This window comes from Ignavibacteria bacterium, from assembly GCA_036262055.1.
Lineage (GTDB): Bacteria > Bacteroidota > Ignavibacteria > Tepidaquicellales > Tepidaquicellaceae > DATAJP01.
Map to the genome: position 1 here is coordinate 1 of DATAJP010000001.1, position 385,653 is coordinate 385,653.

Genomic DNA, 385,653 nt, shown 5'->3' on the forward strand with positions numbered 1-385,653 from the left:
TCTTGGCGGTCCCCAGTTTCCTCTTACACTGATTCTTTCCTGCCAGTATTCTCTGAAGAATGCATTTGTCTCATATCTTGATGCACCTGTAGGAGTCTGTAAGAATCCGTTATCATTCGGAGTTCCGGTTGACGGATATACTGCGTTAATAATTTCACTGTTAAGCAAATTAATTACATAAATATTGAAGTTTAAGCTTGTCTTCCAGATATCAACCGTCTTATCTATTCTTAAGTCAACTCTGTATCTCCAGTCTGTATATACTTCATTCTTTGATGAAAGAGGAAGCTCTCCCACACCCGTTCCCGTTGCCGAGGTTGACGGCTGTTTTCTCTGATATGGTCTGCCGCTGTTGAACGTAAATAATAAATTTATGCCAAAATTTTGTAAAACACTTCCTGCCCAGCCGGAGGGTGCATCATCTCCAATAAATCTGTAGTCAAGATTTACACTTCCTGTATGTCTCTGGTCATAGTCAAGAGGATATACAAATCTTGGAAGTGTCTGTCCCGTTGTCGGGTCAAGATTGTTTGCAAGAAGGAACTTTGAGTTAAAGTCCGAACCTGTTCCGCTTGAGAACGCAAGTGTATATGCAAGGTCAACTGCAAGACGGTTATACCTTCTCATTGACAGATAAAAATCCATTCCTCTTGCTATTGCAAAGTCATTATTTAAATATGTAGCAAAACCATTAGGAATCCTGTTTGCAGGTCCTTCAACTCTGCCTGCTCCGATAAGGTCTGTTGATTCCTTATAAAATGCAGTTATTCCCATGTCAATGTAATCACCTGCTAAATGGCGTAAGCCAATTTCATATTGTATAACCTTTGTCGGCTGAAGTGATGAGTTCTCTACAACATCCTGTAATGATGTAGATAGGAATCTTCTTAAAGTCTCTTTTGATACATAAAGAAGATTTAACTGAGGCATCTGAATCATCTTTCCATATTGCGCAATAAATATTGTTTTATCTGTAACAGGAAAAGAAAAGCCGAGACGCGGAGAAACTTCTATTGTAGGTTTTGATTGAACAAAATCATCGTCCGATGCAATTATACCATCGGGTCCTACCACATCATATGAAATATCTCTCAATACTTCATCGTTAACGTCAAGAAAGTCAACTCTGAAACCGCCATTAAAATTAAAATCTGAGAAACTGACTTTATCTCTTATATAAAAACCTCCCGTTAATGGATGTTTCTCCTGCGTGCCGTCTGATTGTGTTCCGGTTGTTATAAGAGTGCCGGATGGTGCATCAACAATTTCATACCCATACGAGCTTAAAGAACCTTGATTGGTTCCGTACCATCTGTCTTTTGCGTCAACGGTCAAATCAGCTAAAGGACTCGGGAAGACAGTCATCTTTCTTAATGTATTGTATTTATATTCCATTCCAAATTTTACTTCATGGTCACCGTAATCTTTTGTTAACTTTGTCCATGTAGCATCAATTTTACCGCCGATATAACTTATGTCAAGTTTTTGATAAAGGTTTCTTACGGTTCCGTATGTTGCAAACAACGATGCAAGATTCGGATCTAATCCACCGAATGAACCCTGAACGGTGGCGGCAGGATTGTAGTTTGTGTCTCCGTATAAATAAACATTGTCACCAAATAACGGGTCATACTCTTCATTATAATATTTAAAATATGATGCCTGAATCTCATAGAAAAAATTTTCTGTTATTTCATGAGACATTCTTCCATAAAATTGATAATCATTATTATCCTGTACACCGTTTCTGTGAGAATTGGTTGTTAATGCTCCTGTTATAGGGTCAAGCGCTATTACATTAGAAGTAGAAAATACACGTTGCGTTGAATTTACAATGGATGCACCGAACCTGAAATTAATCGGAATACCGGAATCTTTTATTTCTTTTAAATTGACATTTAATCTTCCATTGTAAGAATAAGATGAAAATTCATCGTTATGAACCTCTCCACCCGGAAATAATTTTGGTAAATTATTAAATGCCCATGAAGGACCATTAATTCTGTTAAAAGCTCTTTCAAAGCTTCCGTAAAAGTTAAGAACCTTTGACAAGCCTTGTGATGGAATCACCGGACCACCAAAAGTAACATTATATAAATTGTAACCTTGCTTCCGGGTATTGCCGATTTTTGTTATTAATTCATCTGTGATAGCTTCTACCGAACCGGTATAATAATCAGTGCCGGATTTTGTTGTAACATTTACAACAGTGGTGAGATTACCATATTCAGCACTAACGCCGCCTGTAATAACCGCAATTTCATTTATAAGTGAGTTAGGAACACTTGCTCTGGTTGAACCGTCTAACAAATTTGTTGTAGGATTTCCATCAACATAATAAACGGTTTCATTTGTTCTTCCTCCTCTTATATTAACCGCACCTCCGCGCTCGTCCTGAACAGTAGATATAGAATTTGCAATAATATTTTGGAGGCCGTGAACACCTTTGTGTTCAATCTGTTCACTTGAATAGGTTATACCCGTTTGGTTAACGTCGCGGATATCTCTTTCAGCGGTTACATTTATCGGACCAATTTCAATTCCTTCAGGAACCATTACTAATTTTAATTTAGTAATTTGATTTGCAGTTACCCTGACATTTTGAGTTATCAGCGAATCGAAACCAATAAATGTTGTTATTAAATTATATGTACCGGCATCAAGATTCTGAAGAAGAAATTCTCCATTATCATCCGATGCGGTAGCATTCTGAGAACCCTGGATTTTAACTATTGCACCCGTTAAAGGCTCGCCGTTGTCATCCGAAATTGTCCCGCTTATGCTTCCAGTTGCTTGTGCGCGCAAAAGTGAGGGTAGAAGAACAAATAGCAGGAGAAATTGAAACAATATGTATGTTTTGTTTTTCATTTTTTCTCCTTTGTTATTTTTAGTTGGTAGAAAAAAAATAACCCTCATAAAAAACTACATTTTATGAGGGTTACAGTAAGTTTAAAAGAACAAAAATAAAAAAACTATTTTACCAGCATCATCTTTTTAATGTCTTTGAAATCACCTGCAGAGATGGAATAGAAATATAAACCGCTTGCAAGCCGTGATGCGTCAAAAGTTATATTTTGAATGCCGGCATCCTGAGTAGCATTAACTAATGATGCTACTTCTTTTCCTAATACGTTATAAACTTTTAGCGTAACAAATTCTTTACGCGGAAGGTTATACGTTATGGTTGTAGATGGATTAAACGGATTCGGATAATTTTGTAACAACTTATAATCATTCAGGTTTGTAATGCTGTTGGAAATATTAGTTGTTGCCATCGTCATTTTCCTGTATATCAATGTGTTTCTTGTCGGTGGCATCAGCAAACCTGTTCCGTTAAAGGAAGACGGACCATCACCCGGGTCTTTCATATATGACATATTAAGTGTATGAGTCAAAGCAGTTGTTCCCAGGTTCCATTGTGAAATTGACGGGAATCCTTCATCGATTGTCGGAGTATTGGTGATTCTTACCGGCTCAGACCAGTTAGTGCCGTTATTTGTTGAATACATGTAAAATACATCTCTTGTGTTCCATCCGCGTGCTCCTGTATCTGAAGTAACTACATCAAATGAACAGTATAAAGCGCTGCCGTCTTCTGACCATCCGAGTTTTGGGTGGTCAATTGGATATTGGAATGCCCATGTTTGTGTATATGTTCTTGCCATCATCGGAAGATTTACTGTATCTGCAATCACCTGGGTTGAAGTAACTGTATTACCTGTACCTTTTATTAAGAACAATCTTGTCTTTGCAAATAAACCGTCGGCTGTTCCTGAAGCAACCCAGACCCAATCGTTTGTTCCCGGTTTGAAAGTTAAATCATGTCCGCCCGCAATATAAACTGTATCCTGATTTCCGTTTTCAAGGAAAGGAGTAAATATATCGAATGCTTCTCCAAAAGTTGCAGCATTGTCTGTAGAAATTTTCATGTGCACTATCGGACTCTCGAATACATCCATTTCTTGTTCGGGATTTGCAATCATTCCGACTGTCCCGTTATTATTGTCAGCTACATTAAATGCCATGTTACTGAATGCTACACCGCCTGCATAAGGAGGAGTGGCAATCCAGAAAACTTGTTTCGGACCAAGCGACGTTCCATTCCATATGCAGTAATATAAAGTATCATTTTGTGCGCCTGATGTTGACGATTGAGGTCTTGACAGCATTATTACATTGCCGTTACTTAATACGGAAATCTGCGGCCAGATAGCACTCGGTGCCTGCGCAAGATATTCTGTGAAAGAACCTAACCCCGGAAAAGCATCAACATATAAATTCGCATTTAAAATTGCGCCCGGTTGGCTATGATTTGCAATAATTGCTGAACCGTCTGATTTCAGTGCAAGAACTCCATAACCTGCTCTGATTCCCGGAACATTATCGGCAAATGACCATACAACCCCGCCGTCCAGTGAAAATGCATATTTTATTCTTCTGGATGTTACACCTGTAGCATCCACAGAATCTGCCTGCATGTCGATAACGTGAAACGCTAATGGGTTTGCAGGGTCCTGCTGTATATAATGATTTGACTCACCATTTGTTTTGTAATCATAAAATCCGGAAATTGAAGTCGCAATTTCAGGTCCTATTATAACATCGCCTTGAACGAATCCGGCAGCTAATTCCGTAACAAATGGAGGACCTAAAGGGGTTCTGTTGATTGGAATAAGACTGATGCTGCCATTATCATCCTGCATTCTTTGTACCTGGTTTCTTTGAACCCTGTCTATGGATTGTGCATTTACCATATTTGAAAAAATAATTAAAAAACAAATCAGGAAAGTATAAATCCCCTTCATTTTTTTTGCTCCTTTACATTTAATTTTGTTATTGACTTTTAAATAAAATAACCTGAATTTGCTAATACAAAGGGCTCAGGTGTAAAGTAAGAAAAACCATTCTATGGTTTGTTCCTTCCTTAATCTTACCTGGCGGGGTATAATTTAATTAAGCACCTGATGCCCTTCCTTTTTAAACTATCACCCTTAATATTCCAGATAATTAAGAACGAAACTAAATTCTACTTTAGTTTTATTTAATTGTCGTCATTATTTAATTAACGTCATTTTCTTTATATCGTTCAAATAAGCCGAGCTTATTTTATAAAAATAAATTCCGCTTGCAAGATTACTTCCGTCAAACTGGATTTCATTATTACCCGCTGTAAAAAATTGGTTGTCAGCCAAAACCGCAACTTCTTCACCGCTTATGTTGTACACTTTCAATGTAACATTTAGTGAAACTGGTAAATCAAAACTAATTGACGTAACAGGATTAAACGGATTCGGATAATTCTGATTAAGCTTGAAATCTTTATTGGTAAAATCAGACCACGATACATCTATGTCTAAGCTATACTTGTTCCCTTCAACGATTGCATCACTTAGATTGAATGTATAAAGCCAGTTACCGCCATTATTTCCGCCGCCTCCATTATTTCCCGGTCCGGTAGGCGAGTAAGCCAAGCCCCAGCCGCCGTCCCAGACAACATCACTCGGATATGCTAAAATTTTCACACCTTCAATTTTTGTAACTGAAAAGTTTGTAATTTTATAGCGTCCATTGTGTTGTATTGTAACCCGCGCAATTTCTTTTGGAACAACGGTAGAATAGTCGATGACTTTAATGTGACCGTTTGAAACAGGAAGACCGGTAACTGTGTTTTTAACCTTGCCGCTAAGCTCTTGGATATAAACAGGGTCGCTTGGTCCTGAAATTACAACTCCTGATGTTATCAGAACTAATAATATGTATGATATTACAGTTCTCATATTTCCCTCCGATTTTAAAAAGTTGTAAAAATTTGTTTATGCTGTTTTATTTAGTTTATAACTTTTATACTCTTTGATTGTCAATGAGTTCTCCCAGTAATAATGAAAGAGGTCAATCATTCTTCCGGCGAATTCCTCATTCCGGATTATTATATCCGATTTATTATGTCTCGGTATATGCTTGTCTTCTATATTAATAAAAACAATCTCTCTGTCGAATACAGTCATGTTAGGCAGTTTCTTATTTGAAATTTTTAAATTTTCACCGCCCTTTTCATAAAACTCGCAAAGCTTAATCAGGTCGTCTATCGTTGCATTGATGCGGGTTGCATTCTTTATAATTTTAAAATTTAAACTCGCTTCATAAAGGGAATTAATTATACCCCCTTTATTTAGGAACTTCACTGCTGTTTCATCAAGTTCCGGGGTTATCTGTCCCTCAAGGCGAATCATAAAAAATATTTCTTTTTTCGCCTGTTTGAATAAGTCGATGAATTTAATATGCCTGTGCTGGTTAAAACCCCTGATTAGCTCTATATTAATAGCGGCATCTTCTTTGTTCTTTTCTGTCTTATGAAGTGGTTTTAACTCCTCAAACGTAGTTATTAACCGGTTAATCTTATCTTTCGCGGCGTATTCATAGTCTCTTTCTATTTTATCTGAAATTACATCCGGGTCAATTATCTCAAATTTTGAAATTTTATTAGTTTCAATTTCATTGCAATAACCCTTTTCAGCAAATCCTTCAAGTATGTCATAAACTGCCGTTCTTGGTATTTTTGCCTTTTTCGCAATTTCTGTGGCTCCTAAAACTCCGCCTTTTAAAAGAACAAGAAAGACTTTCGATTCATAGTCTTTAAAACCTAATTCCTGAAGCTTTATTAGTATCTGTTTATCCTGCAAATTTGTTGTCTAATCTTTTACTGACAACTTTACTAATTATTTAATAATTGTCAATACCAAAAAAATTTATACATATACAGGGGGTTTGTCATTAGAAAAGAATGACGGGGGCTATTCATGGAAATGTAAAAGAATTGCTATAACTAATAATGGCGGGATTTAAACATCTGCTGGAAAATAAAGAGCTATTAACTATCCTGCACAACTACATTCACCATTTTATTTTTAACGGTGATTATCTTCTTAATGTCTTTTCCTAAAATATGCTTCTTCACGCTTTCGTTATCGAGAGCTGTTTGTTCAAGTGTCTTATCATCTGAATCAAAATCCATCTCTACTTTAGCTCGCACTTTTCCATTAACAGAAAACGCAACCGTTACCGTATCCTGCTTTGCAAGATTTTCATCATATACAGGCCAGCTTTCATAAGCGAGTGAACTTTCTTTGCTCAATCGGTTCCACAATTCTTCCGATATATGCGGTGCAAAAGGTGAAAGTATAAGAACAAATTTTTCAATTATCTTTTTGCTGATTTTATCGAGCTTGTATAAATCATTTATGAAAATCATCAACTGCGCAATAGAAGTATTGAACTTCATGTCACCATCATCTAAATCGTGAGTAATTTTCTTTATGGTTCGGTGCAAAAATTTTAATTCCTTATCTGTCGGGGCTTTATCAGCAATTTTTTCATTTAAGTTTCCGGTGTTCTCATCTACAATCAAACGCCAAACACGATTTAAAAATCTGTTCATTCCTGCAATACCTTCAGTGCTCCACGGTTTTGTCGCTTCTAATGGTCCCATGAACATCTCGAACAAGCGCAGTGAATCAGCGCCGTATTCATTAATCACCTCATCCGGATTTATAACGTTGCCGCGTGACTTGCTCATCTTCACACCGTCTTCACCAAGCACCATTCCCTGATTGAAAAGTTTTTCAAACGGCTCATCGTGAGAAACATATCCCAGGTCATATAAAAACTTCATCCAGAATCTTGAATAAAGCAAATGTCCGACAGCATGCTCTGCCCCTCCGATATATATATCAACAGGCATCCAGAACTTTTCTTTCTCTTTATCGACTAATTCATCTTTATTCTCAGGGTCGAGGTATCGCAAAAAATACCAGCTTGAACCTGCAAGCTGAGGCATCGTGTTCGTCTCACGGCGGTATGTTTCACCTGTTTTCTCATCTTTAACATTTATCCAATCGGTAACCAGCGCAAGAGGTGATTCACCCGTTCCGCTCGGCTTAAATTCTTTTAAGTCAGGAAGCTCAAGAGGCAAATCGTTTTCACCTAATGCAATATGAGTGTCATCTTGTTTATGAAGAATAGGAAACGGCTCTCCCCAATATCTCTGGCGCGAGAAAAGCCAATCGCGCAAGCGATAATTCACTGTTCTCTTTCCGAGATGATGCTCTTCAAGCCAGTCAATCATTTTTTCTTTTGCCTCTGAAGTCGGCAGTCCGTTCAGAAATCCCGAGTTAATCGATATACCTTCTTTAGAAAAGCAAAGCTCACCCGTAGTAACTTTGTTAATGTAATTTATGTATTCAGGTGAATCCTCAAAACCCATTGTCTTCAAACCTCTGCCGGTCAAAATTAATTCACCGGAACCTTCAGTATGAACTTTTCTTATAACCTTATCTCCAAGGTCTTCGGGAATGACTACCGGCTCAATTTCTATATTATATTGCTTGGCAAATTCCATGTCTCGCTCATCATGTCCCGGCACACTCATTATTGAACCCGTTCCATATGACATTAAAACATAATCAGAAATATAAACAGGTATTTCTTTTCCGTTCGCAGGATTGATTGCAAAAGCTCCCGTGAAAACACCTGATTTTATTTTTGAAAGCTCGATTCTTTCAAGCTCTGATTTTTTCAATGTGTTATCGATATATTTATCAATAATATATTTTTGTCCTTCGGTTGTGATTTCTTTCACAAGCGGATGCTCCGGTGCAAGAACTAAAAACGTCGCTCCGAAAATAGTATCAGGTCTTGTTGTATAAACTTCAACAAAAGGTTCGCTGTTAGGAATTTCAACCGCAGAGTTAGACTTTATTTTAAACTTTATCGTTGCACCTTCACTTCTGCCAATCCAGTTACGCTGAATCTGCTTTATGTTCTCAGGCCAATCGATTTTATTCAGTCCTTCAAGCAATCTGTCCGCATAAGCAGTGATGCGAAGCTTCCATTGCTTCATATTTTTACGGATGACGGTAAATCCCTTTTCAATTTGCTCGGCAACTTCTTCATTTGCAAGAACTGTCCCGAGCTCAGGCGACCAGTTAACAGGACCATAATCAAGATATGCCAGTCTCTGACTGTTTATGTAATCATTTTTTACTTTTTCAGTCACACCTTTCGGAATTTTTAATTCCGAAATCGGCTTGGCTTTGTTTTCGGTTTTATCGTAATAAGAATTATACAGCTTCAAAAAAATCCACTGAGTCCATTTAAAAAAATCTTTATCTGAAGTTGAAACTTCTCTGTCCCAATCATATGAAAGACCAATGTCTACTAACTGACCTTTAAATCTTGCGACACATTCTTCTGTTCTTATTTTAGGGTGAACACCTGTCTTCAAAGCAAACTGCTCCGTCGGCAAACCAAACGCATCCCATCCCATCGGGTGCATAACGTTGAACCCGCGCATTCTTTTGAAGCGCGCGATTATGTCCGTTGCAGTATATCCTTCCGGATGACCTACGTGCAAACCGTCTCCGCTCGGATATGGAAACATATCGAGAACATAAAACTTCGGTTTCGTTTTATCCAGTTCTTCAAACGGCGGAGTTCTGAAAGTTTTATTCTTCTTCCAGTAATCCTGCCACTTCTTTTCTATTTCTATGTGATTATATCTCATGTATAATTAGCTGAAGTCATTCCCGCGCAGGCGGGAATCCCATTCTGTATAATAAATTTTTACTCAAACAACTTCTGCACTTCTTTCAAATCTTCATCTTTTGCCTGCGGTCCCATCAGCGTCGAAAGATAACCCTGATACCTGTCAAAAAATTTTCTCTCAGGTGCATCTTTGTTTTCCCATTTTTCACCGAGTCCATGCAGAGGATAAAACTTTAAGTGAGCGTGATTTACTCCCATTCCTTCCATCACCATTGCAGTACGCTGAACTTTCATAACGTCATCTATTTTCTTGCCCAATTTTTTTGCTGTCTGCATGTATTTTACATAAACATCATCAGGCATATCGAAGACATAAGAATCATAATGCTCTTTCGGCATCAAGAGAGCCATTCCTTTTGTGTTCGGGAAAACGTCAAGTATCCCCAAAAAATCATCGTCTTCATAAATCTTATATGACAGGATTTTCCCGTCCACTATTTTACAAAAAATGCAGTCATCTTTTCTCATAAATACCTAAAAATTCAAATAAAATGGAATGCCTAAAATATACCGTTTTTACCTCATTTTTTCAGTGCATTGAGAGATACTGAATAATCTTGACAAATTTGTGAAAAATATGGAAGTTTTAGAAAATCCAACCGCCATGAAAAAGGTAATATTAATTTGCACTTTATTAATCTTTAATTCTTCTTTAGGTTTTACACAAACCGGCTGGCAGGCACAAAATATCTTTTCTGATTCTCCATTTGTTTCTATAGACTTCATAAACAATCAGACAGGTTATACTTATTCCTATGTGGGCAGAGTGTATAAAACCACGAATAGAGGTAGTCAGTGGAGTGACATTGGCTATTGCAATCCTATTTATACACGGGTTTCAACAGGATATGCTAATTCCGACGTATGGTATATTTTATATACCGATCCAGGTTCTAAGTTTCGGAAATCCACCGATTTTTCAAGCTGGCAAACTGTAAGCTTTCCAAACCCGCCAAGTTATCCGCCAACTTATTACATTACATTGAATGATGTGAGAATTATAAATAACAAAGGGTATTGTTTGGCTAATTTAAACGGTTCTGCCGGTTGGGTTGGAGTGTATTCAGGTCTATTATACCATAGTTCAAACAATGGAAATAACTGGAGTTGCATATATCAAAAATTCACGCAAGTTTTTAACGATTTTTATATTAAAAATGAAAACGAAATTGGAATATTAGAAAAAACATCTATTCATCGAACAACTGATGGTGGAATCAATTGGATTACTCAAAGTATTCCGAACATTCCCTCCGCAGCTTCTTCTATTTTATTCTCAAATCCATTTGAAAATATAATTTTAATTGCAAGGAGCAATTCCAGTTCCGGAAAAATTTGGAGATCATCAAACAGCGGTGCAACTTGGGATTCAGTTTATACTTCAAACACGGTTTTAAATAAATTGTATTTCGATAATGTTAACAATACGGTTTTTGTAATTGGGAATAATGGTATTATTTTGAAATCAAGTGATGGAGGTTTATCATGGCAAAACCAAAACAGCAATACAACTGCCAACCTTACAGATATTTATGCATTCAATAAAGATACAATTTTTATTTCAACAAGCACAGGGCAAATCTTAAAAACTGTAAACGGTGGCACTGTGGGAATCCAGCAAATCGGTTCTTCAATTCCTAATAAATTTATCCTTCATCAAAATTACCCCAACCCGTTTAATCCTTCAACTAAAATAAAATTTGAAATTCCTCAAGGTGATTTAAACAATGTTCAATTGACTGTTTATGACGTTTCAGGAAAAGAAATTTTGACATTGGTAAATCAAAGTTTAAGTTCAGGTGTCTATGAAGTTGATTTTAATGCCCAGAATCTGTTTAGTGGTATATACTATTATAAATTAACTTCAAATAGCCTTTCCGAAGTTAAAAAAATGGTGATGATTAAATGATTTTGTGCATAAATTAGTATAATTATTATAATTTAGTCTTTTTGTATTTTTATGAATGCAAAAATTGGATGTTTTATTTTTCGGAACGCACCCGGATGACGTTGAGCTGACCTGCGGCGGAACGGTCTATAAGCTTGTAAAATACGGCAAGCAAGTTGGCATTATTGACCTTACCCAAGGGGAATTAAGTACGCGCGGAAATCTAACAACACGCAAAAAAGAAACCGATGCTGCTTCAAAAGTCCTGGGTATTTCCGTTCGCGAAAACCTTAAGCTTAGAGATGGAAATATTACGAACAACGAAGCTTCGCGAAAAAAAATCATAAATGTTTTAAGAAAGTATCAACCGAAAATAATTTTTGCTCCTTATCCGTTTGAGCGCCATCCCGACCATATAAACGCAGGAAACATAATCCGTGATTCAATTTTTTATTCCGGTCTTGAAAAAATAAAAACAGGAAATCAAAATCCATTCCGTCCATCGAAGGTTTATTATTATCCGCATCATTATGATATTCCTGTTAGTTTTATAATCGATATATCACAGGAGTTTAAACGAAAGCTTGATTCAATAATTTGCTACCAGACACAATTTTTTTCCGGAAAAGAAAAAGGCGGGCCGCAAACTTATATCAGTTCTGAAATGTTTTATAAAAACATTGAAGCAAAAGCGAGATTTTACGGATTTAAAATCGGAGTTGAATACGGTGAACCGTATTTTACTTATGATGCAATAAAATTTGACATCGAACAATTGTTTTAAAAAGCGACAGACAAGAATGTCTGTCGTACCCAAAAAATTATTTAATGAGCAATAACAATAATAAAGACAGAGAGCGAAGAGTTGAAATGGCGCTTAATCCTTATGATAGAAGAATACTCGTATTCGACATCGAGGTTGCGCCGTATGATTTTGAAACAACTTACAGCGATGATGAAAAAAAATATCTGACAAAATATGCAAAAGGCGATGAAGAAATAAAACTCGCAATAGATAATCTTGTTTTCACACCATTTACTTCCGAAATCGTTGCAATCGGAATGCTCGATGCAAGATTTGAACTCAAAGAAGTTGAAAAAGAAATTACCGCAAAAAGCTTTGCAGATTTGAAAACTGAATTATCGGAACAGCCAAGAGAATGGGAACTAAAAGAAATAATGGGATGCGTGCTTATAAATTCAGAGGATGCAACTTTAACCGCAATGCGTGAAAATGTTAAATTTGTCGCTTCCGACGAAAAGGGAATTGTCGAAAACTTCTGGAATTACATAAAGAAAAATCAATATAATCTTTTTGTTACTTTCAACGGTCGTGAGTTTGATTGTCCTTACATAATGCTAAAATCTCTTGTGCACGGAATTAAGCCGTCATATAACCTAATGAAAGGGAATGATTTTAACATTCGTGATTACCACGTTGATTTGATGAAGGAGTTTATTTTCAACAAGCATTCCCCCACAGGTGCGCGCAGAAAGTTCAGTCTGGATTGGTATTGTAAAAAACTCGGGATTACAAGCCCGAAAACGCACGGCGTTACAGGTGATATGGTCGGAGAACTATATAGGCAGGGCAGAGTTAAAGAAATAGCAGATTACTGCTATGAAGACGTTTTTGCAACGATGAAACTCTTTGAAAGGTGGAATAATACATTAAACATAAGATAATTTTTACGTATAATTAATTAAAAGAACTAAAATACTTAAAGGAGATAACAAAAATGAACATGGGCAAAATGCAGGATATGCTAAAACAGGTAAAACAAATGCAGGATAAGATGGATAAAATTCAGGCGGAGCTTGAAAATAAAATCGTAACGGAAGAATCAGGCGGTGGCATGGTGAAAGCAACTGTGAACGGTAAAAATCAGTTATTAAAAATCGAAATTGAAAAAGAAATTATAAATCCTGAAGACCCTGACATGCTTGAAGATTTAATAATTGCTGCTGTAAACAAAGCGCTCGAAAGCTCTCAGAAGATGGCTTCCGAAGAAATGCAGAAAGCAACATCAGGAATGCTTCCTAATATTCCCGGCTTGAACATTCCGGGACTGGGATAAATAATCTTGTCATTCTGAGCGAAGCGAAGAATCCCCTTATAAGAAAAGAATGGGATTCTTCGTCGCAAGCTCCTCAGAATGACACATAAATTCAAAATTTTCTTCTCTTTAACGACATCAATGCTTAACATTTCCGAATCTCTCGAAAATTTAATACAGGAATTTTCAAAGCTTCCTTCAATTGGCAGAAAAACTGCTTTAAGGATTTCCATGTATTTATTGAAACAGCCGCGAGAAGAAGTAGAAAAATTTTCGGCTTCACTTATCGAAGCAAAAGACAGAATTAAATTTTGTTCGGTATGCTGCAACATAACTGAAGATGAAGTTTGCAGGATTTGCTCTTCATCAAAACGTGCCAGAAATATTATCTGCGTTGTTGAGGAACCGCAGGATGTAATTGCCATCGAGAAAACAAATGAGTACCGCGGACTTTACCACGTGCTTCATGGAAGGATTTCACCGCTCGATGGCATCGGACCAAACGACATAAAAATAAAAGAGCTTCTGCAAAGATTAGGAGAAATTGAAATTCCCGTTGATGAAATAATTCTGGCATTAAATCCTGATGTCGAAGGTGAAACAACAATTTTATATCTCAATAAAATTATCAGACCGCTCGATATTAAAACCACACGCATTGCACGCGGAATACCAATCGGCTCCGAGCTTGAATTTGCAGATGAAGTAACTCTCGCCAAAGCCCTCGAAGGGAGAGTCGTAGTTTAAATGGCTAAGGGTGAATGGTTCGAAGATTGGTTTTCAAGCAAGTTCTATCTCGAGATTTATCGCCACCGCAACGACGAAGATGCCCGCAATCTTATAAACTTAATTCAACGTTACGTTCATTTAAACACTGATGACAAAGCCCTCGATATCTGCTGCGGAGCAGGTCGTCATTCTCTTGAACTTGCACGCCGCGGATTTCATGTCACAGGCTTTGACCTCTCAAAATTTTTAATTTCCGAAGCAAAAAAATCATATAAGAACAGTCCTGAGCAAAACTTGAAAGTAAAATTTCTCATTAAGGATATGAGATATTTTAATTTTAAAAACAGTTTTGAATTAGCCGTAAATGTTTTCACAAGTTTTGGATATTTCGATGACGATAAGGAGAATTTCAGAGTCATAAAAAATGCTTCCGACTCAATCAGGAAAAAAGGATATTTCGTTTTTGACTATGTAAACGGCGATAATTTAAGAAAAAACATTGTTCCGCTTTCACGGAACAAATATGGCAATTTATATATTACACAGAGAAGAAAAATTGACGGTGATTTTGTTATAAAAAACATCAAAATTTCATCAGGCAAGAAAAATTTTGTATACCGGGAAAAGCTTAAATTATATGGGTTTAATACGATGGAAAAAGTTTTTGGAAAATACGGATTAAAAGTTTATAAATCATTCGGTGATTATTTTGGAAACAAATATTCAAAGCATAACTCACAGCGAATGATTTTATTTGCACAAAAAAAATAATACACGAAGTTTAAATTGAGAATCAGATTTTCATATATTGCGGTTTTAATTATTTTTGTCTCGTTTCTGAGCAGCTGCGGTTTGTTTGATACGCGCGATGTTGAACCGCCAATCGATCCCCGTTCTAACTTCATTCCCCCGACTTCACCTGAGCTGGTTTTGGTAAATCTGCAATTTGCAATAGCAGAAAAAAATATTGATAATTATATGAAGTGTTTTGTAGATTCAACGTTTGCGGGAGTTTCATACAGATTTTTTGCCGATGCGCCTACGCAAATTCAATTTCCCATTCTTACCGGGTGGAATATTAACAATGAAAGAATTTATTATACTAACCTTGTCTCGGCAACAAGCATTGAGTCTTCTTCAAATTTATTTCTTTCCAATTTTACTATGACGCAGGGGATTGACAGCGCGATTTATGATGCTGAGTATCTGCTTGCATTTAATCACAACAGAAACGTAATCCCGAAAACTTCCAAAGGTAAATTGCGTTTTGTGCTCGTTCCCGATTCAAGAAGCTTATGGGGAATAAAAACCTGGAGCGATTTCAAAATTGAAGAAAGCGATACAACCTGGAGTTATCTAAAGGCAAGTTTTGTAAATTGAAACATTCATCAAAAAATATTGCATTATCTTTTTTTGTTTTATTCAGCATAATTTTGTTTGCAAGTTGTGATAATTTATTCTCGCCGAAGCTTGATACAAGAACTCCGACTAATATTATCACTGACCAAAAAACAATCGAAGGCTTGTTCCAAAATTTTAAATACGCATATACATTTAAAGATACTACTGTATATGGTCAGTTATTAAATGAGGATTTTGTTTTTATTTATCGTGACTATGAGCAGGGCTTTGATGTTTCGTGGGACAGGGCAACCGAAATGAGAACAACAAACGGTTTATTTAACTCCGCTCAGAAGCTTGACTTAATCTGGAACAATATTATTTTTCAGGCGGGGGATTCGCTCAACACTTCTTTAAAGCGAAGCTTTAATCTTACCATTACTTTTAACCCTAACGAAATAATAAATCTGAACGGGTTTGCCGATATGACAATAACCCGTCCGACTTCAGATTCAAAATGGAAAATAAAACGCTGGCGTGATGAAAGCTTTTAATTTTATTTTATCAGCATCATTCGTTTTGTATCTTTGAATCCTCCCGCAATAATGTGACAGAAATAAACTCCTGATGCAAGATTTACTCCGCTGAATTCTTCGGTATATAAACCTGCAAGACGTGTTTCATTTACAAGAGTGGCAACCAATCTTCCTGTAACGTCATAAACACGCATTGTAACGTGCAATTCATCGGGAATGGTGAAAGTAATTTGTGTTAAAGGATTGAACGGATTCGGATAATTCTGCAATAACTCAAATTGAATGTCAGTTGGTATGCTTTGCGGAGGTTCCTCTTTTCTGAAAATGCTTCTTCCGTATGTTGCTGCAACGACAAAAAATTCGTTCATTTGAGTTGTATAACTTCTCATCTCCGTTACTATAGCAGCTTCGGGCATTCCATCATTCCACCTGAACCAGCTAACGCCGCGGTTTGTGGTTTTATAACAGCCCATCTCAGTACCTAAGTATAAAACATTTATTTTTTTAGGATTAGTTACAATTGCAGACACCGGAACATTCGGAATATTTCCTGAAATGTTTGTCCATGTTGAACCTGAGTTTGTTGTCTTATAAACTTTCTTTCCATCCGTTAGTCCCGTCATTAATGCATAAACAATATTTGAATTTTCCGGATGGGGCGTAACTGCTCTAACGCGCAAACCAGCCGGAAGTCCTCCTGAAATTTCTGTAAAGCTTCCTGTATTTGACTTTAAAAAAAGCCGCTTACCCGCATCAGCTGTTGCCAAAATAACAAAAATATTTGTCGTATGTCCTTGCAAATAGTATATTGGAAAGAAATCATAAATTTGAGCCGGGAATGCGGCATCTTGTAATGACCAGGTTGTTCCGTAGTTAGTTGAGTAATATAAACCTGCCTGAGAATTTGTGTAAATTGTTGTTGGCGTTGTTCCAATTGCCCTAATCTTCGGGTAACCCTGCTGTGATGCGCCAATTCCTGTGCTTATGTCTGTCCATGAATTTCCATTATTGAGCGACATCAAGCGATGAAATGAAAGATTGTCGCCATAAACTCCTATTGTTCCATATACAAGTGCGCTGTTTGAAGGATCAACTGCGACTCCTCCTCCGTCTCCGCCCCAGTTCACGCCGTATTTCCAGAATAAACCTCCGTTTGTTGTTCCCGTAAATCCATTATCACGCGAGCCGCCCCAGATTACATCGGGATTGCTCGGACCGACATCAAAATTTACATATTGCGTTATCGGATAATAATTTTCTTCGGTTGTATATGATTGTCCTCTGTCATCCGAAAACGAAACTCCTCCGTCATTGGCAACCCACATATTCTGTCCGGTCGAATCCCATATTATTTCATGCAAGTCACAGTGCAGATTGTAGCTTGATGTAATGTCAGTTTCTTTCACCCAGTTGTTGCCGTTGTTAGAAGTTCTGTAAAGCCATACTCTCCCTGCAAATGCCAGCGCAGGATTTGTGGGACAAACACTTACTGTGTTAACATACCAGGCAATTCCGTCAAATACATCTTCATTCAAAGAAGTTCTTGTCCATGAAGATTCATCGGCATTGGTTGTATAAACGCCAAGTAATTCATTATTATCGTCTCTTCCCATCAAAGCCCAGATAACGTTTGGAAAGTTTTTGCAAATTGAAATTGAAGTTCTGCCGACATTTGAAGTTGGAAGCCCGGGGGTTGTAAGTCTGTGCCAGTTCGTTCCGCCGTTTGTTGATTTATAGATGCCTCCCAAACCGCTGTCATTATCCCATAAGGCGCAATAAACAATATCAGGTGACTGAGAGTGTATATCAACATCCGATATTTGCCCATCCAGGTACTTTGTCCAGGTGAGACCATTGTCATCAGACCTGAAATATCCGCTTACAGTTACAGCATGAATTACATTCGGTCTGCCGGGTGCATAACGTATTTTAAAAAATTGATTTGAGAATGCAGATATTTTTATCCAGTTAAGTCCTCTGTTTGTCGTTCTGTATAAGCCGGTTCCGTTGGAAACATACGGCTCGCCTGTCCCGACAATAATGATGTTGCTGTCAACGGGGCTAATATCGAAACTTCCTATAGCTAAGCTTGGAAGATTATCTGTTAAACATATAGGTTCGCTGCCGTTTGCAACCCATAACCCTCCCGATGCCGCTGCGATTTTTAAATTATTATTTGAAAGCCTCATGTCTAGAACTCTGCCGCTGAATTTGCGTACACCGGTTGAATCCATTGCGCTTCCATATGGACCAAGCACTTTCCACGGAACAACATTAGAGTTATCAAAATCTTTTTCATCCGGAACCATACGGGTTTCATCCCACATTTTAGTTAGCTGTTCCTGAGAAAGAATTGCATCTTCGGGATAGTGCGTTATACCGAAATATTCTTTTTGAAAGCCCGGCTCACCGCGCTGGTCAGAAGGTTTTTTGATTTTTACGGTATTTCTTAAATCGAAAGGTTTATTCTCGAAAGGAGAAAAATAAAATAAACAAAACGCAACAAATAAAACAATCAAAGAAGAAAATAATAAAAGAATTTTTTTAAACTTTTTCATTAATAAGATAAAATGAATTTTTAAAAAATTACTTCAGCAGCACCATCCGTTTTGTATCCCTAAATCCTCCTGCATGGATTGTAAGGAAATAAACACCTGACGACAGATGTGTTCCGTCAAAATCTTCCGTATATAGTCCCGAAAGCCGGGTTTCATTTACAAGCGTGCTGATTAATCTTCCCGTTATGTCATATACCCGCAGTGTTACTTTGCTTTCTTCAGGAAGCGTGAACGTAATTTGTGTTATAGGATTGAATGGGTTCGGGTAATTCTGGAATAACTGAAACATTGTTTCTTCACCGGGAATATTTTGAGGAGGTTCTTCTCTTCTGAAAATTCCTCTGCCATAAGTTGAAGTATAAATGAAAAATTCATTCATAGAAGTCAGAACAGGTTTCATCTCGGTAACGATTGCTGCTTCGGGCATTCCTTCATTCCATCTGAACCAGCTAAATCCTTTATTGGTTGATTTATAGCAGCCCATTTCCGTTCCAAGATATAATACAGCGGAATTTTTCGGATGAACAACAAGATGAGACATTACAACGTTCGGAAGATTTCCCGAAATGTTTGTCCATGTTAAGCCCAGATTTTTAGTCCTGTACACTTTTTTTCCTGATTCTGTTCCTGTCATAAGCGCATATGCAACATTATTATTTGCCGGGTCAGGTACTACAGATTTAATCCATAATCCTTGCTCAAGTCCTGTTGATCGCTCAACATAAGAAGCGCCATTTGAACTGATATAAAGACGCTTTCCGGTCTCAGCGGATTCAAGCCAGACATAAACATTTGTTCTGCTGTTTGCAGGATAATACCCGATAGAAAAGTCATAGATTTTTGCCGGCAGAGCTGCGTCATACAAAGTCCAGTTCATACCGAAATTTTCTGTTTTATATAAACCTGTCCACGAGTTTGTAAAAAGAGTTGTCGGAGATGTTGGTATTGCGCGGATTTTAGGATACTCTTCCCTCGATGCGCCTATACCGTTGCTTACATCAAACCAGCTTTTACCAAAATCCATCGTTCTTATTCTGTGGAAAGCTAAAGCTCCGCCATAATTACCAAGTGTGGCATATAGAATAATGTGATTAAACGGGTCAAATGCAATACCTCCTCCGTCAGCAGCAGAGGGATACGCATAAATCCATGAATTACCTCCGTTGGTCGTTCCGGTAACGGCATTATCGCGTGAGCCTCCAAAAATATAGTCTCTGTTGCTTGGTGCAACATCGAAATTAGCATACTGCGTGATGGGATAAAAATTATCCGCTGTTGAAAATGATTCACCGCCGTCATTTGAGTATGATACACCCCCATCATTCGCAACCCAAACGTCTTGACCGTTAGCTCCCCACAATACTTCATGCTGGTCTGCATGAAGATTTTTACCTGCCGTTATGTCGGTATTCTGAAACCAGTTAAGTCCTCCGTTAGTAGTATGATAGAGCCATATCCCGCCGACTAAAGCAACCTGGGGATTGGTTGAAGAGACACCTATTGCATGCACATACCACCCGAATCCGCCACCTAAAATATCACCCCATTGGGTAGGTGAAACACTTGTCCATAGAACTCCGTCGGAAGCAGTTTTGTAAACACCAAGAAGAAAATTATTATCATTTCTTCCTATCAGTGCCCATATATTATTTGGTACATTTTTACAAAGCGCTAAAGAAACTCTCCCGACGTTTGAAGTTGGCAGTCCTTGCGTTGTAAGCTTTGTCCAGTTAGTGCCTCCGTTTGTTGATTTATAAATTCCTCCTAAATTTGTTCCCCTATCCCATACACCAATGTGAGCAATATTCGGATCTAAAGGATTGACTATAACATCAGAAACTTCACCTTCAAAATACCTTGTCCAGTTTAAACCGTTATTATCAGACCTGTAATATCCGTTTTTTGTCGCAGCGTGAATCACACTCTGGCTGTTTGGAGCATATATTAGTCTATAAAATCCTCTTGGTGTATTTCCCATGCTGATACGCGTCCAGTTTAATCCTCCATTTGTTGTCCTATGCAATCCTGTACCGTCTAATACGTTTGGTTCGCCTGTTCCCACTATGATAATGTTGCTGTCACCGGGATTAATTGCGAAGCTTCCGATAGCAAGACTTGACAGATTATCAGTCATTGGAATCGGGTCTGCTCCGTTTGATGCCCATAAACCTCCTGATGCAGAAGCAATCTTCAGATTGCCGTTTGTAATTTTTAAATCTAAAACTCTTCCTGTGTACTTGCGTACTCCGGTTGAATCAATCGCTGAACCGTACGGACCTAATTGCCTCCACGGAACAATGTTTGAACTGAAATCTTTTTCATCAGGCATGTTTTCAATTTCATCCCACATTTTTAAAAGCTGTTCTTGTTCTAAATCGGCAGATTCAGGGTAATGTGTCTTACTAAAATATTCTTGTTGAAATCCCGGTGAGCCGCGAAGCTCCTGTGATTTTTTAACTTTGGTTGTTTTTAATACATCGAAAGAATTGTCGTCATTTGATGAGTCAGCAGAGAAGTAAAAAACAAAAACTAAAATGGTTAATACAGGAAATAGTATCAATAATGAATTTTTGAGCTTATTCATTTGTCAGGTTTAGGTTTTATGAGGATATCCGTTAGGTAATAGTTAATACGGATAATAAAAAAAGAACTGGTAAAAATTACATTTTTTGTAAAAAGAAAAAAATGTAATTCTTACTTATGTAAGGGGGTGGGTAAAAAGTGTTAATTTCTTAATATTTGAATTATTTCATCAAAAACTTCTGCTGAAGTTCGCTGAAATAATATTTTTGATATTGCTCGCCGTTAGCAAGAAGCCAGTCAATTACAAAATCAAGCTCCTGTTCGGTCAAACCTTTATTAAATTCTCTTACGAATTCTGCTTTTATGTTTTCTTTGGTAGAGAGAGTTATCAGCGACGGATCATTTTCTCTTATGTTTATGTTTCTTTGATTTTCATATTTATAAACATCCTTAAACAGTTCAATGTAATGTCCGTTCGCATCTTTATTAATATCAAATGTTTTATAAATTATCTGCACCGGAAATTTATCCACTTCTTCAAAATCATATTGCATTGTTCTTTTACTTCCAATCCAGCCGTTTAAATCTTTTGATTTTATAACTCGCCTTATCAAAAATCTTTTCATCTTATCTATGTTGTCATTATCGGTTCTTACGCAACCATGCGACAAGCTTCTGATTTCATCATCAAGTAAATAAGGTTTATTTGTCCCGTGAAAATATCTTAAGGAATTTTCATCGTACCATACGGTAAATAATCCAAGTGGATTTTTTGGACCCGGCGGAGTTGCTTCAAGATGCGCAAGCTTCGGGTCAGGGTCTTTCCATGTTGGCCAGTTTCTTATTCTGAACGCAGTGAAGTTTCCGGTTAGCGTTTTTGTGCTTGGCGCACCCACAACATGATTCCAGGTGTCCAAATAAATTGTATCATTTTGATAAAGCTGATAAATATTTGACTGAAACTGTGGTATGTTCAACTGCCAGAAAATTTTTGTTGTGTCAGCATTGAAATTCGGTTTAACATAATAACTCCATTCAAAGGTAAGAGATGTATCACCTTTTACTTCATCAATTTTTACTACAGGTTTTGATTGTCGTGTGCTTAAAATTTCTTCTATTGCACTTTCGGGAATAATCGGGAAAAATTCGGTGATATGCTCCCGCATGCTGAGGTCTGCTTGTTCCTGGCTGGACGTTTCTACATAGAATCTTTCGGAATCGTTTCTCGGACTTTCTTGAGAAGCTTCTTTTATGGAATTTGCTTCCTGAGCAGAAAGCTTTGAGCAAATAATAAAAACAAATACTAAAAGGGTAATAAAATTTTTCATGAGTTAATTTAAAACTTAAATATTTATAAAAATTAATAAGCCATTGTATGCCAGACGGTTTTTATTTCCGTGAATTTAATAATCTGTTCGAGATTATTATTTTCGTTTTTACTGAACCAATCATGCTTATCGGAAAAATAATATAAGCGCTTTACGTTGAGCGCGCAAAGCTCCTGAACATTTTTTATTAGTTCTTTATCCGACGTGCACAAATCAACAGCTCTGACATCAAAATGTCCGCACAAATGAGAAATAAGCTCGCTTTTTTTACCTGTAAGAATGTTAATTGTTCCTGAAGGTACATCACTTGTAGCAATTACCTCCGAAAAGCTTAACGCAGGAAGCGGATATTTTTCATTTGCAAGAATAACGCATGAGCTTCCGCTTGCAATCACTGAGCAAATTCTTGAAACAAGCGGTATGAATGATAAAGTATCCGGTAAAACTATTGCAACAATCCCGACAGGCTCAGGAATCGAAAAATTAAAATAATTATTCTGCACAGGATTCACTGTTCCGTATAATTGCATCCATTTATCGCTGAAACCTGCATAATAAATTACTCTGTCTATTGCAGCTTCAACTTCTTTCTTAGCATTTGATTTCGAAGCACCTGTCGATAAAATTATTTCTTCGATGAATTGTTCTTTTCTTCCTTCAAGCATTTCTGCCAGACGGTATAAAATCTGTCCGCGTTCATATCCCGTTTTTGATGACCAGCTTATAAGCCCCGGCGCAGCAGCCTGAACTGCATTGCGCACATCTTTTTTCGATGCTCGTGATATGTTGCAGATTTTTTCGTTGTTTTTTGGATTTAAAACTTCAAGATAACGCTCCGATTCCGTGCGCGCAAACTTGCCGCCGATGAACAACTTATACATTTTTGGAACGCTTAACCTTGTTGAAGTTTTTGCCATACCTTTTATAACTTATTGATTATCTCTTCAAGAACATCATTTAAAAACTCGTTCGATTTTTTTAAAGCTTTCTTTCTGTCCTTTTCCATCTCATCATCGTTTCTTTTATCTTCCATCATAACATCAGCAACAAGATTTCTTGTAATCAGTCCAATGCCTGCAAATCTCATTCCGCTGTGAACAGCCGCAATGTTTTCAGGAACAAGAGAATATCCGACAACATCTGCTCCAATCTCACGATAAAATCTTGCTTCAGCATCGGTTTCGCTCGCAGGACCAATCAATCCTATATAAACACTCTCGTTAACTTTTATTTTATTATCAATCAAAACTTTTGAGGAACGGTTCAATAATTTTGAGCTGTAAGCATCGCTCATATCAGGAAAACGCACACCGATGTCGCCGTCATTTGGACCAATCAATGGGTTATCTCCCATTAAGTTAATATGGTCATATACCAAAGTAAAATCTCCTGTTTCAAACCGCGGATTTAAATGCCCAACTTCATCCAATGAAAGAATTTTTTTGACACCGCAAAACTTTAACGCATAAATTATGTGTCCGATATCCTGCATCGAAAACCCGTCATAATAATGCAGACGGTTTTTATAGATGAGCAAATCCTGCTTTCCACACTTCGCAGTCATTATAAAATAATTTCCTGCTTCAACCGGCTTGCTGAAATTATAGGAAAGCTCAGCTAAGTCGATAACGTTATTATATTTAATCTTTGACGGCAGGTTAATATCCCCATCAAGTATCAAAGCAGTTTCCGGTTTAAAATTTTTCGGGAAAAATGATTTTATGTAATCTGCGCTCTCGAGTATTTTATCTTTTTGTTCACCCATGTTAAAATTTTTCGACTAATTTTTCTGTTAATAACATTAATTTTTTTTCTGCAATCTCTGCAGACTCGATTATATGTTCAAGCAAAGCAACTTTTAAAGTATCCGGAAAACCTTCATCCGTAATAATAGAAATCCCAAGTGTTTCAATTCCGATGTTTGATGCTGTGATAATCTCAGGAATTGTTGACATCCCGACAACGTCAGCACCGATTTTTCTAAGCATTCTGTACTCCGCTCTCGTCTCAAGATTCGGACCCTGAACAGATGCATAAACACCTTTATGAATTTCGATTCCATTTTCCAGAGCAGTTTCCTCCGCAAGATTCAGTAATCTTTCAGAAAACTGCTTAATAGGTTTGTCATCATAAAAAAACTTTGCGCCTCTCAGCGGATTTGCAAAATGAAAATTCATATATGAAGATAAAAGCATTAGTTCGGTTTTTTTGTAAGTCGGATTCAATGCACCGCAGGCATTCGAGATTATAAGATTCTTTACTCCGAATGATTTTAAAACATGAAGCGGAAACGTAACATTGTAATGTGAGTATCCTTCATAATAATGAAACCGTCCCTGCATCGCAATTATTTTTTTGCCGGCAAGCTTGCCAAAAAATAATTTTCCGTGATGAAATTCTACTGTCGATACAGGAAAATTCGGAATCGTATCATAATCAAAAACACAGTCGGGTTCGATTTTATTTACAAGTCCGCCCAGCCCGGTTCCTAAAATTATTCCTGTTTCGTATGTATCTTTTACGGTTTGTTCTAAAAATTTACAAGCTTCGGCGTGAATTGTGTGCATTACCTCGTTTCAAAATTTTCATCAAAGGAAGTTGATGGAAAAGTTATGTCGTTGATATTTTCGTTATCATTGGAAGCTTTTCGGACAGGCTCTTCAGGAAGAATCGAGAGCGAATCTAAATGTTCATTATGCTCATCATGTTCTTGCGAAGATTTCATTTTCGCAAGCTCCATTTTGAATATTTTCTTATTCTTCATAAAATCTTCAAACTCGTTCAGCTTGTCGGTAAGAAAACTCTTCGTTTCTTCAAGCAGTCTTTCATTTTTATTCTTAATCTCTTCAAGCTCATGTCTTTTGTTAATTATGTCCTCGTTAACATCCTGTCCGATTTTTTTGCTGTTCAATTCAGCTTCACGGACAATCAAATCTGCTTTGCGTTTTGCGTTGTTAACAATTTCTTCTGCTAAATCCTGTGACTTAACAATTGCTTTCTGAAGTGTAAGCTCATTCTCTTTATAGATGTTTATGTCATTCGTTAAGCTTTTCACTTTTTCCATCAGGTTCTTATTCTCGACAAGAAGCTTTTCGTAATGATTGCTTACGGTTTCAAGAAACGCCTCGACTTCATTAACGTCAAATCCCCTTAAAGATTTTCTGAAATCGTTTTTCTTAATGTCCCGTGATGTTAAGTTCATAGTATTTGTTTTTAATTATTATAATTTCTATTTCCGAAAAGATAGCTTCCGACTCTTATCATGTTCGATCCTTCTTCTATTGCTATGTCATAATCCGACGTCATTCCCATTGATAAATATTCAAACTCAGGGTTTGACTGTTTCAAATCATCGAACAAAATCATCATGTCGCGGAAATTTTGTCTGATAATTTCTTTGTCTTCGGTTAGTGTTCCGATTGTCATCAAACCCTTTATTCGTATATTTGCAAGCTGATTAATTTCTTCAACCAGCTTTTTTGTTTCATCTGCATCGACACCCGATTTTGTTGCCTCTTCGCTGATATTAACCTGAACAAGAATATCAATCACTCGGTTAATTTTTTCGGCATGTTTCTGAATTTCACTTGCAAGTTTAACGCTGTCAACAGAATGAATCAGATAAACAAAATCAATTATATACTTTACCTTGTTCGTCTGCAGATGCCCGATTAAATGCCAATTGACATCAAGACCTGAAAGTTCCTCTTTCTTCTTAACCAGCTCCTGAACTTTATTTTCGCCAATGTCTTTCAAGCCGCATTTATAAATCTCCGAAACATATTCCGCAGGAAACGTTTTGGTAACTGCTACGATTGTAATTTCATCAGGATTTCTGCCTGCTTTCAAGCATAAATCGGAAACATTTTTTTTCAAAGAACGATAATTTTCGGCAATAAAAGATAAATCCATTTTATTAAAATTAACCGTATTTTAAGCAACATTCAATTTCAAAAAATAATGTTTTTCAGCTAATTTAATATAAAAAATTGTGTTTTCTATATGCTATATAATCGTTAAATTCTGTAAAATTAGTGTTTAATTGCTTTTGCTGAAATTTGTATGGGGGATACTTACGTATTTCAGGAAAAGCTGACAAGGTAAGATTAATGAAAGAAAAATTATCTCTTGATGAGATAAGGCGCCGCTTTGAAAAAGTTAAGCTTATAGTTTCCGATATTGACGGCACACTCATAAATAACGAGGGTGTAATCGGCGAGGAAACTATTAAGATTATTAAAAAAATCGGCGACAAGGGTGTGAAATTTACGCTTGCAACCCAGAGGGTTCATTCGTCTGTTGTTCCTTTGGCTCAAACACTTAACATTGAAACTGCCCTTATAACTCTTAACGGCTCATATATTGCCGATTTAAAAGGCAGCAATCCTGACAAGACTGTTATTAGCCGTAAAAAAGTTGAAAAGGCATTGAAGCTTGCAGATAAACATTTCTGCAAAATTGCTTTATGTTATAACGACATGATTGTTTACACGGATGAAAATTCAGTCTTAAAAGATTTTATGGCAAGAATCGGCACGAATTACGAATTGATAAGTTCTTATGATAACTATCTCGATAGCGTAATTGAGATTATCATAATGGGAAACGATAAAAGTGTCATAAAAAAAATTCAGTCGAAGATGAATTTCCCATTTAAGATGCATTGCAATGCAAAATATTACAGGTCTCAGTCTCATAGTAAAGTTTATAATCTTGAAATAAGACGTTCAAAAATTTCGAAGAGAACAGGTCTGGAAACAATTGCTAAAAACTTAAAAATAAAGCGTGATGAAGTGGCAGTCTTTGGCGACTGGTACAATGACCGTGAGCTTTTTGATTTCGGCGGCATAAACATTGCTCTGCAAAATGCAGTTGCCGAGTTAAAGGCAAAGGCAGATTACATAACCGAGTTTTCTAATGAAGATGAAGGACTCGCAAAGTTCCTGAATCTTGTCTATAATAAATAAAAATAATTTTAATTTTTATCTCTGTGCCCTCTGTGGCAAATCAAATTTCATTCTATGAGAAAAATTGTCGAGTGCGTTCCTAACATTTCAGAAGGTCGCGACGAATCTATCATAAACGCTTGCGCAGAAGCGGTCAAAAAAGTCCCCGGAGTTACATTGCTTGATGTTGACCCGGGCAAATCAACTAACAGAACTGTATTTACATTCGTCGGAGACCCCGATGCAGTTGTCGAAGGCGCCTTCCAGTTTGCTAAGACTGCTTATGAGTTAATCGACATGTCAAAGCATAGCGGTGAGCATCCACGCATGGGTGCAGTCGATGTTGTGCCGTTTGTTCCCGTTGCAAATGTAACGATGGAAGACTGTGTTGAGTGCGCAAAGAAATTTGCAAAACGTGCAGGCGAAGAGCTTGGCGTTCCGATTTATTTATATGAAGAAGCATCAAACAATCCCGATAGAAAATCACTTCGTCAAATCAGAGCAGGCGAGTATGAAGGCATAAAAGATAAAATCGGTAAAAAAGAATGGAAGCCGGATTTTGGTCCGCAAAAATTTGTCCCGCAGTCAGGAGCAACCGCCGCAGGCGCAAGATTCTTCCTCATTGCATACAACGTTAACATCCTCGGCACAAAAGAACAGGCGCATAAAATTGCGCTCAACATCCGTGAGCAGGGAAGAGGTGAAAAAGAACCGGGAAGACTCAAAGCAGTTAAAGGAATCGGCTGGTATGTCGAAGAATACGGCATGGCACAGGTCTCGATTAATCTCGATAACTACAAAATTACACCGCCGCATATTGCTTATGAAGAATGCGCAGCTGATGCAAAGAAAATGAATCTTGCTGTTTGTGGTAGCGAGCTTGTCGGGCTTATCCCGCTCGAAGCAATGCTCATGGCAGCGGATTATTATATTCAAAAAGAAAATTTATTCATACTCGATGAGAAGCAAAAAATCCGTCTTGTCATCGAGCGTCTCGGTTTATCTTCCATTTCACAGTTCATCCCTGAGAAGCGTATCATCGAATACATGATTCAGGAAGAAGGAACCGAACCTCTTGCATCTATGAGCGTTCGTGATTTCGTTGAGCTTGTCGGCGCAAGAACTTCCGCTCCCGGCGGGGGAAGCGTGTCCGCGCTCATTGCCTCGCTCGGCGCAGGACTCGGCGCAATGGTCGGTTGGATGAGCTATGGAAACAAAAAATTCGAGCATCTCGATGCAACAATGCGAAAGTTAATTCCGCCGCTTCATCAAAAAATGAAGGAGCTTATTTCGATGATTGATGCTGATACAAATGCATTCAATGATTACATGCTCGCAATGAAAATGCCTAAGACAAACGATGCCGAAATAAAACTCCGAGATGAAAAAATGCAGGCAGGTCTGAAAAAAGCTGTTGATGTTCCGCTTAGTGTTATGAAAATTGCAGACTCCTGCTGGGACTCGATGATTGAAATGGCAGCGCACGGAAACATTGCCTCGAAAAGCGACCTCGAAGTCGGCGCTAAATCTCTCGAGACAGGCATCTGGGGAGCGTTTAAAAACGTTCAGATAAATCTCCCGCAAATCAAAGACGAAAAATACAAAAAAGAAATTTTATCACAAGGCGAAGCCATTCTCAAAAACGCAGAACAATCTCTGAAAAAAGTCTGCGAAGTTTTGGATAAGAGGTAAGTTAAATTGATGCTGAATATGGAAGTGACTTCATATAATTTTCCATAAATATCCAATCAGGATTTCCATTTTTATCTACAGGCAATTTAATCATTTCATCTTTAAATCTTTTCAATCTTACTTGTCTTCCAAAACTATACTTAGAGGATAATTGTCTTAAAATTGTTAATAAAAATAAATTTATATATTTATTTTCATAATATTTTGAATAATCTGAATTCTTAAATAATAAAGTATGGACATTATCATCGCTAAAATATTTATAATCATGATAAAAGACATTGCAAAACATATCTATTGTTATTTTATATTCAAATATCCTTTTTGAATCTTTAAATGCATTGTAATCAATGAAATTAGTTATTCCATTATTATAAGCAGATGCTGTTATTAAAGGGGTATTGCCATCTAGCCTTTCTATTTCAACAAGACGTTCACCTTTTTCCATTATAAACAATCCGCTTAATTCATCTTGGATTTTAAAATCAGACCATTTTTTAGTATTAATTCCTAAATTAACTTTGTTTTTATTAGAGCTTTTCTCACTTATATTACTATCTTTTAATATTTCCCATAAAGTAATTTCATCAATATCTTTTTCTAACAGATTAAGCTTAAATTTAGTTGTAAAAATAATATTTTCTTTAATCGTTTTTATAAATGATTTATCAGACAAATTACTGTAATCAGCTTTTGAATGTGCTTGAATTATCCATTCATCATTTACAGTAATTTTAGTTTTTACTAAATCGATGTTATTTTGATATTTTTTTGGATTTATTAATTTTTCAAGAAGGTCTTTTTTAATAGTAATCCATTTTTTTAAAACATCGGTTCTACCCCTATTTTTTGATAATACTAAACCATCATCTATTAGATTATAAAAAATTACTTCTTTGTTGTTGTGAGGCGTGTTTGTCTCAAATACCGCAATTGCCGTATGAGTAGAAGCATTTGGTTGAAAAAGTTCACTAGGCATATTAATAACATATTTCAAAGTGTGTTTTGATAAAATTCTATTTCTATCAATTTCATCTTTTAGATAAGTAGAAAGTGGAGCAATAATTATTCCATATCTACTAACTGTATCTAATAATTTTTCTAAAAACTGGATTTCTTTTTTAGTTGGATTAACTTTATTATCCCTTCCGCCATAAGGGGGATTAATAAATCCAACGCTTGGCTTCATCTTTAATTTTGATAGAATTTGTTTAGCTTTATCTGAAAAAGCATCTATATTAAATATCCTTGATTTACCATCACCTCTAAACAACATATTAGAAATAGCTAAAGAATACATAGTGCCACTTTTCTCAAATCCTATTAATTGATTTTGTTTTAAAGTTTTTATTCGTCTTTTCTTATCAGCCAAATCTGAGTTTTCAATTTCATCAATTAATTTGTTCATACCCGCTATTAAAAAAGCACCTGTTCCGCAACATATATCAATTATAACATCATTAGTTTTTATATCAATTAAATCTGTAAATAATCTTGTGATATGGTTAGGAGTTAAAACAATACCTTTTTTTACATTAGTTACACCAGCATATCTTAAAAATTCTTCATAAAACTTTCCAATTATATCATAATTTGTTTTTTTATTGAAAAGAGGGATAACATTATCTTCTAATTCTTTTAATATTTCATTTAATATTTCCGATGAAATTAAATCATTATCCGTTTTAATAAATGACAATTCATTTATAAGAACTTCAATTTTTTCATTATCAATACCTTCATTTTGTAAAATTTCTTTAATGGTTGTTGGAATATTTGTAATAATTGTTTTTGGATTCCATCCTCCATAACTTTTTTTAAAATCATTTGGGAAATCATCCTTTTCATAAAGACAAATCATTAAAGCACTTAATAAAATTGGTCTTTTTTGCGAATCAAGTGTTCGCAACATTCTATTAATTTCGCTTGAAGATTTAGTAATATTCTTAGATATTTTTTCTAAATCTATATTCTCAAAATATGCAATATAGTCTTCTTCATCTAAAATTTCTTTAACATCTATATCTTTTATTTCATTATCTGCAATAATAAAAGTTGATATTAAATGATTATACTCATCATTGATTCTACCGGAAAAAGCAATTCCAACAATTCGCCAATCTTTAAAATATTTTTTTGTGGTTTCTTTTTTTATATTACTAGCAAGCAAAAATGACAAATAATGTTTTATGCCATCAATAGCATATAATTGTGGATCGGTATTGCCTTTTTTGGAAAAATGATATTTTGTGCTATCTTTATTCTCTATTAAAATTAATAATCTTTTATCTTCATTTATATAAATTAAATCAGGCTCCCCTCGCTTTTCGCTTATTTTTTTACTTGCTATATCTAAACACTCTTGTAGATATTTGTTGTCGGTTTTTCGAAGAATCCATTTCTTCTTATATTTTTTATTGTCTCTTATGTAATTATAAAGATCAATATCTACCTGTGCTTCATTTTTTCTTTCAGCCATTTTAAATAGATTTTTTAGTTATAAGCATAACTAAATTTACGATTTATCGAAGTAATAGTGTCATCCTGTATAAAATATTCTACCAGATTAAGAAATATATCTAAAGATATTAGAATTTTTTAATAAAATTTATATAGTAAGAAATGCATACATATAGCATTTTAGGGGTTGTTAAAAACTCACAACGTAAAATACTCTTCCTTGCCTGTATAGTGATGCCGTATTGTTCCGGCGCGAACGAGATTGACAAGCGTTCTGCTTGCGCGGCGTTCTGAAATATTCACAAGCTTCTTAAATCCTTTCACGGTAATCTTCTCGTTCTCATTTAAAAACTTGAACAACGCTTTTTCGTTTTCACCTATGTTTATCGACAAAGGATTCGTGCTGTTCTGACCTTTGAGAATCCTCAAAGTTTCTTTTGAAGCAAGAATTGATTTATCATTCAGACGGACGTAACTCTTCATGTTGTCTTCGTCATCTGTGATTAAGTAGTGAGGTTTGTTTTGGCTTTCGGGAATGTGAACTACAACAACATCAACGCCTTTTATGAGGACTACTTCGATGTCGTGAAGAACTTCCGGCTCGCAGTAAAACGTTGCGGCGGTTTTTATAAGCTCCATCTGTTCTTTCTCGCTTTCGACACCGACAAGCGCTTTATTATCATCAACTCCGAAAAGCATATAACCGCCTTTCGTGTTTGCAAATGCAATCATTTCCTTTGCAATCTTCTCGGGCGTGGAAAACTTTCGCTTAAACTCGGTCGTGGAATTTTCACCTTCTTCTATTAAATTGTATAACTCGACTAAATACATTTTAAACTCCTTATTTCAGTTCAAAGAACAATACGTAGCAATATCGGGTAAAACTGATTTCTTTTTAATTAATTTTTTTCTCTTTATCCAGATAACCCTGAAGCAAAACCTGTGCGGCTATTGAGTCTACCAAGCCCTTTTCCTGACGCTTGGATTTTTTTAAGCCCATTTCTGTGATATACGACTCAGCCATTGAGCTTGTCAGTCTTTCATCGAACAAAACCACTTCGGTTTTTATTTTGTTCTTTGAAAGAAATTCTTCCAGTTCTTTTTTGAAGCTTTCGACTTTTAGCGTCTGCGGTGTTTTTTCAGAATTTAAGTTTATCGGATAACCCAGTATAATTTTTTCTATACTCTCTTCTTTTATTAATACTAAGATTTTTTGGAAAAGTTTAATGTCATTTAAAACGTGGTCTCTTGGAAATGCTATGTTCTTGTCATAGTCGGAAATTGCAATCCCGATTCGTTTCTCTCCATAGTCAATTGCTAAGTACTTAGAAAAGTTCAACTTAATTAAGTATTTGAAGATTCGGAATCTTGACTTTTTTCGTAGTCTTCTCTGTCTTTTACTGCATCGATGTCTGAACTTTCTTTTAAATAGTTCTTCAGAATCTTACCCGGCTTGAAATGCATTTTTCTTCTGCCCGGAACGTAAACAAATTCTCCTGTTTTGAGATTGCGTGCTTTTGGTTTTGGTTTTGTTTTCTTCACCTCAAATACACCAAAATCACGTATTTCAATACGGATGACCGGGTCAGCAGTCATAATCAGTTCACGTAAAGACTCAAACAGGGAATCAACTATCAGCTTCTTTGTAATTTTTCTGCCGACAAGTTTCTCCTCCATTTTGGTCTCAACATCTTTCCGTGTGAGAGTCCTCACTCTATCCGCCTTTTTCCTGCGTCTTTCGGACGACTCGTTAAAAGGGTTTTCAGTGATTTCCATTTTTTTCTCCTATGGCTTGTTTAAACCTGATAAAATAAAGTATTGAAGAATATATAATTAGTAATAATATAATATAATAAAAATAAGAGATAAATTCATTAATAATAGGAACTTGCAGAAGAGCAAACAAAAGCACCAATCCAATGCCAAAAACAGCGATTTTGCCCGGGATATTGGACATTAATACAATATTATATTTCTCTTTTAAATACAAGCCAAACAGCAAGATAAACAAATCTCTTGTAATAACAGCAATTAAGAACCAAAGCGGAATAAATCCTTTTGCAAAGATTAAAAGAGCAATGACCGTCACGGAAATTTTATCTGCAAGCGGGTCGATGATTTTACCTGTTTCACTGACTTGGTTGAGGTGCCGCGCAATATAACCATCGAGTAAATCAGTGACATACATTAAAACCATCAGAGCTATTATTACATTTTTTTTCGTTTCAAATTCAAATAATATTAAGTATCCCGTCGGGATAAGTAAAATCAATCTGAAGATTGAAAGAAGATTCGGAATGTAAAGAAGCTCTTTTTTATTTATTGCCATCTTTTACTTAATGAATAAATTAATTATTGTAAAAACAAAATTAACCTTAAAAATTTGAGACGTATATATTTAGATAACGCAGCGACCACACCCATTGCACCAGAAGTTCTCGATGCAATGCTTCCGTATATGAGAGAAAATTTTGGAAATGCCTCTTCGATTCATTCATTCGGCAAGCCCGCAAAAGTGCTTGTCGAAGATACGCGTGACCTGATTGCGGATTTTATTGGTTCGAAACCCAAAGAAATCGTTTTCACAAGCGGCGGAACCGAAGCAAACAATTTTGCCATAAAAGGACTTGCGATGAACTTTTTAAACTCGGATAAAAAAAATATTATAACTACAAAAATTGAGCATCTCGCAGTTCTTGATACGGTTAATTATCTAAAAGATAAATTCGGATTTAAGATTTCTTATCTCGATAATGACGAATACGGAAAGATAAATTTAAGTCAGCTTGAAGAGCTAATCAAGGACGATACGTTCTTAGTTTCGGTGATGCACTCGAATAACGAAACAGGTGTGATAAATGATTTAAAAGCGATTTCAAAAATTGCGAAGGCAAAAGATGTTTTTGTTCATTCAGACACAGTGCAGAGTTTTGGAAAAGTAAGGTTTAAAGTAAATGAATTGGGTTTAGATACCGCAACGATTTCATCTCATAAGATTTACGGACCGAAAGGAATCGGGGCTTTATATATGCGGGACAAAATTCCCGTCGAGAAATACCAGCACGGCGGAAGCCAGGAAAGAAACTTGCGCGGCGGAACGGAAAACATTCCTGCAATTGCCGGCTTCAAAAAAGCCGTCGAGCTTGTGATAAAAAACTTTGATGAAGATGCAGAAAAGATGAAAGAGCTGAATGAATATTTAAGAAAAAAATTAACTCAGGAGTTCGGTGATAAAATAATTTTTAATACTCCTGAGCAACATTCATTGCCAAATATTTTAAATATTTCAATCAATCTCAAAAAATCCAAAGTAGACCCTGAGATGCTGTTGATATTGCTTGATTTGGAGGGTATTGCAGTAAGCGGCGGTTCTGCCTGTACGTCTGGAAGTCATAAGCCGTCACATGTTTTGCTAAATCTCGGTCGTGATGAAAAAACCGCATTAGCTTCAATCAGAATTTCATTGGGAAGATATAATACGAAGGGAGATTTGGATTATTTTATACTGGCTTTGAAGGAAGTGATTTAATTAGGTTGAAGTCATTCCCGCGCAGGCGGGAATCCCATTCTTAATGCGCGATTTTCTCTACCGCTTCTTTTTCTCCCTGCGGTTTTTTCTTTTTGGGTTTCAGAAGCATATAAATTCCTCTTATAATCCCGCTGCTTAGGTAAAACAAACAGAAAGCAAACAGACCTTCACCTCTTGTAATTATAATCAGAATAATTGCAATAAAAAGAATTACAAACTTCGCAGGATGTTTTTTGAGGTTTGCTTTATTAATTTTCGGTAGAGTGTCGTATTTAATCCTGCTTATCATTAATATTGGAAGCAGGATGGCAATAATCCATAAAGCGTAACTACTTGTCTGCGCAGTGAATATTTTATTGTGATAAAATAAAATGTATGAGCAAATTGTTACTGCCGCAATGGGAGCCGGCAGTCCCTTGAAATAATCCTTATCAAATCCGACAAGCTGAACGTTAAATCTTGCAAGACGTAAAGAAGAAAAAACCATGAACAAAGACGCTACTATGATGCCGATTGTTTCAAAGTTTTTTAATTGAATTGTATATAATAAAAACGAAGGGGCAACACCGAAAGAAATGACATCACAAAGTGAATCAAGCTCAACACCGAACTTGCTTGATGAGTGCAAAAGGCGTGCAACAATTCCGTCAAATCCGTCAAACAACATTGCATAAATAATGAATAAGCATGCCTGCTCAAATTCGCCGTTCATTGAGTTTATGAGAGACATAAACCCGCAGAAGCCGTTAAGAACGGTAAACAGGGAAGGAACAAAATTTCTTGAAATTAACACTTATTTATAATAATTATTATAATTGTATTATAACTCTGCAATAATTGTTTCACCGGCTACGACTTTATCGCCGACTTTTACATTGATTGAAACCGCATTTTTGAAAATAATATCCGTTCTCGAGCCGAACTTTATCATCCCGAATTTTTCGCCTGCAAAAACTTCATCCCCCTCTTTAATAGTGTATACAATTCTTCGTGCAACAAATCCCGCGATTTGCTTGAATAATACTCTCTTTCCTGATTTTGAAGTTATGCCGATTTCTGTTCTTTCATTCCGCTCGGATGATTTATGGTCGAATGCAACAAGATAATCACCGGGAATATATTTCAGATAATCCACCATTCCGGTTAGCGGAATATAATTTACGTGAACATTAAGAGGTGAAAGGAAGATGCTGATTTGCGTAAGCTTCTCACCGGGAGTAAAATAATCACCTTTGTATTCGACTTCTTCGATTAAAACGACTTTGCCGTCGGCAGGGGAGATAAGGTCTTCTTCTTTTTCATTTCCTGTGAGTTTCCTCAACGGGTCACGGAAAAAATAAAGCGTAAATCCGAAAAGAATAATAGAAAGAACAACTAAAATTATTTTGGCAATAAGGTTAGGAATAAAAAATGCTACCGCATCTAACAAAATTGTGATAACAAACATTCTAAGAACTACATCTTTTCCGTATGGTGTGATTTTCAAATAGTTTCTTTTAATTATTCAAATTATTTCATAACTCTTTCAAGAACTTCCTGATATGTTTCTTTAACATCTCCAAGGTCAAACCTGAACCGGTCCTTGTCCATTTTTTTATTTGTCTCGGCATCCCATAAACGACAAGTATCGGGAGAAATCTCATCCGCAAGAATGATATTGCCGTTTTTTTGTTTTCCGAACTCAAGCTTGAAATCCACAAGCTTCAATCCGCGCTCAATAAAATATTTTTTTAACAATGTATTTATCTTCAAAGTCATCTCGCGGATTTTTTTTATGTTATCGGCTGTTGCAAGCCGCATTTCATAAATATGGTCTTCTGAAAACAACGGGTCACCCAGCTCATCTGACTTATAGTAAAACTCAATAAGAGGTCTTGAAAGTTCTTCTCCCTCGGTTAAGCCGAATTTTTTTACCAAACTGCCTGCAGCAATGTTTCTGCATACAACTTCAACAGGAACAATTTCAACGCTTTTTACAAGCATTGAATTATCCGATACCTTTTCAACAAAATGCGTCTCAATCCCGTTCTGCGCGAGGTAATCAAAAATTTTACAAGTGATGTTATTATTCACCACACCTTTGTTCTCAATTTGGTCTTTTTTGACACCGTTGAAAGCAGTTGCATCATCTTTAAATTCCTGCAAATAAATATCGGGTTTATCCGCAAGCTTATAAATTTTCTTTGCTTTGCCTTCGTATATTAATGTTTTTTCCATATTAATATTAAAGTGTAATATACTTTCATTGTTCTTAAAAATATAGGAAGATTGATATATGATTTTATAGAAATTTATACTTAATAGCTTTAAAAAACTAAAAATATTACTTTGATTAGTTGAAAGTTAATTCTGGAAATAGATCCGAACTGCTCCGGGTTCTTACATTAAAAGATGCTGTCGGCATCGGGCTTGGCGCAATAATTGGTGCGGGAATTTTTGTCGTTACAGGTGTTGCTGCCGGTGTTGCAGGACCTGCGTTTATAATTGGACTTATCATCGCGGGTATAGTTGCGGGATTCAACGGTTTAAGCTCGGCACAGCTTGCAGCCGTTTATCCGCAGTCGGGTGGAACATATGAATATGGGTACCGCATTTTAAATCCTGCTTTTGGTTTTTCTGCAGGGTGGATGTTTTTAATCAGCAAGCTCTCGGCAGCGGGTGTAGTTGCAATCGGCTTCGGAAGTTATTTTTATCAGATCGTTCCGGTTGCTTCTCCATTAACATTATCTGTAATTGCTGTCATTTTTCTTACATTTGCAAATTATTTCGGAATAAAAAAAGCAGGCGCATTAAATCTATTCATAATAAGCATAACTTTGCTTTCTCTTTTATATTTTGTTTTCAGTGGGATACCGCAAATTGATGCAGATAATTTTCAGCCATTCAATCCATTTGGAATTTCCGGAATTGCCGAAGCATCTGCATTATTGTTTTTTGCTTTCACGGGCTATGCGAGGATTGCAACTCTGGCAGAAGAAGTGAAAGAACCGGAAAAAACAATTCCAAGAGCAGTGATAATAACAATTATATCTGCAATTATTTTATATGCGGCTGTTTCTTATGTCGCTATTGGAGTAATTGGAACTGAACAAATGTCAGGAAGCAAATCTCCGTTGCAGGTTGCTGTGAATGTTTTGAACACTCCGGGAATAAAAATAATTATAACGCTTGGAGCATCTACTGCAATGCTTGGAGTATTGCTCAGCCAGATTCTCGGCATCAGCAGAATGATGCTTGCTATGGGAAGACGAAAAGACCTGCCAAAAATATTTGCAAAAGTTCATAATGAATTTAAGGTTCCTCATATTGGAATTATAATTACAGGATTAATTATATTATTCATCACAATTGCTGGTTCATTTGAATTCATTGTTCGCGCAGCTTCATTTTCAATTTTAATTTATTACAGTATCACGAACATTGCAGCATTGAAACAGCCCAAAGCTGAACAAAGATTCGGAAAAATCATTTCTATATTAGGATTGATAGGGTGTTTAGTGATGTCGGTTTCGTTACCTGTGGAAGTTATATTAATTGGTGTGGGCTTATTGCTTGCAGGTTTTATTGTAAGATGGATTTTTCACAAAATTTAGACAAACAAAAAAGGGCTGTTGCCAGCCCTTTTAATTTATTAATCAATTAATTCAGTTTATTGTTTCGGTTCTTCAGGTTTTGTTTCAGATTTGGTTTCAGGAGCAGGTACTGCCGCTGAATTTTCTGCGGTTAAATCAGTTGAAATGTTCGGCTGTGAAAGCTCAGGCATTTCTTCCCCGATTAAGTCTTCAATTCTGAAATCAAGCTGTTCTTCTTTATAGTTTTTTGTCTTTTCAAGTATATCCTGAATTGTAAATTTCTTCTGGATTTTGAATCTGTTTAGATAGCTATCAACTTCTTCCTGGTCTTTGTCTTTTAAGTACTCAAGAACGGATAAAACAACTTTCTTATTGTTTTTATCGAACTCAATGACTTCAGCTTTCAATGCCTGACCCGGTTTGTAAGTATCAGCAAGACTCTTTATAGGTGTTACCGATAATTGAGAAGCAGGAATAAACGCATCAACACCATCAGGAAGCTCAACGATTAAACCTTTTTCAATCGGTTTAATTATTTTGCATTCGGTTTCTGTTCCCATTTTATAATTCGTCTCGAGGTTATCCCATGGATTATCAAGAAGCTGTTTTCTACCAAGTGAAATTCTTTGGTTAGCAACATCAACACCAAGAATTACAACTTCGAGCTCTTCACCCATTTTCACAAATTCTTTTACGTCGAAGATTTTCTTTGTCCATGACATATCGGAAATGTGGATAAGACCATCAACACCCTGCTCAAGCTCAACGAACACGCCGAAGTTTGTTATGTTGCAGACTTTTCCTTTTTGTTTTGTTCCGACAGGATATTTTTCAAGTAAGCTCTGCCATGGATTAGGAGTTAACTGCTTCATGCCGAGAGAAAGCTTTCTGTTCTCGGTGTCAATGTTCAATACCTGAGCATCAACAAGCTGTCCCATTGTAACCATCTGGCTCGGGTTAGTTACGTGTTGTGTCCATGACATTTCACTTACGTGAATAAGTCCTTCGATACCTTTTTCGATTTCGATAAAAGCACCGTAGTCGGTTAATGACACAACTTTGCCTGATACTTTATCACCAACTTTAACTTTTTCGTTGATGTTATCCCATGGATGCGGCTGTAATTGTTTTAAGCCGAGATATACTCTTTGTTTTTCTTTATCAAACTCAAGAACGTGAACTTCAATTTCCTGGTCAAGCTTAACGACATCGCTCGGATGATTGATCCTTCCCCATGAAAGGTCAGTGATATGAATCAATCCGTCAAGACCGCCAAGGTCAACGAACACACCGAAGTCTGTGATTGCTTTAACAACCGCTTTAAGTGTCTGACCCTTTTGAATCGATTTAAGAAGTTCTTCACGCTGTCCCTGCATTGATTCTTCGATGAGGACTTTGTGTGATACGATAATGTTTTCAATTGCGTTATTAATTTTAATAACTTTAAACGGCATTACTCTGCCGACATATTCATCATAATCTCTGACCGGCTTGGTATCAATTTGAGAACCCGGTAAGAATGCAGTAAGACCTGTTATGTCAACAACAAATCCTCCTTTTATTCTTCTTAAGATTTTTCCTTTTACTGTAGCACCGGTCTTATTAGCATCAACAATGGTATCCCACATTTTGATGGACTCGGCTTTCTTTCTTGAAAGAACAAGCTGTCCTTCTTTGTCTTCAATTTTTTCTAAGAAAACTTCTATTTCATTGCCCACAGCAACAACATCGCGGTCTGAGAATTCGTTAATTGAAACTCTTCCGTCTGATTTTGAGCCGATGTCAATTAAAACATCTTCACCGTTTATTGCAACAATCTTGCCTTTAACAAGCTCGTTTTCTTTTATAACGTTGAAGGTTTTTTCATACAGCTTTAACAGACCATCATACTCATCATCTTCATACTCTCCTGTTTTATACTTTTGAGTGACGATGGTATCACGTTTTGTTGAACTAACTTCATTTTGAACTCCATTCGCTGCCGGATTTGTTCTTTCTTTTGTTTCTACTTCTGACATTAATTGTTTATTCCTTTGTCCCTTTGTAAAAAAATCTAAAGACTTTATTACTTCAAAGGGTTTAGTTTGTAAATTCCATCGGCATTATGCCTCCGGCTTGTTTAAAAAAACTCTTATTTAATTATTGGGAACGATTCCCATTATTTTCTTATAAAGACAATCTACCTGTTCTTCAATAATCATGTTGGTAGTGTCAATCTCGATTGCATCTTTTGCTTTCTTCAGAGGACTTTCGACGCGTTTTGTGTCGAGCTCATCGCGCTTTTTAATTTCAAGAATGATTTTTTCAAGCGGAATTTTTTGTCCCAGGTCCATAAAATCCTGCTGTCTCCTTACTGAACGGGTTTTCAAATCACATGCAAAAAAAAACTTAAAGTTTGCATCGGGAAAAACAACCGTTCCGATGTCTCTTCCGTCCATTATAACGCTTTGCTCTTTCGAAAACTGTCTTTGCTTCTCAACGAGATTTTTGCGCACTTCTTTCAGCTTGCTTACTGCGCTGACTTTGTTCGTAACATCAAGCGAACGGATTTTTTCCGTTATGTCTTCATCATTAACAAAGACTTTATCGTCTTTGAATTCTATGTTAGCGTTTGAAGAAAGCTCAGCGATTTTATCGACTTCAGTAAGAGGAATGTTATTTTTAAGAACAAGATATGTTATTGCGCGGTACATTGCGCCGCTGTCTATGTATAATACGTTTAACTTCTGTGCAAGTAGTCTTGCAGTTGTGCTTTTTCCCGTTCCGGCAGGTCCGTCAATCGCAACAATTATTTTATCCATTAAATCTACTCAAATGTTTATTCGTCCGCAAAAAATTTTATCTGAATTCGTAAGTTACCGCAGTAATTTCAGGCATTACAATAGGACCTAAGAAAGTTGAAACCTCAGGTGTAATTTTTAATTGGAGTTTTCCTGCGTTTCCCGTGCTTCCGCCAATACCGAATGCGAGATTAAGAATCCTTTCATATCCTATTGCATTAAAAAACTGTACAAGGTCAACACTAACACCAACTGGGATTATGGTTTCCTGCCCAACACCCGGTATAGTAACCGGCTGCTCTATGGCACCCGCAACAGTTTCTGTTCCGTCAATCAGCAGTCTCCATCGCATCGATGTCATTGTTGCAGTAGCTTGCTTTGTTCCGCCTGTTCCGTCATTAGGATTTTTTGCGAGAACATCCAGTGTAAAGCTTGCAGGCAAACGACCCTGCGCAAAAGCAGTTGCTAAACTGGCAGCCTCAAAAACACTTAAGTAAGACGGAGAGGTAATATGTGAAATCTGAACTCCTGCGAGCTGGAAATTATGAACCTCGCCAAGTTTAAACTTCAATCTTTGAAGGTTTTCAAGAGCATTAAGTGCAGCCGAACATCCAAACCCTGAAAAAGTAAAAACACAAAATACTACCGCTAATAACGACAGATTTTTAATTTTTTGCATAACATTCAATTTTGTGATTTTTAAGGAATTATTCAATGTAATTATGTAAACAATCATTTATTATATAAATTTCATTCAGGAATAGGCATTTTTGGTAAAAGTCTTCCTTTTGCATTGATTTCCCTCTAAGTTTATATTATTTTAGGTGTTTATTCCTCAAAAAATAACTCATTTTCTAATAAATGCCCTCAATAAAATCCGTTCACGCACGTGAAATCCTTGATTCAAGGGGTAACCCTACAATAGAAGTTGATGTAATTTTAGAAAACGGCACGCTCGGTAGAGCTGCAGTTCCATCAGGCGCATCTACAGGTGAGCGCGAAGCTGTCGAATTGCGCGACGGCGATAAAAAACGCTATCTTGGAAAAGGCACACGCAAAGCAGTTGATAACGTCAATAACACAATCGCAAAAAAACTTACCGGCTTCGATTGTTTCCAGCAATATGAGCTTGATGAGCTGATGATAAAGCTTGACGGCACAAAGAATAAATCTAAGCTTGGCGCAAATGCAATTCTCGGAGTTTCAATGGCAGCCGCGCATGCTTCGGCAAATTATCTTAATGTTCCATTATACAGATACCTTGGCGGTGCAGATGCAAGATGTCTGCCTGTCCCGATGATGAACATTATCAATGGCGGAAAGCATGCTGACAATAATGTTGATTTTCAGGAGTTCATGATTGTTCCTGTTAACTTCAAGTCTTTTGCCGAAGCTTTACGCGCAGGAACGGAAGTTTTTCATTCACTGAAAAATGTTCTTCACAAAAAAGGTTTAAACACTGCTGTGGGTGATGAAGGCGGATTTGCTCCGAACTTAAAATCGAATGATGAAGCTGTTGAAGTAATTTTACAGGCAATTGACGGAGCAGGATATAAAGCAGGGAAAGACATTTACATTGCTCTCGATGTTGCGTCTTCTGAAATGTATAAGAAAGACGGAAGTAAAGTTAACTACGAGTTTTATAAATCACACTTGCCTTCAAAAACTTCTGACGGAATGATTAAGATGTATGAATCTATGGTTAATCAATTTCCGATTATCAGCATAGAAGACGGACTTGGCGAAAACGATTGGGACGGATGGAGAAACTTAACTGAAGAGCTTGGCTCAAAAGTTCAGCTGGTTGGTGATGATTTGTTTGTTACAAACCCTGAAATCCTAGCAAAAGGAATCGAAGAGCATATAGGAAATTCAATTCTTGTTAAGGTAAATCAAATCGGAACACTTTCCGAAACTTTAAGCGCTATTGGACTTGCAAAGACAAGCAAATATACCTGCGTAATCAGCCACAGAAGCGGAGAAACAGAGGATACGACTATTTCCGACCTTGCAGTCGCAACAAATGCAGGACAGATAAAAACAGGTTCGCTTTCAAGAACTGACCGTGTTGCAAAGTACAACCAGCTTTTAAGAATTGAAGAACAGCTTGGTTCTGCTGCATTTTATCCGGGCATAAAAGCGTTTTACAACATAAAATAAAATTTTAAACAACCCCCTTTGTCCCCCTTTATTAAGGGGGATTAAATTTTCATTACATTATAATTATAAAAATGAAGCTTTCTCAATTTAAGTATCCCATTCCTAAAAACTTAATCGCAAAAGTCCCTAAATCCCCAAGGGATGCATCGAAGTTAATGGTTCTTCACAAAGACACCGGTGAGGTCGAAGTAAAAAAATTCAAGAATATAGTTGATTATTTCAATGAAGGCGATGTTCTTGTCGTGAACGACTCGAAAGTTTTTCCTGCAAAGCTTATGGGAACAAAGGAAAAAACACGCGCTAAGATTGAAGTGTTTTTATTGAGACAGCTTTCTAAAGAAGAAAACATCTGGGACGTTGTTGTTGACCCTGCAAGAAAAGTCAGAATCGGCAACAGAATTTTCTTCACAAAAAATCTTTACTGCGAGGTAATCGATAATACAACATCTCGCGGAAGAATAGTCCGTTTTAATTATAATAAGGACGATTTCAAAAAATATATTGACAAGCTTGGCAAAATGCCGCTTCCTCATTACATAAAACGCGAAGCAACCGAGAAAGATAAAGATACTTTTCAGACTGTATATGCGAAACATGTTGGTTCTGTTGCAGCCCCTTCCTCAGGATTTAGCTTCACAAAAGAACTTTTAAGCGCCATTCATAAAAAAGGCGTGAAGATTGTTCCGATTACTTTGCACATCGGACTTGGAACATACCGTCTTGTTGAGGTTGAAGACCTTTCAAAGCACAGAATGGATTCTGAGTATTATGAAATTCCTAAAGAATCCTCCGATATAATCAATGTCGCAATAGACAAGAAGAAAAAAGTTGTTGCGGTAGGAACGTCTGTTGTTAAGGCGCTTGAGACAAGTGTCATAACAGGCAAGCACGTTCGTCCCGGGAAAGGATGGACCGACAAATTTATTCATCCGCCACAAACTGTAAGAGTAGTTGATAGATTAATCACAAATTTCCATCTGCCGCAAAGTACAATGCTTATGCTTGTGTGTTCATTCGCAGAGAGAGACCATGTAATGAAAGCATATAAAAAAGCAATCAAAGACAAGATGCGTTTTTATGATTACGGTGACATGATGCTTGTAGCTTAAACTTATAAAAAAATTGTTCGGCTGGCTGATAAATTTTTTTAAATCGCTTTTCGGCGGCGGCAGTAATGATAATGGGAATACTACTCCGGTTGACCCCGTTCCTCCGCAGCCGCCTGTTGAATCAACGAATAACACTCATAATTTTCCCGTGCTTGACCCCGTAAATCATAACAATTGGCAGATTCAATATCATGCTTCTCAGCAGCCCGGAGAATTTTTTCTTAATCCGCCTGCTCCTCCTTTCGGCTCACCATCAGCACCCGGCACAACTCACGCATCGCTTGTAACTTCAAACTTTACTCTCAAAGATTTTATTATCGAGATAACTGCAAAGACATTATCACAGCTTCGCCAGCCGAACCCAAATCCATTTGAAGTTTTCTGGATACTTTTTAATTATATGATTGCACCAAACGGAAAGAAAGAAGCAAATTATTTTATTCTGAAAACGAACGGAATTGAAATCGGAACTATGAAAGACGAACTCGGTCAAACTTTTTTATCAACAGAAAATGACCCTAAGCTTGCTCTTGGAATGGATACACGATATAAATTAATCAAACGCGGACAAAAATTATCGGTGTATATAAATAATAATCACGTTAAAGATTTTGATTATTCGGGAAATCATGCGAACAAACAATTATATAATCACAACGGAAAAATCGGACTATACTCCGAAGACTCGCAGGTGATTGTATCAACTTTTAATTATATGCCGCTCGTATGAAAAACATCGTCATCATACCTGCCGCGGGTTCCGGCTCACGGTTTGGAAGCAAAACCCCAAAACAATTCTTAAAGCTTCCTCCAAAAAACATTGAAGTAATTTCTTATACGATAAAAAAATTTCAAGAAATAAATTCCGTTAATGAAATTATCATTGCAACAAGCTCGGATAATTTCAAGAAGTTAAAAAAAATAATTTCAGATAATAAGTTTTCAAAAGTTTCGAGAATTGTCGAAGGCGGTGAAACAAGGCATCAATCTGGTTTTAATGCTTTGCTTTCACTGAAGTGCGGAAAAGATGACAGGATAATTATACACGATGCAGTCCGTCCTTTTATTACAAAGAAAAAAATAAAAGAATTAATTAAGCTTTCAATTAAATATCCTGAGCTTGTGCCGGGATTGAAAGTTAACGACACAATTAAAAAGATTGATGATAAAAATTTTATTAGCGAATCCCTTAAGCGTGAAAATATCTGGCGCATACAAACGCCGCAGATTTTCAGATATGAAATTTTAGTTAAGTCGTTCGAGCATGCTCACAAAACAAAATTCATTGGGACCGATGAATCCTCAATCGTAACCAACGCCGGCTATAAAGTGAAAATTGTCGAAGGCGAAATTTCCAACCTCAAAATTACCACTAAAGAAGATTTAAAAATTATTAACTTCAATAAGTTATTAATTTCTTAATTTTATCTTATTGTTAAATAATAAAAATTTCATAGCTTAATTGCTAAATATGAACGGGCAGATTATAATTGAATCGTTTGATTCCAAAATTCTCAAAGGCAATCCTCTCGGTGACCCGGCGTTAAGAAAGTTTCCGGTTTATCTTCCGCCGTCTTACGGCAAGTCTAATAAAAAATTTCCTGTAGCATATCTTCTCACGGGATTTACGGGCAGGGGAATGCAGTATCTTAATATTTCTTTTTTATCAGAGAATATGGAAGAACGTCTCAACAGACTGATTGCAGAAAAAACAATGGATGAAATGATCGTCGTTATGCCTGACTGCATAACAAAATACGGCGGCAGTCAATACATCAATTCAACCGCAACGGGAAATTATGAAAGTTATATAATAGATGAGCTTGTTCCTTATATCGATAATAAATATAACACGATTGCTGATTCGTCTAAACGGGCTGTTTGCGGTAAATCAAGCGGCGGATATGGCGCGGTTATTCTTGCGATGAAAAATCCTGATGTGTTCGGATTAATGTGTTCAACTGCAGGAGATATGGCTTTTGAATATTGCTATATGTTTGGGTTCCCTGAGTTTGTAATTGACATTGAACCATATGGCAAAGGCGACAAAGGAGTTGCGAATTTTATTAAGAACGAACTGAACTTTAAACAGCCGAAGCCGAAGTCATTTCATAATATCATTAACAACATCGGAATGGCGAGCTGTTATTCGCCCAACCCTAAAGGGTTCAAAACAAAAGGGTATAATTTTGATTTACCGTTTAATATTTTAACGGGAGAGCTTGATGAGCAAGTTTTTAACCGGTGGCTTGAACACGACCCTGTGAGATTGGTCGGCAAATATAAAGACAATTTGAAAAAACTTAAGCTCATTTATCTCGATGCGGGAAAGCGTGATGAGTTTGATTTGCATATCGGCGCAAGAATTTTTTGCGACAAGCTTAAGCAAAATAAAATAAAATACATTCACGAAGAATTTAATGATGGGCACATGAATATACCTTACCGCAATGACAGAACTTTTGAAATAATCTCGGAGCATCTTTGAGTTTGCCGCGAAGATGTTAAGATTCGAGCAAAAGCTTGTTAAGAAAAGAAATAACACAAAATCACGAAAGCACAAATTATATTAAATTAAAAATCAGTAAATTTTATTTTGTGATTTAGTGTTTTTGTGTTAAAAAATCTTATTATTAAAATCATAAATAAATCATATAAGTCAGCGTTGAAAATGATAGAACCTGTAGTAATATCAACCTGGAAACACGGGATAGCAGCTAACGAAGCGGCATATAAAATTTTAAAAGCCGGTGGCAACTCGCTTGATGCAGTAGAGCAGGGGGTTAAAGTTGCAGAAGACGACCCCGAAGTTTTGAGCGTCGGATACGGTGGATTGCCTGATGACAAAGGAATCGTAACGCTTGATGCGGCATTGATGGATTGGAAAGCAAGAATAGGTTCTGTGATTTTTGTTGAGAACATTAAAAACCCTATTTCACTTGCGCGTCTTGTGCTTGAAGATACAAACCATACGATACTTGCAGGCGACGGGGCTTATGAGTTCGCACTGAAAAAAGGATTTAAATCGGAAAATTTATTAACGGAAAATTCATTAAAGAAATATAACGATTGGAAGGCATCAGGTTCGGATAAACCTGAGGAAATGCATACCGATGATTTTAAATTAACGAAAGCGAAAACAGATTTAATAAATGAAGATGGTCATCACGATACAATCGGTATGGTTGCAATAGATAATGAAGGGCATGTATCGGCATCATGCACAACAAGCGGAATGGCATGGAAGCTTCACGGGAGAGTAGGTGACACACCCATTATCGGAGCAGGACTTTATGTGGATGGTGAAGTCGGCGGGGCAGCATCTACAGGCAGAGGCGAAGAATGTATCCGCGCCTGCGGAAGTTTTTTAATTGTGGAAATGATGCGTCTTGGTGTTTCACCCAAAGATGCGTGCAGGATTGCCTGTGAGCGTGTTTATAAATTAAATTTATTATCGGATAAAAACCGCGACCATATTTATCAGGTCGGATTTATTGCGCTTAACACAAAAGGTGAATGGGGAGCTTACAGTGTGCGTGAAGGATTTCAATATGCTGTTTATGAAAAAAATAAAAATGAACTTCATAACAGCAATTTTTATTTGAATGAAAAATTCGAAGTTACGGATTTATAATTTAACTTTGTAACGAGGCACAAAGACGCGAAGAAAATACTTGCCACGAATTAACACGAATTGCACTAAAAAATTTTTTATTTTGGCATAAAAGCACGAAGCCACGAAGAAAAAATTAAAGAAGACTTTGAGTCTTCGAGTCTTTGCGGCAAAAAAACTGAAATGGATAAATTCAAATTCATAAAAAACGCTTTGGTTCTAACCCTCGACAGCAAAAAGTCGGCGGGGTATTTTAACATTCTAATCAAGAATGATAAAATTGCCGAAGTATATTATAAAAATGAATTATCAGAAAATGTCCTACGAGAAAGATACCCTGACCTTGAAGTTTACGACTTCAAGAACAAAATAATAATGCCTGCCTTTTTTAATTCGTTTAAGAACTCCTCTTATAATTATGCTTACGTTTATTTAAGAAAGACAACTTACTCAACTCTTTCATCAAATATTTCTTTACGTCTTCTTGATAAATTTTTCTGTTCAAAGATTAATGAAATTTATCTTAAAGATTTATTCACGGTAAATTTTACTCAGGGATTGTTGAATGGCGAACTTATGGTTGCAGAATCATCGCCTTATGTAACCCGTGATTTTTACCGAACTTTTCTTGAAGAAAACGAAACCATACGCCAGTCGGTTATTTATACTTTATATGACACTTTTCTGATAAATCATTTCAAGACTGCAAAGAATTTCTTTCTGCTCGGGTTGAAAGCGGAGGAACGTTTAAATAATTATTCGTTAAGTTATCTCAGAAAAAACCTCAAAGAAGGCGAGAACAAATTACTTCTTGAAATTTTTAACACGGGCTATTATTCCGAAGAAGCAAAAAGAAATTTCAACAGGAGCTTAATAAAAATTCTGAATGAATACGGATTGCTTTCAAATAATTTAATTATAACCAACCCGTCTTATATTTATTTAACTGAAATTGAAAGATTATATAATGCGGGTGTTAATGTTATTTTCAGTCCGTCTGATTTTTTCAGAATTGCAGAACGCAACATTGAATTTGAGGAGCTTATAAAATCTAATATAAATATTTGCATAGGAACAGGATATCTGGGCAGAGGAGTTCTTGAGGAAATTAAAACACTTGCCGGTCTGCTTTTCAAAAGCGGATTTTCGTATGAAGGCTATCTTAGGATGGCAGTTTCCAATCCCGCGAAGATGTTTGGCTTAACAGACATAATCGGTAGCATTGAAAGAAATAAAATTGCTAATTTAACGGTTTTTGATGTCAATTCGTTAAATTCGATTTTGAATATTCCGGAAATTAAATCCGAAAGAATAGCGGAGTTTATTATAGAGAACCTGACTTCGGAAAATATTTCCGATGTTATTCACCGCGGCAAGTTGGAAGTCAATAATTATCTTGCGGTGTTTTCCGATATAGAATATACCAAGAGCAACTATAAAAAATTAATCGATATAATATATAAAGAAGGAAAATACTTGGAGTTCAAGGAAAAATATGTAATGCGTAAAAAAGTTGATGAGATTACAAAGAAACCCGATGAGATTTCCTCAATCTTATCAAATGAACGTTTTAATGTTGAAGTTGAGCCCAAGCAGGAAGATATTGACGCCGTCAGTGATTTTAAGATTATCGGCAAAAAATCGGGCGAGGTTATTGATACATTTGAAACCGAAAAAGAATTTGTATCCGATTTAAATATCGAAGACATAATTCTCAACGAAATCGGTTTTATCGGTGAAGGTTTGAATTTCAATATTCCGTCGCTTCTCAAAATACCCGATGCAAAATCCGAGATGCTCAAAACTTTGCGTCCTGCAACCGAAACCATAGCGGAAAATTATTCAACTGTTTCTGAAGCAGAAGCGGGAAAAAATATAAAACGTGAATCTGAAACAAAAACCGGAGAAAAAGAATCCGAAGATGTAGTGTTTAAGAAAGAAGTTTTGAGATTTGGATTTGACGAGGAGTAAAATATTTTCTTAAGACTATTAATAACAAAAATGCCCCTGAGAAGGGGCATTTTGTTTAATACAATGTCATTGAAAATGGTTATTTAATCAAAGTCATTCTTTTAACTTCGGTAAAGTCTCCTGAAATTAATTTATAGAAATAAACTCCTGAAGATAAATTAGCTGCATTAAAATCAACACTGTATGAACCCATGTTCATTTCGCTATTGACTAATGTAGCAATTTCTTTTCCCATTATATCATAAACTTTTAAGGATACATATTCTGATTTAGGAATACTGAAGTTAATTGTTGTTGACGGGTTGAACGGGTTAGGATAATTTTGCGACAATGAATAATTGTCAGCAATTGTATTATTATTTCTTATGCCGGTAATAGCATCATATCTGTCAAAATAAACTCTTCGTGTTCCTGAATTTAAAGCAACAAATACAACTCCGACATCTGCATTGCCTAATTCAATTGCACATGGCGTATAGCCTCTGGTAGAAAATACCGGAGGGTTTTGAGAAATAGTTGCAGGGGTCGGAAAGGTTGATGGAGTTGTAACCTGGCAGCCAACATACATTAACTTATCTGTTGCGCCAGCACTGTCTTTAACCCAGAATAAATCAAGACCGCGGAAAGAACCCGTAGGTGATATTCCTCCTGAGAACCAAAAATTATCAACATTTACATTTGCTGCTATGTCAATCGGAGCTCCAAAATTTGTTCCGTTATTAGTGCTTACGATACATTTTAAGGACATTCCCGGGGAAGTTCCTTCAGTGTAAACAATCCATACAACATTCAGATATTTAAAAGGATAATACTGCGAACGCGGTGTCCCTGCTGTTAAAACAGCTCCTGAAGGCGAAACAGTTGCCATTGTGCCAGGACCTGATTCTCTATATCCGAACCTGTTAATTACAGTCATATCATCACCTGCTCCTCTATAGGTTAATGATAAAGTATCGCCTGATGGAGACATAAACATATTTGGTTTCCAGGTACTTGATGAAACTAAACCTGCTCCGCTCCATGTAAAACCGCCGTCAACAGAACCAATTCTTCTCACCTGGTTAAAAGTATTTGACCAGAACAAGTATAAATTATTTGTTGACGATGAAACAACATCAAAGTGGCTAACATTTGTAGAATCGAATGCATCAAAGGAATTGTTTCCAACGTTAAATCTATAAATTGATCCTGCTATTCTGAAGAAGCAATATGTAGAATCTCCGGCTTTTAACATTTTCACCTGGTCTGCAATAAATGCAGGTTGAATGAATGTTCCGTGCTGAGTCCAGTTTGCACCTGAGTTTGTTGATTTATAAAAAACCAACCCTCTTCCGTCACTGATTGTAGTATCGTTTATTGCTACCCATATTGTTCCGTCATTGGCTTTAATGCCTCCGATAGGACCTTCAGGTTCATTATTAACAATCATTACATCATTTCCCCATAAAGGGTTATCCTGTGCAGGCACATTAATATCATGTGAAAATCCGACACTAACATCTTGTGCATTAGAAAAGTTGTGAGTTAAAAAAATGAAAGATAAAAAGATAAAAAATTTTGTAAAAATTGACATTTATAACCTCCAATTAGTTTAGAGTTAAATATAAGGTTAATTTTTTTTTCATTTAACAATAAAATAAATATATCAAATACTTATTTTATCAATTTTTCCAGCACATCCCACGAATAAATTCCGGTGTTGTGTCCGTCTTTCCAGGTGATTTGGATTGCGTAGTTACCGACAGGTTCAATCTTTTCTATTTCATAGAAACCTTGCGGTTTGAAAGGTGCTTTTATGGGTATGTAGTTATTAAAAATAACACTCTCGCCTTTGCAGTGAACGCAGGGACACTCATCACGAAGTTTTTGAAGTGATATTTCAGTTGTCTCTCCGCTATCCCATATGAGTTTTAAGAGGTCATTTGATTTTTGTATTTTTACAGGATATTCCATAATTAATTAGCTGTCTACTTTTTCCAATGCTTCATCGATTCGTTTCACATCATCCGTTCCGTTAGCTGCCGGAATTACTTTGTGTATGTCAGGGTCTTTTATTGGAGTTTTGTAATCAGTGAATTTAAAATATATATATAATGTATTAATGAGCATTATCGCTCCTGAAAACCAGAATATATGATGAAGATGGATTTTGAAAACTATTGCTGAACAAAGCAAAGGTCCAATCATATTCCCGAACAGAGTAAAGCTTGATGCAATTCCCATCATTCCACCTTTGCGGTCTTCGGGAGCGTTCTTGCTTATGTAAGAATAAAATACCGGCACAAGTCCGCCGACACAAAATCCTAAAAATGCTCTCACGGGATATAATAAATAAACGATCGGAACTAAATTGTGAAGAAAATATGCAGCCGATGCACATGACATTGCAACAAGAATATTTTTTTTATATCCTTTCCTGTCAACACGCTTTCCCCACCAGGGAGATGAGATGACGGTGAATATTCCTGTGATTCCGAAAATCGAACCTGTGATGGTTCCCATATAAGCAAAATCAATTTCAAACGTTTCAATGAATAATGCAAATATAGGCTGAGCAAGTGAAATTGAAATGGTTACAAGCGAAATTGAAGTTAATGCAAGAATTAATTTTTTATTTTTAAAAGCATACTCAACATTTTTAAATAAAGAAAATCCTGCGGGCTTAAATTCTCGGACAGGTTCTTTAACGTTAATCCATACCATGAATCCGCTTATAAGGCAAATTACCGATGTTATGAAGAAAACATTTCTGTGTGATGTGATGTCGGCAAGAAATCCTCCGATGAGAGGTCCGATTACAGTGCCTGCTGAAATTGATGTCTGCAAAATACCAATTGCATAACCGGATTTTTCTTTAGGTGTGCTTGCAGATACAAGCGCAAGTGATGCAGCGATAAAACCGCTTACACCGCCCTGAACCATTCTGAAGACTAAAAGCTGGTAGACATTTGCAGATAAGCCGATTAATAATTGAGAGATTGCAAGACCGAAACAAGCACGGAGAACCATCGGTTTTCTTCCATATTTATCACCGACAGAACCCCAGATTGGAGTGAAGATAAAGGAAAGTATGAACGGTGCTGCGAATACAAGCCCGCTCCAATGTTCGACCTCTTTCGGGTCGGTTACGCCTAATTCTCTGACATAGAAGGGGAGGAAAGGGATTACCATACTCATTCCAATCATAGCAAAGAACTGCGCAAACCAAATACTATATAGATTCTTACGCCAAAACTCCATTTCAATGTAAAATACTCAATTCTATGATTAGTATAAATTCATTTGATTTTACACTAAACCAAACAAAATTAAAAATTTTGCAATAGAAATATTGTTTTATAAATTTTAATTTGAAAATTCCCTTTTTTGAAATAATTTTATTCTGAATGCAAGAAATAATAAATCAATTACGCGAGCTTTCTTTTAATCTTTACTGGTCATGGACAAACGATTTTTATGAAATTTTTGAGGAAATAAATAAAGATACATGGATTTGGTCTCAGAAAAATCCGGTTAAGTTTCTTGAAGTAATTAACCATCAGTATCTTTTCGACATGGTTGAGAAAAGAAACTTAAACGAAAAAATCACAAGCGTATATGTTAATTATAAAAAATATTTATCGGAGAAAAAATATTACGATGCAATTTTAGAAGTAAACAATAAACCTAAAGATAATTCACCCCAGATTTGTTATTTGTCGGCAGAATTCGGAATCACAAAATGTTTAAAATTTTATTCCGGCGGTCTGGGTGTTCTTTCGGGAGACCATCTCAAATCATCAGCAGACCTCGGCTTGCCTCTTGTTGCTGTTGGTCTTGGATATCTTTACGGATACTTTACTCAGTTCATAACAGATAAAGGCGTTCAATCGGAGCTTTATGAAAAAAGTGATTTCCACAGAATGCCGATGAATCTTTTGACGGATGACCATTATAAACCAGTTAAAGTTTCAATCGAACTTCCCGGTAGAATAGTAAAAGCTCAGGTCTGGGTTGTGAAGCTTGGAAATGTAAAGCTTTATCTTCTCGATACCTTTGTAGATGAGAACATGGTTGACGACAAAAGAATAACGGATATACTTTACGGCGGCAACATCGAAAAAAGAATTCAACAGGAAATTCTGCTTGGCATTGGAGGTAAGCGGTTGATGAATATGCTGGGGTATGACATAAAAACGTATCACATGAATGAGGGGCATTCGGCGTTTCTATGCTTTGAAAGAATTAAAACGACGATGCAAAAAAATAATGTTTCGTTTGCTGAAGCAAAGAAGATTTGTTATGAATCAAATATTTTTACAACGCATACCCCGGTTCCTGCGGGTATAGATATTTTCACGCGAGAAATGATGGAGCTTTATTTTAAGGATTATGCGGAGAAGCAGCTGAAAATTTCTTTTGATGAGCTTTTCTATGAAGGAGATTTAATCAGGAATGATGAAGATAATGATAAATTCAACATGGCTTATCTTGCGATTAATAATTCAAAATATGTGAACGGCGTAAGCAAACTTCACGGCGAAGTATCGCGTAAAATGTGGGATTTACCAAAAGACAGAACACAAATAAAAAGCATAACCAACGGCATCCATACTCTATCATTCATTTCAAAAACTTCCGAGAGCTTGTATGAAAAATATTATGGACATGACTGGCTTAAGAAAGAAAAAATATGGGAAGCTATCAGCAATCTTTCTGATACTGACATCTGGAGAATGAGAAGGCGCAACAGATTAGAGCTTATAAAATTTGTCAGGAATAAAACTTATGATATACTTGTGAGCAAAGGAGAATACGACGAGTACTCTACGGATTTATCGGATATACTGAATGAAAACGCTCTGACAATCGGGTTCGCGAGAAGATTTGCTACATATAAAAGAGGGACACTTATTTTCAAAGACCTTGAGCGGTTGAAAAAAATAATTTCAAACGAATCTATGCCTGTTCAGTTTGTTTTTTCAGGCAAAGCTCATCCCAAAGATATGGAAGGAAAATATTTTATCGAAGAAATCATATCTTTTACCCAGCAGGAAGAATTTAAAAACAAAATAATTTTCTTAGAAAATTACGAACTTGATGTTGCAAAAAAACTTGTTCACGGCTGTGACCTATGGCTCAACAATCCGCGTCGTCCTCACGAAGCGTCGGGAACAAGCGGAATGAAAGTCATTCCTAACGGCGGATTGAACTTCAGCATACTTGACGGATGGTGGGCTGAGGCATACTCACCTGATTATGGCTGGAAAATTGACAGTGTTTCCGAATCTGAAAATCTAACGCAGGAAGAAAAAGACTGGGTTGAAGTTAACTCAATGTATTCTGTTCTCGAAAATGAAATTATCCCAACATTTTATTTGCGAAATGAAAAGAACATCCCTGTCCAATGGATTTCAAAAATAAAAAATTCAATGAGAGACCTTGCAGGATATTTCAACACCGGCAGAATGGTGAGAGAATACTTTGAGGAGTTCTATAGCAAATCTCTTCTTTGATTACAGAATATTGATTTCGTATTTCAGATTTTAAATATTACATTTATTCATTACGCATTACATATTGCTAAGTATATTACTAATTGCAAATTGCTCATTGCAAATTGTTAATTGTTTAAGTATGTTATTTTTGACAAGTGAACATTCATCTTTATAATTAAAAACAAGCATTTCAAATGAAAATTTTATACCCTCTTTTAATAACATTAATAATAACGCTGTCCATAACAATATATTCACCGGTATTAATCGCCCAGACTGATGATTCAAATTTGAAGTCTGTTGTGAAGCTGCCCGAAGGATATAGTCCTACAATAATGGATTTTATAGATGACCCTGTAACAATCGACGGGTATGATAATTTTAATTTAGGAACCGATTTTGGTGAACCATATATCGCAACAAATCCCAAAGACCCTAAAAACAGCATTTGCGCATTCAACATAAACAGCATTTATTATACAATTAATGGCACCGATTGGATAAGAACTCTTGCAACATTTCCGGGATTCAGTGTCCTTGGTGACCCGGTGCTTGCATTTGATTCGCTCGGAGTTTGTTATTATGTTCAGTTATACCAAAACGGAGGAACTTATGGGATTTGTGTTATGAAATCATTTGATAAAGGAGCAACATGGACAAACTCAGTCAGCGCATTTTCAACAACGGTGGGATTGGCAGATAAAGAATGGATTTATGCAGATTATACGGGAGGACCTTTTTCTAATAATGTATACATCGGATGGAGGCAGTTTGGGTCAACAGGTATGAGATTCGTGAGAAGCACAAACGGAGGAACAAGCTGGTCTTCACCTTTAACTTTTACCGGAAATCAAGGCGCATATGTTTGCGTAGGACCTAACGGTAGTGTTCAGGGCGGCTCGGTTTATTTCGCTTCATTAAATTCAAACTCGATTTTAGTAACAAGGTCAACTGACGGAGGCGTTACTTTTGGCACACAAATAAATGCAACAGGAACATTTGCTCCCGGAGGAACACCATGCGCAGGAAGACAAACCGTAAAAGGATGCATAAGAATGGATTCATTTCCGAGAATGGCTGCTGACAATAGCTACACGGCTTCAAGAGGAAATGCATATATTGTAACGGTTATAAATCCTGAAGGTCCCGACATTGCTGATATTTACTTATACAGGTCAACGAACAACGGACTGAATTGGAGTACGGGACTGAGAGTAAATGATGATAATACAACGACAGACCAGTGGCTTCCGGCAGTAACGGTTGATAAAAAAACAGGAAAAGTTTTTGTATGCTGGTATGATTCGCGAATTGACCCTGTGAATAACAAGCGCACTCTTATATACGGAGCAGTTTCAACAAACGGAGGTGTTTCGTTTTTATCTAATGACCCCATATCAAATAAGGACTTTGACCCTGATAGTATGAGAGTCGTTCAGCCCGGCTCGCATTATTATATTGGTGATTACATTGGAAATTCTCCGATTGAAAATACTTCTTACAACGTTTGGATGGATGGAAGAAACAGAAATCTCGGAAGCTACACGGGATATTATCCTGACTATGCTGTAATTGCAAACACTTCATCCATGAATGTTTCCACCGGTGAGACAAGAACAGTTACAGTCAAAGTTCCTTCAAAAAAGGGTCCTTTCAATGAAACCGTAAAATTTACTGCTACGCTTGATACTCTTCCGTCTTCAGGAACTATAGGGCTTTCTTTTGTAAATAATAAAGATTCGGTTACAACAATACCCGATTCTGTCAGATTAAATATTTCAGTTAACGGAAGTGTTCCCGCAAAAAAATATACAGTTATAATTTTTGCAAGAGGTGTCAATGGAACACCTTCACACTCAAGAAAAGTTGAACTTCTTGTAAATGCATCGCGGTTAACCGTTGCAACAAACAGGTCAACAATCGTTCCTTATCAAGTAAACGGTAATAGTTACACAACCCCGCAAGAATTTATTTTCGCAAACGGCTCTAATATTAATCTGAATGCACCTTTATCATTTTTAGCAGGTTCAGGAAATTATGTGTTTTTAAATTGGTCAAATAGCGGAACGGCTAATCAGAATATTACTATTAATGGAAATACTGATTTGTTTGCATCATATAAAATTCAATACAAGCTGCTCGTTAACTCAACCTATGGATTTGTAACAGGAAATAATCAATATTTTGACTCAGCATCAAACGCAACTTTTACTGTAACTCAGAGAGTAATTAATGTTGGTGGAACGAATTATTATTTCAGAGGATGGACGGGCGGTGGTCCGGGGTCATATACAAGCGCAGACAGTCTCGGTCGCGACACTATTGTAAATCATCCTATATTTAATCCGTATGTTGAAACTGCAAGATGGTCAACAGAACCGGCAGGAGTCATAGCCATAAGCTCCGAAATACCGGTTGAGTACAGCTTATATCAAAATTATCCGAATCCATTCAATCCACAGACAAAAATAAGATTCGATATTATAAAAACGGGAAATGTAAGAATTATATTATATGATATAACAGGAAAAGAAGTTAGAACGGTTATAAATGAATCAAAGCAACCGGGAAAATATGAAACAATTTTTGATGCCTCAGGTCTTGCAAGCGGAATTTACTATTATAAGATAATATCCAACGGCTTTGTAGATGTCAAAAAAATGATATTTATAAAATGATTATTCATAGAATTTTATAAAATTTACTATAGTTTTCAAAGAGATAAAAGTATACTCTTTTTGAAATAAGTTTATTAAATTATATACTTAATATTTAACTGATTGAGCTTTTACATCTGAAGTAAAAATATGTTTATTATTAGGATTTAAGCAAATAACAGGTTTCCCCGTATATCCCTAATCAATTTTAATTTAATAAATAAATACATAAATTTGAGTAATTAATAATTTTACTTATTTAACCTAAACATTTACAAATGAAGAAAATCATTCTTTTCTTAATTATCCTTGGCGGGGTAGTTTCAATCGGTTTGCGTGACCAGCTCGGCGGTTGGGATGATGACCCAAATCTCGATCAGATTCCTGCTAAATACAGGGAGCATGCTCAAAATTATATTCAGGATTTTCCGGCTGCGGTTGTTATAACAGACACATCGGGCTATGATGAATATCATCTTGGGAATGCATTTGCCGAGCCGCATATGTCAATAAACCCGCAAGACCCCAAACAAATTTTTGCCGCATATAATACTAATGTTACTTACAGAACTCTCGATGGAATTAATTGGGAATCTGTAACTCCGAATATTCCAAGCGCTGCAGGAGACCCTGTAACTGCGTTTGACAGCTTGGGAAGATTGTATTATGACAATATGTATGCTCCCGGTGGAAATATAACCGGAACCAAGCTTGCATATTCGGATAATGTCGGAACTCAATGGTTAGGAATTGTTGATGCGAACCTTGGTAATGATAAAAACTGGATTGCTGCTGACCAGAGCGCAGGTCCATATTCAAACCACGTATATGGAGTAATGACCCCCGGAAATATTGCCCGTTCGACAAACCGTGGGCAAAGTTTCAGCATAGTTGGAGGATTCACAAATCAACTTCCCGGTATGATGGTTGCAGTTGGTCCAAACGGAAATATTCAAGGAGGAACGGTTCATATAGTTACAGGAACAGGAAGTTCTATTACACCAACCTGGGCATTTCATAAATCAAATGATGGCGGTGCCTCATTTACAACAGTTGGCGTGCATAGTTATGCAAACGGTGTGGGTGATTATATCGGAAACCGAAACAGCGTTCAAAATATGAGAACAAGACCATATCCTTTCATAGCTGCTGATAATAGTTATGGTCCTTATAGAGGAAGATTTTATATGATTTATGCATCGAATGACCCTCCGGGTCCGGGTAATAAACCTGATATATGGTGCAGATATTCCACAGACCAAGGTGTTAGCTGGTCTAATCCTCCTGTAAGAGTAAACGATAACCCTAATCCGACCACAAGCAATGAATGGTTTCCTTCAATATGGTGCGATAAAAATAACGGTCGTTTATATGTAAAATGGCTCGATACAAGAGATTGTCCTACATCCGATAGTGCATTGGTTTATGGTTCATATTCAACAAACGGCGGACAAACTTTTGTAACTAACCAAAGAATTTCAAGTAAAAAGTTCAGAATCAACTGCACTACTTGCGGCGGCGGCGGAACACCTGCATATCTTGGTGACTATGATGCAATGATGTCGGTCGGCGGTTCAGCGGGAATTACCTGGACTGATTTCAGATTCGGTAATTTTGCTTCATTTTTCGCTTATTTCCCTGATTATGCTGTTAAAACAAGTGCGACTTCAGTCGGAATACCTCTCGGCGGAAACGGTAACGTTGTTGTATCTGTTCCTTCAGCTAAACTTTATTCTGATAACGTAACTTTCACTGCAGCTCTTCAAACACCTCCAACTACCGGCACAATTTCTTTAACGTGGCAGGGAGGCAATAATACTGTTACATCAATTCCGGGACAAGTTACTCTTAATATTGCTGCAACTGCAAATGTTCCGGCAGGTTCATATACCGTTCACATAGACGGAAGAGGACCCGGAGGAATTCCTGCGCATAGAAGAACCGTAACAGTTCTAATAAACTCTTCGGTATTGAAAATAGCAACTAACAGACCCGGGGTAATAAATTATACAGTAAACGGAACTTCTTATAATCAGCCGCAGGAATTTATATTTCCGAACGGAACGAATGTCAATATTTCTACTCCTGCGGATTTTACAACACCTTCATCAAAATATACCTTCCTTAACTGGTCGAATGGTGGAAACGCAACACAAACCGTTACACTCAACAGTGATTTAAACCTTGTTGCTACATATAAAGTAGGATATAAACTTCTTGTAACATCTACTTATGGAACTGTAACAAATCACAATCAGTTTTTTGATTCAGGTGGTGTGGCATGGTGGTGCGTTACTCCGAGGGTTGTAAATGTAAGCGGACAAAATTGGTATTTCAAAGGATGGAACGGTTCCGGTCCTAATTCATTTACAAGTCCCGATAGCTCCGGCAGAGATACCTGTACAGGTGTAGACCATATGCTTAACTCATTTGTTGAGATAGCCAGATGGTCAACCGAGCCGCATGCCATTCATAACATTAGTTCGGAAGTTCCTTCTGAATATAAGCTTCATCAGAATTATCCGAATCCTTTTAACCCGGTTACAAGGATTAAATTCGATATTATAAAATCAGGTAATGTTAAAATTGTAGTCTATGACCTGCTTGGAAAGGAGGTGGCGGTTCTCGCCAATGAGTTCCTGCCTATAGGAAGGTATGAAGCTGACTTCGATGCTTCGCATCTTGCAAGCGGAATTTATTACTATAAAATAACAACACAGGATTTCGTATCAGTTCGGAAAATGATGCTGTTGAAATAAATTAGTTTATAAAGTACTTAAAGTTTGTAATGCTGTAAAGTTAAAGCCCCGACATGTCGGGGCTTTTTTATTTCTCCCAACAAAGCGAGTTACTCCATTCTATCCCGACAAAGGGTCGGGACCTCACTTCGTTCCGTTTTTTAGCTACAGAGTTCAGAGAGAAAAATAAAATCATTCCGATAAAGCCATGAAGAACGCAAAGAAGTACAAAGGAAACTAAGCCACGAATTAACACGAATGCCACGAAATCAACACCCCCGCCGCTTCGCGGCACCATTCTTCAAAAGGAGGATTTTCCATTCTATTTTTTTATTCTATTCATTCTATTTTTTCTTCAAATGATTGAGTTTTGATTTGCATTTGCAGAATTTTCTGAAATTCATTCTATTATAGAATGGATGTTTTGATTTTAATTTAGTTTTGAAGAATTTTCATTCTATTTTTCATTCTATTTTTTTTGTAAGTCACAAAGAACACAAAGAAGCACAAAGAAAACTGAAGGAGCATGAATTAATACGAATTACCGAAAATCACTTAATGAAATTTATTTATAAAAGATTTTTTATATGAGGATAATCGGGTTGGAATGGGGAGAGTAATACGAATTATTTAAGCAATAACCCCGACAGGTCGGGACTTCTGATAAAATAATAAATTATTTTATCAGTAGCATCTTTTTAGTTTCTTTAAAATTATCTGTTATGAGAGTATAGTAATATACACCACTTGATAAATTATTTGCGTTAAACTGAACTTCATAAGTCCCTGCCGATAATTTTCCATTAAATGCTTCGAAAATAAATTCTCCTATAGAATTATAAATTAGTAGCTTTACGTTTGTCGTTTGTCGTTTGACCGAAAATCTAATTTTCGTATTGGGATTAAACGGATTAGGATAATTCTGAAACAGTTTATATTCACTGGGCATTTCATTTCCTATTTGTTCAATTGCTGAAAGTCCACCACCATCGGTCGTGTGAACAATTTGACTTCCTGCAGACCATCCCTTATTACTATCTATAAATTGTATTTTAGTATAACCAGCTTTAGGTGTTGTTTGCACAAACCAATTTTCGCCTCCATCGGTAGTATGTAAAATTTTTGCAAAACCGCATGCTATCCAACCTTTGAGACTATCAACAAAGTAAACATCATTATTACCCGAACCTGTAGGTGTAGGATCAATTTGAGTAACCCAATTCTGACCCCCATTTGTTGTTTTAAAAATACCATTTAATTGATTTGAACTAGTATTAGCAAGCCAACCGATATTTTTATTTATAAAATACATATTATTTATTCCAGTAGGAAATGAGACCTGTTGTATCCAATTTTGTCCGCTGTTGGTTGTTTTAAATAATCGTATATTTTGACATACAGACCATCCTGTATCATTATTAATAAAAAAAAGTCTAGATGGTCTGAAGCTTACACCTAATTGAAGTTGCCAGTTTATTCCACCATTTGTTGTTTTATAGACTCCTCCATCAAATAAGTCATCACTGCATACCCAACCGGTATCAACAGTGGTAAAAAATAAATCTGTCAAAGGATAAGCAGATAACCCCGTAACATTAAACCAATTTATTCCTCCATCTGTGGTTTTAATTATTACTCCGGGTGGAGCTGAACCCACCGAATAACCCGTATTTTCATTAATTAACTGCAATGCTGTAAGATAATATTTGTTTTGATATTGAATACTCCAATTGTTTCCTCCATTTGAAGTATAAAAAATATATGCTGAATCATTTGTATTTTTTCTTGCTGTAGCCCATCCTTTTAATGAGTCTATAAAATATATATCAGTTATTAGTACATCAGTTCTTGGTAAAGTTTGCTGATACCATCCGGGAGGAATAGATTGAAATGTGAATGCGAAAAAAAGAAGTATGGTTGCAGGGTATAATATCCCGCCAAGGCGAGACTTCGTTAAGCTCAGTTTTCTTAGTTTGTTCACCTTATCCGTACTTGAATAAATTTAAGAAAAGGATAAATAATTACAAAGGGAATAAGAATTTAAGAATGATATAAAAATGTAATTTTTTTGAGAATATATGTGTTAAAGTCATATATGAGAGCAAGTTCCGAAAAGGTTTTAAAAGAAACCGGTAAAATAAAGAAATCACGTAAGAAGAAAGGAACTCTGATTGTAATCGGCGGACATGAAGACAAAACCAATCAGGGTATTATATTAAAAATAATCGCTAAGAAAATCGGTTCGGGAAAGCTTGTGGTATTACCTTTTGGAAGTGAGTATCCTGATGAAATGATAGATATTTATAAAAAAGCATTCAGGAGAGCAGGAATAAAACATCTGAGTTTTATTAATATTATGAACAGGAAAGATTCGAGAGAAATTGCAAAATTAAAAGTTTTAAAAAATGCAAGCGGAGTTTTTTTTACGGGAGGCGACCAGCACAAGATAAATTCATTAATTGCTTATACTCCTTTTTGCGATGCAGTGAAGATGATTTACGAAAAAGGCGGATTAGTTGCAGGAACATCGGCAGGAGCTTCGGCATTATCCCAGACAATGATTGTTTATCCGCAGCATAAGCACGAAGTTGAAGACATTGACCATAATGAGTTTGATATGGCGCCCGGACTCGGCTTATTGCCCGATGATATACTTATCGACCAGCATTTTTCGCAAAGAAGCCGTTTCGGAAGATTGTTGAGCGCAGTAGCAAGAAACCCGCGTCTTCTTGGGGTGGGTCTTGATGAGAACACTGCGATAATGATAGAGCACGGCAACAAATTTAAAGTAATAGGAAACGGACTTGTATATGTTTTTGACGGCTCATGCATAACGTTCATGGATTTAAGAGATACGGCGTATTATATGAATGTTCACATAATGTCTCAGGGATATAGTTTCGATATGAAAAACAGAAAACCCATTATACCTAAGAAAAAAATATCCAGCCCCGAATATGCAGAAGAAAAAATAACTGATAATTAAAATTGAGAACAAATGAAAACTACATCAATTTGGAAAGCAACAGCAGATAAACAAATTAATTTTCCTCCTTTACAAAAAGATATAACCGTCGATGTTGCGATAGTCGGCGGCGGCATAACCGGGTTGATGTCAGCACTTTTTCTAAGCGAAGCAGGAAAAAAAGTTGCGGTCTTTGAAGCTCTGAATGTTGGCTTAGGAACAACCGGTTACTCAACGGGCAACTTATATTCCATTGTTGATGAACACTTATCAAAAATAAAAAGTAAATGGGACAAAGAGGTGATGATAAATGTTGTTAAATCGAGAAGCCGGGCTTTAGATTTGATAGAGCAAACCATTAATAAATTTGGGATAGAATGTGATTTTGCAAGACAGCCGTTTCATTATTTTGCCGAGAAGCTTGATGATTATGCAGTTGAATTTTTAAACGAGGAACATACTACTGCGCAGGAAGCGGGTTTGAATGCAACATTAACGTCTGATATACCTTTGAATTTTCCGGTTGAAAGAGGATTGCGAATTGAAAACCAGGCGCAGTTTCATCCTTTGAAATTCATTCGCGGACTTGCAGAAAAGGTTTCAGACAAGTTTATGATTTTTGAAAATACAAAAATTGAAGAAATTGATGAAGATAATATAACGTTAAAGACGGCATCCAATACCATTAAGGCAGATAAGATTATTATTGCAACCCATACACCAAAAGGAATTTTTGCCGTGCAAAGCTTCATGGGTCCTTACAGAGAATACGGAGTTGCGGGAACTTTGAAATCGGGAAATTACCCGCAGGGAATTTTCTGGCAGGTAAGCGAAGGCAAAAAACATTCCGTAAGGTCGTTTAATGATAACGGAAAAAATTATATTATGGTTATCGGTGAAAAGCATAAAACAGGTCAGGAAGATGACAGCACAAACCGTGAACAAAGGCTTGAGAAATATCTGAAAGTGAGATGTGACATAGATACGTTTGAATACAGATGGGGAGGCCAGCATTACCGTTCGGCAGATGGATTGGCATTTATCGGGCAATCATTCATGACAGATGATACATATATCGCAACGGGATTTGCAACAGATGGCTTGGTTTACGGAACGCTTGCGGCAATGATTATCAAAGACCATATTCTTGGAAAGCGTAATGAATATTTTGAAATGTATAACTCACGAAGAATCACTCCGTTAAAATCTGCGGCTTCGTTCATTAAAGAAAATATTAATGAAGTAATTCAATATTTAAAAGATTATCCGGGTAATGCTGATGCTGATGAATTTTCCGAAGTAAAAAAGGATGAAGGAAAAATCATTGAAATCAAAGGAGAGAAATGCGGAGTATATCGTGATGAAGATGATAAGCTTCATATTGTCTCAGCAGTTTGCACTCATATGAAGTGCATAGTGAACTGGAACAACCTCGAGAAATCCTGGGATTGTCCCTGCCACGGAAGCAGATTCAATTGTAAAGGAGAAGTTATCGAAGGACCCGCATTTTCGGGTTTAACTCTTCTTACTGAAACAAAATTAAAAAACAAAAAATAAAAAGGAAGCGTTATGGTTTACACAATCATTGTAGTTTTCTCGCTAGCAGCAATTTTCGGAATAACATTGCTGTCATTTGTTTTGCGCAGTAAAGAAACACCAAAGGCAGTTGTGTTCATGCACGGTCCGGTTGCGGCAATCGGATTGATACTCCTGATTTATTATGTTGCAACGACGGGAGCAAATCTTGTTACGAGCATTGTATTGTTTGTAATCGCAGCACTCGGCGGAATAATTTTAGTCTCACGTGACTTTATGGGGAAGCCGATTCCCAAATGGCTCGCAGTCGTGCACGGATTGATTGCAGTAAGCGGATTTGTGTATCTGCTGAACTATGCGTTTAATATAGCATAGTCAATTTACAATTTGCAATGTGCATTTAACAATTACTTTACCAGCAGCATTTTTTTGGTTTCAGTAAGATTATCTGTCTGGAGTTTATAAAAATAAACTCCGCTCGGGAAATTTGATGCGTTCCATTGAACTTGATATTCTCCCGTGTTCAAATTTTCCGAAACTAAAGTCTCAACTTCACGTCCGATTAAATCATAAATTTTCAAACTGACAAATGATGATTTAGGAATCTGAAATTTTATTTTTGTTGAAGGATTGAAAGGGTTGGGAAAGTTTTGAGAAAGTTGATAATCGTGTGCAATATTTGAAATATTTGTTATGTTTGTTGAACTTGAATTGGTATCGCCGTATACAATATTATCAATAACACACCCTGTTAAACTTAAATTGGATGAAGCATAAAATCCTGAACCACCACTATTGGTAGTTATACTGTATAACCCAAATTTTTCCGAATAATGCCTTGTATTGGAATAAAAACCCGGCCCTCCTCCTATACCATAATATAATTTTTTTAACTTTGTTTGAATACCAAATATCGAAGATGTATTTGTATCTAAGCAAACACTATAAGTATTAAACCAACAAGAATTTGAGAATTGGCTTTTGTCTACAAGTAAAGAATCTATTAATATTTCATGGCTATATTGACGACATCCTATGGAATCAAAGGCATACAGATTTCCATCAAAAGAATCAAGTCGTAACCAATCATTGAAAACACCTTGGACATAATAATATTTTTTCTGTTCAATTATAGTATCTCTAACAATTTTCATAGTTCTTCTTGTGTTAGTAGTGCCACTAGGATTCGTATATGTATATTGATAAACAAAAATATTACCAATTTTTAACGGGAAATACTTGTAATATTCGGAAAAAGCTGATTGATAAACTAAAATGATAAATGAAATAATTAATATTATTTTTTTCATGGCGGTGATATTATTTTTTTAGAACTTATTCATTCTATGTTGCGCTATGAAAATTTAGATAAATTAAATTTAAAATCCAAAGGAAATAGATGCTTATTAACACACCCCGTCTCCGATTTAATCGGAGCCACCCCTCTCAAGAAGGGATTTTTAAAGAAAATGCCAGATAGTTTTCTAAATTGTTACAGAGAAGCAATTTAGGTAAATTACAGCTTCCTTTTAAAATTTCGTTACAATTTCATATAAGTTTTATACAAATTCATTCAATAATTAATATTAATAATATTTCGAACAAATAAATGAAAGAAAAGATTAGAATTGCGTCAGGGCAGGGATTTTGGGGTGACCTTATCGATGCTCCTGTTAAACAGGCATCGGGCGGACCCGTTGACTATATAATGATGGACTATCTCGCCGAGGTGACGATGTCGATTTTGCAAAAACAAAAACTGAAAGACCCGAATCTTGGTTATGCGAGGGACATTCCCGTTTTGATGAATCGTTTGCTTCCATTAATTAAAGAAAAAGGTTTTAAGGTCATAACAAACGGCGGGGGAGTGAATCCGATTGCATGCCGTGATGCGGTTTTTGCAGTTGCAAAAAAACTCGGCATAAAAGATTTGAAAATCGGTGTAGTACTTGGTGATAATATTCTTGATAACATAGATAGTCTCATTTCAAAGGGTGTTGAGCTGAAAAATATGGAAAGCGGTGAGAGTGTGAAAACCGTTCGCGATAAAATTCTTAGCGCAAATGTTTATCTTGGTGCAGCCGGTGTTGTAGAAGCGTTGAAACAGGGAGCGGATATTGTTCTGACGGGAAGAGTAACAGACACGGGGCTTACACTTGCTCCTATGATTCATGAGTTCGGATGGGACATGAATAATTTTGATTTGATGGCAGCGGGTACCGTTGCGGGGCATATACTTGAATGCGGCGGACAGGCAAGCGGGGGAAATTTTTTGGGTGACTGGCGCTCCGTGTCTGATATGGCGCGAATCGGTTTTCCGATTGCGGAAGCTTTTCCGAACGGTGAAGTGATTATTACAAAACATGAAAACACAGGCGGACTTGTTTCGGTTGAGACTGTCAGCGAACAACTTGTATATGAAATCGGTGACCCGAAGGATTATATTACACCTGACTGCATTGCTGATTTTACTTCAATTCATCTTGAACAGGTTGGTGAAAATCGTGTGAGAGTTCATGGAGTAAAAGGATTGCCTGCGACTCCGTTTTATAAAGTTTCGATGTCTTATCTTGACGGGTATAGTGCGTTTGGTTCGCTGACTTACTGCTGGCCTGATGCATTAGATAAAGCAAAAGCGGCTGATGAAATTTTGAGAACGCGGCTTTCTGATTTGGGATTGAAGTTTGATGAAGTGCGTTCGGAGTTTCAGGGATACAATGCGTGCCACGGTCCGATTGCAAATAAAATCGATGACCCGAATGAAGTTGTATTGAGAATCGGGGTGCGTTCTCAGGATAAAAAAGCAATTGAGAGATTCGGGATGGAAATTGCTCCGTTGATATTAACGGGACCTCCGGGAGTAACGGGATTTGCGGGCGGCAGACCTAAGCCGTCGGAAGTCGTTGCATACTGGCCTGCGTTGATTCCGAAAAAAGAAGTGGAATATAAGGTTGTGGTTGAAGGTTTGTAAATACTATAGCCGCAAAGCCACAAAGCCGCAAAGTTTTTTAAAAATTTTTCTTCGCGTATTAGAGTCTTTGATACAAATAAAGAAAAATGAATTTTATAATTCATGTAAGCTCGGTTATAACGGATGGTGATAAAATTCTTCTTGTAAAAGAAGGGAAGCAAATTCTTTATAATTTGTATAATCTTCCCGGAGGACATCTTGAAAAAAATGAATCATTCATTGAAGGAGCGCTAAGAGAAGTTAAAGAAGAAACCGGACTGACAGTTGAGATTGATTATTTGATAGACATAGTTGTGACACGAAGCGATAATTATTACATCAATTTTGTTTTTCATGCAAATTATTTATCATGTGAACCCGTACCGTTAGAAGGAGAAATTCAAGAATGTAAATGGTTTACAGTTAATGAAATTCTTAATATGCCGGATGAAAAATTAGTGAGACCAAACAGATTTAAACAGATAATAAACGATTATATTAACGGCAAAAGAACTGATTTAAATACATTTGTTAATTTTGTAAAAGCTAAATAAAAAATTTTTAATGGAAAATATTCTTGTTATTGGTTGTGCGGGGCAGATTGGCTCGGAATTAACTCTTGCATTAAGAAAAGTTTACGGTGAAAATAATGTATTTGCTACGGATATACGCAAAGCACCGAAGGAAATTACACATTCAGGACCGTTTCAAATACTTGATGTGATGGATGAAAAAAGATTGATTCATTTTGTTATCAGATATAAAATTACGCAAATATATCTGCTCGCGGCAGTGCTATCGGGAAATGCGGAAAGATTACCGCTTCAGGCGTGGGATATAAATATGAAAAGTTTGTTGAACGTTTTGGATTTATCACGTGAAGTAGGGATTAAAAAAGTTTTCTGGCCCAGCTCGATTGCGGTTTTTGGCGACACTACTCCTAAAACAGATACACCGCAATTAACAATCATGGAGCCGAGCACGGTTTACGGAATCAGCAAACTCGCAGGGGAAAGATGGTGCGAGTATTATCATAATAAATTCGGGATGGACATTCGCAGCGTTCGATACCCGGGCTTGATAAGTTACAAAACAGAAGCAGGCGGCGGAACGACAGATTATGCAGTTGAAATTTTTTATGATGCGGTTGAAAAAAAATCTTACGAATGTTTTCTCAAGCCAGACACGACACTGCCGATGATGTTTATGCCTGATGCGATTCGCGGAACGATTGAGCTTATGGAAACCGAAGAAAAAAATCTTTCAATACATTCTGCATATAATATTGCAGGAATTAGTTTTGATCCTGCTGAACTCACCGATGAAATAAAAAAGTTCATACCTGATTTTTCGATTACATATCAACCCGACTTCAGACAGAAAATTGCCGACTCATGGCCGAAAAGCATAGATGATTCAGTTGCAAGAAAAGACTGGGGCTGGAAACATGAGTATGATTTGAATAAGATGACGAAAATAATGCTTGAAGAGATAAAGAAAAAATAAAAGATATAACCCACGAATGACACGAATTTCGCAAATTAATTTAAGGTTATTTTTTAAAAATTGCTTTGTGCAAATTAGTGAAATTAGTGGGTAACATTTCTTCAAATCATAAACGTGGTTTAATATTAATCTCCCTCGCGGCGCTGATATGGAGCACGGGAGGTTTGTTCATAAAAGTTCTTACTCTTGATGCATTTCAGATTGCTTTTTATCGTTCGGTTATTGCCGCCATCACAATTTTTTTCATCGCGAAATTTAAGTTTAAAAAAATAGATTTTGAGTTTGATAAAATTTCTAATCTCTGCGCAATAACATATTCGGGAATTTTGATTTTATTTGTTGCTGCAACGAAACTCACCACTGCGGCTAACGCAATTTTTTTGCAATTCACCGCTCCTATATATTTGCTTTTTCTTGAACCGATTTTTCTTAAGACGAAATTCAAAGTCAGCAATCTGATAACTATTTTCTTTTGCTTTATCGGGATGGTTTTATTTTTCTTCGGAAGATTGGAGTTTGGCGATATTACAGGAAACATTTTAGCAATTTGCTCGGGAATCTGTTTTGCGCTGTTCTCACTTTTTTTAAAATGGAAAATGAAGCTTCACAAAAAAGTTAATACGCTCGGTAATGTCATCTTGGGTAATGTACTTGTCGGGGCGATTTGTCTGCCGTTTATTTTCAGCAAGCTGTTTATAAATATGGACCAACTGCTGATTCTTTTATATATGGGAATTTTTCAGATTGGCATCAGTTACATGATTTTTAATGAAGGAATAAAATATGTAAGCGCGACTGAAAGTATGATTATCGCAATGCTTGAGGCGGTGTTTAATCCCATTTGGGTTTTTCTAGGGGTGGGTGAAGTACCGTCAACATATGCGATAATCGGGGGTGTGATTATTTTTGCAACAATACTTGTGCATAATTTTGCTTCGGTGAAAAAAGAAAAGATGAGAATAGTGGAGTAACACACCCCGGCGCTTCGCGCCACCCCTCTCAAGAGGGGATTTTTTATCTTCGCGGGAATGACATCCTTAAATTTATTTTATAAAAAGATAATATATCAATCCTGCAAGGGCAGCTTGCATTAAGCCAATCGAGACATAAAAATAAACATCTTCTTTATTTGACTTGTCAAGTAATGTTACATCTTGTGTTCTGACATATTCATCATAATAATTATTGGCAACGGTCTTTGTGCGGTATGCGGCAAAGCCCGTTCCCAAAACTGCTGCTGAAAATAAACTTATCATCGGCAAGTTTCTTGGCGACTTGAATTGCGTTTGCCTGTCTTTCATAACTTCTGAAATGTTTGCCTCACCATTTGTTTTCCTTAGCTTTGCGAAATAATCATATTGATTATTTACTATCGAAAGCTCCTGATTAAAAAATCCATCTTTTTTGAAAAGCAGTTTCCCTGTGAGAGAAGTTTCACTTAAATAACGCAATGGGGTTAAACCGAGGAAAATATTGTTGTTCAAAACCTGAGCGTTATCAGGGTCGGTGTCGATAAAATAATAATATCTGAAATTTACCGTTAATAATGTATCAGCCGTTAAATTTATTTTTACTGATTTTATTTCCTCATCCCAGTCTTTGTAGTTGGAGCTTTTCATTATATTGATTTCATATTCCCCTTGCGGAAGTTTGTAATTTATAAGTGGAGTGTATCCGATAATGTTTGTATCAATTTTGACGATACTGCTGTCAAAATTGGAGTAGATGGTGAGGGTGTGTTTTGTTGAATCATCTTGAGAGAAAGCGTTATTAGCCAATAAAATTATTGCAAAGAAGAAAATTTTATTTAGAATGTTGAATTTCATGTGGTAAAGAATGGGATTCCCGCCTGCGCGGGAATGACTTCGTTTTTTTATCCTCCGAATGGGGATATTACACACCCTGTCTCCGACTTTGTCGAAATCACCTCTTTCAAGAGGAGAATTTTTTGTTTTACGTTTGCTGTTTTACGTTTTATGTCATTCATACTTAAAGCAATATATCTCTTTGTTTTCGCAGGCGATGAAGAGAAAATTTTTCCAGACAAGCGGAGATGCTTTCAGGCGTGACTCAAAGGACATTTCCCAAAACTTGCTTCCATCATTTGTGTTTAGTATATAGAAATTTCTATCAAGTGAGCTGATAAGAATTTTATCATTTACAACTAACGGCGAGCCGTTTATTGTTCCTGCGGTTTTAAACTGCCAATTTTCATTTCCAGAATTTACGTCAAGCGAATGTATAACTCCGTCAACTCCGGAAACGATAACATTGTTTCCATAAAACGAACATGAAGAAATAAAAGTAGTGTTCAAATCTTTTTTCCAAAGTAGAGAACCGTCGAGATTCATGCAGTAAATATTTTTATCATCTGAACAGACAAATAATTTATTATTATATATAGAAGGGTCAGAATAAACCGGGGCATTTGTTTTGTAAGACCAGTTAATTTTTCCTGTTTGTTTATTGAGGCAATAAATAAATCCGTTTACGTTGCAGACGATTACGTTATTTCCATTTACAACCGGAGATGAAAAAAAAGGTTTCAAGCCGAGAGAGTCTGATGCAGTGTTTTCAAACTGCCAGACTAATTCACCTGTTGTTAAGTTTAATTTATATGTTGCCGAACCGGTTGAGCTTACATAAACAAATTCGCTGTCAATAACCGGAGAAGTTCTAATCATGCCAAGATTTTTTCTCCAATTTTCACTACCTGTTTTCAAATTGTAGCTCAGTATAGAGCTTTCAGGGTCACCGTCGAATGTAAGAATAATTTCGGAGCTTGAATATGCAGGGCAGTTGGGTGCGCCGCCGATTTTTCCGAATTTCCCAAGGTTTTTTCCCGTTGAAATATCGACTGCATACATATCACCGCGAAGCGTTGAAGTAAATAAAATTGCGTCTGCTGCAATCATTGCAGTTTTCGGAAAACCTGCATCGGCATTAAATGTCCATATTTGACGGATGTTTTGTGATGATATGGAAGTGAACAAGTTCTGGTTCGTATTCTGCGGATTTCCGCCTCTTTGAAGCCAATCATCGGCATTTACTTCAATCCTGTCTTTAATTTTGACTGATGAGCAGCTAAAGAAAAAAATGAGGGTTAAAAATGTTAAGAGAAGAGCAACAACGCTGTTTTTCATAAAAATCTCTCTAACGGGAATTATTAATATAGAATAAATTATTTTATAAAAAAATTCTTTTTTTACCTGTAAAATATCTGGTAAAAATTTTTACATATATGACTAATTACTTGACTTAGTAGGTGCTTTTATCTAATTTAATTCAAACAAACAAAGGAGTGCAAATGAATGAATTCGATGATCTCGATTATTTCGAGGACAGCGATAGTGATAATGAAGGCACGGGTTCTTATGATAAAAACGGGGGAAATTCCAAAAATAAAAAGCGAAAATTCGACATTAATAATCCTTCTGACCCAGAGCTTCTTGAAGAATACATAACCGAGCTTTTCGACAAACAAGAGTTTGACGAAGCTTTAATTCACATTAATAAATACATAGAATTATTTCCTTATTCATCAGAGATGTGGCATAAAAAAGCTCTGATACTCGACGGCATCGGAAAGTTTGATGAAGCAATTGAGTATTACGACAAAGCAATTTTACTGAATCCGAATGATACTGAGATTCATTTAAACAAGGCAATCACTCTCGAGAATCTTGAAAAATACGAAGACTCTATTCAAACACTTTTAAACGTAATGACTATGGAACCTGATAACACAGAAGCCATTTTTAATCTTGGCTTAACATACGAAAGAATTGAAAAATATAATGAAGCCGCAGAGTGCTTCAGAAAAGTAATCTGTCTCGATAACACACACAAAGATGCATATTATGAACTGGGATACTGCTACGATTTTCTTGATATGCTTGAGGAATCTATCATAGCATATAAGAGACACCTTGATTTAGCTCCGCTCAATTATAATGCGTGGTATAATCTTGGTATTGTGCAGAACAGGATGGGCAGATTTATGAAAGCAATTGAAAGTTATGAGATGTCAATTGCAATTAGAGAAGATTTATCACCGGCATGGTATAACATGGGCAATGCTTATGCATCGCTCGGAAGATTATACAAAGCAATCGATTGCTATAATAAAGCACTTGAATTAAAAAACGAAGACCCTTATTGCTATCATAACATCGGAAATGCTTATGAGGAAATAGGCGAGTACAGAAAAGCGATTGATTACTTTACAAAATCAATCGTTCTTGACCCGAAAAATTACGAATCATTTTACGGTAGAGGAAACTGTTATTATTGTCTCGACGAATATGAAAAGGCAATAAATGATTTTAATTCATCGCTTGTGCTTTGCAAGGATTTTTCTGAAATCTGGTATTCAAAAGCCGATGCAGAACTTGCAATGGGAAAAACTGCAGAGGCATTGAAAAGTTATGAGAGAGTTGTAAAGCTCGAAGCTAAAAATTTTGATGCATGGTTTGATTACGGCTGCGCATTGGTTGATACAAAAAGCTTTACAAAGGCAATCAGCGCTTTTGATAATGCAATAAAGCATAATCCTAAATGGGTCGAGCCATACTACGAAAAAGCAAAAGTATATTTTCTTTCCGGTGATTATGCAAAAGGAATTGAAATGCTTGAAGAAGCATTCAAGATAAAACCTGAAGATAGATTTGATTATGATATTAACAGCGGCTTTGAAAAAGTAATGAAGTTTTTAATGAAGAAGTAATCTTTTAGAATGCAGAGGTAAATTTTGTGCCATTCTGATATTCAGGAGGGCACATTTTTTTTTACACCTTTAATTTCACTTCGAAGAGTTTGTGCTCCTTAATCTGAATAATTCTTTTATCCCGCATCTTACGGACAATCTCAAAATTGTGAGTGGCAAATATTACCGCAGTGCCTTTCATGTTTATTTCATTTATGAGCTTAACAATTTCGAGTGAAATAAACGGGTCAAGGTTTCCGGTTGGCTCGTCTGCAATAAGCAACTTTGGCTCGGTAATCATTGCTCTTGCAATTGCAGTCCGCTGAAGCTCGCCTCCGGATAAATCATGCGGAGAATCTTTAAGCTTATCCATAATTCCCAGCTTGGATGAAATATCGTAAACTTTCTTTTTAATCTTATCAGGTTTTTCTCCTGCTATATATAAAGGAACGGCAATGTTTTCATAAATATTGCGGTCATACATAAGCTTAAAATCCTGAAAAATAACCCCGATTTTCCTGCGCAAATAAGGCGTATCGCTTTTTTCCATCTTTGCAAAATCAAAGTCTTCAAAAACAATATCTCCTTTTTGTGGAAGAACGTCTCTATATATAAGCTTGAGCAGAGTAGTCTTTCCTATTCCGCTTTCACCAACGAGAAAAATAAATTCACCGTAGTTAATAAATAAATTTATAGATTTAAAAATTTCTTTTGCGGGATATGAAAATGATACGTTTTCTAATTTAAGCATTAATGATTTTTGTTTTCAGAAATCTTTGCAGCAAGCTTTATAGCATTTACCGTGCTGTTAATATTTGCTTTACCTTCGGCTGCGATATCGAATGCAGTCCCATGGTCAGGAGATGTGCGAACTATACTTATGTTGCCTGTATAATTAACACCTGTTTCATAAGCCATCATTTTAAAAGGGATAAGTCCCTGGTCGTGATACATTGCAATAGTCACGTCAAATTTTTTATAAGTTTTATTGCCAAAATAACCATCTGCAGCAAAAGGACCTTCAATATTAAAACCTGCATTTTTTAGTTTAGTAATTGCAGGCGCAATGATTTTAATTTCTTCGTTTCCTAAAACTCCGCCGTCACCCGAGTGCGGATTAAGAGAGAGGACCGCAATCTTTGGTTTTTTAATATTGAAGTCACGGACTAAAATATTATTCGTTAATATAACCTTATCAATAATTCTTTTTTGTGATATTTTTTTTGCAGTGTCTTTTAAGGAATTATGTCCCGTGACAAGCGAAACGATTAATTTATCAGAGTACAAAATCATTAAGGGCGAGCATTTTGTTAATTTGCCGAGCATTTCAGTGTGACCGTCGAATTTATATCCTGCCAGATTCAATGAATATTTGGAAATTGGCAGAGTGACCATAGCATCAAATTTACCCCTCAAACATAATTCAACAGCTTTCTTAATTGCTAAACCGGAGAGTTTTCCGCAGGATTTATTGGTTTTGCCCGGTTTGAATAAGACACCGGATTTTATTTCAACGACTCTATCTGATGGAATTTTTGGAAGAGATAATTTTTTCGAATAAAAATCCAGAATGGATTTTTTACCGATTACGGTTAAATCAAACTTTGATGCAATGGATTTTCGAGAAAAAATTTTAAGTATAATTTCAGGTCCGATGCCCGCTGGGTCTCCGATTGTTAATAATATTTTAGGCAGAATTTTTGGCAAGATCCTAGAGGTTGTAATTACAATAAAGACCGGGATTCCCGCCTTCGCGGGAATGACTTCAAATAAAATATTAAATGACTAAAAAATATTACTTGTCCTGAACTTCTTCTATCACTGCATCACCCCACAATCCTTCGAGATTATAGAATCTGCGTGTTTGATTCAAAAATATATGTGCAACAACATTAACATAGTCGAGCAGTACCCAGCTTCGGTTAGTATAACCTTCGCTGTGCCATGCGCTTTCTTTTACTTTTCCAAGCTCGTTATCAATATGGTCGGCTATTGCCTTAACCTGAACGTCTGATGAAGCTGAACAAATTACAAAAAAATCAGTAATAGTAGTAAGCTCTTTTAAATCCATTATTACAACATCTTCTGCTTTTTTATCAAGCATTAACTGCGCAATTTTATCTGCTAATTCTTTTGGCTGCATTATTTTTCAGTAAAAGGTTTTAGTTCTTTATAATCTTTTCCGATTACAACAGATGCATCGATATAAAGTTCAGGATTTATCTGTTGTATGATATTCTTTTCATTCACACCGAGTGATGCTGCAATTTTTTTACATTTAAGATTATTTCCTGTTCTGTCTATTATAAGTGTTTTCGGTTCATCGTTTGACTGGTAGTTTCCATAATCAACAACGTCAAATCCCTGTTTGCGCAGAAAATCGGTGAAAATGCCTGCAACTCCGCTCTGGCTTGTGCCATTGAGAACCTCAAGCTGGACAGTCAGATTCGGCTGATTAGTTTTTACTTTTGTCGTGTCAGATAATTTTTGCTGCGGAGGGATATCTTTTCCGGAGTTTGCATTCATTATCAGCGAGAAACCAAGATAAGCACAAACTCCGAACAAGATTATAATTGCAATATTGAGAATATAATTAAGAACATTTTTTTTTGTTTCTTCTTTCAAATCTTCGCGATTCTTTTTCAGTTCGAATAAATATTAATCATCATACCTGTTGTAAAAAGGATTGTAATAATAATCATCCATCTGATAGCTGTTCATGTTTCTGAACTGAACTCTTATGAACGCATTATCGGCAACTTTATAATCCACATCAAGACGCGACAATGAAATTCCGTTTAAGTCATCTCTGAGCATCTGGCTGTATGAACTTCCGAACTGGCTGCTCGCAAAAGGAGAGTATTGCATTGTTATGTCGGCTCTCACGTTCAGCTTATCATTGATTTTATAATTCAATGAGTTTGTATAAGATGCAATTGAGATGTTCCCATACTTAGAAGAAACCATTGAGAAATTCAAGGAATGCTTCATCGAAAAATTATTCGGATTAAAAATACCGAGAATGAGATTATTTGTATTTTTATTTAAACCTCCGAGTTTTACGTCATCAGGTTTTTTTTGAGCTGAAACGCCGGTGGACAGGGAGAGTATAAGTGCTGATATTAACAGGATTTTCTTCATTATAAGTGTTTGGTTAATTTTAGTGAATTATAATCAATTTTTTAATGAAAATATTAATGCATACTTAATTAAAGTAGGTATTTTTATATAAGTTTCACCGTTTTTATGAGTAAATAAGATACTTGGAAGATACTTGCAAAATAATAATAATTTTGCTTATTTCATTAAATCCCACTGGGTCACAAGAACGTTTAGTCCTTTTATTTTGGAATTTTATGTTTTGTTAAAAATATATTATTTAACAAAAATTTAATAATACTTATTTATTTAATAATAAATTATTAAGTATTCATTTAATTAATCAATTAAAAACAAAGGAAAGAAAATGAGAAAGAAACTTTTCTACATTCCGGTGCTAACTATGTTAGTGCTCGGATTCTACTTGGGTTTTAGTGACTTAGACCCTAAAGGAAGTAGAACTCCACAAACTTATTCAGACAATCACGGCAACACCACTCCTGTTGAAATTCAATCAGCAGGTACAGTAGTTTTTGTTGATAGTTTGAATGGTAACAATGATACTACCGCTTTAAAAAGCAGAGGTTATAAGCCATACTATAGAGGTACAGGTCCTCAGGGAACGACCGCAACATGGTATCAGGGAACAACTCCGTTTCCGGCATTTAACGGACCTGCAACAGGTTACGTTGCTGCAAATTACAACGTAGTAACAAACATTAATAACATTGACAGCTGGTTAGTATTACCAAGAATAGCCGGCACAGGAATTTTATCCGGTGACTCTTTATATTTCTATGAAAGGTCAATAACCGGAAATACATTCCCTGACTCAATGAGAGTTATGTATTCGGCTAACGATTCCACTCCTGAAGGAAGCTGGACAGAGCTTGGCAGATTCTTAAATACTATCAGCGGCAGCTGGACTAGAAGAGGATACAGAGCTCCATCAGCATCACTAAACGGAAGATTTGCATTGAGATATTGCGTTGCTAACGGCGGACCAAACGGAGCAAACAGTAACTTTATCGGTGTTGACATGATTACCATCGAAAGAACTGCTGCACCTCCTCCTCCATCAACATGGCATGAGCAAACAACTCCTGTAACCACAACATTGTATTCTGTTTCAGCAGTTGATAATAACGTTGTTTGGGCTTGCGGCGCAGCCGGTAGAGTTATAATGACAACAAACGGCGGAACATGGGTAAATGCAACAGGAACCGGTATTCCTGCAGCACTTGCTTTATATAATATCTGGGGAATCAACAGTACTACTGCTCTCGTTACAGGTTCAGATGCAGTCGGAACATATATTTACAGAACTTCAAATTCAGGTTCTACCTGGACTCAAGTTCATTCACAAGCAGGCGGATTCTTTAATGTTATATTAATGTCAAATGCTACAACAGGTTGGGTACAGGGAGACCCGGTATCAAACAGATGGTCACTCTGGGGAACAACAAACGGCGGCGTAACCTGGGATTCTACAGGAAGATTCCTTCCAATGACAGGCTCAGAAGCTGGATGGAACAACTCTGCTCACTGGGTTGGAAATAACATCTGGTTCGGTACTAATAATACCAAAGTATATTACTCAGCAAACAACGGTCAGACCTGGACAGGTCAGGCACTTGGTGAGTTAAACTCATATGCAGTAAACTTCAATGCAACCGGAACAGGATTTGCCGGAGGTGCACTTTTAAGAATGAGCACTAACAACGGTAGTTCATGGGCTGCGAATACAACTCTCGGAACCGGTAACTTTACAGGTATTGCCAACAATGGAAACGAATGGTGGCAGGTAAGACAAGCAAATGGAATTTTTTATTCTTCAAATAACGGAACCAGCTGGACACAACAACATACTGCACCTGCAGGTACATATTCATTCATTACCAGAGCAAGAGACGGATTTATGTTATATGCTGTCCGTTCAAACGGAGCTGTATCTAAGTGGGGACCAACATCAGGTATAGACCCAGTTTCAACAGTTGCTTCAGATTACAAACTAAGTCAAAACTATCCTAATCCTTTCAACCCGGCAACAAAGATTAACTTCTCATTACCGAAGAACGGATTCGTAACATTAAAAGTTTATGACATCTTAGGTAAAGAAGTTGCTACCTTGGTAAACGAGTTCAAAGCAACAGGAACATATGCAGTTGACTTTAATGCAACAAATCTTGCAAGCGGAATTTATCTATACAAAATTCAGGCTGACGGATTTACTGCAACAAAGAGAATGATGTTAGTTAAGTAATCAATTCTTATAAATTAACTTCCTCTCTGAAAAGAGAGGAAGTTAATTTTCTATACATAAAATCCCATAGTAATAAAATTCTTAAAATTTTCTTATTTTTAAAGATTGTTTTCGTTATTGACAAAGTTGTAAATATTTGACACTTTGCTTAATAATTTTAATCGAATTCGTAAAATTTTATTCCCCATAAAATTCGGAATTTGATACAAATTTTAATTATTCAAATTAAAGGAGAAAAAAATGAAAGGAAAATTTACGCTACTTTATTTCCTTAGTCTTATTTTAGTGATGGGACTTTTAGTTGGTTTTATCAGCCAGATAACTGGAGACCCGAATGCAGATACTGCACCTGTAACCGAAAATACACCGGGAACAGGTTTTGAAGCAGATACAGGCAGACCTCTTACTTTCCCATACCCAACAGCATTTAATTTCAATTATTCAGCAATCCCAGGTCCGAACAGCGGAACTGTAGGTGCTATTATGAATGGCAGCCACTGGATTATGAATAAATGGAATACGCCTAACATGTGGTACAGAAGAAATAATAATGGTCCTTCAGGCGGTCCCGGAACTCTTGCTGATTCTACGACTTACCCGGGTGCAGTCAGAGATTTGACAAACGGACCAGGCGGATTTGTATACGGCGGTTCAGCAACAAATCAGTTAAGAAGAATTAATCCTGCTACCGGTGCTACAATGGCAACCTTTACAACAGCGGGCGCAATTTATAGAGCAATTGCTTATGATCCTAACAGAAAAGGTTTCTGGAACTGTGACTTTGGCGGAAACATTACCTGTTATGATACTGCAGGTGTTTTAAAAGGAACAATTACAACCATTGCAACAGCAAAATACGGCTTGGCATGGGATTCAACTTCAACAGCAGATTCTGCATGGTTATGGGTTTGGAACCAAGGTCCTGGCGGAACAGCTGCTACAACTGCTGAATTGTATAAATATCACGTTGCTTCTGGTACATTAAAAGCAACATATATCTTTAACCTTACCGGTCCCGGTGTTGGTATCGCAGGTGGTGCAGAATGTATGGTTGTTAATAACAAATTCATTCTTGCTTTGAACTGGCAGAACCAGGCAATTACAGGTTATGTATTGAAAGATATGACTCCTTCAAACGTTCAATCAGTTATAACTCGTGGAAGCTTAAATAAAGCTATTCCTGATAATACTCCAGCTGGTATTGCAGATTCATTCATGGTAACAGGTGGTGGAACTGTATTGGGAGTTGAAGTTGTAATTGACTCAATTGTTCATACCTGGTGTGGTGATTTAAAAGTCACTCTTACTCACGCAGGAAAAACCGATACTCTTGTCTCAAGAATGGGAACAGGTACATTCGGTTTAAGTCAGAATGATTTGATCAACGTAGCATTGAAAGATACAGCAACAAGAGGTATCTGGACAGCAACAGCAGCAGACTCAACTCCACAAGGTGGTTTCAGAGGAAGCTGGAGACCTGGATACAGAAGTGCACAGGATTCACTTGCTAAGTTCATAGGAACTTCAGCAGCAGGATCATGGGTAGTAAGAGTTTCTGATAATGCTTCAGGAGATTTGGGAACATGGCACAGATACACTGTGAGAATAACTACCACTTCTGCATTAACAAACAATGAAGTGATTGCAAGCACAATCAGTGATTATACATTATCACAGAACTATCCAAATCCGTTCAATCCTTCAACAAAAATAAACTTCTCAATTCCAAAAGCAGGGTTTACAACATTGAAAGTTTATGACATCTTGGGTAAAGAAGTAGCAACATTAGTAAATGGTATGCAGACCGCAGGTACACATACTATAGACTTTAATGCAAGCAATCTTGCATCAGGAGCTTACTTCTATAGAATACAAGTAGGTGACTTTGTAGCTACAAAGAGAATGTTACTTATTAAGTAATTTAGATTTAAAACGTATTTATTATCAAAAAAGGGGCGAAAGCCCCTTTTTTGTTTCATATTGATTTTATGTTAGCCTTTTTTGATTGACAAATAGATAATAATTTGACACTTTACTTTGCTTATTAATAGTAATTCAGAATTAATATTTTCCATTCAAAATAAGATTTATTAAATTAAACCCCAAAAAGGAGAATTAAATGAGAGTAAGAAAATTACTGTTATATTTTATTCCGTTATTGGTTGTTTCGATTGTTTTTTTCGGATACAAAAATAGCGAAGTAAAAAATACCGCAACTTCATTAACAGAAGCTTACGGCACAGATTATAAAGTTCCTACCTATGAACCCGGCTTTATAGATGCAATAGGTTCATGGTCAACAGGAGCTTTAGCTTTATCAAGATATTATTCAGGCGGTGTTGGTTATTCAAGAAATGATACAGGATGGATTTATACATGGGGCGGTGATTCGGTTGGTGCCGGAAAACCTTCAAGAACAGTTTACAGGTATAATGTTAATACCAATGTATGGTCTCAAGTAGCGCCTTACCCTGATTCAATCAGGATATGCGCATCAGCAAGATTGGGAGATTCTCTTTACGGTATGGGCGGTATTAACATATTCGGCGGAACAGCTCCTCCGGTAGCAGCTATGTATATGTATAATGTAAATACTAATACATGGTCAACAAAAGCACCTCTGCCTCAAGCTTTATATTTTAATAGAGCCGCCGGTTATCAGGATAGTTTGATTTATCATGTTGGTGGATATACCGGTGCAGTGTCTGTAAATAATGTTTATCTCTATAATGCAAAAACAAACACATGGAGAAACGCAACTCCGCTACCTATAGGAACCGCTGAAGGTGCATGTACAATTGTTGGTGATACGATTGTTTACGTCGGTGGATTACAAGGCGGTGTTGTTGTGGGCACAACTTACAGAGGTGTCATCAGTCAGTCAGACAGAAGTGTTATTACCTGGACAACAGGTGCGTCATATCCAACCGGTGTTAAATACAGAATGAATGCATATAATTGGGGCAGCAAAGGAGCATTAGTCGTTGGCGGCGCTGTATCAGGATTTACCGGAACAAACACAACTTATTTATACAGCCCCGGTGCTAATACCTGGACTCTTCAACAAAATAAACCTACAGTTATCTGCGCATATCAGGGTGGTGTTGTAAATTACTCGAGTGGTATTGCAAAATGCGTTATCGCAGGCGGTGTTGGCTCAGGTGCTTTGACCGGAGCTAACGAAATATTTACTGATACTTTAAGTACACCTCCTCCTCCAAGCATTCAGACAACAATCACCCGCGGAAGCTTGAACAAAGCTATTCCTGATAATACTCCAGCTGGTATTGCAGATTCATTCATGGTAACAGGTGGCGGAACTGTATTGGGAGTTGAAGTTGTAATTGACTCAATTGTTCATACCTGGTGTGGTGATTTAAAAGTCACTCTTACTCACGCAGGAAAAACCGATACACTTGTCTCAAGAATGGGAACAGGAACATTCGGATTAAGCCAGAATGATTTAATCAATGTAGCATTAAAAGATACAGCAACAAGAGGTATCTGGACAGCAACAGCAGCAGACTCAACTCCACAAGGTGGATTCAGAGGAAGCTGGAGACCTGGATACAGAAGTGCACAGGATTCACTTGCTAAGTTCATAGGAACTTCAGCAGCAGGATCATGGGTAGTAAGAGTTTCTGATAATGCTTCGGGAGATTTGGGAACATGGCACAGATATACTGTGAGAGTTACAACAACTACTCCATTGACAAATACTGAAACTAATGTATCAGTATTAAATGATTATTCATTGTCACAAAACTATCCAAATCCGTTCAACCCGACAACAAAGATTAACTTCTCAATTCCAAAGTCAGGACTTACAACATTGAAAGTTTATGACATCTTAGGAAAAGAGGTAGCAACTTTAGTAAACGGATTCCAGAATGCAGGAAATTTTGTAGTTGAATTTGATGCAAGCAGATTGGCATCAGGTGCATACTTCTACAGACTGGAAGTTAACGGTTTTGTAAATACAAAGAAAATGTTGCTCATCAAGTAATTTAAAAGTAATATTTCTTGAATTGAAATTTAAAACCCTTTCAAAGAAATTTGAAAGGGTTTTTTATTGTCTTATTCCAACCCTTCATTTAACTTCAAATAATTAATAATGCAAAATTAATCATGGCAAAGCTAACTTTACAAAATTTAATCGACCAGAATAAAATTTCAGGAAAAAGAGTTCTTGTAAGAGTTGATTTCAATGTTCCTCTCGATGAAAACAGAGTCATAACCGATCCGAAGAGAATCATAGAAACTCGTGACACAATAAATGCAATTACATCAAACGGAGGCAAATGTATTTTAATGAGTCATCTTGGACGTCCAAAAGGCGAAGTAAATCCGAAATATTCTCTTAATGTGGTTGCTGAATATATGACCAAGTGGCTGGATAAGCAGATTCTTTTTTCTGATGACTGCATGAGTGATGATAATCTCACAGTAATTGATAACATGAACCAAGGTGATATTTTGCTTCTTGAAAATCTGAGATTCTATAAACAGGAAGAAAAAAATGACCCTGAATTTGCAAAGAAACTGGCAAGATATGGTGATATATATGTGAATGATGCTTTCGGGACTGCTCACCGCGCACATGCTTCGACAGAAGGAGTGACGCACTTTATCGATACCTGTGCAGCGGGTTATCTTATGGAAAAAGAAATCATGTATTTATCAGATGCTGTTAATAATCCCAAAAAACCTTTGTGCGCAATCCTTGGCGGTTCAAAAATCTCAGGAAAGATTGATGTGATTGAAAATCTTTTGACCAAAGCTGATAAAATCTTAATCGGCGGCGGAATGATGTTCACGTTTTATAAAGCACTTGGATTTGAAATAGGGAAATCGATTCTTGAAGAAGATAAAATCGAGCTTGCAAAAGAGCTTTATGAAAAAGCTAAACAAATGGGAAAAGAAATTACGCTTCCGATTGATTTTGTAATTGCAGATAAGTTTGCTGAAGATGCGCAGTTTAATATAATTGAGTTTGACAGAGTGACGGGGGATTATGTTAACTGGATGGGAATGGATATCGGTCCTGAGACGATAAAGAAATTCAGAAAAGAAATTTTGGATTCAAAAACAATTGTATGGAATGGTCCGATGGGAGTTTTTGAAATGGATAACTTTGCAAAGGGAACTTTTGAAGTAGCAAATGCTCTTGCGGAGGCAACACAAAACGGTGCAACTACAATTGTTGGAGGAGGTGATTCTGCTGCTGCAATTGCAAAGGCAGGATTGGAAAATTCTGTTACTCACGTTTCAACGGGTGGCGGAGCATCACTTGAATATCTTGAAGGAAAGAAACTTCCGGGAATAGAAGCGTTAACTAACGTATAAATTATTTATCTACAATTGCAGCCGTCATTTCAGCTTCGGCTGCAATTTCTCCGCCAAGCATGTTTTTATATGCTTTGCCTTCGAATTTACATATACCGCGTTTAAAAGAAACGAGGTTGATTTCATAAATAATCTGGTCTCCGGGGGTAATTGGTTTTCTGAATCTTGCTTTCTCGATTGATGCAAAGAATGCAAGTTTGTTTTCGGGATTTTCCAGAGTATTAAGAATCAATAAACCACCGCATTGCGCCATGCCTTCGACAATTAAAACACCGGGAAAAACTTTTCGAGAAGGGAAATGACCCTGAAAAAAATATTCGTTGTAAGTAACGTTTTTAATGCCTATGATTTTCTTTTCTATTTCTATATCAATTACTCTATCAACCAACAAAAACGGATAACGGTGAGGCATTACTTTCAAAATTGCTTCTATGTCCATTACAATGTTGTTTGTTTTCATTATATGAAACTTCATCTCAATTTTTTTCTGCAGATAAAGCTTGCGAAGCATTTTTGTGAACTCAACATTTGCAGCGTGTCCGGGTCTTGCTGCCAGAATCTGACCTTTTACCGGCGCGCCAATTAAAGCTAAATCACCGATAAGGTCAAGAAGCTTATGTCTGGCAGGTTCGTTTTTAAAACGAAGGGTTTTGTTGTTCAGAATACCATTAGAGCCAAGTATTACACTTTCCTGAATGCCAAGTTTTTTCTTCGTAGCTTCAAATTCACCTTCACTGTAGTCTTTGTCAACAATAACAATTGCATTGTTGATATCTCCGCCTTTTATAAGACCCTGTTCGCGAAGCATCTCAAGTTCTTTGACAAAACAAAACGTTCTTGAGGGTGCAAACTCAGTTTCAAATTCATTCTGTAAGCTGAACAGTCCCGTATGTTGAACTCCCAATGCAGGGTTATTAAAATCAATCATAACCGAAACTCTGAAATCATCCTTTAAGGGAAGAGCAACGATGTCGATTCCTTTTTTCTCATCCTGATAATGAATAGTGTCTTCAATAACAAGATAATCACGTTTTGCATTTTGCTCAATGATGCCTGCGCTCTTTAAAGTTTTAACATATTCAATTGCGCTTCCATCCATTATCGGTGTTTCGTTGTTATCAAGCTCGACAATCAGATTATCAACTTCACATCCCATAATTGCAGCAAGAACATGCTCAACAGTATGAACTTCCACACCATTCATTTCAAGAGTAGTTCCTCTTGAAATGTCTTTTACATGGTCAACGTCAGCGGGTATTTCGGGTGAGTCAGGAATGTCAATTCTTTTGAATTTAATTCCATAATCTTCAGGAGCGGGTTTGAATGTCATGTTTGATTTATTTCCCGTATGAAGTCCGACTCCCGATAGAGTTACCTTTTTTGAAATTGTTCTTTGCTTTTCTAACATAGAATTATTTGTTTGAGAGCTTTCTTAACGACGCTTCAATTTTTAAATCCTCACGGTGAGGTTTCGCTCTGTAACCTGTATATAAGCCGGGCTGCGAAATTGATTTGGATACATTTGATGCCGCACCGATTATAACGTCATCACAGAGGGTTAAATGCCCGGCGATTCCGACTTTTCCGCCAATCATACAGCGCTTGCCGATTTTTGTAGAGCCTGCTATTCCGGTGTGAGCTGCGATGACAGTGTTTTCACCGATTTCAACATTGTGTGCAATTTGTATCTGATTATCAAGCTTGACACCTTTAGAAATTAATGTTTCACCGATTGTAGCACGGTCTATGCATGTGTTGCTTCCTATTTCGACGTCGTCTTCGATTTTAACGATTCCTTTTTGAGGAATTTTCAGATAGCTCCCATCTTCATTTTTTGCATGTCCAAAGCCATCACATCCGATAATTGTTCCCGAGTGAATTATTACCCTGTCACCAATTTCACAATTTTTATAAATTACTACATTAGGATAAATTATACAATTCTTTCCAACTTTAACGGATTTATCAATCGAGCAGTTAGAATAAATTTTTGTTCCCTCGCCTATAGAGCTATTATCGCCGATCTTTACAAAGTCATCTATGAATGTTTTTTCACCTAAAGAAACATCTGTTCCAATTGCGCAATAATTGGATATTCCTTCTTCTGAGGTATGTTCATCTTTGTTAAATATGTCAATGAGTTTAAGGAATGCGCGGTAAGGATCAGGCACTCTTATTATGGTTAAATCATTTCTTTGTGATTTAATATTAAAAGTTTCCGATAATAATATTGCGCCTGCGGAGGTAGTATTAAAAAATTTTTCGTAGAGTGGATTTGAAATGAACGTAATTTCATTGCGGGAAGCGGTTTCAATCTTTCCGACGTTTACAATGTCTAAGTTCTTATCTCCTGATAACGCTCCGTTTAGCAGTTCGGCTATCTCGCCGGCTTTCATTTTATTTCCCTTCGATAACTTTCAAAACTTTTGCGGTTAAGTCATTTCTCTCGTTTACAAATAAGAGAGAAATGCTTCCGCTCCGGTCAATTACATAGTCATAATCTTCATTGGTGGCAACAGTTTGTATTGCAAGAAAGATTCTGTCCTGCACGGGCTTCATAAATTCCGCCTGTTTCTGAAAATACTCGCCGTTTTCACCAAATTTCTGAACCTTAAAGTTATTTATATTTGTTTCAAGAGTCTGGATATCCTGGGTTCTTTGTTGTTTAAGCTGGTCAGTAAGAATAAGCTTTTTCTTTTCAAAGTCCTCTTTCATCAGCTTTAAACTATCCTGAAGTGTTGTCAACTGAGTCTGCCATTCGGCTACAAGATTATCGAGGCGTGTTTTTGCATCGCGTGATTCCTGCATTGCGTCTATTATTTTCTTGGTATCAACATAGCCAATCTTTGACTGAGCATATAATCTAAAAGGAATACAAAGTGAAATTAAGAAAAATAATATTCCTGTTTTTATGATGAGATTTTTCATGAAAGATTTAAGAGTTAACTGAAATTATTTCAGCTTATCAAGAACTTTAAATGTTATGTCGAAATTCTTATCTCCATAGAGAAGTCCTCCTGAAGCTTTATCTAACACAAACGTCAGTCCCATTTCTTTTGCGAGCGATTCTATGGTTTTATTAATTTTATCATATAAAGGTTTTGAAAGCTCCTGTCTTCTGTTATAAACTTCCTGCTGGACATACTGGTCATAATTTTTTAAATCTTCTTCAAGCTGTGCAAGGTTCATACGCATGTTGCTGATTTGGTCATTCAATGCTTTCAGTTCTTCATTGCTTTTCACTGCACCGCTTTCAACCTTTTGCTGAGCGTCTGTATATGCAATTGCAAACAAAGAATCCTGCTCTTTATAAGACAGCGCTTTGGTTCTCAATGTATCAAGAAATTTATCCCTGAATGCTTCAAGGTCGGTAGTAAGCTGTATAGCTTCGGGCAATTGTTTTAGAATTACCTCGCTGTCAACATAACCGAATTTCATCTGGGCATAAGAATCTTTAGCAAATCCGCTCAGGATGAATAAAGCTATAAATATCCCTGCCTTTAAAAAAATGTTTTTCAAAAATAGTTCTCCTTTTGTTTAAATTATAAAATTTATATCTAAAATCCTCTACCGAAAGAAAAGTGGAAAAGCCACTTTGGCGGTTGTTCATCCACAATTTGACGGTCAAAACCATAACCAAAGTCAAAGCCAATCAATCCAACGGCGGGAAGCATTAATCTTGTTCCAAATCCGACAGACCTTCTTAAATCAAACGGGTCGGTTTTAGAAAAATCACTGAAAACATTTCCTGCTTCAGCAAATGCAAGAACAAAAATCGGGAACGGGTCAAGAGATAACGGGTATCTAAGCTCGAGTCCGTATTTCAAAGCTATTCTTCCGCCGATAGGGTTGCCTCCGGAGTTCTTAGGACCAATGCCTCTGTCGTCATATCCTCTCAATGGAATTGTGTTGTATGTCAAACCGTTTCCACCCATATAAAATGTTTCTGTCGGCGGCAGATACTTATCAGCTGCAAACGAGTTTATGAATGAGAAATTAAATGTTGAGTAAAGCACAAGACGGCTCTCTCTTGTAATAGGTGTATATGCTTCTGCAGTAAAAATATTTTTTACGAATTCAACGTTACCCGGCAAGAACGGTCCGCCTGAAAGCTCAGTTGAGTTTGCTACTTTAGTTCCGGACACAGGAAATATGGGATCAAAAACGGTTGAACGGCTTATCGTTTGTCTGAGTGAAAACTGGTCGCGAACACCGACTTCGTAATATCCGCCTCCTGATTTGGTATCGGTTTTTTGGTATTTTAATGTCCAGTCACCCCTGAAATAATCATCAGGCCATTTGAATCTTCTTCCTATGTTTAAACTTGTTCCTGTTTCACGTATATCGATGCCGCTATAATTCTGACGAGTGTCATAAAGGTTAATGCCTAATAATGTCGGTGTGTTCATAAACCATGGCTCGGTAAATCCGACCTGGAATGTTCTGTAAGTTCCGCTTTCACCAAACTGCCATGTGAAATTTAAAATCTGCCCGGCACCGCCTGAAAACGGAGCAGAGATATCGAAGTTATTAAATGTCAAGCCGAACGCACCGGTGATACCAAAGCTTTCGCTGTAACCTACTGAAGCATTAAACTGGTCTGATGAACGCTCTTCGACAATATATTTTATGTTAACAGTCGAATCATTGGATAGAGAAAGATCTTGCCCTAATTTTTCAGGATTGAAATAATTGAGCGCATTAAGATTCTGCAAACTTCTTCTGACATTGCTTTTATTAAAAAATTGTCCTGGTATTGTATATAATTCACGTCTTAAAACTTTATCTTTTGTCTTGTCGTTTCCTTCAAGATTAACCAGACCAAATCTGAATTGCCTGTTTTCAGTAATTGTGATTTTCAAATCAACTTTGTTTCCGGGTAAAGCTTTTTCAGTTATCTCAGCATTATAACCAAGATAACCGTTATCGAGATACAATGCACTAACGTCAGTTTCAGCTTCATTGCCATAAAGGTTGTCATTAAGCTTTTTTAGATTCAAAATATCCCCGCGCTTCATGTCAATGCGCTCAAGAATTAATGAATCGGAATAAACTGTATTTCCTTCAACTTCTATTTTGTTCAGAGTAAATTTATTGCCTTCATCAACTTTTATAATTAATGTTGCATCTTCTTTGTTCGGACTTATTTTTAATTCATAATCTTCAACAACAGCATCTTTAAATCCTTTTTCTTTATAATATCCTTCCACTAATTTTAAATCCTGCTCAAACTTTGCCTTATCATAGGTAGCTCCATCCCAGAATTTCCACCAGACTTTTTCGGAAGTGTTTTCCATTGCTCCTCTCAGGTCATCGGAGTTTACATTTTTATTTCCCTGAAACTCGATTTTCTGAACTGTGAGTTTATTTCCTTCATTAATTTTTATTCTGACGCGTGCTTCATTGTTTGCGGAAAGCAACTGGTCAGCTTCAACATTTACTTGTGAATATCCTTCACTTTGATAAAACTTCTCAAGATTATAAGCAATATCTTTTAAGCGCTGTGGAGTAATTATCTCACCCGGGGTTAGTTGAATTTTTTCTTCTAAATCTTCTTTTGAGTATTCATTATTTCCTGTAATCTGCACCGACTCAACACGCGGGAATTCTTCAACTCTTATTACCAAATAAGCATCATTCCCGACAGTTTTATCTACATAAATTTCAATATCGGAAAATAAATTTAAATTCCAGAGCTTTTTCATAGCATCTCTCGACTCATCAGAAGGAATTGTAATTTCCTGTCCGACTTCCAAACCTGAATAACCAACTATTGTATTTTTATCAACGGTTTTATTCCCGATTGTATTAATACTGATAATCCGGTATTTAGGAGGTGCGTTTTCATCTTGCGCTTTTGTAACACTTGTAAAAACAGTAATTAATAGCAAGAAACTGCAGAAAAAGGAAAATAATACTTTAAAAGTTGATTTTTTTAACATTTAAACTCTGTATAATTTATTTATTAATACTTTTTAAATCCTGAATTTGTTCACTTATCATACCGAATCTTCTCTCCCGCCGCTGATATTCTTTTATGGCTTTATAGAGGTAATCCCGCTTGAAATCAGGCCAATATATGTCTTCTATGTAAATTTCCGAATAAGCGGTCTGCCACAGCAAAAAATTGCTTATTCTGTAATCCCCGCCGGTTCTTATAAGTAAATCGGGGTCGGGAATTTCTGCAGTTTCAAGATATGATGAAAACAGCTTTTCATCTATGTCTTTAATGGGAATTTTATCGTTAAGAATTTTTTTAACGGTGTTAACGATTTCCCATCTTCCGCTATAATTCAATGCAAGATTAAGAACAAGACCTTGATTGTCTTTTGTCTTTTTCATGGAATCCTGAAGCTCGTTATAAACCTGTTCGGGAAGCTCTTTCAGGTTGCCCGTTGAAATTAATCTTACGCCATTTTTGTGCAAACGTTCTGTTTCTTTACGCAAAGTCTTAATTAAAAGCTTCATCAATAAAGTAACTTCATTCTTAGGTCTTCGCCAGTTTTCCGTTGAGAAAGTATAAACAGTTAAATATTTTACTCCGACCTGAGCACTTGCCTCGACGATATCGCGAACGGAATTAACACCTTCCTGATGTCCCAAGTAACGGGAATATCCTTTAGACTTTGCCCATCTGCCGTTGCCGTCCATTATGATGGCAATGTGTTTGGGAATCTCTCCGGATTTTTTTAAAGCTTCCTGTTTTTTGCTGTCTTCTTTTTCGTCTTTTGACAAAACTTGTTAATATATTAATCCTAACTTATCGTAAACTTCTTTGATTTTTTTGACTGCAATTTCATTTGCTTTTGCATTACCATCTTTAACTACTTCCATTAAATAATTTTCATCGTCGCGGTATTTTTTGAAATCTTTCTGGTATATGCTTAGTTTATTTGCAACTGCTTCACCAACATCGTTTTTGAATTTACCATAACCTGCATTTTCATATTCTTTTGCGATTTCTTCTATAGGTCTTTCAGTAAAGCCTGAGAAAATCACAAGCAGATTGCTGATAGCAGGTTTATTTTCTGCATCGAACTTAACAACGCTATCAGAATCCGTTACTGCGCGTTTGAATTTTTTCAAAACTGTTTCAGGTGAATCCTGCAATAAAACATAGCTGTCTTCTGCATCTTCGCTCTTGCTCATCTTCAAGTTCGGGTCTTTCAAGCTTTTTATCCTGCCGGTTACTTTTGAAACTGTTGCTTTTGGAATTTTAAAAGTTTCTCCGTAAAGATTATTAAATCTTGTTGCAATGTTCCGTGTAAGCTCAACGTGCTGCGCCTGGTCATCACCGACAGGAACCTCATCGGCATCATAAAGCAAAACATCACCCGCCATAAGAACAGGATATTCAAATAATCCTGCAAGCTGACCATCTTTGCCCTGTTTCTGCGACTTGTCTTTGAACTGAGTCATTTTATTCAACTCGCCGACAGTAACAAAGTTCGTTAGTATCCAGCAAATTTCGCTGTGCGCAGGAATCATTGACTGCATAAATATAATGGACTGCTTCGGGTCAACACCGAGTGTTAAAAGCCATGCCACTACATCAAGACTGCGTTTTTTTAAAGTTTCAGGGTCTTGCCGAACCGTTATTGCGTGAAGATTTGCAATGAAATATAAACATTCATTTGTATTCTGGTCATGCTCAACCCATCTTTTCATTGCGCCAAGATAGTTGCCTATTGTCATTTCACCTGAGGGTTTTATCCCTGAAACAATTCTCGTCATTGTTAAATAAAAATCAGTTAGTTATTGTAATTCAGAATGTAATAATAAGTAAGGTTGTAAGTATTTATCAGTCCATTCAAATGCGTTCTCTCAACACCGTGAGATGCCGAAACGCCGGGACCGATTAATCCGACTTTAACATCAATGCCTGCAAAAAGAGCTGCAGAGCCGTCAGAGCCGTAGTATGGATATATATCTATTACGTGATTTATGTTAAACTGCTTTGCTATTTTTATCAATTTATTTGTAACATCAAAGTCATAAGGTCCTGAAGAGTCTTTAGGACAAATTGAAACAGCATCTTCTTTTCCGTTGCATCCTTCACCAATGACAGCCATATCGAGCACAAGCATTTCTTTTATGGAATCGGGAATGCCGACTGCTGCACCATGTCCGACTTCTTCATAATTCGAAAAATAAAATGCAACATCACCTGTGTATTTATCTTTGCATAAAGCCTTTATCAATTCAATCATAACAGCAACGCAAGCTTTATCATCTAAGAAACGGCTTTTTATAAATCCGGATTTTGTATGCTCGAAACGGACATCATAAAAAACAAAATTTCCCGTGCCGATGTTATGACGTTTTATTTTCTCGGGAGTTTCAGCAAGCTCATCGAGACGTATTGCCATTGAGCTAAGCTCGCGTTTAGTATCACTGACGCTTTTGTTGACGTGAGCGGCAGGATTTTTCAATAAAAATGTTCCGCGGTAATGCTCACCGTTGTAGTTGCGGACTGTTACATACTCGCCCTCGAATGAATTCAAAGGGTATGAACCAAGTGTAGTAATTCCGAGTGTTCCATCGGTATTAACTTCCTTAACCATTGCTCCGAGAGTGTCGATGTGTCCTGCAATTACGAGCTCTGGGTTATCTGAAAACGACACAAGCAAAGAACCCTTATTTGTCATACCAATTTTTACCGGCAAATTTTTAAATTCATCTACCAGGTAGTTTATGATTTCTTTTGTATAACCTGTGGGGGAGTGTATTTTCAGAATTGTTTCTAACGTAGAGACTAATTCACTCATCAATTTTTCGTTGTATCCGCTATAATCTTGTAGATTGTTTCACCTTCTTTGGTTAACCCGTACTTTTCGCGGGCAACCTGTTCAATTTTAAAATCCGAAGTGTTTAAATCCTTTATTTCCTGCTGATATGCTTCATTTTTTTTCTGCTCGTCATTCAGAGCTTTTTCAAGCTGTGATTTTTCGCTGTTGGCTTCAAAACGTTGAATGAGTCCGTTATTACTGAAGACAAGCATGTAAAGTAGTAAAGAAAATATTATTATAAATAAGGTAAATAATTTGTTATATTTAATAAATCGCGCGATTTTTTTAAATATGCTTTCTTTCATATTCAGCGTATAAATATACTTATTTAAAATTTGTAATAAAATCAAAATAATTATCTATTTATTAGGAAATTAAACCAAAAATTTAACACAAAATCCACAAAATCACAAAATTAATAATAATTAAAAATTTGTTTTGTGTTTTTGCGGCTTTGTGTTATCCTTGTTTGGGTTGTGTCAAATTAAAAATGGACGTAGTTAATAAAAAAATTAAGGCTGACCTGCATACACATACGAACTTTTCAGACGGGATTTTGTCACCTGAAGAGCTCGTTGAGAAAGCATTAAAGAAGGGTATAAATATTCTAAGTATTACCGACCATGACAACATTTCTGCTATTGATAATGCTCTGAAAGCTGCCAAGAAGCGGGATTTGGAGATTATTCCGGGAATTGAGCTAAGTGCAGATTTTCAGGGTAAGGAAGTTCACATACTCGCGTATTTTATTGATTACAAAAACAAAATTTTAAAAGATTATTTAGAGAATTTTCGTGATATAAGGATAAACAGAATTAAAGAAATGCTGAAAATTCTAAATTCAGAAGGGATTGATTTAACTTATAATGATGTATTGAAGTCATCGGAAATAAATGGTAAGGCATCGATAGGAAGACCGCATCTTGCCAAAGCGCTTGTAAATGAAAAACACGTCAAGACAATCGGCGAGGCTTTTATGAAATATATCGGCGATGATAAACCCGCTTATGTGAAGAAACAGAATCCCACGTTAAAAGAAATTTTCAAATTAATTAACTCCATTGGCGGATTATCCTTTCTTGCGCATCCGGGCAGAACGTTCAGGGACGTTGAGCTGACAGAATTTTTGGATGCGGGGATGGATGGGATTGAAGTTTTGCATCCGTCGCATTCGAAGGATGATGCTAAATATTACTCCGGACTTGCATCGCAGTATTTTTTGCTTGAGAGCGGCGGGTCGGATTATCACGGGATCAGCTCGACAGATAATTTAAACTTTGGGAAGTATTGCATTCCTGCGAATTACATTATTAATATGAAGAGGAGATTATTTTAACTTAATGAGTAAGAAAAAATTAAAACTTGCGATTGTTTCGAGCAGTTATAATAAACCCATAGTTGATAATTTGATTATGGGAGCGCAAATTGCGCTGAAAGAAAACGGAATCAGCGCGGAGAAGATTGATTATTTTGCTGTGCCGGGTGCTTATGAAATTCCACTGGTCGTAAAAAAACTTTGCACATCGAAGAAGAAAAAATATGACGGGATAATTACACTTGGCTGTGTTATAAAAGGCGACACTGCGCATTTTGAATACGTTGCAAGTCCTGTTGCGTATAATCTGAATATTATTTCAACTGATAATAAAATGCCTTTGGGATTTGGCGTGCTGACGTGCTTCACTGCACAGCAGGCGTATGAGAGAAGCTTAGTTGATGATGCACAGATTAAAAATAATAAAGGTTATGAAGCTGCGATGACAGTGCTTGAGATGATTGAAGTGTTGAAGGAAATATAGATTAAATTATTCTCCTAATTCCTGACTAAACTTAAAATCATTATTAAAATAAACTTCTTCTGCATCAATTATCATTTTTGAATCATTCTGAAATTCTATAACTAAATCATTATTTGTTTCATTTATAGGTAAAAATTGACTCACAGTATAACTTTCTTCAATCGGTAACTCATTATCGCCCTCAATATTTTCAAAATTAGTAACAAATTTAAATTCTAATGAAATATATTTTTGTTCTAAATTGGGATTTATATCATTTCTAACAAAAAACTTTTCACTAAGTTTTGGAGCCATGTATTTTATAAAATATTCACTTGGATATATCCATATTAAAGTTAACTTCATTTTATCTTCATCATAAATGAATGTTAAAAACTCAGCAGTATTATGTAAATCATATATTTTATTGTTATAAATTATTTCAACATCAACATTTTCTAATGGTTGAAAATTTATATATTCCATTTAAATAATTTTATTTCCTTTTGCTTCCTGAATGTGTTTCAACATTTCGTCGTGAATAATTCCGTTTGTTGCGAGAATTTCTCTTCCATAGACAGAATATTTATTTCCGCCGAAATCGGTAACTTTACCACCTGCTTCTTCTAAAATTATTACACTTCCTGCGGTATCCCATGCATTGAGATTATATTCCCAGAAACCATCGAACCTTCCTGCAGCGAGCCAGCATATATCGAGCGCAGCCGAACCTAAGCGTCTGACAGGAATATCCATCAAAACAAATTTAGAAAAAATCGCGAGCGGGTTATTCGGGTTATCGCTTGTGTTATACGGAAAGCCGGTTACGAGCAGAGATTTTCTTACGTTATCGGTTTTGGAAACGCTAATTTTTTTATCGTTCAGAAATGCGCCTTTACCTTTTTCAGCAAAAAATAATTCGTTGCCCATAGGGTTATAAACAACTCCTAAGATTAACTCACCTTTGTGTTCAACACCGATTGACACACAGCACAAAGGAATTGAGTGCGCATAATTAATCGTGCCGTCTATTGGGTCTATTATCCATTTGTAATCTGAGTCCTGCGGAAGGTCGCCGCTTTCTTCGGTGAGAATGTAATGGTCTGGGTATTCGGAATGAATTATCTCAATTATTTTTTTCTCGGAAAGCTTATCGACTTCGGTAACTAAATTTGAAAGACGGTCTTTGCTTTCGATTTTGAAAGTGCCTTCAAAATTTTCTTTAACAATTTTTCCTGCTTCATGCGCAGCTTTGAGGAGTATGTTTTTCATTGTATCTAAGACTGGGATTCCCGCCTGCGCGGGAATGACAACCGGAAGTTGTAAAATTTATATTTCTAATGTTAAGCCGTCATAACCAAGCTCAACATTTTTTGGCAATGTCGGGTTTATTTCATCATATCGTATATCGTGCGTTGTATGAACCAAATAAGTTTTCTTTGCTCCGAGCTTTTGTGCAAGATCGCTTGCCTGTTCAATGTTAAAGTGCGTCGGGTGAGGAGCGCGGCGAAGCGCATTTAAAACCAATACGTCGAGTCCTTTCAATTTTTTCTGTTCAGTTTCGGAAATTTTACTTGCATCGGTAATGTATGCAAAATTGCCAATGCGGTAACCCATAATCGGCAGATTGCCGTGTATTACTTCAATTGGGATTATCTCAACATTGCGAATCTTGAACGGTTTGTTTTCAATTTTGTGCATGTGAACAAGCGGAACCGCCTGATGTCTTTGAAGTCCTTCATGAAAAACATACCTGAAAGTGATTTTAAGCTCATCGATGGTCAAGCTGTCGCCATATAAATCAATGTATTTATTGTATCTCTGGTTAATCTGCCGTAGGTCATCCATGCCGAGAATATGGTCAACGTGATGATGAGTATATAAAACTGCATCAAGGTCGAAGATGTGATTGTTCAGCATCTGCTGGCGGAAATCAATGGAAGTATCGATTAAAATTTTCAGCTTGTCAACTTCAACATATGCGGAAGTTCTTAGACGTTTATCTTTTGGATTGGTTGATATGCAGGTGTCGCATGTGCATCCGATTATGGGAACTCCCTGTGAAGTGCCCGTGCCTAATAAAATAATCTTCATAACATTTAACTGCGGTCAAAATTTATTTGAGCTTGCAGTTATTCTTCTGTCTCTCTTTCTATTATCTCTCTTATGTTGGGCTTAACGAATACTTCGTCTATTCCTATGAGTGAAAGATTTCTTGCGAGATAATTTATTTTTTTATCCTGTTCGAGATTTTTGTTCATAAGAAAAAGTTTTTTTTCTTTGAGCAGGCAAAACCCGCCTTTGAACATTCCTTTCTCTATGCGGACTTCGAATCCTATTTGCTCAAAAAGACTCATAAGCTCGTTAATAATATCTTCTTTTTTTTCATCTATGTCTTTTTTCTGAGCTTTTTTTATTACGCTTGCCAAATCTGTATATTTTTTATGAGACACAAAAATGTTGTGTCTCTACTTTTAAAATTAATTATCCTTTACTGCGAGGTCATCTTCTTCGTGAAATATGTAATTATATGAATGCAGTTTCTCTCTTAATTTTTCTTCTTCGAGTTCGCGATGAGATTTTTTCATAGGTTGAAAAACTGCAACTGCGATTATAAAATAGTAACTCATCAGTGCAATCCACGGAACGCCACGAAGAAGTCCGATGCGTTCACCGAATAGCTTTAATAATCCATCATGATTTGCGGGACGTTCATTAAACAAAAGCATAAATTTTATATCGAGAAAATGACTGTATATTTCAACGGGAACAAAAGCAAAAAACAAAATCGCGCACATTAACAGCCACGGATTTTCTTTAAGGTTAATTTTGCAATTTTTCAGAAATAAAATTGATGCGATGAGAGTGATAAAGTAAGCTGGAATTACGACCATTGAAGCATTGGAAATCATTTTGAAAATCACGTTCTCTTCATCGGGCGGAATACTTGTCCGGAAATTAAATTCATCAAAAAGCAGAAGCTCGTTTCCGATTAAGAAACGCACATTGACAGCTCCAAGCCAGAAGATTGCTCCGAGAACTAGAAGAAATAAATATGTTTTAGCTCTTTTGTTCAGCATTAGAATATTGGAAAATAGGGTATTTGGGGGAGAATTTAAATTCCTTTTGCGCACCTGTCATTCCAGTGAAAGCTGGAATCCATATGCGAAATGTTGACCCTGAATCAAGTGACCCGGAGGGTACCCCACGGGTGACAATGTTTTATTGAATTTAAATTAAGTTTTATAGAAAGTAACTTGTTAATAAATAAAACATAGAATTTTAATAAAAATGCCAACAGAACAAACGATAAAAGATATACTTTCAAGAGTTAATGAGCCGTTTTTAAATAAGGATTTTATTTCGCTGAATTTCATTAAGAGTGTTTCGATAAACGGGGACAAATTGAATCTCACATTGATGTTATCCGATAAAGATGAAAACGTAATTAAAGAATTGATGGAGAAAATTAAGCTTGAGTTTGCAAGAGGTGCATCAGATATAAAAAACGTGAATGTGAATTTTGAATATGGATTGCTTGAGCATAAGGATGCAAAAAAATCTTCTGTGATTCCGAATGTTAAAAATACGATTGCAGTTGCGTCAGGTAAAGGCGGAGTTGGGAAGTCAACTGCGGCGGTTAATCTTGCGGTGTCGCTTGCTGAGCTTGGTCTTAAAGTAGGGTTGATTGATGCGGATATTTATGGTCCGTCGATTCCGATGATGTTCGACATAAAAGAAAAACCAAAAATGACCGAAGTTGCAGGTAAAAGAAAGCTTGTGCCGATTAAAAAATACGGAGTTGAGGTTATGTCAATTGGATTTTTGATTGAGGGTGATTCTGCTGTTGTATGGAGAGGTCCGATGGCTTCAAGCGCGCTTAAACAGTTTATGAGTGATGTTTACTGGGATAAGCTTGATGTGCTGTTATTCGATATGCCGCCGGGAACGGGGGACATACAGCTTACATTAAGCCAGACGATTCCTTTGACAGGAGCGGTTGTTGTTACGACACCGCAGGAAATTTCGCTTATTGATGCGCGAAAAGGATTTCAGATGTTTCAAAAAGTTAATGTGCCGACACTTGGTATAATCGAGAATATGAGCTATTATAATTTGCCAGATGGGCAGCGTGATTATATTTTCGGAAGAGACGGCGGGAAAAAAATGTGCGAAGAAATCGGTGTGCCTTTGCTTGGACAAATTCCGATTAACAAAAAGGTCCGTGAGGGTGGTGATGCGGGAAAGCCGATTGTTTTATCTGAGCCGCAGTCTGAGGAAGCCGGTTCATTTTTAAACATTGCCAAAACACTGGTTAAAGAAGTTAACTTAAAAAATCTTAAAGCAAACGAGAAACCAAATCTTGAGATAATCGTTTAATTGTTAATATTGAAAAGTTATTTTTAATTTAATTCTTTTGATTTTTTGCATATATTGACGTATGATTTTGAAAAAATATTATATTTTTTTAATACTTTCCCTTATTATTGCGGCATGCGGCTCGGCAGGTGGTTCTGATTCTCCATCCAATGCAGTCAAAGATTTTGTTGTGGCAATTAAAGACGGCAACCCTGCAAAAGCATGGAGTTATTTGTCTGTAGAATCAAAAAAGATGTATGATGAACAGGCAAAGAACAGGAATGAAAGCGGTCAGGAATTTTTCGTTAAAGGAATGAAAGATTCAAAGTCGCTTGGCGTGCTTGGAACCGAATTTGACGTCGTGAATGAAGTAAAAGAAGGTGATAACAAGGCAACTATTACTGTGAAAACGTTTAAAGGACAGGAAACAAAACTGTATGCAATAAAGGAAGGCGGAACGTGGTATCTTGATTATGCAAGGTCCATTGAAGAAAGCCGAAAGCTTGTGGAATAAACAGAATAAAAGATAATATACAAATGTCAGATATAACAATTGAGCGTGTTGAAGAAGTTTTAACCAATGTCCGTCCTTATTTGCAGATGGACGGCGGTGATATTGAGTTAGTAAAAATTACCGAAGATAATATAATTGAAGTTCGCTTGACCGGTGCATGCGTCGGATGCGCGATGAGTCAGATGACTTTGAGAGCGGGAGTTGAGCGTGCCTTGATGCGGGAGTTTCCGGAACTGAAAAGAGTCGAAGCAGTAATGTAAAACATAAAAGGACAAACACAATGTTTGTTCTTTTATTACTGCGATTGAATGAAAGAAAATTATTTTTCAGCATCATTTTTTAATTTCACTGAAAGTATTTCCTCCTGAAGTTATCTCAAAAAATTAAATTAGACAAATTTTTATAACTATATTGTATATAATAAAGTTAGATATATGCTTCGTAATATAAGTGAATATGCAACGATGTTGATTTTTAAAATTATATTGATTAGGTTTTAAACAGAATCGTAATATGCTCTATTGTTGGAGAATAGACCAATAAGCATATCCTAAAAAACATTGATAAATAAAATTTCAAATTAGCTTTTGCTGATTTTTAATGCAAAATTTTATTTAAAATTATTTGCATACAAATTGCTCTTATTATAATAAAAGTGGATTAGTTATTAAAAAGCAAAGAAGCCGCAGTTGAGGAACGCGGCTTTTTTGTTTTATGTATGAAATGTATGAAATTTTATTAACGTAAAAAGCATTTTATAAATATATGAAAAAAATAATGAGAAAATTAATTTTTGTTTTTATAATAGCAGTTATACTTTTCCCTTATAAGCTAAGAGCCCAGACAGAAGAATTATTGGGAAACAAACTTAGAAATGTTGTTCAGGCATATGCAGCAGCGTATTTAAAGCCTGTTAATAAAGCTTTAGGTGTTACACTTAATTCGGGAATGTATACCAACACAAAAGCATCGAATCTTGAAAATCCAATTCAGTTCAGGTTTTATGCAGGATTGAAAGCATTTGGTTTTTTTGTAAAGGATGAGGACAAAAAATTTAATTTAAGATATGTTGATACGGTGACACAGGGAGGCATTTCAACTCCGTTTGAGTTTACGACGACAAATGCACCCACATTTTTTGGTGTCAGAGATGCCGGCGTTGCAACTTATAGGGATAATTCAGGCATTCAACAATCACAGCAAACAATCGGAGGAATTTACCGTTCTGATGTTGCTCCGTTTGTACTGCTTCATCTTGAAGCGGGTTCTATTTATGGAACTGACGTTATGCTGAGATTTCTGCCTAAAGTTAAATTGGGAAAACTTGAAGATATAAGTGTTATAGGTTTTGGAATTAAACATAATGTTTCTCAATATCTTAAAACATTACCTGTTGATGTGACTGTTCAGTTTGCTCTGCAGAAAGTTGAACTGAATTCAGATAACATAAATATTGTTGATTCAGATGCAAAGGTATTTAATCTCACGGTTGCGAAGCGTTTTCTTTTTGTTGATTTATATGCAGGCGTTCAATACGATAATCTTTCAACTAAAATAAAATACAATTATCTGACATCGAATAATGTGCTTGTCCCGGTTGAATTTGAAATGGATAAAATAAATAATACGACTGGTATATTAGGTGCGGCTTTCCATCTTGGAGGAGTTTATGTAAACCTCGATGGTAATTTCGGAAAGAATATGGTACTAACTGCAGGAATCGGTTATGCCTATTAATTCAATAAATACTTAAACAAGGTCTTCTATTTTTCCCAAGTCTTTGAAACTGCTGTTTCCTGCATCAAACCCTTTTATTTTTTCACCTTCTTTGGAAAGCTTGATGTACATTTCGATAATATCTTTAAACTCAACTTTTATTTCTTTATCAAATATACGGGGTGAAATTATATGAATGCCATTGAAAGCAAAAATGAAAGCATTAGGGTCAGTTCCGTCAGGTTTTAATCCGGTTTCAGACCACTTGGCGCGCTTTAATAAATTCATATTTTCATCAAATCCCAGATAACGAGATGTTTTCCTTTTTTGAACAAGAAGCATTGCAAGAGGTTTTTCTTTTTCCCACTCTTCCCGCATAAGATTTAAATCAAAATCAGTATCAATATCTGCGTTAATTACCCAGAAGTAATCGGAGTTTTTCAAATATTCTTCCACGTTTAAAATTCCACCGCCTGTTCCGAGAATTTTATCTTCGCTTACGAGAATAATTTTTACGCCGAAGTTGTTTTCATTGAAAAAACTTTCCATCTTGCCGGCGAAATGGTGCGCATTAACAATAATTTCATCGACTCCCAATTTTTTAAGCCGTTCAATCTGATGGACTACCATTGGTTTGCCCTTGTACTCGACAAGCGCTTTGGGGATGTTATCAGTTAAAGGTTTCAGGCGTGTTCCGAATCCTGCACCTAAAATCATTCCTTTTTGTTTCATATTTTGTTGAAGAATTTATTAATTTAATTCTGGAAACAAAATTTTGAATTCATTCTTCCCCCAATTTAGAGAATCCAAAATATGAGTTTATTTACTAAAATAATATTTTTAAAATTAATAATTACAGTAATAATTAATGATTGAACCAGAACCGGAAATAGAAACAAAGGTTGACCCGAAACTGAATCTTCGCGAAGAAATTTTACGATTAAAGAAAAAGCTTAATGCAGTTATTCTTGCGCATTATTACCAGGAATCGGAAATTCAGGACTTAGCTGACTTCATCGGCGACAGTTTACAGCTTGCGCAGAATGCAGAAAAGACAAATGCAGATGTAATTGTATTTGCAGGAGTTCATTTTATGGCTGAAACTGCAAAGATTTTGAATCCAAAAAAACTTGTGCTTCTGCCTGATTTAAATGCAGGATGCTCACTTGCAGAGGGTTGTCCCGCTGATTTGCTTTTGAAGTTCAAGCAAAAATATCCCGGGCATGTTTTGATAAGTTATATAAACTGCTCGGCAGATGTGAAGGCAATTTCGGACATAATCTGCACTTCATCGAATGCAGTGAAAATTGTAGAGCAGATTCCAAAAACACAGGGGATTATTTTTGCTCCCGATAAAAATCTTGGTAGATACATAATGAAAAAAACCGGTCGGGATATGATTCTATGGCAAGGTGCGTGTATTGTTCATGAAACATTCAGCGACAGAAAAATTTTTGAATTAAAGCAGAAACATCCTAATGCAAAAGTTATTGCTCATCCCGAATGCGAGGAACATATTTTGAAGAAAGCTGATTTCATCGGTTCGACAAGCGCGTTATTGAATTATGTTATTAACGACAACGGAAAAGAATACATAGTGGCAACAGAGCCGGGCATAATTCATCAAATGGAATTAAAAGCACCGGGTAAAATTTATATTCCTGCACCTCCTGAATCAAGCTGCGCATGCAATGAATGTCCTTATATGAAATTGAATACTCTGGAAAAATTATATTTGTGTATGAGGGATAAAAAACCTGAAATAATCCTGAATGAAGAAATAAGGAAGAATGCTTATAAGTCTTTGAAGAGAATGCTTGAGATGAGTTAAATATCAGAAAAGAAAAAAATCCCATCCCTCTGCATAAGCCGGATTCTGTTTCCTGTTTTCACAAGATGACAATCATTTATCTTAGTCTTGCATTACTGCAATACATTTTGCGACCTACCCTGGAAGCCGCATATAAGCGAGCAGCGCCTTTAAGCTTCCTTTACTTGGTCTCGCTCCGGATGAGGTTTGTCAATCCCGGAAATTGCGTTCCGGATGGTAGGCTTTTACCCTGCCGTTTCACCTTTATCACGTCTACAAAGTGACGTGATAGTTTACTTTTCTGTGACACTTTCTGCGGCAAATTCTTAAGAACTTTACCGCCCGGGATATCATCCCGGCATCCCCGCTCTAATGGAGTCCGGACTTTCCTCACTTTCCGTCTTGCGGAATAGCGCGATTGTCTGCAATGGAATGGGATATTAAATTAAAGAACTGTATTAAAATTTTTTATTGCTTCGTTGGCTAATTTATCTGCTATCTTGTTTTCAGTTCGGGGTATATAATTTATAGTGTATATAATATTTAATCCGGAAAGTATGCTTTTTGTTTCAGTATGAAGCAAATTTAGCTTTGAATCACGGACTTTATATTGACCGTTTATCTGTTTTACAAGCAATTCACTGTCAGCAAAAAACTCAATTTTTTTTATTCTGTCAGCCTGATTTAAGGATTTTATCAGTTCCAAACTTTTTATAAATGCGGAATACTCTGCGACATTATTTGTAGTTTCTCCGATATATTCGCTATGAGTTAAAAGCTCTTCATCTGTATCATTCGTTATCAGGATACCAATTCCTGATTTGCCCGGATTTCCTTTTGACGCGCCGTCGGTGAAAACTTTAATCGTCAATCTTAATTATTAGTAATATATTTTTCGTCAATGAGAATTCTGCCGCATGCCTGACATGTGAATAATTTTTCTGCTGCACGAATTTCAATTGCGCGCTGCGGAGGAATTGAGTTATAGCATCCGCTGCAGTTTCCTCTTCGGACAACAGAAACAGCTTCGCCGCGAAGAGTATTATTAATTCTGCTGTACAGGTTTCGCAAATCTTCTTCAAGCCGGACCATCAGGTTATCTTTTTTATGGGTAAGCTCTGCTTCTTCCTGCTCGAATTCCTCGTTAAGATTACTGAGCTTTGCCTCATTTGCTTCGAGTTCGGTTTTCAATTCAGTCATTTCACGTTCGGCAGCTTCAATATCTCTTTTAAGAATTTCAGTTATGTCAGCAAGTTCTTTAATGCGCTTCTGATTTTTATCGATTATTTCAATTGAAGCATCGATTGATTTCATTATTGCATCATATTCCTTGTTTGACTTTGCGCTGTATTTTTGCTCGTCGTATTTCTTAACTTTTGCTTCTGTCTTTGTTATCTGCTTTGTAAGAGTTGCTTCCTCTTCCTGAAGTTTTTTGAGTTCGGCTTTTTTACCCGATATATCATTTTCAAACTCAAATAGATTGTTTTTCTGCTCGATAATAATATCAGGCAGGTCTCCCTTCTCATCATTGATGTCCTTTAAGTCGCCGTCTATTCTGCAAAGTTCATATAAGATGCGAAGCTCTTCTTCGATTTTGGGTTTGTTTTCAGTATCATTGAATTCGAAGTATTCAAGAACCCGTGATGAACCTGTATCAGGAACCTGCGGATTATCAATTCCGCTTGTTTCAGGGTTATCGTTAATGTTATTTTCAGTCATATTATGTTTTTACGATTTTAATATTTTTTTCCGATTGAAATAAAGATGTTTTTATTTTTAACTGCTTTAATTTTTTTAAGTCTTCTTCGTTAAACTCACGGGCGAAAACTGCAACTTTATTTATTTTATCTTTAAAAATTCCCCCGGGTTTCATTGAGCCGTCTATCGACGGATTAATTTTTGAAATCAGTTCTTTGCTGTTAATATTTTTCTTTAAATGAACATATACTCCATCGGTCTTATTTGTGCGTTTTGTGAAATCATATATTTCGTATGCAATTTCCTCATAAGGATGAGAATCATTCAAAGCATCCACTACTATATTTAAACTATCCGAACCGCATTCAAGTTCTAATTTCACTTCCTTTGCATATTCGAGCTTTCCGCTTTTCCCCGCAAATGGTTTTGCATTTTTTTGAGGCATGTATGTCCCGGTTCCGGGAGTTCTGAAAGAACAATGTGTATAATTTCCGATTATTCCCGCACCTGCATCACACATTTCATTAAAAACTTTTTCAACGTAGTTCTCGGGAACAAAGACAATTATTTTTTTTCGTTTCTCAAAATAAAAATCTATTATTTCAATCTTGCTTATATTTTTATCAGGAAAAATTTTTTGCAATATCTTTTTTTCAGATAAAAATATTTTTTTATTTTTCATTTTTATTTTTCATCAGTCATTCCATATAACATGCTTAAAAAATTGCACAAAAAAAAAGGGGCTTTAATCAAGCCCCTTTTTTAAAATTTGAGTTATTATTTAAACTAATTCTTTTATAAAACTTTTCGGGATATTTTAAAATCATACTTAATAAATATAAAAACAACCCTTTATATATTCAAGGCATTATAATTTAAGCTTATTGAGCAGCTTTTTAACGGGTTTTATGTTTTGCATAACATAAAAATGAATGGATGGCGCGCCTTTTTCAAGAAGCTCAATGCATTGTTTATAAGACCATTCAGCGCCGACGTCCACAACATGCTCGGGTTTTGCACGCTCGATTTCGTCCGACAGCTCCGTCGGAATTTCGATATAAAAATTCGCAGGAATGGTTGTAAGATTTTTTTTAGTCGAGAGAACTTTTAATCCCGGGATAATCGGAACGTTTATACCTTCGTCACGGCAAAGTTTCACGAAATCAAAATAGTGCTGATTGTTATAAAACATCTGCGTAACAATATAATCTGCACCCATATCGATTTTTTGTTTCAAAGTTTTCAAATCGGCTCTGAGATTAGGCGCTTCAAAATGTTTTTCCGGGTATGCGCCGACTCCGATGCAAAAGTTAGTCGGACTTGCGTTAAGCAAATCTTCATCAAGATATTTTCCTGAGTTCATGTCTTTGATTTGCTGAACCAAATCACAGGCATAATCATTGGTAGTTCTTCCGGTTGAAATAGGTTTTCTGTAACCGTTGTCATCACCGCGGACGGCTAATACATTTTCGATGCCGAGGTAATTAAGTTCGATTAAAGCATCTTCGGTTTCTTCTTTTGTAAAGCCCCGGCAAAGAATATGGGGAACGGTATCTATGTTAAATTTATTTTTTATTGCAACGCTGATGCCTATTGTTCCGGGTTTTTTCCTTTTTACTTTTTTGCGAATTTCACCCGTTGGGGTTTCTTCGTACTGGACTTCAGCGGCATGTGAAGTAATATCGATGAAGGGAGGATTATATGGCAGAAGCTCTTCTACAATGCTGAAGATTTTTCCGATATCACCGCCTCTTGAAAGGGGAATCAACTCAAAACTTATGAAAGGGTTTTTGGCTCTTCCTAAATGTTCTATTACTTTCATCTATTCTTTATTGGTTCGTCACATTATCTTAAAACATTCGGATATGCGTTAAGCCCGACGTCTGCAATCATGTTAATTTTACCGGTGTTTATATTTACAACCCCGATTTGAGATTGGTCGTTATAATTTGCATCAAAAATAATCAGATTATTATCTACCCATTCGAATCTTCCGACATCACCGCCGTTAACGTTTATCTGCTTTACGTTCGAGCCGTCATTATTCATTAAATACAAATCAACGTCATCACCGGTTACAACCGTGAATGCAATTTTTGATGCATCAGGTGAAAACTGCGGCTGATTAGCGCTTGACATTCCTTTTGTAAGCGCTATTTCCGAACCGTCTTTATAAAGATAAATTGTTCCTTTAAGGTTCATATCGAAACTTGCATAGGCAATCATTTTCCCATCACTGGAAATATCCGGTTCGAGATTGGCGTCTTTGTTTGAGCTTATTCTTACACCGTTCATCGAAGTTGAATCTTCAAGGTCGGTGATGTAAATATTTTTTTGTCCTCCACCGAATGCAGAATAAACAAGTGTTCTTCCGTCTGCAGCAAGGGTTGCCATTGTGCTGTAATCATCCATCGAGATAAGATAAGCATCAGCATCGGTCGGTGCCATCATGTAAAGAGTTGTCATTCCTTCGTGCTCGCCTGAAAAAATTATATACTCGCCATTAGCAGAAAAAATCGGGTTAAAGCCTTTAAACACGAACATCGGATAGCTAACAGTAGCTGCATTTATATCAGCAATATAGTACATATCGAGCAAATCGGTCTGAAATACCACGCTGTTGCCGTCAGGTGAAAATTTCGGAAACATGCAGTTGCTTGATAAATCCGTTAATTGTTTTTTGTCCGTACCGTCAATGTTCATTGTAAATATCTGAAGCAATTGTGACGGGTTATTTGTGCTGGAATAAACAACTTTTTGTGCATTTGCCTGAGCAAAAATTAAACTGCTTAATAAAACTAAGGTTACTGCTAAAATTCTTTTCATTATTGTTTTAACTTTCTTTAAGTATTATTTAAGGTTTAAGGATTTGTTATTTTATATAAGAAATTCCCGGTAAAAGTTTCATAAGATTACAAGCTATTAATAATAAATTATAAATTAAATTTAAAAAATTTTCTTGTCAGAGAAAGAATTTAAAGAACGGCTTCAGGCAGAATCCATAATTCAGGCAGTCCGCTCAGGAGGAAAAGGCGGTCAGAACGTAAATAAAGTTTCTACTAAAGTAGAATTATTGTTTAATATCAGCTTATCAGTGATTTTTAATGAAGAGCAGAAGCTGGTTTTGCTGGGAAAGCTTCAGAATAAAATAAACTCAGAGGGATACATAAGAATTATATCGCAAAAGACCCGCTCGCAGCTCAAAAACAAAGAAGATGCGGTTGATAAATTATATAATATGCTTAGCAATGCGCTTATACCTGAAAAGAAGCGAGTAAAAACGAAACCGTCTCAAACCGCAAAGTTAAACCGGCTTGAATCAAAAAAGAAACACAGCCAGAAAAAACAAACAAGAGGAAGAAAGGATTTTGAAGATTAATTGGAAATCATAAAACCAAAAATATTTTCACAGTTTAAGAATCTTGTTTTTGGGTTCTCAACCATTAAAGGAGGCGTAAGTCCTTCTCCTTATAATCTGAATCTTGGTCTATCTGTCGGGGATAAAAAGGAGAATGTTGAAAAAAACCGGATATTATTTTTTGATGAACTGAACATTACGGCAGACAGAGTTAATTATCAGAAACAGATTCATTCAGATATCGTAAAGAAAATAGATAAACCCGGATTTGCCGGCGAGTGCGATGCAACGTTCACGGATAAGAAAAATATTTTTTTAACCGTAAGTGTTGCTGATTGCGTGTCGGTGTTTTTGTATGAACCAAATCATAATATTATAGCAGGGATACATTCGGGATGGAAAGGGACTTCACTCAATATTGTTGGAAAAGCAATCAGTGAAATTAAATCTTCTTTTAATTCACAAATTCACGATTTCACATTTCACTGTTATATTGCTCCGTGCATTTCACAGGGAAAGTTTGAGGTTGATAAAGACGTTGCGGATTTATTTCCGGAAGAATATGTAAAGTATGATAAAGAAAAAAATAAGTATTTTCCTGATTTGAAAGGAATTGTTTTAGCTCAATTGATTGGAGGCGGAGTTAAAAAAGAAAACATTGAGGCATCGGAGCTTTGCACGTTTTCCGAACCCGGGCTGCTGCATTCATATAGAAGAGACAGAGATAAATCAGGAAGAATGTATGGAGTGATAGGGACAATTGACAATTAGCAATGTGCAATTAACAATTATTAATGAATAATGGCAATGAATAATGATGTGTTGATTATGAAATTGTTCTTTGTTAATTGTAAATTGTTAATTGATTATGTAAGCGGGACGGGACAAAAACTTACTATAAATATAAAATAAGAAAACCAACCGAGTAAAACACGGGTTGTTCCGAGCGGAGCATTGAAATCCTGAACAATCGGGGGATGTATGATTTTAATTACGAAATAAATCAGTAAAGCCCATATTAACCATCCCACGGAACCAATTGAGATATCAAATCCAAGCGGGGGCAGCACTCCTAATGCCTGAAGTAAGTCGGGCAATCCAAGCAATCCGAAAAAGACAAGCAATCCAAATGTTATGTAAGCAACAAACTTGCTTTTGCTGCCGAACATAGCGTATGAAATATGACCTCCGTCAAGCTGTCCGACGGGAAGCATATTAAGTGCAGTGATTAACAAACCAAACCATCCTGCACACAAAAACGGATAGTGATAAACTTCATTCATCGGGGGCATAAAGACTGTTGGTGAAGAGGTAAAGATTTTTTCGAATGACCAGAATAGAATATTATAACCGAATGAAAAATTTCCGGAAGTCGGAATTCCTGTGGTTCTGTATTCGGGATGAATCTGATAAATATATTCAATGCCTGGTAACGTTGTGAAGCCTATTATTAAAACAATAATCGTGACTACAAATCCCGCTATGGGACCTGCAACAGCCATGTCAAACAATGCTTTGCGCGAACGAATCATTGATTTAATTCTTATGACAGCACCCATTGTCCCGAAGGGATTGAATTCAATGAATGGGAATGGAATGTAAAATGGAAGTGTAACATCTATCTTGTGGATTCTTGCGGCAATATAATGTCCGAATTCATGAGCGGTAATTATGCTCATAATGAGAACCGCATATAAAAGTCCTTTGGATAAATTAGAGAGCTCATATGGGCTCACGTTTGCCCATGCGGTTCCTGCAAACATTAAAGAAAAAAAAGTTGTAACAAAAAGCAAAATGTGAAGCCAATATTTCGGTTTGGAGCGTATGAAAGCATTATCTTCACGCGTGAAGAAAAGCTCCATCTTTTTTTCGGGATTCAGTTCGTGATTCTGTTCATGATTGTGGTCAGGGCTCATAAACAAAATTTGTTTAAATAATTTTGTTTATCAATTTAATAAGGGTTGCTTATATCCATCATCATATTTGAATATAACAAATTAATCTATAATCATATTAGCTTAGATTCCCGCCTTCGCGGGAATGACATAATAAGGTAGTTGAGAATTGAATTAACTTTAAAAAGAGGTTCATTTTGACAATCTTAACGAAATGTTAACATTGTTAATAATTATATAATAATATAGAAATATTTGGAAGAGAATTTTCAGCATCAGGAAATAAAAGTTAAGCAAGCGCCGTTAGCAAATCTTAATCCTATATTTTTTATAATACTGACTTTTTTTGTTGTGTTTATCACATACGTTGTGATTGGAGGGGTTTTAAGTGCTTTAATATCGGGCGGTGACTTAACCGAAATTAAGGATTTACAACTTACAAGGTTAACAATCCCGTTCACACAGTTTATGTTTCTTTTTCTTCCGGCAATAGCATTAAGTTATTTACAGGGAAATGAGTTTAAAATTTTTTTCCGGTTGAATGCACCGAAAAAAGATGTTTTTGTATACAGCCTAATTGGAATTGCTTGTATTCAGCCGACTTTACCTCTTTATGTGATGGTTCAAGATAAAGTTTTGTCTTCCATTCCCGGTATAAATAAGGTTTATTATGTTGTAAAGGATTTATATGAAAGCATTGATAAGTATATGCTTAATATTGTTTCGTCATATTCCATTAGTGAACTGTTGTTGGTAATTTTTATTATTGCAGTTACTCCTGCAATCTGTGAAGAATTTTTATTCCGTGGACTTATTCTGAAAAATCTTGAGAGAATAGCTTCAAAAGCAGTTTCTATTATAATATGCGGTATTTTGTTCGGACTTTTTCATTTTCAGCTACTGAATGCAATTCCATTAATAGTATTGGGAATTTATTTGTCATTAGTTGTTATCTGCACGAATAGTTTATACACGGCGATAATATGCCATTTTATATCAAATTGTTTTGCGGCATTGCAAGTATATATATACGGCAGAGAAAATTTTACGGGTGATTTTACGACGGATGAAACAACAACGACCATTTTATTGGGTATACCTTCATTAATTTTATCGTGTATTTGTATTTATTTTATAATAAAGTTTCGTTACAAAAAACCATTAATTATTCAGGAATCAACAGAAAACCTTGTCTAATACATTAACAAGAGTAATCGTCGGCATTATAGCAATTCCCATTTTTCTTTTTATAATTTATCAGGGTGGAATTTATTTTTTTATTTTATCGCTTTTGATTTCGGGAATTGCATTATGGGAATTTTATTCAATGTTCCAGCTGAAGGGATATAACGTATTTAAGTTTACAATGATTGGCGTATCATTGTGCTCGATGATACTTTATTATTATAATGGTATTCCTGTGTATTATTTTTTCATACTTATAGTTTTTTTATCAATTGTTTTTGAAATATTGAGAGGCAAAGGATTAAACCCATTCAATGTATTTATATCTCTATTTGGGTTCAGTTATATCGCTCTTCCGTTTATGTTCATGAATGTTATAGTGAACACTCCGGGTTTTAATTATTTAATTTTTATAATCATTCTCGTCTGGGTATGTGATACGTTTGCTTATTTCGGCGGGAAAATGTTTGGCAAACATCAGCTTTCCTCAATCAGTCCGAAAAAAACGATTGAAGGTTCGGTGATTGGATTTATCTTTACCATAATTTTTGCTCTCATTTTTTATTTTGCAGCTCCTGAAGTGACATTTATGAAAGCATTGATAATTGGGATTTTAGTAGGGATATTTTCCCAGGTGGGTGATTTGTTTGAATCGCTTTTGAAACGATATTGCGGGGTTAAGGATTCGTCGCATATTATACCGGGACATGGGGGCGTTCTGGACAGGTTTGATTCTTTAATTTTTATTATTCCCATAATATATTTATATGTTAATTTATTATAAATAAATTTGTATCAGTTCAGCAGATTTTAGTAATTAAATGTTTTGTGTTTTGATTTATTTTTGTTATTTTTAATTTATGGGTGCGCTATGTTTTTTCTGAAACATTGCAAGTCAAACCATAGTAGAATGAAATATTAATAAACTTGAAATATTTTTTTATAATTTTATCTTTGTAGAAAGAGGTAAATATTGACAAACTATTACGATTACCAATAAAGAAATTTTTCTAATGGCTAACAAAAAGAAAGAAACAAAAGCTTCAAAAAAAGAGGAAAACAAAAAAAAGAAGGGCAAGTCTGAGGATACAGATGAGGAATCTTTTAACCTGATTGATGACGACTATGAGGAAGATACATTTGTCGAAGAAGTCGATGAGGACGAAGAAGAGGAAGAATTTAAGCACTTTGTAGAGGAACACGACAAAGAATATAAAGATGCAAAAGTCGTCAAGGTCTTCGACAAGATAGGGAAGCCAAAATTCAAGAAAACAAATGAGCTTGATTCAGAAAAACTGAAAGATGAATACAAAAAGCTCATCTGCCTTCTTGATGATAAAAACATAATCATTCATTTTCAGAATGATTACCCTGTCAGTGAAAAATACCGTTTCATTACCGAGGAAGTATTCAATCAGGACATGGAAGATTTGAAAAAAGGCAACAATCACGTTAAGTTTATTTACGAAGATTTTCATCCCGAGATGATTGAAGAGGATGAGGATGAAGAAACCTTTTAATGGCACTCCGATACAGCAATCTTAATAATCTTGGCTCTCCGATTATTGATTTTTCTCTTAAGGGAACTGACGGGAATATTTATTCACTATCCGATTTCACGAATAAGAATGTCATCATTATTGCATTCATCTGCAATCATTGTCCGTATGTGAAAGCGGTTGTAAAACGCCTGTCAGAGCTTCAGAAGAAATATGCAGGCAAAGGAGTCCAGCTGATTGCAATAAATCCCAACGACCCGGCAATCTATCCTGAAGATTCTTTTGATAAGATGATTGAGTTTGCAAGGAAGCACGACTTCACTTTTCCTTATCTTGTCGATGATACTCAGGAAACTGCAAAGAAGTATGATGCAATATGCACTCCTGATATTTATGTGTATGATAAAGAACGCAGGTTAAAATACCGCGGAAGGCTTGATGATAACTGGAAAGAAGAAGAGAAAGTAATGGAGCGCGATTTAGAGAAAGCAATAAATTATCTTCTTGAGGGAAAAGAAATCGATTTCGAACAAGTGCCTTCGATGGGTTGTTCGATTAAATGGAAATAATTTTAAAAAATTAAATAACATATGCCAAATCTTGTAATAGTCCGTCACGGACAGTCGCAATGGAATCTTGAAAATAAATTCACCGGGTGGATTGACATTGACCTTTCGCCAAAGGGTATTGAAGAAGCTAATAAAGCGAGCGAGAGATTGAAGGATTATAAATTCGATGTTGCTTATACGTCGGATTTAGTGCGCGCACAAAGAACGCTCGACATAATTCTGAAAAATATTAATCAGGACAATATTCCCATTTCCAAAGATAAGGCTCTTAATGAAAGAATGTATGGTGATTTGCAGGGACTTAACAAAGACGAGACCAGACAAAAATTCGGTGATGAGCAGGTGAAAATCTGGAGAAGAAGCTATGACATCGCTCCTCCAAACGGGGAGAGTCTGAAAGACACTGCAGCAAGGGTTATTCCTTATTATGAAAAATACATTAAACCAGATTTGCTGGCGGGGAGAAATGTAATTATATCCGCACACGGCAACAGCTTGCGGGCATTGATGATGTATCTTGAAAATATGTCGAAAGAAAAAATTCTTGAAACTGAAATCCCGACGGGACACCCGATTTTATACAAGCTTGATGATAAATTAAACATTCTTGAGAAAAAAGAATTGTAATTTTGGCTCAGGCAAAAATAAAAAATATAATTTTTGATTTAGGCAATACTCTTATATATTATGATTTTTATTATTTTTATAACGGAGTTGCGCAGCTCGAGAGAAGATTAAATGTTAACAAGTTTGTAAAGCACATCACTGAACAAAAACTTGACCGTGATTTATTTACCGGTCGAATCAACCACAAGCAATTCTTCAAAATACTTAAAAAGAAATTTAATTTAAAAATCGGATTTAAAGATTTTATTTATTTGTATTCGGATATTTTCTGGGAAAATGCCCAGATGCTGAAGTTACTTGAGAAGCTTCTTGAGGAAAAAAATTATAAAGTTTTTTTATTGTCTAATACGGATTCCGCACATTATAATTTTATAGCTAATAATTACCCGATTATAAAATTAATTAAAAACAGGATTTTATCCTATAAAATCAAAATGGTGAAGCCGGAAAAGAAAATTTTTAAATATGTTATGAACAAATATGGGCTGAAACCAAAGGAGACGATTTTAATCGACGACGTTAAAGAAAACATTTTATCCGCATCAAAATGCGGAATAAAGACCATTCATTATAAATCCCACAAAAAATTCCAGAGAGAACTGAATAAGCTGTTGAAGTAAATTTTAACAACCCCTGACCCCTTTGCTAAGGGGGAATAAAAATATTTTTGAGCAGCCTAAATTATTTTATCAGAACCATTCTTTTTGTTTGAGTAAACCTATCTGAAATTAATTTATAAAAATATATTCCACTTGCAAATCCAGTAGCATTAAATTCAGTCTCATAAGTTCCAGATTCAAAGATCTCATTATCAATTACTTTTGCAATTTGTTTTCCAGTTATATCATAAATTAATATTGAAATTTTTGATTTTAGTGGAATTTCGAATTTAATTTTTGTTGACGGATTAAAAGGGTTAGGGTAATTTTGAAGAAGCGAATAAGTTTCAGGAATATTTTCAGATATTATATTAGCATAAGTAATACCTCTATTTGTTGTTTTAATTATAAGACCTCCTTCTCCCACGATATAGCCAGTATTTGAAGACGAAAAATATGCAGAAAAATATTCTCCAACTAATTTTTGTTGTGCTGGTTTCCACGTATTTCCAAAATCTAATGAAATCTTAAATTTTTCTTTACCCATTGTTGGGTCGGAATGTGGTTCGGATAATACAAATAAATATCCATCATTTTTTACTTCAATAGAATGAATATCCCCTGTATTCGGAGGTGTAATATTAATCCAAGAATCACCTCCATCTGTTGTTTTTAAAAGCAAACCATCAACACCGCTTTTTCCTCCCGCAAAACCGGTATTCTCATTAATAAATTCAATGTCATACAAGTAAGAATTTGAAAATGTATGAGTTAATATCCAGTTATCTCCATTATTTATTGTTTTACATATTTTTCCAGTATTATTAAATATATATCCACCGCAAACCCACATTGTATTTGTTCCACTTTTACAAATTCCGGAAGGATTAAATTGAGATAACACAGTTGGAGACATCCAATTATCACCAAAATTAGTAGTTCTATAAATTTTTCCTGCTTGATTTGCTTCGTTTCGACTTATGATGAAGCCGGTTGTAGTGTTTGTAAATTTAATCTTCCAAATTGATTCATAGTCATTTGTTGGAAAATTCTGCAACTGCCAATTTAAACCAGCGTTTTCAGTTCTAAAAACTTCATTAACACCCGATAAACCACCAACAGCCCACCCAAACTGGCTGTTTATAAAATCCATTGAGTTTAAAAAACTTGAACCTGTTGGATTTACTTCAACCCTTGTTAAAGTTTGGGCACCATCTACCGTTTTATAAATAGCATTTTCTCGCCCACAAATCCATCCTGTTTGGTCATTTAAAAAATATAGAGCTCTAAATTCATAATCAGAAGTATTAAAGTATGAAGTCCAATTTAAACCTTCATCAGTTGATTTATAGATCCCACCTAAACCATAATTATCAACTCCAAGCATTAAGTTAGGATTTTTAATATATACTAAGTCAACAACGGAAAGAGAAGAGTGTTGAAGCCAATTTATTCCGCTATTCGTAGATTTCCATAAGAAGGAATTACGGGTTAAATAAAATGTTAAATTATTGAGAAAGTTAATTTGTTTTAATTGCGAGTTTGAAGATGAGATTAGTTGTCCATTCCAATTAGTACCTCCATTTGTAGTATATAGAGCATTATATGAACCACTAACTCCAATCTGTCCAATAATCCAGCCTGTATTGTTATTTAAGAAATTTATTTGTTCCACAGTTAATTGTCCATTTGCTGAATAAATTGTATCCCAGGATTGACCACTGTTTGTACTTCGCGCCAGTTTTATAGGATCAGATTGATAACAATAAAGAATTTGATCTGTTAAAGCATAGAACATAAAAGTCGAAAAAGGGAGATTGACTAAAATCCAATTTGCACCATTATTAGATGTTTTATATACTTGCGAGGGAAACTGTTTTATTACAAACCCTGTGTTTTCATTAATTAATTTAGCAGAAAGAACATATTGCAATGAACCCAAATTAACTATTGACCAATTAATTCCTCCATTTGTAGTTTTTTGCAATATGTTATTAGGGGTTGATGATGAAGTAATCCATCCCGTTTCAGAATTAATAAAGGAAATGGAAGTGTATGAACCGTCAATATCAGCCGTACTTAAAGTTATCCAATTAATACCGTTATTTGTTGACTTTAAAATAAAATCCTTTGCGCCAATAATATATGTTATAGAAGATTCGGGAATTGAAAACATTTTATTATCAGTAGAATGGGCTTGCATTATTTGCCAACTACTTTGAGCGGTAACATTTGTATAAAACGCACAAATAATAAATAGTATTATTTTTTTCATAGGATTATTTTATTAACACCATTCTTTTTGTTTCCTGAAAATTATTTGTCTTTAAAGTGTAAAAATATATTCCGCTTGAAAAGTTTCCTGCGTTAAAATCAATTTTATAAGTTCCGGCGGATAAATTTTGATTTATCAATTCAGAAACTTCTTTCCCGTTTACATCATACACTTTCAAGCTTGTGAAGCTTGATTTGGCAATTTTAAATTCAATGCTCGTTGAAGGATTAAAAGGATTCGGATAATTTTGTTTTAGTAAAAATTTATCAGGAATAGAATTTGAGATTTGTTCTATATTAACTAAAGGAATATGCGCCCACCAGACACCACCGTTTGCACTGCCGGATGTTCCTGCAAAAATTCTATTATTTTTTGCAGCTAATGGTGTTGTTGAAATTGTAAATGCGCCATAATTTGACCAGTTAACTCCATCGTTTTGCGAAATGAAAACACCATTATTCCCACCGGTAAATAAAAATGCCGGTATTGTAACAGCCGTACTTGTTAGCCCTCTCATTGCAGAGGGAGTATTGGAAACTGTTGTCCAAGTGAGACCTTTATTTGTAGATTTGTCAAAATTATACGGGGCTGTTGTTGTAACCATGTATAAGTTTCCGTTTGGAGTTTGGGTTAAATTATATCCGTTTTTATTCGGGTTAAGGTTTGCACTGAAGGTTACACCAAAATCAGTCGAACGGTAAACTCCAATACCAGTTCCCGCACCGGATGAGACACCCACATAAATTATGTTTGCACTGTCCTTATCGACGAGAAGAGGAAGGCAATTTAACCCGACCATTGTTGCGCTTTCTGTCCAGTTAGCTCCGCCGTTTGTGCTTCTGAAAAACCCTGTTGATGTGGTTGCATAAACGTGATTGTTCGGTCCACATTTTATACCCTGAACATTTTTATTGGAAAAGTTTGAAGCATCAATAATCGTAAAAGTTTGTCCTGCGTTCGTTGATTTCAAGACACCCGTTGAATAATTGGCTACGTACATGCTATTGTTTGCATCGAAAGCAATTTCCCACATTGTTTGTCCTGAACCGATGTAAATCGTATCCCAGCTTAAACCCTCATTTGTTGATTTCCATATTCTTGAATTTGCTCCGGTTAATCCGCCCGCATAAATTGTATTTCCACCGGGTGGATGAATAGTAAGCGACCATACATTTCGTCCGTTAAGTGTCTGATGCCATTCGCCTCCGCTTTGAGCATTTGTATTTATTGATAAAATTATGAATAGAATTCCAGCGAGTATAATTGTTTTCATAAATTTGAGTTATTTATGAAAATATATTAAATATATTTGTTTCTTTTAAGGGAATTTTTGGCTAAAAGAGGCGGAGATTATAAGAAAAAGAGATATCTGACGCTGAACTGCCATGCACCGGGGCGTTTTTGGAGCTTAGTTTCCGCGTATTCATTTGAATGAAGAGGGAATTTATAGCCGCCCTCTATGATAAGAGAAGAATAAAAAATTGTCTGCAGACCTAGATAAGTATCCGCACGAAAACCGCCTGAGTTTGTAACTGTCTGGTTTAAAAATTTATTTTTTTCAAAAAACCATGCTTTGTTCTCAAGATATAAATTCAAATTAACTTCATCGAAGCTCTCATATTCAACAGGATATAAAAGATAACCGAATGCAAGTCCGAAGTCCCAATAGTTGCCGAATTTGAAATCGCTTTTAGGCATGTTGATATTATACCCTGCATGCGCGCTTACTGCAAGCTTATGAAATAAACCCGTTCCAATTATGTCGGAGCGCAGAGTGTAGTTATCAGTTGTGTGGAAATCTATTATTGGAACTGTTATGTCATTCACAAAATTAAAAACTTTTATGCGGTGACCGGGGTGAAGCTCATACTCAACCGCATCACTTACGATGGGTCTGGAATCAACGGGAATTCTGAAGCCAACCTGTCCTGCAAATCTTATATGCTGATTCCTGCTGTCGATATCATAAAATCTGTAACGCAGCATAGGTTCAAAATCACCTATGAATTTATATCCTTCATTGGTTGCGTAATAAAAATGATTGTATGAAGTCAACCGACCTGTAACACCGTAGTTAATTTCGAATGCGTTATGATAATATTTGAAATTATCATATACCATAATGTTATTGCGGACCTCAAGGCGACCTTTGGAAATATTTGCAGCGGCGGGAGAGTTTATGAAAAGTTCCTGAGCCTGGGTTTTGGATGCAATAAAAACAATAAATAAAACAATTAATATCTTTAACATATATCTCATACTACAAGTAATGAAAAGTAAATTCAAAGTAAAAAGTTCCCTCTTCCGTAAAACCTGAAATAAATCATAAAAAAAATGGGGCTTATTATGCCCCATTTTAATCACAAATTCAGAAATTTATAAAATTTATATGGTCGGTTGGAAGCTTCTGAGAATTTCTGCTGCCTGGTCAACCCAGCTTGATTTATAGTTAATCCATACATAAAAATATTGTGAAGGATAATCAGGGTGAATATAAAGAGCAACAAAAACAGGCAAGCCATTTTCTGCTGTTCCGTCGATGTAAACTCCCCAATAGCCGTTGTTATATAAATCGGTGTTCATTGTAGAATAAGAAACACCGCTGCGTCCAGCCCAGTCAGATAACTGACCCTGCATTTCGTCATAAGTTAGAGGCGAACCTGTCTGTGGGAAAATTGTAAGCCAGACATTATCATCACCTGCAGAAAATTTACTTCTGTTATTTTCTTCAACATAAAAACTTTTTGGAATACTGAACTTCATATCGTATTCACTCCAGTTGTATTGTGTCATCTGAGCAGATGCAACATTTGAAATAAATAATAATGCAAAAAACACTAAAATTACCGTGTAAATCTTTTTCATTGGGTTTTTTAATTTAGTTTTTAATTAGGATAGAATAAGAATTTATTAAATTATTCCAAGTTATATTACTTATAAAAAGGATATAAGTTCCTCATAAAAATAAATAAAAAAATGATGAATATACATTGAATTTACATTGCTTGAATATTTTACACTTTTGTATAGACAGAAAATTCTAAGGTTTGGACAAAAAATTCCGCTGAAAATAAAAATGATTTTCGGTATCTTTAATGTTTACACTTAAATAATTATGGCTAAGACTAAGAAACAGAAAAACGGAAAGATGGCAATAAACGGCACAGTGAACAATTTATCAGACCCGAAAAGAAACATTGTCATCAGAGGTGCTCATCAGCATAATCTTAAAAACATAAATATAGACATTCCTAAAAATAAGCTTGTTGTTGTTACGGGTGTGAGCGGTTCGGGAAAATCGTCACTTGTATTCGATACTATTTATGCAGAAGGACAGAGAAGATACGTAGAGTCATTGTCATCTTACGCAAGACAGTTTCTTGAAAGAATGAACAAGCCGGAGGTTGATTACATTGCCGGACTTGCGCCTTCGATGGCTATCGAACAAAAGACCAGAACAAGAAATCCGCGCTCGACGGTAGGAACATCAACGGAGATCTATGATTATCTGAGATTGCTTTTTGCAAGGATAGGAAAAACGTATTCACCTGTAAGCGGAAAGATGGTTACGAAAGATTCTCCCGATTCAATCAGTGAGGACATATCGCATATTATCGAAAACAAAAAAACCAAGCTTTATGTTTTTTATAGTTTTATTTTTGAAAACGAACAGAAGCTTAAACAAAAGTTTAAGGATTTAAAGGCAACAGGTTTTTATAAAATTCTGATTAATGATGAAATTTTTGATTTCAATGATTCAACTGAAGAAGAATTGTTGAAGAAAATTAAGAAGAGCAAGAAAGAAAGTTTTGAAGTTTTAATTGACAGAATTAATTTTTACCCGGGCGATAAGGAATCTCTTTCAAGATTTAATGATGCAATTGAGGTAGCTTATAAAGAAAGCAGCGGATATGTAATTGTGCGTGTGTTCAACAATGATGACTTTGAAGATTTTAATTATAATTATTTTCTTGAGCGTGACGGAATGAAGTTTGAAGATCCTGAGCCGAGATTATTTTCGTTCAACAATCCGTTTGGCGCATGCGACAGGTGCCAGGGATTCGGGAAAATAATGGACATAGACATGGATTTGGTAATTCCCGATAAGAAAAAATCGATATTCAAAGGCGCAATTCAGCCGTTCACAACGCCGAAACATACCCGACATTTGACTGACTTAATAAATGAAGCAGATGATTATGATATTGATATTCACATTCCTTTTAATAAGCTGAATGAAAAACAGTTGGATTTCGTATTCAACGGAGGAAAGAAATATGCAGGCATTCATAAATTTTTCAGGCAGATAGAAAAAGAAGCTGCGTATAAGCTTCATTACAGAGTGTTTCTGAATCGTTATCGCGCGTTCACCATCTGCACAAAATGCGGAGGTTCGCGTTTGCGCAAGGAAGCGCTTTATGTTAAGATAAATGGCAAGACTATTTTCGACATAGTGAGAATGAAAATCGATGAGGCATATGAATTTTTTAATACCATTTCGCTTACTGATTCGGAAAAAGAAATTTCAGGAAGAATAATCGAAGAAATTATTTTCAGGTTGAAGTATCTGAATGAAGTCGGACTTTCTTATCTGACACTTGACAGACTTTCTAATACTTTGTCCGGAGGAGAGTCACAGAGAATTAATCTTTCGACCTCACTTGGTTCTTCACTTGTCGGTTCGATTTATGTTCTTGATGAGCCGTCAATCGGTCTTCATCCGAGGGATAACGAGAAACTTATAAACATAATGAAATCTTTGAGAGATATCGGTAATTCAGTGCTTGTTGTTGAGCATGATTCCGATATGATGAAATCTTCAGATGAAATAATCGACATAGGTCAATACGCAGGTGAGCTTGGAGGAAATCTTGTGTTTCAGGGAACATACGATGAAATTTTAACCGATAAAAATTCTTTAACGGGAAAATTCTTGAATGGAACTATGAAAATTGAGGTTCCAATTGCAAGAAGAGATGTAAATAAAGAAACAAAATTTATAGACATAAAAGGAGCTCGCGAAAATAATCTGAAGGGAATCGATATAAAAATTCCTCTTAACAGATTTGTCGCCATTACGGGAGTAAGCGGATCGGGAAAATCAACACTTGTAAATAATATTCTCTATGGCGGTGTTAAGAAAAGACTTGAGGGGTATTATAATGAGAAAATAGGAGAGTATGATTCGATTGAGGGAATACAAAACATCGATGCGATTGAAATCGTTGACCAGTCGCCAATAGGAAGAACTTCGAGAAGTAATCCGATAACTTACATAAAAGGGTTTGATGTTATCAGGGAACTTTTTGCTTCAACACCTTCAGCAAAAAAACACGGTATGAACTCGGGATATTTTTCTTTTAACATTCCAGGAGGAAGATGCGAAACTTGTGAAGGAACAGGCGTGATAAAAATAGAAATGCAGTTTATGGCTGACATAATTCTCGAATGTGAAGTCTGCAAAGGGAAACGGTATAAAATGGATGTGCTGGATGTGAAAATAAAAGGTGGAAACGGCAACGGCGGTCAAATGAAAAACATCAGTGAAGTTCTCAATATGACTGTGAGCGAAGCTCTTGTATTTTTTAAGCCATATCCGAAAATTTATAACAAGATAAAAATTCTCGAAGATGTCGGTTTAGGTTACATAAGACTTGGGCAATCAGGTGCGACTTTATCGGGAGGCGAGTCTCAGCGGGTTAAGCTTGCGTATCATTTATCGTTCCAGGAAAAGGGGAACAATACTTTATTTGTTTTTGACGAGCCGACAACAGGATTGCATTATTACGACATTGCGAAATTATTGAAATGTTTTGAGCAGTTAATTAAGAAAGGAAATTCGGTTGTGATAATCGAACATAATCTTGAAGTTATTAAATCTGCTGACCATGTCATCGATTTAGGACCTGAAAGCGGTGATGCGGGAGGTGAAATCGTTGTAACAGGTACACCTGAAGAAGTAGCAAAGCATAAAGGTTCTTACACAGGACAATTTCTGAAAAAGTTATTGCTTAATTAAATTATATAAGCGATATTTATTATCAATAATTTTCAAAAAGTTCATACTAACTAAACGGGGGTTAGCATTATGAAAACAACTTTTGCGTTAATCGCGTTTTTGTTTATTTCAAACATTTCTTACTCTCAATCTTCAGCAAAATACCAGATTATCGGAACGGAGCCGTTCTGGAGTTTGATGATTACTAGTAACAACGCCGAATTTGATTTAATGGATTCTCCAAAAATTAAATTTGATTCGATTAAGAAGAAAAATATGGAAGGGACATCTGAAGGATATGGATTTGCTTTCGAGGTTTCAAACAAAGATGCTTCGGCAATGATTCTTCTCAGAAAATGCGAAGGGTGCAGTGATGGAATGTCAGAAGTGAAATATACTTATGAGGCATTTTTTGTTTTTAACGGGAAAGTATATCACGGCGCTGCGAATGAAGTGGAGAAGTAGTCCTCCTCCTAAATCCTCCTCCAAAGGAGGACTTAATTAGTCTAGTTCTTTTTCCAGATACTGTGCTGTATAGCTGATGTTTTTGTATTTACTGACGATTTCTTCGGGAGTGCCTTCTGCAATAATTTGACCGCCTGCTTCACCACCCTCAGGTCCCATGTCAATTATCCAATCTGCGGATTTAATCACATCCATATTGTGTTCGATTACGATTACGGTGTTGCCTTTATCTGCAAGCTTGCTTAATACTTCGAGAAGCATTCTTATGTCCTCGAAGTGTAGTCCTGTTGTCGGTTCATCGAGAATATAAACGGTTCTTCCTGTCTGAACTTTTGAAAGTTCGGTTGAGAGTTTTACACGCTGGGCTTCTCCGCCGGATAATGTTGTTGCCTGCTGACCGAGTTTGATATAACCTAAGCCAACGTCGTTCAAAGTCTGTAATTTTCTTTTAAGCGAAGGAACAGCTTCAAAGAAACTCAAAGCATCTTCGACGGTCATATCGAGAACATCCGAGATGGATTTGCCTTTGTATTTTATTTCAAGAGTTTCATGATTGTATCGCTTTCCGTTACAAACGTCACACGTGACATAAACATCGGGAAGGAAATTCATTTCAATTTTTTTCAGACCCGCGCCCTCGCAAGCTTCACATCTTCCGCCTTTAACGTTAAATGAAAAACGTCCGACTTTATATCCGCGGATTTTTGAATCAGGCAGGTTTGCAAAAATATCACGAATGAAAGTAAACAAGCCCGTGTATGTAGCGGGGTTGCTTCGCGGTGTTCTGCCAATAGGCGACTGGTCGATTTCGATTACCTTATCGATTATTTTTACGTAACGTCCTTCAACACGTTTGCTGAATCCTTCTATAGTTTTATAAGGCAGAGGTCTTTCGGGAGTTTTATAAAATTTCTGCGATAGCAATCTGAAAAGTGTTTCGTTAATTAATGAAGATTTTCCCGAACCGCTTACTCCTGTAATAGTTATGAATTTTCCGAGGGGAATATTTAATGTAACATTTTTTAGATTATTTCCGGTTGCGCCTTTTAAAGTGAGAAATGCTCCCGTGCCCTGACGACGCTTGTTTGGAATTGAAATAACTTTTTTCTTTGAAAGATATTCTGCCGTAACTGATTGTCCGTTGAGCTGTTCCGGATGCCCGAATGAAACAACTTTTCCGCCGTGTACACCTGCTCCGGGACCTAGGTCAACGATGAAATCTGCTGCCTCAATCATTTCTTTGTCGTGTTCGACAACTATGATTGAATTACCTATGTCGCGGAGATGCTTTAATGAATTTATTAATTTTATGTTATCTCGCTGATGCAAACCTATTGACGGTTCATCGAGAATATATAAAACTCCAGTTAGCTGTGAGCCGATTTGTGTAGAGAGTCTTATGCGCTGCGCTTCGCCGCCTGAAAGCGTTTTAGCGCTTCGTTCGAGCGAGAGATAATCGAGTCCGACGTTCAAAAGAAAATCAAGACGCATTTTGATTTCTTTAAGAATTTCCTTTGCTATAATCATCTGGCGTTCATCGAGAACAAGTCCATCAAAGAATTTTCGTGCTTCGCGGATTGACATCTGCGTAATCTGGTAAATGTTTTTGCCATTTATTTTTACCCATAATGCGTCTTCCTGCAAGCGTCCGCCTTTGCAGACGGGGCATTTATCAATGCGCATGTAGCTTTCAGCCCATTGTCGGATGCTTTCGGATGAAGAATCTTTTTCAAAATGCTTTATGTAATTAATTATTCCGTTGAACTTCCCATAATACTGCGTTTTTTTACCGAGTGAATTTGTGTAAGTATAAGAAACTTTGTCGGTTGTTCCGTTAAGCAACGAATCAATAAGCTGATGAGAAAATTCTTTTATTGGGTCATCGAAAGTAAAATTATAATGCGTGACAACTCCTTCAATTATAGAAGTAATCCAATTTTGTTTCGGCTTGCCGATTGGAGCTATGCCTCCCTGATTAATCGAGAGCTCCTTGTCAGGAAAAATTTTATCTGTATCGATTTCTTTCCGCTCGCCAAGCCCGAAGCATTCATCGCACCATCCGTAATGAGAGTTGAATGAAAAAGAATTCGGTGCAGGTTCGGAAAAGCTTCTTCCCGTTTCAGGGTCGGAAAGCTTTTCGTTATACATCTTGTCATCCTTGCCGTCGTTTATGATTACAACGCCGTCACCGTGACGAAGCGCGGTTTCGATTGAATCATAAATGCGCATCTTTGATTTTTCGTTCACAGTAACTCTATCAACAACTATTTCGATATCGTGAATTTTAAATCTCTCGACCTGCATTTTCGGAGTTATGTCGAGTATATTACCATCGACACGTACTTTTGTGAAACCGTCATCTACAATTTCCTGAAACAGCTCGCGGTAATGTCCCTTGCGACCTTTGATGACGGGGGCAAGTATTGAAATCTTTGTGCCTTCTTTGAGCTTAAAGATGTGGTCGATAATCTGATCGATTGACTGGCGCGTTACTGCTTTGCCTGTATCGGGAGAGAACTGCGTTCCGCATCTTGCAAAAAGCAAACGGAGAAAATCATAAATTTCCGTGACCGTGCCGACAGTCGAACGTGGGTTATGAGAAATTGTTTTCTGCTCGATTGAAATCGCAGGGGAAAGTCCCTCGATTTTATCAACGTCGGGACGCTCAATGCCACCAATGAACTGACGGGCATAAGCAGACAAAGTTTCCATAAATCTGCGCTGTCCCTCGGCATATATGGTATCGAAAGCAAGGGATGATTTTCCCGAACCGGAAAGCCCTGTGAACACAACAAGTGCATCACGGGGAATTTCTACATCAATGTCTTTGAGGTTATGGACGCGTGCGCCTTTTACAACTATTTTATCTAAAAACGAATTCTCAGCCAATATAAATTGAATATAAACTACTTAAAAAATTAACTCTAAATATAACCATAATAATTTATAGGTTCAATGCGTGAAATGATGCCTTAAGTTAACTGCCGCAAAGTCTCAAAGACTCGAAGAAAAAAATTAAAATATTAGGGATAAAAAAAATCCCGTTTAAAAATAAACGGGATTAAAATTTTTGCGGCTTTGTGCCTTAGAGGCAAAAAATTATCCTGTTGGATTAATTGTCGGAGGTTTTTGTCTCATGAAAACGGGTTTCTGACCGAGAGTAAAAATAAATCCGAAGTTGAGAGAAAGCATCGCAATTTTTCTTTTGAAGCCGAGAGTTCCGTAACCGTCATTGATGTTAAAACTTCCTGCGGTTGAGTCGAAGCTTGAATTAAAAAGATTTATGTAGTTAAATCTCATTCCGAGATTAATTCCGAACTGACCTTTTTGACCGAAAGCATATTCATACCCGCCCATTATCATAGCGCCGAATCTGAAAGCAGGGTCGAAGTCACCGAGTGCATTGCCTGATGGAGCGCTGATGCGGTTTCCTGTTAGTCCGCCGCCGATGAAAAATCTTTCCGGACAGCGCGGCTTGGTAACGTATTCAATGCCGAGTCCTCCGGTTATGATGTCATAATTTGTTGCGGCACCTTTAGGGTTGATAACAAAAAACGGGATGTCATTGAAGTTGTCGTTTATCATTTTGTTATACTCTGCGGCAATGACAAACCTGTAATATTTTTGCTGACCGAGACCGATTTTAACATTAAGCGAGCCGCCGCGTCCCCAGATTGCACCATAATTGCCGCCGGTATTGTCGGAATAAAAAGTGCCGTAAAAATCAAGCGCTGCAAGATTTCCGTTAAAATTTGCGTTTAGAGTTACGGTAGGAGCCGTATAAGGCAAATTTTGTGAATAGCCGTTTTTGAAGCTAAAAAGACTAAAAAGCGTTATCAGGGTGAGTAGTGAAGGCGTAATTTTTCTTGCCATTTTTTACTCGGGTTTAATTTAACAGTTGATAATTTATAGTTTATTAGTCAGAATTTCAAGTGCGAAGTATTCAAGTTAAGAAGTTGTGAAATGGGGAAATTGCGAGTTGAGATGCTATTGATATATTCCTCGGTATAAACATTTTGCCGCAAAGACGCAAAGAACTCAAAAAACGACTTAACCACGAATTTGCACAGATTAGCACAAATTGCACGGATTAAAAATTTGCCACAGAGAGCACAGAGGAAAAACAACTGCCCACGAATTGCGCGGATGTTCGCGAATTAATTCACGGTTAAAAATATGCAAAGAGGATTCGGGAGGAAAGTGAAAAGGGGTTAGGATACTTTTGTCATTTCTGCGAAGGCAGGAATCCATAAAATTTATTTTAAAATTATCATTTTTCTCGATTGTGTAAAATTATCAGATTTTAATCTATAAAAATAAATTCCACTCGGTAAGTTTTGTGAATTAAAATCAATTATGTATTTACCATTTTGAAGAAATTGTGAATTTATGAGAGTAGTAATTTCCTTACCTAATGAGTCATAAATTTTCAATTCCACTTTAGAAGATTTTGCAATATCGAAAGTAATTTTTGTTGTTGGGTTAAAAGGGTTTGGATAGTTTTGATAAAGATTGAAATTAGAAACTATGCTTGTATGAATAGGAGTTATATTTACAGGTTCACCACCATTTGTTGTTTTTAGAACAGTTACATTATCGCCAGTTATCCAGCCGGTATTACTGTTAACCATACTTATAGAGAATAACTCATAGTTTGTGTAACTATTTTGTTTACTCCAATTTAGACCTCCATTTATTGTTTTAATAATTGTTCCGTTTCTTCCAACAATCCATCCGGTATAATCATTAACAAAATCGATTGATTTGAGAACTGATTTTACCCCTGTCATTTGCCTTTCCCAATTAATCCCATAATTAGTGCTTCTATAAACAAGACCGCTATCCCCTGCTACCCATACATTAGAGTTAGAAAAATCTACATCAAAAAAATTATGATATATAACATCTAACTGCATAATTGTCCAATTAGACCCTCCGTTTTGCGTTCTCAAGATTTCTCCATAATCACATGAGACCAATCCGGTTTGGTCATTAAAAAAATCTATGTTTGTAAATCTGTCACCTTGACCTTCGATTGAATATTGTATAGTCCAATTTAATCCTCCATTTGTTGTTTTTATTATTAATTCACGACCAAGCATCCATCCCGTTAATTCATTTATGAAATTAATTTTTATAACATTTAATTTAGTATCGTTTATTTCCCAATTGTTTCCACCATTAGTTGTTTTAAAATAATCACCTCCAAAAGTTCCAAGAAATCCTGTATTTACATTAATAAATGAACTATTACCTGGATAAAAGTTATTAAAACTTTGGTTAATCCAATTATTTCCTCCATTTGTTGATTTAATAATTCTTCCATTAAATCCGAATATCCAACCAGTGGTTTCATTCAAAAAATTAATATGGTTTTGACTCATGTAAGGTAATTGTCTAGGTGTTAATTTGGACCAATTAAAACCACCATCCATAGATTTCCAGATAGCAGTGCTTGCTCCGGCATATACAACATTAGTGTTTACAAAGTACGGATGATATAACCATGTGGAATCTGAACTTATAGTAATCCAATTATTTCCAGAATTAGTTGTTAAATAAGTTCTATCGCCGCCAACAATTAAATTGTTATTGTCTATAATGCTGATTGAATAGAAATTGTATCCGGTAAAATTTTTATCTATCCAATTTATTCCAGCATTTGTTGTTTTATACAGATTCCCGCTCCAACCGCATATCCATCCTGTGGTTTCGTTTAAAAATTTTATAGCTCTGCAATCAGCAAAAGAACCGAGTGTTTGAAAAAACCAATTTGCACCGCCATCAGTCGTCTTTCGCAAAAATCCAGAACCTCCTGCCCATCCTGTATTTGCATTAATAAAATACACAACATTAAGGTCCGTACCAGTGTGTTGAACTTGTACTTGCCAATTTATACCTCCATTGATAGTTTTATATATTGTCCTAATATTCCCTGCTGCCCACCCAGTATTTTCATTTACAAAATGAATTGATGATAATACATCAGTTATATTTGAAGAAATAACTTGCCAATGTGTTCCGTTATCCGAACTTTTAATTATTTTTCCAGAATCTGAACTGATAAATATATAATTATTATATTTACATATATCATATAGATTATTTGATGTTATATTTTGATTTAGATTAAATGTATTGCCCCCATTTGTGGTATTAATAATTGTTCCAGCATTACAAACGAACCATCCTGTATTCTCATTTAAAAATTCAACCCCGTTAATTCGGTTACCAGTCGGTATAGGGTTTTGCCAAAACCATTGTGAATAGATTTTATTTGATGATATTGTATTTAAGAGAATAAAAAGTAAGAAAAATTTAATATTTTTCATGGCGGTTATGATTTTAACTTTCAGCTATTTAAAGTTAATAAAATTTGAGAATAAATAAATTGTATTTAATTCGTGGGTTGGGTTTTTGAGTTTTTTGTTTGTAAGAATTTCTCCTTTTGTTTTCTTCCTTGCTTGGATTCCCGCCTGCGCGGGAATGACATAAGGAGGGATTTTGTGTTTTCGTGATTTTGTGTTTAATTTTTTCTTTGTGATGCTTTGTGCTCTTTATGGCATTTTCTTTTAATTCATGCTAACCTGGATTCCTGCTTTCGCAGGAAAGACAAGACGCTGCCATTTCTTTACTCCTCTAAAATCGCTATTTTTGTAGTTCACTAACTTAATTCGGTTATTCGTATTTCTCATTCGGATATTCGCATTTATTATCGTTAATTATTAATAATTAATTATTTATCGTGGAGAATAAAAATAGAGTTTATATTGGCAAAATCGCAGATTATGTCGGGCAGGAAGTTACCATAAAGGGGTGGCTTTATAATATCCGTTCATCGGGAAAGCTTATGTTTCCGGAGTTTCGTGACGGGTCGGGAATGATTCAAGGGGTGGTCGTGAAAGCGGCTGTTTCTGAAAAAGTGTGGGAGGATTTTGGAAAGCTTACACAGGAGTCATCGGTAATTGTGAAAGGAACAGTTTCAAAACATCCGAAGAAAGAAAATGTATATGAGCTTCAGGTGAGTGATTTGGAAATTTTGCAAATCGCAGAGCCGTACCCGATTACTCCGAAGGAGCACGGTGTTGAGTTTCTTGCCGACAGAAGACATTTATGGATTCGCTCGCCGAGACAGATTGCGATTCTGAAAGTGAGAAGCGAAATTGTTCAGGCAATAAGAGATTATTTTTATGATAACGGGTTCACTTTGTTTGACCCTCCGATTTTTACGCCTAATGCATGCGAGGGAACATCGACTTTGTTCTCGACGGATTATTTTGATTTAGGCAAAGCGTATTTATCACAGTCAGGTCAGCTTTATGCAGAGGCAGGCGCGCTTGCACTGGGAAAAGTTTATACGTTCGGTCCGACTTTCAGAGCGGAGAACTCAATGACACGCAGACACATAACGGAGTTCTGGATGATGGAGCCGGAGATGGCTTTTTATGATCTGGAAGATGACATGGATTTGATTGAGGATTTTCTTGAGTATGTTGTGCAGAGAGTTATAAAAAACAAACGCGAGGAGCTTGAGCTTTTAGGCAGGGATTTATCGAAACTTGAAAACGTGAAGAAGCCGTTCCCGAGAATTACTTATGATGAAGCTGTTGCGATTTTGCATAAGAAGGACATTCCGCTTATAAGAAAAACTACTAACGGTGAAGAAGAAATAAGACCGTTTCCATGGGGTGAGGATTTTGGCGCACCGCATGAGGAAGCGATTGTCGAGGATTATGATAAGCCGGTTATGGTTCACAGATGGCCTGCAATTGCAAAGGCGTTTTACATGAAGCGCGACCCAAAGAATCCTGATATTGCTCTTGGTGTTGACGTACTTGCACCTGAGGGATTCGGTGAAATCATCGGCGGCTCGCAAAGAGAGGATGATATTAATTTGCTAATGGAAAGAATCGAGGAACATCAATTGGACATGGCGGATTTTCAGTGGTATCTTGATTTGAGAAAGTTCGGAAGTGTTCCGCACTCGGGGTTTGGGATGGGACTTGAGAGAATGGTAAGCTGGATTTGTAATCTTGAGCACATAAGAGAGGCGATACCGTTTCATAGAAGACCGAACAGGATAAGACCTTGATTCAAGTGGTGAAGTTGTGAACGATAATATTATAAAGTTACACGAAGTTCACGAAGAATTCACGAAAAACACAAAGTAAAAAAACGTTTCTAAAATTTCGTGCATTTTGTGTATACTTCAAAAACTTCGTGTCGAGAGAATAATTGTTCATTGCACATTGCTAATTGCACATTGAATAGAGTTTGGATAGAAATTTAATATTTATATTACTTTTGTTTGCGGTGATGTTTGCCGCAGTGTTTGTTTATCACTTCTTTAAAGTCAAATCATATCTTTCAAAGCTTAAGGATTATGCTTATGCGAATAATCTTAAGCTGACGAAGAAGCCGGAAAAAAATGTTAAGTTTCAATTGACGGGAGTTACGAATAAGCATCCGTGGGTTTTCAAATGTTTAATCGAAAAGCCGGAGGGTTTTGCAGGAATAAATCCGACAGGAGCGAATGCGGAGATTGCATCGTATTTTCTTTTTTCAGCACCGGGAATAAAAATTAATAATATGTTTATCATCGGGAAGTCCGATATGATGAATGCGCAGGACGTTGAGTTCGATAAAAACGTTGTTAGTTTTTTTTTGAAGAACGTGCTTGGCGAGGCAACCGCTGCGAAGCTGAAGGATATTAAGCAGATTGATTTTGGAAAGACGGATGCGTTTAAGTTTCAATACATGACGCTTGCACATGAAAAGGCAAGACCAGGTGATGTCATCGATGAAGAAATTGAAGAAGTTCTTGCGAATCAGTTCGAGTGGGTATCGGATAATGACATTACGATTACTGTGCTGCCTGACAGAATGGAAATAAAAGCTGATGCGAAGGAGGATTTGGATAACATAAAATCGATTGTGGAACTGGGGCAGAAGATTTTGAAGAGGGTGTGATTTCTAATGTGTCACTCTGAGCGCAGCGAAGAGTCCCCTTATGAATGGGATCCTTCACTTCGTTCAGGATGACACAATTTATTTTTACTATATGAAAACGATAATCATAGACGGAAATAATTTGATGCATAAGATTTATGGGAATGCGGATAATCAACTTGCGATTATTGAGAGAGTTAAGACTTTTGTTGGAAAGAAAGACAAAGTGATTTTTTATTTTGATGGAGTTGGAGAGAGTAATAGAAGCGATGTGATTTTTTCGGGAAAGAAGAAAGCAGATGATTTGATGAGGGAATTTATAGAGAAGTTTAAGAATCATAAGATGTTGAAAGTTGTAAGTTCTGATAGAGAGATAAGCGGGCTTGCGAAAGTCTGCGGGTGCGAAGTGCAAAGCTCAGAGGAGTTTTATAAAGAGATGAATAAGAAGAATGTTATGAAAGGTAAGAATGTAAACCAGAGATTTATTTATGATGAGAAAGGGGAGAAACCGAGTAGTGTGAGCAGGAAGAGTCTGGATGAGTTTAGGAAGTTGTTTGGGTGAGTACTGGGATTCCTGCCTTCGCAGGAATGACTTCGATATTAGATTATGGATTTAGAAATCATAGGGTATTGTTGTGCGTTGGTTGTAGGGATTTCTATGGGAATGCTCGGAGCAGGAGGCGCGATATTAACCATACCGATTATGGTTTATTTGTTTCATGTTGAACCAGTTCTTGCAACAGTGTATTCGCTTTTTATTGTTGGAAGCACTGCGTTTGCAGGTTCGATAAATTACATCAGGCAGGGATTGATTAATATTAAGTCGTCGCTGTTGTTTGCGATTCCTGCAGTGATAATTATGTTTGCGATGCGAAAACTTGTTGTGCCTGCGATACCGGGTGAGTTTGATATTGCGGGTGTGCATGTCTTAAAAGGAACTTTCATACTCGGATTTTTCAGCATAGTGCTTTTGTTTTCTTCGATGTCTATGATTTTCGGCGGAGTGAAGAAAGAAAAAGAGCACAATTCACTCACGGGTAAAGAGAAATTAATTTTAATTCTTTCCGGCGCAGGCACGGGGATTATAACCGGAATGATTGGTGCAGGCGGTGGGTTTATCATCATTCCCGCACTTGTTTTGCTTGCAAAGATGCCAATGAAAGAAGCAGTCGGGACGTCGCTGATAATTATTACGATAAATTCACTTACGGGATTTGCGGGAGATCTGACCGGGAGTTATGAAATTAATTGGGCTTTAATTTTAACTTTTCTTTTGATTTCGATTGCAGGAATTTTTATAGGAAGTGTTTTAGTGAAAAAGGTAGCATCTGCAAAGCTCAAAGTTGCTTTCGGGTGGTTTATTTTAGCAATGGGGATTTATATTTTTATAAAAGAAATTTTTTTGAAATAAATTTTTAATAATAAAAAAATGGATTCCTGCCTCCGCAGGAATGACAAAAGGTATATGAAACACGAACATATAAACTCTGAAGACTTTAAAAAGAAAATGGAAGAGGGCGAGCACGTGCTTATTGATGTCCGCACCGAAGAAGAATTTCATAACGGGCATTTAAAGGAAGCCATTGTGATTGATTTTTATTCACCGACATTCCAGATGGAAATAATGAAGCTCGACAAAGGAAAAAAATACTTGCTGTATTGCCGTTCGGGAAACAGAAGCGGGCAGGCAATGAACATGATGAAGTTCATGGGATTTCCTGAAGTGCTGAATCTTGAAAAAGGAATTAATGACTGGAACGAGAAAGGATTTGAGGTTCACAAATAAATTTCGGATTTCGGATTTCCTATTTCGAATTTAAACAAATAAAGAATTTTAAAAATTTATGGAAATAAAACAGTTTTATGACGATAATCTTGCGCATGCATCATATGCGATATTAAGCAAGGGCGAGATTGCAATAATTGACCCCGCGAGGGACCCGCGACCATATTTGGATTATGCAAAAAATAATAATGGAAAAATCATTGCTGTTATTGAGACGCATCCTCATGCTGATTTTGTAAGCTCGCATCTTGAGCTTCATAAAAAAACCGGAGCGGATATTTATGTCGGGAAGCTTGTCGGTGTTGAATATCCTCACAAAGCAGTCGATGAAGGTGATGAAATAAAAATCGGTGACATAAAAATTGAAGTGGTGAATACTCCGGGTCATTCACCTGACAGCATTACGCTTCTAATCAAAGATGAGAACGGACAGGATTACGCGATTGCATCGGGAGATACATTGTTCGTGGGTGATGTGGGCAGACCGGACTTGCGCGAATCCGCAGGAAACATAAATCAGAAGCGCGAAGAACTTGCAGGTTCGATGTTTGAAACTGTGCAGACAAAGTTAAAAAAACTTAGTGATAATATTCTGGTTTATCCTGCGCACGGAGCCGGTTCGTTATGCGGAAAGTCATTGAGTGATGCACGCTTCAGCACTATTGGAGCGGAGAAAAAAGATAATTATGCGTTCCAGATAAATAATAAAGAAGAATTCATAGATGCGCTGCTCGAAGACCAGCCGTTTATACCTGCTTACTTCGGATATAATGTTGAGCTTAACAGAAAAGGCGCACCTGACTTTGAAGAAAGCATAAAAGCGGTTCCGAGAATTTCAAATGAGAGTGAGCTTAAGAAAGGTGTTCCGGTTGTTGATTCAAGAAGCAAAGATAAATTCAAAGCCGGGCATGTCAAAGGTGCGATAAATATCGAGAAGAGCTTGAAGTTTGAGACATGGCTTGGTTCTATTGTAAAACCCGGTGAGAAATTTTATTTGATTTGCGACAGTGAGAATGATTTTGATATGATGTTAGGGAGAATCGCAAAAATCGGTTACGAGGTGAATGTTGAGGGGGTTTTGACAAATCCTTCAAGCGGTTTGGTGAAGTCGAAAGAGTTTGACATTGAGGATTTCAGGAAGCATCCTGAAAAATATAATATTGTCGATGTAAGAAATCAATCGGAGACAAAGCAGGGACTGATTTTTAATAAAGCAAAGACAATCCCTTTGCATGAGTTGAGAAAAAGAATAAATGAAGTTCCGAAAGACAAGCCGGTGGTTTTCCATTGTGCAGGCGGTGGAAGAGGTGCTACAGCAGCAAGCATCGCGGAAGGAGAACTTGATGCAGATGTTTATGATCTGGGAGCGATGGTAAAAGATTTCGCAAGTAAAAAGTAAAAAGGCAGAAGTAAAAATAACAACCCCCTTTATCCCCCTTTGTTAAGGGGGAATTTTAAAAAATTATTATTGTATAAATTTATGTCGGTTAAGGCGCAAGAGTTAATAGAGCATTATATTAAAAACGAGGGATTGCGGAAGCACTGTTATGCGGTGGAGTCTGTGATGAGATTTTATGCGAAGAAGCTCAGTGAAGATGAAGAGCGCTGGGGTGATGCAGGACTTTTGCATGATTTGGATTATGAAATGTATCCCGATACGCATCCTAATACCGCTGTGCCGATTCTGAAAGAAGCTGGATATGACGATGAATTTATCGATGTGATATTGGGGCACGGATATCCCGGCTGGAGCAACGTTCCGAGAACAACAAAGTTTGCTCATTATCTTTTTGCGAGTGATGAAGTAACTGGACTTGTGATGGCGTATTCGTTTATGAAACCCGACAAATATGCAACGATGGAAGTGAAAGGCGTGATGAAAAAATTTAAGGATAAAGCATTTGCAAGAAATGTGAATCGTGAAGATTTGATTTTAGGCGCAGAAGAAATCGGCGTTCCTCTCGACGAACATATCGGAAATGTCATCCTCGCAATGCGGGATGATGCAAGGTTATAAGTTACCTTGAAATGTTTTTAAAAACTTGCGCAGTTCCTTCCTATTTTTAAATATAAAAACTTTTTTCTTGTCCTGATATTCAGGAAGCATTTGTCTGAGTTCTGGTTCGTAAGTTTTATGAACGAGCCACATTGCTTCTAATGTTCTCTTAAGTACATGCCGACGGAATGCGCCTGGCGGGTCGTATGGATTTTGTTTGAAATAATATTGAAAATATCTTTTGATTGCAAAAACATAACTGAACCAGACAGGGTATGCGAGATAAATTATTGTGTCTGCTTCATCGAGACGCTGTTTAAGTGTTGAGTTATAGCCCCAACCCTCGATTATACAGTTACCGGTTTTAAAAATTTCCGCGAGGTTTGCTTTGAATTCATTTTCGGGAACGCGCTCCCATTTTGCTTTATAAACCATCTGGTCGGTATGATAGACGGGGATGTTCAGCTTTTTTCCTAGCATGTCTCCGAGAGTTGATTTTCCCGTCCCGCCGTTACCGATGATGATGAGTTTCAATGATAACTCCTATAGCTCCATAAAACAATTTCAAAAGCATCTTTTATTTTTTCAATGTTATCAGAAGGTAAATTTTCATAATTATCCCAAGTAACTTCAGGAATGCAATTACTTAGACTTTTTAAAGAATCAGTAGTATTAATTTCAATCAAATCGGTTGAATTTAATGAAGCAGAATATTCATTAAATCTATCAGAATAAAAGCTATTTATGATTTTCTCTAAACTATCTTTATTGGCTAAAGTAACTCTACTCGATAATGTCCAGTTATTATTTTTAATACGATTTTCTAAATTATTCAAAGTAATAAAAACAGTTCTTTCGGAATTTGGTGGAATTACATATAATTTTGGAAAATTACAATAAAAGGCCGGATAAGAACCATCTCCGAAAAAATGCGTTACCTTTTCTTCTAATAAAAATATAAGATTTACTGAATACATAAAAGAAAATGGGTATGCAGTAGAAAATATTGTATTATCTGCATAGCGCAAATAAAAATCTAAAGGAGTTATATAAGTATTTGATGTTTTATTTGTTATGGTAAAGTAAATTTTTTCAGGGATACGGTCACCTTTAATTTCGCTTGGATAAATTCTTAGATATAGTGAATCATTTTTTGCTAATGAGGATTGATAAAAAAATAAAAATAAAATTAGTATAAGTAATCTCCTTAGATTATAAAATTCCGGCATACTTAAAAATTATCGTTTGGATTCCCGCTTGCGCGGGAATGACAAGGGTTAATGATAGATTTTTAGTGCAACTTTAAGCAAATTAATAAGTAGAATGTGTAAAAAAATAATCATAAATTAGTTGATATTTAATTGAAAAATGGCTGTTGTTGAGATAAAAAATCTTACAAAAGAGTATTCTGCTAAAAGTTTTTCAAAAGCGAAAATTACCGCTTTGAAAAATTTCAGTCTGGATGTAGAAGGTGGGCAGATATTCGGTCTGCTTGGTCCGAATGGCGCAGGCAAGACTACGCTTGTAAAGATTTTGCTCGGCATAGTGTTCCCAACCATCGGTGAAGTTAAAGTTTTTGACCATCCCTTAAGCAATATTTCATATAAAACAAAAATCGGATACCTGCCTGAGAATCATAGGTTTCCGCCATATCTCACCGGTGAGCAGGTGCTTTCTTTATACGGAAAGCTGAGCGGCATGAATGATAACGAAGTGAAAGGAAAAATTCCCGAAATGCTTAGAATGGTCGGGATGGAGCAATGGGGAAAGACGAGAATAAAAAAATATTCGAAAGGAATGATGCAGAGAATCGGGCTTGCACAGTCGATGATAAATAATCCTGATTTGATTTTTCTCGATGAACCGACTGATGGAGTTGACCCGATTGGAAGAAAAGAAATAAGAGACATTCTTTTAAATCTGAAATCGCAGGGCAAGACTGTTTTTTTAAATTCCCATTTGCTTAGCGAGATAGAATTAATCTGCGACAGAGTTGCGATTCTTAATAAAGGAGAACTCATAAAATACGGAACGATTGATGAGATAACATCATCGAGCGATACTTATATTTTCTCAACTGAGGATATGAAAGATGAGCTGATAAATAATCTGATACTTTCTTATAAAGCAATTGTGCATAACAAGAATGAATTTGTTTTTCAAACTACTTCAATTGAGGAGCTGAACAAACTAATTGATTACTTGCGAAGTAATAAAATTCTGATTAGAAGCGTAGCGGAAGAAAAGAACAGTCTTGAAAGCATGTTTATAAATTTAATCGGACAGCAAAAAGCAAATTAATGGCAATTTAATGATATTTGGAACATTAATATTCAGCACGTTCAAAGAAGCTCTTGAGAAAAAAATCATCCTCGTGATTTTCATTGTGATTGCTTTGATTGTTTTCCTGATGCTTGCGTTTCTGAACCTTGATTCCGTCGTTGGAATGAATGACCTGTTAAAAATGCAGGGTGAGGAAGGTTACAGACAGGGTATCATAGAATTTGAAAATGTTCTCATCAGCCAGCCGACTTTTCTTGTTGTGTTTTCGCTTCTCATAGTTTTGTCCGCTTCGTTTATTCCTTCCATGCTTGAAAAGGGAAGCGTTGATGTGCTGCTATCAAAACCGATTTCAAGAGTAAACATAATTCTGGGTAAATATATATCGGTTGTTCTCTTTGCATTCTTGATAATTGCATTTTTGATTTCGCTTATATGGCTTATGATTTCGATTAAGTCAGGCATCTGGCATTTTCCTTATCTGCAATCTATAATCTGGTTTACATTTATATTTGCAGTGCTTTACTCACTTGTTCTATTGACGGGAGTTTTAACTCAAAGCACTGTGCTGAGCATTATAATAAATTTACTGTTGTTGTTTCCTGTTACAGGATTGCTTGCGGCGAGAGAGGCATTAATGCTTGGATTTTTAAGCAGTGATGTGGCGAAAGGCATCATAAACTTTTTTTATTACATATTTCCTAAGCCGTGGGATTTACGGGAGATGTGCGTGATTCTGATATCAGGCGGAACAATAGAAAGCTGGCAACCGCTTATAACATCAGTTTTGTTTATGCTTGCAATGCTTTCAATCTCGATTTATTACTTCTCGAAAAAAGATTATTAAGGTTTAATAAGTTGTGTTTCCTTCGAATCCCACACCAAGAGGTTCCCAGAGCTCGATTTTGTTTCCATCAATATCCATTATGTGAACAAATTTGCCGTAATCATACGTTTCGATTTCGTCAACAACTTCAACGCCTTCAGATTTCAAAGTCTTGACAAGCTCTTCAAGATTTTCTACGCGGTAGTTTATCATAAATTCTTTTTGCGAAGGCTCAAAATATTTAGTTGTGCTTTTAAACGGACTCCAAGCTGTAAAACCTTTTTTGTCGGGATTATCGGTTAAGCGCCATTCAAAAGTTGCTCCATATTCGTCTGTTTTTAACCCAAGATGTTTTTGATACCACTCTTTTGTTTTTGCAGGGTCATCGACTTTAAAGAAGATGCCTCCAAGTCCTGTTACTTTTTTCATTTGATTTAGATTTTTATTTTCAGCTAATAAATTATTGTTCGAGATAAATAAATATACGTTAAACAGCAAAGAAAAGATTAGCCCGGTAAAAAATATTTTTTTCATAATTTAATATTCTATAATTTTTTAAGGAATGTATATTATGGAAAATAATTCACCATTTTAAAAAAGGATAATATAAAATATATTTGCAAAACCAAAAATTAAACACTATAAAATGGCAAATAACCCAACACATAAACTTAAATTAAAAGCAGAGGGAAGCGTTCTTGTTGATGACAAAGGTGGAGTAGTAAAATATGCAGACGTAAATAATTTTCCGATTCTGAAAGACATGACAATGTTTTATGCAAAGCTTGAAAAAGGAGGACTTCGTGAGCCGCACTGGCATCCGAATGCGTCAGAACTGGATTATGTTGTTAAGGGAAAAGTGCGAATCGGAATTTTAAGCGGAGATATGTCACGAGAGACAGTTGATTTGGAGCCGGGAGATATTTGTTATATTCCGCGAGGATATTTTCATTATATATTGAATCTTGCTGACGGAGAGTCTGAGCTTGCTATTGCTTTCAGCGACCCGAATCCTGAAGACATCGGATTAACAGGTGCGGTTGGATTTTTGGATAATGATTTGTTGGGATTATCTTTTAATACAAGTCCTGATGTTTTTAAAGATGTACCAAAACCTGATGGCAATCTTATTATAACGCCGAGATAATACGCGTTATATCAAACTGATAAATTGACAAATAACGGTTTTTAATTTTGCTTTCTTTCTTTTCGATTACTTCACCCTTCATTTTTTCATAAAATCCATTTGAGTTTGGATCTGAAATGACAATGAATCTTGATTGATTCATTGTCATTATTTTTTTAATAATATTTTTAAAAATAATTTTCCCAAAACCTTTATTTTGAAAATCAGGTAAAAGCCATAAATGGTCTAACTCAGGACAGTCAAATTCGGAGTTAAATCTAATAGCATAAAATCCAATTAATATATTGCCATTAAGAATTTTGTAAACAATATTGTTACTTATGTAAGATGAATTAATTGTTAGCTCGTCTTTCCATAAAATCATTTCTTCATCTGTATAACCCCAATTTTTCTTGGATGTAATTGCAATGTTTGTAAGCTCATTGTAATCAGTTTCAGATGCTTTCCTATACACTAAATTCATATTTTACCATTCGCCGGCGTATCGCAGAGATTCGCCGGTTGTTTCTTTGAGATAAAGAAATTTTATATTGTTAATCTGCCTGAAATGCATGTAATCGTGTGCGAGCCAGTTTGAAAGAAACATATCTGCGCGAAGCGGTCCCCATTCTTTATGCTGATGTGCGTTTTGCCAATTGGGGTTTTGCAAAGTACGAAGCCATTCGATTGAATATTTTCTTTCACCTAAAAATTTTTCAACCATTTCATTGTAATCCTTTTCAATATAGTTTCTGCTTTTCACCCAGCCTGTCGGGTCAATGGGTGCAAGTTCGCGTTCAGGAGTTTCGAGTGTATGTTTAACACGGGTACGAAAATCATATAATTCTTCATCATATAAGTGGCATATGATTTCAAGCAAACACCATTTATCGGCAGCAGAACGCCACATGTATTGTTCTTTTGTTAATCCTTTAAGCATTCCTTCAAATACAAAATAGTTTTGTGAAAGATTTTCTATAATAAAGGTATGGTTCATCTTAATATGTTTTATCTCAAATTAAATTTAAGTAAAATTAGTTCGGATTTCAGCACTAAATTTTAAAAATTAAATCCAAAGTTATGAACTGGAAAACTATTTTTTCACTTTCATTATTTGGTTTTTTAATGGGCATTGCATCGATTTTCGGTTATACGAAAGGAATCGAATGGATTCTCTGGACAGTTATTGCAATCATAAGCGCAGTTGTGATAAACAAATCAGGAGGAAAATTATTTTTAAACAGCTTGCTTACAGGAATAGGCATGGCAATTATCAACTCGATAATTCAGGCGGCATTCATTGATATGTACAAACAAAATAATCCTGAGACAACACAACAAGTGCAAGATGGAGCTCTTGAATTTACTGTCGGGCTCGTTCTTCTGATGGGAATTCCGATAGGCATAGTGTATGGATTGTTTATAGCTTTGGTTGTGTGGATTTTCTCGAAGTTCATGAGAAAACCTGAAATGGCTTAAATTTACTTCTGTAATATCGGCAGATACTCAGCCCAGGGACCGACAGCATCTTTGTATTGTTTGCACATTACTCTTGCGATTTGCGCAATGTGCGAAAGGTCGTGGATAGTCCACGTTGAAAGTAGCTGGCTAAGTGTTACATTTCCGAACTTTGGATGAATTCCTGTTTTATCTAAATCTGCTTTGGTTAAGTTAAAAGATTTTAAGATTCTTAAATTTTCCTCACGCGCTTTTTTAAACTCAACGAGTAATTGATTCATTGTCTTACCTTTGCTTTCCTCAAACTGCGCAAAGCGGTCGAATGGCTTAAATTCTTTTTCATCCGAATTACTTAAAATAATTTTTGTCCGCGCAATCCAGTCTGTTTGCTCACCGTGCAATAAATGTCCGACAATATCATATGGACTCCAGGTTTCAGGCCCTTCGTTGTTCGTTGTCCATTCATCGGAAAGGTCTTTGAGCATAAGCTCAAGTATGCCGGGAGTGCGTTCAAGAAGTTCGAAAGATTTTTCGAGTGAGAAATTCAATTGAAAAAATTATTTGAAATGAATTATAAAAGCTTACCTGTTTCTTGAAAATTTATTTTTCTTGAAAGATTTTTTATCGCCTCTTTTCTTATCTCTATTTCCATCTCGGTTTCTGTTTCTATCCCAGTCTTTATCTCCTCTATCTCTACCTTTTTCTCTGTTATCAATATCTCTGCTGCTAATTACAATGTTGCTTCTATCTTTATCCCGGTCTCTATCTCTATCTCTATCTCTTCCTCTGTCTTTATTTCCATCTCTGTTTCTATTCCTATCTCTGTCTCTATCCCCATCTCTGCCGCCTCTTTTTTTATCATTTCTGTCAAAGCCGCGGTTTTCAAATCTTTTCTTATCAGATCTTTTTTTATCGGCAAAAGGTGATTCGGGTTCTTTTGAAAATTCAGGAACCGGACGTTCATCTTCAGTAGCAAGTCTTAGTAATGCGGCAGCCAATTCGGTGAGTGTAATATCTTCCGTCAGCATACCTTCAATTTTTCTCACATATCCTGAAAGTTCATTTGAATTAATAATCGTATTCAATTTTTCAATGGTCTTATTCATTCTTGCTTCTTCTACATCTGTGGCGGTCGGAACCGTCATTCGCACCATTTTAGCATTGGTATATCGTTTAATATCCTTCAGCTTGAAAATTTCTTTAGCGGTTACAAAACTGAATGCAATTCCTTTTCTTCCGGCTCTGCCTGTCCGGCCGATCCTGTGAACGTAATATTCTTCATCCTGCGGGAAATCATAATTAAAAACTGCATCTATGTCATCAACATCAAGTCCTCTTGCGGCAACGTCAGTTGCAACAAGTATATCAAGATTGCCTGAACGGAATTTTTTCATTACCTGGTCGCGCTGCTGCTGACGCAAATCACCGTGAAGAGCATCGGCAAGAAATCCGCGCGCATTGAGGTGCTCAACAAGATTATCGACAGCACGTTTTGTATTGCAGAAAATTAAAGAAAGTTTAAATTGATTTATATCAAGAAGAATCGCAAGTAAATCGAGTTTTTCGCGTTCACGTATTTCAAAATAAAATTGTTCAATACCCGGAACGGTAATTTCTTTATGCTGAATTTTTACTTCAACGGGATTGTTCTGAAATTTTTTTGTAAGCTTCAAAATCGGGGGCGGCATTGTAGCTGAAAACAATACTGTTTGTCTTTCCTTCGGAACTTCGGTGAGAATTTCCTCAATGGCTTCTCTGAATCCCATGTTAAGCATTTCATCTGCTTCATCGAGAACAACAATCCTGACACCGTCGAGCTTTAATGTCCCGCGGTCAATATGGTCCTGAACTCTGCCGGGAGTTCCGACAACAATGTTCACACCTGATTTTAATGCTTTTATTTGTCTTTCAATAGACTGCCCGCCATATATGGAAAGCAAACGAATGTCTTTTTTATATTTGCTGAGATGCGCAAGGTCTTCAGTAACCTGAATTGCAAGCTCGCGGGTCGGACATAAAATTATTGCCTGCACGATTCGAGCATGAGTATCGATTGTTTCGATTAATGGAATTCCGAAAGCTGCTGTCTTTCCTGTGCCGGTTTGCGCCTGTCCAAGAATATCCTTTCCTTCAAGCAGAATGGGTATTGCCTGTGCTTGAATGGGCGTCGGTGTTTCATATCCGAGTTCCGTTATGGCTTTAAGAATAATGGGTGAGATATTGAGATCACTAAAAAGTGAAATCTCATTTTTACTGCTGTTTGATTTGTTCATTTATCATAAAATAGTTAATTAGCAACCAAGTTAATCGTCAAAAATAATTGGCTACGCTATTGAGAAAAACAATCAGATAAAAAATAAAGCCCGAAAGCATCATTAACCCGTCTAAATAAAGATAATACCAAAGTCCTGATTTAGTCATAATGCTTTTTTTGAATGAAACCCATAGTAAAATTCCCGGCAAGCTTAATATTAGCAATTGAAAAAATGAGAGATTGAACTGATGTAAATAAATCAACGACATAAAAAATAAAATTAATGAGGCTATGAAAATATTATGAACTAAATTAATGTTTAATATAGTAATTGAGTTTTTTATCTGTGCCTTTTGGTCGGGTTCCCGGTCGCGAATATCAAAAAGAATGCAAACCGCATATATAAGAAAAAATCTGTTCAGTATAAAAACTATATTATTTGTTTGCCATGCAGCACTTGAGATTATAAATGGAAGTACAGCAGTTATATAAGTCCATACTATGGAGAGGTATAAGGTTTTTTCAATGGCAATTTTTTGCAGATAGATGAAGGGCTTGTATGGCAGCTTAACAGCAGAATATAAAAACGTTATAATGGCGATTGAAACAATCCAGAACCAGTAATCCAGTAACTGAGTGAAAAAATAAATTGTCGCGATGGTTCCGATAATGAAAAATGACAGCAAAAGTTTTTTGTTTTCGTGTGTCCATATCTGACGCTCAAAGCTGTTTTCAACATCGGAAAGGAGATACCAGTGGAAACTGTAGCTCATTATCGAAGCGGAAAAAATAAAGGAATAAAAATAACTCGTGAGGCGGAGTTCAAACAGAAAATCCGTTTGGAAGACCATCAGTATAGCAGCAAAAGCAATAAATAAATTGCTGTAAACAAAATATTCTATTATTTCACGAAATTTCATACGCTTAGGTTTTTGTTTACAACTTCGATAAGCTGTTTTGCGTTTTTTATTGCTGCGAGGTTCGATGTATTATTAAAATAAACATAGACTTCCTTCACAGATTCTGATTTTAAAATTTCTTCAGCGAATTTTTTGAGAACTTCTTTCGAATATTCAGATTTATATAGTTGAGGTGCGCCGTGAAATCTGTAATATAATGTTTGCGTATTTTGCATAATTTCATTTGGTAAAGTGGGATGGTTTATGCCGCAGAAAACAACATTGCTCTGAGAAAGTTTTTGGCTGACAGTATCGTTCCACCATCCTTGATGTCTGAACTCAATTACATTTTTAAAATCAGGATTTATATTTTTAATAATTAACTCCAATTTCTCTTCATTCAAATGTAAATTGGGTGGAAGCTGAAATAAAACGCAGCCTAATTTTTCTTTTAAACCTTCTTTAATAACCCTGTAAAATTTGCTAAGCAATTCTTTTGAATCGGAAAATTTGCTGTAATGCGTTATAGAGCGGGGAGCTTTAACTGAGAAAATAAAATTCTCAGGACTTCTGTTATACCAGATCATTAGTGTTTTAAGCTCAGGAAATTTATAGAAAGTATTATTAAGCTCAAGGGTATTGAACTGCTGTGTATAATACTCAAACCACTTTGTTTTGGGCAGTTTTTCAGGGTAAAATTTGTTTTTCCATTCAAGATAATAAAATCCTGAGCAACCTATATACCATTTTTGCATTATATGCTTAACCTGTGAATTATTATTTTCTTAAATTAGTTATATTACATATAAATTATAACAAAAATGGAAGAGCATATAGTTCGTATTTTAGACAAGAAAAACCTTACTCATAATGTTATTCGTTTTCGATATGAAAAACCTCAGGGTTATACATTCATTCCGGGACAGGCAACTGAAGTTACTGTAAATAAAGAAGGGTGGAAAGATAAAAGAAATCCATTCACTTTTACTTGCCTGACAACTGACCCTTTTCTTGAATTCAGCATTAAGATATATCCTGAGCACAAAGGCGTTACCAATGAATTAAGCAAGCTTGAAATAGGCGATGAAATAATTCTGCACGATGTTTGGGGAGCGATTCAATATAAGGGAAAAGGTGTATTCATTGCAGGCGGAGCGGGTGTAACACCGTTTATCGCTATACTTCGTGACCTGAATGTTAAAGATGAAATCGAGGGGAATACATTATTGTTTGCAAATAAAACTTCCGATGATATTATTTTGAAAGATGAATTTGAGAAAATGAAGGGACTTAATTTCATTAATATTCTTTCGGATGAAAAGAATTCTGAATATGACAACGGTCATATAACAGAAGAATATTTGAAATCAAAGATTAATAATTTTAATCAAAAATTTTATGTATGCGGGCCTCCACCTATGGTTGAGGGTGTTACTAAATCTCTCAAAAACCTTGGTGCGGGAGAAAATGCGGTTGTTGTGGAGCTATAACAAACTGTATCATAATTTTTATATTATATTCTAATGTATTTAAGATTATTTTTGTTTCTAATTGAATTTTAAAAAATACATATTAATTATTTTAACCGGGTGCTTGCTTTATTCCTGTTCTTCAAAGCCCACAGCGCAGAAACTGCCCGGGTCGGTGAGGAATACGCTCAATCTTTTGCAGGTTGACCCGCAGTTTGTGATGTATTTGAATTTTAAATCAATGCGGTCGACTGATTTCTGGAAAGAAAATGTTTCGGATTCAATACTTGCAACAGAGCAGACATTCGGGAATTTACTCCATACATTCAAACAGGTAACCGGGGCATCAATTTCTGAAAATCTTGATGAGCTTTATTATTCAAATTCGTGGGTGGGCGAGAATGCAATTGTCTTGCGGGGAGTTTTTGACCGCAACAAGCTTGATGAATACATAAAAACCGATTCGACATACAGCACGCGGACTTCTACGGATGGAACGAAACTTTATCTGAATGAAAATAACCGATTATATTTTTTCTTTAAGGATGCTTTTACAATCTGCGCAAGTAATTATCTCAGCAAAGTAAATGAAATGACAACAGTGAGAGATACGTCAAAGACCGGACTATCAACCAATGAGAATATGATGAGAGCCATTGACGGAATTATTTATAAGGAAAATATCTGGATGGTTTCTACCGAGCCGACTTTCATAAGGGGAATTTTTCTTAATTTTTTCGGAAATCCTCCGAGCGCAGATTCACTTTCCGCTCAGACGGATTCTTCAGCTCTCAGCAACATAGAGGATATAAAAAATATGTACAAAAAAATCGGTTCGATTTCTTTTTCGGCAAAGATGGATGATAATTTATTGTTCTTGATTCAGGGTGACTGCGTTGATGCGCGCGCAGCGGCAAGTTTGAGGAATTATCTTGCAGCAGTTCTTGCGCTTTCCAAATTAAAATCAAATCCCGCTTCCGGTTCGGGCAGCAATGAAAATATTGTAGATAACATAAAGGTCAATGTTTACGATAAAACCGTTTTGCTTGAAATGAAAATTACATCGGAAAATATTAATTTGTTCAGAAGAAGCTTAAGAACGGGACAGCCATAGCTTTAAAATTATTCTATCATTCTATAAATTACCCATTCCTGTGAGGCAGGAACAACAAAAGGAGCCAACTGTTCGCTGAATTTTTTGAACTGCGGCTGTTTCATATCATCTAGTGCTTTTTCGAAATCCGCAAGAGATTCGAATAAATACTCATCCACAATGCAGGAAGGAGTTTCACCAACATAGCCGGCAAACAAAGAATTTTTTGAAACTTTGAAATGCGATGAACGGAATTTTTCTGCTCCCCATGCCTTGATTACATCAAGAGCTTCTTTTTGCTTTCCAAAAATAATTTTAATTGACCAGACGCATTTATACATAATATTTTTTTATTTAAAGTTATTATAAATTCTATATTCCAGCAAGTCCTGAATTCGACCTGCCATGTTTTTCATTTTGTATTCCCGGGAAACTTTTCCTCCAAGCATTTCAGGAATTTTTATGCTTGCGATATTTTCACGTTCGACTGAATATTTAATGTATATAAATTTTAGATTTTGTTTTGCCCAATTATAAATAGCTTCTATTGTTTCCTTGCCGTAAGCAAATCCATGCGCGCTTTGTTTAAGCCATAAACCGGTTTCAGGGGTATCTGTATCTAAATCATGCAGTCCTGAACATCCGAGAAATTCATTGTTAGATTTTTTCAAGATTACCATTTGCAGATTATTTCCTGCTTCGATTCCTTTCCTCGACATTGCAATAAATCCTTCAGTCTCACTTATGTCATCATGCGCTTTCGGGTACATAAATTTTGCAACCTCCTGAGTGAAAGATTTAAAAATATCCTGCTTGTATTTTTCGGACAGCGTAACTTGAATCAATCGTGGTGATTCGATGATGATGTTTTTTAAATCCATCTCTAAACTTTATTCGGGGTCAACAAAATGCTAATGGATTTCTGCGTGACCCAAAGGGTACACCGCAGGAATGACAAAAACTAATTATTTCCCTCATACCATTCAATTGCTTTTTGTTCGGTTTCTTTGACCCAGCTGTCTTTTGCATCGTTATAGTCAAGCATATCACGATAATGTCTTTTTGAAATTTCTTTTTTTAGCTCGCAATATTCATAGCGAATGTCAGGATGAGTTCTCAAATAATCTCTGAATGCAATATGTCGCATCCAGTGATGAGTATTTTTTGTGATGCAATGAATATGTGTGAGCCGTTTGAAATCTTCGAGAGGAGGTCTATCTTCCTGCGATTCAACTATTTTTGATATTTCAAGATTTTTCGAAGGGTCAAAAGCTTCAACTTTAACAAAATATCTTCTATAAGGCATTTGGTCTTCATATAATTGATAATAAATATATCCTGCATTTGCATTTAACATGGGCTCGACAATTTTATCAAGGTCACCTTCATTATTAAGTCCGACGAGAATATCGATAATATTTTTCGCGCCAAGTCCCGGCACTGAAGTGCTTCCGATATGGTCAATAGACGGGGTGAAATTTTTCAATGCTTCAGCAATTGTTTTTTGTTCGGCATTAAATCTATCTATCCATTCCGGATTGTAATCTGCAATAATAAACTTCATTTGTGCAATAAATAATTATAATATAATTTGTTAATTCAACAGGAATTATTTAATTTGGATTTATATTTTCAAAAGATAAATAACTTAATTTTTATATATGGATATTCAGAAAAGTAATATCTGGCAGGAGCTTCCTTATGAGAAATGGAAAGGCACATGCAGCACACTTCAAATGTGGATGCAGATTGGCGGGAAGATAAAGCTTGAGCTTTGTCCGTTTCAGAATCATTGGTGGCACATAACATACTTTGTAACTTCAAGAGGAATGACAAGCCGGCGAATTCCTTATGGTGATGAATGGTTTGAAATTGATTTTGATTTCATTGACCACAAAATGTATCTGAGAAAAAGCGATGGGCAGGTATCATTAATTGATTTGGTGCCGTGTTCGGTTGCTGATTATTATAAAATGTTTATGGATGCGTTGAAAGGAATCGGCATCGAAGTCAAAATAAATACTCTCCCACAGGAAGTTCCTAATCCTGTGCCTTTTGAAAAAGATGAGAAGAATTGTTTTTACGACAAAGAGTATGTTGAAAGATGGTGGAAGATTTTGGCGGGCATTACTGCTGTGTTTGAAAAATTCCGTTCGCCATTTTACGGCAAGGCAAGTCCCGTGCATTTTTACTGGGGCTCGTTTGATTTGAGCTTAACGCTTTACTCGGGTAAGATTGCAGAACCGCCTCAGGGCGCTGACCAGATGTTTCGTCTTGCTGAAAACCGCGAGAACTATGCGGTTGGGTTCTGGGCGGGAAGTGAAGCGTTTCCAAAACCTGCATTTTATTTTTACATGTATCCTGCACCTGCAGGAATTGAAAAGATAAATATAAAACCTCAGAAAGCTTATTGGGATACAAATCTGCGTGAGCATATTTTATTGTATGATGATGTAATAAACTCCGCATCGCCTGAGCCGGCAATAATGGATTTTTTGCAAAGCTCGTTTGATGAAAGTGTGAAACTCGCAGGTTGGGATATGAAAACTTTGCTTGGTCCTGAAGCAAAATAATATTAAAATAAAAAAAATATTATGTCAAACAATTGTGAACATTATCTGGGGAGTGTTGTGACGATTGAAGCAAATACTCCTGACGGATGCGAAGAATGCCTGAAGACCGGTGACAGCTGGGTTCATCTGCGTTTATGCCTCACCTGTGGTCATGTCGGCTGCTGCGACAACTCTAAGAACAAACACGCTACAAAACATTTCCACGCAACTCAGCATCCTGTTATGAAATCATTTGAACCCGGTGAAGATTGGATGTGGTGCTATGTGGATAATGTGTTTATGAGATAAAATAATTTAAGCCCGTGATATTTGTCATCTACAAAACAAAATAAAACTCACAGCAGAGCTTTCTTCCCATTGCTCGTTGTTAATTTTGTCAGCGCATTGGGATATAGCATTGTTGTACCTTTTTTAGTTTACATAATCATACAATTCGGCGGTAATGCGTTTGTCTATGGAATCATAGGAGCGGTTTACTCGGCATTTCAGCTTATCGGAGCTCCGCTTTTGGGAAAGTGGTCGGACATTTATGGTAGGAAAAGAATTCTTCTTTACAGTTCCATAGGTAATGTTATCGGCTGGGGGATATTTTTGATTGCATTTCAGCTTCCGCTTGTTGAGATAATTAATTTAAATTTAGGAACATACGGTGTCCTTATAATTACTCTGCCGTTGTTAATACTTTTCATAGGACGTGCAGTCGAAGGGGTGAGTGGCGGGAATATTTCAGTTGCGAATGCTTATGTTGCGGATATCACGTCAGAAAATGAACGCAAGAAAAGTTATGGCAAGATGTCTGTTTCTCAAAACCTTGGTTTTGTTATCGGTCCTGCCCTGGCGGGAGTACTGGGCGCAACAGCGCTTGGCAATATTCTGCCCGTTATTGCCGCTATGGTTATCTCCGCGCTGGCAGTTTTGCTCATAATTTTTTATTTACCGGGTATAAAACCTAAATCACATTGCGAGTCTCCGGACAAGAATGCAGTTCAAAAAATTTTAGGAGCTGAAAGTAAGGAATGTTATAAACACAAAGATGAAGATAAAATAACACTCAAGAAAATTTTGCAAATCAGGTTTATGCCGTTTTTGCTTGTGTTATATTTTTTGATATTTCTCGGGTTTAACTTTTTTTATACAGCATTTCCGGTGCACGTCGTAAAAGCAATGAACTGGAGCACATCACAGATGGGAATATTCTTTGCCGGCTTGAGTCTCGGACTTGTGATAATACAAGGTCCTGTGCTGAGCTTTCTTTCAAAGAAAGTTTCAGATAGTGTGTTGATAATTACAGGTAATTTAATTTTAGGAGCTAATTTTATTTTGTTATATACGAGTGATAATGTTTTATATTATGTAGCAGGGGGATTGTTTGCGATTGGAAACGGGCTGATGTGGCCGTCGTTTTTGTCTTTGCTTTCAAAAGCGGCAGATGAGGAGGTGCAGGGTTCCGTTCAGGGATTTGCAAGCAGTATGGGAAGTCTAGCGAGCATTATCGGACTGATAGCAAGCGGTGTTTTGTATGAAAAATTCGGCAGTGGAACGTTCCTTATCGCAGGAGCAATAATTTATCTGGTTTTCTTCTTATCGTTCAGGTTGATTAAAGTGGAAAGAGAATGCGGGTTTAATCATTAGGATTAACTGTCCAATCTTTTAATGATTTCACAAAACGGTTTGTTAAATCATCTTCATTAGACGAAAGTATTGTTACTATTTCATTAAAAGAAATAACATTGCTGATATTATCAGGATTTTGCGGTTGGATATAAACGATTTCAACATCATAATCTTTGCAAATACTTACAGGAATTTTTTCTCCGGTTTTAACCCACCCATGATTTGTCAAAGCATCGATTAAATTATTGTATTTTTTCTTTTGGCTTGTAGCGCAGTAAATTTTAATAAGACCATCAACTAATTTTTTGATGTTATTCTCTTTAGCTTTTGATAAATACCAATCTTGTTTATCTCTTCGCGACCGTGAATCCGTTTTCAATTCAGTTAAATAGACTTTTCGTGTAGATTCACATATAATTACGTAATCTATTTTAAACGAACTATTTAGCTCGGGAACCTTCTCTGAAATGTCACCAACTCTCACAGGAAATTCAGGCACAATTAAATCAATTGTATCACCAAATTTCGTTTTAATTATTTCATCAAGATAAATCGCAAAGAAAATGTCGGCACGTCTTTCAAGCTGATAAGCAGGTAAAAGCCGCCATACATCGAGGCGTGAAAATAATTTGTCGATTAACTCACCTGTGTTATTCCTCATGATTTATTAAGTTTATTTGGCGCTAAAGAATTTAAAACCTTACTTCGCTCTCAGGTAAACGTGTTTGACGTTTTTCTTTCCTGTTTCGCGTTCGTCGATTTCAAATCTGTTGAGACTTTTGATTAAAGGCAGAAGCTTTTTGAAACCGTAATTGCGCGGGTCAAAGTCAGGCTGTTTTTTGATTATAAGGTCACCAAGCTCACCAAGAAATGCCCATCCGTTTTCATCTGCAACATCGTTAACACTGTCGGAAATAGATTTCACAAGCTCTTTGTCTATTGTATCAATTGTGTCTGTTGAATTTTGATTGTTGTTTTTTGGCTGAGTGTTTTCAATAGGTGCGGATGATTTCTTATTTGTTTTTTTCTTTGAAGGTTTTGACTTCTTAGGTGCTGAAAGAATTGATTTATGTGCCTGCTCTTTTTTTAATATTTCTATGTAGATAAATTTATCGCATGCTGAAATAAATGATACGGGAGTTTTCTTTTCGCCGATGCCGAGAACTTTCATTCCTGCTTCGCGCAAACGTGTCGCAAGGCGTGTGAAGTCACTATCACTGGTTATGAGGCAGAATCCATTTACCCGTCCCGAATATAAAATATCCATTGCATCGATTATCATCGCCGAGTCACTGGCGTTTTTTCCTGTTGTGTAGCTGTATTGCTGAATCGGAGTAATTGCATTTTCAAGCAGAGCGCTTTTCCATCTTGAAACATGCGGACTTGTCCAGTCGGCATAAATTCTTTTGAACGCGGGTGTTCCGTATTTTGCAATTTCCTCAAGCATTCCTTTTATGCTTGTCGAGGGGACGTTCTCGGCATCGATTAATACTGCCAGTCTTAAATCTTTTATCGGTTCCATTAATTATTTTTTAAAAATTTTTCTGCCTGTTTTACGTCTTCTTCGCTCCCGATGAAAAGAGGAACGCGTTGATGAAGAGAGTCGGGTTTTATGTCAAGGATTCTCTGAGAGCCGTTTGAGCTTCTTCCCCCTGCGTGTTCGATAATGTAGCTTAACGGATTTGCTTCATACATTAATCGAAGCTTTCCGTTTTTATTTTTGTTGTCGGCAGGATACATGAAGATACCGCCATATAAAAGATTTCTATGGAAGTCAGCAACAAGCGAACCGACATATCTCGCGCCATAAGGACGGTTTGTTTCTTTGTTGTCAACCTTAAGATAATCGATGTAATTTTGCATTCCTTTAGACCACTTGCAATAGTTGCCTTCGTTGACGGAATATGTTTTTGATTTTTTCGGAATCTGAATGTCTTCACCGAACAAAATAAACTCTCCGACAGTCGGGTCAAGAGTAAAACAGTGCACGCCATTTCCCGCGCAGTAAACAAGCACAGTGCTTGAGCCGTAAACGCAGTAACCTGCAGCAACCTGCTCAGTACCTTTTTGCAGACAGTCTTCGATTGTTCCCGGACCTTCGTTTGAGACACGTTTATAAACAGAGAAAATTGTTCCTATGGAAATATTTGCATCGATGTTGGATGAGCCGTCAAGCGGGTCGAAATGAACTATATATTTGTTAGAAATTGTTTCGCTGTCCTTGAATTTATCATCGAGCGGAATGAAAGTTTCTTCCTCTTCCGAACAAACTGCACAGATATGTCCGCCGAGCTTCATTGTTGTCGTGAGAACGTCGTTAGCATATTCATCAAGCTTTTTGACTTCTTCGCCTTGCACGTTTTCTTTTCCTGCGAGTCCGAGAATATCAACAAGTCCTGCGCGGTTGACTTCCAGAGAAATCAATTTGCACGCAAGTGCAATATCCGCAAGCAGGTCAGAGAGCTGTCCCGATGCTTCAGGTGTTTTTCTTTCTTCTTCTATTATATGACGGTAGAGGGTTTTAAACTTACTTTCCATTCGTTAGTTTATAATTTAATAGTATATTTAATTTATTTTTTTGATTTTAGAAATAAATTTATTCAGGTTGTTATTGAAATTGTTTTGCAAAAGAGTATCGATATATTTACGAAATATTTCCGAATTGTTATCATTAAATGAATTATAATTATGGCATATTGAATTAACTATATTGTCATTAACTGAACAACCAAATATGTTTACAAAAAAATCTCTTTCATGGCTTGAAAAATCATCAGTAAAAAATAAATCGTTTCTAGTTCTCAAATTGTCATTTGATCTCCTGGTGTTTCTGGTTTCATCTGTGCAATCTAAAAAAATATAAGCATCTGCAAGTTCAATGAAATTCTTTTCCAGAGATTCGATATATTTATTTTTTATATATTCATATACATTTAACTCAGGGTTGACAAATTTAAAGGCATAGTTAAATGCGAGTGATGATGTGAAATCAGAGTCGCAGATTACGTTTATGCCTTTATTAACTAAATTATTTACATGCCCTTGTCTATGGCTGAATATTTCTAAAAAAAATAATTGTTTTTCTTGGTTTTGTTGAAGTGTTAATGGCTTTTTTATAACGCCAACTTTGTTTATCCATTCTTTGTGTTCTTCAACATAATGTAAACCCAATTCATTACTTAACAACTTTGCTAAAGTGGTTTTCCCTGAAGCGGATAAACCAGAAAGAACTATAACTTTTCCTTTTTCAGATTTTATCATTTAAGTAAAGTTTAGTTCTATCGGTGTTAGACCAATAGTTCGATTGCGTTTCTTATGTTTTCCACAGGAACGATGTCGATTTTAGAATTTTTTGTATTAATGTTTTTCAGATTTCCTTTTGGGATAATAATTTTTTTGAAGCCGAGCTTTGCGGCTTCATTGATTCGTTTATCGATATATGAAATCGTTCTGATTTCACCCGAGAGCCCTATTTCTCCAAGCACGACGGTTTCGGAATCAAGCGGAATATCACGCGACGATGAGTAAATGCTCATTGCAATTGCAAGGTCGATTGCGGGTTCGTCGATTTTCACACCGCCTGCTATATTTACAAATATATCTGATTTATTTAAGAAAAGCCCAAGTTTTTTTTCGAGAACAGCAACAAGAAGATTGAGACGCTTATAATCAAAGCCCGATGCGGTTCGCTGGGGCATGCCGTAGTTTGTTGAAGTTACAAGTCCCTGCACTTCGATTAAGATGGGACGGCTGCCTTCGATGGAGCATGAAATAATACATCCCGATGCTCCGTAATTTCTCTGTGAGAGAAAAACTTCACTCGGGTTTAAAACTTCTTTAAGCCCTGTATCGGTCATTTCGAAGATTCCGATTTCGTTTGTCGAGCCGAAACGGTTTTTTATACCGCGAAGGATTCTATATGAATGGGTACGTTCACCCTCGAACTGCAAAACAACATCAACCATGTGTTCGAGGACTTTTGGTCCTGCAATCATTCCTTCTTTTGTAATATGTCCGACGATGAAGACGATTATGCCTTTTGATTTTGCAAGCTTGATTAATGCAGAGGTGCAATCGCGAAGCTGTGAAACTGTTCCCGACGCGCTTTCGAGCTTCGGGTCGTAAATTGTTTGTATGGAATCGATTACGAGTATCTCGGGTTTTTCATTTTCTACAACCGACTCGACTATTTCTAAATTTGTTTCCGATACGACATAAAAATTATTGAGATGATACTTTAATCTGTCGCTGCGGAGTTTAATCTGGAAAGAAGATTCCTCACCGCTTACGTATAAAAATTTTTTGTCTTTTATGTTGTTGGCAATCTGAAGCATCAGAGTTGATTTTCCGATGCCGGGGTCACCACCGATGAGCAATACCGAACCTTTAACCAAACCGCCGCCGAGAACTCTGTCGAGCTCGTCTAAGTTTGTTTTAGTCCGTTCGTAATCGTTTGATATGATATCTGAAATTAACGCAATTTCTGCTGATTTTGCGGCAACTTCGGATTTTTTTGTTTTAGATTGTTTTGCTTCAACTACTTCTTCCTGGAAAGTATTCCACTGCTGGCATTCAGGACATTTGCCGAGCCATCGCGGGCTGTTATATCCGCAGTTCTGGCATATATAAACCGACTTAAGCTTCATATGCAGGACCTCCGGTAATTTTATCGACAGTCCATTTCGGCAGAAGCTTCATGCGTTCATCTATGTGTTGACAATTTGACTCTCCGCACAAAGGACATTTAGGAGGTTTGCACGGGTCCATGTGTATCATGATTTCAAGTTCTGTTGTATTAAATTTTTTGCGGAGGAAATCCTGAAGCTCCTCATTGATTTTATGCGCCTGTTCAATTTTCATATCAGCAGGAACCGCAATGTGAAAATCCAGAAAATATTTATCACCCGACTTCCAGTACCTTAACTGGTGTATGTCAATGATGTTTCCGTTTCTGAATTTTTCCTGTTCAAGCGCGTCGGCAATTTTTTGTAAAGTATCTTTGTCGGTCTGGTTCATCAACCCGCTGACAGATGCTTTCATAAGCTTGAATCCTGTCCAAAGAATATTCATCGCTATTAATATGGCGACGATAGGGTCTAAATAAATGTAATCAGTTATTAAAATTAAAATTAATGCAACGAACGCGGCGATGCTTGTAATGGAATCGGTAAGAATATGTTTTCCATCAGCAACAAGAATCAGACTATTTGTTTTTTTTCCGGAACGTATCAGGTAAAGTCCGAGTAATAAATTAACGAGGGAAGCGAACGCAATTATAATAACACCCATATCAACTTTTTCAAGCTCAGGTCCGACGATAATATCTTTTACGCCATAATACATTATGAACAACGCAGCAATTACAATCAACGCACCTTCAAACCCTGCTGAGAAATATTCTATTTTACCGTAACCGTAAGGTAGATTTTTATTCGGTGGTCTGAGAGTCAGGATTAAACTGTAAAATGCAAAAGCCGAGGCGATGATATTAACGATGGATTCGAGAGCATCGGACAAAATTGCTGCAGAGCCGGTGAGCCAATAACCTGCAATTTTGACGAAAAAGAGTGTAATTCCTATCGTCAATGAAAGGATTATAGCTTTTTTCTTGAGCTTTACTCCGAGTTCCGTTAAATCTGATAGTTCCGTATGCATAACTATATAAATTAACACAAATTAAGGAGATAATTTAGGCATAAGAAACAGAATATAATTTGAGAGGTTAAAAAAATATATTTCTAAATCATGAAAAATCTTTATTATGTAACGCTTATAATAGGAATTTTGTTTGTGCTTCTTGCGCTTGGTGGCGGGACGATTTTTAAAGCGCCGATGACTTCGCTTTCGCAGTATTCATTAGAAAAATCGGGTGTAAAAATCGGATATGTAAATCAGGTTGATGATAAAATTGATGATGTTCTTTACCAAGTAAAAAAAGTTCAGTATCAAATTGACAAAATAAAAACTTTTTTCTCTGAAAATAAACCTGACGAGAGTAATTATAAAAGAGTTCAGAATAAAATTATTGAATCAACAGTTTATAATCCACTTCTTGAGGTGACTTCATTCTTTGTGAGAATATTTTTCTTACTGACAGGCTGCATGATTCTAATGCTGTCGTTTATAATTTATCTTTTGATGAAGTTCAGCGGATTATTTAAGCGTGTAAAGCATCTTGAAAATCAATTACATATAAAACATTCACATTAACTCCCCGATTTGGAAACAATAATAACAAAAGATATAGATAAAGTTTGTTTGGATTTGATGAGAAATGAAGCAGCGGTGATTCCGACTGAAACGGTGTATGGTCTGGCAGCTAAGGCATATAACCCTGATGCGGTTCTGAAAATTTATGAGATAAAAGAACGTCCGAAATTTAATCCGTTGATTGTGCACATATATGACGAGAAGATGCTTGAAGAAATTGCAGAGGAAATTCCTGATTTTGTTTTGAAGCTTATTTCAAAATTTTGTCCGGGTCCACTGACATTTGTTTTGAAAAAGAAAAAAATTATTCCCGATATTGTTACTGCGGGGTTAGATACCGTTGCGGTGCGGTTCCCTGCGCATGAAATGACAAGGGAGCTTTTGAAAAGCTTGAAATGTCCACTGTGCGCGCCTTCTGCCAACAGGTCAGGGAAAGTTTCTCCGACAAGTGCGGAAGAAGCATTTAAAGAATTAAACGGTAGAGTGCATTTTATACTTGATGGCGGGAAATGCGAGATTGGAATCGAGTCAACGGTGATTGACTGCTCGGGAAAGGGAATTACATTGCTAAGACCTGGATTTATTTCAAAAGAACAAATCGAGAAAGCGCTTCGAAGAAAAGTTAAAGAACGTGATAAAGAAGAAATTATAAATTCTCCGGGACAGATGAAAAACCATTACGCACCTGAAACCCCTTTGCATATAATAGAGTCACAAGATATAAGCTTCTCTGCTTTTAATAAATCGGTTGGCAAGCTGGATTTTGAAAAATACAGCTCACTTGAAGAAATTGCGAAAAATTTATTCAAGGATATAAGAGAGCTTGATGAGAAGGGATATTCGTACATCGTTGCAAAGAAAGTTGCAGATGAGGGGCTGGGAGTTGCGATTAACGACCGTCTTGAAAAAGCATCAAGCGGGAAGTTGAGTGTGCATAAAGAAAGAATAAAGTTGTTACCGAAGTAATGGGATTCCCGCCTGCGCGGGAATGACTTCAAATAAGAAAATGACTGACAAAATAGAAATATCATTTGATGATGACGAGAAGGGGAAGATTGAAGTAAATCTTGAACAGACTCTCGAAGAGCAGATTATTATCGCGGATAAGATTACAGAACCGGCATCGTCTATTATTGTGCCTGCGAATTTTTATTATGCGGGAAATCAGGGGGCGAATAAGTTTTATGATTCCCTGATTGAGTTTCCCGGGGGAATAGAAAGCGGATTCAGAAAAAAATTCTCGATTGAGTTCAAGGATGAGTTTTACAGCTCAGTGCTTGCGGATAACAAAAATCTAGTATTGGTTTCTACGAAGGGAACGGTTTATTTTATTGATAAAGATTCAGGTGAACTAAAAGGAAAAGTTGTTTTAGATAATGAGCTTGTCGAAAAAACGGGATTGATTGTCGAAGATGAGATTTATGTTAACTCTCTCAAAAGAATTTATAAAGTCAGTGAGAGCAATAAAGAAGCTTTGTTTAATGCGGATGAAAGCTTTTATATATGGACAAACCTGAACCGCTATGAAAATAATTTGTTGTTTGCGGAGTATTCGGATGAGCAAAAGAAGTGCAGGATAATTTTGTATGATGTTAAGCAGAGTAATTATATTACGCTTAATGAAGTAAAGATTGAAAAATTTGTTTCAGATAGAATCGTTGTGCATAATGAGAAGGCATATTTTATTTTTGATGATAAGTGTGTTATAATTAATCTCAAAAAAAATGAAACTGAGATTATCGAACTTGGCTTTGAGACGAATGAGCGGAGCTTTATATTTGCGATTAACAAAGGCATAGTGCTTGTGAATAATAACGAGGTTTATTTCCTTGATGTGATGCATAACGATAATGTGTTTAAGTTCACGGGGATAAAAGAAAATTTTATTAACTCAGGCGGCGGAAGCGGCGAGAACGTTTTTCTCGGGACAGGAAGCGGATGGTATCATTATAAAATTAACGGAGTGCTTGTCACGCATTATGAGGACACAGAAGAAAATATTATAGAGGCAATCAGCAAGAACGTTCTTGCGATTTCGAGACGTAACAAAGTTATATTCTATAACCTGAATAAGATTCAGGAGGCGGAAGGATTTATATTAAGCTCGAAAGATTTTAATATTACGCAGGAGATAATTTCGGTTGTGTTTGACAGGAGTCTTATTTATGTTCTCACGCATCAGGGAGTGCTTACTGCGTTTTCTAATGATAAGTTGAATATACATATATGAGGAAAGGGGTAACACACCCCGTCAACTTCGTTGACACCCCTCTCGAGAGAGGATTCTATTTGTCATTCCCGCGAAGGCGGGAATCTAGTCCAGATGATACTTAATTTAAAAAATTTTATAATCTGTCCTGAATATAAAATAATTGGTTCTTGAATAATATTCGTTTGGATTCCCGCCTGCGCGGGAATGACAACTTATAAAAGTTTATGAAAAAAATTCTAATAATAATTTTTCTTTTGTGTTCTGCGTTTGCAAACGCAAATGACAAAATAGTTTTCTTGTTTGATAACTCGGGGAGTATGTCGGGTTATTATAGAGAGGCGAACAGCGCATTTAAATTATTTTCAAAAGCGTTGATAAAGAATTCCGTTAAGCCGGGTGATGAGGCGAGTGTTTTGCTTTTCACAAAGACCGAGCCAAGCAGGGGAATAACTTCGCCGAAAGTTTTATTTGAGGGAGCGGGAAATACGATTGACCTGAATAAAGTCATCGGAGATTTTCAGCTTATGCGCGGAAAAGACGGCGACTTAGGAAGAACAGATTTGATTCAGGCGCTTGATGACGGAATAAAATCGCTCGACGGCGACCGCGGGATTATCTGGCTGCTTACCGACAACATCAATGACGTGAGCGGACAGGGGGATTCAAGTTTTCAAAATACTGTTGAGTTTTATGAGCGTCTCCGCAATGATGCGAACATAAGAAAAATTTTACTTTACCCGATTCCCGAAACAATCACAGAAGAAGGACGGCTCTCGAAAGGATATGTTGTTTATGCGATGGTGTACTCACCAACCGAGCTTACACAGCAGGAATACGATGCTTACGATGCACAGCTTCGGGGGGTCGGCATTCGCCAGAAGCCCATCACGCTTAAGCCGCTCGATATCGGAACGGTTGTTCTTGTTCCGCAAAAAACGCAGAGCAGAATTTCCGAAGGCAAACTTTACTTCGACGGAAAAACTTTGCGCGGGTTCGGCTTCGAAGAGGGGCAGGCATACCAGGAAGTTTTCAATGACCTCACGCTGAAATCGAATTTGTATCCTTATAAAATCAAGAGCGCAAACCTGAATGTAAAGCTCGATGATTTCAAGTCGAGTGATTACTCCGTGAAGTCGCTCGGCACGCAGACAATCACGCCATCGACGGTGAGCAACGTTTCGCCTGAAGGAGAGGTGAAGGGGTTCTCGGTTATTTTTAACCTGCCTGATATCACTCCGAATTTTTCTTTTAACACAATTTTCAAAGAGGACTTTACAATCGGCGGGAATTTAATTCTCGACGTTACGAATACCGACATTGCGCTCGATGAGCAGTACATAAGCCAGTTCAATGAGCTGTTTGCGCTGCAGTCGGTGCCGCAGATTTTCAGACCCGTGCTGAAAGATAAAAAAATCTCGACGCAGATTCCGCTTGAGATAAAAATGAAATACGGTCCGTGGAGATTATTTATTTTAATCGGGCTGATTGCCGTGGCGGTGCTTATTTTTGTCGGGCTGATTTACCTGCTGCTGAAAAAAACCTGTTTTGAACTGCGGCTGAACAATGAAGAGCCAAGCTCGGTGTGCGTGAGTGCTATTGGTTCTTACTCGGTAAGTTACGGCTACTCGCAGGAGCTCGGAAAAATCAAGAAGCCGCTTTTCGGCGGATTGAGATTTCAGTATTCGAAATTCACTTCATCACCCGGCAGAAGCACGGGGCTGGTCGAGGGACTGCCAATCGAAATCGAATACACAGACGAAGAAATGCACGTGCAGAAAGTCATCATGACAATCGAATTCACCGCCGGAAAGCGGGTGGAAGAGAGTAGTGGAAACGGGGAGATGCATTGAGGGATTTTTGTTATTTCTAATCTACGGTTATCTTGGACTTGTTTATTTTTCATATTTATTTTAAAAACTTAATTTACTAGATTTATTTGCCTAAATCACATAAATGTCGGAATTCGGAAAAAGTATAAGAATTTATTTAAAGGATGGAACTGTTACTGGTATAAAAGTTGGAGAAGTTGTAAATCAAACAATTAAATCAATTTCTTGTCCACGATTAAAGATAAGTGAATTAACAGATCAACCTGATGTTAAAAGACCTGGCATATACTTTTTATTCGGTCAAGACGAAGAAACTAGCGAACCTAAAGTCTATATTGGTGAGGCTGAAAATGTTTTTGAACGACTTCAAGAACACATTTTAAAAAAAGATTTTTGGAACGAAGTAATTTTTATTGTTAGTAAGGACGAAAATTTGACTAAATCCCATGTTAAATATCTTGAAAGCCGAGTTATTGAATTATCATTTAAAATAAAACGTTATAAAGTAGATAATAATAATCATTCTACCGCTCCATTGTTACCATTACCTGATAAAGATGCAATGGAAGAATTTTTAATTTATCTTAAGTTATTACTTGGAGTATTGGGTCACAAACTTTTAGAGGAAATTAACCCAACTAAAGTTGTAGAAAAAACGTTTGATAAAGTTGAATATAACGAATACAATTCAAGCGACAGTAGGGAACTCTTCTTATCTGTGTCGGGGCTTACCGCAAAAGCACTTCAAACAGATGAAGGAATAGTAGTGTTAAAAGGTTCGGAGGCAACTCAAAACATCCAAGGATTACAAAAAGGATATAAAGAGGATAGAGAACGACTCATTGAAAACGGCCGATTAAAATTAATAAATGATAAATATATTTTTCAAGAAGATACTATTTTTAAATCTCCATCCGCGGCAGCTGCAATTATTGTGGGATATAGCATTAATGGTCGTAAACACTGGAAAGACAAGAATGGTAAATCATTAAATGAGATTGAAAATGAAAGTGTGCCATCAGTAAATTCATTATTGCGAGATATATTTAAAATAGAAAACAAAAGTGTTGGCTCTGAAACAAATTCAGAAGGACACTCCCCGTCATTTCGTTGATACCCCTTTCATAAAGAGGAAATTTATGATACCTTCTTCTTCAACAACTTAAAGGCGTGGTTCCATTGATTTTTTACGATGCCGGGGATGCACCATAGCATCGCGAGCGGCTCAATTGCGCGGGCGCCTTCGGCTTTGCCCATATCCTCGACTTCCCATCCGAACATCAATTGTCATTCCGTGCTTGACACGGAATCTAGGCTAGATGTTTCTAGAATCTTGATACAGTTGTTTAATATAAAATAATAGAGGAGTTACTTCAGAAAAAATATTTGAGTGATATGCTGACTAACTTTTGAATCATTTTTGCCTGGATTCCAGCCTTCGCTGGAATGACATTAGTGGAGTTTTATAAAATTAATCTGTGATAATTTGTGTTAATTCGTGGTAAGGTTTTTAAAAACTCCTCACTCCACCTTCTTCTTAAGCAACTTAAACGCGTGGTTCCATTGATTCTTTACGATGCCGGGGATGCACCATAGCATCGCGAGTGGTTCGATTGCACGCGCGCCTTCCGCTTTGCCCATATCCTCGACTTCCCATCCGAACTTTTCGAGAACTTCCGTTACTTTCTGTTTTGCTTCGTCGCTGTCGCCTGCAATGAACATCGTCGGCTTGCCGTCTTCGAAATCGGGGTTGACCATAAAAGCGTTTCCGACACAGCTGAACGCCTTCACAAACTTTGCTTCGGGATATGCGCGCTGAAGCTTTTCCATGTGAGAGAAGTTGAGCTCGGTGAAAAATTTGATGACACCGTTGACGGGCTGTTCATCGGCAATCGGGTTTGTGGTATCGATGATGATTTTTCCCTGAAGGTCGCGGTCATCTATGACGCCGAGAACGTTTTCGGCAGCGCTGCCTTTGACTGCAAGCACGAGTATGTCGCCGAACTTTCCCGCTTCCTTGAACGTGCCTGCTTTGTTGCCTGCCTCAGTCCAGTTTTTGAGCTTGTCAACGTAGCGCGTTCCCATCATCACGTCGTAGCCGTGCTTTTTGAATCCCTCCGCGAGAGTTTTTGCAACAACACCGGAGCCGAGTACGCCGATTTTTTTGATTTCTTTTTGTTTGGTTTGCATGGAGTTGTTTCTATTGCTTATTGTTATTAACAATGAAAGTTGGATAAATATTCCAAGAGTGTGAAAAGGCAAAAGTAAAAAAGCAAAAATGTCCTCCTCCTAAATCCTCCTCCAAAGGAGGACTTACACACCCCGTCAGCTTCGCTGCCACCCCTCTCAAAAGGGGAATTTTATTTTCAAATTTTCTAAAGAACTTATTTGGCTTTTATGGAGTAAATAATCATTATAAATTAATTCTCAATTAAATAAATTCTAACTTATATATGCAAATTTAGACCGTTTTTTAAGAAATTTAGAAGTAATTTAGAGTTTCAACGCTGATTTTATAAGATAGTTATGATAAACGCTGAGAAAACTTGAAACATGACGTTGACCCTGAAACAAGTTCAGGGTGACAAATTTTTTAAAACGGTTATATTTGATATATAAGCTCAGAAAAATATTTTGCTTCCTATTACTCACATGTATATATGTGAGTATCTTTCATTTATCTTCACAGGCACAAGACAATCCTCTCAATAATCCTAATGCCAAGATAGATATTTTTCAGGTGAGTGCGACCGATACGGTTGTGAAGACGGGTGCAAAGTTTATTATTCAGTATTCGGAAATTCTTACGCTTGATTTCGGTGATGCGCCGGTTCATAAAAACATTAAACTTTCTCCCGCGAGTGATTACAAGATAAATTATAAAAATGGCGAGATTACTTTGAGTGATGATATTTTTTCAAAGTATGAGCTCGATACAAACCGCATTTATGATTTGAGTGTTGAGTATGATTTGTTTCCATATACTTTCAGGGATGAGTACTCGAATTTTGAAATCATAACCGAGCGCGATACGATTACGGGTGACACGATTGAAATAGCAACACAGAGAAAAGATTTTATTGAAAATATTTTTGAAGGAACACAGCTTGAAAAATCAGGAAGCATTTTCCGCGGATTTAATTTTGGTTCTAACCGGGATTTGTCGCTGAACTCGGGTTTCAGATTGCAATTGAATGGAAAAATTTCGAATGACATTGAAATCACTGCCGCGCTTACCGATGAAAGCACACCGATTCAGCCGGAAGGCAATACGCAAAAGCTTCAGGAGCTTGATAAAGTTTTCATTGAGCTGCGAAGCAATAATGTTACGACGACCATCGGTGACATCGAGCTGGATTTTGTGAACTCGGAGTTTGTGAAGTTTCAAAGAAAGATTCAGGGAGCGAAGGGATACGGCGAGTTTGGTTTTGGTGATTTGGTTTTGTCGGGTGCGGTGCAGAGAGGGAAGTTCAATTCAAATTCTTTCAACGGCATCGACGGTGTGCAGGGACCATATAAGCTGACGGGAACGGAAAACGAAGTGAACATTCTTGTGCTTTCGGGAACGGAGCGGGTTTATATCGATGGAATTTTGATGACGCGCGGTGAGAATGAAGATTATGTTATTGATTATGGAATCGGTGCGGTGACTTTTAAGAATCGCAGAATCATTACATCGAATACGAGGATAGTTGTGGACTTTGAATATTCCGACAGAAGATACTCGCGGACTTTGCTTGCGGGAAAAAACGGCTTAAAGTTTTTTGGTAACAAATTAAATTTTTCGGTCGCGTATGTGAGGGACTTTGATGATCAGGATAAGACGATTGATTTCAGCCTGAGCGAGCAGGATAAACAAATTCTTGCAAATGCGGGAGCCGACAGGTTTAAAGCGGTGAAGTCGGGAGTAACTTTTGTCGGGTTGGATACGCTGAACAATATTGGGAATGGCGCATATGCACGTGTCCTCCCCCCAACCCCCTCCAAAGGGGGAGATACCATATATGTGTTTACTCCGGGGACGGACTCTGCGCAGTATAATGTAACATTTACTTTTGTTGGTGCGGGGCGGGGTAGCTACACGCAAATCAGTTCGCTTGAATACAGATATGTCGGGCGTGACAGCGGGAATTATGCTCCGATTATTTTGCTGCCCATGCCGACAGCGTTTCAGGTTGTGAATGCAGGGCTGGATTTTTCTCCCGATAAAAATGGAGATTTTAACATAAGAGTTGAGTCAGCGTATTCGTATTTTGATGCAAATAAATTTTCGGGAATTGCCGACAGTAAATACGGAGGTCTTGCGTTGCTCGGGATTGTAAATTATAAAAAAGATAAGCTAAATTTTCTTGGAATGGAGCTAAACAATTTTAATTTTACATACAAGGAACGACTGGTTAACAAAAATTTTGCTTCGCTTGACAGAATTAGCAGTGTTGAGTTCGAGCGAAACTTTGACGTGAACGACTCTACGCATCAAACGGAAAACTTCAGAGAAGGAAATTTATTTTTTGCTCCGGGGAAATATTTAGGATTTAATTATAACTTCGGTCAATTGCTGAGAGGAGAGATTTTTAACTCGGTCAGAAATATCGGTGAAGCATTTTTACTGGGGGATTCGTTAAATCTGCCGACGATGAAATACCGTGTTGATTACTTAAACAGTAGAAATGATTTGGCAACATCGCGAGGCAACTGGATTAAACATTATGGTGAAGCTGGATATAAAAAATATTTTAATGCAAGTGAAGAGGATATTTATTTTAACACTCAGCCATATCTTGATATGAAATTTATTTTCAATGCTGAGTCGAAGAGAAATAATTTTACTGCAAACGCTCTCGACACATTGCAAATATCAAGCTTTGCTTTCAGTGAGTATATCCCGACTATTGCTGTGAGAAATATTTATAACTTCGATGTTTTTGCGCAGTATAATTACCGCAGGGACGAAACCGTTAATCAGGGTTTTCTTGATTTTTTTTCGAATACATACATTCAGAAATACGGACTCATATATAGAGGGATAAGCTTTGTAACTGCGGGATTCGATATTGGCTTCCGTGATAAAGAATTTTCTCAGTTTGCAACACAATTAGGAAACGTGGATAATAAATCTGTGCTTGTGAATTCACAAATCAGAATTGACCCGTTGACAACCGGATTGGTAACGGATTTATTTTATAATGTTTCAAGCGACAGAACGGCAAAAATAGAACGGCAGTTTGTGAAAGTTCCTGTCGGTGAGGGAAATTATATTTATCTTGGTGATATTAATAATAACGGCATACTCGATGAGTTTGATTTTCAGCTTGTGAATTTCGGCGGTGATTATGTGAGGTTGAACATTCCTACAAATGAATTTTTCCCGACGGTGAATTTGAGAACATCTGCGAAAATTACATTTAAGCCGGACAGATTTTTAAATTTACAGAATAATAACTTTTTAAGTACTATAATAAAAAACATTACAGCAGAATCATTTTATCGTATCGATGAAAACAGTACTGATCCGAACACAAACAATATTTATTTTCTGCACTTCGATAGTTTTTTAAATGAGCAAAATACATTACAGGGTTTACAGTTGTTCCAGCAGGATGTGAACTTGTTTGAGAATAATGCAGACTACTCTGCGAGATTCAGATTTATTCAGACTCGCGGGTTCAGCCAGTACAGCAGCGGGAATGAGAGGTTGTTGAACATTCAGCGTTCACTTAGATTGAAAGTCGGTTTATCAACCGATATCGGAATGCAGGTTGATTACCTGAACAAAACCGATAGAAACATTGCGCCGGTTGGTTCGATAAGAAACAGAAATATTTCATCTGATGGAATTACTTTTGATTTTGCTTACAGACCTCTGCCTCAAATCGAAAGCGGGTTCTTAATTAATTTTACCAAAGCAACTGATTTTTATCCTGCAACTCCGACTGATGCAGATATCAATCAGCAGATTTTCAGGTTCATATATTCATTTGCGACAATCGGCAGAGTGCGCGTTGAGATTGAACGCGATGATATTATTATGAATGAAAACCTTTTGACGTTTCCTTATGAGCTGACAAACGGCAGAGTGAACGGCAAGAGTTATTTCTGGAGAGGAATTTTTGATTACAGCTTAAGTAAAAATATTCAGGCATCGGTGAATTACGACGGACGCCTTGAAGGTTCAAAGAGAGTTATTCACACAGGAAGAGCGCAGGTGACGGCGTTTTTTTGAATTAATTTTCCTTTTATATCCTACATTCCCATATATTTTGAAAATACATTAAATTATTTAAAAAATAGAAATGTCAATAGTGAAATTTGCATTTTACCCTTTGCATTTAAAAAACAGTTGTGTTAATTTTGATATAACAAAAGTTCTTTAAAAATTTTTTGTTAAATAGACTTCGAGATATGTATTGTTTCGATTGGATATTAAGAAGTCTGGCGAGATGGTCGAGTGGTTGAAGACAACAGACTTAAAATCTGTAAGTGCCTACTAGCATTCGTGGGTTCGAATCCCACTCTCGCCTCCAACCATTAGTTATCATCAGCTCAGCCAGACTTCTTAATAGTTACTTTTACATAACTATCAGTTAATAATATATAATAAATTTTTATATAAAAAAAATATATTTTTAATATATATCAAAAATATATCTTTTTTATATCTTTTTGGTATTAAAAGGTTATCTACTTGCTTCCCATTGCGCCCATGACGTACATCTGATCGAGGGTTGGATTGACGGAGCCGCCTTTTGGTTCGAGAGTGATTGCAAACGCTTCTGCTTCGCGAATGACTTTCATTTTATGGAGACCGGCTGCCTCGGACGGCATTTCAATCATACCTGCATCGACAGGTTTTCCGCCTGCAATTGCCCAGAGCTGATATTGCTTATCAGGAGGAGGAAGTGGCATATTCATAACGTCGAGATAAACTTCTTTGTTTTGTTTGTTCCATACAACCATTGCGCGCGAGTCAGGTGACATTTGTGTTCCTTTCAAATCAACAATCATAGATGACGTATCTGTGAACATTGCCATATCGGTGTTTTTCTTATTCAAGGTTTTCTGAAGCATTTCGTTGTCCTGCGCCATAATAAGTTTCTCAGCATTTAATCGTGTGACTTCATCTTTTGATTCATTGTAATTGCTCCACAAAATAAAATTAATCACAGCACTGATAATAAACATAGCCAGACATGCAGCGAAAGCACCTTTATAATATGTATATGAATATTGCCGGACATTTTTTCCGCCGGTTTTAATGTTGAAATCAGTTGAGGGAGGAACAGTCTGTTCTTTATATATTTTTGCTTTTAGATTCTCAATCGTATTTACAGGAGGAGGTGTTGCCTGAGAAGCATTATAAGTATTAACGGCATTAATAATGTTTTCAATCTCCCGGTTTATTTCAGGATATTGTTGTGCCATTAAATCTACTTCACGGTTTTCTTCAGGGGACAGCATTCCCGCGACGTATAATTCAAGTATTCCGGATTCTATGTATTCTTTAATGTTCAAATATATTTTAACTAATAATCTTTTAGTTTGTTACCGGGATTCCCGCCTTCGCGGGAATGACTTCAACTAAATTAAATTTTCTTCTTTCATTAATTCTCTAAGCTTAATCATAGCCGAGCGTATTCGTGTTTTGACCGTTCCTAATGACATGCCTAATTGTTCGGAGATTTCTTTCTGGGTGAAGCCCTGAAAGTAGGAAAGGTCAATTAAAATTCTTTGTTCTTCCTTAAGCTTTTCCAAATATTTATTAACTCCTTCAAGCTCAATTGCCTTATGGTCTTCTTCTCCGGGTTCATTATAAGATACGTCATTTATGTAGTCGAGGGATTTGTAAGTATTCTTTTTATAATCCTTGGAACGCAGCGTATCTATTGATAAATTTCGCGCAATTCCAATTAACCAGGTATATAAACGCCCCTTTGAGCTATCATAAGTTGCGATATTATTCCACACTTTTAAGAAGACATCCTGAATCAGTTCCTCGGCAATCTCGCGCGAATTAACAATTTTCACGATAACAGCAAAAACAGCTTTGGAATAATTATTATATAAAATTTCCAAAGCATTCACGTCCCTGTTTTTGAGGGAAAGGATTAGATAGTCTTCCGTAATATTTGAGGAGTTTGGATTCAAGCAAATAATTATACAATAATAAAATGTATAATAAAATTATAAATTAGATACATATGAAACATCGTAAAAAACTAAATTGCGATTTTTAAAATTTTGCGCGCTCTGGTGAGAGCATCGTCAATATCACCACAAATGTTCTCCCTGCCTATTTTATCAATTAAGCCGGATTTCTCCGCAGCAAATAATGGTTGAGTATGAAGCGCCGACAATATAAGCACGATATTATGCTTTTTACAGTCATCATAAAAATCTTCAATTGTATTGAGACCGGTTGAATCAATTGCCGGAACGTTTCTTAATCTCATTATCATAACTTTTACATTTTCATTTACTATTCTCGAAGCTTCCTTGAACTTGCTTGCTGCGCCGAAGAAGAATGGACCGTTAACTTCATATATTATTACACCGTCAGGAATATTCAGATTAGAATTTTCCATAGTTTCAACCGCATCACCTTCATCAAATTCTCTTTTTATTATTCCAATATTCGTTACCTGTGCCATGCGATTCATGAAAAGCAGTGCTGAAAGAATCATTCCGACTTCAATTGCAATTGTTAAATCGAACAAGACTGTTAATGTAAAAGTAGTTATCAGAACTGCAACGTCGCTTTTCGGCATTTTGAGTTGAGCAATGAACTCGCGCCATTCTGACATATTGTAAGCAACAATGACAAGTATGGATGCAAGAACACACAGAGGTATCATTCCCGCATATTGTCCGAAGAAAATCATTATAAGAAGCAAAGTAATGGAATGAACAATTCCTGCTACCGGTGTCCTTCCGCCGTTTTTGATGTTGGTCACCGTTCTTGCAATCGCTCCTGTTGCGGGGATGCCACCGAATAAGGGAGTAACAAGATTCGCTGCACCGTTTGCAACCAGCTCCATATTAGAGCGGTGCCTTCCGCCAATCATTCCATCGGCAACGACTGCAGATAATAAAGTTTCTATTGCCGCAAGAAGAGCAATTGTAAAAGAAGGACCAATTAAATTATAAATTTTATCATACGTAATTCCCGGCACTGAAGGAGAAGGGAATGTATTGGCAATAACTCCGAATTTCGAGCTGATAGTTTCAACATTAAGATTGAAAAAATAAGCAACGGCAGTCCCTAATACTAATGCAATTATAGTAGCAGGGATTTTTTTTGTAAATCTTGGCAAAACCGTTATCATTAAAATACTTCCTGTTGAAAGCAAAACCGTCGGTAAATTAAATGAAAGAATATTCTCAAAATAAACAGGGATCTTTTCTAATAATTCTGATGGAAGCTCGGCTATCTGCAAACCGAGTAAATCTTTTATCTGTGTAAAAAAAATTATGACTGCAATGCCTGATGTGAAACCGGTGATTATCGGAAGCGGAATGAATTTTATCAGTGTGCCAAGCTTAAGGAAACCCATAAGAATCAAAATTATTCCCGATAAAATTGTAGCAATCATAAGACCATCCAAGCCGTATTTCTGAACGATTCCAAAAACAATAACGATGAATGCTCCTGTGGGTCCGCCGATTTGTACTTTGCTTCCTCCTAATGATGAGATAATAAATCCTGCTATTATTGCGGTAATTATTCCTTTTTCCGGTGAGACCCCGGAGGCAATTCCAAAAGCAATCGCAAGCGGCAGAGCAACAATGCCGACAATTAATCCCGCAAAAACATCTTTATAAAATTGTTGTTTGGTGTAAGATTTAAGAGTAGTGTAAAGTTTCGGGACGAGCAAATGAGTAAAATTTAACGATGAGAATGAGTTGTATATAAATATACAATAATTGGAATGATAATTAAATTATAAAAATATACTCTTAAAGCACGACACAACTATATCAGGGATTAATCAATTTTGCTTTCTCTACTCCATAAACCTGCAGAGTTTTTTTATTCTGAACAAAGGCAATGACATAAGCGTTGTTCTCGTTTATGACGGGGTCGAGAGAGAAACCAAATTCATAAAAAGAATTTTTGTTGACCTCAAGAGTTATGTGCTGTCCGTCAGGTGAGGGTTTTATAAAACGAAGCACGTCATAAAAAACATTTTCACCGTTTGGGGCTGAATAAGAAATGGGAGATTCCGTAAGCATAACAAATAATATTAAACTATCAGATGCATTAAGTTCAAAATTCGAAACTTTCAAATTAACTGTTCCTGTTCTTGCAGTGGAATCATATGTTTTTGAAATTGCCAATGAGAGAGGATTTTCCGAAATAAGAGATTGATTTATTTGAGTTGTCCATCCGGCATTGTTAAAGACGCCCATGAAAGTGCCGCCGAGATATGCTTTAGGGTTTGCCGTCCCCGCATTATAAACACTTTGTCTTGCAAAATTATCAGTCGGATTAAAATCATAAAACGGGTCGTTCGGATATAATGTTGTATGGTACCGTATTATTATTACAGATGAATCATCAGTCGTAATGCCGCTTCCGGTTTCAACTGCAGTACAGTATTCATTTGCGGGAGGACAAACCGTGCATCGCGTGTTTGTGAACATCTCAATAAGCTTGTTGTTGTTTCTCGGAAGCAAATCATTAGTTGTAACAGGGTTATTATTGTTGCAGCTAATAAAAGCAAAAGAAGAAAGTATAAGGAAAAGTATTAAAATTGATTTTGCCAGGTTCATTGCAGGTGGTTTAACAATATTAAATACTGTTTTTTGTTTCAAAGTTCCTATGCCGGTTTATAAGGGGTTTTCATTGTTTTCACAGCCTGCAAATCTTGCAAGAGCGCTTAATTTTTTATTAAATTTTTTTTTGAACCTTTCTGTAAACTTAAATGTATCTTCCCAAAAATAATTTATTATTCTGAAAGAATTTTTTTGCCTGTCAGCTTTTGCATCGAGACGCCCGATGAATTTATCTTTATAGAAAATCGGGAGAACATAATATCCATACTTTCTTTTAGGGGCAGGGACATAGCATTCAATTGTGTAGTCAAAGTTAAATAAAGTATTCAAACGTTTTCGTTGAATTATAAGGTTATCGAATGGGGATAAAATATGAAGAACATCTTTAGATAATATTTTATCTATGCTTTTAAGGGTTTTTTCAGTAGTATAATAATTTTCTTTTTCAATTTCTTTTATTCTTAGCGGAATTATTTTTTTTGATTCTAATAAGTTATTCAAAACTGACTTTGTTGTTTGTTGGTGATGCCTGCGCAGATATGTAATTTCTTTTTCAGAGACAAAACCGTTTGCATTGATTGCTTTCATTATGAGATGCTCCGAGTATTCAGCTTCAGATGGAAGTATTGTGTTTATTTTTTGTGTAAGCACGCGTTCAGGTATATCATAAACTTTCTGAAAATTTTTTCTTTCTCGAATTACAAGCTCACCGCTGTGAAATAAAAACTCGAGAGCGTCTTTCGTTGGTTTCCAATCCCACCAGCCCGCGGACTTGCGTGGCGGATGCTCAAAATCGCGCGATTGCAATGCTCCTTCGTTTTTTATTCTATCATATACGTAATTCAAAATCTTGCGGTTTTTCTTAGCCCAGTCTTTATATTTTTCTTTGTAAGCATTTTTTCTGTGGAGTGAAAACCTGAAATCTCTCATCGGCAGATATGCGGCGGCATGCGACCAGTATTCAAAAACTTTTTTGTTTTTTACAAGCTCATCGAGCATCGATTTTTGATAACCGGGAAATCTTGTCCACAGAACATGATGATGCGCGCGCTCGACAATTGAAATCGTATCAATCTGAACATAACCAATTTGCTCGATTATTTTTAATAAATCATTTTTTGTTCTTGGAAGGTGAGTATGATAAAGCTTTTGATTGAGCAAAGCAAGATAACGGGCTTCTTTAAGAGAGATAATTTGCATACTCATTCAATATAAATGAATAAAATAATTTATACTATAAATTTTTATGGTATGTAATTATTAATCCATGAATTGAAATTTTTCTCTAAATAAGCTATTTTTGTTATTCAAGGGCGATTAGCTCAATTGGCTAGAGCACCTCGCTTACACCGAGGGGGTTATAGGTTCGAGTCCTTTATCGCCCACCACATCCTCAATTTATAAAGTAATAAAGCTGAGCATTGCGAAGTCCCGACTTGTCGGGATTATAAGTTTTAAGGAATATCTTAATCAACTTTTATTGATATATTGATATTAAGTCCATTATACCTACCTAAAATAATTCATTTTTTTCCGTTATTTTACACCTTTATAAAATTTTGTAACAACTTCGAAATTTCTTTTAAATGAAAAGTAAGCTACTGTTTCTTGTTACCATACTTGTCCTGTTTGGGTTGAATTTTTTTAAGGACTCTATGGATGCTTACTACTACCAGATTTTAATTTTCATCGGCATAAACATAATCCTCGCCACAAGCTTAAATTTAATCAACGGTTTTACGGGACAGTTCTCGCTCGGGCATGCGGGATTCATGGCAATCGGTGCCTATGTGTCTGCAGCAATCGGTGCATACTTCGGACCGTTTTTTATGAACACGTTCGGAACAAGCTTTCCCGGAAATGCAATTGCTTTTTTAATTCTGTTGATAATCGGAGGAATATCTGCAGCCATTGTGGGTTTAATTGTCGGTGTGCCGTCATTGAGGTTAAAAGGTGATTATCTTGCACTTGTAACGTTGGGTTTTGGTGAAATCATACGCGTTATAATTCAGGGTATGGATGTTGTTGGCGCGTCGCAGGGATTCAGAGGAGTTTACATTTACAGCAATGGCGTGAAAAGTTTAGAAATGCTTCCTGATGAACCGGGAGTAACTTTTACTTTTTATGGCTTAGAAAAATACACTGATTTTTTCTGGGTATTTGGAATTGCAGCATTGACGATATATGTGATTTATAATCTGATTAATTCGACATACGGACGCGGATTTATTGCAGTCAAAGACGATGAAATTGCTGCCGAAGCAATGGGTATTAATACCACTAAATATAAAGTTGTTGCATTTGTTACGGGTGCTTTTTTTGCGGGACTTGCGGGTGTGCTTTACGCGCATTATGCGCAATATATAAATCCCGAAGATTTTAATTTCATACGTTCGATTGAAATAGTCGTGATGGTAATTCTCGGAGGAATGGGAAGCATATTTGGTGTTATACTTGCGGCAATTATATTGACGATATTACCTGAACTGTTGCGCGGAGTATCGGAATACAGAATGGTGATTTATTCGTTACTGTTAATCATAATGATGTTAACACGTCCGCAAGGATTGTTCGGAATGAAAATTCCGAAGTTTTCATTTAAGAAGAAAGAGAAGGTTGATGTAAATGGGTGATTTTGCCACGAAGAGCACAAAGAAGCACAAAGAAAAATTTCTTAACACAAAAATACGAAAGCACAAAAACACAAAGAAAAGATTTAAAAAATCTGTGCTAATTTGTGTTAATCTGTGGTTAGTTTTTTAATTTATTAAGATAATTCGTAGTTAAAAAAAATGTCTGATAAGATTCTTGAAATAAAAGATGTTACGATGCGTTTCGGCGGACTAACCTGTGTGGATAAATTGAACACACACGTCGGTACGAATGAACTCATTGGAATGATTGGTCCGAACGGAGCAGGAAAGACTACAGTGTTTAATATTATCACGGGTGTTTATGACCCAACCGAGGGCGATGTATTGTTTGAAGGGAAAAGTCTTGTTCCTTATAAACCGTATCAGGTATCGGATTTAGGAATAAGCAGGACATTTCAGAACATAAGATTGTTTCCGTCATTGAGTGTGCGTGATAATGTTAGAGTATCATTTGGCAAGAGCATTAAGAACGGATTTTTTTCCTCCATTACTCAAATGCCGGGATTTACTAAAGAAGAAAAAGAGCTTGAAGATAAAATAACCGAACTGCTGGAGATGTTTGATTTGCTTCATGATGAAAATGAGCTTGCAACCTCGCTTCCTTATGGTGAACAAAGAAAATTAGAAATTGTCAGAGCGCTCGGAACGTCTCCGAAACTTTTACTTCTCGATGAACCGGCGGCGGGAATGAACCCTACAGAAAAAATTGATTTAATGAGATTGATTAAAGACGTGCAGAGCAAGTTCAATATTTCGATTTTACTAATTGAGCACGACATGAGTGTCGTTATGGGAATTTGTGAAAGAATTTTTGTTCTTGATTACGGAAAAAAAATCGCAGAAGGTCTGCCGGTTGAAATTCAAAATAATCCGAAAGTAATTGAAGCATATCTAGGTGAATGATTTCGGATTTGGGATTTTTGATTTCGGATTTAAAAACTTAAATAATGACATCGACTGAACTCAAACAAAGAACTAAAAAGTTTGCAATTAGAGTTATTGAGTTTGTAGATAATTTGCCAAAAAGGAAAAAATTTGATGTTATTGCATATCAAATATTACGTTCTTCAACTTCTATTGGAGCAAATTACCGAGCTGCATGCAGAGCACGCTCGAAAGCAGAATTTCTTGCTAAATTGGGAATAGTTGAAGAAGAAGCGGATGAAACGATTTATTGGTTAGAATTAATTAAGGAGATATTAGGCAAAAATAATGATAAAATTCAAAATGAAGAATTGGATTTATTGCTCAAAGAAGCTGATGAATTAACAGCAATATTTACAAAAGCTGCGAAAACTATGAAAATGCAAATCCGAAATGCGAAATCATAAATCCGAAATTGGATAGATAAATTAAAACTATAATAATTTATAGCTGAATGCTTAAAATAGAGGGGTTGAGTGTAAATTACGGTGCGATAAAGGCGGTGCGCGGCATCAATATTGAGGTTAAGGAGAAATCCATTGTTACTCTGATTGGTGCTAACGGTGCCGGAAAGACAACGACTTTACGTACAATTTCAGGATTGATAAAGCCTGCTTCAGGTAAAATTACTTTTGAAGGGCAGGACATTACGAATATGACTCCAGATAAAATTGTTCAAATGGGAATTTGCCAATCGCCTGAGGGAAGATTGATTTTCTCGAATCTTACCGTGAAAGAAAATCTTGAGATGGGTGCTTTTACAAGAAAAGACAAAGAGAATATTAAGTATGATTTGGAGTTTGTGTTTGCATTTTTCCCGAGATTGAAGGAAAGAATTAACCAGCTTGGCGGAACGCTCAGCGGCGGTGAACAGCAGATGCTTGCAATTGCAAGGTCGCTAATGTCGAAGCCAAAGTTGTTGCTTCTTGATGAACCGTCACTTGGTATAGCTCCTTTGCTTGTGAAGACGATTTTTGAAAAGATTGTTGCCTTGAATAAAACTTCGGGAATAACAATTCTCCTTGTAGAGCAAAATGCAAATCTTGCATTGCATAATTCAGATTATGGATATGTTCTTGAAACGGGAGAAATAACACTCGAAGGACCTGCAAAAGAGCTTGCAGAAAATGAAGAGGTAAAAAAAGCTTACCTCGGTAAATAATTTTACAAACCTGATAAACTTTAAAACTATATGAGATTAGCAAACCGTATGAACAAGCTTGGCACCGAGACGGCGTTTGAGGTGCTTGCAAAAGCTAAGAAGTTAGAAGCTGAAGGAAAAAACATTATTCACCTGGAAATTGGTCAGCCGGATTTTCCGACACCTGATAATATCTGTGATGCCGCAATTAAAGCAATCGAAAACGGCGAGCATGGATATACTCCTTCTGCAGGTATAGGTGAATTACGGGAATCCATTGCGAGATATATAAGCGGTACAAGAAATATCGATGTAAGTCCTGATGAAGTTGTGTTCACTCCGGGTGCTAAGCCGATTATGTTTTATACAATGCTTGCATTGATTGATGAAGGTGATGAAGTTATTTATCCTAATCCGGGATTTCCGATTTATGAATCTATGATTAAGTATGTCGGAGGAACTGCAGTGCCTCTGCGTTTGAGAGAAGAGATGAATTTTTCTTTTAATGTAGATGACCTTACAAAATTAATTACCAAAAAAACCAAGCTTATAGTTTTAAACACTCCGCAGAATCCGACAGGCGGTATTGTTCCGAAAGAAACAATTTTGAAAGTTGCTGATGCAATTAAAAATACAGACATAATGGTTTTGAGTGATGAAATTTACAGCAGGTTGATTTTCAACGGAGAGCATTTCAGCATTGCATCAATTCCGGGATTCAAAGACAGGACAATTATACTCGACGGATTTTCAAAAACGTATGCAATGACCGGCTGGAGAGCAGGGTATGGAGTTATGAACAAAGAGCTTGCGGAACAATTTTCAAAATTAATGACTAACAGCAACTCATGCGTGAATCTTCCTACACAGCGCGCTTGCATTGAAGCATACGAAGGTCCGCAGGATGCAGTTGAAGTTATGAAAGATGAATTCATTGCAAGAAGGGATATCATCGTTGAAGGTTTGAATTCAATAAAAGGTTTTAAATGCAACATTCCTGACGGAGCGTTTTATGCTTTCCCGAACATCACAGGAACAGGATACAAGTCACGTGAACTCACCGACCATTTATTATACAATGCAGGGGTCGCAGCGTTATCAGGAACTGCATTTGGTGAATTCGGAGAAGGATATTTAAGATTTTCTTATGCAAACTCACGTGAAAACATTCGCGAGGCGATTAAGAGAATAAAAGAGGTTTTATAATCATATCATTTTGTAGAGACGCAAAATTTTGCGTCTCTACTTACTTTCCAAATTAAAATTTCTTCCAAACAATTACGTTTATAAATACATTAAATAAATGTAATTTCTTATTGATTCTCATAATTTATTGAACATTTGAAGACTGATTTTCTTATAATCGGGAGCGGAATTGCAGGTTTATCGCTTGCGCTGAAACTAAGCAAACTCGGCAAAGTTGTAATTGTTACGAAAAAGCAAAAGGCGGAATCGAATACGAATTATGCGCAGGGTGGAATTGCAGCGGTGCTTTCAGAGGACGATGATTTTGCTTTGCACATAAAAGATACACTTGAGTGCGGGGCGGGGCTTTGTGATTTGCAAGCGGTCAAAAAAATTGTGACAGAAGGTCCCGGAAAAATTGCTGAGCTTGTCGACATCGGCGTTGAGTTCACAAAAAAAGGCGGCGAGCTTGAGCTTGGAAGAGAAGGGGGACATTCAAAAAACAGGATTGTCCACTCAAAGGATTTGACGGGCAAAGAAGTTGAAAGAGCTTTGCTCAAAAAAATTTCCGAAACTCCAAACATTGAAATATTTGAATATTATTTTGCGATAGATTTTCTCACGAATAAAAATTTTGTGAATCACGATGATGCAAAGAAAAATAAATGTTACGGTGTTTATGTTTTCAATGTTGAGACGAATAAAATAGAAAAAATAATTTCAGGTTGGACAATTATTGCAAGCGGAGGACTTGGGCAGGTATATCAACATACATCTAACCCACCCATTGCGACGGGTGATGGAATTGCGATGGGATACAGAGCGGGATGTGAAATTGCAAATCTGGAGTTCATTCAGTTTCATCCGACGACTTTGTATGAACATCCCGACGTAAAATCGGATTATGTTTTTTTAATTACGGAAGCTGTCCGAGGTGCGGGAGCGATTTTGAGAAACATGACCGGTGAAGATTTTATGAAGGAGTATGACAGCCGGGGGTCACTTGCACCGAGAGATATTGTTGCAAGAAGCATCGACAACGAAATGAAAAAATCGGGTGATATGTTTGTTTATCTCGATATAAATCCGATTGGTTTGGAAAAATTTAAGGAAGAGTTTCCTAATATTTATCAAGTTTGCATTAGCAAAGGAATTGATTTGTCAAACGGGTTGATTCCCGTTGTTCCGGGAGCGCATTATTCCTGCGGTGGGATTGTAACTGACTTAAACGGAAGGACTAACATAAAAAATCTATATGCATGCGGAGAGGTTGCTATGACGGGAGTGCATGGGGCAAACCGTTTGGCATCAAACTCGCTTCTTGAAGCAATGGTTTTTGCAAATGCAATCGCTGAAGATTTGAATGAAATTTTCGCGAGCGGAAAAGGAAAGAAACAGGATGTTCAGGAAGAAATGATTCTTGATTGGGATGATGAAGGCACTGAAAACGCTGAAGAATGGATTTTGCTTTCACATGATAAAAATGAAATTAAGAACGTAATGAGTGATTATGTCGGTATCGTTAGAAACATTTACCGTCTTGAACGTGCGAAACGAAGAATCGACATGATGAAAGATGAAATTTTTGAGTTTTATAAAAAAACAAAGGTGACAGTTGAGCTGTTAGAATTGAGAAATCTTGTGACGGTGGCTTATTTGATTATAAAGTCGGCTATGAAAAGAAAAGAATCACGCGGGTTGCATTATATGACGGATTATCCTGTAAGAGATAAAAAATTTTTAAAAGATACAGTAATTGTGAAATGATTTTAACACAAAAGCACTAAAACACAAAATTATAAAATCAAAAAATAAACAGTGTTCACAGATGAGTATAAAAACGAGTGCAATCTATTATCTAACAAAATAATAGGGCTAGCAATTGAAGTGCATAAAGAATTGGGTGCAGGATTGTTGGAAAGCATTTATGAAGAATGCATGTGTTTTGAGTTAAGTAAAGCAGGTATAAAATTTCAAAGACAAAATCCTTTGCAAATAAAATATAAAGGAAATTTATTAGATAATGTTTTGAGGACTGATTTAATCATATCGGATAGTGTAGTTGTAGAGATTAAGGCGGTTGAAAGTTTATCCAATCTTCATAAATCTCAATTAAAAACATATTTAAAATTAACAAATAAGTGGTTGGGTTTATTGGTAAATTTTAATTGTCCATTTTTGGATAAAGAAAATATTAAAAGAGTGGTGCTTGGTTGAAAAAAGTTTTGTGGTTTAGTGTTTTTGTGTTAAATTTTTTGAAAAATATTAAATTATATTTTATGAAAGCAATTTCCCTTAAACTTTTGTGGTTTTGTGGTTTTTGTGTTTGTAATTTTTTATTTAATAGTAATGTCAAGGCGCAGACTGTTCCTGAGCCCGAGCGAGTGCGGACTTATGACGTTCTGCATTATAACATTAACGTTATTCCCGATATTGCGCAGAAAAAAATTACAGGAACGGTGATAGGGCAGATTGTTCCATTAAGCAATAATTTTGATATTCTTGAGCTTGACGCGGTTGCCTTTAAGGTGTTCAGCGTTAAGATTAACGGAGCAGAAGTGAGTAGCTATACAAACACAGGCAAGAAAATAGAGATAATGCTGGATAAAGTTTATAATACGAACGATACCATTATTTATGAAATTTCTTATGAATGTTTTCCTCAGAGAGGATTTTATTTTGTTCATCCGACTGAGTTAGACCCTTCGCATCCTTATCAATTCTGGACGCAGGGAGAGGGTGAAGATAACAAACACTGGATTCCGATTTATGATTACCCGAATGACAAGTCAACTTCGGAAATTTATGTAACAGTTGACAGAAATTATAAAACCATTTCAAACGGTTATCTGGCTGATTCTGTATTTGTTGAATATACAGGGAAAAGAATTGACCATTGGGTTATGGATAAGCCCCATGTAAGCTATTTAATAATGCTTGGTGGTGGAGACTATCATATATTTGAAGAAAATTTTGAAAATCTGCCGGTTCAATCTTACATAGATCCGAAAAAAATTGCGGACGGTGAATATTCCTTCAGAAGAACTGACGATATGATTGGATTGTTTAATAATAAATTCGGCGTATGGTATCCGTGGGCAAATTATAAACAAGTAGTAGTAAAAGATTTTACTTATGGAGGAATGGAAAATACAACTGCAACGGTGCTGAACGAACGCGCATATTTTGACCAGCATGTCGAAGACCATTATACATCGGAGCCGCTTATTGCGCATGAGCTCGGACATCAATGGTGGGGTGATTTGATTACATGCAAAAACTGGAGTGAGCTCTGGCTTAATGAAAGCTTTGCTACATATTCAGATGACTTGTGGAACCTGCACGTGAATGGCAAAGATGAATATGATTACGGCATAATGAAAAACGGAGATGCGTTTTTCAGAGCTGAGAAAAGATTGGGAAGATACAGCATCTGGGCAGGCAGGGGAAGCGTAACGGCAAACAATTATGATAAAGGAGCTGTAACATTAAACATGATGCGAGATGTTGTCGGTGATTCGTTATTCTTTATGAGCTTGCAGACATTTTTATTAGACAATGCATTTAAGACTGTTGAGACACAGGATTTAGTAAATTCATTTAATAAAATTGCAAGTGCAAGTAATGTAAGAGGGATGAATGATTTCAAATGGATGTTCGACCAATGGATTTGGCAGGCAGGTTATCCTGAGTTTGATGTTTCTTATACGTATGATGAAAATTTAAGACAGTTAAAATATAAAGTTAAGCAAACTCAAAAAATTGATTCGCTTACTCCTGTTTTTATGATGCCGTTGAAAATTTTAATTAAGAGCGAATCCGGTGAGCAAATAGAGGAAATTTTTGTGAAAGATGCAGATGAAGAATTTATTTTTACGCTTGTCGATAGGCCGCAGTATATAGTTTTTAATCATGAAAATACTTATTTGACGAAAACGAATTACAAGCGTTCACATTCCGAGGCATATGAACAGGCGTTAAAAAATTCTTATGCGATAAACAGGATTATGGCAATAAGAGAGATAAAGAATTTTGAGTATGACAAAATAATTCCTGAGATTATGAACACGGTTCTGCTGAACGGCAATTTCTGGGGTGAAAGATATGAAGCTGCAATGACTTTGTCAAAGTTCGATAAAAAGCGTGTGAGAGAAGTTTTGCGAGAAGCATATTTTAAAAATGAACACCCTAAAGTTAAGAGGGGAATTATAGAAGCACTTGGAATAATCGGAAACGATGAAGATAAAAATTTCATAAATAATATTCTAAAAGCTGAAGAAGATAATTATATTATTGCCGAAGCTTTGAAAGCGGGGTGGAGAATTTATCCGCGAGATGAATATATAAATTTACTTGTTAGCTTTAAAGATACAGAGTCTCACAGGCAGGTTGTGAAGAGTGCTGTAATTGATGGGTTGGACTCTCTTAGTAAGGTTAAACCCGATGATAAAATTAAAGCTGCACTTATAAGCATTGCATTTGGAAAAGACATCGAAGGAAGAGCTCGTGCAAAAGCGGTTGACGTATTAAGATTTTATGCAACTGACCAGGAAGTTAAGTCACTTGCTAAAAAATATCTTGATTGGAATTTCAGAGTTATGGAAGAAAGCTTGATTCAGCTTCTCGGAAGAAGTGAAGATAAATCAGTGATAGCGCTTCTGAAAGAACATGATGCTAAAACAACAGATGATGCGCTGAAAAAAGAAATTGATAAGGCAATTAAGAAGTTAGAAAAATAGATTTGAAAAGAATTATAGTTATCATATTGGTATTATTAATTTCCTCTTGCTCAAAAAACAAGCAGAGTGATATTGAAATAAATGACAATTCTGAAAAAAGCATTGGTACGATTGCATCCGGTGGAATGGAATTTACGGTTAAGTATACTAAACCGAGAGGAATATACAAAATTGAAAACCATGATTTGAATAATGACGGCAAAGATGAAGTGATTGTGCTTAGCGTTAACCAGGCAGATTCGATTAAAGAGCATTTTGATTTTTATAATTTTGATTTGATTCAGATATTTTCTTTTGATAGCGCAATGAAGAGCTTCAAAAAAATTCTTTCGGACACGGTTGATTATGCAACTGAATGCAAGTCCATCGATTTGCAAAAAAATCATAAGCCGCAGATTTTAATTAACACAAATTATGGAGGTAATGACGTAATTATTTCAAAGGGAATGTTTGTATATAATATGATTAGCAATGACTCGGTTGCTCTCGTGAAATATATTGATGCCGGAAATCCCGAACTTGTTGATTTGAATGCCGACAGCAATAAGGAATTAATTGTATATGATGAGTTCTGGGGAGTGATGACTCAGGCAGATGTGATTTATTACATAAGAGATATATTGAAGTTTAACGGAAACGGTTTTGACAGGGTTAACAAAGATTATCAGAATTTTTATAACAAAATAATCGATTCTGCGAAGGCACAATATCAAATGCAGAAAGAGAAATTTTCGAAAAACGAGAAGATAAAACCGTCTGAATATCCTTTCTATAGACCAATTATTGAAATGTCGGTTAATGCAATTGCATCGGGCAATGTAGATGCAGTAAGACAATTCTGGTATGCTGAAAAAGATTTTTTACATCTTCATTTGGGTGAAGAACAATACACGGATATTTTGAATTTTTTTAATAAATATATTTTAAACGGAAGTCCCATAGCTTATAGATGATATCGATAATAATAGTAACGTGGAACAGCGAGCATGAAATTCACAGATGCCTTGGTTCAATATATGGGACAGGTTTGGAAAATGAATTGGAAGTAATTGTAGTAGATAACAATTCGGCTGATAATACTGCCGCCATTATTCAGAATAATTTTCCGGAAGTAAAGCTTATAAAGAATTATAATAATTTTGGATTTACGATTGCGTGCAACCAAGGCATTAAAGCTTCGAAAGAAAAATATATTTTATTTTTGAATCCTGATACAGAGTTGAACAAAGATTCACTTGTTCGATTAAAAGACTATTTAGACGAGAATGCAGGAGTCGGGGCTGTTGCTCCGCAATTATTGAACGATAATGGAAGTATTCAATATTCATGCAGGACTTTTCCCAGATATTGGGATATGTTTTGCGAACTAAAGCTGCTCAGTACAATTTTCCCGAAAAGCAAAACGTTTGCGAGATGGAAGATGAGGTATTTTAATCATAATGAGCTTAAAGAAGTTGACCAGCCGATGGCTGCGGCATTGATGATAAGAAAAAATGTTTTAGATAAAGTTGATAATATGGATGAAAGGTTTCAGATGTTTTTTAATGATGTTGATTTATGTAAAAAAATTAAGGATAATAATTATAAAATAATTTTTAATCCACATGCGAAAGTTAAACACGCAAAGGGAATCAGCATATATAAAGACAGAGCAAGAATGATTGAAGTCTGGAATAACGATTGCATAAAATATTTTGAAAAATATTACAACTCACCTGTAAAATCAGGGCTTTTAAAATTAGGTTTAAGGTTAAGCGGATTTTTCAGAACTTTGTTTATAAAAAATAAAAATTAACATGAAAATTGCACTTGCGCAGATAAGCTCGGTACTTGGCGACCTTGAAAAGAACATTGAAAAGCATGTTGAGTATTGCAGCAAAGCAATTGCAGACGGTGCGAATGTAATTGTATTTCCAGAGCTTTCGTTGACAGGGTATTCATTGAAGGATTTGAATTTTGCTATCGCGGTAAATCCATTTAAAACGGATAAATTCAATGCGCTTCTCGAAACAAGTAAAAAAATTTCCATCGTGTGCGGGTTTGCAGAGTTGAATGACGAATTTGGAATTTATAATTCAGCGCTATATATCGAAGACGGGATGATAAAAAATGTTCATCAAAAAGTTTATCCTCCGACTTATGGTTTGTTTGAAGAATTCAGGTATTTTTCACGCGGACGGGATTGCAAAGCATTTGAAACTAAATACGGAAAGAGCGGAGTATTAATCTGTGAGGACTTATGGCATATGTCATTGCCATATCTTCTTGCGCTTGACGAAGCAAAAATAATTTACGGCATTGCGGCATCACCGACACGGCTTGGAACCGATACAGATACTTTCAGAAATTATGAAATAAATTCCGAACAGCATAAAGTTTTTGCGAGACTGCTTTCGATTTATGTTGTATTTGTGAACAGGGTAGGGTTTGAAGATGGAATAAATTTCTGGGGCGGAAGTGAAATCGTCGACCCGTTCGGAAATGTTCTTTGTAAAGCAAAAATTTTTGAAGAAGATATGATTTATGGTGATATTGATTTAGAAGAAGTGAAACGCGCCAGACATCAGGCACGGCATTTCTTAGATGAAGACTCTGATTTAACTTTAAAAATGCTTCAGCGTATTTATAATAAATAATATTACCGATAATTTTGCCATAAATGTCAAAATTCTGACTTACATAAAAATTGATTTTTCAATTGTTTATATAAGGCATTAGATTTGTAATTATTGATTTTGTAATAGTTTAATAAAATTATTGGCATTTAAAATAGACGGCTGATTAGCTATATTTGTATATAATGAGTATAGAATTAACAAATTTATCCCCACGCGAGCAGAAAGTATTAAAATACATAGTTTTTAACTTCATCAAAAACGCATCACCGGTTGGTTCCAGATTGGTTTCAAAGCAAATGGAACCGGGTTTATCTTCAGCTACAATCAGAAACGTAATGAGTGACCTTGAGGAGATGGAGCTCATAAAAACTCCCTATTCTTCATCGGGAAGAATCCCAACAGACAAAGGTTACAGATTTTATGTCGATATGCTGATGAACAGCGAGGATTTAACAGAAGATGAAAAATCTTTTTTGAGAAGCAAGATTGAAGAAAAGAAATCTTCACTCATAAACAGCGAAGAAGTATATAACGAGATTTCAAAAATTCTCGGAAAGATTTCACACCAGCTTGCAATCATAACACAACCGTTTTTAAGCACGGGTGTTTTTGAGAAGCTTGAAATCATAAGTTTATCTTCAAGCAAAATTCTTGTAATCATAAATATTACTTCAGGATTTGTAAAGACTGTGATAATGGAAATGGATTTGGAGATTTCTAAAAGCAAACTTGATAAGCTGACAATATTTTTAAATGAAAGATTGCAAGGGTTAACTCTTCAAGAAATAAGAGATACATTTGATATACGGGTGAGTGATTATAAGAATCATGAACCGGAATTAATCCAGCTTTTCATAAATTCTGCTGACAAGCTTTACAGCGATGAAATGAATATTAACAAGATTCATATCGGAGGCACAGGTGAGATTATCATGCAGCCGGAATTTGATGACCCGAAGAGTTTCAAGAACATCATCGATATCACTGAAGATAAAAATTTGGTTGTGCATATTTTGCAGAATACAAAAATTCAGTCGAATGGAATTTCAATAGGGATTGGTGAAGAAAACATCGATGAAAAGCTGAAGGATTACAGTATATTGTGTTCGACATACAATATCGGCGACACTAAAGGAAATATTGGAATTATAGGTCCAAAACGCATAAATTATGCGAAAATGGTATCGTTATTAAATTATACATCGAAATTAATAAGCGAATTATAAGGAGAATTAAAAGATGAGCAAAAAAAATAAAAACGAACACGAAGAAGTAGTAGATACAGGGAGAGAGATAAATGAAGAAATCGAATCTCCTGAACAAATTGAAGATGAAGCAAAAGCAGAACATCTTGATGAACTTTCGACATTTAAGCTTGAAGTCGAAAAATTAAAAGATGCTCTTGCGCGTAAAGCAGCAGAGTTTGAGAATTTTAAAAGACGCCGTTCAGAGGAAATGACTGATTTTTATAAGTATGCATCAGAAGGAGTTATCAAAAAAATCATTCCTATTTATGATGATATATCAAGATCGGTTGACTCAATTAACAAAGGCGAAACAAAAGATTTTGAAACATTGAAAAAAGGCGTTGAGCTGATTTATGATAAATTCAAAAAAGCTCTCGAAGAAGAGGGGGTAACTGAAATTAATTCACTCGGCAAAGAATTTGATGTTGATGTGAATGAAGCGTTGCTTCAAGTTCCGAAAAACGATGTTCCTCCGAATACCGTTGTTGAAATTATTGAGAAAGGTTATAAGTTAAAAGATAAAGTTATTAAACACGAGAAAGTTCTCGTATCAAAGCAGGATTAGTATTAAATGGCAAAAAGAGATTATTACGAAATATTAGAAGTTTCAAAGAGCGCTTCAGTCGAAGAAATAAAGACGGCTTACAGAAAAAAAGCAATGATGTATCATCCCGATAGAAATCCGGGAAATGCGGAAGCGGAAGAAATGTTTAAAGAATGTGCAGAAGCTTATGAAGTTTTATCAGATGATAATAAACGCAGAAGATATGACCAGTTCGGGCATCAGGGAGTAAGCGGACCGGGTGGCGGCGCAGGATTTCAGGATATCAACGACATATTCTCGCATTTTGGTGATATATTTGGAGGTTTTGCAGGAGGCAGAGGCGGCGGCGGAAGCATATTCGATGAATTTTTCGGAGGCGGTTCTTCATCAGGCAGAAGACGTGCATCGCGCGGTATTGATGGAGCGGATTTAAAAGTTGATTTAACTTTATCACTCGAAGAAGTTGCTGAAGGAGTTACAAAAACCCTTAAAGTTAAAAAATATAAAGAGTGTAAAGTTTGTAATGGCAGCGGTGCAAAATCAAGTTCAGGATTTGATAAATGTCCCGACTGCAAAGGAGCGGGCGAAGTAAGGCATGTTACCAAATCCGTATTCGGACAATTCATAAATGTTTCTGTTTGCCACAGATGTAATGGGGAAGGCAGAATAATAAAAGATAAATGTTCTTCATGCAGAGGTGAAGGCAGAACGATGGATGAATCTACGATTAAAGTGAACATTCCTGCGGGTGTATCGGAAGGAAATTATATTCCTCTCAGAGGGCAGGGACATTCAGGTGTTCGAGGCGGTGCGACGGGTGATTTATATGTTTATATTCTGGAAGCAAAGCATAAACATTTCGTTAGAAACGGTGATGACGTTATATTTAATTTGAAGCTCAGCATAGTTGATTTAATAATGGGGACGGAAGTTATTGTTCCGACTCTTGACGGTAAAGCAAAAGTAAAAATTGAAGGCGGAACGCAAATCGGTGATATGCTTAAGCTCAGGGATAAAGGCATAAAACGTTTAAACAACTACGGCAGGGGCGACCAGCTAATAAAAATTCATGTTAACATTCCCAAAAAGTTAACAGCAAAAGAAAAACAGCTCCTTAAAGAGCTTGCAAAAACCGATAATTTTCAATCAAAAACGGATTTTACTGCAACAGCACATGAAGCAAAAAAGGAAAAAAGCTACTTCAAATCGATGTTTGAGTAAGTTAGTAATAATTTTTTAATTTTAGTTACTCTTCCGTTACATCCGTAAACTCTTCTTAACAATTCCTTAACATTCCTTACATTAACGTTACATTGGGTTAATACTGTCTTAACCCTTTTTCGTTAACTTTACATATCAAATCTTTTAATAAATCACATATTAAACAAATTTTTATCAAAAAATTTACTATGAAAAACTATATCCTGTTGGCAGGCTGTATTATTTTATTTTTGTCTTCGTTCAGCACTGCTTATTCTCAATCAGTTTCGGGAAAAATAACCGATGCACAAACTTCAGAACCGCTTATTGACGCAATTGTAAAAATTAAAAGTATTAATGCCGGTACGTCAACCGATCTTGACGGAAATTATATTATGGAAGGAGTTCCTCCCGGAACGTATGACCTTGAGTTTTCATATATCGGATATAATACAAAAACCATAACAGGAGTAATAGTTCAGGCAGGACAAAATATAAAAGTTGATGTCTCACTTCAGATGGAAGGGGTAACAACCGAAGAAATAGTTGTCGAAGCAACTACTTCAATGGCAAACGAACAGGCATTGCTTGTAGAGCAAAAAAATTCAAACAAAATTCAGGATGGAATCAGTGAACAGCAAATTAAACGCGCCCCCGATGCAGCAGCTTCCGAAGTTTTAAAACGTGTAACAGGCGTGAGCATTGTTAATGATAAATTTGTTTTTATAAGGGGAACTACCGATAGATACAGCTTAACAACACTTAACGGAGTTCAGTTGCCAAGCTCAGAACCTGATAAGAAAGCATTTTCATTTGACTTATTTCCATCAAATCTACTTGAAAATATAATCATAGCAAAATCATTCACACCTGACTTGCCGGGAAGTTTTTCCGGGGGATTAGTTCAGGTTATGACAAAAGAATTTCCTGAAGCATTATCATATGGATTTAACATAACGGGTTCATATTTATCGGGTTCTACCGGAAAATCTTTCAGGTCTTACGATGCAGGTGAAACAAAATGGTTGTTTTTAAATTCCGGTCTTGATAACGGAGGAAGGCAGCTTCCTTCAAATTTTCCCGGCACACAGATTACAAATGTTAATTTTACTCCCGAACAGTTAAAAGAATTCGGACGAGAATTTAAAAACAACTGGGCACAGACAACAAATAATGCTCCCATGAATACGTCGTTTCAACTTTCATTCGGAAATAAATGGAGTTTAGCTAAAAATCCTTTGGGAGTTTTTGCAGCATATTCATACCGAAACAGTTTTATAAATTCCGATATTGAAAGAATAACCTATAATACAGATTTTACTATTCTCGACAGCCTGAAAGGTCCAAGCTCAAGCTACAGTGTTTTGCAAGGAGGGTTGCTGAATTTAAATTATAAAATAGGTGACAATAACAAAATTGCTTCAAAAAGCACATTCTCAATATCTTCGGATGATGATACATATAATCTTGACGGACTTATCAGAAGAGTATCGGAAGATGCATTTGAATCTGATTTGTATTATTACAGATTCAGTGAAAGAACATTATACTCTACAACATTAAGCGGAGAACATTATTTTCCGGCATTGGGAAAAGTTAATTTGTCATGGGTCGGCTCATATTCGGAATCAATGAGAAATGAACCCGATACAAAATCAATGACATACCAGCGTCTTGAAGGTTCAACCGATCCGTTTTATGCAAGAGTAGGAAGCGTAGCTGCGCTTGACGGTGGCGGAAGATTTTTTGCAAAGCTTAAAGATTTTAACAGAAATCTGGCATTAAATTTTGATGTGCCTTTCATAAAAATAGGAGAAAACTCTAAATCCAAAATAAAGACCGGCTTAAATGCAAATACAACTTCGAGAAGCTATAGCGGAAGATTTTTTGTACCTACTATACAGGGTAACTTTTTCTTATTGTATTACGGATTAGATTCAATATTCAAACCGGAGCATATCGACATAAATAAATTCCAGTATTCTGAAATTACAAAAGAAGAGGATAGTTACGGTGCATCTGAAGAAAACTATGCGGGTTATGTGATGTTCGATGTTCCTTATGAAAGATTCAGATTTGTCGGCGGCGCAAGATATGAATATAACAGACAGCGCGTGAACACATACGGCAGATTAAATCAGCCGGTTAATGCTGATTTAAAAAACATAGACATATTGCCGTCATTAAATGTAACTTATGCAATTAATGAAATGTCAAATATGCGTGCTACGGTATCTCAAACTATATCAAGACCTGAACTTAGAGAAATTTCACCGGCGCCATTTTATGACTTTTTTCAGGGGCTTAATACAGTTGGAAATCCTGATTTAGAAAGAACCTTGATTCAAAATTATGATTTGAGATATGAAATTTATCCTGCAGCGGGTGAAATATTTTCTGTGAGCTTGTTTTATAAGCACTTCGACCAACCAATTGAAGAAGTGTTTGCGCCGGGCACAAATAATCCTGAAAAAACTTTTGAAAACTTTAAAGGCGGTGCAGATAATTATGGTGTCGAATTTGAAGCACGAAAAAACCTTGGCTTTCTGTCAAAAATTTTAAAAAATCTTTCACTTAACACGAACATTACTCTTGTAAACTCAAAAGTGAATCACGAAGGTGTTCAGTCGGGTGCAACTGTAAATGAGCGAAGAATGCAGGGGCAGGCACCTTATACAATCAATCTTGGATTATTTTATGATGATTATGAATCAGGAATGAGCGCAAATATTTTATTCAATAAATTCGGAAGAAGAGTATCTGAAGTCGGAAGAAACGGCTACAATGACATTGAGGAAGACGGACAGAATTTAATTGATTTAAGCGTATCTCAAAAATTCCTGAAAATGTTTGAAGCAAAAGTTACCGTAAAGAATTTACTAGGAGAAGAAAAAAGATTTTATCAGGATGTATCGGGAGTTGAAAAGCTTGTGAGAAAATATACAACCGGAACCGGCTATTCGCTTACTTTATCTTACAAGTTTTAATTTGTTAAAGATTAGGTAACAAATTCTTAACACGATTGATATAACTTGAAGAATAAATCTAACTTAAAATTCAAATCACAAGCTAAAATGAAAAAATTATTAACAATTTTATTTTTTGTACTTTTAGTTGCTTCAGGAAGTGCATCAGCACAACCGGTTGATTCAACTACGCTAAACGCGGCTTCTATTACGGGAACAGTAACATTAAGCAATAGCACTGTCTATATTATGAAAGGTTTTAATTATGTAAGAAATGGAGGAAAGATAGTGATAGAGCCGGGAACATTAATTAAAGGTGATAAAGCTACAACAGGAACATTAATAATTGAAAGAGGCGGAAAAATCCATGCTAACGGAACTGCAAACCGACCTATTATTTTTACTTCAAGATTCAATCCGGGGCAAAGAAATCCTCAGGATTGGGGTGGAGTCCTTATTTTGGGACGTTCGGGAATAAATACCTCTTCAGGTGCTGACTCTGCACAGATTGAAGGTTTTCCGGCAGGAACTGCACCATGGTATGGCGGACAACCAAGAATTGATGACGATTCATCGGGTGTTTTCAGATATGTAAGAATTGAGTTTGCAGGATACCCGCTTACTCCGGGTAATGAAATCAATGGATTAACCTGCGGTGGTGTCGGAAGCAAAACACTAATTGAATATGTTCAGATTTCATATTGCGGAGATGATTCATTCGAGTTTTTTGGCGGAACATTAAGTGCAAGATATTTGGTTGCTTTTGGAACGGTTGATGATGACTTTGATATGGATAACGGTCATAGAGGACATTTGCAATTTGGATTGGCTGTGAGAGACTCAAATCAATCAGACGTATCAGGTTCGCACTTCTTTGAAATTGATAATAATAATAATAGCCCTGCAAATTTTAATGCACCAAGAACAAAAACAATTTTTTCAAACTTCACCTGCATTGGACCGAAGACTGCAAATTCAACTTCAGTTAATCCAAATTTCGTGCGAGGCGCGCACTTAAGAAGAAATATGTTAGCTTCTATTTATAACTCTGTTATGACAGGATATAATGTTGGTATCAGATTTGACGGAAGCGGTGTTTTTAATGCGGCAACAGGAGATACAATTCAGGTAAGAAATACTATTTTCTCAGGATTCTCAAACAGATTGGCGGATACAGCAGGTTCTACTTCATTCTCGCCCTCAGTATGGCTTATGACAGGTTCATATGCTAATCGTGTTTTAACACAACCGACTGATGTTAATTTAACTTCACCATATAGTTTCTACGGTATTGCGCCTTCAGACTCTAATGTTTATGGAAATGTTAATTGGTATGTTCCTCAGGCCGGTTCACAGGCATTATCAGGTTCTGATTTCACAAATCCAAACCTTTCAGGATTTACATCTACCACATATGTTGGAGCATTTGGTTCAGGCAGCACAAGCTGGTTAACAGGTTGGACAAACTTCAACCCGAAGGGATATAATCCAAGACCAAATTCCGTTCAACAAATTTCTTCAGTTGTTCCGGGAACGTTTAAGCTTACACAGAACTATCCGAATCCGTTCAACCCTATAACAACAATTAATTTCTCGGTTCCTGTAAAGGGATTTGTGAGCTTAAAAATATATGATGTAACAGGCAGAATGGTTGCCGATTTGGTTAATCAGGAAATGATTGCGGGTGAATATAAATATGATTTCAATGCTTCAAATCTTAATTCTGGAGTTTACTTCTATACATTAAGAGGAAATAACTTCTCAGAGACAAAGAAAATGATGCTTATTAAGTAAGAACCTATTCCGAACGCCGGCATCCGCCGGCGTTCTTGTTTTCACCAAAATTTTAGTAGAACCTTTTAAAACTCGATTCTGTTAAGTTCTTTGTAGTTTTATAATCATATGGGGCTATAGCTCAGCAGGTAGAGCGTCCATGCAAACTATATAATTGCAGGAAGGGCAACGGTTCAATTCCGTTTAGCTCCACAAAAATATCATTTCTTTCTTCAAAAGCTGTTTCTTAAGATTTTAAGAAACGGCTTTTGTTTATGATTTTTCCTATCTATGTAATGTATTGTTTACATTTCCTTTACAATTCCATAATGCCATTGTTTTATTTTGAAGTAATTAATGAGTGAAAAACATACAAGCGACGAACAGCATAAAGAAGAAGTAAGCACAATAATTATTTCTGACATTCACCTTGGTTCCGCAGTAGCGCGTCCTAAAAAAGTAAAAGAAACTTTAGAGAAATATAAGTTTGACAGGTTAATTTTGCTTGGAGATATTTTTGACGATTTGAATTTCACACGCCTCAAGAAAGACCATTGGAACCTGCTATCATACATCAGAAAATTATCAAATCCCGGAAAAAACATTGATGTAATTTGGGTTGAAGGAAACCACGACGAGGGACTTTCTGAAATCATGTCTCATTTAATCGGTATCGAGGTTTATGATGAATATGTATGGTTTGAACATGACAAGGCATATTTAGCAATTCACGGGCATCAGTTCGACAGATTTCTAAACGAGAACATTGTTATAAGCAACATGGCATCATTTGTTTATGACAGGATGCAACGAATGAGTTCGGAAAAACAAAAACTACCGAGATTTGTTAAGCGTATGAGCAAAGGATGGCTGCGCCTGGCTAATAAGGTCGCGGATGGTGCTATTGACTACGGCAAACATAAAGAAGCGGACATCGTTTTTTGCGGGCATACGCATCAGATTTTAACTAAGGAAAATCAGGGAGTTACGTATTATAATTCAGGATGCTGGACGGATGTGCCTTCATCATATATTTCTATTGGTAAAGACGGGCAAATTAGGATACTCGAAGTGGAGTGATTTTTTTGAAAAATTATGGTGTAACTTTTGATTTAGTGAAGCGTAAGAATATATATAATTATTTCATATCGTTCTTTACTTTCTCATTTCCCTTTGTTTTTAATTAGGAATCCGTCCCGTTCTTCGTGACGGATTTTTTTTATTCAAAATTATTTTTGAGAAGATTATCGAGCGACTGATATTTTTTTAAATAGTCCTGATGACTTCGTTCAATTACGTCATAAGCTTCATCCCTTCCGTAAACATGTGTGATTTCAACTTTTGATTTTCCTTCCGAGCCGGGAGCTTCTTTGTATGTAAGGAAGTAATGGCGCATTCTGTCAACAAGTGCTTTCGGGCAGTCTTCAATCTCATCCCAGTTTCCTGAAATGTCATCCTGATGCATTACTGCAATTATTTTATCATCGGCTTCATCACCGTCAATCATCCTGAACCCGCCTATGGGACTTGCTATAAGAAATATATCGCCGTGAGGTATTACACGCTCGGTAAGAACACAGATATCAAGCGGGTCACCGTCACCCTTGATGTTTTGTTTGCCTGTTTTTTGCATGCATAATTCTGCAACTAAATCACCGCAGTAAGTTTGCGGAATGAAACCGTAAGGGGTAGGGCACACGTTAGAATATTTTTGCGGGCGGTCAACTTTTAGATAACCGCTTGCTTTGTCAATTTCATATTTCACAGTATCTGTCGGAACGATTTCTATGAATGTATTTACAATTGCCGGGCTGCGCCTGCCTATTTCTACGCCGTGCCAGGGATGCGATTTTAAAATTAATCTTATAGTTTTCCAAATCTCTTCGAGATTGTTAGAATCTTTCATTATTATTTTTTATAAATATATTTAAGAAATAACTTCGAGTGCTTTTTTTATAAGTTCTTCGGTTGAAAAATCAGCGCCATTGCTTTGCTTGATTGCCTCGCGAATGATTCGCTCAGCTTCGCTTCGCTGATAACCAAGATTCATAAGCGCGTTAAGAGCTTCAAGACGTGACTGGTCTTTTTGATTCAATCCCGGTTGTGAAATGCTGTCATAATCATCAGCTTTGAGCTTAAATATTTTATCTTTCAGGTTCATCGAAATCAAATCAAGTTTTTTAGGTCCGATGCCGGGAATTTTGAAGGATGAAGTGCTTGCTCTGCCTGTGATAAGATTCATAATTTCTTCAAATGATACATAAGAAAGAATTGTATGAGCAAGTTTTGGTCCGATGCCGCTTACGCTTAGAAGCATTTTGAAAATCTCTTTTTCTTTTTCATCTATAAACCCGAACATCGTTAGAGAATTTTCTTTTACATCTAAATGAATAAACACTGAAATATCATCACCCTGTTTTAAATCCTGCTCCGATATTTTTTTTGAGGTATAAACCTGATAACCTACGCCGTTAACGTCGATTACAAGTTCATTGGATTTTTTAAATAATATTTTTCCTTTTAAAAATGAAATCATCGGTTTAAAATTTTATCGGGATTTTCTTCAACAAATTTTTTCCAGCCATTTTTGTTTGAAACGCCGTTTCGTTTGGTTTTGAATTCTTTGAATATGTTTCCAAAAGAATAATAATGACAAAGAGCCACGGCAAGAGCATCTGTAGTGTCAATGAACTGAGGGTTCTCACGAATGTTTAAAATGCGTTTAACAATCTGGCGGACAACCTCTTTTGATGAAGCACCGTTGCCTGTGACGGATTTTTTTACTTCACGCGGGGAGTATTCAGTTATTTTCAACTTGGCATTTGCTGCTGAAATAATTGCCACACCGCGAGCCTGACCGAGTTTCAAAGTTGACTGCACATTTTTACTGTAAAAAGCTGTTTCGATCGCAAACTCATCGGGCTCAAACTCGTCAATTTTTTTGCAGCAAATATCGTAAATTTTTTTTAAGCGGTCTGAAAGATGCTCGGTGCTTTTACTGTTGATGGTATCGAAATTAATAACGGTAATTTTACCGTTCTTGCATTCGATGATGCCTATTCCGGTTATGATTGTTCCGGGGTCTATGCCTATAATGCGCATTAGGTTAATCCCTCCCGCCACGACGGGACGTTCCGCCTCCAAAGGGGGAACAAAAAAAGTTTAATCTTCAACTTCAATGTCAGCGTTGGTATAAACATTCTGAACGTCATCATAATCTTCAGCAGCTTCTATGCACCGGATAACATCGGCTGAATCTTTTTCAACAATCGTAATCAAATCTTTTGCAATGTACTGCAACGAGGCATTTTTAATATTAACACTTTTATCTTCAAGACCTTTTCTTACCTGTTCGAAATTTTCCATAGCGCAGATAATTTCAAATGCATCATCATCTTCTTTTAAGTCATCGGCTCCCGCATCAAGGATAATTTCCATTAGTTCATCCTCTGTTTTTGTTTTATCAACAATAAAAACTCCTTTACGCTCAAACATCCATGCAACCGAACCGCTCTCACCAAGATTACCTCCTGCTTTTGAAATCAAATGACGTAAGTCAGCAACAGTCCTGTTCCGGTTATCAGTCACGCACTCGATAATCATCGCAATGCCCTTTGGTGCATAAGCTTCGTAAGTAACTTCCTCGTATGTAACTCCCTCAAGCTCACCGGTTCCTTTTTTTATTGCGCGTGTGATGTTATCAGCAGGCATATTGACTGCTTTTGCATTCTGAACAGCCAAGCGCAATCGGGGATTAGCTCCGGCATCACCACCGCCGTGTTTTGCAGCTAACGTGATTTCTTTGGAAATTCTTGTAAAGACTTTTCCTCTTGCTGCATCAAGCGCGCCTTTTTTACGTTTAATCGTTGACCACTTACTATGTCCTGACATAATTTAATTTTCGAATTTTAAATTTATAGATTTAAAGGTAGTCTCGAATTTCGAATTTTAAATCTCGAATTTTTTCAATTCGAAATTCTAGATTCGATATTCGAAATTAATAAAACTTCATTTCTTTTATTTTCATGCGAATGGACTTATGTCCGTTCCATTCATTCCAGTCAAGAGAGTAACAAACATCGCACCTGTTGCCCGGCTTTATGTAACATGAATATTCAGCAGAATTAAAAAACACTGCATCAAAAACATTCTCAAATTCGTCATCAGCTAATTTAAAGATATGCGTATCTACCTTTCCGGTTTTCACGTCTCCAACTATGCGGACGTTCTTAGTGCAGAACACCGGGGTTACGTTTGACGGACCGTAAGGTTCAAAATACTGCAAAATGCTCAGTAAATAATTGTTTATTTCACTGAACTTAAGCTCGGCATCTATTTCAATTTCCGGAATTTTATCCTCGTCAGAAATCTGAGCTGAGGCAATTTCATTTAACGCATTTTTAAACTCTTCAATTTTATCAACTTCAATCTCAAGTCCCGCAGCATGATAATGCCCGCCGTATTTTACAAGAAGGTTATCGCATTTTTTTAATGCCTCATAAACATTAAAGCCGTTTATGCTTCTTGCGCTTCCTTTTGCAACACCATTGACAGTTGTCAGCACGATTGACGGCAGATGATATTTTTCGACAAGACGCGCAGCAACAATTCCCACAACACCGGGATGCCACGAATCATTATGCAGAATTATAACATTAAATTTTTCATTGAAATGATTTTCCTCACATATCGAGTAAGCAGTTTCGGTAATTTCTTTATCAAGCTTTCTTCTTTCGAGATTTTCCTTGTTCAGAATGCTTACAAGCTCATCAAGCTCTTCCTCTTTTTCGCTCGTGAGAAGTTCAACAGCCCGTTTTGCGTCGCCAAGACGTCCGACAGCATTGATTCTCGGAGCAATTGTGAATACAATGTTAGTTGTATTCATTGCGCCGATTTTCATGTTGCTGCTTTCAATCAGGACGCGAAATGCCGGACGCGGATTTTTGTTGATAAGCTCAAGACCTTCATTAACAAGAATGCGGTTTTCATCGGTAACGGAAACAATATCCGAAGCTGTAGCTATTGCGACAAAATCATATAATGTATGTGTAAAATTTGACTCACCGATCTTTTCACAAACTGCCTGAATAAGTTTGAATGCAACTCCTGTCCCGCAAAGATGCTTGAAAGTGTAAGAGCAATCTTTTCGCAAAGGATTAATTACGGCAAATGCATCGGGTAATTCATCCGGCGGTTGATGATGGTCGCAGATTATGAAATCAACTCCCAGCTCATTGGCATACTTAACCTGTTCTGCGGCAGTAATGCCGCAATCGATTGAAACTATGAGCTTTATGCCTTGTTCTTTTGCAAGATTGATTGCTTTGTTGGAGATTCCGTAACCTTCGGTGATTCTGTCGGGAATATAGACAAGCGGTTCAGCTCCGAATTTTTTCAGGAAAAGATAAAACATCGAAACACCGCAGGTACCGTCAACGTCATAGTCACCAAGCACCATAATGCGTTCTTTGTTTTTGATTATTTCAACAAGACGGTCAGCAGCTTTTTCGCAGTCTTTCAATAAGAAAGGACTATAAAGTTTTTCTTTTGTTGGCTTGAAAAACTTTATGACTTTTGCGTAGTTAGTTATTCCACGCTGATATAAAAGCTGGATTATTAAATCGGGAAGCCGGACGTTGGACTTTAAAGACTCAATTTCTTTTTTAAATTCATCTAAACTTTCACTGTTGGATAAAGCATTCTCCGGTAATAAGTTTTTTAATTTCCAATTTCGTTTCAATTTTCATGTTATTAATTTTGGTGCTCAAAGAGAGACTCGAACTCTCACCCGTATGACCCGGACTGCACCCTGAATGCAGCGCGTCTACCAATTTCGCCATTTGAGCAAGTTAAGAAATCATAAACTAACTACTATTAAATTAAATGTTTAAATGAGCATTTTCAATTTGAAAATAAAGGGATTAAATAAGGTATATTAGCATTTTTAGTTATTAAATTTGACGTGGGATTGTTAATTTGATGAAACTATGATTACAGTAAAAAACTTAATAAAAAAATACGAAAATACGCTTGCTGTAGACGGCATTTCATTTGAGATTCCCGATGGAGAAATATGCGGTTACATTGGCACCAACGGAGCAGGCAAAAGCACGACTGTAAAAATTCTCATCGGAGCGCTTGATTTCGACAGCGGGGAAGTTCACGTGAACGGAATAAATGTAAAAGATAATCCATTTGAGGTAAAAAAAATAATCGGGTATGTCCCCGAGAATGCAAATCTGTTTAATTCTCTTACAGTTACTGAGTTTTTGAATTTCATCGGTGAGGTATATGACATTGATAAAGCTGTGCTAAGAAAACGAATAGACATTTTTGCTGAAATACTGAGTTTCACGGAATACCTGAATGAATCTATCGGTATTATATCAAAAGGCAACAGGCAGAAAACTTTGATTACTTCGGCGCTACTTCATAATCCGGATGTAATTTTTTTTGATGAGCCGCTGAACGGACTTGATGCAAATGCCATTTTTGCGTTTCAGGATTTGGTAAATGAGCTTTCTCAGAACAAAAAAACAATTTTTTATTGCTCGCATTTGTTGGACGTGATTGAAAAAATTTCGGACAGAATAATTTTGCTTGATAAAGGAAAGATAGTTGTAAATTCACCGACTTCTGAATTAAAAAAAGGAGAAGGTTATTCAAATCTTGAATCATTATTCAAAAGCTTGCGTCCTGAGGAAAATACTAAAAAATTTAACTTCTCGGATATATACGGTTAAGGAGACTTCTTGCCCTTTCGGTTAATAATATTTTTGTTTTTGCTTCCTCTGAATTTTCTTTCTGCCCAGACTCTTTTGGTTCAGGAAGATACTTTATCTGTGAACAATACCATTAAAACGGATTTCAATAACGATATTAATTCTTCCAATCTTTTTAATTACATAAATTATCAGAACATATTCCAGAAATTCCGTGTAACGATAAATAATAAATTTAATTCCAACGTTTCAAAGCTTCAGCAAAAATTTTTCAGAGATTATAACGAAACTAAAGCGACAATTAATTACATGCTCAGCGATAAATTTGAAAGCGGGGCGGGAATTACTTATTCGACATTCTCCGATAACAGAAATATCGGAATAAACGAGAACAAAAGTATATTTTTATTTTCTAATACAGACTATAAACCGTTTCAGGAACTTGATTTAAATTTTAAAGCAGGTTTTGTTTCGGATAATCAGGTTGGCGAGGAAAATACCGGCATTAAGGGTGTGCTGAATTCAAATTTGAAATCTTATGCATTCGATAGTTACATATCCAACGGCAGAATGCAATTGATGTATGAAAATCTTACCGAGAAGTTGAATTATAATGCTGAGATATCAGGAGAATTGTTCAGGCAGTTTGAGGGATTTGCAGATAATGCGGGGTATATAAAAATTTTTAACAGACGGACAGATTTATATTTTCCTGCAACGAGTGATGTCAGAACGCTTTATAACGTGAATAATAATACAGAATCCAGGATAGAAACGTTTATGGGACTCGAAGACAAATTGAATTATTTATTAAACAGCAATTTATTGTTCTCTGTTTCAGGACTATATTATACCAGACAGGTGAATAGAGATATAAAATATAAAACCTTTTCTAATGTTGTTATCATAGATAACAGCTATGATTCAAAAATAAACGAAAGTAATCTTGGAGTTAACCCGGAGCTTCAGTATTTTACCGATAAGTTTTTAACAAGATTAAAACTTCAATACACGGAACGCTCAGAAACACACGTGCCTGAAGGACTTGAAAACTACACGCAGGCGCAGGCAAGAGAGCTGACCCGAATAGAAAGAAATAAAAATAATCTCGGCAAACGAACTTCGCTTTTTCTTGACTCATATTATCAATTGACTAATACGCATTATTTCAAATTTATGAGCTCGTATTCGCTCTTCAAGTATGACACTGACAGCGATGAAAATTTCGATGATAGGGATGAAGTTTACTTTGTCGGGTCTGTTGCTCATAAGTATTCCAATCTAAATAATTTCGAAATTGAAACTACTTTTGATTTGAGCAGGTCACATCTGAAATATATTTTTCAGGAAAGAAGCTCCAATAACAACGTCAATAATATCTATAAGCTGACCTCTACGAGTTATTTTGCGCCATCAAAAAATTTCATAACCAAAAATATTGTTTCGGTTCTTGCAAATTATACCGTTTATGATTTCGAGGATTTGCTTTCGCAGGTTCAGAGCTTTTCATACAGGCAGCTTTATGCAAAGGATTCGACATCATATAATTTCATAAAACCGATGTATTTAAATCTGATAGGCGAAATTAAATATTCCGAACAGGGTGAGTTTTTTAATGACGAATTTTCAGTAAACCCATTGACTTATTATGAAGATAAAAATTTCACCGCTGAGATTTTTTATAAAATTTTTGAAAATTTAATCATATCGGGCGGATATAAATATTTTGAACAGAAGAGATTTGATTATGAATCGGGCATAAAAACTCTGAAAAATACCATCATCAATGCAGGTCCGTTGGCAAATTTAAGATTATATTTAAAAAATTATTCTTTTGTTAAATTCACATATAGTTTAGACAGCTATAGATACTCGGAGAGTTCATTGAATAACTCTTCGAGTTCAGTCATTTTAAATGTGGAATGGAATCTTTAAGTGAAAAGTAAAAAGGCAAAAGTGAAAAATCCATTGAGATTATTTAAAATGTTCAGAGATTATTCCCCCTTATTAAAGGGGGTTAGGGGGTTGTTCCAAAAATAGAATGAAAACCTATAATCTTGTTTTAGAAAGTAAACGGTCTGAAGTTTTTAAAATTGAAAGCTTGCTGCTTGAGCTGAACAATTCTTTTGAGCTTGAGATGGAAAAATTCATTAATTTTCAGATTGCCGTTTCGGAAGCTTTGGTAAATGCAATTGTTCACGGAAATGAAGAAAATCCGGATAAGCATGTATATGTTGATATCGATTGTGATAAAAAGAAACTTCAAGTAAAGATACGTGATGAAGGAACAGGGTTTGATATTACAGAACTTCCCGACCCGACAAATAAAGAAAACATTTTAAAAGAAAGCGGACGCGGAATTTATATAATAAGAACGTTAGTGGATGAATTTGATTGCTCATCAGGTGACAAGGGGACGGTGATGATTTTAAAGGTGTTTAAGAAGTAACACACCCCGTCTTCGACTTCGTCGAATCCACCCCTCTCAAGAGGGGATTTTCAGGGATTCTTCGCTGCGCTCAGAATGACACTTAGAAGATTTAGCATAAAAAAAGCACCTTAGTCAGACTAAGGTGCTTTTCGTTTTATAATATATATTGCGTAATCTTTGGGACTGGGATCCCCGCCTTCGCGGAAATGGCTTCCTGTTACTTTTTCATATTGTCATAAACATCCATAACTTCTTTTACTGCTTTTGCTGAATCGGTAAGAAGCTTTTTCTCGTCTGCGTTTAAGTCGAGTTCGATGATTCTTTCAATACCGCCTTTGCCTAAAATGACAGGAACGCCTAAGTAAATATCTTTCAATCCGTATTCACCATCAAGCCATGCGCAGACAGGGAAAACTCTTTTTTGGTCGCGGACGATTGCTTCAGCCATTTGAGCTGCAGCTGCACCCGGCGCATACCATGCCGAAGTTCCCATTAAATTTACTAATTCACCGCCGCCTTTTTTGGTTCTTTCAATGATTGCGTTAAGCTTTTCGGAATCGATAAGCTCGGTTACAGGAATACCGCTGACGTTTGTATATCTCGGAAGCGGAACCATTGTATCGCCGTGTCCGCCGAGAAGCATTCCCTGAATGTCCTTTGGAGAAATATTTAAAGCTTCAGCAAGAAAAGCTCTATAACGTGCAGTATCGAGAATTCCTGCCATACCCATTACTTTGTTTGACGGAAGCTGTGATTTCAAATATGCAACGTATGTCATTACGTCGAGCGGATTAGAAACGATAATCAAAATCGTATCAGGCGAGTGTTTCATTATGTTCTCGGTAACCGTATTCACAATACCTGCGTTAACGGAAATCAAATCATCACGGCTCATTCCGGGTTTTCTCGGAAGACCTGAGGTAATTACAACAACATCCGAACCCGCAGTTGGAGCATAGTCATCGGTCGAGCCGATTATTCTTGAATCATAAAGATTGATTGGGGCAGTCTGCCACATATCAAGTGATTTTCCTTCAGCGATACCTTTTTTGATATCAAGAAGAACAATTTCGTTAGCAAGCTCTTTATGAGCAATGACATCTGCGCAGGTTGCACCAACATTGCCTGCTCCGACAACGGTAATTTTCATTTCTTAGTTATGTTTAAATTTTATGTTGAAAAAAAAATCCCCGCGTGTGCGGGGATTTAGAATTTATGCAGTTTGTTCGGCCGGTGTAACGTTAACAACAGTTTTGCCGCTTTTGTTTGTGAACTGGACTTTGCCGTTCATCATTGCAAAAATGGTATGGTCTTTACCTAATCCGACATTTTTTCCAACACCATATTTTGTGCCGCGCTGTCTGACGATTATATTTCCGATTTTAACGACTTCGCCTCCGAATTTTTTTACTCCGAGTCGCTGGGCATTTGAATCCCGTCCGTTTTTAGTTGAGCCAAGCCCTTTCTTGTGAGCCATTACTTATTCCTTTATATTAAAATTTTTAATGTAGTCAGGAATTTCTTCCTGACTGTTATAATTTTCTCGTCAGGACGGAAGTCCCGACAACACACTTATTTTATTTTATCTATTGAAAGCTTTGTGTACTGCTGTCTGTGACCTCTTTTAACTCTGTATCCTTTTCTTCTTTTCTTTTTGAAGACGGTTACTTTGTCGTCTTTTACCGTCTCAAGCACGGTAGCTTCAATTGTTTTTTTCAAAACCGGAGCTCCGATTTCGAATGTTTTGTCATCAGGAGAAAAAAGCAAAACTTTATCAAAAGTTACTTTTGCACCTGATTCTTCTTTCAATTTGGGGACGAACAACTTTGAGTTTTCGCTGACCTTGTATTGAACGCCTTTTATGTCTACTATCGCGTACATGGTGAATTTTTGTAGGTTTAACTGATTATTATTACTATGATTTAGCTTAATTCCTTGAAATTTTCAAGAATTGAGCTAACCCATAGAAGACAAACCATAAATATATCTAAAAAGAACCTTATAAACAATGGATTTATAACGTATTTTTACAGATTTGGATATTAATTATTCAAAATATCTATTGCATCCAGAGCAAGACGTGTCATTGAGCCGCCCTGTTTCATCATGCTGTTCATATTATCACTTAAATCCCAGAAATTTGATGCTATAAAAACACATACACCCGTATCGGGATTATATCTTAACGTATTCAAATAACCGGCATGCGCACCATCATGACCATAACCCAAACCATCCGTATAAGTCAGACCCAATCCGTAAACTCCGTGTCTTTCATCTGCAGCTTTCATCATCATCATCTTATTAACGCTGCCTTGAGAAACTCCGGCTTGCCCTGTTATTAAAAGCTTCATCCAGGTTGCAAGATTGTAAGGGTTAGCAATAATATTCCCTTCAGATACATTTCCTGACATGTTATCCACAGTTGCATTGATGCTTTGATTTCCAACAAATACATATCCTTCGATATGAGGGTCGGGCATATTCATGTCATCACCTTTCCAAACTGACTCAGATGAAAACACAAGGGGTTTAAAAAAATGATTACTGATATAATCCGAATATGTTTCTCCCGATGCGCGCTCAATTATTTTGCCGAGAATGTTATAACCCGTGTTTGAGTAATGAAACGAATCCTGTTGAGGTGTAAAATAATAAAGCTGGGTTTTAGCCACAACGCCTACTAACTCATCAAATGTAAATGTATGCGTATCATTATTCGGCATCTCTCTGACATATTCAAGATACCTTTTTCCTGCATAGGGTTGTTTGATTGTATCGGGTATCGCATCATTTGTCACATCGAAAACGCCTGCTCGGTGCTCGAGAAGCATTTTAATTGTGATTTCATTTTTGAAAGGGATATTATAATTCTCATCTTCAGGAACATAAGGAGTATTTGTGTTCGGAAAATTATCCGTAATCTCATCATTAATATTCAATTTTCCCTCGTCATGAAGTTTCATAATTGCGGCTGCAGTAAAAGTTTTTGTTATGCTTGCAACTCTCAAATTTGAATATTGTGTTGCGGCAGGGTTAACACCGCCTGAAAACATAAAATTACCATTCGGAGCCATTATATATAAATAAAATCCGCCGTTGGGAATATTTTTTGAAACTCTGTAATAATTTGCCAGACTGTCAATCAGTCCTTGTATTTTTCCCTGAGGAGAAATTTCTGATTGAGCTTGTGTTTTGCCGATAAATGAAAAAATAATAATAAAGCTGAACAGTAATATAAAGTATTTTCTTATTATAAAATTATTAGTGTTGAATTTTAGCATATATTAGTTGAATAATGTAAGATAAGATTTTAAAAAAATATTGTATATATAAAACGACCTTTGCACAATAAAAAGAAAAAAAAGTATTAAAAAGAAAAAAAAGTATTTTAGAATTGAATAAATAAATAATAATCAATATAATAATAAAACAGTTCTTAGTCGTAAAAACCGCACACAAAAGCTCGCAAAACACATCCTTTAACTACAACAATGTGAGTTAAGCAGAAAAATCCGCATTTTTCGGATTTTTATTTATTTAACTAAATCAGGAGATAGAATTATGAGAAAGTATTCTCTTACTTTTTTATTCTTTTTTTCAGTTTCCCTGATGGCGGCTTCGGCTTGGGCGCAATTAGGGACGCAGTATAAATGGCTTCATCCGTTTCCGCAAGGGAATGAATTGAGGTGGATTAAGATGTGGAACGCTAACAATTGGTATGCCATCGGCTTTGGCGGAACCTTCATGAAATCTACAAATGGAGGCACCACCTGGGAGGTAAAAACACTTGTTAACGGTATAACAGAAACAGGCACAAACAACACATGTTATGATGCCTATTTTTTTAATCAAAACACAGGATATGTCTGCGGAGGTTCGGGGTTAGTAATCAAAACAACAAACGGGGGTAATACATGGGATTCCGTTACGGCGGTAAGTTCAGCGGTTACATGGTACGACATAGATTTTATTAATCCTAATACAGGATTTGTATCAGGAACGACCTCCGGCAGAGCAGCTGTAACAACAGACGGAGGTGCAACATGGTTGCAAATGGGAACAATACCTACAGGTACTTATTACAGCATTTATGCAAAAGATGTTAACAACGTTATTGTTACCACAACGACAGGCAATATAAGAAAGACAACAAACGGGGGAGCAAACTGGACACAAATCAGCACAGGCACAAGCGCTACTCTTTATTGTGTTGAGTTTTTAGATAACAATACGGGATATGTTTGCGGAAGCAGTTCGGCAATAAGATATACAACTAATTTCGGGGATAACTGGACAAGCACAAACACAGGAGTTGCAAGCTCAACGTTTTATGATATTGATTTTGTGAATACTGCTCTTCCTCCGGCAACATTGAATGAAGGCTTTGAATCTGTGACCTTTCCTCCAACCGGCTGGACAAGAGAAAGTTTGCTCGGAACAGTCCAGTGGGTGCGTTCAACAACTTCACCTTTTGCCGGAACAGCAGATGCATGGAGTAATTTTCAAGGGACAGGAGGAATTGACTGGTTAATAACCAATTCTAACACTGTATATTCAGGTGATTCTCTTTCATTCTGGGTGAGAAGAAGCTATACCGGCGCATCGTTTGACTGGGATTCACTTCAGGTTTATGCAGGAATATCAACCGATACAACGGCAATGACATCTCTTCTAAGAATTGGTGTTAATGATGTTGATACATCAGGAAGTACATACCCCCCAAGACTTGGTGCCTATCAGAGATTCGCAATCAGCTTAAATTCATTTGCAGGACAAAATGTCTATGTTGGTTTTAGACATTCAAACTTTGACGGAACAGGTATCCGTTTAGATGAAGTTAAACTTGGTGAAAATCGTGCGGGTTCTTCTGCAAATGTTTATATCATCGGAAATAGTTCCAATGTATATAAATCTACTGTAGGACAAGATGCATTTGATACTTTACAGGTTTTGAATAACTCGCAACCGTGGACAACGACATTTTATTCCGGTGATGTAAGCCCTTCAGGGGATACAATAACTGTTTCGGGTGGTTACGGACTTATTAACACGCGTTATAGTGCATCCAATAGAGTAGCAAAGACTAATTGGATTAAAGCCGGAATTTTTTATGATATATGGGCTGAAAGCACCACGGGAAGAGTAATAGCGGTCGGCTCTCCTGGCATCGCTGGAAGTGTTTATGATCAGGTAATGTATTCTACTAACGGGGGACAAAACTGGGCAATCGGAAATTATTCCGCAAGCGATGACCAGGATTTAAACAGCATAAGTATGATAAATGCTACAACGGGATTTGTAGCGGGAGATGAAGGGGTTGTTTCAAAAACAACAAATGGCGGAGCTGCGTGGACGCCGACTGCAGTTAACCCTACCACAACCGAACTGAATAAAATAATATTCTTCGATGCAAATACAGGATATGTATTCGGTGCTTCAGGACAAGGTTATAAAACTATTAACGGCGGCGGCGCATGGAATACGCTTACAACTGAAATGGGAACAAGCGTAATTAATGGCGCTAATTTTGTTAATGCAAGTACGGGCTGGATAGTAGGTGCAAGCGGTAAAGTTTACAAAACTACAAACGGAGGAGATAACTTCGTTGCTCAAACGTCAAATTACAGCGGAACGCTTTACAGTATTTACATGATTAATGCAAACACCGGTTGGATTTCAGCAGCCGGCGGTCACGTTAGAAGAACAACTGACGGCGGAGCAAATTGGGATTCAGTAAACGTTCCTTTTAACACTATAGGTTACTCGGTCTTTTTCAGAGATGCATACAACGGAATGGTAACCGGCTCAAGCGGAAGAATATTCAGAACACGTGACGGTGGAGATACATGGGAGTTTGATAACACATCAGGAACAACTCTTTATCAGGTATATATGACAGCAACAAACAGAGCTTTTGTATGCGCAACTAATGCAGCAGTATGGCAATATCAGGAAACTTTAACTGGCATTGAAGGGAACTTCAGCAATAATATTCCTGATAAGTATTTCCTTAACCAGAATTATCCAAATCCATTTAATCCGGCTACTACAATTAGGTTTGGCTTACCCAGAGAAGGAGTAGTTTCTTTAAGAATTTATGACATAGCAGGCAGAGAAGTTGCAAATATATTTAACAATGAAAAGATGAACGCAGGTATTATAGAGTATAACTTTGATGCAAGTAATCTGGCGTCGGGAGTATATTTTTATTCTCTGCAGGTAAAAAATGATTTTGTTGCTACCAAGAAAATGGTTCTTGTGAAATAATTTTAATGATTGTGAGCTGACTCTTCCGGTTTAGTTTCCGGTTGATTCTTCTCAATACGAAAAGCATCCCGAGTGTGCGGCGGGGTGCTTTTTTTTATTTTACAAACAAAAAAGGTTAGCTTTTAGCTAACCTTTTTTATCGAAATATTCGATTTCGTGGAGCTAAGCGGGGTCGAACCGCTGACCTTCTGAATGCCATTCAGACGCTCTACCAACTGAGCTATAGCCCCGCAAATAAACCTTTAAAATAGCGATTACACCAAAGAATTTCAAACCAATTTTTAGCTAAATAACACGGATTTTCATAATTCTTACGGTGATTAATAGGTTTTTGTTGTGAGGGTTAGATAAGCTTAATTATTTTAGAATTAGTATTCAATCGGAATTTTAAAAAGTGGTGGAAGGAATTTACCCGAAGAGGGTTCCCGCTTACGCGGGAATGACTTCAGGTTATGTGTTTAAGTCTTAATCGAATTTCTTTTTATAGACGTGGCAGTATGGTGTGCCGCCTGTGTTGTTATAGTAATCTTGATGATATTTTTCAGCAGACCAGAATGTGCCGGCTTTGGTTACTTTTGTGGCAACGTTGTAGCCCTTATCCTGTAACTGTTTTATAAGTTTTTCAGCAGTTTCCTTTTGTGTATCATCATTATAAAATACTTCGGTTCTGTATTGCTCGCCGATATCGGGTCCCTGTCTGTTCACCTGAGTCGGGTCATGTGTTTCAAAAAATAATTTTGCAAGGTCTTCATAACTAATAAGCTTAGGGTCGTAAGTAATCTTAACTGCTTCCGCATGACCTGTATTTCCTGAGCATACTTCTTTATAGGTCGGATTTTCCTTCCATCCGCCGATATATCCGACTTCAGTCGAAATAACACCTTTTGCTCTTTGCATATAATATTCAGTTCCCCAGAAACATCCCGATGCAAAGATTGCAGTTTGGTATCCGTCTTGTGTAGCGGCACTGTTTTTTGTATCTGATGACGTTTCCGATGCCGGAACAAACTTCATTGAAATAGAATTAACGCAATGTCTTGTGTTTTTATCCGTAAAACCTTCTCCAATAAAAAAGTGTCCGAGGTGCGCTCCGCAGTTGTTGCAGATTATTTCCGTTCTCATTCCGTCTTTGTCCGGAACTCTTTTTACAGCTCCCTGAATCTCATCATCAAAGCTTGGCCATCCGCAGTGAGAATCGAATTTATCTTTTGATTCATACAAAGGAGCGTTACATCTTTTGCAAATATATGTTCCTGCAGATTTGTTATCTGTGTATTCGCCGGTGAAGGGCATTTCCGTGCCTTTGTGTAAAATCACTCTTTCTTCTTCAGGCGTTAATTTATTATATTTGGTTGAATCTGATATTACGTCTTTTGTGTTCATAGTTTCGGTTTTAATAGTTGAAAAATTTTGAGTTCCCGGTTCTTTATAAAATGAAGCTTTTTTTGAGCATCCGTAAGAATTAAAATTGACCAGTGCAATAAATAATATTAAAAATAATGTTTTCATATCTTATTTAACATTTATAAAATGGTTAATGTTTCTGAAAATTTCACTTACTTTTTCACTTACTATTGTAATTACGAAAACTTATAATTACTGGATTTAATCACAAAATTTATCCTAATTGCTCAGATGAGGATTTTAATTCCGGTAATATTTTTGACATTATCTGGATTTTTTTTTAGTTCCTGTATTCACGATGATAATGTCAAAGTAGAAGCAACTGCTCAGACAACTTACATTTATTCCGACCTTATTGCAACAATTAACATATCACCTTACTCAACCAATTACGAGGACGGTGAATATGAAATTATAGTTGACACCTCAAAATTAGGAACGATAACCCCAAAAATAGTATCTGTTAAAAATAACGGAATTGGCTATTTTAAGTATTATCCTGAAAAAGTAACATTTCAGAAGAAAGATACTATTATTTTCGGATTAAGAAATTCACATAGAGTTACGGATACTTTAATACTCACGATTTTGCCTCCCAGAGGGATATACAAATTACCTGATTCTGTAAGCAAAACAGGTTCTATTTATGTTTCGCCCGATGTTTATAAAGTGAACGGAGGATGGGTTTGGAATTATAATATAAATTTAAACGGTTTTGATACCGTTAGGAATCTATATATAAAAGAATTAAGGATACAAAATGATGTTCCTTGCAATTATAAGACAGGGACAGGTGAAAATAGAAATATTTTTGACAGCATTTTAGTAGGCAACGGAAATAAAATATGCACCATTTTTCCTCGAAATTTTGATTTAACAAAAGATACTTTGAGAAAGAATATGGAAGTAGCGCTTTATTCGGATTATCAACCCGGCGGTAATACAAAGATTTCGGTTTTATATAACAAAGGCATAAATACAGGGGAAATAAACATCACTGGACCGCGGTAATTACGGTTATTTAGCAATATATGAATAAGTCGAGTTTTTTATCTTTTATTTGTATCATTTTTATGTTTTGTTCGTAGAAAATTATTAACATATTTAATCTTATTTATATTTTATATACCCTCAATTATAAAATAATTTCAATTAAAAACATAAACTCTAAGGAGAACGAAAATGAAACAATTGCTTACATTTTTATTAGCAATCTTATTTACTGTTCCTGCGGTAGCTAATGACAGAAAAGCATGGCAGGTGAGTGATATAAGAGACGATGGTCAACAGATGAATTCTTCAGTTATTGTTTACGGTAATGGTCTTTTACGTGAGACTTATCCGGGAGCAATACCTGGCGCAGATAATTTCTGGGACTATCAAACAAACGGTGCAAGCCTGAATTCAATCTATGCATTTGGGGATACCATTATAGTTGCATATCCGGCAGTGGATTCTATTGACCCCAGAGGTGCCACAACCCGTGTTATGTATTATTTAGTAAGCTATGATGGCGGAACTACCTGGACACTACCGCTTAATGCTACAACACTTCCAAACAGAAGCGGTTATCCTGATATTGCCACTTACATACAAAACGGCGGTAGAAATATCTCTTTATTAGGAAGAAGATATAATGGTGGAAATTCAAGAGGTGGTGCATTTGCCGAAGCATTTCTCGGATTAGGTTCTTTCTCTACGTCGTTTGCGCCATGGGATGGTAGAGATTATTTCGGATATTATCAAAGCGGGGATTTAGTTTCGGGTGTTTATTCAAAACCATCAGGAACAGGCGCTGCGACTGACCCCGATACTTTAAAATATGCAAGATATAATTTTGCAACAAATACTTTTGAAAATCCGACACAAATTGCAGTTCATGGTGACGGAACAATTGAATTGAACGTTCGATACAGATTTGTTGCAAGTCATGACGGGCAAACACAGTTTGTAATGTACTGGTGTCCGACACCAAACGCGCCTACTGATAGTTTGGACAAAATGACCGCTAAAGTTTCAACCAACAGTGGAACATCATGGGGTGCACCAATTACATTGCAGCAGTCATTGACTACAAACAGCATTATGGGCGGCGACACAGCAGGACCTTGGTTTGGAATGGATGCTGCGTTTAAACCGAATACTCAGGAGTATGCAGCTGTATGGAGCACGTTAGCTCCGGCACTTCCAACCGGCGGCGGCTTAAATACAGCACGCAACGGCGGATGTAAAATTATGTATTGGAATCCGACAGTAAACGGCGGAGTTCCTACAATTGTTGCAGGCAAAAACAATATGCCTCAGATTGCCGACACAGCTTTATTCTTTAACAGGCAGGCATTGCAGGTTGGTGTTACACCAGTATCTCATCCATCCATTGCATATTCGCAGGACGGAAATATGATTGTTGTTGCATTCTCTGCATTCCAGCCGGGTGATTCACTCGATGGATTTACAATGAATGATATTTATACATCATATTCAACAAATAACGGAGCAACATGGTCAACACCGGAAAACAGAACACAAACTCCTGACTGGGATGAGTTGTATCCTATTTTATCACCGACAGGAAATTCTTCCAATAAGTTCCATATGAAATTCCAATCAACAAGAGGTCCCGGAAGCCAAAGCTTTACGGACGTTGTTCCGACTTATAGAGTCTATACTGTTTATAGAACATTCAACCCGACAACAGGCATAGAAATAAATCCTATAGGAACAGTTGTTCCATCAAAGTTTGACCTTAAACAAAACTATCCGAATCCGTTTAACCCGACAACAAACATCAGATTTGATTTATCAAAGAATGCTAATGTAACATTGAAGGTTTATAACGTTCTCGGAAAGGAAGTTGCAACATTATTAAATAATGATTTTGTAACTGCGGGAATTAAAGAAATAACTTTTGATGCGACAAATCTTTCAAGCGGTGTTTATTTCTATACATTAACTGCAGGAAGCTTTACAAGCACAAAGAAAATGATGTTGATGAAGTAACCTTAAAAACATAATTCATTTCTCATTTGTTTTTTTATTGAAAGGTTCTTTCCTGAAAAGGGAAGAACCTTTTTTTATTTTACAAATCCGTAAACATTTATTCTCCGTATTTTAAATATCTCAAAAAAAACAAAGGAGAATAAAAATAATGAAGAAATTATTTATAGGAATTTTGTTTCTTGTTGCGTGCAGTTCTGCATTTTCACAAACCACAATGACCGAAAGTTCATCAGAAACTCAAATGATGACTACAGGTTCCAAAACCGAGGAATCTTTGTATAAAAGGGTAGGTGGTTATGATGCAATTTGTGCCGTTGTTGATGATTTCATAGTTCGTCTTGCTACGGATAAAGAACTTGGAAAATTTTTCGGCGGACAAAGTACTGATTCACAAATGAAGCTGAGACAAAAAGTAGTTGATTTTCTTTGCAATGCAACCGGAGGTCCATGTTATTATACAGGAAGGAGTATGAAAGAGTCTCATAAAGGACTGGGTATAACAGAAAAGGATTGGGATGCATCAGTTGTTCATCTTGTTGCATCATTTGATAAATTCAGTGTTCCTGAAAAAGAGAAAGGTGAGTTGCTTACTGCGGTATCACCGCTGAAAGCTGAAATTGTTGAAATGAAATAAAGTTCTTATTACAAATAAAATGCCTGTTCCGGTTAATCAGAACAGGCATTTTTATTTAAATCTTATCCCGGTTGAACGTCTATTGAAGAATGCTGAATAGAAGTACTCTCCAATCTTTCCAACCTCATTGAATTTGTTCTATATTTTTTGATGAATAATCCTAAAAAATAAGACCTGAAAATATACCACCAAAAACTTCTTTCTTGTAAAGAAGGGTCAATAAGGTGAGCGATTTTTTTATGCTCTTGAGGAACCACACTCCAATGAAGACCTGCTTTATCATGATGTATCGTGTGATAGCCATTATTAAAAAGAAAGAAATTAAGTAAACCTGTAAAATTTCGTGAATGGTTATATTCAGACTCTTCATTTGCATGAACGTGCTGAACATAATTAAAAATCAGAACACTGAAAAGCGATACCTGCTGAGGAATGAAAACATAAAGCAGAGCTTTTTTCCAATCAAGAATAAATGCAGCAGCGAGCCATATTGCAAGTATTGCATATTGAGATATGCACAGCCAAAATCTTGTTCTATCCTTTTGATATTGTTCTCTAAGGTAAAGCTTAATTGCTTTCTGTTGATAAAACCCGCTGATAGAGGGGTAAGTCAATAAGGTTACAAGGTTGTTTTTTTCGCTGAATCTATATGTAATTGTATAATCACCTTCACGATTATTTAATCTGTGATGATTTTTGTTGTGTGTCGGAATCCACGCGAATATGGGGAATCCGTAAAATACAGTCAGCCACCAATCCGTTAAAGTATTCATTAATTTATTTTTCCAGATCGGAAGATGGTTATGATTATGGATTATAACTGCTACAGCAACAGATAAGAATAAATAAATGATGTATGTGAAGACATTGAATCCAATAACAGCCCATTGGAGTATGAATAAAGCTGTGGTGATAAAAATATAGATAAGTGTTTTCTTATCTGCTGAAAATCTTAATTTGAACATAGATATAATTATAAATTTGTAAATATGAATAAATAAAATGGTAATATGTTGGTGGGGTAATAAGTGAGCAGTTATTAATAGATGCCAGCTATATCACCAAAGCGTAAATATTCTTTATTAGTTTAACTTTAATATAGGCTAATTCATAGGCATTAATTTATGTTTAACATTAACTTAACTATGAATTATTATCGAAATATAATTTTATTTAAAATTTTAATTAAGTAAATTTGCATTAATAAAACCCACAGTATGAAAAGACTCATCTTAAGTTTATTCCTTCTTTCATTAGTTTTATGCACGACGGAAATCAATGCTCAATGGACATACGGGCAGAATCCTTTTTCGACAAGTGTTCCATATTTATATAAGCAGGGAAGTGCAGTTCAAAACAAAGTCCCTACAACTTTTATGATGGATTCAATGCCGGGTCCAATTCCAACAAATAAATGGTTCCAGAATTTAATTATTAAAGAAGGAACGTTCCCAAGCTTTAATTATAATCCGTCAAGAATGGATGTTGGGGCGGAAAGAATATATCCGTTTCCTTATGTAATAAGATTTGCATATACAACTCCTCCGGCTACAAATCCAAAGCTTTTAGGATGGGGATATACAACTACAAACTTTCAGTTTACTCAATACAGCTGGACTCCTTCCGATACAACAAATCAGATAACGTGGCTTCCCGATGCATTTTATTTTTTCGGAACAATGGATAGTGCAAGTGTAGGGCTCCCGTTTGTTTCAAAGTTCGACGATTTATCTGTAACGGTCAAATGGCGGGGAGCGGGTTCAAACTTTATGCAGGCACCGATAGTAAGAGGAATGCCTTATTTTACAATGCAGTATAATAATCTTCGTCCACTTATTTCAACACCCGGAAGTGCGATGATAAGTGTGAACGGACAAACAATTCCATCAACTCCTCCGGTTACAATCAGTAATGCAACTAAATTTGTAATTGAATTTGCAGGTCAAGGCGCAGGAAATAATCTCATTCTTGTTTTATACGCAACTTCACCCGTAACGATGAATTTTAGTCCCAACTCTGCAAGCTCGCCGAATCCGTTTTCAGGTTATTTAAGAATGGCTTATATAACGACAAAAAATTTAGACCCGACTGCATCTGATTCTACTTCCCGCATTCAATTACTTGACAAATATGCGAACTATGTTCCGCTTGGCGGAAGCGTTTGGGCTCAGGTTGCAGGAGATACAACTGCTTTCAACATGCGATTTAATTTTACAACTAACAGCTCAAGCGACTCTCTTTTGATGATGGCAATTCCGCACCAGCAGGATATTTTATCGAACCAGATGACTCAGACAATGAACTATCAGACATTGCGCGGAACGATGAAAGAAGTTTACGGCAAAACCTGGAATATGTATGAGAATTTAATTCCAAATTATTCATGGAGCTGGACAAGTAATTTGTCAAACGTTCCTAATACAACCGAGAAATGGTACGATTCATTATACTCAGTAGTGAAAGCAGACTTTGATACTACGATAGGGGCAAAATATCAGATACCAAACGGAACAAACCAGCCGACGACAAGTCCGTATGGTTTCGGCAAAAATGTTACGCGGATGGCAAGAGTAATTGTAATAGCTGATGAGCTTGTGGATAGATATAATGCAGTTGATCCGACTAATTTCAGAAAAGATACTCTTTCAAATCTTGCATCGCTTGCCAGAGATACATTATTCAAATTTATTTCTACTTATATAAGCGGAAATAATTTGTTATGGAATCCTCCTCCTCCAAGCTGGTCAGGGGGACAAAACAACAAACTTATCTGGGACCATACTTATGACGGAATAATTTCATATCTCGGATGGCTTGGTGAAGATAATCCCGACCCTAATGTATATAATTTTGATTTTGGAAATGCAAGATATAACGACCACGCATTTCATTATGGTTATATCATTTATGCGGCGGCAGTTGTTGCAAAGAAAAAACCTGAGCTGTTTACTGCAAACGGCAACCAGTATGCAAACAGGATTATAGATTTATGCCGTGACATAGGCAACCCGTCTGCAACTGACCCGTATTTCACGGAGCATCGTCATAAAGACTGGTATGACGGCAATAGCATGATGAACGGTTTGCAGGCAGCAGGCGCAGGAAGAGACCAGGAAAGCGTCAGCGAAGCTGCAAATGCATATTATGGAATGTATATGCTGGGACTTGCGCTTGGAAATGAAAATCTGAAAAACACTGGCAAACTTATGCTTGCGGCTGAAATGAGAGCGTTTAAAAAATATTACAGAGCGCTTCAGCAAACAAATCCAAATTATGGTGCATACACACAGCACCATATAGTTGTCGGGAATTTATGGCATGGGCTTGTAATAAATAATACGTATGGAAAGGTGCCTCGATTTATATACGGCGTTCATATGCTTCCTAAGAATCCGTTTATAAATGTTATGTGGGACGGAACGTTTGCAAATGAAGTATGGAATAAAGTTTACACAAATAATGTTCCATCTACATTGTTTCAGGATTTAACTCTCTTTACCGCTCCGTTCAGCGTTGTAAATACGGGAACTGTTTCCGTGATGACATATAACATGCCCGTTCAGGCAATTGCAAATCCTATTGGCGCATATAATTACTTCCAGCAGTACCGCGGTTTTGCGGGATATTACGATGACGGTACCTGTAAGTCAGATGTTTTTTATTACATTCTCGTAAGAAGATATAATCCGGGAATGGGAATTCAAAATATTTCAAGTAATATCCCTGAACGATATGGTTTATCGCAAAACTACCCAAACCCATTTAACCCTTCAACAAATCTTGAATTTAAAATATCTCATCCCGGATTTGTAAAGCTAAGAGTGTTTGATGCGACCGGAAGAGAAGTCGCAGATTTAGTCAATCAAAATATGCAGCCCGGTGAATATAAAATTGATTTTAATGCTGTGAACTTTGCAAGTGGCGTTTACTACTATCAGCTTAGTGTTAATGACTTTGTAGAAACTAAAAAAATGTTGTTGCTAAAATAACTTTGTTATTTAGCGGAAATCCCGACTTGTCGGGAATGTTAGTAAAAGAGTTTTGAAGTTTCTAACATTTGTAAAGTTTATAATAAGAACCCCGCAACTGCGGGGTTTTTTATTTCGTGTCACAATTTCAAAAAAATTTCTTCGCTCATTTCGGATTTTTTAAATTAATTTAATGGAGTATTTAACTAATTAATGGAGAATCTGAAATGAAATCTGTTTTACAAATAATATTTTTATTGGTCTTTTTTGTAAATCTCGCAAATGCAAGTGACAATCCTCTTTGGATTTCGAGATATAACGGAACATCGAACGGCATTGATGAAATAAGCTCAATGACTGTGGACAATTCCGGCAATGTATATGTAACCGGCAGGTCGCAGGGTGGTTCCAGCAATTATGATTATCTCACCATTAAATATAACACAAACGGAGATACCCTCTGGGCAAAAAGATATAATGGTCCCGGCAACAGCATTGATGAAGCTAATGACATTACACTTGATAATCAGGGCAATGTATATGTAACCGGCAGAAGCGTTGATGTCAGCTTAAATACGGATTATGCTACAATAAAATATAATTCAAACGGTGATGTTGTATGGCTTCAAAGATATAACGGTCCGGGAAATCAGGATGACAATGCATATTCGCTTGCAGTAGATGAATTTTATAATGTTTATGTTACGGGCAGAAGCATAGGTATAACCTCTGGCGCAGATTATGCTACGGTACGCTATAATTCATCGGGAATTCTTCAATGGGTTTCAAGATACAATGGCATCGGGAATTTTACCGACAATGCTTATTCAATATGCTATTACGGTGGCAGTTTATTTGTTACGGGAATGAGCATGAATACTTTTAATTCATCAATAAGCGCGGACTATGTTACAATCAAATATAATTTAGCGGGTGATTCCGTCTGGGTAAAGCGTTATAACGGTCCGGGTAATAATTATGATGAACCGAAAAAAATGCTTCTTGATAATTCGGGAAATGTTTATGTAACAGGCTTAAGCAGAAATACATCAGCTCCTGAAAGCGCTGATTTTCTTACAATAAAATACAGCAATGCGGCAGGTGATTCGCTTTGGGTAAAAAGATACAATGGTCCGGGAAATAATCTTGACGAAGCTAACTCTCTTGCAATTGATATTTTGGGAAATGTTTATGTGGTTGGAGTGAGTGTTGCCTCGCTTACAGGGTACGATTTTACAACAGTGAAGTATGATATTTCAGGGGCAGAACAATGGGTAGCAAGATATAATTTTGCTCCGCCTAACGGTTATGATGAAGCCACGGATGTTGCGCTTGATAATGTTGGGAATGTCTATGTAACCGGTTTCAGTGCGGTTATTACCGGAACGGGTGACTTTGTAACAATCAAATATAATCCCTCGGGTACACAGCAATGGTCGCATAGATATAATGGTCCGGGTAATAACAGTGATGCTGCATGGCGCATTGCAAGAGACAGCGCAGGCTTCATTTATGTTGCAGGCAACAGCAATAATGCAGGACTGAATGTTGATTACACAACAATTAAATATGATAAAACTACCGGAATTAAAAATATTTCATCCATAATTCCTGAGCGTTATTCACTATCTCAGAATTATCCTAATCCGTTTAACCCTGTTACAAATCTTGAATTTTTGATTGCAAATTCGGGTTTTGCATCGCTCAAAATATTTGATATAAAAGGAAATGAAGTTGCTCATTTGGTTAATCAAAATTTAACTGCAGGAAAATATAAAATTACCTTTGACGGTTCAAACTTATCAAGCGGAATTTATTATTATCAGTTGAATGTAAATGATTTTTCTGAAACTAAAAAAATGATTTTAATTAAATAAAATTTTAAGAATGAAAAAATTATTAATAATTATTTTCGTTTTAAGTTATGCTACATTAAATGCTCAGACATTTGAATGGGGCAAAGTGTTTACAGGGAAAGTTGTTGAAACGGCTTATTCAATTACAAGTGATAATAACGGGAATGTATACTTTACAGGGGGATTTACGAGCGGAAAGCTAAATTTTGAGAATGTATCACTCACAAATGCCGGCATGGAATACGCTTCGGAAGATGTATTTGTTGCAAAGATGAATTCAACGGGAAATATTGAATGGGCGATATCAGGAGGCGGAGCAGATAAAGAACAAGGAAAGAAAATCGGTGTGGATAAAAACGGAAATGTTTATGTAACCGGGGAGTATAAAGGCGATATTGTATTCGGGGATAAGAAAATTTCGTCAGCGTCAAAAGGATCTCCTGATATTTTTTTATTGAAGCTTGATAAGGACGGAAAAATTTTATGGCTGAAAAGTTATGGAGGGAAGCAGAGTGACGAGGTAGGTGATATGTCGGTTGACCCTGACGGGAATATTTATTTAACGGGACATTTCGGAAAGGTTGCAACGTTCGGAGGTTATGAATACAAAGCGTTCAGTGAAATTAACGGGGATGCTTTTATTGTAAAGCTTGATGAGGGAGGTGAAGTAAAATGGCTTAAACAAATCGGCGGTAAAGGACGGGGAGGTCAGAACAGTCTGCAATTCGGAAATACGATCTCTGTCTCAAAATCAAAATATATTTATGCCGGAGGATGGTTTTTAGGACATGTAAGATTTACCGATACGGTTATAACAAGTTATGATTTTGATAATAATAATAGAAGGAAGAGCATATACATAGTTAAATATGACAGTGAGGGAAATCGTTACTGGATAAAAGAACACGCCAACAAAAATGTGAACAACAGTTCGGACGGTAAAATTACTGCTATGGATACGGATTATTCGGGCAACATAATTGCAGGCGGATATTTCCCAGGAGCAATTCTTAACGGCACCAATGTTATAAATTCTTTTGAAGTGCCTAATTCATATAATGAAGATATTTGGATAACAAAATATGATTCACTTGGAAATAATCTTTGGTTTAATACATTTGGAAATAAAGGAGCGGATAGATTGACTTCGATAAAAGTTGCACAAAATGATAATGTGTTTCTTACGGGAAATACATCGGGAATATATGATTTTGGTGCAGTAAAAATTAACACAGGTTTTAACAATTTCTTCTTTGTAAAAATGAATTCAGGAGGTATTCCTCTTTCAGGAGTTTATGCAACAGGCATGGGAAGCGACGGAGTAGGGATAGCACTTCAGCAACCGGGAAAGGCGGTTCTGCTTGGGAATTATCTTGGAAATATTTTTAAGTTTGAATCCGTCAATGTAACGGGACAGGGAGCGGCGCAGAGCATTTTTCTTTTAGGTTTCGACGTGAATTAAAAAGCAGAAACTTTTTCATACAGCCATTTTTTGTTGAAAACATCATTGAAAGAATCGAGAGATTTTCTGAGCTTGTGAAATTTGAATTTATCGTTTTTCATTTTTGCTGAAACAAGTGTTTTTGCAAGTTCAAGAAATTTTTTAATTTTTTCGCGCGACCGTTCGGATAAGACCCGGTCGTTTTTTAAAAAATGCCTGTAAGTATCTATTAAGGATAATGCCTGTTCGAAATATCCGAGTTCATAAAACAATTTCAGCTGTAAATTTTTTAAATCGATTTTGAAATAAAACATTTCGTAATCAATTTTGGAAAGCAGTTCAAGTGACTTCTCAAATTCTTTTTTTTCGAAAGCCACAACGGCTTTGCTTAAGTTATGCATACTTTCTTTTGCACCGGCAGGAAGCTTAGATGAATATTTTTTTAAAAAGCTTTCGAGCCACTTTATTTCCCCTAAATAAGCAGATAAAATTAAAATGTTTCTAAAAATTTTAAGAACGAATGAGCCGTCTTTTGTAAATGAATAAAGTTTTTTATTAAGCATTTCCTTATACGCTGAAAATAATTCATCAAGATAATTCAAATTTCCCGACTCTACTTTCAGCATGCACACTCCTTCAAGCATCGTATAAAAATTCAGTCTTTCGATTTGGGAAAACTTACCTGCAGTTTTACTAATAAGCTCGCGGAATTTTTTATAATAAATCTCATTTTTTGGATGTTTGAAAGCCATAACCTCATAAAAATGAATCGCAATTATTGGGTAATATTTATGTTTAATTTCTTCAAGGTACAGAATAAATTTTTCTATTGCATTCAGGTCCACTAACTTGGTAAAAAGCGCATTTGAATAATCAATCTTAAAATTTTTTTCATTTACATAAAGCGTTCGCAGGTTAAGTAATGTCAAAATAAGGTCATTAAGCTTTGAATTATTAATTCTTTCTATTGCAAGTTCAGGAAGAAGATGGTCATCATGATTCATCATGTGATTGCTCATTTTATCCTGCGTATAGTGATACTTCATCAGAAAAAAAGTGTCTATGCCGTCTGAAAAAGTTTCATATTCTTTATCGATTTTTGCAACCTTTTTTTCAAACAGTGAATTTAATCTTCTGTTTAATAATTCAGTCGTAAAAAATTTATTGTAATAATGGGTATTATTTTCAAATGCTTTATATAATACAAACTTTTCCGAAAGTTCATTTAAAAAGGAAGACAAACGTCTTATAACGGAATCTTTGAACTTCTTGCGTGGATACAAAAACTTAAAGGCATTTTCATTTTTGATTTTTTCTTTTGGGAAATCAGGATGGTACCGGAGGAGAAAGTCGTAATATTTTATAACTGCTGTGCGGTTATTAAAGTACGGGGAAGCAATGAATTTTTTAAATTCTTTGGTTTCCCCGGTTGTGAAAGTTTTTAAAATTTTTATCAGGTCGTTATCCGACATTACGATAAACTTATTTCAGCAAAATCATTTTTTTCGTCTGGGAAAAATCGGTTGTAATGAGCTTATAAAAATAAACTCCGCTTGAAAGATTCTCTGCATTCAAAGTAACATTATAGCTTCCTTGATTTAAGTTTTGATTAACTAAATCAGCAATTATTCTTCCGGACATATCAAAGACTTTCAGCGAAACAAATCCTGTTTTAGGGATTTCAAATTTTATTTCTGTCGAAGGATTGAATGGGTTAGGATAATTTTGATGAAGTTTATAATCGGAAACAAATGACGGTTCGTTTTTAATATTTACTAATGTCGGAGTATTATATACTCCCGTATGCTGAATATTGTATTGAAAAACAGGAAGAATGATTTTCGATGTATTGTAAGCTTTGGTTGTATTCCATAAGTAAACATATGTGGTTCCATTTGGACCTCCCACTGTTCCTGCCCCAATAATATCCAGAAGTCCGTCACGGTTAATGTCGGTTGCACAGGGCACATTAAAAAATGTTGTACCTGTTAATGTAATAGGCCATCCTGTCACGGGTGTGCCGTCATGATTATATGCGAGATATTGTCCTGTATTACCATCGATTGTATTATCATCAACAATGATTTCTATATTGTTGTCACCATCAATGTCAGCCAGGATTGGCTGAGTATTAATTGCATTAAGGTTGCTCACAGGAAATCCTGCAAGAGAATTTCCGTTTGCATCCCAGCAATATAATTTATCAATCGGTGTTCCGCTTAATACCTGGTCACCGACAGCGATATCAAGAATGTTGTCGCCGTTTATTAAGCCGACAGCAGGAGGAGTGTAAACCCAGTTATCGGTGAATTTTGGCCAGCCGGTTTGAACTGTTCCATCTTTTTTAAGTATATGAACACATCCCGGACCGGATTGCGATTGTGAGCCGAAAATAATTTCTCTAAAATTATCTCCGTTAACATCAGCAAGCACAGGAGATGAATACGAATTTTTATAATCTCCCGGAAGTATAAAAGGAAACCCTGCAATTATATTTCCGTCTCTATCCCATGCGTATAATGAAGTGTAGGACTCAGAAATAATTTCCGGAATGCCGTCACCGGTAATGTCACCGACAGCAGAGCTTGATGCCGGAACATGATTTATTGGTTTTGGCCAGCCCGTATAGATAGTAGCATCTCCTCTATATACATAGACTTCACCGGCACCTGAAAGACGTTTGTTGACAATAATTTCCATCTTGCCATCATTATTTAAATCAGCAAGTACCGGTGTGCGTGATGAGTAACCATGATTGATAGGGAAACCTGTAACAGCAGTTCCGTTTGTTTTATATGCATGAATAAAACCTGAGCTTGCGCCAAGAGTAGTTACGCAAACGATTTCATTTTGTCCATCTCCGTCAATATCACCGTATGCCGGCGCACCCTGAAGAGGTTGAGAAACTGTTTTGGGCCAGCCCGGAACATTTGAGGCATCTTTATTAAATGCCTGAATTGTAAAACCAACATTCTGGACTATTTCTAGATCGCTGTCAGAATCCATATTGCAAAAAATTGCGCCTTCAAAAGAACTGCTTGTTATAATTTTTGGAAAACCGGGAAACACAGGTAAAGTATCTCTTATTGTAATAACATCAAATGGCGCTCCAATGGAATTGTTTGGGTTTGATACTCCCATTACATCAGGAATATTTACGTATTGCGAATACGAAGTTGAGCATAGGGAAATAAAAATTAGGAACAGAAATTTCTTCATGTGTAAAAATGATTGTATTAATTTAAAAATGATTCAGAATAATAATACACCATTTTTAAACTGCATTCAAGCACTTCTGAATTCCATTTATATCAACATACTATTTCTTAGAAGATTTTTTACGGGTAGATTTTCTACCTGACGATTTTTTTGGTGTATTTTTGGAAGAAGATTTTTTTGATGTTGATTTCTTTTTCGGCACTTTTGCGCCCTTTTCTCTTGCTTCAGAAAGCCCGATTGCAATTGCCTGTTTGCGGCTCTTGACAGTTTTGCCTGAACGTCCGCTTTTGAGTGTTCCTTTTTTTTCTCGACGAACTGCGCTTTCAACATATTTGCTTGCAGCTTTTCCGTATTTTCGTTTTGAATTTTTTTTTTGTCGGCATAATTTTGAATTTAATTTTTTATTCAACAATTATAACAAGTAAATAAGTTAAAAAAGTTCAGAAATGGATTTTTGAAAAAGGAAATTATTAGAAGTTATATTGGAAACTTAATCCGTTTGACGAAGTAGTGAATGAAGCAGAGCGAATAACTTTGCTTGAGGACTTTGAAATGAAATGATTTAATAAATCGGCAGCAATTATTCCTCCAAACAAAACTGCAGTGTTAACGCTTTTTTCCTGTGAGTCCTGTTTGCTTTCTCCGAATAAATTATTTTTTGCTTTAAAAATTTCTTTTCGAAGTGAATATATCAATGCAGCGCTTCCGCTTCCGACTAACATTCCCGTTAAAACGTCCGATGGAAAATGAACTCCAAGGTACATTCTGCTAAAGGCAATTGTGGAAGCATAAGTAAACACCCCGACTATCAATAACGGATTATCCGGATACCTTAAAGTGAGAGATGTTGCCATTGAAAATGCCATAGCTGTATGTCCCGAAGGAAAAGAATTCGGATCGCCTAATGTTGATGGAATATCAGAATAAACATCATTAAGGTATTCGTAAGGTCTTTTTCTCTGAAGTGCAAGCTTTAATCCCGTAGTTAAACCAAATGCGGATGCTTCTGATAATCCAAGCAGCACTGCGGAATTTTCATCGTAATTACTGTTGCTTGAGCGTGAAAGAAAAAACATTAAAGGTGGAGTGACAATTGCTGTTGGTAAAACTGACCTGTCAACTATAGGTACGGTATTGTCGAGGAAAGCACTTCTGTTATTATTTATTTCGCGAAAAATAGAAATATCAATTTTCTCAATGAAAGAGTATTCATCGGCTTTCTTATTTCCACTTGAGTTTTCGCTTTGTTGGGCATAAAGTGAGGAAAACGAAAAAAGAAATATTAATAAAAATTTCTTCAAAATAACTTAACTTTAAAAATAAAACAAATTTACAGAGCTTTTAGTGCCGTTTCAATGTCTTCTATAAGGTCTTCTTTATCTTCAATTCCGACCGATAAACGCACTAAACCATCGGTTAAGCCGATTTTTTTGCGTATTTCAACCGGCACACTGCCGTGAGTCATTGAGACCGGATGACAAACGAGGGATTCGACACCGCCGAGCGATTCAGCAATCTGAAAAATTTTGAGGGCATTACAGAATCTTTTAGCAGTTTCTATATCGCCAAGCTCGATGGAAATTATACCACCAAAACCGCGCATTTGTTCTGTCGCAAGTTTATATTGAGGGTGGGTCTTTAAGCCGGGGTAATAAATCTTTTCTATTTTTTTATTTTTACTTAAAGATTCAACGATCGCCATTGCGTTTTCATTATGTGCACGCATTCTGTGTGATAAAGTTTTAGTAGCACGAAGAATAAGAAAGCAATCCATTGGAGCAGGAACAGAACCGATTGAATTTTGCAGAAACTTAAATTTTGCAGCAATGTCATCGTCATTTGTAACGAGACATCCGCTGATTACATCGCTATGACCGTTAATATATTTTGTTGTGCTGTGAAGAACTACGTCAATGCCGAAGTCAATCGGGTTTTGAAAATAAGGACTCATAAATGTATTATCAACACAGGTAATAATATTTTTTTCTTTTGCAATTTTACTGACAGATGTAAGGTCAGTAATTTTCAGCATCGGGTTAGTCGGCGTCTCTATATATATAAGCTTTGTGTTTGGCTTGATTGCATTTTTAATGTCGTCCAAGCTTGAGGTATCAACATAAGAAAATTCCAAACCGAAATCTTTTATGATTTGTTCGTAAAGTCTTATTGTTCCGCCGTAAACATTATCAGAGCAAATTACGTGGTCGCCCGGTTTAAACATCATTATAACGGTTTGCACCGCAGCCATACCGGATGAAAAGCAAAATCCATGTTTTCCGTTTTCAAGTGCAGCAAGGTTTTGTTCAAGCGCAGCTCTTGTTGGATTAATTGTTCTTCCGTAATCATATCCTTTTGTCTCACCCAGCTTATCGTTTGCATAAGTCGAAGTCTGGTAAATAGGAACCATGACGGCACCTGTTTCTTTGTCAGGATGCTGCCCTGCGTGTATTTGTTTTGTGCTGAATCTCATTTAAAATATCTCCTCGCAAAGACGCAAAGAATTATAATTACAAATTATTAGCAATTCTTGTGATGCCGTCTTTTAGCAATGCTTCATTAAAATTTATTAAAAGTCCTAATTTAAGATTTGTTAATTTCAAATATGTTAGTAATTGCTTTTTGTGAACACTCCTAATTTCTTCAACTGATTTTAATTCTAATATTAATTTGTTCTCTAAAATAAGGTCTGCTCTGAATCCGATTCCAAAATTTATATTCTGATAAATCGTTGATACTTCTTTTTGTCTTTCATAATTTAAGCCAGTGCGAGTTAATTCATAACATAGAATTTCTTCGTAAATTGATTCCAATAAGCCAGGACCTAATTCAGAATGAATTTTAAAACAACAATCCAATGTTATTTTTGACAATTCATTTTCGCTCATTGTTTTTATGCTTTGCGTCTTTGCGAGAAATTAAACAAAGTCTATTACATCATATTTAGTTATCACTCCGGCGAGTTTGCCGTATTCACTTACAAGCACTGCAGGTTTTTCTTTTAATGCCTCGATTGCTTTTGTGATGTTATCATTTGTGTTAAGCATAGGAAGCTTATCTTCCATCACTTCACTGATTTTTTTACTTGCAGTATTTCTGTCTTCGACAAGCTTGTTGAGAATATTAGTTTCATTTATTGAACCGACACATTTTTCTCCTTCAAGAACCGGTAATGTCGAGAGATTGTATTGATTCATTAAATAAAGAATGTCCGAAACCGTTTCATCAGGTGAAGCAACAACCAGCTGAGGTGTATCTTCAAGCTTGCGTGTGCGAAGAACCGTTCCAACTGATGTATATCGCGGATCGAGCATCCTTTTTTCACGCATCCATTCATCTGAATGATACTTCGATAAATATCTTTCCCCTGTGTCGCAGACGATGAACACCATAATATCATTTTCCGAAAGTTTCTTTGCGTAATTTAATGCTGCAAATGCAATCGTTCCGGATGATGCACCGCAGAAAATTCCTTCTTCTTTTGCCATACGGCGTGCCATGTTTATTGAATCTATATCACTCACATTAATTACTTCATCTATATATTGAAGCCAGACATTTGCAGGAAGAACATCCTGACCTATACCTTCGACAAGATAGGGAACTGCTTCGGGAGTTTTTCCTGTCTCTTTTAAAGTTTTGAAAATCGAACCGTAGGGATCAGCTCCGATAATTTTTATATTTGGATTTTTTTCTTTTAAAAATTTTGAAGTGCCGCTGATTGTTCCGCCTGTTCCGATGCCTGAAACGAAATGAGTAATTTTTCCGTCAGTATCTCTCCAGATTTCAGGTCCGGTTGTCCGGTAGTGGCTTCCTGGATTTTCGGGATTAGCGTATTGATAAATGAAAATCGAGTTTGGAGTTTCTTCGTGAATTCTTCGTGCTGTGTTCACATAATGTTCGGGTGAATCTGCTTTTGCCGAAAGCGGTTTTACGATAACTTCAGCTCCAAGCGCGCGAAGATAATTTCTTTTTTCTGGAGCAGCTTTATCGGTCATCACGAAAACTGTTTTATAACCTTTTATTGCGGCAACAAGCGCAACACCTATGCCTGTATTGCCGCTTGTTCCTTCGACAATTGTCCCGCCGGGCTTTAGCTGTCCTTCACGTTCGGCAGCTTCAATCATTGCAAGACCTATTCTGTCTTTTACGCTTCCGCCCGGATTCAAGGATTCTATTTTTGCGAATACCTGCGCTTTAACTCCTTTTGCAAGATGGTTGATTTTTACAAGCGGCGTATTGCCGACAAGCTCAAGAATGTTATTATAATATTTCATTTAATCTTTTCCCGACAGACAAGAACGCCTGCCGTACTAATTTTTTAAAATTATTAATTATTCGTTACTAATTGGTTTCATTAAAGGAAAGAAAATTACATCTCTAATTGTATGCGAATCTGTCAAAAGCATAACAAGACGGTCAACACCCATCCCGACACCGGTAGTCGGAGGCATACCGACTTCAATGGCTTTAAGAAAATCTTCATCGAGAGGATGAGTTTCTTCCTCACCTCCTCGACCGCGCTCGACCTGCTCTTCAAGAAGCTTTCGTTGAAGCACAGGGTCGTTAAGCTCTGTGTAGGAATTTCCAAGTTCCCATTTGAATATATAAGGCTCAAATCTTTCGACAAAAATAATCTGTTCAGGATCATTTTTCATTTCTTCGAGTTGCTGCATCGAATATTCGCGAAGCGGTTTACATAATGGAGTTGTATCCATAGGGAAGTCATAAACAAAAGTCGGTTGAACCAAATCTTCTTCGCAAGTTTCTTCGAATAAGTTTGCAATAACAAGTCCCTTGCTGTGCATAATTTTCGGGTCACAGTTGATATTGTTCTTATTCATGTAATCGATGATTTCGGATTTTTTCATATTCAAAATATCGAGTCCTGTTTTTTCTTTAATGGCATCGACCATTCTTACTCTCTTCCACGGACGGGCAAAATTCAATTCAACTCCCTGATAAGATACCTTTGTAGTTTCATTAACTGCGAGACAAGCTTTTTCGACAACTTCTTCGAATAAATTCATACTGTCATTGTAATCACCGTATGCCTGGTACCATTCAACCTGTGTGAACTCAGGATTATGAGTTCTGTCAATGCCTTCATTTCTGAAATCACGGACAAATTCATAGATGCGGTTGAACCCGCCAACGATAAGCCGTTTCAGATAAAGCTCGTTTGAAATTCTTAAATAAAGAGGAATATCGAGTGCGTTATGATGCGTAATGAACGGCTTTGCGTTCGCTCCTCCATAAACTGACTGTAATGTCGGTGTTTCAACTTCAAAGAAATTATATTCTTCAAGAGTTCTTTTTATAGACTGAATAATCTTTGTTCTTTTTATGAATGTTTCTTTAACGTGTTCGTTGACAATCAAATCAATATAACGCTGTCTGTAGCGAAGTTCAACGTCTGCAAAAGCATCGTGAATAATTTTCTCACCTGTTTCGGAAACTTCTTCTTTAACAACAGGAAGCGGCTGTAAAGATTTTGTAAGAAGCTCAAAGTTTGTCGCGTGAATTGAAACTTCTCCTGTTTTTGTTCTGAAAACATATCCTGTTACGCCGATAATATCGCCGATATCGAGAAGCTTTAATAAATTATATTTGTCATCACCGATTTCATCTTTCTTAATGTAAATCTGGATTTTGCCTTTGTCGTCTTTTATGTGGCAAAAAGTTGCTTTGCCCATTTTGCGCACAGCCATAATTCTGCCTGCAATAGAAACGACGTTTTCTTTTTGCTTTTCCTTTTCCTCATCGTTTGCAGCATCAACGTATGCCTCGATAATATCTTTTGAGTTTGCTGTAACGTCGAACCTATGGGGATAAGGATTTATACCCAGCTTTTTTATTTCTTCAAGCTCTTCTAAGCGTCTTTTTACAAGGTCATTAACTTCTATCATTTTTTGTTTTTAGCTTTTGTTTTACTCTTTGTGTTATCGGTGTTAATGTTGTTTTCTAATTTTTGTATATCTGCAGGAGAAAGTTTTTTCGATTCACCCGGTTTCAAATCACCGAGTTTTAATCCGCCGTATTCGCTTCTGTGAAGCTTGTTCACGAAGTATCCGAACCTCTCAAACATTTTCCGCACCTGTCTGTTTCGTCCTTCGCGGATTGAAATTGTAACATATCTATGGTCGCGCGGATTTGTCAGCTTTACAATTGCAGGTTCGGTTTTTTTTCTGTCGATTAAAATTCCTTTTTCAAGAAGGGCTTTTATCTTCTCATCAAGAGGTTTTGACAACTTAACTTCGTATGTCTTATAAACTTTATAGCGCGGGTGCATCAGCTCATTCGCAAATTCACCATCGTTAGTTAAAAGAAGAAGTCCCGTCGAGTCATAATCAAGACGTCCGATGGGATAAATCTTATCTTTAAGCTTTATTAAATCAACAACTGTCGTTCTGTGTTTGTCATCAGTAACTGCTGAGATAACCCGCGTGGGTTTGTTCAGCATTATGTAAATCTTTTTATCGGAGACTTTTATAAGCTCGCCGTCAACCCTGATTTTATCTTTTGCAGGATTAATTATGAATCCCGGTTCCGATATTGTAATGTTGTTAAGTGTTACGCGTCCCTGCAAAATGTATTCATCAGCATCACGGCGTGAAATGTTATAGTTATTGGCTATAAACTTATTAATTCGTGTCGTTCCGTTCTTTTCTGTCATTGTCGCTTTCGTTGTCTTTTTCTTCCGGCAAATCTTCTTCTATGTAGTTAATTGCATTAATTTCGTATTCGGAATTTTGAACTTCAATTTCATTAATTTCATTGTTGTTTATTTCAGTACTAGGTATCTCTGTAATCTCTCCCTCTTTTAACTCATTAGCGGTAAATTCAATCTTTTCCGAGAAGCCAAGATTTGAAGTCATTGAGTTAAATAAATCAATGTCGGCTTCAGTTATGCCTTCTACTTTTTCGTATTTTAAAATATCGTTAATCTCTTTTAATTTCGGTAAATCTTCGATTGCATTGATGCCGAGAACTTTCAGAAAGTTTTTTGTCGTCGAATATAAAATTGGTCGCCCGGGTGAGTTTGCGCGTCCTGAAATCGTAATTAAATCTCTTTCTAAAAGCGAATTTACGATGTAATCAACGTTCACACCCCGTATAAATTCCATATCAGCTCGTGTTATCGGCTGTTTGTATGCAATGATTGCTAGCGTTTCGATTGCAGACGGTGAAAGTTTCTTCTTCTGACGTTCACTGAAAAGTTTGCCGATGTATAATGCAAATTGTTTCTTTGTTGAATACTGATATCCGCCTGCGACCTGAATTATCTCAAAAGAACATCCCGCATCAATGTATGTTTTATTAAGGTCGGCAATATTTGCTTCAATTTCTTTGACGCTTAATTTAATATTAAAGCCGTCAAGAATTTCTTTTATCTGCTTTGAAGAAATTTCTTCCTCTGAAGCAAAGATGAGCGATTCGATTGTATTTCTATAATCTAAATTCATACGATTGCAGGCAGTAAGGATTTTTTTCTCACAACAAATCTGGAATAATCATTCGGGTCAACGATAAGCTCGACATATTTATCAAGCGCAAGCTGAAGCACACTCAGAAATGTGCAGATTACTTCAAGCTTCTCCTTCATCTGGCTTATCAATACGCTAAACTCTATTTCGTTTTTTTTATCGAGCGTCATTAAAAGAAATTCTTTTTGTGTGTCCGTTGTAATGTCGAGAATTTCAATCGGGTGAACTATCTCGGGTCTGAACCCTATAACTGCACTTCGATAACCTTTTATTAAATTCAGAATTGTTAAATTTTTCAAGCTCTTATCAAGCATAATGTCGGAATCATATTCACGCGGGTCACTTTCATTATATCCTCTTGTAAACATTAATTTTGCGTCCTGTTCAAGTATTGCAAGCTCATCCGCCGCATCTTTGAAGCGCTTATATTCAAGTAGCTTTCTCACAAGCACATAACGCGGGTCTTCTTCATAACCGTCTTCGACAGCAACTTCCTGTGGAAGTAACATTCGAGCTTTTATCTTCATCAGTTCCGCAGCCATCAAAAGAAACTCGCCTGCAAGCTCTATGTCAAGATCTTGCAGATATTCAATATAGCCGATATAATCCTTTGTGATTTTTGAAATCGGAATGTCGTGGATGTTCAGCTCTTCTTCTTTTACAAAGTGAAGAAGAATATCGAGCGGACCTTCAAACTCAGGCAGTCTGGCATAGTAGTCCCTGCTTTTAGGAACGTATGAACTTAAAGTAAGAATATTTGCCTGCTCGTTTTGAGGGGTGTCTTCCATAAAGTAATAAAATACTTATATTTATGGATTTAATAAATGAAAAACTGAGTAAATATTATGAAATAAAATTGTGAATCTTTTGTAAAACTAATGCAAGATTGGAGCTTTTTATTGATGATAGTTTTCTATCTATCATAGAAATTTCTAATGTGAAAATTTTATGACATCGGATTTCACTTTCATACAATAAAGGATTTGTTAGAATGCTATTTTCTAATTTATAAGAAAATTTATCATTATGTAAATTTGATGTAATCTGAGTGCAAATTATATCCTTAGTCTTATTTACTTCTGAGTTAGAAATAATCAGTGCAGGTCTTAATTTAAAATTTGATAAATTTGAGAAAGGGAATTTGACAAGAATAATATCACCTTGGTTGAAATCTGTCATTTCAAATCATCCCAACGGGAATCATTAACTGTATTCCAATCTTCAGATAAAATTTGTTCGGATAAAAGATAAGTTAGCTTAGTTAGACCTTTATCAGATAAAGACCATTCATTCTTAAGCTTTTGAAAAAAGTTAAATAATAAATGAAGCTCGTTGTCATTTAATGAATTTATATAGTTTAATATAAATTCTTTTTCGGCCAGTAAATTTATGTTACTCATATTATATAAATTATCAAATTATTTCTCATTTTCCAACATAAATTTTGCATCGTTAAGACGGCGTAAACCTTCTTTATCAAGTTTTGGATAGGAAAGTTTCAAGTTCTTCATTGTGTGCTTTAAAATATTTGCGACAGCAAGACGTGAATACCATTTGTTGTCGGCAGGTATGATATACCACGGCGCATATTCAGTCGACGTGTTGCTTATTGCCTCTGCGTAAGCTTTCATATAGTCATCCCAATATTGCCTTTCCGTTACATCGCTTTCAGAGAATTTCCAGTTCTTATGTTCGTCATCGATGCGCGCGAGAAATCTTTTCTTTTGTTCATCTTTTGATAAGTTCAGATAAAATTTAATTACAATTGTCCCATTTTGAAAAAGCGTTCTTTCGAAATTTCTAATTTGTTTATACCGCTCCTGCCAGAAATCATTGTTTACATTATCCATTGAATTAATTCCCGGGATATTTTGCTTTAAAATATATTCCGGATGAACTTTAGTAACAAGAACTTCCTCATAGTGTGAGCGGTTGAAAATTGTAATCTCTCCCCGTTTAGGAACGACCTTCCAGTGTCTCCAGAGAAAATTATGCTCGAGTTCTTCACTTGACGGCTGTTTGAAGCTATGAACTACACAACCTTCAGGATTTAGTCCCCGCATAACATGTTTTATTAAGCCGTCTTTGCCTGCAGTATCCATTGCCTGCAAAACAATTAACATCGAATACGAATTATCAGCATAAAACACATCCTGAAGCTCAAACATTTCTTCAACATCCTTTTCAAGCTGTTCCTTCGCGCTATCTTTGTCTTTGAAATCGTTGGTATAGCAAGGATCATAATTTTTTAACGATATTTTTTTATCGGGAGGAACGAGAAGCGATTTATCTTTATACATTTTAATACATTTAACGTTATTATTTATGTTTTTTAAACTTTAAAAAACATTTATTTTGAAGTCTATGGAATTGTTCAAGATAGGATTTTTAGAAGTAAAAATAATTGATATAATTGATATTCTGATTGTGGCTTATGTCTTTTATAAGCTGTATACAGTAATGCGCGGAACAATTGCATCGCAAATTTTCTTTGCGCTGATTTTAATTATCGGTCTTTCATTTATTGCACAGCTGCTGAATATGCAAGCTCTTGGATGGCTGTTAGGGCGGCTAACGGAAATCTGGGTAATTGCATTTATAATTTTATTTCAGCCGGAGTTAAGAAGATTGCTGTCATTAATAGGTAAGCGCGGCTCGACATCATTGTTTGGGAAAATTAATATCAAGGAAAATATAAAAGAAATTACGGGAGCATGTGTTGAATTACAGAACCGCGGATGGGGCGGTCTTATTGTAATTGCACGCACAACAGGTTTGCAAAATATTATCGAGACCGGAGAAATTATTCAGGCAAAAATAAATCAGGGACTTCTTCTTTCGATATTTAATCCGCGTTCACCGCTTCATGACGGAGCAGTTGTAATTCAGAACGATAAAATCGAAGCCGCAAGATGTTTGCTGCCTTTATCTGAAATTCATATAATAAGGAACCGTAGTCTCGGCACACGCCACCGCGCGGCGCTTGGAATTTCCGAAACATCCGATGCTCTTGCCATAGTTGTTTCGGAAGAAACACAGCAAATATCTCTTGCAGAGAACGGTAAGCTTTCGAAATGCGAATCTGCCAAGCAACTCGAAGAAAAATTAATCGAGGCACTTTCAACGCAAACAATTGCGAAGTCAATGAAATCAATTTTTGAACATCCAAATACGGAAAACGCCGAAAAGAATGAATAGTTTTTCTCTAAAGAAAAAAGAATTAATTGAGATTTTAAAGCAGCAGGGTATTACAGATAAAAAAGTTCTTGATGCTTTCATGAAGGTGAGACGTGAAGAATTTGTTCCCGAAGAATTCAGCAGCAGAGCTTATGATAATAATGCATTGCCTATCGGCGGAAGCCAGACAATATCACAGCCATATACCGTTGCATCGATGACTCAGCTTCTCGATGTTCATCCCGGACATAGAGTTCTTGAAATCGGAACAGGTTCGGGATACCAGACAGCTATCTTATGTGAAATGGGAGGAAAAGTTTATAGCATTGAACGCATCGATGAGCTTGCGCGAAGCGCAGGGGAGATATTAAGACGAATCGGATGCATTGCAAAGATTAAAATAGGTGACGGCACTCAGGGCTGGAAAGACTATGCGCCTTATGACAGAATAATTGTAACTGCAGGTAGTCCCAAAGTTCCTATGCCTTTGCTTGAGCAGTTAGAAATTGACGGCAAGATGGTTATTCCGATTGGCGATAAAGATTCTCAGGTAATGACATTAGTAAAGAAAACCATAAATGAAAAAGGCGAAGTAAAATTTTTGCAGAAAAAATTTGATGAATACAGGTTCGTTCCGCTTATTGGTCACGAAGGATGGGATGGAACAAGTAGAAAGAATAACGGGCAATGAGATTAAAATGATTGATTCGTTTATTACGATTGAATCTGAAATTGTTAATGAAATAAAAGTTCAGAAGTCAAAGTTCATTGCTCAGGCATTTCCTCTTAAATCGCAGCTGGAAATTCCCAAGCTTCTCGATGAAGTCAGAAAAAAATATTATGATGCATCGCATCATCCTTATGCCTTTAGAGTTGGTATAAGAAAAGATAATTTCAGATACTCTGATGATGGCGAACCGTCAGGAACTTCAGGCAAACCGGTCCTTGAAGCAATTGATAAACATGAATTGACAGATGTTCTTTGCGTGGTGACCAGATATTTTGGAGGGATTTTACTTGGAGCCGGCGGCTTGCGAAGAGCATATTTTGAAGCGGCTGATGAGTGTTTAGAAAAAACAAATAAGGTTGAAAAACTTTTAACGAAAAACATTAATCTGGAATTCGATTATTCATTAATGAATCAGGTAATGAAGTATTTAACCGACAACAAAATAAAAATTCTTGAAAATAATTCAGAGGAAAAAGTAAAATTAATTTGCCAGCCAAGATTATCAGTAATAGAAAAAATGAAATCAGATTTATTTGAAAAATCAAACGGGAAAATTATAATAAATGATTAAAAGTATATTAATTTTTTTTGTAAGTATGTTTTGTGCTGTTAATATTTGCTTTTCACAAGCAGATAATATTCCGCTTGATAACGGAGTGTATCAGTTTTTAAAGAACATGAGCGTGAAACATGTCATTGGTTCAATTAATGACCAGGACCCGGTGCTATCAAGAATGCAGGTTGAAGAATATCTTGATGAAATTGAAGATAATTATGATGAGCTTTCATATGTAGAAAGGCGATTATTAAAAAAATATCAGGTCGAGCTTATTTTTTACGAGCAGACCGAAAAGAATACAACTGTGCTTATTGACGGAGATGGAAAATTTTCTGAAAGAGCAGGGGATATTTTTTCAGACAAACAAAAGTATCTTTACAGGTATGAAAGAGGTAAGAGTAACTTATCGTTTGATTTGCTTGGACGCGCAGAATACATAAACACAATTAAACCAAATACAAAACTCAACGGAAAAATTCTCGAAGTCGGCTTTCGCGGATATGGTACATTCTTCGGGCATCTCGGATACAGCTTAATGGTTCGAGCAGCGGGAGTATGGGGGGACAGGGGTGTTCTCACAAATGCGGAATCGTGGCTAAGGTATAATTATAAATATAATGAGCTTACAGATGAGTTTGGTTCATATACAATAGTAAACGGATATACTCGTTACCAAACCGAACCCGGAAAAAATATGCTTCTTGCAATTGAAATTGGCAAGGAAAGAATCAAAACGGGTTACAGCTATGACCAGAGTTTAGTAATTTCCGATAACGGTCCTGAAATGGATTTCATCAAGTTTAATTACAACTGGGGAATAATGAGATTTAACTCTTATACTGCTTCCACAGTTGGACCATTCGTTCAGGACAGGTCAAAAAATTATACTAAGTTTATTGCAGCTAACCAGATTGTGTTTTCGATTCCAAAAGTTTTCGATATCGGAATCGGCGAGCAGGAAGTTTATTCAGGCAGAGGACTCGATATTGGATATTTAACACCGTTCGGATTTTATAAATATCTCGAGCAGGATTTGCAGGACAGGGATAACGGAACATTTTATCTTACATTCCAGACAAACTTCATAAAAAATTTACAGTTCAACGGAACTGCGTATCTCGATGAAAATTTTATAGGAAAGCTTAATGATTTTTCGCTTGCTACAAATAAAGTTGCGTTTCAGGTTGGCGCAATGACTTATGCTCCGTTCGGATTAGACAATCTTTCGCTGCAGTTTGCATATACATACATAAGACCGTATGTATACAGCCATATTAATCCGCAAAACAGCATAACAGGTTTCGGAACTATACTTGGAAATGAAATCGGTCCAAACGGAGACAGAATTTTTACACGGCTTTCATATTATTTCAGTGAAAAAATAAAATTTGATTTAACATACGCACATTCGAGAAAAGGAAATAACATTTATGACGCGCAGGGAAATCTTATAAAGAATGTCGGGGGAGATGTTTTCCTGGGATATAATATAGATACCGATAACAAATATGCACCGTTCCTTGACGGTGAGCAGGTAAATACCGATAACATAGCTGCAACACTGCGCATCGAACCAATCAGAGGTTTTGTTTTTGATATTAATTATACATATAATTACAGTAATAATCTTTACAAGAAAATTAAATCCGATAACTCTTTTGCATTCATGAGACTATTATTGGATTATTAAAAGGAGGACAAAATGTTTAAGCATTTTACTCTACTGGCTCTTCTTGTTTTTATTACACCTCAATTTTTATTTTCACAGGATGATGGAAAATATGTTTTGTATAATAATCCGGAGATTAAAGATGTAGTTGATTTAAAAACCACAATTATGCTTGTAGTTGATATAAATTCCTCAAAAAAAGTGAATGGAACGTATTATGAATATAGAGGAAACAGCTGGAATATTATCGGGCACCTATCCGGCGTGATAGAAGGTATAGGAAAATTTAATGGTGAAGCAAAGGTATATGAAAATAAATATAAAGTAACAGGCACAATTCTTGATGGAAGTGCAGATATTAAACGCGAAGATGAAAACGTAGGTTATATGGGATGGCACGTACCGGACATTGCAGGGATTTATTATAAAAGCAGTAATGAAAATGATGTGTGCAGAGTTGCTCAGGACGGACCGTTTCTTGAACTAATTGATGAAAACAGTAATACTTCAAAAGGAATTATTATCAGTAAATATACTATTTATGCGATTGAATGGAATAAAAGTGGCAAAATTGATTTGAAGGATGAGATTATTTTTTCCGATGGAATCAAGTGGACAAAAGGTACAAGTAATTCAAAAGATTATACAGGGGAATGGCTTACCGAATGGGGCACGTTAATAATTGTTCAATCAGGCAGCAAAGTTACCGGAAAGTATGAACATAATCCGACAACAATTAACGGAACTGTTTCACAAGAAGGAGATTCATTAGTTTGTACGGGAAAATGGAAAGCAGACGAATCTGACGGTGATTTTATTTTTAAGCTAAAGGGTGAGGGCTTCAGAGGCAGTTATAATTATTCCAGGGAACCGGGAAAATGGTATGATTGGATTGGTTCAAGATGGAAATAAAAAATATTTTTTGTAAAATAATGATAAAAAGAAAAAAAATGTTTAAACCTTTGTTTTTAATTATTGCGTTAGTTTTTTTTGCGCCGCAATTTTCATTTTCACAGGACGGACAATATGTTGCATTCAATAAAGAGTTCACGACAGTTGAACAAATGGCTTCTGCAGGATTGCTCGTGGTTAATCTTGCTTCCGAAACAAAAGTCACCGGAACATATTATGAATGGAAGAATAATAATTGGGAAGCAACAGGAAACTTCACTGCCGAACGCACAAAAAATTCTTTCAAGGGAGAAGGTGTTGAAGGAACTTTCAATGGTGATAATGTTACCGTCGGGAGTTACAATGGATTTTTAATTCCTTATGTTGCGGGCACGTATTTTGTTAATGGAAATAAAAATAAAATCGTTAAAATAACTCAGGACGGACCGTTTCTTGATGTTACCAATGAAAATAATGAAACGTCTAAAGGAGTGATTGTCAGTGAAACAATGTTTTTAATGACAGCCTGGGATAGAATAGGAATAGTCGGTGACAAAGGACAAATCAGCGTAAAAGACGGAGTAGATTGGATAAAAGAATAATTTAAACTTTGCAAATCATAAACTTTAATTGAAATGGTAAATTGTGCGATTAAGAAAAACTAATTCAAAAATGTACTTTACAAAAAAACAGAAGCTGGTTTATTGCTTCTGTTTGTATTTTATAAGCCCACCTATTATATTTTTATTTAAATTCCGTTAAATAACTCTCTTAATTACCTCTTTTATTTTGGTATGTTTTTTGCATGATATTTAGACTAACACCCTAAAAATTATATCCAAACGCTATGAGTAAGAAACTACCAATAGTAATTTTCTTATTTATGATGTTTCCGCCGCTCTTATTTTGCCAATCAGTCTGGCAAAGACAGAATGAGTTTACCATTGTCGGAAATATGAACGACATAATCCAATTTGATATGCGCAAAGTCATATCGGTCGGTGATTACGGTCAGATATGTATTTCCGAAGACGGCGGAACTACTATGAAAAAAATTCAGACAGGGTTTGATAATCATTTCAAGGCATTGTCATTTTTAAATCAGAATACGGGTTATGTATGCGGAGACGGTGGAATTATCATAAAAACTACGAACGGTGGATATAACTGGACTGACCTGAGCATCGAGATTGATGAAATATTATATGACATAGAGATAAGAAACGATGATACAATGTTTACAGTTGGAGAAAAAGGAATGATTTATAAATCAATAAATGGAGGCTTAACGTGGACAAGAAAAAATTTCAGTCATGATTATTATTTGCTGTCCATAAAATTTTATAATGCAACAACAGGAAATGCAGTCGGATATCCCGGAATTATTTTGAGAACAACAAACGGCGGAGAGAATTGGTACAATGTATCTTCAAATATTAATTTTAATAGACAACTTATAGACATTGATGTAAGGAACAGCAATGGATTTGCCGTAGGAGATTCATTAACGATTTTCAGGACAACTAACTATGGAATAAATTGGATAAGAGATACTTCTTCTACTTTTTATCATTGGAATACTCCATTATACCGTGTTAAAATTTTAGATAGTTTAAATATCGTTTGTGCGGGAGCTGACATATTTCATTCAAGTAACGGCGGAGAAAGTTTTGTTTCAGGTTATTTTAATTTATATCCCTTTGCCTCAAATTCTATAAAGGGTATGTCAATTAAATCAAAAGATTCAGCGTTAATATGCGGATATAGTGCTATAGGCAAGACTATGAGATATAGCAGTGGCACATATATAGGGCGAATTCCTTATGCGGTTTCTAACTTACATGACATTTCAATCATCGATGATAAAAATTGCTGGGTGCTGGGTCCCGGGTATTCCGGTTCTCAGCTGCCTCATATTGTATTCAATACGAGTAATCATGGGTTGAATTGGCATTATAAACCGGTGTTTAATGATTCCGACATTGTATTTTATCAGATAAAATTTCTTAACAAAGACACAGGATATATTTCAACCGGTAAAAGATTAATAAAAACTACTAACGCTGGAGCCAGCTGGAATATTGTTTATTATTATAGTTGGAGTACGGGAGGATATGAATTAAATAAATTAAAAATTTATGATAATAGATTATATTCCGGCTGGGGTAATATAATATATACAACCAATGATGGTTTAAACTGGACAAAGGTTCCCACTCCTGAATATACAAATGTCCATAATTATGCCATAATAGATACAAATATTTATTATACAATAAACTCCAATTATATAAACAATATTCATAAAACTACAAACGGGGGATTAAACTGGACAATAGAAAGACATTATGCTTACGGTGAAATAAAAGACCTTTGTTTCATAGATAAGTTTACAGGAATTTTTGTCGGCAATAATTCCATAATTTTGAAAACAACTGCATTTGGTTCATTGATTAAAATCGAAACAGGCAATCCCGACCCGACTATGGTTTTTAATTCCGTTCACATGCCTGATAGCAACAACATTTTTATTGCAGGAAATGATGGCATAATTTATAACTCAACAAACGGCGGTTATAGCTGGGAGCTGCAGAATAGCGGTGTAACAAGCAATCTTAATAAAGTTGAATTTTATAATGATAAAACCGGATGGATTGTTGGAGACTACGGAGTTATTTTATTTACATCCACAGGCGGCAAAAGCTGGTCGCTTGACCCGCCGGACACTCCTGATAAATTTTCTCTTGCTCAGAATTATCCTAATCCTTTTAATTCAGGAACAACAATTAGCTTCACAGTTCCGGTAAAAAACAGAGTTGCAATCCGGATTTTTGATGCGGCGGGAAGAAAAATCTCCGAGCTTCTCAATGAAGAAAAAGAGCGGGGAACTTATAAAATAAATTTTGAGCCGAAAGCTTTTGCAAGCGGAGTTTATTTTTATTCGATGTCGTCAGGGAATTTCGTCGAAACAAAAAGAATGATTATCATAAAATAACAGGGGAACAAAAAAAATTCTACCTGGTTACATTGAATAATTTAACATTTTAATTTATTTTAAAATGATTAAATTAACTCTGCCGTAAAGCGATTTAACACATATTAAGTTTAGTAAGAATTTTTATAAGCAGTTTTTTCATAATTTAATTTTAATTAAAATGAAAAAAGTCCTTATTATCTTTTTCTTTCTGATTTTTTCTTCAAATCTGCCTGCGCAGATTTTGCTTGACCCTTATGATATTTATTATGGCCGGCAGCCAAGTGCCAGAGCCGAAGCAATGGGAAGAGGAATGGCCGCTAATCCATCCAATGAATTTGCATCTTTTTATAATCCTGCATCATCCAGTTTTACTCACGGTATAAATTTCACCTTTTCTCATTCTACCAAATATTATAATGATAAAAATGCAAATTTTAATTATGAAGGTGTAAGCTATGATTTAAAAAAAGGACGCGGGAATATCGGTTTAAGCAGATATTATATGGGTGCGGGAAATGAATTAAACGGAGATAATTTTAATTATACTTTTTATACAATTAATTATTCACGGCATGTCATACATGGGTTTTATGCGGGTGCCAATCTCAATATCATAAACTCACACATACCGGGGTATGAATCACATAGGGGATATATTCTCCCGGAAAATGTAACAGCAGCATCAGTTGATATAGGAGCTATAAAAACATTTAATTTGACAGGAAAAAGTTTCAGAGGTTTGCTTCACGAAATAACTCTCGGAGCTTCTGTCACAAATGTTTCTTTTACAGTTTTACAAAGTTTTTTTGGCAGACAAAATCTTCCGGTTCTTCTGAGAGTGGGCGGCGCATATAACGTAAGGTTTTATAATTTTATGCCGACTGATAATGAAAAAGGAGTTCCTGGTTTTACATATAAATTAAATCTTTTAGTACATCTGGAAATGGAGAAAGAATTAAGGTATGATAACCATGATATATATAAGGCAGGGGCTGAAGCGACTATATATGAAATTTTATCTTTGAGAGGCGGATTTTATAGCAATTGGTACAGCGGAGGATATAAATATAATTATTTTACTTACGGAGCGGGAATAAATATTCCCATTAATAAATTAACTCACGGCGATTATCCGTTTGGGATTTCAATTGATTATGCAAATATGAAACAACCAGCAACCCGGGATTATGGAAGGTTTAATATATTAAGTATGAAACTGAATTGGATTCCCGATTAATTTTTTAAATTAATTGAACTATCACAGATAAAATATAAGAGCATAAAATAAAATTATGAAAAAAATATTTATTCTCACATTTATTCTCGCTGCAAATATTTCTTATGCGCAGATATTTACCTATGATAATCTTGAATTAGGATTAAATATAGATGCTTATTATGCAAAAAATTCAATCGGGAAAGAAGTTTCTTCTCAATTTCTTGATGAAGCAAACTCATATTTAGATTATTACTTGAATAGCTATAATTATACAACGCCAATACAAGATAGAATAAGATTATACAATGCTTCTCTCACTGCACGTTATTCGGATGAGGATATAAAAGGCGTTGCAACTTTGCAATACGGTGATATTATTGAAGATTATTATTATCCATATTACCCTTATTTTGAGAGAAATGATTACATAAGAGAAGCAAATGCGGGGTTTTCTCCTGTGGATGATTTATGGATTGAAGGAGGAATTTTCTTTCAGCCGTTTAGTGCTGAACCGGTTTTACCGGGGAAAAATTTCCTGACATCGACAGCAATTCAAAGCGGAGTTGAACCTTTTAAGATGAATGCCTTAAAAATTTCTTATGAATTCATAAATAATTTATCCGCAGGTTTTATTTTAAGCGAAGGATATTCCGAAGGTCAGACTGTGGAAAAAAACAAATCTTTCGGATTTATGATTGATTATTCGCCTATGGAAAATTTAAATATTAAAATTAATAATCTCACAGGCAATGTTTATCATTTTTATATTGAGTCATGGGACCCTTACATAGATTTTGATTCGAGGAAAGTTTTAAGATTTTTCAACAATGCAATAATCACATATGATTTTAATGAAAGATTGCAGTTTATATCTGGCATTGATTTCATAGTTCAGGAGAAAAGTAATTTATATGTTTTTGATAAATCAGTCTCAATGTATTCGGGATTTATTTCAGGGAGGTATAAAATAAACGATAAGCTCAGCATTTCCGGGCGTATGGAGTACTTAAATGACAAGCATGGAATTTTCACATTTGCAGGGTATTTCATAGATTATTTTCCTTACCCCACAGGAATGGAAGCAGGAGCGTTTGCTTTCGGAATTCAATATAGTCCAAAACCTCAATTATATGCGCGGCTTGAAATGAATTATATGGATATATACCAGAGATTAGGACTTAATTACAGCAGTTATAGAAATGGTTATTCGAAGTTTACCGGCATTGCCTCAATGGGATTGAATTTCTAATTAAATCCTCTGTGTCATTCTGAGTCCCGTGAAAATACGGGATAAACTGCGCGAAGAATTTTATTTATTAGGGAATTTCGTCAAGCGAGTAATAAACTTTGAGTCCTTTTGAAAGCACGAGGTCGCGTTCGCGGTTTGCGCCGGGACTTTCACCGATTAATAACAATGCTTCGCATTTATCAATAACCGCAAGTGAGATTTTCATAATCGCTTCGTATATATCGACTTCTGAATCTGGATTTGTTTTTTGAAGCGCCTGAACTATGGGAAGCGCAGCGTTGACACCGATGAGCGGTGTGTGACCTTTTTCGAGAAGCTTCGCCGCAGCAATGTTCATTGCATCGAGATTTTTTTGCCGCTGTTCTTCAGTATCAGCCGAATATGGTCCCGCAACTCCGATTAGCATTTTTGAGTAGAATTAAGTAATGATAGAAAACGCAAATACAAATATAGTAAGAAAATTATTAAATCAAAAAAGCTTAACTGTAATTCTTATTTTATACTTATTTTCTGCGATTATGCCATTTACAGTAACAGTTATTTGGGGTTGGGCTTTTTTATCAAAGATGTGTCTTGTTAACATATTAATTTATTGCGTATCACTTGCTTTTGGGATAGTTCTAACCTTATCTCTGCTATCTAAGATAAAAAATTTAACAGCACGGTTAGGAATTATAGGAGTTTCGATCGGTATTATAATTGTATTTGTATTTTCATATGATTTACAAATAACAATATCAAAAGAGTATTATCTTTGGACAAGGCAGGAAAAGTTAAATGCATTTGTTATTGAAATACAAAATTATAAAAAAATATCATACATGGATGGCAATAGAATTGTAACTAATGATAATAAAAATATAAAAATCAAACCTGAATATGAAGATGAACAATTTGAAGAAACACTTTCATTGTATGGAATTGAACCTGCAAAATATTTCACATTTAGAGATTATCTTGAAGAATTAGATATTTTAAGTTTCTGTAAATACTATAAAAATGATAAACAAATATGTTTCCTGATGAATGGTTTTTTGGATAACTCAGGTGGATTTATATATTCAGAAATAGATGAAATGCCAGAATCGTCCTGCCGTGGTCCCTTGAAAGTATGGTATAAAATATGGGGCAATTGGTATGCTTTCGCAGGATGGAGTTGATAAAAATTTATGAATTTAAATGGGTTCTTTTTGATTAATAAACAAATCGTTTATTCCCTCTTTTCCTCTTATATCCCCCTTGAAAAAGTAAGATTTTTTAGTTAATTTGAAGTTTGCTCAAAATCGAATTTAGAGAAAACCGTAAAAACAGAGAAATTTGCCTACAATTAATCAATTAATCCGTAAGGGAAGACAGGACAAAGTATATAAAAGTAAAGCTCCTGCAATGGATGCGTGTCCTCAAAAAAGAGGTGTATGCACAAGAGTTTATACAACTACTCCTAAGAAACCAAACTCAGCTTTGAGAAAAGTTGCGAGAGTGCGCTTAACAAATCAAATCGAAGTGACAGCATATATTCCGGGTGAAGGTCATAACCTTCAGGAACACTCGATTGTTCTAATAAGAGGTGGGAGAGTAAAAGACCTTCCGGGTGTAAGATATCACATTATCAGAGGCGCTTTGGATACAGCAGGTGTTGCTAACAGAAAGAAAGGACGTTCTAAGTACGGTGCTAAGAAAGTAAAAGGCGAAGCCGCTAAGTAATAACGAACTTTAAGAAACAAAAATCAGTTTAATAATATACACTAATAAATGAGACGTAAACGCGCAGACAAAAGACAAAGATTACCGGATTTCAAGCATAATGATTTGCTTGTCGGAAGATTCATTAATATGTTGATGTATGATGGAAAGAAAACAAAATCTTCCAACATACTTTATGAAGCTTTCAGAGTTATCGAAGAGAAAACCAAAGGTAATCCTCTTGACGTATTTAAACAGGCAGTAAACAATGCTGCTCCAAGCATCGAAGTTCGCTCGAGAAGAGTCGGTGGTTCAAACTACCAGATTCCGATGGAAGTAAGACCTGACAGAAGAACTTCACTTGCAATCAAATGGCTCATCAGCTATGCAAGAGCAAGAAACGAAAAATCAATGGCTTCAAGACTTGCCAATGAATTAATGGCAGCGTCAGTCGGTGAAGGCAGCGCAGTTAAGAAAAAGGAAGACGTTCATAGAATGGCAGAAGCTAACAAAGCTTTCGCGCATTTTAAGTGGTAAGATTTTAAAAACAATTAAAAGTATTTAAGGAAAATATAATAGATGTCAAGGTCATATCCGTTAGAAAAGACAAGAAATATAGGGATTTCAGCGCACATCGATGCAGGTAAAACTACAACTACCGAAAGAATTCTATATTATACAGGAAGAACCCATCGTCTTGGTGAAGTGCACGAAGGTGCTGCAACCATGGACTGGATGGAGCAGGAAAAAGAAAGAGGTATAACAATTACTTCTGCTGCTACTACATGTTTCTGGAGAGATAACAGAATTAATATTATCGATACACCGGGACACGTTGACTTTACTGCAGAAGTTGAGCGTTCATTGAGAGTTCTTGATGGTGCAGTTGCATTATTCTGCGCGGTTGGTGGTGTTGAGCCGCAATCAGAAACCGTCTGGAGACAGATGGATAAGTACAAAGTTCCGAGAATTGCATTCGTGAACAAGATGGACAGAATAGGAGCGGATTTCTTCAATGTAATCCAGATGATGAAAGACCGTTTGAAAGCTAACGCTGTGCCGATTCAATTACCAATCGGTCAGGGAGATTTATTCGTTGGTCTTATCGATTTGATTGATATGAAAGCAAGAATGTTCAACGAGGACAGCTTAGGCGCGACATTTGAAGATGCCGAAATTCCTGATGCATATAAAGAGCAGGCAAATGAATACAGACAGAAACTGCTTGAAGCTGTTTCTGACGTAGATGATACATTACTTGAAAAATTTCTCGAGGGTAAAGAAATTACCCACGAAGAAGTTATGAACGTATTAAGAAAAGCTACTATTGACATAAAGATTATTCCTGTATTATGCGGTTCTTCGTTTAAGAATAAAGGTGTTCAGAACTTGCTTGATGATGTTATCGATTTATTGCCTTCACCATTAGATGTGAAAGACGGTAAAATCGAAGGGCATCATTTACATACAGATGACCATATATATAGAAGAGTTGCCGATGATGAGAAATTTACAGCATTGGCGTTTAAGATTATGACAGACCCGTTTGTGGGTAAGCTTACATTCTTCAGAGTTTATTCAGGTGTTGCAGAGGCGGGAAGCTACGTTTACAATTCTGTTTCAGGAAAGAAAGAAAGAGTCGGCAGATTGCTTCAGATGCATGCAAACCACAGAGAAGAAATTAAGAAAGTGTATTCTGGTGACATAGCGGCAGCAGTCGGATTGAAAAGCACAAGAACAGGTGATACTCTTTGTGATGAGTCAGACCCGATTGTTCTTGAGAAAATTACATTCCCTGAGCCGGTTATTCAGATTGCTATCGAGCCGAAAACAAAAGCTGACCAGGATAAACTTGGTGAGTCTCTTGCAAAGCTTTCAGATGAGGATCCGACTTTCAGAGTAAGTTCAGATGAAGAAACAGGACAGACTTTAATTGCAGGTATGGGTGAGCTTCACCTTGAGATCATTGTTGACAGATTAAAAAGAGAATTTAAAGTTGATGCAAACGTTGGTAAGCCTCAGGTAGCATATAAAGAAACGATTAAGAAGAAAGTTGTTCAGGAAGGTAAATTCATCAGACAGTCAGGCGGTAGAGGTCAATTTGGACACGTATGGCTTGAAATCGAACCGAATGAAAAAGGAAAAGGATATATTTTTGAAAATGCGATTGTCGGTGGTGTTATTCCGAAAGAATACATTCCGAAAGTATCTGAAGGTATTATAGAAGCTATGAAGAACGGTGTTCTTGCAGGTTATCCTGTTGAGGACGTCAAGGTAAAATTATTTGACGGTTCATATCACGATGTTGACTCATCTGAAATGGCATTTAAAATTGCCGGTTCTATGGGATTCAAAGAGGGAGCAAGAAAAGCTAACCCGACATTGCTTGAGCCGATTATGGAAGTTGAAGTTGTTACACCGGACGAATACATGGGCGAGGTTATGGGTGACCTTAGCTCACGCAGAGGAAGAATTGAAGGCATGAGTCAAAGAAGCGATGCTCAGGTTATTAAATCTTTAGTTCCGCTTTCAGAGATGTTCGGTTATGCAACACAATTGAGGTCTATGTCACAGGGAAGAGCTATCTACACAATGCAGTTCTCGCATTATGATGAAGCTCCGAAATCAGTGGCAGACCAGATAGTAGAGAAGTTTAAAGGAAAAGCAGTAACTGCTTAATACATCCGAGGTTCTTTAAAACGCTGCGGTTCTAATCCGCAAAAAAAGTTTGGGTCAGTGCTGATGCACCTTAAAAATGAATCAGTAAAGACCCCGTCATTAGACACACGAAAGTGCTCTATAAAAACTCAAAGCTCGAGCGAGGGTTAACCCCTCGGTTGAAAACAATCGAAGGGTAATCCTTTACAGAGTATGGGTTTTCCGATATTCCTGGGTCAGTAGCTCAGGTGGTTAGAGCACGTGCCTTATAAGCACGGGGTCGGAGGTTCAAGTCCTCCCTGACCCACCCTATTTAAGTGGCGAAGTTGTGAATTTGTTAAATGGCGAATCATAAGCCTTAACATTTCAAGCTTCATGGAGATAGGTGAAAGTTTTTAATTCACCACTTCGCGATTCACAACTTCACTATTTGAGTTTAACCTCTTTCCCGCGCAGCGGGGATATGTTAATAGTTAAAAAAACAAAAATAAAATATTAATAAACATTAAGGAGAAACATAATGGCTAAAGAAAAATATGATGTCTCGAAGCCACACGTTAATATTGGTACAATCGGTCACGTTGACCATGGAAAAACCACGCTGACTGCTGCTATCAATATGACCCTTGCAAAGAAAGGGCTTACCAAAAACGTTAAGAAATTTGACGATATTGATAAAGCACCTGAAGAAAAAGCAAGAGGGATTACAATCGCTACTGCTCACGTAGAGTACGAAACAGATAAAAGACACTATGCACACGTTGACTGTCCGGGTCACGCTGACTATGTAAAGAACATGATTACCGGTGCTGCTCAAATGGACGGAGCAATCCTCGTTGTAGCTGCAACCGACGGTCCTATGCCGCAAACAAAAGAGCACATCCTTTTGGCAAGACAGGTTGGTGTTCCGAAAATGGTTGTCTTCTTGAACAAAGTTGACGCTGCAGATCCGGAATTGCTTGAGCTTGTTGAAATGGAAATCAGAGAAGAATTATCGAAGAGAGATTATCCGGGAGATGAAATTCCAATCGTTAGAGGTTCTGCCTTAAAAGCGATGGAAGCTGCTCTCGATCCTAACTCTGCAAATGATGACGAGAGATTCAAATGTATCTATGAATTAATGGATGCAGTTGATAATTATATTCCTGAGCCGACAAGAGAAGTTGACAAACCTTTCTTGATGTCTGTTGAAGACGTATTCTCTATTACTGGTAGAGGTACTGTAGCAACAGGAAGAATTGAAAGAGGTCAGGTTAAAGTTGGCGAGGAAGTTGAATTGATTGGTTTAGGACAGCAAAAGAAAACCGTTGTAACAGGCGCAGAAATGTTCAATAAAGAATTGGACGTTGCAGTAGCAGGTTTCAACTGCGGACTTTTGTTAAGAGGTGTTGACAAAAACGAAATCGAAAGAGGTATGGTTCTCGCTAAACCGGGTTCTATTACTCCTCATACAGAATTCGAAGCTCAGGTTTACGTATTGACCAAAGAAGAAGGTGGAAGACATACTCCATTTTCTAACAAATACAGACCGCAGTTCTATTTCAGAACTACAGACGTAACAGGTGAAGTAACTCTACCTAATGGTGTTGAAATAGTTATGCCCGGCGATAACATCGATGGATTGAAGGTTGTTCTTCAAAAATCAATCGCGATGGAAGAAGGATTGAAATTCGCTATCAGAGAAGGCGGAAGAACTGTTGGTGCAGGTATCGTAACTAAAATAATTAAGTAATAAATAAATATAAGTAGGACAGACATTCTTGTCTGTCCTTTTTTAATTAACGTTCTTTGTTCTCCGGATGACCGGAGAAAAACTTAAATAAGTAAAAAAATTGGCTTCACAAAAAATCAGAATAAAACTACGTTCATTTGACCATCTGCTTTTAGATAAGTGGACTGCGAAAATCATACAGACAATAAAATCAACCGGTGCAATCGTCAGCGGTCCAATTCCGCTTCCGACAAAGAAACATGTATATACCGTTAACAGGTCGCCGCATGTCGATAAAAAGTCAAGAGAGCAATTTGAGACAAGATCACACAAAAGATTAATAGATATATTAAACTCGTCTAATAAAACCATTGATGCTCTGACAAAACTTGACCCTCCGGGCGGTGTTGATATTGAGATAAAGGTATAACTTTATTTCGTGAAGCGCTAAAAATCATGAAAACACTTTTTTTGTGTTTTCCTCTGGTTTATTAAATTAAAGGAAACTAAAATGTTAGGCATATTAGGTAAAAAATTAGGGATGACTACGTATTTCACCGATAATGGTGATGCAGTCCCCTGCACAGTTATAGAAGCAGGTCCTTGTGTTATTACACAGATAAGAACAAAAGAAAAAGACGGTTATGAAGCTGTTCAGTTAGGGTTCGGTGAGAGAAGAGAAAAGACAATCAATAAAGCACAAAGACAGGTTTACAAAAAACTCGAAGTTTCTCCTTCAAGATTCATTGCTGAAATAAGAGATTACCCGACTGCTGATTTAAAGCAGGGTGATGTTATCAAAGTTGATATCTTCAATGAAGGCGACAAAGTAAAAGTATCAGGCATTTCAAAAGGAAAGGGATTCCAGGGCGTTGTTAAAAGACACGGCTTCGGCGGTGGTGTTAGAACTCACGGACAAAGCGACAGATTGAGAGCTCCCGGTTCTATCGGCGCAAGCTCGTATCCTTCAAGAGTATTCAAAGGACAGAGAATGGCAGGAAGAATGGGAACTGACAGAATTACAGTCAGAAATCTCAAAGTTGTTAAGATATTTCCTGATTCAAACCTTATTCTTGTTAAAGGAGCTGTTCCGGGTGCAAAATCCGGCTTCGTTGAAATTTATAAATAATTTTTAATGTTTAGTAGAACAGACATTCTTGTCTGTTTTAATTTTCAATTTTACTAAAATGGAACTCAAAGTATATAACATTGATGGCAATGAAACAGGCGAGAGCGTAAAGCTTCCTGATGAAGTATTTAACATCGAACCGAATGACCACTTGATTTATCAGGCGGTAAGAGTATATCTCTCAAATCAAAGACAGGGAACTCACAAAGCTAAGGAAAGAGCAGAAGTTCGAGGCGGCGGTAAAAAGCCGTTCAGACAAAAAGGGACAGGCAGAGCAAGGCAGGGAACAAGCCGTTCACCATTGATGGTTGGCGGGGGAACGATTTTCGGACCAAGACCTCACTTGTATAAGCTTGACCTTCCAAAGAAAGCTGCACGTCTTGCAAGAAGAAGCGCTTTAAGCAAAAAAGCTAAAGAAAACCAAATAATGGTTATTCAGGATTTTTCTTTCGACGCTCCAAAGACAAAAGATATGGCAAATATCTTAAAAGCTTTGAAGCTGGACAATACAAAGACATTATTTTTGGTTGCAAATAAAAACGAGAATTTATATAAATCAGGAAGAAACATTCATAACTTGAACGTCCAGATTTCAGATAAAGCAGCAACTTATGAGCTTTTGAACAACCAAATGATTTTGGTGCAAAAGTCAGCCGTTGATAATCTTTGCAAAAGTTTAATATAATACGTCATGAAAAAACAAATTTTAATAAGACCTCTTATTACGGAAAAAAATACTACTATTCAGGAAACCCTGAATAAGTATGTATTTGAGGTTTCTAAAGATTCCAATAAAATCGAAATTGCAAAGGCAGTCGAAGATAAATTCAAAGTTCGTGTTACCGGTGTAACTACAGCAGTGAACAAAGGTAAAAGAAAATCACAGTTTACCAAAAGAGGAAGATTCGAAGGTTTCAGAGCCGACTTGAAAAAAGCATTTGTAACTTTGCATAAAGAAGATAAAATCGATTTCTTCGGAACAGAAGCGTAATTTCCGGCTGAAGTCATTCCCGTGAAAATGGGAATCTCGTTTTTATATGATTTACCCGCTTCTGCGGGTTTTTCTTTTTATATATTGCCTACACAAGATATCAAAATTAATTTAATTAAAAAGATTTCTTCTGTTCAGAAAGTTGATAAAGAAGCAGTTACGAAGTTTGTTCATTTAAATAAAAAAGTTTATAAGGAAAGTGGCACAAAGGTTGCACTTCCTAATCAGATACTTCTTGATACCGATGTTCTACTTAGCTATCCGAGAAGCCAAAAGCTTCTTGAGGTTTTGCAAACCGGAATTTGTTTCACGACGTTCATAAATGCAAGCGAAGTTCTGAGTAAAACAACTAAGAAAGAGCTTTTATATCCCATTAGCACACTTGGGTTTCATTACAGATATTCGATAAGGCTGGGGGAGATGATAAAGAAGACAAGGGCAAAGAAGATCGAGCTGCGGGATATGATTATGGCGGTGATGATGCTTGAAACGAAACTGCCGCTGCTTACGTTAAATACAAAGAGATACGATTATTTATCTGCAAAATTTAATTTAAATATTTTACATTTCAAATCACTTTAACTTACAATAATAAATAACACACACTTAATTTAATGAAATTAGGTAAACAGTACACAAGCCGTGAAAACCAATCTACGGACATCTACTTAAAAGAGATCAGCAAAACTCAGCCTCTTACGGTGGATGAAGAAATCGAATGTGCAAAGAAAATTAAAAAAGGCGACAAGAGGGCGTTAGACCGACTCGTAAAAGCCAATTTAAGATTCGTTGTTTCGGTGGCTAAGCAATATCAGAACCAGGGACTATCCCTCAACGACCTCATAAACGAAGGCAACTTAGGTCTGATTAAAGCTGCAAAAAAGTTCGACGAAACAAGAGGATTCAAATTCATTTCTTACGCAGTTTGGTGGATAAGGCAGTCAATCTTGCAGGCACTCGCTGAACAATCGAGAGTTGTAAGGTTACCGTTGAATATCGTTCAGCAAAAAAGTAAAATTTCCAAAACAATCAGCGAGCTTGAACAGGCAAATGAAAGAGCGCCGAACGTTCTTGAAATTGCGGAACAGCTCGATATGTCGGTCTATGAAGTTCAGGAAACACTAAAGAACTCAGGCGGACACGTTTCCATGGATGCTCCGAGCATTCACGGAGAGGATACAAAGCTTATAGACATAATGCCCGACAAGCAGGAAAAAATGCCGGATGCAACTTTGATGAGAGACTCATTGAGAATCGAAATCGAAAGAGCGCTCGACACACTTTCTCAAAGAGAAAAAGAAGTAGTGAAGTTATACTATGGCCTTGAGAAGGAAAACCCGCTTACACTTGAAGAAATCGGTGATAAATACAAGCTGACACGTGAAAGAGTAAGACAGATTAAGGAAAAAGCAATCAGAAGATTAAGACAGGCATCGAGAAGCAAAGCATTGAAGTCATACTTAGGTCAGTAAACTCATTAATGGTACGACAGACATTCCTGTCTGTCTTTGTAAAAATATAAAAACCCGCGCAAAGCGGGTTTTTTGTTATAAGAAATTGAAAGTCCTCCTTTGGAGGAGGATTTAGGAGGAGGACATTTACTATTGTTATCCTCCCCCTTACTCCCCCTCCAAAGGGGGAAACTAACTTAAAATCTTCTTCACACTTTCCACATCCACCACATGCTCACCATCAAACATAATTTTCTCAAATACGATATTATTTTCATTCAGCATATTAATGCTTTTCTCAAAGTTTTCCAAGCGGATGTTTCTATCTTTATCGCCGAATATATAATAAACTTTCATTTGTTGGCCGGATTGGTTTTTCTCACGTAAACTGTCGAAGTCGGCATCCTGAGGGAAATCGGACGAGCAAAGAATAAGTTTATTAACATTCATCTCGGTGCAGACTGCAAAACGGGCTGCGGTATGTACTCCCTGCGAGAAGCCAAGTACGACAATCTCTTCGGACTTGCCCGGCAAATGCGAAAGAATCTGGTTCGCTATTCCTTCGAGATAAAATAAATAATCATCTATTTCGTTATCGCGGTCTTCTTTTGTCATCCATGATGCTGCAATGACATTCTTTGAATAAAATCTCGATAAACCTTCAGGTGCAATGATGAGTGTTTCATCGTTATTCAAAAAATCAAACTCCTGAATGAAATCTTTTGCAAGCTGTGCATAGCCGTGAAGGACAAACACAAGTTTTTTTATGTTCTCATTGATTTCAGAATGCGGTTTTGATATATAATACCTTCCTGTTTTCTGCGTTTTATAGTGTTTTTCTTCGGGATTCATACATAAAATTGATACATTTAGATATAAATATCAATTCGTAAAGAAATTATGAATTTAAGAAATGGGTATATTTTATGAAAATTAATTTTCTTACCTTTGTGCAAACCTAAAAAAATCTCTATGAACCCTTTTAACCTCTTTAAAAAAGATTCAGAAAAAAACTCAGACACACGCAGAAATTTTTTAAGAAAAGCGTTATTCGGAGCAGCAGGCGCTGCTACTGCAATGATTGCAACAAGAGAAGATTTGTTTGCAGCTAAATCGAAAACCGGATTAATCTATGTAAAGCGTAACGGTGAAATTATTAATAATTACAAAGCTGTAGGTGCTACTCCATTTTTAGGGCAATTAATGTGTGTAGGATGGAATTTCGCAGCACAAGGTTGGTTTTTTTGCAACGGACAACTTTTATCCATTGCACAAAACACGGCTTTATTTTCTTAGTTAGGCACTATATATGGTGGAAACGGTACAACAACCTTTGCGCTTCCTGACTTACGTGGAAGAGTTCCCGTGCATTTTGGAACAGGACCTGGATTGACTAACCGTGTATTAGGAGAAACCTTTGGAGAAGAACAGCATACATTATTAATAAGCGAAATACCATCTCATAGTCATCCTTTGAATATGAATACTGGAGTTGGCACATCAGGAGACCCTGCCAATAAAATACTTTCACAAAATGCTGAAGGAATAGCAGAGTTTTCTTCATCAGCTCCAAATGGTACAATGAATGCTCAATCAGTCGGGATTACGGGCGGAGGCTTACCACACAATAATATGCAGCCATACTTGGTTCTCAATTGGCAGATTGCATATCAGGGTATATTTCCTTCATCATCGGAGGATTAATATGAAAAAACTAATATTGATTTTCTTATTGTTTGTATCTGTATCGATTCAGGCACAAACAAAAATATTCTGGACTGACGGAAGCTCGGGAGAGATTGAAAGCGGAAATGTCGATGGTACCGGACAGGCAAATGTTATATCCGGTGTTTCAGCATGTTTTGCTGCTGCTGTTGATTCAATTGCGAATCAGTTATACTGGACTGATTTTATTTCACATACGATTACAAGAATAAATTTGACTTCTCATGTAACAACGGTTCTTATTGATGGAATTGATGGAATTGTTGCTCCCAGAGGAATTGCTCTGGATGTTACAGGCAGCCGTATGTTCTGGGTGGATAATTCAACAAAAAAACTTCAAAGGTCAACTCTTAACGGAACATCCATAACCGATTTAATCACAACCGGGCTTGTTTCTCCCGGTTATGTAGCTTATGACCCTGTTGGCAATAAGGTATATTTTTCGGATAACGGAGTTGGAATGAAAAAAATTATGAGATGCAATCCCGATGGTTCATCTCTGGAGGATGTTGTAACGGGGCTGAGCCAGGTTTGGGGCATAGCATTCAATTCCGACGATAATTGCATTTACTGGATTGATTCAGGAATAGATAAAATTCAAAAAGGTGTTGTTTCGTCGTTACCGGTAACAAAGCAGGATGTGATAACGGGATTAACGGGAAATATACGCGGACTTGTAATTGATGCGGTAGCAGATTTAATGTATTGGTCTGATGTTACTGCCGGCAATCTAAAAAAAGCATCAGTTTCCGGAGGCGCTGTTACATCTCTGTTTTCCGGAATTGCCTACCCTCAGGGAATTGCTATCGACTGGGATTCTGCCCTGCCGATTGAACTTATGGCTTTTTCGTCAAGCGTAATTAAGAATGAGGTTATACTCGACTGGTCAACAAGCTTTGAGTTGAATAATTCTGGTTTTGATATTGAAAGAACTCTTTCTCCAAAAGAGCAATGGACAAAAATCGGTTTTATAGAAGGACACGGAACATCAAATGAACAGCATTACTATTCTTTTATAGACAGGAATCTTCCGAGCAATACTTATAAATATCGTCTGAAACAAATTGATTTCAACGGTAACTATCAATATTACGATTTGCAGAACGAAATCATAATTGAAAAACCAAAAACTTTTTCTTTAGCACAAAATTATCCTAATCCATTTAATCCGTCAACAAGGATAAATTATGAACTGACTGATGACGGAAAGGTTAATCTCGTAATCTTTGATATAACTGGACGTCAGGTTGCACAGCTTGTGAATGAAAATCAAATTGCAGGATATTATAATTTAGAATTTAATGCAAAAAATTTATCCAGTGGTATTTATTATTATCAAATAAATTTCGTAGGAACAGCAAATTCATTTCAGAAGACAATGAAAATGATGATTGTAAAGTGATTTATTTGGTATAAAATTTTTAAAATTACAAAAATAAAAGCCGCTTAATGCGGCTTTTTTATTTTTATTTATTCATAGAAAAAACTTATTAAATAAAGTATTTTATAGATGCTCTATGAAAGCTGAAAAAAACCCGCAAATCCGGAAAATAACCAAGTATTTACTTCAAGCGAGAAAGTTTTATCCCTCCGACAGAGAAAAATTTTTAAACTTTACTGAAAAAGTAAATAATCTTTTAAAAGATGTAAATTATCCCAAAGGAAAAGCTGACTATTATATGTTAGTCGGAAGAACCATGCGTGATACGGGTAATACTAAAACTGCGGAGAAAAATTTTTTAAGAGCTAAAAATATTTATACAAAAATCGGAGATAAAGTTGGTATAGCTGATGTTTATTTTAATCTTTCGATGAACAATGTAATGCAAGGCAATCATGAAAAAGCATTGGAAGCATCAAATAATGCCGTTAAGATGTATGAAAAGCTGGGGCAGACAAAAGAGCTTTGCCTTACCGTAATTAATATGGCATACATATATAAAAGATTAGGCGACCCTGCTACGGGTCTTTCAATTATTCTCGATGTAATTGATAAATATAACCTTCAGGACAACGCCTTTTTAAAGCAAATTGCATATGTCTCCATATCGGATATGTATATTGAAATGGAAATGAACGAAGAGGCTTTTAAATATCTGAATGAATGCAGAAATTTAAAGTCTGAACAGTTTACAGAATACCATAGAAACAAATTTAATATAAAAATCGCAAATGCGCTTCTGCAAAGGAAAGAATATAAAAAAGCATTAGCAATCTATCATAAAATATTAAACTATGATAAAAAGACCGGATTTAAGCTTGCAATGGCAAATACATATAATGACATTGGGATAGTCTATGATGGAATGAAGAATTATTCACATGCGCTAAAATATTTTTTACACGCATATAAAATATCTTCGGGCATCAAAGATGATTATAATCTTGCAAACATAATTCTTAACATTGCACATATTTATTCCCACGAAGGAAAAAATGATGAAGCGATTGAGAAACTAAATGAAGCTCTCAAGCTTACAAAAAATACCGGCGCGCAGGCACAAACCGCAAAATGTTATCTTATGCTATACGAATTATATAAGAGGAAAAAAGATATTCCCAAGGCATTTGTATATCTTGAGAAACATATTGAAATACAGGAAAAAAAGTATGTTGAGGAAACAAAACAACTATCGGATAATCTTCAGAAAGTTTATATGTTTAAATTAAGTGCGCGTGAAGCAGAGATTTTGAAAGATAAAAATGAAAAACTTAATGAAGCCCTGCAAAAAGTTGAAGCCCAGAATAAAGAATTGGATGTTCTCAATAAAGAAAAAAGTGAAATACTTAGAATAGTTGCGCATGATATAAAAAACCCTTCCAACAACATAACGGGTTTGGCAAATGTTTTGATTGAGGAAGGAAAAAGCATTGATACAGATGAATATAACGAACTGCTTGAAAACATAGTTAATTGTTCATCCCAGATAGAAGGAATTATTACAAATATTTTAAAGTCAAGCTTGCTTGAAGATGCTAAACTTACGCCTGTATTAAAAAAGATTAATATTACAAAACTTATTCAAGATACAATTGAATTAAATAGAAACAAAGCTGAACAAAAATCTATAAAAATTTTATTTAAAGAAAACAAGCCCGTATACTTAAAAACAGATAAGACATTTTTTCAACAAATAACTGATAATCTTATATCAAATGCAATAAAATTTTCCGAAGCTGGAAAATTAATTACAGTTCAAATTAAAAATAACGGAACTTCGTTTATTCTGAAAGTAAAAGATGAAGGACCGGGGATTTTACCCCAAGAAATGAATATGCTCTTTGATAAATATTCAAGACTAAGCTCAAAACCTACACACGGTGAATCGTCAACCGGTCTTGGTCTTTCAATTGTTAAGAAACTTGTCAATATACTCGGAGGTGAAATTTGGTGTGAGAGTAAGTATGGACAAGGTTCTGAATTTATAGTCCGTTTAAATCATTAATTTTTTTGCATACCCCAAATAAATGAAACTTCATTTATTTATTCATAGAAAAAACTTTTAAAATAAGCTATATTTATATAAAATGCTCCCGTAGGCTAATGGATAAACCCGCAGACTACGGATCTGCTTTTAGAGGTTCGAATCCTCTCGGGAGTACTAAACTATACCCTTTTTAATCTTTCTTTTTGCTAAGGAATTTCAAATTTATTGTAAATGTTATGTTATTGTAATCAACTTGTTAATCTTTAGTCAAATACTTTTTCATTTCAGTATAACCCTTCAATCACGATGAATTCAAAATTTACTATTTTGCTTTTCGCTTTCACCTTAATTTTTCTGAAAAATATTTTTGGAAATGAAATTGTTTATGTTTCGCCGGTTAACGAAGCTGAATATGTTATGCCTATGTCTAATATTATTGTAACTTTTAAAGATACAATAGAATTTGACCATAGTCTTTTAAAAATTAAGTTACATGCCAACTCGTTAGGAGATTTAAACGGTAGTTTAATTTTTGCGAGCGATAAAAAGACTGTTATTTTTGACCCTCAGCTAACTTTTTTAGTTAATGATACTGTAACTGTAAAAATTTTTTTAAATGAAAACGGAAGTGATAAGTTATTAAAAGATTTTAAGTTTTACTGTGTCAAGGATGTAATCCCAATTCACAATAGAATCAAAATTCTGAAGCAAATAAGAGAGTCTGATTATTCAGCTATTTCTAACTTCCAAAATATTCCAAAAGCGGATACTTTGCCCGTTGGTTTCCCCTTCATTAATGTTTTAACAAATATAAATCCATCAGAAGGATATATTTTTACAGCGAATATCCCACGAAACAGGGACTATAAACCATACTTAATGATTATTGATAATTCAGGTGTTCCTGTCTTTTATCGCGAAATGCCAAACACTTGTTTCGATTTTAAGATACACGATAATGGATTAATGTCATATTTTTTAGATGGCGCAGATAAATATTATATTATGGATTCCACCTACACTGTAATAGATAGTGTTGAAACACAATTTGGATACGAATCTGACAATCATGAATTGCTTTTTTTAGAAAACGGGAATGTATTACTTTTCAGTTATGATGTTCAGGCGGTCGATATGAGCCAGATAGTGCCGGGCGGTCCTGAGGGGTCATCGGTTATTGGTGTAATTATTCAAGAAATAGATCCGGATAAAAATGTTGTGTTTCAGTGGAGGAGCTGGGATAATTTTGAAATTACGGATGCTGATAATATAAATTTATTTACATCCAAAATTGATTTCTGTCACGCAAATGCAATTGAAATAGATTATGATGATAATATATTAATATCAAGCCGGAATATGTCGGAGATAACAAAAATAAACCGGCGGACTGGTGAGATTATGTGGAGATTAGGAGGTAAAAATAACGAGTTCACTTTTCTTAATGACCCAATCGGTTTCAGATATCAGCATGCGATAAGAAAAACTCCGACAGGAACATACACATTGTTCGATAATGGAAACCTTCATAGTCCACCGTTCACAAGAGTTGTAGAATACAGATTAGACCAGGTGAATAAAACTGCCGAACTCGTTTGGGAATACAAAGAGAATCCGCCTTCGTTTTCACCAGCAATGGGCTATGCAGAAAGATTAGAAAATGGCAATACAACGATTAATTGGGGATTGTCAAGCAAAGGTTATGTTGAAGTTACTCCTGATAAACAAAAAGTCTTTGAGTTTGAACTTGAACAGCCGAACTGGATGTATAGGGCAATGAGAAGAAGTTTAAATAAATCTAACGGTAATGAAACGCCCGGCAGTTATGTAATCACAAATAATTATCCTAATCCATTCAACAGCGGAACTACTATTTTTGTGTCACTAACTAAAACATCGAATGTTAGTTTAAAAATATATAATATTCTGGGACAGAAAGTTGCAACTTTATTAAATAATATAACGCAAAATCAAGGTAATCACAGAATTCCTTTTGATGCAACAGGATTTTCATCTGGTATGTATTTTTATCAACTTACTGTAGATGGTGTAAACTATTCTCACAAAATGGTTCTCAAAAAATAATTTAATTTATTTTTTAATTTTATTACTTTTTGCGATGGAACTAATCATAAATAAAAAAATCCATACTTCCCCCGAGAAAATTTTTGATGCTTTTACAAACCCCGATATACTAAATAAATGGTTCACCTCTAATGCTAAGGTAGATTTGCGTGTTAACGGTAATTATTCCAATGGCGACGGCGATACGGGCAAGTATTTTGAGATTATACCAAATTCAAAACTTGTATTCAGCTGGGAGAATAAAAATCATTGTCCGGGTTCACTCATAACAGTTGACATACTTCAAACAAATGATAACTGTGATGTCAAACTTACTCACAGCGAGCTTAAATCCAGTGAAGATATTGAACATATGAAGTCAGGGTGGGATTGGGCAATGAATAATTTGAAAACCTTCCTTGAAGAGAACAAAGTCATAACTTATGAAGAATGGCAAAAGAATAATATTTAATCTTTTGCCATTCTTTTTAAAGCTATTTTATTAATAACATCTTTTTTGTTTCGATAAAATCAGAAGTTTGTAATCTGTAAAAATATATTCCCGATGTTAAGTTGCCGGCATTAAACTTGAAATTATAAACTCCGCTATTAAATCTTAGATTGCTTATCAATCTTTCCACTTCCGCTCCTTTTATATCATAAACAATTAATGACACAACTTCGGTTTCAGGTAAGCTGAACCTGATATTTGTCTCAGGGTTGAACGGATTAGGATAATTGTTGAATAGCTTGTATTCAAAAGCGATTTCGGATTCGTTAGTAATGCCTATCGGATTGGAAATGAACCTCCAAACATTTGACCATCCGCTATAACCGGTTATGTTTTGAGCCCTGACTCTCCAATAAATCCACGTATTTATAGGTAAGGAAGAGGGCGGTTGATACTGAGAAGCCGTTAGGTTTTGTTCATTAATAAGAGTAGTCGAAAAAGTTGAATCCATTGAAACTTGCAAATGATAGTTATCGCATACAACTGTATCCCAATCTAATGAAGGTGGTGGAAACCACCAAACCTCTTTATTAGTTGGAGGAGATAATAACACAGGGATGTATGGAGGAGCAGGAACAGGAGTGGAAGTATATGTATAGTTGCAATAAATATTTTCAGCAAATGATTTTGCTGCGCCATTTACATATGTTCCGGGAATTGTATCTCGCTGTAAAGCCATATCGACTCTATATTGATTACCCGCAGATGTTATTATCGGAGACATGCTGATATAGCTGTAGTCCATTCTTGGTGATAAAGGATTAATTCGTTCAGGTGAATTCCATGTTAATCCGTTTGTTGACCTTGCAATGTAAATATCTTTATAAGAAAGGTTATTTAAGCTTTGTCCGCTCGATGCAACAAATGCAACAAAAAGGTGTCTCAAATCTTTCGATGCTCCGATGACAGGTCTGCAAACAGGAGCTTCGACGTCATTTGTCTGCATCGGAAAAAATGGTACATTTGTTGAGTCGGCAATGATTATGCATTTATTCGGGTCATTGCCAGGTAGATTCGATGACCAAAATCTTATTTGAGAAGATATATTTGGATAAAAACTTCCTGTCGTCGTCTGACGAACTGTTTCAAAGACAACTTTAGGTGTATTGCTTTGATAAGTGATACTAATTCCTTTCAATGCTCCCAATAAATCTCCGTTGGGATAAACTATGGGCTGAAATATTTTTTGTTTTGTAAAGCTCTGTCCGTTATTTGTTGATTCCATAAAAAATACCATTCCCTGCTCAATCTGAATGTCTCCGATGTAAGCAATCCCGATTCTTCCGTCATTGCCACGTGCTATTGCATAACCTTCGGGCTTACTTGAATTAAAATTTGAATCGGAATAATCAAAGTTTGAATTCGAAAGAGATTTTCCTATTACTATAGAGTTAATAGAACTTACAGGTCCTCCGATTAATATAAATTTATTAATGTTATTTATGCTCGACGTTCCAACGACACGCGGCCACAATAAAGTTTTACTGCTGCCCGGGTCTAATTCTGTAAAAGAACCTAATCCCGGAAATGCGTCAACATAAACAACTGCTCTTGTTTCAATACCGGCAGTTCTGTTAAGTGAAATTATTGGAATGCCATCAGATAAAATTGAAATTGATGCAAATCCGCTTTTTAAGGGAGTAACGTTTCCCAAATAACTCCAATTTACACCGCCATTTGATGTAAAATAATATGCAGTTCTGCGGTTAGTAAATAATGTATCATCATTGTATGGTGAAATCACATAAACAACATGAATTTCATCAGGATTGTTTGGATTTACAACAATCTGCTGTGGTGAGCCATTGGATTGCAAATCATATATGGTTTTGCCTCCAATAGGTTTGAACGTTTGTGAGAGCAGGGTATTTGAGAATAACAAAAAAAGAAATAAGAATAGCGGTTTCATATTTCCCTCCTTAGTTTATATATGAAATATAAAAATTATTTTTATATTTCAAAACCCTATAAAGTGGTTATAAAGATGCAATATTCTCTTCAATCTTTCTTTGTATCACATCTCTTACTTGTCTTATCTGATGCATTTTCTCTTCTTCATTGCCGGTAAATTTTGACGGGTCAGGAAAAGACCATTGAATTTTCAATCCTTTACCTGGAAAGACCGGGCATTTTTCGGCGGCTTCTTTTTCGCAGACGGTTATGACGTAATCAAATTCTTTTCCGGATTGCAAAACTTCATCCACACTGCGTGTTGGTTTTCTCGAAATGTCTATTCCAATTTCCTGCAATGATTTTACAACAAGGGGGTTGAGCTTGCCCGGCTCAATCCCCGCGCTCTCGGCAACAAACTTATTGCCGTAAAATTTATTTATAAGCGCTTCGGCAATCTGAGAGCGCGCAGAATTATGAATACATACAAATAATATTTTTGTTTTCAAAATATTATTCAGTTATTAACAGCATTTTCCTTCTTTTGAATCGCATTTACAATTCTCTGAATTGCAGTTGCAGTTTTCGCAGTTGCAATTTTCACAGTTGCAGCAGCAGCAACAATTGTTGCCGTCACAACATGATTTTTTTTCGTTTTTGGTTTCCATTTTTTTATTTTTTTTGATTTTAACAACAGTTTTTTTGTTGTTTTAATGAATTTAGTTTATTGATGAATTGAGTTAACTCATTTATTTTTTTGTCAAGAACGTCCCAGTTTATGCAATAGCAGGATTTGACACCGTCCATTTCGCCTTTAATAATTTTTTGGTCTTTAAGCTCTTTGAGATGTTGAGAAACAGTTGACTGTGAGAGGGGGACAATATGCACAATTTCTCCGCAGATGCAGGAGTTTTTTTCTGCCAATGTCTCAAGTATCATAATTCTTGCCGGATGTGAAACTGCTTTTGCAATTTCAGCTAAGGAAGTCATTTCCGGTGTAAATTTCTCGTTTTTAGGTGATGCCATATTTAATTAATCGTATATCGTAAAAATACGATTAATGATTGTGTTTGTCAAGAGAAAAAATATATTTTGTTTGTTTTAATATGATTATTTTTGAATTATGCAAAGATTTCGTATAATTTTACCTGTTTTAATTCCGGTCATTATCTTTAGTTCTCTTTATATTTTTTTAATGAAGGAGAAAACCGAAACTGATTTCGAAATACAGCTTGCACCAAAGTCAGAGTTTTACAATAAAAAATTTGGTTACAAAAGCGCATACTTAAAACAGGATGTTACTAAAGAAGGTGACATATTAAATATTAGAATTAACGGAACACCCGGGACATCCGAACCTCTGATTGTATCAAATAAATTTAATACGCTTTTCACTTTTTGCAATAATTATCAAAATCATTCAGCAGGAACGATGTTTGAAAGTGAAGACGGCGGATTAAACTGGAAAGAGATAGATATTCCTTTATCGGAAAGCAATAAAAATGTTTTCTATGCGGACCCTTATGCGGCAACAGATGAAGAAGGAAACGTTTATTATACTGCAATTGAAATGGATAATTCATCCATCTATAAAGTTATTTATAATAAATATGACATTGACTCAAAAAAATGGTTTGAGAAATCTGTTGTGATTGAGGAAAATAATAACGGTGAAATTAAATTTGATAAACCGAAAGTATTATTTGTAAATAATCATTTATATCTTTCATACGTAAAAAAAGATGATGGTGAAAGACTTTGGCTTGCAAAAATAAATAAAGACGGTAAATTTGAGAAGACTCAAATCACTGATGAAGAAACTCATTCGGCATCACTGGTGAATGATAAATCAGGAAACTTATATTGCATTTACTTAAAAGAAAGAACAGAACTATATATAAAATATTCAAAAGACGGCGGCAACAGTTGGTCTGACAAAAAACTTGTCGCAGAATTTGAAATGCCCGGAAGAAGAATTAATAAGCAGCCCGTAATTAAATTTGGAAATAATCTCGGAATCCGTATAAACTCTGACCCCCAAGTTGTTGTTCATAATGATGAAATTTATGTTGTATATTGTGCTAAAGGCGTAAAGGATGATTCTGATATTTACTTTACAAGAGCAAACATAAATACTCTTGATTTTTCCGCACCGGTCATTCCGCATTTTAATACTGCTAACACCGATCATTTCTTGCCGTCTTTAAGTGTCGATAACAGTGGGAATATTTTTATAACATATCAGGACTCGAGAGATGATAATTTGAACGTATTTGTGAATACTTATTGTTCGTATTCTGATAACAACGGTTTAAGTTTTAAAGATATTAAGCTTTCCACAAAAAGCTTTAATGCTTATGATATTGTAATTAACGGAATATATTTAGGTGACTATAACTCTTCGGTTATTTCAAACGGCAAGCTAATCAGCGCGTGGACAGACGGAAGGAATAAAAACTTTGATATTTATGCTTCAATCGTTTCTATCTCCGATTTGAAATAAATCAACAATTCTTCTTGTAAAATTCAGCAAATTTTTTTATTGCCACCCCTCTGTGAGAAATTGTATTTTTCTCTTCATCAGTTAACTCAGCAAAGGTTTTATTCATTCCATCTGCAACAAATAACGGGTCATAACCAAAACCGTTTTTTCCGCGCATTTCGGTCGAAACTTTACCATTTATAACCCCTTCGAAAAATTTTTCTTTTCCTGAATTATCAATATAACAAATAACTGCTTTAAAATGAGCAGGGGATTCGGATAAGTTTTTTTCTTTAAGCTTTGAAATAAGTTTTTTGCAGTTATCAAGGTAAGTTGAATTTTCCCCAGCGTATCTTGCGGAGTAAACTCCCGGTTCATTGTTTAATTCTTCAACAAATAATCCTGTATCGTCTGAAATGACAGGCAGTCCTGAAACTGAATGAATTACTTTTGCTTTAAGCAGTGCATTTCCTTCCAGCGTATCGGCAGTCTCTTCAACATCAATAAAAATATTTTCATCCTTGAGTGAAACAACCTGAAGGTCTTTTATATCACTCAAGATTTTTTTTATTTCATCTATTTTATGAGCATTATTTGAGGCAACAAGAAGCTTTTTCAATTAATATACTCCTCTTTATATTGAAGCTGGTAAAGCTTATAATATAATCCGCCTTTTGCAAGCAGTTCCTGATGCGTCCCGACTTCTTTTACTTCGCCTTTATGCATTACGATAATTTTATCGCATTTCTGAATTGTCGATAACCTGTGTGCAATAATAATTGATGTTCTATTCTCAATTAAAATGTTAATTGCATTCTGAATTAAAATTTCCGTATGTGTATCAACCGACGAAGTTGCTTCATCGAGCATAAGAATAGACGGATTATAAACCAATGCGCGGGCAAACGATATTAACTGCTTCTGTCCGGTCGAAAGCATTGTTCCTCGTTCATTGACTTTATGTTCGAGTCCATCAGGCAGAGAATCAATGAAACTTCTCAAACCAACATTGTCGATTGCTTTTTGTATTTGCTGCTCGGGAATAGTATCATTTCCAAGTGTTATGTTACTTCTTATTGTTCCCGAAAATAAAAACACATCCTGCAGTACAGTTGCAATATGCTTTCTTAGCTCACTTTGTGAAAGATTTTTTATGTTAATTCCATCAAGGTTAATTTCTCCGCTGTTAACATCATAAAATCTTTCTATAAGGTTAATAATTGTAGATTTACCTGCTCCGGTTGCGCCAACAAATGCGATTTTCTCTCCCGAAGAAATTTTTAGATTAATATTTTTTAAAACATAATCTTCAGGATTATAGGCAAAAGAGACATTTTTAAATTCTACTTCACCTCGAAAATTTGCAAGTTTCACAGGATTTTCAGGTTCCTGAACAGGGGAAGTCTGGTCAAGAATATTAAATATTCTCTCGCTTGAAGCCATTGCAGTCTGAAGAATATTATATTTTTCCGAGAGGTCGCGTATAGGTCTGAAAAACATTTCCGTATATTGAATGAATGAAATTAATACACCTATTTCGATTGCTCTTTGAATAGTCTGCCCGCCGCCATACCAGATAATCAATCCGACTGAAATTGCTCCAATTAATTCCACAAAAGGAAAAAATACAGCATAATAAAATATACTTTTCTTATTCTGGTCTGTATGCTGACGGTTTATTTTTTCAAAATCCTCTATTGTTTGTTTTTCTTTATTGAATAACTGAACAATTGAAATTCCGGTTATATGTTCCTGAATATATGCATTAATTTTCGCGATAAGAATACGGATTTTTCTGTAAGACTCCCGAACTTTTCTTCTGAAAATCGATGTGCCGTAAATTAATACTGGGAGTACTGATAGTGTTACGAGCGCTAATTGCCAATCAAGAATAAACATAAAAGTTATAATCCACATTAAAGTGAAAATATCTCCGAAAGCAGTAACGAGTCCCGATGAAAAAACCTCATAAAGCACTTCAACATCGGAAGTTGCGCGTGTAACGAGACGGCCGATTGGGTTTGTATCGAAAAATTTCAGGTTAAGCTTCATTATATGTTCATAGATTTTCTTCCGCAGGTCATAAATTATTTTCTGACCTATCCAGCTTGTTAAATAACCCAATCCATATTGAACGACACCTTGAAATATAAGTGTAGAGAATAAAATAATAATGATAAACTGCAAACCGGAAATGTCATTGTTCATCATTTTATCATCAATGGCAACAGAAGTAAGCCATGGACGCACCGCTGCAAGAGCGGAAACAGATATAGTCAAAAAAGTCGCAAGAACTATGAATTTTGTGTATGGTTTAAAATAAGATAAAAGACGTCTTAAAAGTCTTTTGTCGAGACTTTTGTCTATAAGCTCATCATCCTTTTGCGTCTTAATGTTTTTCTTTTCTATATGTGTTTTTTCTTGTGTCAAATGTTAAGACTTTTCAATTTCTTCTTCGAGCAATTGTTTTTGATATAAATCAAAATAATATCCTCGTAGTGCAAGCAGTTCCGAATGTGTTCCTTGTTCAGATATTTCACCGTTTTTTAAAACGATTATATTGGTTGCATTTTTAATCGAGGAAATTCTGTGAGAAATAATAATATTAGTGCGACCTTTCATAACTGTTTTGAGTTCATTTAAAATCTGTTCTTCAGTATTCGTATCAACAGCTGAAAGTGAATCATCAAGTATCAGAATTTTCGGCTCTTTATAAATTGCTCGGGCAAGGGAAGTCCTTTGTTTCTGTCCGCCTGACAATGTGATTCCGCGTTCACCAAGTATTGTATGAAATTCATAAGGAAAATTCGTTATGTCTTTATATAAATCGGCTATTTTTGCCGCTTCGATTACTTTTTCAATATTCGCTTTATCTGATGAATATGAAATATTTTTCTCAATAGTTGCGGAAAACAAAAAAGACTCCTGCGGAACAATGCCGATTGCATCACGCAAAGATTTTACCGGAATGTTTTGTAAATTATAATCATCTATAATAATCTCGCCTTCAGAAATATCATAAACTCTCGGCAATAAATTTATTAAAGTTGATTTTCCTGAGCCGGTATGTCCGATGATTCCCAGCGTTGTACCCGTCGGAACTTTCAGATTTATGTTTTTCAGAACAAATTTGTCAGTATCGGGATATTTGAACGAAACATTTTTAAATTCAATACCGCCTTTAATATTATTTGCTCCAATATTTTTGTTTGTGCCCGAATCATTTTTAATCACCGGCTCGCGTTCGGTTATGTTCATCAACCTTTGCATTGAAGGAGCAGCCCTCTGAAACAGATTTATAATCCATCCGAATGCAATCATAGGCCAGGTAAGCTGACCGAGATACATTATGAATTCAGAAATATTCCCGATTGTAAGCTCACCGTTCATATATTTTATGCCGCCAAAATATAAAACAAGAATTATCGAAACTCCTGTCAGCAAGAACATCATCGGAAATGAGAATGATTGTATGATTGCAAGCTTAAGATTTTTTGCAAGATTATCCTTTGAAATTTTATCAAATTCTTCAAATTCATATTTTTCGCGGACAAAAGTTTTCAAGACCCTGATACCGGAGAAAGTTTCCTGAACGCGCGTTGTCAAATCAGAAAATGATTCCTGAACTTTAAGAGAGCGCTTAAAGGTATATCTGCCGATTCTATAAACAAAAAGTGAAATCAGGGGCAACGGAACAAGAGCAATAAGAGTAATTACTGCATTTATGTCGAATAAAATATAAAGCGTTATTACAAGGCGCGTAAAAGTCTGCATTGAATACATTACACCCGGTCCGACAAAGTTTCTGACGTTGTTTATGTCGCTCGTTGCACGAGCCATCAGGTCGCCGGTAGTTACCTTATTGAAAAAATTTCTTTCGAGCTTCTGAAGGTGTGAAAAGAAATCATATCGCAAATCATTTTCCACTTCACGTGACATTACGATTATATGCTGCCGTGTCAGAAATAAAAATACTCCTGCAACTCCGACCATTGCAATTGCTATTGCGATGTCTGTATAAACTGGGGCTCCATAAATTCCTGAAGATAGCTTATCAATAGCGTCACCTATTACTAAGGGGTAAAGGCTGAACAATGTAATATGTCCTAAAATAAAGACATAACCCCATAAAATCTTGGTTCTGTATTTTTTAAGGTAGGGAATAAGTGCAGAAAGGGACTTCATATTTATTAAATATACTGAATCTGCTTTTCTTAATTAATGAAATATTTAATGCATCTTATGTTTTGTTAGTAATTTAGTTTAAAATCACAAAAAAATCCGTTGCTGTTAAATTATTTTTAGATTAATTTGCATTATGCTGTATTATCTAACCTATATTTTGATCGGATTATATTTCAGTTTCCCATCATTGGGAAATATGTCATATAATATCGAAAACTATCTGCGTCAACCTTCTGAAGTGGTTGAAAATGTTAAAGTTTCCGACAAAGGATTAGAAAAGGAGAATAAGAGCAGCAGAAGAAATAATTTTAAAGTAAAGCATTATTCTTCGTATTATTACTTTTTATTTTCTTCAGACCATTCGATTTTCAATTCAGATTTTCAGACTTCACAAACCGAATATTTTTCATTTCAGACAAAATTAAAAGACACTTACCTTTCTAAAATGCTCTGTTAAAAAAATAATTATTCCTTTAATTATTTTTTTAAAACTAAAAACAGAGTATAATGAAAAAAACATTATTCTATTTAATTTTATTAATCGGAATATTATTTATTCCGAAGTATTCATATTCTCAGGATACTCCCGATACCACACGGTATGAAACTGATGAGATTATGATTACTGCTACCCAAACTGAACAAAAAATAATAGACATTCCATATTCAGTTGTACGGCTTGACAAAAGTCAATGGAAATTTGAAGAAAAAAATTCTATCGACAATGTTCTTGGGTCGGTATCCGGTCTTTTTCTCGAAAACAGATATGGAAATCACGATGTAAGAATTTCTATAAGAGGTTTTGGAAGCCGCTCAAATTCCGGAATCAGAGGCGTAAGAATTTTGTTAGATGGTATTCCGGAATCCGAACCGGACGGGCAAACAAGAATTGAAGCTCTTGATTTCGAGGCAATAGGAAGAATTGAGCTCGTAAAAGGCAATTCATCATCTTTATATACAAATGCCCCCGGAGGAGTTATAAATTTCCTCAATGATGTTTATTTCCAAAAACCATTTGCAATCAGTTTTAATGAAGTCGGTCAATTTCATCTTAGAAACAACGGTGTAAAGGCCGGTTATGTAGGTTCCGATTATCTTGCAATGGCAACTTATAAATACCATACATATAATGGTTACAGACCACATAGTAATGACTATTGGAACATTTTAAACTCAGTTATAAGATTAACTCCCGGTGACAGAACTCAGCTTGATATTTTAGGATATGGTGCATTAGGTTTAATTAAGCTTCCGGGTTCGTTAAATATTACCGAGTATAACAAAGACCCATATATGGCAAACCCTCAGGATATTTCCAGAGATACTAAACGTATTTCAAATAAAGGACGCCTTGCATTGAGATTTAATGCTGGTCTTGACAGGAATTATAATAATCAAATTGAACTGACCGGATATGGAACAATGAAATATTTCGAAAGAACTGCTGCGACATATAGAATATTTGACAGAACGGGGTTGGGTGGAACAGCAAAATGGACAAACCGTACTGCATTTGGTGAACGTGATAATGAGCTGGCAATTGGGATGGACGTATTTTATCAGTCAGGTCCTATCAGTGAGTTTAACAACATTAATGGTGTAAAAGGTGATGTACTTGAAAATCAAACGGTTGAAGTCATAAGCAACTTAGGTTTTTATTATAGTGATAATTTTTTTATTGTTCCGGATAAACTTTCATTGCTTGTAACAGGAAGGTATGACAGGGTTGTGTTTAATTTTGCTGACCAATTGCTCGGTATAAGAAGCGGGGAAAGAATATTTAGCGATTTTACACCAAAGTTTGCCCTGAACTTTAAGCCCCTTCCGAATATATCATTTTATTCTTCATTCGGATACAGCTTCGACAGTCCCGCTGGCAATGAACTTGATAATTATCCGACAAGCTCTGACCCGATCGGATTATTAAATCCTGATTTGAAACCGCAAAAATCACAAAACATTGAGGTTGGTACAAAAGGAAATCTTGTCAGCAGTCAAAGGAGATGGTTTAACAATTTATTATATGAAGTAACTTTCTTTAATTATAATATTGAAGATGAAATCGTTCCATTCGAAGTTTTTGGTGATGTATTTTTCAGAAACTCTGCGAAAACAAAAAGAACCGGTGTAGAGATTGGGTTTACATTAAATATTTATAAAGGGTTAACTCTGCAAACAGCGTACTCATTTTCAGATTTTAAATACGATCAATATACTGCTGTTTCTATAATTGATGTCGGCGGAAATATTGATACAGTTTTTCAGAGTTTTTCAGGTAACATTGTCCCATCAGTTCCTAAACATAATGCTTCAATGAATTTGCAGTATAACCATGATATAACAAATAACCTTACCGCATATGCAAAAGTTAATTATAGACATGTAAGCGGTATGTATGTAAATGACCAGAATTCTGCAAAGACAAATGGGTATAATTTAGTAGGAACTACACTTGGACTGGACTGGAGAATGGATAAATTTAATCTATTGTTATATGGCGGTTTAAATAATATTACCAATGTAAAGTATGTTGGCTTCATAAATATTAACTCTGCCAACGGAAGGTTCTATGAAGCAGGTGAACCGCAGAATTGGTTTATGAGCGCAAATTTTGGTTATACTTTCCGGTAAAAATATATAAAAAAACTATTTTGTAGATAGAGCATGCCGGAAATAAACACACCTGCCTTAAAGGCAGGTGTGAAATTAAACCCTTTGGATGGGATTGGAAATAATCCGGATTTATAAATATTTCTTTATATTTATAATTCTTCATTTGTCAGGTTAGGTAAAAGATACCGGGATTTCCATCCCTGAAAAAGGGTTTTTAATTTGAAACAAAAGTTTATTTTACTTAATATAAAATACAGATGTTAAAATAAAAATATATTTATAATCTGACAATCATCCTATGAGAATACCAAAATACCCTTCTTTTCTTTCATTTATATCTATAATGTCAATAGCATTAGGTTTTGGTTTTATTTTTAATTCTGATGAAAAGAAAGTTTCATCTTCAAATATAGCAATTGCTCCGAATTACAGAATTTATCCGAGTTCAGTTACACAGAGCGAAACATTTATAACGCGTTCACCGATAAATCCGCAATTGTTATTCGTCGCTGCAAATACAATAAATCTTAACACCGGATTTATCAGTGAAGGAATATATGTTTCAACAAATGGCGGATTAAATTGGAGAGGGAATGATACTTGCACAGGAGCAATAATTTCATTTCACAGAGGCGACCCGGGAATAGCAATAGATAAAAATGGAACATTTGTATTAACGAGATTAGGAAGTACGCCGGGGTTATATTCTCATTATTCAACAAATAATGGCTTAAGTTGGTCTTCACAAAGAACAATAATAACTGACGACCAGGACAGGGCAAGCACTGCAAGCGATCCTTTTTCAACAAGTTCTTTTTATGGCAGAGTTTATACAGCGTGGGTAAAATTTGCTCCGCCTTATCCGACAATGATTGCATATACCGATAATGGTGCGCAAACATGGACAACGCCTGCGCAAATAAATAATCCGCCTCAAAGATGCCAGGGCGGTGATATTGTTGTCGGGTCGGATGGAAGAGTTTATATGACCTGGGCAGCGGTTACAAGCAGTTCTCCTTTCACTGAAGATAAGGTTGGCTTTGCTGTCTCATCAAACGGAGGAGTATCATGGACAGTTCAAGAGCAGGCATATGATATGAATGGAATTCAGGGGCTTCTTCCTCAAAAAGGAAACATCAGAGTTAATGGTTTGCCGAATATAGATGCTGATGTGAGCGGAGGTTCAAGAAACGGATGGCTTTACATTGTAACAGGTGAAAAAAATCTCGCGCCTGCAGGAACAGACCCGGATATAGTTTTGCATCGTTCAACTGACGGAGGACAAACATGGTCGGCAGGTGTACGTGTAAATCAAGACCCGATAAATAACGGTAAGACACAATATTTTCCGGCTATACATGTAGATGATGAAGGAAGCATAAATATAATTTATTATGACGACAGAAATACGACTGCGGATTCTTCGCAGGTTTATTTATCACGTTCGACTGATGGCGGATTTACTTTTAAGGATTATCAGATTAGCGACCATACCTTTAAACCCATTCCAATAGGTTCTCTCGGCGGACAAGGATATCAAGGTGATAATATTGATATTAATTCTATTGCTAATATCCTCATACCTGTATGGATGGATAATTTTACAGGAATTTATCAGATATGGACTTCGCGAATTGACCGCAACACTCTTTCAATCAGCCAGATTGGTGATTTAGTTCCTGAAAAGTATAACTTATCACAAAACTATCCTAATCCGTTCAATGGAATTTCAAATATTAAATTTTCCATTCCGAATTTAAGTGAAGTAGCGTTAAAGGTTTATGATTTAAACGGCAAGGAAATAGAAACTTTATATCAGGGAAAGTTAAACGGGGGAGAGTATAGAGTTCAGTGGAACTCAAACGCACTTCCGAGCGGTGTTTATTTTTATTCGTTATTTATTGAAAATAAAATAATTGATACGAAAAAAATGATTTTGGTTAAATAAAAAATTATTTAACCAAAACCATTTTTCTTGATTCGGAAAAGTTTTTTAAGCCTGAAGAAACGTCAAGTTTATATACATATACACCTGAAGGAAGATTTTTACCATCAAAATTAATTTCATAGCTTCCTGCGAGTTTAAACCCTTCTTCTATTTTATTGATGAAGCTTCCTTTTGCATCATAAACACTTATGGAAACATTTGAAGCAGATGAAATACGGTAACTGATTTTTGTTGAAGGATTAAAAGGGTTTGGATAATTCTGAAATAATTTAAATTCAGACGGTATTATCTCGGAGTTATTATTTACGTTAATGAGGTCTTTGTTATATTTAAAAAATGTTCCGTTCTCACCGCAAGCGAACCCATTCCTCTTGTCTGTAAACTGTAAGTCATAAATAGCAAGTGAGTTAGGAGTTGCCCATTCTCCCCACGTTCTGCTCGAGTCTTTCGTATAAATTAATTTTTGCGCGTTACCTAAAGGTGACCAACCTTCAGCACGTGTGCGAAAGCTGATTGCAGAAGCAATACCGAAAATTTCCAGACTTCGATATTCCCAGTTAGTTCCTCCGTTTGTTGTCGTAACAATACCGGTTCCGTATTCATAGTCACCCCCGGCAGAAATTATATTGAGGGAGTCAAACATAAATATACTTTGTACCGGTTCGGGACCCACACCTTCGGTTTTCCAGTTTAAACCACCATCAGTTGTTTTCCATATTACTCCAGCTATATCTATATGTCCGCCGCTTGCAAATCCGTAGTTATCGTTAAAAAATTTAAAACTTATTATCGGGAACCCTGAAACAATATTTGAGTCGATGTTCATACGTGTCCAATTGATGCCGCCATTTGTAGTTCTTACGAGATGGTCGGGAGCAACACCGCCAAGAAAACCTGTGTTTGGATTTAGAAAATATACTGCATTAAAAAAATTATCTTCGGATGGATATTGATGTGTTGTCCAATTAGTTCCGCCGTTAGTAGTTTTTAAAATTATAGTATAATAACCGGGAAAATCTATATCCCAGGTTATAGCCCATCCGGTATTTTCATCTATAAAAAAAAGGTCATAAATATCGGTTTCTATTCCGCTGTTTTGAATCGTCCAGTTTACTCCACCGTTTGTAGTTCTTACTATAGTTCCCTGGTCGCCGGCAGCCCACCCTTTTAAACTGTCTAAAAAATAGATTTCTCTTAAATCTCTTGACGCTGGGGTGCTGTATTGAATCCAGTAATTTTGTGCAAAAGACTTCTCAAAGGAAAGCAGGGTCAGTATTAATAAAACAAAATTCTTCATATTGTAAAATATGAATTCAAGAAGAATAATTCAATCAATATTAAGGTAAGTTATTCCTTTTGCGCAAAAACCACTCAAGACACAAAAGAAAAATGATAATTCCCAGATAAAACGGGTTAATGTTTAATGCTTCTTTTAAAGATTCAGTGATTTTTTTATCGAAAGATTGCTGAAGGTTATTATATAAATCAGAACGTTCTGAATTGTTAAGGTTTTTTAAATTAACACCTGAGGTGTTAAGCGCAAGTTCCCTTAAAACAGATTCGTCTGAACGTGTTGTTATATACTCAAAGTTGTTTTCCCCGATTAGAATTTTTATTTCATCTGATGCAATTAAATTACTATTGGAATACAAATCAGCTTTTATAATATATGTTCCATCATTATCAAGATTAATGATTGTTTCATAATTCTCGGTATCAATGGGTCTCATTTCTGATTTTTGTGTTGTTCCGTTTTTTGTAATGTTAAGCTCAATGCGCGGTTTAATGCCGTTAAACTCTGCTGAATTAAGGTTATTAATTTTTGCTTTAATTATCACGGGCTCATATTTTGAATACACATCCTTTCCGGATTCAAGAATAAGTTTTTTTTGTTTTTCTTTATCAGATATAGAAAAAACGGTATTCGATATAAGGTAATTAAGTATTCTCCCCGCATCAATGTTAAGCGGATTTAGCCTCCATTTATAAAATCCATAAAACAAAAATGCTGCTGAATTAGAAACATTGTCGCGTTTCATTAAAAATGCAGGCTGAAAATTGTTCGAGCTAATCAAAAAAGTTTCAGAGTTTGCTGAAGGAAGAAATGTGCTTGCGGTTTTGAACACGGAAGGAAGATTATTAATAACTGAAAAAATTTCAGGAGAATTGAAAATGTTTTGATTAATACTGCTCACAGATTTAATTGCCGTAACTTCTTCATTTTGAGACGTAACGGCGGTTTTAAAAGGAAGAATTGATTCCAAAATCGCAAGACGCGAGTAATCTATATTTCTTGATGCTATGAAAAAAACGGATGCTTTATTTAGCTCGGAATATCTTTTAATGTCATTTAAAAGATTTATGTTAGAAATTTCTGTCGGGAAACCAATTAGTAAAAAACAATTAATATTACTTAAATCGGGAACATCCTTTTCATAATAACTATCGGCGGATTTCTGAGTTAAGTATGATACCTCGAAGTTTTTAACTTTTGCAAGCTCTTCTCTTAGAAAAGCATAATCCGGAGACGGAGCGCCGCTTATAACAAGCAACCGGAATTTATTGTCGATGAATTTTATAAAAAACTCAGTTGCATTGTTCTTTGCCGTTATTTCATCTTCTAAAGGAACAATCTCGATTTTATATCTGCGTATGCTTTCTGAAGCAGATGTAAGCTTAAATTCAAGTTCATATTCTGTTTTAGCCGGACTGACTTCCAAATTTCGTGTTTCAAGAAGATTGTCTTCTTCATATATATTTACCGATATACTTTTCGAATATCCAAATGTATTAATAACAGCTTTAACAGGTGTTAAGCTTTCAATGTATGCAGTTTTATTATAAAAAATATTTTTTAAAACTAAATCGTTTTGTTGAACGGTATCTCCTATGAGAAAATAATTGAAAGGCACACCTAACGCTTTGGCAGTAAATAACGGATTCCCTCCTTTGTTGATTATCCCGTCCGAAATTATATTGACAGAGGAAATATTGAATTCATTTAACTGAGAAGTAAGTTCATTTAACGATGTATTTAAATTTGTTTCAAAATTATCGAATTCTGAAAACCTAACTGAATCGATATTTAACTTATCAAATTCTTTATAAATTCCGTTTGAAAATAAAACATATCGTGCATTATCGGATGAAGTTCCGTTTTGTAAGTAATTAATAACAGAGTCTTTTCTATTTTGTATGTTCAGGCTTTCGGAAACATCAATAAGAAATACATCCGAAGGTTCTATGAACTGTGATTTTATAAAGGTAATAACGGGATTTGCGAGCAATAAAAGTATGAGAAATACAGAGAGAAATCTTAAAGCAATCAGGAAAGATTTTTTGGGCTGGGGAAGGTCGGAATTTCTATAAAAGAACCAGGATACGAGCGCGGATAAAATGAAAAATATTATTACATACCCGTACCCAAGGTCAGTAATGATTTTGAAATCCATCTGTTAAATCTAATGAGTCAAATGGGTCAATTGAATCTATTGAACTCTGAGGTCAACGTAAACATCATCTCTTATTTCATTAATCCATTTGTCGAGTTCGGAGTTTTCTTTATATACTAAGGCATATTGTTTAATCGCATCAAAATCATCAGTTAAATTTAAATTATGTTCCGGTATTATTCTTATCAATTTCAGAATTTCGTAACCGTAGTTTCTGTCATCTCCGATTCTGATTGGCGATGTAATAGCGCCGGCATCAATTTTTTTAAGAGCATCTATTTCAAGGCTATCGAGACGGTCTTCAGGAATTTTCCCTGCGTATCCGCCTTTGTCTTTATTATTAGGGTCTTGGGAATAACGTTTTGCAGCGTCTTCAAAAGTTATTGCGCCGCTTATAATGCTGTCACGAAGCGAATTCAGAAACGTAATGGTTTCCATATCGGAAGATTCAAGCCGCGGAAAAGCAACAAGAATATGTCTTGCTTTCACTTCATCGCCTTTTTTCCCTTCGCTTTTTATAATATGATATCCAAACTCTGTTTCAACCGGTTCTGATACTTCTCCAACTTCGAGCATAAATACAGCTTCTTCAAAAGGTTTTACAAAAACCCCTTTCTTTGCAGTGCCTAAATCACCGCCATTAACAGCCGAGCCTTTATCATCGGAATTATTAATCGCGAGTGTCTCAAAGGAAACACCGTTTTTTAAGCTATCGAGTATAAGCTGAGCTTTTTCGAGTGCAAGGCGTTTCTCCGTATCGGAAACTTTTCTCAGCATATAAATATTTGCCAATTCATATTGCGTTCTTGCAGGCGGTAAGCTGTCTTTAAACTGCTCAAAAAAAGTACCGACTTCTTTCTCGGTTAATTTTAAACCGCTGCCGAACTTTTGTCTTTTGAGCTTATCGACCATCAATTTTTTTGCAAGGTCTTGTTTTAATTCAAGTTTGATTTTTCCGAGTGTCATTCCATAAAATTCTTCCAGACGGGACGCCGAACCAAACTGGTCAATCATGTTGTTTAATCTGTAATCGAGCTCTCTATTTACTTCATCTTCAGAAACGGTAATGCTGTCCTGAACAGCTTTAGCATAGATGATTTTATCAGTAACCATGCTTTGAAAAACCTGCTGAGGTATATAAGGAGGCATTTGATTAATCGGAATCTGGTTCTGTCTCAGATACATCTGAAGTTGATATTGAAAATCGGATTCAAGTATCATGTCATCTCCGATGACGGCAAGGATTCTATCGCCGGTCTTCTGTGCAAAGCTTATTTGCGCAAAGCAAAGGATAAAAATTATTAATGCAAGTTTTCTCATGTAAATCTTAATCTTAACAAATTTTAGATAAATCGTTATTAGTTTTCAGTGAATGCTTTTTCAAGTGCTTTCTCGTTAATCTTTACAGGATATTTATTTTTCAGAGAAGTTATTAAAGCATTTTCCATTTCTTTGAACTTTTCCTGCTGAATTAAGTTAGAAATTTCAGCTTTAACGTCATCAACAAGCTTATATTTAACTCCTGTACTATCTGTATATGAGAATTTATCCTTATTTGTTTCATAATATGTCTGAATATCTGCCGGTAAAATCTGAATTTTACTCCATAATTCCTCCTGGTCAACTTTAAAGCTTAATAAGCCGTTTTCATATTCAGTAAGCATAGCAATGTAATCTTCGTCCTTTTCTATTTTTTTCTTTTCAGCTAGCTCTAATAATAATGGTGTGTCTGACGTAGATTCAATTAATCTTTTTATGGTTGCATAATTAGGCGCGTTGTTTGCAAAATCACGGTTCATGGTCATATATTGAAGAACATCACTTAATTTTATTGTCCCGCCGTCATAAGTTGCAAGCACTGTTTCGCGAATGCCTCCTGTAAATAAACTATCAAAATTATTTGTAGCAATTGTTTGGTTTGAGTCAACTTTTGAAATTATTGCGGCAACTCCTTCAGGAACGAATTGGAAATCATAATCTTTTCTTAATGTAACCATATATTTCTCATAGGTTTCTTTGTAAGTAGGAGCGCGTTTGAAATCTGTTTTCAATTTCTCTTCGGCTTTATCAAACGGCTCGACTTTTTTTACATCGGTTACTTTTATAATGTGCCATCCGAACTGTGTTCTGACCAAATCCGATACTTGTCCCGGCTTTAAAGCGAAAGCAGCGCTGTCAAATTGCTGAACCATTCTCCTTCTTTCGAAAAACCCTAAATCGCCGCCTTTAGTTTTTGAACCCGGGTCATCGGAATATTCTGCTGCAAGCTTTTCAAACTCTTCACCGTTTTTGATACGTTTTAAAATGTCCTGAGCTTTTGCCAATGTTCCCAATGAATCCATTATCATACCCACCGAATCTCTCTGGTCCTGAATTAAAATATGAGAAGCTCTGACTGACTCAAGACGTGGTTGTTTGTCAACAAGTTTAACGATGTGAAGTCCGAATACGGTTCTTATAGGTTCTTTGCTATATTGACCTTTTTTCAGTTTATATACTCCTGTTTCAAATTCAGGAACGGTCATTCCGCCCGTGAACCAATATAAATCTCCTCCGTTGCTTTTTCCTGAAACGTCATCTGACATTTCTGCAGCTACCAAAGCAAAATCTTCACCATTTTTTAATCTGTCAAGAATTATATTTGCCTTCTCGTATGCTTTTATGGAATCTTCAGGAGTTGGAGCAGGCATAGGCAAGTTAACCATAATGTGCGATGCTCTTACTTCATCTTTTTTCAATTCGTGAAGCTTTTTTATATTCGGTTCGACAACGAACTTGTCGATTACAAATGCAGTTATAAAATTCTTTTTATATTCGTTAAGGTCTCTTTGAATATCTTCAGATTGTAAAAGCCCTCTTTCACGCGCATCCATTGTTTTTAAACGGAATTTTATCATCAGGTCAAGGAACTCAACGCGCTGAGCAAGAGATGTTTTCTTTGCTGAGTCAAGCGAGCCGACAGTTTTTATGAACTGGTCTTCAAACTGGTATAAATAAATTTTGTCTTTGCCTATTTCTGCAACTACAGTCTTCTTCTTTGATGAACAGGTAAACGCAAAAGCGACTAAACAAATTAAAATAAGGGTTAAATAACTATAAGGATTTTTCTTATTAATCATGGGTTAAATATATGATAATTAGCAAATTTATATGAACATATAAAATGCTTAAAATGCTTCGGAATTACAAGGCAACTATTGAGTTTATTGACAGAATTAGTTTAAAAATTTTAATAAATAAATGATTTATTTAAAGTAAAATTTTATGAAAACCACTGAAGCCCTATACAAGAAAATAATTTATCTTGAAAAAATTATTTTTTCTTACCTTATTTAATTAAGCATAATAATTTACACCAGCATCAAAACGGAAATTTCAATTTACGAACCCAGTTATGTAGTTTGCGACGTTGAAACTACAGGTCTGAATCCATATTTAAACAGAATAATTGAAATTGCTCTCGTTAAAGTAGAGAACGGCGAGATAGTCGAAAAATATTCTACACTTGTAAACCCGCTGCAACACATTCCATACTTTATTACTCAAATGACCGGCATCAGAAATGATGATGTTATAAGACAGCCGTCCTTTGAAGATGTTCTTCCATGTCTCAACAAATTTTTTCATAACTGTCAGAACCTGATTTTCACAGGACATAATGTTTTGTTTGATTATAAGTTTGTGAAAGAATCTTACCGCAGATGCCGGAATAAAAACGATATCCAGTTTTCAACTCTATGCACTGCAAAGCTTGCACGACGATTATGCAGAAAGCTGAAAAGCAAATCGCTTGGAAATTTATGTGAGCATTTTTCCATAAAGCAAAAACACAAGCACAGAGCGCTTGATGATGCTTTCGCAACAGCAAAGCTTTTATTAATTTTTCTCGAGCAGCTAAATTCGGATTACGAGTTTGAATCAGTTGATGAAATATTAAAGTTTCAGAATACCAGAATTTATACGGAGGAGAAAAAAAATCCTGCGTTGAAGCGAATCGGCATCAAGCTTAAAGACATTCCGAAGTCTCCCGGTGTTTATAAATTTTATAACAAGAATGATGAACTGTTATATATCGGCAAAGCAAAAAGCTTGCGTGACAGATTATCGTCTTATTTCAGGCACACAGCCGAAATAAGCTACAAGCTTGAAAAGCTTTTGAAGTATGTAACCAAACTTGAGTACGAACTTACCGGTTCTGAGCTTTCCGCATTGATACTCGAGTCGAAGTTAATCAAACAGGAAAAGCCGAGATTCAATTCTGCGTTGAAGCGTCACAGGTATCAACCTTATTTAAAAATTGACGTTCAGAACGGATATCCGAAAATCGAGAAAGTTTATGAAATCGAAAACGACGGTGCGAATTATTACGGACCTTTTTCAAGCGGACTTACAGTCAATAGAATTTTGAAAGAAGTTGATGAAAAATTTAATCTCCGTAAGTGCGAGTATAAGATATTGAAACCTTCGCAAAATCACTCCACCTGCATGTATTATGAAATGAACCGCTGTAAAGCGCCATGTAATTTTACTCAGACTAAAACTGATTATGATAAAGAAGTTGACAGGGTTCATAATTATATTTGTTCTTCAAAAAGCTATTCAATCGAGAAAGTTTATGAAAAACTTATGCATGTACTTGCTGAAAAGAATGAATTTGAACGCGCTGCATTTATGCGTGACAGGTTGAACGACGTTAAGCGCGTAATGAGCTACCAGCGGGTAATTACTTCCGCAATCAACGACAAAAAAATAATCATAAAAATGGATTCGGAAAGCAAACGTGAATTCTTTTTTATCCATAATGGCAAACTTATGAATACATTTACCGTTGCTAAAAGCGATGAGAGTCAGGTGAATTTTGTTGAACAGCTTACGGAAACGTCTGATTACTTGTTCTTTTCATTGAGCAAATACATTAAACATAAATTCACGCAGTTTGAGCTTGATGAGATAAAAGTAATTTCAAATTTTCTTGCGCAGAACCGCGACAGAAACGTCGTGATGGAAATAAATGAAGACCATTCAATGAACGACATAATGAAGTTCATTTCAAATTAAAAAATTTCAATATTAAAATATAATGGACGAAGATAAAAAAGGAAATTTTCTTAATATTTACGGAATGATTTTTGTAGTTTTCGGAAGTTTGAACTTGTTATTTTTTCATTTGCTTTCAGGAATGAAAGGTAATGTAGTTGCATCGGTCAGAATTTTGCTGATGGTATTGGTGCTTGCGATAATTGCAACTTTTGGAAAGAAATGGACTAACATAGAAAAAAGAGAATGGGGTTACCTCATTTTCGGAGGAGCTTTAAGCTTCGGATTGTATACATATTGTCTTGCAACGGGACTTGCGGCTACTTCGCTTACTCAAGGTTCAATAATTTTTAATCTCGCGGCGGTATTTGCAATGATATTCGCTGTTATATTCAAACAAGAAAGCTGGAACTGGTCTGCTTTTTTCGGAGCAATAGTCGCAATCATAGGAGTGGGAATAAGCTCTGCATCTGCATCAGGGCAGGGAACGGGAACCATTTACGGTGACGTGCTTGTGCTGATTGCAGCGGCATCACTGTCACTCGGGACAGTTATTGCTCACAAAATTGGAACACGGCACCACCCTATAGCACTTACAAGTCTTCTAGGATTTTTTGGACTTGTTGCATTGCTTCCGTTTACGATTATTGATTTTATTAATACACCATGGTTTCATCTTGACTGGAATAAGTATAGCATGCTTTTATTTATCGGGATATTAGGAGGCGCGCTTGCATTCGGCGCTTATTTTAAATGCGTAGAGCTTGTCGGCGCATCTGCTGCTGTTGTATATATTTTTCTCAATGTGCCGTTATCAATTTTTTACAGCAGAGTTTTTCTGAATGAAAATGTACATTGGCTGCAAATAATCGGAGCAATAATCGTTCTTGCAGGTGCAGGCTGGAGCGTTTATGCAAGAAACAAAACTGCTAAACAGGCAATTAATCATCACGTTTCTCACGTGTAAGTATATTTTTTCTTGGGTTACCGGATTCCATTTCTGTAAATCGATTCAGTAGCCAGGATTTATTTATCATAAATTTATTATTTATAATCTCATCTTTTATTTTTTTAAGCTGAAATTCTTTGTCAAAATTATCCTCGAGCTGTTTTATGTCAAAAAGCTTTTTAGAATAATTAATATAATTGGAGAACATCTTTTTATTATCATCGGAAATCAGTTTATCATTTGAGATAAAATGCCTGTAACTGTCTATGTGCGAATAAAATCCATCCGCGTCGTTTTTTTCAAAATAAATTTTTAGCATTAAAGACTTTATCTGATGTTTTAAACCGACATCATTTGTTTGTATGATTACAGAATATTCAAGGGCTTTATCGTAATTTTTCTTATGGAGATTTATTAAAGAATAAGAAAAATTCTTTAAATTTTCTCTTACTTCGAGATTAAGTTCATCAATTTTTCTTTCCACAAAATTTTCCACCCACTTGGTTTCTCCGGATTCCAAACCGAGAATCATTGTGTTCAGATAAAGAATGTGCGGTAAATAATTTTGCTGCTGCTTATAAAACTCAGATTCTATATTGGTTTTGTAAATAAAAAACTGCTCCTTAATATAATTCAAATCACCGTGCATTACTCGCAGATAACAGTAGTTACCCATAACGGAAAATAATCCTGATTTATTTTTCGGAAGCAGTTTATTCAGTTCCTTTTCAAGTATATCTTTAAGCTCAAAATAATATTTCTCTTCCTCTGTTTGGAGGAGTTTAAAGCAGTTATAATAAAATTTTATGTAAATAATATTTTCATATTTTTCTTTATTCTTGGAAAGATAGTTGTCAATTTCATCAAACAAACTTAAGCTCAATTTACTTCCAAAATAATTTTTTTCATAGTTTATCGTATGCATATTAATTTTTAGTATATTAATAATCGAAGCTATCGTCAGACTTTCAGATATTACTTCAAAATTATTTTTAAAGTAATGAGCTTTGTTTTTCAAGGACTGATTAAGCCGTCTTGTTTCATCTTCAGTAATATACTTGTTGATAAAATAGGTTTCATTTTTATAAATCATGTTGTCCAATGTTTGTTCATTTTTTTCTTTTCGTTTTGCAAAATGCTTTATTAATCCATGCCTTCTGAAATATTTTAACAAATTATTATTTTTTTCAAAATGATTTTGATTATAAATCATTAAAGAAATATAATCTTCCGCAAGCCGCGTAAACTCACTTATTAATTTTCGCATCATCGAGTCATTATATTTTTTTCCCGGATATAAAGCAGAATAAATTTTTTCCTTTGTTACATCATTTTCACTAAAATCAGGAAATTTTTTCTTCAGGTAATCAAAAAAATTTATAAAAACTTTCTCCCGGTTAAATATGGGAGAGGTTAAAAATAGTCCAAAATCTTTAAATTCTTTTTTATTTAAAGTTTTTAAAATGATTATTAAATGCGAATTATCCATAATATTAAGGTAACAAAAAATATCAAATTAAGCTATTAAATTATTATAATATCAATATTTAATAATATATAAAAATAAATCAAAGGGTGCGATATTTTAAATGTTTCTTTGCAGAATGCGGGTTAAAACAGATAAATTTGTATCAACTTTAATAATTAAATTAATACAAAGGATACAAAAAAATGAAAACTTTAATTTTAACTTTAGCATTTGTTCTGATTTCTTTAACTCAATCTTATTCTCAAGTTAGTGAGGCTTGGAGAAAACCAATTCAGGGAGACATATTGGTAAGAAACATGCATTTCGATAATCAAAATAATATTATCATAAGTTCAGATTACACGGGGAGTGGAATAAACGGGAGGGATTTGCGATTGCTGAAATTTAGTCCTGCTGGTGATACTTTATGGATAAAACTTTTTGGAACAGAGACTTTTACAGATGAAGTCATGTTTGATTCATATGTCGACAATTCAAATAACATTTATGTAACAGGTTACAGCGGTTCTTCCATAAAATGGTTACTTAAATATGATTCTAATGGAAATTTATTATGGAGCAGGGCGGATAGCACTGATACATATATGGAAAACGGCACCTCAAAAGAAGCATACATTCAGAGTGATTCAGACGGTAATATTTATGTATGCACCAATAAAGAACGCAAAATGTATGTTCTCAAATATACACCTTCAGGAAATGAAGTCTGGAAAAAAGAAATTGATGTTGCGGAGGGAACACTGGGTGATTTAATCAGAGGTTTTTGCATAAATAATGCCGGGCTTTATATTGCTTCTGAAAGGACGAACGCATCATTTTCAATTGACTGGATAGGAGTTATGTGTAATTTTAATGGTGATACTTTGTGGAGCTATACAAACACATTCGGAAATTTATTTTATGAAACTCCAAGAGTAATGAAATTAGATGCGCAGGGCAATGTATATTATCTGGTAGAATTAATGCAATCATTTTACGTTTCAAAATTTGCACTTATTAAATTAGGCAGTAATGGATTTGAATCATTATATGACGGAGGTGGTGATAAAAGATTAATTCCTACGGATATAGAATTCGATGCGCAGGGAAACGTTATTGTTTCAAGCTATCAATCTTTTTCGTCCGACCCTAATACCAGTTATGAATCTGTAATAAGAAAATACAGTTCAAATGGGACAGTATTATGGACGAAAATGATAAACGGGAATGATGTTTTTGTAAATGATTTAACTGTTGATGCAAACGGATATATATATATGACAGGGGAGTATCCCTGGGAAGTTGTTTCAAGTGCAAAAATGTTTATTCATAAAATTTCACCTTCAGGTACTGCATCATGGCATCATGAATATACTGATGGAAATAACTGGTCAATCGGAAGTTTTATTAAACTTGATAATTCAGGAAATGCAATTGTTGCAGGTAGTTATCAGCTTGGTTTAACGGTAGTTAAATATTCCAATGTAACCGGAATCTCTACAGTATCATCTAACGTGCCTGAGGGATTTGAACTTTCACAAAATTATCCGAATCCTTTTAATCCCTCAACAAAAATAAATTTTTCAATTACCCAGTCAGGTTTTGTTTCTTTGAAAGTTTATGATTTGTTGGGCAGGGAAGTGGCTGTGCTTGTGAATGAAGTAAAACAAGCCGGGGCATACGTTGTAGATTTTAATGCAGCTCAACTCTCAAGCGGAACATATTTTTATAAAATTGAAACAAACGGATTTTCCGAAATTAAAAAAATGATGTTTGTAAAATAAGGTTGTTGTTAGTAGTTATTTTGTATCCTAAAAGGCGGAATTATTCCGCCTTTTTCTTTTAATATTAAACCCTTTTTGCAATTGAATAAGAGCTAAAATTTTAGAATATTAATATTATAATTAATTAAATATTCAGGAGGATTAGTTTATGAATCTGGTAAAATTACTGATATTCCCCGTATTAATTTTATCTTTTTTTGTAATGTCACAAACCGCGCAGGCGGATTATCCTAAGGGTGCTCCTTTTATTAGCTTTTTTGAATCTGATAGCTCAGGCGGTCCTGATTCTTTAGGTTACACCTGGAGAGATACAATTTTGACTGCAGGTACTTTAGGGTTTTTGGATACAACCTGGGGCTCAGGAACTTGGACCAGAGTAAATGGATTGGCTGATGACAATCTTGTTGGTCCGTTTAACATGGGCTGGGACTTCCGTTATTATTATTATAACGTAAATCAGTTCTGGGTTGGTTCAAACGGATGGATTAGTTTCAGCTTGCCGGGAAACCAGCTTGCCTCACCATTTCCTAATATTCCAAGCACAGCAGCTCCGCAAAATCTTATAGTTCCTTATGGTTCTGATATTAACTTTCAGGGAACGGGAAATATAGGAAGAGTTTATTATTACACAAATAATGTTGATACGTTTATAGTATCATATTACAATGTACCTTTCTGGCAGCAGTTAACGCCTACCTGGACAGGTTCAAATACATTCCAGGTAATCTGCACAAAAGCTGATAGTTCAATTACATTTAAGTATCTGAACATGACCGGAGTTACTTCAAATAATGACATAACTGTCGGCATTGAAAATATTTCAGGTCTTATCGGATTGCAAATCAGCAGAAATACATATGCGCAAAACTTTAAACAGGTTAAAATAAAATATCCTGCTGTTGTTACTTATCAGGTTCGTGATGCTGCAGTTCAATCTATTGATAACCCTTCAACAGGCGGTATATTTCAACTTGCAGGTGATTCACTGCAGATAAATGCTGTTGTTGCAAATTCAGGAAACGTTAATTTATCAGCATTTACTGCAAGGTATATGATTGTGAATTCAACGAATCTTGTTGTTGCAACAGATACGGTAAATGTTCCTGCACTTAACCAGGGAACAAATACAAATGTAACTTTTAATAAAAAGTTTTCACCATTATTGCCGGGAGTTTATAGTGTAAGAGTAAGAACTTTGTTGCCGGGTGAGCAGGTATCGGTTAACGATTCAACTGTTCTTGAAGTTAATGTTCTTCCAAAACAAAGCAACTTGCTTCTTGCTTATGAATCAGGCATACCGCTCGGAGGCGGAACTTCATGGTCAGGCGGAACAGGTTCAATCGGAACATATTTTATTCCTCCGGTTCATCCTGTAAGAATTGACACGGTTCATTTTTACATTGATGCAAATCCAAATCTTGTCGGATTCTTCGCACAAATTTATGATGATGATGGTCCAAACGGCGCACCCGGAACGCAGTTATTTAACCAAGCTATCACCAATCCTGCTGCAGGATTAATAAGAAGAGTCCCAGTAACAGGGGTTAACATTGCGAGCGGCGGTTTCTATGTTATCTGGACAATGAACGGTGAAAGCATAGCTCTTTCAAGCAATAATATTCCACCGATTTCAAGAAGAAGTATTGAAGGTTTCGGCGGTGTGTTCGGTCCGTTCAGAGAAGGACAGCTCGAAGACCCGGTATTAAGAGCTTCGGTTTATGCCCAAACACTTGGTGTTGAGCAAACTTCAAACATTATTCCTGAAAGATTCGAGCTTTCACAGAACTATCCGAATCCTTTCAATCCGACAACCAAAATAAACTTTGCAATTCCTAAATCAGGATTGGTATCATTAAAAGTTTATGATGTTCTTGGTAAAGAAGTAGGAGTTCTTGTGAACAGCGAGCTTACTGCAGGAAGCTATACAATTGATTTCAATGCTTCATATCTTGCAAGCGGACTTTATTTCTATAAAATCCAGACAAACGGATTTACCGACATAAAGAAAATGATGTTAGTGAAATAAGCTTATATATTCTCTGAAAAGAGATTATATCTGAAAATAAAAAAGGCGTCACGGAAAAACCGTGACGCCTTTTTGTTTTAGAATAAAAAATATTTTATTTAATAAGCATCATCTTTTTAGTGATGTTATATGAACCTGATTGCAGAGTATAAAAATATACACCGCTTGATAGAAGGGAAGCGTCGAAGTCAACTGTATATGAACCTGCATTCATATTTTTATTTACAAGTGTTGCAACTTCAGCTCCCAAAGCATTGTACACCTTTAAGATCACCAAATCATTTTTTGGAATTGCAAAATCAATTTTGGTTGTCGGGTTGAAAGGATTAGGATAGTTCTGGCTTAGTGAATATTTTTCGGGAATTTCATTTCCGTTATTTGAAATTCCTGAAATTGAGCTATATCTGTCATAGTATAATCTTCTGTTTGCACCGTCAAGTCCGACCCACAATGCTCCTGCATCATCATTTACGTCCAAATACTCAATTAATGTCGGATAATAATTTCTTGCTGACGTTACCGGAGGATGCTCGCTTACTCGTAAAGGTGAACTGAAAGTAGAAGGGGTTCCGTTTGAAGCATAAAGATTCATTAATACATCCGTTACATTGTTTGGTCCGCCTGCAGTGCTGTCTGAATAGTAAATAACATCTGCGCCTCCCGCCCAGTATTTTGCATCAAAATAATATTCTTCCCTTCCGGGCATATTGCCGATCGAAACGGGAGCACCGAAATTGAGACCTGTATTTGTGCTAACGAGGCAATTCATGCTCAAATTACCTGCAGTTCCTTCGGAATAAAACAGCCATGCGTTACCATGAGTCATAACCGCCTGAAACTGCGGTCTTGGTGTTCCTGCAACTAATGGTGTTGTAAATGACCCTACAATTACTAATGTTCCCGGTACTGATTCTCTGTAACGGACACTTCTTATAGCACTGCTGATTGTATCAGGCGCTATTGCTACTCCATAATAATTAATCAATAAAGTATCTCCGGTTGCCGACATTGAAAGCTGCGGATGCGCAGAAACAGAGCTTAGAAATACAGCGCCTCCCCATGTCGCACCGCCGTTCACAGAACCATAAAATCTTGTTTCATTATTTGTATTAAGGTCAACAATTACGTAAATGCTTCCCGTAGATGAAGCGGCAATGTCAAAATCACGAACATTAGTATATGGAGTGAAGCTTGTAAGATTAGCGTTAATAACATTTAAAATATAAACAGTAGAACTTGCAATAAATGCGCAGTAAATTGAATCAAGACCGCTTCTGACCATTTTTGTTTTACCGACAAGAATTCCCGGAGGAGCAGCTATACTATTCTCGACTGCCCAGTTAGCACCGTTGTTAGTTGATTTTAATATAACCATAACTTGTCCCGGCAAAATGGAAGAATCCGGAACAGAAACATAAATTGTTGTAGATGATAATCTATAAATACCTGAGGGTTTACTTAATGGCTCTGTTGAAGAAACAAGAAAATCATTGCCCCAATCGCTTGAAATCTGCTCTAAAGGAATAGGCGGATTATAAGTTGTCACAGTGATGTCATCACCGGCGAAAACAGATAAAGGAATTGAAAGAAAAACTAATAAGGTGAGAAGTTTTTTCATAGCAGTTTTTTTAGTTTAGATAAGAACGGGTTGAGTTAAATTAATATAAAAAATATGATATAAAAAAGAAAAAAGGCATTCCGATTGCTCAAAATGCCTTAATTTACCACATTATATTTTATTAATTACTTCTTTTCGTCGTCAACTACTTCAAAGTCGGCGTTTTCAACACCGCCGTCACCTTGCTGTGAACCGGCTTGTCCGCCGCCTTGCTGCTGTCCTCCCGGCTGACCTTGCTGCTGTGCACCCGGTTGTTCTTTCGAAGTATTATACATCTCAGATGATGCTGCCTGGAAAGCTGCATTGAATCCGTCGATTGCAGACTTGATTTCATTTACGTCGGATGATTTCACAACCGATTTTAATCTGTCAAGCGCTGCCTGAATCTTTGCTTTCGTATCTGCGCTCATCTTATCACCTAACTCTGTAAGCTGTTTTTCACCCTGGAATGCAAGAGAATCAGCTTCGTTTTGTTTATCGATAAGTTCTTTCTTTTTCTTGTCTTCACCTTCGTGTTCTTTTGCATCTTTTCTCATCTTCTCGATTTCTTCTTGTGAGAGACCTGAAGAGTGAGTAATCTTAATATCCTGTGTCTTTCCTGTTCCTAAGTCTTTCGCAGAAACATTTAAGATACCGTTAGCATCAATGTCGAATGTAACTTCAATCTGCGGTAATCCTCTTGGCGCAGGCGGAATTCCATCTAAATGGAATCTTCCGAGTGTTCTGTTGTCCATTGCCATAGGTCTTTCACCCTGCAATACGTGGATTTCAACGCTCGGCTGGTTATCAGACGCGGTTGAGAATACCTGTGATTTCTTTGTCGGTATGGTTGTGTTAGCAGGAATTAAAGTTGTCATAACACCGCCAAGAGTTTCGAGACCAAGTGAAAGCGGAGTAACGTCAAGCAAGAGAACGTCCTGAACGTCTCCTGAAAGAACACCGCCCTGAATAGCTGCACCAACTGCAACAACTTCATCAGGATTTACACCTTTGCTCGGCTCTTTACCGAAAATTTTCTTTACTGTTTCCTGAACAAGCGGAATTCTTGTCGAACCACCGACAAGAATAACTTCGTTAATATCATTTTTTGAATATCCTGAGTCTTTTATTGCCTGTTCGCAAGGACCGACTGTTCTGTTAACGAGACCGTCAACAAGTCTTTCAAATTCTGCTCTTGTAATTGTTTCAAGCAGGAACTTTGGACCTTCTGCAGTTGCAGTAATGTAAGGCAGATTAACTTCGGTAGAAGTTTTTGTTGACAAATCTTTCTTAGCGGTTTCAGCTGCTTCTTTTAATCTCTGAAGCGCCATAGCGTCTTTTCTTAAATCAATTCCTTCTTTCTTTTTGAATCTTTCTGCTAACTCATCGATTAATACCTGGTCGAAGTCATCACCGCCTAAGTGTCCGTCACCATTGGTTGATTTAACTTCAAATACACCGTCACCTAACTCAAGAATGGATATATCAAATGTTCCACCGCCTAAGTCATATACTGCGACTTTTAAATTTTTTGTTTTTTTATCGAGACCATATGCAAGCGCTGCTGCAGTCGGTTCGTTAATTATTCTTTTAACATCGAGACCTGCGATTTTTCCCGCATCCTTTGTTGCCTGTCTTTGTGAGTCATTAAAGTAAGCAGGAACTGTGATAACAGCTTCCGTTACTGACTGACCGAGATAATCCTCAGCAGTTTTTTTCATCTTTTGCAGAATCATTGCAGAGATTTCCTGCGGAGAATAAATTCTCTTCTGACCTGTTGCAGGGTCTTCTATTTCTACCTTAGCAACGTCATTTTCACCTTTGACAACATGATAGGGGACTTTCTTGATTTCTTCGGTAACTTCATCATATCTTCTTCCCATAAATCTTTTTATGGAGAAGACAGTATTTTTAGGATTAGTTACCGCCTGTCTTTTTGCAGGGTCACCAACCAATCTGTCACCTGTTTTGGTAAAAGCAACAACCGATGGAGTTGTTCTGTGCCCTTCGGCATTTGCAATAACAACCGGGTCGTTTCCTTCCATAACGGCTACGCAAGAGTTGGTAGTCCCGAGGTCTATACCTATTATTTTTCCCATATTATTTATTGATTATATTAATTTAAACTTTTTTAAACTCTTTATCATTCCTTTAAAACTCATTTTTGGCGCGTATTTATTTCACTTTGATAAATGCAATAAGGGAGTATCATATTCTAAATGAACCCCCTTATCTGTGTTTTACGCAATATATAATATAAAACAGTTTTTTATAAGTGAATAATGAAGTCCCGCCACCCAAACGGGACTTAAATTTGCTTACTTTATTGCTATTTCTTTTACAACCGGCTTTGCTTCTTCAACTTTAGGCAATGTAATGTTCAAAACACCATCTTTGAACTCTGCCTGAATGTCGTTAACCTTAACATCCTTAGTTATATTGAAACTTCTTGTAAACGCACCATAATATCTTTCATTCATGACAACATTTTTTTCTTCTTTGGTGTAATTTTGTTTCTTTTCACCGCTGACAGTCAAAACGTTGTTTTCAATACCGATTTTAACGTCTTCTTTGCTGATTCCCGGAATTTCCATGTTTAAATAGAAATTATCTTTGTCTTCTGTAATCTCTGTTCTCGGGGAAATGCTGGTTTTGCTGTATGCCGCATTTGCATTAGCAAACGGGAATAATGAATCGAAAGTCTCGTTAATGGTTTTGAATAAATCACCATCGGTTTTGATTTTTACTACTTTCATAATTGTTATCTCCTTTTAAAGTTTTTATTATAAACTCTTTGTAAAAGGATATTACAATACTTATGCCATTGCAGGTTTTTGACGTATTTGACGTGAAATTAACTGAAAATAGCAATTAAAATGACGGTTATTGCAAAGAGAAGTAAAAAATGACAATGGAGAATTGTGCATTAAGTGTCATTCTGAGGAACGAAGTGACGAAGAATCCCATTTTTAAGGCAATAAGGGATTCTTCGCTTCGCTCAGAATGACACTTAAATGACAAATATTATTTAACAAACATCATTTTCTTAACTTCTGAGAAATTGCCGGAAGTTAGTTTATAATAGTAAACTCCCGATGCAAGATTTGAAGCATCAAAATTCACTTCATAAGTTCCTGCCTGAAGCTGTTGATTAACCAGGCTTGAAATTTCTTTTCCGGTTATGTCATAAACTTTCAGATTAACAAAATCTGATTTCGGAATTGCAAAGCAGATTTTGGTAGCAGGGTTAAAAGGATTAGGATAATTTTGATTAAGAATGAAACTGTTCGGAATCTCAGAAGAAATATTGTTTATGCCAACACTAAAGTTTAATGTGATTAAATTAAATAAACTGCGAATTGTGCTTGACTCATTTTTTAGTCTTGTAACAGAATTCAAGTTTGATGAACCGCGTGCAATATGCTGCGCAAATATTACAGTTTGCTTTTCATTTGGCGACATTTTAAAATTCCCAGCTCCTGAAGACATTATGAATCTTCTGTCTCCGGGAGGATTTACGGCTATTGTTGTTCCTGAAGTCCCGCCGCAATTTTGACGTGAACCCTTTGCTTCTACCCAGCCGTTATTTGTCGCCGGATCACCTGAATATACAAATTTAGTTTGTTCACCACTAGTAGGATTTATCCACGGACTCATATCTTTTTTATAACCTTTCATCAGATTATATGCACCTAATTGTTCTCCAACCGGATCATTCTCACAGGGAACCGAGGAACTGTTATTTGTTTGTACAAATGAGGTCATTCCAAGGGTATCAAATTGAGAAACACTTCTATTTACCATGCTTCTAAGTAAAGTAATTCCAACTGCAGGAGGTGCTACACCATAATCAGCATCATTATTGTCAGCATTATAACAATACCCTAATTGTCGGATTGTGTCGCACCCTATATAATCATCTAACGCATCACCTAAATCCGGATCACAGAAAATCGAAAAATGAAGACTGTCCCAGCTTGTATTTGATTTATTTATTACATGGCATACGACAAACTGTGCATTTTCCAAACCAGGAGTATTAAACGAAAATGCAATAAAAGCAATTTGTGCAAACAGCGGCGAAGTCCCGCCGCCGAATCCTTCTCCTGTGCTGTGCTGAAATGTATTCGCATCAGTCAATGAAACAAACATTGTTTGACCTGAATTTTTTACGCCGGGTTTATCAATATCAATCTCAAATGCACCGTTCATGTTTACATCATCATAAGGTGCTCCATAAGGTATCATTAAATGCCAGTTTGCATAATCAGGATTATTGCTTGCATTATCTCCTGCTTTTATGCTGTAAATTTTTAAAGTACTGTTTGTTGCATACATACCATTGCTGACTATTCCCGGCGAATATTCACCTCTGAATGAGCCTGATGCCATTCTGAATTGACCGTTAACATACGCGGCAAGATTTATTCCTGTTGTAAATATTGCATGCAATCCTGACCCTTTAGGCCATTCAAAACCCGGTTGATTTTGAAGTGCGGTGTTTTGATTAAATATGCCGGTGTTTTGGAAAATTGCATTAATGTTGTTGGCGTTCATGTTTTGACGCTGAATAACTACAGGCTGGGAATACGAATTTTGAAAGATAAGAATTAAGAAAACCAGTGCGGAGTACAATTTAATTGTTTTCATATTTTTAAAATTAAGATTATTTGCGAGGGCTGATGAAATTTTGTAATAAAATTTCAAAAATAAAAGGGGCAAAAAAAAATCCCGGTAAGCGGCAACTTCCGGGATTATTTCTAAATTAAGAAAGGGTATTTAGATTTTTCTTTCCTGCTTAAGCAGAATTGAAACTTTTATTTTATAGAGCGATTTTATTCTGTAAGTTCCGAGCTTACTTTTCGTAAGTTCGCTGTATTGCTGAAATTGTAATATATGCTCTTCCATTTGTCACCTTCCCGGTATGTAACCAAGCATAATCCATCTTGTATCTGGAATGCAACGTCATATGGGGTGTCTTTCCAATCTGCATAAAGCTCTCCAACGGTTCGGTATGTTTTATTATCATCATTTACCATAAGCATAACTTTATAGCATTTTCCATGGCATGTCTCATCACGCATAGAAACTACTATATCCATCGTTCCATCGCCTGAGAAGTCTCCAACACCGTAATTTACTACAACAAGCTCATCGGGGAGATTATAGCTCATTTCGTCTATTAAATCGTCCGAAATTAAGCCGTCAAACATACCCATGAATGATTCTACATCAATTTCGTAGTCATTTGTGGGGTTATCATTGTTTTTTCCTGATGCCTGAGGGAAAATCTCAGAAATCGCAAAAAATGAAAAAATAGCGATTATTAAAAGAATTATAAAACTTTTCATACTGTTACTTATTACTTGATACAAACTTAACGCTATTGTTTATAAATGTCAATAGCTAAATCTCTAAAGTTTTACTTTAAGAAGCTCTCTTAAATATTAATTTTACGTTACTTAGTTGAATATTTCCGAATTTTGAACTAATTATTGTAAAAACAACAATATATGCAACATTCAAAAAGAGGTTGTAAATAGCGTTTTGAAATTCAAGATATTGAAAAAGTGTAAAAAAAATAAAACTCGATAATAAAATAATTGTGATGTTTTTGGTTTGGTAGGGAATCGGATATATTTTTTGGGAGATAAGATAGATAAGAATTGTCATAACAAAATATGTAAGGAAGGTTGAAACAGCAGCGCCGGTCATTCCGAGCGATGGAATGATTAATAAATTTATTACAAGGTTTATTATTGTTCCGATGATTGTAACAATCAACAATAAAAAAGTTTTATTTGAAAAAAACGGAGCAACGTTTAGAAAAGAAAAAATTCCTGAAAAAAAATATGCAAGAAACAAATAGGGAAGTATATTAAGCCCCTGCCAATAATTTTCATCAAGAAAACTAATTCCAAAAATTTTTAGTTTAACAATATGCTCTGTGAAAAAAGAAAAGAAAAGTAAAAGAAAAGTTGCAACAAAAATGTAATATGTAAAAATATTTGAAACAATTTTTTTGTTCTCGGGATTTTTCTCAAGATTCAGAAAATAAGGTGTCCATGCAAATTTAAATGTTGTTATGATTAATCCCATCACAGCAGCTAAGCGATAAACTGCCTGGTAAATTCCAGCAACGCTCTCATCAAAAAAATATTTCAGGAAAAATCTATCAGACTGGTCAATTATAATTATCATAAGCCCTATCCAAATAAATTTAAATCCGAACGAAATCATTTTTTTAATTCTTTCAAAAGAAATCACGGGTTTTAAATATTGACGTGTGATGGTAAGAGCTATTAAAAATGTAACTCCCGCGGAAGCAATATAACTATACATAATTGCTTCAATGTTCATTTGAAAATTTATTATTAAAATGAAATTTAGAAGCAGATTTATGACTAATGTGACCATTGTAAGCACAAAATAGGCTTTTGCTCTTAGCTCTGCTCTAAGCAATAGCAGAGGAAAACGATATAATGCATCGACAAACAGCATAACAGCAAGAATTTTGATTAAATAGGCGCCTTTGGAAAGATTATCAAACTCTATTAATTGCGAAATGTTGTCTGCGAAATAAAAAATTAATGCTGAAAAAAATAAGGAAGTAAATGTAACGGATGCAATGATTGATGAGTATGTCTCTGATTTAAATTTTTCATTGTCTGAAGCAATAAAAAATTTGAGAAATGATGTTTCAAGTCCAAGAATGTAAATGGCGTTTATAAATAACCAGATGGAATATATTATCGAATACATTCCAAGGTCTGCGGTTGTAAAATAAAGAGTATAAAGCGGAAGAAGCAAGGTTCCCAGAGAGCGGTTAAGAATCAGCCCAATGCCGTAATAAACAGATTGAGAAAATAAATTTTTTATATGCGTTTTGCTCACTCTGGAATTATTTTATGCTTAAGGTATAACTCCGTCAATGTCTTATTAACTGCTTCAAATGAATGAGTTCGTTTCATCCACTCAAATCCTTTTTGAGCTAAATCATTTCTGTAAGAATCGCTGTCAATAAGCTTCAACAAATTTTCTTTTAAGTTATTTATGTTTGAATTTACAAATGGATTATCACCAAGAAATTTATAATAGTCATCAGAGAATTCCGTAACGGTCGGCAGTCCGAGCGAAATGGTTTCAAGAGAATTTTTTCCATATCCGCTTCCACCAAGCTCACCGCTTATCTGGTCGATAGCAATATCACATTGAGCTTTAATCTCAAGCACTTCTTTTCGGTGCATATTTTCAAGCAAAACAAATTCAACTTGGCGTTCACTCATTACTTCGTTCATAACCGGAATGATTTTATTTGTGCCCTTAAACTTTCTGTTTGAAGGTGAATGAACAATTTTTAGTGTTTTATTTTTGTGAGATTTTGGTTTTAAATATGAATTATCAAACGGAAAATATAAAAAATTTATTCCAGGATAAAGTTTAAGATGGTCAAACTCAACAGTTAAATTCAAATCGGAAATTTCATCAAGTTCTTTAAAAATTCCGCGGGTCCGTAAATCGCTTCCGAAATAACAACAAACAATTTTTTTGTTTTTTTTCTTTAGCTCTTTTGCAAATCGAACATCACGGTAAAAATCCATACCACCATCGAAATGATAAATATGATAATTCAATAAATTATATTCTTTTATTGCTGATTCAATTGCAGAAGAATTTTTTTTATCGCGAATCTTAAAATAGATTTTTTCAGGAAAATTTTTAGGAGAATTTATTTTTAATTTACCTTCTTGAGTATCTGCAGCTTTTGCATCACGCCATTTTTTTGCAGTTTTACCCGTTGGCGAGGGAAGCTTTAAACAAATATCCTCGGGGAAGTCAAGAGTATTCTTAAAAAAAGTTATGAGATGTGAATCATTTCCGAATGATTGATGCATTTTAACAAAATCATAAGGCATGCCGGCAAAATTCTGGGGAGCAAGATGAAGAATTTTTAATTTTTCTTTCACTTAAAATTTTAATGACCTAATAACCTGAGTATGTTTCCTGAAAAAATTAATTCTTTATCCGAATTTGGTATGTCAAGGTTCTCAATAACCGGTATATACATCTGTGGAAGCCCAAGGTTATAGTCGCTTCCGAAAATTACTTTCTCTGCGCCGGCAGTTTTCACAACCTTCTCAACGAATTTAAACTCGCGCACAGATTCTGTTCCAAGATAAACATTATTGTATCTGCCACCTTTAACGGTTTTTGCACATTCAAGATATAAAGACGGAGCGTCACCGCCAAGATGAGCAAGAATTAAAATCAAATCAGGATATTTTTTTGAAGCTTCCAGACAAAAAGTATAACTCGCTATTTCCTGCCACCTTCCGCAGTGAACGACAACGGGCTTCTTTTTTTCTTCAGCAAGCTTAAGATATTTTGCATAAGATTCATCGGTTATTCTTCTTCGCTGAATCGATGGATGAATTTTAAACAAAGAAATTTCATCAATGTTCTTATTTAAGAAATCATCAAGCGAAGGGTCATCCGGATTAATCCATGCCTTAAAATAAAATTTAAAATTCGGATTGTTAACTGTTTCATTAAAAAGCTTTTGATTAGGCTCATTGTCAGCAGGCATGCAAACTGCTGCAGATACTCCAGCACGTTTCATGACATCAATTGCTTCAGAAACTGTGGAGTTATATTTAAAAAAAATATCGCTCCATTGTCCTATATGTATATGAGAATCGATTATAATCATTTTAACTCTTTCTTAAACCAATTATATGTCCGCAAAATACCTTCATTCAAATCCACTTTTGGCTTATAACCTAAAAGCACTTCAGCTTTTTCAATGCTCGGGATGCGGAGCTCGACATCAACATAATTTTTGGGAACGTATTTTATTTTAACTTTTGATTTGCAGATAGCAACAATTTTTTCTGCGAGTGAAGAAATCGTAATTGTTCCTTTGGGATTTCCGATATTAAAAACTTCACCGACAGCTTTTTTAGTCGTCAGGCATAACATAATTCCGTTAATCATGTCATCCACATAACACCAAGAACGAATCTGGTCACCGTCTCCGTGAATCTCGATTGTTTTATTTCGCACAACGTTTTTTATAAAAATTTGTATAGCACCTTCACCAACCTGTCCGGGTCCGTAAATGTTGAACGGTCTAATCGTTACAGATGGATAGCCAAATTGTTTATGATAGGCATTAAGAAGATGTTCTCCTGCGAGCTTGCTTATTGAGTAAGTCCATCGGGCTTCTCCAACAGGTGCAAGGTTTGTATTTGACTGTTCGGTTGATTTATATGCATATGCGCCAAGTACTTCGCTTGTAGAAAAATCAAGAACCCGTTCAAGACGATTAGAATATTTTTCAAGAGACTTTAACAAATTAAACGTTCCTGTGATATTCACATCCATTGTTCTTACCGGGTCAAGCAAAACACTGTCAACACCTGCAATTGCTGCAAGATGAACAACAATTTGGGGCTTAAATTCTTCACAGGTTCTTTTCAGCAAGTCATAATTTCTCACATCACCTTCAACCACTTGAACGTTTTTTGAATTAAGTTTTTTGTACCGCAACGCGTCGCGGCAAAAGTTGTCATAAATCAAAATCTCATTTTCGTTATGAAGATTTTGAGCAAGAGTACTTCCGATAAAACCTGCACCGCCTGTCAGTAATATTTTTTTATTTTTTAGTTTCATTTATAAGTTTATCTCAAATGTTTTTCTTAAATACCCATTTGCAAGAAATCTTTTTTTAAATGCAAACAAGCCCTCTGACAGTTTATTACCTATGTTTGATGTTCCGATGTCATAATATCTGAAGCTATTATTTTTTGCCCATTGAATTGATTCGTACAAAATATATTCTGCTACACCGTATTCTTTATATTGTTCATCCTGTGCAAGGTAAAAATTCAAAATCACACGCGGATTAATGCAAAACAAAATGCAAATACCGGTAATTTTACCTTCAATTTCTGCAGAAAAGAATTTTATCTGCTCCGGAAATTGATGCTTTAAAAAAAGCAATTCTTCCTTATTGTGAGTCGGAACCACATCTTTTAAATCACGGTCATTTAAAAGAACATTGTAATATTCTGAATATGATTTATCGTTTTCAATATTTTCTATCAGATTAATTTTTATTTTTGCTTTTGATTTATTAATAGAGCGTTTTTTAGAATCCGAAATATTTTTAAATTCAAACTCATCAAGGTCAATAATATTTGTTATCGCATAAAATGAAATATTAAATCCTTCATGTATCAAAGCATATTCATTTTCTTCATTTGGAATCTGATTATACAAAAAAGGGAAGCATCTTAATGCAGCCTTTTGGAAATTATTTTTTTTCAGATATACTTTATACGAATCAATTATTTTAAGATATTCGATAACATCACCTCTTTTTTTCCAGAGAAATCCACCAAAGCTTACACCATCAGAAGATAAATAAACTTTTTGTTCGTTTGTTTCTTTCTCACAGCCAATCATAATTGCAAGAATTTTATTAGTTTCTTTATCTTTGAATTTTAAATGATGCCAGTTTATGTTTTTTCCGAATTTGTCATTATAAGATAGAAACTTCGAATCAAAAAAAATATTATACTGATTTCTCAGAAACTCGAGCCATTCGATATCTGTGTCGATATTTTCACATTTAATAACTTCAATCATTTATGTTAGAATATAATTCGTAACCCGGTGATGAAAGAATAAACTTAAAGTTTTCAGGAATAACCGCTTTTGAATCAACCGAGTCATTTCTGTTTATTCCGTCTCTTTGAATAATTACATAAGTTTTCTCATTCATATCTTTCAAATCATTTTTTATGAACTCAGTGCCGTATTTTGCATCGAGCAATCTATAGTCATATTTATGGGTATCCCAGCCAAGGTCGTCACCTTTGAAATAAAAAGTAAATTGCGGATTAGCCGTATAATTATTACTTATATATATCAGGTTTTTAAAATTTGTATTTAACTCATTCGCATCAGGAAAAATTTTATTATATACCGGAGTAATTGCATATGTATTATCCCAGCGCGGTACATTCAGCATAAAGTAAATATTATTTGCAAAGAAAAAAAATACCGCATAATAAAGCAGATACTTTTTAATGTTAAGCTTGTCTGAAAGAAAATAACAAATCCATCCTATCAAGATAACTGATATAAAAAAGATTAGAAGTATAAATAATTTATCTGAAGAAGTGAAATATTGCTTTAATGAAGTGCGGTTAGTTTCGGTAAAAAACCAAACCAGATTAAATATTAGAGCGAATAATATGAAAGCATTAATTTTTCTACTTGCAAAATCATAATTTAAAATAAAATGAGCTAAAAGAACTGCACCAGGAGTAAGAATAAATAAAATATATACTTCAAGCTTTGTTTTGAAAAGAGTTATTATTAATAATCCGGTAATAAACCAAACCCATACAAATATTTTCTGCCAGCTTAATTGTTTGTATGAAAGCAAATCTTTAATCATGCTTATGAAAATCAAAATTCCAAAAGACAAAATGTTAAAGAAATAATTTACGTGATATAAATATCCCGAACCTTTTGTATTTTGCTCAACACCCTCAAATGCCCGGCTCATAATATGAAACCCTATAAAATATTGCAAAAATTCAGAACCGTATTTTGAAATCATATAATAATGCCAGGGAAGCGCAATGAGAACTCCGATTGCAGTAAGCAATAAAATATCTTTGAGCTTCAAATTTATTTTATTTTGCAAGACAATCCAGCTTGCAAAAAGAACAATCGGAATAAAAACCCCTACGAGAATTTTTGTCATTAGGCAAAGTCCGAAAGATATTCCGGAATAAATGATATATTTTCTTTTCCCCGATTCGATAAATAAAACAACGAGATAAAAAGAGAGTAAAATAAAAAATGTATACGGAATATCGAACTGAAATCTTTTTGCAAATACATTGAAAATTATCGTAGAAGAAAAAATTAACGCAGCTAAAATGCCGGTTTTTAAATCAAATAATTTTTGGGAGAGATTAATAATAAGAAATAAGCATCCTAATGCGAAAAGAAACGGGATAAGTTTGAAAACAAGAGCTGACGCTCCGAATATTTTTGTAGCTAAAAATCCAATCCAGATTAAAAGCGGAGGATGGGAAGCCGAATAAAACTCACCGACTGAATGCTCGCTTTGATTTATAAAATCTCCGAAGGTATGAATTGATAGAACCCGGGATGCGTACATACCTTCATCCCATGGCTGAATGTCAGTTGCAATTAATGAAGGAAGTTTTACAATTAAAAGAAAAACGCAGAGAGCAAAAAAAATGAGAAATTTATTCCTGTCTCTGTTAAGAAAAGAAATTAATGAATCATAGTAAGATTTCATTCATTCTAAGTGGGAAAACAAAAGAATACAGACGCAATAATCAGAAGTTAAGTCCTAAAGAAAACGTATTACTGTTACTAAACTCATATTTGTAAGGCACAAAAGCATAATCCAATGTAAATGCTTTATACTTGAAACCAATACCGGCTGTTAAGCTTTTGTTTTCATAGTTAGTCTGATAACCTGCGCGAAGGAAGAACATATCTTTATATGCGGCTTCGCCGCCGCCATGCAAGTGCATCTTGCCTCCGTCAAGAACTTTGTAACCATCAACACCGAATCTAAACGCAAAATCATTTTTTGTTAATTTATAGCTTGCTCCGAGACGAACTGATGAAGGAAGTTTTGTCGAAGCATGTCTAAGTTCATTTATCGAGCCAAGGTTTGCAATAACAAATGACGCGCTGAAATCATTTTTTGTGTAGTTAGTTCCGATATCGAAAGCCAATCCTGCAGCATCGTCAACATAAATTTTTTCATAAAGAAACTTCGGAGTAACACCGATTGACAAACCGGGACTGAACATATATGCAAGTGAAACTCCTACAGCTAAATTTTCGGAATTAAATTTATCTACCGGTCCACCCGGAATAGTTCTTATTTCAATATCATTTACGGCAGCTCTTTGAACGCCTATGCCGAACGCAAACTTTTCGCCTGAAGTCTTAAAGGCGATGAAATCATTTGTGAAATCAAGCAGTGATTGATTATGAGTAAGATAAACATTTGTTTTGCTTCCGTAAAATAATCTTGCGGGATTGTAATAAACACTCGTTGCATCTTCTGTAAGTGATGAATATGCTTCACCCATAGAAATTGACTGCGCGCCTACGCCTAATTTTAAAAAGGATAAACCCGTGTTTCCCGCTCCGTCATTCTGAGCAAAGGAGGGTGTCTGCGAAAATATAAAGAGGGAAATAATTAAAAAAATCTTTTTCATTTATTTAAATTTAAATCCTAATGAAATATTTTGAATCGGTTTGTGAGTATATGATTCAAGTGTAAATGAATAATCAAGACCAAGAAGCATTGTCGGTGAAATATTCTTATAAAATCCAACTCCTGCCGATGGCTTTAAGTTTCCTAAAATATCATCACTGCTGAAATCAATTCGCTCTATGCCTGCTCTTACGCGAAGCTGTTGAACTAAAATCAGCTCACCGCCTGCCTTAAGATAAAAATTATTTTTTTTATTTGCATTAGAATTATCTTTGAGCGTGGGATTTAAAATGTATTCAGTTTCAAGCGAAACCGAACCCAAACCGTTAGGAAGCTTATAAGAACCTCCAAAATCAATAATAGTAGGGAATTTATCCTCAGTTGTGTTCCCAAAAGTGCTGCCATAAAGCTTTGATGTATTCCATTCATATTTCGCCGCCAAATCCCTGACTGCAAAACCAAAGCTAAGATTTTCAGTTGCTTTCATTACAGCTCCCAAATCAAAGCCGATAGAGTTTTCAGTAACGTCATCGAATAGTTTTGAAAAATAAAATTTAAATCCCACTCCAAGCGCAAATTTATCGCTTAATAAAAAACTTGTTCCGAGATAAAACTGATTATCGGAAGTCGAGAACATTCCGATTTGCCTCGTGTCGTTGTCTCTTCCATCAATATCGCTTACACCTGAATTAATCCATGATAATGAAATCCCCGCTCCGCCGTTTTCTTGTTTTGGAAGCTTGAATTTTTTTGCAAAGCCAACGAAATTTAATTTTCTGTCTAAGCTCAAAAAAGTATACCCAAGATTAACAATTCCTTCTTCCTGAAACGCCGGAAGAGCAGGATTGTAATATCCCGCAACGTCACCAAAAACATTCGATACCATTGCGTTACCCATAGACAGACCGCGAGCGCCAAAACCCATTCTCGCGAATGCGCCGGTATAGCTTCCTACCTGAGCATTAGAGGTTTGAATGGCAAGAAAAAGTAAACTTAATATTATTAAAAATTTCTTCATTAATTATTGAATTACCAAAATTTTCCCCCAGGTGTCGTTTTCATTATCAACATGTATGCGGTAAAAATAAACTCCGTTAGCAACTCTTCCGCCGTTTTCATCTTTGCCGTCCCACTGAGTAAATAACTCCTCAGTTCCGGTACGTGATGCATTCTGAATGACCGTTCTTACGGGGTTCATCCCAAAATCAAAAATCTTTATTGTAATTTTTGCAGAGGATTTTCCTGATTTGTAAAATATTCTTACAACTTCATCATCAGGCGCAAAAGGATTTGGTGCAGCGTAAGTTTTTATATCTGAAGCTGAATTAATCGGAGAAATTGCCCTTATGATTTTCCATTGAGCAACCCACGGCTGACCTGTTTCAATTGTTCTCAATAAGCCGTCAGCGCTCCCGAAATATAAAGTATCACCAATATGATTACCTGAATAAAATAATTTTGTTGAAACTATGTCTTTTGTTATGACATCATATATTAACGGAGGTGATGACCATGCAAAATCCAGAAATTTTGCACGATAGAGTCCTTCGTTCGTTAATGCATATACAATTGAATCTTTTGATGTAACACCGTTTGCAGCTATATCTTTTAAAGTATAATTCCACGTAGTACCATTAAGAGAATAGCTAATTGCATTCTTTTCATTGTTATCTTCAGCTCTTCTGGTAGCCCCCCAGATTACTTTTCCTGTTCCGTATTGCTGTGCATATAAATCTACGACGAAGTTTCCTGAAACTCCACCGCCGTTATTGTTTCCGCCGCTGTTTTGGTAATTAAACTTTCTCCAGCTTACGCCCCAGTCAGTTGAACGGTTAATTCCATCGGCTGTTCCGCAATACATAACAGAATCATCCACAGCAAGAATTGCGAATGCGCGATGATTAAGATTTATTCTCGGGTCTAACGCAAAATTATATGTGCCGCCAATATAAATACTATCAAGATTATCAGGAGGAAGAACTACTCTTGTCCAGCTTTGACCGTAGTTAGTGGTTTTTCTCAGACCGCCTGCAAATGATGCAATCCAGATTATTTGGTTATTAGGGTCGAGAGGATTTTTTGAAATTGCTATGTCGTAAGAAAGATTCTGCTGAGGCACAACAACAGGAAGTGCATGAAGCGTATTACTTCCGTAAATAATAGAAGAATCCCCAAGACCGTCAACGGGCTGCGGATAGGCATTCCAATTTACTCCGTAATCGGTCGAAACTTTTATTCCTGTTCCGGTAGGGACGTTCTCACCGCTGATCTCCTCGCTTATTGCGGTTGAAGCAGCAACAATGTTTTGACGGACGTTAAACCCTGCAATGTCATCTGTTCCGAACGGTTCCAAATCAAAATAAGATTGATAGCTCTGAAATCTGTCAATGGTTCTCATAACTCCTGAACCGGTTGCAAACCAAACAGTGTCTCCGTTTCCGACTACTATTATATCTGTATAAAAATTACTTACGGGATATTTTGAAGTTTTCGGAGTTACAACTATCGAAGAAAGCATTGAGCTTTTTTCTCTGTTAGACTTGTAAACAGGAAAGTCGCGGTTAATGAGTTTAAAAGTCAAATAATCCATTACATTCTGTGAATAAGCATCGGATGAAATTGCGATTGCAAATAAAATCAATATGAGCTTTTTTATCATTATGGTCTTACGAATTTTATGCTGTCTATTATAGTATTGCTGATTAATCCCGAGTTATCAACTGCGTAGAAATGATATTTGTAATATCCGTATAAAGAGTCTGGCACCGCTGGGGGAACAGGATTTATAAACTTGTATAAACTTCCGCCTGCAGAAAACATTGGTATTGGTCCTAAATATGTTCCTGTCGGTCTATAGGCATCGAAATAAACGAAACTTACATCACATTGTCCGTTCGCATCCGTAGCGGTAATTTCAAGAGTTATATCAAACTGTCCGCTTGTTGGTCTTACAACGCTATCGGGAAGAACAGGATTTGAAAGCACAGGCGCGACGCTATTTGAAAAACGCACCTGCATATTTGTCGTTATGATATTGCTGAATAAACCTTCATTTGTCTCGGCATAATATTGAAGCTTGTATCCACCGACAATAAGACACCCAAAACCATTTTTGGCTATCAGAGCAGTATATCTGCGGTCATTAGCAGTAGTATCAGGTGAAACACCATTATCAAGCATCTGAAATTGCCCTATTACGGAATCTTTGGAATCAATAAGCGAACAAATAACTTGCTTGATTGCATCTTCGCTGGTAACATCCACTGATGTTGCAACTACAATTGATGGTGAACCTGAAAGGGTATAAACCGTATCGGGACTTCTTAGTGGATTTGAAATGGTCGGATAGGAAATGTTGACGTCAATAATTTTATCACTGTCTTTTTCACAGGACATAAAAATAAATCCAATCAGCAATAAAAACGATAATTTAAAGAATAATTTACTCAGACTATTTATTTTGTTCGAAGTTAAAAAATGCGGTAAAAAATGTGGTCTATAGATTGGCTTTAAATTTTGATAAAAATATGGATATAACGTTTATATGTCAATTCAAATCATAAAAAAAGGTTAATTCCGAATTAACGAAATTAACCTTTAGAAAACTCAGTTTTAAAAGAATTAATATCCTCCGTAGATATTAAATGCGGCGTTGATGCTGAATATACCGATTTTTCTTGCAAAACCCTGACCGCCCGCTCCGTCACCGTCGTTGAGGTTATGATTGCCAAGAAGCGCATCATTTGACTTATTGAATAAGTTTGCCTGGTTATATTTGAATGCCAAACCGATTCCATACTTTCCGGCCTGACCTAAAAGAAACTCATAACCTGCAGTAAGTTCAAGTCCCATTCTCATTGCATTGTTATATTCACCTCTGAATGAATTGTAATCCGGAGCGCTGATATTGTTAATGGTAAAAGCAATACCAACAGTCTGCTTGTTGCAGCAAGGTGCACCGAAAACATATTCATATCCGATAGCGCCTGAAATCATATCATAAAATGAATGAGGAGGAGTTGGACTTGTTAAGAAAGGAGCAGCTAAAAAGAATCTGTCCTTGTCGTCATTAATCATTTTAGTATAGCCTGCTCTGACTGTTATTCTATTTCTTTTTGTTTGTCCTAAGCCGTATTTGAAGTTAAGGTCAATACCTCTTCCGGTTTTCATTCCGTAGGTAGTTTGGTCATCAAGTCTGCCGTAAGCATCATTTACTGAAAGAAACATCCCTGTACTTAATCCGAATACCCATGATGCAGCTCCGACTCTTCCGGATGCAACTTCGCCTTGCTTATTCTGTGAAAAACCTTCTTTCGCAAACATTGCTGTAAAGAGCAACACCAAACCAATTAGTAATGATTTTTTCATAGATTAGCTTAATTTGATTTAATTTGTGATAAATTAATATTAATATTATATAATTTCAAGTGTTTAATAAAAATTAAGGGCTTAAACACATATTAAATTATTATGAATAAAAAAACACTAACAAGATTTTTTTACGGCTTAACAGACAAGGGCACTCTGAGCGATGAAATACTTTTCTCCAAAACGGGAAGCGCATATATCCCGGTAACTAAACGCAATATAATAAAAGATATTTTATATTTAAACAATAAACTTCGTGAATTAAATATAAAAAAAGGCGATAAAACTGCTATTATTTCAGAAAATAGACCGGAATGGGTAATTACAGACTTTGCGTGTATTTTAGATGGCATAATTACCGTTCCAATTTATAACTCGTTAAGCACCGAGCAAATTAAATACATTCTTAAAGATTCCGGTTCAAAAGCTTGTTTTGTCTCAAGTTTATTTCTGCTTGAAAAAATTTTGAAGGTCAAAGATGAGCTTCCCGAATTAAAACATATAATATCATATAATCTTTTTGACGAGATGAACAGAATCGAAGGTGTGATTTATTATGACGAGCTTATGAAAAGAAACGATAAATTAAGCGATAAAGAAATTATAAATTCAGTCAAAGAAAAGATTGACGTAACAAATGAAGACGATGTTTTTACTATTATATATACGTCGGGAACTACAGGCAATCCTAAAGGGGTAATGCTTGCTCATAAAAATGTTTGTTCGGATTTGGATGCATGTAATAATGTCCTTGATATAACACCCAAGGACAGATTCTTATCTTTTCTTCCTTACTGCCATGCGTATGAAAGAACAGCAGGATATTATTTAGCGTTTTTAAACGGCGCAAAAATTTATTACGCGCAGAACATTGATACCATAAGCACGCAAATGCCCGAAGTGAAGCCGACTATTTTAATTTCCGTCCCGAGACTTCTTGATAAAATGTATAACCGTGTGATGAAGTCAGGTGATGAGCAAAAAGGTTTCAGAAAAAAAATATTCAATGCCGCAGTAAAGCTTGCTCACAGCGAAAATCCCAAACGTTCTTTCATGTGGAAGATTTATGATGCTTTAGTTTATAAAAAAATAAAAGCAAAGACCGGTGGTCATATCAGGTTCATTGTTGCCGGAGGCGGAGCATTGAATAAAAAAATAAATATGTTTATGAACGGCATCGAGCTGGGAACGCTTGAAGGATACGGAATGACCGAGGCATCGCCTGTTATCGCAGTTAACCTGCCCCAAAAAAACAAGCCCGGAACTGTTGGTCCGCCGCTGAAAGGAGTTGAAGTAAAAATTGCGGATGACGGTGAGATACTTGTTAAAGGCGACATAGTTATGAGAGGTTATTATAAACTACCCGAAGAAACAGCAAGCACGATAATCGATGGCTGGCTTCATACTGGTGACATCGGCGAGATGGATTCGGAAGGTTATATAAAAATTACAGACAGAAAAAAATCTTTATTCAAAACATCGGGAGGGAAATATATTGCTCCTGCAGTTATCGAAAATCTTTTAATGACTCTGCCGTTTATGGAACAGGTTATTGCTATAGGAAATGAAAGAATGTATGTAACCGCATTGATTGTTCCGAACAAAGATGAGATAGCACGTATTGCTCAGTCATTGGGGCTTGATGCAATAAGTTATAAAGATTTAATAAAAAATGAAAAGCTGATTAAACACGTTGAGAAAAAAATTAATGAAGTTCAGAAGAATCTTTCCACTTATGAAAAAATTCGCAAGATAACTTTACTTGAAAATCCGTTCACGCTTGAGGCAGGTGAAATGACCCCGACATTAAAATTAAAACGTAAAGAAATCGAGAAAAAATATGCCGATGTTATTGAAAAAATGTATCTGAATGTTTAAAATGTATAAAACTTCCTCTTGCTTGTTTTAAAATTTCATTTTACTTTTTATCAGCGCAAAACAAAGTAGAATGAAAAAACAAACCGCCAGTGTTGTTTCAGCTTTCTTATTAATCCTTCTTACCTATAATTCTTTATATTCTCAAAATGGATGGCAAGTATTAAATTCATCCTATAATAGTCATTTAACCTCAATAAGTGTTATAGATTCATTTCTTGTTTATGCTACTGGTAAAGATTTATTGAAAACAACTAATGGAGGTTTAATCTGGATAAAAATTAATATTGATACAAATTATACATATTTAGAAGTATCTTTTTCGAATAAAGATACCGGATTTGTTCTTGCAAGAAAGACCTCCAATTATAATTATTTTCTTTTAAGAACTTTGAATGGAGGGGATGATTGGTCATCAATTCAATTTGTCACAGGTAATTATTTATTTCTTAATCTTCAGGCTAAAAAAAATATTTTATTTATTATTTCACAATATTCAGGGTCACCATTTCCCTCCGCTAAATTATCAAAGTCAACAAATTTTGGTTTAAATTGGATAGATGTTTATCATGCAGTAGGACTTGGAATTTATGGATATTTTAAAAATGATCTTACAGGATTTTTAGTTCCAACATCGCATAATCAGATAAGAACTTCTACAAATGGAGGATTTAGTTGGACAATAAGTAATATTATAAATGAATATTCAGCAAGCTTCTATGGCTTAAATTCGAATTCTTCCTCAGCCTATTGTTTTTTAACTAATTATTTAACTGGTCATACTAAATTAATTAAAACATCGAATTATGGGATTTCTTGGGATTCAATAAATTCAAATATTTATAGTGGCATTGGTTTTTTCACAAGCAATGATACAGGTTATTGTTATTCAATTAATAGAATTTATAAAACAACAAATGGAGCTGCAAATTGGACTCAGAATTTTTTTGCAGGAAACGTTATCAATAAAATTGAATTTCTAAATTCTAAAACAGGGTATGCTGTCGGTAATGACGGTTTAATTATTAAAACCACTACCGGAGGTGAGACAGTTGGCATTCAATCTATCTCAAATGACATTCCAAATGAATTTTCATTATTACAAAACTATCCAAACCCTTTTAATCCTCAAACTAAAATAAAATTTGAAATTCCAAAAAATGATTTTGTGAGAGTCGTTATTTATGATAATTTAGGCAAAGAAGTTAAAACAATTGTAAATGAACAATTGAACGTAGGAACTTATGAAGCTGATTTTAACGGAGAAGAATTGAGTTCAGGAATTTATTATTATAGATTAGTAACATCAGGGTTTTCTGAAACCAAGAAAATGCTTTTGTTGAAGTAATTTTTTTTGAATGTTTAATATTCGAAGTTTTCGAGTTTGGGGATGAGAGTTTTGTCGGGAAGATTTTCGATTTTAGCTGCTTTGAATGAAGTAATTGTTCTTCTGTAAATGATGATTGATGTTATTGCAATTCCGGAAGCGAGAACGTAAATAAAAGTATATCCGATAACGGGAGTTAAAAATCCTGCAATGAGTGAATTGATGCCGTGCGAGCTGAATGTCATTACAGCAATCTGAACAGAAAAATCAGTTCCTGCTTTTCCTTTTTCGCATCTCTGCATAATCAACGTAAATATCAGAGTAACAAACGCGCCGTAGATAAACCTGTTTATTATTATAATGGAAGTAATCGACCAAAAATCCAGCTTAGCATAAATCGGAAGAATATAAAGAAGCATAGTCAGTGACAATAACAGACCGAGTTTAATAAGCAAAGAATTTCTGTTATTATCTTTAATTAGGAATCCGCCGAAAATTGCTCCGGCAAATGAGGCAATAAGACCAATTATGCCGCGCATGAAGCCTATGTCTTCGAGTGAGTAACCAGCATCAATTAGGAACGGTTTAAAAATAAAATCGGATATTGCGCTGCCAAGCGGAAGAAGAAGTAATATACCGAGCCATTTGAGATTACCTTTGCGTTTAAAGAAATCAAACACGGATTTTTTTGGTTCATCGTTGTTTACTGCATGAGACTCAACGGGATATTTATTCCAGTTGATTATCAAAATTATGCAGGGGATTAATACAATTCCGGCTAAGATGAAAATTGAACCTGACCAGCCGATTTGATTTAAAAATAGAAGCATCAATCCGCCGCCGATAAGCGAGCCAAGAGAATGTGCAGAGTTTTGTATGCTGTTGCCAAACCCCTGTTCGCTTTTTTTAAGAGTCTCAACTGCAAAAGCATCTGTTGCAATGTCCTGAGTTGATGAAAAAAACGAGAGAAGCGCAATGCAAATTAAAACAGCGTATAACGTTGTGCTTAGATTCACAAATGCAGATGCAACAAGGCAAAGAAATACCAAACCCTGCATTATCAAAATCCAATAACGGTAATGTCCGGGTTTTTTGCTGCCGATTTTATCGACCGCAGGAGCCCAAAGAAATTTCACCATCCAGGGAAGCAGAAGCATATGAATCATTCCCACAATCTGCAATGAATATCCGAGACTGCGCAGATATACCGGCAGGGACTCGGTAAAAAATCCGAGCGGTATGAACTGAGAGAAGTATAAGCTTCCGAATAATATGTATTTTCTGTTGATGGTCATTAACAACTTGTCACCCTGAACTTGATTCAGGGTCAACAACATGGTTTTGGTATTGGGATTCCCGCGTTCGCGGGAATGACTTCATCCTATAAATTAAAAAATTAATCTGTTAAAATTTCGTATGTTTTGAAATCGGATGACATCGGTGGTTTTTTACCTTCGTCTTTATATTTTTTCATGTCTTCAAATCCGCGTTTGTGTCCTTCAAGAAACTCAGGAGACTTAGTCCAGTTTTTAAATGCATCCCCGTTTTCCCAATGGCTCACTATTAAGTAATTATCATTTGAGCTATTTGGTTTCAGAACTTCCATGCTGATGAATCCCGGAATTCTGTCAATTGCTCTTGCTCTTGTGGTGAACAGATGCTCGAATCTTTCGACATACTCTTTATCGCAGGTAATGTAATTAATTGCCACAAATTTGTTTTTCTTTTCTGAATTCATTGCAACTGCTTCAGCTCTGAATTTTACATCTTCTACTAAATTGTCCATTATGTTGATTTTAAAATTAAAATTTATTCAGAGGACAGCCAAGATTGTCTGTCCTGCTATATTTATAATAAGTTTATATTAAGTTTTATTTTATGTTTCTTGAACCGTCAGGCTGATAAACAAATCTGAAAGTATAATACCTGTAATTTTCAGGATTTGGAAACGGCTGAGGGTCGTTATTATAATAGTAGCTCTGTATTTGCACCTTTGCATATTTTCCATCACCTGTTCTTATAATAAGCACGGTTCCGGGAATCGGGGTAACATAATTATTCGCAAAATCATAATTATACCAGCCATTACCTGAGCCTGTTTTTATAGCAAGCTGTGTTGCAGATGTATCGACTCCGTAACCGTTTTCAGGTGCTATGGACACTGTATCGAAGCTTGAGTTTCTCTGAATAAATACACCACCTGAACCGAATCTGACTGCACCGCCATTTATGATAATCGTTGTATTTCTAAACGCTATATCCCACTTATTGGTTGCAGTATCAGCACCCGTTACGACGGTGCTGTCGCTGAATCTGAAATATGTATAACCGCCTGTTAAAGCAGTATCTGCCTGTAAGTTTGAAACAGTTCTTATTGCCAGAGGACCTGCAGGAGGCGGAGGCGGCTCTATAACAGGATTATTCGAACATGAATAAAGAGCGACGGAAATAAAAAAAAGATAAACAAGTTTTGAAATAAAAGAAATTGAGTTTGGTCTGTTCATTTATGTATGTGTATTTATATTATATAATGATTTAATTTGAGATTAATTTTTTTACTTCAAGCAGTATCAATGATTCTTTCAACAGAATCAAAAGAGTTTTCATTTCTGAATGAGATAAAAATATCCGGGCTTTTTCAAAATTTGAAACCTGAACAAGAAATTTTGAGTCCGGAAGTTTCCTATTTTCTTCCCATAAGCTTTTCAAAGTATTGTTGAGCTCCGTGATTTCTTCAAGCGCAAGAGTAAGTATGACGTTGTTCAGAACCACAAAAAAAGATTGACATTCCTCGCATTTGTAAATGCTGAAATCTTTTCTGCTGTTTATTAAATTATATTTGTGCTCGATACTAAACATTTTTTATGCAAATCCGACTAAGTTAGTCTTATTTATGTTTAAAAATTTTTAAAACGTTAAATCTATTGTTGAGTAAATTACTCTTCCCGGGAATTCAGGGGTAATCTCGGGATTTTTATGGTCAAAAATATTGTCAACACCTACCTGCAGAGAAACATTCTTAAATATTTTTTTGCTTACTGCTGAATTCCACAAAACATATCCCTGCGCATATTCATTGTCGTTATCAAGAATGCCGTTTCCGTTTCTATCAATATATCCGTATTTGCTTCTTCCGATTACACGCAAATTAATGGAGGCATCATACTTTGCAAGTGTGTAATAAATTTTCACAACTCCGGAATGTTTAGAACGGTTAAACAAACCGCCGTACTCAACCATCTGAACAGGTCTCACAACTCCAGTGCTTCCGGTTTTATAAATTTTTTGGTTGTTGATGTCATCGATTACTTGTTTATCTTTTGCATCGAGATATTGATAACCGAGAGTTACATTTAAATTATCAAAAGGATTAATGTTGAGATTCGTTTCAATTCCTTGAGTATAAATTCTGCTAAGATTAAAATACGTGAATACACTTTGACCGTTTGTTTTTTTAGCAATAGGAAGAACTTCGATTAAATCTTTTATGTCATTTCTGAAAAAATTAACATCAGCTTTTATCTGTTCAAACGGATTAACAGTGAAATTAAAATTAAACGCCTGTGAGTTCTCAGGCTTAATTTGTGTCACTGTGTTCAGGTCAATATATAATTCCGAAATCTGTCCGCTTTGGATTAACTGCTGCATTGATTCCTGAAAACCGGTTGTTCCAAAAACAGAATATCCAACCTGGGGGTTTGTGAAATCGAGATATAGCTCCTGAAATGTCGGAGCTTTGAAGCCTGTTCCGAATGAACCCTTTAAGGATAACATCTCTATGGGTGTATATAAAACAGCAATCTTGGGACTGAACCTGCTTTGATAATCACTGTGAGCGTCAAAGCGAATTCCGGCTGTAATATTCATATTTTCAAGAGGAAGGTATTCGTTCTGAAAATAAACAAATTTAGTATTGGCATTTTTGCTGTCGTCATAAAGTCTGTCTGCATTGACCGTGTTGAGAATTAAACCTCCGCCTAAAACAGTTGTGTTGTTCCTGAAATAATTTCCTTCGAGCATCAGCTCGCCTTTTGAATAAACTTCTTCGTATTTGTCTTCAAAAAATAAATTTCCTGTTGTTGGGTAAGTTAAAACATCTTTATACTTATAATAAGAATTATAAAGCTTGGTTTTTAATTTTATTCTATCGTTAAAGAAGTAATTAATAGATAAAGTATTGTTAATGTCGGTAAGGTTAACTTTATCATCTAAATTTATCTCATTGCTTCCGGTCATTGTTTCAGTGATGTTGCTCATATCCTCAAAAAAAACACGTGAATTCAACTCAAGACTTAGATTATTATTTACATCGTACTTAATAACGGGATTAATCGTGTAATCATTATATGCAGGTGAAGTTTTTGCAATAGTCTCAGGGAATAAATCGTAACCGTTCGAGCGGCTGAAGTTTGCAAATAAAGATAATCCCAAATTGTTTTTTCTGTATTCAACGTTGCCGTTTAAATCGACAGTATTAAATGAACCATATCGTGCTTTAATGTCTGTTAAAAAATTTCGTGAAGGTTTGTCTGTGATGATATTTATGACACCGGACAATGCTTCACTTCCATAAAGTGAAGATGAAGGACCTTTTACAATTTCTATTTGTTTTACGTTGCCGAGTGATACTCTTGATAAATCAATCGTTCCGCCGTTTCTTCCGATGAGCGGTTCGCCGTCGACAAGAATTAGCGCATAGTCAGGGTCGAGTCCCTGAATCTGCACTCCCGCTCCGAGGAAATATGCAATGTTCAATCCCGTTTGCTCGGATAAAATTTCAGAAAGCTTATAGCTTCCCGATGCGCTGATTTCTTTTTTATTGACAAGTGAAACAGGGATAGGTGAGTCTTCAACGGTTTTTTCGGTTTTCGTTGCAGTAATTACAATCGGATTAATTTCATACTGCTTTAATGAGTCGTTTTGAGTTTGTGTATCTGAAGAGTTTTGTGCAAATGAAAACAAAGGGGAAAGTAGGGCAAAGAAAACAAAAAGAGTAAATTTCTTTAGCAACCTTATTAAGATTTAGTTTAGATAAACATATAAAGTATTGACAAAATAATCAATTCCTTTATTTAGATTGAATCTTAATAATTGGCTTAATCAGTAAAAAACAGTAGTTAAAAGGACTTTATTTGTTGAACATTATAAACAGTAGTTATTTGCGGAATATTCTTGATTGAGAATAAAATACATTTTAAAATCTGAGGAAGTTTTACAAAATCCAATCTTTGTGCAGTCTGTTTTGTAAATGGTAATAACTTAAAAATCCAAAATACAGGCATTATAAGATAAGGCCAGTAATGTCCGGGTCCAATTACATACCACGGACGTATGAAGGATGATTTAATTTTTGATTCAATCAGAAGCTGCTCACCTTTCATTCTAACATTAATAAAATCTTTCATAACAGGCGCAGGATGCGCAACGCTGAGATAAATAAAATGCTGAACATTTTTTTCTTTTGCTGCTTTGACTGCTTCCTGAATCGACACTAAATCAATTTTATAAAACTCATCCTTCTTAGCGGGTGAAGGATGTGCAACACCGATAAGGTGAATAAATGTGCATCCGTCGGGAATTTTATTTACATAAGATTTGTAATGAAGAGCATCACCCTCAATTTTATGGCATTTTTCAGGAAGCTTTTGAAGTGAATTGCTTCTTGCAAGAGCATGAACTTCATACCCTGCATCTAATAACATTAAAATCAGACGGCTTCCTATATACCCTGTTCCGCCTGTAATAAAAATTTTTTTGACCATTTATGTATATATTAATGAATATACGATATTTTATGAAATCAAGATTTAATGTAATACTTTTTAAACAAATATAATTTACTTATCTTGAGGCATAAAATAATAAATACCATGAAAGGTTTTGCAAAAGAATTCAAGGAATTCATTTCAAGAGGCAGCGTTATTGACCTTGCGGTCGGTGTTATAATAGGCGCAGCATTTGGCAAGATAGTTTCATCACTTGTAGATGATTTGCTTATGCCGGTCATCGGGTTGCTAATCGGCGGCATAAATTTCCGCGATATTAAATTCACGCTCGCTGATGCCGTTCTTGACCCCGCAGGAAAAGTAATTAAACAGGCAATTACTCTAAACCTCGGTAATTTCATACAGGTATTCATTGACTTCATCATAATTGCAGCAGCCATATTTGTAATAATAAAAATAATAAATTCACTCAGAAAAAAAGAGCAGGATACGCCTCCTCCTCCTGCACCACCGACAAAAGAAGAAGAATTACTAACGGAAATAAGAGACTTATTGAAAAATAAAAATTAATTTTTTATTTTATAATAAATTAAAACCCCGCTTATGAAAAAATTAATATTAACCGTGATGTTGGTTTTTTTATCAACATCAACATTATTTTCTCAACAAGGTTGGTTTTTAACCAACGCTCCAAATACAAATTATCAATCAGTATTTTTTGTTAATGCACAAACCGGATGGGCAACTTCCGCATTAAATGTGTATAAAACAAACGACGGAGGTGCAAGTTGGAATGTAGTTCAATATGACACATCAAATAACGTTTATTCAAAAATATATTTTCTAAACGAAAATACGGGATGGATACTTTCATATAATGAAAATGGGGCACCTGCCTGCGGACATATCGGTTCAACTTTTTTAACTACAAATGGAGGCGCAAACTGGGTAAGAAAAACATATGAATACTGCTCAAGACCTGTGGACATATATTTTATAAATGCTAATACAGGGTTTATTGCTCATGCTGATGAAATTTTATTCGGTGGATTTGCAAGTATCGGTTCCATATCAAGAACAACGAACGGCGGTTTACATTGGTCAAATGTTACAGAGTTCCCTAATAATGGTGGGGAGTTTTATAAAATTAGTTTTAAAAATGACTTAACGGGATATGCTCTGAGTTATATCTGGAATGATTTTCAGCATGATACTCTTGCACTCTTCAAAACAACAAATAGCGGTAGTAACTGGTTTAAATTTAAAGATATAACTAAAATTGCAGGAGGCAGAATAAACCCGTATGAAAATGCGATGGACTTAATTGCAACAAGTGATAATATCTATATCATCGGCAAAGATTCTGTGTTTTTGCGTTCGACTGATGAAGGTACAAGCTGGGAAAAAATTTACTATGCACCATATAAAAGACAAGTTGATTTATACTTTTCTAATTCAAATACCGGCTGGACTATTTTTAAATATGGAACTGATACAACTAATATAATGAAGACCACAAATGGAGGAGCAAATTGGTTTAACCTAAGAAATCCATTCTCCAATAATCTTAATTCAATAATGTTTGTGAATGATTTAACGGGTTATGTTGCAGGAAGCGGAGTTATTTTAAAAACCGTAACCGGCGGAGTTACAAATGTTAAAATAATTTCGGATAAAATTCCTGAATCATTTAAACTTCAGCAAAATTATCCCAATCCTTTTAACGGTATTTCCGTGATAAGATTTTCAGTGCCGCAGAATAATAATCAGCATATAAAGCTAACGGTTTATAATATTGAAGGGAAGTTGATTGAAACATTGGTTAATGAATCGATTCCGGCAGGTGAATATGAAGTTAAATGGGATTCAAAGCAGAATGCCAGCGGAATATATTTTTATAAGCTGGAAGCAAATAATTTTTCTGAAGTCAAAAGAATGGTATTAATAAAATAACCGTTTTTCTCAATTTAATTTAATGTAATTTTTAAGTAATTTTGTTTATGATAGAATCCTACATTCCGGTATTTTTAATTGTAACAATTTCAATACTTTTTGCCATTACAAACATTAAGTTTTCATCGCTTTTTGGTCCGCAAAGACCAAACCGCGAGAAGCTTTCAACTTATGAAAGCGGTGTTGAGCCGATTGGAACCGCAAGGGATAGATTCTCGGTTAAATATTATATGGTAGCCGTGAGCTTTATTGTATTCGACATCGAAGTTGTATTTCTTTATCCTTGGGCGGTTTCGTTTGTAAATATGACTCAGCCGGAAATGGTTTATTCCTTCATTGTCGGGAGCTTTTTTCTCTTAATATTGTTTATCGGCTTGATATATGAATATAAAAAAGAGGTATTAAAATGGGATTAGAAGAAAAATTAGGAAGCGACGGTTTTTTTACGACTAAATTTGAAACGTTAATTAACTGGTCTCGCAAAAATGCTCTTTGGCCTATGCCGATGGGTATTTCCTGCTGTGCAATCGAAATGATGGCAGTTGCAGGACCGAGATTTGATATTGCAAGATTCGGAAGCGAAGCATTCAGGTTTTCTCCGAGACAAGCAGACGTTATGATTGTTGCAGGAACGGTAACATATAAAATGGCACACGTTGTCCGCAAGATTTATGACCAGATGCCTGACCCTAAATGGGTGATTGCAATGGGTGCGTGCACTTCAAGCGGCGGAATGTACAGAAGCTACTCTGTCGTTCAGGGAATTGACCAGTTTCTTCCTGTCGATGCATATGTGGCAGGATGTCCACCGAGACCTGATAATTTGCTGAATGCGCTTATGATGATTCAGTCAAAAATCGAAAAAGAAAAAATCGCGAAGTATTCCAAAAATTAAATCAATGCCGTCCCGATAAATCGGGACGGCTTTTTTGTTTCTAAAACTTTCCCCGCGTTAATTATATTTATTTAACTATTCCATAAGTAATCTTAATTAATCATTGTTTTTTATTGAGATTATTACATAATAATAATTTTACATTTGTATTGATATTTTTTAAAAACAAGTTTATTTTCTAACACAAATCACTTATAAAAGGAGACAAAAATGAAAAAAGTGATACTAACTATGCTGTTTTTAATAATGGCATCATCAATGGCTTTTTCCCAAAGAATTGTAATTAATCAAAACTTTGATAACATACCATTATCCGGCGACAGTTTGCCGACGGGATGGGCAAGATTTACACAATTAGGTAGCGTAACGCCCGGAACATTATGGGCTGCGAGAGATACAGGAACAACATATCCCGGAGCAAACCCTAATGCAGTAGTTGCTCAAGCTCACTCAAACCCAAGAGGATTAACAATTCCTTGGACCTCAGGCGGACCAGCAAATCTTGCCGACCAATGGTGCTATACAGATAGTTTTACCGTTCAGGCAGGCGACAGTTTAATTTTTTGGCTTTTAATCGGAAGCACTCCGGGAATTACTGCATATCTTGATTCAATGAGTGTTTATACATCTCTATTCCAGATTCCTGCAGTTGAAACTCGAATTGCAAAAATCGTAAGTAACGACAGCGCAGGTGTTCCTGTCGCAACAAATGACTGGACTGAGCATAAATTCAGTTTAAATGCTTTTGTCGGGCAAACAGTTTATATCGCGTTCAGATATTTTATGGATGTGAGTCTTGATGGTTTATGGTGTAATATCGATGATGTGTTCGTTGGAAACAGAGCAGCTGTTAACATAAGTCAGATAGGAACAAACATTCCGGGTAAATTTGACTTATTCCAGAACTATCCTAATCCGTTCAATCCCAAAACAAACATTAAGTTTGACCTTGCGAAAGCAACAAACGTAAAACTTACTGTTTATAACGCGCTCGGACAGGAAGTGAAAACTCTTGTTAACGAATATAAACCTGCAGGTTCTTATGTTGCAGATTTCGATGCAACAAACTTAACAAGCGGAACTTACTTCTATACACTCAGAACAAACGAATTTACTCAAACCAAAAAGATGGTTGTAATTAAGTAAAAAGCAAAAGTAAAAAATAAAATAGTTGTAATAAAAAAGGGGCTTGCAAGCCCCTTTTTTATTTTTAGTAAATTATTGAAAATAAGGACAGACAGGAATGTCTGTCCTACCAAAAGGGTTTAATTTTAGAGTTTAAACTCAATAAAATAAGTATTAATTTAGTTTATGCAACTTACTGAAGAAAGATTATCCCTTATCAAATCGAAGCTTTCGAATTTCAATATAACATATGGTGATGTGAACGGCACTTTGGGCTTAGTTATTCCCAAAGAACAGTTACTTGACGTATGCAAAATTCTCAGAGATGAGTGCGGCTTTGACTGGCTTGTCGATGCGGTCAGCGTTGACAGATTCACCAAGCAAAACAGATTTGAGATTATTTATAATCTGCGTTCGCGGGTTCACAGAGATAGGATTTTTTTCAGAGCAATTCTGGAATCAAAAAATCCTGAGTCTCCAAGTCTTGCAGGAATTTGGGAATCTGCTAATTGGTATGAACGCGAAGCATATGACATGATGGGAATTAAATTTACGAATCACCCCGACCCGAGAAGAATGTACATGCCTGATGAGTTTGAATATTATCCGCTCAGAAAAGATTTTCCGCTTATGGGTGTGCCTGATTCAATACCTTTACCGAATAAATAAAATTTTAAGATTAAGGATTTAAGATTATATGTCAAATACTATTCTTGAAAGAAACCCCGACCTTAAACGCTCCAAAATTCTTGAAGCGCTCGAGACAGAAGATTTAAGAGTTGAGTATAACGATGTTCTCGATAACGAGATGGTTCTTAACATGGGTCCACAGCATCCGGCAACTCACGGCGTACTAAGATTACTTTTGAGCCTGGATGGTGAAACCGTGAAGGGATGCGTCCCTGAGCTTGGCTATCTTCACAGAGGATATGAAAAACTTGCCGAAGCATCAACATACCACGAATTTATTCCGCACACAGACAGATTAGATTACCTCCAACCGATGGCAAACAACGTTGCTTATGCAATGGCTGTTGAAAAGCTAATCGGTCTTCAGGTTCCTGAAAGAGGGCAGTATATAAGAACAATTGTTTCAGAGCTTGCACGCATACAGTCGCATTTGCTTGCAATGGGAGCACTGCTTATTGATATTGGAGCGGTTACACCGTTTCTTTGGGTTATCCGTGAACGTGAGAAAATTCTTGATTTATATGACCTTATTTGCGGAGCGAGATTTACAACTTCATATACAAGAATCGGCGGAGTTGCGCAGGATATTAATGATGACATCGTTACGGCAATAAGAAATTTCATAAAAGAGTTTCCCGCAAATTTGCAGGAATGCAGAGACTTAGTAGAGAGAAATAAAATTTTCATCATAAGAACAGAGAATGTCGGTTACTTAGCGCCTGAAGAGTGCATTAAGCTTGGCTTAACAGGTCCATTAACACGTGCTGCAGGATTTGATAACGATTTAAGAAAAGATGACCCGTATTTGATTTACAGCCAGTTGAATTTTGATGTTCCTGTATTTAATGACAGCGATTGTCTTGCAAGATATTATGTCCGCGCTGATGAAATGGTGCAGTCAACAAGGATTGTTCAGCAGTGTCTTGACAAGCTTCCCGGTGGTCCGTGCAATGCGCAGGATGCCAAAAAAGTAATGCCTGAAAAAGGAAAAATTTACACAAAAATGGAAGAACTAATTCACGATTTCATTATCGTGAATTTTGGAGTTAATCCCCCTAAGCTTGAATCATATTCGGCAATCGAATCATCAAAAGGCGAATTAGGCTTTTATATTATTAGTGACGGCGGCGGACACCCGTATAGATTGAAAATCAGAAGTCCCAGCTTTTCTAACTTGCAAGGCTTAGCTCCGATGATGAGAGAATGTCTTGTGTCAGATACTGTTGTTATCATCGGCGGTGTTGACCCTGTGATGGGTGAAGCAGATAAGTAGTTTTTAAGGTTTATAAAGTTTGTAAAGTTATAAAGAAAATTGTAAAATTATGTTTGAACACGTTAAAGAACATTTATTTAACGCAGAAGAATTAAAAGTTGTAGAAAATCATCTTAAGAAATTCCCGACCAAGATGTCAGCGACTTTGCCTGTGCTCTGGATGATACAGGATAAATTCGGATGGATTTCTGAAGAGTCGATGAAATATGTTGCAGAGCTTCTTCAGGTGCCTGATGACCATGTTCTTGGCGTAGTTACATTTTATACAATGTATTTTCAGAAGCCGATGGGGAAGATTCATCTGCAGGTTTGCACAAATGTTTCGTGCATGCTTCGCGGCGGATATGATATTTATCATTATATCAGCGACAAGCTGAAAATAAAAAATAAAGAGATTACTCAGGACGGGATATTTTCGATTGAGGAAGTCGAGTGTCTCGGAAGCTGCGGAACTGCTCCGATGCTTCAGGTGAATAACAGAGAGTTTTATGAAAATCTTTCAGTAGATAAGATGGATGGATTGCTTGATGATTTAAAAAATAAATACGCTTAATTCTGAAATGGACAACGTAAAAATAATATTAAAAGACATAACTGATTTAAATAAGATTGATGTTTATGAAGCAACAGGCGGGTTCGGTGCTTTGAAAAAAGTTCTGAACGGAATGAAGCCGGATGATGTAATTGAAGAAGTTAAGAAATCGAATCTTCGCGGACGAGGCGGAGCTTGTTTCCCGACCGGCTTGAAATGGTCTTTCATGCCAAAGAACAACGAGAAGCCGAAATATCTTTGCTGTAACGGTGACGAATCGGAGCCGGGAAGTTTTAAGGACAGAGAAATTTTTGAAAAAAATCCATACCAGTTTATAGAAGGTTCAATCATTGCCGCTTATGCAATGGGATGTAAAGCAATTTATTGTTATATAAGAGGCGAGTATTGGAAATGGGTGAACATAATGGAAGAGGCAGTTGCGAAAACTTATGAGAAAGGTTACTTAGGTCAGAATATATTGGGAAGCGGTTTTTCGACAGATATGTATATTTACAAAGGCGCAGGTGCTTATATATGCGGTGAAGAATCTGCATTGATGAACTCACTTGAAGGCAAACGCGGATACCCGAGAATTAAACCTCCGTTCCCTGCAGCAGTTGGTGTTTGGGGAATGCCGACAACCATTAACAATATTGAAACTCTTGCGACTGTTCCTGAAATAATTACTCGTGGAGCGGAATGGTTTGCTGCAATCGGCGAGCCGAAGCATCCCGGAACATTGCTTTATGGAATAAGCGGTCACGTTAACAAGCCGGGTGTTTATGAGCTTCCGACAGGAATTCCTTTGATGACTTTGATAAATGATTACGCAGGCGGGGTATTAAACGGCAAAGATATTAAGATGGTTATCCCGGGCGGTTCTTCTATGCCTCCATTGACAAAAGAGGAATGTTTGACGATGAAAATGGATAACGAAAGCTTGAAAGCAGTCGGCTCGGCAATTGGAACGGCTGGCGTTATGGTAATGGATGAAGATACCGACATTTTAAAAGTCTTAACAAGAATAACAAAGTTTTATTACCACGAATCATGCGGACAATGCACTCCCTGCCGCGAGGGCTGCGGATGGCTTTTGAGGGTTCTCAAAAGAATCGAAGCGGGACTCGGAAGACAGGAAGATTTGGATTTGCTGATTTCGGTTTCAGAAAACATCGAGGGAAATACAATCTGCGCGCTTGGTGATGCTGCTGCTTGGCCTGTGAAATGGACAATCAGAAAATTCAGAGCCGATTTTGAAGCACGCATTAATAAAGGCGAGGTTGTTCTTGAAAATCCTAATAAAGTTCACGCATTAAGGTACTCCCCTGAATATGGATTAAATACAGATGAAAGTGAATATAAAGAAGTTGAAGAATTAATGGGTAAAGTTCGTGAAGATGTTGATGAATTGAGGTATTAATTTGGTTTCAAATCTCATTTTACTTCACAGCAAATAGGACTTGACTTAAAAATATTTCCTATATATCTTTATACCATAATAATTTGAGGTATATATGAAAAAGTCAATTTTCATCTTTTTAGCATCGTTCACATTCCTCTTCAGCACATCAAATCTCTATAGTTCTAACTCAAGTAATCTGAATAACAAAAAAATATACGTTACCGGTGGCGGGGATACGCTTTTATCAACTCTTGATAAGATAAAATTAGGTATTGAACAGGTGCGGCTTATGTTTGATAAAAATAAAACATCGAAGGGATGGAATATATTAAGATTTATTGTTGATATTGTTGGCTTATTTGTTGATGATAAAAAACATATAATAAATAAAAACGGAGAACGGATATATCTCCATTCTCCGCAAAAAAATCAGTATCAAACAAGTAAGGCAAGTGCCTATCCGGATAGAAATTATTAATTTCTCTTTTCCAATTTCACATGCAGAGTTAATTCCTGCTCACCGCGTTTAACAATAATATCCACTTCGTCATCAGGATTGTATTTGCCCAAAACATTCGTATAGTCATAAATATTTTTAATGGAAGTCTCGCCAAATTTTATAATTACATCACCTGCAAGTAATCCGGCTTTTGCACCCGGACTTCCTTCTCTTACGCCGGTTATTTTTAACCCTTCACCCGTAAAACCATAGTCAGGAATTGTTCCGACTGTAACCTTCATCTGACCCGTTGTCTGTGTTTGCTGCTGCTCTTTCTTAACAACCGTGAACTCAGGTTTTTTAGGAGCATTAATCAATTCAATTGCAACATCATAAACCATTCTTGCAATGTTTTGCTGGGCATCGTAATTGATTTTATCAAAAGTATCCGACGGTCTGTGGTAATCTTCGTGTGTGCCTGTGAAGAAATGCAGAACGGGAATGTTCTTTGCATAAAAACTTGAATGGTCGGAGGGTCCATAACCGTCAGGAACAAATCCGATGTCAAATTTATATGTTGTATTGTTTATATTAGTCAACATTGTTTCCCAGATTGGAGAGGTTCCTATGCCATAAATTGTTAATTTATCTTTATATCTCCCGATCATATCCATATTCAGCATTGCAACAATGTTATATTGCTTAAATAAATCCGAGTTAGTAAAATAAGCCGAACCAATAATGCCTGCTTCTTCTGCACCAAAGAGCATAAGCAATACGCTTCTCTTTAAGTCTTTTCGATTAGCTGCAAGTTTTTCAGCAATTTCCAGAGTTGCTGTTGTTCCCGATGCATTGTCGTCTGCGCCGTAATGAATTTGTTCCTCTTTATTTGCAGCAAGTGAGCCGTATAAGCCAAGTCCGACATGGTCATAATGCGCACCTATAACTACAACTTCATTTTTTAAAACAGGGTCATTACCTTCAAGAAAACCAAGTATGTTGCCTGTTTTTGCAAGTGTAGGAGTTACCATTGTTTCAAAAGAAGCAGAGCCTTTTGCAAGCTCAAATGAATATGATTTATTTGCATCATTAATTTTTTTCTGAAGCTCTTTAATATCATATCCATTAGCTTTTAGAACTGCATTTATTATATCACGTTTAACATTAATAATCGGAATTCCTTGATTTGCAAGCATATTGTCATATCGCACTCTCATAAGCCGGTCGTTTTCGTCAAACTCTGGACCGTTGATAACTATAATTCCTGCGGCACCTTCATCACGCGGAATTAAAGTTTTATATCTTGTATCTTCATATTTCTCGAACGGATTGCCATGCGGATTAAGATGGTCAGGACCAAACCTCATCATTATCAAAATTTTCCCCTGAAGATTTAAATTATTTCCAAGAGTATCTTTAAAATCGTCATAGTTCTGTTCCGGTGCATCGATTCCGTATCCGACAAAAACTAAATTACCACTTGCGCTGCCATTGCCTGTGAAACCCAATGGAGTATAATTATCTTTTGGCGTTAAATTATAAGTAGTATCACCTGTGGAAATCGTTGCAGAATTGTTATCACCAAGCTTCATTTGAGTTGCCATTTTAAATTCCTGAATGTATGTTCCATTCATTCCTGCAGGTTTTAACCCGCTTTTTTGAAATTCTTTTATAATATATTCTTGCGCAAGCCGGTCGCCTTCGGTTCCGGGAAACCTGCCTGCAAGAGAAGAATCTGCAAGATACATTAAATGTTCTTTAAGCTCTTCTTTTGTGATTTCGGGTCCGTCATTTTGAATTCCGAATCCGCAAAGCACAAGTATAAATAATATTAAAATATATTTTCTCATTGTATGGTTATAAATTGTGTGGTTGTAAATTAAAAAAATGTTTGTATTAGAATAAAATTATACTTCAGGCATATCCGCATAAAGCGGAGTATTGTCAATGTAGATGAAATAATCTTTTATCTTATCGCCCGACATATTAAATATATTTACAAAATTAATTGTTAGCTGTTTTCCATCTAAACGAGTATATAAAACTTCTCCCTGCCAGACAATTGAATTATCATCCTGCCAGTATTTTATTATGCTATGTTTCGATGATTTTATTGTTTTAAAAAAATCATCAACTGCTTTTATGATATTTTCCCTACCTTGAGCAGCCGGATAATTTGCAAAACGGAACTGACCGTCTGCAGTAATGAAATCTGCAAAACCAACCGTATCTTTTGCATCAATTGTTTTTCCAATTTGTTCAAGTAATGCTTTCGTATTCATATAAGTTTATTTGTATAAAATACGCAATTTAATGCTATTTTTATATGTAATTGTGCAGCATATAGGAACCTATTTTTATCATAAAAAATTTATTGAATAAGTAGGAGATTAACGTGAGAACTTTTTAAACTAAATCCGTCTAAACACGTATAAAAATAAAATTTAAGATAATATTATTATGAAGAATTTACTCTATATTTTCATTTTACTTATAAGTTTTATATATAGCTCAGTTTCACAAGCCCAGCTTGGGCATAACAACATGTATTTGTTAAAAAATATTGACACAAGAAGAGTTCCTTCTCCGCATACACCTCCATGGCATTATTCTGCATGCTGGGGTTATGTTGCTCCTAACGGGAGAGAATATGCAATTATGGGATGCGGAATTGGAACGCAGATTGTTGACATAACAGATTCTGCAAACATACGTGAAGTTTATTTTAGTCCGGCTACAATTAATTTTTCAAATCCTGACCAGGGAAATATTTGGCGTGAATTGAAAGTTTATAGTAATTATCTCTATGTGGTTTCGGAAGCGGATACAAGCGGAATAGAAATTTTTGATTTATCGGGACTGCCTGACACGGTTGTTTATCGCGGAAAATATTTCCTTCCTAACCATAGTTCGTCTCATACAATTTCACAATCAGGAGCTTATTTATACATTAACGGTTGCAACGTTGAGTTTGGGCATGGAACTACCATACTCGATTTGACAAACCCGCTCGCGCCGCTCAAAAGAGGAAGATACAATACGGAATATGTTCATGATTGCAGAGTTGTTAATGATACTTTATATGCCTCAAATATTTATACGGGAAAGCTTGTGATGTTTGATGTATCAAATAAAGATACACTCAGGCAAATTGCGTCATTCGGAACAATACCGAATGCTTTCACACACAACAGCGCAGTCACAAAAGACGGGAAATATATTTTTACAACAGATGAAACCAATAATCCTCCGGGGAAATTAAAAATCTGGAACAAACAAAACCTGTCTAACATAACCTTTATAAGAAATTGGCAGCCGACCGGAATTACAAACACGATTGTTCATAATGTCGAAATAATAGGAGACACTGCATATATTGCTCACTACAATGCGGGTGTAAGAGTCTTGAACATTGCAGACCCCACAAACCCTGTGGAAATTGCATGGTATGATACTTATCCTTCTGCGAATTCAAACACTTTTGCCGGCGCATGGGGCGTTTATAAATTTCCTTCAGGAAAAATTATTGTTTCGGATATGAATACAGGTTTATATGTTTTGAAAATCGGCAATACTGTGAACGTTCAGAACATAAACAGTCACGCAGAAAATTTTTCTCTTGCGCAGAATTATCCGAATCCGTTTAATCCCGAAACAACGATTGAGTTTTCAATACCGGCTCAGGGCGCAAACTCAAATGTTAATTTACAAGTTTTTGATTTATCGGGAAGAATGCTGACAACGTTGGTTAATGAGAAATTAAATTCAGGAACATATAAAGTAAAATTTGATGGAAAAGATTATTCTTCAGGAATTTATTTTTATAAGCTGACTTATGGAAATCATTCTCAAACAAAGAGAATGATACTGGTGAAGTAATCCCGAGATTCTTCGCTTCGCTCAGAATGACACAGGTTTTATCCTTAAACAAGAAAGCCCGCTTTTCGCGGGCTTTCTTGTTTATGCTTTATAACTTTATAAACTTTACAACCTTAAACTATTTAAGCACCATCATCTTTTTTGTTTCCGCGTAGTTTCCTGTTTCGATTTTATAGAAATAAATTCCGCTCGTTAGGTTCGATGCATCGAAAATCGCTTCATAAGTTCCGGGAGATTGATTTTGATTTACTATAGTTGAAACGTTTCTTCCAAGCGCATCATAAACTTTTAATGTAACCATTCCCGATTGTTTAATCGCATATTTAATCTTTGTAACAGGATTAAACGGATTAGGATAATTTTGAGATAAATTATAATTGTCGGGAATAGTTGAACTTATGTTGCTGACATTAACAAGCGGAGCTGTTAATCTGTATGTCCCTCTTCCGTGTGTTCCTATTGTTAATCTGTTTGACATTGCGTTATAATCAAGATGCATTGCAACAGTGTTAGGCAATCCGTTCGCAAGCTCAATCCAGCTTCCGCCGAGATTGTTGCTCATAAATACTCCGACATCAGTTGCGCAAATAAATACATTTGTTGACATATTCGGATAATAATGCATTACATCGTTAACGGGGGTTGTTGGTAAATTGCTCGATACATTGACCCAATTTACACCGCCATTAGTAGTTCGCGCCACACCATAGCTTCCGGTTGATGCAAAGCTGAGAAGAACATCATCAGGGTTATCGGGTTTTATGGAAATACTTGTGATGACCGAACCGGGCATGTTGTTTGTTACGCTTGCAAAAGTATAACCGCGGTCAGTTGATTTGAAAATTGAACCTGATACGCTTCCATAAATTATTGAAGGGTTTGATTTGCTGATTGCAAGTTCTCTTATAGTGCCGCTTATGCCTGATGAGATTGCTACCCAGTTTCCTCCCCAGGTAGTAGATTTGAAAACTCTTTGTCTTGCTGTATAAAAAATTGTAGCTGAATCAGGATGAGCAATAATAGGACCTACCCATGCGCCTGAACCGGTCAGACCGCTTGTAGCGCCGCTGAATGACATTCCGCCATTTGTGGATTTCTGAACTCCATTATTTTGAGTTTCACCTAAAATGTATTGAGAATTAACAGGATGGAAACAAACTTCACCTCCATCTCCTCCAAATGCAGCCGCCCATGTAATAGTGCCTAATGTTTGCTGAGTTCCGTTATCCTGGGTTCCGCCAAGAAGCTGCTGAGGATTTGTAGGATTCGAAGTCATCCTGTAAAACTGCGTTAAAGTCAAATCCGCATTTAGATTTGTAAATGTATTGCCCTGGTCGGTTGATTTATTTAAACCCCCGTCATTCACTATGTATATAATATTAGGGTCGGTCGGATGAAAATCCATATTTTGCTGGTCAGGATGGACACCGCCGCCTGAATAAGCATTCGTAATATTAGTAAATGAAGTTCCTCCGTTTGTTGAGCGCCAGGTGTCTATGCTTCCGACATATACCAAGTTCTCATTAAAAGGACTAGCATAAATATAAAAATCATACCATGCCTGTGAACCGGCAAAGTTCGTTCCGACGGAAACCTGAGCCCAATTTAATCCGGCATCGGTTGATTTGTATACTCTTATTGAGCCATCGCCTGAAAAATATCCTGAAGCATATAAAATATTAGGATTGGTTTTAGCAATCGTAATTTGATTTCTTGCACCCGGAGCATATCCTGTTACTGTTTGAGTAAATGAGGCACCACCGTCAGTAGATATAATGACACCGCTGCTGCCGTTAATGTATGCTTTAGTTCCTGTCGGATCAAAAACAACATCATCACATCTGCCTGCTCTAACCTGAACCCAACTTACTCCGGCATCGGTACTTCTATATACACCGCCTGTTGTTCCCAGTGCTGCAAGCAATTCATTAGGAGCGCCTGGACGGATTGCAATTCTTGCAAATAGTGTTTGCGAAGGGAGACCGGTTGTATAATTAGTCCACGTATCTCCGCCGTCAGTTGACTTTAATAATCCTCTTCCTGTATAAGAAACAATACTATAGGTTGCTTCACCTGTTCCATAATAAATTATGTTTGTATTTGTGGGGTCAATTGCAATGGAACCGGTCGATAAAGACACCTGATTATCCGATTTCGGCATCCAGTTCAAACCACCATTGGTTGTTTTCCATATACCGCCACATGCACCGCCAATATAAATTATATTCGGGTCAGTCGGATGGACTTTAATAGAACCCATTCTTGAAGAAATCTTTCCCCAAGAAGTTAAGCTTCCGCTTGTTGGTCCTATGCTTTCCCATGTATTTTCAGTATTATAATAAAATCCTTGAGTTCTTCTCAATTCATCTCTCATATCCTGTGCTTTTTTATATGCACCGTCAGGAATATAGTTGTTTGGAAACATTCTCTGCTCATAAAACCAGCGTTCACGATTGAATGCTTTTCTTTTTTTCACTTCCTCAGGAGCTTCGTCATAAGGATTGTTAGGAATATATAAATCCTGAGCAAAGGAATTTACTGCAATGAGTAAAAATAAAAAAACTGATAAAATATTTTTCATTTTCATAAAAGGGTTAGGTTAAAACAGTGCAATGAATGCACTTAAATTTCAATTGAAATTTATATTAAATTAAACAAATATTCTATAAATTTAAACTCTTTTCATATCAAGAGTGTTTATAATATTGCCATGAAAAAAATCTACATTAGCGTTTTTTTTATATTGATATTTGTTTTGTTTTCGGGTTTTAATAAGCAAATTTCTAACCCGAAGCTTTCTATGAATCTCAACAAAGTATTGAACAATATTCCCGGGAATAATTCATATTTAGTCTGGATTTTTTTTACTGACAAAGGCGGAAATACTATTGACGATGCCATACGCAACCTTACTAAAGAAAATTTTGAACGACGCTCGAAATCAGGCGAATTAAATATAGATTATACCGACATACCTGTAAATAAAAATTATATTGATGCCATCAAGAATGAAAAAATTAATGTTAAGCAGATATCAAAATGGTTCAATGCTGTTTCATGCTATGCCACACAGGAGCAAATTGAATCTCTTTTAGAATATGATTTTATCAGAAAAATCGATTTTGTGAATACTTTCCCGCTGCCTGAAAAACAAAAGAATAAAAAAACTCTCATAGATAATGCTATTGAAGAAATCACAGCCGATAATCCGCCTTCTCAGCATTCATTAAACTATGGAAGTTCTTTTCAGCAGAGCGAATTGATAAATGTTCCGATTTGTCATGACAGCGGATACAAAGGACAGGGAATATTGATTGCATCGTTTGATACAGGTGTTGATAACCTGACGCATCCTTGTTTTGACAGTATGAGAGTCCGAGGAATAAGAACTTATGATTTTGTAAATCATGACACAATTATTTCAAATCAAGGCGGTCAAATGGGTGACGGCGGTCACGGAACAAGAACCCTCTCACTGGTTGCAGGCTATGCCCCGGGATTTTTAATATCACCTGCATTTCAATCACGATATATAATTGCAAAAACCGAAAACACCGATAGCGAAACTCCTCAGGAAGAAGATAACTGGATAGCTGCAGCCGAATGGGCTGATTCGCTTGGTGCAGATATAATTACCAGTTCACTCGGATATCTTGATATGGATCCGGGTTCGGCATATACTTATAACTGGACGTGGATGAACGGTGACAGCTGCAGGATTACAATTGCTGCAGACCTTGCGGTTCATAAAGGAATAATTGTTGTGAATTCGGCAGGTAATAACGGATTTGATGCAAATCATAATACCTTAAATGCTCCTGCAGACGGTGACAGTGTATTAACAATAGGTTCAATAAATTTTAACGGACAGCGTTCAGCTTTTTCCTCAATCGGACCGACTACGGATGGAAGAATTAAACCTGATGTTATGGCTGTTGGCAGCGGGAATCTGACCGCAACAACAGGCGCAGGAACAACAGGGTATACGTCAAGCGGAAGCGGAACGTCATTTTCATGCCCTATGGTCGCAGGTGCTTGCGCAATTATTTTATCAGCTAATAATGATTTAATGCCGATGCAGGTAATGGGTTTTTTGAAAACCACCGCAAATAATACTTCAACGCCTAATAATCTGATCGGATGGGGAACAATTGATACGTGGGAAGCACTTAAGCTTGCACGTGAAGTTTCAAACATCGACCCTGAAACACCTATTCCGCATGATTATATTTTAAATCAGAATTATCCTAACCCGTTTAATCCCGTTACGACAATTCCGTTCTCTTTAAGAACAGGCGGAAATGTTACTATAAAAGTTTATGACATTAAAGGCGCATTTGTCGGGTATGTTCTGAATAATAAGTCTTATCCCGACGGAGGATTTACGGTCGAGTTAAATACAAACGATTTTGCTCTATCAAGCGGAGTATTTTTCTATACTATGAGCGTTAATGATAAATTTGTATCAACAAGAAAAATGGTATTGGTAAAATAGTAAAGGTACTTATTGTAAATCTCCGAGCCAGTCGAATCCATACCAATTAATCCCAAGTGATATATTCTTGCGGGGAGAAATAGTTTCACTAACCATTGCACCGATTCCGCCGTAAATTACAAAACTATCTCCGATCTGTTTTTTTGCTCCTATATGATAGGAATATTCCAAATTTGAAAAATTATGAGCAACAATTTCACCTACTAAAAGAAGTTTTTGATTTGGAAAATTATAATCTATTGCTCCTCCGGCATCAAATGTTCTTTCATTCCAACCCTCATTGAAGTAGTTACTTAAATTTAGGTGTGTCCTTACATTACCGAAAGATTTTGTCGCAATTGCTTTAAGTAAAATTTTATCTGTGCCGAAGAATTCCGGCATGTACTTAGCAGAAAATGATATTAAAGGAAATATTTTTGAGCCGGGATTTATATTATATTTAAGACCTGCGTCTATCCTGTCAATGAAATTATCTGATGAACGGCTATAACCGCTATAGGTTCCTATATTTACAAATGCCTCAAGATTGGATAATATTCCGTAATTTACCTGACCAAACCCCGTGGTGTGAGATCTGCGACTTGAACCACCCAGTCCCCACTGAAACTCATTTTGTTCTAAAGTCAGAGCGCTTTCGGTTAAAACCGGCATGCCTTGATTTAAAAGTAAATATTGATTTTGCGCAAAAGAAATGCCTGAAAAAACGGTAAAAAACAAAAACAGTATGGCGGTTTTCATAATATTGTTTTTATTTTGTTAGAATTTTGTATTGGAACTCTCACCTTTTAATTAGGTTCCCGTGATTTGAAAAAATAAAATATATTTTTTAAAAAAGAAATGAGGTAAATTGATTAAATTTATTTAAAATAATGGGCAAAGTAGATTATAAAGAACTACCTGATAAAAGAGTGGAAATTTTTACAACAGGGGATAAATATTATAAACAAGGTTTTGACATATATAAACACTCGCAAGGAGCCATAAAATCTTCATTTATTATTAGCAGACCTAATTTTCCTTCGTTATTTCTTAATATATCAGATAATTCTATACGAGAAGCTGAACAAATTTATAAAAAAGAAATTTGCCCTTTTATACTTTACAATAGAGAAAAAGATTATTTTGAAATGAAAGATATATCAAAAGAATTTTTGTTATATGATTGTTTGGAAAAAGTATTTGTAGGTATAGTATTTTCGTATACTTTTGTAGAATCCATAATTAATAATTTAATACCCAATGATATTAAATTTGAATGGGAAAAGAATGGGGAAAAATTCAGTTATGGTAAAATTGATATTGAACGAAAAATGTCTACAACTGATAAAATAAAAAAAGTTATCACTAAATGTTTTAATATTAATATAAATTTTGCAAAACTAGAATGTTGGCAAGATTTTAAATATTTAGAATATTTAAGAAATGAAATTATACATTTTAAAGCTGAAGAATATATAGAAAATAAAATTGTAGTAGCGCCTAGAGTTTCTGAAATGTTTGTATGTTGCTTAATGAACAATCTATTGGATTCTTCAAGAAATTTGATTAAATATTTATCAGGAAAAATTGAAAAGAATATGGGGCTACCTCATGAATTTTATCCTCAACATATTAACTTCAAAGAGCATTTGGAACATTTTAAAAAGAAAGGGTAAGTTACATTAATTTACCAAACAAAAATCTCCCTTTTCTCATTTTTTTCATCACTCTCATTGCGTATCTGGTTTCGTATAATGTCACTTCGTTTGATTCGAGGTGGACTGTGCATAGCGCTTACAGCTTCATAAAAGAAGGCAACCTGAATCTCGATGAGTTTGAAGATAAGATAATTGAGAATGAATATTACGGAATAGAGCAGGTGAACGGACATTATTATAATTATTTTCCGCCCGGCACAACGTTCATGACAGTGCCGTTTGTGTTTGCAGCAAATGTTTTTCTCAGTCCGGGAATAGAAAAAATTCCTTTCATAAAAAATTATGTTCAGGTGCGCTCGCGTAAAGCGGTTTATACATACGATGTTATCGGTTTATATCACGGCGTCGAGCTTTTCACTGCATCGTTTCTGATGGCTCTTGCATGTGTTTTTGTTTTCAAAATCTCGAAGTTGTATCTCGATAATATTTATTCGCTGTTCACAACGTTTGTGTTTGCATTCTGCACTTCGGTTTATTCCGTTGCAAGCAGGGGACTGTGGTCGCACGGTCCTGTGATTTTAATTCTTGTGATTGTTTTATATATGCTCCTGAAAGCAAAAGAAAAAAATTCTCTCATAAGTTATGTAAGCATTCCGCTTTTTTATTCATTCTTAGTTCGTCCGAGCAGTATCGTTACGATTATCGTCATCTCAATTTATGTATTTATTTATTACAGAAAATATTTTTCGAAATATTTTTTATACGGAAGCATAGTCGTAATTTTATTTTTTGTTTACAATCTTTCGATATACGGAACGGTTCTGCCGTCATATTACGGCACGGAACGGCTGGGAATTGGGCTCACATCTCTTCAGGCAATATTTGCAAACCTCATAAGCCCGAGCAGGGGGATATTCATTTTTTCACCCGTCTTGATTTTATCCATAGCGGGAGTTTTTTATAAGCTGAAACATAACAAAGACCCGCTCGATAAATTTTTAATTGCGATAATTATTCTGCATTTATTAGTTGTCTCGAGTTTTTCGACATGGTGGGCAGGATTGTCCTATGGGCCAAGGTTTATGTCGGATATGCTTCCGCTATTCATTTATTTTTTCATCTTCGGACTGAAATGGATTTTACAAATGCAGGCGAGCATGAAAAAAGCTTGTTTAGCTTTGTTAATTATTCTTACTCTTACAAGTTTTTTAATTCATTTCAAAGGAGCGACAAGCAGGGAAGCATGGACGGTGTGGTCTGAATTTCCGGTTCCGATTCACGAACAGCCGATGCGTGTATGGGATTGGCGTGATATGCAGTTCATGAGATGAAATTTTTCAACGCTGATGACTTCAACGCTGATGACTTCAACGCTGATTTTGTATGAGAGTTATGATTTACGAAAATATTTTTAAAAGGTAGATATGTTTAGCAGGAATTTGACAACAATCATTTAATATTTTTTAACACAAAATCACTAAAACACAAAACTCAAAATAAATTTGTGAATAATAAATAAGAATAGTTTTTGTAATTTTGTGCCTTTGTGCTATTCTTTTTGTTATTCGGAAGTTAAATGAAATTACGCAATTACTTTTTTAATGATTTCGGGTGTGATGGGTTTGGAGATAAACTCTTTTACGATGTAATAATTCTTCGAGCGCTCCTTATCGTCATCGCGAATTGACGAAGTTAGAATGTATATGTCGGATTTTGAGGTCATATCTTCCGGCAGAAGAATAAATTCTTCAAGAAAATCCCATCCGTTGAATACGGGCATATTTATATCGAGAAGGATGGTATCTGGCAGTGAAGTTTTTTTGCGGATGCAGTTGTGAATGAGCTCAATGCCTTCCTTTCCGTTTCCGCAGGTATCAACATTGCAGTGCGGGGCAAATTTTGAAAATAATTTTTTGCTCAGGAAAATAAATACACTGTCGTCATCAACAATCAATATATTTTTTTTGCAGGACATTCTATTCTTTTAAGAAAATGTCGAATCTGGTCCCTTCATTTTCCTTGCTCCAGATATTGAGCTTGCCGTCCATCTCGCGCAAAATGGAATTTATCAGATACAAGCCAAGCCCTTTCCCTTCTTTGCCTTCATGGAATCGCTGGTAAAGCCCGAACACGCGGTCTTTGTATTTTTCATAATTAAATCCGATGCCGTTATCTGAATATTTCAGATTAATGTAACCGTTAACTTTTTCAGTTGAAACTGAAATTTTCAGAGGACGGAACGGGGAACGGAATTTTATGGAGTTTGTAATCAAGTTGATAACTATGTTATGCAAGTGTGAATAAGGGTAGTTTATGGCAGGTGCGCTTTCAAAATCAATTCTCACGTCTGCGTTAGCTTCCTTAAGCTGTGTGTATAAAGAACTTTTAATGTCATTGAGAAGTTTTTCAAACTGAATTTTTTCACGCTTGAAAGTTTTGTCAGAGTTAATGGAAACTACCTGAATCAAATCTTCAAGTGTTTCCTTTAATTGTTTTATGCAGTATTCAAAATTATCAAGAATTTCATGGTTGTCATCGGCATCCGGATTCTGTTTGTCATACAGGGAAACGAGCGCTTCAAGATTAACAACAGGAGCTCGAAGATTATGAGAAATGATGTATGCAAATTCCTGCAGCTCTTTGTTTCTCGTAATCAAATCATTTGTAAGCTTTTCTCTAATCTGCTCATCTTTTTTCTTTTTTGTTACATCCCTGTAAACGCATACAGCGCCGGTTATCCTTCCTCCGTTCTCAATCAAAGGATGCATGAAAATTTTAAAAAATTTTTTATCTCTTTCATGTTCAAATATCACTGATTCGCCATTGAAGCACTTGTCATACCGCTCAACCCACTGTTTAATTACATCATCTCCGAATTCAGGGTATAAAATGCAGTCGCTTATCTGGATATCACGGTTAATAAGATATTTTAATAAATTTTTGAAATGCGAGTTGAATTTTAAAAGCTTATAGTTAGTATCAACTGACCATATTGATTCCTTTGAGTTCTCAATTATGGAAGAAAGGTTTGCCTCGCTTTCAATAATTTTTTCTTCCATTTCTTTCCTTGAAGTGATTCCGATTGCACGGACAACGACACCGATTACTTCATCATTAATCTTTACGGGTGCATATCGGAATTCAGTCCAGATTGAAGTGCCGTTTTTTAAAGTCAGCTTCTCTTCATAAGAAAATGACTGTCCATTCAAAGCCTTATCATACATAAAAAGAGTAAGGTCTTTATCCGAACCGGGATGAATAAGCTCTCTGGCATCTGCTCCGATTTTTATTTTAATGCCGAAAAAATCTTTTAAAGATTTTGCATGATACTCATTAAAGAATAAAATTTTATAATTTTTATCAATAGCCCATAACCCGATGTCACTGCTTCGCATCAGGGCTTTCAGGTAAGCCTCAGATTCGCGCAGCTTGTCTTCAGTTTCTTTTAGCTCCGTTATATCGAGGGAGCTTATTGATATATTATTATATTTTTTGCCGTCATAGTTTACGGGGGTAAAGCTGAAAATAAAAGTAAAAGGAGTGCCGTCAACTCCGACAAATGCCCGTGTTACAACAATCGGATTACCCTTAAAACATTTCGCGAGAATTTTTGCAAACTCGGGAAGAAGCTTAGGCGGAACGTATTCAGAAATATGAATTCCTTTCTGCAGTTTTTTTCCGGCAACTTTCTTTTTTGAACTGAAAGCAGTTTTATTAAATTCAACTACATTAAACTTACGGTCAATAAGAATAAATGATTGCAGGGTATTTTCCAGGAGCGCTTTGATGTTTGTATCATTCTGACGAAGAATTTTTTCCTGTTCTAAGAGCTGGTTGTTTGCTTTTTTTAATTTTGCAATCAGGGTAGTAAGCGCCTGTGCAGAAGGGAATTTTTTCTGCGTTAATCGCCGTGAAGGTTTTTTAAAAATACTTTTTTTATTTTTTTGTATCGAACTCGGCACCAGTAAATTTGATTATTCTGAAACCTAAAGTTTTATTTCCAAATAAAAAACACTAAAAATTAATCAATATCAATAATTTAAAAACCGTTTATAAGCTGAATCATATATTCTTCTTTTACGTCAAAGTACCCGATTACCTGATTATTGGAATTATATACTTCAATATTTTTAATAATATAATCGCGTTTAATAATTCCTTTTTCCGAAAGAAAATCATTTAAAACAAAATTAGTATCGGGGGTTGAAGAATTTTTAAAAATTCTCTGAACCTGCATGCAATTGAAAACTCCAAGCGGAGTACTAACATCAACTATGTCTGCATACTTTTTGTAAAGGTTCAAGCCGCCTCCGAGCGAGCGAAAATGCCATTCGGTTCCCGCAATTACGGGATATTTTATGCAGTTAACTGATGCTGTATCTACAAATCCTGTATCAGGATTTATATCGTATGCATAATATGAAAGAATGTCTTTGACGTTATAAAATTCTTTATTGCCAAAAATAAATTTTATACCACTGTTAGGTAAGTACGGACCGAAACTTCTCCCGTTTTTCCCACCGAAGTTTGAAATCAATCCCGTATCTGTCTGAATAAAAGATTCCAAAGTAATATGTGCGTGCGACGGAGAAACGTGTTCACTTCTGAGCAATTTTGATGAAACCCCGTTAATGATAGTATCACCAGTGTAAATTGAAAACCCCGAACCACTGACGGTATCATCCGAAACATAAATGCCGATTGAATCCGGTCGGACGTTATAAAAAAATGTTCTGTTATTATAAAACCAGCTTATCCCGTTTTGATATGGATAACGGAAATTCTCAAAAGGATTATCCGGCGCAGTCGGATTGTTGCTACAGCTTGATAAAACAAGTATGAAACAAATTAGTGTAACTGATAAAATATAAAATGCTTTTAAAATCATTTTAAAGCAGGTAAAATTTTTCCTGTTACTTCTCCGAAACCGATTTTATACCCGTCACCCTGACAGTATGCGGTCATAATAATTGTATCACCATCCTGAATAAATTTTCTTTCTTCACCGTTTGGAAGCTTGAGCGGGTTTTCACCGCGCCAGGTAAGCTCAAGCATGCTTCCGCGTGAATTTTCCGCTTCTCCGCTTATCGTTCCCGATGCAAGCAAATCGCCTGTCTGCAAATTGCATCCCGTGATTGTATGATGAGCAAGCTGCTGCTGCATACTCCAGTATAAATAACTAAAATTTGATTTGGAAATTATAAATGGCTTATCGAGCTTTTCAGTTTGTATAGCAACTTCAAGAGTAATATCATAAGTAAAATTTCTTTTCGGTTTTAAATAAGGCAGCGGTTCAGGTTCTTGCTTAACGTTATCGGTTTTGAATGGTTCAAGAGCTTCAAGAGTTACAATCCAAGGTGAAATAGAAGTTGCAAAGTTTTTTGCAAGGAACGGTCCAAGCGGAACGTATTCCCATTTCTGAATGTCTCTTGCGCTCCAGTCGTTAACAATCACAAGCCCGAAAATTTTTTGCAATGCATCATTTACATTAACAGGATGTCCAAGTTCATTAGACTGTGAAATAAAAAATCCCATCTCAAGCTCGAAGTCAAGAAGTTTTGATGGTCCGAATTTCGGCATCTCTTCATTGTCAGCTTTTGTCTGTCCGCTTGGTCTGTGAATTTCAGTTCCGCTGATTATAACTGAACTTGCTCTTCCGTGATAGCCCACAGGCAAATGAAGCCAGTTAGGCATTAAAGCATTTTCTTTCCCTCGAAACATTATTCCTACATTTGTCGCATGTTCTTTTGAAGAATAAAAATCCGTGTAGTCCCCGATTTTCACTGGCATAACCAGTTCACATTTGCTCAGCTGGTAAATACATTTTTCTCTTAACTCCACATCATCGCGAATAATTTTGTTATTTTCATCGAGAAGCGACTGAAGTTTTTTTCTGAAATCTTTTCTTATATCTGAATCCAGTGCCATGAACTTATTCAAGCTGCCATCACTGAAAATATGTTTGTCTTTTAAAATTACTGAAAAGAAATTTTTTTCTGCGAGATAGGTTAAATCAACAACAAACTCACCGATTGCTGTGCAGATATGAACATTCTTAAAATTTCTATGCTTGAATGCTCCAAAGGGAAGATTTTGAATAGGAAAATGTGAGTCGGGTGAAACAGGAATAAAAGATTTTATCATTTCTATGATATTAGATATTTTTGCTACGTCTTATTTAAAATAAAAAAGGGGCTTAATGCCCCTCATTTAAAATACTTAAAAATAACAATTATTTCATTTCAAAAACTTAAATCAAATTTAGTTTTTGCAAGTCTTCGATAGGTTCCTCAACTGAGCAGGTTCCAAATGAATTCATGAAATCTTCTCTTCCGTATTTTATCCAATCTACATCAACTTCAAATCCTTTCCATGAAAGTCCTTCATCAGTGAATACAAAATTCTCACGGTTTTCATCTTCAAGAATTTTAATAACAACATCACCCTCAAGATTATGCCTGTTAGCAAGAATTCCCGCAACAAAAAGATTTATGAATCCGTGCATCTTTCCGTGAATTTCTTCGCTGTAATGCCTGAACGGATGATGAAGTCCCTGCGTTGCTTTCATTGGCAGTGAACGGTCGAGGCAGTTTAACAAAACAACTGCAACTTGTCTGCAGGAGGGAACATCGATTCCTGAAAATGCGCCGAGACGAACTTTATACCCGACGTTTTTATCAATTGCTTTGAGATTTGAAAGAACATCAGTTACCATATCAACGCTGTGGTCCCAGTCAGCTTTATAAATTCCTTCGAAATAAATTCTTATGTTGCTGCCGACTTTTTCTTCAATCTCATCAACCGTGAACTTGATTGCTTCTTCTAAAGCCCGTTCATCCTTTGTAAAAAGAATTTCTTCGGGAAGCTTTATTTCATAAGCATCAGCTTCAAAGTTGGTTGTGAATCTCGAGCGGAAAGCTTTGAAAGCATTAATATCATTAAGCACTTCATTTCTGAAATCCTTAATGTTATCACCGCCTTTGCCAAGAACCGAAATGCTAATCGGATAATTAACATATTCGAAATTCTCTTTAATAATCTCTGCTAAATTCAATAACTGATTTGCCGGACAGATAAATCTGGATAAAAGCCAGTTATACTGGTCGCCTGCATAACGAATATAGTTAGCAAACGCCTGGTTTAACGGCAATTTAGCAGGTGGAAACATACCCGCAAAATCTATGAATTTTTCGGCAAGACCAATAATTGAGCGAGTATTGGTCTGGTTAGTTACAGTTTCAAACATAATAATGTTAAGACCCCCTAATTTGAAAGGTTAATATAAGAAGATTAATAAAATAATGCAAATATTTTATTGAGTTATAAAACTTATTTATTAAATTCCATAAAATTATACAATAATTTCATACATTGTTATACTCTCATTATATAAGTATCTTTATAACTTAACAAAAATTTTAGATAATAATTACCAATTAATGAGATTATCGCAGTATTTCATACCGACTGTTAAGGAAGTTCCTAACGATGCAGTAACAAAATCGCATATTTTAATGATTAGGGCAGGGATGATTTCCCAGCTTACGGCTGGGGTTTATTCTTATTTGCCGTTCGGGTTCAGGGTATTTAATAAAATAATAAACATTATTCGTGATGAGATGAATAAAATCGGGGGGCTTGAGTTTCAGCTTCCGGGTTTGTCGCCGAACGAACTCTGGGTTGAGTCAGGCAGATTTGAGATTTACGGCGATGATATTTTCAAAGTGAAAAACCGCGAGATGGTTCTGGCGCCGACACACGAAGAAGTATTCACTACGATTGCCAAGAATAGTCTTAATTCATATAAAGCGTTGCCGCAGATTTGGTATCAGATACATACGAAGTTCAGAAACGAAGCGCGTCCGCGAGGGGGAGTTTTGAGAACGCGTGAGTTCACTATGAAAGATGCTTATTCGTTTGATGCTGATTGGGAAGGACTTGATGTTTCTTATGACAAGCATGCGCAGGCATATAGAAATATTTTTACAAGATTGGGATTGAAATTCTTTTCAGTGAAAGCACACTCAGGGGCGATGGGCGGAAAAGATTCCGAAGAGTTTATGGTTGAGTCTGACGCAGGTGAAGATAATGTTGCGGTAACTGAAGACTTGAAGTATGCATCGAACATGGAAGTTGCGGTTTCATATAGAGAACCGGTTGCAAGAAAAGATTCAAATTTGTCATTTGAGAAATTTCATACCCCAAACATAAAAACAATTGATGAGCTTGCAGACTTTGTTGGCACACAAGATAAATCGCGTCTTGCAAAGTCAAGAGTGTTTGTGAATGTCATAGAGAAAAAAGGTAAAAAGATAAACGAGTACATCCTTGCGCTTGTATGCGGTGATGATGAAGTGAATGAGAGCAAGCTGTCTGCTATATTCGGCGCGGGTTTGCGTCCTGCAAACAATGATGAACTTCCGGGAATTAGCGGAGCGAATGCGGGTTCTATTGGTCCAATTAATTTAAAAACAAAAGACATAAAAATTATTGCCGACTTAACTTTGAAAGATGCTGATGAGCTAATTTCAGGTGCAAACGAAGACGATTATCATATAAGAAATATAGATTTCAAACGTGACGTTCCATCGATTGAATATCAGGATATAAGAACAGCGAAGAGCGGTGAAGAAACTGCGGACAGAAAACAAAAAATAAAAGTTACGAAGGCAATTGAAGTCGGGCATATATTCAAGCTTGGATTAAGATTTTCAGAAAAGCTTGGCGCATATTTTCTCGATAAGAACGGAAAGCAGCAGCCGATTGTGATGGGAAGCTATGGCATAGGTGTTCAAAGAAGCTGTGCGGCATACATCGAACAGAATCACGATGAAAAGGGAATTATATGGCAAGGAGAGATTGCTCCGTTCCAGATTCATTTGATTTGTGTTAATCCGAAAATCGAAGAGACAAAAGTTTTTGCGGATGATTTATACGCAGACCTGCAAAATAAACGTTATGAAGTTTTATATGATGACAGATTAAATGTCGGAGCAGGATTTAAATTTAATGATGCCGATTTACTTGGAATGCCCGTGCAGGTAATTATCGGTGATAAAAATATGAAAGAAGGAAAGCTCGAAGTTAAGCTTCGCAGAAGCGGCGAGAGATTCGTTGTCCCGTTTGCAGAGCTTACAGTACTTTTGAATACTTATAAGTATTTGTTCGAAAGCCATAAAGTTGTGAAAGACCCATACATTCATCAAACATAAATTAAAAATCTTATGCCTATAGAAATAAGTTGGTCTGAAATTCTAACCGGAGGATTACTCGGATTGATTGCATCTTTTTTTGTAAGCACAAAAGCAATTCCGAATTTATTTTTAAGAATCATAGTTTATATCTTTGCCGGTATTACAGGTGCTACATTAGCAAGCTCACTTCTTTACAGTGATAGCAAATTCATATCATTTTTAATTGACCTTACGGGAACGATTGTTGTCCTGCTTGTAATAAGCTTTCTTTTCCGTGCGATGCGGGGTAACAGATAAATCCGCAATGACTTTTAAGGAAATATTTTCCCGCAAATATGTTCTCGCGTCGAAGTCGCAAAGGCGGAACAATTTATTGAAACAAATCGGTCTCGATTTTATTGCGGTTGACAGCAAGGCTGAAGAAATTAATTCAGGAAATTACTCGCCTCTTGACGTCATCAGATTCAATTCCATTAATAAATCAAAATCAGTTTCTCAGAATTATAAAAATGAAATTGTAATTTCCGCCGATACGATTGTTGTTCTCGATGAAAAAATTTTGAACAAGCCGGAAGACGAACAGCAGGCGGCGGACTATCTAAAACAGTTAAGCAATAAAACACATCTTGTGTTTACGGGATTTAATCTTGTCGATACTCAAAGTAAAAAAGAAATTTTTGATTACGAAATCACTAAAGTGCATTTCAGAAATCTGCACAAGGATGAAATTAATTTTTATGTCGAAACGTACAAGCCACTTGACAAAGCCGGTGCATACGGCATTCAGGATGACTTCGGATGTTTGTTCATAGATAAAATCGAAGGTGATTATTACAACGTCGTCGGACTTCCGCTTGTGAAGATGTATGAGAATTTAAAGAAAATGTAACCCACGAATTTCACAAATGAACACTAATCTTTTAAAAAATAATTCGCGTAAATTTGTGTAATTAGTGGGCAGCTAGATATGCCTCAGAAAAATTTATTTAAAAAATACAAACGAAAAATTTTAATCTCCTGCGCGGCGGGAGCGTTGGTTTTTCTTGCATTCAGCATATATGCGGACTTTGATAAACTGCTCGTTGCTTTTGCTGAGTTTAACTGGTGGTGGTATCCTGTAATTCTTGCTCTGTCATTCGTCAATTATATTTTCAGATTTTTTAAATGGGAATACTACAGAAAGCTTCTTAAGATTGAAATTAAGACAAGCATAAGCTTTTTAATTTTTCTTTCGGCGTTTGTGATGAGCGTTACTCCCGGAAAAATGGGAGAAGTTTTGAAATCGTATCTGCTCAAAGAAGAAAACGGAACACCTATTTCCAAGTCAGCTCCGATAATTCTCGCAGAGAGATTAACGGATTTTATTTCAATCGTGATGTTATGCATAGTCGGTGCTTATGTGTTTGATTACGGACAGACGATTATTATAATTGTCGGGGTTGTTTTCATTGCGTTTGCGCTGATGCTAAGCTCAAAAAAACTTTCACTCGGGTTTATAGGACTTCTTGAAAAAATAAATTTTCTTTCAAAGCACATTCATAAATTTCATACTGCATACGACAGCATTTATCAACTCGTTAAAATAAAGCCGCTAATTATTGCAATTCTCATCAGCATTGCGTCGTGGTTTTTCGAGTGCCTCGGATTTTATATAGTGCTGAATGTTTTCTCGGTTACGACGGGAATCGAGGTGAGCTTGCTGATTGCAACTTTCATTTACGGCTTCTCGACTTTAATCGGCGCGATTGCATTTTTGCCGGGAGGGCTCGGCTTGACGGATGCATCGCTTACGGGGCTTATGCAGGTGCTGAAAATTCCTGCGAACGTTTCGGTTGCATCAACAATAATAATCCGCACAGCAACGCTCTGGTTCGGAGTGCTTGTCGGCATCGTTGCCGTTTCTATTTATCAGAAGCACTCGCACAGAAGTCTTGAGAGTCTGGAGTAAATTTCCTCCCCCTCAATCCCCCTCCAAAGGGGGAATTATTCCATTCCATTTTCATTCTATTTTGTATTCTATTTCTCATTCTATCGTTTATTCTAACTATTCTATTTTTCCACAAAAGTTTGAGTTATGGTTTAGGTTTGCAGGATTTTCTGAAATTCATTCTATTATAGAATGGATGTTTTGATTTTAATTTAGTTTTGAAGAATTTTCATTCTATTTAATTTTACAACAGAGAAAAATTATATCCACAAAGAACACAAAGAAGCACAAAGGGAAAACTGAAAGCCACGAATTATCACGAATTGCCGAAAAAGACTTAATAAAATTTATTTATAAAAGATTTTTTATGAGAGGAAAATCGGGTTGGGATGGGGAGAGTGACACGAATTAATAAGGTGTAATTAATAACGAGTAGTTATTTAAGCAATAACATCTTTTTTGTTTCTTTAAAATTGTCTGTTATGAGTGTGTAGTAATATATTCCACTTGATAAATTGTTCGCAGTAAATTGGACTTCATATGTTCCTGCCAATAAATTCCCATTAAATAATTCTGAGATAAATTCTCCAATAGAATTGTAAATTAATAGTTTCACGTTTGACGTCTGACGTTTGACCGAAAATCTGATTTTTGTAGAAGGATTAAAAGGATTAGGATAGTTCTGGAATAATTCATATTCAATTGGCATTTCGTTTCCTATTTGCTCAAGTGCTGAAAGGCTACCGCCGTCGGTAGTGTGAATAATACCAGCACCTCCTGCCCAAACTTTCAAACTATCATATGCGCTGACACTAGGGTTACTTATAGGCGTAGACTGATAAAACCAAGATTGACCCATATTAGTTGTTTTAGTTATTCTCTGAAAGTTTGAACCCGCCCATCCAATTGAATCTGTTGCAAAACTTATCTTAATTCCTCCAACTGACGTTGTTGTCTGAATCCAATTAAAACCACCATTAGTTGTTCTATACATTTCTATGCTTGAAACTATTCCGGTTAACGCATTTAAAAAATAGACGTCATTTATTTGAGTGGAAAAATTATATTGCAAATTCCAGTTTATTCCTGAATTAGTTGTTCTGTATAAACTGCCTGATGAAGCACTATTTACAAACCATCCCGTATCATTACTCAAGAAAAACATTCTTTGCGGTCTCGCAGAACTGCCTATCTGTAACTGCCAACTCATTCCACCATTTGTTGTTTTATATAAACCTCCAAATAAGCCATCACCATCACAAATCCATCCTGTATCACTGTTATAGAAAAATATATCACTTATATAAACTCCATCAGGAACTGTTAATCTCTGCCAGTTTAGTCCCGTATTTGTAGTTTTTAAAAAAGTTAGCATTGCACCTCCATTCGATCCTCCGCCAACATATCCAGTATTTTCATTAACAAATTGAATAACGTTTAATTTTTCGACACTAGAAAAATTAATAAGCCAGTTATCTCCTCCGTTTGTTGTTTTAAAAATATAAGCCGTATCGTTTGTATTAAACGAACCGTTAGTAACTGCCCATCCGTTTAAGCTGTCTAAAAAGAAAATATCATTGATAACATCATTAACAGGTCTAATCTGTTGAAACCATCCCGGCGGAATGCTTTGAAATGTGAAAGCAAAGAAGAGAAGTATGCTTGCGGAGTATAAAATATTCTTGAGTTTGTTCACCTTAATCGTACTTGAAATAAAATTAGGGAATGTGGAAGTATTTGCAAAGGCAAATTTTATTTACACACCCCGTCTTTGACTTTCGTCGAATCCACCCCTCTCAAGAGGGCAACTACTTACTTGACAAACCTAAAAAATAAGAAAGGGGAATAACAGTGAAAAAATTAACACTTAAAAATCAGATTAAACAGTCGGAAAAACGATTGGAAGACGTAAAAAAATTACGTAAAGGTAGGAAGTTTCAGACAATAGATAGCTTCGGATTAGGATTGCTATCCTTAAATAATCAAATTGCAATAATGAATGAAGTTATTAAAATTTACTCTTTACTGAAATAATTGCATTTTTAATACCCGATAACTCATTATTGATGCTTTTTAATTCAGGTCTAATATAAGCCGTTAAACCTTTGTTAACATCGGCGATTGAAGAGTTAATGGATTTTAAAACGGTAACAATTTCCTGTAACAATTCATTTTCGGATTTATCTTGTTTGTAGATAGCCATTTTGATTGGATTTAATTTTCGGTTAAGAAAAATGCGGAATGCAACTGATAAAATCCAGTCGTTTTATACTTCTTTTATGTTAATTAAAACGATTGTTTGTGTGGATTGGTTTACGTAAAAGGTTATTAGTAGTTGAGGAAACTTTTTATCTGTAAATTCATCTGTTTTTAAAAAATATTGATTATTACCAATACTTGAAAATTCTTCTTCTTTAAACCTACACAAAGCCCAGTCAATTGATTCGTCTAATTCGTTCATTCGGGAGTAACTACCACAAATTTTTAATACCTCCTCATCAAACTCATTTTCTCTTATAATTTGGTATAATTCGCTCTGTTCTGCCAATTTTTGAAACTATTATTTATCCACTCCAAATCCTCATCTGTAATCTCATCTGATTTGGTTAATAATAACGCATTGAAAGGAATATTCTCAAAACCTTTTGTTAATCGCCAAGCTAAACCCCTATGGTGATTATCGGTCATTTCTGACGCATTTTTGTCTCTAATGTAATTAATGCCTTCTAAAATAGTCTTAGCCTCTGTCTCGCTAAATTGTGGATATTCAATCATTCCCTCGGGAACTAATTTTTTTGCGTCTTTGGTGCCTATTTTTTTTACTTCCCTTTTGATTTTTTTCTCAGCAATTAATTCATTAATTATCGGTTGTAGTTGATTAAATTTAGGAGTTATTCCATATTGTTGATGGATATACTCAAAAGAGGTTAATGGCTTACCAGTGTTATAATAATGCAAGAAATCAATATATAAAAGTGTCTTGTTTAAAAGTGTAGCTCCAAAATCCTCTTTATCTTTTAATTCATTTACAAGATAAAGAATTAAATCTTTTGTTTTTTGGTCTATCATATAATTTTGAAGTTTAATTTATACTTCAATACTTATACTAAGGTAACCGAAATAAAGATTCAAAAAAAGTCATTTAGCTTTCAAGGGTGGTTTTACTCTCACTATCCTCGTTATAAATTCAAGGAAATTCAAGTTGGATTGAAGTTTCGGCTCTCTTTTTTGTTTCGGTTTCTTTATTTTTTGTTCTGTATCTTTTTTTGTTTTTTTCAACACTTCAATTATTAATTAACGTCTTATATTGCAATTTACCGTTAATTTGACTGAATGTATATGCAAATCTATTAACGTCGGAACTCTCTTTTGTGTTAAATCTATAAGCAAACTCATTGCAATATCTGTGTAAATGCTTCGGTGAAACTTGATGGTAAATTCCGATAATTCCACGCTTTAATAAACTCCAAAAATTATCTATACATTGTGTATGAACTTCACCTCTTACATACATTTTTGATTGGTGATTTATTACACCGTGTTCTTTATAGATTTTTCCTAAATGATAATATCCGCCAAACTCATCTGTCATTATCGTTGCGTTTCTATCTACGTTGTCTAAGATAATAGGAACTAAGGTAACGGCATCGGCTTTTACTACAGGCAAAGCAATAACATTTCCTTTCCTTTCAATCATTCCAAATACTGCCTGTTTATCTTGAAATCCCGTTCCCTCTGATTTTTTATTCCAATGTTTAAATTTGTTTTTACCACCGACATACGTTTCGTCGCATTCTACGGTATTGCTTAACGGTTTATTAAATTCTTTTGTTGTCATTGCGTAGCGTAATCTATGAAGCATATGCCAAGCTGATTTTTGCGTAATTCCTATGTCTTTGCTTAACTGTAATGAACTGATACCCTTTTTGTGTGCTGTTAATAAATACATTGCCATAAACCATTTAATTAATGGCAAAGCACTATCTTCAAATATCGTTCCGACTTTTACGGTGAATTGCTTACGGCATTTTTTACACTTCCATAACTTGCCGTCTTTGAATTTATATACTTCGTTATGTTTGCAGTGAGGACATTCAGGTTTGCCGTTCCATCTTAATTTCTCTACAAAGTCTCTGCAACTTTGCTCATCTGGGAACGCTTTTAACAAATCAACCAAACTTTTAAATTCTTTCATATTCTTTGTTTTATTAACTTATACAAAGATATGTAAAATATTTGGGTTTGTCAAGTATATAATTGCCCTCAAGAGGGGATTTTGTAACTTCGCGGGAATGACATTAATATTTATCTAATTATAAATATCTATCGGATACAAGTATCTATCGGATAGCAATATCATTTATGATAGAATTTATCCTAAAAAGTTAGAGAAAAAATGTTTAAATTAATGAATGCCTGAAAATAAGGTTAATGACCGAAAAATACGAATTTTAATAGGAAAAGTAGGACTTGATGGTCACGACAGGGGCGCAAAAGTCATTGCAGCTGCGTTCAGAGATGCCGGAATTGAAGTGATTTATGCAGGTTTGCGTCAGACACCGGAATCAATGGTAGAAGCTGCATTGCAGGAAGACGTTGATGCAATAGGCATCAGCATTCTCAGTGGCGCACATATGACGATTTTTCCTAAAGTAAAGAAGTTAATGGACGATAAAGGTCTTACGGATGTTCTGCTTTTTGGCGGAGGCATCATACCCGAAACCGACATAGAAGAATTAAAAAAGCTTGGAGTAGGCGAGCTTTTCACACCCGGTACACCCACATACGAAACAGTCAATTATGTAAAAGACTGGGTCGGCTCCCATAGGAGGTCTCAATAGCGCGTTTTATACCTTTTTGTTGAAAAAACTTTTAAATTTGTCATATTTTTTTAAAATTATAATTAGTAAAATTATAGCTTATATAATTTTGCCTAAAAGCTATTTATTTAAATGAATATAGAACCTGTTAAATTCGGAACAGATGGCTGGCGAGCTGTAATCGCTGAAAATTACACTTTTGCGAATGTTTGCAGAGTTGCGCTTGCAACGGCAAGGACTTTTAAAAATCATCCAAAAATCAAAAACGGCATCATAATCGGTTATGATACGAGATTTTTATCAAAGGAATTTGCTCATGCAGCGGCAGAAATGTTCTGTGGAGAGGGAATTAAGACTTACCTGACTTCGACATTTGTAACAACTCCGACGATTTCACTTCTTGCAAGAGACAAAAATCATGCTTATGGTGTGATGATAACTGCGTCACATAATCCTGCAATATACAATGGGTTTAAACTTAAAGATGAGTTTGGGGGTTCGATGAATCCCGATGAGATTGTGAAAGTCGAAGTAGAGTTGAAAAATATTGGAACGGTTCATCCGAAGAAATCTGCTGAAGCATATCTGCAAGAAGGGATTTTAGAGTATTATGACGGAAGAAAATATTTTCATGATTATTTAGGAAAGAAAATTGATTTTGGAAAGATAAAATCAGCGAATATTAACTTAGTTCACGATTCAATGTATGGTGCAGGACAGAACACGGTGAACGCATTTTTGCCGATTACACAACTTCATGCCGAAATAAATCCATCATTCGGGAAAAGCGCTCCCGAACCTGTTGAGAAAAATCTTAGCGAAATAATGGAATTAATTAAAAACGGAAAGTATGCTATGGGAATGGTTACCGATGGTGATGCAGATAGAATTGCAATCATAGATGAGAACGGAAATTTTTTAGATGCGCAGAAAACTTTTGCTTTGCTTCTGAAATATTTGCACGAAACTAAGAAGCTAACAGGAAAAGTTGTGAGAGGATTTTCGACATCGGATTTAATAGAAAAATATTGCCAGAAGAATGGAATTGAACTGATAACTGTTCCGATTGGGTTTAAGCATATTTCCAAATTAATGATTGAAGATGATGTATTGATTGGCGCAGAAGAAAGCGGAGGCATCGGGATTAAAGGACATTTACCTGAACGTGACGGTGTTTATAACGGATTGCTTTATGCTGAGTTGATTGCAAATACAGGCAAGAGCATCAGCGAGCTTAAAAAAGAAATTGAAAATGAATTTGGAAAATATTTCTATCAAAGGATAGATGTTCATACTACAAATGAATTGGTGAAAGCAACTCTTGAAAAATGTAAATCATTTAAACCGGGTGATGAGCTTGCGGGAAATAAGATTATAAACATAAACCCGATGGATGGGTTTAAATTCCAGTTCGAAAACGGCTGGCTGATTGTCAGAGCATCAGGAACCGAACCGCTTTTAAGATTTTATTGTGAAACAAAAAACACTGACAAGACATTAGATATATTAAACAGTGCAATTAGTTATTTTAATTTAAAATAAAATGAAGTCAAATTTTATTAAAACAGTTTTAATTTTAGTATTAAGTTTATATTCATGTATAGCTTTAGCCCAGAAGGATAATGACCCTTTTGAGAAATTGAAAACTCAGTCTTCTTCAACACCAAGCAGTAATATGAAAATAAATGCGGATGCTCCGGAATTGTTTGGTTCAATAAGCGATGGCAACGTTCATGATAAGACTGTTCCATTGGAAGGCGCAATAAATCCACAGACATATATTGTGGGACCAAATGATTTGTTTAATCTCGGACTGTATGGATTTGTAAATCAACAGGTGCCGATATATGTATCTCCTGAAGGTTCTCTTATAATCCCAACTGTGGGAGAAGTTAATGTAAATGGCGTAACGCTTGCCGAGGCAAAATCAAGAGTAGTTGCGGCAGTCAAGAAAAGATATTATTCAAGCGATGTTAGTCTTACGCTTACAATGCCCAGGACTTTTCTAGTTAAAGTTACAGGAAGAGTTCAGGGAACATTTGAAGTGCTCCCGACAATGCGGGTTTCCGAAATTCTTAAAAGATTATATTTTGATACTACTAATGTTTCAAGAGTTTATACTGATAAGATTAATGAGAAAAACAGAGAACAATTTTTAACTCAAATGTCATTGAGGAACATTGAGCTTGTAAGAAAGAACGGCACAATTAAAAAAGTTGATATATATAAATTTTTTGTTACAAATAACGATGAGTATAATCCGTTTTTTCTGGAGGGTGATTTATTAAAAATCCCGAATACCTTGCTTCAGAAAAACTATGTTACGGTTGACGGTGCGGTGCAATTAGCGGGGACGTATGAATATTCTGAAAATGATGATTTGGAAACAATAATTTCATTAGGCAGAGGATTTGACATAAATGCGGAACCTGACAGCATTTTATTATTCAGACCATATGGCGAAACAAAAGGTTTTGAAATTATTAATTTATCATATGATGAGGATAAAAATTATAAAATAAATAATTTTGACCGCGTGTTTGTGAAATATAAAACTGATTATCAGAAAAAAGTTACAGTTCTGGTTCTGGGTGAAGTTGAAAGACCGGGTTATTATCCTATATCATTTAAAAATACTCATTTGAAAGATGTAATTGACATGGCCGGTGGATTCACAGAAAATGCATATTTGCCTTTAAGCATTATTTTCAGAAGTTTTGATAAAGAATATACAGAGACCAAGGATACGATGGAGATAAGAATTAATGAAAGAGCCAATGATGTTATTGTGTCAGAGAAAGATAAAGCTAATTTTTGGAGTGACGTTTTGGCACGAAGAGGCAGAGTAGTGGTTGATTTTGAAAAACTTTATGAGCAGAATGATAAATCTCAAAATATAATTTTAGAAGATGGTGATATTGTTTATGTGAATGATAACAAAAACATTGTATATGTATATGGACAGGTACAGAACGAAGGTTATGTTCCGTTTAAAATAGGTCAGGATGCTGAGTATTATATTAACCGAGCGGGAGGTTTTTCATTAGCCGCTGATGAAGGAAATACAAGAATTATAAAATTTAATTCACGCGGTTGGTATAAACCCGGAGATATTGAGATTCAATCGGGTGATTTTATATATGTTCCAAAAGTAAGCCAGACAGAATTTAAAGATATGGTAAGCATTGTTGCTCAGATAACCGGGGCAGTTGTTGGAATTGTTACAGCATTATTGATTTATTTAAATAACAGGTAAGTGGCATAGTAAAAAAGATGGATAAATTAGAAAATAAGTCATTATCATTATTTGAATTAGTAAGAATAATTCGTTTCAATATTAAAAAGATTTTAATAGCTACATTGATTGTGGGAGTTCTATCTGCTTTTATAGCCTTTTTTGTGCTTATACCCGTATTTTTTTCATCTTCAACTGTTAAATCGACTTCAAAAGGCGGGGGGTTAGGGGCATTATTAGGAGGATTGGATGTTGGAAGCGGGTTAGGAGATTTTGTAGAGGGGGGGACGACATCTGCGTCGAAAGAATTAGCACTTTATGAAGATATTTTAACCAGTAGAAAATGTATTGAAGAAACAATTGTAAAATTTAATTTGAATAGTGAATGGGAATATAAATATATGCAGGACGCTGTGAAAAATTTCAGAGATAATATAATGGAACTTGCATCCAATAAGCAATCAGGTGTTATGTTTATAGGTGTTTATGATAAAAAACCTGAACGAGCAAAAGAGATTGTAGATTTTTTAATATACCAGCTTAATAAGATGAATGTTGAGCTAAATGTACAAAATGCTAGAAATAACAGGGTATTCATAGAGGAGAGATATTTGCTTAGTAAAAAGGAACTTGAACAGGCGGAAGATAGTCTTGAATCCTTTCAAAATATATATGGTGTCGCACCAGATTTAACTATAAGAGCTGCTGTTCAAGGACAAATCCAAATAGAAACAGAGATTAAATCAGAAGAAGTTAAACTTGATATATTAAAAAAAATCTTGACTCATGATCAACCGGAAATTAAAGCTCAGGAAGAAAAGATAAAAGCGTTATATAAACAATTAGAAATTATTAAAAATAGTGAAACAGGGAATAATAATTTAAGTTTAAAAGGCAGCCCAAATGTTGCAATGGATTTCCTTAGGTTGCAAAGAAATGTTGAGATCCAAACCAAAATTCTCACGTTTATTTTGCCATTGTTTGAACAAGCAAAGATAGAAGAAAACAAAGAAACCCCTTCTGTAATAATAATGGATCCTTCATTTCTACCGGAAAAAAAAGCAAAACCTAAGAGAATGACAATTGTACTAGTTTGTATGTTCTTAACTTTTGCATTAATGAGCACTTTTTATATAATAAAATATAAATATATTGAGGCAACTAGCGATTCAAAAATATAAAGACTTGTTTAGTTTTTTAATTTCAAAAATTGAAATAAGTTTTTTTATAGTTTATTTCCCAATATTATTTATTGTTGATTCAATTACTTTACATGTAATATATTTTCTTTTTGTCACTATCCTTTTTTTATTAACCAGGTCCACGCAATCTATAAAATTTAATTTATTCGATTCTTCTCTTTGGTTTTTTTTACTTTTTTGGGGGGTATTTATTTTTACTAAATCAGATTTTGATTATGGATGGAAAAATTATACTTATGTAATTTTAGCACCGTTTCTAATCTTTTTTTTAATACAAAATCTTAATTTAAATGAAAAATCTTATTTAAAATTATTTAACTGTATTTTAATTTCGGGTGCAGTTTTGTCTTTGTTTTCTATTTACGTTTTTTTTGTTTTTGGATTTAATTTGAGACTAAGATATTCCTCTTTGTGGAATCATGTGAATATGGTATCCGGTTATTTATTGTTATGTTTTATGATAGGTCTGTCATTTACATTTTATTTGAAAAATAATAAATATAAAATTTTACATATAATATTGTCATTAAGTTGTTTATTTGGAATTATTTTAACGCAATCACGCGGAGTTTGGCTTTCACTTATAGTTGCCATAATATTAATGTTTATCAACAAGCCCAAGAAATTTATAGTCTTAAGCGTTTTCTTAGTTCTTATCTTTTTCGCATTCTCAACAATAATTCTGGATAGAGTAAATTCTGTTTTACTGTTTGCTAATGACGTATCTTCTCTCGGGAGATTACAGGCATGGCTTGCAACTATTATCTTGTTAAAGGAAAATTATTTAACAGGGTATGGTTTCTATACTTTTTCTATATATAAAGATTATGTGTTTGATTATTATTTCGTTCCAGTGACAAACTCTCATAATACTTTTCTAAATTTATTTTTTGAAATGGGTGTACCTGCTTCTATAATATACTTATCGTTTTATTTTAGAAGCATTTATTATTGCATTAGGAATATGTCTAAGAGAATGAAAAAAGATGAAAATATACATATTCTACTGAAAACAATATTGTTATCAATATTGCCTTTTATAATTGCATTTATGTTTGAGCCATATTTTGGTTTTTATGGACCAATAAATTTAGCATTATGGTTGATGATAGCAATCGCCTTTAAGATCAATACTGATATAAAATTAACTAATCAAATTTAAGAATTACGTCTTTTCTAAAAGCCACAAGCAAGTTTACATTTGTAACAATTGCAAATAGTATAAATTCCTTTATCAGGACAAAACTAATAGCAGTATTTCTGAATGTTGCAGGTGTGGGAATTTATGCTCAATTCCAAACTTTTTATTCATTATTAACATTTGCAACTCCATTAGGTTTGCAAAATGGGATAATTAAATGTACATCGGAGATCACCTCTGAAAATGATTCTGAAAAATTAAAATTATTATATTATGATTCCATAAAATTATTGCTTATTTCCTCCGTATTTTTTTCCATATTTATTTTCTTAATCTCCAGCCAAGTATCAAGTCTTTTATTAAATGATAGTAGCTACTCTCATTACATAATGTTAATGGCATTTGGAATAATATTTATAAATTTTTATTATTTTTTTGATTCTTTCATTAAGGGTTTAAAGATAATTGATTTATATGTAAAAATTTCAATAATTTCTATTTTAGTAACAATTATTTTAAGTATTCCGCTCATAATTTATTATGGATTAATGGGGGCAGTTGCTGCACTATTTTTAACTCCTATTAGCTTTAGTACCTTTTCAGTGTTTTTTTTAAATCGCCACAAATTAATTCCAAGCCCACATAATCTTTTTTCGCTAAAATTTCAGAATTTTTCTTTAATCAAGCATCTATTGTCAATAGGATTTGCATTTATATTAGTAGGTGTAATTAATCAATCATCACTCTTAATAGTTAGAAAATTAACTATAGACAATCTGGGAATTTATTCAAACGGATTATTGCAATGTGCTTTTGCTTTTTCAATAAATTATTTTGGGATTATTTTTTCATCTATTTCGGCTTATTTATTTCCTCGTTTTTCAGCATTAAATTCAAAAGAATCATGCAATGAATTTATCAATATTAATTATAGAAATGTAATAATTTTGATAACAATTCTATTTTCGATTATATATGTTTTTAAAAATCTTTTTATAATTATTTTATATTCTAATGATTTTCTGCCTGCGGCTTATCTGTTTAAATTTCAATTTGTTGGAGATTATTTTAAGGCTATAAGCTGGATTTTTGGGTTATGGCTTATTCCTAGGTTTAAATTGAAATTATATATTATAGCTGAGTTTATTTTTTCAACAATTTTTGTTTTATCTTGTTATGCTTTTTTGGAATTTTTTTCGAAAGACTTATCGTTAGTATCGGCATCTTACCTCATATCACAAGTAGCATTATGTTCAATTTATTATTTTTTTTATAAAACCGAGAATAAATTTAAATTTAACAAAGGAAGTTTAATACTGACAATTACTTCGTTATTTTTGATAATATCAGTGATTATTATTACTGATACTTTCAACAATGTAATTTCATATATATTTTGTTTTATTCTTTTGTTTGCCTGGATGGTTATTATTTTGAATAAGGAAGAAAAAAACAAAATATATCATTTATTAAAATTAAATAGAAATAAGAATTGATCAGCATAATTCTGACTTCGTTTAATAGAAAAAATTTACTAAAAAAATCTCTTGAAAGTATATTAAATCAATCATATAGAGATATAGAAGTAATCATAATTGATAATAATTCCACTGATGGAACAGAAGAAGAGCTTTCAACTTACCGGGACCCCAGAATTAATTTTTTTAATGTAGGAAGTGTAAACAATTTAGGAAAATCAAGGAATATAGGAATTAGTAAAGCAAAAGGAGATTTAATTGCTTTTTGTGATGATGATGATATTTGGTATCCGGATAAATTAGAGTTTCAATTGAAATACGTGCATATTACAGGAGTAGTATGCACCGACGTAGATTATGTGGATAAAGATAATGTAATAATAAAAAAATCAATTTTTCCTGATAAAATATCAGATTTGATATTTAGTAAAGCTACGTTACTATACCAAAACTTAATAATGGTAACTAGTGTGCTAATAGACAAAGAAATATTATTAAAAGCAGGACAATTTGATTCTTTAAGATATTGTGAAGATTATGACTTATGGATGAGAGTTACCGATTTTACAAAAATTATTTTTTTAAATAAAATATCCATGGCAGTTATGGTTCATGCTAATAGTTTATCAAGAATTAATCAAAATGCTATCGATATGCGTTATATAATTATTAAGCATCAATTAAAATATATTAAAAGTCCAGATAAAGAATTAAAAATAGCATCAAAAGCTGGATTAGTAAAAAGCAGATATCAATTATTTAGATTATTAATATCTAATAAAAGGTATTTTGATTCTTTAAAAGAACTTTTTAGATTAATTCCGTTTATATCGGATATAAATGTTGCAAAATTTTTTATTAAGGTTCTTTTTTTTAAAGAAAATTTTTTGTTAAAAAAATTGAATTGACGTAATGTTCAAAATTTTATTTGTTGTTGCATCCAGCGATATAAATGGTACGGAAAAAATTGCATTAGAAATTGCTAAAAATCTGAATTCTCAAAAATTTGAAGTGTATTTTGCAATACCAAGAGAAGGTAGTATTTCCAATGAATTGTACAATACTAATATTAAAGAAATTATTTTTAATGATGATGGAATTAATGTAATAACCTTTAAAGGCGCACGGAATTTATTTTCTATTATCAAAAAAAATAAATTTGATATTGTGCATTCACATTCAAGTTCAATTCCGGGCTTAGTTTCTAAAATCGCTAATGTTAATCTTAAAATTGAAACTCGCCACGGTCTTTTTTATTCCGATAATGAACTTGAACATCTTTCAATAAAAAGATTTTTTTTTGAATACACCAAAAAGTTCTATTTTGATTTAATCACTACTGTATCAGAAAATGATAAAAAAAGATTATCTAAATATTTTAAATATGATGAAGATAAAATGGAAACAATTTATAATGGTTTAAATCTAGATGTATTTGAAAGTTACAAAAAGCATTATAATTCAAATGCTTCAGAAGATCTTTTGATAGGGAATGTAGGAAGATTGTCATATCAAAAAAATCATAAATTGCTTCTAAATGTGTTTTCAAAATTAATAAGTAAATTCCCGAATTTAAGATTGCAAATTATTGGAGACGGAGAATTAAAAAATGATTTATTAAAACAAATTGAAGAATTAAACTTAAAGGGTAAGGTTGAACTTATCCCATATCAAAAAAATATTTATGAATATATTTCAAAATTTGATTTAATGGTAATGACTTCAAGATATGAGGGTGTTCCGCTAGTGATACTTGAGGCAATGGCTATTGGTGTCACTGTAGTTTCATCGGATGTTGGAGGGGTCAATGAAATTATTAAAGACGGTAGAACAGGCATTTTAATAAATTCTTTTTATGATGATGATTTTGTAAAAAAGATTTCTGAATTAATTAATAGTTTTGAAAAAATTAAAGAAATCTCATTTAATGCATCAAAGGAAATTCAAAACTTTTCAGTTGAAAACATGGTTAAGAATTATGAAGACTTGTATTTGAGGCATTTAAATAAATTATTTTATTAATTTTCCATTTAAAAGAATCCTCAAAATTTAGTAAATAATACATTCTGCCGGAGTAGCTCAGCTTGTCAGAGCTTCGGAATCATAAAACTACCAACAAAAGTTCTTCCTATAACCACCATAAAATACTATAGGTTATATCTTTAAGTTTCATATTAATTCCCCACATTATTAAATGGGTTAAAGATTTGTTCGGGATTTTTATAGAACAATTTAAAAGTAAAACGAGAAACCCTTTTTTGTTTAGAAATGAAGATGGTTATTGGGTAATTTTTACTCCTTTTAGAAAAGAAAATGGTAAATGGGGAAGAAAATGTCAATCGACTAGGCCTAAGAAAGAAAAAGAAGCTCAGAGAATCTTCTATGAATTTATTAATGGGAATTATAAAAATTTGGAATATTTTTATAAAGAATGGGAAAAAGAAAATAAAGGAATAATGTATCGTTAATTATTTGTCTTCTAGTCATATTTTTTACTATTAGTGAGTTCTCATAACTTAATTATAATTAACTTTAGACATCATACCCTTTATCCCTATATATTTTCCCACTTTTTTTTCCTACCTTATATTCACATAAACAACTATTTATGGAAGAATAATGCTCAGAATAACATTATATTTTCTTCCTTTATTCATAATACAATTTGCTTCTGCACCGGCTTACTCACAATACAAAAACCAGCATGTAAGCCTTGAGCAAGGTTTACCTGCAGGAACTGCAGTCGAAGCCATAGTTCAGGATAACTTAGGATTTATGTGGTTTCCAGTACTTGGTGGAGTTGCCAAATATGATGGATATTCTCTTTCATTGCATCAAAAATTTTTCACAGCGACAGACACTGTTTATTTGCCTGAAGTTCATGCAATTTTTATTGATAAGGAAAATAATATCTGGCTTGGTTCAGCTAATATGGTCGCTTTATATGACCGGAAGAAAGATATTTTTAATGCATTTTATTTGACTGTTGAGAAATCGGTTAATTCAATTGCAGTAATCTATGATATTCATGAGGGCAAAGACGGATTATTATGGATTTCAACGGAAGACAAAGGATTATTTTCATATGATAAAAAATCCAAGGTAACACAGCATTATTTCCACGATGAAAATAATTCTAACTCATTAAACAGTAATGAAATTTCATCATTTACAATTGACAATGAAGGAAACCTTTGGGTTGGCTTTTATAGTGACGGGTTATGCAAATATGAGCCTTCAAAAAACTTATATACCCGTTTTCATCGCAGTTCAAGCAGTAATTCAATTCCTTCCGATTCAATTCATAAATTATATAAAGATTCTTCAGGCACAATCTGGATTGCATCCCGACAGGGTTATATAACCGAATTAAATCCACAGACAAATAAGTTTATTAATTATTCTATTCAAGGCGAAGGCGTAAACTCATCTGCAGTTATCTATTCACTGTTTGAGGATACAAGTGGATTAATTTGGATAGGAACATTTCGAGAAGGTGTTATATTATTCGATAAAAATAAAAATTTGTTTTATCCACTTCAAAAAAATATAAATGGAAAAGAAAAAGAAATAAATTATGTTTACAGCATTGCACAGGATAGAACAGGATTAATATGGATTGGAGGAATGGAAGGATTGCATATTATATCAAAGAATTTACAAAGCTTTGATTATTCATATGATAATCCATTTTTCATGAAAAATATTAAAAATGCGGCAATTACATCTATCTTACCTGATAATGCTGGTAATTTATGGATAGGAACTTCAAACGGATTATATAAACACATTTATAATTCAAATGATTATCAGCATTTTTTTTCTGATAATAATCCAAAAAGAGATTCTAAATTATTTGGCAATAATTCAATTCTTAATTTATGTTTCGATGATTCCGGTTCAATTTGGGTTACTCTGTATTCAGGTTTATACAATTTGAATCCTTTAAATGGAAATGTTAAAAGTTATATACATAGCCAATCCGATACAAACAGCATTTCAGAATCACTGGAAACCGGTTTATTAAAAGATAAAAAAGGAAATTTATGGATTTCTTCTCCAAAGAGTGTAGATAGGTTCATTACATCCAATGAAACATTTAAACATTACCCTTTACCTACTGTCCGTTCATTTTACGAAGATAATGATGGAGTAATATGGGCTTCGTCCGGGTCAAGGGGATTATATAAATATGATTCTTCAACCGATTCATTCATAGAATATTTTAATGAATCAGATTTCATTGGATTTTCAATTTCTCTTGAAGATAGTAAAAAAAGATTTTGGGCGGCAAGTTTTTATTCCGGATTGAATTTATTTGATATAAAATCAGGAAAATCAGAAGTATTCGATACAAAATATGGATTGCAGTCGAATTTTGTAAATAACTTAATAATGGATAATATTGGAATGTTATGGCTTAGTACGAGAACAGGAATATCAAGATTTAATCCTGACACGAAATTCTTTAAAAACTTTACTGAAGAAGATGGGTTGAATATTCAGGATTTTCAGACAACCTCTGCTAACAAAAGTTCTGACGGTAAATTATATTTTGGAACAAGAAACGGCATGGTTAGTTTTTATCCTGCACCAATAAATACATTAGTTCCTGAAATTGTTTTAACGGGTTTAAAGCTGCATAATTTACCGGTAATTCCTTCTGATACATCTGCTATTAAGGAGAACATTAATATTACAAGTGAAATAAATTTAAATTATTACGATAATTCATTCATCATTTCATTTTCATCTCTTGATTATAATGATTCAAAGAAGAATTTATACTCATATAAATTAGAAGGATTTGATGAAGATTGGTCTTTTCCAGGGACGAACACTTCGGCATCTTATACTAATCTCAATGCTGGTGAGTATACTTTTTTGGTTAAGGGCTCAAACAGCGATGGTATCTGGAATGAAAACGGCGCAAAAATTAAAGTAATAGTTAATCCTCCGTGGTGGAAAACATGGTGGTTCACAGTGAGCTGGATATTTTTTGCAGCAATTGTTTTTGGAAGCACAATAAGGTTAATTTCAGTCCAGAAGCTAAAGAAAAAACTCAGAGAGCTTAAACAGCAACAGGTACTTGAAGCTGAAAGGACAAGAATTTCAAAAGACATGCATGATGAATTAGGCTCCAGTTTAACTAAAATTACACTGTTAAGTGAAATTGCCATGAAAAAAATCGGTAATCTTGAAGAAATAAATAAGATTTCTGATGCTTCACGTGAAGTTGTTAATAGCATGGATGAAATTGTATGGGCTGTAAATCCTAAAAATGACTCGCTGGAAAACCTGGCGGCTTATACCTTACAGTATTCACAGAATTTTTTATCTGAAGCAGGCTTGAATTGCCGGTTTGAGTATCCCGATAGCATTCCTTCAAGCATGCTTTCATCGGATATTCGGCATAATATTTTTCTTGTATTCAAGGAAGCACTGAATAATGTGGTAAAACATTCCGAAGCATCTGAAGTGAACATAAAGTTAATATTAAACAAAACCTTTTTCGAATTTTTAATTTCAGATAATGGAAAAGGATTTAATATGGAAGACTGTGATCGTTTTTCAAATGGATTAAGCAATATGGAAAAACGCATTGCCGACATTAATGGTGAATTCAAAATAAGAACTCAATCAGATTTAGGAACCTTAATAAGCATAAAAATTTGTCATAACTAAATTAACACTTATGTGTTATTGTGTTCATTTCACAAAAGCCGTATTTTGTTATAAAAAAAATAGAGTTAATGCCTATAAAAGTATCAATTGTTGAGGACAATAGCGGAATAAGAGAGAGTCTTGAAATTCTTATAAATGGTTCTGAAGGATTTACCTGTCTTAGTACATATAAAAATGCAGAGTCCGCCTTGATAAACATTCCGCATGAAAAACCCGATGTCATTTTAATGGATATTAATCTTCCCGGTGAAACGGGAATTCAATGCGTAAGTAAGTTGAAATCCAAATTCCCTGAATTAAATATATTAATGCTTACGGTTTATGATGACAGCACAAGAATTTTCGAAGCATTATCTGCGGGTGCAAACGGATATTTGCTTAAAAGAACCCCGCCATTGAAACTGCTTGAAGCAATTAAAGAAGTTAACCAGGGGGGCTCACCGATGTCGAGCCAGATTGCAAGAATGGTGGTTGATTCATTTAAGGGTATGGGAATTTCGTCAGAGGAAAAAAAGAACTTAACTAAGCGTGAGGAGGAAATTCTGTCACTTCTTGCCAAAGGTTTCAAATATAAAGAAATTGCTGAAAAATTATTTATCGGAACTGAAACAGTAAGAAGTCATCTAAGAAATATTTATGAAAAGCTCCAAGTGCGCTCCCGCACTGAAGCAGTTGTTAAGTATTTAAAAGGATAATTAAGTATAAAATTTTAATTATTTAAAATGAAAAAATATTGTTTATTAATTACTTATAACATATTCCTTTCAACCCTTTATGCAACAGCTTTTGCACAAAACCTATTTCAAGTAGCTGTAGGAGGTTCTGGAAGTGATATTGCATATACTATAATACAAACTGATGATGGCGGGTATGTCGCTGCTGGTTCGACTAATTCTTTTGGGGCAGGTCTCAATGATATTTACATTGTAAAGATAAATTCTAATGGTTTACTTCTTTGGACGAAGACATTTGGAGGTTCTGGAGCGGATAATGCAAATTGTATCATTCAAACCTCAGATGGGGGGTATATAGTAGCCGGTTCTACAAATTCTTTTGGTGCGGGACTACTTGATGTTATGGTCTTGAAAATTAACTTTACCGGAAATCTTGAATGGTTCAAAGTTTTTGGAGGAGAAGATATTGACTTTGCTAACTCAATTATACAAACTTCAGATAATAGTTATATTATTGCAGGAGAAACGTATTCTTTCGGATCTGGAGGTGAAGACATGTATATTATTAAATTAGATTCAGGAGGGAATTTTGTGTGGAACAAAGCAATCGGGGGTTTCGGAGATGATAGAGCTTCCTGTATTGTGCCAACTTTTGACGGAGGCTATGCTGTAGCAGGCAGAACAACTTCTTATGGGGCTGGATTTAACGATGTTTTCATAATGAAGCTTAATGAAAGTGGGTTAGTGATGTGGAGTAAAACAGTCGGTACGAGTACCGGTGATGCAGCCTTTTCCATAATACAGACAAATGATAGTGGATTTGTCTTGGGGGGGCATACTGAACCGAGCCAATCACAACATTATTTATTGAAATTTAATGCCATTGGAACGTTAGAATGGACTAGATATATTGCTTCCAGTTCAGGATTTATAACCAAAGTTCCTGTTATCCAAACTCCGGATGGAGGCTATGCTTTGGCTGGTTTTACGACTATTGGGTCAAGTGGTAATGATATAATAATTTTAAAATTTCTTGAAAACGGAACTCCCCAGTGGTTTAAAAAAATTGGAGGTACAGGCAGCGATATTGGTTGCTCATTAATACCCATTACATCTGGAGGTTTTGCTTTAGCTGGTTATACTTCTTCATATGGATCAGGTGGGAATGATATTTTTATAACAAAACTGGATTATAATTTGAACACTTGTGGAAATATAACTTTCTTATCAATTTCATCTGGTTCATGGGGATCTGTTTCATCACCAACTCCAATAGTTACTATACCAACACTAACAATAACATCCCATACTCCAATAATAGGTTCGGGAGGGACTTTAACATCTATTTGCAATATCGTTAATATTTCTTCTCAGGAAATTAAAGCACCAAATGAATTCACTCTTTTACAAAACTACCCAAATCCATTTAATCCTTCTACAGTTATTAAATTTCAGATTCCAAATAATGAATTTGTATCTTTGAAAATTTATGATATGTTAGGTCATGAAGTAGAAACACTAATTAATGAGCATTTAACTTCAGGAACTTATGAAGTTGAATGGAATGCAGAAGATTATTCGAGCGGAATATATTTTTGTAAGCTTCAAGCAGAAGAATATGTAGAAATTAAAAAAATGATATTGATGAAATGATAAAGATAATTATTATAAACTTTGTATTTGTATTCCTAGCTGCCGGAAATGTTTCAGGTCAATGGACGCTGGTGAACGTTCTTTCGGACCTTGGTCAATTTCCTTGTCTCTCGGTTTATGGTCCTAATGAGCTAGTAATTGCAGGTGGAGGGATAAATACACCTAAAGTTTATAAATCAACCAACGGCGGAATTAGTTTTATAAATATTTCCGGTAATCTGACAGGACCTAAGATATTTTCAATATATGCAGTAAATGAGAATTTAATTTTTGCAGGAGATGGCGGTTCATTTAGCGGAGCCGGTGGAAATGCAAAATTATGGAAAACAACAAACGGTGGATTAAACTGGTCAGTTGTTCTTTCAACGGGTGGAATATATGGATTTTTCAATGGAATTATTTTTTCTAAAACAAATCCTTCCTTCGGAATTGCAGTGAGTGATGCACCGACCGACGCTGAATTTTTTGTAGCAAAAACTACTAATGGAGGAAATAATTGGATTATTCAGAGTAATACTCCATCAGGTTTTGGTCTCAATGGAGTGCTTGGTTCAGTTTTTTGTATTGATGAGTTTTTTTATGGCTGGGGAATGGGGCCTTTTCCAATTCAGATTACATTTACTTCAAACGGCGGAAGTTCATGGTTAGTGCATCAAAATATTGGTTTAGCATCTTCAAGATATGCTACCGGTCTTGCATTTAGTGATGATAAATTAACAGGATTAATTGTCGGAGATGAATCGCTGCCAATAATATCACGTTCAACTGATGGGGGGAATACCTGGAATGATATTAATACAGGTTTGACAATGTCCGAATCGGAATATTCAAGAATTAAATGGGTTCATGGAACCAATGTATGTTTTATCACGTCAACTTATGGAATGAAAGGATGTATAGGTAAAAGCACAAACGGTGGTTTGAGCTGGATAGAGATGAATACTGCCGGGATAAGTGCATTAAAATCAATTGATGCATTAGTTTCAGGTGAAAATATCTACGGTTATTCTGTATCAGCATTTGGCGAAATAATTAGACTGCAACAAACTGTAGGAATTAAAAATCTGAATAGTGATATAGTATTTCAGTATAAACTCGAGCAAAACTTTCCTAATCCATTTAATCCTGAAACAAAAATAAGATTTCACGTTAAAAGCAATGATTTAATACAAATAAAAATTTATAATGTTTCGGGAAAAGAAATAGAAACTCTCTTGAAGGAGAACTTACCGTACGGAGTCTATGAAGTAAAATTGGATGCATCAAGTTTGCCAAGCGGAGTTTATTATTATACTCTGATTGCACAAAATTTTAAAGAAACAAAAAAAATGGTTTTATTAAAATAAACTTATCTTAAAAGAATGAAAATTTTAATGATTACCATCCTTACGTTTATATTTTGTAATATAAATGCACAAAGTATAGATAATAATTTTAATAATTTTAAAAAAAATCAATTTAATAATTCCCTGAATGAAAATATTTACGTAACAAAGGAACCGGGACATTTTACATGTGAACAATGGAGGCATAAAATAGATTCTGTGTGGGGAACAGGAGCATCAACAACAACAAAGCTGCAAGTTTTTGACAGGTTCTGGAATTTAATCGATACTGTGTTTGCTTGTTTCCATAATCACCCTGTTAGTTGGGATTCATTAAAAAAAGTTTACAGACCTGAAATTGCAGGGGGTGTAAGCAGAGGAAGGTTTATTGCAATCATGAATCACATTGTTTTAGCGCTTAAAGAATCACATACACATGTTTTAGATTTTGGTCTTAATACAACGCTTCGCGCAGGTGTGCCGCTTCTTGTACTCGGAGGATGGTACGATAATGGACATTTCGGCGCAGGTCTCACTCCTTTACCGGATAGTTCACTGCTTGTTTATAGTGTAGTTCCATTGCACCCTTTAGGGTTGCAAAAAGGTGACATCGTTTTAGGATATGATGGAGTTCCCTGGCGGATTCTTGTAAGAGAATTGATTGAATGTGAACTACCCATTAAATTGATTTCTTGGATTGGTTCTTCTCCAAGTGCTTACAATCACTCTTTATTAATGAGTGCCGGAATGAACTGGCATCTATTTGATACCATCGATATAGTCAAAGGAGCCACGGGTGATACTCTCCATTTTTCAACAGCGGCATTAAGAAATCAAAATATGCAAATTTTCTGTACTGAACAGATGGATATACCCGGGATATCAAAACCTAATTACAATGCTGAGCAAATGTGCACTTATGGTATTTTACCCGGAACAAACATAGGGTATATTTATGTTTGGGGCTGGTGGGGACCAAATGTTGAAATGGAATTTTACAATGCTGTCCAGGCATTAATGCAAACTCAAGGAATGATTATTGATTTCCGGTTTAATGATGGCGGAAATATGAACTTGAGTGATGCAGGTTTAAGTTTACTGTTCGATACTACAGTTACTACAATAGATATGGGAAAACGATGCTCCCCCAATCATCAACAAATGTGTCCCTTAAATATTCCGTTTGCTTATTATATACCGGGGGCTTCTCCAGGATATAATAAACCAATCGCTATACTTACAGGTCCGGGAGCAGTAAGTTCAGGTGACCAGGTTGCACTAAGAATGAAGTATCATCCTCACTCACGATTTTTTGGTAAATCAACTGCTGCTGCGTTTAATGCACCATTTGAATATGGATATTCAGGATATGGTTTGTTGCTTGCAGAAGCTGATGCTTATAAATTGAGTAATCCCGGTACATATCTGACTCATACAGAATTTGAAGTTGATGAAAATGTATGGTTGTCACAAAATTTAGTTAGACAGGGTCGGGATGATGTTTATGAAGCAGCCAAACATTGGATCGATAGTGTATCAGTCGGAATATCAGTGCAAAATTCTGAAATGCCTCTTAAATTCAGCTTAAAACAAAACTATCCTAACCCGTTTAATCCTACAACAAAAATAAAATTTGAAATTCCTTCACTTAACATTGGAGCAAACCTAAATATAAAACTGGCTATTTATGATTTGCTTGGAAGAGAAGTCTCAGTTCTGGTGAATGAAAAATTAGAAGCAGGAATATATGAATATTCATGGGACGGAGGTAGCTTTTCCTCAGGGTTATATTTTTATAAATTAGAATCTGATAATTTTACTGAAACAAAAAAAATGCTTCTTTTAAAATAACTTACTTTCTTTAATGAATCCGGTCTCTCAACAACCCATATATTCCTTTAATATTTAATAAGTAAATCCAAATCCTCTAACACGAAAGTGTTAGAAACCAACCTCAATATATAATACTTATATAATAATTCACACTCTTGTGCTATGTATAAAAAACATAAGTGTAATTAAATTATACCAAACTTGAAAAATAAATTTTAGTCTTAAGAAAATAAAATTTAAAACTATAATTAAAAAAACCATATGAAAAATTTCAAAAGACTTATTTTAGGAATAATTTTATTTTTTACATTTGTTATAAACTCATTTTCACAATGGGATACAAAGAATAACAATTTACCGGGTAATATTGATGTGATTTCAGATATTTTTATTAAACCGGAATTAGAAAACCAAATTTCCATTTCAACTCATAGTTTTCCCGTTCAAAATAGAACTGCAGCGGATTGGAGACGCGCCATTGATTCGGTTTGGGGAGCAGGTTTACCAACTGCCACAAAACTTCAAATTTTTGATAAGTTTTGGAATAAAATTGATTCTTCTTTTGCATGCTTCCATGACATAACTGATAACTGGAGCGCATTGAAGCTACAATACCGTTCTGAAGTTGCAAACGGAGTAAGCCGGGGAAGATTTGCTGCAATTATGTGTTACCTTTCTCTCGCTTTGCGTGAAGGTCATACAAAAGCAACAGATAATATTTTAATGAATACAAATATTTCACAGGGTACCCCGCTTTTATTAATAGGTGCATGGAGTGACAGCCGCAGGTTTGGTGCCGGACTTACACCGCTTCCCGACAGTTCTCTGCTTGTTTATAGTGTTGTTCCGAATCATCCTATAGAACTTCAGCGCGGAGACATAGTATTGGGATATGATGGAATCCCCTGGAAAGTTTTAGTATATCAACTTCTTAGTTATGAATTGCCATTCATCGGATGGTGGGGATGTTCTCCGACTTCATTTACTCACAGTTTATTGATGTCTGCAGGAAGGAACTGGCATTTATTTGATACTATTGATGTCGTTAAATATGGAACTAATGATACGGTTCACTATCCCACATCACTTCTTGCGGGACAAACTCAATCTATACTAACTACAGAGCAAATGGATATTTCAGGTGTTCCTAAACCCGATTATTTCGGAGGGACATATGTATCTCACGGTAAAATTCAGGGAACAAATATAGGATATATTTATTGCTGGGGTTGGTCAGGCAATGCCGGAACTTTGTTTTACAATGCAGTCCAAGCGCTTAAACAAACTGATGCACTTATTATAGATTTCAGGATGAATTTTGGCGGGAATATGTTCTTAAGCGACTCAGCAATGAAAGTATTATTTAATTCAACCTTCCCAACAATCGATTGGGGAAAAAGAACCAGTCCTACAAATCACTTACAATTAACTGCATTAAATGTTTCTGCAAATTATAAAATTAAGGGAGTTCCTCCGGGATATTTAAATCCTATTGCAGTATTAACCGGACCGGGTGCCCTAAGCTCAGGTGATCAGGTTGCACTAAGAATGAAGTATCATCCGAGGGTAAGGATTTTTGGAAAATCAACAAGTACAGCATTCAATAGTCCGGTAACATTAAATCTTCATGCTGATTGGACCTGCGCATATGCAAATAGTGATGCATATGAAACTCATACCCCCGGCAGGTATCTAACTCATCTTGAATTTCCAGTCGATGAAAATGTGTGGCTTACACGCTCAGGAGTTGCACAAGGACGTGATGACGTTATTGAATCTGCACTAAATTGGATTAATATTTTTTCGGGTAACTCATCAACTTTACTCTTCGATAACGCAGAAAGTGGATTTGGAAAATGGGAAACAAATGAAGGATGGTCAGTAATAAAAAGTAATGCGTATTCACCGGTTAATTCATTTACCGAGAGCTCCAAAGGCAATTATAAAAATAATGCAAATAATTCACTGACTTTAAAAAATTCCATTAACGTTTCCAATACAAGTGCTTTAGTTTTAAGTTTTTATCACAAATATGCAACACAGCTTGACAAAGATTTTTGTAGAGTAGAAATATCCAGCAACAATGGGGCTACATGGCAGCAGGCAGTAAGCTATTCGGGTACCGTCAGTACGATTCATCAAATTAAAATCGATATTACAAAATATGCAAATCGTTCATCAAATCTTAAAATAAGATTTAGACTAACTTCAGATGCCGGTACAGCAGCCGACGGATGGTATGTTGATAACATAACTTTAACCGGTTATTCTGTTCCTGGTCAGTCAATAACCGGAATAAATCCTCTTGATAAAATCACTAAATATAAATTAAATCAAAACTACCCAAACCCGTTTAATCCGGTTACAAATATTAACTTTGATCTGCCTTTAGATAGTAAGGTAACGCTCAAGGTCTATGACCTGACAGGAAGAGAAGTTGCAACACTTGCAGATGAATTTATGACAGCAGGATATCATGTGGTTACTTTCAATGCTATTAACTTATCCAGCGGTGTTTATTTTTATAAACTTGAAGCAGGTGATTTCAGTGCAGTAAAGAAAATGATGTTAATTAAATAAAAAAAAATTCCCTTCTCAACTTCTTGTTGAGGAGGGTTTTAATGGGAAAGATAATAAAATAGAATTTCCAAAACTGAAAATGAATATACCATCAAAGAATGCAATAACATTAACAAAACAACTGGATGCACTTGAACAGGGAATATTAAAAAATAAAGATACCTGGCCCATAACCAATACTCCTGATGAAGAAGATATAAAAGAAGTTACAAACGAATTAAAGAAAAAGATTATAGATATAACTCATAAGGAAAATGAGCTGAGAGCAGAACGAAGAGAGCTTAACAAATTTATGAAAGAAAAAGCAAAGGTGTTATATGTAAGAGTTCGTGATCAGATATACAGCATTCAAGGAAAACATTCTGAAAGACTCGAAGATTTCGGTTTAAAAAAATTAAAATAAAAAGCATGAAGATACTGACAGTTATATTGCTTTTTTGCTTTATTACCATTCATCAGACGTATTGTGCATGTGTAATTTTATGCTTTGGTGACGAATGTTTTACGGTAAGTGGTGATGATGTTGAAAATTGCGCGAATCAAGTTATGAGTTCCGGAGTTACTTGCACAGATTGTCCTTGCGTTATTTTTAATAATTCAGCTAATGACGGATTTAAGTACACATTAAGTTTTATGGATTTAAACAAAATAAAATTAGTTCGTGAAAATATCTCGACAAGCGGTATTGATTCAACTTTTATTGCTCTTGATAAAAATCTATTGTCTCAAAAAATAATCGTCTCTTTTGACATAAACCCCGTTCCGGAAATTACTGGTAATAATGTTGGCCGCCAAACTTACTTAATGGTGAATGTTTTTAATAGAGATAATAAAAATGCTATTCTACTTTCGGATGCAATTAATATTAACACTCTTGATTTTAAAAATTCAAATATAAGGACAATCAATAAAAATTTAAGCTTTTCATTAATAAATTTTTTACCCTGGCTTGCCATAATTTTTATGAGCGCAATAATATTGTTTGGTATTATAAGAAGATCCAAAGTGAAGTCTTTATCTGAAAATCAAAAAGATTAAAAATTTTATGAAAAATTCATTTACCCTTGCAAGAAATTTATATGCTTGTGTTAATATATTAATCATCTTCATGCTTTTTATGCCGGCTTTGAATGCGCAGAATTCAAAGCCGATTACGATTACTTATATCCGACCTCCGCTAAATATGCTCAGGGCGGATGACATGTGGAATTTTACGCTGAAGAATAACACTGACCGGGAGCTGCGCTTTTATTTATATGGAACTTTAAAAGAGGAAAGAGCCGGACTTATAGCGACCGGAAAAACAGTCTCGATAAAACTAAATCCGAGCGAGTCAAAGAAATTCAAGGTCAGCGATTTACCCTCGACTCCTGACATAAGCTATGCTCATCCTGACCCGAGATATAAAGAAGCATTAATGAGAGCAGGAACTCTTCCTGACGGCGAGTACGAAATCTGCGTTACTGCAATGGATGCTTCCACAAATGATGAACTTAGTATTGAGCAGTGCATGCAGCAAGAGATAAAAATTACAGAAGAGGCGTTTGTTGAATTATTAACTCCTGGAGACGGCGAAACTTTAGATTCACTTGCTGTGCCTCTTTTTTCGTGGACTGCGCCGATACCTAAGCCTGCCGGCGAGATTACATACACATTAAAAATTTATGAAGCTAATGAGAATCAGAATTCGCAGGAAGTTATTGCGACAAATAAGGTTTTTAATGAGATAAAAGGATTAAAGGCAACGTCCTATAACTATAAGATTACCGATAAAAAGTTTAATAAAGATAAAAAATATTATTGGTGGATAGTTGTAAATTCCAACAACCAGGAAATTCTAACCTCAGGTGTTTATGCATTTGCACCTATTTTTTTACCCTGCGTTTTATGGGGATCGGAACAGTATCCCGGACCGCGATACTGTCATGGGGGAACCTATTCACGAACAACAAGCGCAAATGGAACAATGACATGGAGTGTTTCTCCTTCAACCGGAATTACAACATCAGTTTCAGGTTCATCATCCGGCACTAACCACGTAATTTCATTTTCAACTGATCCGAATTTATCAAATAATATTACTTATACTGTTACATATAGTTTCAATTATTCCGGCACCTGCACTGATTTAGTAAATAAAACATTTACCGTCCAATTTTATGCTAATCCGCAGATTACATTGAACAATATTCCTTCTTGTCTTAATACAACACAATCCCCAATAAATATAAGCAATCTAATAACTCAGTCACCTGATAATTCAGGTACCCTAACAGCGAGTGGTAACGGGATATCAGGAAGCGGGGCAAACATAATGTTCAATCCGTCGACTGCCGGTGCAGGACTTCATACTATTACTGTGTATTATGAGCGTCCTTCTCCTCCTTTATTTCCAATGATAGGACCGCGTGGATGTCAAGTAACAAAATCGTTTACAATTTTTGTTAACGATCCGACACTTCAATATACATCATTGCCGCAAACATCTACTGTTTGCCAGGGAATTTCCCAGCAAATTTACATTCAAGGAATTCCAGCTAATGCATCAGGATTTAACTTCCAATGGTATTACTATAATAGCGGATCAGGAAGCTGTCCTGTATTTAATACTTCTATATGGTCTGTGCTTTCAGGCGTTAACAGTCCGAGTTTTAATACAGATATGGGTTTACCTATGGGAAAGCATTGCTTTGTTTGCGTAATTACAGACCCCTGCGGAAATATAAGAACAAGCTCGGTTGCAACTGTAGAAGTAGGCGTTTCGACCGCAAATGTCCAATTAAGTTCTCAAATTTTATCGGTATGCTCAACCGCGCCTGCAGCTGACAGAACCGTAAATGTTACGTTATCAGGATATACGGGCACTGTTACCTGGTCAACAACTCCACCGGTTACTGATATCAATACAGATCCGTATATTTATTCAGCCGAGTTAACCCAGACTACGATATTTACAACTACATTCAATGATTGCAGCGGTGCACAACAGAGCTTAAGTACAACCGTTGATGTGCTTGGTCCTCCGCCTCCGGCTTTGGTCTGCATTCAGCCGCATATAATTCCGGGAGTCTTGCCTGCCTGTTGTGAACCCTATCTGGATCCATGCAGCAATCATCTGACTACAAAGCAATGGTGCGATGCTAACATTACTCTGCTCAGAAGTGATGACAGAACTTTATTCCCTCAGGGCTATACAGTAAAATGGTATTATTTTGATGATGAAAATTTTGATTTCAGCTTAAACTTAAGCCAGTTTGAAAATAATAATATTTCATCATATGCACCGCTTAGCAACAATGCAAACTGGACTGCTTTTATTCCGGGCGGTGATAACAGATTCTGGAACACCAACCCGCTTGAGGTTACAAGATTTTTTAAAGTAGAAATTACCGGGTCTGCCGGATGCGGCACATTAGAATATTACGGGGCAGTTTTTGTCGTTTATCCTGTTCCTCCATTTGACATTTCCGAAATCGATAACAAAATTCACCGTGATATTCCCTGCGACCAGCCGCTGGATTTTAATTTTGACTTAACTGACAAGCTTAATTATTCACGTCCTTCGGGATTTGATATAAACTATACCTGGAGCTTTACCCCATACGGAGGTTCTGCTTCTATTCTTCAAAGCGGAGCATGGTCCCCCAGCACACCATTCCCTGGAACAGCAGTAAATGTTACGCAGGAGGGTGTTATCACGCTCACGCTCAACAGCGGCTGTTATACCAGAGCATACTCACAGGAAATATTTTACGGTTCTCCAAATTTTGGTGTTGAAGGTCCATGCTGCGTGTGCAACGGGGCCCAGTTTGAGCTTATTGCATCTCCGGGATTCACTTCATATACATGGACAGCTTCGGAACCCGGTGTCACATTCACCAACAATACCTCCGACGGACAAAGAGTTTTTGTTACGATTAACGGTATCACAAACGTATCGGTTTTGACCATAACAGCTAATGCAGTTCAGGGAGGATGCCCTGTAGTTTACAATAAAACATTTAAATTTTGCCAATAGTATCATGAAAACTAAAAAAAATATGTATATGCAAAAAATTAATACTATAAGAATAATTCAGATTTTGGTTTTACTATCTCTCAAGATAATGGTGTGCAATGATTTATTCGGGCAGGATAATCTTTTGAAATCTGCAGGCGTGATTTCCGAAAAATTATCAGAAATGAAAACCGGGTTCAATCCTCCGCCGGCTTTTACTGTTAATTCAACGCAAATTGTCTGCATTGCGAATAATGGAGCGCAGGGAAAAACTTATTCAGTTACTTTAAGCATTACACCGAATTTTTCAGGGACAATATCAGCTTTAAGTACCGGCAATTCATCAGATTTAATATCAAACAATGTAATTCCATTTATACTTACTGGTAATTTACAGACTCAATATACTTTAAATATTAGAACAACAACTACAGTTGGGAATAATATAACTTTAAAATTCGTAGTAAAAAAAAATCTATTTTCATATTATTATCAGGATGTAGTAATAAGAATACCTGAATGCTCCATTTGTGATTGTGCTCCAACACCCCTTTCAAATATCCAATTGAGTTATGTGCATGGCACCGTGCAGACCATTTCCTTAGCATGTACAAATCCAAGCTCGGTTTCCTTACCGGCAGGAGTTCCTTTCAGTGTAAGAGCTAATATACTTTGCTCCCCATCGGATTGTTCAAAGGAAATGCGTATAACTCTTTCCAGAAGGGTTGGTTCATTTTGGCTGTTTGTAACTGAATCTGTTATTGTTGGAAATTCTAATCCATTAAGTTGTAATTTTTCAGGTCTGTCTGCCGGACAATATCGTGTGGTAATAAATTCAAAATGCGGCAATAATGTTTGCAACACATCGTGCTCATTTCAAATAAATTCCAGCGCAATGTGTAATAATTGCAGCGGTTGGGACCTAGCCCAGCTTTTTGATGAACAAGATAATTTTATTGCAAACTTAAGCAATGGAGTCACATTGCCCCTTCTTGAAGGAGGACGAATTTACCGACTTAAATTAAAATATAAGTGCGGAAATTTGATACCAAATAATTGCCCGATTACCTATCTCTATTCGATAAATCCTGTTTTAATTCCCACTGGTTGTCTCATAACACCGATAACCGGAAGTACTGTAGTTTCTTATCCAAACACTGCCGTAATTACATTTAACCTAATTAACTGCCCAAGTTTTGCATCTTACAATATTACTATTACACCGAAGTGCGACAATTTAATCTGCACAAATGATATAATTCGCACAGGTTTTAGAGCTTTACCAAAATGTACATGTGAGGGAAGAATTGAACCAAGAAATGTGGCAAGATTTCAAGACGCATTCGGAAATGTTATTGAGAAAAATATAAGATGCAATCCATTGACTGTAAATACAATAGGACCGTTCCCCAGAAACGGATTAATAACCATATTATATGATATTCCGTGTACGCCCGGATGCGCCAAAAGCTTTAGCTGGGTTGTGAAAAATCCCGCCGGGAATATAATTACAACCACACCGGCTAATTACTTAGGTACCGGTCAGGCTAATTTCACATTTGCTGCTCCGGACATAGGTCACTATCTTGTTGAAGTAACTTCGAGCTGCGGGATACAGGAATGCAGGATTTGCGCATTCAGAGTGAAAGTTGAAGATATGCCGTGCGAGTTCATTGACCTTGGTCCGAATGAAGAAACTGAAATATGTAATCCTGAAGGCACTGTTCTTACATTGACAGGATTCACAGGAAATGCCTCAGATGTAAAGTGGTACAGAACTACAAATCCTTCAGAAGTTCCTGCGTCGAATCCTTCTAATTTAATCACAGTGTCAGGAACGCCTGTTAGCGGAACAACTTATAACACGGGCAACTTGTATTCGAACGGATGCACTAACACTGTTTACAGATATCAATGTGTTACTACCAATCCCGCCTGCACCTCAGATGTGAAAACCGTAACGGTTCGTCCGAGAATTTCGGAAATATTTGTGGATGCATCACGAATTGAAATCTGCAGCAGGCAGGAAGACATAACTCTGACTGCATCAACAAGCCGGCTTCCTGCGCAAACAGAGTGCGGCTGTGATATCAAATGGTATAGAATCGATGGCAATATAAGAACATATATAGGCGCATCGTCAACCAGAACAATAAGCAGAACATCGTTAATCTCAGAGTGCCCCGGAACAAAAAAGATTTATACTTACGAAGCTGTGTTCTGTGAAGGAAAATGCAATCAGGTTTCCAAAAGAATTGACATAACAGTTTATTCAAATCCAATAGCAGGAAATATAACTGCCGACAGGGACACTCTCTGCTTTCTTGATGCAACTACTTTACATCTAAATAATCACTGCGGAGCTGAAATCCAATGGCAGATGTCTGAAAATGCAGCAGGACCTTTTATTAACATGTCCGGTGCAACATATGTAAATCAAAACACAAACCGTCTCCACGTAACAACCTATTACAGAGCTCTCATTAGAAACGGGGCATGCGCCGAGGTCTTTTCCGCTGTAAAAGAAGTTGTTGTTCAGCAGCCGTTTAATTTATCCGTCAGTTATGCTCCTAATAATTGCGGAAACTTCCTGTGTCCTGATGTTCAGCTTCAGGCGCATGTAAGCGGACCAATGCTTGATGATAATACATACTTTGAATGGTATCATAACGGAAATGTAATATCAGGTTCAAGAAATCAGCAATTTCTTACCGCAACTCAGTCGGGAGGTTATAATATAATAATCTTCAATAACGTCCGCGATGACTTTGATGCATCGTGTGATACGATAATTTCAGGAACTGTAGGTGTTTCAAATTTTGATTTTATTTTCAGTGGAGGAGATTGCATCTGTAAGAATAGACCGGCAAGTTTCAGTGTTATTTTGCCACCCATAAGCTGCGGAGTAATATGCAGTTGGTATGTAAACGGCATTTTAATAGCTACAGACGACCCTGTTACAAGTAACATCGTAACAAGAGACTTAAATGTTTTGGAAGGAGACGAGGTAAAAGCAGTGATTGAAATTAGAAACAAATGTTCAAAAATTAATTCAATAATTGTAAGCGAATGTCAAAATTGTCCATAATTATAAAATAAAAAAAAATGAGAAGACCCAAACTATTTATTTTTATTTTGATTGCATTAATCTCTTCGATTAATGCTTCAGCTCAGAATCTGATAGAGATTCAATATAGCCGTCCTGCACTCAATCAACTTAGAGCGGACGATCTGTGGAAGTTCACATTAAAAAACACATCAAATGAGGATTTGGAGTTTTCTTTATTCGGAACTCTGACCGAAAGCAAAGCCGGACTTATTGCGACAGGGCAGACTATGCCGATAAAATTAAAGAAAGGAGAATCCCGGCAGTTCAAAGTAAGCGACCTGCCCCAAACTCCCGACATAAATTATGTTCATTCAGACCAGCGGTATAAAGAAGCTCTTATGAGAGCAGGAAACTTGCCGGACGGGGAATACACAATATGCGTTACAGCAAAGCAGACAGGTACAAACGATGATATAGGAAATGAATGTATAGAACAAGTTATACAAAAAGAAACTGAGGGAGAAATTTCTTTACTAACTCCGGGAAATAATGAACAGGTTGCTCCTGACTCTCCTCTCATATTTTCCTGGATGGCAATCGGAGATGCAGGTTCTTATAAAATCAAAATTGTTGAAATAACAGGAGATGAATCAGCTGAAAATGCGATGCTAAAGAATAAAGCTTTTTTTGAAAAGGAAGATATACGTATGACAACTTTCCAGTATCCTTCATCTGCGCCAAAATTTAAGAACGGTGTAAAATATGTCTGGATGATTGAGGCAGGCAAGATGAAGAGCAATGTATGGATGTTTATGATGACAACTTACTATACTCCATTAGTCCTATCTGATTTTACTCCTGTGTGTGATCCTATAGTAAAAAATAAATATAATTTTACTCTTAAGCTAACAAATATGAATCCAAGTGCTGGGGGAGGACCATCTGCAAATGCAGTAATAACAGCAATCAGTGCAATTCCTCCCAGTGCCGCGGGAACAAACATTGCATTTAATTCTCCTTTTTTAATGAATACCACTTTGTTTCCTTACAATTCGGCAATAGTTATAACGGGCAGCATAATTACTACTAATCCATCACTTGTAAAAATGAATATTAGCATTAAGGATCAAAATTTTGGAAGTCAATTGCAATATCAGACAGACGGAAATTATAATTTAGTACTTCCAAGATGCTCCTGTTGTGAAGGGTTTACAAGAAAAATCGAAGACATAAAAATTTCTGATAATGGAAAACGTCCGGTTTTTTCAGCAGGTTTAATTGCAGGTCCTAACCCTATCATAAAAGTTACAGCAGAAATGGTTTACTTCTATCAGAATTGGAGCAAACCTATGTGCAATAAGTGTGTAACAAGCACAATGCTGACAGGGAATTTTACTGGAGGCAACCTTAACGGATTCGGAGCAGGACAATTAGCTTCGGCTCCATTGACTGCATCTTACAGCCGTGAAGTAGCATTTAGTTCTGCTGCGCCGGGTGTTTTTATGACGACTCCTCAGCCGATTGAGCTTAACATGGCATTGCCGCCGGCTTCACAGCTCAAATGCTGCAGCGATACAATAAGGTTATGTATAAGATTTTCATTTACAGATTCAGCTTGTGTAACGTGTGATACCGTAGTATGCCGAAAAATTATTAGAACGAGCACCGGAATAACTATTAGTGCATCGGGTAGCAGTGATAAACACAGTGATGAGACATCAAAAAACAAGCTATCTGAAATTACTAAAACTTCCTATGAGACTATAAGCGAAAATCTTAAAAAAGTAACAGATAAAAATCATATTCAGGAAACTTCAGACACACTGGAAAAATTGGATTTATATAATATGGAGACATTTGATAAACAAATGGTATTAAATGCAATACAACGTTCACCAAGTGAAAGTTTAAGTATGGATGAACAGTTAAAATTTTATGAAAATGTATTTAATGAGTATCAAACAATAAAGAAACATCCTGAATTGCGGTATATACTACCAAATAATACCGTTGCTGCATGCGACAATGGCGGATTTGAAAATGGTTTAGCAGGTTATTCAGGTGCGTACGGATATAATGATTATACTACTGTTAATTTTGGTCCTACATATTATAAAAATAATAATGGAATCTTAATCAGTTCATCATTGCCAATCTCGATTACCAATATTTATGGAACATATTCAGTTTTACATTCGGTCGAAACCATGACTCCAGGACCGGATGCTAATGTACCAAGTTTAAATAAAGTAAAAACGGGCAATAGCAGTGTAAGAATTAATAATTCTTCAACTTTATATGGGACTGATGTACTTGCAAAAAAATTTACAGTTGATAATACAAGTTCTATATTCAGATTTTGGTATGCGTTAGTATTGGAAAATCCAATCAATCACCCATGGGAGCAGCAGCCATTTTTTCTTGTCAGAGTAAAAAAATCCAATGGTTCAATAATTCCAAACATAAACTTTTTAAAAGTTGCTGATGGCAATGATCCTTTTTTTGAAAATGCTCCCGGGAATATCGTCTATAGAGAATGGTCTTGCGGTTCTTTGGATTTAAGTAGTTTAATGGGAGAGGAAGTTACTGTGGAGTTTATGGTTGCTGATTGTGCTCAAGGTGGTCATTATGGATATGCATACATTGATGACATTTGCACAAGCTGTGCTGGCTCTCCTGACGGATACGGAAGTATTAACTGCTGCGACAATTTCGAAACTAAAATTACTTCATCCGTAAGACAGCTTGACCCTAACAACCCTTTCATATATGAAGTGAAATCAAACATCAAAGCAGGTCCGAATAGAATAAAAAAAGTAAGAGCATTTTTAAGCTATTTTGAAAAGAAGACCTCAAATCCAGATTGCGATACCTGCTTGGGAATGCCCACATTGTACGGTTCTCTATGGCCGGAGTTAAAATTCGGAACTCCCTGTCCATCCCCCATTCCCGGCTTGTCTTGCCATATTGCTTCAATGACTACGGGAGGAGCATTTACTGATGGAAACAATTTGAGGGAATTAGTTTGGGGAGGAGATAATTCACCCGGTACAAATCTTAATACCTCCTCAGGCATTGATTTGAAGCTTACGGTTATCGTTCCTCCTCCTTCGAGCATTACCTGCTGCGCCGATACGATTGATTTCTGCATAAAATATACTTTTACTGATACAACCTGTTTAACCTGTGATACTGTTATCTGTTCAAGAATTATACGCAAACCACCAACCCGCTTGCCAAATTCAAATCCGAGAGAACAATTTAAAAAATTGGAGCAGGATTTTAGAAAACAGTTTGAAGAAATGGAAAAAAGAAAGCTGGATAAAAAAGGTTCATCGGATTTATTCGAACCCGATTCAGAAGACAGATTAACTTATTCAACCGAACCTGTCCAAAATCAAGACATCGGTGGACAAGCTGCAGGTATTATTAATATGGAGATTACAAAAAATACCCGGATGAAGATTACGGTATATGATTTACATGGCAAAGAAGTTATGAAAGTATTTGATGATTTTATAAAAACCGGTCAATATAGTTTTGATTTAAATTCGCTCGAATTACCTGATGGTGAATACTATTACAAATCTGAATACAATAACAAAACAGAATATAATAAAGTGATTATCTCAAAAACGGTAACCTCCAATTGCGGTTGCAAGAAATAAAACAATTCAGCACCCTTGTTAATCAAGAGTGCTGAATATAATTAAGAATGATTTTAAAGAACAAACATATGAAAATTCTAACACTCTTTTTCTCTACATTAACACTATTCGGTGCTTTGGTTGCAAGTGCAACTGCTCAAAACGTTATATTTAAAATGAAGCGTTCTCCGTTGAATAAGCTAAGCATTGCAGATTTATAATTTTGAAATAAAATATCTGATGAAGATTTCGGTAGTATTTTGATGATTTTATTTTGATTAAATAAAAAATTAAAAAACGAATAAAATGAAAACAAAAATATTTTTTTTAATATTGATTTCGATAACATATGCTTCTATTTCCTATTCACAGGTCACCGTCATGCTTCAGCAGCCGCCTCCGTTTCAGTTTAAGGCAGATAACCTGTGGAAGGTAACACTCACAAACACAGGCGCATCCGTTAATGTTTATCTTTTCGGAGAAGTTGTAAATGCATCTACAGGACAAAAAGTTGTTGAAGGGAG

General features: G+C 35.8%; 337 protein-coding genes, 6 tRNA genes, 1 other RNA gene and 4 pseudogenes. 181 read left to right on the plus strand and 167 right to left on the minus strand.

Annotated elements, in window-relative coordinates; translation table 11 throughout:
* From VHP32_00005 to VHP32_00035, 7 genes and pseudogenes are all read right to left on the minus strand, one after another.
* On the minus strand, positions 1 to 2,868 hold a 2,868-nt coding region (locus tag VHP32_00005), incomplete at its 3' end, for a carboxypeptidase-like regulatory domain-containing protein (GenBank protein HEX2786261.1).
* 104 nt (positions 2,869 to 2,972) lie between these two features.
* Positions 2,973 to 4,754: a T9SS type A sorting domain-containing protein gene (locus VHP32_00010; protein HEX2786262.1), complete on the minus strand. Its 1,782-nt coding sequence runs from the start codon at positions 4,752 to 4,754 to the stop codon at positions 2,973 to 2,975.
* A 300-nt stretch (positions 4,755 to 5,054) separates the two neighbouring features.
* A complete protein-coding gene (locus tag VHP32_00015; GenBank protein ID HEX2786263.1) occupies positions 5,055 to 5,777 on the minus strand; it encodes a T9SS type A sorting domain-containing protein in 723 nt (240 codons plus the stop codon).
* 36 nt (positions 5,778 to 5,813) lie between these two features.
* Positions 5,814 to 6,680: a helix-turn-helix domain-containing protein gene (locus VHP32_00020; protein HEX2786264.1), complete on the minus strand. Its 867-nt coding sequence runs from the start codon at positions 6,678 to 6,680 to the stop codon at positions 5,814 to 5,816.
* 188 nt (positions 6,681 to 6,868) lie between these two features.
* Positions 6,869 to 8,896 (minus strand): class I tRNA ligase family protein, encoded by a 2,028-nt coding sequence (locus VHP32_00025; protein HEX2786265.1) that lies wholly within the window; start codon positions 8,894 to 8,896, stop codon positions 6,869 to 6,871.
* A 213-nt stretch (positions 8,897 to 9,109) separates the two neighbouring features.
* Positions 9,110 to 9,559: pseudogene (locus VHP32_00030) on the minus strand (class I tRNA ligase family protein).
* Positions 9,560 to 9,618: 59 nt separating this feature from the next.
* Positions 9,619 to 10,068: an HIT domain-containing protein gene (locus VHP32_00035; GenBank protein HEX2786266.1), complete on the minus strand. Its 450-nt coding sequence runs from the start codon at positions 10,066 to 10,068 to the stop codon at positions 9,619 to 9,621.
* A 136-nt stretch (positions 10,069 to 10,204) separates the two neighbouring features.
* Here VHP32_00035 and VHP32_00040 point away from each other — a divergent pair, with 136 nt between their 5' ends.
* From VHP32_00040 to VHP32_00075, 8 genes are all read left to right on the plus strand, one after another.
* Positions 10,205 to 11,509 (plus strand): T9SS type A sorting domain-containing protein, encoded by a 1,305-nt coding sequence (locus VHP32_00040; protein HEX2786267.1) that lies wholly within the window; start codon positions 10,205 to 10,207, stop codon positions 11,507 to 11,509.
* 64 nt (positions 11,510 to 11,573) lie between these two features.
* Positions 11,574 to 12,272: a bacillithiol biosynthesis deacetylase BshB1 gene (bshB1, locus tag VHP32_00045; protein ID HEX2786268.1), complete on the plus strand. Its 699-nt coding sequence runs from the start codon at positions 11,574 to 11,576 to the stop codon at positions 12,270 to 12,272.
* A 44-nt stretch (positions 12,273 to 12,316) separates the two neighbouring features.
* The gene (locus tag VHP32_00050) at positions 12,317 to 13,174 is read left to right on the plus strand and encodes a ribonuclease H-like domain-containing protein (protein HEX2786269.1); all 858 of its coding nucleotides are present in this window, start codon (positions 12,317 to 12,319) and stop codon (positions 13,172 to 13,174) included.
* 53 nt (positions 13,175 to 13,227) lie between these two features.
* Positions 13,228 to 13,566 carry a YbaB/EbfC family nucleoid-associated protein gene (locus tag VHP32_00055; GenBank protein ID HEX2786270.1) on the plus strand — a complete coding sequence of 113 codons (339 nt, stop codon included), beginning with the start codon at positions 13,228 to 13,230 and terminating at the stop codon, positions 13,564 to 13,566.
* 120 nt (positions 13,567 to 13,686) lie between these two features.
* Positions 13,687 to 14,292, plus strand: a complete 606-nt coding sequence (gene recR, locus VHP32_00060) for a recombination mediator RecR (GenBank protein ID HEX2786271.1) — start codon at positions 13,687 to 13,689, stop codon at positions 14,290 to 14,292.
* A complete protein-coding gene (locus VHP32_00065; protein ID HEX2786272.1) occupies positions 14,293 to 15,045 on the plus strand; it encodes a class I SAM-dependent methyltransferase in 753 nt (250 codons plus the stop codon).
* 15 nt (positions 15,046 to 15,060) lie between these two features.
* The gene (locus tag VHP32_00070) at positions 15,061 to 15,654 is read left to right on the plus strand and encodes a hypothetical protein (GenBank protein HEX2786273.1); all 594 of its coding nucleotides are present in this window, start codon (positions 15,061 to 15,063) and stop codon (positions 15,652 to 15,654) included.
* Entirely contained in the window at positions 15,651 to 16,169 is a 519-nt protein-coding gene (locus tag VHP32_00075; protein ID HEX2786274.1) for a hypothetical protein, read from the plus strand. The genes VHP32_00070 and VHP32_00075 overlap by 4 nt, the downstream gene beginning before the upstream one ends.
* 2 nt (positions 16,170 to 16,171) lie before the next feature.
* Here the strand turns inward: VHP32_00075 and VHP32_00080 are convergent, their stop codons facing one another.
* The 8 genes from VHP32_00080 to VHP32_00115 form a co-directional block, all read right to left on the minus strand.
* Positions 16,172 to 18,709 (minus strand): T9SS type A sorting domain-containing protein, encoded by a 2,538-nt coding sequence (locus VHP32_00080; GenBank protein HEX2786275.1) that lies wholly within the window; start codon positions 18,707 to 18,709, stop codon positions 16,172 to 16,174.
* 28 nt (positions 18,710 to 18,737) lie between these two features.
* Entirely contained in the window at positions 18,738 to 21,293 is a 2,556-nt protein-coding gene (locus tag VHP32_00085; GenBank protein ID HEX2786276.1) for a T9SS type A sorting domain-containing protein, read from the minus strand.
* A 160-nt stretch (positions 21,294 to 21,453) separates the two neighbouring features.
* Positions 21,454 to 22,560 carry a L,D-transpeptidase gene (locus VHP32_00090; protein ID HEX2786277.1) on the minus strand — a complete coding sequence of 369 codons (1,107 nt, stop codon included), beginning with the start codon at positions 22,558 to 22,560 and terminating at the stop codon, positions 21,454 to 21,456.
* A gap of 32 nt (positions 22,561 to 22,592) precedes the next feature.
* A complete protein-coding gene (locus tag VHP32_00095; protein HEX2786278.1) occupies positions 22,593 to 23,477 on the minus strand; it encodes an aldehyde dehydrogenase family protein in 885 nt (294 codons plus the stop codon).
* Between the two features lie 5 nt (positions 23,478 to 23,482).
* Positions 23,483 to 24,325: a purine-nucleoside phosphorylase gene (locus tag VHP32_00100; protein ID HEX2786279.1), complete on the minus strand. Its 843-nt coding sequence runs from the start codon at positions 24,323 to 24,325 to the stop codon at positions 23,483 to 23,485.
* A 1-nt stretch (position 24,326) separates the two neighbouring features.
* A complete protein-coding gene (locus tag VHP32_00105) occupies positions 24,327 to 25,127 on the minus strand; it encodes a purine-nucleoside phosphorylase (GenBank protein ID HEX2786280.1) in 801 nt (266 codons plus the stop codon).
* Complete coding sequence (locus VHP32_00110; protein ID HEX2786281.1) at positions 25,127 to 25,762, minus strand: DivIVA domain-containing protein; 636 nt, start codon at positions 25,760 to 25,762, stop codon at positions 25,127 to 25,129. Before VHP32_00110 ends, VHP32_00105 begins: the two co-directional genes overlap by 1 nt.
* Before the next feature lie 11 nt (positions 25,763 to 25,773).
* Entirely contained in the window at positions 25,774 to 26,472 is a 699-nt protein-coding gene (locus VHP32_00115) for a YggS family pyridoxal phosphate-dependent enzyme (GenBank protein HEX2786282.1), read from the minus strand.
* A 197-nt stretch (positions 26,473 to 26,669) separates the two neighbouring features.
* On the opposite strand from VHP32_00115, the gene VHP32_00120 reads away from it, so the two are divergent.
* The gene (locus VHP32_00120; GenBank protein HEX2786283.1) at positions 26,670 to 27,527 is read left to right on the plus strand and encodes a Cof-type HAD-IIB family hydrolase; all 858 of its coding nucleotides are present in this window, start codon (positions 26,670 to 26,672) and stop codon (positions 27,525 to 27,527) included.
* Between the two features lie 54 nt (positions 27,528 to 27,581).
* Complete coding sequence (ftcD, locus tag VHP32_00125; protein ID HEX2786284.1) at positions 27,582 to 29,198, plus strand: glutamate formimidoyltransferase; 1,617 nt, start codon at positions 27,582 to 27,584, stop codon at positions 29,196 to 29,198.
* Between the two features lies 1 nt (position 29,199).
* On the opposite strand, the gene VHP32_00130 is transcribed toward ftcD, so the two are convergent.
* The 5 genes from VHP32_00130 to VHP32_00150 form a co-directional block, all read right to left on the minus strand.
* Positions 29,200 to 31,677, minus strand: coding sequence for an N-6 DNA methylase (locus tag VHP32_00130; protein HEX2786285.1), 2,478 nt, complete (start codon positions 31,675 to 31,677; stop codon positions 29,200 to 29,202).
* Positions 31,678 to 31,856: 179 nt separating this feature from the next.
* On the minus strand, positions 31,857 to 32,489 hold the full coding sequence (locus tag VHP32_00135; GenBank protein HEX2786286.1) for an RNA-binding domain-containing protein: 633 nt from the start codon (positions 32,487 to 32,489) through the stop codon (positions 31,857 to 31,859).
* 64 nt (positions 32,490 to 32,553) lie between these two features.
* The gene (gene ruvX, locus VHP32_00140) at positions 32,554 to 32,997 is read right to left on the minus strand and encodes a Holliday junction resolvase RuvX (GenBank protein ID HEX2786287.1); all 444 of its coding nucleotides are present in this window, start codon (positions 32,995 to 32,997) and stop codon (positions 32,554 to 32,556) included.
* A 5-nt stretch (positions 32,998 to 33,002) separates the two neighbouring features.
* Positions 33,003 to 33,434 (minus strand): HU family DNA-binding protein, encoded by a 432-nt coding sequence (locus tag VHP32_00145; GenBank protein HEX2786288.1) that lies wholly within the window; start codon positions 33,432 to 33,434, stop codon positions 33,003 to 33,005.
* Positions 33,421 to 33,987: a CDP-alcohol phosphatidyltransferase family protein gene (locus VHP32_00150; protein ID HEX2786289.1), complete on the minus strand. Its 567-nt coding sequence runs from the start codon at positions 33,985 to 33,987 to the stop codon at positions 33,421 to 33,423. The genes VHP32_00145 and VHP32_00150 overlap by 14 nt, the downstream gene beginning before the upstream one ends.
* A gap of 54 nt (positions 33,988 to 34,041) precedes the next feature.
* Here VHP32_00150 and VHP32_00155 point away from each other — a divergent pair, with 54 nt between their 5' ends.
* Positions 34,042 to 35,187, plus strand: a complete 1,146-nt coding sequence (locus tag VHP32_00155; protein ID HEX2786290.1) for a cysteine desulfurase family protein — start codon at positions 34,042 to 34,044, stop codon at positions 35,185 to 35,187.
* Between the two features lie 40 nt (positions 35,188 to 35,227).
* Here VHP32_00155 and pssA read toward each other — a convergent pair whose 3' ends face one another.
* The 3 genes from pssA to purC are packed head-to-tail and all read right to left on the minus strand — an operon-like array spanning position 35,228 to position 37,404.
* A complete protein-coding gene (pssA, locus tag VHP32_00160; GenBank protein ID HEX2786291.1) occupies positions 35,228 to 35,980 on the minus strand; it encodes a CDP-diacylglycerol--serine O-phosphatidyltransferase in 753 nt (250 codons plus the stop codon).
* Positions 35,981 to 36,007: 27 nt separating this feature from the next.
* Positions 36,008 to 36,673, minus strand: a complete 666-nt coding sequence (locus VHP32_00165; protein ID HEX2786292.1) for a phosphatidylserine decarboxylase family protein — start codon at positions 36,671 to 36,673, stop codon at positions 36,008 to 36,010.
* Between the two features lie 23 nt (positions 36,674 to 36,696).
* Positions 36,697 to 37,404: a phosphoribosylaminoimidazolesuccinocarboxamide synthase gene (purC, locus tag VHP32_00170; protein ID HEX2786293.1), complete on the minus strand. Its 708-nt coding sequence runs from the start codon at positions 37,402 to 37,404 to the stop codon at positions 36,697 to 36,699.
* Positions 37,405 to 37,523: 119 nt separating this feature from the next.
* On the opposite strand from purC, the gene VHP32_00175 reads away from it, so the two are divergent.
* Positions 37,524 to 38,780: an amino acid permease gene (locus VHP32_00175; GenBank protein ID HEX2786294.1), complete on the plus strand. Its 1,257-nt coding sequence runs from the start codon at positions 37,524 to 37,526 to the stop codon at positions 38,778 to 38,780.
* Positions 38,781 to 38,836: 56 nt separating this feature from the next.
* On the opposite strand, the gene rpsA is transcribed toward VHP32_00175, so the two are convergent.
* The 3 genes from rpsA to VHP32_00190 all read right to left on the minus strand — a co-directional run bounded on the left by rpsA (position 38,837) and on the right by VHP32_00190 (position 42,218).
* Positions 38,837 to 40,777 carry a 30S ribosomal protein S1 gene (rpsA, locus tag VHP32_00180; GenBank protein HEX2786295.1) on the minus strand — a complete coding sequence of 647 codons (1,941 nt, stop codon included), beginning with the start codon at positions 40,775 to 40,777 and terminating at the stop codon, positions 38,837 to 38,839.
* 117 nt (positions 40,778 to 40,894) lie between these two features.
* Positions 40,895 to 41,560, minus strand: a complete 666-nt coding sequence (gene cmk, locus VHP32_00185; GenBank protein HEX2786296.1) for a (d)CMP kinase — start codon at positions 41,558 to 41,560, stop codon at positions 40,895 to 40,897.
* A 37-nt stretch (positions 41,561 to 41,597) separates the two neighbouring features.
* On the minus strand, positions 41,598 to 42,218 hold the full coding sequence (locus VHP32_00190; GenBank protein HEX2786297.1) for a hypothetical protein: 621 nt from the start codon (positions 42,216 to 42,218) through the stop codon (positions 41,598 to 41,600).
* Between the two features lie 182 nt (positions 42,219 to 42,400).
* Between VHP32_00190 and eno the strand changes: the two genes are divergently transcribed.
* The 7 genes from eno to VHP32_00225 all read left to right on the plus strand — a co-directional run bounded on the left by eno (position 42,401) and on the right by VHP32_00225 (position 50,392).
* Positions 42,401 to 43,699 (plus strand): phosphopyruvate hydratase, encoded by a 1,299-nt coding sequence (gene eno / locus VHP32_00195; protein ID HEX2786298.1) that lies wholly within the window; start codon positions 42,401 to 42,403, stop codon positions 43,697 to 43,699.
* Between the two features lie 71 nt (positions 43,700 to 43,770).
* A complete protein-coding gene (gene queA, locus VHP32_00200; GenBank protein ID HEX2786299.1) occupies positions 43,771 to 44,808 on the plus strand; it encodes a tRNA preQ1(34) S-adenosylmethionine ribosyltransferase-isomerase QueA in 1,038 nt (345 codons plus the stop codon).
* A 13-nt stretch (positions 44,809 to 44,821) separates the two neighbouring features.
* Entirely contained in the window at positions 44,822 to 45,538 is a 717-nt protein-coding gene (locus VHP32_00205) for a hypothetical protein (GenBank protein ID HEX2786300.1), read from the plus strand.
* Positions 45,535 to 46,230: a 2-C-methyl-D-erythritol 4-phosphate cytidylyltransferase gene (ispD, locus tag VHP32_00210; GenBank protein ID HEX2786301.1), complete on the plus strand. Its 696-nt coding sequence runs from the start codon at positions 45,535 to 45,537 to the stop codon at positions 46,228 to 46,230. The genes VHP32_00205 and ispD overlap by 4 nt, the downstream gene beginning before the upstream one ends.
* A 49-nt stretch (positions 46,231 to 46,279) precedes the next feature.
* The gene (locus VHP32_00215; protein ID HEX2786302.1) at positions 46,280 to 47,296 is read left to right on the plus strand and encodes an alpha/beta hydrolase-fold protein; all 1,017 of its coding nucleotides are present in this window, start codon (positions 46,280 to 46,282) and stop codon (positions 47,294 to 47,296) included.
* A 183-nt stretch (positions 47,297 to 47,479) separates the two neighbouring features.
* A complete protein-coding gene (locus tag VHP32_00220; GenBank protein ID HEX2786303.1) occupies positions 47,480 to 48,442 on the plus strand; it encodes a N(4)-(beta-N-acetylglucosaminyl)-L-asparaginase in 963 nt (320 codons plus the stop codon).
* Positions 48,443 to 48,604: 162 nt separating this feature from the next.
* Complete coding sequence (locus VHP32_00225; protein ID HEX2786304.1) at positions 48,605 to 50,392, plus strand: amidohydrolase family protein; 1,788 nt, start codon at positions 48,605 to 48,607, stop codon at positions 50,390 to 50,392.
* Between the two features lie 79 nt (positions 50,393 to 50,471).
* Here VHP32_00225 and VHP32_00230 read toward each other — a convergent pair whose 3' ends face one another.
* The 3 genes from VHP32_00230 to VHP32_00240 all read right to left on the minus strand — a co-directional run bounded on the left by VHP32_00230 (position 50,472) and on the right by VHP32_00240 (position 53,632).
* Positions 50,472 to 51,965, minus strand: coding sequence for a T9SS type A sorting domain-containing protein (locus VHP32_00230; GenBank protein ID HEX2786305.1), 1,494 nt, complete (start codon positions 51,963 to 51,965; stop codon positions 50,472 to 50,474).
* An 80-nt stretch (positions 51,966 to 52,045) separates the two neighbouring features.
* Positions 52,046 to 52,345 (minus strand): DUF971 domain-containing protein, encoded by a 300-nt coding sequence (locus VHP32_00235; protein HEX2786306.1) that lies wholly within the window; start codon positions 52,343 to 52,345, stop codon positions 52,046 to 52,048.
* A 6-nt stretch (positions 52,346 to 52,351) separates the two neighbouring features.
* Positions 52,352 to 53,632, minus strand: a complete 1,281-nt coding sequence (locus VHP32_00240) for an MFS transporter (protein ID HEX2786307.1) — start codon at positions 53,630 to 53,632, stop codon at positions 52,352 to 52,354.
* A gap of 146 nt (positions 53,633 to 53,778) precedes the next feature.
* Between VHP32_00240 and glgP the strand changes: the two genes are divergently transcribed.
* From glgP to VHP32_00255, 3 genes are all read left to right on the plus strand, one after another.
* A complete protein-coding gene (glgP, locus tag VHP32_00245) occupies positions 53,779 to 55,887 on the plus strand; it encodes an alpha-glucan family phosphorylase (protein ID HEX2786308.1) in 2,109 nt (702 codons plus the stop codon).
* A 176-nt stretch (positions 55,888 to 56,063) separates the two neighbouring features.
* Positions 56,064 to 58,547: a T9SS type A sorting domain-containing protein gene (locus VHP32_00250; protein HEX2786309.1), complete on the plus strand. Its 2,484-nt coding sequence runs from the start codon at positions 56,064 to 56,066 to the stop codon at positions 58,545 to 58,547.
* Positions 58,548 to 58,804: 257 nt separating this feature from the next.
* Positions 58,805 to 61,285: a T9SS type A sorting domain-containing protein gene (locus VHP32_00255; GenBank protein ID HEX2786310.1), complete on the plus strand. Its 2,481-nt coding sequence runs from the start codon at positions 58,805 to 58,807 to the stop codon at positions 61,283 to 61,285.
* Positions 61,286 to 61,940: 655 nt separating this feature from the next.
* On the opposite strand, the gene VHP32_00260 is transcribed toward VHP32_00255, so the two are convergent.
* Complete coding sequence (locus VHP32_00260; GenBank protein ID HEX2786311.1) at positions 61,941 to 63,245, minus strand: YCF48-related protein; 1,305 nt, start codon at positions 63,243 to 63,245, stop codon at positions 61,941 to 61,943.
* 114 nt (positions 63,246 to 63,359) lie between these two features.
* Here VHP32_00260 and VHP32_00265 point away from each other — a divergent pair, with 114 nt between their 5' ends.
* Genes VHP32_00265 through VHP32_00275 form a run of 3 tightly spaced genes read left to right on the plus strand, consistent with a single transcriptional unit; the run spans position 63,360 to position 66,140 of the window.
* Positions 63,360 to 64,250 carry a cyanophycinase gene (locus VHP32_00265; GenBank protein HEX2786312.1) on the plus strand — a complete coding sequence of 297 codons (891 nt, stop codon included), beginning with the start codon at positions 63,360 to 63,362 and terminating at the stop codon, positions 64,248 to 64,250.
* Positions 64,251 to 64,262: 12 nt separating this feature from the next.
* Complete coding sequence (locus tag VHP32_00270) at positions 64,263 to 65,786, plus strand: FAD-dependent oxidoreductase (GenBank protein HEX2786313.1); 1,524 nt, start codon at positions 64,263 to 64,265, stop codon at positions 65,784 to 65,786.
* A 12-nt stretch (positions 65,787 to 65,798) separates the two neighbouring features.
* On the plus strand, positions 65,799 to 66,140 hold the full coding sequence (locus tag VHP32_00275; GenBank protein ID HEX2786314.1) for a hypothetical protein: 342 nt from the start codon (positions 65,799 to 65,801) through the stop codon (positions 66,138 to 66,140).
* Positions 66,141 to 66,172: 32 nt separating this feature from the next.
* Here the strand turns inward: VHP32_00275 and VHP32_00280 are convergent, their stop codons facing one another.
* A complete protein-coding gene (locus VHP32_00280; GenBank protein ID HEX2786315.1) occupies positions 66,173 to 67,075 on the minus strand; it encodes a T9SS type A sorting domain-containing protein in 903 nt (300 codons plus the stop codon).
* A 299-nt stretch (positions 67,076 to 67,374) separates the two neighbouring features.
* Between VHP32_00280 and VHP32_00285 the strand changes: the two genes are divergently transcribed.
* From VHP32_00285 to VHP32_00300, 4 genes are all read left to right on the plus strand, one after another.
* Positions 67,375 to 68,736, plus strand: a complete 1,362-nt coding sequence (locus VHP32_00285) for an acyclic terpene utilization AtuA family protein (protein ID HEX2786316.1) — start codon at positions 67,375 to 67,377, stop codon at positions 68,734 to 68,736.
* A gap of 86 nt (positions 68,737 to 68,822) precedes the next feature.
* Complete coding sequence (locus tag VHP32_00290) at positions 68,823 to 69,269, plus strand: NUDIX domain-containing protein (GenBank protein HEX2786317.1); 447 nt, start codon at positions 68,823 to 68,825, stop codon at positions 69,267 to 69,269.
* Between the two features lie 10 nt (positions 69,270 to 69,279).
* Positions 69,280 to 70,221 carry an NAD-dependent epimerase/dehydratase family protein gene (locus VHP32_00295; GenBank protein HEX2786318.1) on the plus strand — a complete coding sequence of 314 codons (942 nt, stop codon included), beginning with the start codon at positions 69,280 to 69,282 and terminating at the stop codon, positions 70,219 to 70,221.
* A gap of 86 nt (positions 70,222 to 70,307) precedes the next feature.
* A complete protein-coding gene (locus tag VHP32_00300) occupies positions 70,308 to 71,192 on the plus strand; it encodes a DMT family transporter (protein HEX2786319.1) in 885 nt (294 codons plus the stop codon).
* A 72-nt stretch (positions 71,193 to 71,264) separates the two neighbouring features.
* Here the strand turns inward: VHP32_00300 and VHP32_00305 are convergent, their stop codons facing one another.
* Both VHP32_00305 and VHP32_00310 read right to left on the minus strand, forming a co-directional pair.
* On the minus strand, positions 71,265 to 71,999 hold the full coding sequence (locus VHP32_00305; protein HEX2786320.1) for a PEGA domain-containing protein: 735 nt from the start codon (positions 71,997 to 71,999) through the stop codon (positions 71,265 to 71,267).
* A gap of 201 nt (positions 72,000 to 72,200) precedes the next feature.
* Entirely contained in the window at positions 72,201 to 73,364 is a 1,164-nt protein-coding gene (locus VHP32_00310; GenBank protein HEX2786321.1) for a PQQ-binding-like beta-propeller repeat protein, read from the minus strand.
* A 164-nt stretch (positions 73,365 to 73,528) separates the two neighbouring features.
* Between VHP32_00310 and VHP32_00315 the strand changes: the two genes are divergently transcribed.
* Positions 73,529 to 74,947 (plus strand): tetratricopeptide repeat protein, encoded by a 1,419-nt coding sequence (locus VHP32_00315; protein HEX2786322.1) that lies wholly within the window; start codon positions 73,529 to 73,531, stop codon positions 74,945 to 74,947.
* A 61-nt stretch (positions 74,948 to 75,008) separates the two neighbouring features.
* Here the strand turns inward: VHP32_00315 and VHP32_00320 are convergent, their stop codons facing one another.
* The 5 genes from VHP32_00320 to VHP32_00340 form a co-directional block, all read right to left on the minus strand.
* Positions 75,009 to 75,677, minus strand: a complete 669-nt coding sequence (locus VHP32_00320; GenBank protein HEX2786323.1) for an ATP-binding cassette domain-containing protein — start codon at positions 75,675 to 75,677, stop codon at positions 75,009 to 75,011.
* Positions 75,677 to 76,633: a 4-hydroxythreonine-4-phosphate dehydrogenase PdxA gene (gene pdxA, locus VHP32_00325; GenBank protein HEX2786324.1), complete on the minus strand. Its 957-nt coding sequence runs from the start codon at positions 76,631 to 76,633 to the stop codon at positions 75,677 to 75,679. The genes VHP32_00320 and pdxA overlap by 1 nt, the downstream gene beginning before the upstream one ends.
* 88 nt (positions 76,634 to 76,721) lie before the next feature.
* Positions 76,722 to 77,069 carry a ribosome silencing factor gene (gene rsfS, locus VHP32_00330; GenBank protein HEX2786325.1) on the minus strand — a complete coding sequence of 116 codons (348 nt, stop codon included), beginning with the start codon at positions 77,067 to 77,069 and terminating at the stop codon, positions 76,722 to 76,724.
* Positions 77,069 to 77,551 carry a LytR C-terminal domain-containing protein gene (locus tag VHP32_00335; protein ID HEX2786326.1) on the minus strand — a complete coding sequence of 161 codons (483 nt, stop codon included), beginning with the start codon at positions 77,549 to 77,551 and terminating at the stop codon, positions 77,069 to 77,071. Before VHP32_00335 ends, rsfS begins: the two co-directional genes overlap by 1 nt.
* 33 nt (positions 77,552 to 77,584) lie before the next feature.
* The gene (locus VHP32_00340; protein ID HEX2786327.1) at positions 77,585 to 78,067 is read right to left on the minus strand and encodes a hypothetical protein; all 483 of its coding nucleotides are present in this window, start codon (positions 78,065 to 78,067) and stop codon (positions 77,585 to 77,587) included.
* Between the two features lie 325 nt (positions 78,068 to 78,392).
* Here VHP32_00340 and VHP32_00345 point away from each other — a divergent pair, with 325 nt between their 5' ends.
* From VHP32_00345 to VHP32_00360, 4 genes are all read left to right on the plus strand, one after another.
* Positions 78,393 to 80,288 (plus strand): choice-of-anchor J domain-containing protein, encoded by a 1,896-nt coding sequence (locus tag VHP32_00345; GenBank protein ID HEX2786328.1) that lies wholly within the window; start codon positions 78,393 to 78,395, stop codon positions 80,286 to 80,288.
* 240 nt (positions 80,289 to 80,528) lie between these two features.
* On the plus strand, positions 80,529 to 82,208 hold the full coding sequence (locus tag VHP32_00350) for a T9SS type A sorting domain-containing protein (GenBank protein HEX2786329.1): 1,680 nt from the start codon (positions 80,529 to 80,531) through the stop codon (positions 82,206 to 82,208).
* Positions 82,209 to 82,407: 199 nt separating this feature from the next.
* A complete protein-coding gene (locus VHP32_00355) occupies positions 82,408 to 84,294 on the plus strand; it encodes a kelch repeat-containing protein (protein HEX2786330.1) in 1,887 nt (628 codons plus the stop codon).
* A gap of 122 nt (positions 84,295 to 84,416) precedes the next feature.
* Positions 84,417 to 85,634, plus strand: coding sequence for a phosphoglycerate kinase (locus VHP32_00360; protein ID HEX2786331.1), 1,218 nt, complete (start codon positions 84,417 to 84,419; stop codon positions 85,632 to 85,634).
* Position 85,635: 1 nt separating this feature from the next.
* On the opposite strand, the gene VHP32_00365 is transcribed toward VHP32_00360, so the two are convergent.
* From VHP32_00365 to VHP32_00405, 9 genes are read right to left on the minus strand one after another with little or no spacing between them, the layout of a single operon-like run.
* Positions 85,636 to 87,042: a bifunctional UDP-3-O-[3-hydroxymyristoyl] N-acetylglucosamine deacetylase/3-hydroxyacyl-ACP dehydratase gene (locus VHP32_00365; GenBank protein HEX2786332.1), complete on the minus strand. Its 1,407-nt coding sequence runs from the start codon at positions 87,040 to 87,042 to the stop codon at positions 85,636 to 85,638.
* A gap of 4 nt (positions 87,043 to 87,046) precedes the next feature.
* Complete coding sequence (gene lpxD / locus VHP32_00370; GenBank protein HEX2786333.1) at positions 87,047 to 88,030, minus strand: UDP-3-O-(3-hydroxymyristoyl)glucosamine N-acyltransferase; 984 nt, start codon at positions 88,028 to 88,030, stop codon at positions 87,047 to 87,049.
* A 1-nt stretch (position 88,031) separates the two neighbouring features.
* Positions 88,032 to 88,562: an OmpH family outer membrane protein gene (locus VHP32_00375; GenBank protein HEX2786334.1), complete on the minus strand. Its 531-nt coding sequence runs from the start codon at positions 88,560 to 88,562 to the stop codon at positions 88,032 to 88,034.
* A 24-nt stretch (positions 88,563 to 88,586) separates the two neighbouring features.
* Entirely contained in the window at positions 88,587 to 89,153 is a 567-nt protein-coding gene (locus VHP32_00380; GenBank protein ID HEX2786335.1) for an OmpH family outer membrane protein, read from the minus strand.
* Positions 89,154 to 89,191: 38 nt separating this feature from the next.
* Complete coding sequence (gene bamA, locus VHP32_00385; protein ID HEX2786336.1) at positions 89,192 to 91,576, minus strand: outer membrane protein assembly factor BamA; 2,385 nt, start codon at positions 91,574 to 91,576, stop codon at positions 89,192 to 89,194.
* A gap of 16 nt (positions 91,577 to 91,592) precedes the next feature.
* Complete coding sequence (locus VHP32_00390) at positions 91,593 to 92,369, minus strand: isoprenyl transferase (GenBank protein ID HEX2786337.1); 777 nt, start codon at positions 92,367 to 92,369, stop codon at positions 91,593 to 91,595.
* A 6-nt stretch (positions 92,370 to 92,375) separates the two neighbouring features.
* The gene (trpS, locus tag VHP32_00395) at positions 92,376 to 93,368 is read right to left on the minus strand and encodes a tryptophan--tRNA ligase (GenBank protein HEX2786338.1); all 993 of its coding nucleotides are present in this window, start codon (positions 93,366 to 93,368) and stop codon (positions 92,376 to 92,378) included.
* 17 nt (positions 93,369 to 93,385) lie between these two features.
* On the minus strand, positions 93,386 to 94,402 hold the full coding sequence (locus VHP32_00400) for a M42 family metallopeptidase (protein HEX2786339.1): 1,017 nt from the start codon (positions 94,400 to 94,402) through the stop codon (positions 93,386 to 93,388).
* Positions 94,402 to 94,728 carry a septum formation initiator family protein gene (locus VHP32_00405; GenBank protein ID HEX2786340.1) on the minus strand — a complete coding sequence of 109 codons (327 nt, stop codon included), beginning with the start codon at positions 94,726 to 94,728 and terminating at the stop codon, positions 94,402 to 94,404. The genes VHP32_00400 and VHP32_00405 overlap by 1 nt, the downstream gene beginning before the upstream one ends.
* A 185-nt stretch (positions 94,729 to 94,913) precedes the next feature.
* Here VHP32_00405 and VHP32_00410 point away from each other — a divergent pair, with 185 nt between their 5' ends.
* Both VHP32_00410 and ribH read left to right on the plus strand, forming a co-directional pair.
* Positions 94,914 to 95,759 (plus strand): PHP domain-containing protein, encoded by an 846-nt coding sequence (locus tag VHP32_00410; GenBank protein ID HEX2786341.1) that lies wholly within the window; start codon positions 94,914 to 94,916, stop codon positions 95,757 to 95,759.
* A gap of 4 nt (positions 95,760 to 95,763) precedes the next feature.
* Positions 95,764 to 96,222 carry a 6,7-dimethyl-8-ribityllumazine synthase gene (gene ribH, locus VHP32_00415; protein ID HEX2786342.1) on the plus strand — a complete coding sequence of 153 codons (459 nt, stop codon included), beginning with the start codon at positions 95,764 to 95,766 and terminating at the stop codon, positions 96,220 to 96,222.
* A gap of 6 nt (positions 96,223 to 96,228) precedes the next feature.
* On the opposite strand, the gene VHP32_00420 is transcribed toward ribH, so the two are convergent.
* From VHP32_00420 to VHP32_00440, 5 genes are read right to left on the minus strand one after another with little or no spacing between them, the layout of a single operon-like run.
* Positions 96,229 to 96,687: a hypothetical protein gene (locus tag VHP32_00420; GenBank protein HEX2786343.1), complete on the minus strand. Its 459-nt coding sequence runs from the start codon at positions 96,685 to 96,687 to the stop codon at positions 96,229 to 96,231.
* The gene (locus VHP32_00425) at positions 96,688 to 97,473 is read right to left on the minus strand and encodes an inositol monophosphatase family protein (GenBank protein HEX2786344.1); all 786 of its coding nucleotides are present in this window, start codon (positions 97,471 to 97,473) and stop codon (positions 96,688 to 96,690) included.
* A 57-nt stretch (positions 97,474 to 97,530) separates the two neighbouring features.
* Positions 97,531 to 98,295, minus strand: a complete 765-nt coding sequence (locus VHP32_00430) for an MBL fold metallo-hydrolase (protein ID HEX2786345.1) — start codon at positions 98,293 to 98,295, stop codon at positions 97,531 to 97,533.
* A 38-nt stretch (positions 98,296 to 98,333) separates the two neighbouring features.
* The gene (locus tag VHP32_00435; protein ID HEX2786346.1) at positions 98,334 to 98,654 is read right to left on the minus strand and encodes a hypothetical protein; all 321 of its coding nucleotides are present in this window, start codon (positions 98,652 to 98,654) and stop codon (positions 98,334 to 98,336) included.
* A gap of 27 nt (positions 98,655 to 98,681) precedes the next feature.
* Complete coding sequence (locus VHP32_00440; GenBank protein HEX2786347.1) at positions 98,682 to 99,281, minus strand: hypothetical protein; 600 nt, start codon at positions 99,279 to 99,281, stop codon at positions 98,682 to 98,684.
* 211 nt (positions 99,282 to 99,492) lie between these two features.
* Between VHP32_00440 and apbC the strand changes: the two genes are divergently transcribed.
* The 4 genes from apbC (at position 99,493) to VHP32_00460 (ending at position 102,811) form a co-directional block, all read left to right on the plus strand.
* Positions 99,493 to 100,581 (plus strand): iron-sulfur cluster carrier protein ApbC, encoded by a 1,089-nt coding sequence (apbC, locus tag VHP32_00445; GenBank protein HEX2786348.1) that lies wholly within the window; start codon positions 99,493 to 99,495, stop codon positions 100,579 to 100,581.
* A 61-nt stretch (positions 100,582 to 100,642) separates the two neighbouring features.
* A complete protein-coding gene (locus tag VHP32_00450; protein ID HEX2786349.1) occupies positions 100,643 to 101,074 on the plus strand; it encodes a DUF4878 domain-containing protein in 432 nt (143 codons plus the stop codon).
* A 23-nt stretch (positions 101,075 to 101,097) separates the two neighbouring features.
* Entirely contained in the window at positions 101,098 to 101,334 is a 237-nt protein-coding gene (locus VHP32_00455) for a NifU family protein (GenBank protein HEX2786350.1), read from the plus strand.
* A gap of 517 nt (positions 101,335 to 101,851) precedes the next feature.
* Positions 101,852 to 102,811 (plus strand): DUF6588 family protein, encoded by a 960-nt coding sequence (locus VHP32_00460; GenBank protein ID HEX2786351.1) that lies wholly within the window; start codon positions 101,852 to 101,854, stop codon positions 102,809 to 102,811.
* A 12-nt stretch (positions 102,812 to 102,823) separates the two neighbouring features.
* On the opposite strand, the gene VHP32_00465 is transcribed toward VHP32_00460, so the two are convergent.
* Positions 102,824 to 103,522 (minus strand): sugar phosphate nucleotidyltransferase, encoded by a 699-nt coding sequence (locus VHP32_00465; GenBank protein ID HEX2786352.1) that lies wholly within the window; start codon positions 103,520 to 103,522, stop codon positions 102,824 to 102,826.
* 136 nt (positions 103,523 to 103,658) lie between these two features.
* Between VHP32_00465 and nadA the strand changes: the two genes are divergently transcribed.
* Complete coding sequence (gene nadA / locus VHP32_00470) at positions 103,659 to 104,621, plus strand: quinolinate synthase NadA (GenBank protein HEX2786353.1); 963 nt, start codon at positions 103,659 to 103,661, stop codon at positions 104,619 to 104,621.
* A 19-nt stretch (positions 104,622 to 104,640) separates the two neighbouring features.
* On the opposite strand, the gene rnpB is transcribed toward nadA, so the two are convergent.
* From rnpB to VHP32_00500, 6 genes are all read right to left on the minus strand, one after another.
* An RNA gene (gene rnpB / locus VHP32_00475) (RNase P RNA component class A) lies at positions 104,641 to 105,034 on the minus strand.
* An 11-nt stretch (positions 105,035 to 105,045) separates the two neighbouring features.
* Positions 105,046 to 105,471 (minus strand): ribonuclease HI family protein, encoded by a 426-nt coding sequence (locus VHP32_00480; GenBank protein ID HEX2786354.1) that lies wholly within the window; start codon positions 105,469 to 105,471, stop codon positions 105,046 to 105,048.
* 2 nt (positions 105,472 to 105,473) lie between these two features.
* Positions 105,474 to 106,319: a C4-type zinc ribbon domain-containing protein gene (locus tag VHP32_00485; GenBank protein ID HEX2786355.1), complete on the minus strand. Its 846-nt coding sequence runs from the start codon at positions 106,317 to 106,319 to the stop codon at positions 105,474 to 105,476.
* Between the two features lies 1 nt (position 106,320).
* Positions 106,321 to 106,980, minus strand: coding sequence for a hypothetical protein (locus VHP32_00490; protein HEX2786356.1), 660 nt, complete (start codon positions 106,978 to 106,980; stop codon positions 106,321 to 106,323).
* A 186-nt stretch (positions 106,981 to 107,166) separates the two neighbouring features.
* Positions 107,167 to 108,120 carry a methylenetetrahydrofolate reductase gene (locus VHP32_00495; protein ID HEX2786357.1) on the minus strand — a complete coding sequence of 318 codons (954 nt, stop codon included), beginning with the start codon at positions 108,118 to 108,120 and terminating at the stop codon, positions 107,167 to 107,169.
* Between the two features lie 23 nt (positions 108,121 to 108,143).
* Positions 108,144 to 109,124 carry a hypothetical protein gene (locus VHP32_00500; GenBank protein HEX2786358.1) on the minus strand — a complete coding sequence of 327 codons (981 nt, stop codon included), beginning with the start codon at positions 109,122 to 109,124 and terminating at the stop codon, positions 108,144 to 108,146.
* A 133-nt stretch (positions 109,125 to 109,257) separates the two neighbouring features.
* Between VHP32_00500 and arfB the strand changes: the two genes are divergently transcribed.
* Positions 109,258 to 109,677, plus strand: a complete 420-nt coding sequence (arfB, locus tag VHP32_00505; GenBank protein ID HEX2786359.1) for an alternative ribosome rescue aminoacyl-tRNA hydrolase ArfB — start codon at positions 109,258 to 109,260, stop codon at positions 109,675 to 109,677.
* A complete protein-coding gene (pgeF, locus tag VHP32_00510) occupies positions 109,678 to 110,427 on the plus strand; it encodes a peptidoglycan editing factor PgeF (protein ID HEX2786360.1) in 750 nt (249 codons plus the stop codon). It abuts the gene before it with no gap.
* A gap of 95 nt (positions 110,428 to 110,522) precedes the next feature.
* Here pgeF and VHP32_00515 read toward each other — a convergent pair whose 3' ends face one another.
* Positions 110,523 to 111,572: a site-2 protease family protein gene (locus tag VHP32_00515; protein ID HEX2786361.1), complete on the minus strand. Its 1,050-nt coding sequence runs from the start codon at positions 111,570 to 111,572 to the stop codon at positions 110,523 to 110,525.
* A 234-nt stretch (positions 111,573 to 111,806) separates the two neighbouring features.
* Here VHP32_00515 and VHP32_00520 point away from each other — a divergent pair, with 234 nt between their 5' ends.
* The 6 genes from VHP32_00520 to VHP32_00545 all read left to right on the plus strand — a co-directional run bounded on the left by VHP32_00520 (position 111,807) and on the right by VHP32_00545 (position 116,051).
* Positions 111,807 to 112,748 carry a CPBP family intramembrane glutamic endopeptidase gene (locus tag VHP32_00520; GenBank protein HEX2786362.1) on the plus strand — a complete coding sequence of 314 codons (942 nt, stop codon included), beginning with the start codon at positions 111,807 to 111,809 and terminating at the stop codon, positions 112,746 to 112,748.
* Complete coding sequence (locus VHP32_00525; GenBank protein HEX2786363.1) at positions 112,741 to 113,520, plus strand: phosphatidate cytidylyltransferase; 780 nt, start codon at positions 112,741 to 112,743, stop codon at positions 113,518 to 113,520. The genes VHP32_00520 and VHP32_00525 overlap by 8 nt, the downstream gene beginning before the upstream one ends.
* A 229-nt stretch (positions 113,521 to 113,749) precedes the next feature.
* Positions 113,750 to 114,256, plus strand: a complete 507-nt coding sequence (locus VHP32_00530; protein HEX2786364.1) for a hypothetical protein — start codon at positions 113,750 to 113,752, stop codon at positions 114,254 to 114,256.
* Positions 114,256 to 114,804 (plus strand): thioredoxin family protein, encoded by a 549-nt coding sequence (locus VHP32_00535; protein HEX2786365.1) that lies wholly within the window; start codon positions 114,256 to 114,258, stop codon positions 114,802 to 114,804. The genes VHP32_00530 and VHP32_00535 overlap by 1 nt, the downstream gene beginning before the upstream one ends.
* A 21-nt stretch (positions 114,805 to 114,825) precedes the next feature.
* Positions 114,826 to 115,431 (plus strand): 2,3-bisphosphoglycerate-dependent phosphoglycerate mutase, encoded by a 606-nt coding sequence (locus VHP32_00540; protein ID HEX2786366.1) that lies wholly within the window; start codon positions 114,826 to 114,828, stop codon positions 115,429 to 115,431.
* A gap of 2 nt (positions 115,432 to 115,433) precedes the next feature.
* On the plus strand, positions 115,434 to 116,051 hold the full coding sequence (locus VHP32_00545) for an HAD-IA family hydrolase (protein ID HEX2786367.1): 618 nt from the start codon (positions 115,434 to 115,436) through the stop codon (positions 116,049 to 116,051).
* Between the two features lie 61 nt (positions 116,052 to 116,112).
* Here VHP32_00545 and VHP32_00550 read toward each other — a convergent pair whose 3' ends face one another.
* The 4 genes from VHP32_00550 to VHP32_00565 all read right to left on the minus strand — a co-directional run bounded on the left by VHP32_00550 (position 116,113) and on the right by VHP32_00565 (position 121,170).
* The gene (locus VHP32_00550) at positions 116,113 to 118,305 is read right to left on the minus strand and encodes a YCF48-related protein (protein ID HEX2786368.1); all 2,193 of its coding nucleotides are present in this window, start codon (positions 118,303 to 118,305) and stop codon (positions 116,113 to 116,115) included.
* 4 nt (positions 118,306 to 118,309) lie between these two features.
* A complete protein-coding gene (locus VHP32_00555) occupies positions 118,310 to 119,578 on the minus strand; it encodes a T9SS type A sorting domain-containing protein (GenBank protein HEX2786369.1) in 1,269 nt (422 codons plus the stop codon).
* Between the two features lie 77 nt (positions 119,579 to 119,655).
* Positions 119,656 to 120,555 carry a hypothetical protein gene (locus tag VHP32_00560; protein HEX2786370.1) on the minus strand — a complete coding sequence of 300 codons (900 nt, stop codon included), beginning with the start codon at positions 120,553 to 120,555 and terminating at the stop codon, positions 119,656 to 119,658.
* Positions 120,556 to 120,690: 135 nt separating this feature from the next.
* Positions 120,691 to 121,170, minus strand: coding sequence for a hypothetical protein (locus tag VHP32_00565; protein ID HEX2786371.1), 480 nt, complete (start codon positions 121,168 to 121,170; stop codon positions 120,691 to 120,693).
* A gap of 250 nt (positions 121,171 to 121,420) precedes the next feature.
* Between VHP32_00565 and uvrA (VHP32_00570) the strand changes: the two genes are divergently transcribed.
* Entirely contained in the window at positions 121,421 to 124,324 is a 2,904-nt protein-coding gene (gene uvrA / locus VHP32_00570) for an excinuclease ABC subunit UvrA (GenBank protein HEX2786372.1), read from the plus strand.
* A gap of 69 nt (positions 124,325 to 124,393) precedes the next feature.
* A complete protein-coding gene (locus VHP32_00575; GenBank protein HEX2786373.1) occupies positions 124,394 to 124,768 on the plus strand; it encodes a hypothetical protein in 375 nt (124 codons plus the stop codon).
* 36 nt (positions 124,769 to 124,804) lie between these two features.
* Here the strand turns inward: VHP32_00575 and uvrA (VHP32_00580) are convergent, their stop codons facing one another.
* The 3 genes from uvrA (VHP32_00580) to VHP32_00590 all read right to left on the minus strand — a co-directional run bounded on the left by uvrA (VHP32_00580) (position 124,805) and on the right by VHP32_00590 (position 131,100).
* Entirely contained in the window at positions 124,805 to 127,657 is a 2,853-nt protein-coding gene (gene uvrA, locus VHP32_00580) for an excinuclease ABC subunit UvrA (protein ID HEX2786374.1), read from the minus strand.
* Positions 127,658 to 127,867: 210 nt separating this feature from the next.
* Positions 127,868 to 128,641: a hypothetical protein gene (locus VHP32_00585; protein ID HEX2786375.1), complete on the minus strand. Its 774-nt coding sequence runs from the start codon at positions 128,639 to 128,641 to the stop codon at positions 127,868 to 127,870.
* Between the two features lie 383 nt (positions 128,642 to 129,024).
* The gene (locus VHP32_00590; GenBank protein ID HEX2786376.1) at positions 129,025 to 131,100 is read right to left on the minus strand and encodes a YCF48-related protein; all 2,076 of its coding nucleotides are present in this window, start codon (positions 131,098 to 131,100) and stop codon (positions 129,025 to 129,027) included.
* A 413-nt stretch (positions 131,101 to 131,513) separates the two neighbouring features.
* On the opposite strand from VHP32_00590, the gene asnS reads away from it, so the two are divergent.
* The 7 genes from asnS to VHP32_00625 all read left to right on the plus strand — a co-directional run bounded on the left by asnS (position 131,514) and on the right by VHP32_00625 (position 137,520).
* A complete protein-coding gene (asnS, locus tag VHP32_00595) occupies positions 131,514 to 132,860 on the plus strand; it encodes an asparagine--tRNA ligase (protein ID HEX2786377.1) in 1,347 nt (448 codons plus the stop codon).
* Between the two features lie 182 nt (positions 132,861 to 133,042).
* Positions 133,043 to 133,738, plus strand: a complete 696-nt coding sequence (locus VHP32_00600; protein HEX2786378.1) for a hypothetical protein — start codon at positions 133,043 to 133,045, stop codon at positions 133,736 to 133,738.
* 91 nt (positions 133,739 to 133,829) lie between these two features.
* Entirely contained in the window at positions 133,830 to 134,279 is a 450-nt protein-coding gene (locus tag VHP32_00605; protein HEX2786379.1) for an NYN domain-containing protein, read from the plus strand.
* A 45-nt stretch (positions 134,280 to 134,324) separates the two neighbouring features.
* The gene (locus VHP32_00610) at positions 134,325 to 135,128 is read left to right on the plus strand and encodes a sulfite exporter TauE/SafE family protein (protein ID HEX2786380.1); all 804 of its coding nucleotides are present in this window, start codon (positions 134,325 to 134,327) and stop codon (positions 135,126 to 135,128) included.
* An 18-nt stretch (positions 135,129 to 135,146) separates the two neighbouring features.
* Complete coding sequence (locus VHP32_00615) at positions 135,147 to 135,503, plus strand: rhodanese-like domain-containing protein (protein HEX2786381.1); 357 nt, start codon at positions 135,147 to 135,149, stop codon at positions 135,501 to 135,503.
* A 58-nt stretch (positions 135,504 to 135,561) separates the two neighbouring features.
* Entirely contained in the window at positions 135,562 to 136,902 is a 1,341-nt protein-coding gene (locus tag VHP32_00620) for a rhodanese-like domain-containing protein (protein ID HEX2786382.1), read from the plus strand.
* A 69-nt stretch (positions 136,903 to 136,971) separates the two neighbouring features.
* Positions 136,972 to 137,520: an HDIG domain-containing protein gene (locus VHP32_00625; GenBank protein HEX2786383.1), complete on the plus strand. Its 549-nt coding sequence runs from the start codon at positions 136,972 to 136,974 to the stop codon at positions 137,518 to 137,520.
* Here VHP32_00625 and VHP32_00630 read toward each other — a convergent pair.
* Entirely contained in the window at positions 137,515 to 138,033 is a 519-nt protein-coding gene (locus VHP32_00630) for a hypothetical protein (GenBank protein HEX2786384.1), read from the minus strand. The genes VHP32_00625 and VHP32_00630 overlap by 6 nt on opposite strands.
* The gene (locus VHP32_00635; protein HEX2786385.1) at positions 138,030 to 138,728 is read right to left on the minus strand and encodes a hypothetical protein; all 699 of its coding nucleotides are present in this window, start codon (positions 138,726 to 138,728) and stop codon (positions 138,030 to 138,032) included. Before VHP32_00635 ends, VHP32_00630 begins: the two co-directional genes overlap by 4 nt.
* 139 nt (positions 138,729 to 138,867) lie before the next feature.
* Here VHP32_00635 and VHP32_00640 point away from each other — a divergent pair, with 139 nt between their 5' ends.
* Together VHP32_00640 and VHP32_00645 are read left to right on the plus strand one after the other, a co-directional pair.
* Entirely contained in the window at positions 138,868 to 139,800 is a 933-nt protein-coding gene (locus VHP32_00640) for an ABC transporter ATP-binding protein (protein ID HEX2786386.1), read from the plus strand.
* A gap of 10 nt (positions 139,801 to 139,810) precedes the next feature.
* Positions 139,811 to 140,626: an ABC transporter permease subunit gene (locus VHP32_00645; protein ID HEX2786387.1), complete on the plus strand. Its 816-nt coding sequence runs from the start codon at positions 139,811 to 139,813 to the stop codon at positions 140,624 to 140,626.
* A 3-nt stretch (positions 140,627 to 140,629) separates the two neighbouring features.
* Here VHP32_00645 and VHP32_00650 read toward each other — a convergent pair whose 3' ends face one another.
* Positions 140,630 to 141,034: a VOC family protein gene (locus VHP32_00650; protein ID HEX2786388.1), complete on the minus strand. Its 405-nt coding sequence runs from the start codon at positions 141,032 to 141,034 to the stop codon at positions 140,630 to 140,632.
* A 217-nt stretch (positions 141,035 to 141,251) separates the two neighbouring features.
* Here VHP32_00650 and VHP32_00655 point away from each other — a divergent pair, with 217 nt between their 5' ends.
* On the plus strand, positions 141,252 to 141,752 hold the full coding sequence (locus VHP32_00655) for a cupin domain-containing protein (protein HEX2786389.1): 501 nt from the start codon (positions 141,252 to 141,254) through the stop codon (positions 141,750 to 141,752).
* On the opposite strand, the gene VHP32_00660 is transcribed toward VHP32_00655, so the two are convergent.
* Positions 141,736 to 142,215 carry a GNAT family N-acetyltransferase gene (locus VHP32_00660; protein HEX2786390.1) on the minus strand — a complete coding sequence of 160 codons (480 nt, stop codon included), beginning with the start codon at positions 142,213 to 142,215 and terminating at the stop codon, positions 141,736 to 141,738. The genes VHP32_00655 and VHP32_00660 overlap by 17 nt on opposite strands.
* A gap of 3 nt (positions 142,216 to 142,218) precedes the next feature.
* Entirely contained in the window at positions 142,219 to 142,728 is a 510-nt protein-coding gene (locus VHP32_00665) for a DinB family protein (GenBank protein ID HEX2786391.1), read from the minus strand.
* An 83-nt stretch (positions 142,729 to 142,811) separates the two neighbouring features.
* On the opposite strand from VHP32_00665, the gene VHP32_00670 reads away from it, so the two are divergent.
* A complete protein-coding gene (locus VHP32_00670; GenBank protein HEX2786392.1) occupies positions 142,812 to 143,210 on the plus strand; it encodes a hypothetical protein in 399 nt (132 codons plus the stop codon).
* Between the two features lie 2 nt (positions 143,211 to 143,212).
* On the opposite strand, the gene VHP32_00675 is transcribed toward VHP32_00670, so the two are convergent.
* The 4 genes from VHP32_00675 to VHP32_00690 are packed head-to-tail and all read right to left on the minus strand — an operon-like array spanning position 143,213 to position 147,097.
* A complete protein-coding gene (locus tag VHP32_00675; GenBank protein ID HEX2786393.1) occupies positions 143,213 to 143,737 on the minus strand; it encodes a DinB family protein in 525 nt (174 codons plus the stop codon).
* A gap of 33 nt (positions 143,738 to 143,770) precedes the next feature.
* On the minus strand, positions 143,771 to 145,462 hold the full coding sequence (locus tag VHP32_00680; protein HEX2786394.1) for a DEAD/DEAH box helicase: 1,692 nt from the start codon (positions 145,460 to 145,462) through the stop codon (positions 143,771 to 143,773).
* A gap of 37 nt (positions 145,463 to 145,499) precedes the next feature.
* Positions 145,500 to 146,363 (minus strand): hypothetical protein, encoded by an 864-nt coding sequence (locus VHP32_00685; GenBank protein ID HEX2786395.1) that lies wholly within the window; start codon positions 146,361 to 146,363, stop codon positions 145,500 to 145,502.
* A complete protein-coding gene (locus VHP32_00690; protein HEX2786396.1) occupies positions 146,360 to 147,097 on the minus strand; it encodes a DUF72 domain-containing protein in 738 nt (245 codons plus the stop codon). The genes VHP32_00685 and VHP32_00690 overlap by 4 nt, the downstream gene beginning before the upstream one ends.
* A gap of 66 nt (positions 147,098 to 147,163) precedes the next feature.
* Here VHP32_00690 and VHP32_00695 point away from each other — a divergent pair, with 66 nt between their 5' ends.
* Together VHP32_00695 and VHP32_00700 are read left to right on the plus strand one after the other, a co-directional pair.
* Complete coding sequence (locus VHP32_00695) at positions 147,164 to 147,832, plus strand: FAD-binding oxidoreductase (protein ID HEX2786397.1); 669 nt, start codon at positions 147,164 to 147,166, stop codon at positions 147,830 to 147,832.
* A gap of 154 nt (positions 147,833 to 147,986) precedes the next feature.
* The gene (locus VHP32_00700; protein HEX2786398.1) at positions 147,987 to 148,925 is read left to right on the plus strand and encodes a hypothetical protein; all 939 of its coding nucleotides are present in this window, start codon (positions 147,987 to 147,989) and stop codon (positions 148,923 to 148,925) included.
* 8 nt (positions 148,926 to 148,933) lie between these two features.
* On the opposite strand, the gene VHP32_00705 is transcribed toward VHP32_00700, so the two are convergent.
* From VHP32_00705 to VHP32_00715, 3 genes are all read right to left on the minus strand, one after another.
* Complete coding sequence (locus tag VHP32_00705) at positions 148,934 to 149,245, minus strand: hypothetical protein (protein ID HEX2786399.1); 312 nt, start codon at positions 149,243 to 149,245, stop codon at positions 148,934 to 148,936.
* 9 nt (positions 149,246 to 149,254) lie between these two features.
* Complete coding sequence (locus tag VHP32_00710; GenBank protein ID HEX2786400.1) at positions 149,255 to 149,785, minus strand: GNAT family N-acetyltransferase; 531 nt, start codon at positions 149,783 to 149,785, stop codon at positions 149,255 to 149,257.
* Between the two features lie 80 nt (positions 149,786 to 149,865).
* Positions 149,866 to 150,468: a GrpB family protein gene (locus VHP32_00715; protein HEX2786401.1), complete on the minus strand. Its 603-nt coding sequence runs from the start codon at positions 150,466 to 150,468 to the stop codon at positions 149,866 to 149,868.
* 97 nt (positions 150,469 to 150,565) lie between these two features.
* Here VHP32_00715 and VHP32_00720 point away from each other — a divergent pair, with 97 nt between their 5' ends.
* The 3 genes from VHP32_00720 to VHP32_00730 are packed head-to-tail and all read left to right on the plus strand — an operon-like array spanning position 150,566 to position 153,109.
* Positions 150,566 to 151,477: a DUF5996 family protein gene (locus VHP32_00720; protein ID HEX2786402.1), complete on the plus strand. Its 912-nt coding sequence runs from the start codon at positions 150,566 to 150,568 to the stop codon at positions 151,475 to 151,477.
* Positions 151,478 to 151,498: 21 nt separating this feature from the next.
* Positions 151,499 to 151,765, plus strand: coding sequence for a UBP-type zinc finger domain-containing protein (locus tag VHP32_00725; GenBank protein HEX2786403.1), 267 nt, complete (start codon positions 151,499 to 151,501; stop codon positions 151,763 to 151,765).
* Between the two features lie 21 nt (positions 151,766 to 151,786).
* Complete coding sequence (locus VHP32_00730) at positions 151,787 to 153,109, plus strand: MFS transporter (GenBank protein ID HEX2786404.1); 1,323 nt, start codon at positions 151,787 to 151,789, stop codon at positions 153,107 to 153,109.
* Here the strand turns inward: VHP32_00730 and VHP32_00735 are convergent.
* The 6 genes from VHP32_00735 to VHP32_00760 are packed head-to-tail and all read right to left on the minus strand — an operon-like array spanning position 153,099 to position 158,746.
* Positions 153,099 to 153,752 carry a hypothetical protein gene (locus tag VHP32_00735; GenBank protein HEX2786405.1) on the minus strand — a complete coding sequence of 218 codons (654 nt, stop codon included), beginning with the start codon at positions 153,750 to 153,752 and terminating at the stop codon, positions 153,099 to 153,101. The two genes, VHP32_00730 and VHP32_00735, sit on opposite strands and share 11 nt — an antisense overlap.
* Positions 153,753 to 153,791: 39 nt before the next feature.
* Positions 153,792 to 154,613 carry an NYN domain-containing protein gene (locus tag VHP32_00740; protein ID HEX2786406.1) on the minus strand — a complete coding sequence of 274 codons (822 nt, stop codon included), beginning with the start codon at positions 154,611 to 154,613 and terminating at the stop codon, positions 153,792 to 153,794.
* Entirely contained in the window at positions 154,613 to 155,629 is a 1,017-nt protein-coding gene (gene fbp / locus VHP32_00745; GenBank protein ID HEX2786407.1) for a class 1 fructose-bisphosphatase, read from the minus strand. Before fbp ends, VHP32_00740 begins: the two co-directional genes overlap by 1 nt.
* A 27-nt stretch (positions 155,630 to 155,656) precedes the next feature.
* Positions 155,657 to 156,352: a hypothetical protein gene (locus tag VHP32_00750; protein ID HEX2786408.1), complete on the minus strand. Its 696-nt coding sequence runs from the start codon at positions 156,350 to 156,352 to the stop codon at positions 155,657 to 155,659.
* 26 nt (positions 156,353 to 156,378) lie between these two features.
* Positions 156,379 to 157,737, minus strand: a complete 1,359-nt coding sequence (radA, locus tag VHP32_00755) for a DNA repair protein RadA (GenBank protein HEX2786409.1) — start codon at positions 157,735 to 157,737, stop codon at positions 156,379 to 156,381.
* Entirely contained in the window at positions 157,727 to 158,746 is a 1,020-nt protein-coding gene (locus VHP32_00760; GenBank protein ID HEX2786410.1) for a cation diffusion facilitator family transporter, read from the minus strand. Before VHP32_00760 ends, radA begins: the two co-directional genes overlap by 11 nt.
* Before the next feature lie 90 nt (positions 158,747 to 158,836).
* Between VHP32_00760 and VHP32_00765 the strand changes: the two genes are divergently transcribed.
* From VHP32_00765 to VHP32_00785, 5 genes are all read left to right on the plus strand, one after another.
* Entirely contained in the window at positions 158,837 to 159,301 is a 465-nt protein-coding gene (locus VHP32_00765; protein ID HEX2786411.1) for a hypothetical protein, read from the plus strand.
* 9 nt (positions 159,302 to 159,310) lie between these two features.
* Positions 159,311 to 160,267, plus strand: a complete 957-nt coding sequence (locus VHP32_00770; protein HEX2786412.1) for an L-threonylcarbamoyladenylate synthase — start codon at positions 159,311 to 159,313, stop codon at positions 160,265 to 160,267.
* A 40-nt stretch (positions 160,268 to 160,307) separates the two neighbouring features.
* Complete coding sequence (locus tag VHP32_00775) at positions 160,308 to 161,531, plus strand: hypothetical protein (protein ID HEX2786413.1); 1,224 nt, start codon at positions 160,308 to 160,310, stop codon at positions 161,529 to 161,531.
* A gap of 206 nt (positions 161,532 to 161,737) precedes the next feature.
* Positions 161,738 to 163,363, plus strand: a complete 1,626-nt coding sequence (locus VHP32_00780; protein ID HEX2786414.1) for a hypothetical protein — start codon at positions 161,738 to 161,740, stop codon at positions 163,361 to 163,363.
* Between the two features lie 103 nt (positions 163,364 to 163,466).
* On the plus strand, positions 163,467 to 164,456 hold the full coding sequence (locus tag VHP32_00785) for a GIY-YIG nuclease family protein (protein ID HEX2786415.1): 990 nt from the start codon (positions 163,467 to 163,469) through the stop codon (positions 164,454 to 164,456).
* 23 nt (positions 164,457 to 164,479) lie between these two features.
* Here the strand turns inward: VHP32_00785 and VHP32_00790 are convergent.
* Positions 164,480 to 164,620: pseudogene (locus VHP32_00790) on the minus strand (DNA-binding protein).
* 243 nt (positions 164,621 to 164,863) lie between these two features.
* Positions 164,864 to 165,532, minus strand: a complete 669-nt coding sequence (locus VHP32_00795; protein HEX2786416.1) for an NAD(P)-binding domain-containing protein — start codon at positions 165,530 to 165,532, stop codon at positions 164,864 to 164,866.
* Between the two features lie 472 nt (positions 165,533 to 166,004).
* Between VHP32_00795 and VHP32_00800 the strand changes: the two genes are divergently transcribed.
* Positions 166,005 to 169,565, plus strand: a complete 3,561-nt coding sequence (locus tag VHP32_00800; GenBank protein HEX2786417.1) for a hypothetical protein — start codon at positions 166,005 to 166,007, stop codon at positions 169,563 to 169,565.
* Between the two features lie 211 nt (positions 169,566 to 169,776).
* Positions 169,777 to 169,866 (plus strand) — tRNA-Leu (locus VHP32_00805).
* Between the two features lie 157 nt (positions 169,867 to 170,023).
* Here VHP32_00805 and VHP32_00810 read toward each other — a convergent pair.
* From VHP32_00810 to VHP32_00830, 5 genes are all read right to left on the minus strand, one after another.
* Positions 170,024 to 170,854 (minus strand): anti-sigma factor, encoded by an 831-nt coding sequence (locus VHP32_00810; protein ID HEX2786418.1) that lies wholly within the window; start codon positions 170,852 to 170,854, stop codon positions 170,024 to 170,026.
* Between the two features lie 66 nt (positions 170,855 to 170,920).
* Positions 170,921 to 171,424 (minus strand): sigma-70 family RNA polymerase sigma factor, encoded by a 504-nt coding sequence (locus VHP32_00815; GenBank protein HEX2786419.1) that lies wholly within the window; start codon positions 171,422 to 171,424, stop codon positions 170,921 to 170,923.
* 134 nt (positions 171,425 to 171,558) lie between these two features.
* Positions 171,559 to 173,214 carry a SulP family inorganic anion transporter gene (locus VHP32_00820; protein HEX2786420.1) on the minus strand — a complete coding sequence of 552 codons (1,656 nt, stop codon included), beginning with the start codon at positions 173,212 to 173,214 and terminating at the stop codon, positions 171,559 to 171,561.
* A gap of 103 nt (positions 173,215 to 173,317) precedes the next feature.
* Positions 173,318 to 174,154 (minus strand): Omp28-related outer membrane protein, encoded by an 837-nt coding sequence (locus tag VHP32_00825; protein HEX2786421.1) that lies wholly within the window; start codon positions 174,152 to 174,154, stop codon positions 173,318 to 173,320.
* A gap of 15 nt (positions 174,155 to 174,169) precedes the next feature.
* Complete coding sequence (locus VHP32_00830; GenBank protein ID HEX2786422.1) at positions 174,170 to 175,315, minus strand: crosslink repair DNA glycosylase YcaQ family protein; 1,146 nt, start codon at positions 175,313 to 175,315, stop codon at positions 174,170 to 174,172.
* Positions 175,316 to 175,426: 111 nt separating this feature from the next.
* Here VHP32_00830 and VHP32_00835 point away from each other — a divergent pair.
* The 19 genes and pseudogenes from VHP32_00835 to VHP32_00925 all read left to right on the plus strand — a co-directional run bounded on the left by VHP32_00835 (position 175,427) and on the right by VHP32_00925 (position 196,186).
* Positions 175,427 to 175,503: transfer RNA gene (locus VHP32_00835), tRNA-Val, on the plus strand.
* A 198-nt stretch (positions 175,504 to 175,701) separates the two neighbouring features.
* Positions 175,702 to 176,748, plus strand: coding sequence for a branched-chain amino acid ABC transporter permease (locus tag VHP32_00840; protein HEX2786423.1), 1,047 nt, complete (start codon positions 175,702 to 175,704; stop codon positions 176,746 to 176,748).
* 159 nt (positions 176,749 to 176,907) lie between these two features.
* Entirely contained in the window at positions 176,908 to 177,672 is a 765-nt protein-coding gene (locus tag VHP32_00845; protein ID HEX2786424.1) for an ABC transporter ATP-binding protein, read from the plus strand.
* A 44-nt stretch (positions 177,673 to 177,716) separates the two neighbouring features.
* Positions 177,717 to 178,100 carry a four helix bundle protein gene (locus VHP32_00850; protein ID HEX2786425.1) on the plus strand — a complete coding sequence of 128 codons (384 nt, stop codon included), beginning with the start codon at positions 177,717 to 177,719 and terminating at the stop codon, positions 178,098 to 178,100.
* A gap of 47 nt (positions 178,101 to 178,147) precedes the next feature.
* Positions 178,148 to 178,855: an ABC transporter ATP-binding protein gene (locus VHP32_00855; protein ID HEX2786426.1), complete on the plus strand. Its 708-nt coding sequence runs from the start codon at positions 178,148 to 178,150 to the stop codon at positions 178,853 to 178,855.
* 30 nt (positions 178,856 to 178,885) lie between these two features.
* Entirely contained in the window at positions 178,886 to 180,040 is a 1,155-nt protein-coding gene (locus VHP32_00860; protein ID HEX2786427.1) for a pyridoxal phosphate-dependent aminotransferase, read from the plus strand.
* Between the two features lie 135 nt (positions 180,041 to 180,175).
* Positions 180,176 to 181,786, plus strand: a complete 1,611-nt coding sequence (gene nadB, locus VHP32_00865) for an L-aspartate oxidase (GenBank protein HEX2786428.1) — start codon at positions 180,176 to 180,178, stop codon at positions 181,784 to 181,786.
* A gap of 51 nt (positions 181,787 to 181,837) precedes the next feature.
* Complete coding sequence (locus VHP32_00870) at positions 181,838 to 182,236, plus strand: GxxExxY protein (GenBank protein HEX2786429.1); 399 nt, start codon at positions 181,838 to 181,840, stop codon at positions 182,234 to 182,236.
* 62 nt (positions 182,237 to 182,298) lie between these two features.
* The gene (locus VHP32_00875; GenBank protein HEX2786430.1) at positions 182,299 to 184,758 is read left to right on the plus strand and encodes a M1 family metallopeptidase; all 2,460 of its coding nucleotides are present in this window, start codon (positions 182,299 to 182,301) and stop codon (positions 184,756 to 184,758) included.
* Positions 184,759 to 184,760: 2 nt separating this feature from the next.
* Positions 184,761 to 185,711, plus strand: a complete 951-nt coding sequence (locus VHP32_00880) for a hypothetical protein (GenBank protein ID HEX2786431.1) — start codon at positions 184,761 to 184,763, stop codon at positions 185,709 to 185,711.
* The gene (locus VHP32_00885) at positions 185,708 to 186,553 is read left to right on the plus strand and encodes a glycosyltransferase family 2 protein (protein ID HEX2786432.1); all 846 of its coding nucleotides are present in this window, start codon (positions 185,708 to 185,710) and stop codon (positions 186,551 to 186,553) included. Before VHP32_00880 ends, VHP32_00885 begins: the two co-directional genes overlap by 4 nt.
* A gap of 1 nt (position 186,554) precedes the next feature.
* The gene (locus tag VHP32_00890; protein HEX2786433.1) at positions 186,555 to 187,394 is read left to right on the plus strand and encodes a nitrilase-related carbon-nitrogen hydrolase; all 840 of its coding nucleotides are present in this window, start codon (positions 186,555 to 186,557) and stop codon (positions 187,392 to 187,394) included.
* A 164-nt stretch (positions 187,395 to 187,558) separates the two neighbouring features.
* Positions 187,559 to 188,602 carry a heat-inducible transcriptional repressor HrcA gene (gene hrcA, locus VHP32_00895; GenBank protein ID HEX2786434.1) on the plus strand — a complete coding sequence of 348 codons (1,044 nt, stop codon included), beginning with the start codon at positions 187,559 to 187,561 and terminating at the stop codon, positions 188,600 to 188,602.
* 13 nt (positions 188,603 to 188,615) lie between these two features.
* Positions 188,616 to 189,188 (plus strand): nucleotide exchange factor GrpE, encoded by a 573-nt coding sequence (locus tag VHP32_00900; protein HEX2786435.1) that lies wholly within the window; start codon positions 188,616 to 188,618, stop codon positions 189,186 to 189,188.
* Between the two features lie 6 nt (positions 189,189 to 189,194).
* A complete protein-coding gene (gene dnaJ, locus VHP32_00905; protein HEX2786436.1) occupies positions 189,195 to 190,388 on the plus strand; it encodes a molecular chaperone DnaJ in 1,194 nt (397 codons plus the stop codon).
* A gap of 188 nt (positions 190,389 to 190,576) precedes the next feature.
* Entirely contained in the window at positions 190,577 to 193,354 is a 2,778-nt protein-coding gene (locus tag VHP32_00910) for a TonB-dependent receptor (protein ID HEX2786437.1), read from the plus strand.
* A gap of 87 nt (positions 193,355 to 193,441) precedes the next feature.
* Positions 193,442 to 195,127 (plus strand): T9SS type A sorting domain-containing protein, encoded by a 1,686-nt coding sequence (locus tag VHP32_00915; protein HEX2786438.1) that lies wholly within the window; start codon positions 193,442 to 193,444, stop codon positions 195,125 to 195,127.
* A 110-nt stretch (positions 195,128 to 195,237) separates the two neighbouring features.
* Positions 195,238 to 195,319: pseudogene (locus VHP32_00920) on the plus strand.
* A 144-nt stretch (positions 195,320 to 195,463) separates the two neighbouring features.
* A complete protein-coding gene (locus VHP32_00925) occupies positions 195,464 to 196,186 on the plus strand; it encodes a UDP-2,3-diacylglucosamine diphosphatase (GenBank protein ID HEX2786439.1) in 723 nt (240 codons plus the stop codon).
* 139 nt (positions 196,187 to 196,325) lie between these two features.
* Here the strand turns inward: VHP32_00925 and VHP32_00930 are convergent, their stop codons facing one another.
* The 6 genes from VHP32_00930 to VHP32_00955 form a co-directional block, all read right to left on the minus strand.
* Positions 196,326 to 197,012 carry an inorganic pyrophosphatase gene (locus VHP32_00930; GenBank protein ID HEX2786440.1) on the minus strand — a complete coding sequence of 229 codons (687 nt, stop codon included), beginning with the start codon at positions 197,010 to 197,012 and terminating at the stop codon, positions 196,326 to 196,328.
* 21 nt (positions 197,013 to 197,033) lie between these two features.
* The gene (gene ruvA, locus VHP32_00935; protein HEX2786441.1) at positions 197,034 to 197,642 is read right to left on the minus strand and encodes a Holliday junction branch migration protein RuvA; all 609 of its coding nucleotides are present in this window, start codon (positions 197,640 to 197,642) and stop codon (positions 197,034 to 197,036) included.
* The gene (ruvC, locus tag VHP32_00940; protein ID HEX2786442.1) at positions 197,639 to 198,208 is read right to left on the minus strand and encodes a crossover junction endodeoxyribonuclease RuvC; all 570 of its coding nucleotides are present in this window, start codon (positions 198,206 to 198,208) and stop codon (positions 197,639 to 197,641) included. Before ruvC ends, ruvA begins: the two co-directional genes overlap by 4 nt.
* 60 nt (positions 198,209 to 198,268) lie before the next feature.
* Entirely contained in the window at positions 198,269 to 198,997 is a 729-nt protein-coding gene (locus VHP32_00945; protein ID HEX2786443.1) for a YebC/PmpR family DNA-binding transcriptional regulator, read from the minus strand.
* A 106-nt stretch (positions 198,998 to 199,103) separates the two neighbouring features.
* On the minus strand, positions 199,104 to 200,846 hold the full coding sequence (recJ, locus tag VHP32_00950) for a single-stranded-DNA-specific exonuclease RecJ (GenBank protein HEX2786444.1): 1,743 nt from the start codon (positions 200,844 to 200,846) through the stop codon (positions 199,104 to 199,106).
* Positions 200,847 to 200,864: 18 nt separating this feature from the next.
* Positions 200,865 to 200,952, minus strand: a tRNA-Leu gene (locus VHP32_00955).
* 141 nt (positions 200,953 to 201,093) lie between these two features.
* On the opposite strand from VHP32_00955, the gene VHP32_00960 reads away from it, so the two are divergent.
* From VHP32_00960 to VHP32_00970, 3 genes are all read left to right on the plus strand, one after another.
* Positions 201,094 to 201,849: an ABC transporter ATP-binding protein gene (locus VHP32_00960; protein ID HEX2786445.1), complete on the plus strand. Its 756-nt coding sequence runs from the start codon at positions 201,094 to 201,096 to the stop codon at positions 201,847 to 201,849.
* Between the two features lie 33 nt (positions 201,850 to 201,882).
* Complete coding sequence (locus VHP32_00965) at positions 201,883 to 203,763, plus strand: hypothetical protein (GenBank protein ID HEX2786446.1); 1,881 nt, start codon at positions 201,883 to 201,885, stop codon at positions 203,761 to 203,763.
* A 106-nt stretch (positions 203,764 to 203,869) separates the two neighbouring features.
* Positions 203,870 to 204,277: an ATP-binding protein gene (locus VHP32_00970; protein HEX2786447.1), complete on the plus strand. Its 408-nt coding sequence runs from the start codon at positions 203,870 to 203,872 to the stop codon at positions 204,275 to 204,277.
* A 199-nt stretch (positions 204,278 to 204,476) separates the two neighbouring features.
* Here VHP32_00970 and mdh read toward each other — a convergent pair whose 3' ends face one another.
* The 4 genes from mdh to VHP32_00990 all read right to left on the minus strand — a co-directional run bounded on the left by mdh (position 204,477) and on the right by VHP32_00990 (position 207,543).
* Complete coding sequence (gene mdh, locus VHP32_00975) at positions 204,477 to 205,409, minus strand: malate dehydrogenase (GenBank protein HEX2786448.1); 933 nt, start codon at positions 205,407 to 205,409, stop codon at positions 204,477 to 204,479.
* 63 nt (positions 205,410 to 205,472) lie between these two features.
* Complete coding sequence (rpmA, locus tag VHP32_00980; protein HEX2786449.1) at positions 205,473 to 205,736, minus strand: 50S ribosomal protein L27; 264 nt, start codon at positions 205,734 to 205,736, stop codon at positions 205,473 to 205,475.
* A 95-nt stretch (positions 205,737 to 205,831) separates the two neighbouring features.
* Complete coding sequence (gene rplU, locus VHP32_00985; protein HEX2786450.1) at positions 205,832 to 206,140, minus strand: 50S ribosomal protein L21; 309 nt, start codon at positions 206,138 to 206,140, stop codon at positions 205,832 to 205,834.
* Between the two features lie 161 nt (positions 206,141 to 206,301).
* Positions 206,302 to 207,543 (minus strand): serine hydrolase domain-containing protein, encoded by a 1,242-nt coding sequence (locus tag VHP32_00990; protein HEX2786451.1) that lies wholly within the window; start codon positions 207,541 to 207,543, stop codon positions 206,302 to 206,304.
* A gap of 280 nt (positions 207,544 to 207,823) precedes the next feature.
* Here VHP32_00990 and VHP32_00995 point away from each other — a divergent pair, with 280 nt between their 5' ends.
* A complete protein-coding gene (locus tag VHP32_00995; protein ID HEX2786452.1) occupies positions 207,824 to 210,529 on the plus strand; it encodes a YCF48-related protein in 2,706 nt (901 codons plus the stop codon).
* Between the two features lie 157 nt (positions 210,530 to 210,686).
* Here the strand turns inward: VHP32_00995 and VHP32_01000 are convergent.
* Positions 210,687 to 210,759, minus strand: a tRNA-Ala gene (locus tag VHP32_01000).
* A gap of 235 nt (positions 210,760 to 210,994) precedes the next feature.
* Positions 210,995 to 211,912, minus strand: a complete 918-nt coding sequence (locus VHP32_01005) for a bifunctional methionine sulfoxide reductase B/A protein (protein ID HEX2786453.1) — start codon at positions 211,910 to 211,912, stop codon at positions 210,995 to 210,997.
* A 252-nt stretch (positions 211,913 to 212,164) separates the two neighbouring features.
* Between VHP32_01005 and VHP32_01010 the strand changes: the two genes are divergently transcribed.
* From VHP32_01010 to VHP32_01020, 3 genes are all read left to right on the plus strand, one after another.
* A complete protein-coding gene (locus VHP32_01010; protein HEX2786454.1) occupies positions 212,165 to 212,944 on the plus strand; it encodes a hypothetical protein in 780 nt (259 codons plus the stop codon).
* Between the two features lie 171 nt (positions 212,945 to 213,115).
* Positions 213,116 to 214,933 (plus strand): T9SS type A sorting domain-containing protein, encoded by a 1,818-nt coding sequence (locus VHP32_01015; protein ID HEX2786455.1) that lies wholly within the window; start codon positions 213,116 to 213,118, stop codon positions 214,931 to 214,933.
* A gap of 148 nt (positions 214,934 to 215,081) precedes the next feature.
* Complete coding sequence (locus tag VHP32_01020; GenBank protein ID HEX2786456.1) at positions 215,082 to 215,567, plus strand: group 1 truncated hemoglobin; 486 nt, start codon at positions 215,082 to 215,084, stop codon at positions 215,565 to 215,567.
* A 62-nt stretch (positions 215,568 to 215,629) separates the two neighbouring features.
* Here VHP32_01020 and VHP32_01025 read toward each other — a convergent pair whose 3' ends face one another.
* Positions 215,630 to 216,532, minus strand: coding sequence for a fatty acid desaturase (locus tag VHP32_01025; GenBank protein ID HEX2786457.1), 903 nt, complete (start codon positions 216,530 to 216,532; stop codon positions 215,630 to 215,632).
* Positions 216,533 to 216,784: 252 nt separating this feature from the next.
* On the opposite strand from VHP32_01025, the gene VHP32_01030 reads away from it, so the two are divergent.
* From VHP32_01030 to VHP32_01040, 3 genes are all read left to right on the plus strand, one after another.
* Entirely contained in the window at positions 216,785 to 219,556 is a 2,772-nt protein-coding gene (locus VHP32_01030; protein HEX2786458.1) for a glycosyl hydrolase, read from the plus strand.
* Positions 219,557 to 219,762: 206 nt separating this feature from the next.
* The gene (locus tag VHP32_01035; protein ID HEX2786459.1) at positions 219,763 to 221,412 is read left to right on the plus strand and encodes an SBBP repeat-containing protein; all 1,650 of its coding nucleotides are present in this window, start codon (positions 219,763 to 219,765) and stop codon (positions 221,410 to 221,412) included.
* A gap of 10 nt (positions 221,413 to 221,422) precedes the next feature.
* Complete coding sequence (locus tag VHP32_01040; GenBank protein ID HEX2786460.1) at positions 221,423 to 222,853, plus strand: SBBP repeat-containing protein; 1,431 nt, start codon at positions 221,423 to 221,425, stop codon at positions 222,851 to 222,853.
* Here the strand turns inward: VHP32_01040 and VHP32_01045 are convergent.
* The 12 genes from VHP32_01045 to VHP32_01100 form a co-directional block, all read right to left on the minus strand.
* Positions 222,850 to 224,304, minus strand: a complete 1,455-nt coding sequence (locus VHP32_01045) for a hypothetical protein (GenBank protein HEX2786461.1) — start codon at positions 224,302 to 224,304, stop codon at positions 222,850 to 222,852. The two genes, VHP32_01040 and VHP32_01045, sit on opposite strands and share 4 nt — an antisense overlap.
* A 10-nt stretch (positions 224,305 to 224,314) precedes the next feature.
* Positions 224,315 to 226,051 carry a T9SS type A sorting domain-containing protein gene (locus tag VHP32_01050; protein HEX2786462.1) on the minus strand — a complete coding sequence of 579 codons (1,737 nt, stop codon included), beginning with the start codon at positions 226,049 to 226,051 and terminating at the stop codon, positions 224,315 to 224,317.
* Positions 226,052 to 226,151: 100 nt separating this feature from the next.
* Positions 226,152 to 226,460: a DUF6496 domain-containing protein gene (locus VHP32_01055; GenBank protein ID HEX2786463.1), complete on the minus strand. Its 309-nt coding sequence runs from the start codon at positions 226,458 to 226,460 to the stop codon at positions 226,152 to 226,154.
* Positions 226,461 to 226,521: 61 nt separating this feature from the next.
* Positions 226,522 to 227,352 carry a phosphatase PAP2 family protein gene (locus VHP32_01060; protein HEX2786464.1) on the minus strand — a complete coding sequence of 277 codons (831 nt, stop codon included), beginning with the start codon at positions 227,350 to 227,352 and terminating at the stop codon, positions 226,522 to 226,524.
* 29 nt (positions 227,353 to 227,381) lie between these two features.
* Positions 227,382 to 228,521: a PLP-dependent aspartate aminotransferase family protein gene (locus tag VHP32_01065; protein ID HEX2786465.1), complete on the minus strand. Its 1,140-nt coding sequence runs from the start codon at positions 228,519 to 228,521 to the stop codon at positions 227,382 to 227,384.
* 37 nt (positions 228,522 to 228,558) lie between these two features.
* Complete coding sequence (locus VHP32_01070; protein HEX2786466.1) at positions 228,559 to 228,936, minus strand: GxxExxY protein; 378 nt, start codon at positions 228,934 to 228,936, stop codon at positions 228,559 to 228,561.
* 30 nt (positions 228,937 to 228,966) lie between these two features.
* Positions 228,967 to 230,325, minus strand: coding sequence for a cysteine synthase (locus VHP32_01075; protein HEX2786467.1), 1,359 nt, complete (start codon positions 230,323 to 230,325; stop codon positions 228,967 to 228,969).
* Positions 230,326 to 230,382: 57 nt separating this feature from the next.
* Positions 230,383 to 231,957, minus strand: coding sequence for a lysine--tRNA ligase (gene lysS, locus VHP32_01080; protein ID HEX2786468.1), 1,575 nt, complete (start codon positions 231,955 to 231,957; stop codon positions 230,383 to 230,385).
* Positions 231,954 to 232,724 (minus strand): pseudouridine synthase, encoded by a 771-nt coding sequence (locus tag VHP32_01085; GenBank protein ID HEX2786469.1) that lies wholly within the window; start codon positions 232,722 to 232,724, stop codon positions 231,954 to 231,956. The genes lysS and VHP32_01085 overlap by 4 nt, the downstream gene beginning before the upstream one ends.
* Complete coding sequence (scpB, locus tag VHP32_01090) at positions 232,693 to 233,514, minus strand: SMC-Scp complex subunit ScpB (GenBank protein HEX2786470.1); 822 nt, start codon at positions 233,512 to 233,514, stop codon at positions 232,693 to 232,695. Before scpB ends, VHP32_01085 begins: the two co-directional genes overlap by 32 nt.
* Complete coding sequence (locus tag VHP32_01095) at positions 233,511 to 234,323, minus strand: segregation/condensation protein A (protein ID HEX2786471.1); 813 nt, start codon at positions 234,321 to 234,323, stop codon at positions 233,511 to 233,513. The genes scpB and VHP32_01095 overlap by 4 nt, the downstream gene beginning before the upstream one ends.
* 630 nt (positions 234,324 to 234,953) lie before the next feature.
* Positions 234,954 to 235,835 (minus strand): polyphosphate kinase 2 family protein, encoded by an 882-nt coding sequence (locus tag VHP32_01100; GenBank protein ID HEX2786472.1) that lies wholly within the window; start codon positions 235,833 to 235,835, stop codon positions 234,954 to 234,956.
* Between the two features lie 64 nt (positions 235,836 to 235,899).
* Between VHP32_01100 and cdaA the strand changes: the two genes are divergently transcribed.
* The 9 genes from cdaA (at position 235,900) to VHP32_01145 (ending at position 246,006) form a co-directional block, all read left to right on the plus strand.
* Entirely contained in the window at positions 235,900 to 236,733 is an 834-nt protein-coding gene (gene cdaA / locus VHP32_01105; GenBank protein ID HEX2786473.1) for a diadenylate cyclase CdaA, read from the plus strand.
* Positions 236,726 to 237,403 carry a protein-L-isoaspartate(D-aspartate) O-methyltransferase gene (locus tag VHP32_01110; protein ID HEX2786474.1) on the plus strand — a complete coding sequence of 226 codons (678 nt, stop codon included), beginning with the start codon at positions 236,726 to 236,728 and terminating at the stop codon, positions 237,401 to 237,403. The genes cdaA and VHP32_01110 overlap by 8 nt, the downstream gene beginning before the upstream one ends.
* Positions 237,372 to 238,013 carry a YigZ family protein gene (locus VHP32_01115; protein HEX2786475.1) on the plus strand — a complete coding sequence of 214 codons (642 nt, stop codon included), beginning with the start codon at positions 237,372 to 237,374 and terminating at the stop codon, positions 238,011 to 238,013. Before VHP32_01110 ends, VHP32_01115 begins: the two co-directional genes overlap by 32 nt.
* Positions 238,006 to 239,691: a hypothetical protein gene (locus VHP32_01120; protein HEX2786476.1), complete on the plus strand. Its 1,686-nt coding sequence runs from the start codon at positions 238,006 to 238,008 to the stop codon at positions 239,689 to 239,691. Before VHP32_01115 ends, VHP32_01120 begins: the two co-directional genes overlap by 8 nt.
* Before the next feature lie 12 nt (positions 239,692 to 239,703).
* The gene (locus VHP32_01125) at positions 239,704 to 240,582 is read left to right on the plus strand and encodes a hypothetical protein (GenBank protein ID HEX2786477.1); all 879 of its coding nucleotides are present in this window, start codon (positions 239,704 to 239,706) and stop codon (positions 240,580 to 240,582) included.
* Between the two features lie 20 nt (positions 240,583 to 240,602).
* A complete protein-coding gene (locus VHP32_01130) occupies positions 240,603 to 241,163 on the plus strand; it encodes a hypothetical protein (GenBank protein HEX2786478.1) in 561 nt (186 codons plus the stop codon).
* Positions 241,164 to 241,408: 245 nt separating this feature from the next.
* Complete coding sequence (locus tag VHP32_01135; GenBank protein ID HEX2786479.1) at positions 241,409 to 243,556, plus strand: YCF48-related protein; 2,148 nt, start codon at positions 241,409 to 241,411, stop codon at positions 243,554 to 243,556.
* 160 nt (positions 243,557 to 243,716) lie between these two features.
* On the plus strand, positions 243,717 to 244,775 hold the full coding sequence (locus tag VHP32_01140; protein HEX2786480.1) for a hypothetical protein: 1,059 nt from the start codon (positions 243,717 to 243,719) through the stop codon (positions 244,773 to 244,775).
* Between the two features lie 55 nt (positions 244,776 to 244,830).
* A complete protein-coding gene (locus tag VHP32_01145) occupies positions 244,831 to 246,006 on the plus strand; it encodes an outer membrane beta-barrel protein (protein HEX2786481.1) in 1,176 nt (391 codons plus the stop codon).
* Between the two features lie 67 nt (positions 246,007 to 246,073).
* Here the strand turns inward: VHP32_01145 and VHP32_01150 are convergent, their stop codons facing one another.
* Positions 246,074 to 246,412, minus strand: coding sequence for a DUF4406 domain-containing protein (locus tag VHP32_01150; GenBank protein HEX2786482.1), 339 nt, complete (start codon positions 246,410 to 246,412; stop codon positions 246,074 to 246,076).
* A gap of 19 nt (positions 246,413 to 246,431) precedes the next feature.
* On the opposite strand from VHP32_01150, the gene VHP32_01155 reads away from it, so the two are divergent.
* From VHP32_01155 to VHP32_01210, 12 genes are all read left to right on the plus strand, one after another.
* Positions 246,432 to 247,166: a hypothetical protein gene (locus VHP32_01155; GenBank protein ID HEX2786483.1), complete on the plus strand. Its 735-nt coding sequence runs from the start codon at positions 246,432 to 246,434 to the stop codon at positions 247,164 to 247,166.
* Positions 247,167 to 247,323: 157 nt separating this feature from the next.
* Entirely contained in the window at positions 247,324 to 247,710 is a 387-nt protein-coding gene (gene rpsL / locus VHP32_01160; protein ID HEX2786484.1) for a 30S ribosomal protein S12, read from the plus strand.
* A gap of 48 nt (positions 247,711 to 247,758) precedes the next feature.
* The gene (gene rpsG / locus VHP32_01165; protein HEX2786485.1) at positions 247,759 to 248,226 is read left to right on the plus strand and encodes a 30S ribosomal protein S7; all 468 of its coding nucleotides are present in this window, start codon (positions 247,759 to 247,761) and stop codon (positions 248,224 to 248,226) included.
* Positions 248,227 to 248,268: 42 nt separating this feature from the next.
* Complete coding sequence (fusA, locus tag VHP32_01170) at positions 248,269 to 250,368, plus strand: elongation factor G (GenBank protein HEX2786486.1); 2,100 nt, start codon at positions 248,269 to 248,271, stop codon at positions 250,366 to 250,368.
* A 212-nt stretch (positions 250,369 to 250,580) separates the two neighbouring features.
* Positions 250,581 to 250,654 (plus strand) — tRNA-Ile (locus tag VHP32_01175).
* A 213-nt stretch (positions 250,655 to 250,867) separates the two neighbouring features.
* Positions 250,868 to 252,079: an elongation factor Tu gene (gene tuf, locus VHP32_01180; GenBank protein HEX2786487.1), complete on the plus strand. Its 1,212-nt coding sequence runs from the start codon at positions 250,868 to 250,870 to the stop codon at positions 252,077 to 252,079.
* A 100-nt stretch (positions 252,080 to 252,179) separates the two neighbouring features.
* On the plus strand, positions 252,180 to 252,488 hold the full coding sequence (gene rpsJ / locus VHP32_01185; protein ID HEX2786488.1) for a 30S ribosomal protein S10: 309 nt from the start codon (positions 252,180 to 252,182) through the stop codon (positions 252,486 to 252,488).
* A gap of 81 nt (positions 252,489 to 252,569) precedes the next feature.
* Positions 252,570 to 253,187, plus strand: coding sequence for a 50S ribosomal protein L3 (gene rplC / locus VHP32_01190; protein ID HEX2786489.1), 618 nt, complete (start codon positions 252,570 to 252,572; stop codon positions 253,185 to 253,187).
* A gap of 58 nt (positions 253,188 to 253,245) precedes the next feature.
* Positions 253,246 to 253,872, plus strand: coding sequence for a 50S ribosomal protein L4 (rplD, locus tag VHP32_01195; GenBank protein ID HEX2786490.1), 627 nt, complete (start codon positions 253,246 to 253,248; stop codon positions 253,870 to 253,872).
* 6 nt (positions 253,873 to 253,878) lie between these two features.
* Complete coding sequence (gene rplW, locus VHP32_01200) at positions 253,879 to 254,178, plus strand: 50S ribosomal protein L23 (protein HEX2786491.1); 300 nt, start codon at positions 253,879 to 253,881, stop codon at positions 254,176 to 254,178.
* A gap of 84 nt (positions 254,179 to 254,262) precedes the next feature.
* Entirely contained in the window at positions 254,263 to 254,760 is a 498-nt protein-coding gene (locus VHP32_01205; protein HEX2786492.1) for a hypothetical protein, read from the plus strand.
* A gap of 32 nt (positions 254,761 to 254,792) precedes the next feature.
* Positions 254,793 to 255,650, plus strand: coding sequence for an RNA polymerase sigma factor RpoD/SigA (locus tag VHP32_01210; protein ID HEX2786493.1), 858 nt, complete (start codon positions 254,793 to 254,795; stop codon positions 255,648 to 255,650).
* A 171-nt stretch (positions 255,651 to 255,821) separates the two neighbouring features.
* Here the strand turns inward: VHP32_01210 and VHP32_01215 are convergent, their stop codons facing one another.
* Positions 255,822 to 256,481 (minus strand): hypothetical protein, encoded by a 660-nt coding sequence (locus VHP32_01215; protein HEX2786494.1) that lies wholly within the window; start codon positions 256,479 to 256,481, stop codon positions 255,822 to 255,824.
* Positions 256,482 to 256,832: 351 nt separating this feature from the next.
* On the opposite strand from VHP32_01215, the pseudogene VHP32_01220 reads away from it, so the two are divergent.
* From VHP32_01220 to VHP32_01250, 7 genes and pseudogenes are all read left to right on the plus strand, one after another.
* A pseudogene (locus VHP32_01220) lies at positions 256,833 to 256,982 on the plus strand (tail fiber protein).
* Between the two features lie 12 nt (positions 256,983 to 256,994).
* A complete protein-coding gene (locus tag VHP32_01225) occupies positions 256,995 to 257,333 on the plus strand; it encodes a hypothetical protein (protein ID HEX2786495.1) in 339 nt (112 codons plus the stop codon).
* A gap of 1 nt (position 257,334) precedes the next feature.
* A complete protein-coding gene (locus tag VHP32_01230; GenBank protein ID HEX2786496.1) occupies positions 257,335 to 258,756 on the plus strand; it encodes a T9SS type A sorting domain-containing protein in 1,422 nt (473 codons plus the stop codon).
* A 115-nt stretch (positions 258,757 to 258,871) separates the two neighbouring features.
* Positions 258,872 to 260,800, plus strand: coding sequence for a tetratricopeptide repeat-containing sensor histidine kinase (locus tag VHP32_01235; GenBank protein ID HEX2786497.1), 1,929 nt, complete (start codon positions 258,872 to 258,874; stop codon positions 260,798 to 260,800).
* Positions 260,801 to 260,884: 84 nt separating this feature from the next.
* A tRNA-Arg gene (locus VHP32_01240) sits at positions 260,885 to 260,956 on the plus strand.
* Positions 260,957 to 261,088: 132 nt separating this feature from the next.
* Complete coding sequence (locus VHP32_01245) at positions 261,089 to 262,867, plus strand: aryl-sulfate sulfotransferase (protein ID HEX2786498.1); 1,779 nt, start codon at positions 261,089 to 261,091, stop codon at positions 262,865 to 262,867.
* A 34-nt stretch (positions 262,868 to 262,901) separates the two neighbouring features.
* A complete protein-coding gene (locus VHP32_01250) occupies positions 262,902 to 263,318 on the plus strand; it encodes an SRPBCC domain-containing protein (GenBank protein ID HEX2786499.1) in 417 nt (138 codons plus the stop codon).
* Positions 263,319 to 263,340: 22 nt separating this feature from the next.
* On the opposite strand, the gene VHP32_01255 is transcribed toward VHP32_01250, so the two are convergent.
* The 4 genes from VHP32_01255 to VHP32_01270 form a co-directional block, all read right to left on the minus strand.
* On the minus strand, positions 263,341 to 265,266 hold the full coding sequence (locus VHP32_01255) for a T9SS type A sorting domain-containing protein (GenBank protein ID HEX2786500.1): 1,926 nt from the start codon (positions 265,264 to 265,266) through the stop codon (positions 263,341 to 263,343).
* 67 nt (positions 265,267 to 265,333) lie between these two features.
* A complete protein-coding gene (locus VHP32_01260) occupies positions 265,334 to 265,756 on the minus strand; it encodes an arsenate reductase ArsC (GenBank protein ID HEX2786501.1) in 423 nt (140 codons plus the stop codon).
* A gap of 8 nt (positions 265,757 to 265,764) precedes the next feature.
* Complete coding sequence (locus VHP32_01265) at positions 265,765 to 265,941, minus strand: hypothetical protein (protein ID HEX2786502.1); 177 nt, start codon at positions 265,939 to 265,941, stop codon at positions 265,765 to 265,767.
* Positions 265,935 to 266,273, minus strand: coding sequence for a metalloregulator ArsR/SmtB family transcription factor (locus tag VHP32_01270; GenBank protein HEX2786503.1), 339 nt, complete (start codon positions 266,271 to 266,273; stop codon positions 265,935 to 265,937). The genes VHP32_01265 and VHP32_01270 overlap by 7 nt, the downstream gene beginning before the upstream one ends.
* 169 nt (positions 266,274 to 266,442) lie before the next feature.
* Here VHP32_01270 and VHP32_01275 point away from each other — a divergent pair, with 169 nt between their 5' ends.
* Positions 266,443 to 267,750, plus strand: a complete 1,308-nt coding sequence (locus VHP32_01275; GenBank protein HEX2786504.1) for a hypothetical protein — start codon at positions 266,443 to 266,445, stop codon at positions 267,748 to 267,750.
* A 1-nt stretch (position 267,751) separates the two neighbouring features.
* Here VHP32_01275 and rdgB read toward each other — a convergent pair whose 3' ends face one another.
* From rdgB to VHP32_01290, 3 genes are read right to left on the minus strand one after another with little or no spacing between them, the layout of a single operon-like run.
* Complete coding sequence (rdgB, locus tag VHP32_01280) at positions 267,752 to 268,348, minus strand: RdgB/HAM1 family non-canonical purine NTP pyrophosphatase (protein HEX2786505.1); 597 nt, start codon at positions 268,346 to 268,348, stop codon at positions 267,752 to 267,754.
* Positions 268,345 to 270,159 (minus strand): ABC transporter ATP-binding protein, encoded by a 1,815-nt coding sequence (locus tag VHP32_01285; GenBank protein ID HEX2786506.1) that lies wholly within the window; start codon positions 270,157 to 270,159, stop codon positions 268,345 to 268,347. Before VHP32_01285 ends, rdgB begins: the two co-directional genes overlap by 4 nt.
* A gap of 3 nt (positions 270,160 to 270,162) precedes the next feature.
* Positions 270,163 to 271,914, minus strand: coding sequence for an ABC transporter ATP-binding protein (locus VHP32_01290; GenBank protein HEX2786507.1), 1,752 nt, complete (start codon positions 271,912 to 271,914; stop codon positions 270,163 to 270,165).
* Positions 271,915 to 272,110: 196 nt separating this feature from the next.
* On the opposite strand from VHP32_01290, the gene VHP32_01295 reads away from it, so the two are divergent.
* The 3 genes from VHP32_01295 (at position 272,111) to VHP32_01305 (ending at position 276,475) form a co-directional block, all read left to right on the plus strand.
* Positions 272,111 to 272,371, plus strand: coding sequence for a hypothetical protein (locus tag VHP32_01295; protein HEX2786508.1), 261 nt, complete (start codon positions 272,111 to 272,113; stop codon positions 272,369 to 272,371).
* Between the two features lie 50 nt (positions 272,372 to 272,421).
* Positions 272,422 to 274,545: a TonB-dependent receptor gene (locus VHP32_01300; protein ID HEX2786509.1), complete on the plus strand. Its 2,124-nt coding sequence runs from the start codon at positions 272,422 to 272,424 to the stop codon at positions 274,543 to 274,545.
* 280 nt (positions 274,546 to 274,825) lie between these two features.
* Positions 274,826 to 276,475, plus strand: coding sequence for a T9SS type A sorting domain-containing protein (locus VHP32_01305; GenBank protein ID HEX2786510.1), 1,650 nt, complete (start codon positions 274,826 to 274,828; stop codon positions 276,473 to 276,475).
* Between the two features lie 4 nt (positions 276,476 to 276,479).
* On the opposite strand, the gene VHP32_01310 is transcribed toward VHP32_01305, so the two are convergent.
* The 4 genes from VHP32_01310 to VHP32_01325 are packed head-to-tail and all read right to left on the minus strand — an operon-like array spanning position 276,480 to position 283,046.
* The gene (locus VHP32_01310; GenBank protein ID HEX2786511.1) at positions 276,480 to 277,772 is read right to left on the minus strand and encodes a YCF48-related protein; all 1,293 of its coding nucleotides are present in this window, start codon (positions 277,770 to 277,772) and stop codon (positions 276,480 to 276,482) included.
* A 40-nt stretch (positions 277,773 to 277,812) separates the two neighbouring features.
* Positions 277,813 to 279,927 carry a hypothetical protein gene (locus VHP32_01315; GenBank protein ID HEX2786512.1) on the minus strand — a complete coding sequence of 705 codons (2,115 nt, stop codon included), beginning with the start codon at positions 279,925 to 279,927 and terminating at the stop codon, positions 277,813 to 277,815.
* 36 nt (positions 279,928 to 279,963) lie between these two features.
* Positions 279,964 to 281,247, minus strand: coding sequence for a peptidylprolyl isomerase (locus tag VHP32_01320; GenBank protein HEX2786513.1), 1,284 nt, complete (start codon positions 281,245 to 281,247; stop codon positions 279,964 to 279,966).
* Between the two features lie 38 nt (positions 281,248 to 281,285).
* Entirely contained in the window at positions 281,286 to 283,046 is a 1,761-nt protein-coding gene (locus VHP32_01325) for a peptidylprolyl isomerase (GenBank protein HEX2786514.1), read from the minus strand.
* A gap of 259 nt (positions 283,047 to 283,305) precedes the next feature.
* Between VHP32_01325 and VHP32_01330 the strand changes: the two genes are divergently transcribed.
* Both VHP32_01330 and VHP32_01335 read left to right on the plus strand, forming a co-directional pair.
* Positions 283,306 to 284,985 carry an exonuclease domain-containing protein gene (locus VHP32_01330; protein HEX2786515.1) on the plus strand — a complete coding sequence of 560 codons (1,680 nt, stop codon included), beginning with the start codon at positions 283,306 to 283,308 and terminating at the stop codon, positions 284,983 to 284,985.
* A 22-nt stretch (positions 284,986 to 285,007) separates the two neighbouring features.
* Positions 285,008 to 285,931: a DMT family transporter gene (locus VHP32_01335; protein ID HEX2786516.1), complete on the plus strand. Its 924-nt coding sequence runs from the start codon at positions 285,008 to 285,010 to the stop codon at positions 285,929 to 285,931.
* Here the strand turns inward: VHP32_01335 and VHP32_01340 are convergent.
* On the minus strand, positions 285,906 to 287,402 hold the full coding sequence (locus VHP32_01340; protein ID HEX2786517.1) for a hypothetical protein: 1,497 nt from the start codon (positions 287,400 to 287,402) through the stop codon (positions 285,906 to 285,908). The genes VHP32_01335 and VHP32_01340 overlap by 26 nt on opposite strands.
* Before the next feature lie 182 nt (positions 287,403 to 287,584).
* Here VHP32_01340 and VHP32_01345 point away from each other — a divergent pair, with 182 nt between their 5' ends.
* Together VHP32_01345 and VHP32_01350 are read left to right on the plus strand one after the other, a co-directional pair.
* The gene (locus VHP32_01345; protein HEX2786518.1) at positions 287,585 to 289,165 is read left to right on the plus strand and encodes a T9SS type A sorting domain-containing protein; all 1,581 of its coding nucleotides are present in this window, start codon (positions 287,585 to 287,587) and stop codon (positions 289,163 to 289,165) included.
* 148 nt (positions 289,166 to 289,313) lie between these two features.
* Positions 289,314 to 291,191 (plus strand): T9SS type A sorting domain-containing protein, encoded by a 1,878-nt coding sequence (locus VHP32_01350; GenBank protein HEX2786519.1) that lies wholly within the window; start codon positions 289,314 to 289,316, stop codon positions 291,189 to 291,191.
* Between the two features lie 94 nt (positions 291,192 to 291,285).
* Here VHP32_01350 and VHP32_01355 read toward each other — a convergent pair whose 3' ends face one another.
* The 16 genes from VHP32_01355 to VHP32_01430 form a co-directional block, all read right to left on the minus strand.
* Positions 291,286 to 292,809, minus strand: coding sequence for a T9SS type A sorting domain-containing protein (locus VHP32_01355; protein ID HEX2786520.1), 1,524 nt, complete (start codon positions 292,807 to 292,809; stop codon positions 291,286 to 291,288).
* Between the two features lie 125 nt (positions 292,810 to 292,934).
* Positions 292,935 to 294,887 (minus strand): molecular chaperone DnaK, encoded by a 1,953-nt coding sequence (gene dnaK, locus VHP32_01360; protein HEX2786521.1) that lies wholly within the window; start codon positions 294,885 to 294,887, stop codon positions 292,935 to 292,937.
* A gap of 219 nt (positions 294,888 to 295,106) precedes the next feature.
* Positions 295,107 to 295,544, minus strand: a complete 438-nt coding sequence (locus VHP32_01365; protein HEX2786522.1) for an Hsp20/alpha crystallin family protein — start codon at positions 295,542 to 295,544, stop codon at positions 295,107 to 295,109.
* A gap of 268 nt (positions 295,545 to 295,812) precedes the next feature.
* Complete coding sequence (locus VHP32_01370) at positions 295,813 to 297,438, minus strand: T9SS type A sorting domain-containing protein (protein HEX2786523.1); 1,626 nt, start codon at positions 297,436 to 297,438, stop codon at positions 295,813 to 295,815.
* 185 nt (positions 297,439 to 297,623) lie between these two features.
* Positions 297,624 to 298,139: a hypothetical protein gene (locus tag VHP32_01375; GenBank protein HEX2786524.1), complete on the minus strand. Its 516-nt coding sequence runs from the start codon at positions 298,137 to 298,139 to the stop codon at positions 297,624 to 297,626.
* A gap of 76 nt (positions 298,140 to 298,215) precedes the next feature.
* Entirely contained in the window at positions 298,216 to 299,682 is a 1,467-nt protein-coding gene (locus VHP32_01380; protein HEX2786525.1) for an oligosaccharide flippase family protein, read from the minus strand.
* Entirely contained in the window at positions 299,679 to 300,755 is a 1,077-nt protein-coding gene (locus VHP32_01385) for a hypothetical protein (GenBank protein ID HEX2786526.1), read from the minus strand. Before VHP32_01385 ends, VHP32_01380 begins: the two co-directional genes overlap by 4 nt.
* A gap of 8 nt (positions 300,756 to 300,763) precedes the next feature.
* The gene (locus VHP32_01390; protein ID HEX2786527.1) at positions 300,764 to 301,498 is read right to left on the minus strand and encodes an amidohydrolase family protein; all 735 of its coding nucleotides are present in this window, start codon (positions 301,496 to 301,498) and stop codon (positions 300,764 to 300,766) included.
* Complete coding sequence (locus tag VHP32_01395) at positions 301,495 to 302,460, minus strand: NAD-dependent epimerase/dehydratase family protein (GenBank protein HEX2786528.1); 966 nt, start codon at positions 302,458 to 302,460, stop codon at positions 301,495 to 301,497. The genes VHP32_01390 and VHP32_01395 overlap by 4 nt, the downstream gene beginning before the upstream one ends.
* Positions 302,461 to 303,438, minus strand: a complete 978-nt coding sequence (locus VHP32_01400) for a GNAT family N-acetyltransferase (GenBank protein ID HEX2786529.1) — start codon at positions 303,436 to 303,438, stop codon at positions 302,461 to 302,463. It abuts the gene before it with no gap.
* Entirely contained in the window at positions 303,431 to 305,134 is a 1,704-nt protein-coding gene (locus VHP32_01405) for a glycosyltransferase family 39 protein (GenBank protein ID HEX2786530.1), read from the minus strand. The genes VHP32_01400 and VHP32_01405 overlap by 8 nt, the downstream gene beginning before the upstream one ends.
* Before the next feature lie 40 nt (positions 305,135 to 305,174).
* Positions 305,175 to 306,074, minus strand: a complete 900-nt coding sequence (locus VHP32_01410; protein HEX2786531.1) for a PorV/PorQ family protein — start codon at positions 306,072 to 306,074, stop codon at positions 305,175 to 305,177.
* A complete protein-coding gene (locus VHP32_01415; protein ID HEX2786532.1) occupies positions 306,075 to 307,091 on the minus strand; it encodes a PorV/PorQ family protein in 1,017 nt (338 codons plus the stop codon).
* Between the two features lie 3 nt (positions 307,092 to 307,094).
* Positions 307,095 to 308,732 carry a hypothetical protein gene (locus VHP32_01420; protein ID HEX2786533.1) on the minus strand — a complete coding sequence of 546 codons (1,638 nt, stop codon included), beginning with the start codon at positions 308,730 to 308,732 and terminating at the stop codon, positions 307,095 to 307,097.
* Complete coding sequence (locus VHP32_01425; GenBank protein HEX2786534.1) at positions 308,732 to 309,469, minus strand: hypothetical protein; 738 nt, start codon at positions 309,467 to 309,469, stop codon at positions 308,732 to 308,734. The genes VHP32_01420 and VHP32_01425 overlap by 1 nt, the downstream gene beginning before the upstream one ends.
* Before the next feature lie 225 nt (positions 309,470 to 309,694).
* Positions 309,695 to 310,441 carry a hypothetical protein gene (locus tag VHP32_01430; protein HEX2786535.1) on the minus strand — a complete coding sequence of 249 codons (747 nt, stop codon included), beginning with the start codon at positions 310,439 to 310,441 and terminating at the stop codon, positions 309,695 to 309,697.
* A 102-nt stretch (positions 310,442 to 310,543) separates the two neighbouring features.
* On the opposite strand from VHP32_01430, the gene VHP32_01435 reads away from it, so the two are divergent.
* Both VHP32_01435 and VHP32_01440 read left to right on the plus strand, forming a co-directional pair.
* Positions 310,544 to 312,319 carry a long-chain fatty acid--CoA ligase gene (locus tag VHP32_01435; GenBank protein ID HEX2786536.1) on the plus strand — a complete coding sequence of 592 codons (1,776 nt, stop codon included), beginning with the start codon at positions 310,544 to 310,546 and terminating at the stop codon, positions 312,317 to 312,319.
* 70 nt (positions 312,320 to 312,389) lie between these two features.
* Positions 312,390 to 313,664 (plus strand): T9SS type A sorting domain-containing protein, encoded by a 1,275-nt coding sequence (locus VHP32_01440; GenBank protein HEX2786537.1) that lies wholly within the window; start codon positions 312,390 to 312,392, stop codon positions 313,662 to 313,664.
* Between the two features lie 14 nt (positions 313,665 to 313,678).
* Here VHP32_01440 and VHP32_01445 read toward each other — a convergent pair whose 3' ends face one another.
* From VHP32_01445 to VHP32_01470, 6 genes are all read right to left on the minus strand, one after another.
* Positions 313,679 to 314,938 carry an MFS transporter gene (locus VHP32_01445; GenBank protein ID HEX2786538.1) on the minus strand — a complete coding sequence of 420 codons (1,260 nt, stop codon included), beginning with the start codon at positions 314,936 to 314,938 and terminating at the stop codon, positions 313,679 to 313,681.
* 101 nt (positions 314,939 to 315,039) lie between these two features.
* A complete protein-coding gene (locus VHP32_01450) occupies positions 315,040 to 315,429 on the minus strand; it encodes an antibiotic biosynthesis monooxygenase (GenBank protein HEX2786539.1) in 390 nt (129 codons plus the stop codon).
* Positions 315,430 to 315,514: 85 nt separating this feature from the next.
* Positions 315,515 to 316,147, minus strand: a complete 633-nt coding sequence (locus VHP32_01455) for an HmuY family protein (protein ID HEX2786540.1) — start codon at positions 316,145 to 316,147, stop codon at positions 315,515 to 315,517.
* 31 nt (positions 316,148 to 316,178) lie between these two features.
* Entirely contained in the window at positions 316,179 to 316,502 is a 324-nt protein-coding gene (locus VHP32_01460; GenBank protein ID HEX2786541.1) for a hypothetical protein, read from the minus strand.
* A gap of 48 nt (positions 316,503 to 316,550) precedes the next feature.
* Entirely contained in the window at positions 316,551 to 318,605 is a 2,055-nt protein-coding gene (locus VHP32_01465) for a TonB-dependent receptor (GenBank protein HEX2786542.1), read from the minus strand.
* Between the two features lie 155 nt (positions 318,606 to 318,760).
* Positions 318,761 to 319,405 (minus strand): NAD(P)-dependent oxidoreductase, encoded by a 645-nt coding sequence (locus VHP32_01470; GenBank protein ID HEX2786543.1) that lies wholly within the window; start codon positions 319,403 to 319,405, stop codon positions 318,761 to 318,763.
* Positions 319,406 to 319,513: 108 nt separating this feature from the next.
* Between VHP32_01470 and mscL the strand changes: the two genes are divergently transcribed.
* From mscL to VHP32_01520, 10 genes are all read left to right on the plus strand, one after another.
* Positions 319,514 to 319,939: a large-conductance mechanosensitive channel protein MscL gene (gene mscL, locus VHP32_01475; protein HEX2786544.1), complete on the plus strand. Its 426-nt coding sequence runs from the start codon at positions 319,514 to 319,516 to the stop codon at positions 319,937 to 319,939.
* 33 nt (positions 319,940 to 319,972) lie between these two features.
* Positions 319,973 to 321,322 (plus strand): T9SS type A sorting domain-containing protein, encoded by a 1,350-nt coding sequence (locus VHP32_01480; protein HEX2786545.1) that lies wholly within the window; start codon positions 319,973 to 319,975, stop codon positions 321,320 to 321,322.
* 47 nt (positions 321,323 to 321,369) lie between these two features.
* A complete protein-coding gene (locus VHP32_01485; GenBank protein ID HEX2786546.1) occupies positions 321,370 to 321,738 on the plus strand; it encodes an NADH-quinone oxidoreductase subunit A in 369 nt (122 codons plus the stop codon).
* A complete protein-coding gene (locus VHP32_01490) occupies positions 321,729 to 322,217 on the plus strand; it encodes an NADH-quinone oxidoreductase subunit B family protein (protein HEX2786547.1) in 489 nt (162 codons plus the stop codon). The genes VHP32_01485 and VHP32_01490 overlap by 10 nt, the downstream gene beginning before the upstream one ends.
* Positions 322,218 to 322,427: 210 nt before the next feature.
* Positions 322,428 to 323,363 carry a choice-of-anchor J domain-containing protein gene (locus VHP32_01495; GenBank protein ID HEX2786548.1) on the plus strand — a complete coding sequence of 312 codons (936 nt, stop codon included), beginning with the start codon at positions 322,428 to 322,430 and terminating at the stop codon, positions 323,361 to 323,363.
* A gap of 165 nt (positions 323,364 to 323,528) precedes the next feature.
* Entirely contained in the window at positions 323,529 to 324,011 is a 483-nt protein-coding gene (locus tag VHP32_01500; protein ID HEX2786549.1) for an NADH-quinone oxidoreductase subunit C, read from the plus strand.
* Between the two features lie 28 nt (positions 324,012 to 324,039).
* Positions 324,040 to 325,305, plus strand: a complete 1,266-nt coding sequence (gene nuoD / locus VHP32_01505) for an NADH dehydrogenase (quinone) subunit D (protein ID HEX2786550.1) — start codon at positions 324,040 to 324,042, stop codon at positions 325,303 to 325,305.
* 49 nt (positions 325,306 to 325,354) lie between these two features.
* On the plus strand, positions 325,355 to 325,858 hold the full coding sequence (locus VHP32_01510) for an NAD(P)H-dependent oxidoreductase subunit E (GenBank protein HEX2786551.1): 504 nt from the start codon (positions 325,355 to 325,357) through the stop codon (positions 325,856 to 325,858).
* A 7-nt stretch (positions 325,859 to 325,865) separates the two neighbouring features.
* Positions 325,866 to 327,257, plus strand: coding sequence for an NADH-quinone oxidoreductase subunit NuoF (gene nuoF, locus VHP32_01515; GenBank protein HEX2786552.1), 1,392 nt, complete (start codon positions 325,866 to 325,868; stop codon positions 327,255 to 327,257).
* Positions 327,258 to 327,351: 94 nt separating this feature from the next.
* Positions 327,352 to 327,717: a hypothetical protein gene (locus VHP32_01520; GenBank protein ID HEX2786553.1), complete on the plus strand. Its 366-nt coding sequence runs from the start codon at positions 327,352 to 327,354 to the stop codon at positions 327,715 to 327,717.
* On the opposite strand, the gene VHP32_01525 is transcribed toward VHP32_01520, so the two are convergent.
* Positions 327,714 to 329,528: a M20/M25/M40 family metallo-hydrolase gene (locus VHP32_01525; protein HEX2786554.1), complete on the minus strand. Its 1,815-nt coding sequence runs from the start codon at positions 329,526 to 329,528 to the stop codon at positions 327,714 to 327,716. The genes VHP32_01520 and VHP32_01525 overlap by 4 nt on opposite strands.
* Before the next feature lie 57 nt (positions 329,529 to 329,585).
* Positions 329,586 to 329,960, minus strand: a complete 375-nt coding sequence (locus VHP32_01530) for a nuclear transport factor 2 family protein (GenBank protein HEX2786555.1) — start codon at positions 329,958 to 329,960, stop codon at positions 329,586 to 329,588.
* Between the two features lie 178 nt (positions 329,961 to 330,138).
* Between VHP32_01530 and VHP32_01535 the strand changes: the two genes are divergently transcribed.
* Complete coding sequence (locus VHP32_01535) at positions 330,139 to 331,557, plus strand: choice-of-anchor B family protein (protein ID HEX2786556.1); 1,419 nt, start codon at positions 330,139 to 330,141, stop codon at positions 331,555 to 331,557.
* A gap of 118 nt (positions 331,558 to 331,675) precedes the next feature.
* Here the strand turns inward: VHP32_01535 and VHP32_01540 are convergent, their stop codons facing one another.
* Complete coding sequence (locus VHP32_01540) at positions 331,676 to 334,138, minus strand: T9SS type A sorting domain-containing protein (protein ID HEX2786557.1); 2,463 nt, start codon at positions 334,136 to 334,138, stop codon at positions 331,676 to 331,678.
* Between the two features lie 129 nt (positions 334,139 to 334,267).
* Between VHP32_01540 and VHP32_01545 the strand changes: the two genes are divergently transcribed.
* A complete protein-coding gene (locus VHP32_01545; GenBank protein HEX2786558.1) occupies positions 334,268 to 336,052 on the plus strand; it encodes a S8 family serine peptidase in 1,785 nt (594 codons plus the stop codon).
* Positions 336,053 to 336,061: 9 nt separating this feature from the next.
* Here the strand turns inward: VHP32_01545 and VHP32_01550 are convergent, their stop codons facing one another.
* On the minus strand, positions 336,062 to 336,790 hold the full coding sequence (locus VHP32_01550; GenBank protein ID HEX2786559.1) for a hypothetical protein: 729 nt from the start codon (positions 336,788 to 336,790) through the stop codon (positions 336,062 to 336,064).
* A 131-nt stretch (positions 336,791 to 336,921) separates the two neighbouring features.
* On the opposite strand from VHP32_01550, the gene VHP32_01555 reads away from it, so the two are divergent.
* Positions 336,922 to 337,707, plus strand: a complete 786-nt coding sequence (locus tag VHP32_01555; protein ID HEX2786560.1) for a hypothetical protein — start codon at positions 336,922 to 336,924, stop codon at positions 337,705 to 337,707.
* Between the two features lie 107 nt (positions 337,708 to 337,814).
* On the plus strand, positions 337,815 to 339,020 hold the full coding sequence (locus VHP32_01560; protein ID HEX2786561.1) for a hypothetical protein: 1,206 nt from the start codon (positions 337,815 to 337,817) through the stop codon (positions 339,018 to 339,020).
* Between the two features lie 251 nt (positions 339,021 to 339,271).
* On the opposite strand, the gene VHP32_01565 is transcribed toward VHP32_01560, so the two are convergent.
* The 5 genes from VHP32_01565 to VHP32_01585 form a co-directional block, all read right to left on the minus strand.
* The gene (locus tag VHP32_01565) at positions 339,272 to 339,664 is read right to left on the minus strand and encodes a response regulator (protein ID HEX2786562.1); all 393 of its coding nucleotides are present in this window, start codon (positions 339,662 to 339,664) and stop codon (positions 339,272 to 339,274) included.
* Between the two features lies 1 nt (position 339,665).
* The gene (locus VHP32_01570) at positions 339,666 to 341,651 is read right to left on the minus strand and encodes a PAS domain S-box protein (protein HEX2786563.1); all 1,986 of its coding nucleotides are present in this window, start codon (positions 341,649 to 341,651) and stop codon (positions 339,666 to 339,668) included.
* 77 nt (positions 341,652 to 341,728) lie between these two features.
* Positions 341,729 to 342,577 (minus strand): hypothetical protein, encoded by an 849-nt coding sequence (locus VHP32_01575; protein ID HEX2786564.1) that lies wholly within the window; start codon positions 342,575 to 342,577, stop codon positions 341,729 to 341,731.
* The gene (fahA, locus tag VHP32_01580) at positions 342,574 to 343,833 is read right to left on the minus strand and encodes a fumarylacetoacetase (protein ID HEX2786565.1); all 1,260 of its coding nucleotides are present in this window, start codon (positions 343,831 to 343,833) and stop codon (positions 342,574 to 342,576) included. The genes VHP32_01575 and fahA overlap by 4 nt, the downstream gene beginning before the upstream one ends.
* Positions 343,834 to 343,939: 106 nt before the next feature.
* On the minus strand, positions 343,940 to 344,935 hold the full coding sequence (locus tag VHP32_01585; GenBank protein HEX2786566.1) for a hypothetical protein: 996 nt from the start codon (positions 344,933 to 344,935) through the stop codon (positions 343,940 to 343,942).
* 193 nt (positions 344,936 to 345,128) lie between these two features.
* Here VHP32_01585 and VHP32_01590 point away from each other — a divergent pair, with 193 nt between their 5' ends.
* The 4 genes from VHP32_01590 (at position 345,129) to VHP32_01605 (ending at position 348,831) form a co-directional block, all read left to right on the plus strand.
* Positions 345,129 to 346,901: a proline--tRNA ligase gene (locus VHP32_01590; protein ID HEX2786567.1), complete on the plus strand. Its 1,773-nt coding sequence runs from the start codon at positions 345,129 to 345,131 to the stop codon at positions 346,899 to 346,901.
* Between the two features lie 12 nt (positions 346,902 to 346,913).
* A complete protein-coding gene (locus VHP32_01595) occupies positions 346,914 to 347,180 on the plus strand; it encodes a hypothetical protein (GenBank protein ID HEX2786568.1) in 267 nt (88 codons plus the stop codon).
* A 7-nt stretch (positions 347,181 to 347,187) separates the two neighbouring features.
* Positions 347,188 to 347,772: a Maf family protein gene (locus VHP32_01600; protein HEX2786569.1), complete on the plus strand. Its 585-nt coding sequence runs from the start codon at positions 347,188 to 347,190 to the stop codon at positions 347,770 to 347,772.
* 78 nt (positions 347,773 to 347,850) lie between these two features.
* Positions 347,851 to 348,831, plus strand: coding sequence for a lysylphosphatidylglycerol synthase transmembrane domain-containing protein (locus VHP32_01605; GenBank protein HEX2786570.1), 981 nt, complete (start codon positions 347,851 to 347,853; stop codon positions 348,829 to 348,831).
* A 415-nt stretch (positions 348,832 to 349,246) separates the two neighbouring features.
* On the opposite strand, the gene VHP32_01610 is transcribed toward VHP32_01605, so the two are convergent.
* From VHP32_01610 to VHP32_01630, 5 genes are all read right to left on the minus strand, one after another.
* A complete protein-coding gene (locus tag VHP32_01610) occupies positions 349,247 to 350,506 on the minus strand; it encodes a T9SS type A sorting domain-containing protein (GenBank protein ID HEX2786571.1) in 1,260 nt (419 codons plus the stop codon).
* 312 nt (positions 350,507 to 350,818) lie between these two features.
* Positions 350,819 to 351,013, minus strand: coding sequence for a hypothetical protein (locus VHP32_01615; GenBank protein ID HEX2786572.1), 195 nt, complete (start codon positions 351,011 to 351,013; stop codon positions 350,819 to 350,821).
* Positions 351,014 to 351,076: 63 nt separating this feature from the next.
* Positions 351,077 to 351,358 carry a hypothetical protein gene (locus VHP32_01620; protein HEX2786573.1) on the minus strand — a complete coding sequence of 94 codons (282 nt, stop codon included), beginning with the start codon at positions 351,356 to 351,358 and terminating at the stop codon, positions 351,077 to 351,079.
* On the minus strand, positions 351,325 to 351,879 hold the full coding sequence (locus VHP32_01625; GenBank protein HEX2786574.1) for a type II toxin-antitoxin system antitoxin SocA domain-containing protein: 555 nt from the start codon (positions 351,877 to 351,879) through the stop codon (positions 351,325 to 351,327). Before VHP32_01625 ends, VHP32_01620 begins: the two co-directional genes overlap by 34 nt.
* 214 nt (positions 351,880 to 352,093) lie before the next feature.
* Positions 352,094 to 353,005: an IS1595 family transposase gene (locus VHP32_01630; GenBank protein HEX2786575.1), complete on the minus strand. Its 912-nt coding sequence runs from the start codon at positions 353,003 to 353,005 to the stop codon at positions 352,094 to 352,096.
* 217 nt (positions 353,006 to 353,222) lie between these two features.
* Between VHP32_01630 and VHP32_01635 the strand changes: the two genes are divergently transcribed.
* From VHP32_01635 to VHP32_01740, 22 genes are all read left to right on the plus strand, one after another.
* The gene (locus VHP32_01635) at positions 353,223 to 353,651 is read left to right on the plus strand and encodes a cobalamin B12-binding domain-containing protein (GenBank protein ID HEX2786576.1); all 429 of its coding nucleotides are present in this window, start codon (positions 353,223 to 353,225) and stop codon (positions 353,649 to 353,651) included.
* A 111-nt stretch (positions 353,652 to 353,762) separates the two neighbouring features.
* Positions 353,763 to 355,172, plus strand: coding sequence for a phosphoglucomutase/phosphomannomutase family protein (locus tag VHP32_01640; GenBank protein ID HEX2786577.1), 1,410 nt, complete (start codon positions 353,763 to 353,765; stop codon positions 355,170 to 355,172).
* 97 nt (positions 355,173 to 355,269) lie between these two features.
* The gene (locus VHP32_01645; protein HEX2786578.1) at positions 355,270 to 356,886 is read left to right on the plus strand and encodes an SLBB domain-containing protein; all 1,617 of its coding nucleotides are present in this window, start codon (positions 355,270 to 355,272) and stop codon (positions 356,884 to 356,886) included.
* 17 nt (positions 356,887 to 356,903) lie between these two features.
* Positions 356,904 to 358,046, plus strand: a complete 1,143-nt coding sequence (locus VHP32_01650; GenBank protein HEX2786579.1) for a GNVR domain-containing protein — start codon at positions 356,904 to 356,906, stop codon at positions 358,044 to 358,046.
* A 505-nt stretch (positions 358,047 to 358,551) separates the two neighbouring features.
* Complete coding sequence (locus VHP32_01655; protein HEX2786580.1) at positions 358,552 to 359,229, plus strand: O-antigen ligase family protein; 678 nt, start codon at positions 358,552 to 358,554, stop codon at positions 359,227 to 359,229.
* 2 nt (positions 359,230 to 359,231) lie between these two features.
* Positions 359,232 to 360,704: an oligosaccharide flippase family protein gene (locus VHP32_01660; protein HEX2786581.1), complete on the plus strand. Its 1,473-nt coding sequence runs from the start codon at positions 359,232 to 359,234 to the stop codon at positions 360,702 to 360,704.
* On the plus strand, positions 360,701 to 361,594 hold the full coding sequence (locus VHP32_01665; protein ID HEX2786582.1) for a glycosyltransferase: 894 nt from the start codon (positions 360,701 to 360,703) through the stop codon (positions 361,592 to 361,594). Before VHP32_01660 ends, VHP32_01665 begins: the two co-directional genes overlap by 4 nt.
* Before the next feature lie 4 nt (positions 361,595 to 361,598).
* Positions 361,599 to 362,708, plus strand: a complete 1,110-nt coding sequence (locus tag VHP32_01670) for a glycosyltransferase (protein ID HEX2786583.1) — start codon at positions 361,599 to 361,601, stop codon at positions 362,706 to 362,708.
* A gap of 185 nt (positions 362,709 to 362,893) precedes the next feature.
* Positions 362,894 to 363,154, plus strand: a complete 261-nt coding sequence (locus VHP32_01675; protein ID HEX2786584.1) for a hypothetical protein — start codon at positions 362,894 to 362,896, stop codon at positions 363,152 to 363,154.
* 151 nt (positions 363,155 to 363,305) lie between these two features.
* Positions 363,306 to 366,371: a two-component regulator propeller domain-containing protein gene (locus VHP32_01680; protein ID HEX2786585.1), complete on the plus strand. Its 3,066-nt coding sequence runs from the start codon at positions 363,306 to 363,308 to the stop codon at positions 366,369 to 366,371.
* A 68-nt stretch (positions 366,372 to 366,439) separates the two neighbouring features.
* A complete protein-coding gene (locus tag VHP32_01685) occupies positions 366,440 to 367,066 on the plus strand; it encodes a response regulator transcription factor (GenBank protein ID HEX2786586.1) in 627 nt (208 codons plus the stop codon).
* 27 nt (positions 367,067 to 367,093) lie between these two features.
* Positions 367,094 to 368,698: a T9SS type A sorting domain-containing protein gene (locus VHP32_01690; GenBank protein ID HEX2786587.1), complete on the plus strand. Its 1,605-nt coding sequence runs from the start codon at positions 367,094 to 367,096 to the stop codon at positions 368,696 to 368,698.
* On the plus strand, positions 368,695 to 370,044 hold the full coding sequence (locus VHP32_01695) for a T9SS type A sorting domain-containing protein (GenBank protein ID HEX2786588.1): 1,350 nt from the start codon (positions 368,695 to 368,697) through the stop codon (positions 370,042 to 370,044). The genes VHP32_01690 and VHP32_01695 overlap by 4 nt, the downstream gene beginning before the upstream one ends.
* 15 nt (positions 370,045 to 370,059) lie before the next feature.
* Positions 370,060 to 371,874 (plus strand): S41 family peptidase, encoded by a 1,815-nt coding sequence (locus tag VHP32_01700; protein ID HEX2786589.1) that lies wholly within the window; start codon positions 370,060 to 370,062, stop codon positions 371,872 to 371,874.
* Between the two features lie 243 nt (positions 371,875 to 372,117).
* Positions 372,118 to 374,436: a S41 family peptidase gene (locus tag VHP32_01705; GenBank protein HEX2786590.1), complete on the plus strand. Its 2,319-nt coding sequence runs from the start codon at positions 372,118 to 372,120 to the stop codon at positions 374,434 to 374,436.
* A gap of 79 nt (positions 374,437 to 374,515) precedes the next feature.
* On the plus strand, positions 374,516 to 374,839 hold the full coding sequence (locus tag VHP32_01710) for a hypothetical protein (protein ID HEX2786591.1): 324 nt from the start codon (positions 374,516 to 374,518) through the stop codon (positions 374,837 to 374,839).
* Positions 374,840 to 374,844: 5 nt separating this feature from the next.
* Entirely contained in the window at positions 374,845 to 375,474 is a 630-nt protein-coding gene (locus VHP32_01715) for a hypothetical protein (protein HEX2786592.1), read from the plus strand.
* A 7-nt stretch (positions 375,475 to 375,481) separates the two neighbouring features.
* Positions 375,482 to 378,454, plus strand: coding sequence for a hypothetical protein (locus VHP32_01720; GenBank protein HEX2786593.1), 2,973 nt, complete (start codon positions 375,482 to 375,484; stop codon positions 378,452 to 378,454).
* A 4-nt stretch (positions 378,455 to 378,458) separates the two neighbouring features.
* The gene (locus tag VHP32_01725; protein HEX2786594.1) at positions 378,459 to 381,521 is read left to right on the plus strand and encodes a hypothetical protein; all 3,063 of its coding nucleotides are present in this window, start codon (positions 378,459 to 378,461) and stop codon (positions 381,519 to 381,521) included.
* Positions 381,522 to 381,538: 17 nt separating this feature from the next.
* Positions 381,539 to 385,150 (plus strand): T9SS type A sorting domain-containing protein, encoded by a 3,612-nt coding sequence (locus VHP32_01730; GenBank protein HEX2786595.1) that lies wholly within the window; start codon positions 381,539 to 381,541, stop codon positions 385,148 to 385,150.
* A 68-nt stretch (positions 385,151 to 385,218) separates the two neighbouring features.
* Entirely contained in the window at positions 385,219 to 385,350 is a 132-nt protein-coding gene (locus VHP32_01735; GenBank protein HEX2786596.1) for a hypothetical protein, read from the plus strand.
* An 85-nt stretch (positions 385,351 to 385,435) separates the two neighbouring features.
* Positions 385,436 to 385,653 (plus strand): hypothetical protein (locus VHP32_01740; protein ID HEX2786597.1); only part of this gene is annotated, 218 nt, incomplete at its 3' end.

Coding starts and splice junctions, on each gene's coding strand:
- recR (HEX2786271.1), top strand. CDS start 13,687: ATGCTTAACATTTCCGAATCTCTCGAAAATTTAATACAGGAATTTTCA.
- VHP32_01015 (HEX2786455.1), top strand. CDS start 213,116: ATGAAACAATTGCTTACATTTTTATTAGCAATCTTATTTACTGTTCCT.
- VHP32_01235 (HEX2786497.1), top strand. CDS start 258,872: ATGAAAGCTGAAAAAAACCCGCAAATCCGGAAAATAACCAAGTATTTA.
- rpsA (HEX2786295.1), bottom strand. CDS start 40,777: ATGTCAGAAGTAGAAACAAAAGAAAGAACAAATCCGGCAGCGAATGGA.
- VHP32_00310 (HEX2786321.1), bottom strand. CDS start 73,364: ATGAAAAACAGCGTTGTTGCTCTTCTCTTAACATTTTTAACCCTCATT.
- VHP32_01040 (HEX2786460.1), top strand. CDS start 221,423: ATGAAAAAATTATTAATAATTATTTTCGTTTTAAGTTATGCTACATTA.
- ruvC (HEX2786442.1), bottom strand. CDS start 198,208: ATGCGCATTATAGGCATAGACCCCGGAACAATCATAACCGGAATAGGC.
- VHP32_00430 (HEX2786345.1), bottom strand. CDS start 98,295: ATGAAGATTATTTTATTAGGCACGGGCACTTCACAGGGAGTTCCCATA.
- dnaJ (HEX2786436.1), top strand. CDS start 189,195: ATGGCAAAAAGAGATTATTACGAAATATTAGAAGTTTCAAAGAGCGCT.
- VHP32_00655 (HEX2786389.1), top strand. CDS start 141,252: ATGGCAAATAACCCAACACATAAACTTAAATTAAAAGCAGAGGGAAGC.
- VHP32_01140 (HEX2786480.1), top strand. CDS start 243,717: ATGAAAAAAGTCCTTATTATCTTTTTCTTTCTGATTTTTTCTTCAAAT.
- VHP32_01065 (HEX2786465.1), bottom strand. CDS start 228,521: ATGAGATTCAGCACAAAACAAATACACGCAGGGCAGCATCCTGACAAA.
- rplD (HEX2786490.1), top strand. CDS start 253,246: ATGGAACTCAAAGTATATAACATTGATGGCAATGAAACAGGCGAGAGC.
- VHP32_01725 (HEX2786594.1), top strand. CDS start 378,459: ATGAAAACTAAAAAAAATATGTATATGCAAAAAATTAATACTATAAGA.
- VHP32_01115 (HEX2786475.1), top strand. CDS start 237,372: ATGGAACAAGTAGAAAGAATAACGGGCAATGAGATTAAAATGATTGAT.
- VHP32_00490 (HEX2786356.1), bottom strand. CDS start 106,980: ATGAAAAATAAAAAAATATTTTTATCTGAAAAAAAGATATTGCAAAAA.
- VHP32_00925 (HEX2786439.1), top strand. CDS start 195,464: ATGAGTGAAAAACATACAAGCGACGAACAGCATAAAGAAGAAGTAAGC.
- VHP32_01495 (HEX2786548.1), top strand. CDS start 322,428: ATGAAAAAAGTGATACTAACTATGCTGTTTTTAATAATGGCATCATCA.
- VHP32_01585 (HEX2786566.1), bottom strand. CDS start 344,935: ATGTTTGAAACTGTAACTAACCAGACCAATACTCGCTCAATTATTGGT.
- VHP32_00750 (HEX2786408.1), bottom strand. CDS start 156,352: ATGATAAAATCTGAAAAAGGAAAAGTTATAGTTCTTTCTGGTTTATCC.
- VHP32_01390 (HEX2786527.1), bottom strand. CDS start 301,498: ATGATTATAATCGATTCTCATATACATATAGGACAATGGAGCGATATT.
- VHP32_00620 (HEX2786382.1), top strand. CDS start 135,562: ATGGAAATAAAACAGTTTTATGACGATAATCTTGCGCATGCATCATAT.
- VHP32_01295 (HEX2786508.1), top strand. CDS start 272,111: ATGTCATATAATATCGAAAACTATCTGCGTCAACCTTCTGAAGTGGTT.
- VHP32_00670 (HEX2786392.1), top strand. CDS start 142,812: ATGAACTGGAAAACTATTTTTTCACTTTCATTATTTGGTTTTTTAATG.
- VHP32_00285 (HEX2786316.1), top strand. CDS start 67,375: ATGAAAGAAAAGATTAGAATTGCGTCAGGGCAGGGATTTTGGGGTGAC.
- VHP32_01355 (HEX2786520.1), bottom strand. CDS start 292,809: ATGAAAAAACTTCTCACCTTATTAGTTTTTCTTTCAATTCCTTTATCT.
- scpB (HEX2786470.1), bottom strand. CDS start 233,514: ATGAATTTAGATTATAGAAATACAATCGAATCGCTCATCTTTGCTTCA.
- eno (HEX2786298.1), top strand. CDS start 42,401: ATGCCCTCAATAAAATCCGTTCACGCACGTGAAATCCTTGATTCAAGG.
- hrcA (HEX2786434.1), top strand. CDS start 187,559: ATGAGTATAGAATTAACAAATTTATCCCCACGCGAGCAGAAAGTATTA.
- VHP32_01110 (HEX2786474.1), top strand. CDS start 236,726: ATGAATAGTTTTTCTCTAAAGAAAAAAGAATTAATTGAGATTTTAAAG.
- VHP32_00710 (HEX2786400.1), bottom strand. CDS start 149,785: ATGGATTTAAAAAACATCATCATCGAATCACCACGATTGATTCAAGTT.
- VHP32_01250 (HEX2786499.1), top strand. CDS start 262,902: ATGGAACTAATCATAAATAAAAAAATCCATACTTCCCCCGAGAAAATT.
- VHP32_00915 (HEX2786438.1), top strand. CDS start 193,442: ATGAAAAAATTATTAACAATTTTATTTTTTGTACTTTTAGTTGCTTCA.
- VHP32_01430 (HEX2786535.1), bottom strand. CDS start 310,441: ATGAAAAAATCATTACTAATTGGTTTGGTGTTGCTCTTTACAGCAATG.
- VHP32_01555 (HEX2786560.1), top strand. CDS start 336,922: ATGGGCAAAGTAGATTATAAAGAACTACCTGATAAAAGAGTGGAAATT.
- VHP32_00850 (HEX2786425.1), top strand. CDS start 177,717: ATGACATCGACTGAACTCAAACAAAGAACTAAAAAGTTTGCAATTAGA.
- VHP32_00320 (HEX2786323.1), bottom strand. CDS start 75,677: ATGCTTAAATTAGAAAACGTATCATTTTCATATCCCGCAAAAGAAATT.
- VHP32_00890 (HEX2786433.1), top strand. CDS start 186,555: ATGAAAATTGCACTTGCGCAGATAAGCTCGGTACTTGGCGACCTTGAA.
- VHP32_00945 (HEX2786443.1), bottom strand. CDS start 198,997: ATGTCAGGACATAGTAAGTGGTCAACGATTAAACGTAAAAAAGGCGCG.
- VHP32_00530 (HEX2786364.1), top strand. CDS start 113,750: ATGGCTAACAAAAAGAAAGAAACAAAAGCTTCAAAAAAAGAGGAAAAC.
- VHP32_01095 (HEX2786471.1), bottom strand. CDS start 234,323: ATGGAAGACACCCCTCAAAACGAGCAGGCAAATATTCTTACTTTAAGT.
- VHP32_00485 (HEX2786355.1), bottom strand. CDS start 106,319: ATGACTGAAAATAACATTAACGATAACCCTGAAACAAGCGGAATTGAT.
- VHP32_01625 (HEX2786574.1), bottom strand. CDS start 351,879: ATGATAGACCAAAAAACAAAAGATTTAATTCTTTATCTTGTAAATGAA.
- VHP32_01310 (HEX2786511.1), bottom strand. CDS start 277,772: ATGAAGAATTTTGTTTTATTAATACTGACCCTGCTTTCCTTTGAGAAG.
- VHP32_00900 (HEX2786435.1), top strand. CDS start 188,616: ATGAGCAAAAAAAATAAAAACGAACACGAAGAAGTAGTAGATACAGGG.
- VHP32_00145 (HEX2786288.1), bottom strand. CDS start 33,434: ATGGAAATCACTGAAAACCCTTTTAACGAGTCGTCCGAAAGACGCAGG.
- VHP32_00410 (HEX2786341.1), top strand. CDS start 94,914: ATGGACGTAGTTAATAAAAAAATTAAGGCTGACCTGCATACACATACG.
- VHP32_01485 (HEX2786546.1), top strand. CDS start 321,370: ATGATAGAATCCTACATTCCGGTATTTTTAATTGTAACAATTTCAATA.
- VHP32_00640 (HEX2786386.1), top strand. CDS start 138,868: ATGGCTGTTGTTGAGATAAAAAATCTTACAAAAGAGTATTCTGCTAAA.
- VHP32_00225 (HEX2786304.1), top strand. CDS start 48,605: ATGGATAAATTCAAATTCATAAAAAACGCTTTGGTTCTAACCCTCGAC.
- VHP32_00025 (HEX2786265.1), bottom strand. CDS start 8,896: ATGAAGCAATGGAAGCTTCGCATCACTGCTTATGCGGACAGATTGCTT.
- fusA (HEX2786486.1), top strand. CDS start 248,269: ATGTCAAGGTCATATCCGTTAGAAAAGACAAGAAATATAGGGATTTCA.
- VHP32_01155 (HEX2786483.1), top strand. CDS start 246,432: ATGATAGAAAACGCAAATACAAATATAGTAAGAAAATTATTAAATCAA.
- VHP32_01100 (HEX2786472.1), bottom strand. CDS start 235,835: ATGTATAAAGATAAATCGCTTCTCGTTCCTCCCGATAAAAAAATATCG.
- VHP32_01275 (HEX2786504.1), top strand. CDS start 266,443: ATGAAGGAGAAAACCGAAACTGATTTCGAAATACAGCTTGCACCAAAG.
- VHP32_00845 (HEX2786424.1), top strand. CDS start 176,908: ATGTCTGATAAGATTCTTGAAATAAAAGATGTTACGATGCGTTTCGGC.
- VHP32_00465 (HEX2786352.1), bottom strand. CDS start 103,522: ATGAAACAAAAAGGAATGATTTTAGGTGCAGGATTCGGAACACGCCTG.
- VHP32_01135 (HEX2786479.1), top strand. CDS start 241,409: ATGAGTAAGAAACTACCAATAGTAATTTTCTTATTTATGATGTTTCCG.
- glgP (HEX2786308.1), top strand. CDS start 53,779: ATGCAAGAAATAATAAATCAATTACGCGAGCTTTCTTTTAATCTTTAC.
- VHP32_00685 (HEX2786395.1), bottom strand. CDS start 146,363: ATGAAATTTCGTGAAATAATAGAATATTTTGTTTACAGCAATTTATTT.
- VHP32_00340 (HEX2786327.1), bottom strand. CDS start 78,067: ATGAAGAAAATCCTGTTAATATCAGCACTTATACTCTCCCTGTCCACC.
- VHP32_00695 (HEX2786397.1), top strand. CDS start 147,164: ATGGAAGAGCATATAGTTCGTATTTTAGACAAGAAAAACCTTACTCAT.
- VHP32_00280 (HEX2786315.1), bottom strand. CDS start 67,075: ATGAAAAAAATAATATTAATTATTTCATTTATCATTTTAGTTTATCAA.
- nuoD (HEX2786550.1), top strand. CDS start 324,040: ATGTCAAATACTATTCTTGAAAGAAACCCCGACCTTAAACGCTCCAAA.
- VHP32_00680 (HEX2786394.1), bottom strand. CDS start 145,462: ATGAACAAATCAAACAGCAGTAAAAATGAGATTTCACTTTTTAGTGAT.
- VHP32_00575 (HEX2786373.1), top strand. CDS start 124,394: ATGAAAACAACTTTTGCGTTAATCGCGTTTTTGTTTATTTCAAACATT.
- VHP32_00220 (HEX2786303.1), top strand. CDS start 47,480: ATGATAGAACCTGTAGTAATATCAACCTGGAAACACGGGATAGCAGCT.
- VHP32_00995 (HEX2786452.1), top strand. CDS start 207,824: ATGAGAAAGTATTCTCTTACTTTTTTATTCTTTTTTTCAGTTTCCCTG.
- VHP32_00265 (HEX2786312.1), top strand. CDS start 63,360: ATGAGAGCAAGTTCCGAAAAGGTTTTAAAAGAAACCGGTAAAATAAAG.
- VHP32_01370 (HEX2786523.1), bottom strand. CDS start 297,438: ATGAAAACAATTAAATTGTACTCCGCACTGGTTTTCTTAATTCTTATC.
- VHP32_00040 (HEX2786267.1), top strand. CDS start 10,205: ATGAAAAAGGTAATATTAATTTGCACTTTATTAATCTTTAATTCTTCT.
- VHP32_01635 (HEX2786576.1), top strand. CDS start 353,223: ATGCCTGAAAATAAGGTTAATGACCGAAAAATACGAATTTTAATAGGA.
- VHP32_01615 (HEX2786572.1), bottom strand. CDS start 351,013: ATGGCTATCTACAAACAAGATAAATCCGAAAATGAATTGTTACAGGAA.
- lysS (HEX2786468.1), bottom strand. CDS start 231,957: ATGATAGAAGTTAATGACCTTGTAAAAAGACGCTTAGAAGAGCTTGAA.
- VHP32_00255 (HEX2786310.1), top strand. CDS start 58,805: ATGAAGAAAATCATTCTTTTCTTAATTATCCTTGGCGGGGTAGTTTCA.
- VHP32_00740 (HEX2786406.1), bottom strand. CDS start 154,613: ATGGAACCGATAAAAGATTTAAGACTGGCAGTATTAATCGATGCCGAG.
- fbp (HEX2786407.1), bottom strand. CDS start 155,629: ATGGAAAGTAAGTTTAAAACCCTCTACCGTCATATAATAGAAGAAGAA.
- rpmA (HEX2786449.1), bottom strand. CDS start 205,736: ATGGCTCACAAGAAAGGGCTTGGCTCAACTAAAAACGGACGGGATTCA.
- VHP32_00440 (HEX2786347.1), bottom strand. CDS start 99,281: ATGCTGAACAAAAGAGCTAAAACATATTTATTTCTTCTAGTTCTCGGA.
- rsfS (HEX2786325.1), bottom strand. CDS start 77,069: ATGCAGCCAAAAGAATTAGCAGATAAAATTGCGCAGTTAATGCTTGAT.
- VHP32_01700 (HEX2786589.1), top strand. CDS start 370,060: ATGAAAATTTTAATGATTACCATCCTTACGTTTATATTTTGTAATATA.
- VHP32_01400 (HEX2786529.1), bottom strand. CDS start 303,438: ATGATTGAAGTTATTAAATGTGAAAATATCGACACAGATATCGAATGG.
- VHP32_00885 (HEX2786432.1), top strand. CDS start 185,708: ATGATATCGATAATAATAGTAACGTGGAACAGCGAGCATGAAATTCAC.
- VHP32_00350 (HEX2786329.1), top strand. CDS start 80,529: ATGAAAGGAAAATTTACGCTACTTTATTTCCTTAGTCTTATTTTAGTG.
- VHP32_01450 (HEX2786539.1), bottom strand. CDS start 315,429: ATGGACAATTTAGTAGAAGATGTAAAATTCAGAGCTGAAGCAGTTGCA.
- VHP32_00425 (HEX2786344.1), bottom strand. CDS start 97,473: ATGAAAAACATACTCCTCAAAGCTGCGCATGAAGCAGGAAAAATTGTT.
- tuf (HEX2786487.1), top strand. CDS start 250,868: ATGGCTAAAGAAAAATATGATGTCTCGAAGCCACACGTTAATATTGGT.
- VHP32_01705 (HEX2786590.1), top strand. CDS start 372,118: ATGAAAAATTTCAAAAGACTTATTTTAGGAATAATTTTATTTTTTACA.
- VHP32_00795 (HEX2786416.1), bottom strand. CDS start 165,532: ATGCAAACCAAACAAAAAGAAATCAAAAAAATCGGCGTACTCGGCTCC.
- VHP32_00150 (HEX2786289.1), bottom strand. CDS start 33,987: ATGGCAATAAATAAAAAAGAGCTTCTTTACATTCCGAATCTTCTTTCA.
- VHP32_01245 (HEX2786498.1), top strand. CDS start 261,089: ATGAATTCAAAATTTACTATTTTGCTTTTCGCTTTCACCTTAATTTTT.
- VHP32_01270 (HEX2786503.1), bottom strand. CDS start 266,273: ATGGCATCACCTAAAAACGAGAAATTTACACCGGAAATGACTTCCTTA.
- VHP32_00860 (HEX2786427.1), top strand. CDS start 178,886: ATGAGATTAGCAAACCGTATGAACAAGCTTGGCACCGAGACGGCGTTT.
- VHP32_00555 (HEX2786369.1), bottom strand. CDS start 119,578: ATGAAAACAATTATACTCGCTGGAATTCTATTCATAATTTTATCAATA.
- VHP32_00930 (HEX2786440.1), bottom strand. CDS start 197,012: ATGAAAGATTCTAACAATCTCGAAGAGATTTGGAAAACTATAAGATTA.
- VHP32_01230 (HEX2786496.1), top strand. CDS start 257,335: ATGAAAAAACTAATATTGATTTTCTTATTGTTTGTATCTGTATCGATT.
- VHP32_00785 (HEX2786415.1), top strand. CDS start 163,467: ATGTCGGAATTCGGAAAAAGTATAAGAATTTATTTAAAGGATGGAACT.
- uvrA (HEX2786372.1), top strand. CDS start 121,421: ATGGCTAAGACTAAGAAACAGAAAAACGGAAAGATGGCAATAAACGGC.
- VHP32_01640 (HEX2786577.1), top strand. CDS start 353,763: ATGAATATAGAACCTGTTAAATTCGGAACAGATGGCTGGCGAGCTGTA.
- VHP32_00455 (HEX2786350.1), top strand. CDS start 101,098: ATGTCAGATATAACAATTGAGCGTGTTGAAGAAGTTTTAACCAATGTC.
- queA (HEX2786299.1), top strand. CDS start 43,771: ATGAAGCTTTCTCAATTTAAGTATCCCATTCCTAAAAACTTAATCGCA.
- VHP32_01735 (HEX2786596.1), top strand. CDS start 385,219: ATGAAAATTCTAACACTCTTTTTCTCTACATTAACACTATTCGGTGCT.
- VHP32_00605 (HEX2786379.1), top strand. CDS start 133,830: ATGAAAACGATAATCATAGACGGAAATAATTTGATGCATAAGATTTAT.
- VHP32_01335 (HEX2786516.1), top strand. CDS start 285,008: ATGGACGAAGATAAAAAAGGAAATTTTCTTAATATTTACGGAATGATT.
- VHP32_00720 (HEX2786402.1), top strand. CDS start 150,566: ATGGATATTCAGAAAAGTAATATCTGGCAGGAGCTTCCTTATGAGAAA.
- VHP32_01345 (HEX2786518.1), top strand. CDS start 287,585: ATGAAAACTTTAATTTTAACTTTAGCATTTGTTCTGATTTCTTTAACT.
- VHP32_00120 (HEX2786283.1), top strand. CDS start 26,670: ATGAAAGAAAAATTATCTCTTGATGAGATAAGGCGCCGCTTTGAAAAA.
- VHP32_01340 (HEX2786517.1), bottom strand. CDS start 287,402: ATGGATAATTCGCATTTAATAATCATTTTAAAAACTTTAAATAAAAAA.
- purC (HEX2786293.1), bottom strand. CDS start 37,404: ATGGAAAAAACATTAATATACGAAGGCAAAGCAAAGAAAATTTATAAG.
- VHP32_00780 (HEX2786414.1), top strand. CDS start 161,738: ATGAAAAAAATTCTAATAATAATTTTTCTTTTGTGTTCTGCGTTTGCA.
- VHP32_00010 (HEX2786262.1), bottom strand. CDS start 4,754: ATGGTAAATGCACAATCCATAGACAGGGTTCAAAGAAACCAGGTACAA.
- VHP32_00775 (HEX2786413.1), top strand. CDS start 160,308: ATGACTGACAAAATAGAAATATCATTTGATGATGACGAGAAGGGGAAG.
- VHP32_00400 (HEX2786339.1), bottom strand. CDS start 94,402: ATGAGTGAATTAGTCTCTACGTTAGAAACAATTCTGAAAATACACTCC.
- VHP32_00840 (HEX2786423.1), top strand. CDS start 175,702: ATGAAAAGTAAGCTACTGTTTCTTGTTACCATACTTGTCCTGTTTGGG.
- VHP32_01395 (HEX2786528.1), bottom strand. CDS start 302,460: ATGAAACTAAAAAATAAAAAAATATTACTGACAGGCGGTGCAGGTTTT.
- VHP32_01125 (HEX2786477.1), top strand. CDS start 239,704: ATGTTTAAGCATTTTACTCTACTGGCTCTTCTTGTTTTTATTACACCT.
- ruvA (HEX2786441.1), bottom strand. CDS start 197,642: ATGATTTCATTTTTAAAAGGAAAAATATTATTTAAAAAATCCAATGAA.
- VHP32_00590 (HEX2786376.1), bottom strand. CDS start 131,100: ATGAAAAATATTAAATTTTTCTTACTTTTTATTCTCTTAAATACAATA.
- VHP32_01305 (HEX2786510.1), top strand. CDS start 274,826: ATGAGAATACCAAAATACCCTTCTTTTCTTTCATTTATATCTATAATG.
- VHP32_01435 (HEX2786536.1), top strand. CDS start 310,544: ATGAATAAAAAAACACTAACAAGATTTTTTTACGGCTTAACAGACAAG.
- VHP32_00190 (HEX2786297.1), bottom strand. CDS start 42,218: ATGCAAAAAATTAAAAATCTGTCGTTATTAGCGGTAGTATTTTGTGTT.
- ribH (HEX2786342.1), top strand. CDS start 95,764: ATGAGTAAGAAAAAATTAAAACTTGCGATTGTTTCGAGCAGTTATAAT.
- rpsG (HEX2786485.1), top strand. CDS start 247,759: ATGAGACGTAAACGCGCAGACAAAAGACAAAGATTACCGGATTTCAAG.
- radA (HEX2786409.1), bottom strand. CDS start 157,737: ATGAAGCTTAAGTCGGTTTATATATGCCAGAACTGCGGATATAACAGC.
- VHP32_01590 (HEX2786567.1), top strand. CDS start 345,129: ATGAGATTATCGCAGTATTTCATACCGACTGTTAAGGAAGTTCCTAAC.
- VHP32_01490 (HEX2786547.1), top strand. CDS start 321,729: ATGGGATTAGAAGAAAAATTAGGAAGCGACGGTTTTTTTACGACTAAA.
- VHP32_01315 (HEX2786512.1), bottom strand. CDS start 279,927: ATGGATTTCAAAATCATTACTGACCTTGGGTACGGGTATGTAATAATA.
- VHP32_01670 (HEX2786583.1), top strand. CDS start 361,599: ATGTTCAAAATTTTATTTGTTGTTGCATCCAGCGATATAAATGGTACG.
- VHP32_00365 (HEX2786332.1), bottom strand. CDS start 87,042: ATGTTAGAAAAGCAAAGAACAATTTCAAAAAAGGTAACTCTATCGGGA.
- VHP32_01150 (HEX2786482.1), bottom strand. CDS start 246,412: ATGCTAATCGGAGTTGCGGGACCATATTCGGCTGATACTGAAGAACAG.
- cdaA (HEX2786473.1), top strand. CDS start 235,900: ATGGAATTGTTCAAGATAGGATTTTTAGAAGTAAAAATAATTGATATA.
- VHP32_01510 (HEX2786551.1), top strand. CDS start 325,355: ATGTTTGAACACGTTAAAGAACATTTATTTAACGCAGAAGAATTAAAA.
- VHP32_00065 (HEX2786272.1), top strand. CDS start 14,293: ATGGCTAAGGGTGAATGGTTCGAAGATTGGTTTTCAAGCAAGTTCTAT.
- VHP32_01470 (HEX2786543.1), bottom strand. CDS start 319,405: ATGGTCAAAAAAATTTTTATTACAGGCGGAACAGGGTATATAGGAAGC.
- VHP32_00015 (HEX2786263.1), bottom strand. CDS start 5,777: ATGAGAACTGTAATATCATACATATTATTAGTTCTGATAACATCAGGA.
- rplW (HEX2786491.1), top strand. CDS start 253,879: ATGAAAAAACAAATTTTAATAAGACCTCTTATTACGGAAAAAAATACT.
- VHP32_00650 (HEX2786388.1), bottom strand. CDS start 141,034: ATGAAAAAAGTAACAGGACTTGGAGGCATCTTCTTTAAAGTCGATGAC.
- VHP32_01600 (HEX2786569.1), top strand. CDS start 347,188: ATGACTTTTAAGGAAATATTTTCCCGCAAATATGTTCTCGCGTCGAAG.
- VHP32_01730 (HEX2786595.1), top strand. CDS start 381,539: ATGAGAAGACCCAAACTATTTATTTTTATTTTGATTGCATTAATCTCT.
- VHP32_01605 (HEX2786570.1), top strand. CDS start 347,851: ATGCCTCAGAAAAATTTATTTAAAAAATACAAACGAAAAATTTTAATC.
- VHP32_00960 (HEX2786445.1), top strand. CDS start 201,094: ATGATTACAGTAAAAAACTTAATAAAAAAATACGAAAATACGCTTGCT.
- VHP32_00035 (HEX2786266.1), bottom strand. CDS start 10,068: ATGAGAAAAGATGACTGCATTTTTTGTAAAATAGTGGACGGGAAAATC.
- dnaK (HEX2786521.1), bottom strand. CDS start 294,887: ATGGGAAAAATAATAGGTATAGACCTCGGGACTACCAACTCTTGCGTA.
- VHP32_01030 (HEX2786458.1), top strand. CDS start 216,785: ATGAAAAGACTCATCTTAAGTTTATTCCTTCTTTCATTAGTTTTATGC.
- VHP32_00460 (HEX2786351.1), top strand. CDS start 101,852: ATGAGAAAATTAATTTTTGTTTTTATAATAGCAGTTATACTTTTCCCT.
- VHP32_01595 (HEX2786568.1), top strand. CDS start 346,914: ATGCCTATAGAAATAAGTTGGTCTGAAATTCTAACCGGAGGATTACTC.
- VHP32_00855 (HEX2786426.1), top strand. CDS start 178,148: ATGCTTAAAATAGAGGGGTTGAGTGTAAATTACGGTGCGATAAAGGCG.
- apbC (HEX2786348.1), top strand. CDS start 99,493: ATGCCAACAGAACAAACGATAAAAGATATACTTTCAAGAGTTAATGAG.
- VHP32_01565 (HEX2786562.1), bottom strand. CDS start 339,664: ATGTCCTGCAAAAAAAATATATTGATTGTTGATGACGACAGTGTATTT.
- VHP32_01325 (HEX2786514.1), bottom strand. CDS start 283,046: ATGATTAATAAGAAAAATCCTTATAGTTATTTAACCCTTATTTTAATT.
- VHP32_00535 (HEX2786365.1), top strand. CDS start 114,256: ATGGCACTCCGATACAGCAATCTTAATAATCTTGGCTCTCCGATTATT.
- VHP32_00100 (HEX2786279.1), bottom strand. CDS start 24,325: ATGGGTGAACAAAAAGATAAAATACTCGAGAGCGCAGATTACATAAAA.
- VHP32_00315 (HEX2786322.1), top strand. CDS start 73,529: ATGAATGAATTCGATGATCTCGATTATTTCGAGGACAGCGATAGTGAT.
- VHP32_00135 (HEX2786286.1), bottom strand. CDS start 32,489: ATGTATTTAGTCGAGTTATACAATTTAATAGAAGAAGGTGAAAATTCC.
- fahA (HEX2786565.1), bottom strand. CDS start 343,833: ATGATAAAATCTTTTATTCCTGTTTCACCCGACTCACATTTTCCTATT.
- VHP32_01130 (HEX2786478.1), top strand. CDS start 240,603: ATGATAAAAAGAAAAAAAATGTTTAAACCTTTGTTTTTAATTATTGCG.
- VHP32_01500 (HEX2786549.1), top strand. CDS start 323,529: ATGCAACTTACTGAAGAAAGATTATCCCTTATCAAATCGAAGCTTTCG.
- VHP32_01420 (HEX2786533.1), bottom strand. CDS start 308,732: ATGATAAAAAAGCTCATATTGATTTTATTTGCAATCGCAATTTCATCC.
- VHP32_01710 (HEX2786591.1), top strand. CDS start 374,516: ATGAATATACCATCAAAGAATGCAATAACATTAACAAAACAACTGGAT.
- VHP32_01550 (HEX2786559.1), bottom strand. CDS start 336,790: ATGAAAACCGCCATACTGTTTTTGTTTTTTACCGTTTTTTCAGGCATT.
- VHP32_01410 (HEX2786531.1), bottom strand. CDS start 306,074: ATGAAAAAGATTTTTTTAATTATTTCCCTCTTTATATTTTCGCAGACA.
- VHP32_01460 (HEX2786541.1), bottom strand. CDS start 316,502: ATGTTTAGTATCGAGCACAAATATAATTTAATAAACAGCAGAAAAGAT.
- VHP32_01350 (HEX2786519.1), top strand. CDS start 289,314: ATGAATCTGGTAAAATTACTGATATTCCCCGTATTAATTTTATCTTTT.
- VHP32_00725 (HEX2786403.1), top strand. CDS start 151,499: ATGTCAAACAATTGTGAACATTATCTGGGGAGTGTTGTGACGATTGAA.
- VHP32_01695 (HEX2786588.1), top strand. CDS start 368,695: ATGATAAAGATAATTATTATAAACTTTGTATTTGTATTCCTAGCTGCC.
- VHP32_01440 (HEX2786537.1), top strand. CDS start 312,390: ATGAAAAAACAAACCGCCAGTGTTGTTTCAGCTTTCTTATTAATCCTT.
- VHP32_00565 (HEX2786371.1), bottom strand. CDS start 121,170: ATGAAAAAGATTTACACGGTAATTTTAGTGTTTTTTGCATTATTATTT.
- VHP32_01255 (HEX2786500.1), bottom strand. CDS start 265,266: ATGAAACCGCTATTCTTATTTCTTTTTTTGTTATTCTCAAATACCCTG.
- VHP32_01650 (HEX2786579.1), top strand. CDS start 356,904: ATGGATAAATTAGAAAATAAGTCATTATCATTATTTGAATTAGTAAGA.
- VHP32_00345 (HEX2786328.1), top strand. CDS start 78,393: ATGAGAAAGAAACTTTTCTACATTCCGGTGCTAACTATGTTAGTGCTC.
- cmk (HEX2786296.1), bottom strand. CDS start 41,560: ATGGATAAAATAATTGTTGCGATTGACGGACCTGCCGGAACGGGAAAA.
- VHP32_00875 (HEX2786430.1), top strand. CDS start 182,299: ATGAAAGCAATTTCCCTTAAACTTTTGTGGTTTTGTGGTTTTTGTGTT.
- VHP32_00270 (HEX2786313.1), top strand. CDS start 64,263: ATGAAAACTACATCAATTTGGAAAGCAACAGCAGATAAACAAATTAAT.
- VHP32_00735 (HEX2786405.1), bottom strand. CDS start 153,752: ATGAGGAATAACACAGGTGAGTTAATCGACAAATTATTTTCACGCCTC.
- VHP32_00230 (HEX2786305.1), bottom strand. CDS start 51,965: ATGTCAATTTTTACAAAATTTTTTATCTTTTTATCTTTCATTTTTTTA.
- VHP32_00635 (HEX2786385.1), bottom strand. CDS start 138,728: ATGCCGGAATTTTATAATCTAAGGAGATTACTTATACTAATTTTATTT.
- VHP32_00515 (HEX2786361.1), bottom strand. CDS start 111,572: ATGAGCCCTGACCACAATCATGAACAGAATCACGAACTGAATCCCGAA.
- VHP32_01425 (HEX2786534.1), bottom strand. CDS start 309,469: ATGTCCTGTGAAAAAGACAGTGATAAAATTATTGACGTCAACATTTCC.
- VHP32_00990 (HEX2786451.1), bottom strand. CDS start 207,543: ATGCTAAAATTCAACACTAATAATTTTATAATAAGAAAATACTTTATA.
- VHP32_00665 (HEX2786391.1), bottom strand. CDS start 142,728: ATGAACCATACCTTTATTATAGAAAATCTTTCACAAAACTATTTTGTA.
- VHP32_00500 (HEX2786358.1), bottom strand. CDS start 109,124: ATGAAAAGAATTTTAGCAGTAACCTTAGTTTTATTAAGCAGTTTAATT.
- VHP32_00095 (HEX2786278.1), bottom strand. CDS start 23,477: ATGGCAAAAACTTCAACAAGGTTAAGCGTTCCAAAAATGTATAAGTTG.
- VHP32_00355 (HEX2786330.1), top strand. CDS start 82,408: ATGAGAGTAAGAAAATTACTGTTATATTTTATTCCGTTATTGGTTGTT.
- VHP32_00110 (HEX2786281.1), bottom strand. CDS start 25,762: ATGAACTTAACATCACGGGACATTAAGAAAAACGATTTCAGAAAATCT.
- VHP32_01455 (HEX2786540.1), bottom strand. CDS start 316,147: ATGAACAGACCAAACTCAATTTCTTTTATTTCAAAACTTGTTTATCTT.
- VHP32_00615 (HEX2786381.1), top strand. CDS start 135,147: ATGGATTCCTGCCTCCGCAGGAATGACAAAAGGTATATGAAACACGAA.
- VHP32_01720 (HEX2786593.1), top strand. CDS start 375,482: ATGAAAAATTCATTTACCCTTGCAAGAAATTTATATGCTTGTGTTAAT.
- VHP32_00715 (HEX2786401.1), bottom strand. CDS start 150,468: ATGAAGTTTATTATTGCAGATTACAATCCGGAATGGATAGATAGATTT.
- VHP32_01715 (HEX2786592.1), top strand. CDS start 374,845: ATGAAGATACTGACAGTTATATTGCTTTTTTGCTTTATTACCATTCAT.
- bamA (HEX2786336.1), bottom strand. CDS start 91,576: ATGTTAAAAAAATCAACTTTTAAAGTATTATTTTCCTTTTTCTGCAGT.
- VHP32_00760 (HEX2786410.1), bottom strand. CDS start 158,746: ATGCATACGGAACTATCAGATTTAACGGAACTCGGAGTAAAGCTCAAG.
- VHP32_01680 (HEX2786585.1), top strand. CDS start 363,306: ATGCTCAGAATAACATTATATTTTCTTCCTTTATTCATAATACAATTT.
- VHP32_00250 (HEX2786309.1), top strand. CDS start 56,064: ATGAAAATTTTATACCCTCTTTTAATAACATTAATAATAACGCTGTCC.
- VHP32_01375 (HEX2786524.1), bottom strand. CDS start 298,139: ATGAAAAGTTTTATAATTCTTTTAATAATCGCTATTTTTTCATTTTTT.
- VHP32_01120 (HEX2786476.1), top strand. CDS start 238,006: ATGATTAAAAGTATATTAATTTTTTTTGTAAGTATGTTTTGTGCTGTT.
- VHP32_01525 (HEX2786554.1), bottom strand. CDS start 329,528: ATGAGAAAATATATTTTAATATTATTTATACTTGTGCTTTGCGGATTC.
- VHP32_00420 (HEX2786343.1), bottom strand. CDS start 96,687: ATGGAATATATAAATTTTCAACCATTAGAAAATGTTGATGTTGAAATA.
- VHP32_01365 (HEX2786522.1), bottom strand. CDS start 295,544: ATGAAAGTAGTAAAAATCAAAACCGATGGTGATTTATTCAAAACCATT.
- VHP32_00130 (HEX2786285.1), bottom strand. CDS start 31,677: ATGGCTGAAAGAAAAAATGAAGCACAGGTAGATATTGATCTTTATAAT.
- mdh (HEX2786448.1), bottom strand. CDS start 205,409: ATGAAAATTACCGTTGTCGGAGCAGGCAATGTTGGTGCAACCTGCGCA.
- VHP32_01445 (HEX2786538.1), bottom strand. CDS start 314,938: ATGACCATCAACAGAAAATACATATTATTCGGAAGCTTATACTTCTCT.
- VHP32_01540 (HEX2786557.1), bottom strand. CDS start 334,138: ATGAAAAATATTTTATCAGTTTTTTTATTTTTACTCATTGCAGTAAAT.
- VHP32_00560 (HEX2786370.1), bottom strand. CDS start 120,555: ATGTTAAAGATATTAATTGTTTTATTTATTGTTTTTATTGCATCCAAA.
- ftcD (HEX2786284.1), top strand. CDS start 27,582: ATGAGAAAAATTGTCGAGTGCGTTCCTAACATTTCAGAAGGTCGCGAC.
- VHP32_01075 (HEX2786467.1), bottom strand. CDS start 230,325: ATGAAATATTATAATAACATTCTTGAGCTTGTCGGCAATACGCCGCTT.
- VHP32_00090 (HEX2786277.1), bottom strand. CDS start 22,560: ATGAAAAATTTTATTACCCTTTTAGTATTTGTTTTTATTATTTGCTCA.
- VHP32_00405 (HEX2786340.1), bottom strand. CDS start 94,728: ATGAAAGAAAGCATATTTAAAAAAATCGCGCGATTTATTAAATATAAC.
- VHP32_00115 (HEX2786282.1), bottom strand. CDS start 26,472: ATGGATTTATCTTTTATTGCCGAAAATTATCGTTCTTTGAAAAAAAAT.
- VHP32_01085 (HEX2786469.1), bottom strand. CDS start 232,724: ATGACAGAAAAGAACGGAACGACACGAATTAATAAGTTTATAGCCAAT.
- VHP32_01415 (HEX2786532.1), bottom strand. CDS start 307,091: ATGAAGAAATTTTTAATAATATTAAGTTTACTTTTTCTTGCCATTCAA.
- VHP32_00080 (HEX2786275.1), bottom strand. CDS start 18,709: ATGAAAAAGTTTAAAAAAATTCTTTTATTATTTTCTTCTTTGATTGTT.
- rplU (HEX2786450.1), bottom strand. CDS start 206,140: ATGTACGCGATAGTAGACATAAAAGGCGTTCAATACAAGGTCAGCGAA.
- nadA (HEX2786353.1), top strand. CDS start 103,659: ATGATTGAACCAGAACCGGAAATAGAAACAAAGGTTGACCCGAAACTG.
- VHP32_00690 (HEX2786396.1), bottom strand. CDS start 147,097: ATGCAAAAATGGTATATAGGTTGCTCAGGATTTTATTATCTTGAATGG.
- nuoF (HEX2786552.1), top strand. CDS start 325,866: ATGGACAACGTAAAAATAATATTAAAAGACATAACTGATTTAAATAAG.
- VHP32_01520 (HEX2786553.1), top strand. CDS start 327,352: ATGAAAAAGTCAATTTTCATCTTTTTAGCATCGTTCACATTCCTCTTC.
- VHP32_01290 (HEX2786507.1), bottom strand. CDS start 271,914: ATGAAGTCCCTTTCTGCACTTATTCCCTACCTTAAAAAATACAGAACC.
- VHP32_01530 (HEX2786555.1), bottom strand. CDS start 329,960: ATGAATACGAAAGCATTACTTGAACAAATTGGAAAAACAATTGATGCA.
- VHP32_01630 (HEX2786575.1), bottom strand. CDS start 353,005: ATGAAAGAATTTAAAAGTTTGGTTGATTTGTTAAAAGCGTTCCCAGAT.
- VHP32_01480 (HEX2786545.1), top strand. CDS start 319,973: ATGAAAAAATTAATATTAACCGTGATGTTGGTTTTTTTATCAACATCA.
- VHP32_01690 (HEX2786587.1), top strand. CDS start 367,094: ATGAAAAAATATTGTTTATTAATTACTTATAACATATTCCTTTCAACC.
- VHP32_01300 (HEX2786509.1), top strand. CDS start 272,422: ATGAAAAAAACATTATTCTATTTAATTTTATTAATCGGAATATTATTT.
- VHP32_00215 (HEX2786302.1), top strand. CDS start 46,280: ATGAACGGGCAGATTATAATTGAATCGTTTGATTCCAAAATTCTCAAA.
- rplC (HEX2786489.1), top strand. CDS start 252,570: ATGTTAGGCATATTAGGTAAAAAATTAGGGATGACTACGTATTTCACC.
- VHP32_00050 (HEX2786269.1), top strand. CDS start 12,317: ATGAGCAATAACAATAATAAAGACAGAGAGCGAAGAGTTGAAATGGCG.
- VHP32_00375 (HEX2786334.1), bottom strand. CDS start 88,562: ATGAAAAATCTCATCATAAAAACAGGAATATTATTTTTCTTAATTTCA.
- trpS (HEX2786338.1), bottom strand. CDS start 93,368: ATGACGAGAATTGTTTCAGGGATAAAACCCTCAGGTGAAATGACAATA.
- mscL (HEX2786544.1), top strand. CDS start 319,514: ATGAAAGGTTTTGCAAAAGAATTCAAGGAATTCATTTCAAGAGGCAGC.
- VHP32_00105 (HEX2786280.1), bottom strand. CDS start 25,127: ATGCACACAATTCACGCCGAAGCTTGTAAATTTTTAGAACAAACCGTA.
- VHP32_01070 (HEX2786466.1), bottom strand. CDS start 228,936: ATGAGCGAAAATGAATTGTCAAAAATAACATTGGATTGTTGTTTTAAA.
- VHP32_00295 (HEX2786318.1), top strand. CDS start 69,280: ATGGAAAATATTCTTGTTATTGGTTGTGCGGGGCAGATTGGCTCGGAA.
- VHP32_00660 (HEX2786390.1), bottom strand. CDS start 142,215: ATGAATTTAGTGTATAGGAAAGCATCTGAAACTGATTACAATGAGCTT.
- VHP32_00585 (HEX2786375.1), bottom strand. CDS start 128,641: ATGGCAAGAAAAATTACGCCTTCACTACTCACCCTGATAACGCTTTTT.
- VHP32_01020 (HEX2786456.1), top strand. CDS start 215,082: ATGAAGAAATTATTTATAGGAATTTTGTTTCTTGTTGCGTGCAGTTCT.
- lpxD (HEX2786333.1), bottom strand. CDS start 88,030: ATGAAAGCCGGCGAGATAGCCGAACTGCTAAACGGAGCGTTATCAGGA.
- VHP32_01035 (HEX2786459.1), top strand. CDS start 219,763: ATGAAATCTGTTTTACAAATAATATTTTTATTGGTCTTTTTTGTAAAT.
- VHP32_01685 (HEX2786586.1), top strand. CDS start 366,440: ATGCCTATAAAAGTATCAATTGTTGAGGACAATAGCGGAATAAGAGAG.
- VHP32_00705 (HEX2786399.1), bottom strand. CDS start 149,245: ATGTATAAATGCGTCTGGTCAATTAAAATTATTTTTGGAAAGCAAAAA.
- VHP32_00830 (HEX2786422.1), bottom strand. CDS start 175,315: ATGCAAATTATCTCTCTTAAAGAAGCCCGTTATCTTGCTTTGCTCAAT.
- VHP32_00540 (HEX2786366.1), top strand. CDS start 114,826: ATGCCAAATCTTGTAATAGTCCGTCACGGACAGTCGCAATGGAATCTT.
- VHP32_00645 (HEX2786387.1), top strand. CDS start 139,811: ATGATATTTGGAACATTAATATTCAGCACGTTCAAAGAAGCTCTTGAG.
- VHP32_00055 (HEX2786270.1), top strand. CDS start 13,228: ATGAACATGGGCAAAATGCAGGATATGCTAAAACAGGTAAAACAAATG.
- VHP32_00495 (HEX2786357.1), bottom strand. CDS start 108,120: ATGAAAGTAATAGAACATTTAGGAAGAGCCAAAAACCCTTTCATAAGT.
- VHP32_01405 (HEX2786530.1), bottom strand. CDS start 305,134: ATGAAATCTTACTATGATTCATTAATTTCTTTTCTTAACAGAGACAGG.
- VHP32_01025 (HEX2786457.1), bottom strand. CDS start 216,532: ATGTTCAAATTAAGATTTTCAGCAGATAAGAAAACACTTATCTATATT.
- VHP32_00235 (HEX2786306.1), bottom strand. CDS start 52,345: ATGGAATATCCTGTAAAAATACAAAAATCAAATGACCTCTTAAAACTC.
- VHP32_00290 (HEX2786317.1), top strand. CDS start 68,823: ATGAATTTTATAATTCATGTAAGCTCGGTTATAACGGATGGTGATAAA.
- VHP32_00360 (HEX2786331.1), top strand. CDS start 84,417: ATGGCAAAGCTAACTTTACAAAATTTAATCGACCAGAATAAAATTTCA.
- VHP32_00550 (HEX2786368.1), bottom strand. CDS start 118,305: ATGAAAAAAATAATACTATTTATTATTTGTGCGTTTTATACAAATGTT.
- VHP32_01545 (HEX2786558.1), top strand. CDS start 334,268: ATGAAAAAAATCTACATTAGCGTTTTTTTTATATTGATATTTGTTTTG.
- VHP32_01575 (HEX2786564.1), bottom strand. CDS start 342,577: ATGATTTTAAAAGCATTTTATATTTTATCAGTTACACTAATTTGTTTC.
- VHP32_01145 (HEX2786481.1), top strand. CDS start 244,831: ATGAAAAAAATATTTATTCTCACATTTATTCTCGCTGCAAATATTTCT.
- VHP32_01215 (HEX2786494.1), bottom strand. CDS start 256,481: ATGAATCCCGAAGAAAAACACTATAAAACGCAGAAAACAGGAAGGTAT.
- ispD (HEX2786301.1), top strand. CDS start 45,535: ATGAAAAACATCGTCATCATACCTGCCGCGGGTTCCGGCTCACGGTTT.
- VHP32_01010 (HEX2786454.1), top strand. CDS start 212,165: ATGAGGATTTTAATTCCGGTAATATTTTTGACATTATCTGGATTTTTT.
- VHP32_00240 (HEX2786307.1), bottom strand. CDS start 53,632: ATGGAGTTTTGGCGTAAGAATCTATATAGTATTTGGTTTGCGCAGTTC.
- VHP32_00275 (HEX2786314.1), top strand. CDS start 65,799: ATGGTTTACACAATCATTGTAGTTTTCTCGCTAGCAGCAATTTTCGGA.
- VHP32_00765 (HEX2786411.1), top strand. CDS start 158,837: ATGAAAAATCTTTATTATGTAACGCTTATAATAGGAATTTTGTTTGTG.
- VHP32_01535 (HEX2786556.1), top strand. CDS start 330,139: ATGAAGAATTTACTCTATATTTTCATTTTACTTATAAGTTTTATATAT.
- VHP32_00450 (HEX2786349.1), top strand. CDS start 100,643: ATGATTTTGAAAAAATATTATATTTTTTTAATACTTTCCCTTATTATT.
- VHP32_01320 (HEX2786513.1), bottom strand. CDS start 281,247: ATGAGAAAACTTGCATTAATAATTTTTATCCTTTGCTTTGCGCAAATA.
- VHP32_00910 (HEX2786437.1), top strand. CDS start 190,577: ATGAAAAACTATATCCTGTTGGCAGGCTGTATTATTTTATTTTTGTCT.
- VHP32_01005 (HEX2786453.1), bottom strand. CDS start 211,912: ATGAACACAAAAGACGTAATATCAGATTCAACCAAATATAATAAATTA.
- VHP32_00085 (HEX2786276.1), bottom strand. CDS start 21,293: ATGAATAAGCTCAAAAATTCATTATTGATACTATTTCCTGTATTAACC.
- VHP32_01045 (HEX2786461.1), bottom strand. CDS start 224,304: ATGTCGGATAACGACCTGATAAAAATTTTAAAAACTTTCACAACCGGG.
- VHP32_00970 (HEX2786447.1), top strand. CDS start 203,870: ATGAAAACCTATAATCTTGTTTTAGAAAGTAAACGGTCTGAAGTTTTT.
- VHP32_01050 (HEX2786462.1), bottom strand. CDS start 226,051: ATGAAGAAATTTCTGTTCCTAATTTTTATTTCCCTATGCTCAACTTCG.
- VHP32_00610 (HEX2786380.1), top strand. CDS start 134,325: ATGGATTTAGAAATCATAGGGTATTGTTGTGCGTTGGTTGTAGGGATT.
- VHP32_01210 (HEX2786493.1), top strand. CDS start 254,793: ATGAAATTAGGTAAACAGTACACAAGCCGTGAAAACCAATCTACGGAC.